At 55.0% G+C, this 325885-nt stretch carries 294 protein-coding genes, 9 tRNA genes, 5 pseudogenes and 1 riboswitch; of the genes and pseudogenes, 128 read left to right on the top strand and 180 right to left on the bottom strand.

Annotated elements, in window-relative coordinates; all coding sequences use genetic code 11:
* Together RZA33_RS07205 and glyA are read right to left on the bottom strand one after the other, a co-directional pair.
* The coding region (locus RZA33_RS07205; protein WP_317507168.1) for an Rpn family recombination-promoting nuclease/putative transposase at positions 1-935 on the bottom strand (935 nt) is incomplete at its 3' end.
* A 624-nt stretch (positions 936-1559) separates the two neighbouring features.
* Positions 1560-2825 carry a serine hydroxymethyltransferase gene (gene glyA, locus RZA33_RS07200; RefSeq protein ID WP_317507167.1) on the bottom strand — a complete coding sequence of 422 codons (1266 nt, stop codon included), beginning with the start codon at positions 2823-2825 and terminating at the stop codon, positions 1560-1562.
* 443 nt (positions 2826-3268) lie between these two features.
* On the opposite strand from glyA, the gene RZA33_RS07195 reads away from it, so the two are divergent.
* Genes RZA33_RS07195 through RZA33_RS07185 form a run of 3 tightly spaced genes read left to right on the top strand, consistent with a single transcriptional unit; the run spans position 3269 to position 6186 of the window.
* Complete coding sequence (locus RZA33_RS07195) at positions 3269-3712, top strand: translesion error-prone DNA polymerase V autoproteolytic subunit (protein WP_317507178.1); 444 nt, start codon at positions 3269-3271, stop codon at positions 3710-3712.
* Between the two features lie 11 nt (positions 3713-3723).
* Entirely contained in the window at positions 3724-5025 is a 1302-nt protein-coding gene (locus tag RZA33_RS07190; RefSeq protein ID WP_317507166.1) for a Y-family DNA polymerase, read from the top strand.
* Positions 5026-5067: 42 nt separating this feature from the next.
* Positions 5068-6186, top strand: coding sequence for an LBF_2804 family protein (locus tag RZA33_RS07185; RefSeq protein WP_317507165.1), 1119 nt, complete (start codon positions 5068-5070; stop codon positions 6184-6186).
* Here RZA33_RS07185 and RZA33_RS07180 read toward each other — a convergent pair.
* Together RZA33_RS07180 and RZA33_RS07175 are read right to left on the bottom strand one after the other, a co-directional pair.
* On the bottom strand, positions 6183-7646 hold the full coding sequence (locus RZA33_RS07180; protein WP_317507164.1) for a sodium-dependent transporter: 1464 nt from the start codon (positions 7644-7646) through the stop codon (positions 6183-6185). The genes RZA33_RS07185 and RZA33_RS07180 overlap by 4 nt on opposite strands.
* Positions 7647-7730: 84 nt before the next feature.
* Entirely contained in the window at positions 7731-8957 is a 1227-nt protein-coding gene (locus RZA33_RS07175) for a YbfB/YjiJ family MFS transporter (RefSeq protein ID WP_317507163.1), read from the bottom strand.
* A gap of 231 nt (positions 8958-9188) precedes the next feature.
* Here RZA33_RS07175 and RZA33_RS07170 point away from each other — a divergent pair, with 231 nt between their 5' ends.
* Complete coding sequence (locus RZA33_RS07170; RefSeq protein WP_317507162.1) at positions 9189-10532, top strand: M20/M25/M40 family metallo-hydrolase; 1344 nt, start codon at positions 9189-9191, stop codon at positions 10530-10532.
* A gap of 848 nt (positions 10533-11380) precedes the next feature.
* On the opposite strand, the gene RZA33_RS07165 is transcribed toward RZA33_RS07170, so the two are convergent.
* Positions 11381-12067, bottom strand: a complete 687-nt coding sequence (locus RZA33_RS07165; protein ID WP_317507161.1) for a type 1 glutamine amidotransferase domain-containing protein — start codon at positions 12065-12067, stop codon at positions 11381-11383.
* 92 nt (positions 12068-12159) lie between these two features.
* Between RZA33_RS07165 and RZA33_RS07160 the strand changes: the two genes are divergently transcribed.
* Positions 12160-12939 carry a CLCA_X family protein gene (locus RZA33_RS07160; RefSeq protein ID WP_317507160.1) on the top strand — a complete coding sequence of 260 codons (780 nt, stop codon included), beginning with the start codon at positions 12160-12162 and terminating at the stop codon, positions 12937-12939.
* On the opposite strand, the gene RZA33_RS07155 is transcribed toward RZA33_RS07160, so the two are convergent.
* Both RZA33_RS07155 and RZA33_RS07150 read right to left on the bottom strand, forming a co-directional pair.
* Positions 12936-13325, bottom strand: coding sequence for a DUF86 domain-containing protein (locus RZA33_RS07155; RefSeq protein ID WP_317507159.1), 390 nt, complete (start codon positions 13323-13325; stop codon positions 12936-12938). The genes RZA33_RS07160 and RZA33_RS07155 overlap by 4 nt on opposite strands.
* Positions 13318-13608 (bottom strand): nucleotidyltransferase family protein, encoded by a 291-nt coding sequence (locus RZA33_RS07150; RefSeq protein WP_317507158.1) that lies wholly within the window; start codon positions 13606-13608, stop codon positions 13318-13320. The genes RZA33_RS07155 and RZA33_RS07150 overlap by 8 nt, the downstream gene beginning before the upstream one ends.
* Before the next feature lie 470 nt (positions 13609-14078).
* Between RZA33_RS07150 and RZA33_RS07145 the strand changes: the two genes are divergently transcribed.
* Positions 14079-15200, top strand: coding sequence for an ADP-ribosylglycohydrolase family protein (locus RZA33_RS07145; RefSeq protein ID WP_317507157.1), 1122 nt, complete (start codon positions 14079-14081; stop codon positions 15198-15200).
* Here RZA33_RS07145 and ovoA read toward each other — a convergent pair whose 3' ends face one another.
* The 14 genes from ovoA to RZA33_RS07075 form a co-directional block, all read right to left on the bottom strand.
* Positions 15201-17348, bottom strand: coding sequence for a 5-histidylcysteine sulfoxide synthase (gene ovoA / locus RZA33_RS07140; RefSeq protein ID WP_317507156.1), 2148 nt, complete (start codon positions 17346-17348; stop codon positions 15201-15203).
* Between the two features lie 337 nt (positions 17349-17685).
* Positions 17686-17773: transfer RNA gene (locus RZA33_RS07135), tRNA-Ser, on the bottom strand.
* A gap of 181 nt (positions 17774-17954) precedes the next feature.
* Complete coding sequence (locus RZA33_RS07130) at positions 17955-18461, bottom strand: YiiD C-terminal domain-containing protein (protein WP_317507155.1); 507 nt, start codon at positions 18459-18461, stop codon at positions 17955-17957.
* A 2-nt stretch (positions 18462-18463) separates the two neighbouring features.
* A complete protein-coding gene (locus tag RZA33_RS07125; protein ID WP_317507154.1) occupies positions 18464-19024 on the bottom strand; it encodes a nitroreductase family protein in 561 nt (186 codons plus the stop codon).
* A gap of 61 nt (positions 19025-19085) precedes the next feature.
* Positions 19086-19919 carry an NADPH-dependent 7-cyano-7-deazaguanine reductase QueF gene (queF, locus tag RZA33_RS07120; protein ID WP_317507153.1) on the bottom strand — a complete coding sequence of 278 codons (834 nt, stop codon included), beginning with the start codon at positions 19917-19919 and terminating at the stop codon, positions 19086-19088.
* 69 nt (positions 19920-19988) lie between these two features.
* Complete coding sequence (locus RZA33_RS07115; protein ID WP_317507152.1) at positions 19989-20762, bottom strand: ABC transporter permease; 774 nt, start codon at positions 20760-20762, stop codon at positions 19989-19991.
* The gene (locus RZA33_RS07110) at positions 20759-21742 is read right to left on the bottom strand and encodes an ABC transporter ATP-binding protein (protein ID WP_317507151.1); all 984 of its coding nucleotides are present in this window, start codon (positions 21740-21742) and stop codon (positions 20759-20761) included. The genes RZA33_RS07115 and RZA33_RS07110 overlap by 4 nt, the downstream gene beginning before the upstream one ends.
* A gap of 225 nt (positions 21743-21967) precedes the next feature.
* Entirely contained in the window at positions 21968-23359 is a 1392-nt protein-coding gene (locus RZA33_RS07105; RefSeq protein ID WP_317507150.1) for an NAD-dependent succinate-semialdehyde dehydrogenase, read from the bottom strand.
* A 477-nt stretch (positions 23360-23836) separates the two neighbouring features.
* Positions 23837-23911 (bottom strand) — tRNA-Gly (locus RZA33_RS07100).
* Between the two features lie 31 nt (positions 23912-23942).
* Positions 23943-24018: transfer RNA gene (locus RZA33_RS07095), tRNA-Glu, on the bottom strand.
* A gap of 108 nt (positions 24019-24126) precedes the next feature.
* Positions 24127-24201: transfer RNA gene (locus tag RZA33_RS07090), tRNA-Gly, on the bottom strand.
* A gap of 30 nt (positions 24202-24231) precedes the next feature.
* Positions 24232-24307, bottom strand: a tRNA-Glu gene (locus tag RZA33_RS07085).
* Between the two features lie 3 nt (positions 24308-24310).
* Positions 24311-24385, bottom strand: a tRNA-Gly gene (locus RZA33_RS07080).
* A 55-nt stretch (positions 24386-24440) separates the two neighbouring features.
* Positions 24441-24516, bottom strand: a tRNA-Glu gene (locus tag RZA33_RS07075).
* Between the two features lie 333 nt (positions 24517-24849).
* Here RZA33_RS07075 and RZA33_RS07070 point away from each other — a divergent pair.
* From RZA33_RS07070 to htpX, 8 genes are all read left to right on the top strand, one after another.
* The gene (locus RZA33_RS07070) at positions 24850-25953 is read left to right on the top strand and encodes a TRAP transporter substrate-binding protein DctP (protein ID WP_317507149.1); all 1104 of its coding nucleotides are present in this window, start codon (positions 24850-24852) and stop codon (positions 25951-25953) included.
* A 1-nt stretch (position 25954) separates the two neighbouring features.
* Positions 25955-26464 carry a TRAP transporter small permease subunit gene (locus RZA33_RS07065; protein WP_317507148.1) on the top strand — a complete coding sequence of 170 codons (510 nt, stop codon included), beginning with the start codon at positions 25955-25957 and terminating at the stop codon, positions 26462-26464.
* 3 nt (positions 26465-26467) lie between these two features.
* Positions 26468-27793 carry a TRAP transporter large permease subunit gene (locus tag RZA33_RS07060; RefSeq protein ID WP_317507147.1) on the top strand — a complete coding sequence of 442 codons (1326 nt, stop codon included), beginning with the start codon at positions 26468-26470 and terminating at the stop codon, positions 27791-27793.
* A 40-nt stretch (positions 27794-27833) separates the two neighbouring features.
* Positions 27834-29420 (top strand): gamma-glutamyltransferase family protein, encoded by a 1587-nt coding sequence (locus tag RZA33_RS07055; protein WP_317507146.1) that lies wholly within the window; start codon positions 27834-27836, stop codon positions 29418-29420.
* Positions 29421-29547: 127 nt separating this feature from the next.
* Positions 29548-29946: a peptide-methionine (R)-S-oxide reductase MsrB gene (gene msrB / locus RZA33_RS07050; protein ID WP_317507145.1), complete on the top strand. Its 399-nt coding sequence runs from the start codon at positions 29548-29550 to the stop codon at positions 29944-29946.
* A gap of 66 nt (positions 29947-30012) precedes the next feature.
* Positions 30013-30969 (top strand): ribosome biogenesis GTPase YlqF, encoded by a 957-nt coding sequence (gene ylqF, locus RZA33_RS07045; RefSeq protein ID WP_317507144.1) that lies wholly within the window; start codon positions 30013-30015, stop codon positions 30967-30969.
* Positions 30970-31055: 86 nt separating this feature from the next.
* Entirely contained in the window at positions 31056-32303 is a 1248-nt protein-coding gene (locus RZA33_RS07040; RefSeq protein WP_317507143.1) for a pyridoxal phosphate-dependent aminotransferase, read from the top strand.
* Between the two features lie 109 nt (positions 32304-32412).
* Positions 32413-33318 (top strand): protease HtpX, encoded by a 906-nt coding sequence (gene htpX / locus RZA33_RS07035; protein WP_317507142.1) that lies wholly within the window; start codon positions 32413-32415, stop codon positions 33316-33318.
* A 67-nt stretch (positions 33319-33385) separates the two neighbouring features.
* Here htpX and RZA33_RS07030 read toward each other — a convergent pair whose 3' ends face one another.
* The 3 genes from RZA33_RS07030 to pdxB all read right to left on the bottom strand — a co-directional run bounded on the left by RZA33_RS07030 (position 33386) and on the right by pdxB (position 35258).
* Positions 33386-33673 carry a helix-turn-helix domain-containing protein gene (locus RZA33_RS07030; protein ID WP_317507141.1) on the bottom strand — a complete coding sequence of 96 codons (288 nt, stop codon included), beginning with the start codon at positions 33671-33673 and terminating at the stop codon, positions 33386-33388.
* Positions 33666-33923 (bottom strand): type II toxin-antitoxin system RelE/ParE family toxin, encoded by a 258-nt coding sequence (locus RZA33_RS07025; protein WP_416337852.1) that lies wholly within the window; start codon positions 33921-33923, stop codon positions 33666-33668. The genes RZA33_RS07030 and RZA33_RS07025 overlap by 8 nt, the downstream gene beginning before the upstream one ends.
* A gap of 171 nt (positions 33924-34094) precedes the next feature.
* Positions 34095-35258 carry a 4-phosphoerythronate dehydrogenase PdxB gene (pdxB, locus tag RZA33_RS07020; protein WP_317507140.1) on the bottom strand — a complete coding sequence of 388 codons (1164 nt, stop codon included), beginning with the start codon at positions 35256-35258 and terminating at the stop codon, positions 34095-34097.
* 98 nt (positions 35259-35356) lie between these two features.
* Between pdxB and RZA33_RS07015 the strand changes: the two genes are divergently transcribed.
* The gene (locus RZA33_RS07015) at positions 35357-35638 is read left to right on the top strand and encodes a hypothetical protein (protein WP_317507139.1); all 282 of its coding nucleotides are present in this window, start codon (positions 35357-35359) and stop codon (positions 35636-35638) included.
* A gap of 28 nt (positions 35639-35666) precedes the next feature.
* On the opposite strand, the gene RZA33_RS07010 is transcribed toward RZA33_RS07015, so the two are convergent.
* Positions 35667-36002 carry a glutaredoxin family protein gene (locus RZA33_RS07010; protein WP_317507138.1) on the bottom strand — a complete coding sequence of 112 codons (336 nt, stop codon included), beginning with the start codon at positions 36000-36002 and terminating at the stop codon, positions 35667-35669.
* A 57-nt stretch (positions 36003-36059) separates the two neighbouring features.
* Positions 36060-38297 (bottom strand): bifunctional 23S rRNA (guanine(2069)-N(7))-methyltransferase RlmK/23S rRNA (guanine(2445)-N(2))-methyltransferase RlmL, encoded by a 2238-nt coding sequence (gene rlmKL / locus RZA33_RS07005; RefSeq protein WP_317507137.1) that lies wholly within the window; start codon positions 38295-38297, stop codon positions 36060-36062.
* Between the two features lie 408 nt (positions 38298-38705).
* On the opposite strand from rlmKL, the gene rmf reads away from it, so the two are divergent.
* The gene (rmf, locus tag RZA33_RS07000; RefSeq protein ID WP_317507136.1) at positions 38706-38915 is read left to right on the top strand and encodes a ribosome modulation factor; all 210 of its coding nucleotides are present in this window, start codon (positions 38706-38708) and stop codon (positions 38913-38915) included.
* A 35-nt stretch (positions 38916-38950) separates the two neighbouring features.
* On the opposite strand, the gene RZA33_RS06995 is transcribed toward rmf, so the two are convergent.
* The 5 genes from RZA33_RS06995 to RZA33_RS06975 all read right to left on the bottom strand — a co-directional run bounded on the left by RZA33_RS06995 (position 38951) and on the right by RZA33_RS06975 (position 47727).
* Complete coding sequence (locus tag RZA33_RS06995; protein ID WP_317507135.1) at positions 38951-40012, bottom strand: quinone-dependent dihydroorotate dehydrogenase; 1062 nt, start codon at positions 40010-40012, stop codon at positions 38951-38953.
* A gap of 146 nt (positions 40013-40158) precedes the next feature.
* Positions 40159-44982 carry an NAD-glutamate dehydrogenase gene (locus tag RZA33_RS06990; protein ID WP_317507134.1) on the bottom strand — a complete coding sequence of 1608 codons (4824 nt, stop codon included), beginning with the start codon at positions 44980-44982 and terminating at the stop codon, positions 40159-40161.
* Positions 44983-45164: 182 nt separating this feature from the next.
* Positions 45165-46274: a tRNA (uridine(54)-C5)-methyltransferase TrmA gene (gene trmA, locus RZA33_RS06985; protein ID WP_317507133.1), complete on the bottom strand. Its 1110-nt coding sequence runs from the start codon at positions 46272-46274 to the stop codon at positions 45165-45167.
* 23 nt (positions 46275-46297) lie between these two features.
* A complete protein-coding gene (gene murI, locus RZA33_RS06980) occupies positions 46298-47101 on the bottom strand; it encodes a glutamate racemase (protein WP_317507132.1) in 804 nt (267 codons plus the stop codon).
* Between the two features lie 80 nt (positions 47102-47181).
* Entirely contained in the window at positions 47182-47727 is a 546-nt protein-coding gene (locus tag RZA33_RS06975) for a hemerythrin domain-containing protein (RefSeq protein ID WP_317507131.1), read from the bottom strand.
* Between the two features lie 284 nt (positions 47728-48011).
* Here RZA33_RS06975 and RZA33_RS06970 point away from each other — a divergent pair, with 284 nt between their 5' ends.
* On the top strand, positions 48012-49346 hold the full coding sequence (locus RZA33_RS06970; protein WP_317507130.1) for a replication-associated recombination protein A: 1335 nt from the start codon (positions 48012-48014) through the stop codon (positions 49344-49346).
* A 42-nt stretch (positions 49347-49388) separates the two neighbouring features.
* Here the strand turns inward: RZA33_RS06970 and lolA are convergent, their stop codons facing one another.
* Positions 49389-50039, bottom strand: coding sequence for an outer membrane lipoprotein chaperone LolA (gene lolA, locus RZA33_RS06965; protein ID WP_317507129.1), 651 nt, complete (start codon positions 50037-50039; stop codon positions 49389-49391).
* A 276-nt stretch (positions 50040-50315) separates the two neighbouring features.
* The gene (locus RZA33_RS06960) at positions 50316-53450 is read right to left on the bottom strand and encodes a DNA translocase FtsK (RefSeq protein WP_317507128.1); all 3135 of its coding nucleotides are present in this window, start codon (positions 53448-53450) and stop codon (positions 50316-50318) included.
* A gap of 156 nt (positions 53451-53606) precedes the next feature.
* Here RZA33_RS06960 and aat point away from each other — a divergent pair, with 156 nt between their 5' ends.
* The 3 genes from aat (at position 53607) to infA (ending at position 55518) form a co-directional block, all read left to right on the top strand.
* Positions 53607-54356 (top strand): leucyl/phenylalanyl-tRNA--protein transferase, encoded by a 750-nt coding sequence (aat, locus tag RZA33_RS06955; protein ID WP_317507127.1) that lies wholly within the window; start codon positions 53607-53609, stop codon positions 54354-54356.
* Positions 54357-54388: 32 nt separating this feature from the next.
* A complete protein-coding gene (locus tag RZA33_RS06950; protein WP_317507126.1) occupies positions 54389-55123 on the top strand; it encodes an arginyltransferase in 735 nt (244 codons plus the stop codon).
* Between the two features lie 176 nt (positions 55124-55299).
* Complete coding sequence (infA, locus tag RZA33_RS06945; protein ID WP_007111068.1) at positions 55300-55518, top strand: translation initiation factor IF-1; 219 nt, start codon at positions 55300-55302, stop codon at positions 55516-55518.
* A gap of 163 nt (positions 55519-55681) precedes the next feature.
* Here infA and clpA read toward each other — a convergent pair whose 3' ends face one another.
* From clpA to RZA33_RS06930, 3 genes are all read right to left on the bottom strand, one after another.
* Positions 55682-57958 (bottom strand): ATP-dependent Clp protease ATP-binding subunit ClpA, encoded by a 2277-nt coding sequence (clpA, locus tag RZA33_RS06940; protein ID WP_317507125.1) that lies wholly within the window; start codon positions 57956-57958, stop codon positions 55682-55684.
* A gap of 139 nt (positions 57959-58097) precedes the next feature.
* Positions 58098-58421, bottom strand: a complete 324-nt coding sequence (gene clpS / locus RZA33_RS06935; protein WP_317507177.1) for an ATP-dependent Clp protease adapter ClpS — start codon at positions 58419-58421, stop codon at positions 58098-58100.
* Positions 58422-58708: 287 nt separating this feature from the next.
* Positions 58709-60943 carry an NADP-dependent isocitrate dehydrogenase gene (locus RZA33_RS06930; protein WP_317507124.1) on the bottom strand — a complete coding sequence of 745 codons (2235 nt, stop codon included), beginning with the start codon at positions 60941-60943 and terminating at the stop codon, positions 58709-58711.
* Positions 60944-61084: 141 nt separating this feature from the next.
* On the opposite strand from RZA33_RS06930, the gene RZA33_RS06925 reads away from it, so the two are divergent.
* From RZA33_RS06925 to RZA33_RS06885, 9 genes are all read left to right on the top strand, one after another.
* Positions 61085-61696 carry a pseudouridine synthase gene (locus tag RZA33_RS06925; protein WP_317507123.1) on the top strand — a complete coding sequence of 204 codons (612 nt, stop codon included), beginning with the start codon at positions 61085-61087 and terminating at the stop codon, positions 61694-61696.
* Positions 61693-62133, top strand: a complete 441-nt coding sequence (locus RZA33_RS06920) for an NUDIX hydrolase (protein ID WP_317507121.1) — start codon at positions 61693-61695, stop codon at positions 62131-62133. The genes RZA33_RS06925 and RZA33_RS06920 overlap by 4 nt, the downstream gene beginning before the upstream one ends.
* 124 nt (positions 62134-62257) lie before the next feature.
* Positions 62258-63433 carry a tRNA 2-thiouridine(34) synthase MnmA gene (gene mnmA / locus RZA33_RS06915; protein ID WP_317507176.1) on the top strand — a complete coding sequence of 392 codons (1176 nt, stop codon included), beginning with the start codon at positions 62258-62260 and terminating at the stop codon, positions 63431-63433.
* Entirely contained in the window at positions 63430-64071 is a 642-nt protein-coding gene (hflD, locus tag RZA33_RS06910; RefSeq protein ID WP_317507120.1) for a high frequency lysogenization protein HflD, read from the top strand. Before mnmA ends, hflD begins: the two co-directional genes overlap by 4 nt.
* Positions 64072-64154: 83 nt before the next feature.
* On the top strand, positions 64155-65540 hold the full coding sequence (gene purB, locus RZA33_RS06905) for an adenylosuccinate lyase (protein WP_317507119.1): 1386 nt from the start codon (positions 64155-64157) through the stop codon (positions 65538-65540).
* A gap of 46 nt (positions 65541-65586) precedes the next feature.
* Positions 65587-66780 carry a cupin domain-containing protein gene (locus tag RZA33_RS06900; protein WP_317507118.1) on the top strand — a complete coding sequence of 398 codons (1194 nt, stop codon included), beginning with the start codon at positions 65587-65589 and terminating at the stop codon, positions 66778-66780.
* A gap of 3 nt (positions 66781-66783) precedes the next feature.
* Complete coding sequence (locus RZA33_RS06895) at positions 66784-67209, top strand: GNAT family N-acetyltransferase (RefSeq protein ID WP_317507117.1); 426 nt, start codon at positions 66784-66786, stop codon at positions 67207-67209.
* A gap of 311 nt (positions 67210-67520) precedes the next feature.
* Complete coding sequence (locus RZA33_RS06890) at positions 67521-69119, top strand: isocitrate lyase (protein WP_317507116.1); 1599 nt, start codon at positions 67521-67523, stop codon at positions 69117-69119.
* Positions 69120-69397: 278 nt separating this feature from the next.
* A complete protein-coding gene (locus tag RZA33_RS06885; protein WP_317507115.1) occupies positions 69398-69868 on the top strand; it encodes a glycine zipper 2TM domain-containing protein in 471 nt (156 codons plus the stop codon).
* 106 nt (positions 69869-69974) lie between these two features.
* On the opposite strand, the gene RZA33_RS06880 is transcribed toward RZA33_RS06885, so the two are convergent.
* Positions 69975-70256, bottom strand: coding sequence for a hypothetical protein (locus RZA33_RS06880; RefSeq protein ID WP_317507114.1), 282 nt, complete (start codon positions 70254-70256; stop codon positions 69975-69977).
* A gap of 178 nt (positions 70257-70434) precedes the next feature.
* On the opposite strand from RZA33_RS06880, the gene RZA33_RS06875 reads away from it, so the two are divergent.
* Complete coding sequence (locus tag RZA33_RS06875) at positions 70435-70917, top strand: peptidylprolyl isomerase (protein WP_317507113.1); 483 nt, start codon at positions 70435-70437, stop codon at positions 70915-70917.
* A gap of 73 nt (positions 70918-70990) precedes the next feature.
* On the opposite strand, the gene nikR is transcribed toward RZA33_RS06875, so the two are convergent.
* Positions 70991-71392, bottom strand: a complete 402-nt coding sequence (gene nikR / locus RZA33_RS06870) for a nickel-responsive transcriptional regulator NikR (protein ID WP_317507112.1) — start codon at positions 71390-71392, stop codon at positions 70991-70993.
* 103 nt (positions 71393-71495) lie between these two features.
* Here nikR and RZA33_RS06865 point away from each other — a divergent pair, with 103 nt between their 5' ends.
* The 5 genes from RZA33_RS06865 to RZA33_RS06845 are packed head-to-tail and all read left to right on the top strand — an operon-like array spanning position 71496 to position 76348.
* Complete coding sequence (locus tag RZA33_RS06865; protein WP_317507111.1) at positions 71496-73097, top strand: ABC transporter substrate-binding protein; 1602 nt, start codon at positions 71496-71498, stop codon at positions 73095-73097.
* A complete protein-coding gene (locus tag RZA33_RS06860; protein ID WP_416337851.1) occupies positions 73076-74068 on the top strand; it encodes an ABC transporter permease in 993 nt (330 codons plus the stop codon). Before RZA33_RS06865 ends, RZA33_RS06860 begins: the two co-directional genes overlap by 22 nt.
* A complete protein-coding gene (locus RZA33_RS06855) occupies positions 74065-74865 on the top strand; it encodes an ABC transporter permease (protein WP_317507109.1) in 801 nt (266 codons plus the stop codon). Before RZA33_RS06860 ends, RZA33_RS06855 begins: the two co-directional genes overlap by 4 nt.
* Positions 74866-74880: 15 nt before the next feature.
* A complete protein-coding gene (locus RZA33_RS06850) occupies positions 74881-75741 on the top strand; it encodes an ATP-binding cassette domain-containing protein (protein ID WP_317507108.1) in 861 nt (286 codons plus the stop codon).
* Positions 75734-76348, top strand: coding sequence for an ABC transporter ATP-binding protein (locus RZA33_RS06845; protein WP_317507107.1), 615 nt, complete (start codon positions 75734-75736; stop codon positions 76346-76348). Before RZA33_RS06850 ends, RZA33_RS06845 begins: the two co-directional genes overlap by 8 nt.
* Positions 76349-76358: 10 nt before the next feature.
* On the opposite strand, the gene RZA33_RS06840 is transcribed toward RZA33_RS06845, so the two are convergent.
* The 4 genes from RZA33_RS06840 to RZA33_RS06825 form a co-directional block, all read right to left on the bottom strand.
* Entirely contained in the window at positions 76359-77549 is a 1191-nt protein-coding gene (locus RZA33_RS06840; protein WP_317507106.1) for an MFS transporter, read from the bottom strand.
* Between the two features lie 29 nt (positions 77550-77578).
* Positions 77579-78205, bottom strand: a complete 627-nt coding sequence (locus tag RZA33_RS06835) for a C40 family peptidase (RefSeq protein ID WP_317507105.1) — start codon at positions 78203-78205, stop codon at positions 77579-77581.
* A gap of 93 nt (positions 78206-78298) precedes the next feature.
* Positions 78299-80764, bottom strand: coding sequence for a YbeU/YbeR family protein (locus tag RZA33_RS06830; protein WP_317507104.1), 2466 nt, complete (start codon positions 80762-80764; stop codon positions 78299-78301).
* A gap of 162 nt (positions 80765-80926) precedes the next feature.
* Positions 80927-81169: a GlsB/YeaQ/YmgE family stress response membrane protein gene (locus tag RZA33_RS06825; protein WP_317507103.1), complete on the bottom strand. Its 243-nt coding sequence runs from the start codon at positions 81167-81169 to the stop codon at positions 80927-80929.
* 220 nt (positions 81170-81389) lie between these two features.
* Here RZA33_RS06825 and RZA33_RS06820 point away from each other — a divergent pair, with 220 nt between their 5' ends.
* The 4 genes from RZA33_RS06820 (at position 81390) to RZA33_RS06805 (ending at position 84992) form a co-directional block, all read left to right on the top strand.
* Positions 81390-82259: a D-hexose-6-phosphate mutarotase gene (locus RZA33_RS06820; RefSeq protein ID WP_317507102.1), complete on the top strand. Its 870-nt coding sequence runs from the start codon at positions 81390-81392 to the stop codon at positions 82257-82259.
* Between the two features lie 61 nt (positions 82260-82320).
* Positions 82321-82512 (top strand): hypothetical protein, encoded by a 192-nt coding sequence (locus tag RZA33_RS06815; protein WP_146875108.1) that lies wholly within the window; start codon positions 82321-82323, stop codon positions 82510-82512.
* A 33-nt stretch (positions 82513-82545) separates the two neighbouring features.
* The gene (locus RZA33_RS06810; RefSeq protein ID WP_317507101.1) at positions 82546-83949 is read left to right on the top strand and encodes a YcjX family protein; all 1404 of its coding nucleotides are present in this window, start codon (positions 82546-82548) and stop codon (positions 83947-83949) included.
* A complete protein-coding gene (locus RZA33_RS06805) occupies positions 83946-84992 on the top strand; it encodes a TIGR01620 family protein (protein WP_317507099.1) in 1047 nt (348 codons plus the stop codon). The genes RZA33_RS06810 and RZA33_RS06805 overlap by 4 nt, the downstream gene beginning before the upstream one ends.
* A 38-nt stretch (positions 84993-85030) precedes the next feature.
* Here the strand turns inward: RZA33_RS06805 and RZA33_RS06800 are convergent, their stop codons facing one another.
* The 7 genes from RZA33_RS06800 to RZA33_RS06770 form a co-directional block, all read right to left on the bottom strand.
* A complete protein-coding gene (locus RZA33_RS06800; protein ID WP_317507098.1) occupies positions 85031-86152 on the bottom strand; it encodes an ABC transporter ATP-binding protein in 1122 nt (373 codons plus the stop codon).
* A 40-nt stretch (positions 86153-86192) separates the two neighbouring features.
* Positions 86193-87071: a carbohydrate ABC transporter permease gene (locus RZA33_RS06795; protein ID WP_317507097.1), complete on the bottom strand. Its 879-nt coding sequence runs from the start codon at positions 87069-87071 to the stop codon at positions 86193-86195.
* Complete coding sequence (locus tag RZA33_RS06790) at positions 87064-87990, bottom strand: sugar ABC transporter permease (RefSeq protein ID WP_317507096.1); 927 nt, start codon at positions 87988-87990, stop codon at positions 87064-87066. Before RZA33_RS06790 ends, RZA33_RS06795 begins: the two co-directional genes overlap by 8 nt.
* A 92-nt stretch (positions 87991-88082) precedes the next feature.
* The gene (locus RZA33_RS06785; RefSeq protein ID WP_317507095.1) at positions 88083-89342 is read right to left on the bottom strand and encodes an ABC transporter substrate-binding protein; all 1260 of its coding nucleotides are present in this window, start codon (positions 89340-89342) and stop codon (positions 88083-88085) included.
* 111 nt (positions 89343-89453) lie between these two features.
* On the bottom strand, positions 89454-90953 hold the full coding sequence (locus RZA33_RS06780) for an ATP-binding protein (RefSeq protein ID WP_317507094.1): 1500 nt from the start codon (positions 90951-90953) through the stop codon (positions 89454-89456).
* Entirely contained in the window at positions 90950-91675 is a 726-nt protein-coding gene (locus tag RZA33_RS06775; RefSeq protein WP_317507093.1) for a response regulator, read from the bottom strand. Before RZA33_RS06775 ends, RZA33_RS06780 begins: the two co-directional genes overlap by 4 nt.
* A gap of 135 nt (positions 91676-91810) precedes the next feature.
* Positions 91811-92608, bottom strand: a complete 798-nt coding sequence (locus RZA33_RS06770) for an HAD family hydrolase (RefSeq protein WP_317507092.1) — start codon at positions 92606-92608, stop codon at positions 91811-91813.
* A gap of 173 nt (positions 92609-92781) precedes the next feature.
* Here RZA33_RS06770 and RZA33_RS06765 point away from each other — a divergent pair, with 173 nt between their 5' ends.
* Positions 92782-94722, top strand: coding sequence for an exoribonuclease II (locus RZA33_RS06765; protein ID WP_317507091.1), 1941 nt, complete (start codon positions 92782-92784; stop codon positions 94720-94722).
* 131 nt (positions 94723-94853) lie between these two features.
* Here RZA33_RS06765 and RZA33_RS06760 read toward each other — a convergent pair whose 3' ends face one another.
* From RZA33_RS06760 to RZA33_RS06750, 3 genes are all read right to left on the bottom strand, one after another.
* Positions 94854-96479: a methyl-accepting chemotaxis protein gene (locus RZA33_RS06760; RefSeq protein ID WP_317507090.1), complete on the bottom strand. Its 1626-nt coding sequence runs from the start codon at positions 96477-96479 to the stop codon at positions 94854-94856.
* Positions 96480-96659: 180 nt separating this feature from the next.
* Positions 96660-97919 (bottom strand): PHB depolymerase family esterase, encoded by a 1260-nt coding sequence (locus RZA33_RS06755; RefSeq protein ID WP_317507089.1) that lies wholly within the window; start codon positions 97917-97919, stop codon positions 96660-96662.
* Between the two features lie 30 nt (positions 97920-97949).
* Positions 97950-98366: a CopG family transcriptional regulator gene (locus RZA33_RS06750; protein WP_317507088.1), complete on the bottom strand. Its 417-nt coding sequence runs from the start codon at positions 98364-98366 to the stop codon at positions 97950-97952.
* A 293-nt stretch (positions 98367-98659) separates the two neighbouring features.
* Between RZA33_RS06750 and RZA33_RS06745 the strand changes: the two genes are divergently transcribed.
* The 4 genes from RZA33_RS06745 to RZA33_RS06730 all read left to right on the top strand — a co-directional run bounded on the left by RZA33_RS06745 (position 98660) and on the right by RZA33_RS06730 (position 102419).
* Positions 98660-99778 (top strand): glycosyltransferase family 1 protein, encoded by a 1119-nt coding sequence (locus RZA33_RS06745; protein WP_317507175.1) that lies wholly within the window; start codon positions 98660-98662, stop codon positions 99776-99778.
* On the top strand, positions 99756-100778 hold the full coding sequence (locus tag RZA33_RS06740; protein ID WP_317507086.1) for a lysylphosphatidylglycerol synthase transmembrane domain-containing protein: 1023 nt from the start codon (positions 99756-99758) through the stop codon (positions 100776-100778). The genes RZA33_RS06745 and RZA33_RS06740 overlap by 23 nt, the downstream gene beginning before the upstream one ends.
* A gap of 129 nt (positions 100779-100907) precedes the next feature.
* Positions 100908-102041: an NADH:flavin oxidoreductase gene (locus RZA33_RS06735; RefSeq protein WP_317507085.1), complete on the top strand. Its 1134-nt coding sequence runs from the start codon at positions 100908-100910 to the stop codon at positions 102039-102041.
* A 78-nt stretch (positions 102042-102119) separates the two neighbouring features.
* Positions 102120-102419 carry a metalloregulator ArsR/SmtB family transcription factor gene (locus tag RZA33_RS06730; protein ID WP_317507084.1) on the top strand — a complete coding sequence of 100 codons (300 nt, stop codon included), beginning with the start codon at positions 102120-102122 and terminating at the stop codon, positions 102417-102419.
* Positions 102420-102496: 77 nt separating this feature from the next.
* Here RZA33_RS06730 and sucD read toward each other — a convergent pair whose 3' ends face one another.
* The 9 genes from sucD to sdhC form a co-directional block, all read right to left on the bottom strand.
* Positions 102497-103369, bottom strand: a complete 873-nt coding sequence (gene sucD, locus RZA33_RS06725) for a succinate--CoA ligase subunit alpha (RefSeq protein WP_317507083.1) — start codon at positions 103367-103369, stop codon at positions 102497-102499.
* A complete protein-coding gene (gene sucC / locus RZA33_RS06720; RefSeq protein WP_146875133.1) occupies positions 103369-104535 on the bottom strand; it encodes an ADP-forming succinate--CoA ligase subunit beta in 1167 nt (388 codons plus the stop codon). The genes sucD and sucC overlap by 1 nt, the downstream gene beginning before the upstream one ends.
* A 177-nt stretch (positions 104536-104712) precedes the next feature.
* Positions 104713-106152 (bottom strand): dihydrolipoyl dehydrogenase, encoded by a 1440-nt coding sequence (gene lpdA, locus RZA33_RS06715; RefSeq protein WP_317507082.1) that lies wholly within the window; start codon positions 106150-106152, stop codon positions 104713-104715.
* A gap of 121 nt (positions 106153-106273) precedes the next feature.
* Positions 106274-107887, bottom strand: a complete 1614-nt coding sequence (gene odhB / locus RZA33_RS06710; RefSeq protein ID WP_317507081.1) for a 2-oxoglutarate dehydrogenase complex dihydrolipoyllysine-residue succinyltransferase — start codon at positions 107885-107887, stop codon at positions 106274-106276.
* 38 nt (positions 107888-107925) lie between these two features.
* Complete coding sequence (locus RZA33_RS06705; protein ID WP_317507174.1) at positions 107926-110760, bottom strand: 2-oxoglutarate dehydrogenase E1 component; 2835 nt, start codon at positions 110758-110760, stop codon at positions 107926-107928.
* Between the two features lie 350 nt (positions 110761-111110).
* Positions 111111-111821 carry a succinate dehydrogenase iron-sulfur subunit gene (locus RZA33_RS06700; RefSeq protein ID WP_317507080.1) on the bottom strand — a complete coding sequence of 237 codons (711 nt, stop codon included), beginning with the start codon at positions 111819-111821 and terminating at the stop codon, positions 111111-111113.
* Between the two features lie 27 nt (positions 111822-111848).
* The gene (gene sdhA, locus RZA33_RS06695; protein ID WP_317507079.1) at positions 111849-113621 is read right to left on the bottom strand and encodes a succinate dehydrogenase flavoprotein subunit; all 1773 of its coding nucleotides are present in this window, start codon (positions 113619-113621) and stop codon (positions 111849-111851) included.
* 3 nt (positions 113622-113624) lie between these two features.
* Positions 113625-113972: a succinate dehydrogenase, hydrophobic membrane anchor protein gene (sdhD, locus tag RZA33_RS06690; RefSeq protein WP_317507078.1), complete on the bottom strand. Its 348-nt coding sequence runs from the start codon at positions 113970-113972 to the stop codon at positions 113625-113627.
* Positions 113966-114343 (bottom strand): succinate dehydrogenase, cytochrome b556 subunit, encoded by a 378-nt coding sequence (sdhC, locus tag RZA33_RS06685; protein WP_317507077.1) that lies wholly within the window; start codon positions 114341-114343, stop codon positions 113966-113968. Before sdhC ends, sdhD begins: the two co-directional genes overlap by 7 nt.
* A 502-nt stretch (positions 114344-114845) precedes the next feature.
* Between sdhC and gltA the strand changes: the two genes are divergently transcribed.
* Complete coding sequence (gene gltA, locus RZA33_RS06680) at positions 114846-116132, top strand: citrate synthase (protein ID WP_317507076.1); 1287 nt, start codon at positions 114846-114848, stop codon at positions 116130-116132.
* A 525-nt stretch (positions 116133-116657) separates the two neighbouring features.
* Here the strand turns inward: gltA and RZA33_RS06675 are convergent.
* The 3 genes from RZA33_RS06675 to gltX all read right to left on the bottom strand — a co-directional run bounded on the left by RZA33_RS06675 (position 116658) and on the right by gltX (position 118565).
* Positions 116658-116733: transfer RNA gene (locus tag RZA33_RS06675), tRNA-Glu, on the bottom strand.
* A gap of 88 nt (positions 116734-116821) precedes the next feature.
* A tRNA-Ala gene (locus RZA33_RS06670) sits at positions 116822-116897 on the bottom strand.
* Positions 116898-117083: 186 nt separating this feature from the next.
* Complete coding sequence (gene gltX, locus RZA33_RS06665; protein WP_317507075.1) at positions 117084-118565, bottom strand: glutamate--tRNA ligase; 1482 nt, start codon at positions 118563-118565, stop codon at positions 117084-117086.
* Positions 118566-118850: 285 nt separating this feature from the next.
* Here gltX and RZA33_RS06660 point away from each other — a divergent pair, with 285 nt between their 5' ends.
* Positions 118851-119375: a helix-turn-helix domain-containing protein gene (locus RZA33_RS06660; RefSeq protein ID WP_317507173.1), complete on the top strand. Its 525-nt coding sequence runs from the start codon at positions 118851-118853 to the stop codon at positions 119373-119375.
* A gap of 4 nt (positions 119376-119379) precedes the next feature.
* Here the strand turns inward: RZA33_RS06660 and RZA33_RS06655 are convergent, their stop codons facing one another.
* Positions 119380-119973, bottom strand: a complete 594-nt coding sequence (locus RZA33_RS06655) for a hypothetical protein (protein WP_317507172.1) — start codon at positions 119971-119973, stop codon at positions 119380-119382.
* A 145-nt stretch (positions 119974-120118) separates the two neighbouring features.
* Here RZA33_RS06655 and RZA33_RS06650 point away from each other — a divergent pair, with 145 nt between their 5' ends.
* The 3 genes from RZA33_RS06650 (at position 120119) to RZA33_RS06640 (ending at position 121764) form a co-directional block, all read left to right on the top strand.
* Positions 120119-120940 carry a sulfite exporter TauE/SafE family protein gene (locus RZA33_RS06650; protein ID WP_317507074.1) on the top strand — a complete coding sequence of 274 codons (822 nt, stop codon included), beginning with the start codon at positions 120119-120121 and terminating at the stop codon, positions 120938-120940.
* 8 nt (positions 120941-120948) lie between these two features.
* The gene (locus RZA33_RS06645; protein WP_317507073.1) at positions 120949-121305 is read left to right on the top strand and encodes a hypothetical protein; all 357 of its coding nucleotides are present in this window, start codon (positions 120949-120951) and stop codon (positions 121303-121305) included.
* Positions 121306-121632: 327 nt separating this feature from the next.
* Positions 121633-121764: a hypothetical protein gene (locus tag RZA33_RS06640; RefSeq protein WP_317507072.1), complete on the top strand. Its 132-nt coding sequence runs from the start codon at positions 121633-121635 to the stop codon at positions 121762-121764.
* Positions 121765-121835: 71 nt separating this feature from the next.
* Here the strand turns inward: RZA33_RS06640 and RZA33_RS06635 are convergent, their stop codons facing one another.
* The 3 genes and pseudogenes from RZA33_RS06635 to RZA33_RS06625 form a co-directional block, all read right to left on the bottom strand.
* Positions 121836-122198, bottom strand: coding sequence for a helix-turn-helix transcriptional regulator (locus RZA33_RS06635; protein WP_317507071.1), 363 nt, complete (start codon positions 122196-122198; stop codon positions 121836-121838).
* 38 nt (positions 122199-122236) lie between these two features.
* On the bottom strand, positions 122237-122488 hold the full coding sequence (locus RZA33_RS06630) for a type II toxin-antitoxin system RelE family toxin (RefSeq protein WP_133731141.1): 252 nt from the start codon (positions 122486-122488) through the stop codon (positions 122237-122239).
* 211 nt (positions 122489-122699) lie between these two features.
* Positions 122700-122849, bottom strand: a pseudogene (locus RZA33_RS06625) (transposase); the annotation flags it as partial.
* Positions 122850-122942: 93 nt separating this feature from the next.
* Here RZA33_RS06625 and RZA33_RS06620 point away from each other — a divergent pair.
* Together RZA33_RS06620 and RZA33_RS06615 are read left to right on the top strand one after the other, a co-directional pair.
* Positions 122943-123146: an HNH endonuclease gene (locus tag RZA33_RS06620; protein ID WP_317507070.1), complete on the top strand. Its 204-nt coding sequence runs from the start codon at positions 122943-122945 to the stop codon at positions 123144-123146.
* 28 nt (positions 123147-123174) lie between these two features.
* The gene (locus RZA33_RS06615; protein WP_317507069.1) at positions 123175-124215 is read left to right on the top strand and encodes a DNA cytosine methyltransferase; all 1041 of its coding nucleotides are present in this window, start codon (positions 123175-123177) and stop codon (positions 124213-124215) included.
* 7 nt (positions 124216-124222) lie between these two features.
* On the opposite strand, the gene RZA33_RS06610 is transcribed toward RZA33_RS06615, so the two are convergent.
* Both RZA33_RS06610 and RZA33_RS06605 read right to left on the bottom strand, forming a co-directional pair.
* Positions 124223-124963 carry an MAE_28990/MAE_18760 family HEPN-like nuclease gene (locus tag RZA33_RS06610; protein WP_317507068.1) on the bottom strand — a complete coding sequence of 247 codons (741 nt, stop codon included), beginning with the start codon at positions 124961-124963 and terminating at the stop codon, positions 124223-124225.
* On the bottom strand, positions 124950-126044 hold the full coding sequence (locus RZA33_RS06605) for a DUF262 domain-containing protein (protein ID WP_317507066.1): 1095 nt from the start codon (positions 126042-126044) through the stop codon (positions 124950-124952). The genes RZA33_RS06610 and RZA33_RS06605 overlap by 14 nt, the downstream gene beginning before the upstream one ends.
* Before the next feature lie 630 nt (positions 126045-126674).
* Here RZA33_RS06605 and dusA point away from each other — a divergent pair.
* On the top strand, positions 126675-127688 hold the full coding sequence (gene dusA, locus RZA33_RS06600; RefSeq protein ID WP_317507065.1) for a tRNA dihydrouridine(20/20a) synthase DusA: 1014 nt from the start codon (positions 126675-126677) through the stop codon (positions 127686-127688).
* Positions 127689-127747: 59 nt separating this feature from the next.
* Here the strand turns inward: dusA and RZA33_RS06595 are convergent, their stop codons facing one another.
* Positions 127748-129214: a catalase gene (locus RZA33_RS06595; protein WP_317507064.1), complete on the bottom strand. Its 1467-nt coding sequence runs from the start codon at positions 129212-129214 to the stop codon at positions 127748-127750.
* A gap of 204 nt (positions 129215-129418) precedes the next feature.
* Complete coding sequence (locus tag RZA33_RS06590) at positions 129419-130450, bottom strand: succinylglutamate desuccinylase/aspartoacylase family protein (RefSeq protein ID WP_317507063.1); 1032 nt, start codon at positions 130448-130450, stop codon at positions 129419-129421.
* Between the two features lie 213 nt (positions 130451-130663).
* Here RZA33_RS06590 and RZA33_RS06585 point away from each other — a divergent pair, with 213 nt between their 5' ends.
* Positions 130664-131275, top strand: coding sequence for a TetR family transcriptional regulator (locus tag RZA33_RS06585; RefSeq protein WP_317507062.1), 612 nt, complete (start codon positions 130664-130666; stop codon positions 131273-131275).
* Between the two features lie 117 nt (positions 131276-131392).
* Complete coding sequence (locus RZA33_RS06580; protein WP_317507061.1) at positions 131393-132325, top strand: alpha/beta hydrolase; 933 nt, start codon at positions 131393-131395, stop codon at positions 132323-132325.
* Positions 132326-132385: 60 nt separating this feature from the next.
* On the opposite strand, the gene RZA33_RS06575 is transcribed toward RZA33_RS06580, so the two are convergent.
* The 5 genes from RZA33_RS06575 to RZA33_RS06555 all read right to left on the bottom strand — a co-directional run bounded on the left by RZA33_RS06575 (position 132386) and on the right by RZA33_RS06555 (position 141420).
* Positions 132386-133072: a hypothetical protein gene (locus RZA33_RS06575; RefSeq protein WP_317507060.1), complete on the bottom strand. Its 687-nt coding sequence runs from the start codon at positions 133070-133072 to the stop codon at positions 132386-132388.
* A 185-nt stretch (positions 133073-133257) separates the two neighbouring features.
* On the bottom strand, positions 133258-136446 hold the full coding sequence (locus RZA33_RS06570) for an efflux RND transporter permease subunit (RefSeq protein WP_317507059.1): 3189 nt from the start codon (positions 136444-136446) through the stop codon (positions 133258-133260).
* On the bottom strand, positions 136446-137717 hold the full coding sequence (locus RZA33_RS06565; RefSeq protein ID WP_317507058.1) for an efflux RND transporter periplasmic adaptor subunit: 1272 nt from the start codon (positions 137715-137717) through the stop codon (positions 136446-136448). The genes RZA33_RS06570 and RZA33_RS06565 overlap by 1 nt, the downstream gene beginning before the upstream one ends.
* Before the next feature lie 91 nt (positions 137718-137808).
* Positions 137809-139266, bottom strand: coding sequence for a TolC family outer membrane protein (locus RZA33_RS06560; RefSeq protein WP_317507057.1), 1458 nt, complete (start codon positions 139264-139266; stop codon positions 137809-137811).
* A gap of 261 nt (positions 139267-139527) precedes the next feature.
* A complete protein-coding gene (locus RZA33_RS06555; RefSeq protein WP_317507056.1) occupies positions 139528-141420 on the bottom strand; it encodes a sigma-54 interaction domain-containing protein in 1893 nt (630 codons plus the stop codon).
* 405 nt (positions 141421-141825) lie between these two features.
* On the opposite strand from RZA33_RS06555, the gene RZA33_RS06550 reads away from it, so the two are divergent.
* Positions 141826-142638: a formate/nitrite transporter family protein gene (locus RZA33_RS06550; RefSeq protein ID WP_317507055.1), complete on the top strand. Its 813-nt coding sequence runs from the start codon at positions 141826-141828 to the stop codon at positions 142636-142638.
* A gap of 59 nt (positions 142639-142697) precedes the next feature.
* Positions 142698-143138: a cyanase gene (gene cynS, locus RZA33_RS06545; RefSeq protein WP_317507054.1), complete on the top strand. Its 441-nt coding sequence runs from the start codon at positions 142698-142700 to the stop codon at positions 143136-143138.
* A 37-nt stretch (positions 143139-143175) separates the two neighbouring features.
* Here cynS and RZA33_RS06540 read toward each other — a convergent pair whose 3' ends face one another.
* The 12 genes from RZA33_RS06540 to RZA33_RS06485 all read right to left on the bottom strand — a co-directional run bounded on the left by RZA33_RS06540 (position 143176) and on the right by RZA33_RS06485 (position 155695).
* On the bottom strand, positions 143176-144018 hold the full coding sequence (locus RZA33_RS06540; protein ID WP_317507053.1) for a fructosamine kinase family protein: 843 nt from the start codon (positions 144016-144018) through the stop codon (positions 143176-143178).
* A gap of 49 nt (positions 144019-144067) precedes the next feature.
* Positions 144068-145021 carry a transaldolase gene (tal, locus tag RZA33_RS06535; protein WP_317507052.1) on the bottom strand — a complete coding sequence of 318 codons (954 nt, stop codon included), beginning with the start codon at positions 145019-145021 and terminating at the stop codon, positions 144068-144070.
* Positions 145022-145041: 20 nt separating this feature from the next.
* Positions 145042-146529 (bottom strand): xylulokinase, encoded by a 1488-nt coding sequence (xylB, locus tag RZA33_RS06530; RefSeq protein WP_317507051.1) that lies wholly within the window; start codon positions 146527-146529, stop codon positions 145042-145044.
* On the bottom strand, positions 146529-148016 hold the full coding sequence (locus tag RZA33_RS06525) for a mannitol dehydrogenase family protein (RefSeq protein WP_317507050.1): 1488 nt from the start codon (positions 148014-148016) through the stop codon (positions 146529-146531). Before RZA33_RS06525 ends, xylB begins: the two co-directional genes overlap by 1 nt.
* A gap of 73 nt (positions 148017-148089) precedes the next feature.
* Positions 148090-148710: a nucleoside/nucleotide kinase family protein gene (locus RZA33_RS06520; protein ID WP_317507049.1), complete on the bottom strand. Its 621-nt coding sequence runs from the start codon at positions 148708-148710 to the stop codon at positions 148090-148092.
* A gap of 7 nt (positions 148711-148717) precedes the next feature.
* On the bottom strand, positions 148718-149503 hold the full coding sequence (locus RZA33_RS06515) for an L-iditol 2-dehydrogenase (RefSeq protein WP_317507048.1): 786 nt from the start codon (positions 149501-149503) through the stop codon (positions 148718-148720).
* A gap of 32 nt (positions 149504-149535) precedes the next feature.
* Complete coding sequence (locus tag RZA33_RS06510) at positions 149536-150216, bottom strand: HAD-IA family hydrolase (protein WP_317507047.1); 681 nt, start codon at positions 150214-150216, stop codon at positions 149536-149538.
* Positions 150213-151364 (bottom strand): sn-glycerol-3-phosphate ABC transporter ATP-binding protein UgpC, encoded by a 1152-nt coding sequence (locus RZA33_RS06505; protein WP_317507046.1) that lies wholly within the window; start codon positions 151362-151364, stop codon positions 150213-150215. Before RZA33_RS06505 ends, RZA33_RS06510 begins: the two co-directional genes overlap by 4 nt.
* Positions 151365-151376: 12 nt before the next feature.
* On the bottom strand, positions 151377-152252 hold the full coding sequence (locus RZA33_RS06500) for a carbohydrate ABC transporter permease (protein ID WP_317507045.1): 876 nt from the start codon (positions 152250-152252) through the stop codon (positions 151377-151379).
* Between the two features lie 22 nt (positions 152253-152274).
* Positions 152275-153165, bottom strand: coding sequence for a sugar ABC transporter permease (locus RZA33_RS06495; RefSeq protein ID WP_317507044.1), 891 nt, complete (start codon positions 153163-153165; stop codon positions 152275-152277).
* Between the two features lie 67 nt (positions 153166-153232).
* On the bottom strand, positions 153233-154552 hold the full coding sequence (locus RZA33_RS06490) for a sugar ABC transporter substrate-binding protein (protein WP_317507043.1): 1320 nt from the start codon (positions 154550-154552) through the stop codon (positions 153233-153235).
* Between the two features lie 192 nt (positions 154553-154744).
* Complete coding sequence (locus RZA33_RS06485; RefSeq protein WP_317507042.1) at positions 154745-155695, bottom strand: sugar-binding transcriptional regulator; 951 nt, start codon at positions 155693-155695, stop codon at positions 154745-154747.
* Positions 155696-155833: 138 nt separating this feature from the next.
* Between RZA33_RS06485 and RZA33_RS06480 the strand changes: the two genes are divergently transcribed.
* Positions 155834-156145: an NGG1p interacting factor NIF3 gene (locus tag RZA33_RS06480; protein ID WP_317507041.1), complete on the top strand. Its 312-nt coding sequence runs from the start codon at positions 155834-155836 to the stop codon at positions 156143-156145.
* A gap of 27 nt (positions 156146-156172) precedes the next feature.
* Here the strand turns inward: RZA33_RS06480 and RZA33_RS06475 are convergent, their stop codons facing one another.
* Positions 156173-156730 (bottom strand): NUDIX hydrolase, encoded by a 558-nt coding sequence (locus tag RZA33_RS06475; RefSeq protein WP_317507040.1) that lies wholly within the window; start codon positions 156728-156730, stop codon positions 156173-156175.
* Positions 156731-156823: 93 nt separating this feature from the next.
* Here RZA33_RS06475 and RZA33_RS06470 point away from each other — a divergent pair, with 93 nt between their 5' ends.
* Positions 156824-157495, top strand: a complete 672-nt coding sequence (locus tag RZA33_RS06470; protein WP_317507039.1) for a CoA pyrophosphatase — start codon at positions 156824-156826, stop codon at positions 157493-157495.
* A complete protein-coding gene (locus tag RZA33_RS06465) occupies positions 157492-158157 on the top strand; it encodes a 2OG-Fe(II) oxygenase (protein ID WP_317507038.1) in 666 nt (221 codons plus the stop codon). Before RZA33_RS06470 ends, RZA33_RS06465 begins: the two co-directional genes overlap by 4 nt.
* Before the next feature lie 15 nt (positions 158158-158172).
* On the opposite strand, the gene RZA33_RS06460 is transcribed toward RZA33_RS06465, so the two are convergent.
* On the bottom strand, positions 158173-159141 hold the full coding sequence (locus tag RZA33_RS06460; RefSeq protein ID WP_317507037.1) for a L,D-transpeptidase family protein: 969 nt from the start codon (positions 159139-159141) through the stop codon (positions 158173-158175).
* 392 nt (positions 159142-159533) lie between these two features.
* Between RZA33_RS06460 and RZA33_RS06455 the strand changes: the two genes are divergently transcribed.
* The gene (locus RZA33_RS06455; RefSeq protein WP_317507036.1) at positions 159534-159956 is read left to right on the top strand and encodes a PRC-barrel domain-containing protein; all 423 of its coding nucleotides are present in this window, start codon (positions 159534-159536) and stop codon (positions 159954-159956) included.
* Between the two features lie 164 nt (positions 159957-160120).
* On the opposite strand, the gene RZA33_RS06450 is transcribed toward RZA33_RS06455, so the two are convergent.
* On the bottom strand, positions 160121-160543 hold the full coding sequence (locus RZA33_RS06450) for an OsmC family protein (protein ID WP_317507035.1): 423 nt from the start codon (positions 160541-160543) through the stop codon (positions 160121-160123).
* Between the two features lie 206 nt (positions 160544-160749).
* Here RZA33_RS06450 and RZA33_RS06445 point away from each other — a divergent pair, with 206 nt between their 5' ends.
* Positions 160750-161655, top strand: a complete 906-nt coding sequence (locus RZA33_RS06445) for a DMT family transporter (protein ID WP_317507034.1) — start codon at positions 160750-160752, stop codon at positions 161653-161655.
* Here the strand turns inward: RZA33_RS06445 and RZA33_RS06440 are convergent.
* The 6 genes from RZA33_RS06440 to RZA33_RS06415 all read right to left on the bottom strand — a co-directional run bounded on the left by RZA33_RS06440 (position 161609) and on the right by RZA33_RS06415 (position 167163).
* Positions 161609-162457 (bottom strand): MOSC domain-containing protein, encoded by an 849-nt coding sequence (locus tag RZA33_RS06440; protein WP_317507033.1) that lies wholly within the window; start codon positions 162455-162457, stop codon positions 161609-161611. The genes RZA33_RS06445 and RZA33_RS06440 overlap by 47 nt on opposite strands.
* A 53-nt stretch (positions 162458-162510) precedes the next feature.
* Positions 162511-163524, bottom strand: a complete 1014-nt coding sequence (gene gntR, locus RZA33_RS06435) for a gluconate operon transcriptional repressor GntR (protein ID WP_317507032.1) — start codon at positions 163522-163524, stop codon at positions 162511-162513.
* An 83-nt stretch (positions 163525-163607) separates the two neighbouring features.
* The gene (locus RZA33_RS06430; RefSeq protein ID WP_317507031.1) at positions 163608-164129 is read right to left on the bottom strand and encodes a gluconokinase; all 522 of its coding nucleotides are present in this window, start codon (positions 164127-164129) and stop codon (positions 163608-163610) included.
* 13 nt (positions 164130-164142) lie between these two features.
* Positions 164143-165423, bottom strand: a complete 1281-nt coding sequence (locus RZA33_RS06425; protein WP_317507030.1) for a TRAP transporter large permease — start codon at positions 165421-165423, stop codon at positions 164143-164145.
* Positions 165424-165425: 2 nt separating this feature from the next.
* Positions 165426-166019 carry a TRAP transporter small permease gene (locus tag RZA33_RS06420; protein ID WP_317507029.1) on the bottom strand — a complete coding sequence of 198 codons (594 nt, stop codon included), beginning with the start codon at positions 166017-166019 and terminating at the stop codon, positions 165426-165428.
* Between the two features lie 70 nt (positions 166020-166089).
* The gene (locus tag RZA33_RS06415; protein WP_317507028.1) at positions 166090-167163 is read right to left on the bottom strand and encodes a TRAP transporter substrate-binding protein; all 1074 of its coding nucleotides are present in this window, start codon (positions 167161-167163) and stop codon (positions 166090-166092) included.
* 261 nt (positions 167164-167424) lie between these two features.
* Between RZA33_RS06415 and RZA33_RS06410 the strand changes: the two genes are divergently transcribed.
* Entirely contained in the window at positions 167425-167874 is a 450-nt protein-coding gene (locus tag RZA33_RS06410; RefSeq protein WP_317507027.1) for a MarR family transcriptional regulator, read from the top strand.
* 168 nt (positions 167875-168042) lie between these two features.
* The gene (locus RZA33_RS06405; protein ID WP_317507026.1) at positions 168043-168474 is read left to right on the top strand and encodes an organic hydroperoxide resistance protein; all 432 of its coding nucleotides are present in this window, start codon (positions 168043-168045) and stop codon (positions 168472-168474) included.
* Here the strand turns inward: RZA33_RS06405 and RZA33_RS06400 are convergent.
* Entirely contained in the window at positions 168471-169166 is a 696-nt protein-coding gene (locus RZA33_RS06400) for an aspartate/glutamate racemase family protein (RefSeq protein WP_317507025.1), read from the bottom strand. The genes RZA33_RS06405 and RZA33_RS06400 overlap by 4 nt on opposite strands.
* Positions 169167-169270: 104 nt before the next feature.
* On the opposite strand from RZA33_RS06400, the gene yghU reads away from it, so the two are divergent.
* Positions 169271-170131, top strand: coding sequence for a glutathione-dependent disulfide-bond oxidoreductase (gene yghU / locus RZA33_RS06395; RefSeq protein ID WP_317507024.1), 861 nt, complete (start codon positions 169271-169273; stop codon positions 170129-170131).
* 99 nt (positions 170132-170230) lie between these two features.
* The gene (locus RZA33_RS06390) at positions 170231-170476 is read left to right on the top strand and encodes a DUF2798 domain-containing protein (protein ID WP_317507023.1); all 246 of its coding nucleotides are present in this window, start codon (positions 170231-170233) and stop codon (positions 170474-170476) included.
* A gap of 79 nt (positions 170477-170555) precedes the next feature.
* Here the strand turns inward: RZA33_RS06390 and RZA33_RS06385 are convergent, their stop codons facing one another.
* The 12 genes and pseudogenes from RZA33_RS06385 to RZA33_RS06330 all read right to left on the bottom strand — a co-directional run bounded on the left by RZA33_RS06385 (position 170556) and on the right by RZA33_RS06330 (position 182093).
* Positions 170556-172664: a TonB-dependent siderophore receptor gene (locus RZA33_RS06385; protein WP_317507022.1), complete on the bottom strand. Its 2109-nt coding sequence runs from the start codon at positions 172662-172664 to the stop codon at positions 170556-170558.
* A 188-nt stretch (positions 172665-172852) separates the two neighbouring features.
* Entirely contained in the window at positions 172853-173167 is a 315-nt protein-coding gene (locus tag RZA33_RS06380; RefSeq protein ID WP_317507021.1) for a DUF6693 family protein, read from the bottom strand.
* A 96-nt stretch (positions 173168-173263) separates the two neighbouring features.
* Positions 173264-173785 (bottom strand): DUF421 domain-containing protein, encoded by a 522-nt coding sequence (locus RZA33_RS06375; RefSeq protein WP_317507020.1) that lies wholly within the window; start codon positions 173783-173785, stop codon positions 173264-173266.
* An 82-nt stretch (positions 173786-173867) separates the two neighbouring features.
* Positions 173868-174203 carry a hypothetical protein gene (locus RZA33_RS06370; protein ID WP_317507019.1) on the bottom strand — a complete coding sequence of 112 codons (336 nt, stop codon included), beginning with the start codon at positions 174201-174203 and terminating at the stop codon, positions 173868-173870.
* A gap of 59 nt (positions 174204-174262) precedes the next feature.
* Positions 174263-175252, bottom strand: coding sequence for a lipid A deacylase LpxR family protein (locus tag RZA33_RS06365; RefSeq protein ID WP_317507018.1), 990 nt, complete (start codon positions 175250-175252; stop codon positions 174263-174265).
* A 181-nt stretch (positions 175253-175433) separates the two neighbouring features.
* Positions 175434-175973, bottom strand: coding sequence for a YaeQ family protein (locus RZA33_RS06360; protein WP_317507017.1), 540 nt, complete (start codon positions 175971-175973; stop codon positions 175434-175436).
* 109 nt (positions 175974-176082) lie between these two features.
* Positions 176083-176700 (bottom strand): LysE family translocator, encoded by a 618-nt coding sequence (locus RZA33_RS06355; RefSeq protein WP_317507016.1) that lies wholly within the window; start codon positions 176698-176700, stop codon positions 176083-176085.
* A gap of 113 nt (positions 176701-176813) precedes the next feature.
* Positions 176814-177587, bottom strand: a complete 774-nt coding sequence (locus tag RZA33_RS06350; RefSeq protein ID WP_317507015.1) for an enoyl-CoA hydratase-related protein — start codon at positions 177585-177587, stop codon at positions 176814-176816.
* A 103-nt stretch (positions 177588-177690) separates the two neighbouring features.
* Positions 177691-177800: pseudogene (locus RZA33_RS06345) on the bottom strand (3-hydroxyacyl-CoA dehydrogenase family protein); the annotation flags it as partial.
* Positions 177801-177963: 163 nt separating this feature from the next.
* A complete protein-coding gene (locus tag RZA33_RS06340; protein ID WP_317507014.1) occupies positions 177964-179751 on the bottom strand; it encodes an acyl-CoA dehydrogenase in 1788 nt (595 codons plus the stop codon).
* 125 nt (positions 179752-179876) lie between these two features.
* Positions 179877-181250: an MFS transporter gene (locus RZA33_RS06335; RefSeq protein ID WP_317507013.1), complete on the bottom strand. Its 1374-nt coding sequence runs from the start codon at positions 181248-181250 to the stop codon at positions 179877-179879.
* A 129-nt stretch (positions 181251-181379) separates the two neighbouring features.
* Positions 181380-182093 carry a class I SAM-dependent methyltransferase gene (locus RZA33_RS06330; protein ID WP_317507011.1) on the bottom strand — a complete coding sequence of 238 codons (714 nt, stop codon included), beginning with the start codon at positions 182091-182093 and terminating at the stop codon, positions 181380-181382.
* Here RZA33_RS06330 and RZA33_RS06325 point away from each other — a divergent pair.
* The 4 genes from RZA33_RS06325 (at position 182092) to RZA33_RS06310 (ending at position 184344) form a co-directional block, all read left to right on the top strand.
* Positions 182092-182475, top strand: coding sequence for a VOC family protein (locus tag RZA33_RS06325; RefSeq protein ID WP_146875244.1), 384 nt, complete (start codon positions 182092-182094; stop codon positions 182473-182475). The two genes, RZA33_RS06330 and RZA33_RS06325, sit on opposite strands and share 2 nt — an antisense overlap.
* A 173-nt stretch (positions 182476-182648) precedes the next feature.
* Complete coding sequence (locus tag RZA33_RS06320; protein WP_317507009.1) at positions 182649-183038, top strand: DUF4870 family protein; 390 nt, start codon at positions 182649-182651, stop codon at positions 183036-183038.
* Positions 183039-183040: 2 nt separating this feature from the next.
* Positions 183041-183976, top strand: coding sequence for a lysophospholipid acyltransferase family protein (locus RZA33_RS06315; RefSeq protein ID WP_317507008.1), 936 nt, complete (start codon positions 183041-183043; stop codon positions 183974-183976).
* A 17-nt stretch (positions 183977-183993) separates the two neighbouring features.
* Positions 183994-184344, top strand: coding sequence for a DUF4870 family protein (locus RZA33_RS06310; RefSeq protein ID WP_317507007.1), 351 nt, complete (start codon positions 183994-183996; stop codon positions 184342-184344).
* Positions 184345-184368: 24 nt separating this feature from the next.
* Here the strand turns inward: RZA33_RS06310 and RZA33_RS06305 are convergent, their stop codons facing one another.
* Together RZA33_RS06305 and RZA33_RS06300 are read right to left on the bottom strand one after the other, a co-directional pair.
* Positions 184369-185778 carry a mannose-1-phosphate guanylyltransferase/mannose-6-phosphate isomerase gene (locus tag RZA33_RS06305; RefSeq protein ID WP_317507006.1) on the bottom strand — a complete coding sequence of 470 codons (1410 nt, stop codon included), beginning with the start codon at positions 185776-185778 and terminating at the stop codon, positions 184369-184371.
* Entirely contained in the window at positions 185775-187403 is a 1629-nt protein-coding gene (locus RZA33_RS06300) for an alkaline phosphatase (RefSeq protein ID WP_317507005.1), read from the bottom strand. Before RZA33_RS06300 ends, RZA33_RS06305 begins: the two co-directional genes overlap by 4 nt.
* 262 nt (positions 187404-187665) lie before the next feature.
* Here RZA33_RS06300 and RZA33_RS06295 point away from each other — a divergent pair, with 262 nt between their 5' ends.
* Genes RZA33_RS06295 through RZA33_RS06280 form a run of 4 tightly spaced genes read left to right on the top strand, consistent with a single transcriptional unit; the run spans position 187666 to position 192765 of the window.
* Positions 187666-189168, top strand: a complete 1503-nt coding sequence (locus RZA33_RS06295; RefSeq protein WP_317507004.1) for a glucan biosynthesis protein G — start codon at positions 187666-187668, stop codon at positions 189166-189168.
* Entirely contained in the window at positions 189161-191173 is a 2013-nt protein-coding gene (gene mdoH / locus RZA33_RS06290; protein ID WP_317507003.1) for a glucans biosynthesis glucosyltransferase MdoH, read from the top strand. The genes RZA33_RS06295 and mdoH overlap by 8 nt, the downstream gene beginning before the upstream one ends.
* A complete protein-coding gene (locus tag RZA33_RS06285; protein ID WP_317507002.1) occupies positions 191173-191967 on the top strand; it encodes an FkbM family methyltransferase in 795 nt (264 codons plus the stop codon). The genes mdoH and RZA33_RS06285 overlap by 1 nt, the downstream gene beginning before the upstream one ends.
* 21 nt (positions 191968-191988) lie before the next feature.
* Positions 191989-192765, top strand: coding sequence for a creatininase family protein (locus tag RZA33_RS06280; protein WP_317507001.1), 777 nt, complete (start codon positions 191989-191991; stop codon positions 192763-192765).
* Here the strand turns inward: RZA33_RS06280 and ribA are convergent.
* Positions 192762-193865 carry a GTP cyclohydrolase II RibA gene (gene ribA, locus RZA33_RS06275; protein ID WP_317506999.1) on the bottom strand — a complete coding sequence of 368 codons (1104 nt, stop codon included), beginning with the start codon at positions 193863-193865 and terminating at the stop codon, positions 192762-192764. The genes RZA33_RS06280 and ribA overlap by 4 nt on opposite strands.
* A 97-nt stretch (positions 193866-193962) precedes the next feature.
* Between ribA and RZA33_RS06270 the strand changes: the two genes are divergently transcribed.
* Positions 193963-194817, top strand: coding sequence for a RibD family protein (locus RZA33_RS06270; protein WP_317507171.1), 855 nt, complete (start codon positions 193963-193965; stop codon positions 194815-194817).
* 54 nt (positions 194818-194871) lie between these two features.
* Here the strand turns inward: RZA33_RS06270 and RZA33_RS06265 are convergent.
* The 4 genes and pseudogenes from RZA33_RS06265 to RZA33_RS06250 all read right to left on the bottom strand — a co-directional run.
* A pseudogene (locus RZA33_RS06265) lies at positions 194872-195762 on the bottom strand (lysylphosphatidylglycerol synthase transmembrane domain-containing protein); the annotation flags it as partial.
* Positions 195763-195766: 4 nt separating this feature from the next.
* Positions 195767-197692, bottom strand: a complete 1926-nt coding sequence (locus tag RZA33_RS06260; protein WP_317506998.1) for a glycosyltransferase — start codon at positions 197690-197692, stop codon at positions 195767-195769.
* Complete coding sequence (locus RZA33_RS06255; RefSeq protein ID WP_317506997.1) at positions 197689-198087, bottom strand: 6-carboxytetrahydropterin synthase; 399 nt, start codon at positions 198085-198087, stop codon at positions 197689-197691. Before RZA33_RS06255 ends, RZA33_RS06260 begins: the two co-directional genes overlap by 4 nt.
* Before the next feature lie 71 nt (positions 198088-198158).
* Entirely contained in the window at positions 198159-199142 is a 984-nt protein-coding gene (locus RZA33_RS06250) for a zinc-binding alcohol dehydrogenase (protein ID WP_317506996.1), read from the bottom strand.
* Between the two features lie 314 nt (positions 199143-199456).
* On the opposite strand from RZA33_RS06250, the gene RZA33_RS06245 reads away from it, so the two are divergent.
* Positions 199457-200176, top strand: coding sequence for a CDP-alcohol phosphatidyltransferase family protein (locus RZA33_RS06245; RefSeq protein ID WP_317506995.1), 720 nt, complete (start codon positions 199457-199459; stop codon positions 200174-200176).
* 27 nt (positions 200177-200203) lie between these two features.
* Here the strand turns inward: RZA33_RS06245 and RZA33_RS06240 are convergent, their stop codons facing one another.
* Positions 200204-200674, bottom strand: a complete 471-nt coding sequence (locus RZA33_RS06240; protein ID WP_317506994.1) for a GFA family protein — start codon at positions 200672-200674, stop codon at positions 200204-200206.
* A gap of 309 nt (positions 200675-200983) precedes the next feature.
* Positions 200984-201952 carry a LysR substrate-binding domain-containing protein gene (locus RZA33_RS06235; protein ID WP_317506993.1) on the bottom strand — a complete coding sequence of 323 codons (969 nt, stop codon included), beginning with the start codon at positions 201950-201952 and terminating at the stop codon, positions 200984-200986.
* 138 nt (positions 201953-202090) lie between these two features.
* On the opposite strand from RZA33_RS06235, the gene RZA33_RS06230 reads away from it, so the two are divergent.
* The 4 genes from RZA33_RS06230 to RZA33_RS06215 all read left to right on the top strand — a co-directional run bounded on the left by RZA33_RS06230 (position 202091) and on the right by RZA33_RS06215 (position 206222).
* Positions 202091-203035, top strand: a complete 945-nt coding sequence (locus tag RZA33_RS06230) for a sodium-dependent bicarbonate transport family permease (RefSeq protein WP_317506992.1) — start codon at positions 202091-202093, stop codon at positions 203033-203035.
* A gap of 161 nt (positions 203036-203196) precedes the next feature.
* Entirely contained in the window at positions 203197-203871 is a 675-nt protein-coding gene (locus RZA33_RS06225) for an FAD-binding oxidoreductase (RefSeq protein ID WP_317506991.1), read from the top strand.
* A 494-nt stretch (positions 203872-204365) separates the two neighbouring features.
* Complete coding sequence (locus RZA33_RS06220; protein WP_317506990.1) at positions 204366-206018, top strand: sodium:solute symporter family protein; 1653 nt, start codon at positions 204366-204368, stop codon at positions 206016-206018.
* A gap of 72 nt (positions 206019-206090) precedes the next feature.
* Positions 206091-206222 (top strand): putative transporter small subunit, encoded by a 132-nt coding sequence (locus tag RZA33_RS06215; RefSeq protein ID WP_317506989.1) that lies wholly within the window; start codon positions 206091-206093, stop codon positions 206220-206222.
* A gap of 210 nt (positions 206223-206432) precedes the next feature.
* Here the strand turns inward: RZA33_RS06215 and RZA33_RS19910 are convergent.
* Positions 206433-206537 (bottom strand): annotated as a pseudogene (locus tag RZA33_RS19910) (alpha/beta fold hydrolase); the annotation flags it as partial.
* 15 nt (positions 206538-206552) lie between these two features.
* Entirely contained in the window at positions 206553-206741 is a 189-nt protein-coding gene (locus tag RZA33_RS06210) for a hypothetical protein (protein WP_317506988.1), read from the bottom strand.
* A gap of 186 nt (positions 206742-206927) precedes the next feature.
* Here RZA33_RS06210 and RZA33_RS06205 point away from each other — a divergent pair, with 186 nt between their 5' ends.
* The gene (locus RZA33_RS06205) at positions 206928-207416 is read left to right on the top strand and encodes a TspO/MBR family protein (RefSeq protein ID WP_317506987.1); all 489 of its coding nucleotides are present in this window, start codon (positions 206928-206930) and stop codon (positions 207414-207416) included.
* Positions 207417-207443: 27 nt separating this feature from the next.
* Here RZA33_RS06205 and RZA33_RS06200 read toward each other — a convergent pair whose 3' ends face one another.
* Positions 207444-207866: an MAPEG family protein gene (locus tag RZA33_RS06200; RefSeq protein WP_317506986.1), complete on the bottom strand. Its 423-nt coding sequence runs from the start codon at positions 207864-207866 to the stop codon at positions 207444-207446.
* Between the two features lie 184 nt (positions 207867-208050).
* Between RZA33_RS06200 and RZA33_RS06195 the strand changes: the two genes are divergently transcribed.
* The 4 genes from RZA33_RS06195 to RZA33_RS06180 are packed head-to-tail and all read left to right on the top strand — an operon-like array spanning position 208051 to position 210935.
* Entirely contained in the window at positions 208051-208872 is an 822-nt protein-coding gene (locus RZA33_RS06195; protein ID WP_317506985.1) for an aldo/keto reductase, read from the top strand.
* A 37-nt stretch (positions 208873-208909) separates the two neighbouring features.
* Positions 208910-209323: a hypothetical protein gene (locus RZA33_RS06190; RefSeq protein ID WP_317506984.1), complete on the top strand. Its 414-nt coding sequence runs from the start codon at positions 208910-208912 to the stop codon at positions 209321-209323.
* A complete protein-coding gene (locus tag RZA33_RS06185; RefSeq protein ID WP_317506983.1) occupies positions 209320-210267 on the top strand; it encodes an aldo/keto reductase in 948 nt (315 codons plus the stop codon). The genes RZA33_RS06190 and RZA33_RS06185 overlap by 4 nt, the downstream gene beginning before the upstream one ends.
* Entirely contained in the window at positions 210264-210935 is a 672-nt protein-coding gene (locus RZA33_RS06180) for a DUF6064 family protein (protein ID WP_317506982.1), read from the top strand. The genes RZA33_RS06185 and RZA33_RS06180 overlap by 4 nt, the downstream gene beginning before the upstream one ends.
* A 92-nt stretch (positions 210936-211027) precedes the next feature.
* Here RZA33_RS06180 and RZA33_RS06175 read toward each other — a convergent pair.
* The 5 genes and pseudogenes from RZA33_RS06175 to RZA33_RS06155 form a co-directional block, all read right to left on the bottom strand.
* Positions 211028-211177 (bottom strand): annotated as a pseudogene (locus tag RZA33_RS06175) (type II toxin-antitoxin system Phd/YefM family antitoxin); the annotation flags it as partial.
* Positions 211178-211188: 11 nt separating this feature from the next.
* Positions 211189-211491 (bottom strand): type II toxin-antitoxin system RelE/ParE family toxin, encoded by a 303-nt coding sequence (locus tag RZA33_RS06170; protein WP_317506981.1) that lies wholly within the window; start codon positions 211489-211491, stop codon positions 211189-211191.
* Entirely contained in the window at positions 211479-211736 is a 258-nt protein-coding gene (locus RZA33_RS06165) for a type II toxin-antitoxin system Phd/YefM family antitoxin (protein ID WP_317506980.1), read from the bottom strand. The genes RZA33_RS06170 and RZA33_RS06165 overlap by 13 nt, the downstream gene beginning before the upstream one ends.
* A 252-nt stretch (positions 211737-211988) precedes the next feature.
* Positions 211989-212504 (bottom strand): transposase, encoded by a 516-nt coding sequence (locus RZA33_RS06160; protein ID WP_317506979.1) that lies wholly within the window; start codon positions 212502-212504, stop codon positions 211989-211991.
* A complete protein-coding gene (locus tag RZA33_RS06155) occupies positions 212497-213510 on the bottom strand; it encodes a transposase (protein WP_317506978.1) in 1014 nt (337 codons plus the stop codon). Before RZA33_RS06155 ends, RZA33_RS06160 begins: the two co-directional genes overlap by 8 nt.
* Before the next feature lie 163 nt (positions 213511-213673).
* On the opposite strand from RZA33_RS06155, the gene RZA33_RS06150 reads away from it, so the two are divergent.
* Both RZA33_RS06150 and RZA33_RS06145 read left to right on the top strand, forming a co-directional pair.
* Complete coding sequence (locus RZA33_RS06150) at positions 213674-213913, top strand: type II toxin-antitoxin system ParD family antitoxin (RefSeq protein ID WP_317506977.1); 240 nt, start codon at positions 213674-213676, stop codon at positions 213911-213913.
* Entirely contained in the window at positions 213913-214209 is a 297-nt protein-coding gene (locus RZA33_RS06145) for a type II toxin-antitoxin system RelE/ParE family toxin (RefSeq protein ID WP_317506976.1), read from the top strand. Before RZA33_RS06150 ends, RZA33_RS06145 begins: the two co-directional genes overlap by 1 nt.
* Before the next feature lie 15 nt (positions 214210-214224).
* Here RZA33_RS06145 and RZA33_RS06140 read toward each other — a convergent pair whose 3' ends face one another.
* The 6 genes from RZA33_RS06140 to RZA33_RS06115 form a co-directional block, all read right to left on the bottom strand.
* On the bottom strand, positions 214225-214614 hold the full coding sequence (locus RZA33_RS06140; RefSeq protein ID WP_317506975.1) for a hypothetical protein: 390 nt from the start codon (positions 214612-214614) through the stop codon (positions 214225-214227).
* A gap of 84 nt (positions 214615-214698) precedes the next feature.
* Positions 214699-215025, bottom strand: coding sequence for a DUF2834 domain-containing protein (locus RZA33_RS06135; RefSeq protein WP_317506974.1), 327 nt, complete (start codon positions 215023-215025; stop codon positions 214699-214701).
* A gap of 383 nt (positions 215026-215408) precedes the next feature.
* On the bottom strand, positions 215409-216569 hold the full coding sequence (locus RZA33_RS06130; protein WP_317506973.1) for a transposase: 1161 nt from the start codon (positions 216567-216569) through the stop codon (positions 215409-215411).
* Positions 216570-216736: 167 nt separating this feature from the next.
* The gene (locus RZA33_RS06125) at positions 216737-217021 is read right to left on the bottom strand and encodes a hypothetical protein (protein ID WP_317506972.1); all 285 of its coding nucleotides are present in this window, start codon (positions 217019-217021) and stop codon (positions 216737-216739) included.
* Positions 217022-217164: 143 nt separating this feature from the next.
* Positions 217165-217512: a hypothetical protein gene (locus RZA33_RS06120; protein ID WP_317506971.1), complete on the bottom strand. Its 348-nt coding sequence runs from the start codon at positions 217510-217512 to the stop codon at positions 217165-217167.
* Positions 217513-217934: 422 nt separating this feature from the next.
* Positions 217935-218543 (bottom strand): hypothetical protein, encoded by a 609-nt coding sequence (locus RZA33_RS06115; protein WP_317506970.1) that lies wholly within the window; start codon positions 218541-218543, stop codon positions 217935-217937.
* A gap of 222 nt (positions 218544-218765) precedes the next feature.
* Between RZA33_RS06115 and RZA33_RS06110 the strand changes: the two genes are divergently transcribed.
* The 5 genes from RZA33_RS06110 (at position 218766) to RZA33_RS06090 (ending at position 226301) form a co-directional block, all read left to right on the top strand.
* A complete protein-coding gene (locus tag RZA33_RS06110) occupies positions 218766-219710 on the top strand; it encodes an integron integrase (RefSeq protein ID WP_317506969.1) in 945 nt (314 codons plus the stop codon).
* Positions 219711-219790: 80 nt separating this feature from the next.
* Positions 219791-219948, top strand: a riboswitch (TPP riboswitch).
* Between the two features lie 79 nt (positions 219949-220027).
* The gene (tenA, locus tag RZA33_RS06105; protein WP_317506968.1) at positions 220028-220711 is read left to right on the top strand and encodes a thiaminase II; all 684 of its coding nucleotides are present in this window, start codon (positions 220028-220030) and stop codon (positions 220709-220711) included.
* A 32-nt stretch (positions 220712-220743) separates the two neighbouring features.
* The gene (gene thiC / locus RZA33_RS06100; protein WP_317506967.1) at positions 220744-222648 is read left to right on the top strand and encodes a phosphomethylpyrimidine synthase ThiC; all 1905 of its coding nucleotides are present in this window, start codon (positions 220744-220746) and stop codon (positions 222646-222648) included.
* 288 nt (positions 222649-222936) lie between these two features.
* The gene (locus RZA33_RS06095; protein WP_317506966.1) at positions 222937-224625 is read left to right on the top strand and encodes a hypothetical protein; all 1689 of its coding nucleotides are present in this window, start codon (positions 222937-222939) and stop codon (positions 224623-224625) included.
* Positions 224626-224834: 209 nt separating this feature from the next.
* The gene (locus RZA33_RS06090; protein WP_317506965.1) at positions 224835-226301 is read left to right on the top strand and encodes a DASS family sodium-coupled anion symporter; all 1467 of its coding nucleotides are present in this window, start codon (positions 224835-224837) and stop codon (positions 226299-226301) included.
* A gap of 22 nt (positions 226302-226323) precedes the next feature.
* On the opposite strand, the gene RZA33_RS06085 is transcribed toward RZA33_RS06090, so the two are convergent.
* The 3 genes from RZA33_RS06085 to RZA33_RS06075 form a co-directional block, all read right to left on the bottom strand.
* Positions 226324-227409, bottom strand: coding sequence for a DUF2955 domain-containing protein (locus RZA33_RS06085; RefSeq protein WP_416337850.1), 1086 nt, complete (start codon positions 227407-227409; stop codon positions 226324-226326).
* Entirely contained in the window at positions 227399-228460 is a 1062-nt protein-coding gene (locus tag RZA33_RS06080) for an HlyD family secretion protein (protein ID WP_317506964.1), read from the bottom strand. Before RZA33_RS06080 ends, RZA33_RS06085 begins: the two co-directional genes overlap by 11 nt.
* Before the next feature lie 204 nt (positions 228461-228664).
* Positions 228665-229585, bottom strand: a complete 921-nt coding sequence (locus RZA33_RS06075) for a DMT family transporter (RefSeq protein ID WP_317506963.1) — start codon at positions 229583-229585, stop codon at positions 228665-228667.
* Positions 229586-229772: 187 nt separating this feature from the next.
* On the opposite strand from RZA33_RS06075, the gene RZA33_RS06070 reads away from it, so the two are divergent.
* Together RZA33_RS06070 and pta are read left to right on the top strand one after the other, a co-directional pair.
* On the top strand, positions 229773-230957 hold the full coding sequence (locus tag RZA33_RS06070) for an acetate kinase (protein WP_317506962.1): 1185 nt from the start codon (positions 229773-229775) through the stop codon (positions 230955-230957).
* The gene (gene pta, locus RZA33_RS06065) at positions 230954-233134 is read left to right on the top strand and encodes a phosphate acetyltransferase (protein ID WP_317506961.1); all 2181 of its coding nucleotides are present in this window, start codon (positions 230954-230956) and stop codon (positions 233132-233134) included. The genes RZA33_RS06070 and pta overlap by 4 nt, the downstream gene beginning before the upstream one ends.
* Before the next feature lie 88 nt (positions 233135-233222).
* On the opposite strand, the gene cyoE is transcribed toward pta, so the two are convergent.
* The 6 genes from cyoE to RZA33_RS06035 all read right to left on the bottom strand — a co-directional run bounded on the left by cyoE (position 233223) and on the right by RZA33_RS06035 (position 239166).
* Positions 233223-234146 carry a heme o synthase gene (gene cyoE / locus RZA33_RS06060; protein ID WP_317506960.1) on the bottom strand — a complete coding sequence of 308 codons (924 nt, stop codon included), beginning with the start codon at positions 234144-234146 and terminating at the stop codon, positions 233223-233225.
* The gene (gene cyoD / locus RZA33_RS06055) at positions 234104-234433 is read right to left on the bottom strand and encodes a cytochrome o ubiquinol oxidase subunit IV (protein ID WP_317506959.1); all 330 of its coding nucleotides are present in this window, start codon (positions 234431-234433) and stop codon (positions 234104-234106) included. The genes cyoE and cyoD overlap by 43 nt, the downstream gene beginning before the upstream one ends.
* A gap of 1 nt (position 234434) precedes the next feature.
* Positions 234435-235046: a cytochrome o ubiquinol oxidase subunit III gene (gene cyoC, locus RZA33_RS06050; RefSeq protein ID WP_317506958.1), complete on the bottom strand. Its 612-nt coding sequence runs from the start codon at positions 235044-235046 to the stop codon at positions 234435-234437.
* Positions 235046-237040, bottom strand: a complete 1995-nt coding sequence (cyoB, locus tag RZA33_RS06045; protein ID WP_317506957.1) for a cytochrome o ubiquinol oxidase subunit I — start codon at positions 237038-237040, stop codon at positions 235046-235048. Before cyoB ends, cyoC begins: the two co-directional genes overlap by 1 nt.
* Positions 237041-237043: 3 nt before the next feature.
* A complete protein-coding gene (gene cyoA, locus RZA33_RS06040; protein ID WP_317506956.1) occupies positions 237044-238072 on the bottom strand; it encodes a ubiquinol oxidase subunit II in 1029 nt (342 codons plus the stop codon).
* A 326-nt stretch (positions 238073-238398) separates the two neighbouring features.
* Positions 238399-239166 (bottom strand): DeoR/GlpR family DNA-binding transcription regulator, encoded by a 768-nt coding sequence (locus RZA33_RS06035; protein ID WP_317507169.1) that lies wholly within the window; start codon positions 239164-239166, stop codon positions 238399-238401.
* 296 nt (positions 239167-239462) lie between these two features.
* Between RZA33_RS06035 and RZA33_RS06030 the strand changes: the two genes are divergently transcribed.
* The 7 genes from RZA33_RS06030 (at position 239463) to cdd (ending at position 246434) form a co-directional block, all read left to right on the top strand.
* Positions 239463-240314 carry an outer membrane protein OmpK gene (locus tag RZA33_RS06030; RefSeq protein ID WP_317506955.1) on the top strand — a complete coding sequence of 284 codons (852 nt, stop codon included), beginning with the start codon at positions 239463-239465 and terminating at the stop codon, positions 240312-240314.
* A gap of 168 nt (positions 240315-240482) precedes the next feature.
* Positions 240483-241766, top strand: a complete 1284-nt coding sequence (locus RZA33_RS06025) for a NupC/NupG family nucleoside CNT transporter (RefSeq protein ID WP_317506954.1) — start codon at positions 240483-240485, stop codon at positions 241764-241766.
* A gap of 85 nt (positions 241767-241851) precedes the next feature.
* Positions 241852-242646: a deoxyribose-phosphate aldolase gene (gene deoC / locus RZA33_RS06020; protein ID WP_317506953.1), complete on the top strand. Its 795-nt coding sequence runs from the start codon at positions 241852-241854 to the stop codon at positions 242644-242646.
* Positions 242646-244001 (top strand): thymidine phosphorylase, encoded by a 1356-nt coding sequence (deoA, locus tag RZA33_RS06015; RefSeq protein WP_317506952.1) that lies wholly within the window; start codon positions 242646-242648, stop codon positions 243999-244001. Before deoC ends, deoA begins: the two co-directional genes overlap by 1 nt.
* Positions 243998-245242, top strand: a complete 1245-nt coding sequence (locus RZA33_RS06010) for a phosphopentomutase (RefSeq protein WP_317506951.1) — start codon at positions 243998-244000, stop codon at positions 245240-245242. The genes deoA and RZA33_RS06010 overlap by 4 nt, the downstream gene beginning before the upstream one ends.
* Before the next feature lie 29 nt (positions 245243-245271).
* Positions 245272-245997, top strand: coding sequence for a purine-nucleoside phosphorylase (deoD, locus tag RZA33_RS06005; protein ID WP_317506950.1), 726 nt, complete (start codon positions 245272-245274; stop codon positions 245995-245997).
* Between the two features lie 29 nt (positions 245998-246026).
* Entirely contained in the window at positions 246027-246434 is a 408-nt protein-coding gene (gene cdd / locus RZA33_RS06000; protein WP_317506949.1) for a cytidine deaminase, read from the top strand.
* A gap of 87 nt (positions 246435-246521) precedes the next feature.
* Here the strand turns inward: cdd and RZA33_RS05995 are convergent, their stop codons facing one another.
* Both RZA33_RS05995 and RZA33_RS05990 read right to left on the bottom strand, forming a co-directional pair.
* Positions 246522-247211 (bottom strand): CBS domain-containing protein, encoded by a 690-nt coding sequence (locus RZA33_RS05995; RefSeq protein ID WP_317506948.1) that lies wholly within the window; start codon positions 247209-247211, stop codon positions 246522-246524.
* Between the two features lie 125 nt (positions 247212-247336).
* Positions 247337-248767 carry a hypothetical protein gene (locus RZA33_RS05990; protein ID WP_317506947.1) on the bottom strand — a complete coding sequence of 477 codons (1431 nt, stop codon included), beginning with the start codon at positions 248765-248767 and terminating at the stop codon, positions 247337-247339.
* A gap of 146 nt (positions 248768-248913) precedes the next feature.
* Here RZA33_RS05990 and RZA33_RS05985 point away from each other — a divergent pair, with 146 nt between their 5' ends.
* Positions 248914-249963 carry a J domain-containing protein gene (locus RZA33_RS05985; protein WP_317506946.1) on the top strand — a complete coding sequence of 350 codons (1050 nt, stop codon included), beginning with the start codon at positions 248914-248916 and terminating at the stop codon, positions 249961-249963.
* Positions 249964-250076: 113 nt separating this feature from the next.
* A complete protein-coding gene (locus RZA33_RS05980; RefSeq protein WP_317506945.1) occupies positions 250077-250508 on the top strand; it encodes a hypothetical protein in 432 nt (143 codons plus the stop codon).
* Here RZA33_RS05980 and RZA33_RS05975 read toward each other — a convergent pair.
* Positions 250425-252965 carry a mechanosensitive ion channel family protein gene (locus RZA33_RS05975; protein ID WP_317506944.1) on the bottom strand — a complete coding sequence of 847 codons (2541 nt, stop codon included), beginning with the start codon at positions 252963-252965 and terminating at the stop codon, positions 250425-250427. The two genes, RZA33_RS05980 and RZA33_RS05975, sit on opposite strands and share 84 nt — an antisense overlap.
* Positions 252966-253135: 170 nt before the next feature.
* Here RZA33_RS05975 and RZA33_RS05970 point away from each other — a divergent pair, with 170 nt between their 5' ends.
* Both RZA33_RS05970 and RZA33_RS05965 read left to right on the top strand, forming a co-directional pair.
* Positions 253136-254167 (top strand): amidoligase family protein, encoded by a 1032-nt coding sequence (locus RZA33_RS05970; RefSeq protein ID WP_317506943.1) that lies wholly within the window; start codon positions 253136-253138, stop codon positions 254165-254167.
* A gap of 62 nt (positions 254168-254229) precedes the next feature.
* Positions 254230-254925 (top strand): gamma-glutamyl-gamma-aminobutyrate hydrolase family protein, encoded by a 696-nt coding sequence (locus RZA33_RS05965; RefSeq protein ID WP_317506942.1) that lies wholly within the window; start codon positions 254230-254232, stop codon positions 254923-254925.
* Positions 254926-254943: 18 nt separating this feature from the next.
* On the opposite strand, the gene tpx is transcribed toward RZA33_RS05965, so the two are convergent.
* Positions 254944-255444: a thiol peroxidase gene (gene tpx, locus RZA33_RS05960; protein WP_317506941.1), complete on the bottom strand. Its 501-nt coding sequence runs from the start codon at positions 255442-255444 to the stop codon at positions 254944-254946.
* 136 nt (positions 255445-255580) lie between these two features.
* On the opposite strand from tpx, the gene RZA33_RS05955 reads away from it, so the two are divergent.
* The gene (locus RZA33_RS05955) at positions 255581-256297 is read left to right on the top strand and encodes a glutamine amidotransferase (protein WP_317506940.1); all 717 of its coding nucleotides are present in this window, start codon (positions 255581-255583) and stop codon (positions 256295-256297) included.
* A gap of 36 nt (positions 256298-256333) precedes the next feature.
* Here the strand turns inward: RZA33_RS05955 and nfi are convergent, their stop codons facing one another.
* Positions 256334-257020, bottom strand: a complete 687-nt coding sequence (nfi, locus tag RZA33_RS05950) for a deoxyribonuclease V (protein WP_317506939.1) — start codon at positions 257018-257020, stop codon at positions 256334-256336.
* Between the two features lie 144 nt (positions 257021-257164).
* A complete protein-coding gene (locus RZA33_RS05945; RefSeq protein ID WP_317506938.1) occupies positions 257165-258880 on the bottom strand; it encodes a DEAD/DEAH box helicase in 1716 nt (571 codons plus the stop codon).
* A gap of 513 nt (positions 258881-259393) precedes the next feature.
* Here RZA33_RS05945 and RZA33_RS05940 point away from each other — a divergent pair.
* Positions 259394-259591, top strand: a complete 198-nt coding sequence (locus tag RZA33_RS05940; protein ID WP_317506937.1) for a CsbD family protein — start codon at positions 259394-259396, stop codon at positions 259589-259591.
* A 41-nt stretch (positions 259592-259632) separates the two neighbouring features.
* Positions 259633-260121 (top strand): PRC-barrel domain-containing protein, encoded by a 489-nt coding sequence (locus RZA33_RS05935; RefSeq protein WP_317506936.1) that lies wholly within the window; start codon positions 259633-259635, stop codon positions 260119-260121.
* A 92-nt stretch (positions 260122-260213) separates the two neighbouring features.
* Here RZA33_RS05935 and RZA33_RS05930 read toward each other — a convergent pair whose 3' ends face one another.
* Together RZA33_RS05930 and RZA33_RS05925 are read right to left on the bottom strand one after the other, a co-directional pair.
* Complete coding sequence (locus RZA33_RS05930) at positions 260214-261206, bottom strand: glutathione S-transferase family protein (protein WP_317506935.1); 993 nt, start codon at positions 261204-261206, stop codon at positions 260214-260216.
* 82 nt (positions 261207-261288) lie between these two features.
* On the bottom strand, positions 261289-262212 hold the full coding sequence (locus RZA33_RS05925; RefSeq protein ID WP_317506934.1) for a LysR family transcriptional regulator: 924 nt from the start codon (positions 262210-262212) through the stop codon (positions 261289-261291).
* Between the two features lie 469 nt (positions 262213-262681).
* Between RZA33_RS05925 and RZA33_RS05920 the strand changes: the two genes are divergently transcribed.
* Entirely contained in the window at positions 262682-264430 is a 1749-nt protein-coding gene (locus RZA33_RS05920; protein WP_317506933.1) for a peptidoglycan DD-metalloendopeptidase family protein, read from the top strand.
* A gap of 158 nt (positions 264431-264588) precedes the next feature.
* Here RZA33_RS05920 and RZA33_RS05915 read toward each other — a convergent pair whose 3' ends face one another.
* Positions 264589-266211: a L,D-transpeptidase family protein gene (locus RZA33_RS05915; protein ID WP_317506932.1), complete on the bottom strand. Its 1623-nt coding sequence runs from the start codon at positions 266209-266211 to the stop codon at positions 264589-264591.
* 105 nt (positions 266212-266316) lie between these two features.
* Here RZA33_RS05915 and RZA33_RS05910 point away from each other — a divergent pair, with 105 nt between their 5' ends.
* From RZA33_RS05910 to RZA33_RS05870, 9 genes are all read left to right on the top strand, one after another.
* The gene (locus RZA33_RS05910; RefSeq protein ID WP_317506931.1) at positions 266317-267039 is read left to right on the top strand and encodes a murein L,D-transpeptidase catalytic domain family protein; all 723 of its coding nucleotides are present in this window, start codon (positions 266317-266319) and stop codon (positions 267037-267039) included.
* A gap of 168 nt (positions 267040-267207) precedes the next feature.
* Positions 267208-268302, top strand: a complete 1095-nt coding sequence (locus RZA33_RS05905) for a CZB domain-containing protein (protein ID WP_317506930.1) — start codon at positions 267208-267210, stop codon at positions 268300-268302.
* A gap of 152 nt (positions 268303-268454) precedes the next feature.
* Positions 268455-269474, top strand: a complete 1020-nt coding sequence (locus RZA33_RS05900; protein WP_317506929.1) for a patatin-like phospholipase family protein — start codon at positions 268455-268457, stop codon at positions 269472-269474.
* A 329-nt stretch (positions 269475-269803) separates the two neighbouring features.
* Positions 269804-271156 (top strand): MFS transporter, encoded by a 1353-nt coding sequence (locus RZA33_RS05895; protein ID WP_317506928.1) that lies wholly within the window; start codon positions 269804-269806, stop codon positions 271154-271156.
* A gap of 89 nt (positions 271157-271245) precedes the next feature.
* A complete protein-coding gene (locus tag RZA33_RS05890; RefSeq protein WP_317506927.1) occupies positions 271246-272523 on the top strand; it encodes a nitrate- and nitrite sensing domain-containing protein in 1278 nt (425 codons plus the stop codon).
* Between the two features lie 79 nt (positions 272524-272602).
* Positions 272603-273289: an SDR family oxidoreductase gene (locus tag RZA33_RS05885; RefSeq protein WP_317506926.1), complete on the top strand. Its 687-nt coding sequence runs from the start codon at positions 272603-272605 to the stop codon at positions 273287-273289.
* 178 nt (positions 273290-273467) lie between these two features.
* A complete protein-coding gene (locus RZA33_RS05880) occupies positions 273468-274460 on the top strand; it encodes an LLM class flavin-dependent oxidoreductase (RefSeq protein ID WP_317506925.1) in 993 nt (330 codons plus the stop codon).
* Positions 274461-274483: 23 nt separating this feature from the next.
* Positions 274484-274978 (top strand): GNAT family N-acetyltransferase, encoded by a 495-nt coding sequence (locus RZA33_RS05875; RefSeq protein WP_317506924.1) that lies wholly within the window; start codon positions 274484-274486, stop codon positions 274976-274978.
* 234 nt (positions 274979-275212) lie between these two features.
* Positions 275213-276868 carry a diguanylate cyclase domain-containing protein gene (locus RZA33_RS05870; RefSeq protein WP_317506923.1) on the top strand — a complete coding sequence of 552 codons (1656 nt, stop codon included), beginning with the start codon at positions 275213-275215 and terminating at the stop codon, positions 276866-276868.
* On the opposite strand, the gene RZA33_RS05865 is transcribed toward RZA33_RS05870, so the two are convergent.
* Both RZA33_RS05865 and RZA33_RS05860 read right to left on the bottom strand, forming a co-directional pair.
* Positions 276865-277419, bottom strand: a complete 555-nt coding sequence (locus RZA33_RS05865; protein ID WP_317506922.1) for a DUF1415 domain-containing protein — start codon at positions 277417-277419, stop codon at positions 276865-276867. The two genes, RZA33_RS05870 and RZA33_RS05865, sit on opposite strands and share 4 nt — an antisense overlap.
* 111 nt (positions 277420-277530) lie before the next feature.
* Positions 277531-278232, bottom strand: coding sequence for a GntR family transcriptional regulator (locus tag RZA33_RS05860; RefSeq protein WP_317506921.1), 702 nt, complete (start codon positions 278230-278232; stop codon positions 277531-277533).
* 179 nt (positions 278233-278411) lie between these two features.
* Between RZA33_RS05860 and RZA33_RS05855 the strand changes: the two genes are divergently transcribed.
* The 6 genes from RZA33_RS05855 to RZA33_RS05830 all read left to right on the top strand — a co-directional run bounded on the left by RZA33_RS05855 (position 278412) and on the right by RZA33_RS05830 (position 286414).
* A complete protein-coding gene (locus RZA33_RS05855; protein ID WP_317506920.1) occupies positions 278412-278996 on the top strand; it encodes a chromate transporter in 585 nt (194 codons plus the stop codon).
* On the top strand, positions 278993-279523 hold the full coding sequence (locus RZA33_RS05850; RefSeq protein ID WP_317506919.1) for a chromate transporter: 531 nt from the start codon (positions 278993-278995) through the stop codon (positions 279521-279523). Before RZA33_RS05855 ends, RZA33_RS05850 begins: the two co-directional genes overlap by 4 nt.
* A gap of 51 nt (positions 279524-279574) precedes the next feature.
* Entirely contained in the window at positions 279575-281185 is a 1611-nt protein-coding gene (locus tag RZA33_RS05845) for a gamma-glutamyltransferase family protein (RefSeq protein WP_317506918.1), read from the top strand.
* Positions 281186-281348: 163 nt separating this feature from the next.
* On the top strand, positions 281349-283199 hold the full coding sequence (locus RZA33_RS05840; protein ID WP_317506917.1) for an ABC transporter ATP-binding protein: 1851 nt from the start codon (positions 281349-281351) through the stop codon (positions 283197-283199).
* Positions 283200-283397: 198 nt separating this feature from the next.
* Positions 283398-285068 (top strand): methyl-accepting chemotaxis protein, encoded by a 1671-nt coding sequence (locus RZA33_RS05835; protein ID WP_317506916.1) that lies wholly within the window; start codon positions 283398-283400, stop codon positions 285066-285068.
* Positions 285069-285175: 107 nt separating this feature from the next.
* On the top strand, positions 285176-286414 hold the full coding sequence (locus tag RZA33_RS05830) for an EAL domain-containing response regulator (RefSeq protein ID WP_317506915.1): 1239 nt from the start codon (positions 285176-285178) through the stop codon (positions 286412-286414).
* Here the strand turns inward: RZA33_RS05830 and RZA33_RS05825 are convergent.
* On the bottom strand, positions 286343-288616 hold the full coding sequence (locus tag RZA33_RS05825; protein ID WP_317506914.1) for an ATP-binding protein: 2274 nt from the start codon (positions 288614-288616) through the stop codon (positions 286343-286345). The two genes, RZA33_RS05830 and RZA33_RS05825, sit on opposite strands and share 72 nt — an antisense overlap.
* An 18-nt stretch (positions 288617-288634) precedes the next feature.
* Positions 288635-289147 carry a molybdopterin-dependent oxidoreductase gene (locus tag RZA33_RS05820; protein WP_317506913.1) on the bottom strand — a complete coding sequence of 171 codons (513 nt, stop codon included), beginning with the start codon at positions 289145-289147 and terminating at the stop codon, positions 288635-288637.
* A gap of 169 nt (positions 289148-289316) precedes the next feature.
* Between RZA33_RS05820 and RZA33_RS05815 the strand changes: the two genes are divergently transcribed.
* The gene (locus RZA33_RS05815) at positions 289317-290030 is read left to right on the top strand and encodes a response regulator transcription factor (protein WP_317506912.1); all 714 of its coding nucleotides are present in this window, start codon (positions 289317-289319) and stop codon (positions 290028-290030) included.
* A gap of 150 nt (positions 290031-290180) precedes the next feature.
* On the opposite strand, the gene dkgB is transcribed toward RZA33_RS05815, so the two are convergent.
* The 4 genes from dkgB to RZA33_RS05795 form a co-directional block, all read right to left on the bottom strand.
* Positions 290181-290999, bottom strand: coding sequence for a 2,5-didehydrogluconate reductase DkgB (dkgB, locus tag RZA33_RS05810; RefSeq protein ID WP_317506911.1), 819 nt, complete (start codon positions 290997-290999; stop codon positions 290181-290183).
* 94 nt (positions 291000-291093) lie between these two features.
* Positions 291094-292821 carry a bifunctional protein-serine/threonine kinase/phosphatase gene (locus RZA33_RS05805; RefSeq protein ID WP_317506910.1) on the bottom strand — a complete coding sequence of 576 codons (1728 nt, stop codon included), beginning with the start codon at positions 292819-292821 and terminating at the stop codon, positions 291094-291096.
* Positions 292822-292833: 12 nt separating this feature from the next.
* Positions 292834-293733 (bottom strand): uroporphyrinogen-III C-methyltransferase, encoded by a 900-nt coding sequence (gene cobA, locus RZA33_RS05800; RefSeq protein ID WP_317506909.1) that lies wholly within the window; start codon positions 293731-293733, stop codon positions 292834-292836.
* A complete protein-coding gene (locus RZA33_RS05795; RefSeq protein ID WP_317506908.1) occupies positions 293693-296470 on the bottom strand; it encodes a molybdopterin-dependent oxidoreductase in 2778 nt (925 codons plus the stop codon). The genes cobA and RZA33_RS05795 overlap by 41 nt, the downstream gene beginning before the upstream one ends.
* Positions 296471-297223: 753 nt before the next feature.
* Between RZA33_RS05795 and RZA33_RS05790 the strand changes: the two genes are divergently transcribed.
* Genes RZA33_RS05790 through nirD form a run of 3 tightly spaced genes read left to right on the top strand, consistent with a single transcriptional unit; the run spans position 297224 to position 301561 of the window.
* Complete coding sequence (locus tag RZA33_RS05790) at positions 297224-298543, top strand: NAD(P)/FAD-dependent oxidoreductase (protein ID WP_317506907.1); 1320 nt, start codon at positions 297224-297226, stop codon at positions 298541-298543.
* Positions 298543-301080, top strand: coding sequence for a nitrite reductase large subunit NirB (gene nirB, locus RZA33_RS05785; protein WP_317506906.1), 2538 nt, complete (start codon positions 298543-298545; stop codon positions 301078-301080). Before RZA33_RS05790 ends, nirB begins: the two co-directional genes overlap by 1 nt.
* A 43-nt stretch (positions 301081-301123) precedes the next feature.
* On the top strand, positions 301124-301561 hold the full coding sequence (nirD, locus tag RZA33_RS05780) for a nitrite reductase small subunit NirD (RefSeq protein ID WP_317506905.1): 438 nt from the start codon (positions 301124-301126) through the stop codon (positions 301559-301561).
* A gap of 114 nt (positions 301562-301675) precedes the next feature.
* Here the strand turns inward: nirD and RZA33_RS05775 are convergent, their stop codons facing one another.
* Entirely contained in the window at positions 301676-302512 is an 837-nt protein-coding gene (locus RZA33_RS05775) for an alpha/beta hydrolase (protein ID WP_317506904.1), read from the bottom strand.
* 186 nt (positions 302513-302698) lie between these two features.
* Between RZA33_RS05775 and RZA33_RS05770 the strand changes: the two genes are divergently transcribed.
* Entirely contained in the window at positions 302699-303628 is a 930-nt protein-coding gene (locus RZA33_RS05770) for a cation diffusion facilitator family transporter (RefSeq protein WP_317506903.1), read from the top strand.
* Positions 303629-303689: 61 nt separating this feature from the next.
* On the opposite strand, the gene RZA33_RS05765 is transcribed toward RZA33_RS05770, so the two are convergent.
* The 19 genes from RZA33_RS05765 to RZA33_RS05675 form a co-directional block, all read right to left on the bottom strand.
* A complete protein-coding gene (locus RZA33_RS05765) occupies positions 303690-305192 on the bottom strand; it encodes an alanine/glycine:cation symporter family protein (RefSeq protein WP_317506902.1) in 1503 nt (500 codons plus the stop codon).
* A 164-nt stretch (positions 305193-305356) separates the two neighbouring features.
* Positions 305357-306307, bottom strand: coding sequence for an AEC family transporter (locus RZA33_RS05760; RefSeq protein ID WP_317506901.1), 951 nt, complete (start codon positions 306305-306307; stop codon positions 305357-305359).
* A 98-nt stretch (positions 306308-306405) separates the two neighbouring features.
* The gene (locus RZA33_RS05755; protein ID WP_317506900.1) at positions 306406-307422 is read right to left on the bottom strand and encodes an Ldh family oxidoreductase; all 1017 of its coding nucleotides are present in this window, start codon (positions 307420-307422) and stop codon (positions 306406-306408) included.
* Between the two features lie 104 nt (positions 307423-307526).
* Complete coding sequence (locus RZA33_RS05750; RefSeq protein ID WP_317506899.1) at positions 307527-309101, bottom strand: aldehyde dehydrogenase (NADP(+)); 1575 nt, start codon at positions 309099-309101, stop codon at positions 307527-307529.
* Between the two features lie 34 nt (positions 309102-309135).
* On the bottom strand, positions 309136-309891 hold the full coding sequence (locus RZA33_RS05745; protein WP_317506898.1) for a FadR/GntR family transcriptional regulator: 756 nt from the start codon (positions 309889-309891) through the stop codon (positions 309136-309138).
* A 63-nt stretch (positions 309892-309954) separates the two neighbouring features.
* Positions 309955-310755 (bottom strand): NAD(P)-dependent oxidoreductase, encoded by an 801-nt coding sequence (locus tag RZA33_RS05740; RefSeq protein WP_317506897.1) that lies wholly within the window; start codon positions 310753-310755, stop codon positions 309955-309957.
* Positions 310756-310801: 46 nt separating this feature from the next.
* A complete protein-coding gene (locus tag RZA33_RS05735; protein ID WP_317506896.1) occupies positions 310802-311665 on the bottom strand; it encodes an amidohydrolase family protein in 864 nt (287 codons plus the stop codon).
* Positions 311665-312801, bottom strand: a complete 1137-nt coding sequence (locus RZA33_RS05730) for a mandelate racemase/muconate lactonizing enzyme family protein (RefSeq protein ID WP_317506895.1) — start codon at positions 312799-312801, stop codon at positions 311665-311667. Before RZA33_RS05730 ends, RZA33_RS05735 begins: the two co-directional genes overlap by 1 nt.
* A 34-nt stretch (positions 312802-312835) precedes the next feature.
* Positions 312836-314116 (bottom strand): TRAP transporter large permease, encoded by a 1281-nt coding sequence (locus tag RZA33_RS05725; protein WP_317506894.1) that lies wholly within the window; start codon positions 314114-314116, stop codon positions 312836-312838.
* 3 nt (positions 314117-314119) lie between these two features.
* Entirely contained in the window at positions 314120-314656 is a 537-nt protein-coding gene (locus RZA33_RS05720; RefSeq protein WP_317506893.1) for a TRAP transporter small permease, read from the bottom strand.
* A 76-nt stretch (positions 314657-314732) separates the two neighbouring features.
* Positions 314733-315677, bottom strand: a complete 945-nt coding sequence (locus RZA33_RS05715) for a TRAP transporter substrate-binding protein (RefSeq protein WP_317506892.1) — start codon at positions 315675-315677, stop codon at positions 314733-314735.
* Positions 315678-315865: 188 nt separating this feature from the next.
* Positions 315866-316783: a 5-dehydro-4-deoxyglucarate dehydratase gene (gene kdgD / locus RZA33_RS05710; protein ID WP_317506891.1), complete on the bottom strand. Its 918-nt coding sequence runs from the start codon at positions 316781-316783 to the stop codon at positions 315866-315868.
* 329 nt (positions 316784-317112) lie between these two features.
* Positions 317113-318438 (bottom strand): enolase C-terminal domain-like protein, encoded by a 1326-nt coding sequence (locus RZA33_RS05705; protein ID WP_317506890.1) that lies wholly within the window; start codon positions 318436-318438, stop codon positions 317113-317115.
* 52 nt (positions 318439-318490) lie between these two features.
* Positions 318491-320059, bottom strand: a complete 1569-nt coding sequence (gene garD / locus RZA33_RS05700; protein WP_317506889.1) for a galactarate dehydratase — start codon at positions 320057-320059, stop codon at positions 318491-318493.
* Positions 320040-321602 (bottom strand): tripartite tricarboxylate transporter permease, encoded by a 1563-nt coding sequence (locus tag RZA33_RS05695; RefSeq protein WP_317506888.1) that lies wholly within the window; start codon positions 321600-321602, stop codon positions 320040-320042. The genes garD and RZA33_RS05695 overlap by 20 nt, the downstream gene beginning before the upstream one ends.
* Before the next feature lie 17 nt (positions 321603-321619).
* On the bottom strand, positions 321620-322063 hold the full coding sequence (locus RZA33_RS05690; protein WP_317506887.1) for a tripartite tricarboxylate transporter TctB family protein: 444 nt from the start codon (positions 322061-322063) through the stop codon (positions 321620-321622).
* Between the two features lie 119 nt (positions 322064-322182).
* Positions 322183-323238, bottom strand: a complete 1056-nt coding sequence (locus tag RZA33_RS05685; RefSeq protein ID WP_317506886.1) for an ABC transporter substrate-binding protein — start codon at positions 323236-323238, stop codon at positions 322183-322185.
* A gap of 96 nt (positions 323239-323334) precedes the next feature.
* On the bottom strand, positions 323335-324249 hold the full coding sequence (gene kdgD / locus RZA33_RS05680) for a 5-dehydro-4-deoxyglucarate dehydratase (protein WP_317506885.1): 915 nt from the start codon (positions 324247-324249) through the stop codon (positions 323335-323337).
* Between the two features lie 220 nt (positions 324250-324469).
* Positions 324470-325231 carry a metallophosphoesterase gene (locus tag RZA33_RS05675; RefSeq protein WP_317506884.1) on the bottom strand — a complete coding sequence of 254 codons (762 nt, stop codon included), beginning with the start codon at positions 325229-325231 and terminating at the stop codon, positions 324470-324472.
* Positions 325232-325885 lie beyond the last annotated feature (654 nt).

Raw genomic sequence — 325885 nt, 5'->3', positions numbered from 1 at the left:
TCTTTGCTGAGCACGCCGAAGGCTAGTAGATTGCGGGCCGTTGAGCGTTTGGCTTCTAATTGTCCCTCTTGCCGACCCTCTTGCCGACCTTCTTGCCGACCTTCTTGCCGACCTTCCTGACGGCCTTCCAAACGCCCTTTTTCTTCCCACCGCTCAGGCCATTGTTTAATGCGTTCTGCCAACATGTGATGTACCTCATGTAGCTCGTGTAAGTCGTTGAACTCTGGCAACTCCATCTCGGGAGCCCGGTTAGGTAGTAGTACTCGGCGTATCCATACCACAAATGCTCTACGAAGCGCTGTTTGCTCGGAGGCTTTAAGCCATTCTACCAGGCTACCCAGCACTTCCAGCATGTCTTGCTCGTCGCGGTTGTGCTCCAACCGGAAGAGCGCGGCAGCGACGTTGCGCATCCTATCCGACCATTCAGGGTCGTTAACGATGGCGCCTTCGTCCAACAGTAGGTACTCAAGATTAGGACGGTAGCGCTCTAACCCACCTGGCACCCATTCGACCAGATCAGCCACATTTTGTGCCGCCGTCCATCGTTCTTCTCCATTGTAGAGTACCACGGGTAAAACGGGGGGTAGTTTACCACTGGGGGCAAAGGCTTTTTGCCGAATCAGGTCCTGATAAAGCAGCCCCAGGTAGCTCATTATCCGCACAGCCATGTGCTTGTCTTCACTGGATTGAAATTCCAGCAGCAGGTAGACGTAGAGCCAGCCATCGCCCCAGCGTACGCGCCAAATAATGTCGTCCTCGCGGTCGCGTAGCTCGTCAGTGATGTAGGAGCCGCTTACTTTTTCCAGCGTCGAGAAATCGATCTGTTCCACCCAGGCTTCTTTCACGAACCCAGTGAGCAGGTCTTTAACCATCTCGGGGTGTGAGAAAAGTAGCTTATAGCTGTGGTCGTGGCGGTTGTGAATATGGCTAGCCATGGGCACTCCTTGCTGGATAACTAAAGTTTATCACAGCGAGTTTCGAGGACCTGTAAACATCCAGACGTTTTGGGACGTGGTGGAGGGAGGGAGGGGCGCACCGAGGAGCCCAATTCATTGCGCGATCAGCAAAGATCAAGGCGCCGAGGGTAAATGCTGGTAGATGGCCTGATCGCCCGATAAGTCGGGCTCCTACATTGGCTGGGTGCAAGCACCGAGTTTTGTAGGAGCCCAATTCATTGGGCGATCAGCAAAGATCAAGGCGCCGAGAGTAAATGCTGGTAGATAGCCTGATCGCCCGATAAGTCGGGCTCCTACATTGGCTGGGTGCAAGCACCGGGTTTTGTAGGAGCCCAATTCATTGGGCGATCAGCAAGGATCAAGCCGTCGGGGCAAATGCTGGTAGATGGCCTGATCGCCCGACAAGTCGGGCTCCTACATTGGTTGGGTGCAGGTACCGGGTTTTGTAGGAGCTCAATTCATTGGGCGATCAGCAAAGATCAAGGCGCCGAGAGTAAATGCTGGTAGATAGCCGGATCGCCCGACAAGTCGAGCTCCTACATTGGTTGGGTGCAGGCACCGGGTTTTGTAGGCGCCCAATTCATTGGGCGATCAGGTGGTTGCTTATTTATAAACAGGAAAGCGGGCGCAGACTTCCGCTGCTTTATCCAGCACCTGCGCTTCGATAGCACTGGTGTCTTCGCCTTTGGCCAGCACCTCAAGGATGTCGCAGATCCATCCCGCCAAGTCGCTACACTCCTGCTCGCCGAAGCCGCGCGTGGTCACCGCTGGGGTACCGATCCGCAGGCCAGACGTGACGAACGGGCTTTGCGGGTCATTGGGTACAGCGTTTTTATTCACGGTGATATGGGCACGGCCTAACGCGGCATCGGCATCTTTGCCTGTCACGCCTTGCTTGATTAGCGAGAGCAGGAAGAGATGATCTTCAGTGCCGCCGGAAACGATGTCGTAACCGCGGTCGATAAACACCTTGGCCATGGCTTGGGCGTTTTTAATCACTTGCTGCTGGTAGGTTTTGAACCCAGGTTCCATGGCTTCTTTGAAACAGATCGCTTTGGCCGCAATCACGTGCATCAATGGGCCGCCCTGGCCGCCGGGGAATACCGCCGACTGCAGTTTCTTCTCGATATCCGCGTCGTTTTCCGCTGAGAGAATCACACCACTACGTGGGCCGCGTAGGGTTTTATGGGTCGTGGAGGTGACTACGTGGGCGTGGGGCAAGGGGCTGGGGTAAACGCCCGCCGCTACCAAACCTGAGACGTGGGCCATGTCAACCAGTAAGTAAGCACCCACTTCATCGGCGATCTCGCGGAAGTTGGCCCAGTCGACAATTTGCGAATAGGCCGAGAAACCGGCAATGATCATTTTAGGCTTGTGTTCACGAGCCAGTTGAGCTACTTGGTCGTAGTCAATCAGGCCTTTTTCGTTAAGTCCGTACTGAATAGCGTTGTAGTGCTTGCCGGAGAAGTTCGGCTTGGCACCGTGGGTCAAGTGACCGCCAGCATCCAGGCTCATACCCAGGATGGTGTCATTGGGCTTGACCAGCGCCTGAAATACCGCACTGTTGGCCTGTGAGCCGGAGTGCGGCTGCACGTTGGCGTAGGTGGCGCCGAACAGCTCTTTGGCGTAGTCAATCGCTAGGTTTTCAGCGATATCGACGAATTCACAGCCGCCGTAGTAACGCTTGCCGGGATAACCTTCGGCGTATTTATTAGTTAGCTGGCTGCCCTGGGCTTCGAGTACGCGAGGGCTGGCGTAGTTTTCTGAAGCAATCAGTTCGATGTGGGCTTCCTGGCGCGCCACTTCTTTCTGCATGGCGTCAAATAGCACATCATCGAATCCGGCAATTGTCATATCACGGCTGAACATCGGCGGGAACCTCGTAACGAGAAAGGATCATCATGGAAGAAGCGAGGCCGATATCATAACGCAGCCTGACGCGACTTTCATCGCATCCGCGTCAGGTGGTGCATGAGCGTGTTTCATGTTGAGCTGGCCATAAAGCTGTCTCGGGTTGGTATTTTGTCATCGCGAAACAAAGCGCGGCGATCTCGGGGGTTGGCTGTGTTTGTCATCGCGAGCGAAGCGCGGCGATCTCGGGGTTGTTTGCCGCCGCTGGTGCAGGTTGCCGCGTCGCTGCGCTCCTCGCAACGACATAGGGGGTCATTGCGAACGCAGTGAAGCAATCTCTGGGTTGGTGCTTTGTCATCGCGTAGCATGACAGTCTCAATATTTCCCACTCATTTGCATTTTCCTTCGCCCTTAAAAATACTGTATATTTATACAACATTTTAAGAGTCAGGATGCCGACGATGCCGGGCCAGTCTTCTCATTTTACCCCCGCCTTGCCGTTAAGCTGCCAGCCGCTGCCTTACTTAACCTTTTTGGGCCGTGCTGGCTTTAGCGGTTTTCCTTCGCCTGCGCAGGATTACGAGCCTTGCACGCTGGATCTCAACACCCGGTTGGTTAAAAACCCCACCGAGACATTTTATGTCACCGCTACCGGCAATAGCATGGAAGGCTGGGGTATTTTTGAGGGTGACCTGCTCATCGTCGACCGTGGTATTGAGCCGCGTCTGGGCCATATTTTGGTTGCGATGCTGGAAGGTGAGGCGCTGATTAAGCGTTATGAGCTGTTCCAGGGGTTCCCCCATCTTTGCTCTGCTCATCCAGACTATCCGCCGCTGCCTCTTGAGGGCAGCGACTGTCAACTATGGGGTGTGGTGCGTGCTGTGATCCACGAATACTTACGTTGACAGGCATTGCGATGATCGGATTAATCGACGCTAACAATTTTTATGTCAGCTGCGAGCGCGTTTTTCAGCCCCGACTGGAAGGCCGCCCTGTCGGCGTTATGTCGAACAACGATGGCTGCGTTATCGCACGCTCAGCTGAGTTGAAAGCGCTGGATATTCCAATGGGCACGCCTGCTTTCAAACTGGAAGGGCTGCGACAGCGTGGCGAGATCCATCTGCTCTCCTCTAATTATGAGCTTTATGGCGATATGTCGGCGCGGCTGGCCCAACTGCTGCGCGACGCCTGCCCAGAGATCGCCCCTTACTCCATCGATGAAATGTTTGTCTATTTAGAAGGGTTAACAATACAGCAGTGTGAGGCACTTGGGCGGGAGCTGTGCCAGCGTATTCGTCGCCACTTGGGCTTACCGGTGTGCGTCGGGCTGGCCCCTACCCATACACTCGCCAAGCTGGCCAATCACCTGGCCAAGCAAGACCCTCACTATCAAGGCGTTTGCCTGCTGAACGGGCAAGGCCATACCACTGAGGCGCTGCTCAAACGCACCCCGGTGGCCAGTGTGTGGGGCGTGGGTCGTCGGCTTGCCGAGCGTTTGGCCATAAGCGGCGTTACTACCGCCTGGGACTTGCGAGAAAGCGATGAAAAACAGCTGCGCAAGCGCTTTTCAGTAGTGCTGGCGCGTACGGCCCTTGAACTACGCGGCACCGCTTGCCTTGAGATGAATGCGCTGGATCAGCCGCGCCAGCGTATTATGACCTCGCGCTCTTTCGGTCAGCCGACCGGCGTTTTTGCCGACGTACACAATGCGCTGCGCCGCCATGCCCAGCGTAGCGCTGAAAAACTGCGCGAACAGCACAGCTTGGCCCGCGCGGTAATGGTGTTTCTGAATACCAACCGCCACCGCCGCGACCAGCCACAATATTTTCCCCAAGCGCTGATCGCTCTCCCCTCACCTAGCGACGATACCCGCGTTATTCTCGATGCGGTACGCCAGGGGCTTGAGCAAATCCATCGCCCCCGCTATCGGTTTATGAAGGCGGGCGTGATGCTGCTTGACTTGGTGGACGCTGAGCAGCATCAGCTTTCGCTACTGCATTCACCGGCCCGTGATCACCATCCGCTTTTGATGGCCACGGTGGACCAAATCAATCAACGCATGGGGCAAGGCACGATCAGCTTTGGTATGACGAATGCCCCTGCCGCTTGGCAGTTACGCTGCGCTCACCGCTCCAATCGTTTCACCACCCGTTGGGACGAGCTAATGAAGGTAGGCACCCACCCTGGCGCTATCGATGCGTGTACTTCGCGGGCGTAACCGCTACTCTGAGGCCTTCATTGCGCAGGAAGTGCTGGTTTTATGTCGCTCACCCGTCCTGATAAAGAGTACGCCCCAGCGCCGGGCCTCGCACAACGCTGGGCTAACCGCTATATACAGGGCTACTTTCAACGCCACCCGGCGCTGGAATCACCTGACCCGCACGCATTGAAGCACGCACGGCGCTGGATTATCGCCTGGGCGGCCGTCGCCGGCCTGCTTTCCGGCACGCTGATTGGCGGCGCTGAATGGTGGATGCGCGAATTTGCGGCTAGCGACTGGGCATCCTTGAGCCTTAGGGAACAGCTCCCCTACTGGGCGGGCTATTTAGCCTTCGCGGGGGTTATAACGGCGCTGGAAATCGGTTTTTTATACTGGAATGCGCTGCGCGGTGTGGCCAGCATTACCCGCCTGGCGGGTCTGCGCTACGGTCAAACGGTGCCACTAGAACCCGAGATTCAATTGACCGTTCACGGTATTTCCCGGGCCGCGTTGGAGTACCCCAGCCCGGGTAGCCTCGTTTATGGCGTCGACCCTCACGCCTACCTGCATGGCTGGAAGCTAACGCTTAGAGCACTGCTTTATCGCTTAAAAATTAGCTTAAGCAGTTTCCTACTGCGTTTATTGCTGCGTCGGCTACTGGGTCGCCTCACGCTGCGCGGCTTGCTACCGGTATTAACCGGGCCATTATACGCATTATGGAACGCCTGGATTGCCTCACGCATTATCAAACAGGCCTATTTACAGGCGCGCGGGCCCGCGCTGGTTAAGCAATTAATGGAAACGCTGGAAAACGCTAATGAGCACACTCGCCGTTTGGTGGCGCAAGGGGTAGGCGAACTGATTATGCGCAACCAGCACCCCCACCCTAACTTGGTACTCCTGCTGGCCCGCCTATTGGATAGCCTGCCTGGAAAACCACGGGCGATTGAGGTTGATTGGCCAACCACCTTACAGAGCTACTCGCAATTGACAGGAGCACCACTACACAACTTGCTCAACGCGCTTACTCAGGCGACGCTTATGAGCGGCCTCTATCGGGGTTCGCGCAAGCGGTTTTTAAAGGAGGTATTTGCGAATTGCCAAACGCCGCTGCGCCATGAAGCGGTAAAAGCTCAGCAGCGGCGTTTGTTATCGGGCGAGTCGACGCAGCCGAATTAGTCCGTTTTCAGCGCATGGCGCAACCGCGGGCTTAGACTCTCGCCCAGCACCGCCATAACCACCAGTATCGCCAGCAGCCACGGCCAGTGCGCCGCAAACGAGACCTGATAAATACCCAAGGCATCGACAAAGATCACCACAATGCCAAGCGGGCTCACGTAGCGCACCATGGTCAGCCAGAGTGCGTAAGGCAGCGGCGCCAGGCCCAACTCTTCACGGAAGGTATCGCTCTTCAATACAAAGCCTGCCAGCACCACCATGCCCAAACCTCCTAGCGGCATCATAAAGCGCGAGGTGAGGTAATCCAGCCAGTCGAAAAAGGTTTTGCCTGCCAGGGTCCAATCCGCACCCACGTTAAACGACAACATCGCCAGGGTGCTGATCAACCACAGCACGATACCGGTGCCCCAGGCGGCAGCCGGGCGCGAAATGCCTTTGTTATCGCACAGCCAGGAGACTGTGGCTTCGACCATGGAGATCGACGAGGTTAACGCCGCCATGGAGAGCATTAGGAAAAATAGAATACCAAACAGCGTGCCTAGCGGCATCGCCTGGAAGGCCAGTGGCAAGCTCATGAAAATAAGCCCAGGGCCTTCACCGGGGTCCATGTCGTTGGCAAAGATCAACGGGAAGATCGCCAACCCCGCCATCAGCGCTACCACCGTATCTGCCACGGCGACACTGACCGTTGTGCGGCCAATGGAGGCGTTTTTAGGTAAATAGCTGCCATAGGTTAGAATCGCCCCGGAAGCGAGCGAGAGGGTGAAGAAAGCATGCCCAAGCGCTGCCAGTAAGCCCTCGCTGGAAAGGCTTCCCGCGTCAAACGAAAACAGGAAACTGACCGCCGCGCCAAAGCCGCCGGAGAACATGCCAAAGCCTATCAGTACCACTAGCATGATCACCAAACCCGGCATCATCCAGCTTACGCTTTTTTCAATGCCCTCCTGCACGCCTTTACCGACAATCAGCATGGTCAACAGTGTGACTAATGTGCTCCAGAACCCCAGCGTCAGTGGGCTGGCGTTATTGGCCCCGAACACGGCAGCCATCTCGTCAACGCTGCTGCCGGAAAGGCCGCCCGCCAGCATTTTCCACAGATAGGAAAACGACCAGCCCGCCACGACCACGTAAAACGATAGAATCATAAAGCCGCAGAGCATGGCCATCCAACCGATCAGCGACCACGCCGATGAACGGCCAGACGCGTTGACCACACGGCGAATGGCGTCCACCGGGCTGCCCTGGCCTCGCCGCCCAAAGGCGATTTCGGTCATCATAACCGGCACCCCTACCGCAAAAATGCAGGCCAGATAGACCAGTACGAAGGCACCGCCGCCAAACTCCCCGGTGATATAGGGGAATTTCCAGATATTGCCTAACCCAACTGCCGAGCCGGTGGCGGCCAGCATAAAGCCCCAGCGGCCTAGCCACTGGGTACGAGGTTGCTCAGAAGACGCCATGACTCGCTATCCTGTTGGAAAAAAGCGCATATCCTAGAGGATTTTGCCACGAATGCCTAAAAAATCGTGCCGCGTATGCGTCAATTAGGTGGCGTAAACCGCCGCTTTGGCGTCGGCATCCAGGCGCTGAGCGGTTTGGTCGACGCGCCGCAGCCAGGCGAGCAACAGCGCCCCCAGCGCCACAAAACCACCGGCCAGCCAGAGCCCGACGCTATAGTGGCCGGTCGCTTCTGCGAGCATGCCGGTGAGCGCGGGGGCAATAATCTGTGCGCTGCCGTAGGCCAGGGTCATTTTCCCCATCATTCGTGCCGGGCTGGCGGGATATAATCGCCCCGCCATGGTCAGCACTAAGCTGACGCAGCCAAGAAAGGTGCCGCCATAGAGCACCGCGCTGAATAACACCGCAGCAAGGCTTGTGGTTACCGTCGGCAGGACGATGCCGATGACCTGAATCCCCATGGCCAGTATCAAGGCGCCCAGGTAGCCGATCCGACGCGCGACAAGATCCCAGAGCATCACCGCCGGGGCCGCTGCCAGCCCCACCAGCGCAAAGGTCCAGTTGCCGGCACCGGCCAGCAGCGGCTCCCGCTCGACAATCGTGACGATAAAGGTGGCGCTGATCACGTAGCCATAGCCGGCGCAAAAATAGGCCGCGAGCATCCAGCGCATAAAGGTCCGGGTGGGCGGTTCGGTGGCGGAGGCTTCGCCTCCAGAGACACCGGGCAAGGCAGGCGATGGCCGCGGCAGCCAGCGCCAGGCAGGCACCAACAGCCCCACCGCGAGCACGCTGAACCCCCACCACTGCGCCTGCCAGTTCATCGACAGCGCCAGCATTGCCTCCACCGCCACGGCGGCGAGCACAATACCTAGGCCCAAGCCCGCAAAATGAATGCCCAGCTCAACGCGCTGGCGGTGCTGAATCAGCCAATGCATGATCAGTCCCGACGCCAGCAGCATCGCGCCGCTGCTTGAAAACCCCGCCAAAAAGCGCAGCCCTGCCCAAAGCCAGAAATGCTCGGTCATTGCCATACCGGCCGTGGTGAGCACTGCTAGCACCAGACACAGCCGATACAGGGTATCTTTGACATGGATGCTGCGCACGGTCGCTGCCAGCAGTGCGCCCAGCATATAACCGGCATAGTTCAGCGCCGCCAGCCAGCCGCCATCGGCGTCGCCTATCCAGCTCTGCTGCTGCATGACCGGCAATAGCGGCGTGTAGGCAAAGCGCGCCACCCCGATACACAGCAACTGACTGAATACACCCGCCAGCAGCACCTTGAAGCGCTGCGAACGAAGGCTAGCGGTGGTCATGGGCTACTCCTTAACGGCTCTTAAGAGACGACTTAGTTTTCGTTATATTAATTAGCGTGCGTATTTTGTCATCATACTAAGGCGCTTTGGGCTGCGGGTCATGACGACCTAGGTCGAGGAGACTCAGTAAGTGATTCTTTAGCTGTTTCGGTGAGGCTTTCTCTACACACGGCGCAGGAATCTGGCAGACTAGGGGTGATCAACATCCACCTTAATGAGTGAGCGACAACGATGAGCGATAGTGCAAAACCCTGGACGCAACCAATGCCCGATGCGCAGTTCAAGCTAATGCGCGATATTCTGGCGGCTCCCAGCCCGGTGGGGCTGGAAGCCGCGATGACCTACGGCGTACTCAAGCCGCATTTTGAAAGCTTTGCGCCTAAAAGCTGGCACTTGCACCAGTTCAAGGGCAACGCGGGCGTTGTCCTGGATACTCACCCCGGCCGCGACGATATGTTCAAGGTCATGCTGATCGGCCATGCGGATAAAATCCGTATGCAGGTGCGTTCGATTGGTGAAGACGGCAAGATCTGGATCAATACCGATTCGTTCCTGCCGACGGTACTGATCGGCCATGAAGTGAAGCTGTTTAGCGAAGACCCGGACGCCCCCGGCAGCTACCGCTGCATTGAAGGCGGCACGGTAGAAGCACTGGGCGCTATTCACTTCTCTGACCCTGCCCAGCGCGATGGCAGCAAAGGGCTGAAAAAAGAGCAGATCTACCTGGACCTGCAGATTCACGGTGAGAATAAAAAGCAACAGGTGCTGAACCTGGGTGTGCGCCCTGGCGACTCGATTATTTTCGACCGCCCTATCCGCCCTGGCTTTAGCCCTAATACCTTCTACGGCGCTTATCTGGATAACGGCCTGGGTTGCTTTGTCGCCGCTGAAGTGGCGCGCTTGATTGCCGAAGCAGGCGGCACGAAAAACGTGCGCGTACTGTTTGCGATTGCCAGCTACGAAGAGATTGGCCGTTTCGGCAGCCGCGTGATGGCGGGCGAAATGAAACCTGATGCCCTCATTGGCGTCGATGTTAACCATGACTACGTGGCCGCGCCTGGCATTGGCGATAAGCGTATGCAGCCGCTAGAGATGAGCAAAGGCTTCACCATGGCGGTGGGCTCGATTGCCAGCGAACAGCTCAACCGGATTATTGCCACCGCCGCTAAAGAGCAGGATATCCCGCTGCAGCGCGATATTGTCGGCGTGGATACGGGCACTGACGGCATGGCAGGTGTGTTGGCGTCTATCGACAGTGCCGCCACCTCGATTGGCTTCCCCATCCGCAATATGCACACCATTTCCGAAACGGGCCATACCCAGGATGTGTTGGCAGCTATTCACGCCCTCACCCATACCCTGCAAGCCATGGATGCTATGCCGGACCTGCAGCGTGAATTCCTGGACAACCACCCGCGCCTTGACCAAGCGAGCCCGCTGACCCATCAGGGCAGCGACAAGCCGGAAAGTGAGGAAGATGACAGTGAAGGCGGGAGTGAAGAAGGAAACGAAGGCACCAGCCCAAGCAAGGCGAGTCATCAAAGCAAGAAGACCAAGAAAAAAGCTAAAAAATAAAACAAGCGTTTAAAAATAGCTGTTAAATAAAGAAGCCCCAGCCATTCCCTGGCCGGGGCTTTATCTAACCTTCCGTGTTGTTCCTCACAAACGTCCTGTTTGTACTTCCATGAGTGTTTTAAGCTTCCCTAGCTTTATCTTCCCTGTTGCCACTTCCGTGTGGTGTATGAATAGGGTGGACCTTATTGGGTCGTGTTTATCTAACCTACGTTAATAAACCGGAAATTTTTTTATATTAATAAATTGATAAAATAACAGCACCGCTGTTGCACCGAATTAATGCACGACGGTCAATAAGCATTTTAGCGTGGCAAGGTTGGCCAACGTTGCTTATACTTCTCATATCATCGGCAACGATGTAGTTACACATGGATGTTACCACGCCTGTACCACTATTAACCTTTGCAAAAGGAGGTCAGCGTGCGCAGTATAACAATTAGCCATAGAGTCAAAGGATTAGATGTCATCTGTCGTCATTGTGGCAATGCAGAGTCACCTAAAACCCCGTTTTTTAATCGTTTTCGGTTAGAGGGAACGGGTAAAGACACAACCACTCTGCGCTGTCTTAACTGTCAGACAGCGATGGAAATCCCGCTGAATGAACTAAGCTCGCTCTATTATCATTACGCTTGTTAAAACAACCACTACGGTTGTTAATAAAAGAAAGTGGCTGTTTCACCGAACAGCCATTTTTTTATTAACAAACACTAAACCTTCATTAAAACGTCATCAGTGTTTAATAAATATGAAGCGTATTCAGCCTTAGCGCGAAATGTGGCCCAGATGTTTCCCCAAAACGGCGGGGCGAGCCCCACCGTTTTGGCTTAAAACCGATGAATGCTATGCCGTTATTTCGCCAGCCACGCCATCAATGTTTCAGCTGTCAGCGCTGAGGAAGGTGGGTTCTGACCAGTGATCAGTTGACCATCTTCACGAACGTAGGGGGTGAAGTCATCCGCTTTACTATAGATACCGCCGCACTTTTGCAGTGCATCTTCAACCAGATGCGGCACGATATTGGTCAAGCCAACGGCCTCTTCTTCACCGTTGGTAAAGCCCGTCACTTCGCGGCCTTTCACCAGCGGCTCACCGGCGCTATTCTTAGCATTCACCAGCACAATCGGCGCGTGACAAACCGTGGCAACCGGCTTGCCTTGGGCAATAAAGGTTTCGATCAGGCGAATAGAATCAGGGTCGTCAACGAGATCCCAAAGCGGGCCGTGGCCACCTGGGTAAAACACCGCGTCGAAGTCGTCAGCGCTCATATCGCCTAGGCGATGAGTCGCCGCCAGCTCAGCATTCGCACTGTCATCTTGCTTGAAGCGCCGCGTTTCGTCGGTTTGGCTATCCTCAGCGTCGCTTGTGGGATCCAACGGCGGCTGTCCGCCCTTAGGCGATGCTAGCGTTACCTCAGCACCCGCGTCTTTAAAGACGTAATAAGGGGCCGCCAGCTCTTCGAGCCAAAAACCGGTTTTTTTACCCGTATCACCTAACTGATCGTGCGACGTCAGTACTACCAAAATGCGCTTGCTCATAACTCTCTCCTAACGGTGAAAAATGAGGCTCTAAAATAGCTTACCGTTACTTAGTGGGGGTCTGGATGGTGGAATACAAGGAGAAACGATAAGTGAGTATTGAAGCGCGGGATTTTTACCGTAGTGGGCCTGACCATCGCCAGGGGCAAGCAAGCAATTTTGCGTTAATTCGTCGCCAGTTTGATTTTCGCTCGATTGAGATTGGCCGTTGGGTCACCAGCGCCGAGCGTGACCGGGCAGCCGAGCTTTTTCACGATGCGCTGTGCGATTTAATGTTGATTCTACACGGGCCTGAGGCGCTGATTTCGCTACGCGGGTCGCTGGCGTTGCAGTACGGCAGCGGCGGTCGGCCTGGCGTTTCCGCCCACTACGACCCTAGTCAACGTAGCTTTTCACTGGCTAAAAACGCTGGCCCCGGCAGCATTGCGCATGAATGGTTTCATGCCTTCGACCACTACATTGCCGCTAAGTGTTTTCGCAAAATCCCCAGCGCCATGTTCGCTTCTACCGCTTGGCTGGCCGATTCGTCGCCTATTCCCCACCCGCTCAATCAATTACTCATGCAGTGCTTTAAAGCCGTGCTACTGCAGCCAGAAGGCGATCAGCCTAGCGTGCTGTTTCAGCACTCGGTACACATGGATAAAAAACTTGGCCAACTCTATTACAGCAAGCCCGAAGAACTCTGCGCCCGCGCCTTTGAGGCGTTTGTGCAGGATGCGACCACCACCAATCACTTCCTGGTCAAAGGCACCAAATCCTCCCCCGAGGCGGAAATGGGGCTTTACCCGCAGGGCGAACAGCGAGCGCGCATCAATCGCGCCTTTGGCGACTATTTTGCCAGGCTTGGCAGGGCATTGGGGCGAGAGGTTTAGCGCGACGGGTTGTTTTTCGAGTGAGTCGCTTTTGGATTCTCACGCCTAATCGTTTCCAACAATTCGAGCAGTTCAGGTACATTTTCCTGAATAATGCTCCAAATGGTATCTTCATCAATACCTAGATAGGCATGGATCAATCTATTCCGAGTAGCGATAACCAAGCGCCAAGGTACTAGCGGGTAATGATGTCGCACTTCTACGGGCACCCTGGTAGCCGCCTCACCGATAAGCTCTAAATTGCGCAGCGTAGCATCGTAGGTCAGGTCGTGATTAAGAAAAGCACTTTGATCCATACCTGCTGTGTAGGAGAGCACTTTCTTGCTGAAGCCAATCATGTCATCAATGTAGAAGCGCCATTCTCGCTTTTGTTGAGGCTCAGACATGAAGCGCCTCACTTTCCACATAGGGTCTCAATTCATGCCGAAGGGCCTTATCGGTCACCAAGTCGACGGAGCGCCCAAATAAGTCTTCTAGATAGAACTGCAAGCCAAAATAGCGTGCTGAGCTTGCCGGTCCGTCGAAACTGACCAGAATATCAATGTCGCTATTTTCATCAGCGTTGTTACGAGCCATAGAACCAAACAACGCTAGCGCCTGCACACCAAACTGCGAAGCTAATACTGGTTTGTGGTCATGTAATAGTCGCAACGCCTCATCTCTATTCATGTCGCCCCCTTCAGAACAGACGTATAGAGCTTCCTGATGGAAAAACTATCTATGACATAATTCTAACGTATCTTATGCAGTAATCGCCCCGACAGCCAGTGCTTTCAACTCGACTCTCAAGCGTTTTGCCACCACAGGAAAAGCGCTACGCCGTCTATCGCAAGTATGCGAAACTGGCTCGTGGCGACTACGCTTTAGCAGCGCCCACTACTCAAAGGAAGAGAAAATGCCATCTACTACCACTATCGTCGTTATCGTTGTTGTTCTCGTTGCCGTGCTGGGTATTGGTTTCAACGGCGTGCTGCCTTTTTAAGCAGCGGCTTTACGCCTTACGCGGCACAAAAAGACTACCCCAGCGGCAACTGGGCCGAAGATGGTACCCGCAATTAGGCGACACGGCGGGTCCTCTTTCGCTTTGCGTTGAAGTTCCCAACGGCCAGCTAGCGGTGGGCAACGGAAGGAATACCACCATGACCAACGACGTGCGATCCAGGACAACTGCCGCGCTCAGCAATCTTTTTATTGGTGATGCGCTGGCAATGCCTGTGCACTGGTTTTACAACGTTCACGATATCGATAAGGCGTTTCCAGATGGCATCCAAACCTTCGAAGCCCCGCCTGCGTTCCATCCTTCATCGATTATGTCACTACACTCCACCAGCGGCGGTGGCCGCAAAGGGGCGGGTCATCAAGGGTCGCGGGATATTGTTGGCGACGTGATTCTAAAAGGGAAACAGTCGTTCTGGGATCGCCCTAACGTGCACTACCACCAGGGTATGCGCCCAGGGGATAACACGTTAAACGCGTATTGCGCGTTAACGCTGATGGAAACGATGTGTGAGTCGGGCGGCCATTATGACCAGGATAAGTTCCTTCAGGCCTACATTACGTTGATGACAGCTGACACGCCGGCCCATCCAGATACTTATGCCGAATCGTACCATCGCGGTTTTTTCGCCAACCTTGAAGCGGGGCGGCCTGCCGATCAATGTGGCGCCGTTACCCACGACACCCCCTCGGTAGGCGGCCTGGTGACCATCGCCCCCTTAGTAATTGGCGAACGCTTGCGCGGGCGTTCGTTGGCGGATACCCGGACGCTTTGCCGTGACCACCTTGCGTTAACCCATCCTGATAGCTTTCTAGCAGAGGTTTGCGACGCCTACGTTGAGCTGATCGACGGCTTGCTGTTTCGCGATAGCGGGAGTGACGCAAGTAGCGTGCAGGAACTGTTGCTACAAGCTGCACGAGGGTTATCACGGCGTGACCTGACGAAATTGGTGAACAGTAGCAAACCCGAGCGGGAGGTAGTGGGAAAAGTGCTATCCACCGCCTGCTACATTTCCGATTCATGGCCTGCAGTGCTCTACCTTGCCTGTAAGCACCAGCAGGATCCACTGCGAGCGCTACAAATCAACGCAGAAATCGGTGGCGATAGTGTGCACAGAGGTGCCGTCTTAGGCGTATTACTCGGTTTGATCCACGGCGAGGCCGCCGGAAACCTGTTTGCCCAGTTAACCGAACATCAGTCGATTAACCGGGCGATTGAGTGCCTATCTTTAAACCCTGACTTAAACCCTGGATTTAAATCCTGATTAGGAGCGACGCTCCCACAGCGTGACTTCCGAGAGGCTATGCTGGTATTTATGCATGGTCTCACGGATCACAAAGGGCACTTTTTCGGGGTCATTGATCATCCGGAAGTTAGGTGCCAGCAGCGCCTTAAGACCATCCAGGGTGCTGACGTTTTCGCCGTCTTTCTTGAATCCCCCAATCCATTCTTCCTTAGGCGTATATTCCTCCAGCCAGGTATAGGGTGAAGCGATCATCAGGATGCCGCCAACGTTAATGCGCTCGTGGATGTTTTGCAGAAACTGGGAAGGCTTATACAGCCGATCGATCAGGTTGGCTGCCAGCACCAGGTCGTAACCGCTGAATTGTGGCTTGAGGTTACACGCATCGCCCTGGTGGAAGCTGACGCGATCGGTTGTTTCTTCCAGCCCCAGGCTTGCCAAGGTGCGTTCCTGGTAGCTAACCAGCTCGCCCTCTTCCGTGCGGGTATAACGAAGCGCTTTTTGCTCCGCCATTTCTACCCCCTGGCGAATAAAGTTAGCCGAGAAATCCACCCCATCGACATGCTCAAACTCACGGGCCAGCTCAAAGCTCGAGCGTCCGCTAGCACAGCCCAGGTCGAGCGCACGGTTTTTCGGCCGACCGGCCATGCTGGCCAGCGCTTTGTTGGCCAGTGTTTGCGGAAAGTTGGCAACGCCAAACCATTGTTCGCCGTAATGGAACTCAGCGTACTCGGCCATCCGCGCGTCGCTTTCGTAATAAGCGCTGGGCAGCTTGACCTCCGCTTCCGAGACCACATAGCGGAAACCCGCGTGTTGGAAAAAATGACGCCGAAACGCATAGCGGGCACTGAGCTGGGTTTCATTGCCGCAAGATATCCATGAGCCACCCTTGATCAGGTTATGCTGGTTGTCGAAGGTTGGGGTGGTGAAATCATCGTAAAGCGGGTGAACATCAAAGCCTGGAAACGGGTAGGTGGGCGTTTCTATCCACTGCCAAACATTGCCCACCACATCGAACCATTGCCCGTGTTGGAAGCGCGTCACAGGGCACGAAGAAGCGCCGTGATCGAGGTGAAGATTCGCATCTACGGGCTTGTCGCTCGCAGGCTCAGCCACACCGGCCTCATCGGCCAGGCGATGCCACTCATCTTCCGTGGGCATGCGCACGGTTTGGCCGGTTTGTTCGCTTTTCCAGTTACAGAAGGCTTTGGCTTCATGGAAATTAACTTCTACCGGCCAGTCCCAAGGCATTTCTACTTCTTCGGTCATCAAGCGCAGGAACCATTCGTTTTTCCATACCCAAAAGGTGGGATGGGTCGCCTCGGCGAAGGTGCGCCAGCCTAGCCCCTCTTCCGACCAGTAGGCATCTGTCAGGTAGCCACCGGCTTCGACGAATTCAAGAAATTCGCTGTTACTGACCAGAAACTGACTGGCTTTAAACTCTTCAACGTTCGCTTGGTGGTCGCCATACTCGTTGTCCCAGCCATACCAAGGATCATCAAAGGATTTCCCCAGCATTACTTCGCCACCGGGGACGGTAATTAGCGTGTTCTCCGGCGGCTCGCCAGTCGTCCGAATCGGCTGCCAAGCCGTTTGTGGCGTAACAAGATTGAGCGCCTGCTGACGAATCAACACTGACGACGTCTCAAGATGAATTCGCTCATGCTCGATGCCCATCACGATAGGCCAAAACGGGCTTTCCCAGTTAATTGGCAACGTCAGCGGAAGCTCACGAATCAGGTTGAGTACTGCGGCGCGGACCTTAGCACGGTAGTCCATAATTTCGCTGACCGATGGCCACTCGTAGTGATCCTCGTTCAGGTCGTCCCAGCTCATTTCGTCGACACCCACCGCAAACGTGGACTCCATGCTGGGGTCTATACGAGCAGGTAAGAGCTTGGCCAGCACCAGCTTGTTGACGAAAAACGTCGCTGTATGCCCCAGATAGAAAATCAGCGGGTGCCGCAGGGGAATTGACTTGCGAACGTATGCTTCCTCACTCGCAAGCGTGGTAAAAAGCGATTCGTAACGGTCAAAGGTGGCGGTAAAGTTGGCCTCGATGGCCCGGCGCGTTGCTTCAGGATCACTTCCAGCTAGGTACACCGTACGGGGGAAAAGCTCGGAGAGCGTCGGCTCTTGGGGAACCGTTGGGGAATTGGTAAGAGTCATATCTTGGAACACCTTTTGTCTTTAGACGACGATAGTTTTGATTACGGGTCTTTTAGCGGAAGTCCCCACAGCATAAAACGTGTACTTGGAAAGTTCGATTATGACCTTCTCACGCTACTTTCAAGCTTCATCACCTCTTACGCTCCGGTGCTACTTTTGAATTCAGTTGGCCACAAACTATTTTTTTACAGACCAATGGCAGCAAACTATACAGTTCCTACCATTAAAAACCAAAAACCTAGACAATAGCTATCTATAGTTATACAAAAAGCGTAAAAAAACCGTGCGCGCACAAAAAAGCCCGCTGAGCAATCTCAGCGGGCTTTTTTAGATTCTGTGGCGGAGGGGGAGGGATTCGAACCCTCGAAGCCTTGCGGCTTACACACTTTCCAGGCGTGCTCCTTCGACCACTCGGACACCCCTCCGCGTTTTGACGCTGTTGAAAGGCTGAACCTTTCGCGACAGAACGGCGCACATACTATTGGCTAAGCCTCGAAATAGCAAGCCTTTTCAGGATAACGAGCCTTTTGATTAGCGTTGAACCGCGGTTAACTTGGCGGCACCGTTAACATTGTGGCGGCACTTGTTTTATTGCGACAGCACTTATTATTTTGGCAATACGGCATAGCTGCCGTTGGCTTCCAGACAGAGCGTCTCGCCGCAATAGAGTTGCTGGGTCAAGGCAATACGCCCTTTGCCGCGTTCAGCAAGCTTATCAGCAAGCTGCGCCGGGCCTTGTGGCTCGGCGGGTGCACATATCAAGCGGTAGTCAGTTGTGACTGGGGCGAGAAACCGCTGGCTTGCCTCGGCAATCACCACATCCTGCGCGATACCCCGCTCGCGCAGCCATAAAGTGGCCCAGCACCAGCCTAGCAGCGTGGTTTGTGCAGCAAGCGCGCCGCCAAAGCCAGTGCCTTTATCGTTTAGGTTTGGCGCCAAGGCTAACTGCCACGTTAGGGCGTCGCCTTGGCGCGTCACCTCGCTAATGCCTAAGGCCTTCACCATAGGAATAGCGTCACTTAGCCACTGCTGAAAGACAGCCAAGTCTTCTGGCTGACCTTCCGGCAACGGCAACCGTGGATGCGATACACCGGGCTGACGCGAAACACTCACGGCTAGCCCCACCGCTCTACAAAGTCGTCAGCGTTGTGTTGCGGTAGCGGCTTGTGGCGCCCGCCCGGGGTGCCAAGATAGATAAACGCGACCACTTCATCGTCATCATCCAGGCTTAGGCCTTTGCGTACCACGGGGTCAAACGCGTACTTGCCGCTGCGCCACATAGCACCTAGGCCCTGCGCGTGGGCGGCCAACAATAAGCCGTGGGCGGCACAGCCCGCGGAAATTACTTGTTCCATTTTCGGCACTTTTTCGATTTCCGGGGTGACCTTGGCTATCACGGCGATGATCATCGGTGCGCGCAACGGCTTTTTGCGTGCTGCATTGAGCACTTCGTCTCCAACGCTAGGATCTTCTTGGAACTCCGCCTCGGCAAATAGCTCGCCCAGGCGCTCACGCCCTTCCCCACTGAACTCGATAAAACGCCATGGGCGAAGCTCTTTATGGTCGGGGGCGCGCAGTGCTGCCTGATACATGGCGCCGAGCTGACCAGCGCTGGGCGCCGGCTCCATTAGCTTACCCATTGAGCTGCGTTCGTGAAGAAGCGTGAGTGCGTCCATTAATGACTCCAAATCCAAGCGTATGAGGCTAGTGTAACAATGTCATTTATAACACCGCCGTTTATTGCCTTGCTAGGCGCAGCGGCGTCGGCGGCGTTAGTCCAGGCGTTGCCCGCCAAGGGCTGATATCCAACCCGCCACGGCGCACGTAGCGCGCGAGCACCAGCAATTGAGTGGGTTTTGCATACGCCATTAGGTCGGTGAAGATATGCTCGACACAATGTTCGTGAAAATCCTGGTGCTGACGAAACCCAATCAGGTAGCGCAATAGCCCTGTGCGATCAAGCTTTGGGCCTTGGTAATAAATCATCACGCTACCCCAGTCCGGCTGACCGGTCACCGGGCAGTTAGATTTCAGTAGGTGGGAGTAGAGCGTTTCTTCAACGACCTCTTCCCCCACCGTTAGGTGGGCGCTACTGGGTGTGTAATCGCTTACTGCAATGTCTAAATCATCCAGGCAGTCTCCCGGCATGCGCCGTGGCATTAGCTCTTCCGCATCCACGTTAAACAACTCAACGCTGACTGCTGCACCCCCCGCCGTGGAGAGGTCGTTGGCAAGCGTTTGCATCACTTCTTCGCGGCTATAAAAGCGGGTTTGGTTGAAGCTATTGAGATAGAGCTTCCAGGATTTAGACTCAATCAAACGGGGCGAGTCTGCGGGCAGGCGAAAGCGCGCCACGGCCACGACAGGCTTGCCACGCTCATTGAGCCAGGAGACTTCAAAAGCGTGCCATTCATCTTCCCCCACAAACGGCAAGGCACCCTCTTCAATCCCCAGCGGCACTCGATTGGCTGCGCGTGGGATAGGGTATAACAGCTCAGCATCGTATTGCTCGGGGTAGACGGCATCCCGCCCTAACGGTGCGTGTTCCAGGGTATCGGGGCGATTGACCATTGGTGATTACTCTCAGCTTGGTATTAACGACTGGCTTAGCGCTTAGAAATTAGAAATTAGAAATTAGCATTAGCTACGTATCCCTTTACCGCGTTCTAGCATTGCAAGCGCAATGCTAAACAGCACGATAATAAAGGCAAAAATCGCAGTGAGCGCCCAGCCCACGGGGATATCTGAAACGCCCAAGAAGCCATACCGGAAGACGTTGACCATATACAGAATCGGGTTAAGCATGGAAACGCCTTGCCAGAAGTCCGGCAGCAGCGAAATAGAGTAAAACACGCCACCCAGATAGGTCAGCGGCGTCAAAACAAACGTCGGCACAATGGAAATATCGTCGAATTTATTGGCCAATAGCGCGTTAATAAAGCCGCCAATCGAGAACAGCGCCGAGGTAAGCACAACAACCAGCACGGTGAGCAGCGGATGCTCCATGCTTAGGCGGGTAAAGAATAGCGACACCACGGTCACAATCAACCCAACGCCAAGGCCACGCGCCATGCCACCTAAGATAAAGCCAGCCAGTATCACCCAGTTGGGCATAGGCGAGACCATCATCTCTTCGATCGAACGCTGAAACTTATTCGAGAAGAAGCTCGACGATACGTTGGAGTAGCTGTTGGTGATCACGGACATCATGATCAGCCCAGGGACGATAAAGTCCATGTAGCTGAAGCCGTCCATGTCGCCAATACGCGAGCCAATCAGGTTACCAAAAATGATGAAGTACATCGCCATGGTGATTGAAGGCGGCAGCAGCGTTTGCGGCCAAATTCGCGTGAAGCGCTTGATTTCTTTTAGCACTAGGGTCCATAGGGCGACCAATGTTTGGCTGAAATTCATGCGCGGGCCTCCCGGCTTTTCGCACTCGAATTTTCAACGCGCTGATCAATGGCCCCTTGACCACTGCCCTCGACCATCGACACAAACATCTCCTCAAGGCGATTGGCCCGGTTACGCATGGAAACTACCTGCACACCCTGCTCGCTTAACGCATGGAAAACATCGTTTAAGCGCTGACCACGATGCACCAACAGCGAAAGCTGGGTGGGCTCCAACTGATGCAGCTCAAAGCCTTCGATCTTGGGCGCTTCGGCGACTGACTCGGACAAATCAATCAAGAAGGTTTCGGTATCTAGCTCAGTCAGTAGCTCGCGAACGCTGGTATTACGCACGATATCGCCGTTGTTAATAATCGCCACGTTACGGCACAGGCTCTCGGCCTCTTCCAAATAGTGGGTAGTAAGAATAATGGTGGTGCCTTCGTCTTGGTTAATCCGCCGCATGTATTCCCACATGCTGCGCCGCAGTTCAATATCCACACCGGCAGTGGGCTCATCTAGGATCAAAAGCTTGGGGCGGTGCATCAACGCCCGGGCAATCATCAAGCGGCGCTTCATGCCCCCAGAGAGCATGCGCGCACTGCCGTTGCGTTTATCCCACAAACCAAGGTCGGTCAGAAGCTGTTCAGCACGCGGCAAGGCTTCGCGGCTGGTCATACCGTAGTAACCCGCCTGGGCCATTACAATATCAAGCACTTTCTCGAACTGATTAAAGTTGAACTCTTGAGGCACCACGCCTAGCTGATACTTGGCTTTGGCAAAATCTTTATCGACATCAATGCCAAAAATGGAAACCTTGCCAGCGGTTTTTTGTACCAATGAGCAGACCACGCCCAAGGTGGTGGATTTACCGGCACCATTGGGGCCTAGCAAGGCAAAAAAATCGCCCTGCTGGACGTCGAGATCAATACCTTTTAGCGCCTGAAAGCCGTTACCATATACTTTGGTAAGGCCACGGATCGACAATGCCGGTTCGGCCATGAACATGTCCTGTCAGCAAAATTAGAAGAGAAGATAGGAGATTAGGGCGCAAACGAGTTTTTTCAAGGTGCGCAATGGAGCCAAGCGCTAGACACGCTGATAGCATCACCTAGCAAGTAGCTGATGCATCAGGGAAGAAATTGAAACTAGGCGCTAGCCGAGACCGCCACTTCGGGCGTGCTGGCAAGAAAAATCACATTAACTATGCACTCCCGAGTACGACTTTCAGAACTGACCGTCGATGTCGGTAACGCCAATCAACTTGTGGTTGACGAATTCCTTCAGTCCGAGGCCGATCAACTCGCGGCCATAGCCGGAGCGACGAACACCGCCGAAAGGCAAGTCGGCCTTCACTGCCGTTGGGTGATTGATGTAAACCATACCGGTGGACATCTGAGCCGCCACCTGGCGACCTCGCTCAATGTTCTGCGTGAACACTGACCCGCCTAACCCAAAGGGAGAATCGTTGGCGATCTCGATGGCTTCGGACTCGTCCTTGGCTCTGAACACCAGAGATACCGGACCAAAGAACTCCCAGTAGTAAGCAGGATTATCCTTCGTCAAGTCCGTCAGCAGCACGGGCTGTACGAATGCACCGCGCTCGGGTATTGCGGCACCAATTACGGTCATCGTAGCACCATGCTTAATTGCATCTTCCACTTGCTTTTGGACATCGTCCGCTGCGCTCTGAGACGACAAAGGCGCCAATGTCGTCGTCGGATCCATGGGATCCCCTGCCTTGAGTAAGGCGACGCTGGCTTTGTACTTCTCCAGGAAGGCTTCGTAGACCTCCTCGACGACGATGATCCGCTTGGACGAACAGCACACCTGCCCCGCGTTCCAGTGGCGGCCAAACACAGCCCATTTCACGGCTTTGTCGATGTCGGCATCATCCAGCACCACAAACGCGTCGGCGCCGCCCAACTCCATCGTTGACTTCTTCAGCGCCTTGCCAGCCTGTGCAGCAACCACCGCGCCAGCTGCTTCAGAACCGGTCAAAGCAACACCGTGAACGCGTGGATCGTTAATGATGGCTTCCAGCTGCTCGCGCGTTGCATAGAGATTCTTGAATCCGCCAACCGGCAAGCCAGCATCAAGCATCAGCTTCTCGAAAAGCGCAGCCGATTGCGGGACGTTGGATGCATGCTTGAGTACTACCACGTTACCGGCGGCAAGCTGAGGAGCGATGATCCGGGCGATCTGATAATAAGGGAAGTTCCACGGCTCTATCGCAAGGATAATGCCCAGCGGCTCGTGCACTAGCCAGGCCTCGGTCACCACCGGATCCTTGGACGGCAGCTTATCAGGTGCCAACTGCCGCTCGGCGTTCTCGACGTAGTACTCGAAGATCGCAGCTGACAGCTCGACCTCCGCCTGCGCCTCGCCCAGCAGCTTGCCCATCTCCAGGGTCAGTAGTTTTGCATACTCCTCGCTATTAGCGCGCAGCAAGTCGGCCGCTTTCTTCAGAATAGTAACCCGCTGCTGGACGGGGGTGTTCTTCCAGTTGTGGAATGCTGTATCGCCGCGATCTAACGCCAGAGCAACCTCTGCATCGGTTGCGTTGGGGAAATTTTGAATCGTCTCCCCGGTATAGGGATTGGTCGTTGCATAAGCCATTTTTTAATCCTCTGTTAACCGGGTTATCTGTGTGGCATTAGTTTCGCGCGCGCAGGGCACCCTAAATCACTGTGAAAAAAACGATTACTCTGGACCACCCCGTTCTGGTAGACATACCAGTCAAGGCTACGCACCGTTGGATCACCATCATAGCCAAGGTGACGCACTTGCATATTGTCGTGGATCACATATGCGTGCGCTCTGGTTGTGAACGCACACCGCGCCGTGCCTCAGTGGAGACCGGCGCTGACGGCAATAGAAAGTAATAGAAAGTGATAGCGTCAGTTAACGGCTTATCTTCAAATTAATAAGATGCCTAACTGCCAACATGAAAGCGGCAAGCTTCACATGATTTAGAACGACGAGGATAGCCTGACAGGAGGGAGCACTGACGAAGACTGCATATAAAGCAGTGAAATCGGAGAAGTTTTAGATAGTAGAGGCTTCGCGGAGAAGGTGAGCTATAGGCTGTCGAAATGGAGCGGGAAAGGAGATTCGAACTCCCGACCCTCGCCTTGGCAAGGCGATGCTCTACCACTGAGCTATTCCCGCAACACAAACAGCACTGCTTATTAAAGCAAGATGGCGTCCCATAGGGGGTTCGAACCCCTGTTACCGCCGTGAAAGGGCGGTGTCCTAGGCCACTAGACGAATGGGACTATATAGGTATATCGAAACTGGAGCGGGAAAGGAGATCGATCGGACTGGCGCACCAGATCCCGACCCTTGCCCTGATAAGGCAATACTCTTTACCACACCATCAAAACTGGAGCGGGAAAGGAGATTCGAACTCCCGACCCTCGCCTTGGCAAGGCGATGCTCTACCACTGAGCTATTCCCGCTTATAGAACACTTAATCAATCTATCGGAAGTGGCGTCCCATAGGGGGTTCGAACCCCTGTTACCGCCGTGAAAGGGCGGTGTCCTAGACCACTAGACGAATGGGACGTGTGGAGCGGGAAAGGAGATTCGAACTCCCGACCCTCGCCTTGGCAAGGCGATGCTCTACCACTGAGCTATTCCCGCATTCCGATAACCCTGACGGCCGCTTATTATGAAAAAACTAATTCTTCAAAATAAGTGGCGTCCCATAGGGGGTTCGAACCCCTGTTACCGCCGTGAAAGGGCGGTGTCCTAGACCACTAGACGAATGGGACGTTGCATTGCCTCATCGAGGTGGCGCGTATGTTACTCAGTGCTTATTGTGCTGTCAAGCACTCCGCTACCACTTGGCTAACTGACCCACTTTCAACCACCTGCCTCTAAAAAGTAGTTTCTCCTCTGGTAGCGTGCACACCGAGGGTGCCCTGCGCACTCATCAAGCGCTATAACGGTGCAGGCGGTTATTTTTCTTATCATTAGCATTGTTGTTAGAGACCGACAAAACCCTTAAAATCTTTTATTTAAAATAAAATCGATTTTTTTTGGCACACCCCTTGCTATCTCATTATGTTGCCTTGCTGAACAATTCCCCCTTAATGAGGTGTGCTATGTCCTTATCCCGTCGCAAGTTTCTAACCACAGCTGCTGTTTCCTCGACCGCAGGCCTTGTATTGGGCGCGCCGTCTATCGCCCGTGCGCAGTCCGCCGAGAGTTTTAATTGGCGTATGACCAACGCCTACCCACCCGGCTCGCCCTTCTACGTGGAGGGCCCTGGCAGCCCCACCGATGTCATTGCCAAAATTAACGCCATGTCCGGCGGGCGACTCAATATTCAACATTTTGCCTCCGGCGAACTCATCCCGGCCTTTGAAGGCTTCGAAGCCGTTCAAAGCGGCACCATCGAAATGAATGCCGCCAATAGCTACTTTTGGTCAGGCACCACCTTTGCCGCTCAATACTTCACTACCGTGCCGTTTGGCATGAGCTTTATGGGCCATATGGCGTGGCTTTATCACGGCGGCGGTTTGGAGCTTTGGCACGAAGTGTATGAGCCGTACGGCATGGTGGCCTTCCCGCTGAACAACACCGGTGTACAGATGACCGGCTGGTTCCGCGAACCGATTGAGGATATTAGCCAGCTTAACGGCCTGCGCATGCGCGTCCCTGGCTTAGCAGGCCAGGTCTATTCCTCGCTGGGCGTCGATGCCCGCGTACTGCCCGGTGGTGAAATCTTCCCAGCCCTGGAACGTGGCGTGATTGATGCAGCCGAGTTTGTCGGCCCCTTCCAGGACCGCCGCATGGGGCTGCATAACGCCGCCAAGTTCTACCACACCACTGGCTGGCATGAACCGGCTACCACTGGCGAGCTGCTGATTTCTAAATCCCATTGGGACAGCCTGCCCGAAGACCTGCAGATGATTGTCAAAACCGCTTGTATGGCCGCCTGCCTGGAGAGTTTGACATGGTCTGAAGCCGTTAATGGTGAAGCGCTGACGGACCTGGTAGAGAACGAAGGGGTTACCGCTAGCATGCTACCCGAACCGGTCATTGCGGCACTTCGCGAGGCCACCATGGACACACTTTCTACCCAAGCCAATGCCGACCCGCTAGTGCGCAAGGTGCACGACAGTTACATGGCGTTTAAAGCCAATCATGACCTCTGGGCGGGTGCCAGTGAACGAGCGTTTTTAAACGATATTATCGGAGTCTGATATGCGCACCGTGGCAACGTTTGTCCACGGAGTTGAGGCGGTGGTTCGGCTATTTGGCTGGATCGCCGCCTGGACTTGCGTGGCATTAGTCCTGCTCGTCGCTGGCGACGTATTGATGCGCTACGTGTTTGACTTCGGTGCGGTATGGCTTCAGGAGCTGCAGTGGCACTTGATCTCGCCTATCGCCCTGTTTGGCATGTCGTATTTGCTACTGACAGGCGAGCAGGTGCGCGTGGACGTTTTCTACGAGCGTTTTCCGGCCGGTGTGAAACGGGTGATAGAAGTCATCGGCGGGCTATTGCTGCTGGTCATGGGGCTATATATCGCCTGGCTGACGCTGCCCTGGATTGCCCAATCTTTTGCTCGCGGCGAGGCATCGCCCAACCCCGGCGGCCTGCCTATGCGCTGGCTACTCAAATCGCTGATTCCGTTTGGCTTTGCCCTTCTCGCACTACAAGGGCTGGCCCACGCGCTGCGCCAGATTTTCGTCCTGCCCACACGAGGTGAATAACACATGTCTCCCAATGAATGGCTAGCGATCGGCATGATCGTGGCTTTTTTTGTGTTCCTGCTAATTGGTATCCCGGTGGGCATCAGCATCGCGGCCACGGCTTTTTTCTTTGGCTATATTGGCTTTGGTCCGATGCTGTTTAATCTACTGCCGTCACGTATTTACGGCGTGGTTACCAATTACACCTTTATGGCCATTCCGCTGTTTGTATTTATGGGAGTAATGCTAGAAAAGTCGAAGCTGGCTGAAGAGTTGATTGATGTGATCGGCCATTTGTTTGGCGGTATTTCAGGTGGCATGGGCGTGGCGATTATCTTAGTTGGCGTGCTCTTGGGCGCTGCCACAGGGATTGTTGGCGCCACTATTGTCACCCTTGGCTTACTCACACTGCCTACCCTACTACGCCGCGGCTACCCTAAAACCCTGGCCACCGGCATGATTTGCGCTTCTGGCACCTTGGGTCAGATTATTCCACCCAGCCTGGTGCTGATTCTGCTGGCAGAAATTCTCGGTGAATCGGTGGGTACGATGTTCGCAGCGGCCATGGTGCCGGGACTAACCCTAGCGGCCGTGTATATTATTGCCATTCTGGTGATCGCTAAGCTTTATCCCGACCTGATGCCACCGATTCCTTTTGAGGAACGTGCGGCAATGAGCAAGCGCCAGTTGATAGGCAAAGTGATCACCGTGGTGGGCCCACCGGTGGGCTTGGTGTTTGCGGTATTAGGCTCGATTATTGGCGGTATTGCTGCCCCCACTGAGGCGGCCTCCATGGGGGCGCTAGGGGCATTGGTGATTGTGACGTGCTCTGGGCGGCTAACTGTTGCACTGCTCAAAGAAGTCGCCAAGGCAACGCTGGTCATCTCGGCGATGGTATTTTTTATTTTGATCAGCGCACAAGTATTCGGACTGGCATTCCGCGGCTTGGGCGGCGAGCATTTGGTTGCCCGTATGTTCGACTGGGTGCCCGGTGGCGAGCTAGGCGCGATGCTGTTTATGCTACTGCTGATGTTTGTACTGGGGTTCTTCCTGGAGTGGATTGAGATCAGCTATATTGCCTTACCGCTATTTTTGCCTTTCTTTGTCCAGATGGGCGTCGATATGGTGTGGCTGGGTATTTTGGTGGGTTTGGTGCTGCAAACCTCGTTTCTTACCCCGCCTTTTGGCTGGGCACTGTTTTTCCTCAAGGGGGTAGCTCCCAAAGAGGTTTCCACGCTGGATATTTACAAAGGTGCCCTGCCGTTTATTGGTCTTCAGTTTCTGGCTGTGGCGTTAGTGTTTATCTTCCCCAGCATTGCCACCTGGTTGCCCGAGGCAATTGGCTGGTAACGATCTGCCTTAGCATTTATTTAACAATAAGGATTCAAATATGCTCCACACCCAACGTAGTTACGGCGGCAGCTGCGTCGCCCCTCATCACCTAGCTGCCAGCGCCGGGCGAGATGTGCTTAAACAGGGAGGTAACGCGGTGGAAGCCATGGTCGCAGCCGCTGCTGCCATTGCGGTGGTTTATCCGCATATGAACGCTCTGGGCGGCGATGGCTTCTGGTTAATTCATGAGCCGGGTAAAGCGCCCATTGCCATTGACGCCTGCGGCCCAGCAGCAGGATTAGCCGACGCACATTTCTACGCCGGTGAAACACACATCCCTGAGCGCGGCCCTAAGGCGGCCCTCACCATGGCGGGCACCATTGGCGGCTGGCAGGAGGCGCTAAACGTTGCGTCAATGTGGAGCGATCCCCTTCCCCTCACCACACTTCTAGCCGATGCCATTCATCATGCCGAGGTGGGTATCGCCGTCACGCAAAGCCAGGAAACGCTTACCGCTAAACACCAGCAACGTTTGACCCAGAGCCCCGGCTTTAGTGACGCCCTACTGCTCAACGGACAAGTTCCCCGTGAAGGCGAACGGCTGCGCCAACCACGCTTGGCCGCCACACTTAAGCGCTTGGCGGAAGCGGGTTTAGACGACTTCTACCGCGGTGAACTGGCCGCCAGCATGGCGAGGGATTTAGAGGCTGTAGGCAGCCCGCTAAGGCTGGCCGACTTTCACGCCTATCGCGCCCAACAGGTCACACCGTTGGAAGTAACGCTCCAGGATGCCACTCTGTACAACCTGCCCGCACCTACCCAGGGTATGGCTTCATTAATGATTTTGGGCATCTACGATCGCTTAAAAGCTGCCGAGCCTAACGGTTTTGACCATTTGCACGGGCTGATTGAGGCAACCAAACGCGCCTTTATACTACGTGACCAAAACGTAACCGACCCCGGCCGCGTGCCGACACCGCTGCAGGATTTACTCAGCGCAGAGAACATCGGCTTAGAGGCGGCTCAAATCGACCCACAGCACGCCCTGCCCTGGCCTCACGAACCCGCCCCTGGCGATACCATTTGGATGGGCACTGTCGATCGCGAAGGACGGTCGGTGAGCTTTATCCAGAGCATCTATTGGGAGTTTGGCAGCGGTGTGGTGCTGCCGGAAAGCGGCGTACTATGGCAAAACCGCGGCATCAGTTTTTCGCTCAACCCCGACGACCTGCGCGCCTTAGCCCCTGGGCGCAAACCGTTCCATACGCTGAACCCGGCACTTGCGCGGTTTAACGATGGCCGCACGATGGTCTACGGCACCATGGGCGGTGAAGGCCAGCCGCAAACCCAGGCGGCGGTGTTTTCGCGCTATGCGCTGCATGGCATGCCGCTCCAGCAGGCAATTACCGCCCCCCGCTGGCTATTAGGGCGTACCTGGGGGGAAACCAGCACTAATCTAAAGCTCGAAGGACGTTTTGACGACGCTGTGGTCACCGCCCTGGCCACAGCGGGCCACGATGTGGAAGTGCTACCCGAGGCATTTAGCGACACCATGGGCCATGCGGGCGGTATTGTGCATCATCCAGATGGGCTGATAGAGAGCGCCCACGACCCGCGCAGTAACGGCGGCGCAGCCAGCGTGTAAGCATTCTCCTGGCCGTTTTCAGCATGCTGAACTTGAGAAGGCCACTCGCTGTCTCTCCAAGGAGTGTTAAGCTAGTCTGCTTATAAAGCCTCTGAAGAGCGGCAAACCAGAGGGAGAGGAGAACCCCATGGCGAAAATCGAAAAATCCCCTGAAGAATGGCAACAGCAACTAACCCCTGAGCAGTATCGGGTGGCACGTGAGAAAGGTACCGAACGCCCCTTTACCGGCGACTATCAGGTGCGCGATGCGCAGGGTATTTATCACTGCGTATGTTGTAATGCGCCACTGTTTGAGAACGAACATAAGTTTGATGCTGGCTGCGGCTGGCCAAGCTTTGACCGGCCCCTAGGTAACCGTCATGTGGAAGAGCATACCGACACGACCCTTGGCATGCAGCGCACCGAGGTGGTCTGCTCCCACTGCGATGCCCACCTGGGCCATGTCTTTCCCGATGGGCCACCGGAGACCACCGGCTTGCGCTACTGCATTAACTCAGTGTCACTGGAATTTCATCCTGACGAGTAATCAGCGTTAAGTCCGGCGGGCTGCTATAATGGCAGCCCGCTTTTTTTGTGCTTGTAGGAGAGGTCCATGCTCGGCTGGTTTCCAGGACATATGAACAAGGCCCGCCGCCAGATTGCGGAGGTGCTGCCAGAGATCGACGTCGTGATCGAGGTGCTCGACGCGCGTCTACCCTACTCTAGCGCCAACCCGATGCTGGCCGAGCTAACCCGCCATAAGCCGGTGCTGAAAATTCTCTCGCGTGCGGACCTTGCTGACCCGGAGCGGACGGCCGAATGGGTGGCCTTTTTTGACGCCCAAGAGAACATGCGCGCATTGGCCGTCACCACCACCAACACACGTGAATTAAAGAAGATTCCCAAGCTGTGCCATGAGCTGGCCGGTGCCGTGCGCGCCGACCGGGATGTACGCGTGATGGTGATGGGTATACCGAATGTCGGAAAATCCACACTAATTAACGGCCTAGCCGGGCGCAAGATTGCCAAAACCGGCAACGAGCCCGCAGTGACCAAGCGCCAACAAAAGGTGCGCATCGATGGACGCGTGGCACTTACCGACACGCCTGGGGTGCTATGGCCCAAAATTGAAGATCAGGCAAGCGCCTATCGCCTCGCTGCGACCGGCGCCATCCGCGATACCGCTATTGAATACACCGATGTGGCCATTATCACCAGCGCCGAGCTTGCCAAGCGCTATCCCGAAGCGCTCACCGTCCGCTACAAGCTCAAAGAGCTGCCGCCTTACGCCGCACCAGACATTCCCCATGACATCGATGCGGATGGCCCGAAAAAGCCCGATTTTCTCGCTATTGCCGGCTTCGACGGTAACGCCATCTTAAAAGATATTGCTGCCCGCCGGGGCGGTCTTCGCCCCGGCGGCGCAGTGGACCTGCACCGCGGCGCGGAAGTGCTGCTCCACGAGTTACGCGATGGCAAACTCGGCCGACTGACGCTGGAAACCCCCGCGGATATTCCACCGCCGCCCGTGCAAAACGACGAAGACAATCAAGCACTTTCCGACGCATAATAGCTTAAAGTACTCCTACGCTGTTGGGCGTCATAGGAGGAACTATCGCGTTGGACACTTTTGGGCCACTTTTGGACAAACACCTCATGGACACCCCGCAGTCGCACGAATCACAGCCGTTGAAGAAATCGCACAAGTTGCACAATGTCTGCTACGACATTCGCGGCCCGGTACTCGACCACGCCAAGCGCTTGGAAGAAGAAGGCCAGCGGATTCTCAAGCTCAATATTGGCAACCCCGCGCCGTTTGGCTTTGAAGCCCCGGAAGAGATTCTCCAGGATGTGATGCGTAACCTGCCTACCGCCCAGGGATACTGCGACTCCAAAGGGCTCTACTCCGCGCGTAAAGCGATCATGCAGGAGTGCCAGCGCAAACAGATTCCCGGCGTGGGTATAGAAGATATCTTCATCGGCAACGGCGTCTCTGAGCTAATCGTGATGGCCATGCAGGCGTTGATCAACGACGGCGACGAAGTGCTGATCCCCGCCCCGGACTACCCACTCTGGACGGCGGCCGCGCACCTTTCCGGCGGTCACGCAGTGCACTACCTGTGCGACGAACAGGCGGACTGGACGCCCGACATGGCGGATATTCGCGCCAAGATCACCAGCCACACCCGGGCGATTGTGCTGATTAACCCCAATAACCCCACCGGCGCGGTGTATCCACCTGCCGTGGTGAAAGAGGTGTTGGCGATCGCCAAACAGCACAATCTGGTGGTGTTCTCTGACGAGATTTACGACAAGATTTTGTATGACGGCGTCGAGCATACGGCCACCGGCGCGCTGGCGGACGATGACCAACTGGTGATCACCATGAACGGTCTCTCCAAAAGCTACCGCTGTGCGGGTTTCCGCTCCGGCTGGATGACCATTTCCGGCACGTTGGCCAAGCTTAACGCCAAGGACTATATCCAGGGACTGAACATGTTGGCCTCCATGCGGCTATGCGCCAACGTGCCTGCCCAGCACGCGATTCAAACAGCACTGGGGGGCTATCAGTCGATCAATGATTTAATCCTACCCGGCGGGCGACTGCTGGCCCAGCGCGATATCACCGTGGAGAAACTAAATGCGATCCCCGGCGTTTCCTGTGTCACGCCTAAAGGCGCGCTCTATGCGTTTCCGCGGCTCGATCCCAAGGTGTTTAACATCAAAGACGATCAGCAACTGGTACTGGATCTACTACTGCAGGAAAAAATCTTGCTGGTGCAGGGGACGGCCTTTAACTGGCCCGAGCCCGATCATGTGCGCATTGTGACGCTGCCCTGGGCGGATCAGCTAGGTGATGCACTCGACCGCTTTGCCAATTTCTTATCGCGCTATCGCCAGTAAGTAACGGGTGATTTAAAAAACCGCGATGACTTGAAACAGCCATCAACAGCACGTATCTAAACCATTATTCTAGCAACGCTTCGATGAACCTTAAGGGAGAATCCCCACCATGATGCGAATTTTGCTGTTTTTAGCCACCAACATAGCGGTCTTGCTGGTCGCCAGCATTACCCTGCGCCTACTCGGCGTTGAGGGGTATCTGCGCGGTCAGGGCATTAACTTCACCAACCTGCTGATTTTCTGCTTTATCTTCGGCATGGCGGGTTCCATCATCTCGCTGTTGATTTCTAAATGGATGGCCAAGCGCAGTACCGGCACGGTGATCATCGAAACGCCCTCCAACACCACCGAACAGTGGTTGCTGGATACCGTCGCCGAACTCGCCCACGAGGCTGGCATCAAAACCCCGGAAGTGGGTATATTCCCCGCCCAGCAGTCCAACGCTTTCGCCACCGGCTGGAACAAAGACGATGCGCTGGTGGCCGTTTCAGCAGGCTTATTGAACCGCATGCGACCGGAAGAAGTACGTGCGGTACTGGCCCACGAAATTGGTCACGTGGCTAATGGCGATATGGTCACCCTGGCGCTGATCCAAGGCGTGGTGAATACCTTTGTGATGTTCTTTGCCCGGGTAGTGGCCCACTTGGTCGATAATTTCCTACGCAGCCGCAGCGAGGGTGGCGGCGGCCTGGGCTTTATGGGCTACTTCGCAGTGGTCATGGTTGCTGAGATTGTGTTTGGTATTTTGGCCTCGGCTATCGTCGCTTGGTTCTCGCGCTATCGTGAATACCGCGCCGACGAAGCAGGCGCGCGGTTAGCAGGCACCAACGCCATGGTCAGTGCGCTAGCGCGCTTGAAAACTGAAACCGAAATGCCAGATCAAATGCCGGATACACTGCGCGCCATGGCCATCACCAAAGGCCAAACGCGCTCGCTGGTAGAGAAAATGTTTGCCAGCCACCCGCCGCTGGATGAGCGTATCCGTGCGCTAAAAGAAGCCGCTTATCGTCAGTAAGCTTTTTTAGAAGTGCCATACGTTTAAGGCCCGCATCTGCGGGCCTTACTGTTTTCCACAGCACAGTTCAGTGAAGTTGTTCAAAGACTTCCGGATGCTGCTCAGCAATACGTAAAAGTGCAACCGCCGGGCCCTGTGGCTCTCTTCGACCTTGCTCCCAATCTTGAAGAGTACGTATGCTTACCCCCATAAGACCTGCAAATGCTGATTGTGTCAGTTTCAATTTTAACCGAATCATTTTTGGCGGTGAGGGCTCTGCTAACTGATTATTTCGCAGAGCTACGTTGCCTTTCTTAAACTGCTTAATTTCATTAATGCCGTCGAGAATCTCTGTCCCAAGATTTCTATCAACCATTTTTGATGGCCTCCGCGATCTGCTTGAGCGTATGCCCAGAAATACTGGCGCGCTCCGATTTGCTGTACAGCGTGAGCATCCATATCTCGTGGTCAGACTTCTTCCAGTAGTAGATAGCTCTGATACCACCACTCTTTCCAGAACCTTCCGACGCCCAACGCACCTTACGCACACCACCCGAGCCCTTTATGAGGTCGCCTGCGTCCCGGTTTCTGCAATAGATATGTTTGCAGCCCACGGTATTCCTCATCCGTAAGGTAGCTCGGTAATAGCTTGGTGAAGGTAGACGTTTCGATAAATAACATCACTGAAATATACGGCTTTGCCGTATAAACATCAAGATTTAGCCAGAGAGTTTTGATGCCTAGCTCACTAGTAAATCAGGAGCACAACGAGCAATTGATAAGTAGCCGCACATTTATCAGTGCTTGCTCTCCTCAACGCGGCTACTGACGCTGAACCCTGCACCACGCAACAGGCCTTCCAGAACGACCGCCTCCCCAGACAACTCCACGTTGAGCGTGGCGAATTCGCGCCTTAGCGGGTAGTTGGCGCGGCAGTCATCAAAGCCTTTGCGCATGCCGTGCTGCTGGGTTTGGCGCTGCAGCGCATCGTGGTCGCGGCGCACGTCATACACCGCTCTCATACAAAGCCGCAGAGCATCTTCCGGGGGCAGTGCGCGCTGCAAATGCAGCCAGGCCAGCGCGGGCGGTGGGCAAATATCGGCAAACGTTAGATCACTTGGCTGACCGCCGTGGTGAGCCAGTGCCTGCTGAATCATCCAGGTGCCGCGTAGTTTGCCATCCAGGCTATGTCCGGCAATATGCGGTGTTGCCAACGGGGCAAGATCACGCAAGCCAGCGTCGATATCAGGCTCCTCTTCCCACACGTCCAAGATGGCACTGATATCGCCCTTGCCCGCCAAACGGCTACGCAGCGCTAAGCCATCCACGCAATCGCCACGCCCGGCATTCAGCAGCACGCAACCCGGGGCCAGCTCATCGATACGCTGAGCATTGAGCAGTTGGTAGGTAGCGTAGGGGCCGTCGCGGGTCAAGGGTGTATGCAGGCAGAGCACGTCACAGCGCTCGATCAGGGTATCTAAAGAGCGAAATCCAGCCCGACCCTCCTTCTCAGCCCTGGGCGGGTCACAGACCAGCGTTGCCACGCCCATGGCATCGAGCCGCGCCTGCAAGCGGCTGCCCACATTGCCTACCCCTACAATCCCCACAGTGCGATTGATCAGCGCCCAACCATTGCGTTCCGCCAGCGTTAGCAAGCTGCTCAGCACATAATCAACCACCGCTTCGGCGTTGCAGCCTGGCGCGCTGGCGAAGGCGATACCGCGCTGGGCAAGCGCTGCCTGATCAATGTGGTCCGTGCCGATGGTGCAAGTACCAACAAAGCGCACGGCGCTACCAGCAAGCAGTTTATCGTTGACCTGGGTAATCGAACGCACGATGAGCGCATCGGCATCCTGTAGGTGGGCGGCGTTTATCTCCCGCCCAGGCACGCGGATGAGCGTACCAAAATGGCCGAAGCAGCGTTCGGCAGCGGGGATATTGGCGTCGATGACAAGTTTCATAGGCGTTTGGGTATCCGGGCTTTACAATACGCCCGCGACGACTTGATGGGCAGGCGTGTTTAAAGGCTATCTTTTAAAAGCTAAGTAAGGAGAGTGTTGTGATCGTACGCTGGGAAACCAACCATGACTATGTGTTGGTTCATATTCACCAGGATATGTTTGGTGACTGGATTTTCAGCCGCGCCTGGGGCCAAATCGGCACGCAGTTTGGCGGTCTGAAACATCAGCTAGCCGATACGCTGGAACAAGCCCATATGTGGCTGGAAGATGAAACCACTATCCAGTCCTCACGAGGTTTTCGCAAGGTACTGGAAGTGGCCGATCACACTCCTGAGGGCAAGGAAGCCATGCGCCAACTATCTTTACTGGATGTACTTTAAGCCTAGCGCACTCGCTCCATGCTTTTTGCTAACTTAAGAAACGCCGCCCGTCACGCTCGTGGGCGCCTTTAGGCGCTGTGATCTCTGGCGGTGCTGTAAACGCTTCCAGCGCTGCTTCATCCAGCCAACCGCGCTCGCGCAACCAGGCACTTAATCGTTCCAGCTCAAAGCCACGATCCAGCTCACTGCCGTCACTATCCGCCAACACCGGTATCCGCACGCCGTAGCGCTCTACTAGCGCGTCGTCGTCGCTAATCTCGATGTGGTGCAACCACACCTTTTGATTCGCCAGTGCGGCTACCAGAGCCTCTAGTTGGCTGCACAGGTGGCAGCCCATCGTTGTGTATAGCGATAGCTGAATCATGCTGAAGGTCTCTTCATACTAGCTTTCTTCATACTAGCTTTTTTCATACTAACTCTCTTATGACACCTTATGACGAAGTAGGAATACGTGGTGTAAGTTGGTGCGCCGTTGGAAATCGGGGTCGAAACTGCGCCCGGTGATGTCCTCTACCGCGTAGCGCTCGCTGAGTGCCTCATCGAGTTTAAAGCGCCGCTGATTATTAGAAAATACCAAGGTGCCACCGGGTGCCAAGCGCGCCATGGCCAGCTCCACAAGCCGCGGGTGATCACGCTGCACGTCGAGCGTGTCGCGCATTTTCTTGGAGTTAGAGAACGTCGGCGGATCCATAAAGATCAGGTCAAACTCGGCGTTGGCGGTTTCCAGCCAGCGGAAACAGTCGTCGCGAACCACACGATGCAATCGTGTATCGAGCTTATTCAGCGCAAAATTGTCCTTGGCCCACTCCAGGTAGGTGTTGGACATATCCACACTCACGCTATCGCTGGCGCCGCTTAATGCTGCCTGCACCGTTGCCGTGGCGGTGTAACAGAACAGGTTTAAAAAGCGCTTGCCATTGGCCATTTCGCCAATCATGCGCCGTACAGGGCGGTGGTCAAGAAACAGCCCGGTGTCGAGATAGTCGCGCAGATTCACCCATAGCCGTGCTTCGCCTTCCTGCACCTCAAACCGCTCACCGCTGGCAGCACGCTTCTGGTATTGGGCGCTACCGGTTTGGCGCTCGCGGCGTTTGATATAGATCTTACTGGCGTCAACGTTAAGCGCCTCGGGCATGACTTCCAGGGCATCGTACAAGCGCTTTTGCGCTTGGGCCGGGTTGATCGAACTGGGCGCCGCGTACTCTTGCACGTGTACACGGTCACCGTAGCGATCCACCGCCAAAGCGTACTCGGGCATATCGGCGTCATACACGCGATAGCTGGTTTCGCCGCTCTGCTTTAGCCATTTTTTCAAGCGCTTCTGATTTTTGATCAGCCGATTGGCAAACATCTGGGCATTGTCTTGGTTTTTGTGAGCGGCTTGCTCTTCACTAGCCTCTTCACTAGGCGTCGCCTCTGCACCGCTCTCGCTCTGAACGGGCTTTGTTTCGCTAGCGACAGGCGGATGCTCGGCGCCACCAACCTCCATAAGCAGCAGCTTGGCATCCAAGGCACCGTTTTTAAGCGCGTACTGTTTGTGCGCACGCATCCCCAGCCGGTGGCCTAAGTCCGGGTTGCCGGTAAACACTGCCAGGGTCCAACCGGGGAACAGCGCTTTAGCTTTATCACCCAGCTGGGCGTAGAGACGCACCAGCTCAGGCAATTCACCCAGGCGCTCGCCGTAAGGCGGGTTGGTGATCAGCAGGCCCCTCTCAGCGGTGAGCGTTTCTGGCCGGGTAAGCTGGCCTAAGCTCTGTCCGTGAAGGCTAATCAACGCAGGAATACCCGCCCGCATGGCATTGGATTTCGCCGCAGTGAGTGCCGCCGGACTCTGATCGAAGCCTAATAGCTGAACCTTGCAGCGTTTTCTACCGATCGACGCGCGCGCTTCGGCTTCACGCTTCTGTTCACGCCACGCGGCATCATCGTGTCCTGCCCAGCCGTGAAAACCGAAACGTTCACGGTTCAGGTTCGGTGCCTGATCGGCGGCCATCATGGCGGCTTCGATCAGCAGCGTGCCTGCACCGCAAAGTGGGTCAATCAACGGCTCACCTGCCTTGAGGCGCTCGGGCCAGCCTGCGCGCACCAATAGGGCTGCCGCCAAATTCTCTTTTAGCGGTGCATGACCTACATCCCGGCGATACCCCCGGCGGTGCAGGCTTTCACCAGAGAGATCCAGGCCGATGGTTAAGTTCATCCGGTGCAAGTGGGCGTAGATACGCAGATGCGGGGTTTTAGTATCCACGTTAGGGCGTTCCTGCCCGGCCAGCTGCAGTGCATCGACCACGCCGTCTTTAACGGTCTGCGCGCCAAAGCGGGTATGGCGAATATGTTCACTGCGTCCGTGAAAATCCACCGCCAGCGTATTGCCCGGCGCCAAGTGTTGGGACCACGCGATACGCACGACTACATCACGCACCTGCTCGGCGGTGTCGATCATCGACTCGCGCACCAGGGTTAAAATAACCCGATTGGCCAATCGCGACCACAAGCAGACGCGATAGGCGGTCGCTTGGTTGGCGGTAAAATACACACCGGCCACAGTTGTCTTGCCCGGCGTGGCACCCAGCGCTATGAGTTCATCGTGGAGCAGGCCTTCTATGCCTTTAGGGCAGGTGGCTAGCAGGTTTAAAACGGTATTTTGGTTCGACTCGATCATGATAATAGCGGCGCGTAAAGGCGCGAAATTCCTGTATATAACAAATGAGTTTACGTTTTATGACAATTTGGTAGTCGACAGATGACCCCATCATGGTCTAACAATAAGAGAGTAGCTACTGAAAAACGCATGCGTTGCCAGTCTGAGTTCTAAAAGGATGCGTTCCTAAAGCAGACCTTCGACTGGTAAGAGATCACCGCTCGACCCGTTCAGCTCGTGAGTGCTAGACAACTACGTCGATGCGGGGCCTCGCTCTTGAAGCAAGCTCTCGGAATAGTTGTGTTTTCGAGCCTATTGGGTGCTAATTTAATTAACACCTACCTATTTTGACACTAAGGCTTCGACAACATCCTATTTCTTATCAAAGGCTTTTGTGAAAAAAAGACTTTCGAGAAAAGAGGTTAGCCAATGAAACGACAAAAACGTGACCGCTTCCAGCGTGCTTATGTTCACGGCTACAAAGCGGGTCTGACGGGTCGCTCCCGGGATGACTGCCCGAGTCAAGATATCAATTTACGCGAATACTGGATGAGCGGTTGGCGTGAAGGCCGCGGTGACCAATGGGATGGAATGACCGGCATTTCCGGCATCCACAAAAATCCCTTAGTCACGGCCTAACGTTTTATTTTTCAAGGCTGTAAAAAAGAAAGATTTTAAGTGAGCCCACCTTCGTGTGGGCTTTTTAGCGGCTGGCGTTCCAGTGGCTGGGACGCCAGCGCGCTGGCGCATTCGCCTACCAGCCTCGGGCCTTGATAAATCAGGCCTGAATAGAGCTGTACTAAATCTGCACCTGCGGCAATTTTAGCCTGGGCGGCAGCCACGCTATCGATACCGCCAACGCCGATAATCGGCAGCGTGGGCAAGTGTTCACGCAGTTGGCGAATCACCCGATTAGACGCTTCAAACACCGGCTTTCCTGACAGCCCACCGGCCTCCTCTGCCTGAGGATCGCCCTGCACCGCCTCACGGGAAACCGTCGTGTTGGTGGCAATCACACCATCCAGGACGTTGCGCTCGATACTTCCCGCCATCAGGGCGACTTCTTCAGCACTCATATCCGGGGCGATCTTAATCAGCAGCGGCACGTTGCGGCCCGCTTGGGCATTGAGTTCTGTGGCACGTGCCCGAATAGGGCCCAGCAACGCATCCAGCTGTTCGCCGAACTGCAAAGTACGCAGCCCCGGGGTATTCGGGGAGGAGACATTAACGGCAATGTAATCCGCGTAGGGGTGCACGGCGTCTAAACAGACCAGGTAGTCATCCAGCGCCTGCTCGACCGGGGTGGTGAGGTTCTTACCAATATTGATGCCCACAATGCCGCGGTAGTGGCGCTGCTTAACCTGCTGGATAAGATGCGCCACGCCTTTGTTGTTAAAGCCAAAGCGGTTGATGATCGCCTCATGCTGCGCTAAGCGAAACAGCCGGGGCTTGGGGTTGCCCGGCTGTGGCTTAGGCGTCACCGTGCCCACTTCGATAAAGCCAAACCCCAGCGCGCCCAGAGCATCCAGATGGTCAGCGTTCTTATCCAACCCGGCGGCGAGCCCAACGCGATTGGAAAACCGCAGCCCCATCAGCTCAACAGGCGCATCGACTGGCTTGCCAAATAGCCGCGCCACCCCACCGACACGATACAGCGCATCCAACGCGCCCAGCGCCATACCGTGAGACTTTTCAGGATCAACGCGAAAAAACAGCGAGCGAGCGAGGTTGTACATGGCGATTCTCTTAAAGCGAGGTCAAAACGGACGCGGAGTTGAAAACGACCGCCAGTATAACGCAATAAAGCGCGCCCTGGTGGAGAACCCAAGGCACGCTTTAAACAAAGAGACACGCTTTAATAAAGCGAGCTAACTAGGCAGGTTTACGCTTCGCCATCGCTCTCAGCGAGGTCCACCAGCTCGCGTACCGCAACGGCGAAGAGCGCAAAGCCGCCTTCACTACCACCACGCACCTCTTCAATCAGACGACACCAGCGGCTATGCAGGTCGGCATGCTGATCCAACCACTGCGCTACCCGCTCCTCGGTATCACGGCTACCGGTATCAAGCTTCAAGACGCTTATCGTCAGGGCTAGCTGCTGGCGCTCAATATCGTCGCGGAAAGTCTCACGGGCCTGAGCTTGCCAGCCGTCACGCACTTCGAGCTGGTTGACCTGCTGAATCATCCACGGTAGCTCTAAGCGATTGCCAATCTCGTACAGCACCTCTGCCACCCGCTGAGGTTTTTCATTGATCAGCCGCGCCGCTTGGATAATCCCAAGCCCGGCGTAGAGACTCGATGATGCCGCGACAGTGGATGCCAAGGCTTCCGGCACACCCGCTTCCAACAGCTCGTCGCGCCGGGTATTCCAGGCGCTCAACTCCTCACCACTGAGCAGCTCACCAATGCCTTCTTGCAGTTGCGCCAAGCGTGGAGCGAAATACACGATAGTATCTTGGGTTGAAAGCCCCAGGTGCTGACGCACAAACCAGCGCGTGGCGCGACGTATCAGGCGCATCAGATCGAGCATCATCGAGTACTGAACGCGGTTGGGCACCTGATTGTCCAGGGCCTCAATTTGCGCCCACAGACCCGGCAAGTTGAAGCTATCCCGTGCCACGATATAGGCGCGGGCAATGTCAGCGCGCCCGACACCGGTGGAGTCCATTAAGCGGCGGACAAACACGATGCCCATGTGGTCGACCAGGTCGTTGGCGACTTGGGTGGCGACAATTTCACGCTTTAGCCGGTGCTCGTACATCTCGTCTTTGAAGCGCTCAACCAGCACCGAGGGGAACAACCGCTCTAAATGACGATGAATATACGGGTCGTCCGGCACCTCAGAGGTAATCAAATCGCCCTTCAAGGTGCTCTTGGCGTAGGAGATCAGCACCGACAGCTCCGGCAGGCGCATCCCTTGAGCGTTACTGGCGCGCTCTCTCAGCACTTCATCGGTGGGCAAAAACTCCAGCTCGCGATCAATTTGCCCAACGGCCTCTAGCTCGCTGATAAAGCGGCGATAAGGGCCTAGCGATTGGTTAGAGAGAATAGCCGACAGATCCAGCGCCTGGCTTTGGCGGTAGTTATCCAAAATGACCAGCTCTGAGACTTCGTCGGTCATTTCCGCCAATAGCTGGTTGCGCTGCTTGTCGGTCATATCGCCGCGCTTGACCACTTCATCAATCAGAATTTTGATATTGACCTCATGGTCGGAGCAGTTGACGCCGCCCGCGTTGTCAATAAAGTCGGTATACACTCGCACGCCCTTGGCGGCGGCTTCCATACGCCCGCGCTGGGTTAAGCCGAGATTACCGCCCTCGCCGACCACACGGCAGTTTAAGTCATTGCCGTTAATGCGCAGAGTGTCGTTGGCTTTGTCGCCCACATCAGCGTCGGTTTCGTCAGAACCTTTGACGTAGGTGCCGATACCACCGTTCCAGATCAGGTCAACCTTGGATTTGAGCATCGCGCGGATAAGTTCGTTGGGCGAAAGACGCTCTTCAACGATCCCGAATACCTGCTGCATTTCCGGTGTGATGGTGATCGATTTTGCGCTGCGGCTAAAGATACCGCCACCCGCAGAGATCAGTTCCTGACTGTAATCTTCCCAACTGGAGCGTTGCAGCGCAAACAGCCGTTTACGCTCGGCAAAGGCTGCCTCGGCATCTGGGTTGGGGTCAACAAAGATGTGTAGGTGGTTGAAAGCACCCACCAGTTGAATCTTGTCAGAGAGCAGCATGCCGTTACCAAACACATCGCCGGCCATATCGCCGATGCCTAGCACGCTGAACGGATCGCGCTGGGTATCCACATCAAGATTTTTAAAGTGCCGCTTAACCGACTCCCAGGCGCCGCGCGCGGTGATGCCCATTTTCTTATGGTCGTAACCGTTGGCACCGCCAGAGGCAAACGCATCGCCTAGCCAGTGGCCGTACTCCAGGGAGATAGCGTTGGCAATATCCGAGAAAGTAGCAGTGCCTTTGTCGGCCGCTACGACCAGGTACGCGTCGTCCTCATCGTGGCGCACAACGTTTTCCGGCGGCACCACCTCGCTTCCCACCAGATTATCGGTCACGTCGAGCAGCGCACGGATAAAGATTTGGTAGCAGGCGATGCCCTCTTTCTGGAGGACGTCACGGCTGGCATTGTCCGGCATGCGTTTACAGACAAAACCGCCTTTGGCGCCGACCGGGACGATTACCGCGTTCTTCACCTGCTGCGCTTTCACCAGCCCCAATACTTCCGTGCGATAATCTTCAAAGCGGTCAGACCAGCGCAGCCCACCACGGGCGACTTTGCCACCGCGCAGGTGCACACCTTCGATCCGTGGCGAGCAGACAAAAATCTCAAACATCGGCCGCGGCTTGGGCATGCCGGTCACTTTGGAGGGCTCAAGCTTGTAGGCGATATAGTCTTTAAAGCGTCCGTCTTCGGCAAGCTGGTAATAGTTGGTGCGCAGCGTAGCAAGAATCAGTTCCATAAAGCGGCGCAGTAACTGGTCGTCGTTAAGGCTGGCAACGCCTTCTAACTGCTCATTTAAGCTTGCAATACAATCATCGGTGGCGTGGCTCTGCTGGTCAGGATCAAAGCGCAGGCTAAACAGCGCCACCAACTCACGGGTAATGGCCGGATAGTTGGTCAGCGTGGACGCGATATAGTTCTGAGACATGCCGAAGCGGATCTGTTTTAAATAGCGAGCATAGCCGCGCAGCATCGCCACTTCACGCCAGTCCAGCCCTGCCCCGATAATCAGCCGGTTAAAGGCGTCATTGTCAGCTTCGCCGGCCCAAATGCGCTTAAAAGCTTCGCTAAACACGTCGCGCATATCGCCCAGACTGACATCCGCCCCGCTGTGTTCGAGTTCAAAATCGTGAATCCAGTAGCGCTGCTCAGGCGCGCTGATATCGTAGGGACGCTCGCCAATCACACGCAGGCCAAGGTTTTCCATCATCGGCAACACATCGGAAAGCGGGATCTGCGATTCGCGATGAAACAGCTTCAGGTTAACGCCGCCACCCTGCTCTTCTAACGACCGATACAGCGACAGCGAGAGGTCGTTCTCGCTGTCCAGTGTTAGCAGGTGCTGAACGTCGAACACCGCGGTGCGCGCAGAGAAGTCTTCCCGGTAGCTCGCCGAAAACGCCTCACGAAACTGATCCATCAGCAAATTCGCGCGTTCTTCGCCGAAGCCTTCGATCATGGCGTTATGCAATTCGTCCCGCCAGCTACGCGCCAACTTCGCTACTTTGCTTTCCAGGCGTTTAAGGTCGTAGTCGCTAGGCGCATCGCCGTTAAAGCGCAGAATCAATTGAATACGCGCCAGCACCGACTCGGACAAGTAGGTATTGAAATCACCAAAGTGTGCGTCTAGTTCATCGCACAGCACGTTTTGAATCCGCTGACGCAGATCCGTAGAGAACACGTCGCGGGGAACAAACACCAAGCAGGAGTAAAACTTGCCGCTGACATCAGCACGAATAAACAGCCGCACCTGGCGGCGCTCGCGGATATTGAGAATGCCCAGCGCGGTGCTAGCCAGTGATTCGGTCTCAATCTGAAACAAATCATCGCGGGGGTAAACTTCCAGAATCTGTAACAGCTGCTTGCCGTTATGTCCCTGTGGATTAAACCCGGCGATATCCATCACCGCCTTTAGCTTGCGGCGCAGCAGTGGAATATTACGCGGCGACTCGTTGTACACCGTCGCGGTGAACAAGCCGAAGAAGCGCCGCTCGCCGATGACCATGCCGTCGTCGTCGTAGCGATCAACGGTAATGTAATCAGGGTAGGTAGGACGATGCACCCGCGAGTGATGGGCGCTCTTGGCAAACGACAGCAGTTGCGGCACCAGCACGTAAGCGTTTTCCTCTCCGACACCTTCTTCGGTGCGAATACGCTCACAATAGCGTGGTTGATCCAAACGAAAGACACCCAGCACACTGTCAGCATCGCGCCTTAACTCGCCCTCTTCGAGCAGGTATTCGTCGTAACCCAGGAAAGTGAAGTTGTCTTTGAGCAGCCATTCGAGGAAGGCAATCGCCTCTTCGTGGTCGTCGGGGTCGATCTGTGGCGGACAGTTTTTTTCCAGCTCTTGGATCGACTCGGTGATTTTCGCGCACATGGCGTCGTAATCGACCACGGCGGTGCGCACATCGCGAAGCACGTCATTTAGATTGCTTTCGATTTTCTCAAGCAACGCCTCGTCGGTGTGACGGTCTACTTCAACCACCATCAGGGATTCGCGCGTTTCAGGCGCCCGTTCTTCTTGCGGAGAGGCTAGCGATTGCAGCTGATGATGGTCGTCGCGATTAACTGCCAGCACAGCATTTTGAATGGCATGCACCGTCAAGCCACGCCGATTGAGTTCGATACGTACTGAGTCGACCAGAAACGGCATGTCCTCATGCAGCACCGCCACGAAGGTATGTGTCGACTGCCAGCCGTGTTCTTCAAAATCTGGGTTAAATACCCTTACCTTGGGTTGCTGCGGATCGTGGTGCTGCAAAAACTGCCAAATTGACAGCGTTGCGCCGTATAGGTCGTCCAGACGACGATCTATCAGGTCTTCTACCGGCACGGTGGCATAAAAGTGTCGGGCAAAGGCAATCACCGCCGCCGCGCGAGCGGGATCTAGTCGCGCATTTAGCCGTTCCTGCAACTGTTTTAAAAGATCTTGCCGACTCTCTTCAATCGCAACATAGTGCATCCATCACCTCGACTGCCTAGGCCGTTACGCGGCCAAAAAACGAAGGACAATAGGCCTTTAGGCCAATATTCTAAGCCTCAAGCTTACGCTACCTATCGCCATGTCCCTAATCACTTAACAAGTTGTTCATGGCGCATACCGTTTACGCATTAGGCCGCATTAAGCATGAGGCCATGTGCTTATTAAACCGTGCGCCGCTTTAATAGCACCCCACACTCACAGTGGTCGGTAAACGGAAACTGATCAAACAGCGCAAAGCGTTCAATCCGATGAGTATTGGTCAGTATGGTTAAGTTTTCAGCTAACGTAGCCGGATTGCATGAAATATACACGATCTGAGCGTATTCGCTGAGTTGCTCACAGCTCTGCGCGTCTAAACCGGCACGGGGCGGATCGACCAGCACGGTGGAAAAACCGTACTCTTCCAACGCCATTTCTGCCACGCGACGCCCGGCTTTTTCGCCCTTTAACGCTAGCGAGAACTCCTCTGCTGACATGCGACCAATCTGCGCGTTGGTGACCCCGTTGGCTTCCAGGTTAATGTTGGCACTGGCCACCGAGGTACGGGAGATTTCTGTTGCCAGCACGCGGCGGAAGTTGTCCGCCAGGGCAATGGTAAAATTGCCGTTGCCGCAGTAAAGCTCAACCAGATCCTCCTGCTGATGACCGGCGGTCACTTCCCGTGCCCAGCTGAGCATTTTCTGGCAGATATGCGCATTGGGCTGGGTAAAGCTGTTTTCGACCTGTTGGTAGTGCAGCGTGCAGCCATCGACTTCTAATCGCTCCCATACGTGGTCGCGGGTAAGTACGATGCGCTGCTTACGGGAACGGCCAATCACCATAATGCCCAACGCGGCCTCAAGAGCGCGGGCTTCGCGTTCCCACTCCTCGCCTAAGGGACGGTGGTAGATCAGTGTTACCAACGCCTCGCCCGAGAGCGTGGTTAAAAACTCTACCTGAAACAGCCGCCGACGCAGTTCATCAGAGCGAAGGCAGGCCTCGCGCAGCTGCGGCATTAGCTGATTGATGCGTTCGCTGGCTACCGCATATTGATCTAACCGAACCACCCGCTTATTTTTGGGGTTATCAGGGTCTACCTCGAACATGGCGTAATAAAGATCATCCTCTTCGTGCCATAAACGAAACTCGCATCGCTGACGGTAGTAACCCGGCGGTGATTCAAACACCTCTAACGCAGGTGGCTGGAAAGAGGCAAACATGGTTTCCAGATAGTCGCGTTTAGCGGCTAGCTGTTCGGCATAACGCTCAGGTTCTACGACGGGGATAGACAAGGCTACTCCTCTTAACAATTCGATCAGACGTGGTTCATATTCAGTAACTGGGGTGGCGCAAAGCCATAGCGAGCTAAACCAGCGGTCAGGATGGTAGCGGGCGCGGTGGTAAAGCAGCGGCCATCCTGCTGTTCGCTATTAAGCTCATCAACCACCTGCGCCACCCGGCGCGCAATCGCATCGCCGGAATCGACCCAATAAAGCGGCCCGGGGGCAAGTTGCGCCAGCCAGGGTTTAAGCAGCGGAAAATGGGTGCAGCCCAGCACCACAGTGTCCATTGCTGAGTTAGCGGGTGAAGCGGCGGCGGCACGCCACAGCGGCGCCAATGAGTTCTGCATGCGTTGGCTGTCAGGGGCGATACCTGCTAGCCACGCTTCTGCCTCGACCACCAGGGCATCGGCAGCCACACGGGTGATCACACAGTCGCTGGCAAAGCTATCAATCAAGCGCTGGGTATAGGGCCGCCCCACCGTGGCTGTGGTGGCGAGCAAGCCAATATGGCGTGTCTGGCTAATCACTGCGGCGGGTTTGATAGCGGGCACAGTGCCCACTACAGGTATGGCCAACTGCTGACGCAAACTGTCTAATGCCAGGGTACTCGCCGTATTGCAGGCGACTACCAACACACTAGGCTGGCAGGCGTCGACAGCGGCTTGGCAGACAGCCACGATACGTAACGCAAGCGTCGCATCATCGCGCAGGCCGTAGGGCAGCCAAGCGTTATCGCAGGCGTAGCACAGGGCTGCATCAGGGTAATGTTGACGCAGCGATTGCGCCACGGATAGGCCGCCGACACCGGAATCAAAAATTAATACGGGGCCTTTCATGACTCTGCCTGTGAAAAAAACGGAGTGGCTAGTTTAGCATGCTCCGTTGTTTTATCGATTGCCGACAGGTCAGCCGCTAGCTAAACCGTGGGCACGTCGGCCCCGCGCAGCTCAGCATAGAGCTCAGGGTAGGCTTGCTGGAGTCGCTCCAGCTCCTGCTCAGCGCCTTCGGGCAGGGCTTGACGTAGCTCTTCCATATCGTCTTGGCTAAAGTGTTTATCAATCAGCGGGAATAGCTCTTCGCGTTCACGGCGTAGGTAGGCCCGATGCGCCTCAAGATAGGCTTTCAGGTCATCGGTAAAACGATCCATCGGTAGGACGTTATCCATCAGGATCATATCGATGTCGTTGGCAAGACGCTGTAAGCGTGGCTTTAATTCTTGATACTCCTTGGCCATCTGCTCGGTGAGCTCAATATGCTCCGGCGCCTTTGCTTGCAGCCGTTCAACGCAGATGCGCTCAAGCGGCGTCGCAAATCTTTCCATATAGGTCAAAATATAGTCGGCTACTTCGCGCATCAGCTGGAAATTGGGTCGCTCGCCAAGGGCGAGGGTTTTCTGCTTAAGCTGAAGCACGTGGAGCATTCTCGCCATGTTGGCATGATCTAAACGCAGTTGGTTTAACATTGAAGCGTCTCCTTTGTTGTGTCATGCCTACCGTCGTGCCTTGCGGGCTAAGGGCATGCGATCATAAGCGCGTGTAATCAGTGCATATTGTCACTAGGGCATAGCTTACCCAGAACGTGCCTTATGTAACCGACGTTATTATCAACAATGCCTCTATAGCGTTATCCTAGCAAGCGTATCTTTGTGGAGAGTTACGCCAAAAGGTAGTTCGCCAAGGTACGGTTTACCATCAACACTTGTGGGTACATTGTTGCTCAACGTCTCGATTTACAACGGAAGCTTACATGGACCTTTTTGATAGCGCCCAGTCGATACCTGCAGACGATGCCCCGCTAGCCTTTCGTATGCGACCCCGCCATTTGGACGATTATGTGGGTCAGCAGGCGCTGGTGGGGCCAGATAAACCGCTACGCCGCATGGCGGAATCAGGCGTCGTGCGCTCAATGATTCTATGGGGGCCGCCGGGCGTTGGCAAAACCACCCTAGCGGAGCTATTGGCGCGGGCCTCCCAGGCTCATCTGGAGCATCTTAGTGCAGTGATGGCCGGGGTAAAAGAGCTTCGTGCCGTGGTTGACCGTGCTCAACAAATGTCGTCAACGGTTATTCTCTTTTTAGATGAGATTCATCGTCTTAACAAGAGCCAGCAGGACGCTTTATTGCCCCACGTCGAGTCCGGCCTGTTGACGCTAATAGGCGCCACCACGGAAAACCCGTCGTTTGAGGTAAACTCGGCGTTGCTCTCTCGGGCGCGGGTTTACGTGCTCAAATCGCTCACCCAGGAGGAGCTGATCACGGTGATGCGCCAGGCTCTCAGCGACGTTGAGCGGGGGCTGGGCAAGCGTCATATCAGCGTTGATGACGAGGTATTATACGCACTAGCCCACGCCAGTGCGGGCGATGCACGGCGGGCGCTGGGGTTACTGGAAACCGCCTGCGATTTTGCCACCCAGGAAGCCGGCCGCGAAGTGCTGCATAAAGAGGTGCTCGCCGATGTGATCGGCCATCAGGCCAGCGCCTTTGATAAACAGGGCGATGCCTATTACGACCTGCTTTCGGCGATTCATAAATCGATACGCTCCTCCCGCCCTAATGCCGCGCTGCTGTATATGGCGCGCTTTATGCAGGGCGGTGGCGACCCGTTGGACGTGGTGCGCCGATTGACCGCTATTGCTTCTGAGGATGTGGGTAACGCCGACCCACGCGCGCTGCCGCTGGTGATTGCCGCCTGGGATGCATACTTGCGCTTGGGTGATTACGAAGGCCAGCGTGCAATTGCCCATGCGGCGATTCATTTGGCCGTAGCGCCCAAAAGCAACCGTATTGACCGCGCCTGGAGTGAGGCCAAGCAGTACGTACGCCAGCAACCCCAGGTTGAGGTGCCGACTTACCTACGCAACGCACCCACTAAGCTGATGGAGCAGCTGGGCCATGGTGAAGGGTATCGCTATGCGCACAGCGAGCCAGACGGCTATCCGGCGGGTAGCGCCCACGACTGCTGGCCTGAAGAGCTGCCTAAAGCGACGTTCTTTAAGCCGAGTGCATTGGGTCAGGAAAAACGCTTTGCGGAAATCATGGCGTGGCGGGAAAATCTCGACCAGGAAGCCGATCAGGCGCCCTAAGGCGCCTGATGGTTCACTCTACTGTTGGCTTACCGTGCTTATTTACATCCCTTCGCGAATAACATCGGTGCCTTCGGGAATTTCGAAATCAAACATGTCCGTGGCAATATCGCCATTGAGGGTAATATTGCTAAAGGTAATCGAGGTGCGCTGCCCGGTACTGTCCATCATCCAAAGCTCGCTTAACGTTTCGCCTTCAAATACCATGCTCAATTCTTCAAACAGCGTATCGGCAGAGATAGGTACCAGGGTAAAAACGTCCTCCTCACCGTTCGGCTCATGGAAAACCTCATAGTTTTGGGTTAATTCGTCGACGCTTCCCGACAGCAATAACGCCGGGGTATGGGTGACACGGTCATCCATCTCTTGAACGGTGACTTGTTCAAGGTCGGGATCGTACATATACACATCGTCGCCGTCGGAAACCACGGTTTGAGAATACGGCGCGTCCACTTCCCACCGCAGCATACCGGGGCGCGCAAGCCACATTTCACCGCGTGCGCTTTGTAAGCGATCGCCGCTGCCGTCTAAAATCTGCTGCTCAAAAGCGGCTTGGTAGCTTTCTAACGGCTCCAAACGCTCGGTCAAGCGTTGGGCGGCGTCATCAGCCCAGGCGGGGGCGCCGAAAGTTAAACCCAAGGCGCTGGCGGCGAGTGCCAGTGGTGACGTTCGTGGTGTTTGCGTATCGCGCATAAAATCTCCCTAAGCAACCGTTGCCCGATAACCGTTGCTAAATGTCCGTTGCCCAATAATGGCCGTTGCTAAACCAAAGTGCGTTAGGCCGACTTAACCGTCCATACACCCTTCTCTAACATGCAGCCTTCTCAAAAGTACTATTTCTAAAAAGTACTGTTCTGAAAAGTACTGTTCTGAAAAGTACTGTTCTGAAGAATACTAGTAAGACGTAAAAAGCGCCGCGGGGTTTCACCCGCGGCACGACTTCCACGCTTATTGCATAATTGCGTGCGATTAATGGCCCACAGGCGGCGGAGCGAGCACTTCCCGGGCGCCATTGGTGCCCATCGATGTCACTACACCAGCACCTTCCATGGTTTCAACTAGGCGCGCAGCCCGGTTGTAGCCAATTTTAAAGCGGCGCTGCACGGCAGAAATCGAGGCTTTACGCGTTTCGGTGACAAACTGCACGGCTTCGTCGTAGAGCGCGTCTTGTTCGGCATCGTCGTTATCGCTGCCGTCGGCTTCAAGGCCGGTTAAGGCATCGGCGGACACCCCACCAGAAAGAATCTCTTCGATATACTCTGGCGCGCCGCGGCGCTTCCAGTCATCAACCACCCGGTGTACTTCGTCGTCATCAACGAAGGCACCGTGGATGCGGTTAGGTGGCCCTGAGCCTGCGGGCAGATAGAGCATATCGCCATGCCCCAACAGACTTTCGGCGCCGCCTTGATCAAGGATGGTGCGCGAATCGATCCTTGATGAGACTTGAAACGCCATGCGAGAGGGAATGTTGGCTTTGATCAAGCCCGTCACTACATCCACCGAGGGGCGCTGAGTCGCCAGAATCAAATGGATACCGGCGGCACGCGCCTTTTGCGCCAGGCGAGCAATCAGTTCTTCGACCTTTTTGCCGACGATCATAAACATGTCGGCAAACTCGTCGATCACTACCACGATGTAGGGCAGCTTCTCCAAAACCGGGTGAGGTTGATGCATTTCCCATGGCTGCGGTTCCCACAGCGGGTCTGCCACTTGGGCACCGGCGCGCTCCGCTTCGTCTAAGCGGCCGTTAAAGCCGGCGATGTTGCGCACTCCCATGGCCGCCATCAGCTTGTAGCGGCGTTCCATTTCAGCGACACACCAGCGCAGACTGTTAGCCGCCTCTTTCATATCGGTAACCACCGGCGCCAGCAGATGGGGAATGCCGTCATACACCGACAGTTCCAGCATTTTGGGGTCGACCATGATGAGTTTCAGCTCGCTGGGCTTCGCTTTCAACAGCATCGAAATCAGCATGGCGTTGACGCCTACGGATTTGCCTGAGCCGGTAGTGCCCGCGACCAACAAGTGCGGCATCTTACCCAAATTAGCGACCACGGGGCCACCGCCAATATCCTGGCCTAGCGCCATGGTCAGCGGCGAGGTTTCCTGCTGGTAGCGGTCAGAGTCGATAACTTCGCGTAGGCGAATCATGGCCCTATTAGGGTTGGGAATTTCAATCCCCACCGTGGGGCGTCCGGGTATCACTTCCACGACCCGCACACTCTTGACCATTAGTGAGCGCGCTAGATCTTTAGCCAAGTTGCTGATTTTGGAAACTTTGACGCCTGCTGCGGGCTTGATCTCAAAGCGCGTGATCACCGGGCCAGGCCAGGTATCCACCACTTCGGCTTTCACCCCATATTCGCGCAGCCGTACTTCAAGCAGCTCGGCCATATCGGCCAGCTGCTCGTCGCTATAGTTGGGCTGGTACGGCTCTGCAGGGGTTAGTAGCTGCAGGCTCGGCACGTCGCCTTCGGGTTCGTCCAGGGTTTCAAAGGCTGGCCGCTGGCTTTGCAGGTGCTCTACGGTCCACAGTGCGGGGCCTTCATCGCTCTCCTGCCCGCTTTGCTGTGGTGAAAACACCGGCTCCTGGCGCGCGCTGGGAGTAGGCAGCTCGTCCTTTGCCTTGTTATTAGCCACCGCTTTATTGTCCACCACTTCATCGTCCATCTCTTCGTCATCCCATACCGGCTCTGGGACGACCTCAGGAACGCGCTCAGCCCGCTCCGGTTTACTGGCACCTGGGGGTGCCTTGCTGTCGCTGGATTCAGTGGTGAATGACGGTTCGCGACGGCCGCCTGCAGACGGTTGCTCAGCCGGGATACTTTCAGCGGGTGCCTCATCGTTAACGAAGACGTTGCTTACCGCCGGGGCTGGCGCCTCCTCTTCACGCGACGCGCGCAGCGGGAAGGCGGGCTTGGGCTCATCAAACGTCTCAGGCTCAGTTGCCGGAGCGTCAGGCCGCACAAAAGCATTCTCCCTGGGGGCGGGCGCAACTGTAGGTGTGCGCTTCTCGGCCCCTTCCACGGGGCTGTCGGCCGGCCTTACCTGCTCGTTGTCGGGCGGCGCTGCGGTGGGGGTATACGTTTTTGCTGGCACGTATTTGTTGCTCGAAAACGCCGCGGCTTCCCAAGGAATTGAGGTATCTGTCGTTTCAGTTTCGTCTGTACTACCCTCTTCACTTTTACCGCTCTCTTCACTGGCGCTATCAATAGCGTTCTCGGAAAGCGGCACCGAAAAGCCCGGCTCGCGTCGTTCGCGACCACCCGAGTGTTTACCGGTGGGTTCGGGCTCCGCTGGTTTGGCGGTAGCGGGCTTGGCCGCTTCAGGCACGGTTTCGTGCCTTGGCTGCGGTTTTGCGGCTACCTTTGCCTTTGCCGCTGCGTGCTGAGCAGCCCGATCTCGGCGTAACTGCCGACGCGCTGACAACCAACCACCCAGACGACATACCCTTTTACCCAGTTCATCGGCCACCTGTAGCCAGGACATACCGCTAAAGAGCGGAAAGCCGCTTAAAATCAGCGCCGCAGCAATTAAGCCAACGCCGCCACTGCTCACCAGCGGCCGTAGCGCGCCCACCAACCCTTCGCCCAAAATGCCGCCAGAGGCGTAGGGCAGTATGCTATTGGGGTGATAAAAATGCAGCGCACCCAGCATGGTGGTACCAAAAATCAGCAATAATAGCCCGCCAGCACGTACTGCAATGGCGACGGGGTCGAGCTCAAAACGCACCTGACGCGAGCGAATCAGCCACCAGGCGGCGAAGCCAAACATACCCGGCCACCACAGCGCACTGGCGCCGAGCAGGGAATAGAGGACATCCGCCAGCCAGGCGCCTACTTGCCCCATCCAATTGCGCACGTCCGTTTCCGGCCCTTGATACGACCAGCCGGGGTCAGACGGTTGGTAACTAAATAGCGCTAATAATAAGAACACACACAGCGCCAGCAGCAGCACCACTACGCCTTCGCGCACGGAACCTTGTAAGCGCAGACCAAAACGACGAGCTTTATCTTTCGCGGCGTTGACACGCGCAGAAGAGGCCGATGATGATTGACGCGTATTACGCTGCGCTCGCTTGTTGACTGCTTTATTCACTTTCAAGCGACTCTCCCTTTACACCTCAATGGCGTCTTTAATCCACTTGCGAGTTTGTATGATACCGAGCATCCTTTCGCCGTCACAGAGTCTTTAGCTAAACGCTCAGTACCAACATTCAGTACAAGAACGCTGTAATGCACGTAGCAACAGGAGCAAGTCATGCTACCTTGGCTTTCCTCGCCATATCCTATTTTTCCGTCTGCTAAGACAGCGCTGGATTCACCCAACGGCCTTCTAGCTGCCGGTGGCGAGCTTTCCCCCGCTTGGCTGGTGGCAGCCTATCGGCAGGGCATTTTCCCGTGGTTCAGCGACGACGACCCAATTCTATGGTGGAGTCCGGACCCGCGCATGATACTCCTACCTGAGCAATTTAAGCAGCGCCGCAGCCTGACTAAACGACTACGCCATGGTGGCTTTCATGTCACCCTGGATCAACACTTCGACTTAGTAATTCAAGCCTGCGCCGCCCCACGCGGCGAAGAGACAGGCACCTGGATCACTGACGACATGCACGACGCCTACTGCCTGCTACATGCCCAAGGCATTGCCCATAGCATCGAAGTGCACCAAGGTAGCCAATTAGTCGGCGGCCTGTATGGTATTGCCATGGGGCCGGTATTTTTTGGCGAGTCCATGTTTTCCCGCGCCCCGGATGCCTCGAAGGTGGCGCTGGCGCACCTGGCCAGGGCCATGCGCGAGCAGGGCGGCAAACTGATCGATTGCCAAATGCATACCCCCCACCTGGCCAGTCTGGGCGCTATTACAGTCGCTCGCGAAGCATTCATCAACTACCTTAAAGATTGGTTGCCTGATAAGGCGTTTAGATTACCCGCATCGCCCGATGAGGCCCCGGTGCCGCCCCCGTCGCCCTGGCTTAAAGCCATTGGCGCCGAGGATAACGCCTATTGACGAATTCACTCAGTTTTACCAGGAGGCAAGCCGTGAGCAGTAATACGCCGCGTCGGCCAGTGCGGGATTTGCGCTTCTTCCTTACCGTGCCGCATGCCTGTAGCTATTTACCAGGCAGAGAAGCAACGACACTGTTTCTCGACCCTCAGGAGTCACCGCTACCGGGGGTCTACGACTCGCTAGCCCTGCTTGGGTTTCGGCGCAGCGGCCGCCACCTTTACCGCCCTCACTGCGAAGGGTGTAACGCTTGCCGCTCAGTGCGTATTCCGGTTGAACAGTTTGCTGCCAATCGCACACAGCGTAAAATTTGGCGCCGCAATGCCGATATTAGCATTCGCGTCGTGCCCGCTCACTTTTCTGCCCAACACTACGCGCTTTACGCTGACTATATTCGCCTGCGCCATGCCGACGGCGACATGTACCCGCCTAGTCGCGAGCAGTACCGCACCTTTCTGACACTGGATGAACCCTATGCCCAGCTATTGGAGATGTATCTAAACGATGAGCTGGTAGGCGTGGCTGCCTTTGATCATCTGGAGCTCGGCCTCTCGGCGATCTATACCTTCTTCGCCGTTAGCGACGACTTAGATAAGCGCTCGTTGGGAACCTTTGCTATTCTTCAGCTCATTGAGCTCACCAAAGAAAAAACGCTGCCGCACCTGTATTTAGGGTATTGGATCGAAGAGTGCCGTAAGATGCGCTACAAGCAGGCGTTTACACCGCTTGAGGTACTTGATGGGCGCCATTGGCGACCATTAATAGGTTAATCATGCCAGCTTTTTTGCCTTGACGGCGTGCTTACGGCACAATATAGCGCTGTTTCTTGGACGCTCGCCTAGCGGCACTTGAATCCTGATGTATTGTTAGCTTATTAATAGGTACATTGCTAACCGGTACTTTATTAGCTAACAGTTTACTAACTCATAAGTGGGGAAATGCCTATATGGCACGCGAAGATCATATTGAAATGGAAGGCGTTATCGTCGATACCCTTCCGAACACCATGTTTCGTGTTGAACTGGAAAACGGTCACGTTGTTACTGCTCACATCTCCGGCAAAATGCGCAAAAACTATATCCGCATACTGACCGGCGACAAGGTAAAAGTTGAGCTGACACCTTATGACCTGTCTAAAGGCCGTATCGTTTACCGTTCGCGCTAAGTCGTTGCACAATAACGCTTTCAGCTGATCGCTTTCGGCTGATCTTAGCGGTTCCAGCTAGACTGTTTTAACGACAACGCCCCGTCAATGACAGGGCGCTGCGTTTTTATGCATATAGCATGAGCATTGAAGAGATAGCTTTTAGCGCGGCTTAGCGCCCTTTTCAGGGCGCGTCGGCCATTTCAATCTCTGTAGAGAGGTGCAGTTCGCCCTCTTCCAAGCTGACGTGAACAATACCGCCGTTTTCTGCCAAATCGCCAAACAGAATCATCTCCGCTAACGGCTTCTTCAGCTTCTCTTGAATGAGACGCGCCATGGGGCGTGCGCCCATATCAGGATCGTAGCCTTTATCCGCTAACCAATCCCGTGCCATATCGTCGACTTCCAGCTGTACACGCTTCTCATCCAACTGCGCCTGCAATTCAATCAAGAACTTGTCGACGACATTGCGTACCACCGAGATCGGCAGCGCATGGAACTGGATAATGCCGTCCAGACGGTTGCGGAACTCGGGTGTAAAGGTGCGCCGGATCACTTCCATCGCATCGGTGGAGTGGTCTTGATTTTGGAAGCCAATTGAACGACGCGACGCCTGCTCGGCCCCGGCATTAGAGGTCATGATCAAGATAACGTGGCGGAAGTCGGCTTCACGGCCGTTGTTATCGGTTAGGCGACCATGGTCCATCACTTGCAGCAGCAGGTTAAAGACTTCCGGATGCGCTTTCTCAACCTCATCTAACAACAGAACACAGTGCGGCTGCTTGGTGACAGCTTCGGTTAGCAAACCACCCTGGTCGTAACCGACGTAGCCCGGAGGCGCACCGATCAAGCGCGACACGGTGTGGCGCTCCATGTACTCGGACATATCAAAGCGGACCAGCTCAATGCCCATAATATGGGCAAGCTGCTTGGCCACTTCGGTTTTACCCACACCTGTCGGCCCGGCAAACAGGAAGCTACCCACCGGTTTATCCGGAGATTTAAGCCCGGCCCGCGACAGTTTAATCGCTGCAGAAAGCGTATCAATCGCTTCATCCTGACCGAATACGAGCATTTTCAGGTCGCGATCCAGCTTCTCAAGCAGCTTGCGGTCGGAGCTTGAAACACTCTTCGGCGGGATACGGGCAATTGATGCCACCACGGCTTCCACTTGCTCAACGTCGATGGTTGCAGTTCGTACTTCCGGCGGTAGCAGACGCTGATGAGCCCCTGCCTCGTCGATCACATCAATCGCTTTGTCGGGCAAGAAGCGGTCATTGATATAGCGGTCCGCCAAGCGTGCTGCGCTTTCAAGCGCACCGTCGGTGTATTTCAGCTCGTGATGCTCTTCAAAGCGCGAACGTAGGCCCTTGAGGATTTTGATGGTGTCGTCTACCGACGGCGCCATCACGTCCACTTTCTGGAAGCGCCGCGCCAGCGCGCGATCTTTTTCAAAGATGCCACGGAATTCTTGGAAGGTGGTCGAACCAATGCAACGCAGCTCGCCAGAAGAAAGTAGCGGCTTGAGTAGGTTAGACGCATCCATCACACCGCCAGACGCCGCACCGGCACCAATCACGGTGTGAATCTCATCGATAAAGAGCACCGCATTCGGCTGCTTGCGTAGCTCGCCGAGCAGACCCTTAAGGCGTTTTTCAAAATCGCCGCGGTATTTAGTGCCCGCTAATAGCGCCCCCATGTCTAGCGAGTAAACCACCGCATCGGCAATCACATCGGGAACGTCTTCTTCAACGATACGCTTGGCCAAGCCTTCGGCAATCGCCGTTTTACCCACGCCCGCTTCACCCACCAGCAGTGGGTTATTCTTGCGCCGCCGGGCCAGAATTTGCACTACGCGTTCAAGCTCGTGGTCACGGCCAATGAGCGGGTCGATTTTACCTAGCCGCGCCTGCTCGTTGAGGTTGGTGGCGTAACCGGTAAGCGGATGAGCAGCGCCTTCGCTACCACCCTCTTCGGATTCCTCGCTTTCCGAGGAAGAAGGCGATGGAGAAGGTCCGTGGCCGGCCACTTTAGAGATGCCGTGAGCGATATAGTTAACCGCATCAACCCGCGCGACACTTTGCTGCTTGAGAAAGTAAACCGCTTGGCTCTCTTGCTCAGAGAAGATCGCTACCAGCACATTGGCGCCGGTGACTTCGCTCTTACCTGATGACTGAACGTGGAAGACCGCACGCTGAAGAACACGCTGGAAACCAAGCGTCGGTTGGGTTTCACGATCACCTTGTCCCTCTGGAATCAAAGGCGTGGTCGAGTTAATAAAATCCTGCAGATCGGACCGCAGCTTGTCGAGGTTCGCCCCGCAAGCCTTCAGTACATCAACCGCTGAGGCATTATCCAGCAACGCTAGCAGCAGGTGCTCAACGGTCATAAACTCATGGCGCTTAGAGCGCGCCACGGTGAAGGCCGTGTTCAGGGTCATTTCAAGTTCTTTGCTCAGCATGGCAGTCCCCTTTTCGCTACTACCTAGGGCGTATCGCCACCTAGGGCTTGCGTCGGATCAATTTAGTCGACCGGTACTCTCAACATCGGGTACAAATGGCATGGTTGCAAGCCTAGCCGCCAATTTTTTCTCAACGCTCTCAATCAGCGGCTTCTATATCGCTTATCAACGGATGCTCACACTCGCGGGCATACTCGTTGACTTGATAGCTTTTGGTTTCCGCTATATCACGAGTAAATACGCCACAAGTGGCCTTTCCTTGGGTATGTACTGCGAGCATGACCTGAACGGCCGTCTCGCTATCCATGTTGAAAAATTCTTGCAGCACTTCAATAACGAATTCCATCGGGGTGTAATCGTCATTGTGAAGCACCACCTTATAAAGCGGCGGCTGAGCCAGTTCTGGTTCTGCTGACTGCACCGCCAGATCGCCGTCTTCATCGGGCACATTTGGTCGCGTCATTCCCGCTTGTGCGGATAATGCGGCCAAGTATGAACTATCTAAGTTAGACATAAGCAGCACGGTTAGTTGTCTCGACACTGGCCGATGGAAGTGACTAAGCGCTTTATACTACAACTCAGACGCTGCCAATCAGCAAGGGTTCATGAAAAAGATAAAATATCACAGGGTGTACGAAAGAGCGCAATAGCCGATGCTATCAAGCGCTAAACGCCGACGCCCCCGCCCGCCAAGCGGACAGGGGTGAAACAGAGCGCGAGCGTTAAGGTCGCTTTAGCTGTTAGAAACCATTAGTCCTTAGAAACCATAGACAGGGCGTTGTTGAGGGTCTTGCTAGGACGCATTACCTGCGTCGCTAACTCATGGTCTGGGTGATAATAACCATTAATATCCACCGGCTTGCCCTGGACACTATTAAGCTCGTCGACAATCGTCGTCTCGTTGGCTTTCAGGGTTTCGGCTAAGCGGCCAAATAGCGCCTGCATCTCGCTATCGTCACTTTGCTCGGCCAACGCTTCTGCCCAGTATAGCGCTAGATAGAAATGGCTGCCGCGGTTATCAAGCTCACCGGCTTTGCGGGACGGCGACTTGTTGCTGTCGAGGAATTTGCCGTTTGCCTGATCAAGCGCTTTGGCCAGCATTTTCGCCCGAGCGTTGTCGAACGTGCTGCCCAGGTGTTCAAGGGATGCCGCCAAGGCCAAAAACTCGCCCAGCGAATCCCAGCGCAGATGGTTCTCTTCCAGTAGCTGCTGAACGTGCTTGGGAGCAGAGCCGCCAGCACCGGTCTCAAACAGACCACCGCCGTTCATCAACGGTACGATAGACAGCATCTTGGCGCTGGTGCCGAGTTCCATGATCGGGAACAGGTCGGTCAGGTAGTCGCGCAGTACGTTACCGGTGACGGAGATAGTGTCTTCGCCCTTGCGGATACGCGCCAAAGAGAAGCGCATGGCCTCTTCCGGCGTCATGATACGAATATCCAGGCCAGCGGTGTCGTGCTCTTTTAAATAGCTTTCGACTTTGCTGATCAACTGAGCATCATGGGCGCGCTGGGCATCCAGCCAAAAAATAGCCGGTGTAGCGCTTTCGCGGGCACGATTAACCGCCAACTTCACCCAATCGCGAACAGGCGCATCCTTGGTCTGGCACATCCGCCAGATATCACCCTGCTCTACACTGTGCTCAAACACTAGGTTGCCGCTGGCATCGGTAACGCGCACGGCACCGTCGCTAGGAATCTGGAAAGTCTTATCGTGGGAGCCGTACTCTTCGGCTTTCTGCGCCATTAGGCCGACGTTGGGCACGCTGCCCATCGTGGTAGGGTCAAAGGCACCGTGCTGCTTGCAGTCTTCGATGACCGTTTGGTAGATACCGGCGTAGCAACGATCTGGAATCACCGCTTTAACGTCGTGCAGCTGGTCGTCGGCGCCCCACATTTTACCGGAGTCGCGGATCATCGCCGGCATAGAGGCATCGATAATCACATCGCTGGGCACGTGCAGGTTGGTAATCCCTTTATGGGAGTTAACCATCGCCAGACGCGGGCGCTCAGCGTAAAGCGCCTGAATCTCGTCTTCAATCTGCGTCTGACGCGCTTCAGGCAGCGATTTAATCGCCGAATAAAGATCGCCGATACCGTTATTGGGGTCAAAACCCGCCTGCTGTAGATCGTCGGCATGCTTTTCCAGCACGTCCTGATAAAACTCGCTGACCACCATGCCAAACATGATCGGATCAGATACCTTCATCATGGTTGCTTTGAGGTGCAAGGAAAACAGCACATCTTTAGCTTTGGCGTCGGCGACTTCTTCGGCCACAAAGCGACGTAGTGCGTTACGACTCATCACCGAGCCGTCGACGACCTCGCCTTCAAGCACCGGCGTTTTCTGCTTGAGCACCGTGGTGGTGCCATCTTTCGCCACCAGCTCGATTTTAAGATCGGTAGCGCTTTCGATTAGCGCGGACTTTTCGCTGCTGTAAAAATCGCCGTCACGCATGTGCGCCACGTGGGACTTGGAGTCACTGCGCCACTCGCCCATGCGATGCGGATATTTGCGGGCATATTTTTTAACCGACAGCGGCGCGCGACGGTCAGAGTTGCCCTCACGTAGCACGGGGTTAACGGCGCTGCCTTTAGTTTTATCGTAGCGGGCCTGAATGTCTTTCTCTGCATCGCTCTGAGGTGCTTCCGGGTAGTCGGGAAGCTTATAGCCCTGCTGCTGCAACTCTTTGATCACCGCCTTGAGCTGGGGCAGCGAGGCGCTAATGTTGGGTAATTTGATAATGTTTGCTTCGGGGGTCTTGGTCAATTCGCCAAGCTCGGCCAGATGGTCGCCGATTTGCTGCTCTTTACTCAGGTAATCGGGAAACTGAGCAATGATGCGAGCGGCCAGGGAAATATCGCGAGTCTCTACCTGAATGCCGGCAGAATCGGTGAACGCATCGATAATCGGTAGTAGGGAGTGCGTCGCGAGCGCAGGGGCTTCGTCGGTGAGCGTGTAGATGATCTTCGGCGTTTTGGTCATTTTTGCGTTAACCTCTTTTGTCACTACGATTACAAGCAATAAGGTAGCCGGAGTATACCAGCGCTGCCTGCCGTGCGCATGGTCGAGATACGAAGGGCCAACAGCGACAGCAAAGAACCGTCAGAAGAGCAAAGAGATGTCATGAGCAACCTTTACTTACTGCATAAGCCCTTCCAGGTATTGAGCCAGTTCAGCGACCGCGAAGGACGCCAAACATTGGCACAGTACATTGATATAAAAGATATTTACCCCGCCGGACGGCTTGATTACGACTCTGAAGGCCTGCTGCTACTTAGCGACGACGGCGGGTTGATTCACCGCATTTCTCACCCGCGCCACAAGCAACCCAAAACCTACTGGGCCCAGGTGGAAGGGCAAATTGATGACACGGCATTGAAAGCGCTACGCCAGGGCGTAACGCTTAAAGATGGCCCAACGCGGTCGGCCAAAGCACGTTTGATCGAGCCACCCGCCATGGCCTCTCGCCAGCCGACCATTGACCCTAAACGGCATCCCTCGACCAGCTGGCTGGAGCTCACCATCAGCGAAGGCCGCAACCGCCAGGTGCGCCGTATGACGGCTCACGTCGGCTTTCCCACCCTGCGTTTGATTCGCACCGCGATTGGCCCCTGGCAACTGGAGGGGTTAGCCCCCGGCGAGTGGCGTAAAGAAACCTTACACGCCCCCCGCTCGGCCAATACACCGCAGAATAAGCGAACACGCCCCGCAACCCAGCGTCGGAAACCATTATGAGCGGTATCCACAGCACGGCAGCCTGCGTGATACAGCAGGGTGAGCGCTTTTTAATGGTGGAAGAGCAGCGCGGCGGGCCAAAAAGCGTATTTAACCAGCCCGCTGGCCACGTTGAGCCAGGAGAAAGCCCGGTTCAGGCCGTTGTGCGTGAGGTCAGGGAGGAAACCGCCTGGGAAATACGTTTAACTGCCTACCTGGGCCTGTATGTCTTTCACACGCCCGAGGGCACAACGTTTCACAGCCATGGGTTTATAGCCGAGCCGCTCAATCAGCTCGATCTCGCGCTTGATCCCGATATTGTCGCCACCCACTGGCTAACGCTTGAACAAATACGCACGCTGGATCAGCAGTCACGCTTGCGCAGCCCTCTCGTACTCCAACGTATTGAGGACGCACTCAGCGGGCCTATTTATCCACTGGCGGTGATTCGCGAGTGAAGCACTCGAAGCACTCCCCCCCCATCGTGTATAATCTTCACCTAATTGCACATTGCTCACACCGTTTAGCACACGACCTTTACTGAGGATGCCTATGTCATCCAGTACCATGTCATCCAACACCATGTCATCCAATACTGATTCATCTATTACGGAGTCATCCAACATCGGCTCAAATCCTACCGAGCCTACCGCTATCGGCAAAGTGATTGTCGGTATGTCCGGCGGCGTCGACTCGTCCGTTTCCGCCCTCCTCCTCATGCAGCAAGGCTATGAGGTGGAAGGCTTATTTATGAAAAACTGGGATGAAGACGACGGCACTGAGTACTGTACCGCCAAAGAGGATCTCGCCGATGCCGAGGCTGTCTGTGAAAAGCTCGGTATTAAGCTGCACACTGCCAATTTTGCCGCGGAATACTGGGATAACGTTTTTGAGCATTTTTTAGCCGAATACAAAGCGGGCCGCACGCCCAACCCAGATATTCTGTGCAACCGGGAGATCAAATTTAAGGTCTTTCTTGAGTATGCCGAAATGCTGGGCGCCGACAAAATCGCGACCGGTCACTATGTTCGCGCAGGGCTGCGGGACGGACGTGCGCGTTTGTTAAAAGGCCTGGATGGCAATAAAGACCAAAGCTATTTCCTACATGCGGTGCCAGAAGCGGCGATTGCCCGCACGCTGTTCCCGGTAGGCGAGCTGGAAAAACCCGCCGTGCGCGCCTTGGCTGAGCAGTACGAGCTGATTACCGCCAAGAAAAAAGATTCCACCGGCATCTGCTTTATCGGCGAGCGGCGCTTTCGTGACTTCCTGCAGCAGTACTTACCTGCCCAGCCCGGCACGATCGAAACCCCGGCAGGCGATGTGATTGGCGAACATACGGGGCTGATGTACTACACCCTAGGCCAGCGCCAGGGGCTAGGCATCGGCGGGCTGGCTAACTACTCGGAAGAGCCCTGGTACGTGGCGGCAAAGGACCTGGAGCGCAACGTGTTGACCGTGGTGCAAGGTAAACATGATCCGTTGCTCTACTCCGACACGCTGGCCACCGAAGCCATGGACTGGGTGGCGGGCGAGCCGCCGGTACAACAGGGCCGCTTTACCGCCAAAACACGTTATCGGCAAAGCGACTGCGGCTGCGAGATTCGCGTTATGCCCGACGGCGGTGTGGAAGTCACTTTTGATGATCCGCAGTGGGCGGTGACACCTGGCCAGTCGCTGGTACTTTACGATGGCGACATTTGCCTGGGCGGCGGCGTTATCAGCGCGACTTGGAAAAAAGCCTCGGAGGCTGCGGCATGAATCCCACTACCCCGATTCATCGCGCCCCCGACTCCCCGGCCACGCGCCAAGCCCTTGCCCTTGCTGGCGTCTTCCAGGCCGCCAGCCTGGTTGACGAGCTCGCCCGCACCGGTCAGGTGGAACCACGCGCCTGGGAAACGTTGATTCATGCCACCGTGGACACTAACCCGGAAAGCTTTGAAGCCATTTACGGCGGCCATCCTAATAATCTCCGCCGCGGGCTGGATACCTTAGAAGCCTTAGTCGGCCGTCAGCAGGCCAACCCTGTGGTGCTGCGCTACGGCTTTTCCCTGCTGCTATTGATGAATAAGTTACGCACCAGTGACGATATGATGGATGCACTGGGCCAAAAACTCACGCGCATACAGGGCCAAGCCGAGCACTTCGGCGCCACCCATGAAAACGTGGTGGCAAGCCTTGGCGAAGCGTACCAAGAGACGATTTCCACCTTTAAAACCCGCATTGTGGTGCAGGGCGACCCGTCGCTGCTGCAAAGCCGCATGATGCCCGAACGCGTGCGCGCCTGCTTGATGGCCGGCATTCGCTTTGGTCTATTGTGGCACCAGCAGGGTGGGCGGCGCTGGAAGTTAGTGTTCCAACGCAAATCGCTACGTCGTGCGCTGGACAGCCTTAGTTAGTCGAGTTGCATCTCGACAGTCCCGCTGTTCTTTGAACCGTCTGTTCTGAATAATCTGCTCTCGAACCACCTGGAAACCAAGCCATGCAACTCTCCGCTTTGACCGCCCTCTCCCCTGTTGACGGCCGCTACGCCACCAAAGCTGCCGCCTTGCGCGAACACTTCAGCGAATTTGGCCTGATCCGCGCCCGTGTGATTGTGGAAGTACGCTGGCTTCAGCGCCTGGCCGGGCACACACAAATTACTGAAGTGCCGCCTCTTTCCGCTGAAGCGACCGCGTTTCTTGAGCAGTTGATTCGCGAATTTTCGATCGACGATGCCGAGCGAATCAAAGCCATCGAGCGCACCACCAATCACGACGTCAAAGCGGTGGAGTATTTCCTTAAAGAGAAAATTGCCGACCAGGCCGAGCTGCATGCCGTCACCGAGTTCATTCACTTTGCCTGCACCAGCGAAGACATCAACAACCTCTCTTATGGCGTGATGCTCAGCGATGGCCTGAACGCCATGCTGCCCACCATGCACGAAGTCGCTGACGAAATTGCCAAGCTGGCCATTGCCCACGCCGCCCAGCCCATGCTGTCGCGCACCCATGGGCAAACGGCCACCCCAACCACGCTGGGCAAAGAGATGGCCAACGTGGCATATCGCCTCAAACGCCAGCTCAAGCAGATTGAAGCGGTAGAAGTGCTGGGTAAAATCAATGGCGCCGTGGGCAACTACAACGCCCACCTGACCACTTACCCGGAGATCGACTGGGAAGCCAACGCGCGCACCTTTGTGGAAGGCCTAGGGCTAACCTTCAACCCCTACACCACTCAAATTGAGCCCCACGATTATATCGCCGAACTGTTCGATGCCATTTGCCGCTTCAATACGATCCTGATCGATTTCGATCGCGACGTATGGGGCTATATTTCGCTAGGCTACTTTAAACAGCGCACGGTTGAGGGCGAAATTGGCTCATCGACCATGCCGCATAAAGTGAACCCGATTGATTTTGAGAATTCCGAGGGCAACCTGGGGTTGGCCAACGCGGTACTCAGCCACCTTGCGCAGAAATTACCCATTTCACGCTGGCAGCGTGATCTGACCGATTCCACCGTGCTGCGTAATTTGGGCGTCGGCCTGGCGTATGGCTTGATTGCGTACCACGCCAGCCTAAAAGGCATTAGCAAGTTGGAAGCCAACCCAGAGCGCCTGGACGCCGATTTGGATAACAGCTGGGAAGTACTCGCCGAGCCGATCCAAACGGTGATGCGCCGCTACGGCATTGAAAAGCCGTATGAAAAACTCAAGCTGCTGACACGTGGCAAACGTATTGACCAAGCGGGCTTTGCAGCGTTTATTGATACCCTTGAGCTGCCCAGCGAGGTCAAAACCGAATTAAAGGCGCTGTCACCCGGTAGCTATATTGGCAATGCTCAGGCCCAGGCCGAAGCGCTGACACAACAGTTAAACTGTTTATAACGTAACGTCATTTTATTTAGCCAATTTACTAACGTCAGGGCATGCCATGAACCATCACGATAAGCCGTTAACCCTGCTGGGCGATCTAACTGCCGCCGACTTTCTGGCTGATTATTGGCAGCAAAGACCGCTGCTAATTCGCGGCGCGTTTCCGGACTTTATTAGCCCCATCGAAGCCGATGAGCTGGCTGGACTCGCCTGCGAACCCGGCGTAGAGGCACGCCTAGTCGAAGAGGAAGGCCCAGACGGCCCTTGGCAGGTCTCTCACGGCCCCTTTGATGAGGCCACCTTTGAACGGCTGCCGGAAGCCAACTGGAGCCTGCTGGTGCAGGCCGTTGACCATTATGTACCAGCAGTGGCGGCGCTGATGGATGAGTTTGATTTCCTACCCCGCTGGCGGCTCGATGACGTAATGATCAGCTACGCGCCTCCCGGCGGCAATGTGGGCCCACATATCGACCAGTACGATGTGTTTTTACTCCAGGCCAGCGGACACCGTCGCTGGCAGCTGGGAGGCAAACTGACCGAAGATGCGCCGATTATCCAAGGCGTTGATTTACGTATTTTGAAGGAATTCAGCGTAGAAGCCGATTCCGATTGGGTACTCGAACCCGGCGATATGCTCTACCTTCCCCCCGGCTGGGCACACCATGGCGTCAGTCAAAGCGATGACTGCATGACCATCTCAATTGGTTTTCGCGCTCCCTCTGCCGATGAAGCGATCACCTCCTACGCCGACTACTTGGGCGAGCAGCTACCTGCCTCCCAGCGCTACAGCGATGCGGGCATGGCACCCGCTGAGCAAGCCGGAGAAATAGACGACGCATCGGTTGAACGGATGCGTCAGCTGATTATATCGACGCTCGACAATCCTACCCAGCTTGCCCAGTGGTTTGGTCGCGTCATGACCCAGCCAAAATATATCGATCAAGTGGTACCGCTGGAAACGCCATTTACCGAAACGGCGCTTGTAGCTCAGCTACAAGACGGTGAACCGCTTTACCCTATGCCCGGTTCACGCTTTGCTTGGCGCAGCGATGCCAGCGGTATCACGCTGTTTGCCGACGGCGAAGGCCATGCCTGCTCAAAGGCATTAGCGCTTCGTTTAGCCGACAATACCCCGCTTTACGACGATGACCTTGAACTTGAAGGCGCCGCCGCTCTGTTCACAACGTTGGTTAATACCGGCAGTCTCGGCTTTATGAGCGACGAGGACGGCGATAACGACGAGGCGCATTGATCAATGGCGGTGGCAAGTATTAGCACCGGCGACTGGGCAGCCCTTGGCCCGGCCGCCAGTGAGATCCGGCGCATTGTGTTTATTGACGAACAGAACGTTCCCCAGGAAGAAGAATGGGACGGCCTTGACCCTGAGTGCCAGCATTTTCTGGCCATGCTCGACGGGCAGCCAGTAGGCACCGCCCGCCTGCTGCCCGATGCGCACATTGGCCGTGTCGCGGTGCTTGCTGACGCCCGCGGCAGCGGCATTGGCGTACTGCTGATGAAGGCTGCGATTGAAGCGGCGCGCCATGCAGGTCACACGCAGGTGGCGCTCAGCGCTCAGGTACACGCCTTAGCGTTTTATGAGCAGCTCGGCTTCGCCACCCACGGCGAGGCGTTTCTCGATGCGGGCATACCCCATCGAGAAATGACCCTTTCACTCGCGTAACAAGCTGTCTTAATAGATCTTTAGCACTGCCTCGGCAGTGCTTTTTTATACCTCTTTTTTAATTCCCCTGACGAAAAACCACTACACAAACCCACCGCTTTACCACCTCTCTGTAGTCGGGTTACAACGCCCTGTGCCCCCAAGTGTCAATTGTTGAATATGCCTATCTAGTGGATAGTTGTTGCATTGCAGCGTTAAGGCGATGTGGTGGAGCCTTCAAGCCCGCCACGCTGTATCAAATGTCTCTAGCGCTGGTGTGCAAAATGCTATCAGCCTTAAGAACGGCGATTACAACCAAAGAGGGTAAGCTCATGTCAGGACTGCTTGACGATATCAAAGCCATGGCGCAGCTGCGCGAAGCACAAGGCGGCAAATGGGAAGCGATCAAGCCTGAGTACGCTGCTCGTATGCGCGCTCAAAACCGCTTTCATACCGGCCTAGACATTGCTCGCTACACCGCCAAAATCATGCGCGAAGACATGGCCGCTTACGACGCTGATACCGCCCAGTACACCCAATCGCTGGGCTGCTGGCACGGTTTTATCGGTCAACAGAAGCTCATCTCGATCAAAAAACACTTTGGCACCACCAAACGTAGCTACCTCTACTTATCAGGCTGGATGGTTGCCGCGCTGCGTTCCGAATTTGGCCCGCTGCCCGACCAGTCGATGCACGAAAAAACCTCGGTTGCCAACTTGATCGAAGAGCTCTACACCTTCCTAAAACAAGCCGATGCTTGGGAGCTTAACCACCTGTTTCGTGCTCTGGATGAAGCCAAAGAGGCTGGCGACAGCAACAAAGAGCAGGAACTAATCAGCAAAATCGATAACTATGAAACCCACATTGTTCCGATCATTGCCGATATCGACGCAGGCTTTGGTAACGCAGAAGCCACTTACCTGCTGGCCAAGAAGTTTATTCAAGCGGGCGCCTGCTGCATCCAGCTGGAAAACCAGGTCTCAGATGAGAAGCAGTGCGGTCACCAAGACGGCAAAGTCACCGTGCCCCACGAAGACTTCCTGGCCAAAATTAACGCCGTGCGTTACGCCTTTTTGGAACTCGGTATCGAAGATGGCGTTATCGTCGCGCGTACTGACTCCCTTGGCGCCGGCTTGACGCAAAAAATCGCCGTTACCAATGAGCCAGGTGACCTTGGTGATCAGTACAACAGCTTCCTGGATGGTGATGCCATTGAAAACGCCGCCGACATCAATAACGGCGACGTGGTCATTAAACAAAATGGCAAGCTGATCAAGCCCAAGCGTCTCGCGTCGGGGCTCTACCAGTTCAAACCCGGCACCGGCGAAGATCGCGTGATTTTAGACTGCATCACTAGCCTGCAAAACGGCGCCGATCTGCTGTGGATTGAAACCGAGAAGCCCCACGTAGGCCAAATCGCCAGCATGGTTAACCGGATCCGCGAGGTCGTGCCCAATGCCAAACTGGTCTACAACAATTCACCGTCCTTCAACTGGACGCTGAACTTCCGCCAGCAGGTGTTCGATGCTTGGAAGGAGGAAGGCAAAGATGTGTCGGCATACCAGCGTGAAAAACTGATGAGCGCCGAGTACGACGACACCGAGCTTGGCCAGTTGGCCGATGAGTGGACACGTAACTTCCAGCGCGACTCGTCGCGCGAAGCGGGCATTTTCCATCATCTCATCACGCTGCCGACTTACCACACAGCCGCCCTTTCCACCGACAACCTGGCAAAAGGCTACTTTGGCGACGAGGGGATGTTGGCCTACGTGAAAGGCGTACAGCGCCAGGAGCTGCGGCAAGGCATTGCGACGGTTCGTCACCAGGATATGGCTGGCTCCAATATCGGCGATGACCACAAAGAGTTCTTCCAAGGCGATGCCGCGCTCAAAGCCGGTGGCAAAGACAACACCATGAACCAGTTTGGTTAATTAGGCATTTTGCCGCGTTAATTCAGAAAGCGAACCCAACTGCAGGAGGCCACACCGGCCTTCTGCTGTTGGTTTTTGGGCGTATTTGCACGCTGTTTTCTTAATCCGCTGTTAAACTCCCGGGTATGCTATTACTTGGCTATTTTTTTGACGGCACTGATCTTTTCAAACGATAGCTGGTCAGAACAAGTAGCATACGTTATCTTTAGCGAACACTGTTCCATAACCACTAACCACTTGGTTACGGTTATGCGCATAGCAATACCCCGGAGGTTTTAATGAAACGTCTTCTTTTACCTGTTGCCGCCCTAAGCTTTCTCGCGCTGGCTGGCTGTGCCAACACATCCGGCTACTCTGGCGATGTCTACAGAGGTAGCCAAGCTAAAACGAGCCAAAGCGTCTCTTATGGCACCATCGTGGCGGTTCGTCCGGTACAAATTCAAGCCGAGAGCCGTGCAGGAGGGCTTCTTGGCAGTGGCGGTGGCGCCATCATTGGCGGTCTTTTGGGCAACCAAGTAGGTGGCGGCTCAGGGCGTCAATTGGCGACAGTCGCTGGCGCTTTAGGCGGCGCGGTGGCTGGAACGGCCGCTGAAGACGCAACGAACCGCGTCAATGCGCTGGAGATGGAAATTCGTCGTGACGACGGCTCCGACGTTGTCGTTGTTCAGCGTGCCGATCGCCAATTCCAAGCCGGTCAGCGTGTTCGCTTGATCGGTAGTGGCGCTAACCTGAGCGTTGCGCCCTATTGATGCAAAAACCGTTGATCAATAGCGGTTAAATGCCACAAAAAAAGCCCGGCCATTTCTCGTGATGGGTCGGGCTTTTTTATTACTGTAGACTCAGCCATAGACTCAATCAGTGATTAGCTTTGCTACCCGCCCAGTTAACCAGGGCCGTTACGCCCCAACCGATTAGCCCTAGCAGTATAGCCACTAGCAAGATATCAACCGGTTTAACTAACGTCGTCGCGCCCAACACGGCCAGAGTCAACACCCATAGGTAGCGGTTTTCCCCGTGGCTTTTCAAAAAGCCGGGCAATATCTTGTCTAACCCCTGGCTGACGCCACGGTCCCAGCGCTGATGAACAAAATACGCAATCAGGCAGAACGCGATAAGCCAAATAATCAAGATCGTCATTGAATGCTCCGCAAAATGATAAGGGAAAGGAATAAATGATGGTCGTAGGGTATCCCTGGTCACCTTAACGCGCAATACCGCTCTAAGCCGTGGGTAGGAAAAAGCGCCGCTACCCCCTGACAAGAAAGCGTACACGCGTTACCATATTAGTACATGCACTCCCCCGAAAGGTTATTCCATGCAAATTGCGCAAAACTCGGTTGTCGCGTTTCACTACACTCTGACCAACGATGCTGGTGAAGTGTTAGACAGTTCAGAAGGCCGTGAGCCGCTGACCTACCTCCACGGTGCCGGCAACATTATTCCGGGCCTTGAGAAAGAGCTGGAAGGCCGTGCAGCGGGTGAAAAACTGAACGTTGCCGTATCTCCTGAAGAAGGTTACGGCGAGCTGCAAGAGCAGCTAATGCAAGAAGTCCCCCGGGACGCGTTCCAAGGCGTTGAAAGCATTGAGCCGGGCATGCAGTTCCAAGCCCAGACCCAAGGCGGCCCGTTGATGGTTACCGTTAAGAAGGTCGAAGGCGATACAGTCGTGGTTGATGGCAACCACCCGCTGGCCGGTCAGCAACTCAATTTTGACGTTGAGATTGCTGAAGTACGTGAAGCCAGTGATGAAGAAGTTGAGCACGGCCACGTGCACGGCGAAGGCGGCGTTGAGCACTAATTGCTCCCGCGCTTTTGTTCTAAAAGGGTGACCCTGTCGGGTCACCCTTTTTTATGCCTGTTAATAAACCGGCTCACTCATCGGGTATCAGCACTAACTGCCCATGACGCACACTGCGTGACGAAGTGACTTCAGCAGCAAACTGCTTGAGCTCACGCCCCTGGCCTTTTAGCAGTGCCACTTCCAGGCAACTGTCATGGTTAATATGCACATGCAGGGTCGACAGCGTGAGGTGATGATGGTCGTGGGAGTGGCGGGTTAAGCGCTTTGACAGCTCGCGGGCGGCGTGATCGTAGACATACACCAGTGCCCCCATGCAGGGAGAATCCGGCGCGGCCTCTTCTCTAAGCTGCTTTAAGCCACCGCGAGTCAAATCGCGAATCGCCTCTGAGCGATTTTGGTAGCCACGTTCGCGCATCAACGCATCGACTTCTGCTAGCAGCTCCTCATCAAGCGTTACCGTTACACGCTGCATTGACACCCCCTACGTTGATTAACTTTTCATGTGCTACCGACACCGTTAGTATGATGTTATTGTAAAAACATCATACTAGCCGAATAGAATAAAGGATAAAGCGATGGTTAAACCCATGCGGCCTATCTTACTGGGTATTGCACTAAGTTGCTTCGTCAACGGTTTAGTCATCGCAGGCAACGCGCAGGCAAAAGAGCAATTGGTGCTTGCCATTGGCGGCGAACCCGAGCAGGGGTTTGACCCACTGTTAGGCTGGGGACAATATGGCAACCCGCTATTTCAATCGACACTACTCTCCCGCGACAAGTACCTTTCGCCGCAGCCAGAACTCGCCACTAAGTGGGCGTTGTCAGAAGACCGCCTGACCTGGACGCTTACACTGCGAGGCGATGAGCGCTTTGCCGACGGCACACCGCTGACCGCCGAAGACGTCGCTTATACCTTTAACGCCGCCGCCCAAGCAGGCGGTCGAGCCGACCTTAGTGCGCTTGAAGAAGCCACGGCCGTTGGTAACGATACCGTTACGCTAAAACTGCGTGCGCCGCGTATTACCTTTATTAATCAATTAGTCACCCTAGGCATTGTGCCTCACGCCGAACGCCAAAACGGCTACAGCGAAGCGTACGGCAGGCATCCGCTGGGCTCCGGCCCTTATCAGCTGGTCGAGTGGCAGGAAGGCGAGCAGCTAATTGTTGAACGCAACCCCTACTTCTACGGACCGACGCCCGCTTTTGATCGACTGGTGTTTCTTTTTACCGGCGAAGACGCCACTCTCAGCGCGGCTCACGCAGGGCAAGTGGATATCGCCGCGGTGTCGCCAGCGCTGGCGTCGAATATACCGGCGCAGATGCAGCGAATGACGATGGAAAGCGTCGATAACCGCGGCATTCTCTTCCCCATGCAGCCTGCCAAGGGCGAGCACGCTGATTCTGGCGCATCGATTGGCAACGACGTCACCGCTGATCTAGCGATCCGCCAGGCGATCAACCTTGCCGTTGATCGCGATATACTGGTGGAGGTGGCGCTACACGGTTTTGGGCGCCCCGCCTTTGGTCCCGCCGACGGCCTGCCCTGGAGCGATAAAGAGGAACGCATAGAAGCGCCCAACCTAACCCACGCTGCAGACATACTGGACGCCGCGGGCTGGCAGTTGCACGACGATGGCCTGCGCTATAAGGATGGCCTACCCGCTCGCTTTAGGCTTACTTACCCCTCCAGCGATACGACTCGGCAACTGCTCGCCGAAGTGAGCGCAGAAATGGTGCGCCCACTCGGCATTGAGATGCAGCCCACCGGCCGCCATTGGGATGAAATCCAGCGCGAAGCGCTGCACAAAGACGCCATCCTGTTTGGCTTTGGTAGCCACAGCCCACAAGAGATTTACTACCTTTTCCATAGCCAGCATGCGGGTAACGGCTTCTATAACAGCGGTTTCTACGCCAACTCGGCGGTAGACGCCCATTTGGATGCCGCCCAGGCCGCTGAAAGCATCGAGCAAGCTAATCGCGAGTGGCAGGCGGCTCAGTGGGACGGCGCCACCGGTTACGGCGTGCGCGCTGATAGCAGCTGGGCTTGGCTGGTCAACCTTGAACACGTCTACTTCGCCAACACCTGCTTAGATGTCGGCGAATTGGGCGTCGCCCCTCACGGACACGGCTGGCCAGTCACCGCCAACCTACTTGAATGGCGCTGGACGTGCGATTAACAGCATTTATCGCTAAGCGCCTTGCGCGCCTGACACTCGTATTGCTGTGTGTGGCGCTGGTGTCATTTGCACTGATGATGGCTTCGCCCATCGACCCCATTGATGCCTACTTGGGCCCACAAATGGCCCAGGTCAGCCCTGAGCAGCGCGCCTTGATTGCCCAGCGCTGGGGCTTTGATGCGCCAGCGCTGGTTCAGTTTGGCCACTGGCTGGGTCAGTTAGTCAGCGGTGATTTAGGGTGGAGCCATGTGTATAACCAACCGGTTAGCGAGGTCATCGGCCAGCGCTTTCAGCGCTCGATTGTACTGCTGGGCAGCGCCTGGCTTCTCTCAGCGCTGCTGGGGTTTAGCCTGGGTGTAGCAGCCGGTGCCAAAGAGGGGTCCAAGCTGGATAAAGTCATTAGCACTTACGCCTTCATTACCGCCTCGACACCTGCCTTTTGGCTGGCGATACTCACCGTGCTGCTGTTTTCGGTAACCCTAGGTTGGACACCGACCTGCTGCGCTGGCCCAACCGGCATCCTGAGCCAGGAGGTGACCCTCACAACTCGCCTGCACCACCTCGTGCTGCCGGTCACCACACTGGCCCTGCTGGGCATCGCCAATATCACCCTGCACACCCGCGCCCAAATGCTTGAATTAATGCGCTCAGACGTTGCCACCCATGCCTTCGCGCAGGGCGCTAGTCGCTTAGACATCGCCTGGCGACACGGCCTCCGGCACGCCAGTTTACCCGCGATGACCCTGGCGTTTGCCTCGCTGGGCGAGCTGTTTGGTGGCTCTATTTTAATCGAGCAAGTGTTTGCATACCCCGGTCTAGGCCAAGCCACGGTGGCGGCGGGCTTGCGCAGCGATGTTCCGCTGCTGTTAGGCATTGCGCTATTTACCGCGCTGTTTGTCAGCGTCGGCAATATGATCGCCGATAGCCTCTACACCGTTATTGACCCACGCATTAAGCTAGGTGGCTTATGAGCGACGCTCAACCACGACTGCGTGCCGCCTTCAGCCTGGGCGTCACCGCCCTAATGGTCATGGGGCTAGTCGCCAGCCAGTGGCTGCTGGGCGATTTTGCGCAGCAAATGCAGTTTGACGCCCGGCTGGCCCCACCCAGCCTTAGTCACTGGCTGGGCACCGACGCACTGGGGCGGGAGCTCTGGGCGCGCACCCTGGCCGGGCTGGCACTGAGCTTTTGGGTGGGCTGCTTGGCGGCGCTATTAAGCACGCTGATTGCGCTAAGTCTGGCAGCGCTGGCCACGTTCTCACCCCGGCTGGATGCGCTGGTTAGCTTGGTGATTGATACGCTGCTTAGCGTACCCCATTTGATTTTATTGATGCTGGTCGCTTTTGCTCTGGGCGGCGGCACCCAGGCGGTGATTATTGCCGTAGCGGTCACTCACTGGCCTCGCTTGGCGCGGGTGCTGCGCGCCGAATTACTGCAACTACACCAGGCCCCTTATGTGCTTATTTCGCGGGCATTGGGCAAATCGCGCTGGTTTGTGCTCCACAGCCACCTGCTCCCCCATCTTATCCCCCACTGCCTGGTCGGCGCCTTATTGCTATTCCCCCACGCGATTCTCCACGAAGCCGCGTTAACTTTTTTGGGCTTTGGCCTAAGCCCCAGCCAACCTGCCATTGGCGTACTGCTGGCTGATGCCATGCGTTACCTAAGCGGCGGCTTCTGGTGGCTGGGGGTATTCCCCGGCTTGGCGCTATTGATGATGGTGCTGAGCTTCGAGCGTCTTTCCACCCACCTGCGCCGTGCGCTATAGCGAGGCACTAAAGCTATGCTAACCATTGACCGTTTAACGCTACAGCTGCCCTACTATGCTCATGGACACGCTCATGGACATGCCTCATGGTGGAAGCGTCGCTGGGCCACTAGCCTAGATGAGCTCTCGCTGCAGTTCTCGGCAGGCGAGGTGCATGCGGTAGTAGGCGCCTCCGGCGCTGGAAAAAGCCTACTGGCCTACACAATTATGGGGTTACTGCCCACGCCTGCCCGCTTAAACGGGCAGCTTTGCTATCAAGGAAAACCTCTTGATAAACCACGCCAACGTCAACTCAGAGGCCGGGAGCTGGCGCTGATACCTCAGTCGCTAAACGCGTTAGATCCACTGGTACGCACCCAGCGCCAGGTTGCCTGGGCGGCTCAACGCTCGGGGCAATCCTCTAAAAACGCCTGGCACGCCGCTCAACTAGCGTTGGAGCATTACCAGTTAGACGCCCAAGCCCAGCAGGCCTATGCCCATGAGCTTTCCGGCGGCATGGCGCGTCGCGTGTTGACGGCCATGGCTCATGTTAGCCAGGCCCAGCTAGTGATTGCCGATGAGCCCAGCGTGGGATTAGATCCGCACCAACGCCAGCGCGTGCTGATGGCGCTGCGCGAGCTGGCCGATCAGGGCAAAACGGTGATCTTAATTACCCATGACTTACGCCACGCGCTCCCCATTGCCAACCGTGTCACCATTATGCGGCACGGCCAACAAGTCGAGACCGCGGCCGCCAGTGCCTTTCAAGGTAATGGCGATGCGCTTGCTCATGCTTATTCGCAGGCTTTGTGGCTGGCCCTGCCCGACAATAACTTCTCAATCCGCGAGACCCGTGAAGCTCAGCACGAAAGTCAAAAGGAGGCTAACGTTGCTTGAGGCACGCCAGCTGAGTTTCCAGTTTTCACCCGGCGTATCGCTGCTGCAAGCGGTGTCGCTAACGCTGAACACGGGGCAGTGGGTAGGCTTGAGCGGCAACTCCGGGGCTGGGAAATCAACGTTGGGAAAACTCTTGGCGGGCTACTTAACCCCGCAGGTGGGCAAGGTCTGTATAAACGGCGAGGCGCTGCCAGCAAGTGGCTTGCAGCCCGTGCAATGGCTGCCGCAATCCCCAGAGCTAGCGGTGAACCCCCGCTGGCGGGTCGGCAAGATTCTTTGTGAAGCCTGGGCGCCTTCTAGCACGCAGTGCCAAGCGTTTGGCATACAGCCCAGCTGGCTGTCGCGTTTTCCCCACGCGCTCTCTGGCGGTGAGCTACAGCGAGTGAGTGTACTGCGCGCACTCGCCCCAGGCGTACGCTTTCTAGTCGCCGATGAGATATCAACCATGCTCGACCCGATTACCCAACTTGAGCTTTGGCAGGCGTTAAAACAGGAGGCGGAAAAACGCCAGCTGGGTGTGCTGGTGATTAGTCACGATACTGCGCTACTCGAACGGCTCTGCCCACAGCGCTACCATTTAAGCAATGGTCAGCTGAAGCCATGGTAGTTGAAGAAAGTTAGCTAACCGCTTGGCGACGTTCAAAGCGCCACAAGCCAAAGGCAATCAACAGCGTGATGCTCAGTAACAGCCAAGACCCGATGCTTACCCCAGGCCAACCGGCCCAGCGCCAGAATGGTTCCAGCCAGAAGCCGCCTAAACTGGCGCCCAGATAATAAAACACCAAATACAGCGCTGAGGCACTGCCTCGGGCGCCCTGGGCATAGCGTCCTACCCAGCTAGAAGCCAACGAGTGGGCCATGAAAAAGCCGAAGGCATTAACCGTTAAGCCAACCATAATCAGCACCAGCGAATCCGCCAGGGTAATCGCCGTGCCCAGCATTAAAATCACCACACCCACCATCATGCACGCCGCCGGGGAAAACCGCCCAGCCAAACGCCCGGAAATCATCGAGCCGAAAGTCCCGCCCAGATAGGTCAAGAAAATCAGCCCCAAACCGCTGGCAGCTAATTGATACGGCTCTGCTGCTAAACGAAAGGTAATATAGCTGTATTGGTTGATAAAAATCAGGAAGTTGATGCCACCTAAAAAGTAGGCAGCGAGCAGCACCGGGCTGCGCAAATGGCCCCATAAGTCGTCCACTGCTTTGCGCAGCTCAAAACGCTGGGGTGTAAAGGCACGGCTGTTAGGCAGCAGTCGCCAAAACAACGCGCCGCCCATCAACGTCATCACGCCTACCGCTAAAAATGCTGCAGTGGAGCCGCCGAGTTCCCCCGCGGCGCCGCCCACAATACGCCCGCTAATGCCCCCCAGCGAGTTAGCACCGATATAGAGCCCCACGGCGCTTAACAGCGCAGGCTTTGAAAACTCATCGCCCATCCAGGCGATTGCCACTGCCGGCAATCCACCCAGCACAAAGCCCTGCACCAGACGCAGCACCAACAGGCTTTCAAAGGTGGGTGCAAAGGCCAAGGCAAGGGAACAGCCGCCAGCGAGCAGCAAGGTAATGCGCATGATCGCTTCACGCCCGATGGCATCCGAAAGCGGACCAAATACCAGTAACGCCAACGCTAGCGAGAGCGTCGACACCGACATAAGCAGGCTTACACCCAGGGTCGAGACGTCATAGGTGTCTTTTAAACCAGGCAATAACGGCTGCGGCGCGTACAAATTAATAAACACCAGAAATGAGCCGAGGCAAAGCGCCAAGGTGGCGCGCCACCAGGCGCGCGTTTTGGCTTCAATCATGCCATTCCTAGAGTAAGGGCTTCTAGTGGTTAGAAACCACTGCCTAACTGAGCCATATGGGTAGGCTCAAGCGCACGCCGCGCTTGCCAGTAATAGCGTTGCCAATAACTATTATCCAGGCTAGAAATAGTTACCCCTTGTGAAGCCGAGGCGTGAAGAAAATAGCCATCGCCCACGTAGATACCGACATGGTTATAGCGACCCGGCGGACTGAAGAACACCAGATCGCCCGCCTGCAGCTCTTGGCGGTCGATCGGGCGTCCCTCGTGTATTTGGCCACGGGTGGAACGCGGAAGCTCTAAATTAAAAGTGTCGCGATAAACATTGCGGACCAGGGCGGAACAGTCAATCCCTCGCTCTGAGGTGCCGCCGAGTCGGTAGGGTGTCCCCGACCATCGCTGGTGCTGAACCAACAGCGCCTCGCGAACGACAGTTGGCGGCGGTGCTTGTAAACTGCGTAGATGAGCATCAATGGGATCAGCCGGCGACATTTTCGGATTCGCCCCCATTCCCGGCATCTTCATCGCGAAGTAATTATCCGGAGCCTGGGTATTGGCCTGCCGCGCAGAACCTGCGCAGCCAGCAACCAATGTAACCAAAAAACAAACACTGACAACACGAACAGCGATCACAGCGGGGCGTTGCAACGCAACCATGCGCTTAACCTCGTGATATTAAAAAATGGCGACATAACAAATTAAATTTTCCCGTGAATGACTATAAGCTAATTATCATCGGTTTGGCGAGCTTCAATGCAAGGTGCGCTGATCGCCCGGCAGCGTGTCGATATGCAGCGGCGCAAAATGGCGCGGTTTATTACCGGGAAAATCGAGGCTCACCCACGGTCCCGCCAAGACAGGTGCACCGCAGATCCAGGCCACCAATGCCTGACGAAAACCGGCTAAAAAGCTTTCGCGTTCAGGGGTTTCGCCCATAAAAAAAGAAAACCCTGCGTACATACCCATGGCGTATTCGTGCCAGCCAGCGTAATGGTCCGCTGCTAATTGATAAGCACGGTCCAGCACTTTTGCAAAGGCAGCGCTGTCCAGCCAGCCTAGCTGCCGGGCAGCAATTGCCAAATCAATCAGTTGGGCAATATCCCAGGCGGCCATGTCTATCTCATTACAGCCATCTTCATTGTCGCGTACACGGCACAAGCGCAGTAGGTGGTGGCGATCATCTTCTGCACAGTGGCCAGATTCCATAATCGCTATCTCAGCGTCTAACCGCTCGCGGTTAAGCGTGTAGGGTGCATAATTAATTTGGTATTCCTGGCGATCTCCCGATTCGAGCATATAGGCTAGGAATTCCTGCATATCCTCGGCGTTGTTCAGGTGATAGTGACTATCCACCCACTCACGGATCTCGGCACATTCTCGAACACTCTCCGGCTGCGGCTCGCTCCACACCGCACTGTTCAACGGCCCAACCAGCGACATAGCGGTGAAGTGACTCAAGGTGGGGCGACTACCCGGTTCGCGCCAGGCATCGTGGCGCCAATCCAGCCAGTGAAACAGGCTGCCGGGATCTTCTATATGCCAAATAATTTCATTCACCAGCGAGGCGTGCTCCGGCTCGGGTAGGCAACTCTCCCAGGCAAACCAGGCCTCTAACAGACGCTTGGCATTAGGGTAAAAGCGACATAAGCAGCTGCGCAGTGCGCTGGCGTAATCTAGCAAAGGCGCTCGATCAAACAAGCCGCTGTCGAGGGACATATGCAGATAGAAGGCGAATTTTTCAGCCATATGAATAGTGGCGGCATGACGGCTGACGCCCTTCACGGCGTTACGCTGTTTAAGCTCTTCAGGCGTCGGCTGACCAAACCCGCTTTGCGAAGGGGGTAAAACACCGTTTACTGCGTCGGCCGCCAGCTGATTAAGATGATGCGCTTGGGCGGGCAGCCAGTAGCGCGCCAGGGCATGAGCGCCTTCATCGGCATGTAAGCCAAGCGACTCCTGCAAATAAACCGCCGCGTCTGCACGCTGATCTTCCGGCAGCGCGGCTGAAGGGTCTATTTGGCGCAGCATAGCATCCGGCTCGCGGACGCTGGCCAGCGCCAACAGCCAGTGGTGAGACGTGTTACGCCATTGACGAATACGCGCCTGAGAGGCTTTACGTGTGGCGTTATCCAGTAGCTCTCCCGGCGGACACTTCCAGGGGCTATGAGTGCTGTGTAGTAGTAATTGATGCCGCTCGCTGGGAGTTTTACCCCGCCGGTCGATGCCATCAAACAGGCTTTGTCCCCGTCCGTAGGCATTAAGGACAGCGTACCAGTCATGGTAGCGTCGGCTCATCAAATCAGCCGCGTGCCCTGCCAAGTCATCGGCTTCTTCCTGGCTGAGCCAGCCACAGCAGGCGCCTGCCCAGGCAAGCTCGACAAGCCGCAGCCAGTCCCAGGCCGCCCACTCCAAGGGCTCACCTTGGGTAACGAACTTATTCAGCACGGGTGCATAGGGGGATTCTTCCACCACGCTGCGCTGCCATTCCATACGCTGGGCATTGTCCATGCTCAAAAGCTCGCGAGCTTCGATATCCCAGCGCTGACGCTCGCCTTGAGCGCCTAGCCAGAGCATTACACCCAGCAACGCATCGCGGTCATGAACCTCCCATACCTGGGCCAGCCAATCGGTGGCTTCAGGCCAATCGGCTGGGCTGGCGGGATAAACGATGATCGGACGAAACAGCGCGCACAGCCGCCAACTTTGTGCCTGGGGCGGTTGAGGCCATAGCGGGGCAGGCTCAGGGAGTTCGCTCAGGGCGTTTTCGAGAACCTCCCAGGTGATGCCCTCGCCGTCCGTTTCAAGCGTTGCCAGCGCCTGACAGGCGTCAATAAAGCGGTCATCGGCGCCCAATTCCCAACCACGGGCACCTAATGCACGACGCAAGTCAGCCAGCCAAGCGCGCAAGTCACTATAGTCACGGGCAATGCGATGAGTGACGTGCCGTGCCCATGCTTGGGCCTGGTCCGTTTCCAACCAGCCCGCCGCCCCGGCTAGCGCAGCCCATTCCAGCGCACCCAGCAGGCGGTCGGCATGGCCTGCAGGAGCATCTAACCCATGGAATAGCTGTTCGGCGAGTTCTCCCCGGTTGGCAATTCCCAGTTGCAAAAGGCGCTGTTCGGCCGCATTTGCATCGACCGCCAGCGGGTCAGGCGTAAACGCCCAATCACACAACACGAGCTGTTGGGCCCACCAGGCATTTAACGCGTCGATCAAGAAGCACCTCGGAAAAACACAATGTCACCAGCAGAACGCCAGAATAAAGATGCTAGTGTAACGGAAAGTGATGCGAACACCGATAGCCCAAGGCATCGTCAGGCATAAACGGCACCGCCCGGCATAAAGCCGGGCGGTGACATACAGGTAGCAACGCAACAGCTACGATTGTTTGACCTTGCTAATCACCCATAGAAGCACCACTGCACCGACAGTGGCGGTGACCAACGAACCGATAAAACCACCGGAAGAGAGGCCTAAAAGGCTGAACAAAAAACCACCTACTAGCGCACCCACGATACCCACACCAATATTACCCAGGATGCCGAAACCGCCGCCACGCATGATGTTGCCAGCAATCCAACCAGCCAAACCACCAATGATTAACCATGCAATAAAGCCCATATAGTCTCCTTACTATTTTAAAAACGGGTTTAAGAACGGGTGTAAAAACGAGTTTCAATGACGTTTTTTAGCTACGAGTGTCTTTAACATCATAGCTACACGCATACCGCGCACATATAGGCGCGTTTTACCTTCGAGTCACGCTTGTTCTACCATAGCACACAGCGTTACTGTTCGGCGCTCCCTAGTCTAGTGGCTAGGCAACTCTAAAGGAAAAATCATGATCCCCGACTCGCTCAAACACTTGCTTAGCAGCACCCAAGGCCAACAAACCACTCAGTGGGAAGGCCGCGACGTGGTGTTATTCAATATGCCGTGGGGTGAGCTGGCGATCAGTCTACAGGGTGCCCAGGTGCTGCATTTCTGCCCTGCCGGCGATACCGATTGGCTATGGCTGACGCCTACACCACAAGCGCTGCCAGGCGCTATCCGGGGCGGTATTCCACTCTGTTGGCCGTGGTTTGCCGACGAGCGTTACGCTGATGAGAGCCCCAATCACGACGGCCCCTTCCATGGCCTAGCCCGCCACGCTGGCTGGCGCTTAGATGCTGTTGACGAGCACGCCGAAGGCATTGAACTTCATCTATCCCCCGAGCACCCTCTGCATACTCAGCTTACTGCACGCTTGGTGGTACAAGCCAACGCCCAGCGGCTCAACGTTGAACTGATTAGCGAAAACATCGGCGAAACGCCGATTAAAACCAGCGCTGCGCTGCATACCTATTTAGCCGTAGCAGAGGTGCACCAGTGCCGCTTGGAAGGCCTTTCCGGCGCGCGTTACCTCGACAAGCTGCGCGACTTTGCTGAATCCGAACAGCAGGGCACGCTGGCCGTTCAAGGCGCCGTTGACCGCATTTACCACACTAACGAAGCGGTGCTGCTCAACGATGGCGAGCGCAGCCTACGCATCGGCAAACAGTCGAGCGATTCGACGGTGGTGTGGCACCCTAACCACGATCTGCCCAGCGACACCCCCGCCGACGCCGCGCGCCGCTTTATCTGTGTGGAAGCCGCCAATACGCGGTTAGACCCGGTCTGGCTGGTACCTGGCGCTCAGCACCTGCTAGGCACCAACCTCAGCCGCGGTTAATCGTCGGTTCATCAATGCTTTGCTATCATGCGCTCACTATCACTTAAGCTAGGGAGATCCAATGGATCCGCAACAATGGCTAGAAGCCGCCACACTGGCCTTTAATTTAATCGGTATGGTGGTGTGCTTGTTCGGCCTTACCCTGGCGCAAAAGATGACCCGCCGCTGGCCCGGCTACACCCTGGCGGGGGTTGGCTTTTTAATTGCCACCCTGCCGATGCTTTCGCAACTGGTGTTAATGTTTAGCCAGTAAAGACTAGGCAAGAGCCACAAAGGGATCGAAAGGATGCGCCAGCCGTTAAGTCGCGAACTGAGCAATTTATTAGAGCGCGGGCGAGATCGCCAGCTGCGCTTAGCGGTCACAGGCCTCTCCCAAGCGGGGAAAACAGCGTTTTTGACGTCGCTGGTCAATCAGTTGCGTCACGCGGGCGTTGAGGCCCGGCTCGATTTGCTGCCGGCTGCCCGGGAAGGCCGCCTGCTCGGTGCTCAGCGGCTTAACCAACCCGACCTGGGCGTGCCGCGGTTTCCCTACGACCCCGGCATGGCGGCACTACGCGATACGCCGCCGCGCTGGCCAGAACCCACTCGTGGCATCAGCGAGTTACGCTTACAGCTGCGCTATCGCCCGGCCCGCAGCGGTTGGTTAACCCCTGAAATCGCCCACCTTACGCTGGATCTATTCGACTACCCCGGCGAGTGGCTACTCGACTTACCGCTGCTGCAGCATGACTTTTACAGCTGGAGCCAAGCCCAGGCACTATACGCAGGCGAGCAGCGCCGCGGCTTATTTAGCGAGTGGCTGGCGGCGGTGGAACAGCTCGACCCGGCTGGCGAAGCCGATGAGGCTCAGCTCGCCGCCCTAGCTGAAGATTACGCTCAAGGTCTGCGTCGCGCCAAACAGGCAGGGTTTTCCGACCTACAGCCAGGGCGTTTTTTGCTGCCCGGCGAACTGGAAGGTGCCCCCGTGCTGCAGTTTTTTCCGCTGCCGCAGCTAAACGCCTCTCAACTCAATACCTCTAGAGAAGCGCTGGAAGCACTGCCCGCCGATAGCCTTTACGCTACCCTGGCGGCGCGCTTTCGCTTCTATCAGCAGCAGGTGGTTAAGCCCTTCTACCGTGATCACTTCCGCCGCTTTGACCGCCAGATTGTACTGGTAGATGTGCTTGGTGCTCTGAATGCCGGGCCCGAGCGGTTTGAAGACCTTTCACGTGCGCTGCGCCAGTTAATGCACAGCTTTGACTACGGCAAACGCAGCCTGCTCACACGAATGTTCGCGCCTAAAATTGACCGCCTCGCGATTGCCGCCACCAAGGCCGATCACGTTACCCCTGATCAGCACGGCCACCTGGTGCAGCTGTTAGAAGCCCTGCTGGCAGAACCGCTTAAAGACCTGCGCTTTGCCAATGTGCCGGTCAAAGCGCTCTCGCTGGCGGCCATTCGCGCCACCGAAGCGCGCGAGGTCACCCATGAAGGTAAGCGCTCACCAGCGCTACGCGGCACCACCCTGGAAGGCGAAGACGTGCTGGTCTACCCCGGCGATGTGCCTAACCGCCTGCCTAAAGCCGACTTTTGGCAGCAACAGGGGTTCGACTTCCCCGGCTTTCGACCAATGCCCACCACCTCAGAAGCCATGGACCATATCCGTATGGATGCCGCCATCGACTGGCTGATTGGAGATAAACTGACATGACCGACCCACAGCCACGTCGTCACTTTAAATTGGACGGCAGCGCCGCCTCCGATGAGGCGGCTGAGCCAGCGTCATCCCTGCGCCAGCGCGAGACCTTTGCTGGCACCAACGAGAGTCATCCCCTGGCGCCGCTCCCGGAAGACAAAGCGCTGCCAGCTGCCAGTTTAGGTGCACCACGCAAACGCCGTTGGGGGTTGCTGTTTGCCCTGGTGGGCGGTGCCGGACTAGGCACGGCTGAGCTGGTCACCGGCATACCCGACGCAATGGCGCAGTCACAATGGCTCGCCATTGCCTGGCAGCTGTTCGGGATCAGCCTGATCGGTTTGGGGGGAGTCTCACTGCTCAAAGAGTTGGGGCGTTTACGCCGCCTGAAACGACACGACAAGCTGCGTGGCGATCTGGCTGAACTGCCGCAGCGTTCTCCCAAACAAGCCCAGGCCATGGCCGAGCAGCTTAAGCGCCAACTCAAGCTCGCCGATGATGATCCCCACTGGTTGGCCTTTCAGCGCGCCAGCCAGCCTCACCATAGTGGGGAGGAGATCCAGACACTGCTGCGTTATCACCTGCTGGCGCCACGTGACCGCGAAGCCCAGCGTTTGATCACCCGCATGTCCGGTGAAACCGCCATCATGGTCGCGCTCAGTCCGCTAACGCTGGTGGATATGGCGCTGGTGGCCTGGCGCAGCTTGGCAATGGTGGATCGCTTGTGCCGTCTCTACGGGCTTGAGCTTGGCTACGCCAGCCGCCTGCGGCTGTTTCGTAACGTGCTGCACAATATGGCCTTTGCCGGTGCCAGCGAACTGGCCACCGACGCCAGCATGGATATGCTCTCGCTCGATTTGGCCGGGCGCCTTTCGGCCCGCGCCGGCCAGGGGCTGGCGACGGGCTTGCTTAGCGCTCGCCTGGGCCTGCGCGCCCAGCGGCTCTGCCGCCCGGTGCCCTTCAGCGCCGATGAGCAGCCCAAAATCGCTGATTTACGCCAAGATTTATGGCGGCAGATTAAACGACTCGACAAAGAGCCTTCTACCACCAACCGCTCGTAGCGGTTAACTGGCGAATCTGAATCTGGGCGGCTGGTTTTTCAGGCAATACGCTGCTCGGTCTCGGCATCAAATAGAATCGCTCTGCCCATATCAACACGCAGCGACAAGCGTTCCCCGGCCGCTACCACGCATTTAGGCCCAACGCGGGCAGTCACTTCCTGCTCGCCCAGCGGCAAACGCAGTAAGATATCCGCCCCGGTAGGCTCAACCACCGCCACACTGGCGCTTAGCAGCGTTCCTTCGGCTTGGGACGTTAACCGCTCATCCTCTTCGCTAAAGTGCTCTGGGCGTAGGCCAAGAATGACCGGCTGGTTAAGCCGTTCGGCCATATCTGGGGCGATACGCACCTCCGGCCAAGGCAATACCAGTTCATCTTCACCCGGCGTGGCAATACGCAGTTGATAACCGCCGTTGATATCTTCCAAAGTAGCGCGAATAAAGTTCATCGACGGTGAGCCCATAAAGCCCGCCACAAACATATCCACCGGGTTGTTGTAGACTTCATCCGGCGAGCCCAGCTGCAGAATATGCCCATCGCGCATCACCGCAATGCAGTCTGCCAGCGTCATGGCTTCGACTTGGTCGTGGGTGACGTAAACAATGGTGGTGCCCAGGCGCTGGTGGAGCTTTTTGATCTCGGTGCGCATATCAACGCGCAGCTTGGCATCCAGATTGGAGAGCGGCTCGTCAAACAGGTAGACCTTTGGCTCCCGAGCCAGCGCACGCCCCATGGCTACCCGCTGGCGCTGCCCGCCGGAGAGCTGTGCAGGCTTGCGTTCCAGCAGGTGAGTGATCTGCAGTAGATCGGCCACCCGCTCCACGGCGGCTTCCCGCTCGGCTTTGGGCACCTTGCGCATCTCCAGCCCGAAACTGATGTTCTGGCGCACGGTCATGCTGGGGTAAAGCGCGTAGGACTGAAACACCATGGCGATATCCCTATCCGCAGGGGTGCGCCAGGTCACATCTTCACCATCAATATAAATATTGCCAGACGTCACCGGCTCTAGCCCGGCGATGGCATTCATCAGCGTGGACTTGCCGCAGCCCGAGGGGCCGACCAGAATCAGGAACTCGCCAGAATCGATCGAAATACTGACGTCTTTGAGCACCCGCTCGCTGCCGAACTCTTTGCGCACGTTGTGGATTTCTAACGCTGCCATAATGAAAATCCTATTTTATTGTTAGGCTTTTAAATAAAAACTAGCCTTTAACGGAACCAGCGGTCAGCCCGCGCACGAAGTATTTTCCCGCCAGCACGTACACCACCAGAGTGGGTAGCGCGGCAATCATCGCCGCCGCCATATCCACGTTGTACTCGCGAACGCCAGTGGAGGTATTGACTAAGTTGTTTAGCGCCACGGTAACGGGCTGGGTGTTATGGGCTGAAAACGCCACGCCAAACAGGAAGTCATTCCAGATTTGGGTAAACTGCCAAATCACCGAGACAACGATGATGGGTGCCGAAACCGGCAGCAGAATGCGCCAGAAAATACGGAAAAAGCCCGCACCATCCAACTTCGCCGCCGATACCAGCTCGTTAGGGATCCCCACATAGAAGTTGCGGAAGAACAGCGTGGTGAAGGCGATACCAAATACCACATGCACCAGAATTAACCCGGCACGGGAACTGGAGATACCCAGCCAGCCGAGGGTTTGCGCCATGGGCAGCAGCACCACTTGGAAGGGAATAAAACAGCCAAACAGCATCAGCGCAAAAACTAATTCCGAGCCTTTAAAACGCCATTTGGTCAGCGCGTAGCCGTTGAGGGCACCAATCGTGGTGGAAATCAGCACCGCCGGAATCACAATCGCAAAGGAATTCCAGAAGTAACCACCGACACCCTCGCAACGCATGCCGGTACAGGCTTCGCCCCAGGCTTTTATCCACGGTGCCAGGGTAGGGTTTTGCGGCAATGACAACAACGAACCGGCGCTGATTTCACTGAGCGGCTTCACCGAGGTCATCAGCATGACCGCCAGCGGTAGAATGTAGAACAGCGCGGCGAGGATCAGCACACCGTAAAGCAAGCCACGGCCCAGCCGCGCAGCGGGCGTCTGACGACGAATCACATTAGCCATGCTTGCGGCTCCTTAATTCGGAGTAGAGGTAAGGAATCAAAATCGCCAGCACGCCGCCCAACATCAGCATAGCGCTGGCGGAGCCCAAGCCGACCTGTGCCCGAGTGAAGGCGTGGGCGTACATAAAGGTAGCGGGCAAATCGGTAGCGTAACCCGGCCCACCGCCAGTGAGCGCGACCACCAAGTCAAAGCTCTTAATCGCAATATGCGCCAGAATCATCACCGCGCTAAACACGACCGGGCGGAGGCACGGCATCACCACGCGCAGGTAAATCCGCGGCAAGCTGGCGCCATCCAACTGCGCTGCTTTGATAATGCTGTCGTCGATACCCCGCAAGCCGGCTAAAAACAGCGCCATCACAAAGCCTGACGCCTGCCATACGGCGGCAATCACCAGGGTATAAATCGCCATATCCGGATCGACAATCCAGTCAAAGCGAAACGACTCAAAGCCCCAGCCTTGAACCATCGCCTGGATACCCAACTGTGGGTTGAGTAGCCACTTCCACACCACCCCAGTAACGATAAACGACAGTGCCATGGGGTAGAGGTAAATCGTGCGCAGCGCGCCTTCTTGGCGAATTTTCTGATCGAGTAGTATCGCCAGTAGCGCGCCAATCGCGAGACAAACGGTCACAAACAGCACGCCAAAAATCATCAGGTTGGTTGAGGCGACCCACCAGCGCTCATTGGCCATCAGGCGGGCATATTGACCAAAGCCAACAAAGTCGTAGCTGGGCAGCATGCGCGAGCTGGTTAGCGAGAGCACGAATGTCCACAGCATGAAGCCGTAAACAAAGAACAGCGAAATTGCCACCGACGGTGCCAGCACCAACCGAGGCAGCCACGCCTGTAAACCACCGGATGGCGTCGGGCGCCTAGCGGCAGGCGTTAAGTCCGTCGCAGGGGTATTTTTCATGGGGAGGCATCTCTAATGAAGAAGTATCCTTGCCAGGAAGCGTAGGCGCCGCCATTGCGACGACGCCTGAAGAACGCTAGCGCTAGAAAAGCCTAGAAAGAAGCCGCTTCGGCGGCACTCACCATACGTTCAGCTGCTTCTTCAGCGGGCATGTCGGCATCATTGAAGTAGTTGGTGACCACGTCAAAAATAGCGCCCTGAATATCTGCGCGTACGGCCATACCATGGGCCATGCTAGGCACTAGGCCGCCCTCTTCAGCAGTGCGCTGAAAATCAGCCAATGACTGCTGGGCACAGCTATCGAACTCGCTCATGTCCAGATCAGGCCGCGCCGGAATCGAACCTTTAGCAAGGTTAAACGCTTCCTGGAACGTCGGTTCAAGCACCAAGCGGGCTAACGCTTCCTGCGCTTCGCGCTCCTCGTCATCGGTGACCCGGAACATGGCCAGGCTATCGATATTGAAGGTGAACGCATCTTGGGTGCCTGGTGCTGCCGCACAGAGATAATCTTCTCCGGCGGTTAATCCAGCTGCGGTGAACTCACCTTTCGCCCAATCGCCCATGAGCTGAAACCCGGCAACCCCCTGAATCACCATCGCTGTGGCAATATTCCAGTCGCGGCCGGGCATACCTTCATCCATTAGCTCACGCGTACGCTTGAAGTCCTCAAGGGCGTCGATCATTTGTGCGCCGCCCAAAGCCTCTGGGTCTAGATCTACCAATGCCTGCTGGTAAAACTCGCTGCCCTGGCCGCCGAGTAACACGCTTTCGAATACTGTCGCGTCCTGCCAAGCCTGACCGCCGTGAGCCAGCGGTACGAAGCCAGCTTCGCGGATAGCCTCACCGGCCTCGAATAACTCATCCAGCGTGGTGGGCATCTCAACGCCCGCTGCTTCCAGCACTTCCGGGTTGGCCCACAGCCAGTTAACCCGGTGTACGTTGACGGGCACCGCTACGTACTGATCGTCGTAGCGCATGATGTCAGCCACTACCTCGGGCAGTAGTTCGTCCCAGCCTTCGGCGTCGGCAACATCGTTCAAGTTACCTAGCAGGCCAAGCTCACCCCACTCCTGAATCTCGGGGCCTTTGATCTGGGCGGCGGAGGGTGGGTTGCCCGACATGGCACGAGATTTAAGCACCGTCATGGCGGTTTCACCGCCGCCGCCTGCCACGGCAAAGTCTTGCCAGCCGTAGCCTTCAGCTTCCATTAGCTCTTTAAGCACGTTGGCAGCGCGGGCTTCGCCACCAGAGGTCCACCAGTGCAGCACTTCAACTTCATTGGCTTGCGCGGTGGCGGCTAGCGTGGCACCTGCTAAAGCAAGCGCGAGGGTCGTCTTCTTAAACGTCGACATGGAGTCACTCCTTATATTGTTATTGTCCTCTCGGACGTTCCACCTCCATGAGATTACGCCAAAGACTGCGTCAACGGGAGTTACCGAGTGCTGCAAAGTATTGGCGGTTTATTACAAACCTGTAATAGTTTCCTGGCGGGGTAGCGAGAGAGTCACCACCAGCCCACCATCAGCATGGTTGGCGAGCGTGATATCGCCGCCATGGGCGCGGGCAATGTGCCGGGCGATTCCCAGCCCCAGGCCGCTGCCACCGGTGTGCCTGCTACGTGAGGGTTCCAGGCGAACAAAGGGCGAAAACACCCGCCCCAACTGCTCTTCGGGTATACCTGGGCCGTGATCGCGAATGCGCAGGGTGACCGAATTACCGTGATCAATGAGTTCTACCTCGGCCTGCTTACCATAAAACACTGCGTTCTCAAGCAAATTCGCCAGGCAGCGCTTAAGCGCCAGCGGTTTGGCCATCAGCGGTGCAATGGGGCGGAGACTATTAGGCTTAATAGTGACCTTACCATTTTGAAGGCTCAGCTCTTCGGCCAACTCTTCGATCAGGCTCGTTAGATCAACGGGCGCAGGCTCCTCATGTAGATCCAAACCTTTCACCGAGGCCAAAGCGCCTTTCACCAAGCTATCCAGCTCATCCAGTGAGGCGCAAAAACGCTCCCGCTGATAGTCGTCATCGAGCATCTCGGCGCGCAGGCGCATGCGGGTTAAGGGGGTCTTTAAATCATGGGAAATCGCCGAAAACAGCCGCTCGCGCTCCTCGATCTGCTCGCGGATCCGCCGCTGCATTCGGTTGAACGCCACGGCAGTGGCGGCAACTTCCTTAGGCCCACTCTCTTTTAGCGGCGGCATATCCAAATCATCGCCCAGTTGATTAGCTGCTCGTGAGAGCCGCGCCAATGGCCGGGTCACGCTAGTGATGCCCATTAATGAGAGCGCCAGCACGCTCAGCAGTACCAGTAGACCTACCAGCAAACGCTCCTCAGAGAGCCAGCGATAGCCGCTGAAAATATCCGGCACGCCCAGCAGCGTGGCAACGTAAAGCCAAGTGTCTGGGGCAAGCTGCAGTTGAACCACTAAAATCGGCGGCGAGAGCGGTTCCATCAACAGGCTGTGCTGCCCCCAGCGGGGTGGCAAGTCGTAGAGGAGCACTTCGTTATTGAGCACCCGCAGGTTTTCCGGGCGGGAGAACTCGACAATGACATCATCGATATTGAGTTGCCGGGTGAGCACCGAACGCACATTATTCACCACCACCTCTTTTTCCGGCCCCGAGCCGATATCGTCGATGGTGAGCCTGCGTTCGTTGACGCTAACAAAAAACCGCGTACCGCCCATATTGCGCAGCTGATCCAGCACGATGTGACGGTAGTCCACGGGCAGCGAGCGGAAAAACTTCATGGTAGAGGCGATGCTAAACGCCATATTGGTGGACAGCTCATCAAGCTGGGCCAAGTGGCTGGAGCGCACTTGAGAGGTCCAAATTGCGTAACTGGCCCCCTGGGCTACTAGTACGCCTGCGATCATGATGATCACGAAGCGCCCGCGTAGCGATGCCGGTAACCAGCGGGCCAAGCGTCGCCGGATATGCGCCCACCCCGCCCGGCTCACGTTAATGCATCAACCTGGGCGGTTAACACATAGCCTGCCCCGCGCACCGTTCGAATCAACTGCGAGTGCTGGGCATCTTCACCCAGCCGTTGGCGCAGGCGGCAAACGTGGACATCAATGGAGCGATCAAGCGGCGGCGCGTCCCGCCCACGAGTAAGCGCGTAGAGATCATCCCGAGTGAGTACCTTGGCCGGGTGCTCTAAAAACACCTGCAGTAGCTGAAAGTCAGCGCCCGAAAGCGCGGCGCGCTCGCCCTGCAGGTCAATCAGCTCGCGGGTCATACGGTCGAGCTGCCAATTGCCGAAACTGACCCAGCGCGCCTGCCCCGCAGGCAACTCTGGCGGAGCACAGCGGGTGCGCCGCAGTACCGCTTTGATGCGCGCCAGCAATTCGCGGGGATTAAACGGCTTGCCCAAGTAGTCATCAGCACCCAGCTCCAGACCAAGAATGCGGTCGGTCTCATCGGCGCTGGCGGTGAGCATGATAATCGGCACGTCGCTGTGCTTTCGGACATCGCGGCAGATGGTAAAGCCGTCGTCACCGGGGAGCATTAAATCGACAATCAGCAAGTCAGGGGCGTGTTCAGCACGCAGCGAATGCAGCGCTTGGGCGCCGTCCGCTGTGAATACCCGATAGCCGTGGCGCCCCAGGTAGTCCGCGAGCAGTTCACAAATTTCCGGGTCATCGTCGACCACAATCAAAGTAGCAGGGGGTGTCGTCATCTCAGCGGTTGTCACCCTACGCTATTGTCGTTATGGGGCATTGATGATGGTCGAGGGGCCAAGCAGTAGCAATAGCGCTACGACCAAGGTTGCATTAGTGTTAATTGTTGACGAATGTCACGCGCTTGTTGGCGCTTAAAGCGCAAACCGCTCTTTCAACCACTCGGCAACGGCGGCTTCACCATGGTGACCGATACGCTCAGCGCCGGTGACACGATCAAATAGTGCCGGGTGAGCGTTGGCCATTACCTGGGCCTCCCCGGCTAAATCGAGCATTTCGGTATCGTTGAGGTTATCGCCAAACGCTAGGCAATCGACGGGCGTTAAGCCCAAGAGTTCCAGCAGTGATGACAACGCCACACCTTTATTCACGCCACCGGCCATGATTTCCAGAGAATCAATGGTGGAATAGGTAATATGCAGCCCGTCGCCGTGGGCCTCTTGCGCCTGGGCTTCTAACTGTTTTAGCGCACTGGGGTCGCCTAGATAGAGCACTTTGCCCACGCCGTTAGTGTCCATCTGCGCCGGCGGCACGACTTCGTAGCCAAAACCGGTAGAAGCATGAAGTGATAATAAGTGCGGGGCCTCTGCATCAATATGCCAGCCGCTTTCACTATAAAGGTTAAGCCGTACTTGAGGCGGACGCGGAAGACCGATTAGCATCTTTGCATGTTCAGGCTCCAGGTGATTTGCCGTCAACAAAGCATCTTCCGGGTCGTGCACATAAGCACCATTGGTGCTAATCAAGTGTGCAGGAATATCCAACTGATCACGAAACACCTTCATATCATGGTAGTGGCGACCCGAGGCGAGCGCGACATGATGGCCTTGCTTCACCAATGCTCTTAGCACCTCGATGGTGCTTTCGTGCAGGGTGTGGTCGCTTCCTAATAGGGTGCCATCCAGGTCAGAAACAATCAGGCGAGGTGTCATAGCGCGCTCCGTGAGTATGAATATTCAGCTTAACCGATTCCCTTGAGCGCATGTAAGTCTTTGACTCGCCGCTACCAAAGCCAACATCAGGGCCAACATCGCATAGCGACAATTGGCGCAGCCTGCGGGAATCCGTATAGTGGCACCCTAACTCTCGCCAACTGATTGAGCTCATGCTTCAGAACAACGCCATGCTTGCCCAGCTCAAGCAACAGATTCGTCAAACCACCCCCCGCGCTGAAGGGGTGATCAAAGCCACCGACAAAGGTTTCGGCTTTCTCGAAACCGACGACGGTGAATCCTATTTCGTGCCGCCCCCCGCCATGAAGCAAGTGCTTCACGGTGACCGTGTAGAAGCGGTCATCCACGAGAACGGTGATAAAAAGTCCGTTGCGCCCGAAAAGCTGATTGAAGCTGGGCTGGATCGGTTTGTCGCCCGCGTGCAAAAGCGCGAAGGACACCTCGCCGTGGTGCCCGACCATCCATCGATTAAAAATGTTATCAAGGCGCGGATTAAGAACAGCCTTGATGAAGCGACCATTGCCGATGGAGACTGGATAGTGGCCCGCTTGGTCCGTCATCCGCTGAAAACCGACGACCGCGCCTTCTTTGCCCAGATCGACGAACTGGTTGCTAAAAGTGACGACCCGGCAGTGCCGTGGCGCGTGACGCTAGCACGCCATGCGCTGGAGCAGGAGTGCCCCGATGCAGGCACCGATTGGCCGCTGATGGATGAAGGCCTGACTCGCGAAGACTTAACCGCAACGCCCTTCTTCACCATTGATGGTGAGAAGACCCGCGATATGGACGATGCGCTGCACGTAGCGACTCGCGCGGAAGGCGGCTGGCGGTTGAGCGTCGCGATTGCCGACCCCACGGCGTATGTGGAAGAAGGCCATGCGGCTGATTTAGAAGCCCGCACGCGCGCCTTTACCGTCTACCTGCCCGGCCAGAACGTCACCATGCTGCCAGAGCAGCTGGCGGACGATCTCTGCTCGCTATGGGAAGGCAAGGATCGCCCTGCACTAGCCTGTACGCTGGATATTAATGCCGACGGTAGCATGGGCGAGTACCGCTTTTTTGCGGCGAACGTAAAATCCCACGCCAAGCTCGTTTACGACAACGTCTCCGACTGGATCGAAGGCCAAGGCGATTGGGCACCCGCGGATGATATCGCCGAGCAGCTCACCGCGCTGCGTGATTTGACCGAGGCGCGTACCGCTTGGCGCAATGAACACGCGCTGGTGTTTAAAGACCGCCCCGACTACGTGTTTGATCTTGACCCTGCTGGCAACGTATTGGCTGTGCGCACCGAAGAGCGCCGCATTGCCAACCGCATGATCGAAGAGTCGATGATTGTGGCCAACGCCTGCTGCGCCGACTTCCTGGCCCAACACATCGGCCACGGTATCTTTAACGTGCATCGCGCGTTCGAGCCCGAGAAAGCCGAAGCCGCCCAGGAATTCCTGGCCGGTCAGGAGATCGTGGTCGAGCGCGAAGCACTGACGGAACTTGCCCGCTACACCGAGCTTAAGCGTGCACTGGAAAGCCGCGATGATGCTTGGCTGGATGCGCGCCTGCGCCGCTTCCAGGGCTTCACCATGATGTCTGCTCAGCCCGGCCCGCACTTTGGCCTGGGCCTAGCCGCCTACGCCACCTGGACATCGCCGATTCGTAAGTACGGCGATATGGTCAACCACCGCCTGATCAAGCGCGTGCTTAAAGGCGAACAAGCCCCCGCCGAAGCTACCCAGCAGCTCACCGAGCAGCTGACGGAGCGTCGCCGCCTGAACCGTATGGCCGAGCGCGACGTGAAAGATTGGCTCTACGTGCGTTACCTGACGCCCTCCGCGCAGAACCAGGACACCTTTGAGGCCGAAATCATGGCCATCAACCGTGGTGGTATGCGCGTTCGCCTGCTGGAAAATGGCGCAACAGCGTTTGTTCCCGCGCCCTTAATGCACAGTGACCGCAGCAAAGTGGTCATTGACGACAAAGAGGGGCGTATTCAAATAGAGGGTGAAGAGCGTTATAAGCTTGGCGATCCACTTCGCGTCATCTTGACCGAAGCCCGCGAAGAGACTCGCTCGCTGGTAGCTAAACCCGCTGCATAAACTGTATTTGCTTACTCGCAATAAACAACAACGGCGCCCTAAGGCGCCGTTGTTGTTTCTATCGTTCTGGCGGTATTTTAATTAGTCTGTTGGATCCACTTTCCAGTGAAATACGCACACGTATTAGCTGATTAAAACGCCGCCTGTGTGGCTCTCGAAGGTAAAGCCATGGCAGGCGTGTGTGCCGATAGCTGGCTCAGCTTAGCGTCATCAATTTGAAACGCCGCTACCAGTTCGCGAAGCCGCCCAGCCTGTTCCTCTAAAGAAAATGCTGCGGTTGTCGACTGTTGAACCAGCGCACTATTTTGCTGTGTCGTTGAGTCCATTTCAGTGATCGCCGTATTAATCTGCTCAATACCGCTGCTTTGCTCACGAGTGGCGGAGGACACCTCGGCCATCAGCATAGCAAGACGCTGAATCACCGTTTCCGTTTCACCAATCGTCGCTGCTCCTCGCTCCGCTTGATCAGAGCACAGCTTTATTTTGCTGCGCGTATCATCCAGCATGCTGCGAATCTCGCTGGCTGATGCGGCACTGCGGCTTGCCAGAGAACGAACTTCGGTTGCCACTACCGCAAACCCCCTGCCCTTCTCACCGGCACGTGCGGCTTCTACGGAGGCGTTAAGGGCCAGTATATTGGTCTGAAAGGCAATGGCGTCAATAGCTTCGACGATCTTGTTCATACTCAGCGATGCAGCCGTCACTTCGCGCATTAATTCTACGCTCCGCGCCACCTCTTCACCCCCGCTGTGCATCTGTTGTGACGCATTATGGGCCAGCGTATCAGCCTCTTTGGTTGAATCGCTGTTCTGGCGAACCGTTGCCGTCATCTCCTCCATACTTGAAGCCGTTTCCTGCAAGGCAGCTGCTTGCTGCTCAGTACGAGCGGCGAGCTCCTGTCCACCTTGGGCAATCTCGTTGGCGCCGTTCAAGACATTCTCGCTAGAATCACGTAGTGATGCGACCAGGGTAGTGAGCTCTTTACTCATTTCAGCCATGGAGGTTAATAACTGAGACGTCTCGTCACGCCCTGTGGTTACGATATCGTGTCGCAAATCTCCTTCCGCAACGCGCTTAGCAACCTCAACGGCTTTCCGCAAGGGCAGTACGATACTGCGTGTAATAGCAATGGCCAGCGCCAGCGCCATCAACAACGCCGCCCCCGCGAAGATACAAAGCTGCCAAATAGCCAAACGATATTCGGCATCTATCGCCTCATTGGCAGCCTTTACTCCCGCATCAGCCACTAGGCTAATTTCATCTGCCAATTCTTCAAGCTGATAGATACTTTCTTTATGCTCACCGAAAGCCTGATTGGCTTGAGAGGTTTCGGTAATACTGCCCTGATCAATTTGGCGGTAAACCGTCATAAAGCCCTCTTCATAACCCTGGAGGGCGTTTCCTGCCTGTTGGTACAGTGCATCAAGGCTATCCTTATCGGCAATTTGGCTACCCGCCTGGAAGGTGGCCTGTATTTCTTCGATGGTCGCAACCCAACTTTGTTGGTAAGCCGCTACCCGATCGCTATTGTCGATATTGATGAAGATATCTTTTTCAAAGCGCCGTGCCTGCAATGCCAGTCGCTGAATTTCAGCGGCATTACTCGCTAGCGCTACGTCCATGTCCAAGGTTTTTTGGGCAGTATCTTTGGTGAAGGTAATACCCATAATTCCTGCTATTAAAGTGCCCAAAAGAAATAGCGATACCACGCCAAAAGCCAGTGCGAGCCGTGTACCAATCTTGAACCGTGAAAGCATGGAAACTTCCTAATAAGTAAGAGAGGTAAGATTGTCGGCATAAAACATATAAACTTTAGCGCTATATATATAACAATTATTGCTAATATGAGTATTTATTAATTCCCATTAGCAACAGTGATGGCAAGGCCTTGCGGTAAATATTTTTTACGAGCCCCCACATGCTCTCGCTTACTACCGCTACGCACCACCCTGCTGATGCTGAAAGAAGAAACGCAGCATTTCCTTGGTGGCATCGGGGCCTTTCGGGTCGGTATAGCTTCCTTTCGTGCTGCCTCCTGACCAGGCGTGGCCAGCTCCATGAATGTGCCACTGCTCCATGTGTGGTTTGCCCTTCTCATTGTGATGCATGGTCCGCGTATAGGCATGGCCATTAACCACCTTTCCCTTCTCTACTGTCGCCCCTGTTTGGCGCGACGTGCTGTACTGGGAGGCTACGCGATCCGCATTGCTGGGGTGTACCGTCGTGTCACGATCACCATGAAAGATTATTGCGGGCACTTCCGACGCCCAACCGGCTCCTTTCACTTTACCACCGCCAAGAGGTCCTGTGCCCCCCTGCATTGCCCCCAAGGCATCGGGAAGACTCTGGGCCACGCCGTGGGGTAGTCCGGAGTGCACGCCCACCGCCGCAAAGAGATCCGGGTAGGTCATCGCCAGCGTTGTCGCCATTGCCGCGCCTGCGGAAAGCCCCGCAACATAGGTACGTGAGGCATCAAGCCCATGCGTGTCAATAACTTCCTGGGTCATGCCGGCAAGGATCGCCGGCTCACCGCCCTCACGCTGCTGGTCTTCGGCTTTGAACCAGTTCCAACACTTAGAGTGGTTGGCGGTCGTCGGCTGGGCCGGATAAAGCACACAACACTGCTGCTCTTCGGCCAGCCGATTCATCTCGGTTCCGGCAGCGAAGTCATCGGGATTCTGCGTGCAGCCATGCAGCATAACGACCAGCGGCAGCGCTTGCCCGTGATAGCCGCTGGGGATATACAGTTTGTAATCACGTGTACCCACATGGTTGGTAAAACGACCGGCAGTGAACGCTCCGGGCAGTGGTACCTCGCTCCGTGCATACTCAGGCGGTGCTTGCTCGTGTCGTGCCATTCCACCGCGAAACTTCATCCACTTATCACGCCATGCAGCAGGTACTCTAATATCACTATTCGAGAAGACTCCAGATGGGGACGGCTGGGCTTCATCAAACGTTGAGGACGTCGCGTATTCCGCCGACTCATCTCTCTGGTTCGATTGCACAATGTCTTCATCGACGACTTTCCAGTTTCCTTCAAAGGTATTTCCACCCCATGAAGGCTGTTTCCGCGCGTCCTCACCTCTCGCTTCAGGCACGGCGCCCTGAAGGAGAGCCATGGCTTCGTGCAGTTTTCCCGCACGCGTGAGTCGTGTCGCTTCTTCCATTCGCTTCGTCATGGTGGCGTCAATCATGGTCAATATCCTATTTCAATAGTCAGTAATTCAGTAAATTCGGTCTTTCAGAGCAGCCTTAACCGCTTTGCTGGCGTGCAGAGCGCCCAGCACCACCACCGACTCGATGGTGGCAAGAGCAAGCTCCGGTGTGACGTCGTCGGCAATACTGGCCATGCCCAGCACCTGAATCTGTAACGTCTCCCCGGCTGACTGCAGGGCCTCTAGATCCGCACGACTGTAATGCTCAAGTCCCAGCACAAAAGCCTTTCGGGTCACGGTTTCCCTAACGACCTCGGCATGGGTCGACAACTGATTACGAATAGCGGTGCGAATCAGATCGGTTCGATTGGAGTAAAAACCTTCCTGAACCAACAGATCGATCTGCCCCAGGTCAACCACCCCAAGGTTGATAGTGATTTTTTCACTAGAGTCACCGCCCTTGCGGCGCATTTCATGCACGCTCATGTGTCATTCCTCGTTGCGCTTAGTAACCAGACGCCTTTTTGATGCGGCATAAAACATCTAGCTAACGTCTAAAACATCTGATTAGAATCCATATACCATCCATACGGATGTTATATTAGTCCAGCCTGACCAAGAGTCAACCAATAAACAGACGAAAACGATTCACTAGCTTGTGATCTGAGAAAGGGTTGGAAGGGATTAGCAGGAAATAGCAGCCTTGGCTCCGCTGTCGCCAAACTGTCTTATTTCTCCCCTATGGTGAAACGATGACACTTTTGAGGCTGGAGGTTAGCTTGCACATTGCCGACGTAACGATGTTTTATGCCCCCGCCAGCGGCGGCGTGCGCACTTATTTACAAGCCAAGCACCGCGTTTTCTCGCGCCTCCCTCAACTGCGTACCAGCCTGCTGGTGCCGGGCGCTGAGCGCGACAGCTTGGGCGACCATCACACTTTACCGGCGCTACACCTGCCTTTGGGGCAGGGCTATCGATTCCCACTGCGGCGCGCGCCCTGGCGCGATGCGTTGATTGATTTAAAGCCTGACATTATAGAGGCAGGTGACCCTTACGTGACCGCTTGGGCGTCTCTTGACGCGGGTCAGCGACTGGGCGTGCCGGTGGTAGGGTTTTATCACTCAGACCTACCCCGTTTGATGGGGGATCGTTTTGGGGGCTACGTTGGGAAGCGCCTAACCCGCTATGTGGCAAACCTATACGGTCAATTTGATAGCGTATTAGCGCCCTGTAATGCGATGGCGAACCGGTTGCAGGAATGGGGCGTTGATAATGTTCGCGTTCAGCCTTTGGGCGTCGATTTAAGCCAATTTCACCCTCAGCAATATGACGCTACTTTCCGTCAAAGCATGGGCATACCCAGGGATAAAAAGCTGCTGATCTTTGTAGGCCGCAATTCTCGCGAAAAAAATATTAATGTGCTGCTGGAGACAATGCGGCAGTTAGGTCGCGATTATCATTTATTGCTGATGGGCCCTGGCATGCCGCATCAGGTCCCCAGCAACGTCACCATTGTTGATCGCTGTTGCGGCGCCCATGAGGTGGCAAAAGCACTCGCCAGTAGCGATGCACTGTTACATGCGGGCACCCGCGAGACCTTCGGTTTAATCGCCCAAGAGGCCATGGCCAGCGGGATCCCCGTGGTGGCCGCACGCGCCGGGGCACTGGCAGAAAATGTGCCGCTGGGAGCGGGCATTCTGTGTCAGCCGCTTGACCCTAGCGCCATGGCCGAGGCCTGCATAGCGCTGTTCAGCAACGATGTTGCCGCCAGTGGGCGCTATGCGCGCCGCCATGTGGAGCGCCATTTCAATTGGGATAGCGTTATCTACGCGTTGCTTGACCACTATCACTCTCTCTGTCACGGCAGCCAGCGGTATGCTCTCCCCCAACACCGATAATCGCCGGCTGTTCAAATGGCGGCCAGTGCATGGCGTAATGATCGCCATAGCGCTAATGGCGCCACTACTGCTCACCGCCTGGCTGGGAGGCGCTGAGGCGCTCCAGCGCGTCAAACACTTCCCACTTAGTTTGCTCGCGCTGATGCTAGCGATTGCTTTTATTTGCTGGAACCTCAATGCGGCCAGGCTAAGGCTAATGCTGGGGGGCCGTGCAGGGCCACTCGGCCAACGCGGCGCGCTGGGCATTGAGCTGGCATCTAAGTTTGCCCTGTGCGCCACCCCGGGCGGTAGTGGGGGCCCCGCCACACTGCTCCTGCTATTGGCACAGCGCGGCTTTCCAGCGGCCAAAGGTGCCGGTGTATTCTTAGTTGATCAAGGCTGCGACCTGCTGTTCTTTATTGCCATGTTAAGCAGCTTGGTGTTCTTTTCATTGGTCAGCGACACACAGTGGCCTCATCAAACGTTAGTTCAGTGGGCGCTGGTTGGCTTAGCGTTGGTCGCCACGCTAATCAGCATTGTGATGGGCTTTTTACCCCGTCTATTACGCTCGCGAAGCCTGAAAGCCCCTTGGCCAAGTCGTTATCGGCGTCGCTGGCTGGTACGCCGTTTATTGAGGTGTCGATATGCGCTAAAGGTCACGCTTTCACTGCCACGTACAACGCTGTTTACGATGATGCTGCTAACGACAACCCATTGGCTAATGCGCTACAGCTTGCTCTATTTAGCAGTGCTGGGGGTAGGTGGTCATGCAGACTGGATGTGGACGTTTCTAACCCAGATGCTGGCCATGGCGGCCAGCCAATTCAGTTTTCTACCCGGCGGCGCAGGGGCGGCTGAAGTCGGTGTTGGCAGTCTATTGTTACCGCTGATGGAGCGTGACCAGGCCGCGGCGGCGGTATTGGTGTGGCGGCTTGTGAGTTACCACCTTTACCTTGCAGCAGGCGCACCACTGTTTATTTTATATAGCTACCGACTGCTACGTCGCTCACCAGTAACGTAACGGTGATCTACCGGGTGATGCAAGACGCAGGGCTTTCTGAAAGCACGGGGTTGCCAATAATGCTGGAATATGTATAAATATATCAATAGGCATATTTATATATCTCTATATCTATAAAGGACATGCAGCATGCCAACCCCCGAACACACTTTAGCCGCTCCTCTTTTTGAGCCCTTCACAATGGGCCCGGTCACTCTGCCTAACCGCATCGTCATGGCCCCCATGACGCGCAACCAGTCGCCCAGTGGCATACCGGGTGACAACGTGGCGAGCTACTATCGCAGTCGCGCCGAAGGGGGTGTTGGGCTGATCATCACTGAAGGCACCTATATTGATCATCCGGGCGCCAACGGCTACCCCGACGTACCGGCCTTTCACGGCGAGCAGGCACTGGCCGGCTGGCAGCGCGTGGTAGAAGGTGTTCACGCCGCCGGCGGGAAGATAGTGCCGCAGCTGTGGCACGTGGGTCGTGAGCGCCGCCCAGGCGTCGAGCCAGATACCAGCGTGCCCGGCTTTGGCCCGATGGCTATCAGTGAAGACGGCGTAGAAATTGTCCGCGCCATGACCGAGCAAGACATGCGTGACGTGGCGGCTTCCTTTGCGCGCGCCGCGAGCGATGCGCAACGCCTTGGCTTTGATGGTATTGAGCTACACGGTGCCCATGGCTATTTGATCGACCAGTTCCTATGGTCTGAAAGTAATCAGCGCGAGGATGCCTATGGCGGCAGCCCTGAAAATCGGCTGCGTTTTCCCCGTATGATCGTACGCGCCGTGCGTGAGGCGGTTGGGCCGGATTTCCCAATCATCTTCCGGTTCTCTCAGTGGAAACTGTCTGATTATTCTGCCGTTATTGCTAAAACGCCCGAGGCGTTAGGCGAGCTGCTCAAGCCGTTAGCCGATGACGGTGTCGACATCTTTCATGCCAGCACGCGACGCGTCTGGGAGCCCGGTTTTGCAGGTAGTGAAAAAACGCTGGCGACCTTGACGCGGGAGCTGACCGGCAAGCCGGTCATTGCCGTTGGTAGCGTGGGGCTAGACAAGACCTTCCGCACCGGCCACTTCACGCGCACGGAAGACCCGACCTCGAAAAGTCGTGTCAATGTGGAAGAGTTGGCGATGTGGCGCTCGCGCAATGATTTTGATCTCATTGCCATTGGTCGCGCCCTACTCTCTGACCCGCAATGGGCCAACAAAGTGCGTGATGGGCGTCTTCAAGAGCTCTCGGATTTTGACAGCAGCGCCCTCGAAGCACTGGTGAGTTGATACACGTTGGCCAGGCTGCCTCGGCAGCCTGGCCGTTAAAGCGTATAATGATCGGGCTCTCAACGCCTGGACGTGTTAATGGATATCAATACCGTTTTAAGTGCGCTTGCTAACCCGGTGCGCCTCGACATTCTATCCTGGCTCAAAGAGCCAGAGCGCCACTTTCCCCAACAGAAAGATACCGCGCCGGAAGGAGGGATCTGTGTCAGTCACATTCGTGAAAAGACCGGCCTCTCACAGCCGACCATTTCGCTGTATCTCTCCACGCTATCCCGCGCTGGCCTCGTCTCCTCCGAACGGGTTGGACAGTGGACCTATTACCGCTATGAGCGTGACGTTGTCGAAGCCTTTTTAAATGAGCTGAGCCAACGGCTATAGGATCAAAAACGTTGGCTAACGAATAAGGGCGCCCCGAGGGGCGCCCTTATAGCGTGCGACTGACGTCAATGACTAACTTACCAGCCAGTCACTTTTTTCAGCGCATCGCCGATTTCGGCCAAAGAGCGCACGGTTTGAACGCCGGCGTCTTCAAGGGCAGCAAACTTCTCGTCAGCGGTGCCTTTACCGCCAGAGATGATTGCGCCCGCGTGGCCCATACGCTTGCCAGGAGGAGCAGTCACACCGGCAATGTAGGCAATCACTGGCTTAGAAACGTTGGCTTTAATGTAAGCCGCTGCTTCTTCTTCCGCTGTGCCGCCGATTTCACCGATCATAACGATGGCTTCGGTTTTCGGGTCTTTCTCGAACATTTCAAGGATATCGATAAAGTTGGAACCCGGAATCGGATCGCCGCCGATACCCACACAGGTAGACTGACCAAAACCGTGATCAGTCGTCTGCTTAACCGCTTCATAGGTCAAGGTACCCGAGCGCGATACGATGCCGACACGGCCCGGCTGGTGAATGTGGCCCGGCATAATACCGATTTTACATTCGCCTGGGGTGATAACACCGGGGCAGTTCGGGCCAATCAGGCGTACGCCTAGCTCGTCGCACTTCACTTTGGCTTCGAGCATATCAAGCGTGGCGATGCCTTCGGTAATGCACACAATCAGCTTGATACCGGCATTGGCCGCTTCAAGGATTGAGTCTTTACAGAACGGTGCCGGCACGTAGATCACGCTGGCTTCCGCACCGGTTTTCTCTACCGCTTCTTTTACGGTGTTGAAAACGGGCAGACCGAGGTGCTCCTGGCCGCCTTTACCCGGCGTCACACCACCGACCATTTGCGTACCGTAGGCAATCGCCTGCTCGGAGTGGAACGTGCCTTGGCCACCGGTAAAGCCCTGGCAGATGACCTTGGTGTTCTTATCGATCAGGATGCTCATTACTTGCCCTCCGCCGCTTTAACGACCTGCTGAGCCGCGTCGGTCAGACTGGTAGCCGCGATGATGTTCAAACCGCTAGATGCTAATTTTTCAGTGCCTAGCTCGGCGTTGTTACCTTCAAGACGTACGACAACCGGCACGTTGACGCCCACTTGCTCAACGGCACCGATAATGCCTTCAGCAATCATGTCGCAACGTACGATGCCGCCGAAAATGTTAACCAGTACGGCTTTAACATTGTCGTCAGAAAGGATGATTTTGAACGCTTCTGCCACGCGCTCCTTGGTAGCGCCGCCGCCGACGTCCAGGAAGTTTGCAGGCTTGCCGCCGCTCAGGTTGACAATATCCATGGTGCCCATGGCCAAGCCTGCGCCGTTCACCATGCAACCAATGTTACCGTCTAGCGCAACGTAGTTAAGCTCCCACTTCGCCGCATCGGCTTCACGCGAGTCTTCTTGAGACGGGTCACGCATCGCTTGCAGATCGGGGTGACGGTATAGCGCGTTGCTATCCAGGCCCAGCTTGGCGTCGAGGCAGTGTAGGTTGCCTTCGTCGGTTACTACCAGCGGGTTAATTTCCAGCAGCGCGAGGTCTTTCTCGTGGAACAGTTTGGAAAGACCCAAGAAAATCTTGGTGAACTGTTTAATCTGGTCACCTTTCAGACCCAGCGCAAAGGCCATCTCACGCGCTTGGTAGGGCTGTGCGCCGACCAGCGGATCGATTTCGGCTTTAAGGATCTTCTCCGGGGTTTCTTCCGCAACTGTCTCGATTTCTACACCGCCTTCAGTCGAGGCCATGAAGACAACGCGACGGGTCGTGCGGTCAACCACTGCACCGAGATAAAGCTCATCGGCGATATCAGTACAGGTCTCAACCAGAATCTTAGCAACCGGCTGACCTTTTTCATCGGTCTGGAAAGTTACTAAGTTCTTGCCCAACCACTTTTCAGCAAAAGCTTTGGCTTCAGCTGGGTCTTTAATCAGCTTAACGCCGCCCGCTTTACCGCGGCCGCCAGCGTGCACCTGGGCTTTCACTACCCACATGTCACCGCCGATTTTTTTGCAAGCCTCTTCCGCTTCTTCGGGCGTGTCGACCGCAAAGCCTTTAGACACTGGTAGACCGTAATCGGCAAACAGCTGTTTACCTTGATACTCGTGAAGATTCATCGATTCATGCCATTGGTTGCATGTGACTCGAACGATGGCCAGTTATCTTACAAGAACGGTCTTATAAGAACGCTCTTAAAAGCACTGGCCATCCCCGTTCTTTCGATCTTTGTGTATTACGACAAGGCCGAAAGTGTTGCGCCACCCAAGGGTGGCGCTTAGTTGTTACTGCCTGTGCTACTTACGCTTTTTGCGATTAGCCATATGAATAGCATGACCATCTACCGCCAGTGCTGCTTCGTGCACGGCTTCCGACATAGTCGGGTGCGCGTAACAGGTTAGCGCCAGGTCTTCGGCGCTAGAGCCAAATTCCATGGCAATAACACCCTGAGCGATCATCTCACCAGCGTGCTGACCCACAATGTGCATACCCAGAATACGGTCGGTTTCCGCATCGGCGATAATTTTGGCGCTGCCTTCGGTGGCGTTGTTCGCCATTGCACGGCCGCTGGCCGCGAACGGGAAGGTGCCGGTTTTAACTTCGATACCTTTCGCTTTGGCGTCTTGCTCGGTCATACCGACCCACGCCACTTCCGGATAGGTATAGATGACGCTAGGAATAGCATCGTAGTTCATCTCGGCCTTATGGCCAGCGATGACGTCCGCCACCATGATGCCTTCTTCAGAGGCTTTGTGCGCTAGCATCGGGCCGCGCACGCAGTCGCCGATGGCGTAAACGCCCGGGACATTGGTACGGCACTGGTCGTCAACAAAGATAAAGCCACGCTCGTCCAGCTCAATGCTAACACCGTCGGCAATCACGCCTTTGGTATAGGGACGACGACCAACGCAAACGATAAGCTTATCGAAGGTCATCTCCTGCTCACCGTTGCTATCGGTGTACTTGACGATGACTTCTTCGCCATTGGTTTCTGAACCCGTAACACGCGCGCCCAGCTTGATGTCCAGGCCCTGCTTTTTAAGCAGCTTCTGAGTCTCCTTGGCGACGGTGGTATCGACCATCGGCAGGAAAGAGTCCATGGCTTCCAACACGGTGACCTCAGACCCCAAACGGCTCCACACACTGCCAAGCTCAAGACCGATGATACCGGCACCAATCACGCCTAAACGCTTCGGTGTTTCGGTGAATTCCAGCGCGCCGGTAGAGTCGACAATCAGGCCTTCGGTCAGCGGGGTCGGCGGAATTTCCACCGGTACGGAGCCCGCCGCGATAACGATGTTGTCGGCGTCATAGGTAGTGGTATTGCCGTCGTTGTCGGTGACTTCGACCTGTTTGCCCGAAATGACTTTACCGGTGCCTTCCAGGGCGGTCACGCCATTGGCTTTAAACAACCCAGAGATACCGCCGGTCAAGTTCTTAACGATCTTGTCCTTGCGCGCCATCATTTTGGTAACGTCCATAGAGACGTCGCCAGCCTGAATGCCCAGATCGTCGAAATCGTGCTTGGCTTCAACGAACTTGTGCGAGGCTTCAAGCAACGCTTTGGACGGGATACAGCCAACGTTTAAGCAAGTGCCGCCGTGGACAACGTTGCCTTCTTTACCGATCCATTTTTCGACACACGCGGCTTTAAGGCCCATCTGGGCTGCACGAATAGCGGCGACGTAACCGCCAGGGCCGGCACCGATTACGATCACATCAAACTTATCAGCCATGTTGGCTCCTTTAGCTTGCTTGCCTCCCCCGCGATTAAGTAAAACGGGCAGGAGGCTGTGTTCCATTGCAGGTAAATCCTGGTTAAGCCATAGCGTACTGAAGCAATATGACGCTTATGCTTTAGACATCCAGCAGCAGACGTGCCGGGTCTTCCAGCAATTCTTTCAAAGTGACCAAGAATTGAACGGCGTCTTTGCCGTCGATCATACGGTGGTCATAAGAGAGCGCCAGATACATCATCGGGCGAATCTCGACCTTACCGTTGACTGCCATTGGACGTTCCTGGATTTTGTGCATGCCCAGGATGGCGGTCTGCGGTGGATTAATAATCGGCGTCGACAACAAGGAACCAAAGGTGCCGCCATTGGTGATGGTGAAGGTGCCGCCGATCATGTCGTCCATGCCCAGCTTGCCGTCACGACCACGCTTGCCAAAATCGACAATTTTGCGTTCGACATCAGCAATTTTCATGCTGTCGGTGTCACGCAGTACCGGAACAACCAGGCCACGGTCGGTGGATACCGCTACGCCGATATCCTGGTAGCCGTGATAGACGATGTCGGTGCCATCGATAGAAGCGTTGACGTCGGGGAACCGCTTGAGCGCTTCAGAGGCTGCCTTAACAAAGAAGCCCATAAAGCCCAGCTTGATATCGTGAGCTTTTAAGAAGGTCTCTTTGTACTGCGCACGCAGGGCCATGATCTCGGTCATGTCCACTTCGTTATAGGTCGTCAGCATCGCCGCGGTTTGCTGGGCCTGAACCAAGCGCTTGGCGATTGTTTGACGCAGGCGGCTCATCGGCACGCGTTTTTCGATGCGCTCACCTTCAGCCGCTGGAGCAGCCGCGGCGGTTTTTTCTGGCGCTGCCGGTTTCGCGGCTTTCTTGGCGGAGCCATCTTTAACCGCTTTCTGAACGTCTTCTTTCAAGATGCGGCCACCTTTGCCGGTGCCCTCAATCTTGGCCACGTCCAGATCGTGCTCGGCCACCATTTTACGTGCCGCCGGGGCGAGGATTTTGTCACCCACTTTTTCGTCGGCGCTATCGTCGTCGCTGCCGCTATCGGCTTTTGCCGGTGCGGAATCGCCACCGCTTTCACCACCGCCGCCTTCGCTGCCAGCGCCTTCGGTAAAGGTAGCCAAGACAGCTTCTGATTCGACTTGGCTGCCTTCTTCGGCCTTAATTTCAGACAGAGCGCCATCGGCTGGTGCCACCACTTCAAGCACCACTTTGTCGGTTTCAATGTCGGCCAGCACTTCATCGCGCTTCACCGCTTCGCCGACTTTTTTGTGCCATGTCGCTACGGTGCCTTCCTGGATCGACTCAGGGAAGCTGGGGGCTTTAACGTCGTGCTGCTTGCCGCCACCGTTACCGCCACTAGCAGGCTTCTCTTGCTTCTCCTGCTTCTCGTCGGACGACTTTTCACTAGCTTTCTGTTCGGACTTTTCAGCACTGTCATCGCCAGAAGATTGCTCTTCTTTTTTGCTGCCAGACGCGCTGCCTTCGCCGATTTTACCCAGCACCTGCTCTGACTGAACGGTGTCGCCTTCTTCGGCCATCACGTCGGTCAAGGTACCCGCTTCCGGTGCGACGACTTCAAGCACCACTTTGTCGGTTTCAATTTCAACAATCAGCTCGTCACGCTCAACACTATCACCCGGCTTTTTATGCCATGCCGCCACTGAGCCTTCAGCAACGGATTCCGGAAAGGTTGGCGCTTTGATCTCGGTAGCCATGTCGTTTCCCTTATGTGTTCTCTAAATCCAGTGGCCGCTTATAGATTAAAAGCGTCTTCCACCAGCTGGCGCTGCTGTTCAATATGGACGGACATATAGCCAGCTGCTGGTGCAGCAGAGGCAGGACGTCCTGCAAATTTCAAATCGCGTCCGAGGCCATCTTTCAGCATATCGGCCACTGCCCGCATATGGTGCTGACTGGAGTACCAGGCGCCTTGGTTCAGCGGCTCTTCCTGACACCACACAATGTCTTCCACATTGGTGTAGTCTTTTAGCGCTTCCAGAAGCTCTTCTTTCGGGAAGGGATAGAGCTGCTCAAGACGCAATACTGCCGTGTCGTGACGCTCATTGTCAGCGCGCCACGAGACCAAGTCGTAGTAGACCTTGCCAGCGCATAGCACAACGCGTGTCACCTTCGCTGGGTCAAGTTCGGCTTGATCGGCGATCACCATGTGAAACTTGCCATAAGCCAAATCTTCAAGACTCGACACCGCTTCTTTATGGCGCAGCAGCGATTTCGGCGTCATAACCACCAATGGCTTACGTAGCGGACGAATCACCTGACGACGCAGCAAATGGTAAATTTGCGCGGGCGTCGTGGGTACACACACCTGCATATTGTGCTCGGCACACATCTGCAGGAAGCGTTCCAGGCGTGCCGATGAGTGCTCGGGGCCCTGGCCTTCGTAGCCATGGGGCAGCAGCATGGTTAAACCACACACCCGACCCCATTTTGTTTCGCCCGAGGAGATGAATTGGTCCACCACCACTTGCGCGCCATTAAAGAAGTCACCGAACTGAGCTTCCCAGATTACCAAGTCTTTCGGGGCGGTGGTTGAGTAGCCATACTCAAAGGCCAGCACCGCCTCTTCTGACAAGATAGAATCATGAATAGTGAAGCGCGGCTGGCCATCGGCCATATTCTGCAGCGGGACGTAGGTGGAACCATCTTTCTGGTTATGTACCACCGCATGGCGGTGGGAGAACGTACCGCGCCCCACGTCTTGCCCCGTAATACGAATGGGGTGGCCCTGTTCCAACAGCGTGGCGTAAGCGAGCGTTTCCGCAAAGCCCCAGTTGAGCGCCAAACCACCGGCCTGCATTTTACGCCGATCGTCATAAATCTTAGCCACCTGGCGCTGCACTTCGACGCCATCAGGCACCTCGCACATGCGGGCAGCTAGTTGCTGCAGACGCTTCATATCGAACGTTGTGTCTGCATTACCCGACCACTCGTGACCCAGGTAAGGCGTCCAATCGACAAACAAAGACTCGTTTGGCTCTTGGACTAATGCATTAGCAACGTGATTACCTTCCACCAGATCGTTGCGATAGGTCTCGATCATCGCTTTGGCGGACTCTTCCGAAATCACACCCTCCTCGACCAAGCGCTTGACGTACAACGAGCGCGCAGAGGGATGGTCTTTAATCTTGGCGTACATCATCGGCTGCGTGCCTGACGGCTCGTCAGCTTCGTTGTGGCCACGGCGACGGTAACAAACCAGGTCGATCACCACGTCTTTTTTGAACTGCTGACGATAGTCGAGAGCGACTTGGGTGGCGTGCAGCACTGCGTCCGGGTCATCGCCATTGACGTGAAAAATAGGCGCTTGAACCATCTTGGCAATATCAGTGCAGTACTCGGTCGAACGCGCATCCAGCGGATGTGACGTGGTAAAGCCCACTTGGTTGTTAATCACAATGTGGACCGTACCACCGGTTTTATAGGCCCGGGTCTGAGACATCTGGAATGTCTCCATGACCACGCCTTGACCGGCAAACGCCGCATCACCGTGGACGTTAATGGGCAGCACTTTACTGCCCTCTTCGTCATTACGGCGATCCTGACGGGCGCGTACTGAACCTACTACCACCGGGGCAACGATTTCCAAGTGCGAGGGGTTGAACGACATCGCCAAGTGCACTTCGCCGCCTGGCGACATGACGTTTGAACTAAAGCCCTGGTGGTACTTCACATCGCCAGAGCCGCGCTCAATGACTTTTTTGCCATCAAACTCGTCGATCAAATCGGTGGGGTTTTTACCTAAAATATTGACCAATAGGTTCAGACGCCCACGGTGCGCCATGCCGATGACCACTTCCTTGGTGCCATAACCGCCGGCACGCTGAATCAGCTCATCCATCATCGGCACAAACGTTTCGCCACCTTCAAGACCAAAACGCTTGGTACCTGGATATTTAGATGCCAGGTAATTCTCCAAGCCTTCGGCCGCCGTCAAACGCTCCAAAACGTGCTTACGCACGTCGGCGCTGAATTCAGGCGCGCTGCGTACCGACTCAAAACGCCGTTGCAACCAGCGCTTTTCTTCGGTGTCGACAATATGCATGATCTCGCAGCCGATGGAGCGGCAGTAAGTGCGCTCCAACGCATCCACGATGTCACGCAAGGGCGCTTTGTCGATGCCTAAAAAGAAAGAACCGGTTTGAAACTCGGTATCCAAATCAGCTTTTGAAAGCTGGTGAAAGGACAGATCGAGATCGGGGACGGGGGTGGGATTACGCAGCCCTAGCGGGTCAATATTGGCCTTCTGATGGCCACGGAAGCGGTAAGCGTTTATCAGCTGCAGGACTTTCACCTGCTTTTTGTTTTCACCGCTATCGGCAGCGGCGACTACACGGCCCGGGCGATTTTCGCGCCCCAGCTGGTAGAACTGATCACGCACGGGGCTTAGTGGGACATCGTGGGAGGGACTGCCCTCGGGACGCGGCAGCTGGTCAAAATAGCTGCGCCATTCGTCAGGGACAGACTCAGGATCTGCGAGGTACTGTTCGTAAAGCGCTTCCACGTAGTGAACATTGCCGCCACTAACGTGAGAGGAACGCCACATCAACTCCATTATGCCTTGTTGCATCTCTCGGTCACCCTGCACTGATGGGGTGGTATCGGTATCGTCGCAAACGTGCGGCGACATCGCTATTGCCCTGCCGGCGGGGCGGGACATTTGCCGGCGGCGCCGGCCAACGGCCGGCAACCCTGTTCGTCTAGCTATCCGTTATTCAACGGATCTTACCGTGTTTCGTCTTCAGTCCATGCTCGAAAGCCGGTACCCAAGGCACCGGCTTTCAAACTTGTCTGATCAGCAGTGCGACGCGACGCCGCACCACGTAACAAACCCTATGATAACAAGCGAAGCGCCATGATTTAAGTGGCATTATCACCCAACTTAAGTGGCACTCGCTTTTTTATCAGTATGTCATAGGCTTAGGTAGCTTCTGCAAGTAACATTTCGCGGATTTTACCGATTGCCCGGGTGGGGTTGAGGCCTTTTGGACATACCGCCACACAATTCATGATGCCGCGGCAGCGGAAAACCGAGAACGGATCTTCCAAGTCGCTCAACCGTTCGCTGGTGGCCGTATCCCGCGAATCGGCCAAAAAGCGATAAGACTGCAGCAGACCGGCCGGACCGACGAACTTCTCTGGGTTCCACCAGAACGACGGGCAAGCCGTTGAACAGCAGGCGCATAGAATACACTCATACAGACCGTCTAGCTTGTCGCGTTCTTCCGGCGATTGCAGGCGCTCAATGGCGGGAGCAGGCGTATCGTTCTGCAGGTACGGCTGAATACGCTCGTACTGCTTATAGAACAAGCCCATATCTACAACCATATCGCGGATAACCGGCAAGCCTGGCAGTGGGCGCAGCGTCAACTTGTTGTTTTTAACAACGTCTGACAGCGGCGTAATACACGCCAAACCATTTTTGCCGTTCATGTTCATGCCGTCGGAACCGCAGACGCCTTCACGACAGCTGCGACGAAACGCCAGTGCGCTGTCTTGTTCCTTCATCATATGAAGAACGTCCAGCACCATTACATCGCGGCCCTTGGTATCGACCTGGAACTCCTGCATGTAAGGTGCGGAGTCGGTTTCCGGGTTGTAGCGGTATATGGATACCTGAAGATTGGACATGTTGACTCCCTCTCGTCAATGCGAAGTTTAATAGGTACGAACCTTAGGCTCGAAAGTATCAACCGTTTTCGGCTTAAAGTTAACGTCACGCTTCTTCAGTTCTTTTGTCAACGGGAAGTAAAGCGAGTGCTTCAGCCAGTTGACGTCATCACGGTCTGGATAGTCGTAACGCGAATGTGCGCCGCGGCTCTCATTACGCTTAAGGGCAGCGATCGCCGTCGCTTCGGCCACTTCCATCAAGTTATCAAGTTCCAGCGCTTCGACACGCGCAGTGTTGAAGGCGTTAGACTTATCGGGCAAGTAGGCATTACCAATACGCTCACGCAGTTGCGCTAGCTTATCGACGCCATCCAGCATGTTTTTCTCTTCGCGGAAGACGCCGAAAGAGCTTTGCATGATTTCCTGCAACTCAGCTTTAAGCTCAGGAATCCTCTCGCCATCTTTCGACTCGTTCCAGCGCGTGATCCGCTTCATGGCGAACTCAACGTCCGACTCGGAAGCCTCCAGGTACTCAATACCTTCGTTAAGCGCGCCTTCGATAAACATACCAGCAGCACGACCAAAAACCACCAAATCCAGCAGCGAATTACCGCCCAAACGGTTAGCACCGTGCACGGAAACACACGCCGCTTCACCACAGGCAAACAGGCCGTTAACGATATGATCGTTACCGCTTTCGTCCATGGTAATCGCCTGACCATGAATGTTGGTCGGGATACCGCCCATCATATAGTGGCAAGTCGGTACGACCGGGATCGGGTCTTTGGCCGGATCGACATGAGCGAACGTTTTAGAAAGCTCAACAATCCCTGGCAAGCGCTTACCGAGGACTTCTTCGCCCAAGTGGTCAAGCTTCAAGAATACGTGATCGCCCTTCTCGCCACAGCCGCGGCCTTCGAGAATCTCCATGACCATGGAGCGCGCCACAACGTCGCGGCCCGCCAGGTCTTTGGCATTCGGCGCATAACGCTCCATAAAGCGCTCGCCATCTTTGTTAATCAGGTAGCCACCTTCACCGCGGCAACCTTCAGTCACCAAGGTGCCCGCACCGTAAATACCGGTCGGATGGAACTGCCACATTTCCATGTCTTGCATCGGGAAGCCGGCACGCATTGCCATGCCGATGCCGTCACCGGTGTTAATCAGCGCATTGGTCGTAGAAGCGTAAATACGGCCTGCACCACCGGTGGCCAGTACCGTGGCCTTGGATTTAACGTGGACTACTTCACCGGTTTCGATACACATGGCGATACAGCCAACCACGTCACCGCTTTCATTTTTGACCAAGTCGACCGCGTACCACTCGTTGAGAAACACGGTATCGTTCTTCAAGTTGTTTTGATAAAGGGTGTGCAAGAGCGCGTGGCCGGTACGGTCAGCTGCCGCACAGGTGCGCGCCGCTTGACCGCCTTCACCAAAGTTCTTGGACTGACCACCAAACGGACGCTGATAGATGCGACCATTATCTAAACGCGAAAATGGCAACCCCATGTGCTCAAGCTCAAACACTGCTTTGGGGCCTTCCGAACACATATATTCAGCCGCGTCTTGGTCAGCGATATAATCGCCGCCTTTAACGGTGTCGTACATGTGCCAGCGCCAGTCGTCGTTCGGGTCATCTGACGCAATCGCGCAGGTGATGCCGCCCTGGGCAGACACGGTGTGAGAGCGCGTCGGGAAAACTTTTGATAACACGGCCGTCTTTTTACCGGACTTGGCAAGCTCCAGAGCGGCTCGTAGGCCGGAGCCACCGCCACCGATAATAATGGCGTCAAACGTCAGGCTACGCAGGTTAGACATGTATCAAGCTCCCCAAAGAATTTGAATGCCCCACACCAAGTACACGAAAATACCCAAAATAATCACAGATTGGGCACCTACGCGCAGGCGAGTAGACTTGAGATAGTCGGTGGTGACGGTCCATAGACCGACCCAGGCGTGTGCCGCCAACGCAATAAATGTCAACAGCGAAAAAATGCGCATCCACGTCTGATTAAAAAGGCCACTCCACGCGTAATAGTCAAGGTTCGGATTAAACAGCAGGAAGGCAACAATAAAAACCGTATAAAGGGCCATGATCACAGCGGATGCTCGCTGCATCAGCCAATCAGAAAGTCCACTACGACTAAAACTTGTAATGTTAGTTACCATACCCAAACTCCTGCCAAAATAATTAGAACGGCACTGACCACCACGGTGATCTGGGCCTTTTTCACGCCACCCTCAAGGGTCACACCGATATTGGCGTCCATCAGCAGGTGTTTAATACCTGCCACAAAATGGAATGCCAGGGCCGAGAGCAGCCCCCAAGCGATCAGCTTTGCCAAAAAATTATTGGCTAGCGCATCGCTAACGGCGTCAAAACCCGCTGGAGATGACAAGGATTTACCCAGCGCCCAAAAAGCGAAAATCAGGCCGACGAACAGGATGACACCCGTGATGCGGTGTGTGATCGACGTTAGTGCCGGCAGTGGGAAGTGTATTGTAGTGAGGTCTAGGTTTACGGGTCGTTTGCTATTCACGGCTTTGTACACACTCTCTTGGCCCGCTCTTCGACAGGTCGGGCATGGCCCGAGCGGGCGGTGGTTGCTGGAAGGGGCTCGGCCGTTGCCAAGTCGGGCACGACCACCTACCTGCCGGTCGCGCGCCGTGGATTATAAGAACCTTCGCCCTCGCTTACAAACCGAACGCAGGTCTAACTCGACTATGGTCCAAGGAAATTGCCTCTATTCCGAGTCGATTTTGCGCTGCAGCATGGCTATAGTGACAGTAGACCAGCAGATTGATAAGCCTGTTAACGTATCGTGTTAACCTACTGCCGATCTTTTGTCGCGTCATTACATTATAAGTCTTTTTTACCTTATACAAAAACTATCCACAACAATAATATTTGCATAATATTTGCTTAGCGCTTCGGCTAATTGACAAAATGTCGCACACTTCTATAGTGGGCGAGCCTTTTCGCCGGCGCGGTATGCGCAACAACGACTTTACGTCCCAACCAGAATTCGAAAGGAGGCCAGCATGGCTGACAGGAAAGCAACATTGACGGTAGACGGTCTTGATAACCCGATCGAGCTACCCATGTATTCCGGCTCACTTGGCCCCGACGTCATCGACGTACGCAGCTTGGTGGCAGAAGGCCTGTTCACCTACGACCCCGGCTTCATGGCCACCTCTTCTTGCCAGTCCGCCATCACCTACATTGACGGCGGCAAGGGTGTGCTGTTGCACCGCGGCTACCCTATTGACCAGCTGGCCAAAGAGTCCAACTTTGTCGAGATGTGCTATACCCTGCTGTTTGGCGATCTACCCAACGACGAGCAGTACGCTGATTTCGAATCGCGCATCCGTAATCACACCATGGTCCACGACCAAATCAACAACTTCTTTAAAGGGTTCCGCCGCGATGCGCACCCGATGTCTATCTTGTGTGGCGTAGTGGGTGGTTTAGCGGCCTTCTACCATGACCATATGGATATCACCCAGGAAGAAGATCGTATCATCAGCGCCATTCGCCTGATTGCCAAAATGCCCACGCTGGCGGCGATGTCACACAAATACAATGTGGGTCAACCGTTCAATTACCCGCGCAACGAGTTGAGCTATGCAGAGAATTTCCTCTACATGATGTTCAGCAACCCTTGCGAAGAGTACAAAATCAACCCGGTGTACGCGAAAGCGATGGATCGCATCTTTATGCTACATGCGGATCACGAGCAGAACGCCTCCACCTCGACTGTACGCCTGGCAGGCTCCACAGGCGCCAACCCGTTCGCCTGTATCAGCGCGGGCATTGCGGCACTCTGGGGCCCCGCTCACGGCGGCGCCAATGAAGCTGTTCTAGCGATGCTGGACGAAATCGGCGAAGACTCCGAAGAGAACATCCAGCGCTTTGTCGACAAAGCTAAAGATAAAGACGACCCATTCAAGCTAATGGGCTTTGGACACCGGGTTTATCGTAATTTCGACCCGCGCGCCAAAGTCATGAAAGAGACCTGCGACGAAGTACTGGCCGAGCTAGGCATGGCTGACGACCCGCAGCTCAAAATCGCCAAACGTCTTGAGCAGATCGCGCTTGAAGATGAGTACTTCATTGAGCGCAAGCTGTACCCGAACGTAGACTTCTATTCGGGCATCATCCTGAAAGCGATGGGCATTCCTACCAATATGTTCACCGTGATTTTCGCGGTATCGCGCACCATTGGCTGGATCTCTCATTGGCACGAAATGCTCAGCGAAAGCTACAAGATTGGTCGTCCACGTCAGCTTTACATCGGTCACGACAAGCGTGACTACCCCAAAAAATAAGACTCCCCGCTTGATAGCAGCACAAGAGGCCACCTTCGGGTGGCCTCTTTCGTAAGCGCACGCCAATACGCACCGAAGAGGGCATACCTACCGAAAGGATCTGGGGCTGCTTTCAACCGACACAACACCTAATAGTGCTTGACTTTTCTTCTTCTGGGTCTTGATCAGGGTTTTCCACACTATCTGTGGATAACCCTGTTCACAACCACTTTAAAACGTCCCAGAATCGCCATGGGCAGCGGGCCTGTCTTAAATTGGTTATTTTTTAACCTATCATAAGTCGTTGTTTTTAAAAGAATTAGGTTCTTTTCAAGATTTTTCGCGTCAACAACAACGAGTTGTGCACAACTTTAAAACCAGGATCGAAAAAGTGGACAAGTCAAGCATAAAATCGTCTAGGAACTGTCGATTTATAGCTCTTTTGTTAGCAATTTTGCAAATAACAGGAATGCAAAAAACAGCAGATGAGAAGGCTCATTGCCATAGTGGTAAACGATTGGGAAGGGAAACTAAACTAGCGTGCGGTGGCGTCCCATAGGGGGTTCGAACCCCTGTTACCGCCGTGAAAGGGCGGTGTCCTAGACCACTAGACGAATGGGACGTGCAACACTTGACACATAACGCTTAAAAAAGCGCGACTTCTTGAGCTACTATCCACACGCTATTTAACAAACAATAGCCGCATGAATTGGTGGAGCCTAGCGGGATCGAACCGCTGACCTCAACACTGCCAGTGTTGCGCTCTCCCAGCTGAGCTAAGGCCCCACATGTCGCGAAGACGGAGCGTATAATACTGATTACGCCGTTCTCAGTCAACAAGGAAAACGCCTATCTATTAAGTTAAAACACCTTTAACCAAAATAGACGCCCTCCTGCTGCTTAGGCCAGACCCAACGGTGGTCGACTTTGTACTAAAATAAATACTGTGACAGGTACTGTGACAAATCGTGGTTAGGTAATTTCCCGAAACTCTTTTTCAAAGCGCTTCGCCTGTTTTTTAGATACCCCGCCCAGCACCTCTATTGCATTGCGCAACCGCGCCCGGGTGATGTCCGAACCGAGAATTGCCATGGCATCCATGACAGAAGTGCTTGAGCTGCTGCCAGTAATGGCTATAAACACCGGGGCCAGAAACCCTTTCATTTTCAGCTCAAAATACTCAGCCAGCGCTTTGACTTCCTCCAGGAGCGCCTCTTTGTGCCACGCCGAAACACCCTCAAACCGCCAGACAAGGAACTGGAGTAGTTTGACCAGCTCCTCTTCCTCAAGCTTCACGCTATCAAATGACTCTTTTGTTAGCGCCGGTAGGCCTGAAAAGAAATGCCCTGCTAACGGCATAACTTGGGAGAGCGTCTCTACCCGTGGCCGTACCTGCGGCAGTATCTGCTTAACATAATCTTCATTGAAGGCCCAATCGCGCAGTGCTCTCAACAATGCATCGTCGTCCAGGTCCTCGCGGATATACACGCCGTTCAACCAAGTCAGCTTCTCCAGGTCAAACACCGGGCCACCCAAGGAGACTCGCTGAATATCGAACTCCGCCATCATCTCTTGCAGGCTGAATTTCTCGCGCTCATCGGGCATCGACCACCCCATGCGCCCCAAATAATTGGTAACTGCTTGGGGTAAAAAGCCCATCCGCCGGTAGTAGTTGATTGAGGTCGGGTTCTTGCGCTTGGAGAGTTTGGATTTATCCGGGTTACGCAGCAACGGCATATGGCAAAGCGCGGGCATTTCCCAACCAAAATACTCGTACAACAACTGATGCTTAGGTGCTGAATTAATCCACTCTTCCCCGCGTAGCACATGGGTAATTGCCATTAAATGATCATCGACTACATTGGCCAAATGATAAGTGGGCATACCATCTGATTTAAGCAGAATTTGCGCATCCACCTGCGCCCACTCCACCTCTATGTTGCCACGTAGCATATCGTTGACCACACAAACACCTTCGCTAGGCACGTTCATTCGCACCACATAAGGCCAACCTTCTTGCTCGCGACGTGCCTGCTCTTGGCCACCCAGCGCTAGGTCCTTGGGTTTTAATGCCAAGTGCATGCCCGCTGCTTTGCGCTCCTCGCGAAGCTCGTCTAGCTCTTCACTGGTGCGATAGCACTTAAACGCATGCCCGGCATCCAACAGCTGCTGAGCGTATTGGGCGTAAATTTCGCCGCGCTCGCTTTGCCGATAAGGGCCGTAGGGCCCGCCAACGTCGGGGCCCTCGTCCCACTCAAGCCCTAGCCAATGCAACGAATCAAGAATCATCTGTTCCGACTCAGGCGTAGAACGCACCTGATCAGTATCCTCAATGCGCAAGATAAACTGGCCGCCATGCTGACGCGCAAAACAGAGGTTAAACAGCGCTATATAAGCCGTACCGACGTGGGGATCCCCGGTCGGCGAGGGTGCGATGCGAGTACGTACGGTCATGAAAACGTCCTATTGGCAAAAAAGCATAGCCATATTATACGCACCTTAAGCGCGACCAACAGCGCTGGGCAGGGAACAACTGTTTCTAAAAAACGTCAGAGAAGTTAACTCAACGTTTTTTGTCCATTAATGCGCGATCAAGCACAATCGATTAATATAGTTTGGCAGTAACAACTTGGGTAAATAACTCAAAATGAGCCACAATTTATAATGCATGCTCATAACACCACCATGAAGGTGGACGACATTCACCTAGCTTATTTAGCTCATCAACAGGAAGACGAAATGGAATCGCTAGGCTCACGTATCAAGCAACTGCGGCTTAGGGCCAAGCTCAACAAAGCTGCCCTCGCACGTAAGGTTGGCGTGTCAGACGTCACCATTTCTTATTGGGAATCCGGGGCGATTAAGCAGATCGGCCATGAACGTTTAGTGGCGCTCGCTGACGCCCTTGACTGCTCTTTGGCGACTCTATTAGAAGGTGAAAGCGCCCCAGAACTATTAACGCTGACTCATACCGGTCCCCTCCCCTGGGAACAGGTACAAGCAACCACCATTAAGGTGCCCAATCATCTGCCGCTGAACATCGATTGGAAAGCACCTTGCGTAATGGCGACACCCGGCCCAGATACAGACTTTTCGCCGCTTAACGTGGGCGATTTACTGTTACTCGGCCCGACTCACGTGTTCCATAAGGCAGGGCATTACTTGGTGCAACGTGATGAGCGTTTCGTCATTGAACACTTCACCAAAGCCCCCAGCGAAACGTCAATTCACGCCGTACTGCTAGCCCATTGGCATGCTGCCTAAAGCATCAACGACTCCCCGGTCTTTCTAACACCTCCACCTGGTCACGCGTTCGCCTTGGCTCACTCCCCACCAAGAAGCGTCGTGAGTAGGTGGCCACTTGGCCCAGCCCATGACGGGATTGACTTACCAGCTCTCCTGTCAGGTGCTGGCCCTCACGGCCAATACGCGCCTGCACAGCTTCCGGTTGCACACTGCCTTCAGAAACCTCAACCTGAACTGTATAGCCACCATCGGGCAGGCCACTGCCAGAGCCGAAGGGCCCTGCTGCAAAAGTCCCATCTTGTATACGCGTCCGTTCTCGCCAACGCACGCCGCTAACATCACGTTCGACAATAATCTGGATCAGTGTCTCGTCGGGTAAGTTACTCTCACCTTCCACCATTAAACGGCGGTCATTGCGAAGTGATACCTGAGCGGATATCGCCACGTCGATAGGTTCTATTTGCTCTTCAACAGCCGCAGGCTCAGGAGCAGGCGCTTGCTCAGCCTGTGTGGTTGATGCCGTTTCATCAGGCTGTTCCTCTTCTGCTCCGCTACACCCTGCCAATAGCGCAATCATCACGATCAACACACCAGCATTACTCATCATATTGCGCATACGAACTCCAAAATAGTACTTACGCTGCAGCTTAACACTGCGCAGCCGCTGCCACAGCGGAATACTCATCTTCATCAGCGATAGATCGCCCCGCCACCGACACACACCTTCCGGTACACTGTGCTATCAACTAACGAACTACCTTTTGGGAGGCGTAGGTTTGGACATTATCTGGTGGTTAGCATATATAGCTCTGGGCGGTTTTGTTGGTCTAATGGCAGGCCTATTAGGTATCGGCGGTGGTGGCATTATGGTGCCAATCCTTACGTCGCTTTTCGTACTTCAAGGCGTGCCCCATGAGCATCTCGCCCACTTGGCATTGGGCACCGCGATGGCGGCTATTATTCCTGCCTCCACCGCTAGCCTGCTTTCCCACCACCGCCATGGGGCCGTTCGCTGGGATATCGTTCGCTTTATTACCCCAGGTATTTTAGCCGGTACCTTTTTAACCACCTTTATCGCCGCGCAGATCCCCACCCGTGGCTTAGCCATCTTTTTTGCCTGCTTTATGCTGCTAATGTCGCTGCAAATGCTAGCCAATATCAAGCCCAAACCGAACCGCAGCTTACCCGGCCCTGTCGGCGTTAGCGGCGTTGGCCTTGGCATCGGCGGCATTTCAGCGCTGGTCGCCATTGGCGGTGGCTCGCTAACGGTGCCATTTTTAACTTGGTGCAATATCAAACTCCCCCGCGCGATTGGCACCTCGGCGGCGGTTGGGTTACCGATTGCCGTTGCTGGGGCGCTGGGTTACATCATTAATGGTTGGAGTACAGCCGGGCTGCCTAGTGCCGCGCTAGGCTATGTTTATCTGCCAGCGTTTCTGCTAATGGCACCCTTTAGCATTCTCACCGCGCCCATCGGTGCAAAGCTAGCTCATAGACTACCCGTCAAACTGCTCAAGCGGGTATTCGCTTTTATGCTGATGGGGTTAGCCCTGCAGATGGTCTATACGGTGTTTACGGCGTGAGGTTTTTCGTGAAAGGGGAAAAGGTCGAAGTTAAGCTTCCTAGAACTCAGCGTAACGATCCTAAGCAGCGCCTTACTGATGATTGTGACAAGCTAGCCTCAGAGCACCTTCTCACCAGCAACATTGCCATTCCTAATGCCGCTGCTGACCTGCTGGTCACTGTCGACATTGCGCGTAAATCGATCACATGCAGTATGCGGCTTGAAGCACCTAGAGATAAGAAAAGCAGCTCAGCAAAAGTCAATTGGCTCACCCGGCAATTACCCACTAGCGAAAAAGGGCCAGCGATTAGAATAAAAGCTATCCGCAAAGGTCAAGCCATGGATACCGACAAGCCATTGGAAGAAGGAAGAAGTAAGACGTAATCCAATTATTTTAGATGCAGAGAACACAGACACGCAGCCTGTTTCCTTTGAAATATTTACGTCACTCGACTTAGGGGGGAAATTCTCAGGCAATCGCGTTTTCATTGAGCATCTTGAAAAAATTGTTCCCGACTTCTACCGCCATGCAGGCCAATATTTGAAAGCTTGGGTTGCTCCAGCACCGCGCGTTAAGCAAGTTGAAAAAGACCCTGAAGAAGAAACAGAAGCGCAGGTCACAACGCCTGATGATGAGTAGCCAGCTTTCATCGAGACAGCCCCTGCTGTTTTGAAGCCGAGATCCTCAACCACAAATCGGTGGATGTAGCCTTGCGGGTCAAGATCACTGAACGGGTGCTGGCTCAGCTGGATATAAAGCAGCGCCGGGCATTGGCCCGTCACGTGGCGCGGGATCGCGAGCACATCATGGATTCGGTGCTTACCCACCTGGGCTCACGTTAAACGCGCAAAAAAATACGCCCCACCGTCAAAGGCAGGGCGCTGTTCATGTCATCCAGAGGAAAACGAGGCCGTTAGGTAAGGTCGCTTAGCTCTACTTCCAGCGCGGCCGCAATGCGGATCAGCACACTCAACGAGCCGCTCTTTTTACCTGACTCTATTTCGGACAGGTAACCCTGGCTAATCCCTGCTTTTGTCGCCAGTTCACCCGCACGTAGACCACGGTGTTCGCGGTACACCTTCACAGGGGCCACGCCGTCCAGCAGTGCATCCACTACCGCCGCCGGAAACGACTCTTCACCACGAGCCACCACCGCATCGGCAGCGTCGATATCGTCCTGATCTTCTAACCGCGCGAGCAACGCTTGGTACTCCTGCTCGGGAAGTACCACCAGCCGCTCGCCAGTAGGTGTTTGAATAATTTGAGGTACGCTCATGTAGCCTCCTGTTAATTGTCGGGTGAGTTATTGGTGCTTTATTGATAAACGCCGCCACGGGCACCGATGTTAATGATATCTAATACATCGCCGCGTTCGTCGATGATCACCCGCCAATCGCCTACCCGAAGGCGAATATAATCGCTCCCCTTTAACGCCTTCACGTTATTGCGTTGGCTTTCAGGATCTTCCGCGTAGGCTTTGATTTTGCCTTGTATGCGCTTCGACTCGGGCCGCGGCATTCGCTGCAACACCTTCAACGCGCTTTTCCGGTAAGTGATCGTTTTCATCACACCTATTATAGCTTACAGCAAACATAAATCGACTATTTTTAGCTGATAGCTAAAAATCACCTATTACCGCCCGCCTGCCGCCACAGTGTAAATAGCCTCACTCACACCCGCCGTAGGATAGCGGCTATGAACATTCCCGAACTTCTCCGCCTACTGCACAACTTGATCCACCTCGGCTCCATCGCCGAGGTGGATCACACGGCTGCCCGGGTGCGCTCATGCAGCCGAACTTGCTGCGCCATAGGTAGTAGCTGGCTTCTGAGAAACCGTGCCGACGGCATAGCTCCTTAATGGGGAGCCCCGCTTCGGCTTCGCCCAGGAAACCAATGATCTGTTCTTCGCTGAAACGCTTTTTCATGTCCAATCTCCTTACCCATAGAATCGGACTCTAAAGTGTAGCGCTACTCAAACAGGGGGTGACGTCGAAGCCTGCAGCTTTGACTTTGACGAAATGTATGGGACACATGGGGAAGGATTCATTGAGTGCCATCACATTCAACCGCTGTACACACTGGATGCCGAGAGCAAAACCAAAATCAGCGACCTAGCTCTGCTCTGTTCAAACTGCCATCGCATGGTGCATGCGAAGCGACCTTGGCTTTCAGTTGATCAACTTCAAGAATTGCTGCTCGATGTCGGGCAAAAAAACATATAGAATGACGGCACGTTAGGAGGAGTGTTGGATGATTGAAGCAGTGGATTTGTTCTGTGGTGCGGGAGGCCTCACGGCTGGCTTACGCCAGACGGGTATTGCTGTGCGCGCTGGGTACGATATCGAAGAAAGCTGCCGGTTTGCTTATGAGCATAACAATCATGCCCAATTTATAAGGCAGGACGTTGGTGAGCTTACAGGTGACGACATAAATGGATGGTACCGAGACCCTAACGCACTACGCCTACTAGCAGGCTGTGCGCCCTGCCAACCGTTCTCTACCTATAATCAAGGCAAAGACACCACCAAAGACAAAAAGTGGCCATTACTCGGCGCTTTCGCACGGCTGATAAAAGAAGCTCAACCCGAGCTGGTCACCATGGAGAATGTTCCATCGGTCACCAAGCACCAGATTTATCACGACTTCGTAGAATCTCTTAAAGACGAGGGATATTACGTCTGGGCGGATACCGTAAAGTGCATTGAGTACGGCTTACCTCAAAATCGCCGCCGGCATGTACTGCTAGCCTCCAAACTGGGGCCGATTGAGATAATACCAACTACTCACTCTACACCTGTCACTGTAAAGGAGGCCATTGGCGAATTAGAGCCAATTGCAGCAGGCGTCTTGAACCTAAACGACCCTCTACACAGCTCAGCCACGCTGTCAGAATTGAACATGAAGCGCATTCAGCATTCAGTGCCTGGCGGCAGTTGGAAAGACTGGCCTAAAGAGCTAGTAGCAAAATGTCATACCAAAAAAAGCGGAGTGAGCTACCCCAGTGTGTACGGCCGCATGCGCTGGGAAGAACCTAGCCCAACTATGACTACACTTTGTTATGGCTTTGGTAATGGTCGATTCGGTCATCCAGAGCAAGATAGGGCATTGAGTTTACGGGAAGCCGCAATGCTGCAATCTTTCCCAGAAAAATATGTTTTCACTTCACCTGAAAAACCAATATTATTTAAGAAAATTGGACGTATGATTGGCAATGCAGTACCAGTTAGACTTGGAGAAATAATTGGAGAAAGCTTCACAAAACACTTAAAAGAAGCTCTCCACCCAGCTTAATATGCATTCAAGGCTTTTTATAGCCATCGGTGCGTATATAATGTGAGACAGACCATAAAATGGCTCTCAAGTATACTATTGTATGATGAGCCATTAATGGTAGTGCGTCTGGAGCTATATCTTGTCCGCATTCTAAAAAGGAGTTTCTACCATGCGCCAAAGCATTTCTTTTATCTTTAATATTATAAAGAACTTGTGAAATGACCCTATTTTCACTATCAGGCATCGGACTATGAAACCCATATTTATCCGCAGCCTTTCTTATTGCCTTACAATCAATATTTCCTGAAAAAAGACCCTTTTTATCATATCCAACATAGGCCATTGCTATACTGATAGGGTGATCGTTTTCATCGAAAACTTTCTTTATGTCACCATTAACAGCACGTTTAAAATGAGTAGCAGTAATTTTTTTCAGGTTGTCACTTAAGCCATAATATGAGACGCCTTCTTCTTTAATCACCTTATGGATAGCGTCAATAGCATTAGACATAGTTGCTTCTACAAGGTTATAAATTAGCAATAAACCGCTAGAACGAAGTGTTTTCTCTAAATCTCGATCAATTTTAATAAGCGGCTGGACAACTCCGCCAGTGAGTATACCACTATCCACCGAAGCCAAGTGATCATAGCCATTGTCTCCAATCAAAGACACAAAACTCATGTATTGTTTAACTTCAGCACATCTATCCCTAAACGACAAATATGCTTCATCAATAAAATACTGCTTTTGATCAACTGTCAGCATATTCGACCTCATTGCCAAGCAGTTTATCCCGAACATAATGAATACGATTAATTACTTTTGGCAATGAATTACTAGCATCAGACCTTGTTAAATGAATAAACTCTGAAGAATCTAACCAACTAAGGTTTTCAACCTGTAAATTAGGATTAACATCTAAAGCCAGCGCAACACCAATAGATATAGCTTCAAACCTTATTCTTGGCACAGACATATTTTTGGGATTTTTCTTGAAACCATACTCAAAGTTATCTCTTACAAAAACCATTACATTATTAAATATATTTTCATAATTTTGCTCATCGAATGACTTCATATTTTGCCCACTGAGATATTCATTAAGAAAATCATCAACACTTTTCTTAAAGGATTTATAGCCGTCATAATAAGCAAAAAATCTTAGCACTAACTCTTCGTATTCACGACGCTTCGCACGTGCATCACTAACTGGACATAATTCTCGGAACAGGGCATCAGTAGAAAGTTTTTTCACAAAAGCTGTAAATGGACCACCTCTTGAGCCAAAACGCTGCTCCATTGTCCAAAGTTTCTCGCCACCAGTATTCAAACGATCAAAAAGCTGTCTACGAGCGTCTTCATCAACCTCTATTAGCTCAATCATGCGCATGGTTTTTCTATTGAAACGTAGGCGACGAGAATTTGGCAGATCCAAAAAAGTTAGACCGTTCAGCTTATCTAGTTTTTCTAAACCCGTAAGAACTAACTCGCCTGTTATATATCTAACTAAAGTTCTTATACGCTGAGAGCCATCAACAATTTCCATACGCCCAACATCTTCACCTACATCTACATCAGCTACGTAAAGATATGGTATAGGAAGATTTAGCATTAGAGACTCGATGAAACGAGATTGACGAAGTTCATTCCAAACCATTTCTCGCTGATAATCTGGTACAAATAATTCAGCACGATCGTTATCCAACTTTTCTAAAAATTTAGAAACGATTATCTCAACAGGATATTCACGAATATCATAGTCTGTTTCCTTGTGCTTATCTTTAATTTGCTTTTCAGCTTCTTCCCCTAAATGCGACTTATTAGAACTAAAAAAATCATCTTGCATATAACCCCCCACAATAAAAAAACTGCCTAAATATATTTAAATTTTACAGCTATACCACCCGCCCAATCCGAATCTCACACCGCCCCAGAATCTCCACATCATGCATATCCTGCGGCTTAATCATTTAAGGCTGGAAGTGGTCGTTGTCGCTGATCAGGTACAGCGCGCCGCACGCCAGGCGCTGTACCAGCTTGAACCGTCGTTCACCAGCAGCAAAAAACTCCTTCCTTTTCGGACTAGACTAAGGCTACTGCGCCCTACTTCTTCACTGCCTCGTAGCGTGCTTTTACCAACCATTTACTAACCTTAAGAAAGCCTAACCTATCAATACGGCTAGCACCATTCTCCTAAGGCTTATTTACAGTGCTTTTTCATGACAGTTCTGGGTGATACCCAGCCTGATCTGCGGCGTAAGTGCTTTGGCATATACCCTGCTATGTGCTGAACGCTCTTACTTACGTACAATGGCGCCCATACATCACGCCACCTTTGAAAAAGCTCTCAAGGTGTACCAAGTTTTTTAGGCATCAGCGGTTATCACTGCTTGGTACACTTTGGTACATCAGGTGCGTTTATTACGTTATTCAGAGGCAACAAGGCTGTATTTTATACAGCCAAAGATATTACTAAATGACTAATTTAATTAAAGAAAATAGTGCAGATGGTGGTCGGCTTTTTTCGGTCGCGCCCATGATGGATTGGACAACCCGCGATTACAGAGCGCTAGCACGCACCTTAACCAAGCGTGCGCTACTGTATACCGAGATGGTCACTACCGGTGCGATTTTGCACGGGACGCCTCGTGAGCGCTTTTTGGGCTATAGCGAGGTTGAGCATCCGCTGGCGCTTCAGTTGGGCGGCAGCGATGCCGGTGAGCTGGCGGAGTGTGCGGCGATCGCTGAATCGTGGGGTTATGACGAGGTGAACCTGAACGTTGGCTGCCCGAGTGACCGCGTGCAGAACAATCTGATTGGCGCCTGTTTAATGGAGCACCCAGAAAAGGTGGCCGAGGCCGTGCGGGCAATGCAGGCGGTGGTATCGATACCCGTCACAGTGAAGTGCCGCATTGGCATTGATGACCAGGACGAAGACGCCGATCTTGAACGTTTTATCGCTATCGTTGCTGACGCTGGCTGCGAGGTGTTTACCGTTCACGCCCGTAAGGCGTGGCTGCAGGGATTGTCGCCTAAGCAGAACCGCGATGTGCCGCCGCTTAACTACCCGCGTGTCCACCGCTTAAAGCAGAGCCGCCCAGAATTGCATATCGGCATTAACGGCGGAATTAAAACGCTCACACAGTGCCGTGAACAGCTCACCCATGTGGATAGTGTGATGGTGGGCCGTGAGGCGTATCAAAACCCGTGGCTGCTCGCCGGTGTCGATGAGCAACTGTTTGGTGAGCCAGGCCCGGCGGCGAGCCGCTTAGATGCCGCCATGGCTTTCCGACCTTATATTCAGCAGCGCTTGGATGAAGGCGCAAAGCTGAATCATATTACTCGCCACCTGCTGGGCTTGTTCCAGGGTTGCCCTGGCGGCAGGCGCTTTCGGCGTCATTTGTCAGAATACGCCCACAAAGAAGGCGCTGGATTGCGTCTATTTGATGACGCGCTTAGCTTGGTGAACGAACCCGAATGCGTTGCATGAAAAAACCCGCTACGCGAGCGTAGCGGGTTAGTTTTTCTAATAGCGTAACTTACCGACCGTTATTTTTCCCGGCGGTTCGCCATTACGCCCTGCTCGACACGCTCGCCGATAGTCTGGTCAACGTTTTTCCAGTACTCAAATACCCGCGACAGTACCGGCTCTTCAACACCGTCGGAAACGTGGCCCACAATGTTGTTTACCAATCGGTCGCGGGCAGCGTCATCCATTACCTTATTGACTAGATCATTGGCCTGGTTAAAGTCGCCATCGCCCGAACGCAATGTGTAGGCGGCGCGAACAAGCTCGCCATCAGTTTGCCATACCGCATCTTCCGGGTACCTTTCCCGATTGGCGTGAGCGCCCCCTTTGCTATTAGGCGCGTACACCGGGTCGGTGGAGTGGGAAATGCGCATCCGACCACCTTGGGAATAGCTGTTAACCGGGGTCTTGGGCGCGTTAACGGGGATATCTTGATAGTTCACCCCTAAACGCGCACGGTGCGCATCAGCGTAGGATATCGTCCGCGCCAGCAGCATTTTATCAGGCGAGAAACCGGTGCCCGGCACGGCATTGTTGGGCTGGAATGCCGCCTGTTCGATTTGAGTGTGGAAATCGACGGGGTTGCGATCTAACGTCATCTTACCGACTTCTGTCAGCGGGTAGTCGTCGTGCGGCCACACCTTGGTCAAATCGAAGGGGTTGATGTGGTAGGTCTTGGCATCTTCAAAGGGCATAATCTGAACTTTCAGCGTCCAGGTAGGATACTCTCCACGTTTGATTGCATCGAACAGGTCGCGGCGATGGTAGTCGGCATCCGCCCCAGCCATGTTATCGGCCTGTTCCTGGGTCATGCACTTGATGCCCTGGTCAGTCTTGAAGTGGTACTTGACCCAGAAGCGCTCGCCTTCGGCGTTAACCCACATATAAGTATGGCTTGAATAGCCGTTCATGTGGCGCCAAGTGGCGGGGATACCACGATCGCCCATTAGCCAAGTTACCTGGTGGGCAGATTCCGGCGAAAGCGTCCAAAAGTCCCATTGCATATCGTGATCACGCAAACCGTTATCCGCACGGCGCTTCTGTGAGTGGATAAAGTGCTGGAACTTGAGCGGGTCGCGAACGAAGAAGATAGGGGTATTATTACCCACCATATCGAAGTTGCCTTCTTCGGTGTAGAACTTCAGCGAGAAGCCACGGGGATCACGCCAAGTATCTGGGCTACCAGACTCACCGGCCACCGTCGAGAAACGAGCCAACATTTCGGTTTTCTTACCCGGCTGAAGAAAGTCTGCTTTAGTGTATTGGCTGACGTCGTGGGTGACTTGGAAGTGGCCAAAGGCGCCGCTGCCTTTCGCATGAGGCTGACGATCCGGAATCATTTCCCGATTAAACGCTGCCATCTGCTCCATCAAGTAGTGATCGTGCATAACGATCGGCCCATCTGGGCCTACCGTGAGCGAGTCTTCATCACTGTTAACCGGTATGCCTGCATCTGTCGTCGTATGCTTAGGTTTATCGCTCGTCATCGTTTTTCCTCCATGTCAGTTAGACGTGGCGAATGATCGCCACTCGTCGAGCACGATGAAAGCCTTGCTATTTAATCTAGTTGTTATCGTTTTAGCAGCTGCTTACAAAGCCCACTCATAGGTATAGACAAACAGCTGCTAACTTGCCATTTACAGTAGCGATCTCTTAACTATTAAAGCGATAGTTTTTGATCATGAATGCAGCTAATAAAACGAATCGGTCGGCGGCACCAGGCTTGAGTTAAAGCTTTCGATAGCGGTTTCAGCCTCTTCAATTTCATCAAAACGAGCGATATGAAACAGTGCCTCGCCTTCGTTGGCCAGCGGTAATCGGCTCATGCCAATCACGATACCGTCGGCAACGGCGCGAACTTCGCCCTCATCATTGCCGAAGGGGTCAGCGACTTTACCCAGCACTTCGCCTTTGGCGACACGCGCGCCAAGGCGCACCTTGGGACGCAAAATACCGTCGATAGGCGCCCGCGCCCAACTTGACCCATTGGCCAATTCGGCAGGTGCTGGCGTGCGCCGACGCTGCTCGCCGGTCAGCATTCCTAAGCGCCGCATAACCCGCAGCACGCCGCGCACCCCAGGGGCAATGGCCCACTCGTCAAAGCGCAACGCCTCACCGGCTTCATAGGTGAGCACCGGAATCCCACGCGTCTGGGCGTAGTGTCGCAGGCTGCCTTCGCGCAGCTCAGCGTTAAGCACCACGGGGGCACCAAAGGCATCCGCCATGCGCTCGGTTTCGCTGCCGGGGCTTAACTGGGCGCGAATTTGCGGCAGGTTAGTACGGTGAATAGCCCCTGTATGCAGGTCAATAATGTGCGTGGCGTGATCGACGATTTGTTCACGAAACAAAGCCGCAATGCGCCCGCCCAAGGAGCCCGACCCAGTACCTGGAAAACAGCGATTAAGATCGCGGCGGTCGGGCAAATAGCGGGTTTGCTGTAAAAAACCAAACACGTTGACGACGGGCACAGCGATGAGGGTGCCGCGGATACTATTGATCGCTTTTGCGCGCAGCACTCGGCGGACAATATCTACCCCGTTGATTTCATCACCGTGAATGCCGCCACAAACCAGCAATACGGGGCCGTCTTTGCGTCCATGGACAACCTCAACGGGGATATGCAGTGGCGTATGGGTATATAAACGCGCCACCGGCACATCAACTTGTAAACGCTGGCCGGGCATAATCGTATGCTCGCCCAGCCGAAAAGGAGCTCGCGCCATGCTTTCTATCCTGTTGTTAAACGGTTCTAGTCGCATCGTCAGTGCAATTATGGAATAACGTTGCTGCCTGTTTATACGCCTTAAGCGCTAAAATGACGAATTTGTTAATCCACGTTATAAGTTGGATTATTTATCCATACAGTTTTGAATGTAAATGCCCGCCCGCTTAGGTTAAAATGTGACCATACGTGTCAATAATGAGGTTGCATTTCCATGGCAAGAAAGACCAAAGCTGAAGCAGCTGCAACTCGGGAAGCGCTGCTGGAAGCGGCTGAAGAGGTATTTTTTGCCAAAGGCGTGGCGCGCACCTCCCTTGAGCAAATTGCTCGCCATGCGGGCCTCACTCGCGGTGCCGTTTACTGGCACTTTAAAAACAAAGCCGACCTGTTCTTGGCGTTGGTAGAACAAGTGCGCATGCCCTTTCAATCGCTAATGGATGAAGTCGACAAAGCTGACGCCGAAATGTCACCGCTTGAGTCAATCCGCTTGGCCTGCCATGCTGGCCTTGTGCGCCTTGAACAGCCTTCTTATCAGCGGATACTGTCGATCCTACTGCACCGCTGTGAGTTCTTCAGCGATATCAACCCGCTCGATATGCAGGAGGAAATCGGTAACGAATGTTTTGAGGAGATGCTGTCGGTATTTGTACTCGCTGAAAAGCAGCAGTTACTGCGCGAAGACCTAAGCCCAGAGGTGGCGACACGGATAATGCAATCCATGCTAGGTGGCCTTTTCCATGACTGGCTGCGTAACCCCAGCGCTTTCTCGGTTCGTGAACGCGGCGGCGAGTTAATTGATACCGCTATTCGCATGATGCAGCGGTAAAACCAACCTGATGCTCGCTGCAATGCAGCAAGTATGACTATACTCTGCGTACTGCACTCTTCATTATTAGTTATTTGTTCTTGATTATTCGTTATTGATTAAGAGTATCAGCACGCTATGGATGCACTGGAGTTTGTACGGGTACGCGAACTAGAAGTCGCGGTACGCATCTGGAACCCTACCGCCCCCCGCACGCTTGTCGCTTGGCATGGCCTTGCTCGCCACGGCGGTGACTTTAGCGCGCTGGCGCAGGAACTTGGCAGCGAATGGCGTATTATCGCCCCCGATACCCCAGGTCGCGGGCTCTCCAGCTGGTCGCTGTTCCCAGCTCACGATTACCTTTACAGCCATTACATAACGGTTGCCATCGCGCTACTGGACCACTTTAAACTTGATTACGTCGATTGGCTGGGCACTTCAATGGGGGGCTTACTGGGCATGCTGCTCGCCGCTGACCCTCAGCATCAAGGGCGAATTTCCCGACTGGTCCTTAATGACGTTGGACCCGAGCTAAATAAAGACGGTCTTATTGCCCTTTCCAGCTATTTTGGCGTTACCCACCGTTTTTCCACCTTTAGTGAACTACAGCAAGAGCTTAAGCAGCATTATGCTAGCTTCGGCATTACGAGTGATTCAGCTTGGCGTGAACTAGCTCTTAATAGTGCCCGCCGACTGCCAGATGGCAACTGGACGTATCACTTTGATCCGCGTATCAATGAGCAGTTTGTGCATGATACACCGCGCGACATGTGGGCCGATTGGGCCAATATTCGCTGCCCAGTGATGGTGATTCGCGGCGAGGAGTCGACCCTTTTAGACGCTGAAACCCTGCCGCGGATGGCCGAGGTGCAGCCTGGGCTTGTAACCCTGAACGTGCCTAACTGTGGCCATGCGCCTGTGCTGGACAGGCCTGCACAGGTCGATCCCATTCACGACTTTTTAGACCAACCCGCACCTCCCCCTTCCGCTCCAGAACAAAAACAAACCGCCACCGGCTGGCAGCCTTTACTGAAGTGGCTGGCTCAGCAGTGGCGGCGGCTGAAGAAGTAAGTACCTAAGTCAATTAAGCACTAATTCAATTAAGTGCTAAGTCAATTAAGCGCTAATTCATTAATGAGACGTTGAATAATGCCCTGAATGGGCGCGTTTTTGGTTCAATCGCAGTTTATTCAAACGAATGCGTGTTTCAAGGTACGCTTGCTCCGAGACGCTGCGGTAAGCCCCCTCTTTCGGTAAGTACTTCACTAGTACCCGGCGTTCACCTTGCATCGGCAGGGCATCGCGTTTGCTGAGCAGCTTCACCTTACTATTAGGCTCATTATCAATCATTGCAAACGCCTGCTCCCCCTCACCTTGGCGCTCTGTGACTACCACCGTTTGCCCTAACAAACAGCGCCGGGTAAACGGACGGTAACGATGTAGCCCACGGTGCAATGCCTGACAAAGGGTGGCGGCTACCGGCGAGGCAATCACCAACGCGCCCCAAAGCACCAGCACACCCACCGGAATGCGTAGCAAACCGAGTGGCAGCCACTGGAGCACCAACAACTCAATTGCCAAGGAGAGTGCCGCGGCAATGGTCAGTATCACCGTTAAAGCCAGCGTCGCAGGCACGCCTGCAAAGCCTAAAGAGACCAAGGTGCTGGCAAGGTGATCTTCTTTTAAGCTGTCGCGCTCAAACAGCTCTAAAGGGGCTAAGCGAATAATCACTAGTAGCCAGTAGAGGGTTAATAAACCCAATAAGAAAATAAAAACGATACTCGGGAATTGGATAGCGGCGTGCAGTAGGTGTTGCATGGTGCCTCCTCCGTCGGTACTTTGCCGACGATGTATTGTTACTGCCAGCTTAGTCTAGATTAGCTTTTTAGTGCTACCCCTACCTTGATCTCAGTCATCACTGATAACAAAACGGGCGCTACCCAAAGGTAGCGCCCGTTTACTTTTCACCCTTCATGCAAGGGTTCGCTGTTAAAAGCTAGCCATTAATGTTTATCCTGCTCCAGCGCTGGCTCCCTGGGCTCATGCTTATCTCCTTTCATCTTGCGACCTAGCCAATCAGACGTCGTTGCAATCATGGCGTAGAAGGAGGGAATAAACAGGCTACCCAAGGTAGCAACAGAGAACATACCCACGGCCACTGTAGTACCAATATGGTGGCTGCTCGTATCGCTGGCACCTGTGGCTAGTGCCAACGGCAAGGTACCGAAGATAAACGCCAACGAGGTCATTACGATGGGGCGAAAACGTAGCTCTGCCGCGGTAATCGCCGCTTCACGTATGCTTTTCCCCTGCTCTTTACGCTGTAGCTCGGCAAACTCGACGATCAAGATTGCGTTCTTCGCCGCAAGCCCAACCACCACCAGCATGCCGATCTGCACATAGACACTGGTATCCAACCCGCGCAGCACGATACCGCCTATACCGCCAAGGAAAGCAAAGGGCGTCGCGGTCAATACCGCCAGCGGCAACGACCAGCTTTCGTACTGAGCCGCCAGAATCAAAAAGACCATCAACAGCCCGAAGACGATAGCCAACGTCGCGGCGCTGCCCATGTTGGCCTCTTGATAAGCCGTACCCGTCCAGCCCATGCCCCAGTCAGAACCTAGGGTCTCTTGTACGATCCCCTCCATCGCTTCAATGGCTTGGGCAGAGCTGTAGCCAGCCGCAGGTTGACCTTGGAACTGGGCGCCAGTGTAAACTCCGAACCGCGACACGACCGCTGGGCCGGTTTGGCGCTCAAGCTCGACAAACTCGGAGAGCGGAATCCGTTCACCGTTACCGCCGCGTACAAAAACGCTGCTAATGTCTTCCGGCGTTTTACGGAATTCGTCTTCGTTTTGCAGATACACCTGGAAATTACGGTTCTGATAGCTAAAGTAATTCACAAAACCATTACCAAACGTGTTCCCCAAGGCTGAGTTAATATTCTCCAGCGCCACGCCGTAACTCAACGCTTTCTGCTGATCAATATTGGCGCGATATGACGGCACATTAACGTTGAAGGTGGTGAAAACGCGATTCAATGCAGGATGCTGGTTGGCCTTTTGCATTATTTGCAACGAAGCCTCATAGAGTTCGCGCGTTGACGCCCCGTCAAATGACTGCAGGTAACCGGTAAAGCCGCCGGTGGTCGAAAGCCCCATGATGGGCGGCAAGTTAAAGGCCATTGCGGAGCCGCCATCGATACTGGCGCCTAACCCCATAATGCGCCCGACCAGCTCAGTGGCTGTCAATTCACGCTCAGACCACGGGGTTAGGTTGATAAACATCACCCCACGCGCAGTATTCACGGCGCTGGAAAGAATGTCATAGCCCGCCACTGCTGAGGAGTATTCCACCCCAGGAATATCTTCAATCGCCGTACTAAGTTTCGCCATATAGGTTTGAGTACGCTCAAGCGAAGCCGCATCCGGCAGCGACACGCTCACCAACACAACCCCCTGATCCGTTTCAGGCACCAGCGTTGAAGGTGTATTAGCGTATAGCCAGTAGGAACCCACGCCGGTCAGCACCGTCAGCGCGAGCGCCAGCAGCCAAAACCGTACCAAGCCTTTTACCACCCACATATAGGCGGCGGTAATACCGGCAAACAGGCGGTCAAACAGACGAAACGGTGTATTCAGGGCGCGCTTGAACTTGGACTGCCCGGCCCCGGCGATTTTATGCTTGATAAAAATCGCTGACAGAGCCGGGGTAAACGTCAACGCCATTAACGCCGAAATGGCCACCGAGATCGCCACGGTGATCGCAAACTGTTGGTATATCTGGCCCGTAAAGCCCCCTAGAAAAGCTACGGGTACAAACACCGCGGCCATAATCAACGAGGTCGCAATCACCGGTCCGCCAACTTCTTTCATTGCACGAATGGTGGCGTCGCGCACGCTGATATCGTCTTCCTCGCTCAGCACACGCTCGACATTTTCCACTACCAGAATGGCATCGTCGACCACGATCCCTATCGATAATACCAGGGCAAACAGCGTTAGCAGGTTGATCGAAAAGCCAAATAGATAGAACCCGGCAAAGGTGCCCACCACGGCGACCGGCACCACCGACATGGCAATGACGGTAAAGCGCCAGTTCTGAAGGAAAATAAACAGAATGACGATAACGATCAGGAAAGCTTCAATAAAGGTGTGCAGCACCGTTTCCACGGAAGCATCGATAAACAGCGTTGTATCGTAAGGCGCCACATACTCAAGCCCAGGCGGGAAACGACCGGATAAATCATCCATCGCTTCGCGCACACCGCGAGACGTTTCCAGCGCGTTCGCACCGGGCTGTTGGTTAATAATAATCGGCGCCATGCTTGAGCCGTTCAAACGCGCGTCAACCCTGTAAGAAGATGCCCCAAGCTCAACGCGCGCAACGTCTTCCAAGCGTAGCGACGAACCGTCGTTATTGGTCCTCAAGAAAATATTACGGAAGTCGTCGACATCAGTGAGGCGACCACCAGCGGTAATCGTATAGGTATAAGCGCGGGAGTCGCTTTGCGGCGGAGCGGCTAGATTACCCGCAGGCACCTCCGTATTTTGCACTCTAATCGCACTGGCCACTTCGCTAGGCGTGAGATCGTACTGGGCTAACTTGTCCGGATCCATCCAGATACGCATGGCAAATTCGCCGCCACCCAGTACTTCTGCATTGCCTACCCCTGGCACCTGACGCAGTTCGTCAAGCACGTTGAGGGTGGCGTAGTTCTGCATGAAAATTTTGTCGTAGTCGCCATCCGGCGAGGTCAACGCGATAAACATCAAAATAGCGTCGGAGCGCAGCTCAACGGTGACACCTTGCGATTGCACCGCTTCAGGTAGTTGTGAGAGCGCCCCTTGAACACGGTTATTAACGTTGATGGTATTGATATCGCCATCGGTGCCGATGTTAAACGCTACACTCAGGCTCATGCTGCCGTTATCAGCGCTGTTAGAGGTCATATAAAGCATGTCCTCAACGCCGTTAATGGCCTCTGCGATGGGTGCCGCCACCGTTTGCGCTACGGTTTCAGCATCTGCACCGGGGAACTGGGCTTGCACAGACACCGTCGGCGGCACCACGCTGGGGTACTGCTCAATAGGCAGTATGCGCATCGACATCACGCCCACCAGTGTGACAATAATTGCCAATACCGTGGCAAAGATTGGCCGGCTGATGAAGAAGTTAGAGAAGTTCATTATTGCGCACCCTCTTCCCCTTCAGCGGGCTGACCTTCGGCTGCCCCCTCTTCCATCTCTTGCGCTGCTTCTGCTTCCTCCTGCGCTTCTTCTTGCGTTGCCTCTTCGACTACCTCCTCTGCATCACCACTAAACGGCTGGGGGTCAATGACCATGCCCGGTTCTAAACCGGCGGGGTCGCCGACGATAACGCGATCACCTGGTTCAATGCCGTCACGAATCAACTGCCACGGGCCAGCCACTTCACCCAAGGACACCGTCCTTTCGCGGGCTTTGTTATCTTCATCCAGGACAAACACCTGCGGCCCCATTAACCCTTGGGTGACAGCAATTTCAGGCACTGCCAATACGTCAAAGCGCTTCAAACCCTCAATACGTACGCGCACAAATTGACCAGGCAGTACAGCCGCATCGGGATTTTCGAAGGTTGCAGACGCTTGCACTGTACTGGTGCCACTATCGACTCGCGAACCCAGAAAATCTAAATGCCCTTCAAGCTCAGAATCACTACCGCCACTCACGCCAGGAATGCTCAATCGCGCGCGAATATCTGACGTATCACTGCCATCGTTCAACTGGCGACGCAGCTCAAAAGCGTCTCGCTGGGGCAGCTGGAAACGCACTTCTAACGGATCCAGGGGCGTAACCGTCGCCAGCTCCGTGCCGGAAGTCACCAAATTACCCACGTTGACTTGGCTTAAGCCAATCATGCCCGAGACAGGAGCGGTCACCCGAGAATAATCTAAATCCAGGTTAGCGCTGGAGAGCGCGGCTTCCGCCTGGGCGACGTTTGCCTGGGCCACGCGCCGATCAGCCAGTGCCTGATCGTATTGCTGACGGCTCACCGAGTTTTGGCTGAGAAGCTGCTCAAAACGCTGGGCATCGCGCTGGGCGCGGGAAAGCTCGGCGCGAGCGCTCTGTAGATCCGCCTCACGTTGATTGACGGTGGCCTGATAAAGATCCGGCTCAATGGTATAAAGACGGTCACCCTCCTCTACCAGTTGGCCTGGCTCGAAGTGGCGCTCTTCCAGAAACCCGTTAACGCGGGCAACCAACACAACTTCATCGTCACTGCGCAGCAGGGAGGGGTAGGATTTATCCAGCGGTATGTCCTGACGCGCCATTTCAGTCACTTCGACTTCATGCGGCGGTGCCTCTTGCTCGGCACCCTGTTGCGGCGCTTCGGCTTGCTCTTGACCACAGGCCGCGAGTGCCAGCGCGGCTAACAAGGTCACTAGACTCGCTCGATGTGAGTGAATCATTTTCTTCATACGTTGAGTTCCCATATATCTTATAAAAAGCCGACTAGTGGCACATACGCATCTGGACATCCTCTCCAACCCCTTTTTATCGGGCGGTTACCTACTCAGGTTGAGGCGGTGCACCGATGTCGAGCCCGCGCTCAAAGCGGTCGTTGCCACCACCTTCAGGCAGGGTAAAGTTGACCTCTTCGCCGGTTAGCCATGCATTGACGTCTTGAATGGCGTCCACATCAAGGCGACCCGCTTGTTGACGTAAAGAAAGTAAATTCACGACATAGGCGTAGCGTGCCTCGGCATAGTTAGCGATGGCGTTGTAGAGGTTCTGCTCAGCGTTGAGCACATCGACAATGTTACGGGTGCCTACTTCATAACCGGCGCGGGTGGCTTCAAGCGCACTCCGGTTAGAGACGATGGCCTGCTCGCGAGCCTCAACGGTTTCCACATCGTTGCTGACCTGGGTATAAAGCGAGCGCACCTGCTGGATGGATGAACGACGCTGTGACTCGAAATCATACTGGCTGCTTTCCAGCTGATAAGTCCCTTGGCGAATACTCGCGCTGGTACTGCCGCCGGTATAAATTGGTAAATTGGCGCTTAAACCCACCTGGCTCGAAGAATCTTGCCCACTGTAGGCATCAATATCGTTGTCGCTAAACTGGTAGTTACCAAAGGCATTTAGCGTAGGCAAACGCCCTGCGCGAGCAATCTCAGCGCCACTACGAGCAACTTCAACACCCGCCTGCTGCGCCAATACTTGAGGATTAAGCTCCAGCGCTTGTTCTACCCAATAGTCACGGCTGCTGGGTTCAGGAAGCGCAATTGGCATGCTATCGCCCAGCGCTTCAATGCTGGCGTAACGCTGGCCGGTGAGTTGCTCTAATGCCTCAAACGCCACTTGAAGGTTGCTTTCAGCCGCAATGCGATCAGCCCGCGATTGATCAAACGTCGCGCGAGCCTCTTCGACTTCCGTGATTGCAATCAAGCCGACTTCAAACTGCTCACCCGCTTGCTCAAGCTGGCGGCCAATGGCGCGCTCTTGGGCAAAACGCGCTTCGAGGACTTCGTAGGCACGTAAAATATCAAAATAGGCGCTAGCCACATCAATCAACAGCTGCTGTTCTGTGGCTGCTAGCAAGTAGACCTGCTGGTCAATCTGGCGCTCGGCCTGGGTAACCTCACGGCGCGTCACTTCGTCATACAGCGCCTGGGTGGCTTCAAGGGAGAGCGATACGGTGTTGTAGCTGTCATCACTTGCAGCTCCCGCTCCAGCTCCAGCCCCCGCAAGCGACGACGAGGACTGGCTTTCATACTGCTGGTTGTGGGCTACCGTACCCGAGGCGTTGACCTGGGGTAGCAGACCACCCCGAACAACATCTCGGCCAGCCTCCACGCCCAAATACTCGGCGCGAGCGGAGGCAAGCTCAGCGTTGTTATCTAACGCATCACGAGTAATCGTGAGGAGATCAGCGGCCTGAGCAGGCAACACGAAAGAAGCGGTGAATACCGCTACCAGTAGGGGTCGTAATGGGGCATTGATTGCCCAGTGTGCCAATCGCATAAGGAGTGCCTCTAGGTATCAGCGTCAGAATGGCGAATGTACTTAATCACTCAGCAAACTAAGTTATTCAGCAAACTAAGTTATTCAGCAAACTAAGTTACTCAGCGCGCTATGCATCTAAGAACCAGGCCATTCAGAAAGATGAGCATTATAGTTACATTCATGTATGTATGCTAGCCTTGAACAATCTAAAGATGTGTGTACAGCCTATTGTCAAGTTGCTTCCCGCTTACCTTAGTCCAAAGCATCATGGGATGGCGATTAATACGCCTCCCTTTTGCGAAATTCCCGTGGATCAATGCCCCATTTAGTAAGTCTTGAGGCCAATGTCGTCGGTTTAATCCCCAGCAGCTCTGCCGCGCCTCCCTTCCCAGAGACTTTACCGCCTGCCTGCTTCAGTGCAGCAATTGAACTTTCACGCTGGCGCTGGCTCATCGCATGTTCAGTTAACAATGCCGGCGCACCATGCTGTTCGCTATGGTGAGCCGGCGCAGCCTTCGCGAGAGTATCAGATGAACGTGACAGCTCGCCTAACAGCAGGTCATCAAACACTAAGCGCCGATCTTGGGTCACGATTACCTGTCGCTCAATGATGTTTTCCAGCTCTCGAATATTGCCAGGCCATGGGTAACGCTGCAGAATTTCCAACTGCGCTGGGGGAATACGTACCCCTGGTTTATTAAATTTCAGGCAGGCACGTTGTAAAAAGTGGCGCGCCAGCAACGGTACATCTTCAATCCGCTGGCGCAACGGCACTGAATCAACAGGAAAGACATTAAGACGAAAATACAGATCCTCTCGAAATCGCCCGATATTAATCATCTCGCGCAGTTCGCGATTGGTAGCAGCAATCACCCGCACATCCACCTCGCGGGTTCGGTTTTCGCCTACGCGCTCAAACTGCTGATCTTGCAATACGCGCAGTAGCTTACTCTGCAGTTCTAATGGAATTTCGCCGACTTCATCCAAAAACAGCGTACCGCCATGGGCAAGCTCAAAGCGTCCGGGACGGTCCTGCACCGCACCAGTAAAGGCACCTTTCACGTGGCCAAAGAACTCGCTCTCAAACAGGTCGCGGGGTATCGCCGCGCAGTTGACACGAATGAGCGGCCGATCGCTGCGCGTTCCCCCGGCATGAATAGCACGAGCAATCAGCTCTTTACCGGTACCTGATTCACCGCTGATCAGCACGTTGGCGCTAGTAGGCGCAACCATTTCAATCTGCTTTATCAGTTTCGCGACGGCAGGGCTATTGCCAACAATATCGTGGTGGTTAAGCTCCGCTTTAATCTCTTCCTGGAGGTATTCGTTTTCCAGCTCTAAACGCTGCTTGAGCGACTCCACCTCGGCGAGTGCGTCGCGCAGCTGCTGTTCAGCACGTTTGCGTTCGCGAATATCGCGAAAGAGCACCACTGCGCCGACCAACCGTCCCATCTCAAAAATCGGCGTGCTGGTGTACTCCACTGGAATCGCCTCGCCGTTTTTATGCCAAAACACTTCGTTATCGACATGGTGCACTTGCCCGTCGCTAAACGCGGCGTGAATAGGGCACTGCTGCACCGGGAAGTGGCTGCCGTCAGCATGGGTATGGTGGAACATAAGGTGCGCATCGTGGCCCACCATATCGTCGGTACTCCAACCCAGAATACGCTCGGCGGCGGGGTTAACAAGGGTAGTTTTGCCTTCAGCGTCCAAGCCGTAAATGCCTTCGCCCGCCGCGCCCAGAATCAACTGATTTTGCTTTTCAATTCGCTCGAATACCTGCTCGACCCGCTGCCAGCCCACCTCCCCTTGTCGATGTTGGCGGCCTAACTCTGCTTGGGCGCGCTGCTGTTCAGCTTTGTTACGATCAATCAATGTTAATAAAAGCTGCTCTGAATCATCGATACGCTGGGCATAAACCTCAACTCGATACGGCTGGCGGCGCATATCGAGAATCACTAAATCGTCTGACCAAGCCGCTTTTTGCATCAACACCTCATCAGTAAAGCTAATCCATAGCGGTAGAGAGGCACTCAAGCGGTGGCTGAACGATGTCGTTAACGGCAGCGCTTCATCAATACTGAGTAATCCACAGGCGGATGCGTTAGCCGCCAACAGCTTATCGGCAAAAGGGTCAACCACAAGCATCGCCAGCGGTGAATACTCACCCATTAAGGTTTTAGCATCGGTGGTGGTCGTAACGGCAGGCGCTGGGTCTTACACAGGCATGGGTTTATCTCTCATGACACAAAGTGATTGCTCACCGTTGCCATTCAATTACCGCGCCATTAACGAATTTTCGCGAATAAAACAACGAAATATCGTTATTTACGAAAATTCGTAATTCATAACGCCCTCAAACTAAACCGTTAAAAAATCGTTAAATTAAAACAAAAACAATAGCTTACCTACAAAATCACTAAGTTGGCATGCAAATAGCAACAATCAGGGTAGCAACGCGAACGCTGCCTTCTTTTGCACCAATACGGCGCAGTCGGATGTTTTTTGCTCTTATTAGAAACACTCGACGCTTGGACAAGGCACTAATTAATCGAAATGACGCAGGAAACCATACTTATGTCATATCTAATGCCCAGTGAATTTGTCACTAAGTTAGTCGACCAGGGTGAATCAAAAGTCTATATGGGCACCCGGGATACGCTTATTCGTGCCTTCATGGCGGGGGCCACCTTAGCGCTGGCGGTTATTTTTGCCATTACCATCGCGACCCAGACAGGCAACTTTTTGATTGGAGCGCTGCTCTTTCCCGTGGGCTTCGTCATGCTCTACCTGATGGGCTATGACCTGCTCACCGGGGTTTTTATGCTGGTGCCAATTGCTTGGCTCGACAAAAGACCCGGCGTGACATTGCCCCGAATGCTTAAGTGCTGGGCGCTGGTCGGGCTTGGCAACCTTGGGGGTGCCCTGTTTATTGCCGTCTTCGGCTACATGAATTTCACCATGGGCGGTAGCGAAGAAGTTAACGCTGTCGGCCAAACGATCATGGCTGTTGGTGAAAGCCGCACGGTGGGCTACCAGGAAGCAGGGCTTGCCGGCTGGATAGTGCTCTTCCTGAGAGGCATGTTCTGTAATTGGATGGTGTCTATGGGCGTGGTTGGCGCCGCCATTTCCACAACGGTTTCCGGCAAAATCATGGCCATGTGGATGCCGATCATTGTGTTTTTCTATCTCGGTTTCGAGCACTCCGTGGTCAATATGTTCTTGTTCCCGATTGGCCTCATGATGGGTGCTGAGTTCACGCTGTATCAATACATCATGTGGAATGAGATCCCCACGGTACTGGGTAACTTGGTCGGCGGTCTGACCCTGGTGGGTCTGGTTCTTTACACCACCCACGTCCGTACTCAGGCCAAAAAAGTGTTGTCTTGATCCCCTCGCAGTCGTCGAAAAAGGGCGTCACTCGCCCTCTATTTTAAAGGAGAACCATCATGGATAAGCTTGAAATGCGCCATACCTTGCTCGCCGCCAAAGCGCGTAAAAAAATGAGCTGGGACGATATCGGTCAAGCGGTCGGCATGTCGCCGGTCTGGGTGGCCTCCGCCTGCTACGGCATGAACAGCGCCAGCGCCGATGTTGCGCAAAAAATTTGCAACACGCTGGAGGTAGAGAGCGACATCGTCGACGCCCTGGTGGCGTTCCCCACCAAGGTCTGGGATGAAGCGATTCCCCAAGACCCGTTTATCTACCGCCTGTATGAAGTCGTCGGCGTTTACGGAGAAACGTTGAAGGACGTCGTTCAAGAGAAGTTTGGCGATGGCATTATGAGCGCCATCGACTTCACTATGGAGGTCGATAAAGTCGAAGACCCCAAAGGCGACCGGGTACTGCTTACCTTAAACGGCAAGTTTTTGCCCTATAAGTCCTGGTAAAACCTAAGTCTTGGTAAAACTGACGCCCTGATAAAGCTCAAGTGAAAGATTCGAGCCTCGCTACGCTGCGCTCAACGGCCGCACGATAACCAGCGCCGAACAGCAGCAGGTGATTTAACAGCGGGTACAGCTGAAACAGAGCTTCACGCCTCGGCCAATCGGCTGGGGCGTTGCCGTCCCAATAAGCGTCAAAAAACGCCTCACCCGGCGAGCCAAACAGCGTTAACATCGCCACGTCCACTTCCGGGTAATGACGATACACGGCTGGATCGATAATCGCTGGTCCCTTGGTGGTGAAAAGCACATTCCCCGACCATAGATCACCGTGCAATAAGCTGGGCGGTGCATTGGGTAACCAACCCTCTAAATCCTGGGCTAGCCGCTCGATACGCTCGCGCAGCTGGTTATCCAGGAGTCCACGCGGGTAGCATGCCTCACATAGAGGAAGTAAGCGGCGCTCGCGCTGAAAAGCCCGCCCGTCGCTGAGCGGTGCATTGGGCTGGGGCGTGAGGCCACAGGCATTATCCTGATGCCAGCCGTGAACATCGCCAATAACGTCGTGCAAGCCACGCAAGCCTTCGCCAAGCGCCGCTTCACCCTGCGGCCCAGCCGGGGCTGTATCTAGCGATTCAATCACCAGCCAACCATCCGACAACCCCAACACCTCTGGCACCACTAGCTTTTCGCAGGCACTGTGCAAGGTCCGCAAGCCTTCGGCCTCACCGCGCAGCCGCGCTGGTTCGTCGTGCTTAATCACCACCTCCCCCTGGCGCGTTTCCAGGCGATAAACGGCAGCGATATCCCCCCCACTGAGCGACTGCAAATCGCCGGTGGGGACAAGCTCGATAGATTCCAACAACTGATGCAGTTCAGCGTCCATACTATTCTCCAAGAGGTCAAATGCGCTCTTAGGTGGTTAGCTTAGGTGGTTAGCCTAGCCGCTTATCGATCAGGCTTTCCAACTCAAGCTGGTCGTCGTGGAAGCGACGGATGCCTTCGGCCAGTTTGTCGTTGGCCATTGCATCTTGATTGTGGCCCCAACGGAAAGCGGCTTCACTTAGCGGTTCAGTAGGCTTGCCACCACCTTCTCCCGCTTGAATTTGCGCTGAGACACTGCCTTCGGCGGCCTCCAGTTCTTCTAATAACGCTGGCGAAATAGTCAGCCGTGGGCAGCCTGCCAAGGCAAGTACCTGACCGGTGGTGCGGAAGCTAGCGCCCATGACCACAGTGTCGTAGCCGCCCTGGTTGGCACGCTGACAAATACCTTGAACAAACTGAACGCCCGGGTCGTTTTCCGGCGTGTAATCCTTACCGGTTTCTTTTTTGTACCAATCGGTTACGCGGCCCACGAAGGGTGAGATCAGAAACACCCCGGCATCAAAGCAGGCCTGGGCCTGGGCATCGCTGAACAGTAGCGTCAGGTTACACTGAATGCCTTCGCGCTCGAGCACCTCAGCGGCACGAATACCTTCCCAGGTGGAGGCCAGCTTGATCAGCACGCGATCGCGTGAAACACCACGGGCATCGTACAGCTCGATCAGCTCATGGGCTTTGGCAATGCTGGCCTTAGTATCAAACGACAAGCGGGCCGCCACTTCGGTAGAAACACGCCCTGGCACGACCGTCGAAATCTCACTGCCCATGGCCACCGCCAAGCGGTCAACGGCATGCTTAACCTGTTCTTCACGGCTGCCAACCGAGGCTTTTACGCTACTCAACTCTTCGTCGATCAATGCCTGGTAACCGGGCAGGCTAAACGCTTTGAGCAACAGTGAGGGGTTAGTCGTGGCATCCTGCGGCTGATAGCGGCGAATAGCCTCAAGATCACCGGTATCGGCGACGACAAGCGAATGTTGCTTTAACTGGTGTAGTTGGCTGGTCATAAAATCTCCTTGAAATGCGTTTAAGCGCCGCCATGGCGTTGTTGAAGTGCTGCGCAATAGCGCGCATAAATCGGTTGGTAAGCAGCCACACTATCGGGGTGAGGGTTGGCAAGGGTTTGCGCATCCAAATGGACAAGCCGATCACACAGCGCCTCCAGGGTTACGCCCCCTGCACGCTGGTCACACCATGCTGCCTGTATGGCAGCACCCAGGGCGGCCGCGTCAGTAATCTCAGGGCAAATCACTTGCGTTCCGGCAATGTCGGCGACCATCTGCCGCCACACGGGGCTGTTGGCGCCGCCACCGATCAAACGAATCTGACTGGCCCCGGCGGTTAACTCACCCAACAATTCTAGCCCATAGCGTAGCCCGAAAGTGGCCCCTTCCACCACGGCCCGGCATAAATTAGCCTGGGTGGTATTCAGGCTGGTGAGGCCAAGGAAGTCCGCGGAGGCATTGGGCAACATCGGCACTCGCTCACCGTTGAAAAACGGCAATACGGTAACACCTTCGGCGCCTATCGGCGCACTGGCCACTTTCTCGCCAAACGCTGCCAAGTCTAAGCCAAACAGCTCGCGTACCCGGGTGGTGGCCGACGTGACGTTCATGGTGCAAATCAACGGCAGCCAGCCGCCGGTGCTGGAACAGAAATTGGCGACCATAGCGCTATCGCAATCTACCGGCGTGGGCGAGAAGGCGCAGACGGTGCCAGAGGTACCCAAACTCAGCGTTATCAGCCCTGGGGTAATATTGCCGGTGCCAATGGCACCCAGCATATTGTCACCGCCACCGGAGGAGACAACCACCTGGTCGCCAAGTCCAAGTTCGCGGGCCACCGCAGAGCGCACAACACCCACCGGCTCATGTGATTCCAGCACCCGGGGAAGCACCCGCGCCGGGTCTAACTCAGGGGCAATTTCAGCAAAAACGTCCAACTGCCAGCAGCGCTTGCGGGTATCGAAATAGCCGGTGCCGGAGGCATCGCCTGCGTCGGTAACCCGCTCACCGGTGAGCCAGAAATTGAGGTAGTCGTGAGGCAGTAGCAGGCTCTCGATGCGCCGATACGCATCCGGCTGCTGCTCGCGCAGCCAAGCGACTTTAGACGCGGTATAGCCGGTTTGCAGCACCAGCCCCAGCTTATCCAAGCAGCCCGCCTCACCGCCCAGGCGGGCAACTAAATCAGCGTTCTGGACGCTGGTCTCGGTATCGCACCACAGCTTGGCGGGATAGACCGGCACGCCTTCGCCATCGAGCGCTACCATACCGTGCTGTTGGCCTGAGACGCCGATACCGCGCACTTGTCCAGCATCGACGCCCGCTCGATCCAGGGCTTCAAAAAAGGCACCTTTCAATGCACTCAGCCACTCGGCGGGCGCCTGCTCACGGCGACCATTTTCGCCCTCTTCCAGGTGATGGGCACGGCTTGCTTCAGCCAGGATCTTGCCTTGCTCGACGTCTAACACCACCACCTTGGTACTCTGGGTACCGCAATCAACCCCGATATACATCACTGAATTCCTTTGGACGAGACCAGTTCCTCAAGCGTAACGCGTGCGCCGCGCTCGTGCAGTGAACGCAGGGCCGCTAAATAGGCGTCAACAAAACGAGTGCTGTCGATTAGGTCGCCAAACAGCTCGCGGTTTTCGATAAAGGCTGTGGGCCGTTGGCGGTTCTCTGCGGCGATCGCCATGAGCGACGTTTTTAAGCGATCAACAATGTCAATCGGCTCGCCCTGCTCGTCAATCCCCTCAGCGTAGCGCGCCCAGCTGGCCACCACGGCAGCGCTGCGCCCTATTTCACCACCCTGGGCCAGCTGTTGGCGAATCACCGGCACCAGCCACTTGGGAATGCGGTCTGAGCTCTCGGCGCAGAGCCGTGCCAGGGTATCTTTGATTTGCGGGTTGGCGAAGCGCTCGATCAGCGTTAAACGGTAGGTTTCCAAATCAACCCCCGGTACCGGCGCCAAAGTCGGCGTGCCCTCTTCACGCATATAGCCCAGTAAAAAATCAACGAATAGTGGATCTTGGCACACCTCATGGGCGTAGCGGTATCCGGCTAAATAGCCAAAATAGGTCAGCGCCTGATGGCTGGCATTGAGTAGCCGCAGCTTCATCAGTTCGTAAGGTTCGACATCCGCCACCACTTGCACGCCTACTTTATCAAACGCCGGGCGCCCAAGGGGGAAGTGATCTTCCAACACCCATTGGGTGAAGGGCTCACAGACTACCGGCCAAGCGTCCTCTAAGCCAAAGCGCTGACTCAGTTCATCGATATCGGTGGGCGACGTCACCGGCGTAATGCGATCTACCATGGCGTTGGGAAATGCCACCTCGCTGGCAAGCCAGGCGCCTAGCTCAGCGTCCCGCGCATGGGCATAGGCGCCAAACATACGCTTGGCGACATCGCCGTTGCCTTGAATATTGTCGCAGGACATCACGGTGAACGGCGCAATGCCCCGCTCACGGCGGCGGGCAAGCGCTTCAACCACCAGCCCAAAGCTGGTGGTGGGCTGGGTAGGGTTAGCAAGATCAGCGCGCACCTGGGGGTTGTCGAGGTCGAATTCGCCGCTCACCGGGTGAAAATTGTAGCCGCCTTCGGTCACCGTCAAGGACACAATGCGAATCGCCGGATCGGCCATCTGTTCGATGACTGCCTCGGTGTCTTCCGGTGCAAACAGGTAATTCACCATACTGCCAATGACCCGAGGCTCATACTGGCCATCAGGGTGTTTCACCACCAGGGTGTAGAGATAGTCCTGCGCTGCCAGCGCTTGCTGCATGCGTTTGTCGCCAGGCATCACGCCCACGCCGACAATGCCCCAATCCAGCGCCGCGCCCTGGTTCATCAAGGCATCCAGATACATCGCCTGGTGAGCGCGGTGAAAGCCACCGACGCCGATATGCACGATGCCGGGGGTGAGCGTCTGGCGGTCATACTGAGGTTTGGCAACATCGTCGGTTAGCTTGCCCAGGTTGTGATTATTAAGTCGGGTCATAGGACTCTCCAGCCAAGGCCTTCTTGGCGCGATGGGGTGAATAAAGGCAGGTAACTAGTGGGTAATAAGTGCGCTAACGCCAGCGCTGATCAGGCGTTAAACAGCAGCTTTTTACTAATTGAGCGTTAAGCATGTCTTTGTGGTGGGTGCGCTCCATTGCACCGGTGCGATCCTGTCCCATCTCAAGCCAGCGATTGATCAGCCGCTCAACCAGCACGTCGTCGTCAATGTCTAGAAATAGTGTCCAATCAAACAGCGGTTGCAGTTCACGCCAGGGGGAGCGGTCAAGCAGCAGATAGTTGCCCTCGACAATGACGATGCGCTGTTCAAGGGTGATCAGTCGTCCACCGGCACGGGCTAGATCCAACGGGCGGTCAAAGACCGGTACCGCTACCGGGTGGATAGCCTGGCGAATGCGTTCAAGGTCGCAGCGCAGCCCTTCTACATTGAAGGTGTGAGGCGCGCCTTTTACCGGCACCTGCTGCTCGCCCAGCACAGCGTTATCGAAGTGGTAGCCATCCATCGGCACTAGCCCCGCTTGCCCTGGCACGCGCTGATTAATCGCATCGCAGAGCTGGACACTGCGATAGGACTTACCCGCCCCCGGCGGCCCTGCTAGTGCTACCAGATAGCGGGGTGCGCCTTCGGCGGCGCGAATAATCTGATAGGCTAACGTATCAAGATCAGGCGTCATGGCGACCTCAACTCATCCAGTTGCCGCCATCGACATTAAGCGTCTGGGCGACCACATAATCGCTGTCCTGGCTGGCCAAAAACACCGCAGCGCCGGTGTGATCTTCCGGCAGGCCCATACGCCCGAAGGGAACCGCTTCGCCTACCAGGCGTTTCTTTTCACCGAGCGGACGGTTCTCGTAGCGGGCAAACATTGCGTCGACTTCTTCCCACATCGGCGTGTCCACAACCCCGGGGGCGATACCGTTAACGTTGATACCGTGTTTGATGAGATCCAACCCGCTGGATTGAGTGAGGCTGATCACTGCCGCTTTACTGGCGCAGTAAACGCTTACCAGGGCTTCACCGCGGCGACCTGCCTGGGAGGCCATATTGATGATTTTGCCCCCCTGACCGCGGGCCACCATCGAACGGGCAACCGCCTGCAGGGTAAAAAACATGCCTTTGGTGTTGACCGCAAACTGCTTATCAAAGCTTTCCCGCGTGACCTCGAGTACCGGCGCCATATCGAAGATCGCAGCGTTATTGACCAGAATATCGATGCCGCCAAAGCGATCCGTTACGGCGTTGACCATGGCATCAATTGACATCTGATCGCAGACATTCAACTCGACCCCCATCACCTTTTCGGCAGGCGCCTGTTGCTGCAGCGTCGCTAAAGCATCATCAATCGCGCCCCGATCAATATCCGCCACTACCACGCTGGCGCCTTCGCTTACATAACGCTGGGCAATGGCCAGACCAATCCCTCGAGCACCGCCGGTAATCACCGCAACTTTATTGTTTAATTTCATCGTTATCTCCAGGTTACTCAGCGGAGCCTTTATCAATGAGCCGGGTGACTATCGGCTTGCCATTCGTCTATCAAGGCTTCCAGACCGTGCATGTGCTCTAATATGCGCCAGGCGCCAGCTTGAATAAGCCGCGCCGGCTGCTCGGCATCCACATGGCTGGCGCCGACAAATCCAATCACGCACATGCCCGCGGCATGGGCGGCCGTCACCCCGGCCACGCTATCTTCCACCACCAGGCAGTCCCGCGGCACTTGGCCCAAATGGGAGGCTGCCAGGCGATAAAGTGCGGGGTCCGGCTTGGGGTGCGCCACCTGATCAGCGGTAAAAATAGGCACATTGCCCAAGGCCTCGGCCAACCCCGTACTTTCCAGTGACGCCAATACGCGGCTGCGCCGACTGTTGGAAACCACCGCCTTTTCCAAGCTGATGCCGCGAATTGCCTTATCGGCACCGTCTATGGCTTTAAGCTCCCGCGCCAGACGCGCTTCAATGGCGGTGTCCACCTGCTCTGTGGCGTCGGTTGGCAGCGTGTGGGCACTTAACGCTTCTAGATGACGCAGGATATCCCCGGTGGTCATCCCCAAAGCCTGACCAAGCGCTTGGTCAATATTCAGATCGGGCAGCCAGCGTGAGAGATACTCCACCAGCGTACCTTCCGCAAGGGCCTCGCTATCGACCAGTACGCCATCGCAGTCAAAGATGAGCGTCCTCATGCAGGCTCCTCAGAGGGCGAGCTGGGTCCGCGGTTGTCGTGGCGCGTCAGCCCCGCTAGCGGATGCTGCTCCAAGCTAGGCAGTGCCTGCCCGCCTGCGTCAAACAGGTGAGCGCGCTCTGGGGCAAAGCCGAAATGCACGGTATCGTTGACCCGGTAGGCCACGTCACCATCGGCCATGATCGTGATCAGCTCGTCGTCCATTTGAACGTAGAGCGAGGTTTGTCCGCCCAAGCGTTCCAACACTTTGATTTCACCGCTCAACGGACCCTGCTCATCGAGCACTAGGTGTTCAGGGCGAACACCTAGTTCAAGAGTGGCGTTAGGATCCAAGTGCGCACCGTCAACCGGCACGCTGCGCTGGCCGCCGCCGGGCAAGCGAATAGCCACCCCGTCAGGCGTTACGCCGGTCAGCGTTACCGGCAGAAAATTCATTTTCGGCGAGCCAATAAAACCCGCCACAAAGCGATTGCAGGGGTGATGGTAGAGCGCCATGGGCGAGCCCACCTGCTCTACCACGCCGTCGTGGAGCACGACGATTTTATCCGCCATGGTCATCGCTTCGATCTGGTCGTGGGTCACGTAGATCATGGTAGCGTCCAGCTCATCATGCAGACGCGCCAGCTCGATGCGCATCTGCACCCGCAGCGCGGCATCCAGGTTCGAGAGCGGTTCGTCAAAAAGGAAGATGCTGGGGTTACGTACAATCGCACGGCCAATCGCCACCCGCTGGCGTTGTCCGCCGGAGAGCGCCTTGGGCTTGCGGTCTAACAGCGGCTCTAACTGTAGAATTTTTGCCGCCTCCAGCACCTTGGCACGGCGTTCCTCTTTGGGCACGCCGGCTAGGCGCATGCTGAAGCCCATGTTGCCCTCTACCGTCATATGCGGATAAAGCGCGTAGCTCTGGAACACCATGGCGAGGCCACGGTCGGCTGGGCCAACGTCATTGATACGCTGTCCATCGATTAAAATATCGCCGTCGGTAGCGCTTTCCAGTCCGGCGATCATACGCATCAGGGTCGACTTACCGCAGCCGGAGGGGCCTACGAAGACCACAAATTCGCGGTCATTAACCTCAAGGTTAATACCCTTGATCACCTCGGTGTCGTCGAAACGCTTGGTAATATTGCGCAGTTGTAGTGTTGCCATGAGGAAAATCCTTTACTTGACGGCACCAAAAGTAAGGCCACGTACCATTTGTTTTTGGGTCATCCAGCCGAGTATCAAAATCGGCGCAATGGCCATGGTGGAAGCGGCAGACAACTTGGCCCAGAACAGCCCCTCAGGGCTTGAGAATGAGGCGATATAAGCGGTTAAAGGCGCTGCTTTTGAAGACGTAAGATTGAGACTCCAGAACGCCTCATTCCAACTTAAAATGATCGACAACAGGCCCGTTGAGGCGATGCCCGGCAGCGTGAGTGGTAGCAGCAGAAAGAACACTTCCTGGAACGTGGAGGCGCCATCCATACGGCCTGCTTCAAGAATGTCTTTGGGCATATCCTTGAAGAAGGTGTAAAGCATCCACACCACAATCGGCAGGTTCATCAAGGTATAGATGATGATCAGCCCGGTGCGGGTATCGAGCAGGCCAACGTCGCGGAAAATTAGATAAATCGGCACCAGCACGCCCACCGAGGGCAACATTTTGGTGGAGAGCATCCATAGCAGCGTGCCTTTGGTACGCTTAGTGGGCAAAAAGGCCATGGCGTAAGCCGAAGGAATTGCCAGTAATAGCGCGAAGAAGGTTGAGCCAAACGCCACCGCAACGCTGTTAAGCGCAAAGCGGATATAACCCGAGCGCGCTTGCACGTCCTGGTAGCTTTCTAAGGTGGGCGAAAAAATCAACGTGGGGTCGGCAATTGCAGCCGTTTCGGTCTTAAAGCCGGTCAGGATCATCCAGAAGATGGGGAAGAAGATCACCAGCGCCACCGACCAACCTAGCACGGTTATTATAGCCCGCTTGCTTTGCGCCGACCGTAAACCCGTCACTGAGCGTGGCGCGCTCGTTGCGCTCGTTGCGGAACGTAATATTGTCATTGAAGTACTCCCAGGTGCCGCTCTAATCTTCTAAGTTTTTGGCCACCATACGGACCAGGAAGATCGCCACGATATTGGCGAGAATGATCGCAATCACCCCGCCAGCGGAGGCAGTGCCTACGTCAAAATCCAGCAACGCACGAATATAAATCAGGTAAGCCAGATTGGTGGTCGCCAAGCCTGGGCCACCGGAGGTGGTAACAAAAATTTCGGCAAAGATGGTCAGCAGGAAGATCATCTCAATCATGATCACCACGCTGATAGCGCGCTTGAGGTGCGGCAGGGTAATAAAGAAGAAAATCGCCACCGGCCCCGCGCCATCCATTCTTGCGGCTTCCACTTGGTCCTCATCCAGCGATTGCATCGCGGTAAGCAAAATCAACAGCGCAAATGGCAGCCACTGCCACGCCACGATGATCACAATCGAGGTCAGCGGCAGCGAGGAGAACCAATCGACAGCGGGCAGTCCGAAGGATTCTGCCAGCCAAGCTAGCACCCCGTTAGAGGGGTGCATCATCATGTTTTTCCACACCAGGGCGCTCACTGTGGGCATCACAAAAAACGGCGATATCGCCAACACCCTAGCAATGCCGCGCCCCGCGAATTCCTGCTGGAAAAGCACCGCCAGCAACGTGCCGCCCACCACGGTAATGGTCAGCACCCATCCCACCAGCATCAGCGTATTGCCCATAGCGGCCCAAAGGGCGGGGTCGGTGAGAAGGTATTCATAGTTTTCCAACCCGGCAAAGCCGGTCATGCCAGGCATTAGCAGGTTGTAATACTGAAAGGAGAACCACAGCGTCATGCCCAGTGGCACAATCATCCAAAGCAATAACAACGTTACGGCAGGCGCTTGAAGCGAAAGCGTCCTTAGCCCGCCGACCGTCCGGCCAGAAGCGCGTGTTTTAGTCATGGAAATACCTGCAGAAACAGTGAGAGGGCAAAGCCTGCCTTATTTAGCAAGGCAGGCTTTGCGGCCATCAGTCTAGGTAGCCAGCCCGCTGCATGGTGCGTTCGGTGGCACGCTGAGCACTGTTTAACGCCTGTTCAACCGTGGAGTCACCGGTTAGCGCTGCGGCAATGGTTTGGCCGACTTGGGTGCCGATCGACTGGAACTCTGGAATACCCACAAACTGCACGCCTACATAAGGGTTAGGCTTCAGCGTAGAGTCGGTGGGGTCGGCGTCTTGAATAGCTTTCAGCACGAAGTCAGCAAAGGGGGCTGCCTCGGTGTACTGCTCATTGGCATAGGTCGACTCACGGGTACCTGGCGGCACGTTGGTCCAACCTTCGGTTTCACCGACTAGCTCAATATATTCCTGAGAAGTCGCCCAGGTAATAAACTCGCGCGCGGCGTCCTGGTTCTCGGAAGAAGCCGGGATAGCTAGCGCCCAGGACCACAACCAGTGCGAGCCTTTCGGCGTTTCTGCCACCGGAGCCGGTGCGAAGCCTAAGCTGTCGGCTACATCGGACTCATCGCTGTCGTAGAGTTTGCCAGCCGCCGAGGTAGCATCGACCCACATCCCGCAATTACCACGTGAGAACAACGCCAGATTTTCGTTAAAGCCGTTGGAGCTTGCCCCGGGCGGGCCATAATCATTGAGCAGGTCAACGTAGAATTGAACGGCGTTCGTCCATTCCTCGGAATTCAGCTCAGGGTTCCAGTCCTCGTCAAACCAGCGCCCGCCAAAGGTGTTTACCAGGGTGGATACAAACGCCATGTTCTCGCCCCAACCGGGCTTACCACGCAAGCAAATGCCCGCCAGATCGTCTTCCATGCCGTGCAGCTCACCGGCCCATTCGCGCACTTCTTCCCAGGTGGGTTGATCGGTCATCTCAATGCCCGCTTTTTCGAACAGGTCCTTGCGGTAGTACATCATTGAGCTTTCGGCATAAAACGGCAGCGCGTGAAGCGTATCGTTATGGCTTAAGCCATCGCGGACCGATGTCAGCAAATCGTCTTCGTTATAATCGTCCGGCAGGTTATCTAGCGGTGACAGCCACCCCCGCTCAGCCCAGATAGGCACTTCATAAGTGCCAATGGTCATCACATCGAACTGGCCACCATTGGTGGCAATATCGGTGGTCATGCGTTGACGTAGCACGTTCTCCTCAAGCACTACCCAATCCAGAGTGATATCTGGGTGTGCCTCTTCAAAAACATCAGAGAGGCTCTGCATGATGACCATATCGTTATTATTAACGGTGGCTACGGTAATTTCGGATTGCGCCTGTGCATGGCCGGACATAGCAATGGCAACCGCTAGCGTGGTGACGGGCAAGTGACGTGCGAGTCGCATAAAGCACTCCTGTGGGCTTGTATTGGCATTGTTGTCGCCTTGATCTTATTGATCACTTAGCGAACAAATGATCGTACGTAAACCTAAAAAAAGCAAAGCCGATTGACTTAGACTTTACGCTAACTTATTACACTTGTTGCATATTGCAGTGCACCCGCCCAGGTTTTAATATCTGAGACAGGCCTTAAAATCCTAGAGTGCTTCCACTATCTGACGTGCGGCCACTTCATCGGTCACCAACCCTTTCAGCCAACCACCCCGCAGCGCGGCGTGAATTGCTGGGGCTTTTTCGCGGCTACCGGCAATGGCTACCATGTGGTGCTTACCAAAGCGCTCCAATGGAAGACTTGTTACTCGGCGGGTAATCGAGCAGTCGATCACCTCACCGTCGCTATTGAGTGGCCAGCCAAGCAGCTCCCCTACTGCTTTCAGTCCTAACAATTCATCCAGTTCACTTTCGCTAATAAAATGGTCTTGAAACAGCGTAGCTTGACGGTCGATGCGCCCAATGCCAATAAAGGCAGCTTCAGACTGCCGTGCTACATCGGCAATCGCCGTAAAGAGACGCTGAGCCAGCATCGCCTCTTTTTCAGCCAGCGATTCTGCCACTACCGGCGCGGGCAGTAAGAAGCGCTCGCCACCGGTTTTATCCGCCATCACCATCACTGCATCGTAGCGGTTGGCCGAGCCATCCCGGGCGACATTGCCCACCAGCGACACAAAGCGATGCTGGGGCCGATCAATACGGCTAAGCGCTTCTACTGCTGCCCGCACCGAGCGCCCGGTACCTAACGAAAGTGTCAACGGTTCGCTGCGCTCGACCAACTGCGCAATACGTTCGGCGGCAGCCACTGCCAAGTAGGAAGCGGCACTATCAGCGGCGTGGTTATCGGCAGGGACCACTTCACAGTAGGTCAAGCCAAAGTGGTCACGCAGCGCACTACCCAGCGCCATACAGTTAGAGATCGGGTGATCAATAGTGACTTTCACCAGCCCTTCCTGGCGGGCCAGCGCCAATAAACGCTGCACGCCGGGCCGCGAAACCCCCAGCTGGCTGGCAATCTCATCCTGGGTCATTCCACCCACGTAGGACATCCAGGCGGCCCTGGCCGCCTGATCCAGCTTTACCTCGAATTTATCCATGGGGGCTCATTTAACAGTCGTGGGTAAACGTCATAAAAGTATCATCATACAAAGCTAGGCCCGCGACCAAAAGTCTCCTATCCGCTAACATAGACAGAGTTACGCGTTTAACAATGGATGGATCACTTGGAGCTACCTATGTATAAGCTCGCCTTTTTTGTTCCGGTTGACAATGTAGAAAGCGTCAAGCAAGCGGTATTTGAGGCTGGTGCCGGCCGTGTTGGCGACTATGAACATGCTTGTTTTCAAACCTGCGGCACGGGGCAGTTTCGGCCTACACAAGGCGCCCACCCCCATATAGGGTCGGTAGGCAACTTGGAAAAGGTCGAGGAGTTCAAAGTTGAGTTGCTGTGCGATGAAGCGCATATTCACGGTGCTATCGCGGCTTTGAAGCTCGCCCATCCCTATGAAGAAGTCGCTTATGATGTCTGGCAGCTGGCCGACCTGTAATAATTTTTATACAGTGGCAGTCAACGCTTACGCGCTGCCAAAATAACGCTCACGGTCCTCAGGCGTTACCATGCTGATGTGTAGCGGAAATTCATTGCTAAGGCGGTCAGCATAAAAGTGGCGCAACGTGCGTTCGATGGTCACGAAGGCAAGCTCATCCCAAGGGATCTCATGCTCTTCAAATAGCGCGACCTCCAGGCTTTCTGGCCCGGCGCTAAAGCCACTGACCAAGTCGGCGCGAAAAATCATATACACCTGATTGATATGAGGTAGGTCAATTAGCGTATACAGGTTAGCAAGTTCGACCTCAGCGCAGGCCTCTTCTTGGGTTTCTCTGGAGGCTGCCTGCTGGGTCGATTCGGCGTTTTCCATATAGCCAGCGGGGAGTGTCCAGTAGCCTTTACGCGGTTCAATAGCGCGTTTACAGAGCAGCACTTGGCTACCTATCACCGGCAATGTACCCGCCACAATACGCGGATTTTGGTAGTGGATCATACCGCAGGCATCGCACAGGTAGCGCGGGCGATCATCGCCTTCGGGGACGGCAAAACGTACTTTATCACCACACTGGCTACAAAAATTCATCGCGTGTTCTCAACGGCTAGTGAATAGAAGTCTCGACGTGTTTGACGTCAATGACCGCTGCTGGGTAAAAGATAACAAGTCATGAGATACCCCATGTTAGAGAAACTGAGTAAACGGCTGCAACAGCTGACTCCTCAACGCTTGGACCACGTGGCAATGCCCGAAGCCGCCGTGCTGCTACCGATTGTTGAACGGCCAGCGCCCACTTTACTATTTACCCGGCGCGCCAGCCACTTGAGCACCCACAGTGGTCAGGTGGCGTTTCCAGGCGGCAAGCGTGAATCCTATGATGCGGATCTATATGCAACCGCGCTGCGTGAAGCAGAAGAAGAGATTGCGCTCGACCCCAACCTAGTAAAGCCCTTGGGGCGGCTATCTGATGTGATTTCGCTACACGGTATTCGTGTTACCCCATGGGTAGGCATTATTCCGCCCGATTTACCGTTGGTGGCTGACCCCGGTGAGCTAGACGCTATTTTTGAAGTTCCGTTAAGCCACTTTCTGGATGACCGCCGTACCCACACTGACGTGATTACCGTCGATGGCGTTGCCCACTATGTGCCTAGCTACCACGTGGACGGCCATGTGATCTGGGGGCTTTCAGCGATGATGCTGGTAGAGCTGTTGGCCGAAGGCTTTGGCATGCCGATTGATGTATATCAACGCCCCGGAGGTCCACTGCGCCACTACCCTGAACGCAAAAGTCGCTTATCGACTACCGCAACCACTTCTTTACGCTCAGCGCCATCGAGGTCCAAAAAATGATGCCTACTGCGAAGCCCTCCCCTGCCTTACAACCCGCTACTCAGGTAGCGCTTATCGATGCGTTAGTTGAGCAGGGCTGGTATGTCGGCCGTGAAGTCATTGACCTTAGTCTGTGCGACGCACTTAATCACGAGCTTCTACAGCGGGCGGCCTGTAACGGCTTGGATGAAGCGGGCATAGGCCGCGGTCAGCAGCATCTTTTACGCAAAGATATTCGAGGCGATGCTATTCATTGGCTTGACCGTGAAAGCACCGCTCAGCGGCAATATTTAGAGGCGATGGGCGAGCTGCAGAAGGCACTCAACCAAACGCTATTTTTAGGTTTATTTGAGTACGAAGCGCACTTTGCCCACTACCCGCCGGGGGCCTTCTACCAGCGCCACCTGGATAGCTTTCGCGGTCGAGCCAACCGCGTGATATCCACTGTCGGCTATTTGACCCCGGATTGGCCCAGCGATGGCGGCGGTGAAATGGTCATTTACCATCCAAACGACCCAAACCAGGAAGTCGCGCGCGTAGCGCCTGAAGCAGGTACCTTCGCCTGCTTTTTATCAGATACCATTCCCCACGAAGTGTTGCCCACCCGTTACCCTCGCACTAGCATCGCGGGCTGGTTTCGGCGCAATGCATCGCTGGGCGGCGTGCTTGATCCAGCGCGATAACCCTCTCAGCTTTAATTAGGTTAACGGTACGATTTGTCCGTTAGCCCGTTCCAGCACTTCACGCACCTGTTCATAATTAGCACTCTGCGCGCTACCGTTTTCGTGCTGTTCAATCAGGCTGATAACGTTTAACAGCGTATCCATTCCATAAGCGTTCTCATCTGTCGCGGTGAACGCTTGAATGTAGCCGCCACCGCGGCCGTCCCAGCCTACTTTGATGGGTGAATCAATAATATTCACCTGGGTGCCCACCGGCACGCGCCAGAAGATAGACTCGATATCGTCGGGGTGCATCCGGATACAGCCTCGGCTAGCGCGCATGCCAATGCCGTCTGGCTGGTTGGTGCCGTGAATCAGATAACCGGGAATATCCAGCAAAATAGCGTATTGGCCCAGAGGATTATCAGCGCCGGGAGGTACTACCGCAGGTGGCGGGTCACCGCGCTCGGCGGCTTCTTGTCGAATCGATTCAGGTGGGTACCAGGCTGGATTTTCAAGCCGCATGGTCGTCTCGGTGATCCCCAACGGCGTGTTATACGCATCACGCCCAATGCCAATGGGGTACGTCTCCACCCGCGGTGCCTCGCCCTCTTCTACCTCCGGGTAGTAGTAAAGGCGTAGCTCGGCCACGTTAATCACAATACCGGTGCGCTCCTCGTCAGGTAGAATGAATTGCCCGGGGATCGTGACCTCCGTTCCCTCGCCAGGGAGCCAGATGCTGACATCGGGGTTGGCCATACGAATTTCCTCATAGCCCACGTTATGTTCCTGAGCTATATCCAGCAGCGTATCTTCTTCGCTTGCCGTCACGGTGTATACCTCGCCCACCATATTGCCCTCTTCGGGCAGAGGAAAATGGCCTTTGGGCAACTCGTCACTGCTGGCCGCGCCAGCCGACGCCATTAGCCATGCCGCCAACGTAAAGCGACCGAAGATCAACTGTTTAAGCCGCTGGAAAGGGTAATATCGAGCACTCGCTGTCATGGAATTTCCTTTTTTTTTCGCATAATGAATATGACCACTGTCGAGGAGTTAGGTCAATTCGACACTCTGTCGCACAACCACAGCACTCGCAGCCCCCCATTCCGCCTCCCTTGCAGGTAGTCGATAGATTCGCGCCACCTCTTAGCCGCTGGATAAACCCCATATAAACGTTTTAGCGGAATAATTGTATTTCTGAAGAGAGTGACTAATCTAATAACGTGCAGAGACGCACAAGGCGGGGTTAATTACCTAGGCGTAATTAACACACTCAGGAGTAATAACACGACGTTGCTCTCAGCTTATTGAAAGTAAAGACGATGTCCTGTTGTTAATTTATTAGGGCCGTTACGCAGAATCGTTAAGCCCCAATAAAAACGCAAGGAGCAAGCAACATGAAAATGATCAAGCCCACTATTTTAGGTGCTCTGTTGGTACCGGCCTTTATGTTTGCCGCAGGCACAGTAAGCGCCCAAGAGACAACCGCCATGGAAGCTAGCTATCTAACCGCCCCCCCCGAAGGAGCTTTCCACTCGGATGCACTGATCGGCAACCAAGTCAAAAGCAATGTGGAAGACGACGAAGATATCGGCACCATTACTGATCTGGTGATCAACGAAGACGGCCAGATTAATGCTGTTGTGGTTGGTGTAGGTGGTTTTCTCGGTGTAGGCGAAAAGAATATCGCTATCGAATGGGACTCTCTTGAAATGACCAAAGACGAAGATGGCGAAGACTATGTCATCAGCGTTAATGCTTCACAAGATGCTCTTGAAAATGCTGAAAATTATAACCGCGACGAAGATGAAGGCGAATAAACCCTAATTAGCGGCATAAAAGCCTTGGCAAATGCCAAGGCTTTTTATTGATTACGTTTTTAAAACTCTAAATTTTAATCTAAAAAATGCCGCCCCATTAGATTGAAATAATGAGGCGGCATCATAAAGCTCGGCTATTAAAAGACAGCTAAAAGGCAGCCTTTTTAGCCTTTTAGTGTTGCCGTCATACTAATATCGGCATTCAGCACTTTAGAGACGGGACAGTTGGCTTTAGCTGTTTCTGCCGCTTCTTGGAAGGCTGCATCGTCGGCGCCACTTATCTCAGCGACAACGTCCAAATGAATGTTGGAAATATCAAACCCGGCATCGCTCTGCGAAAGCGTCACCTTGGCGCTCGTTTCAATGGAATCAGCGGTATACCCTTTATCGCCCAATATCATCGAAAGCGCCATTGAAAAACAGCTGGCGTGTGCCGCGCCAATTAGCTCTTCAGGATTGGTGCCCTTTTCATCCTCAAAGCGCTTGCTGAAGGAGTAATTGGCATCTAGAACGCCGCTTTCGGTTGAAACGGTGCCTTTGCCATCCTTGAGTCCACCTTCCCAACGTGCGCTAGCTTTACGATCCATGAACAACTCCTTGTGCGTAGCTAATGTGCTTAGACATGTAGTCAGACAGGACTTAGCGGCGGTTGCCGCTTCTGCCACTTAACCAGCGTAGCTGATTTTTGGCGCTATGCCGAATCAGCTATCGCGTTGGCTTCCTTCGCTTTGCATTCCACCGTAAGCTAGTTAGCTCTCTAACCGCCTTACTTAACGCAAATTAAGGACACACCATGTCGTCGGCTGATGCGCTGCGTCTGAGTCTGCTTTCCACACTGTGGGGCCTGTCATTTATCTTTATGCGCGTTGCCGTCCCTGAATTTGGCGCGGTGCCGTTGGTACTGGTACGCATGGGGCTTGGCGCACTGCTGCTCATGCCGTTACTTATTAGCCTGCGCTACCTGCGTCTCATCTGGGACCATAAAGGCCCCTTATTACTGCTCGGGTTAGTCAATCACGTACTGCCGTTTTCGCTATTGGCGCTGGCTACCACACGCCTGGAAGCTGGGTTTACCTCATTGATTAACGCGACCACGCCAATTTTCACCGCCTTGCTGGGCGCGCTTTTTTTCGCCACGGCGGTACAACGCCAGCAGTATGTTGGCTTAGCTCTGGCGCTTTTGGGGGTCTATGTGCTTTCTGCGGATCGGCTCGATTTTGCCCTGGGCGGCGACGGCTGGTTCATTCTGGCCGCCCTAGGAGCGACGTTCTGCTATGGCATTGCGAGCAACTACTCCAAGACGCGCCTCGGCCACTTGCCCACCCGTGTGTTGGCAGCGGGCAGTAGCGCTATGTCTGCGTTAGTGCTGCTAATTCCCGGTATTTTACTATGGCCAAGCGATCCTATCAGCCCGCTGGCCTGGGGAAACGCGATGGCACTGGCGGCACTCAGCACGACGCTGGCCTTCCTGCTCTACTTTGGCTTACTTGCCAGCGCGGGTGCCACGGCTACCTCAACGGTTACTTTTTTGGTGCCGGTGAGCGCGTTGATATGGGGCTATCTGTTGCTTGGCGAGACGCTCAATCTACAGATTATCGCCGGTATGGTGATTACGCTAATCGGTACCGCTATCGCCACCAAGCTACTGCGCATTAGGCGTCGCAGAGCGATGCCGCCAGTGTATCCCCCACACGAATAACGCTGCCTGAGCCTTCAAGCAGGGTAGCGTTTTGGCCAAAGTGTGCGCCTTTGAGACTGGGTTGCGTATTGAGTTCAATCAGGGTTTTTAGCGGTTCCGCAGGATCAGGCATTGCCGCTGTTTGCTGGTCAATGGTGATAATTTTACAGCGCTTGCAGGGCTTGCGAAGTGCTAACTGAAAGGCGCCGCTTTGCTCTGTCAGCGTTGCCCAATGGTCTTCCGCCCAGGCGTCATCAGTGTTAATCACGATATTGGGGCGAAAGCGATTCATGGGCACAGGTGTCTGTCCCTTGGCTACCAAGGCCTTATTCAAAGCATCTAATGAACCGGTGGTGGTCATCAAAAAAGGGTAACCATCGGAGAAATACGTGTGCGCCGCCCCGCCGTCGAGAAAATCTTCTTCAACCGCTCGGGTAAAGTCAGTCGCGAAGCGCACCAAGCTCAACCCCTGGGCCTGTTCGCCCAAGGCGGCTTCTAGCCAACGCGAGACTTCCTCGCTTTCAGGGAGTGCTTTGCAGTGGTCATTCCATACCTTGACCAAGCGCAGATTCCCCTCAGGCTCGGCCAAAGGCACGTTCAGTGACGCCACATCAGGGTGCGAAAGCACAAGGTGTTCGTCGGTCAGCGCCACCTCAATAGTCGCCAGCATCGGCAATTGCCGCTGGGTCACAAAGCGTTGATGGGCGTCCACCAGCATCCAGCGACGATCCCAAGCTAACCCGTGCGCCTCCAGCACGCTTTGATCAACGCTGATGCCTTTTAACGATTTAACGGGGTAAATGTTGAGTTGGGTGATCTGCACGGCAGCCTCGCGACGGATTAAAATGCTACTTTAGCCATTCTCACCGCTAGCCGCTACTCTGATTCGTCACGTGACAGCGTCATCCCAGCTTCGATGCGATAGCCTAAATCGACCACTTTCTGAGTCAGCGGTTCTCCGCGCAGTCGCGCTAATAACTCCCTTGCCGCCGCTTCACCGATAGCCTGGCGCGGCGTCACCACGCTGGCCAACCTAGGGTTCATTACCTGCCCCACATCGTGGCCATGAAAGCCTGCCAGCGCCATGCGTTCCGGCACATCTACCCCGCGGCGCTGGCACTCGAAGTACGCCCCCACCGCGACGTCATCATTGGTACAAAACACCCCATCGGCTTCTGGGTAATCGGTGAGTACCTGTTGTAACAGCGCGGCACCCACGCTGTAGGAGGAACGCCGAGTACTTTGCAGGGTGACGGGGCTTAACCCATGCTCCTCCATCGCCTGACGATACCCCTGCTCACGCTGGCGAGTACGCTCATCCAGGCGCACCGCTAGGTAAATCACTTGGCGTCGCCCACGTCTGATCATCTCGTTGACCATGTCGTAGGCGGCCTGCACGTTGTCGTATCCCACCGCCTGCTGTAGCGGAGGGCGGTGGGTATCCATGACTTCAACAATCGGGATGCCGGCGGTCTCCAGCATGCGCAGGCTGCGTGACGTATGGTCACGATCAGACAAAATCACCCCATCAACGTTATAGGACAATAAGGATGCCAGGCTGCGCTCTTCAAGCTCGGGGCTGTAGCCATAGTGCGACAGCATCAGGTGATAGCCTGCCGGTTCCGTCAGCGACTCAATGCCAACGATCACATCGGCAAATACTTGGTTCGTTAGTGACGGTACTAGCACCCCAATCGAGTGACTGGTGGCGCGGGAGAGCAAATCGGGAGCCCGGTTGGGAATATAGCCAAGCTGTTCGGCAATCGAGAAGATGCGCTCACGCAGGCCTTCTGAGACCGTTTCCGGGTCACGCAAGCAGCGGCTAACGGTCATCTTGGTAGCCCCTACGTGGTCGGCAATATCCTGCAAGGTGGGGCGTTTTTTCTTCAATGGGGTGACTGCCTTTTGCAACGAGGGAGCATTGAGGCCCAGCCTAACCAGCAACAGGCCTCAGTGCCTATCCTCCCTTTAGCTTATGAGCGGCTGGGTACCGGCAACGTGGCAGTAAATTGACGGACGATTTCCTCAGGCGATAAAGCAATCGACGCAGTGAAGGCCTCATCTTCATTGGGCGGTTCCAAGTCAGCCAGCTGACTGGCCAACATGGTGTCGCCTTTAAAGAAGTGGCCCGCGCGGGTTTCGAGGCGTTCTAGCAATAGCCCCCGACTGCCCGCCAAATAGAGAATCTGCAGCGCCGAGTCGCCTTCACGCAACCGCTCGCGGTAGCGTTTTTTCAACCCGGAACAAGCAATGACTAACGAAGCGTCTCGCGCTTGATACTCGGCGAACAGCGCCGCCAACGTATCCAGCCATTCGCTGCGGTCATCGTCATTGAGCGGCGTGCCGCTGGCCATTTTGGCAACGTTGGCGGGCGAATGATGGTCGTCACCATCGATAAAGGTCGCGCCTATTTCAGCCGCCACTTGACGGCCAATATGCGATTTACCAGAGCCGGACACGCCCATTACCAATATACGCTGCGAGAGTATCTTCACCGAGGCTCTCCTCTTAATTGCCGCGTACGGCGGTTAGGTCAGGCAGCCACGTCACGATTCCCGGGAAAGCGACCAGTAACACTAGTACCACTAACAGCGCTGCGTAGTAAGGGAGCATGGCTTTGACCAGGGATTCCATGGAGACCTTACCCACGCCGCAGCCAACATAAAGGCAGGTGCCTACCGGCGGGGTTAATAGCCCAATGCCCAATACAAATGCCATCAGCACGCCGAAGTAAGCGGCATCAACGCCCACTGAGGTCACAATGGGCGCCAACATCGGGGCCATGATGACCATCGCCGGGGTTAAGTCCATCACAAACCCCACCAGCAGCAGCAAAAAGGCCACAATCAATAACAGCAGGAAAGGATCCTGGGTGATCGCCTGTACTTGGCTGACCAGGGTTTGCGGTACCATATTGATAGTTAAAAACCAGGCAATAACGGTCGCAAACGCCAGCAGCATCATCACCATACCGGTTAACCGTGCAGTACGAATCAGCATTCCGCCCAACGCTTTCAGCTTGAATTCACGGTAGACCACCAGCGAAATAGCTAATGAATAGAGCAGTGCCGCCACGGCCGCTTCGGTAGCGGTGAACACGCCGCCAATAATGCCGCCAATCACAATCACCGGCAGTACTAGCGCAAGCCAAGCCGCTTTAAACGCTTTCCAGAGACGATCCCAGCGGAACTGCTGCACGCCGCCGCCATCTTTTTTGGCAAGGATATAAGTGGTCACCATCAGCGCAAAGCCAATCAGTAGGCCTGGAATAATACCAGCGATAAACAGGCGGCTAATGGAAGTTTCGGTGACGATACCGTATAGAATTAGCGGAATCGACGGCGGAATAATGATCCCAATCACCGACGAGACGGTGTTAATCGCGGTGGCATTGGCAGCGCTGTAACCCTGCTCTTTCATCGATGGGATCATCATCGCACCGGTCGCCGCCGTATCGGCCACCGCTGAACCACTAATACCGCCAAAAAACATTGAGCCGGTGATCGCGACTTGCCCTAAGCCGCCGCGCATAAAGCCAACCAGCGCACCGGCCAGCTCCATCAAGCGCCTCGCAATGCCGCCGTTGCTCATCACCTCGCCAACTAAAATAAAGAACGGGATCGCCAGTAGCGGAAAGCTGTTCACCCCGCGGATAGACTGCTCAATCATAATCGACAGCGGAATATCAGAGAGTACCGCCATCACCAGCGCCGCCACGCCTAAACCAAAAGCGATGGGAAGCCCAATCACAATGGAGGCCAACAAAATAGCTAAAAAAATCCACAGCATGTTTAGCGCTCCCGCTCAGGGTGACAAATGACGGTGACGCTTACCCACATCCGCCAAACCGCTACCGTCGCAATAAAGATGACACACAGCACCAGCGATAGGCTGATAAAACTCAGCGGCACATTCATAATCGCCGAACGTCCACTTGAACGCTCCAGTACTTGATAGCCGCCCCAGATCATGACCCCCATCAGGCCAGTGATGATCAGGTGCTGCAAGAGATAAAGTATATGCGCCAAGCGCAGCGGCAAGCGACGCACCAGGGCGTCGACGGCAATGTGCTCGTAGCGCGAAAACGCCGCGGCGGCGCCGATAAACACTAACCATACAAACAGCATACGCGCCAACTCATCCGCCCATGGCAGCGAGTGGTTGAACAACGCCCGCCCCACCACGTTGCAAGAAACAGAGGCAATTAGCGCGACTAAAATAGCCCCGATCAGATACTCCATGCCCAAGGTCAGCCAGCGAAACAGCGCCGGACCTTGGCGCTTATCGGTATCGATTTCCAATAATTTGCGATTGGGGTCGTCCAGATATACCGACGGATCTTCAATCGGCGTCGGGGTATGCGCGGACGTAGAAGAGAGAGGCATAGAAAACTCCAGGGCACTGACACAACGGGCAGGCACAAAGGCCTGCCCGTTGGCGCGCTAAACGGATAGCTTAGTTGCTGCTATCTTCAACAATTTGTTGGATATCGGCGATCAAATCTTCGCCAATACGCGGCGCCCACTCTTCATAAACCGGTTGAACGGCCTCTTGGAAAGCGGCTAGCTGTTCGTCATCAAGACGGGTAATTTGCATACCGCGTTCTGCTAACTGATCCCGTGACCAATCGTCGTATTCAGCCGAGAGCTGGATTTCATACTCTGCTGATTGACGCGCTGCTTCCTGCACCAGCTCTTGATACTCGGGCGCCATGCGGTCCCAGGTACGCTCAGAAAGCATCATAATAAACGGAGTGTAGACGTGGCGGGTTTCGGTGCCGTAATCCTGCACTTCGTGGAAGTTAGAGGTCAGGATGGTGCTCCAAGGGTTTTCCTGACCATCGACAACGCCTTGCTCCAGCGCAGAGAACAGCTCGCCAAAGGCCATCGGCGTGGGGTTGGCGCCCAGGGCTTCCCAAATTGCCAGGTGTACCGGGTTTTCCATGGTACGCACGCTTAAACCGCGTACATCCAGACCCGCCACATCTTCAGGGCTTGCTATCGGGCGAGCGCTGTTAGAAAGCTGACGATAACCATTTTCAGAGAAGGCCAAGGCTTTCAGCCCAGTACCGTCAAACGCATCGAGCATGCCTTGGGCAACATCGCTCTGCATAACAGCCACAGCGGCTTCACGGCTAGGCAGTAGGAACGGGAGATCAAAGGCTGCAAGCTCCTCTACATATCCCGTAGCCGCTGAGCTGGAGGGGTAGGTCATATCCAGCGTGCCGGTTTGCAGCATTTCCAGCATTTGCACGTCGTCGCCTAACTGGCTGTTAGGGAAAACGTTAACACTGATACGACCGTCGGTACGCTGCTCAAGGATCTCACCAAAGTATTGGCTGGATAGATATTGCGGCGAGCTTTCCGCCAGGCCGATGCCCATGCGTAGCGTATGCGAGCCGTGATCCCCCACTACCTCGCCATCAATTTCCGGCGGATCAGAGAGCTCTGGGCTCTGAGCATGAGCCATGCCGAAGGTCAGGGTAGTCGCGCCGACCAGGGTAAGTGTGCTGCGCCAAATCGCTGTCATGACGTTATCTCCAAATACTCGTTGTTGTTAAGGATGGTGCGTTGAAAAGTGGTCGCAATCGAAACCGCCGATAAACGCCACGCTGTCGCGTGCGGCTTACCGTCAGCGCCAGATTGTTACCGGTAACATCTTATAAGCGCAGGCTAGCTAGCTACGCTTTAGGTGTCAAAACAAAACTGTCAATTTACGACCATCGTCTAGGCCTAGTCACTGGCGCATCATCACGCTACATTAGCCTGCCTATTTTGTTTTGGAGCCGCTATGTCTGAGCAACCTTCTTGCAGTGAATTAGAGCTCGATAATCAGCTTTGCTTTGCGCTCTATTCAACGTCGTTGATGATGACAAAAGTTTATAAGCCACTGCTCAAAGAGCTTGGGCTTACTTACCCGCAATACCTTGCCATGCTGGTATTGTGGCAAGAAGATGGCATAACGGTAGGCACTATGAGTAAGCGTTTACTAACCGACCCGGGGTCACTGACGCCGCTGCTTAAACGCCTTGAAGCCGATCAACTGTTGAACCGAAAGCGCAGTTATCAAGACGAACGCGTCGTTGAGCTTTACCTAACTGAAAAGGGTCGAAACCTACGCGAACACGCTCACAACATTCCTAGCTGCGTGGTCAATGCAAGCGAGCAGTCTGTCGAGGCGCTCACAACGCTTAAAGAAGATTTGGTGCGTCTACGCGATAACTTACAAAAAAATCAGTAGTGCCTCGGATAATCACACAGGTAACAGGTTTCAACGCTATTTAGCTTGCGCACAAAATAAAGCTGCGCTAGGTTAATGGAGGTTTAGAATGCGTTGCAGGACGAGTAAAGCGTTAAACACGCCAATCAAACTACCTGCATATTCAATAAAGCTGACAGGAGATAGTGTATGTCTACATCGATCGAAAACGTTGTATACCGCGCACATGCGACCGCTACCGGTGGCCGTGAAGGTCAAGCCAAGTCATCCGACGGCGCGCTGGATGTTAAGCTCAGCACGCCTAAAGAGCTAGGCGGCGCAGGGGGTGATGGCACCAATCCTGAACAACTCTTTGCCGCTGGCTACTCAGCCTGCTTCCTAGGCGCATTAAAGCACGTGGCCAGTCAGGAAAAAGTCAAACTGCCCGAAGATACGCAAATCAATGGCCACGTAGGTATTGGCGCTATCCCAACCGGCTTTGGTATCGAAGTCGAGCTTAAAATTAGCCTACCGGGTATCGACAAAGACATCGCCCAGCAGTTGGTCGACAAAGCCCACGTTGTCTGCCCCTATTCAAACGCTACCCGCGGCAATATCGACGTCACACTGACGCTGGTTTAATTAGTTAATGCCCAAGCCACTGCTTTCTGCGCATGTAAAGCGGTGGTGTCATAAAGGGATACCGGCGTATCGCGCTGGCTCACCAGCATGGCGATTTCCGTACAACCTAGAATCACCGCCTGGGCGCCTTGGGCATAGAGTGAATCGATGATGGCCAAAAAGCGCTGCCGTGATTCATCGTCAATGCGGCCTTGGCAGAGCTCATCAAAAATCACCCGATGGATCGTATCGCGCTTAGGCTGATCGGGCACCACGACCTCAATACCGAAGTGCTTTTCTAAGCGGCCTATATAAAAGTCTTGTTCCATGGTAAAGCGCGTACCCAATAGGCCGACACGCCTAATGCCGTCGACGGTGAGCTGTTCAGCGGTGGCGTCGGCAATATGCAGCAGCGGTATAGTTATCGCCTGTTCAATAGCGGGCGCTACCTTGTGCATGGTGTTGGTGGCAATTAGCAGGCAGTCGGCGCCCGCGCGTTCAACGCGTTGGGAAGCATGGGCTAGCAGTTCGCCAGCGGCATCCCAATCGCCCTGTTGCTGCAACGCTTCGATTTCGGCAAAGTCGACGCTAACCATCACAATCTTAGCCGAATGGAAGCCACCCAGCGCCGCTTTGACGCCCTCGTTCAGGGCTCGGTAGTAGCCTTGGGTCGACTCCCAGCTCATACCGCCTAGCACGCCAATAACACGCATCCGCCACCTCTTTGGGAAAATGAGCTACTTTATTATCAGGCTAATCGCCAGCCATCCTGAGTAGCTGCGTTACCATCGATAAACTATTTATAGCGAGGAAACGAATGAGCGACAATACCTATACTCCACCCCGCGTTTGGAAATGGGAAACTGGCAATGGCGGTCAATTCGCCAATATCAATCGGCCAATTGCAGGCCCTACCCATGACCAGGCACTGCCGGTAGGCAAACATCCACTCCAGCTCTACTCCCTTGCCACCCCCAACGGCGTCAAAGTCACCGTGATGCTCGAAGAGCTGCTGGAACAAGGCATCGCAGGCGCCGAGTATGATGCCCACCTGATTCAAATTGGCGAAGGTGACCAGTTCAGCAGCGGCTTTGTGGAGGTGAATCCCAACTCCAAAATACCTGCGCTAATGGATCACTCGACCAATCCACCCCAGCGGGTGTTTGAGTCCGGCGCTATTCTGCTTTACCTGGCTGAAAAATTTAACGCCTTCTTGCCCACCGACCCAGCGACACGCACCGAATGCCTGTCCTGGCTATTCTGGCAAATGGGCAGTGCACCGATGCTGGGCGGCGGCTTTGGTCACTTTTATGCCTATGCACCGGAGAAGTATCAGTATCCGATCGACCGCTACACCATGGAAGTAAAGCGCCAGCTTGATGTGCTTGACCGACACTTGGCCGAAAACCGCTTTATGGCAGGCGATGAGTACACCATTGCCGATATGGCGATTCACCCTTGGTATGGCGCGCTGGTAAAAAATCGCGTCTACGAAGCGGCTGAATTCTTGGAAGCCCACACCTACAAGAACGTTATACGATGGACGGAAGAGATTGATGAGCGCCCCGCCGTTAAACGCGGTCGCATGGTCAACCGCACCTGGGGCGAGCCCCACGAGCAGTTGCATGAACGCCACGACGCCAGCGACTTTGAGCTTCGCACCCAAGACAAGCAATAACGACGCCTTCGCATTCGCTTGAGCGTTACCCCAAGCGGCCCATCACGGGCCGTTTTGCGTCATGCCGGGTATAAGCTTAGTCGTATGAAGAGGGACATAATGATTGACCCTAAATATAGTCAGCTGCTGTTTACCTTCTTAATGGCGCTGTTCATGTCAGGCGTTATGTCGCTGGTGATTACGCTTTACAATATTGGCCTTGTTGACGACATCATGACGATATGGCTGAAAGCCTGGCTGTTTGCTTTTATTGTCGCCTTTCCGGTGATCAATCTAGTGTTACCCATTGTCCGCAGGCTCGTCGCCCTGCTGGTGAAACGGCCACCCCAACGAGACGAACACTGAGTCATGTCAACGAAAAAGGGGCGTCATTCGACGCCCCTTTTGGCTTCTTTCAAGCCTCAATCACATACCTTGTGCACGCTTAGAACTGATAGCGCACGTTGGCCGTCACGTTGCGGCGCTCGCCGTAGCCACAGTCGCCGCCTTCGTAACGACACCAGGAGATGAACTCTTCATCGGTCAGGTTCTTGGCGTCCAGGCTGATATCCCACTGCCCCACGGTGTAGCCGATCATGGCGTCAAACAGCGTCTCAGACGGCACGACCGGTGAGCCACCGGAACCCACGTTGTCGCCGATGTAGCGCACACCGGCACCCAACCGCCAGTGGTTACCCATGTACAGCTTGTTCCACCACGACGCCTGCTTTTCAGCAACGAAGGGTAGCCGCTCTCCCGAATTGTCGTTGTCGGCGTTCATATGGGTGTAACCCAGCTGGGTTTCAAAGTCCTGCCAGCGCTTGTTGATCTGCAGCTCCCAGCCGTCGATCACCGCGCCGGTTTGCTCAACGCCCCCCGGCGTAGCCCCATCGCTGACCCGGTTTTCCTGGGTAATATCAAAATACGCAGCGCTAATCGCCAGCGACTTATCCGGTGACAGGTACTTGATCCCCGCTTCTTCCTGCTCGCCTCGCGTGGGCTCAAGCGCACTGGGGTTTGCCGTGCCGTCGGTGCCCAGGTTCATGGTGAAGGCTTCGGAATAGCTGACGTAGGGGGACAGGCCATTATCAAAGCGGTACATCAGCCCCAGGCGTCCCGTCGTCGCTTCCTGATCGCTGACCGAATCAGATCCAGACACCGCCAGCTCGCGGTTTTCCGCCCAGTCGTGGCGTAACCCGGCCGATACCACCACCGGGCCGACTTCGATATGATCCGCCAGGTAGATTCCTACCTGCTCGATTTCATTATCGGGCCGGTCTGAAGGATTCAGTGCATCTAGTTGAAGATTGCCGTATTCAGGGTTGTAAACATCTATGGTGCCGCCCTCTCCATACCCGTAATAGTAATTATCCTGCTCCCAGCGAGCATCCTGGCGGTCGATACCGGCAATCATATGATGCTGAGTATTACCCAATGCGAAATTGCCTTCCAGACGCGCATCCACGTTGAGTATTTGCGTCTCAGCATCGACGGTATAAATGGTCCGCGGCACTTCTCCATCAGCATTCGGGACACTTGAGATAGTCACCCAGTGCTCACGAGTTTCAGCGCTGGAGTCGGTATAGCGTGCCGTGGCGGAAAACGCCCAGTCGTGGTTCAACTGGTGATCGAAAAACAGCGTGGCCTCGGTTTTTTCGCGGTCATAGCGGTCCCAGCCCGGTTCACCGACAAACCGCTCCGAGCCGATAAAGCCCTGGGAACCCGGCGCCAGCGTGCCCGCCTGGGGCAGGAACTGCGCCGACACCTGGCCTTTATTCTCCTGACGATTGACCAGCAGGGTAATTTCAGTGTCGTCGCTGGGTCGCCAGGTCAGAGAAGGCGCCACCACATAGCCGTCATCCTCGACGTGATCCACCTGGGTATCGCTGTCGCGCTGCAGGGCCACCAGGCGATAGAGAAGCGTGCCGTCCTCGTTCGCCGCGCCGGTGACATCCACGGCCAGCTGCTTGCGGTTATGCGAGCCGTACTGCGCCCAGACCTCGCCGCTGCGCTCTTCCTCGGGGAGCTTGGACACCCCGTTGATAATGCCGCCCAGGTCGGCCTGGCCGTAGAGCATCGACGACGGACCTTTCAGCACTTCCAGGCTCTCCAGCGCATAGGGGTTGGTACGCACTGAATTGTAGGAACCGTAAAGCTGGCGTAGACCGTCCAGGTAGCGACCGGCTTCAATACCGCGCACCGAGGCCCCATCAATGCGCGTGTCAAAACCGTAGTTACCGGCGTAGACGCCAGGCGTGTAGCGAAGTGCGTCTTGAATCGTCTTACTGCCGGTATCCTGCATGAACTGCTCATCCACCACCGACATGGAGAACGGCTGCTCGTTTAACGGTACGTCCAGTTTGCCCACGCTGGGTTGTTTTTCCGCTTCGATATAGCCCATGGCATCCACCGCGGTACCTATGACCTGCATGGACTCCAGCTCGACGTCACTGGCGGGTTCGGCTTGCTGAGCAGCGACAAGCGTCGGCGTAATAAGAGACGCAAGCGCCACCGCACTGGATAGCTTGCGCACATGAAAGGCAGAATTTTGCATGTTAAGTTGATCCTGGAGCTAATATTAATAACAATGATAGTGATTTTTATTTGCGGATCAATATAAAGACTTGAAGATCGCCTGTAAAGCACTTGGCTGGACGCAAGAGGCGTAAAAGGAAAGCGCCGACAAGCGCGTACGCCCTGCCGGCCATAAGGGATTAACGAGGCAAAGTAATACCGTGAGAGTTATTCAACCCGCGAGTTATTCAGCGCGTAATTCCATACCCGGTAGAAGTAGAAAATATAACCTAGCCCGAAGGTAACTAGCGATATCAGCATCCACAGAATGATATGGCCGACATTGCTGAATAGATTGATATCGCAAACCATTTTTCGCTCGACGCCAGCCGCATCCACGACAGAGGTACGATTAATTACAAACCGCGAAAATGAATAGGGGAAGAAAAAGAGCGCTATCCCAAAGGTAATAATGCTCAGTATCACCCAAACAATCAGATGGCCAATAATATCGAAAATGGAAAGATCAGCTTTGATATTCACGTTGCATCCTTAAAATTAACAGTCGCGAAGAATACCACTGCTAGGCGAAAACGTGAATGGTTAAATTAATATAACTTAGGAATATAGCCAGTGACGTTAATGGAGCCCACGAACGTCCTCTAAACTCGAATGGCGACTCTGAGCCTGCCGCTTAACAACACTCAACGAACCATCGGTTTCTAACACCACCGCCTCTACCGCAGTCACGTCACTAAGCCCACTGCTGCGAATGGCCGAAAGAACTTCGTCTTGAGTAACGCGTGCTTGGCGCAGAGACGTTAACAAGAATTCCCCCTGATAGAGCAGCATCAAAGGCTCGCCAGTGACTAACCGGCGCACCCAACGAAATCGCACGCTCGTCCAGGTAATCACGAATTGAAGCGAAATCAGTAACGCTAACGCGACCGCCCCATCCAACAAAGCGACGTCTTTAGATAACAGTACGGTGGCCAGCGTAGAACCAAGCGCTACCGTTACGATTAAGTCGAAAGCATTCATTTTCGAAAGCGTACGATTGCCTGACAGGCGCAAAAAGAAAACGAGAGTGGCGTAGGCCAGTAGCCCCACAATTACAATACGTAATAAGCTGTCCCAGCTATTGAAAAAAACCAGTTCCATCGCCCTTTCTCCTAGCTCCCGAGCGGAATGTGAACATCAAACACCTCTATGTAGGCTAGCAGCCCTGCGTCTCTTGTATACACTAGGAAGATGCTGAGGGCTGGCTCGCCCACCACTGGGCGTAGGAACTATTGTCGGGCGCCAGGCCCCCTTCATCGGGAGCATTATCGTCCCACCATACCGGCCCGCGCTCGCCCAGCGCTTCTTTGGCGACCTGGACCGCGTCACGCGCCTCGCGCAGCGCGTCTGCGTCGTCTTGCTGTTGCGCCGTTCGCACCGCACGGCGTGCTTTCATCAGCGCCTTGATGTGGGTGCGTTTTTCGTCTTCGCTCAAGCGTGGATCGGTACAGCGCCATAAGCGATTTTTGGCCACAAAATAGCGACCATCAGGTGTCCGGGGATATGCTTTCCTGGCCATTAACGGCCTCCTCGGCCATCAGTTGCTTAGTCTCGGCAACAGCCTAGCGCGTTTTGCCATCAAAAACGTTTCGACAGCGTCAACGCACCAAATTTATCCTGCTCTTCCTGGCCATCGAATTCCCGCGAACGCTGCACTACGGCGTAGGTAACCTGCCAATCTTCCCAGGCCAACGCCAGCCCTGCTGAAACATCCCCCACCCACTCTTTACGCTCAACCGAGTGGCTATTTCTGAACGTATTACCGTCAAGCGTCAGGTTCTGGGCCATATAGTAGCCATCTACGCTGGCAAACAGGTACCACTGCCAGCCATCGTTTCCAGTCATATGGTAGCGGCTGCCCGGGCTGGGTGTCAGCGTAGGAATGCCGGGCGCTTCATCGCCCCAGCGCACGCTATACCCAGCGCTTGCGTAGGTATAGAGGTTACCCAAAGCGGCGCCGACGCTAGGGCCATGAGCAAACTGCTTGCCGAGCAACGCGGCGCTATTCCACCACTGGCGCCGCATAGCGACATTGACAATGGCTTCATCACCAAGCTGATTTTCCCACCCATTGGGACGATCACTTTCGGTCACCCGATGCACTTCCCGCTGAATACTGTCAGCAAGCGAAGACGGGCCTACCAAGCCAATATCCAGGTGCAGGTCGGTGGCCTGTCGCCAACTACCCCTCGGCACATCTTCGTAAAGCGAAAGCCCTCCGTAAACGAGCCCTGCGTAAGGGCGATCATCTTCAACCAAGCTACGCTGCTCAATATTATTCGGCGTATAGATCTGGTGTACCAGCCGGAAAGCGGCCATATCGGCGCTGCCGATAATACTATCGGGCAAGGCAGTGGCTAAGCGCTGTGTCCAGCTTTCAGCATTGGGTTCAAACGCCCAATTAAGTTCAAAACCGCTGGTATAATGGCCATCGTCACTACTGGCCATGCCATCATTGGTGTGTTGAACCGCCAGTACGTTATTGTCTGCTTGCACCATTGCGGGTAATAAACCAATAACGGCCACAAGTGGGAGCAGTGGCCACCGCGCAGGGGAGTAGCTGGTCATTACTCATTCCTTGAGTTGAGGGAGATAGAAGCGAGTCATTGAACATCGATTAACAACAAACATTGTTGATTGTATGTAATTATGCAAAAAGATAGCAAGCATATTTTTTTAGCTATCACGAGAAGATTAGGCCGCCCCTTACTACCCTCAAAAATGGTGGAATAAACAAAACTGCGAACGTTTAGCGGTCGCGTAATAGCCACTGCGGGGTGATTTCATGCTGGCCGTTTTCATCGGTGATAAACAGCGACCCTTCGCTGATCATCACCGCCCAGTTAATCGCCCGCGGCAGGTCTTTAGCAATAGTCGCCAGGGCTTCTTGTGGCAGACTCGCTACGTGCACATTTTTCAACGAAGCGACATTGGGCAGCACTTTGCTCTCCCAAAGATCCACCCGACCGTAGGCAAGCAGCGATACGCGCTCAGCCCGCCGTGAACACCAAGTAATCCGCTCGGCATCTGGTAAACCCACTTCGATCCAGTGCAGTAGGCGCCCGTCTAAGCTTTTCTCCCATAGCGCCGGTTCGTCTACATCGGAAAGCCCACGTCCGAAGGCAAGCGTCTCGCTGTACCACAACACATAAGCGAGCAAGCGCGCAGTCATGCGCTCTTCGGTCTCTGACGGATGGCGAGCCACGGTAAATCGCAGCGTTTCATACACCCCGCGATCTAGATCGGTCAGATTGATATCAACTTTGTAGGGCGTTGCACTAAGAGCCATGGAAGTGTCCAAACGAAAATTTGCGTCAGTGTACCCGATGCAGGGTGTCTTTGGGTGAGTTGCCAGGCAGGTTAAGCAGAATGAGATCTACTGATATAGTCAACCACTCTTAGCGTGCCGCCTGAGCCAGCGTATTACCGCCTAATCCCATTAATACGCCACCACCAATGCGCTGAATGAGCTGGGAGGAGCCATGGGATTTTTGTAACCACCCACGCAACGGGCTGGCCAACAGCACCACCACGACATCCGCAGATGAGAATAGCGCATTAGTGGCGATACCTAGCCAGAACAGTTGCCACGCTAGCGGCATAGCGCTCTCGGGTTGCACAAATTGAGGTAGAAACGCGACAAAGAAAAGCGCGGTTTTAGGGTTAAGTACCTCCACCAAAAAACTGTCACGCAGCACGCGTTTAGTAGTAGCCAGTGGAACGTCATCACCGTTGGCTCGGATACCCTGCTGCCATAGCCGCAGCCCCATCCAAAGCAAGTAAAGCCCACCGATGATTTTCATGGCGATATAGGCAGGCGGAATCGCTGCAAACAGCAGCGCCAGGCCCAGCGCGGCGGCAATAACATGAACGTAGCAGCCCATGTGCACACCCATGACCGCTAGCCATCCTGCTCGTCGTCCACGACCCAGGGTTTGCGCTGCGGTATACAGCATTGCAGGCCCAGGGAGATAGGCAAAACCCAGCGCGGCGAGGATAAACGCGGCCCATTGCATCGTGGCAACTCCGAAGAGATTAGTAGTGAGCCTGAGAATAAAACGGGGGTGACGCAAGCGCCACCCCCTCAATAAGTAAAGCTGGAGTGAATAAAACGGTTATCAATAAAAATCTAGAAATTAGCTTTACGCTTCTCGACAAACGCTGACATGCCTTCTTTCTGCTCGTCACCGGCAAAGCAGAGAGCGAATAGGCTGGTTTCCAACGCTAGGGCGCTGTCCAGGTCTTGATCCATCCCATCATGAACCGCCTGCTTAGCGTTGCGCACTGACTGTGGGCCGTTGCCTTTGAGCTGCTTGGCGAGCTCTTCGACGTAGTTTTCGAGTTCAGCCTGTGGCATTACCCGGTTCACCAAGCCGATGCGTAGCGCCTCCTGGGCGTCAATTTTTCGCCCGGTGGTGACCAAATCAATCGCCATCGCAGGGCCAACGCGGCGCGGCAAGCGTTGGGTGCCACCAAAGCCAGGGATCACGCCCAACTGTACTTCCGGTTGGCCAAACACTGCATTGTCGCTGGCTACCGCCCAGTCGCAGGCCAGTGCCAGTTCGCAGCCGCCGCCAAGGCAAAACCCGTTCACCATCGCGACCACCGGCACGGGTAACGTCTCTAGGCGTTTAATGGTACGCAGCGCCTGGCTGGCAAAAGCCCGTGCTTCTTCGGGTGTTTTATCACGCATTTCGGCAATATCCGCCCCGGCCACGAAGGACTTCTCGCCCGCGCCGGTAATCAGCACGGCGCGTAGATTGGGGTGTTTTTCAAGCGCGACTAAGTGCGCTTCCAGCGCGTTCAAGACTTCGCTGTTGAGGGCATTCAGCGCTTTAGGACGGTTAATAGTCAATCGGACCATCCCTTCATTATCAACCTTCTCGATCACTGCTTCGCTCATGGCGGGCTCCTTATTTGATTTGTTATTGAACATTAAAGTGAACACCGCTCAACCCTAGCGAACGCTTGGTTGAGTGGCAATCACTTCTTTATGCGACGTTCATTTATTTATAAAAATAAAACCCGCGGCCGCTTTTACGGCCAATGTATCCCGCTGCAACCATGCGCCTGAGCAGTGGGCAAGGGCGGTATTTGGGGGTCCAAAGCCTTCTTGAGTTCTTCACGCGGGCCAGACGTTGATATCTTCCCGTTGCGGTTTTGGGTAGCTCGCTGAACGTCGCTGCAGCGAGGTGTCGCTGTTTCAAGTGGTCGATTTAACAACCTTAAAACAGCACCGCCGCCTCTAGGGGCGGCGGTGCTAAGCTGAGAAAATAACGTTAACGAATCTCAAATTCGCTTAGGCACTGTATCCCCGCCTCAATGACCGCGAGCTGAGCACGACCTACCGGCAACCATTGGGTAATGGCAAACTCGGCGCTGCACATCTTGCTAGTATAGAAGGGATCGTCGCTGCCATTGTTAAGAGCGGCTTTTGCACTCAACGCCGCCTGGCCCATTTGCCAAGCGCACAGCACATGGCCCGCCAAGTTGAGGAACGGCGTGGCATAGGCCTGCACCGCATCTGCACCATTTTCAGGATCGCGGCCTTGTTCCAGCACAATTGCTTGGGCGGCTTTTAGATCTTCAAGCCCTGCGGCCAAGCCACGTCCCAACGCTTCCAGTGCAGGGTCGGCATTAAGCTGGTCCACGGTAGCGGCAACGTCGTGAAGCAACACGGTGAGCGCTTCGCCGTTGTCACGCTGGAGTTTACGCCCCGCCAAATCGAGCGCCTGAATACCGTTGGTGCCTTCGTAAATGGGCGCAATGCGCGCATCGCGCAATAGCTGGGCAGCGCCGGTCTCTTCCACGTAACCCATTCCGCCGTGTACCTGAATCCCCATGGAGGCGATATCCACCGCCTGATCGGTAGAGAAGCTTTTGATCACTGGAATCAGAATATCCGCTCGGTCCTGGGCGGTTTGACGGGCTTCATTACTTTCAGCGTGGCGGGCGGTATCCAGCTCGGCGGCACAGTACAACGCCAACGCACGCAGTGCATCGGTGCGCGAACGCATGGAAAGCAGCATACGGCGCACGTCTAAATGATCGCTGATACTGCATTCGGCGCCGCCACGTGTCTTTGGAGCACGCCCCTGACGACGCTCCAAGGCGTAGGCGAAGGCGTGCTGGCAGGCGCGCTCGGCCACGCCGATGCCCTGAATGCCAACTTTATGGCGCGCCTCGTTCATCATGGTGAACATGTGGTTCAAACCACGCCCCTCTTCACCGACCAAATAGCCGATCGCACCACCGTTTTCGCCAAAGCTCAGGGTACAGGTGGGCGAGCCGTGAATGCCTAGCTTGTGCTCAATGGAGGCGCAAGTAACGTCATTGCGTTCACCCAGCGAGCCGTCTTCATTGACGAGAAACTTGGGCACCAAAAACAGCGAAATGCCCTTGTTGCCTGCCGGTGCATCGGGCTTGCGGGCCAACACCAGGTGAATGATGTTATCGGCGGCGTCGTGTTCGCCCCAGGTGATATAAATTTTCTGACCGCTGATGCGGTAGTGGTCGTTTTCAGGCACGGCGCGAGTGCGCACTTGGGAGAGGTCCGACCCCGCTTGGGATTCGGTCAGGTTCATGGTGCCCGTCCAGCTGCCTTCCACCAGCTTGGGCAAGTAGGTCGCTTTGAGCGCATCGCTGCCGTGATTAGCCAGCGCTTCGATAGCACCGGCGGTCAGCATGGGGCAAAGGCCTAGCGCCATATTGGCACCGTGTAGCATCTCCTGCACCGCACTTGCGACCACCTCAGGCAGGTTCTGGCCGCCTAGCGCCTCAGAGACACCAATACCGTTCCAGCCACCTTCAACATACGCCTGGTAAGCCGCCGCAAAGCCTTCCGGCGTGGTCACACTGCCATCTGAGTGACGCTTAGCTCCCTGCTGGTCGCCGATCTTGTTAAGCGGCCCCCAGACGTCACCGGCCAGTTTTGCGGCCTCTTCAAGTACTGCTTCGACTAGGTCGGGGGTCGCTTCTTCAAAGCCCGGCAGGTTGAGCGAACGGTGCGCTAGTAGCTTTTCGAGCACAAAGCGCAAATCGCGTACCGGTGCGGCGTAATAGTTCATAACAAAACCTCGGGCCAAGAGTTAAACAGTCGTTTGAAAGTGTCGCTGGAATAGTAGTAGCACTCTCCTCTTTACACCATTAGCCCAAGGTATCAGCCGTTACCCATCACGTCTTTACCCGGTCTTTATTTACGCCTGCTTACTTGCTCCACATCATCATAATAGGTGATATGGCTTTTATCTTCGGCGGGCGGCCCCACTACGGGTTCGGCCACATTCACATCCCATACGGCATCAGACAGATCCTCCAGGTGCTCGTGCTCAAGCGCCCCTTGCATTAACTCTTCGGTGACGACCAGTTCAGCACCGGCGGTGGTCATCGGTGTCGTGGGCGTAAAGGGCGCCACGGGCACCGGCGCCGGGCGTACGCTGCGACGCCAGGAGAAGAACAGTAAGAAGAACAGGCTCAGCGCGCCAAAGGCCCAGAACAGACCAGCATCGCCCATCACCGTCATCACCGGGGAAATCATCAGCGGACTAATAGTGGCACCAATCGAATTAATCAGCAGCAGGCCCTGGCTCATGCGCACCAGCGCCCCGGCGGGCGCGCGGTCGGCGGCGTGGCTCACGGCCACCGGGTAGAGCGCAAATACGCCCCCGCCAAGCAAGAAGAGCAGCGCCGCCAGCATTAGCGTCGAAAGCGGCAGCCAGACCATCGCGGCAGAAATCAGCACACAGAAACCACTAATACCCATCAGCACTATCTGACGATCGTGGCGATCCGACCAGCGGCCAATGGGGTACTGCAGCAGCATGGCCCCCATAATCACCACCGCCATCATCTGCCCCACTTGGCTGACGCTCATGCCAATCCGTTGTAGATAAAGCGGCAAGAGGCTATACGCTGCGGCGACTACCATGCCAGAACCTAAGCTGCCCATCACGCCGGTCGGCGTCAGCGTGACCAGGCGCAGCGGATTCAGCGGCTCGGCGTGCTCCATGATCGGTGAGACGCGGGGAATCATCGCCATAGGCAGCACTGAAAGCGATGCCAACAGGCCAATCACCATAAAGGGCGCGGTGACGCCCATGGCATTGGTCACGCCGAGTAGCAGCTGACCCAATACGCCGGCGGCATACAGCGAAATCATGTACAGCGCCAGCAGGCGACCGCGGACTTTTTGGTCGCCCGACGTCAGCAGCCAGCTCTCAATGACCAGGTAAACACCCACCGTGGCCCAGCCGCCGATCAGGCGCAGCACAAACCAGGCCCAGGGATCGAAGAACAAACCTTGCAGCAGCACGGTGACCGCCACTAGCGAGGCAAAACTGCCGTAGGCGCGAATATGGCCAATGCGCAGCAGCAGGCGGTCATTCACCAAGGCGCCTAAGGCTAAGCCGATAAAGTAGGCTGAAGAGACAATACCGATTAGCGTGGCCGACTCGCCAGCGGCATCCAAACGCACGGTAATTAAGGTGGCCAGAAAACCGTTGCCAATCCCGAGAATAAATAGCCCCAGCAGGGGGGCCAGCGCCATGGCGAGCAGTTGCCGCGACATGAATACCTCACCTTGACCAGAAGGATGAAAAGCAGCATTACAAACGTAATGATATAAACCGTCATCCCACCTGGCGCATCTAGTCAGGTAGTATTACGGCGCGTAATTATTGCCCTCAACTGGGCAAAGTCAATGCTTTTCTAATGGCATCACTATCGGCCACAGCGGTTTTCTCAGAATAACCGTGTCAGGCCCAGGAAATTCCACTACTAACGTATTCTCTTGTGCCCACCAACGGAAGGTTTCTTGGCTAAAAAAACTGATATGCGTGGGGTCGCTGATATAGTGCCAGCGGGCAAAGGCTTCAGGTGAAGTGACCCGTTTGGTCATCAGCCCAAGATAGCCACCTGGCTTTAGCTGGGCCACTAATTGGGCAAGCACTTGGCCGGGCTGTGCCAAATGCTCAACGACTTCCGTGGCCGTGATAAAATCGAAGGTTTGGGTGAGAACCGAAGCATCAGGGGCGTAAAAAGGATCGTAGATAGCCATCGGGTAGCCCTGCTCTGCAAACATCACCGACAGCGTTGGCCCCGGCCCTGAACCGAAATCGAGTCCACTGGCGTTAGGGGGTAGCTTAGCCAGCAGGGGGGTAAATAAACGCCCTAAAAAGCGCCGGTATCCCGTATCATGCGGCGAGTTTTGATGTTTATCGTATTCGGCCTTTTCAGCAGCAGCGCTCAAATGCTGCGCCGGGGGGACAAATACCAGCTTGCACGTGGCACACTGGTAATAGTCACGACGCTGATCCCGGTAGTAAAGCGCCGTCGTGGATGCCGCACAGAGCGGACAGCGACGCATCATCATATTCTCTGGCTTATCGTTACGTATTAAGGAAGGTGGCATGCTTTCAGGTCTGGATCATCTTGTGGTTACCGTGACCGATATGGGTCGCGCAGTGGATTTTTACTCGCGTGTTTTAGGCTTAGACGTCCGCTACCGCGATGCTCAACGGGTCGATTTAATGCTCGGCGACACAGCGCTACGTCTACACCAAACCGATACTGACATTGCGCCCATTTCAGCGACGCCGACGCCCGGCAGTCTGGATTTATGCCTGCGCTGCCAGCTACCGCTGGACGAGTTTAAGCAGCATTTAGAAGTCCTGGGTATCGATGTAGAACTGGGGCCTGTCGCCCGCCAAGGCGCCAATGGGCCGATTGAATCGCTTTACCTGCGTGACCCGGATGGCAACCTGCTAGAAATTTGCCGCCCTGCTTCCCGTTAAGGCCCAATTTTTGTTAATGATAAGCCCAATAGCGCACGGTATCATAATGCGCACTGACCAGCGCTTGCTGAAATGTGCTAGTCAGCATTAAACCGTCCAGCGCTAACAATCCAGCACTCACCGTTAAGTGCTAACCATTCAGTCTTTATACGGTTTTATCGAAAGGAAACGTTATGCTTGATAACCAAAGTGATTCCACCTCTCAAGGCGAAGTCGTTGACGGCACGCAACAGTCGCCGCCTGACACCACCATGGCGATGGTTATCTATGCGCTCTATCTGGCCAGTTTCATCCTCGGTTTTACGTCGATTATTGGGGTGGTAATTGCTTACGTTTATAAAGGCAAAGGGCCTGAATGGCTGGACGAACACTACCGGTATCAAATTCGTACTTTCTGGATGAGCTTGGCATACGGCATCCTCTTTTCGCTGCTAACCTTCGTGTTGATCGGCTTTCCGCTTTTGCTGGCCCTGGCAGTCTGGCTAATTATTCGCTGCGTGAAAGGCTTTAAGGGTCTGCAAGAAAAGCGTGCACCCTCTAATGTAGACACCTGGCTGTTTTAACCATGTCTCAACAAACACTTGAAACGAGTGGGCGTTTTTCCAAAGCCAGCGCGATCAACTGGCTTTGGCGGCGCCTTTCTCGCTGGCCCCTCTCACGCCTGTGGCGATTTGCGTCAGCGCTGGGGCCCTTGGTGTACCGCTTTAACCAGCGCGAACGCCATATTACCGATATTAATATCAACGTTGTTTACCCCCGCCTTAGCCCTCGCGAACGTAAAACATTGGCACAGCATAGCCTGCGCCACTCGACCGCGACCATGTTAGAACTGGGCCATGCCTGGATGGCACCACCGGAAACAGTCAACGCAGGTATTTTAGCGGTGCACGGGCGCGACAAACTTGATGATGCCCGGGCAGAGGGCCGGGGGGTGATTGTGCTTGCTCCCCACTTCGGTAACTGGGAGGTGCTCAATTTCTGGCTATCGAGCCATTTTCCCTTTACCGCTATGTACGAGCCACCCAAAATCACTGCGCTCGACCCAGTTATTCGCCATGGTCGAGAGCGCATGGGGGCGAGCTTGGTACCGACCAATCCCCGCGGCGTCGCGGCACTGCTTAAAGCGCTTAAACGCAGCGAAGCGATTGGCATACTGCCCGACCAGGAGCCTGACTGGGGCAGCGGCGTCTTCGCACCGTTTTTTGGCCGCGACGCCTACACCGCAACGCTGTTGCCCAAACTGGTGGCCCGCACCCAGGCGCGCGTTGTCACCGGGGTAGCGCTGCGTATTCCCGGCCAAGGCTTTGAGATTCATTTACTGGATGCCGATGAGCGGGTTTATAGTAGCGACGATGTGCTTTCTGCCACGGGTGTTAACGCCAGCGTGGAAACTGCGATTGGCTTAGCACCTGCTCAATATCAGTGGGAGTACAAGCGCTACCGCAAAGTGGTGCAAGAACAGCAAAAGCTGCCCAACTACCGCGACTATCGGCTTTATTAATCTAAAAGAGTTTCCTGATGACGCAACACCATGGTTCGCCCGATGAAACCCGCACGCCGCAAATCATCTACGCGCTTTATTTAGCAGGCATTGTCACCGCCAATATCACCCTGCTGATTGGCGTGATCATTGCCTATGTTTACCGCAAAGACGCCGCACCTTGGCTGCAACAGCACTACCGCTATATGATCCGCACCTTCTGGATAGGCACCCTGTATGCCTGCATTGCCTTTGTGCTCAGCATCGTCATGATTGGCACGCTATTTTGGCCGCTGCTAGCCGTGTGGCTAGGCGTACGCTGTGTACTGGGTTGGGTAGACGTGCGCAAAGGGCGCCCACCGGCCAGGCCTGCCAGCTGGCTTTGGTAAGCCTCTGCCCGTCACCTCTGCCCGTCATTCATTGTTATCTCGCGCATAAACATCATCCAAACGCTCGATATCGTCTTCGCCCAAATAACTCCCTGACTGCACTTCGATCAGTTCAAGGGGAATTTTGCCGGTGTTCTCCAGCCGATGGAGAGCGCCGATGGGGATATAGGTCGACTGATTTTCAGTGACTAAAAAGCTTTTTTCCTCAAGCGTCACCCGCGCCGTTCCCTTCACTACAATCCAGTGCTCAGCGCGGTGATGGTGGCGCTGCAGCGACAGCCGCCCACCGGGCTTAACGGTGATATGTTTGACTTGATAACGCGCGCCGCGATCCATCGCTTGAAAGCTGCCCCATGGACGCTGTACCAAAGGTGCCGACACGGGTTCACTACGACCCGCTTGAGAAAGCGCTGCCACCAACTGCTTTACCTGCTGCGCCTGATCACGGTGCGCCACCAGCACGCTATCTGATGTTTCCACCACGATATGGTTCTGCACGCCTAGGGTGGCTACCAGGCGGTGCTCGGCAAACACCAGCGAATCCTGGGTATCGCTTAGCCAGGTATCGCCCTTAGTAGCATTACCCGCCACATCAGATTCCAGCGTGGCCCATAGCGCATCGAAACTACCGATATCGCTCCACTGCGCCGCCAAGGGCACAACCGCCGCGTGGTCGCAGTGCTCCATCACCGCGTAGTCGATCGAGTCCGCCGGGCAGCGTCGAAACGCGGCTTCGTCCAAGCGCAGAAAATCCAGGTCGCGATGCGCACCGCTAACGGCCGCCTGACAGGCCTCAAGCATGCTCGGGTGTAGCCGTTCTAGCTCAGCTAAATAGCGCGATGCAGGAAGCAAAAACATACCGCTGTTCCAAAGGTACCCACCGTTTTCCACCAGCTCGGTGGCGCGCCTGGCGTCAGGCTTTTCGATAAAGGCGGCTAGGCGATGGCCACCTTCGATAGGGTCACCACAGGCGATATAACCGTAGCCGGTTTCAGGCTGGGTAGGCACCACGCCGAAAGTAACCAAATAACCCGCTTCGGCTAACGGCACAGCCAGCGAAACGCTGTACTGAAACGCCTCAACATCGCCAATCACATGGTCAGCTGGCAATACCAGCAGCAGCGGATCATCGCCAGATTGACGCGCCAATAGCGCCGCGCAAGCAATCGCCGGGGCCGTATTGCGCCCCTCGGGCTCGAGCACCAGCGTCGCGGCTTGATCCACCTCACGAAGCTGTTCCGCCATTAAAAAGCGGTGGCTGTGATGTCCCATTAACAATGGCACGGCGGTGGTAATACCTGCTAAGCGGCTGAGTGTTTGCTGGAGCAGGCTTTGTGACGTGGTTAAAGGCAAAAACTGTTTGGGCATCTGCTCGCGGGAGAGCGGCCAAAGCCGTGTGCCACTGCCACCGCTCAAAATCACCGGCTGAATCATGGTTCCATCCTTGTCGTCGTTCCTAGGGGCGGGAAAGTGTCAGCGTCAGCGCCGGGCGCCGCAAAATCGGCCTGCAACCAGTGACGCAGTTGGCTCATCCTGGGCGCGTTAGCTGCCTGCTCAAGTGCTGGCAGCGTGCCAGGTATAAATCCACGCGCCGTAAAGGGCGCCAACAGCGCCGGGTCGCCGCTGATAATGTGCACGGGCACCGCCTTGCTGGCAGCGTCGCCGGTAATCAGCGGCGCTGCCTGATGGTCGCCAAGGACAATCAACAGGGTGTCGTTATCCACCACCCGTTCGGCCCAGCGCCCGGTGACTTTGACAGCATAGTCGACCGACCAGGCATAGTGATCACGAATACGCTCTATGTCCTGCCATAGCACCTCGGGCGGGTCACCAGCATTCTCCCAAGGCGTAAACACCTGGCCGTCTGCTATTAACGACCAATCTTCAATCACTGGCAGAATCGGCGTCCAGGGGGCGTGGCTCGAAATCAGTGCCAATTGCGCAAATACCGGCGTATCGCCCAGCAAGTAGCGCTGGGTGTAATCGAGGGTGAACTGGTCGGGCATGGTCACCCAGTTGAGCGCAGGACCGGCATAGTCAATATCCTTGGCAGCCGCGATCTGATCGAAACCGTAAGCCTGCCCTTCTGGCCATGCCATGGTGATGGCGGGCATTACGCTGAGAGTGCGCTGACCGGTGGCGCTAAAGTCATCGATCAACGTCGAATGATCGCTATTTAGCATTAACCGATACCACAGCTGATTATCAATCCACCGACCGCTTAGGGCTGTTGCATGAGCAAGCCACGACTGTCCCCCTTGAATAGGTGCCTCTAACATACCTGACACGACATGCAGGTGGCGTTTATTCAAGCGCTGCTGCATCTCGCTAAGAGTAGCCAGCAACACATCTGCATAACGCGGGTCATTCAGCGCCGAGATACCATAGGACTCAATAAACGTCAGCAGCACGTTACGCCCCTCAAGCCCTGGCATGGGCTGAACGGCAATGGGCGATGTGTCTAACTGCTCGGCAAAGGCAAGGCGCGCGGCGTGTGTATCGGTTATTTGCTGCCACTGAATCCGCGTGGTGTTGAGTATTGGCAAACGAGCGCTGTCCACCAGCCGCACACCGGCCAGGTCCAGCACGGCACCACTGGTACCCACCACAAGCACCGCTAACGCGGCTGCTCCAGGCAGTTGCTTTAGCGAATAGTCAAAGGGCGGAAGCAGTAAGCGTAATAAGCCCACAACGATACCCATCAGCACGGCGGCCCCGACGAACATCGCGCAAATCGCCACCACTTGGCCTACATTACCTACTAGCAGATGGTAAATAGAGCGCAGTAAAGGAATATCAAGGTAAAGGTTTAATGGCCGGGCAAATGCCATATTAATCGCAGCATCGCCCAGATTAGCCGCAGTCGCTATCAAGATCCAACTGACTAACGCAACGACCAGCCAACGACGCAGTGGGCGAGGAGGAAGCAGGAGCATAAGCGGCGCAATAATCAGCGCCTCCCAAGCAATAAGATGGGAACTGATATCACCAAAACGCCACCACAGCGGCACGATGAGTAATACATTCAGGGCTAGTAACGTTAATAATAATCGACTCATCGCCTTCTCATTTCTGCCTGCGTTAGCTTAGGGTGGCTGAAGTATCATCTGTCAGTGTCGACCTCAGTAAGAGGTTATGAAAAAAGCAAGGAATAAGGACTGCTGAAAAACGCAATAATCATGTACTGTTGTGCATAATTGTATAATTATTGTGTAAATACTTCACGTTTTGCGTAGCTAATGGCAAAGCGTTGGCAGACCTTCTACCGAAAGGATTTCGCCCATGTGTTGTAACACTATTGGTAGGTGGCGGGCTAAGTGGATGGTTCTACTCAGTAGTGCCGTCATCTCTTCCGCGTTTGCCCAAGACGATCAACATTTCAGTAAGGTCATAGAACATGCTCAACAGCTTGCCGAGCAAGCGTATCAAGCCCCCGAAGAGACGCTGCCGACAGTATTGCGTGAGCTTGACTACGATACTTATCGGCAAATTCGTTTTGACCCCGAGCATGCCTATTGGCAAAACGAGAGTCCCTTCAGCTTACAGCTGTTTCACAGCGGCTTTTTGTTTCAAACCCCAGTCGCCCTCAATGTCATTGATCGAGACGGCGTTACCGCGCTGCCCTTTTCAGCAGACGATTACAACTACGATGGCGCTGCCGAAACGCTGCAAGAACATGATCTAAGCGGCAGCGGCCACGCAGGCTTTCGCCTGCATTATCCTCTCAACAATGACGACTACGCCGATGAATTCGCCGTTTTCCTCGGCGCAAGCTACTTCCGCCTGTTAGGACGCGACCAAGCTTACGGGCTATCGTCGCGGGGTCTTGCGATTGATACGGCGTCTGCCGAGGGCGAGGAGTTTCCCGCGTTTCGCGAATTCTGGTTGTACAAACCCGCCAATGACGCCAAGCAAATTGAGCTGTTAGCGTTAATGGATAGCCCTTCAATCAGTGGTGCCTACCGGTTTACCATCCAGCCCGGCGTCAGTACCCAGGTAGAGGTCGAAGCGGAACTGTTTGCTCGCGAAGATATTGCCAAGCTGGGCATTGCCCCGCTCACCAGCATGTTTACTTACGGCGAAGCAAGCCGCGAGCGGCCAGACGATTTTCGCCCCCAGGTGCACGACTCAGACGGCCTGCTGATGCACACCGGCAGCGGCGAATGGATCTGGCGCCCGCTGAGCAACCCATCTCACGTGCGCACCTCCGCCTTTATAGACGACTCTCCCCAAGGCTTTGGCTTGATGCAGCGAGAACGCGACTTTAATCGCTACCTGGATACCGAAGCCCAATATCACCGCCGTCCCAGCCAATGGGTCGAACCTTTAGCTGAATGGGGAGCAGGCCACGTAGAACTGGTTGAAATTCCCACTCCCGATGAAACTCACGATAACATCGTCGCCTACTGGGTGGCAGACGACACGTTTGACGCCGGCGAATCCCGCCGCCTGCATTACCGCACCTACACGCTTAGCGCTCAGCCAGAAGCGCATACGTTAGGTCGCGTCATTCGCACCCGCCACGGGAACGCAAAAGTACCGGGGCAAGTTGACTCACCCGCTGCCGATCAGCGCCAGTTTATCGTCGATTTTCAAGGCGGGGCGTTAGACGCTATTAGCGCCGACCAGCCCGTCGAGCTGGACATTGGCACTCAAGACGGCGAGGTATTGCTACCCCAGGTCACCGCGCTGCCCAACAACGGCTGGCGGGCGAGTTTCCGGCTACCCAAAAGCGATCAACCCAGCGATATTCGTCTCCGGCTGACTCTCAACGGCGAACCGGTTAGCGAAACCTGGAATTACGTGTGGTATCCCGATGCCTAGCACCAACGATATCCAACCATCGATTCCCTGGCTGACAACACGCCGGGCCTGCCTGACCCTTGCGGTAGTGCTTTCCAGTGCGGCCGGCTGTATCGCCATGAACCACATCGTAACAAGCCTCGCTATCGGCTGGCAGGTCTCCATGCTAGTGCTGTTCGCGTTGACGTTTAGCTGGATCGCGCTGGCGTTTTGGGGCGCCGTTTGTGGCTTTGTGGTATGCGCGCTGCGCCGCGACCCACTTAGCCTACGCAAGCTCGATAAGCAAACGCCCAATGCACGCCTGCTAGTGAGCCGCACCGCCATCGTGATGCCGATTTATGCCGAGCCACCGATCCCCACTTTTGCCGGGCTTGAAGCTACCTGTCGTTCGCTGTTGAGCTACGCCATTAATAGCGATGAAAATGACGCTGTGCGGCCCATGAGCGAGCATTTTGAGGTGTTTATTCTTAGCGATACACAAGACGCCGCCCAAGCGCAGGTAGAGGAGGCCCACGTGGCGGCCTTACAGCGTCGTTTTAACGGGCAGTTGGCCATTCATTATCGACGGCGTGCCAACAATAACGGCCGTAAGGCGGGCAACATCGCCGAGTTTTGTCGCCGCTGGGGGCGCAACTACGACTATATGATCGTGCTCGATGCCGACAGTTTAATGAGCGGCGCAACGCTGCTGCAGATGGTCCAGCGCATGCAGCGCCAGCCCTCACTTGGTTTGATTCAAACGGTACCGATCCCGGTCGGCCAAAAAACTCTGTTTGGGCGCTTCACGCAGTTTGCTTCAGCGCTCTATAGCCCCATGCTGGCCGCCGGCCAGAGCTTCTGGCAAGGGGATGCAGCCAACTATTGGGGGCACAATGCGATTATCCGCACACGTGCCTTTATGGATTACGCAGGCCTACCCACGCTCTCCGGCAAGCCACCGTTGGGCGGTGAAATACTGAGTCACGACTTTGTCGAGGCCGCCTTGCTCAAACGCGGCGGCTGGCAGGTCATATTGGACACCACTATCACCTCTGCGGTATCGCGCCATGACCCCTACGCCAGCGCCTCCCACAATAGCTTTGAAGCCATGCCGAGTAATCTGCTCGACTTTGCAAAGCGCGATCGCCGCTGGCTGCAAGGCAACCTTCAGCATTTACGCCTGCTAAGCGGCGCGGGATTACATCCCCTCAGCCGCCTGCATTTCTTCTACGGCGCGTTTGCTTATTTATCCTCATTGGTGTGGCTAGGACTGTTGCTATGCACCAGCGCATTGGTAACGGTTCACTCGCTGAGTGATGCGCCAGGTGAACTGCTTTCAGGTAAAATGACGTTTAACCCGCTTTCGCTCGGCTTGCTTTCAATTACCTTAGCGATGCTATTGGCGCCTAAACTACTCGGTTGGCTGCTGGCCTGTTGGCAAACGCCCCATGCTTTCGGTGGTCGGCTGCGTCTGACCGTCAGTACCTTCCTGGAAATGCTGTTTGCTGCCTTGTTAGCCCCGTTGATGATGGCGTGGCATAGTCTGTTTATTATCAACGTGCTGCTAGGACGCTCTATCGAATGGCAAACGCAAGAACGCGGTGAGCGGTCACTAACATGGCGTGAAACATGGCAACACACGTGTTGGATGACACTAACCGGGGTGGCCTGGGCGGGCATCATGGCCACCTTTTCGCCGACAGCCTTTGGCTGGTTAACCCCGGCCTGGCTAGGCCTAGTGGCGTCAGCACCGCTGGTTAAATACTCAAGCAGTAGCACCTGGGGCGGTGTGGTGGGCCACCGACTCGGGCTTGTTAAAACGCCCAGCGAATGCTTAATGCCGTCGGTACTCGCTGATTTTGCAGCACTAATGGGCAGTAGCCACCCGCATCCTCTCGACCCATCGACCCAAACGGCTTACCCACTTCGGCTACCGCCGCCGGAGCGCCGGGGGGCGATGCTCTGCCAGTCATTTAAGCAGTTTGATCGTTTGGCATTGGCAGCCTCATCACAAGCGCCGCCGACAACGACCAAGGAGCCGCATTAATGCCTCGCCTGTATTTGCAACGGCTGCGCAGTGCGAGTGGGCTTGTCCGCTCGCTATTTATTTATTGGCGGCCGGGGCGCCAACGCGGGCTACAACGCCTTTACCAACCTTTCATTCAGCCCGGCGCCATCGCCTTTGATATTGGCGCCCACTTAGGCGACCGCAGTGCTGCCTTTCAGATGCTGGGTGCCACAGTGGTGGCCCTTGAGCCGCAACCTGATCTTGCCAAGTGGTTCAAGCGTATGGTCAACAAACCCAACGTGACGCTACTGCCACTGGCCGCCGGGCCAAGCCCAGGCTTTGCCGAGATTGCCATTAGCCCCGGCAACCCCACACTTTCGACCCTGGCCACCGACTGGCGCGAACAAATCGGCGAACGCAACGCCGGCTTTAGTCACGTTCGCTGGGAACAGCGGCTGCGTGTCCCGGTCACCACCCTAGACACATTGATTAAAGACTATGGCGAACCCAGCTTTATAAAAGTTGATGTCGAAGGTTTTGAGGCTGACGTATTAGCGGGGCTTAGCTGCCCCGTGGCAGCACTGTCGGTGGAGTTCGTCGCCGGTGCGCTGGACGTCAGCCGCGCTTGCATTGAGCACCTAAGCACCCTCGGCGATTATCGTTATAACGCGGTGGTCGGTGAGCAGCGCCACTTCCAATGGGAAGAGTGGCAATCCCCCCAAGCGACAACCCAGTGGCTTGCCGAGGGTGCTAACGACTTCCCTTCCGGCGATCTTTACGCCTGTCGCTCCGATCATCCGTTAGTGCTGAATGAAGCGCTAAACAATGTTTAATCACGCAAGGCCCTTCCCCTTATGATTCATCACTGGCAAACGCTGACCGCTCCACAGCTCGCTGATTTCGCCCAACGCGACCCTGTGGCCGTGCTGGTACTCGGCGCCATTGAGCAGCACGGCACGCACCTGCCCCTCGCCACTGACCTGACAATCGGCGAAGGACTGCAGGCCGCCATGCTGGAGATGCTTGATCCCGCTCTTGACGTGATTTGCCTGCCCCCTATCGCCGTGGGAGCCAGCGACGAGCACGCAAGCTTCCCCGGTACGCTAAGCCTGCCTGCACCGCTGGCGATTGCCACCTTAGAAGCCTATGGCGACAGTTTGGCTCGCGCGGGTATACACCGTCTGGTACTGCTTAACAGCCACGGGGGGAATAAAGCGGTCATGGACCTAGCGGGTCTAACGCTGCGGCGGCGGTATGGCATGCGCGTCGTCAAAGCGACTTACACACGCCTACCCGCACTGGAAGGGGCAATCGATGCCGACGAACTGCGCTACGGCTTACACGGAGGGTTGCTTGAAACCGCCATGATGCGCTACCTGGCGCCTTCGTTAGTGCAACTCGACGATTACTCAGCCGCCCCCACTGCCGCACCGCCAGACGCTGCGTTGGTCAGTGCCGAAGGTGCCGCCGCGTTTGCCTGGTTAGCTGAAGACCTAAGCCCGCAGGGCGTGGCGGGTGACGCGACTCACGCCAACGCGGCGCTAGGAGAACGATTGGTGCAGCACTATGCTAGTCAGCTGGCGGCAGTAGTGGCGGAAACCGCCCAGCTCCCGCCGCTGAAAAAGGCTTAGCGCTGGTCGCTCAACACGTCTTCCAGCAAGTGACCACCGCGGGTGGCCTTGGCATTTAAATAGCGGTGGTTTTGGTCGGTAACGCTACCGTAAAGTGCCTGACGCGATACCACCTCGATACCGCCTTGGCGCAGCGCCTCCATTTTCAAAGGATTATTGGTCAGCAGTTGCACCTGGTTGATCTCAAGCGCGTTTAACATATCAACCGCCACGGCGTACTGGCGCTCGTCGTCGCCAAAGCCAAGCACTTGATCCGCATCCACGGTATCCAGGCCGCCGTCCTGCAAGGTATAGGCGCGCAGCTTATTGGCCAGACCAATGCCACGGCCCTCTTGGGCTAAATAAAGCAGCACGCCGCCGCCCATGGCTTGTATATCCGCCACGGCATTGCGCAGCTGTTCGCCGCAGTCGCAGCGCAAGCTGCCAAACAAATCCCCCGTCAAACACGCCGAGTGCATGCGTAACGGCACGGCACCTTGCCAGTGCGCCTGCTCACCGATGACAACGGCCACATGCTCACGCAAGCCGTCCGGCTCCCGGAAAAGCACAAAGCGGCTATGAGCTGCATCTTCCAGGGGAATGTGCGCTTCGCTGACGCGTTTGAGCATACCAGGCGCACCGGCCAGGCATTGCTCCGCCTCTCCAGCATCCACTTCCAGCAGCCGCCCGTCGGCCAGCTGTTGATCAATAGTGGCCGAGGCGGCTTCACTCACAAACGCGCATAGCGCCGCAGGGATTAGCAGCGCCCGGCGCATCAACGCAACAGCGCCACGCTCAGCCAGCCCCGCCGGTTTTAAATCACGCATCAACCCACTGGGAGACTGCGGCCAAGTTTCCGCCGTGGCTAATCCCTGCAGCTCGCTAACACTTATATTGGCGGCTAATGGCAAGCTGCCCGCCTCTGCATTTAGCGAGCTCCCCATCGCTGCCAAACGGTGGCGAGTGAGGACTAACGAAGGCCGCGCCCCCGCCATTTGAGCGAGGTTTTCCACCGACTCACTGCCTTCCAGCGCTTGCACTAACAAGCGCTCTCCACCGGCATTAACCATCACTGGTAATCCCCGACGTATATCGAAAATAGCTCGTTCAATCTGATACATGTAGGCCTCCTGGCTTCCTGGCGTGAGGGACGTTACGCGCTTGCGCTAAACCGACATGCGCCGCATGATAAAGCGGATTCTCTAGCGCGGAGGCGTCATGCCCGACTCCCATATCGACACGGGGTTTATCTATCAAGAAAGCGATATTGCGCTGGCAGATGCCTGGCAATGGCTGCTGGCATTGCACCACCAGCGCCCCTGCTCGGTTGCCATCACCCTGGCGTCCAACGGTGAATGGCAATCGCCGCGAACGGTGACGCCTGAAGCGCGCCAACTGCTGGATTGTTTGACCCCGCTGGCTAGCCGCCCTGCTTGGGTCATCGCGCAGCTGGGGCAAAGTATGGATGGCCGAATCGCCACTGAGAGTGGCCACTCGCATTACATTAACGGCCATCAGAGCTTGATCCACCTGCACCGGCTGCGGGCCTTGGTAGACGCGGTGGTGGTTGGCGTTGGCACCGCCTGCGCGGATAACCCGCAGCTGACGGTGCGCCATGTTAGCGGTGCCAACCCGACCCGGGTGGTACTGGACCCGCGCGGGCGCCTGCCGGATAACTTGGCGCTGCTGACGACGCAGTCCGCCGCGACGCTGCATATCGTTGGGCCCAGCGTAGCAACGACCTCCGTCAACACTCACGTAGAGCGCTGCGTGCTGCCATTGAACAGCAGCGGCCAGTTTGCCCCCAACGACGTCATTACGCTGCTCGCTGAGCACGGATTGCATCGCGTACTGATCGAAGGTGGCGGTGTTACCGTGTCCCAATTTATCGAAGCGAGGGCCGTTGACCGGTTGCACCTGCTGGTCGCTCCACTGCTGATTGGCTCCGGCCGACCAGGGCTTAAAATGACGCCTATTGACACCCTCGAGAGTGCGCTGCGCCCGCCCACGAGAACGTTCCGCTGCGGGGACGACACGCTGTTTGACATGCGGTTGAACGACGCCGCCACCTGACGGCTGTGCCGTGCGGCGACGACTTAACGCCACCCAAATCCCCGGAAGACTGGCCAGTAATACGATGACACCGTAGGCCAGCGACACTGCCACGCCCTGGGCAGCCGGCAAGCCCACTAACGCCCAGACGCCCGCGGCAGTGCCTTCGCGAAGCCCCCAGCCAGCGACCGACAAGGGAATCAGCATCGCGAGTAGCAGCACCGGCGTTAGCGCCAGCAACTGCAAGGCAGGCAGCTCGACGCCAATCGCCCGCGCGGCGCACACCATCACTAAACCGTAGCTCATCACGATTACCAGCGACGAGATCAATTGCTGCGGCCAAACCCCGCGCTGACATAAGCCGCGCTTCAAGTCTCTGGCCAAAGCGCGACACCATTGGGGGGAGCGGGCTAAACCAACGCCAACGCGCTTTCGGAACAGTAGCCCGGTGACAATGATGCCCCCCACCGCCGCTGCCAGCGTACTCAAAACTGGCCAGCCCAATGCGCCATGCCAAAGCGGTGAAAGTAGCAGCGCCGCTAGCGTTAATATCGCCACCGCAACCTGCCCGGAGGCGCGCTCAATAATCACCGCGCGCCAGGCACCGCCGCGAAATTCTGCCTGGCGAGCATGGCGGTGCGCGCGCCCTGCGTCACCCAACACACCGCCCGGCAACAGTTGATTCACTAACAGCGCTAAATAGTATTCGCGCAGGGCATAGGTAAACCGTAACGGCACATCAATAAGCCCGGCGGTGAGCTGCCAGCGCCAGGCGCAGAGCATAACTTGCAACGTGCTGATCGCTAGCGCCAGCAACACCCAGCCGGCCGAAAAGCGCCTTATCTCAGCCAGTATGGCCTGGGGCTCTACCCACAGCGCAACGGCGCCCAACAACGCGGCGCTGATTAATCCACGGCGGAGCCATGGGTGGTCTATCCAGGCAAATAACGGGCGTGCAAAGCGCATACGGCTAGCCCTCCTCTGGGGGAATCGCGAGTAAATCGCAGTGCCCAACCCAAACCCCAAGCGCACCGTCTGCCACTGCTTGCTGGCGTTGTTGCAACCAGCGGGCAATCCGTTCCGCTGCCTGCGGGGCTTGCTCTGTTGCCGCTTCCGCCCAACCTTCAAGCAGGGCTTTGATCAACGGTTGCTGAGTGCTATCGCCGGCGGCCAAGCGCCAAGGCGTTGAGGCCTGCTCAATACGGTAGCTTGCCTGTTCTAAAGCGCTGACTAAGGCGCTGTGTGCCTGTCCTCCCAGGGCTGCTCCCAGGCCTTTATCACGCCGCTGGTGGGCTATAAACATCGCTAGCAGCCAATGATCTTCGTCGTTCAGCACCGGCTCGCCCTGGGGATCCATAAAGTGCCACTCCCCGGTAACGCTCAAGGCGATCAATAGCGCTTGGCGCTGCGCAGCACAACGGGCCACCAATGCGTCAATCCACGCTTGTGAAACGAGATCCAGCAAGGCAGAAGCGGTTACCAAATCTGCGTCCTGCAGTGGAACGCTGTCAATCGGTTCAAGAGAGACGCAGTGGGTTTCAACGGCCAGTGGCTGCCCATCAATATCGTTGACATCGGCAGCGCGTTGACGCGCTTGCGCTAACAACGCAGCATCGTGGTCGATCAGTTTCCAACGCTGAGGGCCAGGTAGGTGCGGGGCAAGAAAGCGCAGATTGCTACCTCGGCCACAGCCAAGATCGGCTATCAACGGGCTCGCTGTTCGCGCGCCCAACCATTCAGCGGCGAGCGCTGCAAGCGGCTGACTGCGTGAAGCAAGATCGGCCTCTTCGCGCAGCGTTAACCAATCAGACGCGAACTGACTTCCGGCGTGCAAGCTGCTCACGCTTAACGCTTCAGCGAACGCAGCCCCCGCCGCCCGCCAGTCGCTTAACTGGTCGCGCGCCTGAATAGCCCCCTGACGCAGCCGGTGGCGTAACTCGGGGTCGTGGCAAAAGCGGCTCAAGGCGTCTTGCAGAGCATCGCTGTCACCCGGAGGGACGCTCAACCCGGCGCCTTCCGGCAAAGTATCGCGAAGCGCGCCGCCGGTGGTGGTTATAACCGGCAAGCCGTGTGCCAAGGCCTCGGTGACGACCATGCCGTAGCCTTCGTACCATGAAGGCAGTACCAGCGCATGAGCGCGTCGGTACGCAGCTTCTAACGTTTCGCCATTGCACTCGCCGTGCAGGTGCACGCTGGCTTGCAAACCATTTTGCTCGATCAAGTGCTCAACGCGCTGGGTGAACGCTGGGTCACGCGCCCCGCCATAGCAGTCGCATTGCCAATGCTCACCCGCAACGCCCGCTAGTGCTTGAACCAGGATATCCTGACCCTTGCGCGGCGTTAGCGTGGCCACACACAGCAAACGTAGCGGCTCACCGGGCTCTGCGGCGGGGCTAATCGGCGCCTGGGCGACACCCGGCTCAACCACGCTGACGACCGCGTTCAGCGGTACGTCATAGCGGGCCGCCAGTTCCGGCAGGCGTCGGGCGGTAAAACGGCTGGTCACAATAATCCGCGCGACAGCGGCTAACGCGGCTAATTCACTGCGATGAAAGCGCTGTTGGTCGGCGGCATTAAGGCCCAACTCATCGCCTAAGGGATGGTGCAGTAAGGCCGTGATATCCAAGCGCTGGGCATGCTGCGCAACTACCTCAGGCAACGCGCCCATGGCGAGCCCATCAATCACTACCGAGGCGCTCTCGGGTAGCCTTTCCAGCGCCATGGCAAGCTCGGCTGCCGCCGTGGCATCTGCGTCGGGAAATTGGCCATCCAGGCCAACCACATCGATATCAAAGCCCTGTTCACGCAAGGCCGAAACGATGTGGGCATCATAGAGGTACCCCCCGGTACGCTGACCTGGGTCACCCGCTACGATTAAGCTAAAACGCTGGCTCATAGGGGGCCTTCAAAGCTTGCCCAGGCCACATGGGATTCGTGCAGCTTGACCTCCAGATGGGTCAGCCCACGAGCGGTCGTGCCCATTTCGCCCGCGTTAATCGCCGCCGCCAACTGGTCAAAAATCACCTTGGCCATAAACTCGGTAGTGGTGTTCTTGCCTTGCAGCTCATTCACCTCATCCAGATTTTGATAGTTGTAGCCTGCCAGCACGGCTTTGAGGGTCTCACTGGCCAGACCAATATCAATAACAAGACCATCGTCATCCAATTCTGGGCGCTGAAAAACCACATCCACCACATAGGTGGCTCCGTGGGTACGCTGAGCCGGCCCAAACACCTCTCCCTTAAAGCTGTGGGCAATCATAAAGTGGTCACGAACACATAAACGAAACATACACACTCCCAGTCATTAATTTTTTAAAAACAAATACTTGTTAAAAACAATACAGTCGTTAAAACATGCGCTTAAAAGGGGTACCGTAGGCGATGGCATAGCTCGGCGCTGCCGCGGTCAAACAGCGTAGGGGCCAATTTAGGCAGCTGGGAAAAGTCGCTTTCAGCGCTAATAAGCGCCTCTAGCCGCTCATCTGCCAGCAGGTTCAAGGCTAAACAAAGGCGCCGCCGGTAGTCCCAGCGAGGGCGCAATTTAGCCGGCAGCTGGCCGACTTGGCTGGCCTTAATCGTCAGCCGCTGGGAGTGAAAAGCACCCCCTAACGGCAAGGCCACATCACCTTCACCAAACCAGCTCATTTCGATAATGCGCCCCTCACTGCCGACGACGTCCAGCGCTTGGCGTAAGCCAGCCGCGTGCCCGCTGGCGTGGATCACACAGTCTTGGTCACGAGTTACCTGCTCAGGGGTGCAGAAAGCCACGCCTAGTCGCGCGGCGAGCTGGCGGCGCTCGGGGTTAATATCAACCAACTGCACATTAACACCGGGAATCTGAGCACAAAGATACGCCACCAGCGTGCCCACCACGCCAGCACCGATCACACATATCCGCTCGCCCAGCATGGGCTCAGCGTCCCACACACCGTTAACAGCGGTTTCCATATTAGCGGCCAGCACCGCTCGCGCGGCGGGCACGTTAGCAGGCACTTCAAGCACCGCAGAAGCGGGCACGACGTAGTGATCTTGATGGGGAAACAGGCAGAAAACGGTTTTATCCAACCAGGCGTTAGGGCCTTGTTCAACGCGCCCAACGCTGCAGTAACCGTACTTAACCGGGGCAGGAAACTCCCCGGCTTGAAAAGGAGCCTGCATACGCGAGTATTCGCTTTCGGGCACACGGCCGTTGAATATTAGCGATTCAGTGCCGCGGCTGATCCCGCTGTACAACGTGCGAACACGCACCTCATCCGTTGCCACGGTGGGCAAAGGTTCAGGGCGTAGTTCACCCTGCCCTGGGCGTGTTACCCAAAAGGCATTCGCGTATTCAGGCGCCGACATAACCATTTCCTCTGGTTGCGAGTTCAAACGCCGTGAGCTCTTTTTCAATCCATTGAATACGGTGTTGCGCTATTGAACTGCACGTTAAGTAATTTGGCGTTGTTACATACGGAACGTTTATCAATGGCTCACCCTTGTTAAGCGTAGCGTTTGAAAATGAAATATTCGATTAACAATTTTGGTCAGTAGGCACTAACGCATGTATTGTCTTAAACGTATGGACAACCCTACCTCCTTCTACAAGAATGGTACATATAAAATTTTTTGCATAATTTTATAAGCCGTGTGTCACGCCGTTACGGTGAGAGGCCCTCATGTTCCGCTTTTTGAACACCTCAGGGTGTTATTCATTATCCAAGCGCTTTCAAACCGCTATGGAGCTGGTGTTAGGCGGTTTGCTGCTGCTGATAGCGGGCCAACTCTTGCCCAACCTAATGGCCGAGCCGATTAATTGGACCGTCGCTTTGGGGCTGTACATTGTGATCGCTAGCTTAGTGGTCATTTACTGGCCACAAGGGGCACTCGGGTGGGCGAATCGCGTTACGTTAGTGCGGGCCGTGCTGGTGGCCTTGGTGGCAGGCGGCTTAGCTGCAGGAGCATTTGAGCCTGTGATTTGGCAGTGGCTGCTGATCGCCGTGTTAGCGCTATTGCTGGATGGGGTAGACGGCTGGGTCGCCAGACGCACCCAAAGCCACTCTGCCTTTGGGGCACGTTTTGATATGGAGCTTGATGCGCTGCTGATTATGCTGCTGTGCGTCGGCCTGCTGCTTGAATCAATGGGCCCTTGGGTGCTGTTGATTGGCGGTATGCGGTACCTGTTTGTGATCGCCGGGTGTTGGTTTACTTGGCTAAAAGCGCCGCTGCCCCTTAGTTTGCGACGCAAAATCGTCTGTGTTTGGCAGGTTTCCGCCTTGCTACTAGCGCTGACGCCGCTAACTTCACACGTGTTAACCGGGCTGCTTGCCATCAGCGCGCTGCTATCGTTAGTTATGTCATTTGGTGCCGATGTAAAATGGCTTTACCAGCAAACATAATTCAGCAAACATAATTGTCCCAAAGATCTAACGCTCCAGCCCCAAGCGTTGGTGCCATTCGGCTAGGCTCTCATCCGGATAGGCACAGAAACACTTGTCCTGAATCGGCGCATTCACTTCGACCCACTCCGCCTTGCTATCCAACATCATGTGCGTGCGCTTGGGTGGCGAGGGTAACTCGCTATCAATAGCTGAGGCGAAGGGGTGTACCAGCTCAGGCCAATTGGGGTCGTAAACCCACAGCGACGAAGCACAATGCTTGCAAAAATGCCGCTCTGCCGTGCTTTGCTCGCCATTGATGATGGCCTGATAGACCGTGATGTGCTCGTCACCCTTTACCATCAATGTTTTGCTATTGCCGCCAAGGTTGATGGCATAGCCACCGCCCCCCGCCGTCTTGCGACACACCGAACAGTAACAGCGGTTAAAGGGATAGGGTTGATGTGATCTCACACTGAACGTCACTGCTCGACAATGACATGACCCTCTTAACAGCATATGGCCTCCTTTCGCAGCGGTTACCCAAGACAAAAAACAAAGAGAAGCCCACCGAGTTTGGAGAAGCTGCTTTCTTATTACTATAGTAAATTTTGTGAAATTTCACGCTAATCTCTCGATTTTATACGCAAACGTGACAAGCAAAGGCGGTTTTTGATGGGTCCGCTGGGGTGATGCCACTGTCTAGCTAGCGCAGTACCCAAGGTGGAACTCGCCCCGTCTCAGCTTGGTATTTAGGAGCGGCTTATGGCCCACGATAACGAGCTATTCGAGAAGCGACGCGAAGCAGGACGCCAACTTGCCCACGTATTAACCTTGCTTACCACTTGAGGCCAAGGCGCTAAGCAGTTCAGCCACTGCCATCTCGCCTTCGGGGGCATCAGATGCCTGAGCCAGCGAGCCTTGTACAAAGCTTAAAAAACGATAGGCGGCGGGCGGTAGGCGTCGCTCTCTGCGTACCACGAAGTGCCAGCGGCTTTTCAGTGGAAAACCCTTTAAGGGCAGCTCTTGAACGCCCTTGGGCGAATCCGCCAACACGTGGCGGGAAAGCACCGCCAGGCCCATGCCAGAGGCGACCGCCAGCCGGATCGCCTCGTTGCTGGCGATCTGCTGAGTAGATGTTAGCTCAATACCCGCGCTGTAAAGCCAGGTATCGAAGGTATGCCGAGTCGCGGAACCCGGCTCACGCAGCAAGAATCGCTCTTTTTTCAAGGCCTCCATGGTGAGGTCTTTTACGTCGGCCCAGCGGCACTTTTCCGGCCCGACCACCACTAGCGGGTTACTAAGGAATGGCGCGGCCAGTACATCGTCATCCGACGGCGGGTGACTAAAAACGTAAAGGTCGTCTTCATGACGCTCAAAACGATTGAGCATTTGCTGGCGATTACCGATCTCCACTGTGACGTCTACCTGCGGGTTAGCCTGACTGAAGGGCCCCAATAAACGCGGCAACACATATTGTGCGGTGTTTACCAAGCCAATACTAAAATGGCCGCGCCCGCCGCGGTTGTATTCCTCCAGGTACTGGCTGAACACATCGGCGCGGCTGAGCAAATCCTGGCTCAGTTGATAGAGCGCCTGGCCAACTTCGGTGGGCACAATGCGGCCTTCCTCCTGGCGCACAATGGGTTCACCAACAATCTCACGCAGCCGCTTTAATTGCTGAGACACCGTTGGCTGGGTCAAATGAAGCCGATTGGCGCTAGCGGTAATCGAGCCGGTGCGTACCACATCGGCGTAAACTTGCAGCAAGCGAAAGGTCAGTTGACGTAATTTCATCGCGAACACCATCATAGATAGTTATCTATGACTGTATAAAGTTTATTTGTTTTCATCAATTCATACAGATCGCTAAAGTAGCCACCTCGTTCTTTCAAACCCCATCTTTTCAAACTCAGCCCTTCAAGGAGAATTGCCGTGCCGGATATTGTGGTCATGTTTTTTGTACTGGGTGTGGTCGCCGGTGTAGTGCGCTCCGACCTCAGCATCCCCAAAGCCGCTTACGACATTCTAAGCCTGCTGTTGATGCTGACCATCGGCCTTAAAGGCGGCATGGCGCTGCACGGCAGCTTAAGTACCTCGCTGCTGATTGAACTGGCCGGGGTCACGCTATTGGGCATTATCATTCCGCTGATAGTGTTTCCGGTGGTGCGCTACCTGGTACGGCTATCGCTTGCCGACAGCGCCAGCCTGGCCGCCCACTACGGCTCGGTGAGCGCTGGCACCTTTGCCGTTGCCCTGGCGTACACCGAAGCGCATAGCTTAGTAACCGGCGGGCAAGTCACCCTTTATCTGGTACTGCTAGAGCTACCGGCCATTATGCTCGGGCTGATGCTCTACCGTCGTTTTAGCCGCGCCGATGCAAACACCTCGTCAGCCAACTTATGGCATGAAACCCTGACCAATCGCGGCGTTATTTTGTTGGTCGGCGGTGTTTTGATCGGCTGGCTATACGGCCCGAATGCCGGCGCATCGGTAACCGGCCTTTACACCAACGCTTTCCAGGGCATTCTGGCACTGTTCCTGCTGGAGATGGGCCTGGTGGCAGCAGAAACGCTGCGCAGCCTACGCTGGGCACATAGCCGCCTGATTATTTTCGCATTAACGGCGCCTATCGTGCTTTCCTGCTTTGGGCTGATGATGGCGTTCTGGCTTGGGCTGCCTGCCGGCTCCGCGGTGATTCTGGCCAGCTTAACCGCCAGCGCCTCCTACATCGCCGCGCCAGTCGCCGTTCGCGCCGCGATTCCAGACGCCAACATTGGCCTTGCCATGCTGGCATCACTGGGGCTCACCTTCCCCTTCAATGTGCTGATTGGTATACCGCTCTACCACCATCTTTGGGAATGGCTAGTGGGGGTTTAATGCCGTTCCCAGTACGCTTTCCAGTACGTTTTCCAATACGCTTTCCAGTACATGGGGTTTTCCACGAAGTCTCCTTGCGTTTAATGCCTGACTTTACAGTGCGCCATTGCTGAGGCCACCATAAAAAAAGCAACCTAACGATGAGAGGCATAAGGAGACGTATGGACCACACACTCGAAATCCAGGAAATCCGTAATCTCACCCACGACGTTAAGCAGATACGGTTGGCCAAGCCGGAGGGATACACGTTCACGCCTGGACAAGCGACCGAGGTAGCGGTCAACCGCGAAGGGTGGACCGACGAGAAACGGCCGTTCACCTTCTCTTCACTTGTTTCAGATCCGTGGCTGGAATTCGTTATCAAGATCTATCCGGAACACGAGGGCGTCACCCAGCAGATCGGGCAGCTTAGTGAGGGGGATTCACTGATTATTGGCGAGCCCTGGGGCACCATCGAATACAAAGACGAAGGCATGTTCCTGGCGGGCGGAGCGGGGGTAACGCCGTTTATCGCCATTCTGCGCGACTTGCATCACAAGGGCGAGATCGGCAATAACCAACTGATTTTCTCCAATAAGACTGAGCGGGATATCATCCTCAAGGATGAGTTCAAGACGATGCTAGGTGGCCAGTTCGTCAACGTCATCACCGACGAAAAACCCTCCGGCGACCACACCTGCCTTGATGGTGTCATTGACAAGACCTTCCTTAAATCGCATATCAGCGATACAAGCCAGGCCTTCTATGTCTGTGGCCCCGACCCGTTCAATGAGAGCATCATGACAGCCCTTGAGGAACTGGGTGCCAACCCTGATGCGCTGGTCTTCGAAAAGTAGGCCGTTTCGCAACGCACTCTGATGCAAACGTTGCGTCAATGGTCAAAGCGTTGTAAAGGCTGCAGATTATCCGTTTTTGCTTCCTGCCCGATTGGGTGGGAAGCAACCATTCATTGCTTGGCACCGATGCCTAACGCCCCAATACAAACCATCTATCGTTCAGAGTGTCGTCGCACTACTGTGCACTCCTCCTAGCCCGGCTTGCCAGCGCCTCTACCTGTACTGTTGGAGGTTAAGGGCGTAGGGTAGCTATCCGGATCTATCCTCTCAGTGCTTTTTTGCAGCTTTCTGCGCGCATTCAATCCGACCCCCTCTATTAAGGCATTTCCAACGCCTTAACTTGCACGACCAGGCTGCCAACCGCAGCTTCATCTCGCTACAGACATACCTAGAAAGATGTTCTGTTTTTTGCTTACGTCCTGTCGCGGCCACTCCGTAAAAGGAACTGTGGTTGTTACTTAGGATGCTAGGGCTGCAAAGCCTATGGGTATTCAATGAACGATGAAAGTTTCTATCAATTCTCGACCCTGATGGTGCTCGCCTTGCTGGCGGCCTTTTACGGCGGCACTTATTTACTGACACTGCTGATTAAAAAGAAAAAGGAAAATACTGACGCCTTCATGGTGTCCAATCACCAGATCGGTTTTGGCCTTGGCGCTGCCAGCATGACTGCTACCTGGATCTGGGCGGCCTCGTTCTACGGCGCCGCCACCTCGGGTTATACCTACGGTATTTCCGGCCCCTTGCATTACGGGCTGTGGGGCGCGCTGATGATCCTGTTCATCTACCCCTTTGGCCGTCGCTTTCGCAAGCTGGCCCCCAACGCCCATACCCTGGGTGAACTTATCCACGCCCGGCACGGCTCTTCCAGCCAACTGATTCTCGCCTCCTCCAACATCCTGGGCAGCATCATCAGCCTGATGGTCAACTTTACCGCTTCCGGCGCGCTGGTCTCGGTACTCTCACCCCTCTCCTTCCAGGCCGGTGTGATTATTGCCGGGGTCGGGGTGCTCTCCTACACGCTGTGGTCAGGCTTCCGCGCTTCGGTGCTGACTGACTTTGCCCAGCTGATGGCGATGATGGCCGTGGCTATTCTGATCATCCCAGCAGTCATGTTCGCCCTCGGCGGCCCGCAAACATTATCGGACGGCATGAGCCTCCTCACGCCAGAGCAGGCGAATCTGTTCTCAATGGACGCCATCCTTAATCAAGGTGCGCCCTTCTTTGTGGCAGTGCTGGCCTACGCGATTGGCAACCAGACCATTTCCCAGCGGCTATTTGCCGTGCGTGAAGACCACATAAAACCGACCTTTATTACCGCCACCATTGGCTACGGTGCGATCGTGATCGGCCTGGGCATGATTGGTTTGATGGCGCTGATGACCGGCATGGAGCCCATTGATGGCGACATGAACAACCTGATCCCGCAGATGGTTTCAATGTACCTCTCGCCGGTGTTTATCGGGCTTTTCTTTATTCTGGTGATCGGCTCGCTCTCATCAACCGCTGACTCGGATCTTTCCGCCATGTCCGCGATTGTGATGGCCGATGTGTACGGCAAGAACATCGCCAAGAACAAACCCGACCCCACCAAAATGCTGTTTATCGGCCGGCTGACCATGATCGTCGCGACGATTATTGGGGTGATTCTCGCCAGCTTCTCGATGGATATTCTGATCATGCTGGTCTTCGTTGGTGCACTCTGGGGCGCAATTGTGTTCCCGGTCATCGCCAGCTGCTTCTGGGATCGAGTCACTAATACGGCCTTCACTTCAGCGGTGATCGCAGGCTTGCTGATGTTCTGCGTGGCACGCTTTGAGCTGCTGCCCATGGTCGGTGCGATCGCCGGGCTGTTTGAGTTACTTGCTGCCGTCGGCGGTGGTGTGGTGCTCGGCCTCATGGCCTTCGGCTTCTGCGGGCGCCGGGTCGGTTTAATCGTTGGTGCACTCAGCGCTATCGTACTGGCCTACTTCTTTATCGGCTTCCTGCAAGACTACACGGTATTGATGGCCTCTTTGATGGCCTATGGCGTCAGCACCATTGTCTGCATCGGTGTCAGCCTGATGAGTTCCAGCAAGTTCGACTTCTCGCAAGTCGATCAGCGAGTCATCAACTACGACCCAGCCAAACCTGCGACACAAGGTTAAGCCGGGTATCACGCTAGCGTCACTTCATCCGCTGGTGCGCCATCGCGCACCAGCCAGACAACAGGAAAGCACATGCAAACTTTTATAATGGCGTTATATGTACTGATCTGGCCGTTGGTCTCGCTCGTTATCTTCGCAATCATCGGCATTGCTACCGTCAAAGATATTCGCGTTGCACGACGCGATAAGCGCGAGCTGGTGTGAAGTAGCTATAGCTTGCGCTTTTATGGTCGTCGCGGGCTGATTGGAAAGCCAGGAGGTAGCTAAACGCGACGTCCATTCGATAATAGGCACGCCCGCGCTCGCGAACCAATCAGATGGCGCGTGTCTATAACCAGCCACTATTTCTTCAACTTTCTCTATCAGCATAGCGGCCAATTCGGCAGACCAGAAAGCGTCTTTAATAGTGAGGTTTCCTTCCACGCTGATTGAAGACGATACTAGCTCTGGAAAACGATCGGCCAGCAAAACTGCAATTGCGCCTCCTACCGAGTGTCCTACGCTATGAGCCTGTTCAATTTCGGCGTCTAAAATTTACTTAGCAACATATTCCGCTTGAGCGAGTAAATCGATGCCCGCTGTTTCTTGCTGGGAAAGTGCGCCGTAGCCAATCAAGTCAGGTGCATGAACCTCCACTTGATCGAACTCTGGCAATATTTTCGGATCGCTCAAAGATCCAAACAAACCGTGGATAAGAACGACCGCTTGTTTTCTATGCGTCATTTTACCTTCCTCGCTCAGTAAGCTTCATCGCCAAAATTCCCATATAATTAGCCAGCAGCGTTGAGCCGCTAATCGGCATGCGCAACCATTGAGGCGACATCCTGCGGTCGAACTTCACCCGCTATGGCCGAGTTCATCACCCTACATACCCTTGAAGCGATTTTCACAAACCTAGCAGGGACTCTCATGCGCTCACTCTCCCGCAGTCAACAGATCAAAGGCCTCATCGGTTGGCTGGTACTGGCCTATCTCGCCGCCGCTATCGGCGCTATCGCCTCCATCAATGCCGCCTCCTTCTACGAAAGCCTCCAGCAACCTTCCTGGGCACCGCCTGCTTGGCTGTTCGGACCGATGTGGATGACGCTTTACGGCCTGATGGGCATCTCCGCATGGCTTGCCTGGCGCGAGCCCGGTGCAAAGCCCGCCCTGGTGATGTTTGTGGTGCAACTGGCGCTCAACGCCCTGTGGAGCTGGCTCTACTTCGTCTGGCAGTTGGGGACGGTCTCCTTTATTGGCGTGGTAGTGCTGTGGATACTGATCGCCATCACCTTGGGCATGTTCTGGCGCCTCAAACCGCTAGCCGGCGTACTGCTTTTGCCTTACCTAGCCTGGGTTAGCCTGGCCTGCGCGCTCACTTGGACCACCTGGCAGCTCAATCCGCAGATTCTGGGCTGAACGCGCCAGTGGGCAAGCGCAAGCAGGCTACAGAAGCGCAGCCAGAATCAGGACGCACATCGACAGCATGCACACCACGCCAATGGCATACGCCACCGTTCGCCAGGGCTGGAGCGCAGTTAGGTAGCAGGCGGTGTGCATATAGCGGGCGGCCGTGAAGCCCATAAACAGCCAGACCGCCAGGCCGGGCGCCGCGCCCACCCATACGTAGGCCACGCCCAGCCCCAGAAAGATGGGGATGTTTTCAACGTCGTTTGACCAGGCCCGAGCCCCACGCTGAACCTGCGGCAGTTCCTCTTGTGCAGCCTGCTTGCCGACGAAGGCGGCATCTTCCGGGGTCTTGAATGTCATTTTGCCTATACGGTGATACCCCTGATACACCGCAATGGCGAGCATTTTAAAGAACAACAGCACTGCCGCCATCGCGTACCAATACACGGCTTCATCCATGGTTTCTTCCTCAATCAGTCGCTTTCCATTATCTACCGACAGAACAGGCCCAATAGTCAAGTTGCAGGCAGCAGGGCCAGGCCCTTATATCGTAGAGAGCAGGCCAGCGTGATGTGCTAGTTTAAGTCTATAACCCGCGATTGCGATGGACAGTCATAACAGCGTCACAGCAGGGGATAGAGATATGCAGATGATCGAACTAGGTGGCGTCAGCGTACCCCGTATAGGCCAGGGCACCTGGCACATGGGCGAGAATGCCGGGCAGCGGCAAGCTGAGGTCAGGGCGCTGCGTGAAGGTATTGATCTGGGCATGACGCTGATCGATACCGCCGAGATGTATGCCGAAGGCGGCGCTGAAGAGATCGTGGGGCAAGCGATCCGTGACCGGCGCGATGACGTGTACCTGGTCAGCAAGGTCTACCCGCACAACGCCAGCACCAAGGGTGTTCAAGCTGCCTGCGAACGTAGCCTGCGCCGGTTGGGCACCGACACTATCGATCTGTACCTGCTGCACTGGCGCGGCCAGTACCCGCTGAGCGAAACGGTTGAGGCTTTTGAGCGACTGCGCGAGCAGGGCAAAATCCTGCGCTGGGGCGTATCTAACTTCGATATTGACGACTTGGCAGAACTCGACGCGCCTGCTTGCGCCACTAATCAGGTGCTCTACAACCCCGACGCACGGGGCATCGAACACGACCTGCTGCCCTGGCAAGCAAAACACAACATGCCGCTCATGGCCTACTGCCCGATTGGGCAAGGCGGCGCACTACTGCATGACGCCACCCTGCAACGCATCGCCGACAAACACAGCGCCACCACCGCGCAAGTCGCCCTCGCCTGGGCACTGCGCCATCCCGGTGTGATGGCTATTCCCAAGGCCGTGAACCTGGAACACCTCAAGCAGAACGTTGATGCTGATAACGTCAGACTCGACAAAGAGGATCTGGCACAGATCGACGCTGCCTATCCGCCGCCAACGCACAAGCAGCCCTTGCAGATGGTGTGAAGACGAGCCGTTAACGAACCAGCGCTGGAGCGATTCCATGGCACTGACCGCCCCACAACCCAACGCTTGGATTAGCTTTCTCGCCCACCTGCTGTTTATTCTGGCGGCGTGGACGTTGTTCATCAAATACCTGTTTCCCATTGGCTATGCGCTGGCATACGGCGCGCCCTGGGCACGCTATATCTATTGGGACCTGTGGCCACTAGCCCACGTCTGGCTCGGCTGGGCGCTGCTTAAGCAGCCACGCTATACGCGTGTATTGGCGGTGGGCATGTCCGTGATTGAAATCCTCATCATCGGCACCCTGTTCGTGCGTTTTCTCGCCGACCCCGAGTGGTCGATCTGGCGAACTAACTGGTTTGTGAATAAGGTATTTGTGCTGACATGCTTTGTGCTGGTGTTGGTCTCAACACTGCCGACTCACAAAAATCGGAAGGAGCGACCGCTATGAACCATCTCATCAAGCATCGGATCACACGCCGACAAAGCCTCACGCTCATCGGCGCCACGCTCGCCGCCATGATGCTCCCCACCGCGCCGCTTCTTGCCAACACGGGCGGGATTCGTCAGAAGACTTTTGCGGGCACGGACAAAACGCTGCCCGTGATCGGCATGGGCACCTGGCGCACGTTCAATGTCGGCAATGACCCACAGTTGCTCGATGCGCGAACCGAGGTGGTGAAGGCATTCTTCGAGCATGGCGGTGGCCTGATCGACTCTTCGCCCATGTATGGTTCGGCGCCAGACGTAATGGGCTATGCCCTGCAGCAGCTCGGCACGCCCGAGAGCCTGTTTTCCGCAGAAAAGGTCTGGAGCCCCGCCGGTGGTTCAGCTCGCGAGCAGGTAGCGGAGCTTAAAAGCCGCTGGAAGGTGGAGCACTTTGATCTCGTGCAGGTACACAACCTGACCGACTGGCGCGAGCACTTGGCTGCGCTGCAGGAGATGAAAGCCGAAGGCATCATCCGCCATGTGGGCATCACCACCTCACACGGGCGCCGCCACAGCGAGATCGAGCAGATCATGACGTCAGAGGATATCGACTTCGTTCAGCTGACCTACAACATCACCCACCGAGAGGCTGAAAACCGGCTACTGCCGCTGGCCGAAGAGCGAAACATCGGCGTGATCGCCAATCGGCCTTACGATGGCGGCAGCCTGATCAAAAACCTCAAACGCCGTGACGCGCCATTGCCCGAGTGGGCAAAAGAGGAATGCGGCTGCACAACCTGGGCGGACTTTCTGCTGAAGTTTATCGTCAGCCACCCGGCGATCACCTGCGCGATACCCGCCACCACCCAGGTCGAACACATGCGCGAGAACATGCGCGCCGGCTACGCCCCCATGCCCTCGCCCGATGCCCGAAAGCGAATGGCCGCCTATATCGAGTCGCTATGAACGAGTGGACAAGCTACCGGCTGCAGGACTTTATTCCCTTCACAGCGGAGGTTTACTTTCGCCTGCTAGAACGCATAGGCGAAACCTTCTGGCCGCTGCATCTGCTGACCCTCGCACTCGGCGCCGCCGCCCTGTTACTGGCGCTTAAACATCGCACGCGACTCGCCTGCCTGCTACCCGCCCCGCTCTGGGCCTTTGTCGCCGTCGCGTTTTTCTTTCAGCGCTATGCAGAACTCAACTGGGCCGGGGGCTATGTTGGCAACGCTTTCATTGCCCAGGCCGTGCTGCTGGCATTGGTGGCGCTAACGGGATGGGGATTGGATAAAGCGTCACGCGCAACAAACCTACCGGTTGCTATAGGAATAGCCATCACCCTCTTCGGCCTGATCATCATGCCGCTGATAGCGCCACTAAGCGGCGGCTCCTGGTACCAGGCGGAAGTGTTCGGCATACACGCCGACCCCACGGCAGTTACTACGCTGGGCTTGGTGCTTATCATGCTGCGGGGGTTCGCCCTCTGGCTCGCCGCTATCATACCCGCGCTCTGGCTGGTGGTTTCAGGCCTGACCCTGCAGGTTCTGGATTCGTCGGGCGCAGTTGTGCTGCTCGCCGTACTGGCGATTGTGCTGGTTGGGCTGGTCTGGAAGAGTATTGAGTTTAAGCGGTAATGTCGCAGCATCTTCGATGGCAAACGCTGTTGCCCAGCTCTTTTCATTAACAGCGAATTGAGTGCCTTAAAGCTGAGGTGCCAGTGGTCTTAAGTTTCCTGAATGGCAGACCAGTCTTTCTCGTACACCAACACCGCTTTATCCCGCTTACCCATAATGACAATTGGCTGGTGAGACTCGGCTGCTTCATCAATCAAGCGGTGGAGATTGCTGCGCGCCTCGGTGGCGGTGATTCCGGTCATGACGCATCTCGTTAGCTGCTACCAAGCATGTACGCCCGGAGCTGCCGCTCCTCTCGCATGACATAGAGGACGAGAACTCGCTTTCCATCCTCACGATAAAAAATGCGACACGGTGGAACCACTACTTCCCTGTATACCGAATTAGGCAACTCCGGGGGAATCCGTCCGGATTGGGGAAATTCTTCCAGACGCTCGATTTTATCGAAAACTTCTCCGACCAGATGGCTTGCGGCAGCAGGATTATCCAGAGCAATGTACTCAGCGATGGCATCCAGTTCCTGGAAGGCGGGCTCCGTCCAGATCACCTCAGCCATTTACTCATTTTCTCCCTGGCCTCACCTTGACTGAACGTTCTTCCCTCAAGTACAGCACGCTCTCCTCGTGAGAGCCCCTCAAGCAGCTCAAGCCGACGCTGCATGAATTCGTAATCCTGCACATCGACAAGGTATGCGGATGGCTGACCATGCTCCGTGATCAGTATCGGCTCTTTAGACAAGTGCAGATCTGCCAGAATCTTTGTGGCTTGGCGCTTGAGGTTCGTAACAAGCTCAACTTTCATGGGCTCACCCTGAATTAGACTAATAGTGACACTATAGTATCACTTTTCAGGTGAGGCAATCACAGCTAACGAGGCTGTAGAAAAACCCGATTTAGAGCCATCTCCACCGCCTGTTGCTCTCATTTTCTTCACCCTGCCAGTCATCTGGCTGGGGAGTATTAATATCGGCATTCAGCCACTAAGGTGCGCGCCTAATGTCAGTTAAGAGGGCTATTTGGCTCTTATGTAGCGACGCATCCCGCTCATAGCCCTTCATGACGCGACCAAATGGCCATAATTCGCTAACTTCTCAATATTGTGCACCAAGCAGTAGAGCTGCCACTGACCTTGCACCTTTTTCTTACCCCGAAGGCTGAAGCAGTTCAGTCTTTTCGTTGTGCCAATGTTGCCGAAGACGGGCTCTACGACTGACATGCGATGGCTGTAAATTTCTTTGCCCTTCGGGCTATCAACTCGGTGCTTCATCCAGTCCGTGTAATTGGGTAAGCGGTTGCGAATCTTGCCAGTGTCCGTTTCTCGTTGCCCGCGATAGGACAGCTTTTCGCCGGTTGGGCAGATACACGTTAGCGCTACTGGATCAAACTGGAACGCGCTGGCGGGCGTCGTCTCTCGCCAGCCTTTGTCCAGCAGGTTCTGATGGCGCTTGCCGTATTTGTCTTTCTGGTTAGCGAACTTCGGATCTCGGCTGCGGAACTGGTTATCTGGGATGTAGCCGTTGATCTGCTGTTCGTGCAGATACTTCATATTGGGTTTACTCGTCTCATCCATGAGACTCGCCCTTCGGGCCAGCCTGCGGCTGTTCAAATTTATTCCCGATAAATTTGTCATTGGCAAAGCCTGTATCCGCGGTGACGACGGTGCCTTTCTGGTAGATGTTTTCCGCAATGCCCAGTTTCTTAAAACGGGCTTCGACCGTTTCCAGTACGGGCTGCAAGGTGTGATGTTCCTGGCCTTCGCCGAAGGCCTGAGCGTCAATGACGATCTGGTGCTTTTTATCCACCGTGGCTACGCCGTTATAGCCCTGGATCGTGCCCTTGTTTGTCGTCATTTTGGCACTTTCATTATCGGTCAGATTGCTCTTCACTTCCTTGACCCGCTTCCCTCGGCCCATCCTTGGGCTGTGCGTCTTTAGGAAGCGATCAACTTTGTTCATGGCCGCATCTAGCGAGAGAATCATCTTGGCTCGGCGAATATCCCGATCCAGGTCGGCTTCCGTTTCGGCTTCATCACGCGCGTAATGCTCCAATAAATGATGCCGAATCAGGCCTCTCAGCTTCTCCCGCTTCTCGCCCAATTCTTTGAACGTACCCGACCATTCCTTAGAGGCATCGGAGGACATCTTGCAGCCGTCAATGGCAAAGAGTTCATTACCCAGCAAGCCTTGTTCATGGCACACCAGCAGCACTTGTTCGAATAGCGCTTCAATCTCATCAGCATGGCGACTGACGAAGCTGGCCAGTGTGGTGAAGTGGGGAACGGTATCGCAGGAAAGGGCTTTGAAAATAATATTGGTCTCGCAGCACCACTGCATCTCACGGCTGGAGGTGATGCCTTTGGAGTAAGCAAACAGGATAATCTTAAGCAGGATGGCCGGATCGTAGGCCAGCCGACCGGTCGCATCGTTGCGGTACTTGGGGTGGAAAACGGACAAGTCGAGTTTATGCTCGATCAGGTAGTGCACTGCGTGCTCAAAGGTGCCGGGTTGGAGTTGATCTTGGTAGTTGATCACCACCATGGCGTTTTGATCGTGGTTATAAGGCTTGAAGCGCGGCATGCTGACCACTCCTCGTCTGTTTTCTCGATCCTACCAAAACTTAGCCGTCAGCGGGGTTTTTCTACAGGCTCAACGCCCGCAATCACGCGCTTGTCGCGTGGATTGCATTGTTATGCCACCTGGATCAAAATATACCAATTATTGGTACTGCCGAGGTGGCATCATGCAAAAGAACACCAGCATCTCTCTAGGCCAACATTTTGATGCGTTCATTGCAGAACAGCTCAAAAATGGCCGATACAGCTCAACCAGCGAAGTAGTTCGTGCAGGATTACGCCTGCTTGAAGAGTCCGAAACCCACCTGACTACGCTCCGCAAACTGCTTAAGGAAGGCGAGGACAGTGGTTTTGACGACTACTCCTATGACTCGTTCATTCGCGAACTGGACAACGAAGAGCGCTGATGCCGAATTTCAAGCTTTCCAGGAAGGCCAAAGCTGACCTCAAATCTATTGCACTTTACACGGAGCGTGAATGGGGCCGGGATCAGCGAAACCACTACATTTTTCAGTTCGACCAGTGCTTCCACCTACTGGGTGAAAATCCGAACCTGGGGCAATCCTGCGAGGATATCAGCCCGGGCTACCGACAGTACCCACAGGGAAGCCACATCATCTTTTATCGGGTAGCCGCCGACGGTGTTGTAGAAATTATCCGTATCCTGCACAAACGCATGTTGCCAGAAGGGCATCTGCTGTAAGGCATAACGCTTTTGTTATATGGCGGCCCACCAGAGTACATAGCTGATCCCAGCAACACACGCTATGAGTACGATTGAGAAGATAACCAAGAGCAGAGCCAATACCCCTGTCTCAGGGGCCACCTGCAATCCAAGCTTTTCTCTCAGTTCAAAAATATCGTCTCGCGTTACTATCGAAAGCCAGGCACCGATAGAGAAAAATATGGCCAAGCCTACCCCGATTAACCACGGCAAATATAAGGCTAACTTGGCGTGCTCAGATTCGGTGTTCGCGAAGTAGAAAGAAAGCATTGCTCCCGAAACAGCGAAGTACAGACCAATTATTTTGACCACGATTTCAAGATAAAACTTATAGGTATCAATATGCTGCTGATACTGACGCCAATCTATTTCCGACTGCTCCATACTGCTCCTTACATATAACGCGGAGCACAGCGGCGGCCCGTCAGGGACGTCCGGCGGCCATCGGCCGCGTACTGATGCGGTTGGTTATATTTTGCTGGTTGCGGCATCGGTTTCGCGTCTACCACGCAGCACTAAATATAGCAGCGGGCCTGCAGATACAAACACCACTGTCAGAACGAAAAATGGGATGAGATACCCCAACCCTTTGCCACGGCTTCTGGCGTCTTGGTACATCCAGACACATGCCAACGCGGCGAGAATGTAGAGATCTATGACCACCTGGGCGGTATCCGGGCTGGACATAAGCTGTACACCAAAGGCCAAAAGCGACTGCTCTGCACCGGCCATGACCCAAAAGGTGAAGCCCATGAATAGGCAGAGAATGATTAGGGGAAATGTCGATATTCTCATGATCTTCCTTGATTGAGGTTTAAGAAATATAACGATATAGATAACCGTCCACCGCCCCCGCATCCTCAGTCACGCCTGAATTAAGGCCGGCACGCGACCAGGCTCCTGTGGATCGGTTCATCGGCTTGTTGGACTGGTCCGCACTCAAGGCTTCAGGCTAGCCTATGGGGATTTGAAAGGCCAGATTTCCGGAGCTGGCCACGGGGTAGCGGAAAAGGTTTTCTGATCCCGATCAGATTGAAGCAGCTTGGCTCGATTCACAGGGCAAAGCGGACGGGGTTTGGGACGGGTTTTCCGACATTTCCAGACAACCGGCAAGACAAGCTCCCCACCGACGATCCCTGTCATGGTCTTACTCCGTGCCACCCCTGAACCCTGCGGATTCATGGCGGTGCCCTCGAGGGTGCGATGGGGGCCAGGGCCATCAATTGACGCTCGCAGACCGGACAGTGGGTCTGTGATGGGCTCCCGGGAAAGCGGCCAAGATACCCTTGCCACTGAATTGGCTTCGGTGACCGGACCGGTGCTTGCCCCACTTCCGCCCGGGCCTGATCCAGCTTTTCCCGACAGGCCACCGCATACAACCCATAACTGCGAACAATGTTCAGCCCCTTGCGAGGCACATGCTGCAGTAACCGCCCGGTCAACTCTCCCGTGCTCAGGCGTTCCTTCCGGCATCGTTTCCGACCGCCATCGGGATTGTCCCGGTGGGCATGGTAACGGAACAGGACATCGTCCTGGTCCGCCCGGAATTTTGATAACTGACGGGGGCGCATCGGCCCGCCCCGCACGTAACGAGCCAGGTATTCCACCACACCTTCGGCATTGTCGTACCGCTCACGAAGGTTCACGTTCCAGGGTTTGCGGCCCAGCCGGTTAAACAGGTTGTGGCTGCTCGTCGGTGTCTCGCCGTTCGGTAACGCCAACTCTCCACTATCCACGGCCCTCTTTAACTGGGCCAGGAAGTGTCCCCGATACTTGAACATCACCGCACGGATCGGCAAAAAGCAGTTCTTGACCGGCAAACGCCATTGTCCTCGGTCGTCCAGACCGCCCTCGGTGACGGCGCAGTGGATATGGGGATGCAGGGTGAGAGACCGGCCCCAGGTGTGCAAGACACTCAGAATGCCTGGCTGGGCACCCAGATAAGCCGGGTCACTCAAAAAACACAGAAGCGTTTCCCGGACGGACTGGAACAACCAACGAGTCATCTGGTCCGTGTTGCGGCGCCAGTAAGGATGTAACTCGTGAGGCAGGGTAAAGATCATATGGCGGTGGGGGTGATCAATCAGGCGGGACTTCTGGCCTTCCAACCAGCGCTCAAGCTGTATCCGGTTGCATTGCGGGCAACTGCGGTGGCGGCAGGAGTTGTACCAGACTCTCTGCACATGCCCCTCGGGACAGCCTTGAATGTGGCCACCCAGTGCTGACGTGCGGCACATTACCATGGCCCTGGCCGCACGGTGCACATGCGGTGGTAAGGCGGTTTTCTCCGCCAAGGCCGGGTACCCCCGGGCTATCACCTCTTGCAGTACTGTCTTCATCCTTGAAAACCCTGCCTAATAATCTACGATCTACAAAGCTCTCAGACGCGCTTCCCGCGCTTGCGCGGCTAGTTCAACGCCGAAGCACAGCGGCGACCTTGGAGTGGCGACGAAGGAGCCACGTAAAGGGCGTCCGGCGGCCACCGGCCGCGAACTGCTGCGCCTTGTTAAATTTTTACGTCGGATAGATAACTAGAAATAGTTTCTGCCTTTGAAGCATACCGCTCAATTGTTTGAGCCAAATACTCTGCCTCAAGCTTTGCTGATGGAAGATCCTCTGACAGATACTCCATTGCATCTTTGAAATCGTCATAACCGATCGAATTACCGAATTCAGAGAATGCGGAGTTGAGGGCGAGATGGAAGCGTTCAGAGTCCCTTGGATGAGTGGTGTGCCAAGTATCTACCTGCATCCATGGCTTAAGCTTTTCTGCCAGTTGTTCGATATTCATACAAGCTCCGTTGTAGTGAAATTTAACGCCAGCCATAAGCGGCGCCCTGAAAAGGGCGTCCGGTGGAGGGCCAAAGGCCCGGAACAAACTTAATGGCTTTGTTATATTAAGCCCCTATTGAATAAAAAATTTGTATGCGATGTTCATTTAATCTCACCTCTTGTCAATCTTGTCAGGCCCTGATCAAAACACCTATTTTCAACATTGTCTGCGAGCAATTTTTCACTTCCCTGAGTGGCATCTAACTCATATGCTGACCTGACTACCATTCTCCATACTTGGTCATCGGGTGCGCCAGAGATCACCGCTTCTTGTGTGTAACCTTTGCCTTTAAGCTTGATTGCTGATGGCACGAGTGATTTATGATAATTGCAATAATCAATTAAGTCTCTAACCAGCTGTGCCTCTCTATGCGTAAATTCTGCATTCGCGAGCCCAGAAGTAGACATTAAAATAATACATATCGATGTTTTTACGACCTTATACAACATAATAACTCTCAACATTAATTTAGCACAGCGGCACCCCGAGTGGGGTGGCCTGCGGGCGCATATCTATACGAATGATTATTTCTGAATGTTCGACTGGTGAGTATCTGCAGACTCAGCCGCTTTGCGGAAATCCACAGCCGCAGTGGTGCAACTGCAATTGGCGCAGATTCTGTCGCCAGTATCCCACCCCTGCAACCGCTCTTTACTGGTATCCGATGAGCCACACTCTGGACATTTGTACATAGTCATTCCTTCCTCTAGCTTTCAGTTAACTGCTGGTAAGTAATACTGTAACGGACCTGAAAAACCAGTGTTGGATTATTTTGATGAGTGGCCACAAGTAAATATAACGCCGCCAACACGCGCGGCTTTGTAGTGAAGGCGAAGCCGCAACGAAAAAGACGTCGCCGTGCTTGGCTTTGTTAGGACTTCTTGACACTGGTGGCAACTTTTTCTACTGCCTTTATCAAATCCTTCATTTTCCGTATTAGAGCTTCCTGCGGCACGTCAGCCCCGAGGTAAGGCCGAAGGTCGATAGTATGAGACTCCTTTACGGAACGATCTAGCCCATACTCATATTCAGCAACAACAGTAAACTTTTTAGGCAGTACTGACTCATCAGCATTTTCAGCAAAAACAACAAAACCTTGAGCTAATGAGAATGTCATCTCCGAGCCAGGCGCAAAGGCATAAATCGGCTGAGTAAAAGCTGAGCATGTTGCCAAATCGCTTTCAGGATTATTTTCCCCAAACTTATAGAAAGACCTGTCTATCGTTAGCCTCAAATTACGTGCAGAGGTTCGGCCTGAGTTACAGATCGTAAGATAGAAAATCGGATTGTCAGCTTCCAGTTTCGGCGACACCGTAACGTATGGGCGACTTATGGCCTCGTTCTGTTCTTGCATTACCTCAACTACACGCTTGTTGGCCTTTAAGATCTGATAGGTTGCCCAAGCATAGAACCCAGTGATAATCACGAGAGCGCCGGTGAGAATTTCAATCATTGGTAAGTTATTCACTAGCTCGGTCATCTTATGTCCTAACAGTGATTCTACACCCAGCTACAAAACCTCAATGAACGCGACGGCGCATTCATTGGGATTTTGCAGCCTACCATTTTGACTCTACCCCATTGATTCCCTTGAGAGCAAAGCAAAATTTGGCGGTATAGACAAAATTCGCGTGCTTGCGCGATTTGCTATTTTCAATAATACTGTATATATAATCAGTTAAAAGCCACGTGGGTGCAATCTATGAAACTGATGGAGAGGGTGAAAGCTGCCCTCAGAGTCAAGCGCTATAGCCTTCGCACTGAGAAAACCTATTGCTACTGGATTCGCTTTTTCATTCGTTTCCACAGAATGCGGCATCCTGCCACCATGGCGGGCAATGAAGTGCGGCAATTTTTAGAATATCTCGCGATAGAGAGGCGTGTTGCTGCGGCAACACAAAACCAGGCACTCAACGCCATCGTATTTCTTTATCGCCACGTTCTAGATCAACCGCTGGGTGAGATTGGTAATTTTAGCCGGGCTAAGCGCCCTCAGCGCTTGCCTGTCGTGCTTTCCCACCAGGAGGTTATGGGTGTGTTTGAGCACCTGTCCGGCTCCATGCTCCTGATTGCATCGCTGATGTACGGCTCTGGGTTAAGAGTCTCCGAAGCTTGTCGGTTACGCGTAAAAGATATCGATTTTGCGCGTCACGTCATTACTGTCCGTGCGGGCAAAGGCAATAAAGACCGCACCACGCTATTGCCCCCCTCTTGTGAGGAAGCGTTAAACGCCCATATTCAGATAGCGGAGCAACAGCTTGCGGCCCGCATTGAAACCAACGCCATTCCGGTATCACTGCCCTACGCGCTGGATCAAAAATATCCGAATGCGGGCATTTCCCTCGCATGGCAATGGCTTTTTCCTTCATCCAAGCCCTGTTTCGATGACGACAACCGGATAGTGCTACACCACATTCATACGTCTGCCGTACAAAAAGCCGTTAAATATGCCATGCGATCTTCTTCTCTGACGCGCCCTGGGTCATGTCACTCTTTACGCCACAGTTTCGCAACTCAGCTGCTAAGCCAAGGCACCGATATTCGCACGGTTCAAGAGCTACTGGGACACAAGAGCATCGAAACCACTCAAATATACACCCATGTGCTGGGTAATGGCTTTGCGGGTGTTAGAAGCCCATTAGGTTAGCGCCTTACTTAGCAAAGCTGTCACCCGGTCACAGGAGTTCTCTTGCATCTCCCCCACCCGCCTCCTACACTCCACCAACGAACAGCTTGACGGGGTGCCGGTGAAATCCGGCTGAGATGGCGCAGGGCGAGCATTTTTTGCTGCCAAGCGCTGGTCCCGCTGAACCTGATCCGGCTAATGCGCTGCTTATATAACGAGTGGCGCGGGTACCGGCGTAGGGATCAAGCGATGGCCATGGCTTCATTTCACGCCACCTTTCCGCGCCATTTCCTCGATCTCTCCCGCCAGCCCTCCGGATCATTACCACCGGAGGCATCATGGGCTACCGCTTTACTAATCTCACCACCGCCTGCCAAGACGATTGGCGCGCCTATATTGAGCATGATTTTGTGCGTCAATTGGGCACCGCCACGCTGCCTGAAGCGTCGTTTCGCCACTATTTAAAGCAGGACTACCTATTTTTGATTCACTTCGCCCGCGCCTACGCGCTGGCTGCCTATAAAAGTCCTACCCTCGCTGATCTTCGCCAAGCCCATGAGGGCTTGAAAGCCATTGTGGATGTGGAGCTGGGCCTGCACGTGGGCTTTTGCCAGGAGTGGGGGATTTCCGAGCAAGAACTGGAGGAACTTCCCGAAGCCAGAGCAACGCTCGCCTACACCCGCTATGTGCTGGATACCGGCAGCCGAGGTGATCTACTCGATTTGCACGTGGCACTGGCCCCCTGCCTGGTGGGCTATGGCGAAATCGCCAACTGGCTTAACGCCCAGCCTTCTAGCCTGCGCGGTAGCCAAAACCCCTATGATGCCTGGATCGCCATGTACGAAGGCGAAGAGTTTCAGGCCGCCATGCAGGCGGAGCTTGAATGGCTCAATGCCCGCCTAGCCGACGTTACCCCCGCTCGCTTTAATGAGCTAAGCAAGATCTTTCGCGATGCCACTCGCCTGGAAATCGACTTCTGGCAGATGGGCTTAGACCTGATAGACCAAGATCTCACTATCTAATCCTGCAAAACAACAATCGTATGGAGACCGTTATGACTAAGTCCGTAACAAGTAGAACCAGTCACTTTTTAGCCGAAACCGCGCAGGTGGATGCCGCCGCCATCGCGCCGCTGCCAGGCTCCCGCAAGGTGTACGTGGAAGGCTCCCAGCCAGATATTCGCGTGCCATTTCGGGAGATCACCCTGTCGCCGACTAAAACCACCGGCATTGATGAAGAGAACCCGCCGCTGCTGGTTTACGATACTTCCGGCCCCTACACCGACCCCGACGCCCAGATTGATCTACGCCGTGGCCTGCCGGCGCTGCGCCGCGCTTGGATTGAAGCGCGGGACGACACAGAGTTCTTAACCGGCCCCACAAGCGAGTATGGCAACCGCCGCGCCAACGACCCGACGCTTGCCCAGCTGCGCTTTGATCTAACCCGTACGCCACGGCGGGCAAAACCGGGTAAGAACGTTACCCAGCTGTACTACGCTCGCCAGGGTATTATTACCCCGGAAATGGAGTTTATTGCCCTGCGGGAAAACCAGCGTCGCCAAGCGTTGGGTACCGCTGAAGTTGAGCGCATTTTAGGCCACCAGCACCCAGGCCAGAGCTTTGGCGCCAGCTTGCCGGAGGAGATCACGCCAGAGTTTGTGCGCGATGAAGTCGCCCGTGGGCGGGCAATTATTCCCAATAACATCAACCACCCAGAATCTGAACCGATGATTATTGGCCGTAACTTCCTGGTCAAAATTAACGGTAATCTGGGTAACTCCGCGGTGACTTCTTCTATTGAGGAAGAAGTAGATAAGATGACCTGGGGTATTCGCTGGGGCGCGGATACCATCATGGATCTCTCCACCGGCCAGAACATTCACGAAACCCGCGAGTGGATTCTGCGCAACTCGCCGGTGCCGATTGGCACGGTGCCTATCTATCAGGCACTGGAAAAGGTCAAAGGCGTGGCCGAAGACCTTACCTGGGAAGTCTTCCGCGATACGCTGATCGAGCAGGCGGAACAGGGCGTGGACTACTTCACCATTCACGCGGGCGTACTGCTGCGCTATGTGCCGCTCACCGCCAAGCGGGTCACCGGCATCGTCAGCCGTGGCGGCTCGATCATGGCCAAGTGGTGCTTGTCCCATCACCAGGAAAGCTTCCTGTACACCCACTTCGAAGACATCTGCGAGATCTGCAAGCAGTACGACGTGGCGTTCTCCCTCGGCGACGGCCTGCGCCCCGGCTCGGTGGCCGACGCCAACGACGAAGCGCAAATGGCGGAGCTTAAAACCCTGGGCGAGTTGACCCATATCGCCTGGAAGCACGATGTGCAGGTGATGATCGAAGGCCCCGGCCACGTGCCCATGCACTTGGTGAAAGAGAACATGGATAAGCAGCTGGAGTACTGCGACGAAGCGCCCTTCTACACCCTCGGCCCACTGGTGACGGATATCGCCCCGGGCTACGACCACATTACCTCGGGCATTGGGGCGGCGATGATCGGCTGGTTTGGCTGCGCCATGCTCTGCTACGTCACGCCCAAGGAGCATCTGGGCCTGCCCAATAAAGACGACGTCAAAACCGGCATTATTACCTACAAGATTGCTGCCCACGCGGCGGATTTGGCCAAGGGCCACCCGGCGGCGCAGCGCCGCGACAACGCCCTCTCCAAGGCGCGTTTCGAGTTCCGCTGGGAAGACCAGTTCAACCTGGGGCTAGACCCGGATACTGCCCGGGAATACCACGATGAAACCCTGCCCAAGGACTCCGCCAAGGTGGCGCACTTCTGTTCCATGTGCGGGCCGAAGTTCTGTTCTATGAAGATCAGCCAGGAAGTACGTGACTATGCGAACGAACACGGGCTAAACGGCGATCAGGAAGCGGTGATGAAAGGCATGGAAGAGCAAGCGGAGAAGTTTCGCAACAAAGGCAGCGAGCTGTATCAGGAAGTTTAAAATAGGCAGCAACTGAACAGCTTTACTACTGAATATGGCCCTTGGGTATTAGTAAAACTCAAGGGCCAATTTTATATCCATTCACTTCTGGTTCAGTCACTCAGGCTTTTTAACCTTATTATTTATCAAAATTATAGCTTGGCCACAGAATCTGCCCTAAACGTATTGAAATTAATTTCACTTAAGTAGCGATTGATTATACATTGCTCGTGTATGATTATCATTTATAGAGCAATCTGTTTATAACGATTAATTTAAAACCAACACCTATCAAAGAACCGACTCCAGATGAAAACCAAACTTTCCCTAGCGGTATCTCTTGCTCTGGTCAGCGCTGGCCTGCTCAGCGGCTGCAGCGATGATAACGAACCAGCAGCATCACAACTGGAAGCGCCGATGCTGCAATATATCCCGGCAGATTCCCCCTACTTCATGGCCACGCGTGAAGCATTGCCTGAACAAGAGGCTTTTGCTCTTTATCAGCGCATGCAGCCCACGGCGAGCCTCGAATCTGACCTGGATGAACTGCGCGACACGCTGCCCCAACTAGAAGACGATGAAGTACAGCATGCGTTGATGACGCTGTTAATCGCCATGGGTGAAGAGCTGGAGGGGGTTGAATCAATAGACGATGTCCATGCGCTGGGCCTGAAGGTAAACCCCCAGGCCGCCGTGTATGGGCTAGGCATCTTGCCTGTATTGCGCATGCAGCTGCACGATGAAGAGGCCTTTCGCGAAACGCTTCAGCGCATTCTAACCAAGGCAGACATCAACCCGAACACAGCCACCACTAACGGCACCGATTACTGGGTGCTGACGCCTGAGGGGCCGGTCAATGCGATCCTAGCCATTATTGACCAACAACTACTGTTGTCTGTCGTGCCGCAGGATGCCAGCGACGAGCTGCTAGCGCAGGTCTTGGGTAACACCCCGCCTGATAGCAACATTAGCGACACCGGCGCACTGGCCGAGCTTGAGCAGCGCCATGACTTTACCCCTTACGGGGCCGGGCAAATCGACTCTTCGCGCTTTCTGAATGAGCTGAGTACGCCCACGCATTTAGGCACTCAAGCATTGATGGACGCCGTTGAGGCAGAGCAGCTGGATCTATCTGCCTGTCAGGCCGATATTGACCGTATTACCGGCCGCTTCCCCGGCCTTGTGCTGGGCATGCGCGAGTACAACCAAGACCGCATGGAGCTGAATGTCATTCTGGAAACCGATGAAGGTATTGTCACCGACCTGCGCGCTCTGACCACTCAGGTGCCGGGCCTAGGTAACACAGAGGGCATGTCAAGCTTGGGGATGGGCCTGAATTTACCGATGCTGCTTCAGACGGTGCAGAAATATGCGCAGGAAGTGCGTCAAACCCCCTTCAGTTGTGGTGAGCTACAGGATCTAAATAGCGCCTGGACCGAGATCAACGTGGCGATGAACAACCCTGCTACGATGATGATCGGGTCAGCGCTATCCGGCTTGAGAGCCCGCATCGACAGTCTGACAATGACCGACGGTGAACCTTCCGGTACCGGCATCCTGACGATTGCCTCACAAAACCCACTGGGCCTGCTGTCTACCGTGAGCGCCTTCGCGCCTGAGTTAGCCGCGTTAGGACTTGAACCCGGTGGGGAAGCCAAGCAAATTGAAAGCATGATGCTGCCACCCGATGCACCGGCGCTTTACGCCGCCATGTCTGATACCGCCATTGTACTAGGCGCTGGCATCAGCGATTCAGAGGCACTGCAAGGTGAGCTGCAAGCGCCTGTATCAGAGCGTGACCTGCTGCTTCATGGCCACATGACAGGCGAGTTTTATCAGTCGCTGGCCGATGTCATGGAGCAAGTGCCATCCGATGACGTATCCGCGTCCGATATTGAACTGCTCAGGCAGTATGCTGAGATCTACAAGAACATAGAGTACGGGTTCAGAGTGGACGATGCGGGCGTTGAGATGAATTTCTCGCTGGAATTGAACTGATACCTGATAGCCATTGCAATCCGAAAAACCCGCTACCCGTTAGCGGGTTTTTCGCTTATAGCGTGATAGGTAGCACTGCGCAATTGAGCCGCTATTGACTTGGAACAAACCGGCAAGCATCGACCCAATATAAACTTAAGTAGCAACTCAAGCACTGCTTTATTGACTGTGAGCGTGCCGTAGCCATCTACTTACTGTGGGGTTCCACGATGCCGACGCTGCCTTTCAAACCCTGGCCAACTCTTATTGCGGTGGCCATAACTCTGCTGATATGGCTGGTTATTCCGTTGCCGGAAGGCCTCACTTCTGATGCTTGGCTGATGCTGGCTATTTTCGTGGGGACGATTGCCGCGATTATTGGTAAAGCAATGCCCATCGGCGCTATTTCAGTCATTGCTATTTCCGTCGTGGCGGCGAGCGGGGTGACCAGCGATAATCCGGGTGCTGCCATTAGCGATGCGCTAAGCAGCTACTCCAACTCGCTGATCTGGTTAATCGCCATCTCGATTATGATCTCACGAGGGTTGATTAAGTCGGGGCTGGGAGCGCGCATCGGCTACTATTTCATCTCCCTTTTCGGCAAGAAGACGTTGGGGATCGGCTATAGTTTGGCCTTTTCCGAGCTCTCTATTGCCCCCGTCACCCCGAGCAATACCGCTCGGGGTGGCGGGATCATGCACCCCATCATGCGCTCTGTTGCTAAAGGCTTTGACTCACGCCCGGAAGACGGCACGTCGAGCAAAATTGGCAAATACCTGGCGCTGGTGAACTATCACAGCAACCCCATCACCTCGGCGATGTTTGTCACGGCTACTGCTCCTAACCCATTAACCGTACAGCTAATTTCAATCGCTACCGGTGCGGAAATCCAACTGAGCTGGATGACCTGGGCGCTCGCCATGCTGTTACCTGGTTTGGTAGCGATCCTGGCTATGCCCTATATTCTTTACCTGCTTTACCCACCGGAAATAAAAGAGACGCCTCATGCCACGCAGATGGCACGCGATAAACTTGCCGAAATGGGTAAGATCAGCCGACATGAAGGCATTATGCTGTGTGTTTTCTTGGTGCTATTGCTGCTGTGGGCGGATATCCCAGCGCTATTTCTGGGCGATGCCGTCACCCTCAACACCACCACCTCTGCGTTTATCGGGCTATCGATACTCCTGCTAACCGGCGTATTAACCTGGGACGATGTGCTGGCGGAAAAGAACGCCTGGGATACCCTACTCTGGTTCGGCGCCCTAATCATGATGGCAACCCAGCTCAACCAGACCGGCTTGATCGACTGGTTCTCCTCTAACATGCAGGACTGGATAACCATGATGGGGATCGGCTGGATGGGTGCGTCCGCCCTGCTCGTACTAACCTTTCTCTACACCCACTACTTCTTTGCCAGCACCACCGCGCATATCACTGCCATGATGGCGGCTTTTCTTACTGTTGGGTTAACGCTCGGCGCACCGCCCATGCCGTTTGTACTGATCATGGCCGCCACTTCCTCCATCATGATGACCTTAACTCACTACGCGACGGGCACATCGCCCGTTATTTTTGGCTCGGGCTACTTAACGCTGGGCGAGTGGTGGAAAGCGGGCTTCATCATGAGTGTCGTGAATCTGGTTATCTGGGTAGTGGTCGGCGGCTTGTGGTGGAAGCTGCTGGGCCATTATTGAAATATTTTTACCATTCGCCCTTTTAGCTTAATTTTATATTTAGCAGGCGGGTTGGCGCCCAGCGGTTTAAGACAGAATGTAGGCAAGCCATGACGAGTAGCGTGAGCACCAGCGCCACACTCATCGAGGAGAACCGATACAGCGCGCTATAAACTAAATCTTGCTGGGGGCCTAGTGATTGGCCAAACAGAATTCCTAAGGTGGTTAACCCGCCAAAACCGATTCCTGAGCCAACACCTTCGTGAATATGCTCCCGGGCGAAGAGCATCAACCCCAGCCAGTAGAGCAAAATTACCAGCAGGAAGTGATGGCTTTGCGTGTAAAGCAGTAACTGCATCAGTAGCGCTAAGTTACACCCTAGCAGCGTTCCCACCGCCCGCTTAGCGGCAGATGCCTGCGCGCCAGGATACCCCAAGGCAAACAGCACTAAGACGGATGCCATTTGCGCTGAAAGCGAGCCCTGCAAATCAAACACCTGAAAAACGACGAAGGATAGCGTGGCGGTTAATCCGCCGATTAGCGTTTCATGGCGAATTTGCGCGGCAGGCTTTGCGGCGCGGGGCGGCGGCTTACGCGCTTCCACGTCGGGAAACAGTGTATGCATCAGCATAGCAATAAACACCGCCAGTAAGCTGGCGACGAGATTACAGGCTAATAGATCGCTCAAGTCCACACTGGGGTAGCTGGCAAAGTGAAGCAAAATACTGAGCGTCAGCACGCCGTTGGCACCAAACAGAAACAGTGTCCCTTTCGCCATCAGGTTAAATCGAAACAAAAACATACCCAGCACTACCAGCGTCATGACCACCGGCATATGTTTGAGCAACCCCACTACCAGGGTCACTTCAAGCACGTTAAACGAAACATTGGTTAAAAACTGGCGAATAATGCTGCCATTCAAGATGGGCACCATGCCCAGCAGGAACATGGGAAAAACGGTAAAGAATACCCCGTAATTCCAATCCATAAGCTGGCTGACCACAAAGCCCAGCATGCCGCCGCCCGCCACGCGCAGGCATTGCCGCAGGCCGTTTTGGGTTAACCCTGGGCGTGAGGCACTCCGCGCTCCAGACATCTCGCGTTTACCCCAGCCACTTTTAATAAACATAATGCAGCCAGCTGATCAGATGCGACTGCAACCATACAAAGGGCTTCGCTAGCATAAAACTACTTGGCTGGAGCTGCACCGTGGCGCGTGCCCCGCTAGGCAAAGAACTAGCGATTGGCTCGGTTAGCGCGATGTGCACTCGCATGCGCTGAGCATCGCGCACCCAGCGGTCGGTCGTCGCAATATCGGCCAGCTGCCCGTCGGCGCTCAGTTGCCCTTCCCGCACACCGGCATCCATGGCGACCAGTTCAGCGTCAAATACCCGGCCTGGCCATGCATCGAATATCACGTGTGCCGGGTCGCCCGGTGTCGCATGGCGGAGGCTCTTTTCACGAAAATCGGCAATGATATCTATCTCTTCAGCCACCACCGCGACGGCTGGCTGACCCGCTTGAACGTAGTCACCAATGTCTAGTTGCAGGTTGGTTACACGCCCGGCTTGCGCGGCGCGCACTTGGGTGTGAGCAAGATCCAACTGGGTCTGGGAGAGCGCATTGCTCGCTTGGCGTAAACGCAGATTAGCTTTACCAGCGTCACCTAACTGTACTTTCAGGCTAACAATCTTTGCCCTGGCCGCCGCCACGCTGGCCTGGGCGGTGTGCGCAGCAGCCACCTGCTGTTCGTACTGCTGGCGCGATACGCTCTGCTGCGCAACAAGGGTTTCCGCGCGCTGCAGTTCTCCCCCACGCTCCGCAGCCGTCGCTTCAGCAGACGCCAACTCCGCTTGCGCAGAGGTTAGCTCTGCTTCCAACTGGGCATTCTCACGCTCGGCCTGTTCGCGATTAAGCTCCGCCCGCTCAACGGCTAACTGAAACGGCGTGGGGTCGATCTGAAACAGCACATCACCTTTTGCGACGCGCTGGTGATCGCTTGCTAAGACGTCGCTTACCGGGCCGCTCAGTTCCGGCGCAATCCGCGTTACCGGCCGAATTACCCTAGCCTCAGGCGTCATGGGCATAAAACTGTCGGCAAGTAAGAAGTAAATAAACAGCAATACAAAGGCAGCCATCGCCACCTTCACCCAGCGGGCAAATGTTTGATCAGGGGTCATGCAGGGCTCACTTGTTAGCCACCAGTTAGAAAACCTGGCAAGCACCTCTCAACGGGTGCGCATCGTGTCGGGGATGGCATAAGAGACGTTAGTCTAACAACTAATTAGCTTGCTAACAATGTTGATATCAAAACGGTCGACACTAAAAAGCCCCGTAACCTATTGGCTACGGGGCTTTATGACGTATAAATCTGATGTAACGATTTACCGCCCCTTCGATAAGCTGAGCACCATTATTCCACCGACAACCACGGCCCCTCCTACCAGCTGTACGGGACTGAGCATTTGGCCCAACACAAAGTAACCCAGCACCAGGGAAGCCACCGGCTCGATATTCATCACCGGGGCGTTGCGCGCCATATCGAGTCGCGGCACAAAAATAAACAGCGTCGAAAACGCCGAGCCATACAACAGCCCGAGCATCGCCAGCCCCAACCAGCCAGAGCTGTTATCGGGCAGGCTCATGCCGCCTGGCACCACACCAGCGATGCCGCCGATAATCATCATGATAAACACCGTTTGCATGGTGAGCAGGCTGCGCAGGGTGCTACCCACGCCAGCTAAACGGTGCTCGGTGACCCACAGCGCACAGGCGAACGCAAACGCAGCGGTTAGCCCAAAGCCAATCCCGGCGATCCACCCTGGCCCCATGTCATCGGCGCTGGCAATCCACGCAGGAATATCCAGCACCACCAATAAACCAATTAAAATAGTGCCCATAATCAGGCAGCTACGCAGCGTTGGGCGCGGACCACCCAGCGCCCAACTGAGCAGCGCCAGCTGAATAGGAAAGGTATTGACCAATAGCAGCGCAATCACCACCGGTAATCTCGCCACGGCCGAATAGAGGCTGATGCTCTGGATTGTGATCAGCAGCCCCACGGCGAGTTGCCACGGCCAGGTACCCCCTGGCAGCCATAAGCGTTTCTTCTGAACAATGACCAGCGTCAGCAAAATCAGGCAAGCAACGCCTGAACGGGTTAATACCGCCAGCAACAGCCCGGTGCCGTTATCAAACGCCAGCCGCGCAGAAACATGGTTGGCAGCAAACATCGTCGCCACGCACATCATTAATAGAATGGCTAAATGGCGCGGTAAAAGTTTTGGCAAAGGGGACGCTGACATAAGAACAAAACGGCTCATTAAGGGAGTAAACAGGGTAAGGTGCTGCGGGCATTTTTCGATCAATCGCCTAGAATGCCTAGCTTTTACGTAGAAGGCTAACGAAATCCAGGCGCTGCTTTTGCGCACTGCAACATGTTAAACTAAAGACTAACCCTTTGCTCAATAACCTCCTAGCGAAAAGGTTTTTATGAACGCACCGGTGCTGGTCATTAACTGCGGTTCCTCCTCTATTAAATACGCGTTGATTGATTCCGACCCCCAGACACCACGCCTTGAGGGCATAGCGGAACGCTTGGGTAGTGAGGACGCACGCCTTAAGGGCAAAAACAGCGCCGGTGACCGTTTTACTCAGCCACTTTCCGGTGCTGACCATACCCAAGCATTGAATGCCATACTTGAGCGCATGGAGGGCCGATTACCAGCGGCGGTGGGCCATCGCATCGTGCATGGCGGCGAGCACTTCACCCAAGCTGCACTCATCGACGCTAGCGTCATTGCGGCTATCCAAACCACCGCCGCGCTTGCCCCCCTGCATAACCCAGCGAATTTGGCCGGCATTGCGGCGACCCAAAACGTCTTTCCTGAGCTACCGCAAGTAGCGGTGTTTGATACCGCTTTCCACCAAACCATGCCGCCGCGTGCTTACCGTTACGCCCTGCCTGAAAGCCTTTACGCTGAGCATGGCATTCGCCGCTATGGCTTTCACGGCACCAGCCACGCTTACGTTAGCCAGCGGGCGGGCGAACTGAGTAACCGTGGCACAGGCGGCTGGTTAACCGCCCACTTGGGCAATGGCTGCTCCGCCAGCGCGGTGTGGAACAATCAAAGCCAGGATACCAGCATGGGCCTGACCCCACTGGAAGGCTTGGTGATGGGCACCCGCAGTGGCGACGTTGACCCCGGCCTGCACGCCCACTTGCACCGCCAACTGGGCTGGTCGTTAGACAAAATCGACGACGTGCTCAATAAAGAGAGCGGCCTACTGGGGCTTTCCGGCTTAACCAACGACATGCGCGAAATTGAGGAGGCCGCTGAACAAGGCCGCACCACCGCACAGCTGGCGGTAGAGGTCTTCTGCTACCGGATCGCTAAATCGCTGGCGGGGCTCTCCTGCGCACTGCCGCAGCTTGATGGGATTATTTTCACAGGCGGCATCGGCGAAAACTCGCCGATTGTGCGTCGCCGTGTGCTCGCCCTATTGCCCCACTTCGGCTTTGCGCTGGATAACGCCGCTAACGAAGCGACTATCCGCGGCAAAGAGGGGAAGCTGGATAGCGCCGCTCATCAAGGCCCCCAGGTGTGGGTGATTCCTACCGATGAAGAGGGCCGCATTGCCATGGAAACCCGCCACTGCCTAGAGGCACGTGTATGACTCATACCGATCAGCCGCAAGCGATTCTATTAGTGCCCACCAGCCAGGGTGTGGGGCTTACCTCCGCCTGTCTGGGGTTAATTCAAGCACTGGACACCATCGGTCTAAAAGCCGGTTTTTTGAAGCCGTTTATGCAGAACGAGCTCAACGGCCCAGGCCTGGATCGATCCACCGCGTTGGTTTCCCGAGCACTAAATCAGCGCCCGCCGTCGCCGATTTCCCAGGCACGTCTTGAGCGCTTGCTACGCGAGAACCAAACCGATGAGCTAATGGAAAATGCCGTCGAGCTCTATGAACAGGTCGTCCAGCAGGCTCATCGCGATGGCAGCACCTTAGACCTGGTCGTGGTAGAGGGCGTGGTGCCCACCCAACACACCAACTACGCCACCCAAACCAACGCCCAGCTGGCCAACGCGCTAAATGCGCGGATTATTCTTGTCGGTACCGGTGACCTAAACGAACCCCAGGCGCTGGCCGAACAGCTTGATATGCACGCCCGCAGCTTTGGCGGTGTTAGCTCCAAGCGCACCCTGGGCGGCATTTTGATGCGCATGAAACATCTATCCTACGGCCAGGAAGATGACCTTTCTGCCGCGCCGGGCACCATCAAACCCCAGCTTGAAGAGTCGCTGCTCGCCGAGCTACGGCAATACTCGCCGTCGCTTGCCACGGACAAGTTCCACCTGATCGGCGTGGTGCCTTATAGCAAAACCCTTAGCGCGCCGCGCACCTTAGATGTGGCCCGAGCGCTTAACGCCAAATTATTGAACGAAGGTGAGGCAATCAGCCGCCGGGTGCTCTCCACCAGTCTCTGCGCCCGTAGCGCTGCCAACGCGCTGCATATTTTTAAACCCGGAAGTTTAATCGTCGCTTCTGGCGACCGCGACGATGTGGTGCTGGCCTCGGCGCTGGCGACCATGAACGGTATTCAGCTAGCGGGCGTACTACTGACCAACGGCTTTATGCCTAACGACAGCATGATTGAAATGTGCCGCCCCGCGCTCAAAACGGGCCTACCGGTATTGGCAGTAGAGACCGACAGCCTGACCACAGCGCAGCACCTCAGCCAGTTAAGCAGCGAAATCCCCATGGACGACTTCGAGCGCGCCGAACAGGTTGCACGCTACGTTGCAGCCCATATCGATCTTGAGTGGCTAAAAGCCCACCTAAGCAGTGGCTACACTCGTCGCCTTTCGCCTTCGGCGTTTCGCCACCAGCTGGTCAAACTCGCCCAGCAGGCTAAAAAACGCGTGGTACTACCGGAAGGAGATGAGCCGCGCACCGTCGAAGCCGCGATTATCTGCCAACGCCGTGGCATTGCGGACTGCGTGCTGCTAGGCAAACGCGACGAGATCAAAAACGTGGCGCGCAACCGTGGTCTGACGCTGCCCGATTCACTGACGATTATTGACCCTGAAAGCACCCGTGCGAACTATATTGGCCCGATGGTCGAGCGGCGCCGCGGCAAGCTCAACGAACTCACCGCCGAAGAACAGCTACGAGATAACGTGGTACTCGGCACCATGATGCTCCAGCTGGATGAAGTCGATGGACTGGTCTCCGGCGCCATACATACCACGGCTAACACCGTGCGGCCCGCCTTTCAGTTGATTAAAACCGCGCCGGAGTATAACCAAGTCTCGTCGATCTTCTTTATGCTGCTGCCCGAGCAGGTGGTGGTCTACGGCGACTGCGCGGTGAATCCCGACCCGGATGCCGAAACCCTGGCCGAGATCGCCCTGCAAAGCGCCCGCTCCGCTGAAGCCTTCGGTATCGAGCCCAGAGTAGCCATGATCAGCTACTCCACCGGCGACTCTGGCACCGGCGCGGATGTAGATAAAGTCCGTGAAGCTACCCGCATTGCGAAAGAACGCGCGCCGCACCTGGCCATCGACGGCCCGTTGCAGTACGACGCTGCCGCTATCGAGAGCGTAGGCAAACAGAAAGCCCCCGACTCGCCGGTGGCAGGTAAAGCCACCGTGTTTGTGTTCCCCGACCTCAACACCGGCAATACCACCTACAAAGCGGTGCAGCGTAGCGCCCGCGTGGTAAGCGTTGGCCCCATGCTGCAAGGGTTGAACAAGCCAGTGAACGACCTTTCCCGCGGCGCACTGGTCGACGATATCGTTTACACCATTGCGCTAACCGCGATTCAGGCCAGCCAGCGGGAAAGCTGAGTTACAGACACTTACCCTAGCCAATAAAAACGCCCCAAGCAGATAACTGCTTGGGGCGTTTTATTAACGGCTTACCGATATGTGAGGGTTAAACCAGCATCGGCACCATGGCTTCCAACACCATGACTAAACTCATCGCGGTGATGGTAAGAATAGAGACGCCAAACACCTTTTTGGCCCAGCGCACATCGTCGTCTAAGCGGTAGCCGCGCAGCGCCAAGTAGAGCCAGTAGCCGCCCATTACCAGCGCCACACACAGATACCCCGCGCCCGCCTGGCTGGCTAGCCCTAGCGCCAGCGAGGCGGGAATAAACGCCACGATGTAGCCAAGGATATGGTGTTTCGCCATTTTGACCCCACGCACCACCGGCAGCACCGGGATCGATGCCCTTTGATAATCCGCGTAGCGGAAGATCGCGATGGCATAGGAGTGCGGCATCTGCCACAGGCAGAAAATCACCAGCAGCATAATGGCACCGCTGTCGAACTGCCCCGTGACTGCGCAGTAGCCCACCACCGGCGGCATGGCGCCGGAAAGGCTACCTACCAAGGTGCCGTACTCTGAGCGGCGCTTCATATAGAGGCTATAAAGCCCCACATACACGCCCCAGCCAATGACTGCCAAGGCAACGGTTAACCCATTAGTGCCCAGCGCTAGACACACCACCCCCGACACGCCCAGCAGCGCCGAAACGCCCAGCGCTTGGGTGATGGAAATGCTGCCTCTTACCAGGGGGCGATGGCGCGTACGCGCCATCAATGCATCAATATCGCGGTCAATGACGTTGTTACACGCACAGCCCGACGCGATGATTAACGCGATCCCCACCATGACTGAGACAAAGCTGAGCCACTCGAACTGCCCCTGAGCGGCCAGAAAATAGCCGCCTAGAGTAGCAATCAGGTTACCCCCGATAATGCCGGGTTTGGTCAGCTCAAGCAGATCCCGCCAGCGGCTAGGTGCTGAAATCAGCCGATCATCATGTTGAGATGCAGATGCTGCATGATCCACAGCGAGCCTCCTACCACTAAGACGAGTATCGTCAGTGTGAAGACGAAGGACATCATGTTCCAGCCTTCGTCTGCTTTTGTACTCATATGCATAAACATACCTAACTGCACCAGTATCTGCAGCACGGCAGTCACTACCACCACCATCACGGTAACCAGTGTGCTTAGCGCACCACTCATCACTACCGCAAAGGGGATGATGGTCAGTATCAGCGACAATACCAGTCCTGTCACATACGACTTAACGCTGCCATGGGCATTGGGTGAACTAGACGAAGAATGACTCATCTCAAAGCACTCCCATCAGATAGACGAATGAGAAGACACAGATCCAGACAATATCGAGGAAATGCCAGAACAGGCTTAGGCACAAAATCCTCGGCCGGGTCATATCATTCAACCCTTTGGTGTATAGCTGTACCAGCATCACCAGAATCCAGATCAAACCAAAGGTCACGTGTAGGCCGTGGGTACCCACCAGAGTGAAGAAAGACGACAGAAAGGCGCTTTTATCCGGCCCATAGCCCTCATGAATCAGGTGCTGGAATTCGTAGATCTCCATACCGACGAACGCCGCGCCCAGCAGGAAAGTTACGGCGAGCCACGCTTTTACCTGACCAAGGCGTTCGGCGTTCATCGCCAACACGCCCATGCCGAAGGTAAAGCTACTGAACAGCAGCAGGAAGGTTTCGACCAATACGAACGGTAGCTCAAAAATCTCGGCTGCGGTTGGGCCTGCCGCCGTGCCTTTCATCAGCACGGCGTAGGTGGCGAAGAGTGACCCGAAGATCACCAAATCGCTCATTAAGTAAACCCAAAAACCAAACAGTTTCGTGCCCGTGGCATCATGATGCTCATGGAGCTCGTTTGATGCGCCGTGATGTAACGTATCCGTTGCCATTACGCTTGCGCCTCCACGCCTAGTTTTTGTTCACATTTGAGTTGATGCTCACGTTCGATGCGCTCAACTTCGGCGGCGGGAACGTAGTAATCGATATCGTCGTTAAACACCCGTGCCATAAAGCTGACAAACACACCCACGGCACCGACGCCGGCTAACCACCAGATATGCCATACCAGCGCAAAGCCGATGACCAGCGCAAAGAAACTGATAACTGGCCCGGCCACGGTGTTACGCGGCATATGAATATCGGTATAAGGGGCTTGCTCCAACTGCTCCTCGCTACGCTGTTTTTGCGTCCAGAAACTGTCGATATCACCCACTTCGGGCAGGCGCGCAAAGTTATAGAACGGCGCAGGTGAAGAGGTTGACCACTCCAGGGTACGGCCGTCCCAGGGGTCGCCGGTCACGTCTTCATTCTGTTTGCGGTCACGAATGCTGACCCAGAACTGAATAACGGTGCAGGCAATACCCAGCATAATGATCACCGCCCCTACCCAGGCCAGAATCATCCACGGCTGCCACTCAGGGTTGGCGTAGGACTGCATGCGGCGAACGGCACCAAAGAAGGCCAGCACGTAAAGCGGCATAAAGGCAACGTAGAAGCCGATAAACCAGCACCAGAACGAACGCTTGCCCCACTTTTCACTCAGCGTGAAGCCGAACGCTTTGGGGAACCAGAACGTCAGGCCGGCCATCATGCCAAACACCACACCGCCGATAATCACGTTGTGGAAGTGGGCAATCACGAACAGGCTGTTATGCAGCACAAAGTTGGCCGCGGGCACCGCCAGCATGACGCCGGTCATACCGCCCAGGGTAAAGGTGATAATAAAGCCCAGGGTCCACAGCACCGGCGACGTCAGTTCCAGGCTGCCGCGGAACATGGTGAACAGCCAGTTGAAGACCTTCACCCCGGTGGGAATGGCGATGATCATGGTCATAATGCCGAAGAAGGCATTGACGTTGGCGCCCGCCCCCATGGTGAAGAAGTGGTGCAGCCAAACGACAAACGATAGCAGGGTGATCGCGATGGTCGCCCATACCATGGTCATGTACCCAAACAACCGTTTACGGGCAAAGGTTGAGATAACTTCGGAGAACACACCAAAGGCGGGCAGGATCAGGATATACACTTCCGGGTGGCCCCAGGCCCAGATGAGATTGACGTACATCATCATGTTGCCGCCAAAATCATTGGTAAAGAAGTGCATACCAAAATAACGGTCCAGCGTCAGCAACGCGATCGTGGCGGTCAAAATCGGGAACGAGGCGATGATCAACACGTTGGCGCACAGCGATGTCCAGGTGAAGATCGGCATGCGGAACATGGTCATGCCTTTGGTGCGCATTTTAATGATGGTCACGAAGAAGTTGATACCGGTGAGCGTCGTCCCTATCCCGGATATCTGTAACGCCCATATCCAGTAATCGACACCCACCCCGGGACTGAACTCGATCCCCGATAAAGGCGCGTAGGCCAGCCAGCCGGTTTTAGCGAACTCGCCCACCACCAGCGAGATATTGACCAATATCGCCGCCACGGCAAACAGCCAGAAACTTAAGTTATTGAGGAAAGGGAAAGCAACGTCGCGAGCGCCAATTTGCAACGGCACCACCAGGTTCATCAGACCGATGACCATGGGCATGGCGACAAAGAAGATCATAATTACGCCGTGGGCGGTAAAGATCTGGTCGTAGTGTTCAGGCGGTAAATAGCCCGCTGCGTCACCCGCGGCCATGGCCAGCTGGGTACGCATCATAATCGCATCCGAGAAGCCGCGTAGCAGCATCACCAGAGCGACGATGAAATACATGATGCCGAGCTTTTTATGGTCAACGGAGGTAAACCACTCGTTCCACAGCCAGCCCCACTTACGGTAATAGGTGATTAACCCAAACAGCGCGATCCCACCAATGGCCATAAAGGCCGCAACGACCATGATAATCGGCTCATGGTAGGGAATTGACTCTAACGTGAGTTTTCCAAACACGGCTTAACCTCCCGCTTCAACGCTAGTCGGATGGCTGCGCACGGCATGATCCTGACTGGCTTGGTGATTGGTGTCACGACCGGATGCGGCCGTGTGCTCGCCTGCGCGGGCGCTTTCACCGTCGTGTGAGTCAGCATGGTCGCTGCTCATCGGGTGATCGCCGCTCATATTGTGCTCGCCACCGGTATGGAAGCTTTTCAAGATGCTTTCATACAGCGAGGGCGAAATCGCCGAGAAGTACTCCACCGGGTTCGATTCGCTGGGCTCAGCCAACGCCTCATAACCTTCAGGGTAGGTCAGCGTTTGTGGGGCGCCGCGCACCGTTTCGACCCAAGCGTCAAAATCATCGGGCGTCGTCACCTTGGCTTCAAAGGTCATGCCGGAGAAGCCCGCACCGCTGTAGTTGGTGGAGCGACCAGGGTAACTGCCAATTTCATCGGCAATCAGATGGACGTCGTTATCCATGCCCGCCATGGCGTAGATCTGGCTGCCAAGATGAGGGATAAAGAAGGCGTTCATCACTGAGCCGGAACTCACCCGAAAGCGCACGGGCGTATCCACCGGAAAGGCCACTTCGTTAACGCTGGCGATGCCCTGCTCGGGGTAGATAAACAGCCATTTCCAATCGAGTGCCACCGCTTGGATTTCCATCGCCGCCACGTCGCTTTCCAGCGGTTTGTGGGGGTCAAGGCTGTGGGACGTTTTCCAGGTCAATAGAGCAAGCACCGCGATAATCGCGCAGGGCACAATCCACACCACCGCTTCAATCACGTTTGAGTGCGCCCAGTCAGGGGTATATTTAGCCACGCTGCTATTGCTGCGCCGATAGCGCCAGCCAAACAACAGCGTCATGGCAATGACAGGAATAACCACAATCAACATCAGGCCAAAGGCGGTGAGAATCAGCGTACGCTGCTCAGCGCCAATTTGGCCTTTAGGGTCTAACAGCGCGGAACTACAGCCTGCTAGAAATAGACACAGCACAAGGAGCACCAAAGTGCCTCGCCTGCGCCAAAGTGAGCGTCGTTGCATGGTGTGATCTCATGAAATGTTCAATAAAAACCAGCCTGCTACATAGCAAGCTATATAGCAGGCTAACTACCACCTCATACTTTTCCCAAAACATGCTCTGAAATAAACGCTTCTAATAACCTACTTAAAAACGAAAATTAGCAGTGCACAGATAACGCTAGGCGTTATTGCTCCGGGAAAAATATGCGCTGCCAAATGGGGATCGGCGGCGGGCCTTAGCCTTTAAACCAGATAAGACTAAAGTATTTTCTATTGATCTAGATCATGAAAGAAGTGGCGCATTGCCGCACCCAAGGTATTGACGACGATTGGCAGTCGAGAATTCGTTACGTCACGGTGACGGCGGGGAGATCGCGACCATCACCAACGAGCAATTGCGGAGCCCCCTCTTCGTCGGTGACCACCACATCAAAATCGTCCAGGGCGGCGAAATAAGCAGGCCGAACCACGCCAAACTTACTGGCATCAACAACAAGTAGGCGCTGCATGGCGGTGGCAATAGCCGCCTGCTTGGGGGCCACTTCGTGGAAGTGAAAACAGCTAATACCGCGCTCCAAGTCTACCCCCGCCGCAGAGATCAACGCTTTATTAATGCCTAACCGCTCGATAGCGGAAGCCATGCTGTCACTGCTAAACGACTGCGAGGCGGCGTAAAACAGCCCGCCAAGTAGCACCAAGCGTACGTTGGGCAGTGCCGCCACAGCATTAGCGACGTTAAGCGCGTAAGTTACGACCGTCAGTTCATGAAAATGGCTCAACTGGCTCAACAAGGGAATCAGCGTGGAGCCACAGTCAATAAACAGCGTATCGCCCTCTTCAATAAAGGCGAGGGCGCGCTGACAAAGGCGGTACTTTGCCTGGTAGTGGCTGGCCTGCTGCTCGGTCAAATCGTAAATCGGCGTGACGCCAGGATAGTTCGCCATCACTAAACGTCCACCCAGCAGGCTAATCGCCGTGGTTTGGGTGGAGAGATCGCGGCGGATGGTCATCTCTGAAACACCGCAAAGCTCCGCCGCATCGCGCAGGTGAAGCGTCCCGCCACTGGCAAGCGTTTCCTCAAGCTTGGCAAGGCGCAGCGCACCACGGCCGTTTATGGTAGACATCTCCTGTTAAATCCCTCTAATTGCGGTGATCGCGATTGTACGACTGACGTTTCCATACTGGCCAAACGGCGACAAGAACGCCACTCTCACGGCCGCTATTAACGCACATAACGGGAGGTACGGAAGCGCTAGTACATTTAAACAGCGTTGATGTGACAACACTTGCAAATCAACGTTAGAAAAATAACACTAAATGTTATAATTTTAACATTAACGCCAGCCTGCATAATGACAACCCCGGATAGCCAAACCCAAAATGGCTCCGCTACAACCTTGTTGAGGCTCACATGACTGTTCGTACACACTTGCGCACCCACCTTCAGACTGCATCCCTTGTCGCGCTTGGCGCTGGCGTATTAGGGGCAACATTTGCCACGCCGCTGATGGCAGATGGCGCTCAGCCCCACCCGCTTGATCGACTCTGGTCATTCGCTAACGTTTCAGTTAACTACCTGGATTGGTCAAACGGCACCGAGACGCGGACTGGCTATAACGCTCCAAAAGGTGACTTTATGTTTCTCGAAATCGAAGGCGGTGCAGGCTTCAGCTGGGGCGAGTTTTACGGCTTCTTTGATTTCGAGAACCCCACCAACGACCAGTTTGATGAGTCCAGCGGAGGTAAAGACAACTTTCGTACAGCGGGGAAAGTAACCTCACACATTTACCTGGGTGATAGCCCGCTGTCGATCTACGCTCACCTTTATGACTTCCGCGACTACGGTTATGATAGCCGCGAGCAAGACCAGATTCTGGGCCTGGGCTACCGCACAACGTTTGATAACGGCCTGTGGTTCAAACCTTTTATTGGTGCCGCGCGTGTGCAAAGTAACGCCTACACGGGCATGAACGGCTTTATGGCTGGGTGGGTAGCGGGTTATGATTTCACCGCTTTCGACCAGAACTTCAGCGTCACTAACTGGCACGAGCAGACCTTTGGCCGCGATGACGAGTATCTGGATAAGAATTACGTGAATGACACAGCAGGCAGTGTGGGCACCAACGGTGCGCTGAGCCTGTGGTGGCATCCAAGCGATTTGATCACCACCGGCATTCAGTACCGTTACTCTGAGAATAAGTTGGGTACTCCCAACGAGTATCAGAATGCGATGATCTACTCCGTCAAGCTCAACTTACTCTAAACGCTTTAGGAGCCTCTGATTAACGTAATGAGCGCAGGCTAGACAAGGCAAAAATCAACGAAAAAGCGGAGTTTACGAGCAGTAAATGAGCATTTTGAGGCGATTTTTAACGCCGTATAGGCAAGCGTAATAGTTAATCAGAGGTTCCCGGACTCGAAGGATCTCCACATGACACTCCTTATGAGCTTGGTGGGTATGATCACTCTAGTGATCATTGCCTTGATATTCTCTTACGACCGTAAATCCATTCGGCTACGTACCGTGCTGGGCGCCTTTGCTATTCAAGCGGGCATCGGTGCCTTTGTACTTTATGTGCCCTTTGGCCAAGCGGTGCTACAGGCCATTTCTTCAGGCGTTAGCCAAATTTTGGTGTATGCCAACGACGGTATTGGCTTTCTGTTCGGCGGCTTAGCCGATGTGGATAATGTCGGCTTTGTGTTTGCGATTAAAGTACTGCCGGTCATTATCTTCTTCTCGTCACTGATTGCCGTGCTTTACTATATCGGCATCATGCAGTGGGTGATCCGCATTTTGGGTGGCGCTCTGCAGAAAGCGCTGGGCACCTCGCGGACCGAATCGCTCTCCGCAACGGCGAATATTTTCGTTGGCCAAACCGAAGCGCCGTTAGTGGTGCGTCCGTTTATCGCCCGCATGACGCCTTCACAATTGTTTGCGGTCATGTGTGGTGGTCTGGCATCGGTAGCGGGTTCAGTATTGGCGGGCTACGCCGCGCTGGGCATTCCCATGGAGTACCTGGTAGCGGCCTCCTTTATGGCGGCACCCGGCGGCTTACTGTTTGCCAAACTGATCATGCCGGAAACCCAAGATACCACCGACGGCGATAGCGTCTCCAAGGTCGAGGAAGAGATTGAGGCCCAGGAGGATAAGCCTACCAACGTGCTGGATGCGGCAGCATCGGGTGCGACATCAGGCTTAATGCTCGCAGCTAACGTCGGCGCCATGCTGCTGGCATTTATCGCCTTGATTGCGTTGGTCAACGGCATTTTAGGTGGCGTTGGCGGCTGGGTGGGCTTTGAATCGCTGAGTCTGGAACTGATCCTGGGCTGGCTGTTCGCCCCGCTGGCTTTCTTATTGGGTGTACCCTGGGAAGAGGCGACCCTGGCAGGCTCGTTCATTGGCCAAAAATTAGTGGTCAACGAATTTGTCGCCTACATCAACCTAGCGCCCTATATTGATGGGGAACAGGTGGTGGCTGCGACGGGTCAGCTGATGACACCGCACACCATGGCAATCCTCTCTTTTGCCCTGTGTGGCTTTGCTAACCTTTCCTCCATTGCAATTCTGCTAGGTGGCCTGGGCAGCATTGCGCCGACCCGGCGTAAAGAGATTGCCCGCTTTGGCGTTAAAGCGGTGTTGGCCGGTACGCTTTCTAACCTGATGTCGGCCTCTATCGCTGGCTTCTTTATTGCGTTGAGTAATGCGACCGCCTAACGCAACACGTACGACACAATACGGCGGGCGCTGCTATTTTTACGCAGTGCCCGTTTTTTTTCTTTTACTGATTTGCGAGAACGCCATGACCGCGACTGCCCCTTCACACGTTGTTCAAGCCGCCCGCCAAGCGCTCACCCTTATGGATTTGACGAGTCTGAATGACACTGACACCGATGCCACTATTGAATCGCTCTGTCAGCAGGTGAAAACGCCCTTTGGTACCCCTGCCGCTGTTTGCGTCTACCCGCAGTTTATCGTCACGGCGCAACGCGCGCTTACCGCTCACAATCTCAACGCTCAAGTTAAGATTGCCACGGTCACCAACTTCCCTAATGGTGGTGACGACATTATGGGTGCCGCGCGGGAGACCCGCGATGCAGTCGCGTCTGGCGCCCATGAAGTCGATGTGGTGTTCCCCTACCGCGCGCTAATGGCGGGCGACGAGGAAACCGGCCTTGAGCTAGTCGAGATGTGTAAAGCCGCCTGTGCCGGTCAAGCGCTGCTCAAAGTAATCATTGAGTCCGGCGAACTCAAAGAGCCTGCGCTGATCAAACGCGCCAGCGAACTGGCTATTGAAGGCGGCGCGGACTTTATTAAAACCTCGACCGGCAAAGTGGCCGTTAACGCTACGCTGGAAGCCGCCGAGATTATGCTCAAGGCGATAAAAGCCAGTGGCCAAGACGTTGGGTTTAAAGCGGCAGGTGGCGTTAAAACCGCCGAAGACGCGGCGGAATACTTGGCCCTTGCCAACCACATTATGGGGCCAGGCTGGGCAACGCCCGCGCACTTTCGCTTCGGCGCCTCTAGCCTGCTCGGCAATCTGCTGGAAGCCTTAACCGGCAACACTAACGCGGCTTCCTTTGACGGAGGTTACTAATGGCTACCGATGCAATGAAACACGCGCTACTACCGCAGGAGCTTATTCGCCTTAAGCGTGATAACCAGCCGCTACCTGCTGAAGAAATCAAAGGGTTTGTGCAAGGCATTGCCGACGACCGTATCAGCGACGCCCAAATTGGCGCCTTCACCATGGCGGTATTTCTCAACGGCATGAGCCGCGAAGAAGTGGTGGCGCTGACCACCGCTACCCGCGACTCCGGCCACGTCATGCAGTGGAGCGACCTGAACCTGCCCGGGCCGATTGTTGATAAACACTCCACCGGCGGCGTGGGTGATTTGGTCTCACTGGTGCTCGGCCCCTGGGTCGCCGCCTGCGGCGCCTTTGTACCGATGATCTCCGGTCGCGGCCTGGGACATACCGGCGGCACGCTGGACAAGCTCGAATCGATCCCCGGCTACGACCCCTACCCAGCCCCGGAGCGCTTCCGCGAGGTGGTGAAATCCACCGGCGTAGCGATTATTGGCCAAACGGGTGACCTCGCCCCCGCCGACAAGCGTATCTACGGCGTGCGTGACGTAACCGCCACGGTAGAATCGATTCCGCTGATTACCGCCTCTATTCTAGGCAAGAAGCTGGCCTCCGGACTGGATGCGCTGGTGATGGACGTTAAAGTCGGCAGCGGCGCCTTTATGCCCACGCCGGAAAAATCGCGTGAGCTGGCAAAAAGCATCGCCAATGTAGCCACCCAGGCAGGTACGCCCACGACGGCCCTGCTCACCGACATGAGCCAGCCGCTGGCACCCTGCGCCGGTAACGCCGTTGAAATCGTTGAGACGCTGACGCTGCTGCGGGGCGAGCGCCCCAACAGCCGCGTGATGCAAGTCACCCGCGAATTGGCAGTCGAGATGCTGATTGCCGGTAAGCTCGCAGGCTCACGTGAAGAAGCGCTTACTCAGCTTGAGAAGGCGCTAACCTCTGGCGCAGCTGCTGAAGTATTCGCCCGCATGGTGCGCGAGCTGGGTGGGCCTAGCGACTTTATGGAACGCTCCGAACACTATCTGGCCAAAGCCGACGTGATTAAACCCGTGTATGCCGAGCAATCGGGTGTCGTCCAGCGTATCGATACCCGCGCGGTGGGCATGAGCGTGGTGGAACTGGGCGGTGGTCGCCTGCGTAACGATGCCAGCGTTGATCACAGCGTCGGCTTTACGGATATCGTCGAAATCGGCGAGAGCGTGGATAGCCAGCGCCCCATTGCGACGGTACACGCCCGCAGTGAAGCCGCCGCCGAGCGCGCCGCTGAGCAACTACGCACAGCGTTTACGATTGGCGAAGGTACGGCCAGCGCCGACACCCTGCTACAAGACACTTTCCGTGGAGAAGCCTTATGAGCCGCGCAATTGTCATAGTCCTCGATTCGTTTGGAATTGGCGCCGCCCCGGATGCCGCCGCCTTCGGCGATGAAGGCGCCGACACCTTGGGTCATATCGCCGCCGCCTGCGCCCGTAATGAGGCCGATAACGCCAACCGCTCCGGGCCACTCAAGCTGCCCAATATGGCCAAGCTGGGTTTATTTCACGCTCACCGTGATGCCACGGGTAGCGTTGCCGAAGGCGTCACGCTGCCGGAAAGTCTGGAAGGCGCTTACGCCCACGCCAGAGAAATTTCCAGCGGCAAAGATACCCCCTCCGGCCACTGGGAAATTGCCGGTGTCCCGGTACGCTTTGAATGGGGCTACTTTCTGGATAAAGCCGACAGCTTCCCCCTTGAGTTGCTCGACGCCATTGTTCAGGAAGCCGACCTCAATGGGGTGATTGGCAACTGTCACGCCTCGGGTACCGAGATTATCGCCCGCCTGGGTGAAGAGCATGTAGCCACCGGCAAGCCGATTGTTTACACCTCGGCGGATTCGGTGTTTCAAATTGCCGCCCACGAAGAGCATTTCGGCCTGGAGCGGCTTTATAAGCTGTGTGAAACCGTTCGCGAGCTGCTGGAGCCTTATAACATTGGCCGAGTGATTGCGCGTCCGTTTATCGGCGAAGACAGCACCACCTTCGCCCGCACCGGCAACCGCCGCGACTACAGCGTTGAGCCGCCCTCGCCCACTGTGCTGCAAAAACTCGCCGATGCCGATGGCGAAGTGGTCTCGATTGGTAAAATCGCCGATATCTACGCCCACTGCGGCATTACCCACAAGGTAAAAGCCAGCGGCCACGACGCACTCATGGACGCCACCCTCAGAGAGATCGAGCGCACCAGCCAACGCGACGAAGGCGAGCGCGCCATGATCATGGCCAACTTTGTCGATTTTGACTCCGTCTATGGCCACCGCCGGGATGTGCCGGGCTACGCCGCCGCACTGGAAGACTTTGACGCCAAGCTACCAGCGCTAATGGCTGCGCTAAGCGAAGACGACCTGCTGATTCTCACCGCCGATCACGGCTGCGACCCCAGCTGGCACGGCACCGAGCACACTCGCGAGTACATTCCTATTCTGGTTCACGGCCCCGGCTTTACCCCCGGCCCGCTAGGCGAGCGCGGTACCTTTGCTGACATTGGCCAAACCCTGGCCGACTTTTTCCTGCTTCCGGCCATGGCCGATGGCACAAGCTTTCTACCCGATGCCGCTTAAAGGCAAGCGCCGCTTAAAGGAGATCTTTGATGGCAACCCCACATATTAACGCTGCTCCCGGTGATTTCGCCGATACTGTTCTGATGCCCGGCGACCCACTGCGTGCCAAATATATCGCTGACACCTACCTGGAGAACGTTCGCCAGGTCAACGACGTACGCAATATGTTCGGCTATACCGGCACCTACAAAGGCCGCGAGATTTCCGTGATGGGCCACGGCATGGGCATTCCGTCGGTCTCCATCTACGCCAAAGAGCTAATCACCGACTACGGCGTTAAATCGCTGATTCGCGTGGGCTCCTGCGGCGCGGTGCGCGACGATGTCAACGTCCGCGATGTGGTCATCGGCATGGGCGCCAGCACCGACTCAAAAGTCAATCGCATGCGCTTTAACGACCACGACTTCGCTGCGATTGCGGATTTTGAACTGACCCAGCACGCGGTCGCCGCCGCCAAGGCCAAGGGCGTGCCGGTCAAAGTGGGCAACATCTTCTCAGCGGACTTGTTCTACAACCCGCAAACTGAAATGGCTGAAATGCTTAAGCGCTACGGCATCGTCGGCGTCGAGATGGAAGCCGCTGGCCTTTACGGCGTCGCCGCCGAGTTTGGCGCCCGCGCCATGACCATCTGCACCGTGTCGGATCACATCCTGAAAGGCGACTCGCTCTCCAGCGCCGACCGTCAATCCACTTTCGACGATATGATGCTGATTGCTTTAGACACCGTGCTACGCGACGACGCATCTCGCGCTTGATGCGTTGATGTGGCCAGAGAGGAAGAATGATGGATAAGGTATCAGAAGAGATCGTTCAGAAGTTATTCAGCGCGCGGGCTAACGCCTATGTGCCCTACTCCGCGCATCCGGTGGCATCGGTGATGGTAACGCCGGATGGACAGGCGTTTGTAGGTACTAACGTCGAAGTAGCGCACTACAAAGGCCTGTGCGCCGAAGCCTCAGCCATTTCCGCGATGGTAACCGCAGGCCAACGCCAGCTAGCGACCGTCTACGTCATGGGCCCAGCTGATCACCTGTGCACGCCCTGCGGCGACTGCCGTCAGCGGATTCGCGAGTTCGCCACCCCAGAGACGCAGATCAAGGTGCTTTCCGGCAGCGGTGAACTCATGAAAACCTACACCATGGAAACACTGCTGCCCGACGGCTTTGGGCCTGAGCAACTGCCGCCGCGTTAAATCAGGCTAACCTGCTGACAACCCAGTGCCGTCAATAAACAAGCTCGCTACTCAATAGCGGGCTTGTTTGTTCTATGGAAGGTTAACCTACATATAGCCCACGCCGGGCGGCATCATACCCAGGTGATTTTCCACGCGGGTAACGCCGGGCACGTTTTCCGCCGCCACTGTCACCGCCTGTTTTTGTTCAACTGACTCGACCAGCCCCCATATTTCCACGCTGCCGCCATCCACTATCAGGCTGAGATTTTCGGTCCGCACACCGGTATTCTGGTCAACCTCGTTTAAAATAGCCTCTCGAATTTTACGGTCATCCGTGGGGGATTGGGTCGGCGCTACCGCGGCATTAGCAATCCCCTGCAATAAATTCGCGCGGCTGACGATGCCCACCAATTCGCCTTCACGCAACACGGGCACCCGCTTGATATGATGTTTTTCCAGCATCCGCGCAATGGTGTGTAGCGGCGTGTTTTCCGCCACGCACAGCGGGTTCGCCGTCATCACTTCATGGGCTTTTCGCCCGTGGGTCTTAACATACTTTTCTGGGTCTTTGCCGCCAGCAAACAGTGTCAACCACCAAGAGTGGCTGTGTTCCTTGTCGTCTTTCACCCGGCGCATTAAATCGCCTTCACTAACAATCCCAACGACCTTATTGTCATTATCGACAACCGGAACCGCGCTAATACGATTTTCAAGCAGCCGTTGCGCGATTTCACGAACTTCCGTATCAGTGCCGACGCTCACCACTTTGGGTGTCATAATATCGATAGCTTGCATGGAACCTCCTTACGACTAACTCGCAGATGCCGTTTGCACTGCTACTTCTGTTAGCCTAGTGCGCTCCTGGCAATTTGCCTATGCCATGCCAAGGACGCATTGCAACGGCGTTGACCTGGGGCAACTTATGACCCATTTTCCTCTATGCTGCGCTCTTTGATTTTCTCGACGTCAACAATACCTGAACGGCTGACCACCACTTTCCAGCGGGCAAGGTAGGAGGCATCTTCGCTGCCCGTTTCACGAATCACTAGATTGAACAGGTGGCGGCGTTCAACGCTTTCACGCACCGCTTGACCATCTTTCAAGCGGTAGATGTAGTGCTTTCCCTTGCTCATCAGGCGGGTGAGCATGGAAATATCCAGGTTCAGCGTTTCCCGGGTATGTTCATAGCCGCTTAAAAATCGTGTGGGCGACATGCGGGAGCTTGAGCGATAATGCATCACCACCTCTTCGCGCTGAGTCACTTTGCGACGACGTAACTGTTGAATGTCATTATCCAGTGTTGCAAAACGCTTGTAATCGAACCACTCCAATTGATGGCCCACCTTGGCATTACGCGTGGGATCAAGGTACTCGCGACGCCACTTGGGGCGCCCTTTGCGCAACCAACGCCAAAGGGTATTGCGCAAATCGTCTTTAAACACTTCGCGCATGGCGTAAAGCAACGCCATCGCTAATACGAGCAGTGCGGTAATATCGCCTAATACGGTGCGCAAATGCAGCATGCTCAAGGATACAAAGGCCATTACGACTGCCGTGGCTAGCGCTTTAACCGCTTTCTGTTCCCCACTGCCCAACTCGAGTTCCTGCTGTTTCAAGGTAATCGGGTGCTCGATCAGCCGACGCAGCAAACGCATTTTGTTCGACATCCGCGTGGGGTCGGCCATCACGCGTTCAGCGTTGTACTCCTGTGCACGGCGGTGCTCCTCCTCACGCCGGCATACTTCAACAAAGCGGTGGCGGATATCGGTAAATTCACCGCCGCGGGGCATGTGGGCGACGAGCGCCAGCAATTGCTGCTCGGTAAACCAGGAAAGATAGTTATCAATATTGGCGAAGTATTTATACAAGCTTTGATCGTCAGGCTGATGACGCCGTAGCCGCTTCAAAATACCGTCACTCAGGTCGCTCATTTCATGCAGCTGGTCGCGTAAAGCGAGCGTATTTTGTTGCGCTTCAGGGTCTTCTTCCCGCTCTTCTTTACGCGCGTGGCGCAATTTGTTGGCACGCGCCAGCATGTCGCGGGTGGTGCGCTCCATTGCCTCCACGTATTGGTAGGCGTATAGGCTCAAACTCAGCCGATACGAGTCGCTACCCAGCCGATTGCGGCTGGCTAGCCGACTGTGCACTAACGGTAAATGGTATTCGTTGCTGTAGTAGGTGCGCGAGACGTTAATGGCCGCATGATAAAAGGCTTCTTCAGAAATAAGTTGGGTACTTAAACCCAGCTCACCAGGCACAAAGAAATAGACGTCGAGGGTATGCGATGTCTCTTCCTTGAGTCGCCGGCTAAGGCGTAGTTGAAAACTGTTTTTACGCTCAACGTTGATCAACTCACCAATCTCCTACTCCCTTAACTAACGTGATGATATACCATGGCTGAAAAGAGCATGGTGCTGCATCCATTTTTCTGCGCATAGCCTTTGCTAACAACACTAACCATGTACACCGTTTACCTCTTCATCTGCGGAGCTAGGAAATGTCCATTGCCCGTTTTTCACCCTTTGAGCTGCTGCTATTAAAAAGTCGTAGCCAAGTGGATACGGCAACATTGCTGCTGTTGGGCTGGGTGCTGGTGCACCGCCAACACGTTTCAGAGGGTCAGAGACGGCGTCGCCTAGCCCAAGTCACTGCGCAGTTTCGCCATGGCCACGAATTGGGTCCGGTGATGAGTATTGCGCATAGCCAGGACCTGCAAGCGATTCAATTAGCCGCCGAAGTACTGCGTAAAGAGTGTGCCAAAGAGCGTAACCTGAGCGTTATTCATCAAGCGATTACAGTCGCCACCGATGACGGTGCACTGTCGTTGGCCAACCACTATATCTTGCGATTTCTGGCCGATTTGTTAAATATTTCACCGGCTACGTTAAACACGCTCTTTTATGAACTAACGGGCACGCCGTTAGGCTCTCCTGACGACCCCAGCCGCGATGCCTACTGGCAAATTCATGACCCAGACTACCACACGCGTAAAACCCGCGAGGCAGAGGCGGCTGAGCAACAGCGCCAGCAAGCCCAGGCTCAGGCAGAACAACGGCAGCGCCAGAAGAACGAGCGTCAGCAATATAAACAACAAAAACAGCAAGAAAAGCAGCAGGCCAAACAGCAGCGTCAGGAACAAGCCAAGCAAGAACGCGAACGCGAACAGCAGCGCCAGCGGGAACACGCGCGCCAGCAAGACCAACAACGGCAAAAACAGCACCAAGAGAAGCAGCAACGTGAACAGGCCGAACGTGAAAAGCAGCGCTCACGCCAACAAGATTCTCGTCAGCAAGAGCATGGCCAGAAAGAGCATAACAGCCGCCAGCAGCGCGCCTCACCACCGCCGGATCGCACGACTCGGGCACTCTCGGTGCTGGGGCTTACCCCAGGCGCTACCCGTATTGAAGTTCGTCACGCCTATCGGCGCATGGCACAGCTACACCACCCCGACCGTTTTTACTCGGAAAGCGAACACCAAGTTGCCTTGGCCTCGGCACGTTTTCAACGCATTAAAAACGCCTATGATTATTTAATGCAAACGTATTGATACAAACGTACTGATGCAAACGTACTGATGCAAACGTACTTAGGTCATGTAACCCTAGTTGTTTCGCATTATGCTCACAAGAAGCGAAGGCCCCACGAGAAACAGTTAACCCTATGCGTGATTTGTACCAGCGCCTCGCGGTTTCCCCCGAGGCCAACGACCAAGAAATTAAGCGGGCCGTGGCTAATTGCCAGCACAGCGCGCTACGCCAGGATGCCGAGTCGGTATTCGCAGTTGCCGAGCGGCGCGACGTTTACGATACGCTGCACGACACCGTGAGCGACATCGGCCGACTGCGAGCACGTTTGGGGCTTAGCCATGGCTCCCACTGGCAAGGCGATGTAGCCAACGACTTTTCGCTGCCCCCCGACCATGCGATCTCGCGCCACGATGAGCTGGTTGACCGCGTGAGTCACGCGGTTTCACTGTACAACCGCTGGCGACGCTTGCGCGCGCCGTGGCTACTCATCACCATGCTCTTGGCCGGGGTTGGCATAGGCCTCGCCATCGGGCTTACCCTGTGCCTGGGGCTTTTGCCGATGTGACCCAGCTCGATTAGGCGTCTCATCGTGTTTGCGCACCTGCTCATCGCGACGTGTTTCTGACGGGGTCGGGCGCGGCGCGGGCTTGGGTGGGGTGGGCCGTTTATGATTTTCTGCGTTGGGATCGGTTGTTTGCTCAGCGTCAGCATCGCGCTGCGCGCTCTCTGGAGCGCGCTTTTCTTGCGAGTTCTTCTCTTGAGAGTCTTTCTCTTGCGAGTCCTTTTCTAATGAAAAAGAAGAGCCCGCGGCATCTTCCATGCGTTCGCCAGAACGTGCTTCCATACTGACACTCAGACGCGGCACACCCAGGTCAATTTCTTGCGCTTCCATGCGCTGCTTGAGCAGCAGATTGAACGCGCGGGATATATCCCACTGCATTTCGGGCGCTGTGCGAAAGCGCATCCGCAATATGGGGCAGCCGTCCTCAAAGCCCTGCACGCCCTGCATTTCCAGCGGTGACCAAATATAGTGGCGCATCATCGGGTCTTTACGCAGCTCTTGGGCGGTCTCCTGCATCAGCGTAATCGCATCGTCGATTTTCATATCGTAGGGAATGCGGATACGCATCAGCGCGATACCAAACTGGCGCGACATGTTGTGAATCGACTCAATGCGGCTAAAGGTGATGATATGCACGATGCCGTCCAAGTCGCGAAGCCGTACCGTGCGCAGGGTTAGCCCTTCAACCGTGCCCATATGGTTATTGATCTGCACGAAATCATCGACCGCTAGCGAATCCTCAATCAAAATAAAAATGCCGGTGATTAAATCCTGCACCAAAGTCTGCGCACCAAAACCGATCGCCAGACCGATCACACCGGCACCGGCAAGCAGCGGCGTTACATTGACGCCTAAGTTCGCCAACCCAGAAATGACCGCGATAATCAAAATGGTCACGAAGATGACGTTACGAATCATCGGCGTGATGGTTTGCGCCCGCGCCTGATTAACCCGCCGCCCACGCGAGCGCGCGGAAGACGTTAGTGCCCGCTGAATGGCGGTATCGGCAAAAATCCACACCAGCCACGCCAACAACACGGTAGCACCCAGGCTGATCAACGCTTGACCGATCCGCGCACTTGCCATGGCTTGCTGGCCCAGGCCAAAGAACGAACTGCCCCAAACTTGCATTGAAAGCTCGGCGAACACCATCCAAGAGCAAATATGCGCCAACACAAAGCCAAAACGTTCCAGACGTTTACGGTATTGACTGTAGCGATGACGGTGGCGACGATTGCCCAGCTGCTCCGCTTGGCGGCGCAATAACCCGGTCACCACCAATGTGAGCACCAGCAGGCTGGCAGAAATAATCGAACGCGCTAGCGCGGTGCCCACATCGCCGACGGTGATAAAGATCGCTAGCAGCGAGCCACTGACCAGCAGCAATGCCGGTATATGCCACAGGCCGCCCAGCGAACGAATCATCTCAACGGCGGCACTAGCATCGCGGCGCTGCTTGAACGGCCGGTTGCAAATCAGATGGCGTACCGGACGTTTAAATTTGAGAATAAAGCGGGCCGCTAAAATCGCCGCTAGCATGTTGGAAAGCACAGACACCAAGCTCGACAACTCGCTGCCTAGCATTTCTACCAGGCGCGATGAGTTAACCGCATCGCCCAACGCAATCAGCGCCCCAATGACAAACAGCCCGCGCAGAGCACGCTGTTGAAGCAGTTGCACTGCGGTAAAGCGGTGGCCACGGCTAAAAAACGCGATGACCGTCTCAAACACCACCGAAAGCGCTCGGCCACATAAGCAGATATAGGCGACCACCAACACCAGCGTCCGCCCTGGGCTATCGGGGAGTACTTGACCGATCCCTAGCGTGATGGCGAAAGACAGCGCCCAGGGCAGCATGCGCCGGAAAAAGTGCACAGCGAGCAGCCAGCCTCTGGGGTCCCGGGGTAAATCCAGCGGCCACTCGCGCCGATTTGCCAGCATGCGCCCAAAGCCAATCATTGCCACCAACAGCCCCGTCCAAATGACAGCCAGTACGGCACCTTCGGCAACCGCCCGAATGGCCTCGCCCTGGTCGGCATCGTCATTCAATGCGCGTAAATCTTCAACGCCTCGTACCAGCTGGCGCGACCACTCATCGGCGGGTGAGTTACCGGATTTGGCTTGGTCACCAATGTCGCTTAATGTATCGGCAAGTGCGCCCAGCAAGCCTTGGTGCACAACGCCCTCTTCCTGGTTGGCAGCGTCTGCCGCGGCCTGTAACTCACGCAGCGATTCGAGCAGCTGGGTGCGTTGCTCTTCGTTTTCTAGCATGCCGATTACATCGTTCAGCGAGCTCTGGAACTCTTCCCCACTGACTTGCGCTTTTTCTTCTTCAGCGCCGCTACCCAGGCTGGGTAGCGAAATGCTTTGCGCTTGAGCCTGCGTTATGGGCATGCATGCCAGTACTAATACAAACAAGACCACGCCTGTTGCCGCATTGATTAACCAGTGCTGTCGCACGCCTTACTCCTGAAAATTAGCCTAGATGGTGGTCTAGAACCGTTGGCCACTTGATGAACGACCTACCCCTTTTGACCTACCTAAGGTGTACAAACCTTAGCAATACGCTCAGCCTAGCCGTTTGAATGTGATAGGCTTGGGACCTAAACGTTCACCTCAAGGATGACGAGATGACGCTACAAGCTCCACCTCAGCGCTTAAATAGTCACGGGGATACCCGTCATGTCGGCGTCGAAATTGAATTTGCTGGCCTGCCTCCCCGCGACACGGCGCTCATTGTGTGCGAGCTGTTTGGCGGAGAGCTTAACGTGGTAAGCCCCCATCGGCTACTTGTCGAAGGTACCCGCTGGGGTGAATTTGGTATCGAACTCGACACGCAATACGCGCACCCCGACAAAACACTGCTCGAAGACCCGCATATTGAAGACAGCGAGTGGGCGCGCCATCAGCATCAGCGGCGGGTCGAGTTTCATCAAAAAACCCGCGAATTAATCGGTGATATGGTCACCGGCCTGGTGCCTACTGAGATCGTTTGTCCGCCGGTTCCCTGGGATGAGCTCGACGATTTAGACGCACTGTTTGAAGCCCTGCGCGAACATGGCGCCAAGGGCACAGATGCCAGCCTTCTGTATGGGTTTGGGCTGCACCTTAACCCGGAAGTCGAACGTTTTGACGTCGACTACCTACTTGCCATGCTACGCGCCTATTTGCTGCTGGCTGGCTGGCTTCGCGAGGACATTAACGTCGATATTACCCGCGAGGTGTTGCCCCACGCTAACCCCTTTCCCAAAGAGTATGCCCTGAAAGTGCTGAATAGCCGCTACGCGCCTGACCTCGACACACTGATCAACGATTACCTGCGCTACAACCCAACGCGTAACCGCGAACTGGATATGCTGCCGCTATTTGCCTACTTGCGCCCCAATCACGACCATGAGTTGCTGCATACCCAGCTCACCCAGCCGCGCCCGACCTTTCATTACCGGCTACCTAATGCCCAGCTTTCCCAGCCCGGCTGGGGATCGGTGACCGAATGGAACCGTTGGGTGGAAGTTGAAAAACTGGCGGCCAACTCTGAAGCGTTGCTTGCCCGTTGCGCTGAGTATATTGCCGATCATAACCGCCCCATGCTGGTCCGCTTGAAAGAGAAACTAACCTGCTCCATTGCGAAACTGGGCCGCCGGATACGGCGTAAACCCTGAGGCGACGATACAGACGAAGGCTTTCAATTCCGTTATTTCTAAAAGAGTGAGTAACCATCCGCATGTCACGGCCGCTTATCGGAATCACTACCTCTGACCAAAAAAGCCACCTAGCGTGGTGGTTTGACTGGTTCGCCGTCTGGCGGCATGGCGGTAAACCGCTACGTTTATCGCCTTCACGCCCGCTACCGGAAAGCCTTGATGGTTTGATCATCGGCGGCGGCGACGATATTCAAGCCCACCTATACGATAGCGAAGTGCAGCTAGACGTGCGCCTCGACCCGGCGCGGGATGAGCTGGAGCTGGCTCTGCTTGAACGCTTTATTCCGCTGCATACGCCGGTTCTGGGCATTTGTCGGGGCGCGCAATTAATTAATGTGCACCTTGGCGGCACCCTTGATCCCGATATCTACACTACCCACGAAGGCTTAAAACGACGCCGGACGGTGCTACCGCGTAAAACGGTCGATATTGTCGGGGCAAGTAAACTGCACCGCTTGCTTGGCGTCACTTGGTGCCGCGTCAACAGCCTGCACCATCAAGCCGTACACCTAGCGGGCAAGGGTATCGAGATCGTCGCCCGTGATAGAGATGGCCTGGTGCAGGGCATTGAGTCTCGCGATCACGATTTCTTGATCGGCGTGCAGTGGCACCCAGAGTGGCTGATTTTTAATCGCCCCCAGCAGCGCTTAATTCGTGCACTGGTGAAGGCGTCAAACCGGCATGCTAACCGTCTTGCGGAAACCACTAAACCATAGCGGCGCCACATGACATAACTATTTCAATACCGCCAAGGCGGCCTGGTAATCAGGCTCGTTTTTCAACTCGCTCACCAATTCGCTATGCAGCACGCAGTTATCAGCATCCAGGACCACCACCGCACGGGCACACAACCCTTCCATAGGATTATTACACAGCGCAACGCCCCAGGCTTCGCGGAACTCAGGATAACGGAAGGTAGACAGCGTTTCGACGTTGTCCAATCCTTCAGCACCACAAAAGCGCTTAGCCGCAAAAGGTAAATCCGCAGAGACGACCAGCACCACTGTGTCGGAAAGGTTAGAGGCCAACTCGTTAAAGTGGCGGGTGGACATCGCGCAAGTCGGCGTATCCACGCTGGGAATGATATTGAGCACCTTACGCTTGCCAGCATAGGTCTCTAAGGTGACATCCTGCATATCAGTATTGGTCAGCGTCATCGCCGGGGCTACCTGCCCTTTTGCAGGCAGCGCGCCAGCCACATCCATTGGTTCGCCTGCGCGGGTAATCTGTTGCATTATCGTCTCCTTATGACGTTATCAATTGAGGCATTCCTACCATTTAAGGCGCCATGGTAGGCTATCTTCACGTCATTGTGTGCTTATCGAAAGGCCTTTATGCAATGTTTGCGTTTCGTCTCACTGAGGGAGTGATATGGCCGTTGTATTAATTGTAAAAACTGGTGACGCTTTTCCAGAAGTTGTCGACCAACACGGTGATTTTGAAACGCTATTTGAAAAGCAGCTAAACAGCGCACTACCCGCGCAAATAACGCTGCAAACCTGGGATGCCCAGCGACAGCCTAGCCCGCCCGCTATCGACGCGCTGGCGGGCATTGTAATCACCGGCTCGCACAGCATGGTAAGCGATGCTGAACCCTGGAGCGAAGCGCTTAAGCCGTGGCTCCAGGCGGCACTGGCAAACGACATACCCATGCTAGGCGTTTGCTATGGCCATCAGTTAATGGCAGCTGCCTTGGGCGGGGTAAGCGACTACCATCCGGCGGGCCGCGAGTCAGGTACCCGCAGCGTACGGTTGACTCAAGCGGGCCAGCAAGACCCGCTGTTTAGCCAACTGCCCGAAAGCTTTACCGCCCACTTGACCCATGCGCAATCGGTCATGCAGGCGCCTCAGGGCAGCACCATTTTGGCTCACAATAGCCACGACGCTCATCAAGCGCTGCGCTACGGCCCGCGCCAGTGGAGCGTGCAGTTTCACCCCGAGTTCACCGCGCCTGTTATGCGTGCCTACATTGAGCGCCAGCGTGCCGCATTGCGCAACCAGGGCGAGGATCCCGATACGCTACTGGCAGAGATTAGCGACTCCCCAGAAGCCTCCAGCCTGCTACAGCGCTTTTTGGCGTTTGTATAGCCCTAAGCCTTAACCCTTGCTATTGGTAATCGCCAGCTACTTACGCTGATCACGCCGCGAGGCTAAGCGATCAGCCAACCGCGTCGGCTCTGGCAATTTGGTACCACCTAGGCAGCGCCTTACCCAAGCAAGCGAGGTCTCAAGGGTGATGCGATGCCCAGGCGACACAAACACCGGTTTAACGTTGGAGCGTGAACGTAAAACAGCGCCGATCGTTTCGTTACCAGCGTAAAGCGGCACCCAGTCGCCGCGCTGTTCGCCTACCTCAGCGTGCTTGCCGTATAGACGAGACTTGGCGATTCCAATGGTGGGTAGATCCAACCATAGGCCCAAGTGAGCGGCCACGCCTAATCGGCGTGGATGGGCAATACCCTGGCCATCAACCATGACTAAATCGGGCCTCACGCTAAGTTTTTCAAAGGCACCCAACGCCGCCGGAATTTCACGAAACGAAAGCAAACCGGGAATATACGGCATACGGGTAGGCTCGCGGTGCACCCTCTGCTCTACAACGCTTAAATTCGGCGCGGTCGCAGTATCCCATTTCAATACCACCACCGCAGCACGAGTAATTTCGCCATTCTCTTCAAACCCAATATCCACTCCAGCGATATACCCGACCGGATCAATACGGTCGGTATGCACCAGTTGCTTCGCCAATTGTGTTTGCAGCGCCCGCGCCTCTTGAGCTGAAAGATTCCATTCATGTAACGCTGCAGGCATATCCTTCTCCCTGACAATGATCGACTCGGTGGTGGCCAATAAAGTAGCAAAAAAACGCCCCCGCACCAGTTAAGGGGCGGGGGCGTTGAGATGTCCTCAGTCGCCGCTTATCGGCAGCTGATTAATCGTTGCGCTTATAAAGACTTAGGCGCGTTCACGACGACGAACCGGCGCATCGCCTTCATCACGACGACGACGCGGGGCACGCTCAGCCGGTGCGCTGTCTTCGCTGATTTCTAACGGACGACCAGAGACCCGTGCGCGCGACATCTTGTCAAGAATCGTCGAGGGCAAGCCACTCGGCAGTTCCACCACAGAGAAAGCGTTGCGAATATCGATACGGCCGATACGCGCGCCTTCAATGCCGCCTTCATTAGCAAGAGCACCGACTAGCTGACCCGGCTTAACGCCATCTTTATGGCCAACCGACACGCGGTAGCGCGTCATGCCTTCGGTCGGGCCGCTAGTACGTTCACGACGAGCACCCGGCTTACCGGCAGGTGCGCTATCACGCGAAGGCTTCTCTTTGCGCGGTGCTTGCAGGCGCCCAATTGGCGCCTCATCAGCACGCGCCATGGCGGCAAAGGCGCAGGTCAGCTCGATGGGGTCATGACCTTCTTCAATCAGACGCTCAATCAACGCACGCTGCTCTTCGGCGCCTTTGGTCAACGAGGCAATAACGCGGTGATGGAAGACATCATCGCGGTGGGCACGAATTGCGGCTTCGTCAGGCAATGGCATTTCGATCATTTTCTGACCGGTCGCCTGCTCCATCCAGCCCACTTTGCGACCTTCACGGAAGCCAGCAAAGGTAATAGCGATACCGCTACGACCGGCACGACCGGTACGGCCAATACGGTGCGTGTAAGCTTCCGCATCCTGGGGCAGATCGTAGTTGATAACGTGGGTGATGCGCGACACATCAAGACCACGAGCGGCCACGTCGGTGGCGATCAATACATCAACTTTGCCACGTTTCAAACGCGTAATGGTACGCTCACGCAGGCTTTGATCGAGATCGCCCGACAGGCCTGCGGCGTTGACACCACGGGCGGTCAGTTGCTCGACCAGCGTGGTGCAGGCCGCACGCGTACGTACGAACACAATGGCACCATCGACCGGCTCGACTTCGAGAATACGCGAAAGGGCTTCCAGCTTAGCGCCGCCATCAATACGTACAATGCGTTGTTCGATGTTTTCGCCGGTTGTGGTACCCTTCTCAATCGCCACCTTCACCGGGTCAACCAAATAACGGTTAACAATACGTTCGATTTCAGCCGGCAATGTGGCCGAGAAGAACACGCGCTGAGCATCTTTAGGGGTATCGGCAACCACGCGTTTTACGTCGTCGATAAAGCCCATGCGCAGCATTTCGTCGGCTTCGTCCAGCACCAGGGCGGACAGACCGTCAAGCTTAAGACTACCGCGATCCAGGTGGTCAATAATACGGCCTGGCGTGCCGACAACGACATGTGCGCCGCGCTTAAGGGCGCCCAACTGTTCACGGTACTCTTGGCCACCACACAGGGTCGCCACTTCGAGACCTTTGAGGTTTTGGCCATACTTACTAAACGAGGCAGCCACTTGCTGAGCAAGTTCGCGAGTCGGCGCCATCACTAATACTTGGGGTTCGCGACGCTGGAGTTCCAGACGCGATAACAGGGGTAACGCAAAAGCAGCGGTTTTACCGGTACCCGTCTGGGCCTGGCCCAGCATATCGCGGCCTTCAAGCAGCGCGGGAATGGTTTGCGCCTGAATCGGCGAAGGGACTAGGTAGCCCTGCGATTCAACAGCAGACAAAACGGCAGGCAATAGAGCCAGATCGCCGAAGCTCGGCGAGGCGACAGAAGTCGAGGTCATTAATCACACCTTGGTAGGCCGGCAAGTACCGGCAAAAAACATCATAAGCGTCTCTGACTCTGTCATTGCGCAACGACAAAAATAGGGTCGTTATCAACAACAGGCACCGCCTTAGCGGTCATAGCCATCAATGGAGTCGGAGACGCCGGTCGCACCTAGCATCCGGTTGGAGCAACACCGCGTTGTGCGGGCCAACCGCTGTGGCGACCTTCTGCGCCGATTTCACCCGTGCGGTGAAATACTGGAGGCGCGCCATCTTCACAGCAATGAACATCTAGCAATTGGCGAGATGTTCCAGCAAGCGCTATTACGTATAAAGCAACTACGTAAGCAAACGCTTATCGTCGTGATGGAGGGGTCAACACATGCGAGGAATGCGCATCCTACCACCCCATTCTGCTTATGACTAGTTTTTTAAACTGCACCATAGTGAACCAAGGGCTTGCACTCATACACATATGGTCTAACCTGAAAGTTGTTCAATCAAGTTCACTATTCTCAAGGAGCGATGCAATGAACTGGGATCAGATTGAAGGCAAATGGACAGAAGTAAAAGGCAAAGCCCGCGCTAGCTGGGGCGAACTTACCGATGATGAGCTCGACCAGATCGGCGGCAAGAAAGACCAGCTCGTTGGTAAACTGCAGCAGAAATACGGTCTTGAGCGCGAAGAAGCTGAGCGTCAGGCCGATGACTGGGCTGACAAGCAGTAAGTAATAGCCAATTATTTATCGTAGCCACATGGAGAGATGCTATGCGTAAAACACACTTGACGACCGCTATTGGAACGATCTTACTAGGCAGCCTTGCGATGGGCGCCCATGCCCAAGACGAGCCCCAGGGCATGTACTCAGCCGATGATATTCTCGATGCAGACGTCTATTTTGCCGGTGGCTCTGGGGAAGAAATTGGCGAGGTTGATGACATCCTTTTTGATGAAGAGATGCGCATCAGCGCGCTGGTCGTTGAAAGCGGTTCAGTGCTTGGTTTAGGCGGTCGTGAAATCGTCGTAGACACTGACTACTTCACGCTTGAAACAGAAACTGAAGACGATGGTGACACCGAACACCGCATAATGGTCCAAGCCAGCCAAGAAGAAGTCGAAGCTTTCCCCGCCTATGACAACGATTGGTGGGAACAGACTAAAGCCAACGCCCGTGAAGCCTGGCAAACAACCCAGGAAGGCGCTGAAAGTGCTTGGCAGCGCACTCGCGAAGCAATCGACACCGATAACGACAGTTAACGCTTGCTCCGTCATACAGTAACGCAACGACAGTAAAAGGGCCGCCCAAATGGGCGGCCCTTTTAGTTGGAAACCACTTCAAGCTGGGCAGATTATTTACGCTGCACGCCTTTACCCGGTAAGCGCTCCCGGTCATGAGGCCGCTTAAAATCAAGCAACGGGCCTGCGGGAACAATACGCGTTGGGTTTATCGTATCGTGACTATAATAATAGTGGCGTTTGATATGATCCATATTGACGGTCTCAGCCACTCCAGGCCACTGGTAGATTTCTCTAACGTAGTTGGAAAGGTTGGGGTAATCCTCAATGCGCTTGACGTTGCATTTGAAATGGCCGTAGTAAACCGCGTCAAACCGGATCAGCGTGGTAAAGAGACGAATATCAGCCTCAGTGAGCCACTCCCCTGCCAGATAGCGCTGCTCAGCCAAGCGTGTCTCCATGCGCTCCAGGGCGTCAAATAAGGCTTTTACGTGTTTCTCATACACACCCTGATCGGTGGCAAAGCCGGACTTGTAGACCCCGTTGTTAATATGGTCGTACACATCGGCGTTGACTGAATCGATGACGCTACGTAGCGCTTCTGGGTAAAAATCCAAATCATTACCGGTGAGCTCGTCAAACGCTTGGTTAAAAATACGCAGCAAATCTGCCGACTCATTATTAACAATAGCATTGCGCTGTTTGTCCCATAGAACGGGGACAGTGACACGACCGGTGTAGTGCGGGTCGGTCATCGTATACAGCTGGTGATGAAAGTCGACGCCGTTAACCGGATCGCCGCTGGCGCCTTCATCCTGGCGATAGGTCCAGCCCTGGTCAAGCATCAGCGGGCTAACATGGGAGGTGCCAATCAGTGGCTCCAGCCCCTTCAACTTGCGCATGATTAAAGTGCGATGCGCCCATGGGCAAGCAAGCGACACATACAGGTGGTAGCGGTTTTTTTCGGCCGGATAACAGGTGCCGTCGGTCTCGGGCTGATCGCCCACCCAGTCGCGCAGCTGAGCAGACTCACGGACAAACTCACCGCCGTGCTTTTTGGTGTCATACCACTGGTCTTGCCATTTACCATCAACGAGCAGTCCCATGGAGCGTCTCCTGAAAAGGTTGTCAGAGTTTTGATCACTGTTTTCAGCATACGCCCGCTTTGAGGATGCTCAAGCGGATGTTTTACGGACTTTCATTCGAGTCAGTCGAATCATTCAACAAGCATTCGCTTACCACGGCTTGTTTCAGTGCAGCAGCCATCGCGTGAGCTGCAGGCCCTGCCCGGTCTCGATCGCGAAAAATCATCTGAATCGGCACTTCGCGAATACCGCCCGCTGGGAGTGGCAGCGGCTTTAATTGGCCACTTTTCAGCTCATCCAAAATTCGTGTTTCGGGCATCCAGGCAAAGCCCAAGCCCCGCCTTAGCATATCAAGCGAGGTGTTGAGATGACTGACCGTCCAACGCTGTTCGGCTTTCAACCAGCCCGCGTTGGTTGATTCCCGCAATGCGGAATCGCGCACCACCAGCTGTCGATACTGAGCTAAATCGCGTAGATCTAAAGAGCGGCCTAGCTGATGCAGCGCGTGCCGGGGATGGGCCACCGCTACAAAACGAACGGTGACCAGCGGTTCGCCTAAAAAGCCCTGTGCCTCAATACCGGAAACCACCAAGTCTGCACGGCCATCGTAGAGCATCTCAATGCCGCCATTGAGCACACTTTCGTGTAACTGAACGCGCACCTGGGGATACGTTTCAGAGAAGCGCTCTAACGCTTTGGCTTGCGCGGCGGCAGGAAACACCTGATCGATGGCCACCACGACTTCGGCCTCTAGACCGGCAGCTAATCGAGTGGCCACATCTTCAAGCGAGGCGGCGCTCTCAATCAGTTGGCGCGCACGGCGAAGCAGCAGCTCACCCGCTTCAGTCAAGCGAACCTGCCGCCCAACGGGCTCCAGCACCTGAACCCCTAGTTGCTCTTCTAGCTTATGGACGGCGTGATTCAAGGTTGAGGGGCTTTTGTGAACGACCTCCGCCGCGCGTGCAAAGCCACCATGGTCAACCACGGCGGCCAACATTTGCCATTGTGAAAGAGTTACCCGGGACATTTCGATTTCCTCGACGCAAAACAGCGAAACAACGCGCTTAATATTCGAAAATATGGCTAGAATGCCAGGAAAAGAAGCTTAATGCTGCCCCATGTTTATTTAATAGTGGTTAATAGCTGTCATGGATAAGTGATTGATGCGGCAAATAGTCGGCACCCTTACAAACGCAAGGAGGAAAAAAACATCAAAGGATGAAAAATCTCGACACTTGCTATATAAACTTACTCAAAAAGATAGTTTTCGTATATGCTTAACTCAGGTTATTTAATTAGCACGCTTTATTATTTACCATTGTTAACAAACACTGTTCACTAAAGTTTAGTCTGAGTAAATTATGGCATCATAGCTATTTAAATTCGTTTTATGTATAGATATACAGTCTAGGCACTCCCCCCATCATCGGGTATGGTTTCCGGGTTAATACACTTTATTGTCATTTTTAATCACGAATCCGGCGGTCCATTTACCCATGTTGCGAATCCTTCATTCGCTGCCCCGTACGCACAAATTATTACTGTTACCCGTGGCTACTATGGTCACAGTGCTGGGCACACAAAAGCTATTGACGACATATCATGATTTAAATCAACCTAACACACCGCTTGAAAGCGTGCTTGTACCGCTTCCTAGTGATTCTGCACCGGGTGTTCCATCTCTCAACCAAGAGCGAACGCCAGTGGCAGACGCCATCAATCGTGCCTCTCGCGCCCTTGATGCTACCCGCGAAAACATCCCTCTAAGTGAATTAACCGCCACTGAAATCGTCAATCTGGATGTCGATGTGATCGACAGTGCCGATGCCGACATGGCAACCCAGCATGATCTAACAGCCCGGTCTGATGATTTAACAGACAGTATGGCCGTGTTTGATACCGCCAAACTCAACCCCGCCACGCCTAATGCCCCAACGCTCGGCATCACCGAGTTTGATAGCGGTGCGCTGCACATGGCGATCATAGTGGGGACGCTCACCAGCGGCATGCTGGACGTCGACGACACCGCTTCGGTTGAAATAGCCGATGCGACTTCATACGAAGATTACGGCACCGATCTATTCGGCGATGTCTCGTTCCTGGATCTAGAATTAGCGGCGGAAGAGCCGTTTGTGCCCGAATGGGAAACCCATATTGTTGAATCTGGCGAAACCTTTGCCGTACTGGCTCAACATCAATTAGGGCTTGGCTACAGCGAAGTGATGGCCCTGCTTGAGGATTTGCCGGATCAGCGCATGCTAACGAACTGGCGTGCCGGTCACAGTTTTGATTATCAATTGGATGAACAAGGTCGTTTGCTGTCGCTCCGCATGATGAAAAATACCCGCGACGGCGTATTATTGGAGCGAGACGCTGATCACTTTGCCATCACCACCATCGAGCGACAGGGTGAGCCTGTTCAGCGCCTCTATGCGGGTAGCGTTAGCGGTAGTTTTGCGCGCTCCGCCCAGGCGACCGGTTTAAACAGTGGCTCAGTGACGGAACTCACCAAGCTACTCGAAAAGAAGCTCGATTTCCGGCGTGACAGTCGTCGCGGCGACCGCTTCCAGGTTTTGGTTGAGTCGGACATGATTGACGGGGAGACCCTAGACTCCCGCGTATTGGCGGTTAAATACGACGGTGAGCGTATGGATTTAACCGTGGTACGCAATGCTACCGACGACAACTTCTATACGCCGGAAGGTAGCAGCCTTGACCCTGCGTTCGCGCGTCGTCCGTTTGATGGCAGCTACCGGTTAAGCTCGGGCTTTAACCCAAAGCGCAGACACCCGGTTACTGGCCGAATCAGCCCGCATAACGGCACCGACTTTGCCATGCCGATTGGAACGCCGGTGCTGGCGCCTGCCAATGGCCGTGTTGAGCGTGTTACTAATCACCCCGCTGCGGGACGATATATCGTTGTGCGCCACGACAACGGCTACCGGACACGCTACCTGCACCTTTCCCGCCCATTGGTTAGCCAAGGTGATCGCGTGACCATGGGTGAGCGTATCGCGCTGTCGGGCAATACCGGCCGTAGCACAGGCCCACACCTGCACTATGAAGTCATCGTCAACAACGCTCCCGTCAACGCGATGAACGTTGAACTCCCCGAAAACACCAGCTTGAGCGGCGATACGTTGGTTGCCTTCCGCAACCAAGCGAGACCGGTTCTGGCCACATTGGAAAGCGGCGAAACTGGGCCGGTAAGCGTGGCTAACTATGAGCAAGAAGGCGACGACTAGCGCTTCCTAACAAACGTTCTAACACAACACCGCCCGATGGCGGTGTTGTGCGTTTAAGAGATGTGTAAGAGATGACGCGCCCGTTTTGCAAATCGCCTAGATCGTCAATTGAATCGCGCGCGAGCAGTTAGTTGCAACTTAGCCGCAGCGTTATAACACTATAACGCTGCCAGCAGCCTCGCATCGCGGCGGTAAACGTCAGGCCTAAACTCCACCTCGCCTTGGGCATTTGGCCATGCGGTTAAATAGTGCAAGGCAATGGGAATACGCTGGGGCAAACGTACATTTTGGTCGCTCCCCCTTTTCAACAGGCTGCTCATTTGGTAATGGCTACCGGCGTCCTCCAGAAGCATTTGCGCGAGCTCCGCCACCCCTTCAACACGGACGCAGCCCGAGCTGAGCGCGCGCTGGTGGCGATTAAATAGCCCCCGTGCCGGGGTATCGTGCAAATAGATCATGTCGTCATTGGGAAACCGAACAACCACCCGACCCAGCGGATTGCTCGGACCCGCTACTTGGCGCAGCATGAGACTGCCTGGGCGCTGCCAGTCGACCTCTTCAGCGACAAGCTGCTCACCCGATGAACTGATTACCTGAATGTTCTTACGCGCTAAATAGCCGCTATCGGCACGCACCTTGGGCAGCACGTCCTCGCGCATGATCGTGGGCGGGATGGTCCAGGATGGGTTAATAGTTAGATGACTAATGGTGGAATGAATAATCGGCGTTTCGCGACGCGAAGATCCCACCACCACCCGGGCATCCCAATGCTGGCCATTAGGGCGCACATAGTGCATCCGGTACCCGGCAATATCGACCCACACCCGAGGCTCGGCAGCCTGCATCGGACTAATCCAGCGCGCACGTTCTAAATTGACTCGCAGTTGGTCAATACGCGCCTCCACCGAGGTGTTCAGCGCCAAGCGAGTTTGTTCGCCCACCACGCCGTCTTCTTGCAGCAAATGGCGGCGCTGAAAGCGTTTAACGGCGCTTTCAAGCGGCGCATCAAAAGTACGCCGGCTAGACGCGACCTCCACTCCAATGAGCGGATAAGCGCTGCTATCAGCCACCATTAAATCCGCCTCACCCCACAGCGATAAACGCTGGCGCAGCACGACCACCTCGTCTGCCTTGTCGCCTGGACGCAGCGCCGCCTCCCGCGACGTTAAATATGGCGCACTGCCGAGGTTTGCCAGCTGGTAGTGAAGTTTCAAGGCCTCGCGCAACTGCTGATACGCTTTTGAGCCAGGGCGTACCAGAGCGAAGGCGTTATTTAGCTCACGATCCTCAACCGCATGCACCACGCGTAGCAGCGAATAGCGACGTTCGGGGCGGGGCGTTTCCCACTCGGGCTCGACATCGCGGGGGTTTACCTTACCGCGTTCCAGGTGATCCAGCGCCAGCAGCAGCGACTGAGTGGCTTGGATATCAAACGCCGCTTGCGCCGCGGCCCCTGCTCTCAGGCTACGCTGAAATTCATCAAGTAGCGTGTCGGCGTGATACTCGTCGGGTGCTAGGCCATCGGCTTGCAAATTGTTCAACGCGGCTACCAGAGATTCAACCGCCTCCTCAGCCTGCCAGGCTGGCTTGCCACTGCGCAGCTGATAAAACTCGGCAATGGGTAGGCTGTGTGCTTCAACGGCCTTTACTTGCTGCGCTAAATCCTGTTCTAGCGGCGCCGAATCTGCTTGCACACTGTCAGCAGCTAAAGCACCTTGGCTAAGCATTAGACACAGAACAGCGCCCATCGCCCATCGTCTTATTGGCTGCATCTCGTTCATCGCCCTCTCCTTGCGTTACTATAGCCTTCCACCTTTGCCGACCGGCTTTTTATGTTCGTCGGCTAATCTTCATCATGACTGATATTGCTTGTAGGATCGACTTATATGGCTCTGCGCTTACATGTTGCCAGGTTATTATTATCACTACCCTTTACATTGTTTACATTACCGCTACACGCCGCCAGCTTCTTTGCCCAGGTTGATTCAACACCACCCCACGGCATACTGCCTTTGCATCATCAGTTACTGCAGCTGGCCCCCCAGGCAACGCCTGAAGCGCTGCGCTTAGCTGCTCAAGCGCTCAACTGCGCCGAACCCAACGCCGAACGCCTCGCAGTGATCGATTACTCACTGCCGTCTACCCAGCGAAGGCTTTGGGTCTTCGATTTGCACCAGCATGAACTGCTCTTCAAAGAGCTCGTTTCTCATGGGCAAGGCTCAGGCGATGCTCGAGCTGAGACGTTCTCAAATACTCCTGACAGCCACCAATCCAGTATCGGCTTATTTCGCACCATGAATAGCTACTACGGACGCAACGGCTACTCACTGCGCTTGGAAGGCCTGGAGCCCAACGTCAACGATCTCGCTTTTGAACGCGCCATTGTGATTCACGGCGCCGACTATGTGAGCGATGCTTTCATCACCCAAACAGGGCGTCTTGGGCGCAGTCATGGCTGTCCTGCGGTGCGCGAAGATGTGACTTATCCGCTGATCGACAGCCTAAAAGAGGATCAATATGTCTTTGCCTATTACCCCGATGCAAAGTGGCTGGCAAGCTCAACGTTCCTGGGCTGCACGACCGCCGCCACACAGCTTGCTGAACGCTAGCTTTTAACTAGCGGCTTGCTGTGTAAAGCGCCAACATTCTCAGCCTTTCTGGCCTCCAAGCGTTGAATTTCTTCATTTACGGTGGGTAAAGCAGGCGCTCGACGACGCCTTCTGCAATACTTTGTGACAAATCAACACAAACAACTGCATCTACCGCAGGTGTCTGCCATGTTTACCTTTATACATCCTTACCAAAAAATTCGTCGTTTAGAACAGCAGGTCGCCGACTTACGCGCCCAACTGGAAGCCCCCTCTCCCAGCGGTCGCTTGTTAAGCTTAATCAGTCCACAGCAGTCAATCGGCATGCTCCAAGCGCAAGGAGCGGATATGTTAGCGTCGCTCAATACTGGGGTTGAAGCGTATGCCGACCAGCTTGCCGGTGAGCGCGCCACCTTGACGGGAACGTTGACGTTTATTGCCGCTGCCGAGCAAGCGGTCAACACGTTGCACCAACGCTGCCAGTGCAGCGACGATACTAACTCGGCCTCCTCGCCGTTGGCGCTTGCTAACACGCTCCAGGACCTTGACCAACTCAAGGCAGCGCTTGTGCGCAATGCCGACCACACCCAGACGTTAGCGGTTAGCACAGCGTTGGAAGCGGCCCATAGCCAAGACCAGCAATCGCCGGGATTGGCCGCCATTGCGGATGACGTTCACCGCTTGGCGCTTAACATGCAGCAACTAAGACACCAGTTCAGCGTACTGATAGAGCAAGCCAATCGCCAAGTGAACGAACACACTCAAGCGGCGGCTAAAAAACACCAAGCCGACGATGAGATTGCCCACGCCGCGCAAACGGCCAAGCACGACTTATGTCAGCTTGCTGACCAAGCAAAGCATATGCACAAAGTCATCCATCAAAACGCTACCGCGGCTTTTTTGCACTCCGCCAAGCTGGATCATGCAGTGTGGAAATGTCGGCTTTATAAGCAGCTGCTGTCCGCCGACACGGACACACCGCTAGAAGATGACCATCAATGTCGGCTGGGGCAATGGCAACAATACGGGGAAGGCCACCAACGCTTCGCATTCAGCGCCGCCTTCAGGGCATTGACGGCGCCTCATCGTCAAGTGCATGCGAGCGGCGCTGAAGCGCTAAAGCTCGCCAATGAAGGGAACCGCAAAGGCCAACTGGCTGCGCTAGGCAGGATGGAAGAAGCCAGCCAGCAACTCGCCCAAAAACTGGATAGCCTCATGGAATACGCCATGTATGAAGCGCCCTACCCTGCCAGCCGCCACTCACCGTTAGCGGACTCCCCTTAACAACGAGAATGGTAGCTATTGGGTCTTCCACCCAGTGAAGGCGGCCCAAAGGTCGCTGTGATGAATAGCGTTTCGTTTTCCCTAGCGGCCTGTGGCATGCTGGTTTCAGTGCAACCACATTTTTCACCACCCGTCGCAATGGAGAAAAGCATATGGCAGAGGTCAAAAAGCTGGATCTAGCGTTGCAAGGTGGCGGCGCGCATGGGGCGTATACCTGGGGTGTGATTGATCGACTATTAGTGGATGACCGCATTGAAATAGAGGGCATCAGTGGCACCAGCGCTGGCGCGATGAACGGCGTGGTGATGGCTGATGCACTAACACGTGGCGATAAAAAGACGGCTCGCAAAGCACTGCACGACTTCTGGCAAGCGGTCAGCCGAGCTGGCATGGCAAGCCCCATTCGCCGTTCACCCATGGATGTTCTAACCGGCAATTGGAGCCTGGACAACTCCCCTGGTTTTATTGCCATGGACCTGTTGACGCGCGTGGCTTCCCCCTACCAACTCAACCCGCTCAACCTAAACCCGCTACGCGATATCATCGCCAGCCACATTGATTTTGAACGCGTCCGACAATGCCAACAGCTCAAACTGTTTGTCGCAGCGACCAACGTGCGTACCGGGAAGCAGCGTGTCTTCCGACGCGAAGAGATGAGCATTGACGCCGTCATGGCCTCAGCCTGCTTGCCATTTATGTTTCAAGCCGTAGAGATTGATGGTGAGGCTTATTGGGACGGTGGCTATATGGGCAACCCGGCGCTGTTCCCGCTGATGGAAGAGTGCACTGCGCGAGACATCCTACTAGTACAAATTAACCCCATCGTTCGCCATGAAATACCCACCTCTGCATCAGCCATTATGAACCGGCTTAACGAAATTACGTTTAACTCGGCGCTGATTAAAGAAATTCGTATGATCTCGCTGCTCAAGAATGCGTTTGAAGAGCAAGGTATTGAAAACGGCTACCAACAAGCACTGTTTCACCGCATCAGCGGCGAGCAGGCACTCGAGGAGCTGTCGGTCTCCAGCAAAGCCAATTCCGAATGGCCGTTTCTATGCCATCTGTTTGATCAGGGCCAGGCAGCCGCTGAGCGCTGGCTAAGCGAACACTTTGACGCGATCGGCGATCACTCAACACTTGATATCGAAGCCGTTTATCTACACGAATAGCAATAAGCATCCTGCCCCCTATTAGCACCAATATGCCACAACACCGTTGTTGCATGCCCAATCATGCAGCATGGTTGCGGCTTCTTGTGGATTAAAAACCTTACACATATAAAATATTTTATTGATTTACAACAGTAAAAGTCTAACTGGCAAACTACCTGCATTACCAAAGGTGTGGTGGTAGGCGTGGACCAGGCCCAACCGGGTACGAGTGCGTCGAACCTGACCTTCAATGGCGAAGGCATGTTCTCGTAAATTGCTCACGTAGCGTCCAATCCCATTGGCGTTGCGTAACGATAAACTCGTTCTAAGCCCCGTGAGGCCATCCCATGGACATACGTAACAAAGCCAACCGTATTCGATTACTTAACTTTTCTACCCCTCAAATGCGCGCTTTCCATTTTTCATGGTTCGCATTTCATATCTGCTTCTTTGGCTGGTTCGGCATCGCCCCGTTGATGGCGATTGTTCGCGAAGACCTTTCGTTAACCCAAACTCAAATCGGCAACACAATCATTGCATCGGTGGCAATTACAGTGATTGTTCGCCTTGCCATTGGCGTGCTGTGCGACCGAATCGGTCCACGTAAAACCTATACCGGCCTGTTACTGCTGGGCGCTCTTCCCGTCATGGGCATTGGCTTAGCGGATAGCTTTGAAACCTTTCTGCTCGCGCGCTTAGCGATCGGTGCCATCGGCGCCTCCTTTGTCATCACCCAGTACCACACCTCGATGATGTTCGCCCCCAATGTGGTCGGCACCGCCAACGCCACCAGCGCTGGTTGGGGCAACCTGGGCGGCGGCACCACACAGATTCTAATGCCGTTGATTTTCTCGGGCATGTTGATGCTGGGTGTCAATGAAGCCTTTGGCTGGCGCTTAGCCATGATGGTGCCCGGCGTGGTGATGTTCTTTACCGGCATTGGCTACTGGTTTTTCACTCAGGATGCCCCCAACGGCAACTTCAGTGAACTACGCGCACGCGGTGAGCTACCAGAAGCCTCGGGCGAGAACGGCGCAGGTCAGAGCTTTCTGGCCGCCGCCAAAGATATTCGTGTTTGGGCGTTATTTGTCGTGTACGGGTTATGTTTTGGGGTAGAGCTGACGATCAACAATATTGCCGCTATCTACTTCTTTGATAAGTTTGAACTCACCTTGGCAACGGCGGGTCTCATCGCGGGTTTATTCGGGTTAATGAATATTTTTGCGCGTACGCTGGGCGGCGTTTTCTCGGATCTTTTCGCTAAGCAAGGTGGCCTAAAGGGCCGTGTACGCTGGCTGTTTATTGCCCTGGTTTGCGAAGGCATTGCCCTGGTCGCCTTCTCGCAGATGCATGTGCTGAGCCTTGCGATTGGCATCATGCTAGTGTTTAGCCTGTTTGTGCAGATGGCCGAAGGCGCTACCTACGGCGTTGTCCCATTTATCAATAAAAAAGCCCTTGGGGCCGTCGCAGGCATTGTCGGCGCTGGGGGTAACGTAGGCGCGGTCGGCGCTGCCTTTTTGTTTCGCAGCGAAAGCCTCAGCTATCAGCAAGGGCTATTCTATCTAGGCCTTACCGTGCTTGCGCTGGCCTCCTGTGTTTTGCTGGTACGCTTTAGCGATGCCACCGAAGCCGAAGAGGCCAAAGCCTACCGCGATGCGGTTGGCGATGATGTTGGGGCAGGCGCACTTTCATTACGCTAAGTTTAAGCCCTTGACCCTACGCTCCCGTACGGCGATGCCACTGTATGGGAGCGTATATTGTTAGGCGGCGAGTCATTGAGGAAACTGCTATGTCTTCAGCGCAGCAACTGCTATTAACCGCCATCCGTTGCGATATCGACAATCTGACTCACCTTGCCACCACCACCGACATTGTCGGCGATATTAGCCGCTTTATTCACATGCTCCAGCGTGAACGCGGGGCCTCGACCATCTATCTTGTCTCCAAGGGTCAACGTTTCAAGACCCGTCGTGACACCTACCGACAGCACAGCCAACAAGCTGAAACGTTAATGCGGCAACGGCTAGAAACGCTTAGCCAAGAGGCCCGGCCACAGGCAGCGGCACGCTTATTGCGGCGTATCGCTGCCGTTTGGCAAGCCCTTGATGAGCTTGATGCCCTGCGCCAATCCATTGACGCTTTTGCGATTACCCCAGATGCCGCTACCCAGGCCTTTAACCAGTTAACCAGTGGACTGCTGGCGATTGTCTTTGAGGCAGCCGACACCTCAGCAGACCCCGATATCACACGCACCCTGGTGGCCGTTTTTCACCTGATGCAAGGTAAAGAATTAGCCGGTCAAGAGCGGGCCTGTGGCGCCTTTGGTTTTACCCAGGGCCATTTCGATGAACCCCATCGTGCGCTACTAAACCAGCTAATGGCCGATCAACAGCGCTGCTTTGAAACCTTTGAAGAGTTCGCCACACCAGAGGCACAGCAGGCGTGGAAAAAAGAACTATCGCCACGTACGTTGGCGGGCATTTGCCATCTGCGCGACATCGCCTGCCAACGCACATCGGCCTCCTCGGCAAAAGAGACGCCGGATACACTGGGCGAGACCTGGTACGAACTCACCACCTTGCGTATTGATACGATGAAAATCGTCGAAGACGCGCTGATTGCCCAACTGAGCGTCCTGTGCCAGCGCAAAATAGCCCAGGCCGAACACACCTTGGAAAAAACCAAGGACCAGCCTTACAAGCATTCTCCTGCGCCCTGCGAACAGCTGCTGGCCTTAGGTGGAGAGCAACCGTTGGGTGACTTAACCGCCAACGCGCTAACATCGCCGCTAAGTCGCTCACTCATTGAGCTTACGCAGGCCCAAGCCGGACGTTTGCAAGGACTTAGCGACGAGCTGGAAAATACCCGCAAAGCATTGCGTGAGCGCAAACTCATTGAACGTGCCAAAGGCCTGATCATGGCCCACCAGGACATAAGCGAAGAAGAGGCCTACCGTTTTTTACGCAAAACCTCGATGGATCAAAGCAAAAGCATGGCGGACATGGCCCAAGCCATTCTGGATCTCTCCGCCATGCTAAAACGCAAAGAAGAGGGGCACGCCCGCTAATTAATCTTATATTTGCACGATGGCATGACCTTAGCCATGCTAAAGGCTTATCTGGCTAACAAAGCAAGGAGTCCCATCCATGCGTGACGGCGTGTTATTAATTACCGGTGCATCAAGTGGCATTGGTGCTGCTACAGCGCGCGCAGCAGCGCGAGAAGGCTACAAACTGGTACTCGCTGCCCGCTCTAGCGACAAGCTCACCGCGCTGGCTCAAGAGCTGGGTCCGGAAAATGTGCTTACTTGTCAGCTAGATGTAACCAATATGGAGCAGCAGCAGGCCATGGTCGAGCAGGCGCTGGAAACCTTTGGCCGATTAGATGCGGTCTTTGCCAACGCTGGGCGTGGCGGCTCACCCGGCGGGTTTAGCGGCGCTGACCATGACGCATGGCGAGAGATGATTCTCACCAACGTGTATGGCGTTGGCCTCACCCTTCAGGCCTGCTTGCCCGCCCTAAAGCGCAGCAAAGGCCACGTGTTACTAACCGGTTCAGCCGCTGGCCGAGCGACCATTCCGGGCTCTATGTACAGCGCAACCAAATGGGCGGTAACAGGGATTGGCTATAATCTGCGCGAAGAATTGCGTGGCACGGGCATGCGCGTAACGTTGATTGAACCTGGCATGGTCGACACGCCGTTCTTTGATGAGCCACCAAAGCATGCGTTAGAAGACCGCGATATCGCCAGCGCGGTGATTTATGCGCTTTCGCAGCCCGCCCACGTTGACGTCAATGAAATACTCGTTCGCCCCACCCCACCAGTTGAATAACCCTCCATCAGCTACATAAAATAATCACGGTATCAATTATCAAGAAGTCGTCATCAAAGCGGCTTCTTGATGATCCACACCTTGCAATTCATCTGCACTGACCGCATAACCTGACAATACCAAGCGCGCTAAGTAATTTCTTGCTCTACGCGCCCACGAATTAGTCTGCAGGTGAACCATGAGCCAACTCGCTTCCACGGCGCTTTCTGTCCTTGATTTGGCACCTATTCGTCAAGGTGGCAGCGCCGCTGAGACATTTAACGACAGCGTCGCTTTAGCCCAATTAACCGAGCGGTTAGGTTATACCCGTTACTGGCTCGCCGAGCATCACAATATTGCCGGCATCGCCAGCGCGGCAACCTCCGTGCTTATTGGGCATATCGCCGGGCAAACCTCTACTATCCGCGTTGGCAGTGGCGGTATTATGTTGCCTAATCACCCGCCGCTGGTGATTGCCGAGCAGTTCGGCACATTGGAAACGCTCTACCCCGGTCGGATTGATTTAGGTTTGGGCCGCGCCCCCGGCTCTGACGGCGCCACCATGCAGGCAATGCGCCGTAACGCCCACGCCGGGGTCGATGACTTCCCACAATTGCTCAATGAGCTGCGCAGCTATTTAGACGATTGCGACCCTCAACAACGTGTGAAAGCGGTGCCTGGTCAGGGGACTCATGTGCCCATTTGGCTGCTGGGTTCGAGCGGCTACAGTGCGCAACTGGCGGCCAAACTGGGCTTACCCTTTGCGTTTGCTGCCCAGTTTGCACCGGGCTATTTATTTGAAGCGCTGCGCTTATACCGTGATAACTTCCGCCCTTCTGAACACCTGGATAAACCACATGCCATGGTCGGCCTACCCGTGATGGCGGCTGAAAACGACGCGATGGCACACTACTTGGCCACCAGCGCGCAGCAAAAATTTCTTAACCTTATTCGCGGCAAACCGACGCAGTCTCAGCCGCCGGTTGAGCAGCTGGACTGGTCATCGGTTGAGCAGGCCCAAGTCAGCCAGTTTTTAGGCGCCGCCATTATTGGCGGACCCGAGACGGTTAAAGCGGAACTGGAGGAGTTCCAGGCGCGTACCGGCGCCGATGAGCTAATGATTAACAGCGACTTTTATAACCATTCAGACCGGCTGCGCAGCTACGAGATTGTGGCTGAGGTCGCTCGATAAGCGCTTAGCTGCATAGGATACTTATGACCACGCTCACTTTCTCGCCGATAACGGATGACGATTTTGCTGCTTTCTGGCCCACCTTCCAGGCCATTGTCGCAGCGCAAGAGACCTATGCGTTTGACCCCGACATCAGCTTTGAAGCTGCGCGCCAGCTATGGTGTAAAACGCCTAATGCCAGTGTGGTTGCCAAAGATGAAACTGGCCAAGTGCTGGGCACCTACTACCTAAAAACCAACGCGGCAGGCCCCGGCGACCATATATGTAACTGCGGTTACATGGTGACCCCTGCCGCACGGGGCAAAGGTGTCGCGCGTGCCATGTGCGAACACTCCCAGCAGCAGGCCCGGGAACTGGGGTTTCTAGCCATGCAGTACAACGCCGTGGTGGCCACCAATGAGGTGGCCGTCGCGTTATGGCAGAAGCTGGGGTTTAATATTGTGGGTACCGTTCCTAACGCCTACCGCCATGCGCGCCTGGGTTTTGTCGATACGCATGTGATGCATAAGACGCTTTAGCAGCAAGACACTTACCAAACAGCTTTTCTAAAAGTTGCCTAGTGCCACGCCAGACTGGGAAGAGTTTTAGTTTTTCATTTGGGCCAGCAACGCTGGTCCTTTTCTCATTGAAGCACCGCTTAAGTTAATAAAAATTCACAATCAGTTAAATGCAAACGCCTCCACGATAAGGTACTTTCCCTCACCTAATCACATTACGCTATTAAGCAACTCCCTTATCGGTGATGGCTAATTATGTCTGTGCATGCCTGGTTATTCTCACGCTTCTCGCTACGCTCGCGGTTTATCGCTTTAATTGCCACACTGGTGTTTGCCACGACTCTGCTACTTGGCTGGGTGGCGTCGCGAGAGTCTGCTCAGCAAATGGAAGCCAATATTGGTAATGCCGCCTCAGAAGCAGCTTACCAAATGGTGGATAAGCTGGATCGCAATATGGACGCACGCATTAAGGAGGTAAAACTCCTATTAGGTATGCAGGCACTCACAAATGACACGAACACTAGCGCCCTACGGGAACAGCTTGAACGTTTGCAAGACAACCACAATGTGGTGTCGTGGATCGGATTTACCGACCCAGAAGGTACTGTTCAAGCAGCAACTGGGGGAATTTTAGAAGGCGTTTCAATAGCGCAAAGGCCCGTTTTTATTGAAGGACGCGAGTCGCTCTGGATAGGTGATGTCCATGAGGCTGTGCTACTCGCTCAACTACTGCCTAACCCCAGCGGTGAAGAGCTTAAGTTTGTCGATATTGCCACCCCGGTGTATGACCGCAACGAGGAACTCCAGGGCGTTCTGGCTGTACACCTGAGTTGGGAGTGGGCCGAATATATTCAGCAATCCATGTTTTCACCCGCTAAGCAGCGACAAGATAACGAAATACTACTCCTTTCCGCCGGTGGTACCGTGCTGCTCGGGCCAGAGGCGCTGATGGGACAATCGTTAGGCAGCCTTGAGCACATCCCTAGCCCCACTAACCTATCGCCACAATGGGCCATTGAAACTTGGCCCAATGGCGAACAATTTGTCACCGGCTATGCGCGTAGCAGTGGCTTTGAGGATTTTCCTGGATTGGGGTGGATAGCGATTACCCGTAACCCCATCGCGTCTGCCTTTGCCCCCGTGGAGCAGCTACAGACAGCCATTATGGGCATCGGTATTCTACTGGCCCTGCTATTTGCAATGATTGGTTGGATGATTGCCTCTCGAATGGTGACGCCCCTCACTCGCTTAGCCAGCGCCGCCGACCAAATACAGGATGGCGAGCAAGCAGACTGCATTCCTCTGGAAAGCGGCTCCCCAGAAATGAAACGCCTATCGACCTCTATGCGTAACATGGTCAGCCGACTACTGGATCAACGTCAAACGATCAACCGTTTAGAGGATCTAGCCAATACCGACCCGCTTACGGGGCTCCCTAATCGCGCCTTTCTCAATCAATACCTGCAGCTGGCCATCCCGGAAGCGGAAAGAAACCAGCAAAGTATGGTGGTCATGTATATTGATCTGGATGGTTTCAAGCAGGTCAACGATGAACTGGGCCACCATGCGGGTGATCTGCTACTTATTGAGATCACCCAGCGCTTGAAAAACTCACTGCGCAGTGGCGATGTGGTGGCGCGACAGGGTGGTGATGAATTCGTAATGGTGCTTAAAACCGAGCAGGAGTACCTGCAAATGCTTACCCACGAAGTAAGTAGGCGTTTACTTACGGCTATCGCCCAACCGATTTTATTACCTGAAAATAAACGCGCCCACGTGGGCTGTAGCTTGGGCGCTGCCTGGTGGCCACACCACGGCCTGCACATTGAAACGGTGTTACAACTGGCAGATAGCGCTCTGTATGCGGCTAAAAGCAGAGGCAAGCATCAGCTCGTGATCCACAAGCCTTAGCTATTCACATCAAAACAGTGCTGTAACTGCTGCTCAGCGGCGGCGCTGCCCATCGCCGTTAACTTAGCAATATTGCGTTCGGGAATCGCGTCGGTATCGCCGTAAAACTCAATCGCCTTTTCGACGCTCTCTTCGCGCAACAGATGCACCATGGCGTAGGGAGAGCGATTGGTATAGTTAGAGGCGTCATCGGGCTCAGCACCGTCGAAGCAGTAATCGGGATGAAAAGTGGCGAGCTGATAGACCCCTTCATACCCCTGGTCGACAAGAATGCTTTCTGCCAGCTCAACAAAATCCAGGTAGTGATCAAAGCTTTTAAACAGCGTTGGGAATACCAACAGCGTCGTTTCTGTTTCTGGATGCTCATCCAGCCACTGCACTTCGACCATCAGTTCCTCCAGTGCCACTTCGATTTTTTTGGAGCGCACCACCTCAACGCGGATGGTGTCACGCGCTAGCTCCCGCTGAGCGAACGGGCAAATATCCTGCGCCACAATGAAGGTGCGCACCCACTTTAGCGTTTGCGCGACAATGTCGTTATCCGTGTGCATGGGCATCCTCTTGAGCAGTGGCTCGGTGATCGCTGACGTTATGGGTGCGCAGTTTACACAGGGCATAGGCGTTGTGTCGTCACTCTCACGCGGCAAACTGATGAATCGCCATTAAACATGCGCCTGATAGCGCTTCAGAGCGACTTCGTAAGATTTATGAATATGATCATCCATTAATTCACGCGCCGACTTAGTATCACGCTGCAGCGCCAGCTCCACGAGTTGGTGATGCTGCTCATCCAACTCTTGACGAATTGTAGGCATTTTCGGCCCCAGGCGGCGGTAACGATCAAACTGATCGTGAAGTTGTTCGATAAATCGCAATAGCCATACGGACCCACACGGCGCCACCAGCGTGCGGTGGAACTGGGTATGCAGGTGCTCCCACTCTTCGCCTTTGTCCAGGCTGATATCAGCCCGTTTTAGACGATGCGCGGCGGCTAACAGATCAGCTTCCCAAAGCGAGTCGCCATTAGCAATTGCCCTCTCTAGCGCCATCCCTTCCATTTCCAAGCGCATCTGGGCAATATCATCCAGCTCATCCTGCGATAGTTTGGGTACCCGAAAGCCACGCTGGTTTTCCTGCACCAGTAACCCATAGGCCGCCAATTTAGTCAGCGCTTCGCGCAGCGGACTCAAGCCGACTTGGTAGCGCTCTTTAAGCGAGTTAATAGCGAGCTTTTCGCCAGCAACAAAACGTCCGCCTACCAAATCTTTGCGTAAATGATCAAACACGCGGCTTGATGCCGTACCGGCTGGCCCTGCTGGCCTTGTCGACTTAGATAAAGAGTTATTAGGCAAAGATGTCTTCATAACGGTGTCCTTTGTTTATCTCGGCGCAAGCTGTGCGTTGTTTTTTTCGCTGTTGACGTCGGATCAGCCACTACCTATATTCTATACTAGATAAAATAATCGATTTTTTAACCTACAACCGATAAACAAGGCCAGGGTATGCTTTTTATTTCCTCATCAACGTTGCAGGCTCCGCGACCATGAAAACACGCTCAACCGCCTGGCAATTGTTTTGGGCCTTTTTCCGCGTGGGCATTTTTGGCTTTGGCGGTGGCCCTGCGATGATCCCCTTAGTGCGCGCCGAAGTCGTTACCCGCCATCACTGGCTCACCGATGAAGAATTCGCCGACGTGCTGGCGATTGGCAATACCTTACCCGGCCCCATTGCGACCAAAATGCCCGGCTATATTGGCTATCGTGTGGGCGGCATTCCCGGCTGTATTGCCGCCGTTACAGCCATCATTGTCCCGATGGTTGTGGCCATGATTGCCATGTTAGGCATTTTCAGCCGCTACCGCGATGTGGCGTGGATTCGCGGCATGGGCCAAGCCGTGGTGCCCGTCGTCATGGTCATGATGGCACAGCTCACCTGGGACTTTTTTGATAAGTCACAAGCCTCGCTTGGCTGGCTTGTAAGCGCGGTAATGGCCGTTATCGCAGCGGGCCTCATTTACTGGCTTGGCATCCACCCTGGCTGGGTAGTGGGTGCCATTCTCGTTGCCGCCCTGCTAGGCCCTTCAGGCACCAAACCCTCGAGTGCTAAAAGAGCGGAGGGTGACGCGTGATTTATTGGGATCTCTTTTTAGCGTTTTTTATCCCTAACATTATCGGCTATGGCGGTGGTCCAGCGATTATTCCGCTGATTGAAACCGAAGTTGTTGGCCGTTATGGCTGGATGACCGCGCAAACCTTCGCTGAAACATTAGCCCTGGGCAACGCCCTGCCTAGCCCTATCGCGACCAAGATGGCCGGCTATGTTGGCTACGAGGTCGCTGGCGTCGGTGGAGCTTTTGTAGCGGTTACCGCCACCGTGATTCCCACTTTGCTATTAATGCTGGGCGCGCTGGGTTTGCTCTATCGTCACCGCGAATCCCCCCGCGTTAAACGCATGAGCCAGTGGGTTCGCCCTGTCATCGCCATGATGATGGCATGGCTGACCTTGGGCTTTCTACTCGAGAGCCTTAACAGCAGCGGCGCTATTCACACACTGATCATCGGGATAGTGGCTGCCGTCGCACTGATTCGCTTCAAAACCCATCCTGCGTTTGTAGTGATGGGCGCTCTCGTTTATGGCGCACTTTTCATCAGTTGAGCATGAGTATAGGCCGAGACTTAAAACGCTAATCAAAATGCAAGGATTCACATGCAACATGATGCACTCCATTACCCCAGCGCCTCGCGCCGAATGGCAACCTTCGGCAAACGTGGCATGGTCGCTACCTCACAGCCATTAGCCGCTCAGGTAGGCATTCGTATTTTACAACAAGGGGGTAATGCCATTGATGCAGCCATTGCGACGGCGGCGGCGCTGACGGTGGTCGAACCAACCTCTAATGGGATAGGCAGCGATGCCTTCGCCATTGTGTGGGTGAATGGCAAGTTGCATGGCCTTAATGCCAGCGGACCTGCCCCGCAGGCGGCGACCATTGAAGCGCTGAAAGCACTTGGTCACGACGCGATCCCCAATCACGGCATGCTACCTGTCACAGTGCCCGGTGCACCCGCTGCCTGGGCGGCGCTTTCTGAGCGCTTCGGCAAGCTGCCGTTTGCCGAGTTGTTGGCGCCTGCTATCGCATTGGCGGAAGAAGGTTTTCCAGTTTCTCCAATTATTCATCAGATGTGGGAAGAGGCCTTTAACACCTATTCAGCTTACAGCGAGGCTTCCTTCCAACCTTGGTTTGATACGTTCGCTCCCGAAAGACGAGCCCCTAAGCCCGGTGAACTGTGGCGCTCAGAAGGCCACGCTAAAAGCTTGCAAGCAATTGCAGACACCCACGCCAAGGCGTTTTACCAAGGCGAATTAGCCGAGGCTATCGACGCCTTTTCCCAACAACACGGCGGCCTGCTGCGTAAACAAGACCTAGCGACTTACCAGCCGGAGTGGGTGGACCCGATTAGTGTGCGCTACAAAGGTCATGATATTTGGGAAATACCCCCTAACGGCAGCGGCATGATTGCGCTGCAAGCACTAGGCATGCTGGAGCGCTTGAGCAAAAAGGACCATCATGACCCGGTGGAAACGCTGCACCGCCGTATTGAAGCCACTAAATTGGCATACGTCGACGGCTTTGCGCATATCACTGACCCCATCGCCATGCGCCCAAGCGTTGCTCAAATGCTTGACGACGATTACTTGAAATCTCGTGCTGAACTGATTGGCGAGCAGGCCGTTGACCCGGTACAAGGCAACCCAATCAAGGGCGGTACTGTTTACCTAGCGACGGCAGATAACGAAGGCAATATGGTGTCGCTGATTCAAAGCAATTTCAAAGGCTTTGGCTCGGGCATGGTCGTTCCTGGCACCGGTATCAGCCTGCAAAACCGAGGCTGGTCATTCTCCCTCGACCCACAACATCCCAACGCGTTAGCACCCGGCAAACGCACCTACCACACCATTATCCCCGGCTTTATCACTAAAGATAACCAGGCCGTAGGACCATTCGGCGTGATGGGCGGCTATATGCAGCCCCAAGGCCATGTACAGGTAGTGACGGCGATGCTTGATGATCAACTAAACCCGCAGGCGACGCTGGATATGCCGCGCTGGAAGTGGACCCAAGGCAAAACCATCGAAGTCGAGGCCGACTTTCCCAACCACTTAGCACTCGCGCTGGCCCGCCGCGGTCACGACATCGTTAAAGTCGCAGACTCCATCAGCTTCGGGCGTGGCCAAATCATTTTACGCGACCCTGAAACGGGCGTAATGCAAGGCGGCACCGAGCCGCGCACCGATGGGGCCGTGCTGCCCTGGTAGACAGCTACCTGGGTCAACCGATGTCTTGATAAACCCACTATTCGCTACTTGTCCCACCCCACCACCGCGTTGCCGTTGAAGGCAACCGGCGGTGGGGCTGGCTATCCACGCTTAACCGTCGCATCATAGCCTTCCTTTTCGCTAGGTCATCGCTCCCCTTTTTATGTCGCCACCGCCTTCGTATGCCCCGCCTTCTTCTACGCTTAGCAGTTTTTTGGGCGTTTTCCGCTACAGCCGCCGCGCGCTTGGCTTGGTGTGGGAAACCTCACGATGGATGATGCTGGGCCTGGCGCTATGTACCTTAGTGGCGGGGGTGCTGCCAGCAGTGGCGGCTTGGGTGGGTCAGCTGATCGTCGATGGCGTCGTCAGCGCCATGGAAACCCACCAAGAGGCCAGCAACCCTAACCTGCTCGCTACGATCACACCGGTCCTTCAGTTGGTTGCTGTTGAAGCCTTAATTATCGCACTAATCGCCCTGGCTCAGCGCGGCTTGGCCGCTCAGCAATCATTGCTGCGAGCGCTGCTGGGGCAAAAAGTTAACGTTATGATATTAGAAAAAGCCGGCCAGCTCTCGCTTGGTCAGTTTGAAGATTCAGAGCTTTACGACAAACTCACACGTGCCCGGCGTGAAGCCTCTACCCGGCCGCTAGCCTTGGTCAATAAAACTTTTGGGTTGCTGCAAAACGCTATTTCGCTTGGCAGCTTTGGGTTACTGCTGGTGCAGTTTTCTCCCTGGGCGCTGCTGATATTGGTCGCTGGCGCGCTGCCGGTGTTTATCTCTGAAGCAAAGTTTTCAGGCGAGGCGTTTAAGCTATTTCGCTGGCGGTCACCGCAAACGCGCATGCAGATGTATTTAGAAACGGTGCTGGCTCGAGAAGACAGCATTAAAGAGGTCAAGCTGTTTGGCCTGGAAAACCTGTTCCTTGAGCGCTATCGGGATATTTTTTCCCGCCTTTTCGCCGAGGACCGGCGTTTAACGCTACGCCGCGAAACCTGGGGCTTTCTGCTCGGCTTGCTGGGTACGCTAACGTTTTACGCTGCTTACGGTTGGGTAGTGGTCGAAACGATCATCGGCGCCTTGACCCTGGGCCAAATGACCATGTACCTGATGGTGTTCAAACAGGGCCAGGCTGCGCTTTCCGCTAGTCTCACCGCGATTAGCGGCATGTACGAAGATAATCTTTATCTTTCCAATCTTTATGAGTACCTGGAGCAGCCGGTAGAGGCAGAACACGGCACGCTAACCCAAGGGGCATTGCCCGGCGATGGGCTGCGTTTTGAGCAGGTTAGCTTCTCCTACCCGGGTGGCGAGCATGTCCTCCACGATATTTCGCTACATCTAGCTCCTGGGCAGAGCCTGGCGTTAGTGGGCGAAAATGGCTCGGGAAAAACCACCCTAATTAAGCTTTTAACGCGACTGTACCACCCTACCCAAGGGCGAATTCTTTTAGACGGTAGCGACCTGCGCGACTGGAGCACCCAGGCACTACGTGAGCGAACCGGAGTTATTTTTCAGGATTTTGTCCGCTATCAGCTACAGGTGGGTGAAAACCTGGGCGTTGGCGATACACACGCCTTTAACGACCAGCAACGCTGGCAGCAGGCCGCACGCCACGGCATGGCGGATGACTTTATTACCCAGATGGCCAGTGGCTACCAAACCCAACTAGGCCGGTGGTTCAAAAACGGCCAAGAGCTTTCTGGCGGCCAATGGCAAAAAATTGCTCTTTCTCGCGCTTACATGCGCGAGAATGCCGACATTATCGTACTCGACGAACCTACTGCCGCCATGGATGCCGCCGCAGAAGCGGAAGTGTTCTACCGCTTCCGTGAACACAGCCGCGATAAAATGGCGATCCTAATCTCACACCGTTTCTCGACGGTACGCAGTGCGGATATCATTCTAGTCATTGATCAGGGCTACATCATCGAACGGGGTACCCACGAGGAACTGCTCGCAGCGGAAGGCCGCTACGCCAAGCTATTTCAGCTTCAAGCGGCAGGATACCAATAATTCTTTAATATTAATCACTCTCATTACAACAACTATTAATCTAACTAATAGTCACTTAAACTAGCTACCGTAAAATCACTTAAACCAAAAATTGTAAACAAAAGTGACAGCTCTAATAAAACCATCGACCGTACTAATACTTTAAAGGTAATGTGCTCTCATTATTCCCTACTCTTCTTGACCACAGGAATGGCACATATGAATCGTTTCCATCAGATAAAAGTTAAGTACGCGCTGGCTTTTATTAGTGTTGCATTAGCACTGCTTGTTATTGTCGTCGCCGATGCGATGCTCGTTAACAACGTAAAAAGTCGTTTAGACACATTTCTCACCCACTATATTCCCGCCGCTTCAGCCACATTGAATGGCGATCGCGATCTTTACCAAGCACGGGTAGCAGAGATCGAATATCTTTTAACTAGCCCCAACAGCGACCGAGCCGCCGCGCTCATCGCGGACTTTGAAGAAAATGCCCAGCAGGCTTATGATCGCATGGGGCGCTATGCCGAGCTGATGCAGAACTACCCAGAGTTAACTGCTCATTTAGCTAGCTTTGAAACGCTATACAGCGATTGGAAAGCCGAGGCTGAGCGAGTTTTTGAGCTGCACCAGCGCGGCGAGACCGCCGATGCTTTAAGCCTATTAGAAGGCTCCTCGTTAGAGCGCTTTAATACACTACGCGATGTCTATGATGTTTCGGGAGAAAATATAGAAACAGCTACCTATCAAGAAGAAGCAGCGGTTATTGAAAGAATCCAAGTACAACAAACAACCACGATTATTGTTGCATTGATTATCTTTATTGCGGCAACGCTTATTGCGCTATTGGGGCCGTTAATGATGTCCCGGGCCATTCGCCAAATCAGTGGGCGTATTAAAGAAATCACCGAAGGCGATGGCGATTTAACGGCGCGGATTGAGAGCCAACGTCGTGATGAAATCGGTGAACTCGCCCAACAGTTTGATGCCTTTATTAAACGCATTGATGATACGCTTCAGTCAGTTAGCAGCAGCACCGTTAGCCTTCAGCATGCCTCAAGTGAAATTGCGAAAGGCAGCCAAGAGTTAGCCGCACGTACTGAACAAGCCGCCGCCAATCTACAGCAAACCTCAGCCTCTATGGAGGAGATCGCGGCAGTAGTCAGCAACGCCTCCGACTCTGCCCAACAGGCTGACCAACTGGCGCTTTCAACCCGCGAGCTCGCTCAGCAAGGTTTACAGTCCATGCACAGCGTTGAGCAAACCATGGACACCATCAACGACTCGTCATCCGAGATTAGCAACATCGTTAGCCTAATTGAGAGTATCGCTTTTCAAACCAACATATTAGCATTAAACGCGTCCGTTGAGGCTGCCCGTGCAGGTGAGCATGGCCGTGGTTTTGCGGTAGTGGCGCAAGAAGTGCGTATATTGGCCAGCCGTTCCAGCGATGCCTCAAAGGGTATAGCCACGCTGATCAACACCTCGTTAAGCCGCACTAAATCGGGTGTTGATCAAGTGAAGAAAACGGGCACCACCATGCAAGAAATGGTGAAAAGCATTGAGCGAGTGGCTGACGTGATCGCGGAAATTAGCGCCGGTGCTAAAGAGCAAAGTGTGGGTATCGGTCAGGTAAACGACGCCGTTAACGAGCTGGATAGCATGACGCAACACAATGCCTCTATGGTGGAAGAATCCAGCGCCGCCGCGGCGGAGCTAAGAGAGCAAGCTGACCGACTTGGTGTACTGGTGGGCGCCTTCAAGCTCAGTCATTCACAAAACGAGCAGCTTGTATCGAGCACAGCTTCTCTTCCCGCAACTCAAAAGCCATCGCCAAAGGCACCGCGGCACTTGGCGAGTGCCCAGCAGCCCGAGTGGGAGTCGTTCTAACCTCGTCTTACTTCCTTGGGCGTCTCTCTGAGCCCAAGGAAGCTTAACTGACTATTGATAAAGCTGCTTATAGAACAAAGCGAGTCACTGATCATCAAGGATGATATATGCCGTCTAATGCGTTAATTGTTGATGATGATCTTGATGTTCAACTGCTAGGCAAAATGCTCCTAAGCCAGCACGGCTATGACGTGGTCGCAGTGGGCAGCTTCGGTGAATTGGCCCGCCAGCCGGGCCTGCTCAATGCCGATTTAATCTTACTGGATTTTCGACTTGGCGAGTTTACTGGTCTTGATATTCTCGACTATCTATATGATTTACGCCTCAATACCCCAATACTTTTAGTCAGTAGTTGTTCCAAGGCCACCGCAACGCATGCTATTCAAGTAGGCAAGGCCAAAGGGTTACGCATGTTAGGTTTTCTTCCTAAAACAACCCTGCTCACTGGCCTTACAGCTTTCTTGAAACCATTAAGAAAGGCGCCCAACGCCCCTTCAAGCGGCGAATTGGCAAACGCTATTGATGATAATCAACTGTTTTTAGAGTTTCAGCCTCAAGTAGACCTACAGCGGGGCCAAGTGATCGGCGTGGAAGCGCTGGTGCGCTGGCAAGATCCCCGACGCGGTGTGCTTTCCCCTGCTAGCTTCGTTCGTTTGGCAGAGCAAAGCGGACTGATGGTTCCGCTCACTTGGCGCATTCTTGAGCTTGCGTTTGCGCAGCAAGCCCAGTGGCAGGCGCAAGGGTGGGACTTAAACGTGGCGATCAATATACCGGCAGCCTTTATTCAAGCAGAAGGCATGCTAGACGCGTTTGATCAGCTCACTCACCACAGCAACGTCTCGCTCAACCATATCACTCTGGAACTCACCGAATCGGTGGGCATCGAATGTTTGGGCTACGCTTGCCATGTGCTTGAAGCCTTGCAAAATCGTGGCTGCAACCTGGCCTTGGATGATTTTGGTACCGGATACTCGTCGTTAACCCAACTCTACCGGCTACCTTTCAGCGAACTTAAAATCGATGGTAGTTTTGTCTCACGCATAGAACAGGATAAAAATGCCCTGGCGATAACCCTATCCAGTATCGAACTAGGCAAACGTCTGGGACTTACCGTGGTCGCCGAAGGTATCGAAACGGCGTCACAGTACGCCCGGCTGGTTGAAATGGGCTGTGCGGTTGGGCAAGGCTATTTTATTGCTCGCCCGTTAACCGCCAGCGCCTTTAACACTTGGTTTGATAAGCACTTGCAGACCGTTTCAAAAGAACAGGATCAGCTAGAGGCAAAGGACGCCCGCTCGCTGCAAGGCTTGCTGAGTAGCGACCTGAAGAGTCGTTATGCGTTCTAGATAGGTAGCCAACTCGCTTAATGGCGCTTCAAGCGCCCGCTGTTCCAGCTGGCTGGCTTGCTCGGCAATAGCAATGCAACCTAAAGAGGACGCCGCTCCCTTAAGAGAATGCGCCTCTTGGCCTAAGGCGCTGCGATCTTCTAACTGCCAACAGGCATACAGTCGAGTACTACGTTCACTAAGCCGGGTTAAAAACGTACTTATCAAAGCATCCAATGCGCTTGGATCAAAGGTGTCTTTCAGCTCTGCACAGATACGTTCGTCCAGTAGTTGAAAGGCCGCTTCACTCTGCGCCGATCGCTGGCGAATGTCAGCCACTTGTTGATAAACCAAGGCAGTAGCGCGTTCAGCGGCCTCATTGCTCGATAGCTCTTCAGAGGCTCCTTCAGACGATAGATAGCGGCAAATCACTTGGTATAGCTCATCGCGGGTAAAAGGCTTATGTATCATATCGTCCATACCGCTTTGCATGCAGCGTTCACGATGTTCAGGCATCACATTAGCGGTCATCGCCACAATAGGCAGTCTCGTCAAACTATGTGTTTGCTCAAATTGGCGCCATTTCCGAGTGGTTTCTGTACCATCGAGGATAGGCATTTGCATATCCATTAGCACTAAATCAAATTCACTATGGTTGGCTTCAAGTTGCTTAAGCGCCTCTTGCCCATTTTCTGCAATGGTCACCTGTTGGCCAAGGTGCTCCAGCATCACTTGTGCCACCGTTTGGTTTAGCGGATTATCTTCTACCACTAAAATATGTTGATGAGCCGCAACGGCTTGCGAACTGTCACCGCCCTGGTAAAGGCTCAACGGTTGGGTTTCAGGCATGTTAACGCTAAACCAAAAGCGGCTCCCCAATCCTAGCTGGCTGTTGACCCCTATCATTCCCTGCATTGCCTCGACCAATCGCTTACAAATCACCAGCCCCAGCCCCGTACCTTCGTGACGACGGGCCATAGAAGCATCCACTTGAGTGAACGCCGAAAATAGCCGCTCCTGATCGGCGCCACTGATACCGCAGCCAGTGTCGTGAACCTCAAAAAGAATATTATCTCCCGCCAGTGGTTTGACGTGACACTTTACAAACCCCTCTTCGGTGAACTTCAGCGCATTATTAATTAAATTCATCATCACTTGGCGTAACCGTGCGACGTCGCCCATCACATAACGCGGCAGCGCCGGGTCAATAGCGCAACTAAATGTCACCTTTGCTCTAGGCTCTTGAAGTATATAGCTTTCGCATAGCTCATCGATGCACTGGTGGAGGTCAAACGGCTGAACATCCAGGTCGAGGCGCCCGGACTCTATTTTGCTGTAATCGAGAATATCGTTGATCACCGCACGCAGGCTCTCCGCACTACGCTTTAGCGAGGCTAAGTAGGCCTTTGCTTTGGCTGTTTTAACCTCTTCGCGCAACAAGTCTGTCATGCCAACGACGCCATTCAGCGGCGTGCGAATTTCATGGCTCATCACGGCCATAAATTCTGATTTGGCTAGGCTGGCCTTCTCAGCACGCTGGGCAGCCTCATTTAACTCGCGGCTCTTCGCTTCTAATGCCTGGGCCTTACTATGGCTAGAGCGTCCTTCCATAACCAGTGCGCGGACTAACATACCGCCTGAAAACATAAGGAGGATAATAAGCGCTAGTACCAGCCCGTAGAGATTTGTTAACACCCGGCGCTCTTCGCTACGCATGCGTGAAACGTGGGCATTGGTATCGATCAAGATGGTGCCGGTGAGTTGTTGAAGACGCGTTACCTTCTCAAGAAGAATCGCTGTTAAAGCGCTACTTAGCTCGGTTTGCTTATCCCATAGCGGATCAAGCTGGGTTTCCATTTCTAAAATCAACGCTTCCGTTTGCTGAATAAGCGCTTTAACACCCTCAAGCTCATTTACCACCTTCCCAATATCACCCTGAAAGAAAAGGGATTGCCGACTAAAGAGAATCTCATAGCGCAGTAATACATCGTCAACCGAGGCATTATCGGATTTTGTTTCGAGTAGCGTTGAACGAAATTCACGCGCTTCTCGATCATACTGATACCCGGCCCATATCAGGTTTTCTAGCAGTCGATTTTCCAGTGCATGCTGACGGTTATAAATAACCCCGCCGGTGGTTAACGCTGAGATAAAAAAAAGGATCGCCGAGAACGTAGCAATCCTGGCACTGCGGGAAAAGTAGAACTTCAATACAGCCAGCATGGCAACCACTCAGTTATATTATTCAACGTCGATACGCGCCACTTGCCACACAGAGCGCGAAAATATCTCTTCATTCAAAAGTTCAGGATGCTGGTCAAAGGGATAAATAACAAACAGCGGCCCCTGATTACGAACACGCAGTGCTTGGCCGTTTGCCTGCATGGCAAGAATCGCATTGTAATTGTAGAAATCGCTCACCGGCACCGTCGACGCGTACTCATTCAACGCTACTACGCGCATATTTTCACCCTCGGCACCGGCGGCCTCTAATACGGCTCGGCCTAAGGGGCCGGAGAAGCGCACCACACCATCGTACCAGGGGGTGCGAGTAACCGTGGTGTGCTGGCGTAATGCCTCCAGCATCGCTTTATCAAAATGGGCTTCGTCACCCACGTTTGGCTGCCCTACATTGCCGCTCACTACTAGCATCACCGGACCGCTAGGTGCATCGAGGGCGCTAGCATAAGTCGATATCAGCGCAACGCCCACTGCAACTAGAGCCCTGAGTTTAAAAACCACAGAACAACGCATTATGCTGCACCTCAAGGCGAATGATTAGAGAGGTAAGCAGTATATATCGGCCGCCTGCGGCTTAACTGTGAACCTTTGTGTCAACGCACACTTATCAACTAAACTTTACGCATGAGTTTTCTACGTCTACGCGTGTGACGTTTATAAGACCACAACAAGGGAAATCATCATGCATATTGGCGTTCTTGAAGATGACCTCGACCAGCAGGCCTTTATTGAGCAATGCCTAATGACCGCAGGCCATCAGGTGTCTTTATTTACTCGCGCCAGCGAGCTGCGTCGCGCGACTCAGCAGCAAACGTTTGATTTTCTTATTATTGACTGGCGACTCCCGGACAGTTGCGGCATGGATGTTGTCGCCCATCTACGCCAGCACGATAGCTGGCGTGGGCCCATTTTGTTTATTACCGCCAGCCAGGGCGAAGACGACGTCGTTAAAGCCCTCGAGCAAGGCGCGGACGATTTTCTCGCTAAACCCCTTCGTCCTAAAGAACTGATTGCCAGGGTAACCGCACTGTGCAGGCGATCAAGTTACGCAGCACCACGCCCAGCCACAGCCTACCCCGACACCTTTACCCTGCATAACGACGCACATTACATCAGCGTCGCGGGCAACGCCGTTGATCTAACCGAACGTGAGTATCGGTTAGCCGCGCTATTCTTCTCAAAAATTGGCGAGCTAATAACCCGCGCGCATCTACTTGAACTGGTGTGGGGCATTAAAGGGGATGTTTCGACGCGTACCGTGGATACCCACGTAAGCCGTCTGCGCCGTAAGTTGGAACTGGATGGTCGTCATGGCCTGCGTCTGCGCAGCGTTTATCAGTCAGGTTATCGAATGGAGACCTGCCAAACCACCCACATTGAGCAAGTGGCTCAATAGCTGTCTGTCGTGCTGCAGGAGTAGATTGGCATCTTCAAACGCCTGGGCTACGTTGAATGTGACTCAGGCGTTTGTATGACGCGAATTATTTCTTAGCGTTCCAAGTTGAGCTTTGGCATTTAGCTTCTTCAACCAGCATATTTAGGCGCCTTACTCGTCCCAGACAGGCGCAATATCAGGATTGGCAATGCGCTCTTGGCGATCCAACATGGCAATATCAGCCATTTCACTATCGCTTAACACCAAATCAAAGGCGGCGATGTTGCTTCGAATATTACGCGTTTTCGTGGATGAAGGAATCGTAATCATATTGCGCTGTTTTATCCAAGCAAGGGCGATTTGCGCAGGCGTGGCGTTATGCGCGTCGGCAATCTCCTTCAAGGTCGGGTCTTCCATGACCTTGCCCACCGCCAGCGGCATAAAGGCGGTGACTTGAATACCTTGATGCTCGCAGTGCTCAACGAGCTTACGGTTCTGCAGGAAGGGGTGGACCTCGATCTGGTTGGTCAGAATTTCACCTTTACCCAGGATACTAATCGCCTCATCAACCTGCGCGCAGGTAAAATTAGAAATACCAATATGGTGCGCTTTACCTTCCGCTTTGACTTCCTTCAGAGCCGTCAAATAATCCGCCATGGGCACTTCATCGTTAGGCGATGGCCAGTGGATCAACAGCAGGTCAACGTAACCTGTACCCAACTTCTGGAGACTTTCATCTACGCTGGTCTTCAGCGTTGTGGGCTCAAGCTTGTCAAACCACACCTTGGTGGTGAGGAAAATATCGCTGCGGTGTACGTCGCTATCGCGGATCGCCTCACCAACCTCCGCTTCATTACCGTAAAACTGCGCCGTATCAATGTGCCGATAGCCGGCTTCGAGCGCCGCATGGATGCTCTGTTTGAGCGTATCGCCCTCCAGGCGAAAGGTACCAAAACCGGGGTTAGGCATCACATTGTGCATCATTAACATCCTTTTCTATTGATAGCGTTTTAACTAACATGGGGCAGTGATTGCCCTACTTCAACCCCATTGCATGCTTGGTTGCCTGGTCAACGGTGGTGCTTCAACGTACTAGCAAAGCGATAACCACCAGCGCCAACACCAGCGAGACGCCCTTCCAAAAAAGCGCCGGGTCGCGTTCCAGCAGCGGTAACTGCGCGCGCTTAATCATCTGAGCGCTTGGCGAGCGCAGCTCAACGACAAACTCCGAAAGCGCAGGAAAGCGTTTATGAGGATTGGGGTGGAGCGCTTTTTTGAGCACCCCATCCACCCAGGCGGGCAGTTCGCGGTTTTCGCTTAGCGCCGATTGATAGGCCAGTTTGTGCTGGGCGGCCCGGGTGCGGGTTTTGGCCACCTCGGTGCCGTAAGGCAGCGTGCCGGTTAGCATCTGATAGGTAATCACCGCCAGGGAATATTGATCCGCCAGGGGAGTGCCACCTTCCCCCAGAAAATACTCTGGCGCGGTGTACTGAGCGGTACCGAGAATATCGCCGCTGGCCTGCCCGTCATTCTCCGCTTCGGCGATGCCGGCTACCTTAGCGGCGCCAAAGTCGATTAGCTTCACCGTGCCGTGGCTATCAATCATCACGTTGTCGGGGCGCAAATCCTGATGCAGCATTTCCAAACGATGAAAGGCACGCAGCCCTTTAGCGATCTGCTCGATGATTGGCCGTACGCTGGCTAAATCAGCGTCGGGATGGTCGCGCATCCACTGGGTTAGGGTTTGCCCTTCGATATACGCAAGCACGGTATAAAGGTAGTGACGGGGTCGCTCTTGGGCAGGCGCCTTGAGTACATGCACGTTGTCGATGCGCCGTGCGATCCACTCTTCGCGCACGAACCGCTCGACGCTCGCCGGGTCTTGGTTTAACTCAGTTGAGAGTGTTTTCAGCGCCACTTTATCGCCGCTTAGTACCTCTTCGGCCAGATAGACATGGCTGCGGCTGCTGGCATGCAGCTGGCGCACAATCCGATAGCCGTCCAGCTCGCTCCCCGCGCGCAGTTCAGGCGGTGGTGGTAAGGCGCTGAGCGCTTCGTAAAGCTCATTAGAATGACGCTCAGGTAGCCCATCAATACGCACTATCTGCACGGTGAGGTTATCATCACTGCCTTTTTCCAGGGCGGCAGCGACCAGCGCCTCGGCTGCCGCGTCTAAATCGCCCCAGTGGGCCTGAATCAGCGCGGCCATTTCGGCGTCCGTCAGCCACTCATACACCCCGTCGGTAGCAAGCAAAAACACATCGTCAGTATTGAGCGATACAGTGCGGTAATCCAACTCCAGGTGCTGGCCAGCGCCCATGGCGCGGCTTAAATGGCTAACCTCTTGGGAAGCCCAGAAGCGGTGATCCTCGGTCAGCGGCTCGAGTGTATTGCCGGTAAGCTGATAAATGCGACTGTCACCAACGTGAAACAGGTGCGCGGTGGTGGACTTAATCACCATCGCGCTCAAGGTGCATACATAGCCGCGATTCAGGTCGTAACGGTACTGACTTTGCCGGGTTTGAGCGTAAAGCCAAGCATTGGTGGCCTGCAGTACTCGCTGGGCCGAGGTTTTAACGGTCCAGGTCGCCGGGGTGGCGTAGTAGTCTGTCAAAAAACCGCCCACCGCCGCTTCGCTTGCTTCCCGGCTCACTTCGCTGCTGCTAATCCCATCCGCTAGCGCGATCGCAACGCCTTTCGTCGACAGCTGGGGTTCGGTGGGCAAATAGGCGCCATAAAAATCCTGATTACTTGGTTTGCGCCCTTTATCCGAGTGCTGGCCGAGCGAAACGGTCAGCGCTTTTGGTGCCATAGTGTTCATAGGTTAGCGATACATCGCCTGCGCTGAGCACACATCGTTGGTCGCCGCAGCAGGCGTGGTGGCAACCCGCTGCACGACGCTGCCCACTACAATCAAGCAGGGAGATGGCAAAGGGTTTGTAGCGAGCTTCTCAGGCATATCCGCCAGCGAGCCCACCAGCGACTGCTGTTCGGGCTTACTCGCATTGGCTACCAGCATGATCGGCCATTCATCCGGCAGGCCTGCCTGGCGCAGGCCGTGGCATATCGCACTCACTTTGGAAAGCCCCATATAAAACACCAGGGTTTCACCCTTGCGCGCCAGCGACGTCCAATCCGGGGTGCCGCCTTCGCGGCATAGCTGAGCGGTCACAAAGCGCAGCTGCTGGGCATGACCGCGGTCGGTTAGCGGAATGCCCATATAGGCCGCGGCGGCAGAGGCCGCGGTGATCCCCGGCACAATGGCAGCGGGAATATCCGCGACGGTTAGGGCATCCAGTTCCTCGCCCATCCGCCCAAACACCGCCGGGTCACCGCCTTTAAGCCGCACTACCGATTTCCCTTCGCTGGCCAGCTTGACCATCAAGGCGCCGATCTCAGCTTGCGGCACGCTGTGGTGGCCACGGGCTTTGCCTACGTAATAGCGCTCGGTACCGCGCGGAATCAATGCCAGCACCTCATCGCCGACGAGACGGTCATACACCACTGCGTCCGCCTGCATTAGCAACCGTGCCGCTTTGAGGGTTAATAGCTCGACATCGCCACTGCCTGCGCCAACCAAGTAAACCTGCCCGGCGCGGCACTTGCCTCGCAGCGGCAGCTGTACGTTAGAAGTATCGCGAGCCAACGGCGAAAGCGCGCGTTGCGACAGCCGCATAAAGGCGTTAAACCACTTCTGTAGTAAGGGTGTGCTTAGCGCGGGCATTGGGCCGCTCCTCTTCGATAAGTGATTTCAATTCGGGAATACAGCTGCCGCACTGGGTGCCACAGACGAGCCGAGCGCCTAACGCTTCTACGCTGGTATCGCCCTCGCGGATGGCGTTGGCAATGGTAGTTTGACCTACTTGGTGGCAGCTGCAAACAATTGGGCCGGTATCCGCCGCACCGTCGTCGCAGCCTGCCAATAGGCGGCGGCGGTGAGTGTCGCTCAGCGCCAGATCGTTAAAACGCGCTTCCAGCCACGCCAATCCTGGCAACTCGTTGGGCAAGCCAACCATCAGCCACCAGCGCAGTTGGCCATTTTCCACGCAGGCGGCGCGCAGCCGTCCGTTAGCCGGGTCTTGGCTGACGACCGATACGCCGCCGGGCAGCCACGTTTGCAGCTGCGCCAACCAGTCATCAACCGGCTGTGTATGAGCAAGCTGCCAGCGCTGGCAGCCGCGCATGGGAATACGTGTCCAGTAGGCACTGGTGCACCAAGGCGTTGATTCCGCAGCCCCTTCGGCGACCAGCAGGGTCGCCTGCCAATCAGTTACAAGAGTCGCCAGCGCCACGGCGCCGTGCTTCGATTCGGGCTGCCCAGAGAGCGGATCGGTAATGCTGTCGATCAGCGCGCTGCTTCTGGCCTGCTGGGTGAAGCAGTCGGTCCAGTGGATGGGCACGAAGACCTCACCGCGGCGTTGGGCACTGGAGACCCGCACTCGAGCGCGAAATTCGCCCTTTGCAGCCGTTAACACCGCCAGCCCTTGATCCACAACACCGGCGGTGTGGGCGTCGTCCGGGTGAACATCCATAAAGGGTTCGGCGCGGTGATTCATTAACCGCGGTGAGCGCGCAGTGCGGGTCATGGTGTGCCACTGATCACGAATCCGGCCGGTGTTCAGACGCAGCGGATAAGCGGCGCTCAGCGCCTGTTCAGGCCCTTGGGGCTTGATCGCCAGCAGCTTGGCGCGGCCATTGGCGGTGGCAAACTCGCCATCTTCAAACAGCCGGGCAGTACCGTGCGCTGCAGACTTTGTGACCGGCCACTGAATCGGGGAAAGCGCGTCGTAGCCTTCGCGGCCAAGCCCTACCAAACCCGAGATATCAAACAACCGCTGCGGGCTGCCGGGCAACAAGCTGTTATCAACACCGTTTTCAAGCCCGTTTTCAAACCCTGAGAGACGAGCGTGCTCGTCGAAAATCTCCCAGGGGTGCGCGTAGTTAAACGCCTCGGCGAACCCCAATCGTTTCGCCACCTCGCAGATTATCCACCAATCATGGTGGGCCTCACCAGGGGGCGGCAGCATGCCCCGCTGGCGAGAAATACGCCGCTCGGAGTTGGTCACGGTGCCATCTTTTTCCGACCACCCCGAGGCTGGCAGCACGATATCTGCGTAGGGCAGCAGATCGGTGTGGGCGGCGCACTCGGAAACGATTACCAGCGGGCACTTTTGCAGCGCAGCGCGCACCCGTGCGGCATCGGGCAGACTAATCGCGGGATTGGTGGCCATCACCCACAGCGCTGTTATCTCGCCCCGCTCAACGGCTTCAAACAGCTCTACTGCTTTATAACCCGGCCCTTCCGGCAGAATCGGCATCAGGCTGTCGGTAGCCCAGAAGCGGCTGACCAGCTCGCGGGCGCCGGGAGTGTGGTAATCCATGTGCGCCGCTAGCTGGTTGGCCAGCCCGCCTACTTCGCGCCCCCCCATGGCATTGGGCTGGCCGGTAATAGAAAACGGCCCTGCCCCCGGCAAACCGATTTTGCCGCCAGCCAGGTGGCAGTTAATAATGGCGTTGCATTTATCGGTGCCGCTGGCGGATTGATTAACGCCCTGTGAGTAGAGGGTGACCACATGCAGCTGGCTGGCGAACCAGTAATAGAAAGTTTCCAGGCGCTCGGGGTCAACATCGCAGGCCACCGCGACCTCCGCCACCGAGCCCGCGGTTTGCTGGGCCGCCTCCAGAGCATCGTCTAACCCTTCGGTGTGGCGTTCAAGGTAGACAGTATCCAGCCTGCGCCGCTGTGCCATCCACGCCAGCAGACCGTTAAACAGGTAAGCATCGCTGCCTGGCTTAATCCCTAGGTAGAGATCAGCGATTTCGCAGCTGTCGGTCACACGCGGGTCAATCACCACTAAACGCATCAGCGGATTGCGTTCTTTAGCGACTTTAATGCGCTGGTAAAGTACCGGGTGATTCCAAGCCAGGTTGGAGCCCACCAGTACGATCAACTCCGCCTCTTCCAAATCCTCGTAGTTACACGGCACCGCATCGGCACCGAAGGCGCGCTTGTAACCAGCCACCGCGGAGGCCATACACAGCCGCGAGTTGGTATCTAAATGGGGCGTGCCCAAAAAGCCCTTAAACAGCTTGTTGGCCACGTAGTAATCTTCGGTGAGCAGCTGACCAGAAAGGTAGGCTGCGACCGTTTGATTGCCATGTTCAGTGCGCAGGGTGTTTAAGCGTTCGGCAGTGGTACTCAAGGCGATGTCCCAAGAGACTTCAACACCATCAACGCGAGGGTGAGTCAGCCGCCCCTGCTCGCCCAGGGTTTCGTGTAGCGCAGACCCTTTGACGCACAGCCGCCCGAAGTTCGCCGGATGCTCGCGGTCGCCCTCGACAGAACTCAGCGTGCCCGCTTCAACGGTTGCCGTCACGCCACAGCCAACGCCGCAATAGGGGCATGTGGTTTTGGCTTGCTGCGTCGTTTTGGACTGCTGCCCTGCTTTTGCCCCTCGCATAACACCTCCTCGGGTCGAACCTGAACGCCGTATATACGTATATAAATTGGGCATAAAAAAACGCCCAGTACCCTTCTCTAATGCGCTATATAAACGCATTAAGAGAAAAAGGCTGGACGTCGTTGCCACAGCGCACCTTCATCGGTGCATTACTCTTAACAATAGTCTCTTCAAACAAATGAAGACTTTCTAACAGCTACACATTTTTTAACGGCTACTTATTTTTCTAACGGCTTTGGAGTTGTTCGCTGCCATCGCCAAGCAATGAGCGCTTATCCCTTGTTAACTCACTTATTACTCAGGTAACTGCAAAAGCCAAGCCTAAAATCAGCCTATTGTGAATTTATTGCTAATAAACAGATATTTAAAAATAAAAAGATGGTGGCGCAGCACGCTTTTCAGCACTCGGTACAAGCAAAATGGTGTGTGAAAGTGCACGTCCGCACCTTTCTCGCACCAGCGCTGTGCAGTTTGCCCGAAGCGGGGTATCACCACTCACCTGCTCTATTATTCTAAATATCTGACGTTATTGAATAAATAATCTTGAATAGCCAGTTGGCTAGTTCCTTGCTTGTTACAGAATAAGGTTTTTAATCAGCTGGCAGCCAATGGCGGTTGTCACGCGTTTAAAACGACGCTATCGGGCAACGACGCCCCTGTTACGCACTCTTGCAATTCTTTGCAAAGAGGCGCGAGACAGGGGCGTTTTTTGTTTGGTGCTCAAGCAGCCGCAACGACACAGAGGAGCCACCCATGGAAACCACTTCCCGGTGCTCACCTAACGACCATTCCAATAACCATCTAGTGATTATTGGTAACGGTATGGCCAGCCACCGTTTGGTGGAATCACTGGTTAAGCAACCCACGCGACCACAGCGCATCACGGTTATTGGCGCAGAACCATCCCCTGCCTATAACCGTATTCTGCTTTCGCCACTGCTGGCCGGTGAAATGCAGCAGGAGGCACTAACTCTGCGCGATGCGGCGTGGTATGCCGAACAGGGCGTCACGCTGATACTGGGTGAAAAGGTCGAGGCGCTTGATCGCTCACAGCAAACATTAACTACCGATAGTGGCCGATCGCTTACTTACGATCATCTTGTCATCGCCACAGGCTCGCGCCCAGCGCTGCCCGACGTTCCGGGTATTGAGCTTGCGGGCGTGCACGGGTTTCGCGACTTGCAGGATGCTGATGCGCTTACCGACATCGCTCAACAGGGCGGTGATGCAGTGGTGATTGGCGGCGGCCTGCTGGGTCTTGAAGCCGCCGAAGGGCTGCGTAAGCGCGGCGATGATATCAAGGTGAGCGTGCTCCAGCGCAGCGAGCGGTTGATGAACCGCCAGTTAGATGCGACCGCCGCCCACCTGCTTGAAGACGAATTGACGCAGCGCGGTTTGCAGATCATTACCGGCGCTCAGTTAGCGCGGTTAGAAGCCGACGCCCAGGGCCGGGTCGCCAAACTGCACCTTGCCGATGGCCGTCAGATCAATGCCTCCAGCGTGATTATCGCCGCGGGGATTACACCTAATGCGGAGCTGGGTCATCAGGCAGGCCTGACCACCCAGCGTGCCATCGTGGTGAATGAATGGCTCACCACCAGCGACCCGGCTATTTCGGCGCTGGGCGAGTGCTGTCAGTTCGATGGCACCACCTATGGCCTGGTGGAGCCGATCTGGCGTCAGGTAGAGGTGCTTGCCGCGACGCTATGCGGCTCTGCCACCCAAGGCTACGCGGATGCCCCCAGCGCCACCAAACTCAAAATCAGCGGCGTAGCGCTCTACGCCTTTGGCCCCACCGAGGCCAGCGCCGAGCATGACGTATTGAATTACCACGACCTTGAACGCGGCGACTACCGCCGCCTCCTGCTGCGCAACGGCCAGATTGAAGGCGCGGTGCTTTACGGCGATACCTGCCAAGGCCCCTGGTACTTCGAGCAGGCGCTCGCGGGGACCGATCTCAACGCTTACCGCCAGGCCCTACTGTTTGGCGCAGCCGATGTAGAAGCGCTTCAAGTGGCCATAGCTAACCAGCATAACGACACTCCCGATTTATCGACTTCAGAGGCGGCATAATGTCTATTAAAAGCATGTCTACCCAAAAAACGGCAACCACAGAGCAGTTAATCATCATTGGTAACGGCATGGTCGGTCACCACTTGGTCGAGCAGCTCGTCGATAACGGTGCCCTGGAGCGTTATCAGGTCACCGTATTTGGCGAAGAGCCCCACCGCGCCTATGACCGTGTGCATCTATCTGAGTATTTCAGCGGCCGCGATGCCGATTCGCTAGCGCTTTGCGAAGCGGATTACTACGCCGTAAGCGGTGTGGAACTGCGCACTGGCGAAGCCGTGATCGAGATAGATCGCAGCGCAAACGAAGTCGTGACCGACCAGGGCCGCTACCCGTATGACCGCGTAGTACTGGCAACCGGCTCCTTTCCCTTTGTACCGCCGATTCCTGGTAACGACCGCGATGGTTGTTTGGTGTACCGCACCCTGGACGATTTAGACGCCATTCAAGCCGCTGCCGAAAACGCCACCACCGGCGTAGTCGTCGGCGGCGGCCTGCTGGGCTTGGAAGCGGCTAACGCGCTGCGCGGCCTGAATCTGGATACTGCCGTGGTAGAGTTCGCGGCACGCCTGATGCCGATGCAGGTGGATAACGAAGGCGGCGAGCTGCTGCGCGAAAAAATTGAAGCCCTGGGCGTACAGGTACTCACCGAGCGCGCCACACAGCGCATTGAAGATGGCGAGTCTAGCCGCCACCGCATGGTCTTCCAAGACGACAAAATGTTGGAAACCGACCTGATTGTGTTCTCAGCAGGTATTCGCCCCCGCGACCAGTTAGCCCGTGACTGCGGCCTGGAAATTGGCGAACGCGGCGGCGTGGTAGTGGATAATCAGTGTTTGACCAGCGACCCGGCCATTTTAGCGATTGGCGAAGTGGCGCTGTGGAACCAGAGCATTTTTGGCCTGGTGGCCCCCGGCTATCAAATGGCCAAAGCCGCGTTTTCGACGCTAACCGGGGGCGACACTCAGTTTGGCGGCGCGGACATGAGCACCAAGCTCAAGCTGCTGGGGGTGGATGTGGGCTCGATTGGTGACGCCCATGGCAACCAGAACCCCGGCGCACGCATGTTCCGCTACCTCGACCCCATCAAGCAGGAGTACCGCAAGCTGGTAGTCTCCAGCGATGGTAAAAAACTGCTTGGCGCGATGCTGGTGGGCGATAACGGCGTTTACGACACCCTGCTGCAATACTATGCCAACGGCATTGAGCTACCCGACGAGCCCGCCTCGCTGATTCTGCCGCAAAGCAGCGGCGCTGCGCCCACGCTCGGCCCTGGCGCGCTGCCGGAAACCGCCACCATCTGCTCTTGCCACAACGTCACCAAGGGCGATATTTGTGCCACCATTGACGACGGCGCTGTAGATCTAGGTGGTGTCAAAGGTGTCACCAAGGCCAGCACCGGCTGCGGCGGCTGCACGGCATTGCTCAAAAGCGTGGTGGACCACGAGCTGGAGGCCCGCGGCGTCGAGGTCGACAAGTCGATTTGCGAACACTTCGCCCATACCCGCCAGGGGCTTTACGACATTGTGCGCGTGGAAGGCATTAAAACCTTCACTGACTTGATTGAAAAGCATGGCAACGCCGACACTCACCGCCTGGGCTGTGATATCTGCAAACCCGCCGTGGCGTCGATTCTGGCTTCCTGCTTCAATGAGCCGATCACCGACGCGGCGCATATTCCCCTGCAGGATACCAACGACACCTTTATGGCCAACATGCAGAAAAACGGCACCTACTCAGTAGTGCCGCGTGTTGCCGGCGGCGAGATTACCCCTGACAAACTCATCGTGCTCGGCGAAGTGGCCAAAAAATACAGCCTCTACTCCAAAGTTACCGGCGGCCAACGTATTGACCTTTTCGGCGCCCGCCTGGAAGACCTGCCGGATATCTGGGGCGAGTTGATTGCCGCAGGCTTCGAGACCGGGCACGCCTACGGTAAATCGCTGCGCACGGTGAAATCCTGCGTAGGCAGCACCTGGTGCCGCTACGGCGTGCAGGACAGCGTCGGCATGGCGATTCAGTTAGAGAACCGCTACAAGGGGCTGCGTTCGCCGCACAAAATCAAGTTTGGCGTTTCTGGCTGCACCCGCGAGTGCGCCGAAGCTCAGAGCAAAGACATCGGCATTATCGCTACCGAAAACGGCTGGAACCTCTACGTTTGCGGTAACGGCGGCATGCGCCCCCGCCACGCAGAACTGTTCGCCACCGACCTGGACGACGAGCAGCTCTACCGCACCATTGACCGCTTCTTGATGTTTTACGTGCGCACTGCCGACCGTTTGCAGCGCACCTCGGTATGGCGCGAAAACCTTGACGGCGGCCTGGAGTACCTCAAAGAGGTGATTCTGGAAGACAGCCTAGGCATCAACGACGAGCTAGAGCGCCAGATGCAAACCGTGGTGGATACCTACCAGTGCGAATGGGCAGACGCCATTAGCGACCCGGAAAAACTCAAACGCTTCCGCAGCTTCGTCAACGACGACCGCCCGGACCCGTCAATCATCATGACCAGTGAACGTGGCCAGCTTCGGCCTGCTTGATTGATGTGTTAACTGACTCTGAATAAAAACGAGGCAACGACTCATGACCGCAACGGCACTGAAAAAAGAGATGGATATGGCGGATTCTCAAGACAGCGAGACATTTGAAAACCACGCTTCTGAAAACAACACGACCTGGCAAAAAGTCTGCACCAAAGCTGATCTGGTCGCGTTCTCCGGCGTCGCCGCCTGGCTGGAAACCTCCGATGGCCCCGCTCAGGTCGCCATTTTCTACTTGCCAGGGACGGGACAAGGGCAGGCCGATGCGCTCTATGCGCTTGACCACCATGACCCTTTCTCAAACGCTAACGTGATTGCTCGGGGAATCGTTGGTGACCTTAAAGGCGCGGCAGTCGTCGCCTCGCCTATCTACAAGCAGCACTTCCGCCTTGAAGACGGCCAATGTTTAGAGGATGAAGACGTTAAACTGCGTACCTGGAAGGTCGAATTTAAAGGTGATGAAGTGTGGGTAGAAAGGTAACCACATTAATTAACCTCAATAAACCGACAACGCCGCCTTTATTATGGCGGCGTTGTCGTTAGCAAGCAGTAACTCTCAGACGTTATCTATTAACACGATTGCTCATCAAGATGGCTATTCATCCAAAAACTTAATCAGCGCGTGATTAAACTCCTCGGCATGGGTGGCATTGATGGCATGCGGGCCGCCTTTAATCACATGCGTTTGGGCATTGGGCAGTAACTCCTGGGCTCGCTTGCCGCTGATTTCAAAGGGCACAATGCCGTCTGAATCACCATGCAGCACTAATGTCGGCACATTGATGCTAGGCAGGTCGTTGCGAAAATCAGTATAGCTGAACGATTTAATACACTCGTAGGTTGCCTGCGGTGAAGCAAACGCCGCAATATCACGGTGATATTGGCGGTTCGGCTCGCTGATTAAATCGCTGCGTTCGTCTGCGGAAAAGAAGCTCTTGGTAAACTCTTCTAGAAAGGCGATGCGGTCACCTTTTACACCGTCTAGAAACTGATTAACCGTGGCATCATCCAGACCACCTTCGGGGTTATCATCGGATTTATACAGATAGGGCGGCACCGCTGCGGCAAAAACGGCTTTTAGGACTCGTGCCGTGCCGTAGGTGGAAAGGTAGCGTGCCACTTCACCACCGCCCATGGAGAAACCCACTAAAGTAACATCGTTCAGGTCGAGCGTTTCAATCAGCTTTTTTAGGTCGGTTGCCAAGGTATCGTAGTCATAACCACCGTAAGGTTGAGTAGACCAGCCAAAGCCACGGCGGTCGTAAGTGACCACTTTATAGCCCGCCTCAACCAGTGCGGATACCTGCTTTTCCCAGGAACGACCGCTGAGTGGCCAACCATGGATGAGCACTACCGGCTTACCGGCCCCATGCATTTCGTAATAAAGCTCAACGGGCGTACCGTTCTGCGTTCCTACGCTCAACATTGGCATCGTCTACCCCTCCTATTTGGCTAACGTTAATTATGTATATGCCATTTAAGGCTAGTACAACTGCAAAGGCTTACCAAGGTGGCTCAACCAACACAGGCATGAGCTACCAGCATTCGATAAGTCGCTAACAAAGTTGCTATGCTGACCAGTTATATTTCCTATGTGCGCCGTGGAGCAGAAAAGTTCGTGAAAACTGAATCAAGTACGTTGGCATTTTCCGCCTTTATGGCGCTGCTAATCGGCTGTGCGGGTATCGCCGCCACCTTGGCCTCCAACTCCCAAGCGATCCTGCTGGATGGGCTGTTCAATCTGATCTATTTCGGCGTTGCCCTGGTGACGATTAAGGTGAGCAAATTAGCCAGCCGCCCCGATAGCGAATCCTACCCGTTCGGCTATAGCTATTTTGAGTCGCTGGTGAATCTGTGCAAAGGGCTGCTTATTTTAGGCGTGTCTATTTTTGCCTTGGTCGATGCGATTGCCGCCCTACTTACCGGCGGCCGTGAGATAGCGGCAGGTTTGGCGGTGCTGTACGCGCTATTCGCTACCGCGGCGTGTTCACTTACCGCCTGGGTAATGCACCGCAGCCAGCGCCACGTAAGCAGCCCACTGGTGGCGGCAGACAAACTCAACTGGCTAGTCAACAGCGTCATCTCTGCCGCCGTACTCGCCGCCTTTTGCCTGGTGATGCTGTTTGAGCGCCTAGGCTGGCAGACACTTCTGCCCTACGTGGATTCGGTGCTAGTCATTGCGGTGGTGGTGCTGTGTTTGGGCGTGCCGGTGCGCATGGCTTCCCAAGCACTGCAGGAACTGCTTAACAAAACACCTGAAGAAGCTACCGCGACACCTGTGCGCCAAGCTGTGGCCAATGCCCTGGCGGACACTGACACCCAAGAAGTGCGCGTGCGTATGGTGCGCCCCGGTCGCCTGCTGTATGTCATCGTGCATGTGGTACTGCCCGACGCATCCGACATTTCAGTCTCCACCCAGGATTTACTCAGAGCACGCATCGATGACGAGGTGCGCCGCTACTACTCTCCCGTGGTATGCGACGTAGTGTTTACCGCCAATACCCGCTGGGCAGCGCCCTCCTGTGGTCTGTTGGTGGAGAAGCATTAGTAAAAGCGGCCCTGAAGTGGCTACTGACAAGCCGCTACAACAAGGCCGCTATCGTTCACTACTAATTTGATTCTCTGACTGATTTTGCCTCTTTCACTGGCCATACATCCGCGTCCACCAGCTCAGGACGTTTAAGAATGGCCGGATCAAATATCGGCTCTTTAATACCGTCGCGGCGCTGACGCTCATAATCTTTCAGTACGGCTACGGCAATTGGCCCCATGATCAGAATGGCAAATAAGTTAGTGGTCGCCATTAGCCCCATAGCCAAGTCGGCAAAGTCCCAGACCACGCTTAGCTCCGCGACGGAACCTAACAGCACCATGGCGATAATAATCACCTTGAACACGCTGACCGCTTTCTTGGCGTGGCGGCGGAACAGGAATTCGATATTCACCGACGAGAACGAGAAGTTGGCCAAGATAGACGTAAAGGCAAAAAACAGAATCGCCAAGGCGATAAATATTTCCCCAAAACCACCTAAGTGGTCGACCATGGCATCCTGGGTGAGTTGAATACCTTCGATACTGTCTCCCGGCGACTCCGACATCAGCCGCTCATAAACCCCGGAAAGCAGAATCACCACCGCCGTACAGCTACAGATCACGATGGTATCGACGAATACCCCAAATGACTGCACTAACCCCTGGGCCGCAGGGTGCTTGACCGTCGCTTGGGCCGCCGCATTAGGCGTTGAGCCCATGCCAGCTTCATTGGAAAACAGGCCGCGCTTGACGCCATTTTCCATCGCCGCTTTAATCGCGTAGCCCGCGGCACCACCCACCGCAGGGCCAAGGCCAAAGGCGCTCATCACTATCAGCGAGAGCATATCGGGCACTGCTGGCAGATTCGTCAACAGGATCCATAGCGCGACTAGCAGATACGCAATCGCCATTGCCGGGACGATCTTCTCAGCGGTGCGCGCCACCGATTTGAGACCGCCATAAATAACCGAGCCTGCCAGTATGGCAATCACCACGCCGGTAAGCCAATTGGGTATGCCAAAGGCGCCGTTCATACCTTGCGCAATGGTATTGGATTGGGCGGCGTTAAACGCTAAGCCGTAAGCAATGATCAGAAACACCGCGAACAGCCCGCCGAGCCAGCGCCACCCCAGGCAGCGTTCAATGTAGTAGGCGGGGCCGCCGCGAAATACGCCATCCTCGTTGCGATGCTTATATACCTGGGCCAGGGTCGATTCGATAAATGCCGTAGCGAAACCCAGCAGCGCAGTGACCCACATCCAGAAAATAGCCCCCGGCCCGCCAATCCACAACGCCAGGGCCACCCCGGCTAGATTCCCGGTGCCGACCCGTGCCGCCATGGAGGTGGCAAATGCCTGAAAGCCGCTAATGCCTTCGCCAGCGCCGCGGGCGGTAAACGTGACGTAGGCCATGTGCCTAAACAATCGAAACTGCATACCCCGAGTCATTATGGTAAACAGCAAGCCAGCGCCTAGCAGCAGATAGACAAGTATGTAGCTCCAGATAAAGTTACTGACGGGCATCATGATGGCATAGAGACCATCACGCAGGGGGGCAATAATTACTTCGAGGGTCTCCATGAGAATGCTCTCCAGTTTGATTTTTGTTCACACCCGGGCACTTAGAGAACCCAGAACAGCACACTGACCTAGAGTGCTAAGCTGGCTTGCTATAAGTGAAGCCTCAAACCGAGTCTAGTCAGCTTTTAAACCAGCCCCCAAATAAAAAGCGCATTAAAAAGCGGCTATTGTGCGAGCAATCCGAAATAAGTCATTAACCCAATCACCACACTGAACGTCACAAAAGACGCCAGGGTAGCGGTCATTAATGCGCCTGCGGCAATGTCTGCCATACCGTAACGCTGGCCTAACAGCGGATAGATACTCGCCATGGGGGCAGCGGCGAAGAGAATCGCTCCTGCAAGCAGCAGTGGATCTGACGTGGGCATGAGTAAAAACGCCAGCACGATGGCCATCGGATGGAGAATGAGCTTACCCACCACGATTTGGCTGACATCCATAACAACGCCGCGCACCCGAAGGCCGTAGATCGCGCCCCCGATGACAAACAGCGCCGCCGGCCCTGCCGCGTTAGCCACCATATCAATCGACTTGGTGATTGGGCCCGGCAAACTAACGCCCGATATAGCAATCACGACACCGATGGAAATGGCCATCAAGACAGGGTTTTTTATCAGTCGGCTAGCCGTTTGCTTAAGCGTACTAGATAGACCACCACCCGACTGGCGCCCCATCTCCGCCAGGATTAACGCACCAGGTATGATCAGCAGGTTTTCAATAATCATACTTAAGGTCATAAAGGTGACTGCCGGCGGCCCCATTACCATCGCTGCAACGGGATAGCCGGTGAAAGCGCTATTGGAGGCTGACATCCCCAGGGCAAACATCGCCCCGTTTTGCAGCGATTTTTTCTTGATAAACACGGCTAGCCATAAAGCCAGTGCGAAGATGAACACCGACCCTAATCCATAGGCCAATAAATACTCTACGTTAAACACCTCATCAAGAGGGTTTTGCGTCAGGGCACGAATCACTAGAGCAGGTAGCGCAAAGTACATCACGAAGCTACCGACACCCTGCATCTGCTCTCGGTTAATGATCCTCAAGCGCATAGCCACAAAGCCCATACCGATAATTAAAAAGATCGGCGTGGTGATGGCTAATATTTCAAGCATAGGTAGCTTCCCTTCATCGTCACAATACTCGGTGTAATCACACCATGAAGAGGCTGCGGGATCGTCATTAAATGCCTAACGTATTAGGGGTCACGTAATTATTGAGTCGCCAGCGCGTTGAGCTCTTCATACAGTGCCTTAGGGAAAGTAATACCATTGGCTCGACTTCGCTCTCTTGCCTCAAAGCGGCGCTGGGAAGGCAAGCGCGCGCCTTGGCCCAAAATACTATCGAAAAGGACTTCCGCATGTTCGAGATGATTCGCTGTGTTCTTGCCCAGAAAAGCCTCCGGCGATATCGCGATGATCAGCTCGCCATGAAAGGGCTTGCCGGTTTTCTCGGCATTCGCTGCCTGGGTTTCATGGCCCAGCAGGTCGCCAATCAGCGGGCCCGCCAACAGCTCCACCATGGTGGAAAGCGCAGAGCCTTTATAGCTGCCAAAGGGCAACATAGCGCCAGCGAGTGCTGCCACCGGGTCAGTCGTCGAATTTCCTTCACTATCAATCGCCCACCCTTCGGGGATCGATTGACCCGCTCGCCGATGCAGCTCTATCTCGCCACGGGCGACCACGCTGGTGGCAAAATCAAACGTATAGGGCGTACTCCCTGGGCGTGGCCATGAGAAAGCGATGGGGTTAGTGCCCAAGAGGGGCAAAGTGCCGCCTGCTGGGGCCACAAAGGCGTGGCTGGGGGTCATCGCTAACGCTACCAGCCCCTCTGCTGAAAGCGCTTCGACTTCGGGCCACAGCGCTGAAAAGTGAAAGCTATTATTAATCGCAAGCGCCGCAATCCCGCTGCGTTTAGCTTTCTCGATCAAATGTGGCTTACCCATTTCAAACGACAGCAGCGAACAGCCTTGATTGGCGTTAACCTTGACAACACTGGCTGCCTGGTCAGTGATAGTCGGCTCGGCCTGGGTATCAACACCGCCATTTAAGGCAGTTTGGACACAGCCAATCAGCCGATATAAACCGTGGGAATGGCACTCATCACGCTGGGCCGCCATAACGCTGCGCGTAATCGCATCGGCGTGGGGCTGGCTAAAGCCGTTATGAGTGAGCACCTTATTGCTCAGCGCTTTGGCTTCTTGTAGAGAAATAGTAATATCATCACTCATAGCATTATTTACCCCTCTTCTTTTAATTATTATTTTAAAAAAGCAATAAAAAAAGCAGGTAAAAAATTACCTGCTTCATTCTTTCTTAAATGGCTAGTCGCTGATTATAGCTCGCGTTTGCCGTCAACTAACCGCGACACCTTCAGCGGATTACCCTCTTTAAGCGCTTCGGGCAGCAAGCCTTCAGGCAGGGACTGGTAACATACCGGGCGTAAGAAGCGGTGAATGGCCGCCGAACCCACAGACGTTGTGCGTGAATCGGATGTGGCCGGGAATGGGCCGCCGTGCACCATGGCATGGCACACCTCAACGCCGGTAGGCCAACCATTGGCGAGAATACGCCCAGCCTTACGCTCAAGCGTAGGCAGCAGTGCTTTGGCGGCATCCAAGTCAGCATCGTCCATGTGCAGCGTGGCGGTGAGCTGGCCTTCTAGGTGCTCAGCTACTCGTTTTACTTCCGCCGCATCTGCGCACTCAACAATCAACGAGCTGGCACCGAACACTTCCGCTTGCAGCGCTTCAGATGCTAGGAAATCGCTCGCTGAAGCGGCAAACAAGCCTGTCTGGCACTGATAGTCGCCGCCGGTTTGGCCGCGGGCAATTTCACGCACCTTGTCAGCGCTGCTCAAGCTGGCTACGCCGTCTTGATAAGCGCGGTGAATACCCGGCGTTAGCATGGTTTGCGCGCCACTGGCTTCCACGGCACCTCGCGCTGCTTCAATGAAGGCATCCAACTCAGGGCCTTTTTCCGCGATGACCAGGCCAGGATTGGTGCAGAACTGGCCCGCGCCCATGTTGAGCGAGCCGACAAAGGCTTCACCCAGTTCTTTACCGCGCGCTTTTAGCGCCGCCGGTAGCAAGAACACAGGGTTAATGCTGCTCATCTCGGCATAAACCGGGATCGGCTGCGGCCGCGCTTGGGCAGTTCTCATTAGCGCCATACCGCCGCTACGCGAGCCGGTGAAACCAACGGCTTGAATGCGCGGGTCATCGACCAGCGCCTGGCCGATTTCATTACCCGCGCCAAACAGCAGTGAGAAAACGCCTTCCGGCAAGTTGCAGGCTTTTACGGCTTTTTGAATCGCTTGTCCGACTAACTCAGAGGTACCCGGGTGCGCGGAGTGGCCTTTCACCACCACCGGGCAGCCGGCAGCCAGCGCTGAAGCGGTATCACCACCGGCCACTGAGAACGCCAGCGGGAAATTGCTGGCGCCGAATACGGCTACTGGGCCCAGGGCAATATGGCGCTGGCGCAGGTCTGCGCGGGGCAGCGGCTGACGGTCCGGCATGGCCGGGTCGACGCGTACATCAAGCCACTCGCCGGCACGCACGACAGAAGCAAACAACCGCAGTTGCCCGCAGGTTCTGCCCCGCTCGCCTTCGATGCGCGCTTGGGGTAAGCCGGTTTCAGCCATGCCACGTTCAACCAGCTCGCTGCCAATGGCTTCAATTTCACTAGCGATAGTTTCTAGAAACGTTGCTCGTTCTTCGAGGGACGTTTCGCGGTAAGTCGCATACGCCGTTTCAGCAAGCTCAGTGGCCTGCTCAACGTGGGCTCGACTGCCACCAACATAGATGGGATCTAACTTTTCACCGGTGGCGGGGTTAATCGCCTGAATATTGGCCTGGGTGCCAGTCACTGTTTGTTGACCGATCAGCATTTCGCCTCGAATTGTCATACGTCGCTCCTTTATAGGGATAGGGTCAGTCATATCACTGGTCGCGATATTGGGCATAGGTATTGCGCGCCCGATTAAGGTGCTGATACATCGTTTCGCGGGCCGCTTGAGCATCACGAGAAAGAATAGCTTCTAGAATATAGGTATGCTCTTCCTGAACGCGCTCTAGATAGCGCTCAGAGGAGATAGGATTAATATCAATGCTTAGCAGCTTCGCGCGAGGAATCACACTCTGGCTCCACTGCTGGTAAAAAGATTGGAAAAAGGGATTTTTAGTCGCTGTAGCGATCGCAAAGTGGAACAAATAGTCCTCTTCGCGCGCTTGGGTTTTAGCGGCATACGCATTGCTAAAGGCAACATGTTGGGCTTCGAGCCGTTGGCGATCTTCATCGTCATGGCGCAATGCCGCCAGCTCCGCCGCTGCAGGCTCTAACGTTAAGCGGAGTTCCAGCAGGTGCAGGATATCTTCCACAGTGGTCGGATTGATACGCTCAGCAGGCCGTGCTTCTACCATAGAAGAACGCAGCACCGAGGTACCTACACCACGGCGGGTTTCAACTAGTCCCAACGATTTAAGGTGGGTAATCGCCTCACGGATCACCGTGCGACTCACCCCGAAGGAGTCACACAGGCTATTCTCGGTGGGCAGTTTTTCACCTACCGCAACTTTGCCCTGGGTGATCAACGCTTCCAGTTGATCGGCCACGTGAACGGACAAGCTTCCCTGTTGCGTCACTTTATTTACTTGGAGCGGTTTTAGGGCAGATGCCGTTGCGCTGGGTTTGGCCATGGAAGCTATCCTTAGTTAATACTAGTTGTATTATATCGTACAACCTAGCTCTAATAAGCACCACTAAACGTCGTCAGGGTGGCCTATTTTAGTGAATTTACCGCCTTGATAACGTACCGCTAAATCGCTGCCGTCAATATCACGATCCAGCTGTTCGGTTTCTTCCCGCCAAGGCTCAGAGGTATCTTGGGGCCGCCAGCCCAAAAAGCCTGCATGGGCGTTATCCCACCACTTTTCAGCATTGTCCGAGGCGCCGTAGATGACCGTATAGCCTAAACGTGGCGTTACAAAAGCGCGCTGCAACAGGCTAACAAAATCCGCCAGACTCAGCCACGTCGCCATCATGCGAGTATCGGCTGGCTTATCGAAGCAGGAGCCAATTCTAACGCTCAAGGTCTCTACACCAAATTTATCATGGTACAAGCTGGCGAGATTTTCGCCAAAGCACTTGGACACGCCATACAGCGAATCGGGCTTTTGCACTACCTGGGTGTCTATCCGCTGATTGCGCTCGTAAAAGCCGATGGTGTGGTTGGAACTGGCAAACACAATCCGCGGTTTACCCTGTTTGCGGGCCGCCTCATAAAGGTGATAAGTGCCCATAATGTTGGCCTGCAAAATGGCCTTCCAGGGACTTTCTACTGACATACCGCCCAAGTGAACGATGCCATCGCAATCGCGTACCAAGTCTGCAACAGCGTTCATGTCGCTAAGATCGGCTTGAACCAGCTCCTCGCCCTCTCCAGCGGTGCCTAAATCCGCAATATCGGAGAGGCGAACATGCTTGGCGAGTTGTGATAGATGGGGACGCAGGCTTTTACCTAGGCCACCGGCCGCACCGGTCACTAGAATACGATTTAACATACTCACTCCTTATTCTTTTGTAAAAGTCATTAAATACAGAGCTGTTTTAAAAGCCGTATAGCGCTGCGGGGTTATCCACCAAAATCTTTTGGCGGGTGCTTTCATCGGCCCAATGCAGCAAAACGTCCAATTGTTCGGCATCGTTGGGGAATTGCTCCCTGGGCACGCCGACATGCGGCCAGTTGGTTCCCCAAATAATACGCTCGGGGGCGTGCTGAATGAGCCGTTTAGCAATGGGCCCCACATCGGTATAATCCGGCCCGCCGGTGAGGCTGGCTTCATAGCCTGCGCAGATTTTTATCCACGCATTGCCGCGATCCAGCAAGCTAAGCAGCTGGTCAACGCGATGATCGTCAGCGGCTACCGGCGGCATAAACTTGCCGATATGATCAATGATGTAATCGGTTTCGATCGCTTTTAGCGTGGCCACATGGTCATCAAGCTCACGGCCATTAAACTGCACCATTAAGTGCCAGCCGAAACCTTTTATCCGTGCTTCAACCTCCGCCAACCGATCTATTCCCACAGCACCGCCGGGCAACTGCATGATTCTGGCGCCGCGTGCCCCTTGAGTGTGAAACGCGTCGATTTGCGATTCGGAAGCATCCGGCGCTACCGCTACAATTGCACGGGCATGTTCCTGCCCTATTTCCGCCACGCCTTGTAAAATTGCACGGTTATCAAACTGATAGGCGTTAGGTTGGGTCACCACAACACGCTCTAGTGAGAGCCACTGTTGAAGTTTTCGGTAGTCAGCGACCGTTGCCAACTCAGGGATTTTAGGGCCCCCCGGCTGCGCATCAAAGCCAGATAGATACAAGTGAACGTGGCAATCTGTTGCCCCTGCGGGCGCCTTCAAAGCAGGCGGCGTCCCTGTTAGTGGCCGAGTATTAGCGGGGATAGACACCATTATTTCTCCCTAAGTGCGTAGGTGGATAGCGCATCGCGGTTAATTTCAATGCCCAACCCTGGGCCGTCGGGAATCGTCATTACGCCCTGGTGATGTTCAAGGGGCGTTTGCACGACGGCCTGGCGGAAGGGGTTTTCGGTGCGGTCAAACTCCATGATCGGTTCGATCGGGTTGCGGCGTGGCGGGTTGGGCGGCAGCGCGGCCATAAACTGCAGGCTGGCTGCCAAACATACCGCGGTACCCCATACATGGGGCACCAGGCGCACGCCGTGCATGGCTGCCATATCAGCCACCCGGCGTATTTCGCTAAAACCACCTACGCCACAAATATCCGGCTGCACAATGTCCACCGCTCGCCGGGCCAACGGCTCATGCATGGCATAGCGACCGTGCCAGTTTTCACCACTGGCAACAGGTATTGGCTGACCGTCCCGAACCGCTTCGTAGGTGGCAATTTGCTCGGGCAAGACCGGCTCTTCAAACCAGTCGATACCAAAGGGCGCGGCGCGCTTACCCACTTCGATCGCTTCCAGGTAGTCGTAACCGTGATTGGCGTCGATCATCATGCGCATATCAGGACCAATGGCCTCGCGGACGGCAGCAATCACCGCCAAGTCTTCTTCGACATCAAAGCCGATTTTGATCTTGACGGCATGAAAGCCTTCGCGGCGGTAGCCAGCCACTTCAGCGGCAATATCCGTTACCCGATCAACGCCAGCTCGACGAAAAGAACCGGTGGCGTAGGCACGCACGCTGTCGCGAAAACGCCCGCCTAACAGCGTGGAGATCGGTACGCCAAAGTGCTTACCTTTGATATCCCATAATGCAATATCAATACCGCTCAAGGCCGTCACGGTTAAGCCGCGCTGGCCCTGGTCGCGCAAGCGGTTATAAAGCGTTAGCCACACTTTTTCGGTTTGTAGTGGATCTTCGCCAATCAGCGATTGTGCGTAGACATCGACGATCGCCGCATTGGGTTTAGCGGGCCCCAGGCACTCGCCCCAGCCGATGGTGCCATCATCGCAGATGATTTCGACCAGGCAGTGCTGGCGGCGTGAAAAGTGCATTGAAGCACTCTCAAACGCTGTATCGAGTTGGTAATCAAGTAGATGGGTGTTAACGGCGATGACTTTCATTATCTATCCCTTTAAACGCTTGGCTAAATCGGTCTTATTGGAAAAAGCGGGGCAGCGTCAGTGAGATAGCAGGCACATAAGTCACCAGCATCAAAGCCGCAAACAACGCTAAGAAGAACGGCCAAATAGTGCGCACCGCCTCCTCAATTTTTATTTTGCCGATGACACAGCCAACAAATAGGCACGCACCTACCGGAGGGGTACATAAGCCAAGCCCCAGGTTCATCATTAAAATAATGCCGAACTGAATTGGGTCCATGCCGAACTGCATGGCAACCGGCAGGAAAATAGGCGTACAAATAAGAATTAATGCCGCCATGTCCATAATCATGCCTAATATCAACAAGATGACATTAAGCATAAGAAAGATAACCACCGGCTTATCGGAAATAGCCATTAACCCGGTGGTCAGCATTTCCGGGACATTATAGAGTGCCAGCAGGTAAGAGAAGGCCGATGCACACCCAACTAAGATCATGACTAACGAGGTCGTTTTTACCGACTGCACAACGGCTGCTTTAAACGACGCCCAGGTCAATTCCCGATACACTAACCCCGTAACAATAATGGCGTAGATAGCGCCAAAGGCGCCGGATTCAGTGACGGTTAAAATACCTGAGAGTACCCCACCGACAATGATAACGGCGGTCATTAAACCGGGCAGTGATGCAAAAAAGCTGATAATCAGCGCATTCCACCCCGGAAACGCTTCACCCTTATAACCACGCTTCACCGCCACCACGTAGGCCGCTACGGCTAGGCTAAGGCACATCAAAATACCGGGAACAATACCGGCGATAAACAGTTGGGTAACCGAGATACCCCCGCCTGCCGCTACCGCATACAGAATCATATTATGGCTAGGCGGAATCACCACGCCGGCCACCGACGAGGTGACAGTCACGTTCACCGCATAGTCGGCATCGTAGCCTTTCTCTTTCATCACCGGAATTAGAATAGAGCCTAACGCCGAGGTATCCGCCACGGCCGAGCCAGAGATGCCGCCAAACAGCATGGAAGAACTGATATTCACCATCCCTAAACCACCGCGCACCTTCCCCACCATGGCCGAGGCCAAGCGTACGAGGCGAGTGGAAATCCCCCCGTGCATCATCAGCTCACCGGCAAAGATAAAGAACGGAATCGCCAGTAATGAAAAAACGGAAATACCGGAGAGAATGCGTTGAAAGGCCACAAACAGCGGCAAGCCTTCATAAAGAAAGGTCACAACGGCAGCCAAGCCAACGGCAAAAGCAACCGGCGCGCCAACTAGCAGACCCAGAAAAAAGATCCCGAAAAGAATGATAAGACCCATTGTTTATAACCTCTTCTCTTTTCGAGACATTAAGCGCTGCGTTATATCCGCCGCGGCAAACAGCATGATCAACACGCCGCATATCACCAGGGGAGCCGCACGCCAACTTTCTGACAGCCCTATCATGGGAATAGCACGTTCCAAGTTGGTCATCACTAAGGTCCAGCCTTGGAAGGCCATAAAGCCGCCAAACGCTAAAATAAAAAGATCAGCAAGATGGTACATTAAGCTACGCAAAGGGCCGGTAAAGCTCTCGCGTATAAAGTCAATATTCAGATGGGTATGGTGCCTTACGCCTGCCGCTGCGCCCAAACAAGTGATATAAACCACCAGCACTAATGAGGCTTGTTCAACCCAGGTCGGCGTATTATTAAGCACATAACGGCCAAAAACTAACCATCCAAATATTAAAATAAGGGTAACTAACAGGACACCCGCAACCAGAATACATAAACTGGCAACACCGTCTAAGATTCGATTCAGTGGGCCGCTTTCTTCCGGTTCTTGCTTATCGAGCTGCGATTCAAGTTCAACACTCACGGCACATTTCCTTTTCAACTTCCGGCAGCCAGGAAGAAACAACTCGCTAACTGCCGTAAGCGTGTGGACGATAAGATCACTCGGTGGCGCGAATTTCCTCGATCAGCTCACCCGTACCAGGGTTATTAGCAATAAACTCTTCGTACATGGGTTCCATAAGCTCTTGGAAAGCCGCTTTACTGTCTACTTCGTTAATCTCTACACCATGGTCGAGAACGATTTGGCGACTTTCTTCAGAGCTTTCCACCCATAGCTCACGTTGGCGCTCTGAGGCTTTTTCACCTACCTCACGGATGATTTCCTGATCTTCTTGTGAGAGTTCTTCCCAGCTAGATTTAGCCACGCACAAACACTCGGGAATAATCAGGTGCTCGGTTAACGAGTAGTAACCCGTTGCTTCGTAGTGGTTGCTCGTCTCAAAAGAGGGATAGTTATTCTCAGCACCATCAAGCACGCCAGTGGTTAAGCTTTGATAAACCTCACCATAGGACATTGGCGTGGCGTTACCGCCCATGGCAGCAATCATGTCGACATAAAGATCGTTGTTCATTACCCGAATCTTTAAGCCTTCAACATCTTCAGGGGTATGAATAGGGCGCTTGGTGTTATAGATGCTGCGTGCGCCTGAGTCGAACCACGACAGAACCACTAACCCTTTATCCTCAAGCGCATCGGCGAAGCGTTCACCAATTTCACCATCCATGACCGTGTGCATATGTTCGATATCGTTAAACAAAAAAGGCAACGAGAACACGTTGGTTTCTGGGACAATAGGACCCATCGGCCCCATATTAAAGTTGGCAAAATCCAGCGCTCCGTTGCGGGTTTGCTCAATAGCATCTGACTGATCACCCAGCACGGCGTTGTTATAAACGCGCGGGTTAACGCGCCCTTCCGTTTGCTCCGCCACGGCATCGGCAAACTCTTCTAGCGCCACGGTATTAGGGTAACCTTCCGGATGAATGTTCCACCCGCGCCAATCTTCCGCCTGGGCAGGTAGCGCAAGAGCCATAAGTGCCATCAGGCTTGCTGTAGGCGCTAGAATCTTTAAAGTGCGGTTTTTTAAGGTAGGTAATTTTAAAATACGAGTATTGATAGCGCTATTATTCGTAGGGCTGGCGCTCATGCAGTTATTGTTTGTGCGCATTTCTAACATCCTCTTATTATTGATATTTTTTACTAATATTTGTTTTTATAGCGGATACTGGCTTAGTGTTTTTTTGCTACATCGATAAGCTTTTTAAGCTTCTGGCACTCCTCCTGGGTTGGCATTACAAGTGGCGCACGCACATTGCCCGCAGGACGACCAATGATGTCTGCGCCTGCTTTGATCAGGCTAACGGCATAGCCCGCTTTTCGATCCCTGAGATCCACGAAAGGAATAAAAAAGTCATTGGTGATCTGTTTCACAACGTCTTTATTACCTTTGCGCAACTCCTTGTAAAATTTCACCGCCATTTCGGGCACGAAATTGAACACCGCTGATGAGTAGGTATTCACGCCAATGGAGACATAGGCCTCGGCAAAAATTTCAGCCGTAGGCACACCGCCGATATACACCAAACGGTCACCGACGGTTTTGACGATTTTGTTTAACGCCTGAATATCGCCTTTGCCATCTTTCAGCCCAATCAAATTAGGGCAGTGGTCGGCGAGCTGCTGAACCGATGAGGCGTTCAGAATGCCGTTGCCGCGGTTGTAATAAATCACGTTGATGGCAGTGGCATCACAAATCTGACGCGCATATTCCACCAAGCCATCCTGGGGGCACTCGGTGAGGTACGGCGGCATCAGCAAAATGCCATCGGCGCCCGCTTCTTCTGCCGCTTTTGCAAAGGCTTTGCCTGTTTCAACACTTAAGCCTGCGCTGGCAATCACCGGTAGACGCCCGTCAATCACCTCGACCGCCACACGAACAATTTCACGGTACTCGTCTAGTGATAGGCTAAAAAACTCCCCGGTACCGCCCGCAACAAAAACCGCCGATATCTCGTGGCTGATGAACCACTCAAGCCGCTTACGGTAGCTCGCTTCATCAAAACGGCCCTGGCTATCGAAGTCCGTGATGGGGAACGACAGTAGGCCATCGCCGATGGCATTGGTTACAGCTTCTCTTGAAAATGTCACATTGCGCCCTCTTTGTGAATGCGCTGACCATTGAGTGAGCAAACATAATCAACTGGTCAATAATTTTTGTAATACATCATACAACTAGAAGGTAAGTATCAGCGGGGAATAGCGCAAGCAGAACTATCGAAATTTAAACCAAAGTAGCAGTCTCTACGTGCAGATATGAATTCAGGACTAAAGACTAAAGTTTATAGTTTTAGCTCGTGCGCCTAGTATTAATTGCTCTGCCTACCAACAGCAATATATGTGCTAATAGCAGGCAGATTTTCAATAGAGAGGGTTAAGCACCTCCTGCCAATAGAATAAGCAGATGAACCAATAAATAATCAGCGGACCAAAGCGGGCTTTTTCGGATCAAACTCCCATCCAGGAATTAAAAATTGCATCGCCATGGCGTCATTGCGCTGCGTGGTATCAAGCGACTTATAAAGATTGTGCGCCTCCATAAGCTTGTCTTCGTCCAACTCAACGCCCAGCCCTGGCGTGGTGGGCACCTTGAGCTTGCCATCGCGGATGAGCAAAGGATCTTTAGTGATACGCTGCCCGTCTTGCCAAATCCAGTGGGTATCAATCGCCGTAATCTCACCCGGACAAGCCGCCGCCACGTGGGTCATCATGGCAAGCGAAATATCGAAATGGTTATTACTGTGAGAGCCCCAGGTCATGCCCCACTCATTGCAAAGCTCACCGACTTTGACAGCGCCTTGCATGGTCCAGAAATGGCAGTCTGCCAAAGGTATATCAACAGAATTAAGCTGAACGGCGTACTGCAGCTGTTTAAAATCTGTCGCGATCATATTGGTCGCCGTAGGCAGGCCGGTGCGCTTCTTAAACTCGGCCATGGTCTCGCGCCCAGAGTAGCTCTCTTCCTGGCCACAGGGGTCTTCGGCATAGCTAAGCAGGTGCTTGATCGGCTCTAGTACGCGCACCGCTTCATCGAGCGTCCAGGCACCATTGGGGTCAAGCGTTAAGCGTGCCTCTGGGAATGCTTCATGCAGCGCGCGAATGCAATCGGCCTCCTCTTCGCCACGTAATACACCGCCTTTTAGCTTGAAGTCTTTAAACCCATAACGCTCATAGGCAGCTTTGGCTAAATTAGCCACAGCATCGGGTGTTAGTGCTTCCTGGTAGCGTATTTCGTCCCAGGCATCTTGCGGGTTATGCGCTTTAGGGTACGGCAGGTCTGTCTTGCCCGGGTCGCCCAGTAAAAACAGGTAGCCCAAGGCCTCGACTTCATCACGCTGACGGCCATATTGCCCCAGCAGGTCAGCCACGGGCAGCTGTAGCGCCTGACCATAGAGGTCTAATAGTGCGGACTCAATTCCCGTGATGACATGGACCGCTACGCGCAGATCAAATGTCTGCCGGCCCCGCTCTTCGCGCCCGTTCTGCGCTAATCGCAGGCGAACCTGATTAAGCGTGTGCTTAATATTATTGATCTGCGAGCCTTCTACTAACGCACGGCACTGCTCCAGCCCTTTAAGAATACCGCCACTGGAAGGAATCTCACCGACGCCTTGATTACCGGCATCGTCTTCAAGGATGACCACACAGCGGATAAACCAGGGTGCATGGCCGCCGCTAAGATTCAGCAAAAAGCCGTCGTAGCCAGCGACAGGCACCACTTTCATTGATTTAATTTTCGGGAACATAGCGTGTCTACCTCTTATATTAATCATCTAACTTGAGAAATTATTTTAAAGATCAAGTCACCGGCGCAGGATTAAACAGCACCAAGTCATTGTGGATACCCAACCGATCAGCGGCAGCCTGTTGACGTCCGCTTGCTACGTCGAGAATCAGGTGAAAAAGCTCCCAGCCCACCTCTTCGATACTGGCATCGCCAGTAGCAATGCGGCCCGCATCCAGGTCGATAATGTCATGCCAACGGTTGCCCAACGTGGAGTTAGAGGAAACCTTCAGCACCGGCACCATGGCCAGGCCATAAGGAGTGCCACGCCCCGTTGTGAACACCTGTAAGTTCATACCTGCGGCTAACTGAAGCGTGCCACAGATAAAGTCGCTAGCCGGGGTGGCAGCGAAGGTTAGCCCTTTACGGCGCAGCCGTTCACCGGGGCCAATGACATCGACGATTGGCGCGTTGCCTGATTTAATCACTGACCCCAGCGCCTTCTCGACCACGTTGCTGAGTCCGCCTTTCTTGTTGCCTGGCGAGGGGTTGGCACTGCGATCTGCCTGTCCTTGAGATAGATAGTCGTCGTACCAAGCCATTTGCTCAATCAACGCTCTACCCACTTGCTCATCGATCGCCCTGGGCGTCAGCAGGTGGATAGCATCACGGACTTCGGTGACCTCAGAGAACATCACGCTTCCACCCGCCCTTACGATCAAATCAGTCGCAAAGCCCACCGCCGGGTTAGCCGTCACCCCCGAAAAGGCATCGCTGCCGCCACACTGCATACCGACCACTAGCTCCGACGCTGGGCAGGTTTCACGCTGACGGCGATTGAGCCGCTCAAGGTGGCGTTCCGCCATGGCCAAAATGCCCTCAACCATCTCGCCGAAGCCCTGAAAGGATTCATCTTGAAGACTCAGCACGTTGGCTTCAGGGTCGGCCGCCTCGGTGTTTTCGTAAATTCTCACCGGTCGGTCGGCAAGCAGTGTCGAGGGTTGCAGTTTTTCGCAGCCCAAACCGATCACCATTATTTCGTTGCCGAAGTTAGGATTCAGGGCGATATTTTTAAGCGTGCGAATCGGTACAATCGCCGCCGGTGCATTAATGGCGACCCCGCAGCCATAGGAGTGATTAAGCCCCACAACATCGTCCACGTTGGGGAAGCGCGGCAGCAGTTCGTTTTTAATCCGCTTCACAACGAAGTCGACAGTACCGGCGACACACTGAACACTCGTTGTGATACCCAGCACGTTCTTAGTACCTACGCTGCCATCCGGATTACGAAAACCTTCAAAGGTGTACCCTTCCAGGACCTCCATCGCGGGTATCTCACGCGTGGCCAGGGGTAACTCGTCCAGCGCTGGCGCTGTTGGAAGCCGTACATTCGTCTCGTTCACGTGGCTACCGCGCGAAATGCTCGCCAACGCTTGGCCGATGACCTCGCCATAACGAACAACCTGGTCGCCTTCAGCAATGTCCGCTAGCGCCACCTTGTGGCCTTGCGGGACAGCCATTGTGGTGGTGATGCATCCCACAATGGCGGTGCCTTCAGCGAGACCGCCCTGCTCGACCACGATGGCGACGTTATCGTTGGGATGCACACGGATCACACGCGTATTAGTCGTTGTCTTTGTCATGACGCTTTCCTGAGGCTGTGTGTGTACTGCCCGTCACTTGGGTCAGCTCCATTTTTTGCCTAGCGCGGGACTTAACACTCATGACAATCGCGAACATTACCGAGGCAATAATCAACCCCCACAACACCATGGCAATGGGGCTCTTGGTGAAGAAGATTGAGTAAGTACCGAACGACTCCAGGCTCTTGACGAAGTAGATCTCGGCCTGGCTTCCCAAGATGAAACCAATGATAAGCGGGGCCACTTCTAGGCCAACTTTCTGCACCAGGTAACCTAAGATGCCGAAAATAAGCAGCGTCCAGACGTCAAACATGATCCCGTAGTTGATGGCATAAGCACCCACCACACACATCATCACAATGAGCGGAAAGAGAATATGCTTAGGCACCATCACCACTTTGGCGATGTACTTAATGGCATAAAACATTAAGAAGAACATCACGATATTGGCGAACACCAGCGCCGTCATCATGATGTACCAGGTCTCAGTATTCTCGGGAATAAATAGCGGACCGACCTGAATGCCCTGCAGCGTGAATGCGCCAATCAGCACAGCCGTCGTTGAGTCACCGGGAATACCCAGCGATAGCAAGGGGATCAATGCACCGCCGGTCAATGCATTGTTGGCCGACTCAGAGGCAATAAGCCCTTGGGGCGCCCCTTTACCCATTTGCGATGAATCCCGCGTTAAGTTTTTCTCTTGGGTATACGCCAACACCGAGGCAGCGCTACCGCCAACCCCGGGCAGCATGCCAACAAAGGTGCCGATAAAGGATGAACGCACTAGGTTAGTCAGGCGTCCGTTAAAGATCGAAAACGTAAAACCGCTACCCTTGCTAATTTTGATGCGTTCGTTGGCCAAGTCATTCTTAACACCCTTTTCGGCCTCAAGCAGAATTGTGGAAATACCGAAAATGCCAATCAGTACCGGCAACAGGGCAAACCCTTCAAATAAGTAGGGTTCCATGAAGTCGAACATCAGCCGAGTCTTGCCATTGCCGCCATCCGAGGTACTGTAGTTACCAATTAGGCTCAGCCAGATGCCAATGACACCACTAAAAAGGCCGATCAGCATGCTGCTGGACAGTGAGGCAATGACACTCAATGCCAGCAAGATGATCAGAAACTTCTCCACGTAGGAGAACTTGATCGAGAAATCGGCCAGCATAGGGGCAAAAAAGAAAAGTATAGCGGCGCTGATAAGCCCACCGATCACTGAAGCGATGACGCAGATTTTTAACGCCTTCTCCCCCTCGCCTTTTTGGGCCATGGGGTAGCCATCAAAGGTGGTAGTGATAGAAGACGGCGTGCCGGGAATATTCAGCAGCACCGCTGGCACCATCCCGCCGGAAATCCCCCCCACATAAAGACCAAGCAACAACGCTAGGCCGTGGTGCAACCCAAGGGCGTAGGTTAACGGCAGACAAACAGCCACCGCCATGGTGGCGGTCATGCCGGGAATAGCGCCAAAGATGATACCCACTAGGGCACCGAACCCGGCAAGTAAAAAGAAGGTTATGTCGAGAAGTGAGAGGAATTCCATGGTGGCACTCGCTCCGGTCACGGTAAGGTGATAGTGAACAGCTTGGCGAGAACAAACCAGGCCAGACTAGGTGCGACGATGGCATTGACCACCAAGATGGTAAGGGCTTTTTTCGTCCAGTCATGCAAATAGAGCAGTGACATAAGGAATACGAAAGCGATCGAAACCATCAGGAAGCCATAGCCTGTGTAGGGGAACATGTCACCCACCACAGCCATTAAATAAAAATACGCCGCGATCAGGATGAGAGTACCGAAAAAACGGAAATTATCCCTGGCCTCACCAATGATGGGCATTGTGCGTTCTCCCCGCTTCACTGCGGCCATAAAAGGAATTACCTTCAATACCAAAATCAAGGCAAATAGAATCGCCATGATCCAATGGATAATCCTCGGGAAGAACAGGTGGGAGGTCCCGAAATCGATCGAGACACTGAGCAGACTTGACAGACCTGATTCCATAATGGCTCCGGGCATAAGCAGCAGGGTATCCTGCTTACCATTGTTCTTTCTATAGCGGTTCTATAGTGGTTCACGCATAGGTGAGGCACCCGCCGCTCACGCAGCGGCTGCCATACCCTTTACTTGATGTTGCTGATGATTTCTTCGTAGCGAGCCATTTTATCGGCGAGATACTCCGAGGCTTCATCAGAAGGCTTGAAGTTGGGGATAAAGAAGGCGTCCTTCTGAATCTCCTGGATTTCACCTTCCTCATAGATATCCGCTAGCGCTTCATCGATTTGCTCAACAATCGCCGGATCCATGTCTTTGTTGTAAAGAAAGAAGAATTCCTTATCGAAAGTGAAGCTCTCATCGTCACCCATGGTGACATGCACGTTCGGTTCTACATACTGCAGCAGTTGCTCGCGAGATGTTTGACCGAGTCCCTCTTCTGGGGCCTGCTCAATAGTATCTTGACGCGCCGTCAACCAGACAAAACGCATCGCTTTTTGGTCATCTTCAGGTAAACGGGTGTACTGCTCGTTAGCCTGTACAGTGCCATTAATCACATCGGCTTGACCGTCAAAAAGTTGCTGGTTTTTGTCGGATTGAGAGCCAGTGTTAACAGCGACCAGGTTATCTTCCTGCCCAGGATGCTCAATGGAGATAGCATTCTTCAGGGCACTGAAGCCAATCTCCGAGACGCCGCCCGGCTGGATCGCGACCCGCACGGTCTCGCCATCGCCTACGGCAGCAATGATGTCGTCAAGGGTTTCGTAGGGCGAATCTTTCGGCACCAGATAGGCATTGCCTGGATTGATGGCGACAGTCGGCCCGACGGTATATTTCTCAAAAATATTGTCGTAGCCTTCGACACCATACAGGTAGCCAAGATAGGCTTGATCGTGGAAGATCATTAGCGTGTTGCCGCGAGAATCACGGTCAAGGGTACGGAAGGCAGAGCTGGCACCAACCGCATCTACTTTCATGTTGAGGTCCAGCTTTTCAGCCAACTGGTCAACAACAATGTTTGAGTTTTGATACGTATCGCCGCCGGTGGACGTTGAGCCGATAACTACGCGGACATTGCCGCGCAACGGGCCATCCTGGGCCATTGCCACGCCAGAGCTGACGCTCAATGCTGCCATCAGCGCTGCTGTGCCTACACTTGTCATTAACTTATTGGAAACGATCATACTTTCACCTCTTTTGCTCATTGTAAAATTGTTATAGCTCAGTGGTTTAATGAGTTAGCGATTTAATGAGTCAGTCATTTAGTGATAAGTGGCTTATCACTCCTTAACGCTATCAATCAGCTTTTTAAGCTCCTGGCACTCCTCCTGGGTTGGCATTACAAGTGGCGCACGCACATTGCCCGCAGGACGACCAATGATGTCTGCGCCTGCTTTGATCAGGCTAACGGCATAGCCCGCTTTTCGATCCCTGAGATCCACGAAAGGAATAAAAAAGTCATTGGTGATCTGTTTCACAACGTCTTTATTACCTTTGCGCAACTCCTTGTAAAATTTCACCGCCATTTCGGGCACGAAATTGAACACCGCTGATGAGTAGGTATTCACGCCAATGGAGACATAGGCCTCGGCAAAAATTTCAGCCGTAGGCACACCGCCGATATACACCAAACGGTCACCGACGGTTTTGACGATTTTGTTTAACGCCTGAATATCGCCTTTGCCATCTTTCAGCCCAATCAAATTAGGGCAGTGGTCGGCGAGCTGCTGAACCGATGAGGCGTTCAGAATGCCGTTGCCGCGGTTGTAATAAATCACGTTGATGGCAGTGGCATCACAAATCTGACGCGCATATTCCACCAAGCCATCCTGGGGGCACTCGGTGAGGTACGGCGGCATCAGCAAAATGCCATCGGCGCCCGCTTCTTCTGCCGCTTTTGCAAAGGCTTTGCCTGTTTCAACACTTAAGCCTGCGCTGGCAATCACCGGTAGACGCCCGTCAATCACCTCGACCGCCACACGAACAATTTCACGGTACTCGTCTAGTGATAGGCTAAAAAACTCCCCGGTACCGCCCGCAACAAAAACCGCCGATATCTCGTGGCTGATGAACCACTCAAGCCGCTTACGGTAGCTCGCTTCATCAAAACGGCCCTGGCTATCGAAGTCCGTGATGGGGAACGACAGTAGGCCATCGCCGATGGCATTGGTTACAGCTTCTCTTGAAAACGTCACTTTACGCCCTCTTTTAAAATGTGTTGGCTTTGAAGTGAGTAGGTATCATCAGCTGGCCAACAGCTTATGTCATACATCATACAACCAGACAATAAATACCAACGGTACGTGGCGCAAGTAGAACCAACGGAATTTAAACCAAAGTAGCAGTAGCGACTAGACGGGTCATATAAAGATAAGCAGCCTAGACTTATGGCTAAGCTTTTGAAAAATTGAGGCTTTAAACCTCAATCACACACTCCGGCTTAAATAACTTAGGAGTGAATTCATAAGGATAACCGCCGGGGTTGGCGATAACGCGGGTGCCGTTACGCAACATATCGACTGGCTCATGAACATGCCCATGCACCCACACATCCATCTTGCCCATTAAGTGAGGCAGGTTGGAAGCAAACGCAGGGGAAAGCACATCGCCCAGGTATTGGCCGGGAATACAGTCATGCAGCGGGGCATGGTGGCTCACCACTACTTTGGGCCCATCAAAGGGTTTAGCCAACTCACTTTCTAACCAGTCAAGCGCCTCGGCATGTAGTTGTCGGCTTGCGTCGGGGGTGAAAACACGCCCTGGAGCGGTTTGCACGATGCGGTAGTCGGGCATATAACGCAGTGCCTTAGACTCAGTCTCGGCAGGGTTTTGGGTCGGATCTCCAGCGTAAAGCGCAAAGTCAGTCCATAGCGTAGTGCCGTAAAAGCGTACGCCATTAAGGGTGACGGCACGATTGTCCAGAAGCTCAATGTCGAGCCGTTCGGCTTCGAGCGCCAACTCATCGCGTAACAGCGGCATGCAGGTATCGTAGAATTCGTGATTGCCAGGCACATAGATAATCGGTGTATTCGGAAAACGGTGACGGGCCCAAGCCAGCCCCTCGCTCTTGCGATGAATATCCCCGGCTAGAATAACCACATCAGCGTCCACCTCCGGCAGCTCGCGGTAGCCATCAAAAAACTCCAGGTGTAGATCAGACAAGATTCGCAGTCGCATATAACCCCTAAGATACTGATTAAATTGTTTTACCCATCTTAGATCAATTTAACTCAGGGCATTAGTGAAGTGATCGCTTACTCTACAGCTTGGCAAGGTAGTGCCCAGCTACTCATGGACTCACCCCTAGTCAATAACGTCTCACAATAATTATGCTGCACTGCAACAAAAAAGCGCTATAATGGAAGTGTAGTCCCACTAGGAGGACCACACTATGACTTGTTCAACAACATCCCCTGCACGCGATAGCGAAGTTCTGGAATTCTGGAGCTTGAATGCTAAATGGCATCATGACGCAGCCGAGGCGCTGAAAGCCTATCTAGGCTAACTCAGGCGCTTTGCTCCCATTGAGACCAAAAGCTGATCACCGAAGCCGGATTAATTTCCGGCTTTTTTTATGGTGCGCCAGGCATGGCGCGCAGCGCCTTGACGGGCGCTATTCCTGAGGGTGGTGCCTCAGGATGACTTGGGGGTGAAAGTCCCCTGCACGCCCGGCAAGGGGAAGTGCTAGCCGACGGCAAGGGTGTCCACCGTGAGGTGGAATCTAAAGGCAGCCTAAGGCAAAACGCTGGCCTGACGAACAGGAAGCGGATACGAGGCGGCATGGCGGGGTGAGATGGCCATAATCATCAAAGCCCGGTACTTGCACGGAAC

This window comes from Halovibrio sp. HP20-59 (assembly GCF_033052795.2).
Lineage (GTDB): Bacteria > Pseudomonadota > Gammaproteobacteria > Pseudomonadales > Halomonadaceae > Vreelandella.
This window is presented reverse-complemented; position numbering and strand designations above follow the sequence as displayed.

Excerpts from the sequence above, each read along its gene's own strand:
- glyA (WP_317507167.1), bottom strand. The coding sequence starts at position 2,825 with ATGTTCAGCCGTGATATGACAATTGCCGGATTCGATGATGTGCTATTT.
- RZA33_RS07195 (WP_317507178.1), top strand. The coding sequence starts at position 3,269 with ATGCCGGGCCAGTCTTCTCATTTTACCCCCGCCTTGCCGTTAAGCTGC.
- RZA33_RS07190 (WP_317507166.1), top strand. The coding sequence starts at position 3,724 with ATGATCGGATTAATCGACGCTAACAATTTTTATGTCAGCTGCGAGCGC.
- RZA33_RS07185 (WP_317507165.1), top strand. The coding sequence starts at position 5,068 with ATGTCGCTCACCCGTCCTGATAAAGAGTACGCCCCAGCGCCGGGCCTC.
- RZA33_RS07180 (WP_317507164.1), bottom strand. The coding sequence starts at position 7,646 with ATGGCGTCTTCTGAGCAACCTCGTACCCAGTGGCTAGGCCGCTGGGGC.
- RZA33_RS07175 (WP_317507163.1), bottom strand. The coding sequence starts at position 8,957 with ATGACCACCGCTAGCCTTCGTTCGCAGCGCTTCAAGGTGCTGCTGGCG.
- RZA33_RS07170 (WP_317507162.1), top strand. The coding sequence starts at position 9,189 with ATGAGCGATAGTGCAAAACCCTGGACGCAACCAATGCCCGATGCGCAG.
- RZA33_RS07165 (WP_317507161.1), bottom strand. The coding sequence starts at position 12,067 with ATGAGCAAGCGCATTTTGGTAGTACTGACGTCGCACGATCAGTTAGGT.
- RZA33_RS07155 (WP_317507159.1), bottom strand. The coding sequence starts at position 13,325 with ATGTCTGAGCCTCAACAAAAGCGAGAATGGCGCTTCTACATTGATGAC.
- RZA33_RS07150 (WP_317507158.1), bottom strand. The coding sequence starts at position 13,608 with ATGAATAGAGATGAGGCGTTGCGACTATTACATGACCACAAACCAGTA.
- RZA33_RS07145 (WP_317507157.1), top strand. The coding sequence starts at position 14,079 with ATGACCAACGACGTGCGATCCAGGACAACTGCCGCGCTCAGCAATCTT.
- ovoA (WP_317507156.1), bottom strand. The coding sequence starts at position 17,348 with ATGACTCTTACCAATTCCCCAACGGTTCCCCAAGAGCCGACGCTCTCC.
- RZA33_RS07125 (WP_317507154.1), bottom strand. The coding sequence starts at position 19,024 with ATGGACGCACTCACGCTTCTTCACGAACGCAGCTCAATGGGTAAGCTA.
- queF (WP_317507153.1), bottom strand. The coding sequence starts at position 19,919 with ATGGTCAATCGCCCCGATACCCTGGAACACGCACCGTTAGGGCGGGAT.
- RZA33_RS07115 (WP_317507152.1), bottom strand. The coding sequence starts at position 20,762 with ATGAATTTCAGCCAAACATTGGTCGCCCTATGGACCCTAGTGCTAAAA.
- RZA33_RS07110 (WP_317507151.1), bottom strand. The coding sequence starts at position 21,742 with ATGGCCGAACCGGCATTGTCGATCCGTGGCCTTACCAAAGTATATGGT.
- RZA33_RS07105 (WP_317507150.1), bottom strand. The coding sequence starts at position 23,359 with ATGGCTTATGCAACGACCAATCCCTATACCGGGGAGACGATTCAAAAT.
- RZA33_RS07070 (WP_317507149.1), top strand. The coding sequence starts at position 24,850 with ATGTCCTTATCCCGTCGCAAGTTTCTAACCACAGCTGCTGTTTCCTCG.
- RZA33_RS07065 (WP_317507148.1), top strand. The coding sequence starts at position 25,955 with ATGCGCACCGTGGCAACGTTTGTCCACGGAGTTGAGGCGGTGGTTCGG.
- RZA33_RS07060 (WP_317507147.1), top strand. The coding sequence starts at position 26,468 with ATGTCTCCCAATGAATGGCTAGCGATCGGCATGATCGTGGCTTTTTTT.
- RZA33_RS07055 (WP_317507146.1), top strand. The coding sequence starts at position 27,834 with ATGCTCCACACCCAACGTAGTTACGGCGGCAGCTGCGTCGCCCCTCAT.
- msrB (WP_317507145.1), top strand. The coding sequence starts at position 29,548 with ATGGCGAAAATCGAAAAATCCCCTGAAGAATGGCAACAGCAACTAACC.
- ylqF (WP_317507144.1), top strand. The coding sequence starts at position 30,013 with ATGCTCGGCTGGTTTCCAGGACATATGAACAAGGCCCGCCGCCAGATT.
- RZA33_RS07040 (WP_317507143.1), top strand. The coding sequence starts at position 31,056 with ATGGACACCCCGCAGTCGCACGAATCACAGCCGTTGAAGAAATCGCAC.
- htpX (WP_317507142.1), top strand. The coding sequence starts at position 32,413 with ATGATGCGAATTTTGCTGTTTTTAGCCACCAACATAGCGGTCTTGCTG.
- RZA33_RS07030 (WP_317507141.1), bottom strand. The coding sequence starts at position 33,673 with ATGGTTGATAGAAATCTTGGGACAGAGATTCTCGACGGCATTAATGAA.
- RZA33_RS07025 (WP_416337852.1), bottom strand. The coding sequence starts at position 33,923 with ATGAGGAATACCGTGGGCTGCAAACATATCTATTGCAGAAACCGGGAC.
- pdxB (WP_317507140.1), bottom strand. The coding sequence starts at position 35,258 with ATGAAACTTGTCATCGACGCCAATATCCCCGCTGCCGAACGCTGCTTC.
- RZA33_RS07010 (WP_317507138.1), bottom strand. The coding sequence starts at position 36,002 with ATGATTCAGCTATCGCTATACACAACGATGGGCTGCCACCTGTGCAGC.
- rlmKL (WP_317507137.1), bottom strand. The coding sequence starts at position 38,297 with ATGATCGAGTCGAACCAAAATACCGTTTTAAACCTGCTAGCCACCTGC.
- rmf (WP_317507136.1), top strand. The coding sequence starts at position 38,706 with ATGAAACGACAAAAACGTGACCGCTTCCAGCGTGCTTATGTTCACGGC.
- RZA33_RS06995 (WP_317507135.1), bottom strand. The coding sequence starts at position 40,012 with ATGTACAACCTCGCTCGCTCGCTGTTTTTTCGCGTTGATCCTGAAAAG.
- RZA33_RS06990 (WP_317507134.1), bottom strand. The coding sequence starts at position 44,982 with ATGCACTATGTTGCGATTGAAGAGAGTCGGCAAGATCTTTTAAAACAG.
- murI (WP_317507132.1), bottom strand. The coding sequence starts at position 47,101 with ATGAAAGGCCCCGTATTAATTTTTGATTCCGGTGTCGGCGGCCTATCC.
- RZA33_RS06975 (WP_317507131.1), bottom strand. The coding sequence starts at position 47,727 with ATGTTAAACCAACTGCGTTTAGATCATGCCAACATGGCGAGAATGCTC.
- RZA33_RS06970 (WP_317507130.1), top strand. The coding sequence starts at position 48,012 with ATGGACCTTTTTGATAGCGCCCAGTCGATACCTGCAGACGATGCCCCG.
- lolA (WP_317507129.1), bottom strand. The coding sequence starts at position 50,039 with ATGCGCGATACGCAAACACCACGAACGTCACCACTGGCACTCGCCGCC.
- aat (WP_317507127.1), top strand. The coding sequence starts at position 53,607 with ATGCTACCTTGGCTTTCCTCGCCATATCCTATTTTTCCGTCTGCTAAG.
- infA (WP_007111068.1), top strand. The coding sequence starts at position 55,300 with ATGGCACGCGAAGATCATATTGAAATGGAAGGCGTTATCGTCGATACC.
- clpA (WP_317507125.1), bottom strand. The coding sequence starts at position 57,958 with ATGCTGAGCAAAGAACTTGAAATGACCCTGAACACGGCCTTCACCGTG.
- clpS (WP_317507177.1), bottom strand. The coding sequence starts at position 58,421 with ATGACGCGACCAAATGTGCCCGATGAAGACGGCGATCTGGCGGTGCAG.
- RZA33_RS06930 (WP_317507124.1), bottom strand. The coding sequence starts at position 60,943 with ATGACCAAAACGCCGAAGATCATCTACACGCTCACCGACGAAGCCCCT.
- RZA33_RS06925 (WP_317507123.1), top strand. The coding sequence starts at position 61,085 with ATGAGCAACCTTTACTTACTGCATAAGCCCTTCCAGGTATTGAGCCAG.
- RZA33_RS06920 (WP_317507121.1), top strand. The coding sequence starts at position 61,693 with ATGAGCGGTATCCACAGCACGGCAGCCTGCGTGATACAGCAGGGTGAG.
- mnmA (WP_317507176.1), top strand. The coding sequence starts at position 62,258 with ATGTCATCCAATACTGATTCATCTATTACGGAGTCATCCAACATCGGC.
- hflD (WP_317507120.1), top strand. The coding sequence starts at position 63,430 with ATGAATCCCACTACCCCGATTCATCGCGCCCCCGACTCCCCGGCCACG.
- purB (WP_317507119.1), top strand. The coding sequence starts at position 64,155 with ATGCAACTCTCCGCTTTGACCGCCCTCTCCCCTGTTGACGGCCGCTAC.
- RZA33_RS06900 (WP_317507118.1), top strand. The coding sequence starts at position 65,587 with ATGAACCATCACGATAAGCCGTTAACCCTGCTGGGCGATCTAACTGCC.
- RZA33_RS06895 (WP_317507117.1), top strand. The coding sequence starts at position 66,784 with ATGGCGGTGGCAAGTATTAGCACCGGCGACTGGGCAGCCCTTGGCCCG.
- RZA33_RS06890 (WP_317507116.1), top strand. The coding sequence starts at position 67,521 with ATGTCAGGACTGCTTGACGATATCAAAGCCATGGCGCAGCTGCGCGAA.
- RZA33_RS06885 (WP_317507115.1), top strand. The coding sequence starts at position 69,398 with ATGAAACGTCTTCTTTTACCTGTTGCCGCCCTAAGCTTTCTCGCGCTG.
- RZA33_RS06880 (WP_317507114.1), bottom strand. The coding sequence starts at position 70,256 with ATGACGATCTTGATTATTTGGCTTATCGCGTTCTGCCTGATTGCGTAT.
- RZA33_RS06875 (WP_317507113.1), top strand. The coding sequence starts at position 70,435 with ATGCAAATTGCGCAAAACTCGGTTGTCGCGTTTCACTACACTCTGACC.
- nikR (WP_317507112.1), bottom strand. The coding sequence starts at position 71,392 with ATGCAGCGTGTAACGGTAACGCTTGATGAGGAGCTGCTAGCAGAAGTC.
- RZA33_RS06865 (WP_317507111.1), top strand. The coding sequence starts at position 71,496 with ATGGTTAAACCCATGCGGCCTATCTTACTGGGTATTGCACTAAGTTGC.
- RZA33_RS06860 (WP_416337851.1), top strand. The coding sequence starts at position 73,076 with ATGGCGCTGGACGTGCGATTAACAGCATTTATCGCTAAGCGCCTTGCG.
- RZA33_RS06855 (WP_317507109.1), top strand. The coding sequence starts at position 74,065 with ATGAGCGACGCTCAACCACGACTGCGTGCCGCCTTCAGCCTGGGCGTC.
- RZA33_RS06850 (WP_317507108.1), top strand. The coding sequence starts at position 74,881 with ATGCTAACCATTGACCGTTTAACGCTACAGCTGCCCTACTATGCTCAT.
- RZA33_RS06840 (WP_317507106.1), bottom strand. The coding sequence starts at position 77,549 with ATGATTGAAGCCAAAACGCGCGCCTGGTGGCGCGCCACCTTGGCGCTT.
- RZA33_RS06835 (WP_317507105.1), bottom strand. The coding sequence starts at position 78,205 with ATGGTTGCGTTGCAACGCCCCGCTGTGATCGCTGTTCGTGTTGTCAGT.
- RZA33_RS06825 (WP_317507103.1), bottom strand. The coding sequence starts at position 81,169 with ATGGGCTTTATTGCATGGTTAATCATTGGTGGTTTGGCTGGTTGGATT.
- RZA33_RS06820 (WP_317507102.1), top strand. The coding sequence starts at position 81,390 with ATGATCCCCGACTCGCTCAAACACTTGCTTAGCAGCACCCAAGGCCAA.
- RZA33_RS06815 (WP_146875108.1), top strand. The coding sequence starts at position 82,321 with ATGGATCCGCAACAATGGCTAGAAGCCGCCACACTGGCCTTTAATTTA.
- RZA33_RS06810 (WP_317507101.1), top strand. The coding sequence starts at position 82,546 with ATGCGCCAGCCGTTAAGTCGCGAACTGAGCAATTTATTAGAGCGCGGG.
- RZA33_RS06805 (WP_317507099.1), top strand. The coding sequence starts at position 83,946 with ATGACCGACCCACAGCCACGTCGTCACTTTAAATTGGACGGCAGCGCC.
- RZA33_RS06800 (WP_317507098.1), bottom strand. The coding sequence starts at position 86,152 with ATGGCAGCGTTAGAAATCCACAACGTGCGCAAAGAGTTCGGCAGCGAG.
- RZA33_RS06795 (WP_317507097.1), bottom strand. The coding sequence starts at position 87,071 with ATGGCTAATGTGATTCGTCGTCAGACGCCCGCTGCGCGGCTGGGCCGT.
- RZA33_RS06790 (WP_317507096.1), bottom strand. The coding sequence starts at position 87,990 with ATGAAAAATACCCCTGCGACGGACTTAACGCCTGCCGCTAGGCGCCCG.
- RZA33_RS06785 (WP_317507095.1), bottom strand. The coding sequence starts at position 89,342 with ATGTCGACGTTTAAGAAGACGACCCTCGCGCTTGCTTTAGCAGGTGCC.
- RZA33_RS06775 (WP_317507093.1), bottom strand. The coding sequence starts at position 91,675 with ATGACGACACCCCCTGCTACTTTGATTGTGGTCGACGATGACCCGGAA.
- RZA33_RS06770 (WP_317507092.1), bottom strand. The coding sequence starts at position 92,608 with ATGACACCTCGCCTGATTGTTTCTGACCTGGATGGCACCCTATTAGGA.
- RZA33_RS06765 (WP_317507091.1), top strand. The coding sequence starts at position 92,782 with ATGCTTCAGAACAACGCCATGCTTGCCCAGCTCAAGCAACAGATTCGT.
- RZA33_RS06760 (WP_317507090.1), bottom strand. The coding sequence starts at position 96,479 with ATGCTTTCACGGTTCAAGATTGGTACACGGCTCGCACTGGCTTTTGGC.
- RZA33_RS06755 (WP_317507089.1), bottom strand. The coding sequence starts at position 97,919 with ATGATTGACGCCACCATGACGAAGCGAATGGAAGAAGCGACACGACTC.
- RZA33_RS06750 (WP_317507088.1), bottom strand. The coding sequence starts at position 98,366 with ATGAGCGTGCATGAAATGCGCCGCAAGGGCGGTGACTCTAGTGAAAAA.
- RZA33_RS06740 (WP_317507086.1), top strand. The coding sequence starts at position 99,756 with ATGCTCTCCCCCAACACCGATAATCGCCGGCTGTTCAAATGGCGGCCA.
- RZA33_RS06735 (WP_317507085.1), top strand. The coding sequence starts at position 100,908 with ATGCCAACCCCCGAACACACTTTAGCCGCTCCTCTTTTTGAGCCCTTC.
- RZA33_RS06730 (WP_317507084.1), top strand. The coding sequence starts at position 102,120 with ATGGATATCAATACCGTTTTAAGTGCGCTTGCTAACCCGGTGCGCCTC.
- sucD (WP_317507083.1), bottom strand. The coding sequence starts at position 103,369 with ATGAGCATCCTGATCGATAAGAACACCAAGGTCATCTGCCAGGGCTTT.
- sucC (WP_146875133.1), bottom strand. The coding sequence starts at position 104,535 with ATGAATCTTCACGAGTATCAAGGTAAACAGCTGTTTGCCGATTACGGT.
- lpdA (WP_317507082.1), bottom strand. The coding sequence starts at position 106,152 with ATGGCTGATAAGTTTGATGTGATCGTAATCGGTGCCGGCCCTGGCGGT.
- odhB (WP_317507081.1), bottom strand. The coding sequence starts at position 107,887 with ATGGCTACCGAGATCAAAGCGCCAACCTTTCCGGAATCCGTTGCTGAA.
- RZA33_RS06705 (WP_317507174.1), bottom strand. The coding sequence starts at position 110,760 with ATGCAACAAGGCATAATGGAGTTGATGTGGCGTTCCTCTCACGTTAGT.
- RZA33_RS06700 (WP_317507080.1), bottom strand. The coding sequence starts at position 111,821 with ATGTCCAATCTTCAGGTATCCATATACCGCTACAACCCGGAAACCGAC.
- sdhA (WP_317507079.1), bottom strand. The coding sequence starts at position 113,621 with ATGTCTAACCTGCGTAGCCTGACGTTTGACGCCATTATTATCGGTGGC.
- sdhD (WP_317507078.1), bottom strand. The coding sequence starts at position 113,972 with ATGGTAACTAACATTACAAGTTTTAGTCGTAGTGGACTTTCTGATTGG.
- gltA (WP_317507076.1), top strand. The coding sequence starts at position 114,846 with ATGGCTGACAGGAAAGCAACATTGACGGTAGACGGTCTTGATAACCCG.
- gltX (WP_317507075.1), bottom strand. The coding sequence starts at position 118,565 with ATGACCGTACGTACTCGCATCGCACCCTCGCCGACCGGGGATCCCCAC.
- RZA33_RS06660 (WP_317507173.1), top strand. The coding sequence starts at position 118,851 with ATGGAATCGCTAGGCTCACGTATCAAGCAACTGCGGCTTAGGGCCAAG.
- RZA33_RS06655 (WP_317507172.1), bottom strand. The coding sequence starts at position 119,973 with ATGCGCAATATGATGAGTAATGCTGGTGTGTTGATCGTGATGATTGCG.
- RZA33_RS06635 (WP_317507071.1), bottom strand. The coding sequence starts at position 122,198 with ATGAGCGTACCTCAAATTATTCAAACACCTACTGGCGAGCGGCTGGTG.
- RZA33_RS06630 (WP_133731141.1), bottom strand. The coding sequence starts at position 122,488 with ATGAAAACGATCACTTACCGGAAAAGCGCGTTGAAGGTGTTGCAGCGA.
- RZA33_RS06620 (WP_317507070.1), top strand. The coding sequence starts at position 122,943 with ATGTATGGGACACATGGGGAAGGATTCATTGAGTGCCATCACATTCAA.
- RZA33_RS06615 (WP_317507069.1), top strand. The coding sequence starts at position 123,175 with ATGATTGAAGCAGTGGATTTGTTCTGTGGTGCGGGAGGCCTCACGGCT.
- RZA33_RS06610 (WP_317507068.1), bottom strand. The coding sequence starts at position 124,963 with ATGCTGACAGTTGATCAAAAGCAGTATTTTATTGATGAAGCATATTTG.
- RZA33_RS06605 (WP_317507066.1), bottom strand. The coding sequence starts at position 126,044 with ATGCAAGATGATTTTTTTAGTTCTAATAAGTCGCATTTAGGGGAAGAA.
- dusA (WP_317507065.1), top strand. The coding sequence starts at position 126,675 with ATGACTAATTTAATTAAAGAAAATAGTGCAGATGGTGGTCGGCTTTTT.
- RZA33_RS06595 (WP_317507064.1), bottom strand. The coding sequence starts at position 129,214 with ATGACGAGCGATAAACCTAAGCATACGACGACAGATGCAGGCATACCG.
- RZA33_RS06590 (WP_317507063.1), bottom strand. The coding sequence starts at position 130,450 with ATGGCGCGAGCTCCTTTTCGGCTGGGCGAGCATACGATTATGCCCGGC.
- RZA33_RS06585 (WP_317507062.1), top strand. The coding sequence starts at position 130,664 with ATGGCAAGAAAGACCAAAGCTGAAGCAGCTGCAACTCGGGAAGCGCTG.
- RZA33_RS06580 (WP_317507061.1), top strand. The coding sequence starts at position 131,393 with ATGGATGCACTGGAGTTTGTACGGGTACGCGAACTAGAAGTCGCGGTA.
- RZA33_RS06575 (WP_317507060.1), bottom strand. The coding sequence starts at position 133,072 with ATGCAACACCTACTGCACGCCGCTATCCAATTCCCGAGTATCGTTTTT.
- RZA33_RS06570 (WP_317507059.1), bottom strand. The coding sequence starts at position 136,446 with ATGAACTTCTCTAACTTCTTCATCAGCCGGCCAATCTTTGCCACGGTA.
- RZA33_RS06565 (WP_317507058.1), bottom strand. The coding sequence starts at position 137,717 with ATGAAGAAAATGATTCACTCACATCGAGCGAGTCTAGTGACCTTGTTA.
- RZA33_RS06560 (WP_317507057.1), bottom strand. The coding sequence starts at position 139,266 with ATGCGATTGGCACACTGGGCAATCAATGCCCCATTACGACCCCTACTG.
- RZA33_RS06555 (WP_317507056.1), bottom strand. The coding sequence starts at position 141,420 with ATGGGTGAGTATTCACCGCTGGCGATGCTTGTGGTTGACCCTTTTGCC.
- RZA33_RS06550 (WP_317507055.1), top strand. The coding sequence starts at position 141,826 with ATGTCATATCTAATGCCCAGTGAATTTGTCACTAAGTTAGTCGACCAG.
- cynS (WP_317507054.1), top strand. The coding sequence starts at position 142,698 with ATGGATAAGCTTGAAATGCGCCATACCTTGCTCGCCGCCAAAGCGCGT.
- RZA33_RS06540 (WP_317507053.1), bottom strand. The coding sequence starts at position 144,018 with ATGGACGCTGAACTGCATCAGTTGTTGGAATCTATCGAGCTTGTCCCC.
- tal (WP_317507052.1), bottom strand. The coding sequence starts at position 145,021 with ATGACCAGCCAACTACACCAGTTAAAGCAACATTCGCTTGTCGTCGCC.
- xylB (WP_317507051.1), bottom strand. The coding sequence starts at position 146,529 with ATGTATATCGGGGTTGATTGCGGTACCCAGAGTACCAAGGTGGTGGTG.
- RZA33_RS06525 (WP_317507050.1), bottom strand. The coding sequence starts at position 148,016 with ATGACCCGACTTAATAATCACAACCTGGGCAAGCTAACCGACGATGTT.
- RZA33_RS06520 (WP_317507049.1), bottom strand. The coding sequence starts at position 148,710 with ATGACGCCTGATCTTGATACGTTAGCCTATCAGATTATTCGCGCCGCC.
- RZA33_RS06515 (WP_317507048.1), bottom strand. The coding sequence starts at position 149,503 with ATGAAATTAAACAATAAAGTTGCGGTGATTACCGGCGGTGCTCGAGGG.
- RZA33_RS06510 (WP_317507047.1), bottom strand. The coding sequence starts at position 150,216 with ATGAGGACGCTCATCTTTGACTGCGATGGCGTACTGGTCGATAGCGAG.
- RZA33_RS06505 (WP_317507046.1), bottom strand. The coding sequence starts at position 151,364 with ATGGCAACACTACAACTGCGCAATATTACCAAGCGTTTCGACGACACC.
- RZA33_RS06500 (WP_317507045.1), bottom strand. The coding sequence starts at position 152,252 with ATGACAATATTACGTTCCGCAACGAGCGCAACGAGCGCGCCACGCTCA.
- RZA33_RS06495 (WP_317507044.1), bottom strand. The coding sequence starts at position 153,165 with ATGACTAAAACACGCGCTTCTGGCCGGACGGTCGGCGGGCTAAGGACG.
- RZA33_RS06490 (WP_317507043.1), bottom strand. The coding sequence starts at position 154,552 with ATGCGACTCGCACGTCACTTGCCCGTCACCACGCTAGCGGTTGCCATT.
- RZA33_RS06485 (WP_317507042.1), bottom strand. The coding sequence starts at position 155,695 with ATGGATAAATTCGAGGTAAAGCTGGATCAGGCGGCCAGGGCCGCCTGG.
- RZA33_RS06480 (WP_317507041.1), top strand. The coding sequence starts at position 155,834 with ATGTATAAGCTCGCCTTTTTTGTTCCGGTTGACAATGTAGAAAGCGTC.
- RZA33_RS06475 (WP_317507040.1), bottom strand. The coding sequence starts at position 156,730 with ATGAATTTTTGTAGCCAGTGTGGTGATAAAGTACGTTTTGCCGTCCCC.
- RZA33_RS06470 (WP_317507039.1), top strand. The coding sequence starts at position 156,824 with ATGTTAGAGAAACTGAGTAAACGGCTGCAACAGCTGACTCCTCAACGC.
- RZA33_RS06465 (WP_317507038.1), top strand. The coding sequence starts at position 157,492 with ATGATGCCTACTGCGAAGCCCTCCCCTGCCTTACAACCCGCTACTCAG.
- RZA33_RS06460 (WP_317507037.1), bottom strand. The coding sequence starts at position 159,141 with ATGACAGCGAGTGCTCGATATTACCCTTTCCAGCGGCTTAAACAGTTG.
- RZA33_RS06455 (WP_317507036.1), top strand. The coding sequence starts at position 159,534 with ATGAAAATGATCAAGCCCACTATTTTAGGTGCTCTGTTGGTACCGGCC.
- RZA33_RS06450 (WP_317507035.1), bottom strand. The coding sequence starts at position 160,543 with ATGGATCGTAAAGCTAGCGCACGTTGGGAAGGTGGACTCAAGGATGGC.
- RZA33_RS06445 (WP_317507034.1), top strand. The coding sequence starts at position 160,750 with ATGTCGTCGGCTGATGCGCTGCGTCTGAGTCTGCTTTCCACACTGTGG.
- RZA33_RS06425 (WP_317507030.1), bottom strand. The coding sequence starts at position 165,423 with ATGCTGTGGATTTTTTTAGCTATTTTGTTGGCCTCCATTGTGATTGGG.
- RZA33_RS06420 (WP_317507029.1), bottom strand. The coding sequence starts at position 166,019 with ATGCCTCTCTCTTCTACGTCCGCGCATACCCCGACGCCGATTGAAGAT.
- RZA33_RS06415 (WP_317507028.1), bottom strand. The coding sequence starts at position 167,163 with ATGACAGCGATTTGGCGCAGCACACTTACCCTGGTCGGCGCGACTACC.
- RZA33_RS06410 (WP_317507027.1), top strand. The coding sequence starts at position 167,425 with ATGTCTGAGCAACCTTCTTGCAGTGAATTAGAGCTCGATAATCAGCTT.
- RZA33_RS06405 (WP_317507026.1), top strand. The coding sequence starts at position 168,043 with ATGTCTACATCGATCGAAAACGTTGTATACCGCGCACATGCGACCGCT.
- RZA33_RS06400 (WP_317507025.1), bottom strand. The coding sequence starts at position 169,166 with ATGCGTGTTATTGGCGTGCTAGGCGGTATGAGCTGGGAGTCGACCCAA.
- yghU (WP_317507024.1), top strand. The coding sequence starts at position 169,271 with ATGAGCGACAATACCTATACTCCACCCCGCGTTTGGAAATGGGAAACT.
- RZA33_RS06390 (WP_317507023.1), top strand. The coding sequence starts at position 170,231 with ATGATTGACCCTAAATATAGTCAGCTGCTGTTTACCTTCTTAATGGCG.
- RZA33_RS06385 (WP_317507022.1), bottom strand. The coding sequence starts at position 172,664 with ATGCAAAATTCTGCCTTTCATGTGCGCAAGCTATCCAGTGCGGTGGCG.
- RZA33_RS06375 (WP_317507020.1), bottom strand. The coding sequence starts at position 173,785 with ATGGAACTGGTTTTTTTCAATAGCTGGGACAGCTTATTACGTATTGTA.
- RZA33_RS06370 (WP_317507019.1), bottom strand. The coding sequence starts at position 174,203 with ATGGCCAGGAAAGCATATCCCCGGACACCTGATGGTCGCTATTTTGTG.
- RZA33_RS06365 (WP_317507018.1), bottom strand. The coding sequence starts at position 175,252 with ATGACCAGCTACTCCCCTGCGCGGTGGCCACTGCTCCCACTTGTGGCC.
- RZA33_RS06360 (WP_317507017.1), bottom strand. The coding sequence starts at position 175,973 with ATGGCTCTTAGTGCAACGCCCTACAAAGTTGATATCAATCTGACCGAT.
- RZA33_RS06355 (WP_317507016.1), bottom strand. The coding sequence starts at position 176,700 with ATGCAATGGGCCGCGTTTATCCTCGCCGCGCTGGGTTTTGCCTATCTC.
- RZA33_RS06350 (WP_317507015.1), bottom strand. The coding sequence starts at position 177,587 with ATGAGCGAAGCAGTGATCGAGAAGGTTGATAATGAAGGGATGGTCCGA.
- RZA33_RS06340 (WP_317507014.1), bottom strand. The coding sequence starts at position 179,751 with ATGAACTATTACGCCGCACCGGTACGCGATTTGCGCTTTGTGCTCGAA.
- RZA33_RS06335 (WP_317507013.1), bottom strand. The coding sequence starts at position 181,250 with ATGTCGCGGCAACTGCTCGCCATGGCGCTGGCCCCCCTGCTGGGGCTA.
- RZA33_RS06325 (WP_146875244.1), top strand. The coding sequence starts at position 182,092 with ATGCTTTCAGGTCTGGATCATCTTGTGGTTACCGTGACCGATATGGGT.
- RZA33_RS06330 (WP_317507011.1), bottom strand. The coding sequence starts at position 182,093 with ATGCCACCTTCCTTAATACGTAACGATAAGCCAGAGAATATGATGATG.
- RZA33_RS06320 (WP_317507009.1), top strand. The coding sequence starts at position 182,649 with ATGCTTGATAACCAAAGTGATTCCACCTCTCAAGGCGAAGTCGTTGAC.
- RZA33_RS06315 (WP_317507008.1), top strand. The coding sequence starts at position 183,041 with ATGTCTCAACAAACACTTGAAACGAGTGGGCGTTTTTCCAAAGCCAGC.
- RZA33_RS06310 (WP_317507007.1), top strand. The coding sequence starts at position 183,994 with ATGACGCAACACCATGGTTCGCCCGATGAAACCCGCACGCCGCAAATC.
- RZA33_RS06305 (WP_317507006.1), bottom strand. The coding sequence starts at position 185,778 with ATGATTCAGCCGGTGATTTTGAGCGGTGGCAGTGGCACACGGCTTTGG.
- RZA33_RS06300 (WP_317507005.1), bottom strand. The coding sequence starts at position 187,403 with ATGAGTCGATTATTATTAACGTTACTAGCCCTGAATGTATTACTCATC.
- RZA33_RS06295 (WP_317507004.1), top strand. The coding sequence starts at position 187,666 with ATGGTTCTACTCAGTAGTGCCGTCATCTCTTCCGCGTTTGCCCAAGAC.
- mdoH (WP_317507003.1), top strand. The coding sequence starts at position 189,161 with ATGCCTAGCACCAACGATATCCAACCATCGATTCCCTGGCTGACAACA.
- RZA33_RS06285 (WP_317507002.1), top strand. The coding sequence starts at position 191,173 with ATGCCTCGCCTGTATTTGCAACGGCTGCGCAGTGCGAGTGGGCTTGTC.
- RZA33_RS06280 (WP_317507001.1), top strand. The coding sequence starts at position 191,989 with ATGATTCATCACTGGCAAACGCTGACCGCTCCACAGCTCGCTGATTTC.
- ribA (WP_317506999.1), bottom strand. The coding sequence starts at position 193,865 with ATGTATCAGATTGAACGAGCTATTTTCGATATACGTCGGGGATTACCA.
- RZA33_RS06270 (WP_317507171.1), top strand. The coding sequence starts at position 193,963 with ATGCCCGACTCCCATATCGACACGGGGTTTATCTATCAAGAAAGCGAT.
- RZA33_RS06260 (WP_317506998.1), bottom strand. The coding sequence starts at position 197,692 with ATGAGCCAGCGTTTTAGCTTAATCGTAGCGGGTGACCCAGGTCAGCGT.
- RZA33_RS06255 (WP_317506997.1), bottom strand. The coding sequence starts at position 198,087 with ATGTTTCGTTTATGTGTTCGTGACCACTTTATGATTGCCCACAGCTTT.
- RZA33_RS06250 (WP_317506996.1), bottom strand. The coding sequence starts at position 199,142 with ATGTCGGCGCCTGAATACGCGAATGCCTTTTGGGTAACACGCCCAGGG.
- RZA33_RS06245 (WP_317506995.1), top strand. The coding sequence starts at position 199,457 with ATGTTCCGCTTTTTGAACACCTCAGGGTGTTATTCATTATCCAAGCGC.
- RZA33_RS06240 (WP_317506994.1), bottom strand. The coding sequence starts at position 200,674 with ATGCTGTTAAGAGGGTCATGTCATTGTCGAGCAGTGACGTTCAGTGTG.
- RZA33_RS06235 (WP_317506993.1), bottom strand. The coding sequence starts at position 201,952 with ATGAAATTACGTCAACTGACCTTTCGCTTGCTGCAAGTTTACGCCGAT.
- RZA33_RS06225 (WP_317506991.1), top strand. The coding sequence starts at position 203,197 with ATGGACCACACACTCGAAATCCAGGAAATCCGTAATCTCACCCACGAC.
- RZA33_RS06220 (WP_317506990.1), top strand. The coding sequence starts at position 204,366 with ATGAACGATGAAAGTTTCTATCAATTCTCGACCCTGATGGTGCTCGCC.
- RZA33_RS06215 (WP_317506989.1), top strand. The coding sequence starts at position 206,091 with ATGCAAACTTTTATAATGGCGTTATATGTACTGATCTGGCCGTTGGTC.
- RZA33_RS06210 (WP_317506988.1), bottom strand. The coding sequence starts at position 206,741 with ATGACGCATAGAAAACAAGCGGTCGTTCTTATCCACGGTTTGTTTGGA.
- RZA33_RS06205 (WP_317506987.1), top strand. The coding sequence starts at position 206,928 with ATGCGCTCACTCTCCCGCAGTCAACAGATCAAAGGCCTCATCGGTTGG.
- RZA33_RS06200 (WP_317506986.1), bottom strand. The coding sequence starts at position 207,866 with ATGGATGAAGCCGTGTATTGGTACGCGATGGCGGCAGTGCTGTTGTTC.
- RZA33_RS06195 (WP_317506985.1), top strand. The coding sequence starts at position 208,051 with ATGCAGATGATCGAACTAGGTGGCGTCAGCGTACCCCGTATAGGCCAG.
- RZA33_RS06190 (WP_317506984.1), top strand. The coding sequence starts at position 208,910 with ATGGCACTGACCGCCCCACAACCCAACGCTTGGATTAGCTTTCTCGCC.
- RZA33_RS06185 (WP_317506983.1), top strand. The coding sequence starts at position 209,320 with ATGAACCATCTCATCAAGCATCGGATCACACGCCGACAAAGCCTCACG.
- RZA33_RS06180 (WP_317506982.1), top strand. The coding sequence starts at position 210,264 with ATGAACGAGTGGACAAGCTACCGGCTGCAGGACTTTATTCCCTTCACA.
- RZA33_RS06170 (WP_317506981.1), bottom strand. The coding sequence starts at position 211,491 with ATGGCTGAGGTGATCTGGACGGAGCCCGCCTTCCAGGAACTGGATGCC.
- RZA33_RS06165 (WP_317506980.1), bottom strand. The coding sequence starts at position 211,736 with ATGAAAGTTGAGCTTGTTACGAACCTCAAGCGCCAAGCCACAAAGATT.
- RZA33_RS06160 (WP_317506979.1), bottom strand. The coding sequence starts at position 212,504 with ATGGATGAGACGAGTAAACCCAATATGAAGTATCTGCACGAACAGCAG.
- RZA33_RS06155 (WP_317506978.1), bottom strand. The coding sequence starts at position 213,510 with ATGCCGCGCTTCAAGCCTTATAACCACGATCAAAACGCCATGGTGGTG.
- RZA33_RS06150 (WP_317506977.1), top strand. The coding sequence starts at position 213,674 with ATGCAAAAGAACACCAGCATCTCTCTAGGCCAACATTTTGATGCGTTC.
- RZA33_RS06145 (WP_317506976.1), top strand. The coding sequence starts at position 213,913 with ATGCCGAATTTCAAGCTTTCCAGGAAGGCCAAAGCTGACCTCAAATCT.
- RZA33_RS06140 (WP_317506975.1), bottom strand. The coding sequence starts at position 214,614 with ATGGAGCAGTCGGAAATAGATTGGCGTCAGTATCAGCAGCATATTGAT.
- RZA33_RS06135 (WP_317506974.1), bottom strand. The coding sequence starts at position 215,025 with ATGAGAATATCGACATTTCCCCTAATCATTCTCTGCCTATTCATGGGC.
- RZA33_RS06130 (WP_317506973.1), bottom strand. The coding sequence starts at position 216,569 with ATGAAGACAGTACTGCAAGAGGTGATAGCCCGGGGGTACCCGGCCTTG.
- RZA33_RS06125 (WP_317506972.1), bottom strand. The coding sequence starts at position 217,021 with ATGAATATCGAACAACTGGCAGAAAAGCTTAAGCCATGGATGCAGGTA.
- RZA33_RS06120 (WP_317506971.1), bottom strand. The coding sequence starts at position 217,512 with ATGTTGTATAAGGTCGTAAAAACATCGATATGTATTATTTTAATGTCT.
- RZA33_RS06115 (WP_317506970.1), bottom strand. The coding sequence starts at position 218,543 with ATGACCGAGCTAGTGAATAACTTACCAATGATTGAAATTCTCACCGGC.
- RZA33_RS06110 (WP_317506969.1), top strand. The coding sequence starts at position 218,766 with ATGAAACTGATGGAGAGGGTGAAAGCTGCCCTCAGAGTCAAGCGCTAT.
- tenA (WP_317506968.1), top strand. The coding sequence starts at position 220,028 with ATGGGCTACCGCTTTACTAATCTCACCACCGCCTGCCAAGACGATTGG.
- thiC (WP_317506967.1), top strand. The coding sequence starts at position 220,744 with ATGACTAAGTCCGTAACAAGTAGAACCAGTCACTTTTTAGCCGAAACC.
- RZA33_RS06095 (WP_317506966.1), top strand. The coding sequence starts at position 222,937 with ATGAAAACCAAACTTTCCCTAGCGGTATCTCTTGCTCTGGTCAGCGCT.
- RZA33_RS06090 (WP_317506965.1), top strand. The coding sequence starts at position 224,835 with ATGCCGACGCTGCCTTTCAAACCCTGGCCAACTCTTATTGCGGTGGCC.
- RZA33_RS06085 (WP_416337850.1), bottom strand. The coding sequence starts at position 227,409 with ATGTTTATTAAAAGTGGCTGGGGTAAACGCGAGATGTCTGGAGCGCGG.
- RZA33_RS06080 (WP_317506964.1), bottom strand. The coding sequence starts at position 228,460 with ATGACCCCTGATCAAACATTTGCCCGCTGGGTGAAGGTGGCGATGGCT.
- RZA33_RS06075 (WP_317506963.1), bottom strand. The coding sequence starts at position 229,585 with ATGTCAGCGTCCCCTTTGCCAAAACTTTTACCGCGCCATTTAGCCATT.
- RZA33_RS06070 (WP_317506962.1), top strand. The coding sequence starts at position 229,773 with ATGAACGCACCGGTGCTGGTCATTAACTGCGGTTCCTCCTCTATTAAA.
- pta (WP_317506961.1), top strand. The coding sequence starts at position 230,954 with ATGACTCATACCGATCAGCCGCAAGCGATTCTATTAGTGCCCACCAGC.
- cyoD (WP_317506959.1), bottom strand. The coding sequence starts at position 234,433 with ATGAGTCATTCTTCGTCTAGTTCACCCAATGCCCATGGCAGCGTTAAG.
- cyoC (WP_317506958.1), bottom strand. The coding sequence starts at position 235,046 with ATGGCAACGGATACGTTACATCACGGCGCATCAAACGAGCTCCATGAG.
- cyoA (WP_317506956.1), bottom strand. The coding sequence starts at position 238,072 with ATGCAACGACGCTCACTTTGGCGCAGGCGAGGCACTTTGGTGCTCCTT.
- RZA33_RS06030 (WP_317506955.1), top strand. The coding sequence starts at position 239,463 with ATGACTGTTCGTACACACTTGCGCACCCACCTTCAGACTGCATCCCTT.
- RZA33_RS06025 (WP_317506954.1), top strand. The coding sequence starts at position 240,483 with ATGACACTCCTTATGAGCTTGGTGGGTATGATCACTCTAGTGATCATT.
- deoC (WP_317506953.1), top strand. The coding sequence starts at position 241,852 with ATGACCGCGACTGCCCCTTCACACGTTGTTCAAGCCGCCCGCCAAGCG.
- deoA (WP_317506952.1), top strand. The coding sequence starts at position 242,646 with ATGGCTACCGATGCAATGAAACACGCGCTACTACCGCAGGAGCTTATT.
- RZA33_RS06010 (WP_317506951.1), top strand. The coding sequence starts at position 243,998 with ATGAGCCGCGCAATTGTCATAGTCCTCGATTCGTTTGGAATTGGCGCC.
- deoD (WP_317506950.1), top strand. The coding sequence starts at position 245,272 with ATGGCAACCCCACATATTAACGCTGCTCCCGGTGATTTCGCCGATACT.
- cdd (WP_317506949.1), top strand. The coding sequence starts at position 246,027 with ATGGATAAGGTATCAGAAGAGATCGTTCAGAAGTTATTCAGCGCGCGG.
- RZA33_RS05995 (WP_317506948.1), bottom strand. The coding sequence starts at position 247,211 with ATGCAAGCTATCGATATTATGACACCCAAAGTGGTGAGCGTCGGCACT.
- RZA33_RS05985 (WP_317506946.1), top strand. The coding sequence starts at position 248,914 with ATGTCCATTGCCCGTTTTTCACCCTTTGAGCTGCTGCTATTAAAAAGT.
- RZA33_RS05980 (WP_317506945.1), top strand. The coding sequence starts at position 250,077 with ATGCGTGATTTGTACCAGCGCCTCGCGGTTTCCCCCGAGGCCAACGAC.
- RZA33_RS05970 (WP_317506943.1), top strand. The coding sequence starts at position 253,136 with ATGACGCTACAAGCTCCACCTCAGCGCTTAAATAGTCACGGGGATACC.
- RZA33_RS05965 (WP_317506942.1), top strand. The coding sequence starts at position 254,230 with ATGTCACGGCCGCTTATCGGAATCACTACCTCTGACCAAAAAAGCCAC.
- tpx (WP_317506941.1), bottom strand. The coding sequence starts at position 255,444 with ATGCAACAGATTACCCGCGCAGGCGAACCAATGGATGTGGCTGGCGCG.
- RZA33_RS05955 (WP_317506940.1), top strand. The coding sequence starts at position 255,581 with ATGGCCGTTGTATTAATTGTAAAAACTGGTGACGCTTTTCCAGAAGTT.
- nfi (WP_317506939.1), bottom strand. The coding sequence starts at position 257,020 with ATGCCTGCAGCGTTACATGAATGGAATCTTTCAGCTCAAGAGGCGCGG.
- RZA33_RS05945 (WP_317506938.1), bottom strand. The coding sequence starts at position 258,880 with ATGACCTCGACTTCTGTCGCCTCGCCGAGCTTCGGCGATCTGGCTCTA.
- RZA33_RS05940 (WP_317506937.1), top strand. The coding sequence starts at position 259,394 with ATGAACTGGGATCAGATTGAAGGCAAATGGACAGAAGTAAAAGGCAAA.
- RZA33_RS05935 (WP_317506936.1), top strand. The coding sequence starts at position 259,633 with ATGCGTAAAACACACTTGACGACCGCTATTGGAACGATCTTACTAGGC.
- RZA33_RS05930 (WP_317506935.1), bottom strand. The coding sequence starts at position 261,206 with ATGGGACTGCTCGTTGATGGTAAATGGCAAGACCAGTGGTATGACACC.
- RZA33_RS05925 (WP_317506934.1), bottom strand. The coding sequence starts at position 262,212 with ATGTCCCGGGTAACTCTTTCACAATGGCAAATGTTGGCCGCCGTGGTT.
- RZA33_RS05920 (WP_317506933.1), top strand. The coding sequence starts at position 262,682 with ATGTTGCGAATCCTTCATTCGCTGCCCCGTACGCACAAATTATTACTG.
- RZA33_RS05915 (WP_317506932.1), bottom strand. The coding sequence starts at position 266,211 with ATGAACGAGATGCAGCCAATAAGACGATGGGCGATGGGCGCTGTTCTG.
- RZA33_RS05910 (WP_317506931.1), top strand. The coding sequence starts at position 266,317 with ATGGCTCTGCGCTTACATGTTGCCAGGTTATTATTATCACTACCCTTT.
- RZA33_RS05905 (WP_317506930.1), top strand. The coding sequence starts at position 267,208 with ATGTTTACCTTTATACATCCTTACCAAAAAATTCGTCGTTTAGAACAG.
- RZA33_RS05900 (WP_317506929.1), top strand. The coding sequence starts at position 268,455 with ATGGCAGAGGTCAAAAAGCTGGATCTAGCGTTGCAAGGTGGCGGCGCG.
- RZA33_RS05895 (WP_317506928.1), top strand. The coding sequence starts at position 269,804 with ATGGACATACGTAACAAAGCCAACCGTATTCGATTACTTAACTTTTCT.
- RZA33_RS05890 (WP_317506927.1), top strand. The coding sequence starts at position 271,246 with ATGTCTTCAGCGCAGCAACTGCTATTAACCGCCATCCGTTGCGATATC.
- RZA33_RS05885 (WP_317506926.1), top strand. The coding sequence starts at position 272,603 with ATGCGTGACGGCGTGTTATTAATTACCGGTGCATCAAGTGGCATTGGT.
- RZA33_RS05880 (WP_317506925.1), top strand. The coding sequence starts at position 273,468 with ATGAGCCAACTCGCTTCCACGGCGCTTTCTGTCCTTGATTTGGCACCT.
- RZA33_RS05875 (WP_317506924.1), top strand. The coding sequence starts at position 274,484 with ATGACCACGCTCACTTTCTCGCCGATAACGGATGACGATTTTGCTGCT.
- RZA33_RS05870 (WP_317506923.1), top strand. The coding sequence starts at position 275,213 with ATGTCTGTGCATGCCTGGTTATTCTCACGCTTCTCGCTACGCTCGCGG.
- RZA33_RS05865 (WP_317506922.1), bottom strand. The coding sequence starts at position 277,419 with ATGCACACGGATAACGACATTGTCGCGCAAACGCTAAAGTGGGTGCGC.
- RZA33_RS05860 (WP_317506921.1), bottom strand. The coding sequence starts at position 278,232 with ATGAAGACATCTTTGCCTAATAACTCTTTATCTAAGTCGACAAGGCCA.
- RZA33_RS05855 (WP_317506920.1), top strand. The coding sequence starts at position 278,412 with ATGAAAACACGCTCAACCGCCTGGCAATTGTTTTGGGCCTTTTTCCGC.
- RZA33_RS05845 (WP_317506918.1), top strand. The coding sequence starts at position 279,575 with ATGCAACATGATGCACTCCATTACCCCAGCGCCTCGCGCCGAATGGCA.
- RZA33_RS05840 (WP_317506917.1), top strand. The coding sequence starts at position 281,349 with ATGTCGCCACCGCCTTCGTATGCCCCGCCTTCTTCTACGCTTAGCAGT.
- RZA33_RS05835 (WP_317506916.1), top strand. The coding sequence starts at position 283,398 with ATGAATCGTTTCCATCAGATAAAAGTTAAGTACGCGCTGGCTTTTATT.
- RZA33_RS05830 (WP_317506915.1), top strand. The coding sequence starts at position 285,176 with ATGCCGTCTAATGCGTTAATTGTTGATGATGATCTTGATGTTCAACTG.
- RZA33_RS05825 (WP_317506914.1), bottom strand. The coding sequence starts at position 288,616 with ATGCTGGCTGTATTGAAGTTCTACTTTTCCCGCAGTGCCAGGATTGCT.
- RZA33_RS05820 (WP_317506913.1), bottom strand. The coding sequence starts at position 289,147 with ATGCGTTGTTCTGTGGTTTTTAAACTCAGGGCTCTAGTTGCAGTGGGC.
- RZA33_RS05815 (WP_317506912.1), top strand. The coding sequence starts at position 289,317 with ATGCATATTGGCGTTCTTGAAGATGACCTCGACCAGCAGGCCTTTATT.
- dkgB (WP_317506911.1), bottom strand. The coding sequence starts at position 290,999 with ATGTTAATGATGCACAATGTGATGCCTAACCCCGGTTTTGGTACCTTT.
- RZA33_RS05805 (WP_317506910.1), bottom strand. The coding sequence starts at position 292,821 with ATGGCACCAAAAGCGCTGACCGTTTCGCTCGGCCAGCACTCGGATAAA.
- cobA (WP_317506909.1), bottom strand. The coding sequence starts at position 293,733 with ATGCCCGCGCTAAGCACACCCTTACTACAGAAGTGGTTTAACGCCTTT.
- RZA33_RS05795 (WP_317506908.1), bottom strand. The coding sequence starts at position 296,470 with ATGCGAGGGGCAAAAGCAGGGCAGCAGTCCAAAACGACGCAGCAAGCC.
- RZA33_RS05790 (WP_317506907.1), top strand. The coding sequence starts at position 297,224 with ATGGAAACCACTTCCCGGTGCTCACCTAACGACCATTCCAATAACCAT.
- nirB (WP_317506906.1), top strand. The coding sequence starts at position 298,543 with ATGTCTATTAAAAGCATGTCTACCCAAAAAACGGCAACCACAGAGCAG.
- nirD (WP_317506905.1), top strand. The coding sequence starts at position 301,124 with ATGACCGCAACGGCACTGAAAAAAGAGATGGATATGGCGGATTCTCAA.
- RZA33_RS05775 (WP_317506904.1), bottom strand. The coding sequence starts at position 302,512 with ATGCCAATGTTGAGCGTAGGAACGCAGAACGGTACGCCCGTTGAGCTT.
- RZA33_RS05765 (WP_317506902.1), bottom strand. The coding sequence starts at position 305,192 with ATGGAGACCCTCGAAGTAATTATTGCCCCCCTGCGTGATGGTCTCTAT.
- RZA33_RS05760 (WP_317506901.1), bottom strand. The coding sequence starts at position 306,307 with ATGCTTGAAATATTAGCCATCACCACGCCGATCTTTTTAATTATCGGT.
- RZA33_RS05755 (WP_317506900.1), bottom strand. The coding sequence starts at position 307,422 with ATGAGTGATGATATTACTATTTCTCTACAAGAAGCCAAAGCGCTGAGC.
- RZA33_RS05750 (WP_317506899.1), bottom strand. The coding sequence starts at position 309,101 with ATGACAATTCGAGGCGAAATGCTGATCGGTCAACAAACAGTGACTGGC.
- RZA33_RS05745 (WP_317506898.1), bottom strand. The coding sequence starts at position 309,891 with ATGGCCAAACCCAGCGCAACGGCATCTGCCCTAAAACCGCTCCAAGTA.
- RZA33_RS05740 (WP_317506897.1), bottom strand. The coding sequence starts at position 310,755 with ATGTTAAATCGTATTCTAGTGACCGGTGCGGCCGGTGGCCTAGGTAAA.
- RZA33_RS05735 (WP_317506896.1), bottom strand. The coding sequence starts at position 311,665 with ATGGTGTCTATCCCCGCTAATACTCGGCCACTAACAGGGACGCCGCCT.
- RZA33_RS05730 (WP_317506895.1), bottom strand. The coding sequence starts at position 312,801 with ATGAAAGTCATCGCCGTTAACACCCATCTACTTGATTACCAACTCGAT.
- RZA33_RS05725 (WP_317506894.1), bottom strand. The coding sequence starts at position 314,116 with ATGGGTCTTATCATTCTTTTCGGGATCTTTTTTCTGGGTCTGCTAGTT.
- RZA33_RS05715 (WP_317506892.1), bottom strand. The coding sequence starts at position 315,677 with ATGGCACTTATGGCTCTTGCGCTACCTGCCCAGGCGGAAGATTGGCGC.
- RZA33_RS05705 (WP_317506890.1), bottom strand. The coding sequence starts at position 318,438 with ATGTTCCCGAAAATTAAATCAATGAAAGTGGTGCCTGTCGCTGGCTAC.
- garD (WP_317506889.1), bottom strand. The coding sequence starts at position 320,059 with ATGACAAAGACAACGACTAATACGCGTGTGATCCGTGTGCATCCCAAC.
- RZA33_RS05695 (WP_317506888.1), bottom strand. The coding sequence starts at position 321,602 with ATGGAATTCCTCTCACTTCTCGACATAACCTTCTTTTTACTTGCCGGG.
- RZA33_RS05690 (WP_317506887.1), bottom strand. The coding sequence starts at position 322,063 with ATGGAATCAGGTCTGTCAAGTCTGCTCAGTGTCTCGATCGATTTCGGG.
- RZA33_RS05685 (WP_317506886.1), bottom strand. The coding sequence starts at position 323,238 with ATGATCGTTTCCAATAAGTTAATGACAAGTGTAGGCACAGCAGCGCTG.
- RZA33_RS05675 (WP_317506884.1), bottom strand. The coding sequence starts at position 325,231 with ATGCGACTGCGAATCTTGTCTGATCTACACCTGGAGTTTTTTGATGGC.